Genomic DNA, 453,869 nt, shown 5'->3' on the forward strand with positions numbered 1-453,869 from the left:
GGCCGATGCCGCCCACACCGTGGTCGCCACGATCCGCTCGGCCTCCTGGCCGGCCGCCGCCAGCGGCGCCCACAGCGCACCGGTCGAGGCGCTGGCCGTCGACGCGCCCCTGCCCGCGCATACCCGCTTCGTCGAACTGAAGCAGGGCGCCAGTGACCGCCCCGACCTGCAGAGCGCCAGCAAGGTCGTCTCCGGCGGCCGTGGCGTCGGCTCGAAGGAAAACTTCGACATCATCTTCAAGTTCGCCGACAAAATTGGCGCCGCCGTCGGCGCCTCGCGCGCCGCGGTGGACGCCGGCTACGTACCCAGCGACCTGCAGGTCGGCCAGACCGGCAAGATCATCGCGCCCGAGCTGTACATGGCCATCGGCATTTCCGGCGCCATCCAGCACCTCACCGGCATCAAGGACGCCGGCACCATCGTGGCGATCAACAAGGATGGCGAGGCGCCGATCTTCGAGGTGGCGGATTTCGGGCTAGTGGGCGATTTGTTCAAGCTCGTTCCGGAGCTTGAGCAAGCCATTGGCTGAACCCATGCCTGCAATAGCAGGAACTTGTTCCTCGCAGACAACCCACCTACGTTTCATCACTGTCACGCGTACTCGGCAGTACATTTTTCCAGCGACGGTAAAGCGGGCGAAGGATGTTGGCGACACGTGGAAAACGACGAACGAACGAGCGTCTTAGTGCTAGCACCAGTTCAATCAATGCATCTCTAATGGTCGGAGGCTGAACGGCCAAACGCATGTTGACCGCCATTCGCGATGGGCGATAACCCGCTTTTTTCCATTCGCTCAAGAACGCCACTTGGGCAGGGAAATCAGCGAAAGGCAACAGGCTGGCGAGCTTCTGGAGCTTGTATTCGAGCATCGCATAAGTCCACGCGGCCTGATGCGAACTGATGATCTGTTGCGTCGTGTAACCAGCGTCCTGCGCGGTATAACAAATGATTCGCTCTAGCGCGTGGCCCAGGCTGCCATCGTGGGGATAGGGCTCGCCATCGAAATCCGCCCATTTCCAGGGATGCAAGAACAGTTTGCGCAACGACTTTGGCCGAAACCAGAACATGCCACCGAATGCGCCGACGGGTGTATCCGGATCAAAAGGAACGTGGATATGGAGATCTCGTGCCAGGGTCTGCACACGCTCCCGATTTACAAACCAGACGTGCCCCATGGTTGGATAAGCGATGTGGACAAGTGGCGGCACGGCAACCCCGATGGTTGGCTTGTCCCTGAACATGTCCATTACGTTGGTGGTAAACCCCGGGCTGTTCAAGAGATTCTCGAACATATGCCGCTTGAACATGTTCGCCCTCCCTGCCCACACCTGCGGAGACTTCTTGGTGTGCAACCTGCAGACAAGGTCGTAGCGATCATCCAGAAATAAGTCGCGGCAGGTAATGAACAAGGCCGACATGTCCCGCCCGCGATTTTGCGCGACGACACGGACAATGACATTGGCGATGTTTCGACGTCCCGCGACCGCTCGTTCGATAACGGTTTTCTTTCCGTCATCATCGGTTGTCGCTATGAAATCGTATGCACCAGGAATCGTGTCCGCGAGCGCAAGAATTTCGTCCAACATGTCCGTGTAATACATGTGCACACACACCGCAATGCGACCGTAGGCTTCCGTGCCACCATCCGGCTTAAGCCGCACGTCGGGCAGGACGCTGGTCAGTGCAGCATTGGTGTTGATCGTGCGCAATTGCGCATGACGAATCACGCTGCGCCAGATCAAAGACTGATCGTATGCAGAAGCCTGACCGAGAATACGCAGTGCCCTGGGCAGGTCGGCCGCATGGCGCTCCATGAGCAACGGTTCCGCAGCAAAGACACGTCGACTAATGAATGGATTACGATCTCGGATCGTTTCATCGACGTCGAATATGGCGGGGTGTGCCGTACCATACTCATCTGGATTCAAGTATGTTTCACACGTGAATCCCCGCTGTATAAAATAAGAAGCAAATAAGGCACCATCACTAAGCCCCCCCTTCCCTACCAGCTCGCGATGCGTCCAGTATTTCCTGAATATCTCTGACTCCATCAGCGCGCGCCGAATGGCCAGAAAATTCATATCCAGGGAAAAGGGCTGTCCCGACACGCCTGAAAATGGATCCCGCGTTCTCTCGGGGCGCGCAGTAATTCCCCAGAAATCACAGGCTCGGCCGTCCATGGATACAAACAACTCGTCCAGAGGAAAAAGCGGGCCAAAACAAGTATCGTCGACGAGAAGAACCTCGTCATACCGCCTTTCCTGGTCGAACCCAATTAATTCAAGACCTTGACCGAACACTGCGAGACGATCGGCCGCTTCAGGCACCATGACGACCTCATCGACCAAGGCCAACAATTTCTTTTCGGACCCCGCAGCTAGATCACCGTGAACACACGCGACGATTTTTTCTACAAACTGCCGCAGTTCACGCAGAAGGAACGTTACATAGTCGTCGACGACGCCCCGATCGTCATGGAACGAAAATATACAGAGGCGGCGCGGGTGGGAGTTCAAAGGCAGCACCTTGATGCTTGGACAATATTTTTATTGGCACAGTAAATTCAGGTACAAGATAATTCCGATGCCGGCCGTGAGTCATCAAGCTTATTTTGCGTGACCCACATGCATGCGGATTTGTCGAGCAAACATGCACTGATCCTCAACACGCCGAGACGGCAATAGCAGTCAACATTGACTTGCATGCGAGTTTACAGCAACATGCCACGCTTTAACGTTCGTCTTGGGCCTCAGGGAAGGCCTGAACAACTGCCGTCATCCGCGCGAGAGCGGGATTCCGTGTCCAGACCCTTGAAAGGAGGGACAATGGATACCCCCTTCGCGGGAACGACGAGCAGAATCAGAGCATCCCGGGTTCGGGAGGCGCGAAGTAGCCCGGCGATCTGAGGAAATTGATTTCCATGAATGAGCGTTCACCGCTAGAACTGACCATCCTGATGCCGTGCCTCAACGAGGCCGAGACCCTGGCCATCTGTATCGACAAGGCACAGGCCTATCTGCAGCAGAGCGGGGTTCGTGGTGAAGTGCTGATCGCGGACAATGGCAGCACCGACGGCTCGATCGAAATTGCACAGAAGCACGGCGCGCGTGTCGTGCATGTTCCTATCCGCGGATACGGTGCTGCTTTGTCGCACGGCATCGCCAATGCGCGAGGGACGTACGTCATCATGGGCGACTCGGACGATAGTTACGACTTCAGCAAGCTGGATTCGTTCGTGGCCAGGCTGCGCGAAGGCAACGACCTGGTCATGGGTAACCGGTTCCGTGGTGGCATTGCCTCGGGCGCCATGCCTTTCCTGCACAGGTACCTCGGCAATCCGGTGCTCAGCTTCATCGGCCGGTTGTTCTTTTCGATCCCGGTCCGGGATTTCCACTGCGGCCTGCGTGGTTTCAACCGCGATCGCATCCTGGCCCTGCACCTCAACACTACTGGTATGGAGTTCGCCAGCGAAATGGTGGTGCGCTCGGCGCTGGCCAAGTACGCCATCGTCGAAGTACCGACCACGCTGTCGAAGGATGGCCGGTCGCGCCCGCCCCATCTGCGGACCTGGCACGACGGCTGGCGTCACCTGCGCTTCCTGCTGCTGTACAGCCCGCGCTGGCTGTTCCTCTACCCGGGCCTGATCACCTTCGCCATCGGCGCGGTACTCACTTTCGCGCTCATGCCAGGCCCGATCACGATCGCCCGCGGCATCACGCTCGACGTGCACAGCATCGTGGCGGGCTGCATCACCATGCTGATAGGTACGCAGTGCATTTCGTTCGCCCTCGTCGCCAGGCGCTATGCTGCGGCGCGCGGGTTGCTGCCTACCAACTATGCGCTGAAGCGCTACGTGTCGCCACTGACTCTCGAACGCTCGCTGATCGTGGCTGGCGTACTTCTCGTCGCGGGCCTGGCGGGTATTATCCGATGCCTCGTGGTGTGGGGCGATACCGGCTTCGGGCCACTGCGCTATGGTGAATTGATTCGCCTGCTCGTCGTTTCCGGCACCGGCATTGCCTTGGCCATGCAGATCGCCTTCACCAGCTTCCTCTCCGCCATGCTGGATATCGAAGTACGGCCACCGAGCGAACCGGCACAGATCGACGACAGCACCCGGCAATGAGCGGCAAGTTCGTCCGCTTCCTTATCGTGGGTGGCGGCTGCGCCCTGCTCTACTTCGTGCTGATGTGGTTCTGCCGGGCCAATCTGGGATTTGCCCCCTTCGTGGCTACGATATGCGCCTATGGCGTGTCCTTCTGTGTTGCTTATGTGCTGCAGCACAGATGGACCTTTCGCTCTGAGGCAACCCACAAGGTGACGCTGCCACGCTACACCCTGGCACAGGTGACGTGCGCCCTTCTTACCGCAGGCATCACCCAGGCCATCTCGCATATCTATCCGCAATCACCAAACTGGATCCTGGCCGGAGTCAGCACCGTACTGGCTTCCGGCTTGAGTTTCGTATTGTCGTCTCTGTGGGTGTTCGCCGTGCCGCAAAGATGAGCCTAGTGGCGCTTGCCCGGTCATTACGGATGACGTCACACGAATAGTGCCGACTTACCGGGAGCCATCGTGCTCGCTCCAGGCAATGGCCTGCTGAAAGAAGAACTAGCCAACATGAATCTCAACAAATCACCGGATCCGGGCATGACGCAGGACAATCGCCAGAGTCGCGCACGGGTCATAAAGCTGTTCTTGAGTATTGTGGCAAGCCTTCTCTACGTTTCTGTCCGCATGCATACCCCTATCGCTGTGCACGCCGAGGCGGTCCACGACGACCAGCTTTTCATATCGATGGGCGAACGTATCGCCGATGGACACTGGCTGGGCTCTTATGACCAACTTACCTTGATCAAAGGACCAGGTTACCCCCTCTTCTTAGCCATCAATGCTTGGCTCGGCATCCCGATCTCCCTATCAGAAGTCCTGTTTCATGGCTTCACCGTTGGCCTGTTCTTCTGGGTGTTTGCGCGTCTCACACGCATGCCGAATGTGGCGATGTTTGGTTACATCGCCACGCTTTGGATGCCCGCCTCCCCGTATCTCGAACGCATAGTTCGAGACAGCATCTATCCTGGGCAGATGTTGCTTGTACTTGCAGGGATGATGGCGACGCTTTATCTCGATATATCACGAAAGCGCCAATATACGTGGGCGCTGCTGACAGGCCTTGCTCTTGGTTGGTTCTCTCTGACCAGAGAAGAAGGCATCTGGATTGGTCCCGGGCTTGCCGTCATTGTGCTGGCTTCGATCCTGTATCGCCACGACAAGCAACGCATCAAAACCTTGGTATTGGCCCCTGTCGCTGTGATTATCGCCGGCTACGGTGTAACGCAGGTCGTCTTTTCCTGTATCAACAGGATCGCCTACGGATCCTTTGTTGGCGTCGAGGTCAGTTCGTCGCCCTTCAAGGAAGCCATGTCGGCACTGCAATCCGTGCAGGCGGGTGAACAGATCCCCTATGTGCCGGTATCGAAGCAGGCACGAGAGGCTATCTATCAAGTAAGCCCCTCGTTCCTCAAACTGAAGGGTTATCTCGATCCACCCACCGGGTCATCGTGGCAGTTCGGCTGCCAGATCTATCCCAAGACCTGCGGTGACATCGCTGGCGGCTGGTTCATGTGGGCCCTTCGCGGTGCCGTTGCCATAAATGGCTACTATGGGTCACCCAAACGCGCCGCGAATTTCTATCGACAATTGACGAATGAAGTGGAAGACGCGTGCAAGGCGGGCAAACTGCGGTGCAAGCCATTGCCGGTGAGCATGCTTCCACGGATCGCCGCTTCACAGTGGGAAAAATTCCCTGCGACCCTCCTGCTTGGACTTCGCATGGTTACGTTTGACATCCCGCTTCCTGTCGTCAACCCTCCGTCCTCGGGGCCAGCCGCCAACCTCATGGCAGACGTGAGGTTTCTTGGATCCCCGCTACGCACGGCTGGATCAAGCGACACCAGCACCTACAGCATTTCAGGCTGGTATTACGGACGAGACAAGAAGGGTTGGATCTCGGGCAAGATCTCCTCGGGTGGCCAGGTCAACATCTCGCTTCCTGCTCGCGACGACAGCCCTGATCTCGTCACCGGGCTTGGGGATCCGGCGGCACTGCATCAGCGATTCAACATTGCCGTCAATTGCCAGGAGCCATGCATCTATCGCTTTGCTGACGAAGAGGGAAGTTTTGTCGACATCCCTCTGGCGGAGGAAGCCGTGCACCCGTCGAGTCATCCCCTCAACGGGGCAACGCTCCACATTGATCAAATCGGCAAGAGTTCGATGCCTTCGGTCAATGACGATCGGCGATATCGCTTCAGGATCGGATGGCAAGGCATGACGGAGTGGGCCTATGGTCACGTCCTGCCCTGGCTTCTGCCACTCTCCCTCCTCGCCATGCTTCTCACTCTCGCGATCAGCCTCATAAGGCGCTCACTGACACCCACAGTAGCCCTTGCAACTGCACTGTGGAGCCTCTTGGCATCGCGACTTGTGCTGTTGACGCTGGTTGATATTTCAGCATTCCCCGGGATTCGACCGGACTACCTGTCGACAGCTTACGTACTCGCCTGCATCGTGCCAATTCTTTCATTCGTCGCACTTTACGAGCTCGTATTCGCCTCCAGGTCGCAGTCATCCTCGATAGTACCGCGACCGGAGGTCGCCCACGTTTAACTGGGCCTTGGCCAGGCGACCACTGGCCAACAGACGCACAACCCAATGGCAGCCCGGCTGCCCAAGCGACGTTCCTGGCCGAATAGATCAGGAACGTCGTACGAAGTCGATCACTTTCGAGCGATCGCCAAGACATTCTTGCCGAAGAAGGGCGAGGCAATCAGATCGAGAGCCTGGCTCACCGGCCACAACAATCTATCAAAGATCCAGAGCGAAAGATCGCTTGGCTCGCCCGATTTACTTCCGACAATCTTGAAGACCAGGGCGAGCATAAAGCCGATAGAGTCCCGATATCCGATACTCTCTATCTCGAAGCCTGCCTTCTTCAATTGCTCTGAAAGAGTGAGCTTCGTATACCGGCGATGATGTCCGACCTTATCGTCCAGGGTGGTCCAGATGGACTCGAAAGCAGGGACGAAGACGGCGATTCTTCCACCGCTGGAGAGCTTCGCATGCAATTGCTTTAGCACTCCGAGGTCGTCCTCTATGTGCTCGAGGACGTTCGATGTATAGATAAAGTCCACATCCCCAGACAACTCGTCGAGAGATTGAATCGGCGAAAAGCCACGTGTCCGCAAAACATCTGCCTGGACCGGATCAATTTCCAGTGTGCTGGGCGGAAGGCCCGCATACTGTCTGAACAAGCTGGCTATCGAGCCAATACCTGCGCCGAAGTCAAGGACAGACCTGTACCTGTGACGTTGGAAAACCGCGACAAACTGCTGGCTGATCCATTTGTTGTAGTTCGCGAGATTTGCTTCGCCCGAATTCAGCAGATGCGTGCCGCTGTATCGAAACGCATCTCGACCCTGTACGTTCAGATCATTCATTGCTTCTCCCCGGATTCCGGTAAATTTTTGAGCGTCTATTTTTGCGAAACGGGCGCCCTCTCGAAATCTTTCAGAACCATAAATCTTCCCTGCCAATTAGCGCGGTGAATTTGCTGCTTGCTGTCTCAACCACTCGACCGTTACGCCAACCCCCTCTTCGAGGTTGACGGCAGGCGACCATCCTAGTTCGCGCCTGGCGAGATCACTGGTAAGAATGCTGGCAGGGACATCGAAGGAACGACCCGGCAGATAGCGGCGTTCAACAGGATGGCCAAGCGTGCGTTCAAGCACGCCCAGCAACTCGTTCAAGCTCGTCCCCTGGCCGGAACTTACGTTGAAGACGCTGTGTGTGCCGTCATAGCCAACCGCCCGGGCGAATGCTTCGGCCACGTCGCCTATGTAGATGTAGTCCCGCGTTACGGTGCCGTCTCCCCAGATGTCGATGACCTCGTTGCGTAGTGCTTTGTGCAAGAAAACCCCAACCGCACCCTGCGCCGTTTCCACGCGCTGCCGCTCTCCAAAAGGATTCGCCACGCGAAGAATGACGGCCTTCAGCCCATGCATGCGCTGATACATCAGCAGGTATTTCTCTATGGCCAACTTGGTGATGCCATAGGAAACATGCGGGTTTGTGGAATGCTTTTCGTCGATGGGCAGGTATTCGGGACTGCCATAAACAGTACCGCCCGAAGATATGAAGACAATCTTCGGTATCTTCTTCTGCACCATGAGGTTGAGCATCTGCAACGTGGCAACCAGGTTGCTCTGCACGTCATAGATGGGGTCGTCATTCGAGCTCTTGGGGAGCGTCGTCGAGACCAGATGGACGACGACGTCGACCCCGTCAATCGCTTCACTGACATCATGCGTGCTAAGCAAATCCCCGGTCAACCACTCGACATGCTCCATTGCCGAGAAGGCACGATAAGGCGCCACCCTCGGCCGCTCAAAGACGCGGATCGAGTGGCCGTCCTTGAGCAGCCTGTCAACGATGGCAGAACCGATGAAACCCCCACCACCGAAGACCACTACCTTCATCGCCTTTACCTCGTGACGCCAGGAATACTGGACGTGGCCACCCTGAAAGCTCCGTGCGCAGCAACAATTCCGAACAGACGCTCGATGGCATGCAGCGTGGTTCCGTCATGGTGAATAGGCTCCTTGGGATAGTCCTCCCAGCCGAGCCTCAAATCGAACAGGGGACGCAGAGCATCCACCCTCGCCCAGAACATCGATCCCATTGGAAACAGGAAATGATCCGGAAGCGCTCCGATACCCATGCGTTCCGCCAACGGTTTCGCATAACTCTTGTTCTGATCCCAACCACCCGCACCTGGGTCGTCCGGGACAACCATGCCAATGGACGGCTCTTCCGCAAGACGGCCAAGAATGATGTCGGCCATCCTGATCGTCCCGCCGAGCAGGTTCTCCATCAGGAAGTGGCGCCACCTTTCGATGTAGACCGGATCCGGACAGTGGAGTGATTTCTTGGTATGCATGTGCCCAACGAAATCGTAGTCGCGGGCGATCTTCGCACCGAACGCCGTCAAGAAAGGACCAATGTCGCGCCCGCGATTGGGAACCTCCACAATCTCTACCAGCCGCCCCGAATAGCCGCGAAGCAGCGCTTCAGCTTCCTGCTTTACGTTTGCATTCGGGATACTGATGAACAGATCGGGGCGCACTTCATTGGGCCCAAGTTTTTCCAGGATGTCCTTGAGCAATTCTGGATAATAGACGTGCACATGCAGGGCCACTCGCGCGCTCTTGGGCAGGGAACGAGCCTTTGTAGCATTCGTTATCACTTCATTGCGCCACGGGCCCTGCGGCTGTCCGCGCCGCAGATAGTGCGCAAGTGGGTCACCGAATTCCGGCTCGCACTTGTTCAGTTCCCGATAGATGCCCGGATGGAATCCCGCAAACGGCTTCCTTTGTGAAATGTGACTTGCCCAGGCTCGCGCATAGCCTCTAACGGCGTCTTCAAACAGCATGCCGCGTTGATGGAAATCGAGCAGGAACTCCGGATCAGCTAGCTTCGAGTCCATAATGGTTTGGACATCTTCGCGCTCTTGTTCAATACGTTTTCTCGCCGACTCAGCCAGCTTCACGAGCTTGTCGACATAGCGCCCCATGTCGAGTTCGTCATGCACGATGGCCAACGACTTCGCTCCCACAGACGCCCTCAGCGGCGACGAGCGCATCAGCGCAAGGGTTTTGGTAGCCATATCTGCCGTGTCGAGGTAAGGCGCAACACACTCCTCACTTAGGCCGTGTCTCGCCAAAAGGTCCGCGACGCCCGTTGTCTCGGCAAAGCAGACAACAGGTTTACCGTGCGCCATCGCGTCCGTGGCGACATTCGGCAGCGGATCAAGCCGCGAGCTGATCATCATGATGTCTGCCGCGCGATAAGCAGACTCCAAGCTCGATGTCTCCTTCAAGAAAACAACGCAGTCCTCCAGCCCCGCCCGACGAACCTGGTCGGACAGAAACAGCGAATACGAATCCTGTTCGGGTTCATATCCACGGCCGATCCAGACAAAACGGAAGTTTTGTTCGGGAGACATCCGGAGAATACGAGCTGCGCAATCCAGGAACAGGTCCACACCCTTTCTGAAATGTACGTTACCCACACCAAGAACGACGATCGCATCGTCGCCATCATTCGGGCGCATGGCCTTGACGATGGCAGCCGCCTCCTTCGAGGTGTCGGAACCTTCGACTTTGGGACTCGGCAGCTCGCATCGCCCCTGTGGAATGACATGGAATGTTGATGCTGCGATGCTCGGATATTCTTCAACAGCATCTTTCAATACTACGGGGGCCGAGAAAACAGCGTCCGAGGACCAGAATGCCATCTCCCAGAACGCCCCTCGTGGACGGGTGTAAGCAGTGAACTCATGGACCAGGCTGATGGATGGAATAAAATTCCGTACGAGACCCCGCAGCGCCCAACGCGATTCGATGCTGTTGACGACCGCGAAACTGATCGCGAAGTCCCTTGCAAGCTGGTCGATGATGGACCCGACGACTACAAAATTACGACCATTTTTTGCCGGCTTAACCAGTAAATCGGCATATTTTTTAAATGCATCGGTCAATAAGCCGTTATCAACGAACGTTCCGCTATCAAGCAGCATCGCCACAACGTTGTAGCGTTTCTTCAGCTCCTTGATGATATTCAGGCTGAGAACGGGCACTCCGGAAAGAGTTGCCTCGTGCGTCACCACCAGCACAGTCTCCCGACTCCGGTCGAGTTTGGCGATATTTCCGATGTATTCGATCTTCTGCGGAGCCCCCAACCGCCCTTCCCGACGACCATGATCAATATAATGTTGAAAAGGATCTATACCGGATGCGGCAACGTCCGGGTTGGCTCGAAGGTAAAAATCACCGTCAAACGAATAATCCCCAGATTCCCCGAGCACACTGGAGACATTCCCGTCACCTTGAGCCAATGCCGCCTGGCTATTGGATACCATCATTGGTCGATAAATAGCCTTGAGGAGCCCAATAATTCTTGAGCGCCTTGCCGAAATCCTTCTCATACCCACCTCAAATTCAGAGAATCCACGAACCGACTGCAGTAGCACCGATGATTGGCTGTCGTTAATACCCGACTCGTTTTTACACGGCTGGGTATAGCGTCGTTAACCAGCCTATTCGTGCCACGGGAATCGAAGCCGAGCCAATCACCAGTACTACATGTCAGGGGCGGCAAATGTTATCGAGATTCGGCCGCCATCATTACCTACATACCCATACCTTGACTACTGGACTTCCAAGGTACGCTGGAGATTGCACACGGTTGACGCGTCCGACGACACCCCTACCAAGAGGGAATAGGTTCCCGCCTTCACGTTATCAAGTGAAGCCTCCATATGAAAACCGGCATTCGCCATGCCTTCGGCACCAAAGGCCTTCACCAGATCAGGGCGACTGTCACCCGTCGAGAATGGGACTGAATAAGACATATCGGCACCCTTCAGGATGAACAAGCCATTGCCCAGGGCGTTGAGCTTTCCATTTCCAGCCCAACCGCCAAAATAAGCATGCGCACCCGATTTAACGATATTTATGCTTGCCGCAGGCTGATCATTAATGCGGTCAATCGCGCATTGAGTATTGGGCGCTTGCGATGGAGCTGCTTCCACTACCGGAGCGAAGGCCACGACCGACGGAGCCGTGGCGGTGTCGCTTCGCGCGCCCCCAGCTGGAGCTGCTGGAGCTGCTGGAGCTGCTGGAGCCTCTGAAGTTGTCGACACCGCAGTGGATGCACTTGCAGGCTGTGAACCCGAGGACTCGGATCCTTGCGAGCAGCCAGACAGAACGATCGGTGCGATGATGAGCAACGCAGGCAGAAAGGCGCGTCGTGAAAGGGTATCCTTAAACTTCATGATTCGATCTCCAAGATGTTAATGAGAAAATGCGTCGGCGGATGTCGCAGGTCGCACGACGCCGGTCGGGTCCCGACCGACGGCAGAATTTCAGAATAATAAGACATTTGATGGCGTTCATGTAACTACGCGGTTATGGGTGCATGGCCAGCTACTTTTCGGTGGGTCGAAAACGGATGCCCACTATCAATGCCGCTGCAACACCCCACGCAGGCGTTGCAACAACGTCCTGCGGCGCTCTTTGTCCATTGCCTCGAGTATCCGGCGCAATTCGGCCAACTCGGCGGAATGACCATCATCGCGGTCATATAGACGCCCCACCCCCTGACTTAATGCGTCGAGCCGCTCCGAATGCAAGGCATCTGAGCCATGCAAAAGCTCTTCCAGCCGATTCAACAGCTGCAACTTTGATGCTCGCTCCTCCACGCGTAGCTGCTCGACTATGGTCATAGTATATGCGTTAGCTTGCTGCTCAAGCCCCAGCATGTCCGCATCCAGGCGACTGTCGAGCCTTTCCATCTGTTGCCTCAGCGAAGCAGAAAGGTCGGACACATATTGCTCAAGGACATCGGACCGTTGAGCAAACTGCTCCAGATGTGCAGTGTGACCATCGTTAGAGCGTTGCAGCAACTCCTCTACCTGCTCTGTCAAACGCGATTCGATTGCACGCATTTCAGCATGCAGCGTGTTCAGTTCACCCGCAACGGATGCGTCCAAATGTCGTTCCATATCCACGCTCAATTGCCTGCAGAACTGCTGTAAGCGCATCTCCAGGTTCTCGATGGACTGCAGCTGATTCCCCCCGTGTTCCACGAGAGCTGATGCGCAGGCGGCCATGGCCCCTCCCTGAACCCGCTGCCAAATTTCGTCGAAGCTGACTTTTGGCAATTCATGCCGCAGGACGTGAACTTCCACCGTCACTCCGCATCTCCAATCGACAGCCAGATCGGCGACATTCATATCGGCATGGGGATCATCATCCATTGCGAGGAAGGCTACGTGTCCCGCTCCTTGGCCTGCCAAACGCAGTTGGCTCACGCATTCCACGCGCCCAGCGAAATCCTCGACGGGCGACCGATCAATGCGTAACCCGAGGAGATCAAACCGGCCAGGATGCACCGATGGGTCAATCCTCAGCTTGGACACACGTGGCAATCCCGGCAGATGGAAGACCAACCGTGCGTCGCCGGGAGACCCGCCGCTGGTCAAGGTAACTTTGCGCGACTCATCGAATGCGTCTGGAGCCTCCCCGCACCAGTAAAGCGAGGCGCAATCATCGCGTGATCGCGTTTCTGCCGCATCGATCGGCATATCGACCCAAATGCCCATCTCGCGCAGCGTTGCAAGCATGGCATCGCTCCGTTGATTCGCATCGCTTTTCAGCGCAGCGACACGCTCTATGACCTCGGCACGGCTGCGCTGGATGTCCGCGTCGTATCCTCGGGCAAAGACCTCGGCGATCGGATGGTAGCGATCCATCACAGACGCCAAACCATCCCACGAACCGGTCCCTTGCGCGATGGCGCGCATGGAGTCATACACCTCCTGGATCAGCGCAGGCAGCTCATTTCCCTGCGACGCATCAATCGCATGATGCCGTTGACCACGATTGAGGAAGGTCTCGACCTCTGCTACCGCGTGCGCAGGTTCCACTGGCCAGTGAATGGCCAACTCAACTCCGGCACGTTCCACAGCGAGTTGCCAGTCTGACAGCAGGTCGTCGTAGGAAATGATGCAGCGGCGCCACCCGCGGGAATCGCGCTCGACATCTGTAATATGTTCCAGCCAAAGAAGGCGCCCCAGCTCCAGCGGAAATCCGTCCCGATCACGCAAAGAGCGAGCAACTTCATCGGGATGGCGCAAAACCCTCACGACGCAAGGTTCGATCTCCAGTTCTGCCAATAGCTCGCGCCACAGTGGCAACAATCGGCACAAACGCGGATCCTTCACTGCCCAGAGCGACGCTCCGGCCAAATCGGCTTCGATCAATGCCGCCAATCTGGCCTTAGCCATCTGAGCCGCATCACTGCACAACCAGCCATCGGGCAACGGACGCAAGTCGTGCCAGCTGCGATCAAGCTCGCGTAACAGGGCATCATGCACTTCCACTACACCCGCGTGCTCCCAGAATCCAGTCTCGTTGTTATTGGCAGCTGCGGGCAGTAAATTACTACCTAATTCAACGCCCAGCAGATTCAGCACACGAGTAACAGCAGAGGTCCCGCTGCGATGCATGCCGAGAACCAGGATCGCGCGCGACTGGGGCTCGGATTCAGTCATGCTGCCTCTCTAGCGAGTTCGCTGACATCGACATCCACAAGAAAATCGGCGGCACCTGTACTTAATCGATAGGGATCGGGCATGACTTTGAACATCGCAGCGTCCACAATGCGGTCGATGAAGGTTTCACCGTCTTCCTCAAGCGCAGTGACACCGGCGTTCATGAAATAAGTACCCGGAGCAAGTTGGGCCTGGAAGCGAAAGCGAACAACAAATGACTGTCCAGGTGACACAATCAGTTCACTCTTGCCTTGTGGCGCTGAAGCCGCCCCACCTAATTCGAACCCAGTGAGCGTCTTGATCATCATCCCGAAACGCACGGCGGCAGCTACGCATTGCATGGTCACCCGGTAGGTGTAGATATACTCCTGTCCACGACGTAGGACATTAACCCGGCGCCCTTGTGGCGTCTCGATGTGCGGATCCTCGATCGCTGCACCGCGGGAGACATAGCGCACGGTGCTTTGCGGCAGCAGGCCTTCCTCGAAACATGCTCCATCCTCGGGCTCTACGGCCTCCGCGGATCCGATAACGCATTCGGTAGACACGACACCGTGTGCGACAGCCGCACCGCTCCGTATCGACTCACGTACCGCTTCTCGCTTATCGGCGGGAGCGTAGATGAGCTTGTGATAATGGGATATCACATGTTTTGGCGTACCCTTCGCGATCAGTTCACCGCGATCAAGTAGCAGGGCGCGATCGCACAATTCGATCACTGCACCCGCAGAGTGCGATACGAAAAGCACGGTTGCCCCAGCACTACGAATCGCATCTATCCGTGCGAAGCATTTGCGCTGGAACGCCTCGTCGCCGACCGACAGTGCCTCATCAATTACGAGGATATCAGGCGTCGCATTAATGGCCACGGAAAATGCAAGACGAATATACATACCGCTGGAATAGCTCTTGACAGGCTGTTCGATAAACTCGCCGATGTCGGCAAAGGTCGCAATATCGTCAAAGCGCTCATCCAGTTCTTGGCGCGTCAGACCAAGCAGCGACCCGTTGAGATAAACGTTTTCGCGTCCGGTGAAATCTGGGTTAAATCCAGCGCCTAGCTCAAGAAGCGCAGCGATGCGCCCATGCGCCTGCACATTACCCGCCGACGGCGTCAAGGTACCGCAGATTAATTGGAGCAAGGTGGATTTTCCAGAACCGTTGCGGCCGACGATGCCCACGGTTTCCCCACGCCATATTTCGAAGCTTACGTCACTCAGAGCGGGGAACGTGCGATACCAACGGTCTTTTGGGCCCGGCGCAATCATTTGCATCAGACGATGATGTGGTTTGTCGTAAATCGGAAACGACTTTCCGAGCGCATCGACCCGTATCGAGACTTCAGAGGACATCGGCGAACCCTCGACGAGTTAACATGAACCAAGCATACCCGAAGTACATGAAGACAAAGGCCCCCAATGCATATAGCGCCAAACCCACGAAGTTCGGTGCATGTCCTGCCAATGCGACTTCGCGTGCTTGGTCGATGATGAAAGTAAGCGGATTGATTTCAAAGAAAACCCTATAGCCGGGCGGTAACGAATTGACCGGAATCATCACTGACGATACAAACAGCATAGCGGTGGAGAGCACACCCGTGATCTGATTTATATCGCGCAGGTAAACGCCGAACGAAGCAAAGAACCAACATACGCCTAAGGTTAAGGGCAGCAGCGGCAGGAAAACTATCGGCAGCCACAGCATGCTCAGATACAAACCATGCTCCAAAGCCAGGAGCAACACTGTAAATACCATCAAGTTCACGCCCACATGGAAAAGCGCCGACAGCATGATGGACCACGGCAAAATTTCTAGTGGAAAAACCACACGCTTGACCAGGTTGCTGTTGTTGGTGATAAGCGTTGGAGAGCGCGTTAGGCACTCCGAAAAAAAACCATGCACAATCAAACCCATATATAAAATGATCGCATAGGGGTGGTCGCCCCCCACTTCATGCGGCCATTTGGACTTGAACACGAAACCAAATGCAAAAGTATAGATAAGCAGCGTCAGAAATGGGCTTAGCAGCGACCAGAACAAGCCGAAGCTTGCACCACGATAGCGCCCCAGAATGTCGCGCTTGGTCAACTCGAATGTCAGCGTCCACCGCGAAGTCAGCGCCCTATACGGTGCAAGCAGGCCGCGCAGAAAGGCCACGCTGCCTACTGCGTTAATCGTATTTTCCAAGCTCATACTCAGTCCCTATCACGCCAGCGCCGATGCCAACTCCGCGCGCAGATCCTCAATATTCTCCACGCCCACAGACAACCGGATCAGCCCATCACTGATACCAAGCCGCTTGCGGTTCGCCGCGGGCACCGAGGCATGGGTCATGATCGCGGGGTGCTCGATCAGGCTCTCGACGCCACCGAGCGACTCGGCCAGCGCGAACAGCTCGCAGCGCTCCAGCATGCGCCGTGCCTTCTTCAGGCCGCCCTTTACCTCGATCGTGACGATCCCGCCAAAGCCATGCATCTGGCGCTTGGCCAGCGCGTGCTGCGGATGGCTTTTCAGGCCGGGGTAGATCACCCGCTCGATCGCCGGGTGCTTCTGCAGCCAGATGGCCAGTTCCAGTGCGCTGGCGCAGTGCTGGCGCATGCGCAGGTGCAGCGTCTTCAGGCCGCGCATGGCGAGGAAGGCATCGAACGGGCCGGCCACTGCGCCGACCGAGTTCTGCAGGAAGGCCATCTGGGTGGCCAGTTCCTTGCTGCCGGCCACGACAATGCCGCCAACCATGTCGGAGTGGCCGTTGATGTACTTGGTGGCCGAATGCAGCACCAGGTCGGCGCCGTATTCCAGCGGCCGCTGCACCATCGGCGAGCAGAAGGTGTTGTCCACCACCAGGATCAGGCCGTGCTTCTTCGCGAACGCGGCGACCTTGGCCAGGTCGACCAGCTTGAGCATTGGATTGGTCGGGGTTTCGGCCCAGATCATCCGCGTATTCGGTTTCAATGCCGCTCTCAGCGCCGCCATGTCGTTCAGGTCGATGAAACTGAAGTCCAGCCCGGCCGAGCGCCGACGCACCCGCTCAAACAGGCGGTAGGTGCCTCCGTAAAGGTCGTCCATCGCGATCACGTGGCTGCCCGAGTCAAGCAGGTCCAGCACGGTCGCCGCCGCGGCCAGGCCGGAGGCGAACGCGAAGCCGGCCACGCCGCCTTCCAGGTCCGCCACGCAGCGTTCGTAAGCCATCCTCGTAGGATTCTGCGTGCGCGAGTACTCGTAGCCCTTGTGCTTGCCCGGGCTCTCCTGCACGTAGGTCGAGGTGGCGTAGATCGGCGTCATGATGGCGCCGGTGCTGGGGTCGGGATGCTGGCCGGCGTGGATCGCGCGGGTGCCCATTCCCTGTTCACTGCGTTGCTTGCCGCTTTTCATCGCTCTGTTTCTCCCGACCCGCCGGACGGATCGCCTGGATGATGATCAAGCCGATGATTCTAGCCGCTAAGGGGTAACTGTCGGACAGGCGGATGAAGATGACGTTCATCTCAAAGTGAGCAAACTGTCGGCTTTTCAGCACCTTCCCTGCACCAGAGCCCCCGCGGATATGACCAGTGCTTGGTCATCGCGCCCGGAACCGGCATCATTTGCTGCCTGCTGTGCGTTCGAACCGCCGTGCAGCCCCACTCAGTTGAACCCAGGACATAATTGATGAACGAATCATCTACAAGGAGCAAAACGGTGCTGGTCACCGGCGGCGCCGGCTTCATCGGCGCCAATTTCGTGCTGCAGGCAGTGGCCGACGGCTTGCGGGTGATCAATCTGGACAAGCTCACCTACGCCGGCAACCTCGACACGCTGGCCTCGCTGCAAGGTGATGCGCGTCACGTTTTCGTGCACGGCGACATCGGCGACCGCGCCCTGGTGGCAAAACTGCTGGCCGAACACCAGCCCGACGCCATCGTGAACTTCGCCGCCGAGTCACACGTGGACCGCTCGATCGACGGCCCGGCCGAGTTCGTGCAGACGAACGTGGTCGGCACGCTGGGCTTGCTGGAATGCTCCCGCGACTACTGGCGCAGCCTCGATGGCGCCACCCGTGAGGGCTTCCGCTTCCTGCACGTATCAACCGACGAGGTATACGGCTCGCTCGGCGCCGAGGGCAAGTTCACCGAGACCACGCCGTACGCGCCAAACTCACCGTACTCCGCGTCGAAAGCCGCCTCCGACCACCTGGTGCGCGCGTTCCACCACACCTACGGCCTGCCGGTGCTGACCACCAACTGCTCGAACAACTACGGGCCGTACCAGTTTCCGGAAAAGTTGATCCCGCTGGTGATCGCCAAGGCGCTGGCCGGCGAGTCGCTGCCCGTTTATGGCGACGGCAGAAACATCCGCGACTGGCTGTTCGTGGGCGACCACTGCAGCGCGATCCGTCGCGTGCTGGATTCCGGCCGGGTGGGCGAAACCTACAACGTGGGCGGCAACGCCGAGCGCGAGAACATCAGGGTCGTGAAGACCATCTGCGCCCTGCTCGATGAGCGCAGGCCGCTGGCCGACGGCCACGCGCGCGAATCGTTGATCACCTACGTCAAGGATCGCCCCGGCCACGACCGCCGCTATGCAATCGACTCCAGCAAACTGCAGCGCGAGCTGGGCTGGAAACCCTCGCAGACCTTCGAAAGCGGCATCGCCGCCACGGTGGACTGGTACCTCGACCACCAGCCGTGGGTGCAGCGTGTGCTGGACGGCAGCTACCGCATGGAGAGGCTGGGCGCATGAGTACGAAGGGCATCATCCTCGCCGGCGGTTCCGGCACCCGGCTGCACCCGATCACCCGAGCGATCAGCAAGCAGCTGCTACCGGTGTACGACAAGCCGATGATCTACTACCCGCTGGCCACGCTGATGCTGGCGGGTATCCGCGAAGTGCTGATCATCAATACACCGCACGAGCAGGACATGTTCCAGCGCCTGCTCGGCGATGGCTCGCAGTGGGGCATCGACATCCGGTATGCGGTACAGCCGTCGCCCGACGGCCTGGCGCAGGCATTCACTATCGGCCGCGACTTCGTCGACGGCAAGCCGAGTTGCCTGGTACTGGGCGACAACATCTTCTACGGCCACGGCTTTACCGAGCGGCTCAAGCGCGCCGCCGCGCGCGAACATGGCGCCACCGTATTCGGTTACTGGGTGAAGGATCCGGAGCGCTACGGCGTGGCAGAGTTCGATACCGCCGGCAAGGTCATCGGGCTGGAGGAAAAGCCCGCGCAACCGAAATCGCACTACGCGGTCACGGGTCTCTACTTCTACGACAGCCGCGTGTGCGACTACGCCGCATCGCTGAAGCCCTCGCCGCGCGGCGAACTGGAAATCACCGACCTCAACCGTTGCTACCTCGACGGCGGCTCGCTGCACCTGGAGCAGCTAGGCCGCGGCTTCGCCTGGCTCGACACCGGCACGCACGAGTCGTTGATGGAAGCGGGCAACTACATCCAGACGATCGAGAACCGGCAGGGCCTGAAGGTGTGCTGCCCGGAAGAGATTGCTTATCTCAATGGTTGGATAAACGCCGAGCAGTTGCTGGCACTGGCCGCACCGCTGGCCAAGACCGGTTATGGGCAGTACCTGCAACAACTGACTCAACAAGGCCTGGCGCGATGAAGATCATCGAAACGACGTTGCCCGGTGCCTTGATTCTCGAACCCCAGGTGTTCGGCGATGCCCGCGGCTTCTTTTATGAAAGCTACAACGAGGCGAAGTACCGCGAGGCCGGCGTCGACCATCGCTTCGTGCAGTCCAACGTCTCGCGCTCGGCTCGCGGCGTGCTGCGCGGCCTTCATTACCAGTGGCCGAACCCGCAGGGCAAGCTGGTCAGCGTGCTGGAGGGCGAGGTGTACGACGTGGCGGTGGACATCCGCCGCGGCTCGCCCACCTTCGGGCAGTCGGCCGGCGTGATGCTGACCGCCGACAATCATCGCCACTTCTGGATCCCGGAAGGCTTCGCGCACGGCTTCTGCGTGGTGTCCGAGTTTGCCACCTTCACCTATCAGTGCACCGCGCTGTACGACGCCAAGGCCGATGCCGGCATCCGCTGGAACGATGCCGCGCTCGGCATCGACTGGCCGATCAGCGCACCGTTGCTGTCGGACAAGGACGGCAAGACGCCGCTGCTCGCGGACGTGCCGCCCGAGCGGCTGCCGGTCTACCGGCCGTGAGGATCCTGCTGCTCGGCGCCAACGGCCAGCTCGGCCGCAGCTTCATCGAGGATGGCGGCCTGGCCGCCCGCGGCGAACTGGTGGTCGCCAGCCGTGACGGCGTGCTGGCTGCCGGTGGCCGCGGCGAGATCGCCGACCTGTCCGTCCCCGAATCGCTGCCCGCCCTGCTCGACCGCCTGCGGCCGCACGTAATCATCAATGCCGCCGCATACACCGCGGTCGATCGTGCCGAGCAGGAAGAGGCGCTGGCCACCCGTGTCAACGGCGAGGCGGTCGGCGTGCTGGGCCAATGGGCCGCGGCGCAGGGCGCGCTGGTGATCCACTACTCGACCGACTACGTGTTCGACGGCAGGCAGGCGCAGCCGTATGTCGTCGACGCGCCCACCGGCCCACTCGGCGCCTACGGCCGCAGCAAGCTCGTCGGCGAGCAGGCGCTGCGCGGCAGCGGCGCCGATCACCTCACCTTCCGCACGGCGTGGGTCTACGCCGCGCACGGCAACAACTTCCTGCGCACCATGCTGCGTCTGGGCGTGGAACGCGACGAGCTTCGCGTGGTGGCCGACCAGCACGGCGCACCCACCGACACGATGCTGATCGTGCGCGGCACGCTCGCCGCGCTCGACCGCTGGGTGCAGTCGGATGGCGGGCAGCGTCGCGCACTGGTCGGAACCCACCACCTGGTCGCCAGCGGTGCGACGAGCTGGCACGGCTTCGCCAGTGCGATCTTCGACGAAGCCGTGGCACTGGACCTGCTGGCACGCTCGCCCCGCGTGGTCGCGATCACCAGCGCGGAGTTTCCCACGCCGGCCGTGCGCCCGGCCTGGTCGTTGCTGGACAATGCCGGCTTCCGGCAGCGCTTCGGCTTCGCCCCGGCCGACTGGCAACACGGCCTGCATGATGTCATGCGCAGGCTGGTCACAAGCAATTACTGAAAAGGACCAGTCATGTTGATCCCCCTCATCCTCAGTGGCGGCAGCGGTACCCGGCTGTGGCCGGTCTCGCGCAAGAACCTGCCCAAGCAATTCCTGGCACTGGCCGGCAAGGGCACGCTGTTCCAGCAGACCATCGCGCGCACCCGGCAACTGCCGCAGGTCGCCGCGCCGATCGTGGTCGCGAGTGAAGATCATCGTTTCCTTGCCGCCGACCAGTTGCTGGAAGCGGGCATCGAAGACGCCACCATCGTGCTGGAACCGCTGGCGCGCAATACCGCGCCGGCGATCGCGCTGGGCGCGCTGCAGGCGTTGCAGCGCGACGCCGACGCCACGCTGCTGGTGCTGCCGGCCGACCACCTGATCGGTGACACCGCCGCCTTCGTCGAGGGCGTAAGGCAGGCCATGCCGCTGGCCGCGCAGGGTTGGCTGGTGACCTTCGGCATCCGTCCGGATCGCCCGGAAACCGGCTTCGGCTACATCCGCCGTGCCGAAGCGATCGACGGTCACGGTTTTCGCGTGGAGCAGTTCGTCGAGAAGCCCGACCTGACCACCGCCGAGTCGTACCTCACCGATGGCGGCTACGACTGGAACTCCGGCATGTTCCTGTTCAAGGCTTCGCGCTACCTGGAAGAACTGGCCGCACACGCACCGGCGATGCTGGCTGCGGTGCGCGAGGCGCACGCGAAAGCCACCGCCGACCTCGACTTCGTGCGCATCGACCGCGACGCGTTCGCGCTGGTGCCGGACAAGTCGATCGACTACGCGGTGATGGAGAAGACCCGGCGTGCCGCGGTGATCCCGGTCAGCTGCGCGTGGAGCGACATCGGCTCGTGGTCGGCGCTGTGGCTGACCGGTGACAAGGACGCCGACGGCAACCTGCGCGAAGGCGACACCATGGCGGTGGACACGCGCAACTCGCTGCTGCGCTCGCACGATCGCCACCTGCTCGCCACCGTCGGCGTCGACGACCTGATCGTGGTGACCACGCCGGACGCCACCCTGGTGGTGCACCGCGACGCTGCGCAGGACGTGAAAAAGATCGTCGAGCAACTGAAGGCCGCTGGCCGCAGCGAGCACTCGCTGCACCGCGTGGTGTACCGGCCGTGGGGCAGCTATGACTCGCTGGAGGAAGGCCAGCGGTTCCAGGTCAAGCGCATCGTGGTCAAACCTGGCGCCAGCCTGAGCCTGCAGAAACACCACCACCGCGCCGAGCACTGGATCGTGGTCTCCGGCACCGCCGAGGTCACCTGCGACGACAAGGTGTTCCTGCTCGGCGAGAACCAGAGCACCTACATCCCGCTGGGCAGCAAGCACCGCCTGCGCAACCCCGGCAAGGTCGCGCTGGAACTGATCGAAGTGCAATCCGGCAGCTACCTCGGCGAAGACGACATCGTGCGCTACGACGACGTCTACGGCCGCGCCTGACCCGCTGCGCCTGAAATCGCAGGAGCCCCCCCTGTGTGCGGCTTCTCGTCACGGGACGAAGAGCATCGCGCACAGCGGGTGCTCCCGCACGTCATTCCACGGTGACCGACTTGGCCAGGTTGCGCGGCTGGTCGACATCGGTGCCACGCAGCACGGCGACGTGGTAGGCGAGCAGTTGCAACGGCACGGTGAACACGGCCGGGGCGATGAAGCTGCCGCCGGAGGCCATGCGCAGCATCCTGCCGTGGCTGGCCATGTCGTCCATGCCGGCGCCGCCATCGGCGAACACGATCAGCCGGCCGCCACGGGCGCGCACTTCCTGCAGGTTGGACTTCAGCTTGTCCAGCAGTGGGCCGTTCGGCGCCACTGCAATCACCGGCATGTTCTCGTCGACCAGTGCCAGCGGGCCGTGCTTGAGTTCGCCGGCCGGATAGGCCTCGGCGTGGATGTAGGAGATTTCCTTGAGCTTCAGTGCGCCTTCCAGCGCCACCGGATACTGCACGCCGCGGCCGAGGAACAACGCGTGCTGGCGATGGATGAAGTCGCCGGCCAGCTCGATGATCGCCGGCTCCATCTGCAGCGCCTCCTCGATCGCGCGCGGCAGGTGCTGCAGCTCGGCGCACAGCGCCGCGTAACGATCGTCGTCGAGGCCGTGGCGGCGGGCCAGTTCCAGCGTCAGCAGGGCGAGCCCGGCGAGCTGGGTGGTGAAGGCCTTGGTCGAGGCCACGCCGATCTCGGGGCCGGCGCGGGTCATCAGCTTCAGGTCGGCTTCGCGCACCAGCGACGATTCCGGCGAATTGCAGATGACCAGCGTGCCGAGGTAGCCGCGGCGGCGCGATTCGCGCATCGCGGCCAGCGTGTCGGCGGTTTCGCCGGACTGCGAGATGGCCACGAACAATGTGTCGGCCGGCACCACCGTCTCGCGGTAGCGGTATTCGCTGGCCACTTCCACGCTGACCGGCAACCGCGCGAATTCCTCGATCCAGTATTTGGCGACCAGGCCGGCGTGATAGCTGGTGCCGCAGGCGACGATGTGCAGCCCGCGGGTGGCCTGCAACAACGCCCCGCTGTCGATGCCGAAGATGTTCGGCAGCACGCCATGCGGGCCGATGCGCGCTTCCAGCGTGTCGGCAACCGCGCGCGGTTGCTCGAAGATCTCCTTCTGCATGTAGTGGCGGTACTCGCCACGCTCGACCGCGTCGGTGGACAGCTCGCTCTCGTACACGGTGCGCTCGACCGGTGCGCCATCGAGGCTGAACACCTGCACGCTGTCGCGGGTGATCTCGACCACGTCGTCCTCGTCCAGATGCAGCATCCGGTTGGTCACCTGGATCAGCGCCTGCGCGTCGGAGCCGAGGAAGTTTTCGCCGATGCCGAGGCCGACCAGCAACGGCGCGCCACGACGGGCACCGACCACGCGGTCGGGTTCGTCGCGGCTGACCACGGCGATCGCGTAAGCGCCTTCCAGTTCGCGCACGGTGGTCAGCACCGCCTCGCGCAGCCGCATGCCCTGGCTGATATGCCGGTCGATCAGCACGGCCATCACTTCGGTATCGGTTTCCGAGGTGAACACGTGGCCGCTCGCCTGCAGTTCGGCGCGCAGGCTGGCATGGTTCTCGATGATGCCGTTGTGCACGATCGCCACCCGGCCGGCGATGTGCGGATGCGCGTTCGCCTCGCTCGGCACGCCGTGGGTGGCCCAGCGGGTATGCGCGATGCCGGTGCCACCGGGCAGCGGGTCGGCCAGGTACAGCGCCTCCATCTCGCGCACCTTGCCCTTGGCACGCACGCGCTGGATCACGCCGTGGTCGAGGATGGCTACGCCGGAGGAGTCATAACCCCGATATTCGAGCGCCTTCAGGCCCGCAATCAGCAGCGGCGCGACATCACGCTGGGCAACGGCAGCAACGATTCCGCACATCGGGGCAGCTTCCTTTGATGGGTGGCGGAGCCTCCGGGCTCTGCCATGGGCGGGTGATTCTGGCAGGACTTCATTAACGCAACCTTTCGCGTGACGGCTGTCACCTCAGCACGCATGGCAGCGGGGCGTTCAATCCACCTTGCGGCGCAGCCAGTTCAGCAGGTCGATGCGGGTGATCAGGCCGAGGAAGTCGTCGCCGTCGACCACGATGGCCACGTGGCCGCGCTCGAATACCGGCAGCAGCGATTCGACCGGCGAACGCACGTCGAGCATCTGCAGGTTGGTCATCATCGCGGTCGACACCGGATCGCGGAAGCGCGCGCCGTCGGCATGCACGTGGATCAGCACGTCGGACTCGTCGACGATGCCGACCAGCTTGCGCCCGTCCATCACCGGCAGCTGCGACACGTCGTACAGCTTCATGCGGTTGTACGCGGTGATCAGCAGCTCGTTCGGGCCGACCACCACCGTGTCACGCTGGGCGAACGGGCGCAGCAGCAGGTCGCGCAGGTCGCCGTGCTGCTCGCGTTCGATGAAACCGTTGTCGAGCATCCAGTAGTCGTTGTACAGCTTGGACAGGTACTTGTTGCCGGTGTCGCAGACCAGGGTCACCACCCGCTTCGGCGCGGCCTGCTCGTGGCAGTAGCGCAGCGCCGCGGCCACCAGCGTGCCGGTGGACGAGCCGCCCAGGATGCCCTCCTTCGCCAGCAATTCGCGCGCGGTGAGGAAGCTTTCCTTGTCGGGAATCGCGTAGGCCTTCTTGACCCGGGTGAAGTCGCTGATCGAGGGCAGGAAGTCCTCGCCGATGCCTTCCACCATCCAGCTGGCGGACTTGGTCGAGAGCGTGCCCTCGTTGATGTACTGCGCCAGGATCGAGCCGACCGGATCGGCCAGCACGAATTCCGTCTGCGGCGAGTGCGCGGCGAAGAACTTCGACAGCCCGCTCAGCGTGCCGGACGAGCCGCAGCCGACCACCACCGCGTCGACCTGGCCGTCCATCTGCTCGAGGATCTCCGGCCCGGTGGTGGCGATGTGCGCTGCCGGGTTGTCGGGGTTGCCGAACTGGTTGATGAAGTAGGCGCCGGGTGTTTCGCGGGCGATCCGCTCGGCCATGTCCTGGTAGTACTCCGGGTGGCCCTTGGCCACGTCGGAGCGGGTCAGCACCACCTCGGCGCCCATCGCCTTCAGGTTGAAGATCTTCTCGCGGCTCATCTTGTCCGGCACCACCAGGATCAGCCGGTAACCTTTCTGCTGCGCGACCAGCGCCAGGCCCAGGCCGGTGTTGCCGGCAGTGCCCTCGACCAGGATGTCGCCCGGGCGGATGCGGCCGTCCTTCTCGGCGCCCTCGATCATCGACAGGCCGATGCGGTCCTTGATCGAGCCGCCGGGGTTGGTGCTCTCCAGCTTGAGGAACAGCGAGCACGGCCCGGTGTCCAGGCGCTGCGCGCGCACCATCGGGGTACGTCCGATCAGTTCGAGGACACTCTGGTGGACCGTCATGGGGGCTCCGTCGCTGGGCGCAGCCGCGGGCGATACCGCCGCTGCAGGATCGCCATGATAACCGCTCGACCCGGCCGCACGCCGCAAACGCGGCGGCCCCGGCACCCTTCCCGATAGGCAGGGAAGAGCCCGGGGCCGCGTTCGCGTGAAGCAGCAGGGTCAGTGGATGAGGTGCGCCCGATCCACCCACATGCGCTCGAGTCGCGCCTTGGCCAGCAGTTTCTCCTTCTTCATGCTGGCGAGGGTGACATCGTCGATGGGCAGCACGCCGATATCGGCGTCGTGCACCTTGCTGTCGAGTTCCCGATGATGCTGGTAGAGCCGCCGGAATTCGGCGTCGGCCTTCATCAATGCCTCGACATCATCACGCTGCTGGTTTTCAAACATGATCCGACCTCCTCGCGAGTTGACGTGCGGATGCGACAGGAGCATCCGCAGACGATGAACGCATGCGCGCACCCCGCCACCCACGCCGGATGACCGGGACGCAGGGGAAGCATGAAAACGTGGGATAAGCGCATGGTTCGAGTCAGTGACCCACAAGGCCTGGATGCCTCGTGGGACTTCGACCCTACTCCGCCGCCAGAGGGGCCGCAAGCCTTTCGGAAGACTCTTCACGAAACCCGGAAATTCACGTGAAAAAGCTGTCAGAACAGTATTTTACAATTGACTGACCGAAGTCCCCGGCAATCCCGCCCGAGGCCGCGGCAGGGCGCAGTTGCGTCCTGCCGGGAGCGTCTCAGGGATGCTGTTTCGACGTGTCCGGGCCCGCCTCGGCGGCCTTGTCGGCTTCCATCTGCGAACGCATCGCCTTGGCCGCCTGGGCCGCCAGCTCGGCCTGGCGCTTGGCGGCCCTGGCCACCTTGCTCTGCGCCGCCGCCAGCTTTTTCGCCCGCTCGGCTTCGGCACGCGCCTGGTCGGCCGCCTGCGAGTATTCCTGTCCCTGTGCCTGCAACCGGGCGGCCTCTTCCTGCGCCAGCTGGTACTGCAGGCGCTGGCGCTCCAGTTCGCGCCGCGCCAGTTCAGCATCGCGCCGGCTGTTGTCGAGCAGGATCTGGTCGTGCTCGCGGTCGAGCTGGGTCAGCTTGAGCTGGGCGTCCTGCAGTTGCGCGGCAGTTTTGGCCAGATCGACCCGGCGCTCGGCCAGGTACAACGCGTGCGGCCGCTCGCGCGAGCTGGCCTGGGCCAGCCGGTTGATCGCGTCGCGGGCGCGCGCCTGTTCGGCCTGCGCGTAGCTGCCCATGCCGGGATCGTTGGCAAGCTGGTCGAGGCTGCCGGTCAACCGGCTGATGTCGATGTCGTCCTGCCGGGCGTGCGCCGACCCCAGGGTGGCCAGCACCAGAGCGACCGCGGCAAGGATGGCAGTGGAGCGCTTCATGGCTGGCCTCCATGGGAGTTCGCGGCGGGTTGCTGGACGGTGTCGGGTACGGTCTGGAAACCGTCAGCCGGCGGCGCGGACAGGACCGACGACGACGGCGCCGGCATGTCCGCGGGCGGCGCGACGCTGGACGGTGGCGGTGGTGACGGCGCCGCCTGGGCGGCGGCCGCGGCCTGTTCGCCCTGTTGCCGCAGGCGGGTGTTTTCCTGCACCTTGCTCTGGATCTGCGCCCGCGCCGCACCCAGCCGGGCCTTGGCCTGGGCCAGCTCGGCGTCGGCCCGCGACTCCTCGGCCAGGCTCGCCGCGTCGGCGTACTTGCGCTCGGCCATGGCCGCCTGCGCCAGCTGGAACTTGTCCTGCGCGAAGCCCAGGTCGACCGGCGCATAATCCGCCGCCCCCGCATCGCGGGCCATCTGCAGCTGGGTCTGCGCCATGTTCATCGAGTCATTCGGCGGCGGCACCGAGGCGCAGCCGGTCAGCGCCAGGGCCAGTACCAGGAAGGCCAGGGCCGTGCGGATACGGCGCGGGGATCCGGCCGGCGGGGAAAAGATGTACATCACAATCCTCATGGTGTGTCGCAGCGTATTGTGGGCAGGCATAATCCATCATTGCAACGCGCATTTCGCAAACAGGGGACTTTCGTGGATATCGGTTATTTCCTCAAGCTCATGGTAGACAAGGGCGCGTCGGACATGTTCCTGTCCACCGGCGCCCCGGTGAATATCAAGGTCGAGGGCAAGCTGTATCCGCTTGGCAACACCGGCCTGCCCGGCGGCATGGTCAAGAAGATCGCCTATTCGCTGATGGACGAGGGCCAGGTGCCGCAGTTCGAGCGCGACCTGGAGCTGAACATGGCGCTGGCGGTGAAGGAAGCCGGCCGTTTCCGCATCAACGTGTTCAAGCAGCGCGGCGAAGTGGGCATGGTGATCCGCGCGATCAAGAGCGAGATCCCCAGCATCGACCAGCTGCAGCTGCCCGGCATCTTCCGCGACCTGATCATGGAGCCGCGCGGGCTGATCCTGGTGGTCGGCGCCACCGGCTCGGGCAAGTCGACCACGCTGGCGGCGATGCTCGACCAGCGCAACACCAACTCGGCCGGCCACATCCTCACCATCGAGGATCCGATCGAATACCTGCACCGGCACAAGAAGTCGATCGTCAACCAGCGCGAGGTGGGGCTGGACACGCACAGCTACCACGAGGCACTGAAGAACGCGATGCGCGAAGCGCCGGACGTGATCATGATCGGCGAGATCCGCGACACCGACACGATGGAGGCGGCCATTGCCTTCTCCGAGACCGGCCACCTGTGCCTGGCCACGCTGCACTCCAACAACGCCGACCAGACGCTGGAGCGCATCCTCAACTTCTTCCCCGAATCGGCGCACAAGAACGTGCTGATGAACCTGGCGCTGAACCTGCGCGCGGTGATCAGCCAGCGCCTGGTGCTTGGCAAGGACGGCCGCCGCATCCCGGCCGCCGAAGTGCTGCTGAACACCCCGCTGATCCGCGACATGATCCGCCGCGGCCAGATCCACGAGATCAAGGAGGCGATGGACCGCAGCCTGCAGGAAGGCATGCAGACCTTCGACCAGTCGCTGTACAAGCTGTACAAGGAAGGCCGCGTGGAACTGGAAGAGGCGCTCAACAAGTCCGATTCGCGCGACGGCCTGGCGCTGAAGATCCGCCTCGCCGAAGGCGGTTCCGACAACCCGGAACTGGCCGGCAACGATCCGTACGGCATGGGCTTCTGAGTTGCGGGAAGCGGGAATGGAGAACAGCAACAGCGTGCCCCGCTCCTGACCCTTCCCTGTTCCCTACTCCCCGCTCAAGGCGCATCCGGCTGTGCTTCCGGCGCCGCGCGCTGGAACGCTTCCAGCTCGGTGCAGGAGTGATAGATGCGCGCGATGGTCGGGTAGTCGTCCAGCGGCAGCTTCCAGCGCAGCGCGTTGTAGACCTGCGGGACCAGGCACGCATCGGCCATGCCCGGCGTCTCGCCGTGGCAATAACGGCCGGTCGCCACGCTGTCGTGCAGGATCGCCTCGATCGCCTGGAAGCCCACGCCGATCCAGTGTCGCGACCACGCCGCACGCTGCTCCTCGTCGGCTCCGAACTGCGCTTCCAGCTGCTGCAGCACGCGCAGGTTGCCCAGCGGATGGATGTCGCAACACACCGCCATCGCCAGCGAGCGCACCTGCGCGCGGCCACGCGCATCGACCGGCAGCAGGGCCGTTTCCAGCTCCGGGTGCATCTCGTCGAGGTATTCCATGATCGCCAGCGACTGTGTGATCACGCGGTCGCCGTCGAGCAGGCAAGGCACCATTTCCTGCGGGTTGAGCACACGGTAATCGGCCGCATGCTGCTCGCCGCCGTCGCGCACCAGGTGCACCGGCCGCGTCTCGTACTCGAGCCCCTTCAGATTCAGCGCGATGCGCACGCGATACGCGGCACTGGAACGCCAGTAGCCATAGAGCACCAGACTGCCAGCCATGAGCCATCCCCCCTGACGGATACCGCAGTTTGCCACAGTGTGAACCGGGCGCATGGCGCGCCGCAACGCGTTCCGATGGCCACTGGCGTTTGCATCGATACCCGGCGGGCCGGACAATAGGCGGTTGCCGCCCCATCGGGGCGTTCCCGACCCATTACCGGAGTGCCGCCGTGTCAGTCATCCGCATGAGTGACCTCGATTTGCGCGACCAGCGCGTGCTGATCCGCGAAGACCTGAACGTGCCGATCGACGACCACGGCCGGATCACCTCCACCCAGCGCCTCGACGCCGCGCTGCCGACGATCCGCGCCGCCCGCGACGCCGGCGCCAAGGTGATGGTGATCTCGCACCTGGGCCGGCCCAAGGAAGGCCAGTTCGATGCCGAGTCCTCGCTGGCACCGGTGGCGCTGTGGCTGAGCAGCCAGCTGGACCAGCCGGTACGGCTGATAGCCGACTACCTGGTCAACGGCGTGGAGGTCGCGGCCGGCGACGTGGTGCTGCTGGAAAACTGCCGCATGAACGTCGGCGAGGGCAAGGACGACGAGGCGCTGGCAAAGAAGTACGCCGCGCTGTGCGACATCTTCGTGATGGACGCGTTCGGCACCGCGCACCGCGCGCAGGCCTCCACCCATGGCGTGATCAGGTACGCCCCGATCGCCGCCGCCGGCCCGCTGCTGTGTGCCGAACTGGACGCACTGGGCAAGGCGCTGGAACACCCGGCGCATCCGCTGCTGGCGATCGTGGCCGGCTCCAAGGTGTCGACCAAGCTGACCCTGCTCGACAACCTGATCGGCAAGGTCGACCAGTTGATCGTGGGCGGCGGCATCGCCAACACCTTCATCGCCGCGATGGGCCACTCGGTCGGCAACTCGCTGGTGGAGATGGATCTGCTCGACGCGGCGAAGAAGGTACTGGCCGACGCCAAACGCCGCGGCGCCGAGGTGCCGATGCCGGTCGACGTGGTAGTGGCGCCGGCGTTCTCCGCGCAGGCGCCGGCCACGATCAAGCCGGTCGACCAGGTCGGGCCGGACGAGATGATTCTCGACATCGGCCCGCAGACCGCCGCGCTGTATGCCGCGCTGATCGCCAGGGCCGGCACCGTGGTGTGGAACGGCCCGGTCGGCGTGTTCGAGTTCGACGCGTTCGGCAAGGGCACCGAGACGCTGGCGCGGGCGATTGCCGCGTCGAACGCGTTCTCGATCGCCGGCGGCGGCGATACCCTGGCCGCGGTCGACAAGTACGGCATCGCCGATCAGGTTTCCTACATCTCCACCGGCGGCGGCGCGTTCCTGGAGTTCCTCGAAGGCAAGGAACTGCCGGCGGTCACCGCGCTGAAGGCACGAGCCGCGAAGTAATGCTCTGCCTGTTCGACCTCGACGGCACCCTGATCGATTCCGAACACGGCATCACCACCTGCGTGAAACATGCGCTGGCGCGGCTGGACGTGCCGGTACCCGCACACGAGGAACTGCGCCGCTGGATCGGCCCGCCGTTGCGGCACAGCTTCGCGCCGCTGCTGGACCACGACGCCGAGCGCATCGAGGCGGCGGTGAAGTACTACCACGAGCGCTTCGACACGCTGGGCTGGCGCGAACACGCCGTCTATCCGGGTATCGAGGCACTGATCGGGCAGTTGCGCAGCGCCGGTCACCGGCTCGCCGTGGTCACCGGCAAGCCGCAACATCACGCCGCACCGATCGTCGAGCAACTGCCGTTCGGGGCGATGTTCGAACGCCTGTACGGCCCGCATCCCGGCAGCGCGCACAGCGAGAAGGCCACGATGATCGCCGAGGCACTGGCCGATTTCGGCACCGAACCGGCCGATGCGGTGATGATCGGCGACCGCCACTTCGACATCGACGGCGCGGTTGCCAACCAGGTGCGCGGCTTCGGTGTGCTGTGGGGTTTCGGCGGCCGCGCGGAACTGGAGCAGGCCGGCGCCGATGCCGTTGCGGCGACGCCGGACGAACTGGCCCGGCTGCTGTTCGCCTGAGCTTGCCGGTGCACAAAAAAAGCCGCGGCGTGCCGCGGCTTTTTTTGTGGCTGAAGGAACTCGCGCCTAGCGCACGACGCGCTTCACCGCATCGATCACGTGCGCCACGGTGAAACCGAAATGCTCGAACAGCTGCGGCGCGGGGGCGGAAGCGCCGAACGTAGTCATGCCGACCACCTCGCCGTCCAGGCCCACGTACTTGCGCCAGAAGTCGGCGGTCGCCGCCTCCACCGCCACACGGGCGCGGCACCAGAGCGGCAGCACGCCTTCGCGGTATTCCAGCGGCTGCGCGTCGAACACCTCGGTGCACGGCATCGACACCACGCGCACGGCCACGCCCTGCTGGGCCAGCGCGCGCGAGGCTTCCATCGCCAGCTCCACTTCCGAGCCGGTGGCGATCAGGATCGCCTGGAACTTCGTGTCCAGCGGATCAGACAGCACGTAACCGCCGCGCTGGATATCGGCCACCTGCTGCGCGCTGCGCTGCTGATGCCTGAGATTCTGCCGCGAGAAGATCAGGCACGACGGCGCGCCCTTGCGCTCGATTGCCGCCTTCCACGACGCGGCCGACTCCACCGCATCGCACGGACGCCACAGCTGGTTGTTCGGGATGTAGCGCAGGCTGGCCATGTGCTCGACCGGCTGATGGGTCGGGCCGTCCTCGCCCAGGCCGATCGAGTCGTGCGTGTAGACGTGGATGGCGTGGGCCGGGATCAGCGCGCTCATGCGCACCGCGTTGCGCGCGTAGTCGGAGAACACCAGGAAGGTGGCGTCATACGGAATGAAGCCGCCGTGCAGGGCAAGACCATTCGCGATCGCGGTCATGCCAAACTCGCGCACGCCGTAGTAGACGTAGTTGCCCTTGCCGCCGGCGCTGTCGCCGTTGCCGGCGTCGAGGCTGCCCTTCCACTTGGTGAGGTTGGAGCCGGCCAGGTCGGCCGAGCCGCCGATCAGCTCCGGCAGCAGCGGGCCGAACGCGTCCAGCGTCATCTGCGAGGCCTTGCGCGAGGCCACTTCCGGGCCTTCCGCCTGCAGCTTGGCGATATACGCCTGCGACTTCGCGGCCCAGTCCGCCGGCAGCTCGCCGCTCATGCGGCGGCTGAACTCAGCAGCCAGCTCCGGATGGGCGGCGGCGTATTTCGCGAAGGCGTCGTTCCATACCTGCTCGGCTTCGCTGCCCGCCTTGCGATGATCCCAGCCGGCATAAATGTCGGCCGGGATCTCGAACGGCGCGTACTTCCAGCCCAGTTGTTCGCGCGCAGCGGCGATCTCGTCCTTGCCCAGCGCGGCGCCGTGGCTTTCTTCCTTGCCCTGCTTGTTCGGCGCGCCAAAACCGATGATGGTCTTGGCGCAGATCAGGGTGGGCTTGTCGTGCTGCGCGGTGGCGCTGGCGATCGCTTTCTTGATGGCCTCGGCGTCATGCCCGTCGACGCCGCGGATCACGTTCCAGCCATAGGCCTCGAAGCGCGCCGGTGTGTCGTCGGTGAACCAGCCGTGCACTTCGCCGTCGATCGAGATGCCGTTGTCGTCGTAGATCGCCACCAGCTTGCCCAGCTGCCAGGTACCGGCCAGCGAGGCGACTTCGTGCGAGATGCCTTCCATCAGGCAACCGTCGCCGAGGAAGACGTAAGTGTGATGGTCGACCACGTCGTGACCGGGGCGGTTGAAATGCGCCGCCAGCACCTTCTCCGCCAGCGCAAAGCCCACCGCGTTGGCCAGGCCCTGGCCGAGCGGGCCGGTGGTGGTTTCCACTCCCGGCGTTTCGCTGGCTTCCGGGTGGCCGGCAGTCTTCGAATGCAACTGGCGGAAGCGCTTCAGCTGATCCATCGGCAGGTCGAAGCCGGTCAGGTGCAGCAGCGCGTACTGCAGCATCGAGCCGTGGCCGTTGGAGAGCACGAAGCGGTCGCGGTTGAACCACTTCGGATTGGCCGGATTGAAGTGGAGGAAATCGTTCCACAGCACCTCGGCGAGGTCGGCCATGCCCATCGGCATGCCCGGATGACCGGATTTGGCCGCTTCCACGGCGTCCATGGCAAGGGCTCGCACGGCATTGGCGAGTTCGCGGCGGGTGGTCATCGGGCAGTCTCCGGGGGGTGCAAAAGCGCCCATTGTCGCCGATCCGGCCCGGCGCTGTCGCCCACGACTGCGGAATTAATCACCGCTTAACCCCGCACCATACGGTTCGGCGAGCTTCAGCCTCGCCCCATTATCACTACGCCCCGCAGCGCCATCCCCGGGCGCTGCCCGACCGCGCGGGTCCTTTCCCATGACCGCCGGCCCGGTCCAAAAAAGAGGAGTACTCACCATGAAAAAGACACTTCTTGCACTCGCCATCACCTCCACTGCCCTGTGCACCCTGCCGGCCTTCGCGCAGGACAGCCAGGTCGCCCCGACCGCCACGGACAGCACGGCCACCGCCGGCGGCAATTTCCAGCCGTCCCAGCCAATCGGCAGCGGCAACTGGTTCATCAACGGCAGCGTCGGCCAGGCGCACATGCGCGTGGGCCCATACGCCGACCATCCGACCACCTACGCGCTCAACGGCGGCTATCGCTGGAAGGTCGGCCCGGACCTGGGCCTGGGCGTGGAGCTCGGCTACAACGACCTGGGCAACTTCAAGCTGAAGAATGCGTTCAACAGCAACGACGTCAACCTGACCGAGCGCCGCAACGCGCTGCGCGGCTGGACCGCCGGCGTCAACGGCAAGATCAATGTCTGGCAGGGCCTGTACGTCAGCGGCCGCACCGGCGTGTACGGCTGGCGCGGTCATGGCTACGCCAACCAGGACATCAACCGCCACAAGCTGGACCAGGTCGACTGGTACGCCGGCGTGGGTACCGGCTACGACTTCAGCGAGCACTTCGGGCTGGGTCTTTCGTACGACTACTACCGTGCGAACAAGGACCACATCAAGTTGAGTTCCGATACGGCGTCGCTGACCGCGGAATACCGCTTTTGAGGCCGGTGTCGAATTAACTCAAGCTTAATACTGAACTAACCGGTATTGAATCTTCCGGCATCCACCCCATCTAAGTACCCGGGTGCCACCGCCTCATTGGCAGCACACCACCAGCAGCGGCCATTCCCCCTGTGGGCCGACTGCCATGACAACAACTGGAGAAGCTCCATGACCATGAAAAAGACCCTGCTTGCCCTTGCCATCACCACCGCCGGCCTGCTGGCCGTTCCCGCCGTGTTCGCGCAGAGCGCGCCGACCCAAAGTGACGGCTGGTTCATCAACGGCAATATCGGCCGCACCGCCATCAACCAGGGGCCGTACGACGGCCATGACACCGGCTATGCCCTCAACGGTGGCTATCGCTGGTCGCTGGCGCCGAGCTTCGCGCTGGGCGCCGAGGTGGGTTACAACGACCTGGGCAACATCCATGCGAAGAACGTCTTCAACAGCCAGCCAGTGATCGCCCCGGGCAAATCCCAGCTACACGGCTGGACCGTCGGTGCGAATGCCCGCTACGACCTCAGCCCGGACTGGTACGTCGGCGGCCGCGCCGGCCTCTACAGCTGGACCGGCCACGGTCTGAGCAACGACATCAACCCGATCAACAAGAGCCTGAGTTCCAACAGCTGGTATGCCGGTGCCGGGGTGGGCTACAACCTCACCAGCAACCTCAGCGTCGGCCTGAACTACGACTACTTCGACGCGAGCAAGCGCAACGTCGACCTGAGCACCGACATGGTCTCGGTCAGCGCGGAATACCGCTTCTGATTGGTTGACCGATCACACGGAAAACGAAACGGGCACCTCACGGTGCCCGTTTCTTTTCTGAGCATTGCCACCAGGGATGGCTGCCCGTTTGATTCTCGCGATCATGGATGATCGCAGGAATAAACACTCAGCCGTTCCACTGCCCCAGCGCGGCCAGGCCGTTGTCACGCGCGCGCGCATGCACGGTCTTCTGCGCCTCGGCGTAGTTCGCCTTCATGTCCTTGGCCCACAGCTTCAGCGCCGCCTGCTGCATGGCGCGGCCGTAGGAGAACGACAGCGGCCACGGGTGCGGGCCGATCTGGTTCATCGCGTTCAGATGCGCGGTGGACTGCTGGTCGGTCTGGCCGCCGGAGAGGAACACGATACCCGGCAGCGAGGCCGGCACGGTGGACTTCAGCACGCGCACGGTGGCTTCGGCGACTTCCTCGACGTCGACCTGCTCGTCGCAATCCTTGCCCGGGATGACCATGCTGATCTTCAGGATGGTGCCTTCCAGCATCACGTTCTGCTCGTACAACGCGTTGAACAGGCTGCGCAGCACCGCTTCGTGCACTTCGTAGCTGACCTCGATGCTGTGGTCGCCGTCCATGATCACTTCGGGCTCGACCATCGGCACCAGGCCGGCTTCCTGGCACAGCGCGGCGTAACGGGCCAGCACGTGGCAGTTCGCCTCGATCGCGGTGGAGCTGGGGTTCTCTTCGGAGATGTTGATCACTGCACGCCACTTGGCGAACTGGGCACCCAGCTTCGCGTATTCCTGCAGGCGCTCGCGCAGGCCGTCGAGGCCCTCGGTGACCACGTCGCCGGGGAAGCCGGCCAGCGGCTGCGGGCCCTTGTCGACCTTGATGCCGGGGATGATGCCGAGCTTCTTCATCACCGCGGTGAACGGCACGCCGTCCTTGGTCGACTGGCGGATCGTCTCGTCATACAGGATCGCGCCGGAGATGTGCTCGTTCAGGCCCGGCGTGGTCAGCAGCAGCTCACGGTAGGCGCGGCGGTTTTCCTCGGTGTTCTCGATGCCGACCGCCTCGAAACGCTTCTTGATGGTGTTGGTCGACTCGTCGATGGCGATGATGCCCTTGCCGGGCGCGACCATCGCCAGGGCGATGCTTTCGAGATCTTCAATACTCATGACGACTCCGTGGTGCCGGGGCGTGGCCCGCCTGCATATGGTTGAAGCCGCCTCGGGGCCGAAGCGGCGCGGTTCAAAACGGCGATTATAGGCCAGATTGGCGGCCGCAAGCGCCAAGGCGCGGCGCGGCCGGACTACAGCTGGCTCAGGCGAACCGACTCACGGGGTGTAGCCGGGCAGCTTGCACTGGTCCATCAACTGCTGGCGCTGGGCCGTATCCCGGGGCGCGTTGAACGGCACGATGTAGTAGGTGGCGACCGGCTCGCCGATGCGGTTGGTCAGCGATGGGCCATAACGGAAATTGGCGACCGCACTGCGCGCCGCCGGACCGAGATCACTCTTCGGCGCCACCTTGACCACCTGCACGTTCATCGGCACACCGTCGGAACCGATCGTATAAGTCACTGCCGCGCAGCCGGGCTTGTCCAGGTTCAGCCCGCCGTTGGGCACGTCCATCTTCACCTGCGTATTGAGCAGGATCCAGTAGCGGTACAGGTCCTGCTGGTCGATCCGGCGCACCTGCGCCAGCACCGGCGCGACGAAGCCCAGCGCCAATGCCAGCAACAAAGCTTGGCGAAGCGGGCGAAACATGGATTTCATGGCGATCTCCTGGGCGGGGCGAAGAAACCCTCGTGCAGACAGTTTAGCTGTCCTGTGGGGTGTCCGCGTCAGTGTCAGTTTTTGCAACCATATAGTGTGGATAACCCCGCAAACGTTGGAACAGGGCGATCAGGCCACGCGAACCCAACATCAGCAAAATCCCCGCCACCACCATTACCCCATACTGAACCATCCAATGCCACTCGGCGACAGGCACAGTCTCCCCGGCACCGTCGTAGGACGCCTGGTGCAGCAACAGAAGAATCATCGTGCCATGGCCGAAGCAGCCAGCCACTCCGCTGATCGCCAGCCATGCGCCCAATACAGAGAACGCCACGTAGTGCAGTTGGTCGGCATGGATCGGACTTTCCAGGATTTCCTGCTGCTTGCCGCCCAACGCCCACCATGCCAACAAACTCGGACGCATCCACAGTACGAACGCGAGCAGCAAGGTGAAGGTTTCCATGAGCAGTGCCAGTAGCGGGTAATGCCAGTCACCGCTGTAAAAGAAGACGCCCGGAAGGCGTTCGAATACACCTACTGCCATCAACACCGCACCCAGCCGAATCGCCACGCAAAGCACGGTGTACAACGTGGTCTTCATCCCTTTTCCCCTGTGGCGGATTTCGTAACTTCAGGGTGCCCCAAGCCCGCGCTACATCACAGATCGCGCAGACTCTCGACCATGCCATCGGGGCCGACCGAGAGCAGCTTCAGCGTGTTGGTGCCGCCGACGTGGCCGACACGGTCGCCGTAGGTGATCACCACGCTGTCGCCCTCGACCAGCCTGCCCTTCTCGAACAGCAGCTGCACCGCGGCGCGGGTGGAGGCGGCCATGCTCTGCCGCTCGCCATGGTTGAACTCCACCGGCTGCACGTCGCGCAGCACCAGCATGCGCCGGCGCGCGGCGGCGGACGGCGACATGCCGTAGATCGGCACTGCGCTGCGATAGCGCGACAGCCACTGGGCGGTGGCGCCGGATTCGGTCAGCGCCACGATCGCCCGCACGCCGAGCTGGCCGGCCAGCACCATCGCGGCCAGTGCGATCGCCTGGTCGGTGCGGTTCATCTGGTGGCTGACGCTGGCCAGATCCTCCTTCGGCTCGAACTGGCGCTCGGCACCGAGGCAGATCCGCGTCATCGCCGACACCGCCTTGTCCGGGTGCGCGCCGGCGGCGGTCTCCTCCGACAGCATCACCGCGTCGGTGCCGTCGATCACCGCGTTGGCCACGTCGAGCACTTCGGCGCGGGTCGGGATCGGCGAGCGCACCATCGACTGCAGCATCTGCGTGGCGGTGATCACCGCGCGGTTGCGCTGCACCGTCTCGCGGATGATCTTCTTCTGCAGGCCGGGCAGCTCAGCGTCGCCGATCTCCACACCAAGGTCGCCGCGCGCCACCATCACCACGTCGGAGGCGTCGATGATCTCGCCCAGCACCGGGATCGCGTCGGCGCGCTCGATCTTCGCCACCAGCGCCGCGTTGCCGCCCGCCTCGTGCAGCAGGCGGCGGGCCTGGTGCATGTCCTCGGCCGAACGCACGAACGAGACGGCGAGGAAATCCGCGCCGATCTCGGCGGCCAGTTTGATGTCGGCCTTGTCCTTGTCCGACAGCGCGGTCACCGACAGTCCGCCGCCCTGCCGGTTGAGCCCCTTGCGATTGGACAGCTTGCCGCCGACCAGCACCTTGCAGCGCACCTCGGCACCGGCCACCTCCTGCACGGTCAGCGCGACCAGGCCGTCGTCCAGCAGCAGCACGTCGCCGGCATGCACGTCGTGCGGCAGGCCGTAGTAGCTCACGCCGACGCGGGTCGCATCGCCGGGCGGCGCGTCGGGGCGGCAATCGAGCACGAACGAGGCGCCGTCGGCGAGTTCCACCGGCCCGCCGGCGAAGGTCTCGATGCGGATCTTCGGCCCCTGCAGGTCGGCCAGGATGCCGACCTCGCGCCCGGCAGCCACCGACGCTGCCCGCACCGCCTTGGCGCGGGCGCGATGGTCGTCCGGCTGGCCGTGCGAGAGGTTCAGGCGGGCGACGTTGACGCCTTCGGCGATGATCTTCTCGAGCATGCCCGGCACGTCGGTGGCGGGGCCGAGGGTGGCGACGATCTTGGTACGGCGCAGCAGAGGGTTCGCATTCATGTGCCGAGGCTAGCAGAAGCTGCGCGGCGCGCCATTACCCTGCATTCGTATGCATACCGCCGATATGCGCCGACGCGCAGGCACCGCTTTCTTCGATGCTACCGCGCCAGGGCGAGGTTGAGCACCGCGGCCAGCCGTCGGCCGGCCTGGCGCAGGCGCAGCTCGGCTACCGGCCGCCAGCTCGCCACGTAGGCCGGATCGATCTTGTGCCCGTCCGGATAGAAGCCGGCCTCGGCGGTGATCCGGCAGGACTCCTCGGCCCACTGCGCGTAGGGATCGTCCAGCGGCGCGATCGGCGCCGGCAGGTTGACCGGCATGGCCGCGTCGAGCTGCTGCGCGTAGGCCTGCCAGTCGAGCCCGCGGCCGGACAACATGCCCGAATCCCACACTTTGTGCAGGTTGCTGCCCCTGCCGTCGAACTGCACCTGGTACGTGTTGCCGCCCTTGTCGTCGCGGCAGCCGGCGTGCAGCGGCTGGTGGATGTCGCCGACGAAATGCACCACGAACTTCAGCGCCTCGCGCCGGGCGGCGTCCGGCTGGCTGCGGTCGCCCAGCACGTCCACGTAATGCTGCAACCCGGCCACCACGCAACGGTCGTCACGGCAGTCGCGCGGCGGCACGTAGTCGCAGGCGCTGCCACCATGGAAGTTGACGTAGTGCTGGCTGCGCGTCTGCTTCCACAGCGTCACCTGCGCCGGGTCATCCTGGATCTGGTCGGCCCAGTTGGCCACGTCGGCCAGCGAACGTGTGTGCTCCGGCGCCAGCAAGCGCTCCAGCGCGGCCTCGGCGAGCGGATCGAGGTGCCGTTGCGCCAGTTCGGCGACCACACGATGACCGAGCGGCCCCCAGGCCTGCACCGACGGCGCGACCGCGAACATAAGGGCCGCGAAGACCAGTGAACGGCTTGAAACGGGCATGGCAGCTGCCGGTGCAAAAGCGGCAGTCTGCCACAGCGGCGATCGGGCGCGGGCCATCCGGGCGCTTTCATTGTAAGATTTCGCGGCTGAAACACCGGCGCCGCGACCCGCGGCTGCCCATCCGCCATCACACATTCCCAATCGCCCTCAGGAGGACATTACCTCATGACCATCAAGGTCGGCATCAACGGCTTTGGCCGCATCGGTCGCAACGTGCTGCGCGCAGCCGTACAGAACTTCGGCAACGACATCGAGATCGTGGCGATCAACGACCTGCTGGAGCCGGACTACCTCGCCTACATGCTGAAGCACGACTCCGTGCACGGTCGCTTCGAGGGTGACGTGAAGGTCGATGGCGGCCACCTGGTGGTCAATGGCAAGCGCATCCGCCTGACCCAGGAGCGCGACCCGGCCAACCTGAAGTGGAACGAGGTGAACGCCGACGTGGTGATCGAATCCACCGGCCTGTTCCTGGACAAGGCCAGCGCGCAGAAGCACCTGGACGCGGGCGCGAAGAAGGTGATCCTGTCGGCGCCGTCCAAGGACGACACGCCGATGTTCGTCTACGGCGTCAACGACGGGAAATACGCCGGCGAGGCGATCATCTCCAACGCCAGCTGCACCACCAACTGCCTGGCGCCGGTGGCCAAGGTGCTCAACGACAAGTGGGGTATCAAGCGCGGCCTGATGACCACCGTGCACGCCGCCACCGCCACGCAGAAGACCGTGGACGGCCCGAGCAACAAGGACTGGCGTGGCGGCCGCGGCATCCTGGAGAACATCATTCCCTCGTCCACCGGCGCGGCCAAGGCCGTCGGCGTGGTGATCCCCGAGCTCAACAAGAAGCTCACCGGCATGAGCTTCCGCGTGCCGACCTCGGACGTGTCGGTGGTCGACCTCACCGTGGAGCTGGAGAAGGACGCCAGCTACGCCGAGATCTGCGCCGAGATGAAGGCGCAGTCCGAAGGCCCGCTGAAGGGCATCCTCGGCTACACCGAGGACAAGGTGGTGGCCACCGACTTCCGCGGCGACGCGCGCACCTCGATCTTCGACGCCGGCGCCGGCATCGCGCTGGACGACAGCTTCGTCAAGCTGGTCAGCTGGTACGACAACGAGTGGGGCTACTCGAACAAGTGCCTGGAAATGGTGCGGGTAGTGGCGAAGTAAGCCGGGAGCACTCCTCGCGATCATTCCTGATCGCGAGAGTCCAATGGGCGGCCATCGGTGGCCGCACTTTTCCAACAAAAAAGCCGGGCATCGCCCGGCTTTTTTGTCCCCCTTGATGCGGACTCCTGCAGGTGAACGTCAGCGCTTCAGCAGCGGCAGCTTGTCCGGTACGCCGTCCCACTTGTCGGCGTCTTCCATCGACGGGATCTTGCTGGTCAGCACCGGCCACTCCCTGGCCAGCTCGGCGTTGATCGAGAGGAAGACTTCCTGGCCGGCCGGCACGTCGAGTTCGGGGAAGATCGCGCCGACCGGGCACTCCTCCACGCACAACGTGCAGTCGATGCATTCGTCCGGGTCGATCACCAGGAAGTTCGGCCCCGCGTGGAAGCAGTCGACCGGGCACACCTCGACGCAGTCGGTGTGCTTGCAGTTGATGCAGTTCTCGGTGACGACGTGCGTCATCATGCCTCCTTCCGGCACCTGCCGGCGATGGTTAGAGTCTCCTCGACGACAGCTGTCTCGGCAATGACCCAGATCAGTGCCCGCCGCGCGCTGCCATCGCAGAATTCACTTGAACCCTGCCACTTTCTCTTGGAGCGATACATCATGCGTAAACTGATTGCCATTGCCCTGCTCGGCCTGCTCTCCACCCCGTTGATGGCCGCCGAGTGCGCGACCACCGTCGAGGCCAGCGACGCCATGCAGTTCAACACCAAGACCATCACCGTGCCGAAGACCTGCAAGACCTTCAAGGTGACCCTGAAGCACACCGGCAAACTGCCGGTCACCGCGATGGGCCACAACTGGGTGCTTGCGCACAGCGCTGACGAATCCGGCGTGATTTCCGACGGCATGAAGGCCGGCGCCGCCAACAGCTACGAGAAGCCGGGCGACGTGCGCATCATCGCGCACACCAAGCTGATCGGCGGCGGCGAGTCCGACACGGCCACGATCAACGTGGCCAAGCTCAAGGCCGGCGAGCAGTACGCCTACTTCTGCACCTTCCCCGGCCACGCCGCGCTGATGAAGGGCACGCTGAGCCTGGGCCAGTAAGCTTCACGGACCAGCAACGCATCCGGCCGTCATGGCCGGGTGCGTTTTTTTGTTGCCGGCCCCTTACATCGTTCCGCGCACGGATCCACCATGTCCAGCATGAACCCGCAGTCGCCACTGGACGAACCAGCCATCGCCAGGCTGGTCGACCATTTCTACGAGAAGGTGCGGCGCGATCCTCAGATCGGCCCGGTCTTCAACGCGGCCGTGCACGACTGGGACGAACACAAGCGCCTGCTGACCTCGTTCTGGGCCTCGGTGGCACTGCGCGCGGGCAGCTACCGCGGCAATCCGATGGGCGCGCACCGGCCGCATCCGATCCGCGCCGAGCACTTCGACCGCTGGCTCGCACTGTGGCGCGAAACCACCCTCGAGGAACTGGACGAGGCCAGTGCCGCACTGATGCTGGAATACGCCGAACGCATCGGCCGCAGCCTCAAGCTGGGCCTTGGCCTGCATCCGCAGGCGCAACCGTTCGGCGTGCCGATCGTGGGCGTCGGCAAACCATAGGCCTCAGCCCAGCGCCTTCAGCGCCGCGTCGTAGTTCGGCTCGTGACCGATCTCGCTGACCAGCTCGGCGTGCAGCACCTTGTCGTGGCCGTCCAGCACCAGCACCGCACGCGCGGCCAGCCCGGCCAGCGGACCGCTGGCGATCGCCACGCCGTAGTCGTTGAGGAACTGGCGCCCGCGCATCAGCGACAGGTTGGTCACCCGCTCCAGTCCCTCGGCACCGCAGAAGCGCGCCTGGGCGAACGGCAGGTCGGCCGAGATGCACAGCACCACGGTATTGTCGAGCTTGCCGGCCAGTTCGTTGAAGCGGCGCACCGAGGCGGCGCATACGCCGGTATCGACGCTGGGGAAGATGTTCAACACCTTGCGCTTGCCGGCGAAGCCGGACAGCGCCACATCGGACAGGTCGGCGCCGACCAGGCTGAATGACGGCGCGGTCGAACCGACCGCGGGAAACTGGCCGTCGACACTGATCGGCTGGCCTTTGAATGTGACGTGGGACATCGTGCACCTCGTGTGTGGATGGATGGCTACAAGTAGAACATGGTCTTGGCCAGGAAGACGATGCCCACCATCAGGCCCAGCACCACGCGATGGGTGTGCCGGAACCGGCAGACATCCATCTTGCCGCTGCGCATCGCCCACATCGCGTTGACGAACACGCCCAGCACGCCGAACGCCAGCAACACCTTCAGCAAGAGCCAGTTGCCGAAGCGGCTACCCACGCAGGACAAGCCGTCGCAACGGATGTCGAACAGCACGAAGCCGCTGGCGAACAGCAGCACCACGATCACCGGCATGAACCGGCGCACACGCGCCATGATCGACTGTTCGATGCGCTGCATGGTGGCCGTGTCGAAATGCCGATGCAGTGACTCGACCACCAGCACCTCGAACGCCACCGCGCCGACGAACACGATGGCGCATGCCAAATGCACCAGCACGATCCACGGATACCAGGCAACCATGCTGCATCTCCCGAAGCTTTCCGGGAAGTCTGCGCGCGGCCAGCCACCGCCGCGCTGACATGGATCAGGCTGTGGGAGACACCGGCTTCAGCCGTGCGGCTGCGCGACCACCTTGCGGATCGCTTCCACGAACCCGGGATCGAGTTTGCCGATCCGCGTGGTACGCGCGGCGATGCGGCCGTCGGCATCAAGCAGGATCAGTTCGCTCGAATGGTTGAACTCGCCGTCGGGCAGTTGCCGGTACTGCAGGCCGAGCACGCCGGACAGCTGGCGCACCTGCGCCGGCTCGGCGCGCGCCAGGGTCCAGATGCGCGGGTCGAGCTTGCGCTTCTCCGCGTAGCTCTTCAACGTGGCCACGTCGTCGCGCGCCGGATCGAAGCTCACCGCGAGCAGGTCGATGCGTGCGCGCGTGGCCGGGTCCAGCGCATTGCGGGTAAGCCGCAGGCTGTCGATGATCATCGGGCAGACCATCTGGCAGGAGGTGTAGAACATCGTCACCAGCTGCGGACGGCCGCGCCGCTCGGCCAGCGTCTGCCGGTGGCCGTCCTGATCGGTCAGCTGCAGCGGCAGGTTGTAGACGGAGTCGCCGGGCAGCGGCGTGGCCGCTCGCGCGCCACCGAACAGCAGGAGCATCGCGAGCAGGGGCAACAGGCGTTTCATGCATGACCTCACTGGGGCTTCGCGCAACGGAAGCCCATGTTGTTGGTGGTGTCGGCGGCCTTCAGCGCGGACAGCATGGCGACGCGCATGAGTACCGCGTAGTTCTCCTTCTCCTGCAGGCTGATCGCGCCAGCACCGCAGAACTTCAATACGTCGGGGTCGTTCTGATCGCGGCTGTCGCTGGCCACCAGCAGCGCGTTGAAGTCGTCCACCCACTCCCACACCGGCTGCGTGATGTCGCGCACGCCGTAGGCGTTGGGTGCGCCGCCGATGGCCGGCAGCGGCGCATTGGACGGGCGCGAGTACCAGGCCAGCAGGTTCTCGCGCCAGGCCGGGTCGCTGCGCGCGTCGCGGCGGGTGGCGTCGGCCGCCGCCGCATACTCCCACTCGTACCAGCTGGGCAGGCGCGCGCCTTCGCTCTCGCAGTACGCCTGGGCGGCGAACCAGCTGATCCGGGTCACCGGCTGCCTGGGCAGCACCTCGCTGCCCAACATCTCGGCACCGGCCCAGTGGCTGAGGTAGCGCTGGTCGGCAAGAATGCTGGCGACACGATCGCGACGCCATTCGGGATGGGCCTTCACGAAGGCCAGGAATTCGGCATTGGTGACCGGCTCGGTGCGCAGGCGATACGGCGCGATCTGTGCCGGCGCCGTCTTGCCATCGGCCGGCAACACGCTGGCGAAGGTACCTCCCGGCAGGGCGACATAATCCGCCGCCACTGCCGGCAGTGCCAGCATCAGGCCGAGCAGGGCCAGTGCCAGTCTTGCATGCATGTCAGTGCCCCGCTGCCGGCGGCGGTACCGCCTCGGCCCTGGCCTTGGCCACCTCTTCCTTGCTGATCTGGCCACCCGGGTTGCCCCAGCTGTTCAACACGTAGGTCAGGATGTTCGCCACTTCGTCGTCGGTCAGCTGCGCCATCGGCGGCATCACCGAGTCGTACTCGTGGCCGTTCACCGTGACCTTGCCGGTCAGGCCATGCGTCACGATCGTCATCGCCCGCTTCGGGTCCGCCGCCAGGAAGTCCGACTTCGCCAGCGGCGGGAACACGTTCGGCAGGCCCTCGCCGTTCGCCTGGTGGCACACCGAGCAGGTGCCGGTGAACAGCTGCTTGCCCGCCGCGATCTGCTCGGCCTTGGTCAGCGTGCCGGCCGCATGCGCCGTCGCCGCCGTGGTCACCGCCTTCAGGTTCGGCTCCGAGCGGTCGCCCAGGTAGACCGAATCCACTTCCTTGCCCGAGTAGATCGACTTGTCCTCCGGACCGTCCACCTTCAGGATGCCCAGCGCGCCCTTGTTGAACGCGCGGAAGATCGAGTGGTCGACCAGCACGTAGCTACCCGGCACATCGGTGTGGAATTCCACCATCGCCGCACCGCCGGACGGGATCAGCGTGGTCTGTACGTTGTGCTGCGCCACCGTGCCGCCTTCGGGCTGCACCTTGTCGAAGATCTCGCCGATCACATGGAAGCTCGACACCAGGTTCGGTCCGCCGTTGCCCACGAACAGCCGCACCGTCTGGTTGGTCTTGGCGGTCAGTGCGTTGTCACCGGTCAGCGCGCCTTCCTTGCCGTTGAACAGCACATAGGTCGGGTGCTCGTCGATCGCCTTCTCCATGTCGAACGGCTGGTGGCCCTTCTGCCGGTATTTGCCGGTGGTGTAGAAGTCGCCCTGCATCACGTAGTACTCGTGGTCGACCTTCGGCAACCCTTCCGGCGGCTCGACCAGGATCAGCCCGTACATGCCGTTGGCGATGTGCATGCCCACCGGCGCGGTGGCGCAGTGGTAGACGTAGATGCCCTGGTTCAGCGCCTTGAAGGTGAACCGCGATTCATGCCCCGGCGCGGTGAAGCTGGACGCCGCCCCGCCGCCCGGGCCGGTCACCCCGTGCAGGTCGATGTTGTGCGGCATCTTGCTGTCCGGCGCGTTCTTCAGGTGGAACTCCACCGTGTCGCCCTGGCGCACCCGGATGAAGCTGCCCGGTACCGTGCCGCCGAAGGTCCAGAACGTGTAGCTGACGCCTTCGGAGATCGGCATCTCCTTCTCGATCACTTCCAGCTCGACGATCACCTTCGCCGGGTAGTTGCGGTTGACCGGTGGCGGCACGTGCGGCGGGCTGGTCAGCACCGCGTGGATCGGCTCGCCCTGCGGCGGGCCGAAGTCGCCGTGGGTGGCGGCGATCGCGGCGGGGCTGGCGTCAGCCTCCCCCACCGGCGATATCGCGGACGGCTTGCCGGAGCAGGCCGCCAGTGTCAGCAGGGCCGCCGCGGCGACGGCGAAAAACGGTGGACGTGGCATGAGCGATCTCCGTGAGTTCTTGCGCGTCCTAGCCTAGGCGATCGCCCGACCGCGCTACTGACCTGGGTCAATTCGAACTCCTCCGGGACCGTGCTGCGTCACCCTGCCACGGTCCGCACCGCGCCCCTCAGCCCGGCTTGCCGTCCGCCCGCGGGGTCAGGTAGATCCATGCCGAACGCAGCACCCACGGCAGGAACGCCAGCAACCAGCCGTAGGCGGCAATCACCAGCCACAGGTAGACGTCGCCACCCAGCTCGGCGCGGATGCGCAGCAGCGCCACCACCTGCAGCAGGGCGAAGCACAGCCAGGCCACCGCGCCCATCTGCAGCGGCCGGCCGGAATGGCCCTGGGTCACCCGGGTCACCATCGCCACCAGCATCGAGCCGAAGAAGCCGATGCCCAACGCATGCAGCGGTGCGCGACCGAGGATGAGGTGCCCGCTGGCCGCATACACCACGTCCTGCACCGCGTACAGCACGAACGCCACCGGCAGCCACGCGAACGCCAGGTGCAGCACGGCCAGGATGCCCGGGTGCATGGCTTTCCATGGCTGCCAGGTCAGCGAGTGCCACGCAAACACCAGTGCCAGCGGCACGTCGACCAGCCACAGCCAGCCGGTCACGCCGCGCCAGTCCAGCAGCAAATGCGCCAGCAGCAACGCCCACACCAGCGGCATGCTCCAGTCCGGCCGGATCACCTCGTAGCCTTTCACCATGTTGCCGGTGAAGAACGGCAGCATGCGATGCATCACCGAGAAATAGATCGGCAGCAGCAGTCCGAAGGTACCCAGCTTGATCGCCAGCCAGGCGCAATCATCCGGCGCGCCGAACAGGTAGGCCAGGAACACCGCCAGCCCCACGCAACCCAGGCTCAACGCCGCCAGGCAGGAGCGCGCATGCCCCTTGCGCTCGGCCACCGAGGCACGCAGCACCCCGGCCAGCGTCCACACGCCGATCAGATAGCCGACCAGCATCACGCTGATACCGAGCTTCAGCAGCCACGGCAGGTTGAGCAGGCCGACGTTCGCCAGCACGTAGCCGCCGAACACGCAGCCGGCCACCGGCAGGTAACGCGTCTTCGGCAGGTCCGGCCGGCCCAGCCAGCGCGGGAACGTGGTCAGCAGGAAGCCGAACATGAACAGCGGGAACAGGCCGTACTGGATCAGCATCGCGTGCGCCCAGCCCGGCGGGATCGACGGCTGCGGCCAGCCGGCCAGGCCAAAGCGCATCCAGGTCAACTCCACCGCCCACCACGTCATGCTGAGCAGCACCGCGACGGTGCCGGCCAGGAACAACGGCCGGTGCGGCGCGGAGGCCAGCAGCGCCGTCAGCTGCGCCGGCGCGACCGCTGTCGCCGCGGGAGATCGTGATTCAGCCATGCCGATGCCAACTCGAACGAGAATGATTCGCCATCGTGGCAGGTTAGCACCAGCGCGGGCACTGATCTGGGTCAGTCACCCGGGGCACCCCGCGGCGTTCATTCCGGCAGCAGCGCCTGGCCGATCTCGCGCAGCTTCTTTGGATTCAGCAGTTCCAGTTCGCGCCCTTCGATCTCGATCAGCCGCTGACTGCGGAAGCGGCTGAGCACGCGGCTGACGGTTTCCGCGGCCAGGCGCAGGTAGTTGGCGATGTCGCCGCGCGACATGCTGAGATGGAAGCGCGTGCCGGAAAAGCCACGCACGGCGTAGCGGCCGGCCAGGTCCATCAGGAACGCGGCGACGCGTTCGTCGGCGCTGTGGTCCCCGGCGAGCAGGCTGGCGGTGCCCAGCTCCTTGCTCAGCATGCGGAACAGGTGCTGCTGCACCGCCGGCACGCGCGAGGCCAGCGCACTCATCGCGGGGAACGAGAAGCGGCAGAAATAGGCGGTGTCCAGCGCCACCGCATCGCACGGGAAATGCTCGGGGTAGATCGCGTTGAGACCGATCACCTCGCCGGGCAGATAGAAACCCAGTACCTGCTCGCGCCCTTCCTTGTCGACCATGCGGGTCTTCACGGTGCCCGAACGCACCGCAAAGATCGCGCGGAACGGGTCACCGGTACGGAATATCTGTTCGCCGGCACGGAACGGGCCGACGTGCTCGACCAGGCACTGCAGCTCGGCCAGCTCCGGCTTGTCGTAGCCGGCCGCGATGCACGCGCTGGAGAACGCGCAGGTGCCGCAGAAGCGCGTCTCGTCGCCGTCGTCGGCAATCGGGCTGGGCGGCTCGGGCAGACGACCTGCCAGGGGCTTGGATTGCATGATGGTGATGGGCTGCCGGGTCGGGGCTGCGTGGATCAGATCACGCGCGAGTAGCGTGGGGCCTGTGCCGCGTCGTCAAGATAGGCGTCGAAGCACATGGCGATGATACGCAACAGCAGCCGTCCCCGCGAGGTGACCCGGATCTCGCGTGGGCTTTCCGTGACCAGCCCGTCCTCGATCAGCGGCTGCAGGCGCTGCCGCTCGCGCGTGAAGTACTCGTCGAACAGCAGCCGGTGGCGCGCGCCGAACGCCTGCTTGTCCAGCGTGCCGTGGCACATCAGCTCGTTGATCAGCTCGCGCCGGATCAGGTCGTCCTCGTCCAGCTGCAGCCCGCGCATCAGCGGCAGGCGGCCGGCGTCCAGCGCCGCGTAGTAGCCGATCAGGTCGCGCGCGTTCTGGCTGTAGCTGTCGCCGATGCGGCCGATCGCGCTGACGCCGAGGCCGACGATGTCGCAGTCGCCGTGCGTCGAGTAACCCTGGAAGTTGCGCTGCAGCGTGCCGGCGCGCTGCGCCAGCACCAGCTCGTCGCTGGCCTTGGCGAAGTGATCCATGCCGATGTAGACGTAGCCGGCCGCCGACAGGTGCTCCAGCGCGCGGCCGAACAGCGCCAGCCGGGTGGCCGCGTCGGGCAGGTCCGCAGCCTCGATCTGCCGCTGCGCCTTGAACATCTCCGGCAGGTGCGCGTAACCGTACACCGCCACGCGGTCCGGGTTCAGCGCCACCACCTGGTCCAGCGTGCGGCTGAAGCCGTCCACGCTCTGGAACGGCAGGCCGTAGATCAGGTCGACGCTGGCCGAGCGGAAGCCCGAAGCCCGCGCCGCCTCGATCACCTCGCGGGTCTGCTCGAAGCTCTGGATCCGGTTGACTGCCTTCTGCACCACCGGATCGAAATCCTGGATGCCCACCGAGAGGCGGTTGAAGCCCAGCTCGCCCATGGCGCGGATGTAGGCGCCGTCGGCGAAGCGCGGGTCGATCTCGATGCCGTACTCGCGGTCCGCCGCGTGGCTGAAGCTGAAATGCCGCGCCAGCGACTCCAGCAGCTCGCCCATGTGCGCGGTGTCGAGGAAGTTCGGCGTGCCGCCGCCGAAGTGCAGCTGGCGCACCGGCCGGTCGCGGTCGAACAGCGGCGCGATCAGCTCGATCTCGCGGTACAGCCGTTCCAGATAGCGGTCGGCCTGGGTCACGTCGCGGGTGATTACCCGGTTGCAGCCGCAGTAGAAGCACGGGCTCATGCAGAACGGCACGTGCACGTACACCGACAGCGGGCGCGGGATCGGCTCCTCGTTGGAGGCGCGAATCGCCCCACGCAACTCCACCTCGTCGAACTCGGCCTTGAAATGCGGCGCCGTCGGGTAGCTGGTGTAGCGCGGCCCGGCCACGTCGTAGCGGGCAATCAGCGCCGGGTCGAATTCGGGAGGAGTGATGGGAATGGCCATGTTGCCGAGTCTGTCGGGAGACCTGCCGGCATGCCTTGATCCGGGTCAATTCGCACGCCGGTCGCGGCGACCTGCCGCAGCACCGGCGTGGCGGCTCGCGTTATCGCCGGTACGGCTCGACCTGCTGCTCGATGGCGCCGAAGATCGAGGCGCCGGTCGCGTCGGTGACGTCGATCTTCAGGCGGTCGCCGAACTTCAGGAACGGCGTGCTCGGCTGGCCGTCGCGCAGGGTTTCCACCGTGCGCTGCTCGGCCAGGCAGGAGGCGCCCTTGCCGGTGTCCTGGTTGGCGATGGTGCCGGAGCCAACGATGGTGCCGGCGGTCAACGGCCGCGTCTTCGCCACGTGGGCGACCAGCTCGGCGAAGCTGAACTGCATGTCGACGCCGCATTCGGCCTCGCCGAACCAGGCGCCATTGAGCCAGGTGCGCATCGGCAGGTGCAGTTTGTCGCCGGCCCAAGCGTCGCCCAGCTCGTCCGGCGTCACCAGCACCGGCGACAGCGCCGAGCGCGGCTTGGACTGCAGGAAGCCGAAGCCCTTGGCCAGCTCACCCGGGATCAGCCCGCGCAGGCTCACGTCGTTGACCAGGCCGACCAGTTGGATGTGTCCGGACGCCTGCGCCGGCGTCACCGCCATCGGTACGTCGTCGGTGACCACCACCACCTCGGCTTCCAGGTCGATGCCGTAATCCTCGCTGGGCACCACCACCGGATCGCGCGGCCCGAGGAAACCGGCGCTGGTGGCCTGGTACATCAGCGGGTCGGTGTAGAAGCTGGCCGGCACCTCGGCGCCGCGCGCGCGACGCACGCGTTCCACGTGCGGCAGGTAGGCCGAGCCGTCGACGAATTCGTAGGCGCGCGGCAGCGGCGAGGTCAGCGCGGCCATCTCCAGCACGAACGCGCCGGCGGCGCGGCCCGCGTTCAATTCGTCCGACAGCGCGTTCAGCCGTGGCGCCGCGTTCGACCAGTCGTCCAGCGCCGCCTGCAGCGTCGGCGCGATGCTGCCCGCCGTCACCGCGCGGGAGAGATCGCGGCTGACCACCACCAGCGTGCCGTCGCGGCCGCCGTCCTTGAGAGATCCGAGTTTCATCGTGCTGCCTTGTGTCAGATGCGTGGATGGATCGCCGTCACGGCGCGAAGTGCTTGCCGATATCCTGCCAGCATCGGTAGTAGTCGTGCTGCAACTGCGGCGCATCCAGCGCCTGCTGCGTGGGGCGGATCACCTTGCGCGTCTCGAACATGAAGGCCATGGTGCCGCCGATCACGTCCGGCTTCGACAGGTCCGCGTGCGAGGCCTTCTCGAAGGTGGCTGCGTCCGGACCGTGGGCGCTCATGCAGTTGTGCAGCGAGGCGCCGCCGGGCACGAAGCCCTCGGCCTTGGCGTCGTACACGCCAGTGATCAGGCCCATGAATTCGCTGGCCACGTTGCGATGGAACCACGGCGGCCGGAAGGTGTGCTGCGCCACCAGCCAGCGCGGCGGGAAGATCGCGAAATCCATGTTGGCCGTGCCGGGCGTGTCGCTGGCCGAGGTCAGCACGGTGAAGATGCACGGATCGGGATGGTCGACGCTGATCGAGCCGATCGTGTTGAAGCGGCGCAGGTCGTACTTGTACGGCGCGTAGTTGCCGTGCCAGCCGACCACGTCCAGCGGCGAGTGGCCGATGTTCGCGGTCCACAGCGCACCCTGGAATTTCGCCACCAGCTCGAACGCGCCCTCGGCGTCCTCCCAGGCCGCCACCGGCGTGAGGAAATCGCGCGCATTGGCTAGGCCGTTCGAACCGATCGGGCCCAGCTCCGGCAGGCGCAGCAGCGCGCCGAAGTTCTCGCAGACGTAGCCACGCGCCTCGCCATCGGGAAGGTCCACGCGGAAGCGCACGCCGCGCGGAATCACCGCGATCTCCTGCGGCTCGAGCTCGATCACGCCCAGCTCGGTGGCCAGATGCAACCGGCCGTGCTGCGGCACGATCAGCAGCTCGCCATCGGCGTCATAGAAGAAGCGCCCCTGCATCGAGCGGTTCGCCGCGTAGAGGTGGATGCCGATGCCGCCCTGCTCGGCCGGGCCGCCATTGCCGGCGATCGTCACCAGGCCGTCGACGAAGTCGGTCAGCGCGGCTGGCAGCGGCAGTGGGTCCCAGCGCAGCTGGTTCGGCGTGGCCGGCGCCTCGTCGAAACGGTTGTGGAAGGTGGCATGTGCCAGCGGCCGGAACGGCTCATGCACCGCGGCCGGACGGATCCGGTACAGCCAGCTGCGCCGGTTCTGGTGGCGCGGTGCGGTGAATGCGGTGCCGGACAGCTGCTCCGCGTACAGCCCGTGCGCCACCCGCTGCGGCGAGTTCTGGCCGACCGGCAGCACGCCGGGGATCGCCTCGCTGGCGAACTCGTTGCCGAAGCCGGATTGGTAGCCCTTGTCCACGATCGTTGCCATGCACCGCTCCTTCAGAGGAACCCGCGTTTCATCTGGTCACGCTCGATCGACTCGAACAGCGCCTGGAAGTTGCCTTCGCCGAAACCCTCGTTGCCCTTGCGCTGGATGATCTCGAAGAAGATCGGGCCGATCGCATTCTGGGTGAAGATCTGCAGCAGCTTGCGCTGGTGGGTTTCCGGATCGGCGTCGATCAGGATCCTGTTCTTCGCCAGCCGCGGCACGTCCTCGCCATGGTTCGGCACGCGCACGTCGATTACCTCGAAGTACGCATCCGGCGTGTCGAGGAACTCCACGCCGGCTTCGCGCATCCGCTCCACCGTGGTGTAGATGTCGTCGGTGAAGCAGGCAATGTGCTGGATGCCTTCGCCGTGGTAGGCGTCGAGGTATTCGTTGATCTGGCTCTTCGGGTCGCTCGACTCGTTCAGCGGGATGCGCACGATGCCGTCCGGCGCGGTCATCGCCTTGGACACCAGGCCGGTCTTGGCGCCCTTGATGTCGAAGTAGCGGATCTCGCGGAAGTTGAACAGCTTCTCGTAGTAGTCCGACCACTTCTGCATGTTGCCGAAATGCAGGTTGTGGGTGAGGTGGTCGATGAAGGTCAGGCCGAAGCCGGCCGGGTTCGGCGCGGCACCGGCGATCGCCACGTAGTCGGCCGCATAGGCATCGCCTTCGCGCGGCACCAGGTACAACATGCAGTCGCCGATGCCCTTGACCACCGGCACGTCGATCGCGCGGCTGGCCGCCTTGTGCGCCACCGCTTCGCCGCCGTTGGCGAGCACCTTCGCCGCCACCTCGGCCACCGGCTTCTTGAAGCGGATCGCGAAGCCGCAGGCACTGGGGCCGTGCTTCGCGGCGAAGTCGGCGGCGAACGAGTCCGGGTCCTCGTTGACCAGGAAGTTCACGCCGTTCTGGCGGTAGACCGTGATCGGGCGCGAGACGTGTTTCAGCACGGCGCTGAAGCCCATCCGCCGGAACAGCGCGTGCAGCTCGCCGGCGCGACCGGCCGGGGCGGCGAACTCGACGAATTCGAAGCCGTCGATCCCCATCGGGTTCTCGAACGTGGTGACCTGCATGCCAAGGTTCGGCTGGGCGTTCATGGCGCTCTCCTGTGTGTCGGTGCACGATGGCCGCTCACGAGCGTGCCACCATCGCTGGTAATCCTTCGTTATAGTTACAATTGAAACCAGTTGCAAGGAACTCGTCCCATGTCCTCCCGCCACAAGAGCGCCCCGGCCAGCGCCGAGCACGCACCGTTGCAACTGGAGCATTTCCTGCCGTACCGGCTGTCGATCCTGTCCAACACGATCAGCCAGACGATCGCCGACGACTACCAGCGCCGCCATGACCTCTCGGTGACGGAGTGGCGGGTGATGGCGGTGCTGGCCCGCTTCGAGGGGCTGTCCGCGCGCGAGGTGGCCGAGCGCACGGCGATGGACAAGGTGGCGGTGAGTCGCGCGCTGGCGCGCCTGGTCGCCGCCGGCCGGGTCGACCGCAGCACCCACGACAACGACAGGCGCCGCTCGGTGCTCAAGCTCAGCGCCGCCGGCTGGGTCATCCACGACGAGGTCGCCCCGATGGCCCGCACCCGCGAACGCGAAGTGCTGGCCAGGCTCGATGCCGACGAACGCCAGTGGCTGGTACGGATACTGGACAAGCTGCTGGCGGCGGACAGCTGACAGGCCACCCGCTGCGCAGCACGGGTGCCGGCTTACGCCGCAGCGGTGCCCGGCGCGGCACCCAGCAGCTGGCGCAGCATGTACGGCAGGATGCCGCCGTGGCGGTAATAGGCCGCCTCCGCGGGCGTGTCGATGCGCACCCGCGCCTCGAACACGGTCTTCCTGCCCTGCGCATCGGTGGCCTCCACCTTGACCGTGGGCGCGGGCGCCTCGCGGCCGGCCAGGCCGGCAATCTCGAAAGTCTCCTCGCCGGACAGGCCCAGCGTGTCCGCATTCTGGCCCTCCTGGAACTGCAGCGGCAGCACGCCCATGCCGATCAGGTTGGAGCGGTGGATGCGTTCGTAGGACTGCGCGATCACCGCCCGCACACCGAGCAGCGCGGTGCCTTTCGCCGCCCAGTCGCGCGACGAGCCGGAGCCGTATTCCTTGCCGGCCAGGATCACCAGCGGCGTGCCGGCGGCAAGGTAGCTGACCGAGGCGTCGAAGATCGTGCTCACCGGGCCGCCCTGCCGGGTGAAGTCGCGGGTGAAGCCGCCCTCCGTCCCTGGCGCCAGCTGGTTGCGCAGGCGGATGTTGGCGAAGGTGCCGCGGATCATCACCTCGTGGTTGCCGCGACGCGAACCGTAGGAATTGAAATCCTTGCGCTCCACGCCGTGTCCGGCGAGGTATTTGCCGGCCGGCGAATCCACCTTGATCGCGCCGGCCGGACTGATGTGGTCGGTGGTCACCGAATCACCCAGCCGGGCCAGCACGCGCGCGCCGCGAATGTCGGTCAACGGCGCCGGTTCGCGTCCCACGCCATCGAAGTACGGCGGCTGGCGCACGTAGGTGGAATCGGCATCCCACTGGAAGGCGTTCCCCTCGGGCACCTGCAGGCTGCGCCAGTTGTCGTCGCCGGCGAACACGTCGGCATAACCGTTGGCGAACATGTCGGCTTTCACGCAGGCATCGATGACATCCTGGATCTCGCGGTTCGACGGCCAGATGTCGCGCAGGTACACCGGCTTGCCGTCACTGCCGGTGCCCAGCGGGTCCTTGAGCAGGTTGGTGTGCATCGTGCCCACCAGCGCATAGGCCACCACCAGCAGCGGCGACGCCAGGAAGTTCATCTGCGACTGCGGGTGGATGCGCCCCTCGAAATTGCGATTGCCCGAGAGCACCGAACACACGTTGAGGTCGTGCTCGGCCACCGCCGTGGCCACTTCGGGAATCAGCGGGCCGGAGTTGCCGATGCAGGTGGTGCAGCCGTAGCCGACCAGGTTGAAGCCGAGCTGGTCCAGGTACGGCGTGAGCCCGGCCCGGTCGTAGTAATCCGTGACCACGCGCGAACCCGGCGCCAGCGAGGTCTTGACCCAGGGCTTGCGGCTCAGGCCCTTCTCCACCGCACGTTTGGCCAGCAGGCCGGCGCCGATCATCACCAGCGGATTGGAGGTGTTGGTGCACGAGGTGATGGCGGCGATGACCACGTGTCCGTTGTCCAGTCGGGCGCTGCCGCCGTTGGCCATGGCGATCTCCACCGGCGCGTGCGGCCAGTCGTGACCGATATCGCAATGGCCGGGGACATGCGGCGCATCGCTGGCGCTGCCGCGCACGATCGACACCGGGTCGCTGGCGGGAAACGATTCGTCGATGGCCTCGTCCAGACTTCCAAGGATCGCCTTCTCGTAGGGCTGCCCGCCGAGCAGCGCGCCGACGGCACCGGGCGCAATCCGCACCGGGATGCGGTCCTGCGGCCGCTTGGGCCCGGCAATGGAAGGCTCCAGCGTGGCCAGATCCAGTTCGAGCGTCTGCGAATACTCGGCTTCGTCAGCGGGGTCGTGCCACAGGCCCTGGGCCTTGGCGTAGGCCTCGACCAGGCGCACCTGATGTTCGGAACGGCCGGTCAGGCGCAGGTAGGCGAGGGTTTCGTCGTCGATCGGGAAGATCGCGCAGGTGGCGCCATATTCCGGGCTCATGTTGCCCAGCGTGGCGCGATTGGCCAGCGGGATGCGGGCCACGCCCGGCCCGTAGAAATCGACGAACTTGCCGACCACGCCCGTCTTGCGCAGCAGCTCGGCGACGGTCAGCACCAGATCGGTGGCGGTGGTGCCGGGCGGAAACTCGCCGGTCAGCTTGATGCCGACCACCTGCGGAATCAGCATGCTCATCGGCTGTCCCAGCATGGCCGCCTCAGCCTCGATGCCGCCCACGCCCCAACCCAGCACGCCCAGCCCGTTGACCATCGGCGTGTGCGAGTCGGTGCCGACCAGCGTATCGGGGTAGGCCAGCATGCCGTCCGGTCCCTCGCGGGTGAACACCACGCGCGACAGGTACTCCAGGTTGACCTGGTGGCAGATGCCAGTGTCCGGCGGCACCACCTTGAAATTGTCGAACGCATGCTGCGCCCAGCGCAGCATCTGGTAGCGCTCCACGTTGCGCTCGAACTCGAGCTGCGCGTTGATGGAAAAGGCGTCACCCTGGCCGAACGCATCGACGATGACGGAGTGATCGATCACCAGCTCGCTGGGCACCAGCGGATTGATCCGCTGCGGATCGCCGCCCAGCGCGATGATCGCGTCGCGCATCGCCACCAGGTCCACCACGCACGGCACGCCGGTAAAATCCTGCATCAGCACGCGCGCCGGCGTGTACTGCACCTCCTGCTGCCCAGTGGCCTGCGGTTGCCAGTCCGCCAACGACTGGATCTGCTCGCGGGTGACCAGGTGGCCGTCCTCGTTGCGCAACAGGTTTTCCAGCAGCACCTTGAGGCTGTAGGGCAGTCGGTGCGCGGTCTTGATGCGGTCGAGCCGGTAAATCTGGTAACGGGTGTCGTCGACCGTCAACTGGTCGCGCGTGCCGAAGCTGTCGCTGCTCATGAAACTCTCCTCGTGGAGCGTGATACCCGCCGCTCGTGGCCCGTCTCTCGGCGAACCGCCGCGACACGTGAATGCTTATCGAAACGCCAGGTACAAGCTGGTGAACACGCCGATGGCCATCAGCGCCAGACAGGCCAGATCGAGCGCAACCAGGGCCGAAAATTTCATGCGGTCGGCATGCACGTAGTCCTCCACGATCACGCGCAAGCCGACTTGATCTTGATCAGCGCGTCCAGCAGCATCGGCCCGCACTTGTCGCGGTCGATGGCATAGGTGTCGATGCGTGGATTGCGTCCCGACTCGGGGTCGTAGCGGTACACCTGCAGGTGCCGCACCCGGGTGGCGCCCGCAGGTTCGGGCCAGGTCACGCCCGCTTCGATGCGCGAGGCAGGGGATGCGCCCGAGTTGCGCGACACCGGAAACCGTTTGGGGCTACGCCAGCGTGAGATCTGCTTCGAGCTCTTGATCAACACCGGCGACCCTCCCGCCGCGATGAAGTGGCCCGGCGGGTTGCGCCAGAAGCGTCTGCCCACGCGGCAATCAAGCTGATCGATGACGACTCGTCGCTGGCAGCAACCAGCCCGGGCGACGACGCCTCTCTGAAGATACTGGTAGAGAAAGCGTGAAACCCGGGTAAAGGCAGGCTGCCGTCTCATGCAACCCGGCCGCGCTGGCGGCGGACGGGTTCCGTTTCCACGCGGCTCAACGCACCCCGTGCATCAGCCGGTTGATCAGCGGTGCGATCAGAAACAGCACGACGCCGCCGCCGAGCAGGATCCAGAAGCCCATGGTGTAGCCGGACAACGCCGAGTCCACGGTCATGCCGGTCTCGCCGCTGACGTGGCCGGCGAATAGCCCCGCCAGGTTGTTGCCGATCGCGGTGGACAGGAACCAGCCGCCCATGCCCAGCCCCACCAGCCGCACCGGCGCCAGCTTGGTCACCATCGACAGGCCGATCGGCGACAGGCACAGCTCGCCGGCGGTCTGCAGCACGTAGCACAGCACCAGGGTCCACAACGGGATCATGCCGTCGCCGCCCACCAGGCTCGACAGCGCATACATCAGCACCGCGAAGCCCAGCGCGTTGCCGATCAGGCCCAGCCCGAACTTGCGCGGGATCGACGGTTCGATGCGGCGCTTGTCCAGCCAGCCCCATGTCATCGCCACCAGCGGCGCCAGCAGCACGATCGCCACCGGGTTCACCGACTGGAACCAGCCGACCGGGAATTCCCAGCCCGCCAGGTTGCGATCCACGATGTGCTGGGCCAGGAAGTTGAACGAGCTGCCGGCCTGCTCGAAGAACATCCAGAACAGCACGTTGAAGGTGAAGATGATCAGCATCGCGATCACCCGCTGGATCTGCACGGCGCCGGTGCGGATCGCCTCTACCACCAGCATCGCGCCCACGCCGATGAACAGCGCGGTCAACAACCACTGGATTGCCACCGCACCGGCCCGGTCCATCAGCAGGTAGACCAGCGGGATCGCCACCAGCACGCCGATGGCCACGTACACCACGCGCATCGGGCTGGCGATTTCCGGCGCCGGCTTGCCGACCGGACCGAGCTGGCGACGACCGAACCAGAACCACACCAGGCTGATCAGCATGCCCACGCCCGACGCGGCGAAGACCACGTGGAAGTTGTCGTGCTGCGGCGTGCCGAAGACGCGTTCGGCCAGGTAGCTGGTCAGGATCGGCGCGATCAGCGCACCCGCGTTGATGCCCATGTAGAACAGGGTGAAGCCGCGGTCGCGGCGCGAATCGCCGGTGGCGTACAGCTGGCCCACCATCGAGGAGATGTTCGGCTTGAACAGGCCATTGCCCACGATGACGGTGGCCAGGCCCAGCATGAAGATCTCGTGCTGCGGCACCATCACCATGAACAGGCCCGCGGCCATCACCACCGCGCCCAGCAGGATCGAGCGCTGGTAGCCGATGATCTTGTCCGCCACGTAGCCGCCGAACACCGCGGTGGCATAGACCAGCGCCAGGTAGGCGCCATAGGTGCGGCTGGCCGACGCCTGGCCGGCTTCGTCGCCGTTGAAGAACTGCGCCACGATGTACAGCGTGAGCGCCCAGCGCATGCCGTAGAACGCGAAGCGCTCCCAGAACTCCGACATGAACAGCATCCACAGCGGACGCGGATGCCCCAGCATTTGCGGATAGTCGGGTACCGGCTTCGCGTCGCCGGCGAGTGTGATGTTACTCATGTCTAGCCCCTGTGCTCATCGGTGATTCGCAAGTTATTGCGAACGACCAGATGTAACCGGCGGCCTCGCATCCGTCAAATGCGCTGCAGCACGCGGCCCGGGAGAAAACCGCGCGCTGCCAAGACCGGATGGCGTCAGCGCACGCCGTGCATCAGCCGGTTGATCAGGGGCGAGATCAGCAGCAACAACGCGCCGGCACCGGCCAGCAGCCAGAAGCTGAAGGTGAAGCCGCCCAGTGCGGAGGCGGCGGTCATCCCGCTTTCGCCGCTGATCCTGCCGGCCAGCAGGCCCGACAGGTTGCCGCCCACCGCCAGCGACAGGAACCAGCCGCCCATCGCCAGGCCGACCAGCCGCGGCGGCGCCAGCTTGGTCACCATCGACAGGCCGATCGGCGACAGGCACAGCTCGCCCACCGTCTGCAGCACGTAGCACAGCACCAGCGGCCAGAACGGAATCAGCCCGTGCGCATCGAGCAGGCGCGACAGCGCGTACATCAGCACCGCAAAGCCGAGGCCGTTGAAGATCAGGCCCAGGCCGAACTTGCGCGGGATCGACGGCTCGCTCCTGCGCGCCGCCAGGAAAGCCCAGACCACGGTGACCACGGGCGCCAGCACGATGATCGCCAGCGGACTGACCGACTGGAACCAGCCCACCGGGAAGGTCCAGCCGCCGAACATCTGCCGGTCAACCAGGTTCTCGGCGAGGAAATTGAACGAGGTGCCCAGCTGGAAGTAGAACATCCAGAACAGGATGTTGAAGGCGAAGATGATCAGCATCGCCACCACCCGGTCGACCTGCACCCGACCGTGCCTGACCGCCTCGACCAGCAGCATCACCGCCACCGCGGCGAACAGCGCACCCAGCATCCAGGACAAGCCGGTGGTGACGAAGGCCAGCAACAGGTACACCAGCGGCACGGCGACGACCATGCCCAGCACCACCCACACCACGCGCATGCGGCCGGCCGCTTCAGGCGCCGGCCGGCCCACACCCTTCAGCCCGCGCCGGCCGAACCAGAACCACAGCAGGCTGAGCAGCATGCCCACGCCGGCCGCGCCGAACACGATGCGGTAGTTCTGCTGCATCGGCGTGTCGGTGAAATGGGCGGCCATCCAGCCGGTCAGCAGCGGCGCCAGCAGCGCGCCGCCGTTGATGCCCATGTAGAACAGGGTGAAGCCGCGATCGCGGCGCGGATCGTCGCGCCCGTACAACTGCCCGACCATGGTGGAGATGTTCGGCTTGAACAGCCCGTTGCCCACGATCACCATCGCCAGGCCGAGCAGGAAGACGTCGCGGCTGGGCAGCATCACCACGAACAGGCCCAGCGCCATCATCAGCGCGCCCAGCAGGATCGAGCGCTGGTAGCCGATCACCCGATCCGCCACGTAGCCGCCGAAGATGCTGGAGGCGTAGATCAGCGCGGTATACGCACCAAAGATGCTGGCGGCCCACGCCTGGCCGGAGGCATCGCCGTGGTAGAAGTGCGCCACGATGTACAACGCCAGCGCCCAGCTCACGCTATAGAACGCGAAGCGTTCCCAGAACTCGGTCATGAACAGCATCCACAACGGACGCGGATGCCCCAGCGTCTGCGGATACTCGGGCGCGGCGCTGATCTGGACGACTTCGTTCATGGGTGCTCCCGGATTTCAGGTGGGCACATCATGACGGGATTCATGCCAGGCTGCGCAACCGGCGGGCGATCGGCTCAGCTGCCGAGCACGGTGCGCACGTCCAGCAGTTCGGGGAAGAATTCCAGATCGAGAGCCTTCTTCAGGAAGCTCACCCCGGACGAACCGCCGGTGCCGCGGCGATGGCCGATGATCCGTTCGACCGTTTTCATGTGGCGGAAACGCCACAACTGGAAGCTCTCCTCCACGTCCACCAGCTGTTCGCACATGTGGTATTCGGGCCAGAACTCCGCGCGATCCTCGTAGATGCGCTTGAGCACCGGCAGCAGCGCCTCGTTGCGCCGGTAGGCCTGCGTCCAGTCGCGATCGAGCAATTCGGCCGGCACCGCGTGGCCACGCCGCGCCAGGTAACGCAGGAACTCGTCATACAGGCTGGGCGCCTCCAGCACCGCGCGCAATTCCCCCTGCGCGGCCGGGTCGTGCGCGAACACCTTGAGCATGTCGGCGTTCTTGTTGCCCAGCAGGAATTCGATCTGGCGATATTGCAGCGACTGGAAGCCGGACGACGGCCCCAGCACGCCGCGAAACTCCAGGTACTCCGCCGGCGTCAGCGTCTCCAGCACCGCCCATTGTTCGAACAGCTGGCGCTGCACCTGCTTCACCCGCGCCAGGATCTTCAGGCAGGCATCGATGTCGTCGGCCTGCAGGTGCAGCACCGCCGCCTTCAGCTCGTGGATCAGCAGCTTCATCCACAACTCGGAGACGTGGTGCTGCACGATGAATAGCATCTCGTCGTGGTGTGGCGGGTTGCTCAGCGGCTGCTGCGCCGACAGCAATGTGTCCAGCTGCAGATAGCCACCGTAGGTGATCTGTCCGTTGAGGTCGGTCTGGATGCCCGCTTCGAGATCGCGCTGGTTGTCGCTCATGCCGGTCCGTCATGTTTCCGTGGAACACACATGGTAACGGCTGGGCAGCGATCACATCCTGACCCACGACAGGGCGCGCCAGCTGGCTTGCGCCGAGCATGGTGGTGCTCCGGACCTCCTTCCGTACGTCCACGCATGCTGCGCTGTACCTTGCAGCGCAACATCCCTGCCTGCTATCAAGCGCGGTCTTGTGCGGTTGTTTGTGTGTCTCGTGCGTCGGAAACACGCCACCGCCAGCCCATTTCCTCACCCCCGGAGCGAGTCGTGACCATCGCCGCCAAGTTTGAAATCGAATACCTGCAATACCTCGATGCCGAGGGCAAGCAGGTACGTGATGACCTGCCCGAGTTCGCGAAAGACCTCGGCCACATGGTCGAGCTGTACAAGCTGATGCTGTCCACTCGCGTGTTCGACGCCAAGTCGATCGCACTGCAGCGCACCGGCAAGCTGGGCACCTATGCCAGCTGCCTCGGCCACGAGGCGGCGCACGTCGGCATCGGCAGCGCGATGCGTCCCGAGGACGTGTATGCACCGAGCTACCGCGAATACGGCGCCCAGCTCTATCGCGGGGTGCAGCCGCGCGAGGTCTACATGTACTGGGGCGGCGACGAGCGCGGCAACGACTACCAGAAGGAACCGGCGCGGCACGACTTCGCCTGGAGCGTGCCGATCGCCACGCAATGCCTGCACGCGGCGGGTTCGGCGCTGGCGTTCAAGATCCGCGGCGAGAAGCGCGTGGCGGTATGCACCATCGGCGACGGCGGCTCGTCCAAGGGCGACTTCTACGGCGCCATCAACATCGCCGGCGCGCAGAACCTGCCGCTGGTGGCAGTGATCGTCAACAACCAGTGGGCGATCTCGGTGCCGCGCAAGATCCAGTCCGGCGCGCCCACGCTGGCGCAGAAGGGCATCGCCGCCGGTCTCTTTTCGATCCAGGTGGACGGCAACGACATCATCGCCGTGCGCAAGGCGATGGAGGACGCGCTGGAGCGCGCGCGCAACGGCCAGGGCGGCAGCGTGCTCGAACTGGTCACCTACCGCCTCGGCGACCACACCACCGCCGACGATGCACGCCGCTACCGCGGCGAGCAGGAAGTGAAGGACGGCTGGGAAAAGGAGCCGATGAAGCGCCTGCGCAACTGGCTGGTGGCGAAGAAGGTGTGGGACGACGCGAAGGAAGAAGCTTGGAAGGCCGAGTGCGACGAGTGGATGGACAACGAGGTGAACGCCTATCTCGAGACCAGGACCCAGCCGGTCTCGGCGATGTTCGACTACATCTTCGCCGAAGTCCCCGCCGATCTCGCGAAACAGCGCGACTACGTCCTCTCGCTCGAAAACAAGGCCCACTGAGTCATGGCACAGATCACTCTCATCGAAGCGGTTACCCAGGCGCTCGCCTACGAGATGGCGCACGACCCGAGCGTCGTGGTGCTGGGCGAGGACGTCGGCGTCAACGGCGGCGTGTTCCGCGCCACCCAGGGCCTGCAGGAAAAATTCGGCGAGCTGCGCGTGCTCGACACGCCGCTGGACGAAACCACCATCGCCGGCGTCACCGTCGGCCTCGCCGTGCAGGGCATGAAGCCGGTGGCCGAGGCGCAGTTCGAGGGCTTCATCTACCCAATGATGGAGCAGATCGCCTGCCACGCCGCGCGCATGCGCAACCGCACCCGCGGCCGCCTCACCGTGCCGGCCGTGTGGCGTGCGCCGTGGGGCGGCGGCATCCGCGCACCGGAGCATCATTCGGAAGCGAACGAGCACCTGTTCACCAACATCCCCGGCCTGCGCGTGGTGATGCCCTCGTCGCCCGCACGTGCCTACGGTCTGCTGCTGGCCGCGATCCGCGATCCCGATCCGGTGATGTTCTTCGAACCCAAGCGCATCTACCGCCAGTACAAGGAAGAGGTGCCGGACGACGGCGAGGCCTTGCCGCTGGACGTGTGCTTTGTGCTGCGCGACGGCACCGACGTAACCCTGGTGAGCTGGGGCGCGCAGGTGAAGGAAGCGCTGGAAGCGGCCGACGCACTGGCCGCCGAAGGCATCAGCGCCGAGGTGATCGACGTGGCCACGCTGACCCCGCTGGACTTCGACACCATCGCCGAGTCGGTGCAGAAGACCGGCCGCTGCGTGATCGTGCACGAAGCGCCCAAGACCGCCGGCTTCGGCGCCGAGATCGCCGCCCGCCTGGCCGAGGAATGCATGTATGACCTGCTCGCCCCGGTCGAGCGCGTCACCGGCTTCGACACGCACATCCCGCTGTTCCGCCTGGAAATGAAATACCTGCCGAGCGTGGAACGCGTCGTCGACGCGGCCAAGCGTACCCTCGCAGCAAGCTGACGCCCTTGCTCCTCCCCCTGCTTGCAGGGGGAGGCTGGGAGGGGGTAAAGCTCTTGATCTGAAGTTCAGGCGAAGAGCACCCCACCCCAACCCTCCCCTGCCATGCAGGGGAGGGAGCAAACCGGAAAACTCATACCTGGAAATCCGCTCATGGCTGATATCAAGACGTTCTACCTCCCCGACCTCGGCGAAGGCCTGCCCGACGCGACCGTGGTCGAGTGGCACGTGAAGGTGGGCGACACCATCAAGCTCGACGCGCCGCTGTGCTCGATGGAAACCGCCAAGGCGGTGGTCGACGTGCCCTCGCCGTACACCGGCAAGGTCGTCAAGCTGCATGGTGCGCCCGGCGACATCATCGAGACCGGCGCCGCGCTGGCCGATTTCGAGCCCGACCCGAACGCCAAGCAGCGCGCCGAGGCCGAAGCCACCGGCCATCACCACGGCCCGAAGAAGACCGAAGCCGCACCGGCACCCGCCGCGGCCAAGGCCGATCGCGAGGACGAAGGCACCGTGGTCGGCGCGATGGTCAGCGGCAACACCGTGCACGTCGAACAGGCCGCCAGCATCGGTGGCGTGAAAGCCGTGCCGGCGGTGCGTGCGCTGGCGAAGAAGCTCAAGGTCGATCTCGCCCGCGTGCGCCCCAGCGGCGCCGACGGCGTGGTGACCATGCAGGACGTGAAGAACGCCGCCGCCAACGGCAGCGCCGCACTCGGCGCCGCCCCGGCACGCGCGGTGCCCGCCTCGGCCGGCCGCCACCTGGCGCCGGAACTGCCGCAGCCGGAGCATGCCCCACAAAACCAACAGCGCGGTCCGGTCTCGCTGGCCGGCAAGCCGGTACGCACCGCGCCGCCAAGCGTCAGCGCCAGCGGCCAGCCGGAGCAGCTGAAGGGCGTGCGCCGCAACATGGCCCGGGTGATGGCCGACGCCCACGCCCAGGTGGTGCCGACCACGCTGGTCGACGACGCCGACCTGCACGGCTGGATCGGCAAGCAGGACATCACTGCGCGCCTGATCCGCGCCATCGTTGCTGCCTGCAAGGCAGTGCCGGCGCTGAACGCCTGGTTCGACGGCAAGAACCTCACCCGCACGCTGCATCCGCAGGTCGACATCGGCATCGCGGTGGACACCGACGACGGCCTGTTCGTGCCGGCGCTGCGCAACGCCGACGTGCTCGACGCGGCCGGCGTGCGCGCCGCGATCAAGCGTCTGCGCACGCAGGTGGAAGATCGCACGATCCCGGCCTCCGAGCTATCCGGCTACACCATCAGCCTGTCCAACTTCGGCATGTTCGCCGGCCGCTACGCGACGCCCGTGGTGGTGCCGCCGACCGTCGCCATCGTCGGCGCCGGCAAGCTCAGCCACGACGTGGTCGCCGTGATCGGCGGCATCGAAGTGCACCGGCGCATGCCGATCAGCCTGACCTTCGACCACCGCGCCGCCACCGGCGGCGAAGCCGCACGCTTCCTCAAAGCGATGCTCGACGATCTGGCTTTACCGAACTGAGCGAACGACAACACGTAAAACAAGCAGGACGTCTTCGGGCGTCCTGTTTCTTTTTACGTTCCCGCATCAAACCAAGGCTCAGAAAATTATCTGTAGAAGTACATCGCAAGCTGTCTCAGGACAGCGAGAAGCAACAAAATCAGAAACAGTCGTCTAGCGAAAATTGAAATTCGGGCAACTACGATATCCCTGTTCGACCATTGCTCGGGCGGAACAACTCCAACTCTGCCCCACTGGCTACCCCATAGCGCATAGAGAAGGCATGGAATTCCCCAAAACAGGAATCCAAGCAGTGAAGCGTAAGGCGATGGCTCGCTAAAACTGCTTATACGCATAGCTTGGCCAGAAAACAGGAATTCGTGAATGATGTAGTAGAAATAAATCAGGAAGACGAAAGCCGCTCCAATTCTCGAAATCACCATCAACATACGGTGTGATACGCAACCAGCGATCATCCCCGTCGTAAGCAATGCAAAGAATGCCTCGCCAGCGATTCTTGCGCCGGTCCAACCGGACTGTTGGAAGAAAAAGAACATGCCTATCGTAAATAGCGTCAGAACCACGGAAATCGTGATAATGAAAGCACTCGCGCGACTCTTCGGCACCCTTTCTTCCGTGTCTGAAAGATTTTTCTTTTTGCGTTCCGTCATGGATTTTTCACTCAATGTCATCGAATCGAATCGTTCTGAATTGAAGTCCTCAGTAATCGCGCACGTCCAGCAACAGGAAACAACGGGCGCTGTAGTCGCCGCTGTGCGGCCACGGGACGGCAGTCAACGCCAGCGTTCCAGCCGTCCACAGTTCGTTGTCGAGCAGCGCCTCGCAGCGTGAATCGCCATCTGCGGCGTGACTGTGCACCAGCCGAATCCAGTGCAGCTCGGGGCTGAGCGCCTCGCGTTTCAACGCGGCCTCGACCGACGCCAGCGCCTCGGCCGGCATGCTCGCAGCATCCGCACCGCGTGCGCTGAACGGGCCGATGAATACGTCCCAGGTGCGCACGCCGATCTCCCACGCGGTAATCCGCATCCGGCGCTCATCGGTGACGTACCAGCACGCGGCCAGCAGGGGATGGAACACGTCGTGTTCGAACGCGCGCAAGGCATCGCGACAGCCGGCGTCGCCGCCGCCCACGCCGGCGAAGCTCTCCTCAATATAGCGCTCCTCACTCAGCACCACGTCGACGTCGAGCCGGCCGGGCTCACCGGCCGCGCCTTCGTGCCAGGCGGCACGGATCGCCGGAAAATCGCCGTCGGTGACCAGCCAGCCGTCCTCGTCCACGTCCAGTTCGACGTCGTGGCGCTCGAACAGCCGCAGCAGATACTTCTGTAGCGCCGCACTGTCCATCGTCATTCCCGCAGGTTGGTGGTGTCGCCCGACGGCAATTCGCGCCAGGTCAGGTACACGCGCAGATCGAACTCCAGCTGATGGTAGTCCGGCAGCATGTACTGGCACAGCTGGTAGAACGCCTTGTTGTGCTCGATTTCCTTCAGGTGCGCCAGCTCGTGCACCACGATCATCTGCAGGAACTCCGGCGCGGCGGCCTTGAACAGGCTGGCCACGCGGATCTCCTTCTTCGCCTTGAGCCGGCCGCCCTGCACGCGCGAGACCGCGGTGTGCAGGCCGAGCGCGTTGCGCAGCACGTCGAGCCTGGCGTCGTACAGCACCTTGTCGATGCCGGGCGCATTCTTCATGTGTCGCTGCTTCAGCGCGGCCACGTAGGCGTACAGCGCCTTGTCGCTCTGCACGTCGTGGCGCGCCGGATAGCGCCTGGCCAGGTGCTCGCCCAGGCGCTCCTGCGCGATCAGTTCGCGCACCTTGTCCTGCAGCGTGGCGGGGTAAGCCTGGAGATACTTGAACGGAACCATGCGGCTATTCTCGCACTGCGTCGCCGCACGCGTAGCGGCCAGCCGACGGAGCCATGCCATGCATCACAGCCGACTCTGCACCCTCGTCATCGACTGCCAGGTCGACGACCTTGCCCCCGCGACCCGCTTCTGGAGCCTGGCGCTGGGCAAGCCGATCGCCAGCGTCGACCAGGACGGCGACGGCAAGTACGCCGAGCTGCAGACCGCCGCGGACGAACCGATCATCCTGCTGCAGAAGGTGGACCACGCCAGCCGCGTGCACCTGGACATCGAGACCGACGACCTCGACGCCGAGGTGGATCGGCTGGAACGGCTCGGGGCGCGCCGCATCGCGTTCGTGCGCGAACGCTGGTGGGTGCTGGAAGCCCCCAGCGGGCATCGTTTCTGCGTGGTGCGACCGCAGCGCAAGGCGTTCGGGCCGCACCTGAACACCTGGGACTGAGCCTCAGATGTCGAAGCGGTAGCTCAGCTTCACCAGCAGCTGTTCGTCGTCGCGCAGCGCGAAACTGCGGTCGAAGACATCGGCGGTACGGCGCGCGTAACCATCCATCGCGTAGCCGCCGCGGCCGTAGACCACGTACAGGTACGACAGCGGCGCCAGCTCGTAGCGGTAGCGGATCTGCAGGCCGAGGTTGCGCACGCTGAAGTCGTCGACCGGCTCGTTGCTGGCGACGGCGCGACCGTTGGCCTGCACGCGGTAACCGCCACGCACGCGTGCGTCCAGCCCGATCGCCTGCAGCTTCACCCGCAACTCCTGGCGGCTGTCGATGGTCCAGTCGAAACCGGCGTCCAGCTGCAGCGTGTGCTCGTCGTAGCGGCCGATGAGGTTGTCGTGCTGCCACACCAGCCAGTCCGGCAGGTGCTCGTAGTACGGGCCGGCATAGACGCTGAACGCGTCGCTGACGAAATAGGTCGGGATGAACTTGACGTCGTAGCCGAGCTGCCGGTTGCCGCCGAGCCCACCGCTCACGACCTCCGCATCCAGCTTGAACGCCCAGTCGCCATGGCGCGGGCTGATCCGTTTGTAGGCCAGGTCCACCGACGGCGGCAGGAACAATGCGCCGTTGCCGCGGGTGAGCAGGTCGTCCCAGCCGGCGCTGTTGACATTGAGCTGCACCGTTTCGGTGGCGCCGTTGCGCAGGTTGCTGTTGCGGCTGACGCGGAACTGGCGGCGCAGGCGCAGGCCGTGGTCGTTGTCCAGTCCGTCGATGCGGAAGCGCCACTCGTGCGAGCTGTAGGCGGAGTCGGCCGGCAGCGTGGTGTTGCGCTTGCGCACTTCCCAGTGGCCGTAGTTGAAGTTGTTGCGCTCCAGGTAGCCGAAGTCGTTGACCTGCAACTGGTCGCCGAAATGCATGCCCAGCCACTGCTGGCGCCAGCCGTCGCCCATCTCGTAATCCGCGATGACGGTGCCGCCGCTGTCGCGCGTGTGCGTGCCCGACTGCAGGATGTCGCTGCCGACCACGTTGGTGGCGATGGTCAGCTGCGGCGTGGGCCGCCAGTGATGGTCCACGCCGAGCACGGTGGCCTCGCGATCCAGCCACGGGCGGTCGACCCGGGTCAGCAGCATGCCCAGGCTCTGCTCGCCGAAATCGTGGGTCACCCGCGCGGCGCCGAAAAAGCGCCCCGCCTCGCCATCCTCGTCGGCGGCCAGCACGCCGTAGCTGGTGGTGCCGAAGCTGCCATTGAGCTTCACCGCCGCATTGATGTCGGCCGCGCCGTGACCATCGTCGGACGGGCCGCCAACACGCCGCGTATAGACCAGCTGGCTGTAGTCGTCGAGCAGGCTGAAGTCGAAGATGCCCTGGTTCTCGGTGAAGAACGGCCGCTTGTCGCTGACGTAGGTTTCGGTGGCGCTGAAGTTGACCACCAGGTCGTCGCTCTCGACCTGGCCGAAATCCGGATTCAGCGCCGCGGTCAGCTGGAACTGACCGTTCGGCTTCCACAGCAGGTCGGCGCCTTGCTGGAAGTGGCTGCGGCCGCGCACGTTGTCGTACAGGCCAGACACGTACGGCGTCAGCGCCAGCAGCGACTGGCTGTACTGCGGCACCTCGACCCGGCTGAATGTGGACAGGAAGCGCGGCAGCGTGAAGCTGGCCACTGGCCACGAGTCGCGTTCGCCGGTCGAGCCGGTCACGCGGTCGAGATAGATGCCAATGGTGCGCTTGCCGTCCACGGCCGTGTGCATCGGCGCGATGTACCACGGAATCAGGATCTCGACGGTCCAGCCTTCGGCATCCTCGCTCACCGCATGCTGCCAGCTGCCGTCCCAGTCCTTGTTGAACTGGTTTTCGTTGGTGACCACGGCGTCGTTGATGCCGCCGGTCGAGCTGACCACGAAGTCGTAGCCGGTGCGCCCGTCGCCGTTGAAGTCGATCATCACATTGACCCGGTCGACCTGGTCCTCGAAGTCGCGCTGCACGCGCTGGTGCGTGCGCGGCACGCCCGCCGGCTGGTCGCAACGGAACGCCACGGCCAGGCCCTTGGGTGTGGCCAGGATCCAGGCCTCGGTATGCAGCGAGCCCGGCTTGCCGGTAAGCGGCTGGGTCTGGCGGAAGTCGGCGATGTGCCGCGCGCCCTTCCACTCGTCGGCACCGATGTGGCCGTCGATCTCGACGGCCAGCGCCGGTGCCGACAGCGCGGCCAGAATAAGCAACAGCAGGCATGCCATGCGCATGTCGAAATTTCCACGGGAATGCGGCGCGGGGTTACGCCCTGGGAGCGATGGATTCGCTACACCGGATAGATGCGCAGCTTGCCGTTTGCGTTTAGCCACCTCGACCGCCATAAGTCACGGCATGACTTGTGGCAGGCAGCCACCGCGTTCAGCGCGGGGCGCCCGTGGGCCTGATCAGGATCGCCGCCGGCGCCCCCACAGCGCATGCCGCAGCAGCATCGCCAGCACCAGCACCGCAGTGAACGCGCCGTAGCCGTACAGCGCCGGCAGCACCTGCTGCCAGATCGCACCACTGGCGCGACCGAAGCCGTCGACCGTGGGCAACTCGACCGTGTCGAAACCGAGCACTGCGCACTGCGCCGCGGCGATCAGCGCCAGCAGCAGCGCGGTGAAATCAAAGACGCGCCGGCCGGACGTGCGCGGCAGGCTCTTCGGGTACGCCCAGTAACCCCAGCACAGGATCAGCAGCCACGGCGCAAGCAGCAGGATGGCGAGATATCGCATCAGTCGATCACCCGAAAAGTTTGGCGCCGCGCATCATTCCTGCGCGGCCAGTTGATCCAGCGCTTCGCGCAATTGCACCAGCGCTTCGTCGCGAGCCTGCCCGTCACGGTAGTCGGGCGTACTGGCGACCGCCGCGCCGTCCAGCTCCAGGCTCATGCTCAGTGGCTGAATCTGCCATACGGCCGCAGCCGCACCCAATATCTTGAGTTGCTTCTGCAGCGCACCGGCCGCCTTCGGATCGGCGAACGGCTTCGACAGCAGCAGCTCCTCGCCTTCTGCAGAGAACAGGCGAAAACGAAAGCTGCCATCGGCGTCGCGGAAACTGGCGAAGCGCGGCATCTTGCCCGGCTTCGGCGCGCCCTTCGACTGAGCAGTCGCCGTTGGCGCGGTGGTCATCGCGCGCAGACCCAGCACTTCGCGCAACGCAGCCACTTTCGGCGTGGCGATCGCGCGTGCCTTCTGCGCACCCTGCCGCAGGATCGTCTCGATCGCGGCCGGATCGGCCATCAAGGCCTCGTAGCGTTCGCGCATCGGCCCCACGTCGGCCTCGATCCGCTCGCACAACACCTGCTTCGCCTCGCCCCAGCCGATGCCGTCCAGCAGGGCCTGGCGGAACGCCGCGGTCTCGGCTTCGCTGGCGAATGCACGGAAGATGGTGAACAGCGCGCAATCGTCCGGATCCTTCGGCTCGCCGGGCAGGCGCGAGTCGGTGACGATGCGCATGATTGCCTCGCGCAGCTGCTTCTTGCCGCCGGCGAACAGCGGAATGGTGTTGTCGTAGCTCTTTGACATCTTGCGCCCGTCCAGGCCCGGCAGCGTGGCCACCTGCTCCTCGATCAGCGCCTCCGGCAGCACGAAGAACTCGTGCCCGTGCAGATGGTTGAAGCGCTGGCCGAGGTCGCGCGCCATCTCGATATGCTGGATCTGGTCGCGCCCCACCGGCACCTGGTTCGCGTCGAACGCCAGGATGTCGGCCGCCATCAGCACCGGGTACATGTACAGGCCGGCGGTGATGCCGGCATCGGCGTCCTCGCCCGCCGCAGTGTTCTTGTCCACCGCCGCCTTGTACGCGTGCGCGCGGTTGAGCATGCCCTTGGAGGCGATGCAGGTCAGGAACCAGGTCAGCTCGGGGATTTCCGGGATGTCCGACTGGCGGTAGAAGGTGACCCGCTGCGGATCCAGGCCGGCGGCCAGCCACGTCGCGGCGATCTCGAGCCGCGAACGCTCGATCCGCGCTGCGTCGTCGCTCTTGATCAGCGCGTGGTAGTCAGCCATGAAATAGAACGCATCCACGTCGTCGCGCCGGCTGGCCTCGACCGCTGGCCGGATCGCGCCCACGTAATTGCCAAGGTGCGGAGTGCCGGTGGTGGTGATACCGGTGAGGACTCGGATGTTCATGCTGCGTCGCGCAAGTAAAACGCCAGTCTACGACATCCGGTGGAACGACTCGACCGGACGGGTTGCCGCCCTTGCCAAAAAAATCACGCCCTATCGGTTCAGATTCCGCGAGGCCCCCGACCTATGCAAGGAGATCCACCGATGAGCGGCAAGTTCACTGTGTTTACCGGCAAGAACGGCGAAACCTATTTCAACCTGAAGGCCGCCAACGGCGAGATCATTCTCAAGAGCGAGGGCTACAAGGACAAGGCCAGTGCGCACAACGGCATCACGTCGATACGCAAGAACGCACCAGACGCGACGCGCTACGAGAAGAAGACCTCGGTCAACGGCAAGTTCCACTTCAACCTCAAGGCGGCCAACCATCAGGTCATCGGCAGCAGCGAGATGTACGAGAGCGAACGCTCGCGCGACGCTGGCATCGCCTCGGTGATGGCGAATGCGGCGGACGCGAAGCTCATCGAGGAGTAAAACCTGCCGGTGCGGCCCGCACGGCCACACCGGCGTTTCGCTGGCACCTCAACGGATCAACGTGGACTTGCCGAACAACGACTCGACCAGATCCACCGCCAGCATCGCGGCCCGGTTGCGCTTGTCGAAGGCAATGTCGTGGCGATGGGGCGCCGCCGCCGGAAATGACAAGGGCGCCGCAGCGCCCCGTGTGGAATACCGGCATCCGTTGGCAATCAACGCACCTTGAACAGCACCGGTGACCAGTTGCCGCCGACATAGGATTCGTTGCGGCGGCGGTGCATGCGCTCGATCGTCTCGATGCGGCGTGCCTCGGCCCACTCGACCCGGTTCAGCATCAGGCCCGCCCGGCTCTCCCCGCGTCGGGTCGCCTCGTTGTCGCGCCAGTGGCGGAAGTCCTCGTAGGCCTCGATCTCGTGCTGCAGCTCGCGCACGCAGAGCTCGATCATGATCGCGTCGTCAAGGAAGCCCAGCACCGGGATATTGTCCGGAAGGATGTCGTCCGGACTGGAAAAATAGGCCAGCGCCGCCAGTACGTTGTCGCGATCCGCCTCAGGCAGGCCGAAGCCGGCGTCCTCGACCAGGGCGATCATGGTGTCCAGATGTTTCAGACGGATCGCCACGAAGTCGGGCAGATTCTTGCCGATGGTTTCTTCCAGCAGATTGCGCGCGGCACCTACAATGCTCACGGCATCCAGCGCGGCCGCCTTCTTCTGCGCCTCCTTGATACTGTCGACAAACAGCTTTACGTCTGAATCGGTCAAGGTAATGCTGATGTCCAGGCTCATGGCTGACGACTCGCGAGGCAATGGCAGGAGGGGCCAGCCTATGCTAGCCGCCGCATGGACGTCAATTGCCTGTGCCGCTCCAGCGCGCGAACGGCCGGCTCTCCCCCCATCTCGATGTCGAAGGTCGCCAGCGAGCCTCTGGCGACGACCGCCGGGCTGGCACCATCATCTGCGCGGGATGTGCCGACGGCGCCGACAACCCACCCATGCGGGACAGCCGTTGCAGGCCGCGGCGCAAACGTCCGTTGGCGGCACCCGCCGGCCGCCTCAGCGCAGCAGCGTGGACTTGCCGAACAGCGACTCGACCAGGTCCACCGCCAGCTTCGCGGTCTGGTTGCGCTTGTCGAAGGCCGGGTTCAGTTCGACGATGTCCAGCGACGCCACGCGCCCCGTGTCGGCGAGCATCTCCATGCACAACTGCGCCTCGCGGTAATTCGGGCCGCCGCGCACGGTGGTGCCCACGCCCGGCGCGATGCTGGGGTCGAGGAAGTCGACGTCGAAGCTCACGTGCAGGTGGGTGTTTTCGTCGATCCCGGCCAGCGCCTCTTCCATCACGCGCTTCATGCCGATCTCGTCGATGTGGCGCATGTCGTGCACCTGCATGTTCGCCTCGCGCACCAGCCGCTTCTCGCCCTCGTCGACCGAGCGGATGCCGATGTAGCGGAACACATCCGGCGTGGTTACCGGCGTGTTGCCGCTGAGCCCGGTGAGTTCACTCGGGCCAATGCCGCACAGGCAGGCCACCGGCATGCCGTGGATATTCCCGCTAGGCGTGGCCTGTGCCGTGTTGAAATCGGTGTGCGCATCCAGCCACAGCACGCGCAGCTGCTTGCCTTCGTCGTGGCAATGGCGCGCCACCGCCGAAATCGAACCGATCGCCAGGCAGTGGTCGCCGCCGAGCATGATTGGCAGGCGCCCGGCCTGAAGCTCCTGGTGAACAGCCGTATAGACGGCCGTATTCCAGGCCACCACCTCGTCCAGGTGGCGGTAGCCGTGTTCAGGCGGCAACCACGGATTGAGCGGCCCCTGCAGGTTGCCCCGGTCGATCACTTTCAGCCCGCGGCGCTCCAACTTTTCCGCCAGGTTGGCCACACGCAACGCTTCCGGCCCCATCGCGGCACCACGATGGCCGGCGCCGATGTCGGTTGGCACGCCGATCAATGAAACGGTCTGTTTGCCCATGATCCGTGTTTACCTGCCATGCGTCGCGGCAGCCGCACGGTCTGAGCCAGCGCATGCCGCCGATGTAGGAGAACGGTAGCCGGTGAACGGTGGCGTCTTGCCACTATCCCGAGCGAGCTACCGCCGTCCCTGTGAGAAAGGTGCCCGCGATACGCTCGCCGCAAGCGCCCCGAAGTTTACCGGAACGGCCCGGTCGACGCTGATGGCTCTCTGCTCAATGCCGCTGCCGGCTCGCGGCATAATCGCAGCTGTCGGTGCGCTGGCCGGCGTAGGTCATGTCCATGACGACGCCCTGCCCACCGATGTAGCCGTTCGCGTGAACGCTGCCATTGGTACCGCCATCGGGCAGCAGCTCAAAGCTTGCATCACCGGTCATTCTCGGCGGGTCGCCGCCGCAGACCAGGTGGTAACTGACGACATGGCCGACCTGCCGGTAGTCGCTGACCACGCAACCCCGCTGTCGCTGCAGTATGACGCGCATGTCATGGCTACTGGAGATGCACACGTCCAGCGTAGTCGTGCGCACAGGCAGGTCGCCGGCACCCGGCACCTGCATCTTCATGGTGACGCTCATCTTCAGCATGCTGCCGGAATCCGGCTGCGCCAGTGCCGCCGTGGCCAGCAGCGCGAACGCGCACAGACCGCAGGCGTGGAAAGGACGTGAAACAGGCAGGGGCATTCTCCGGCACGATCCGGCAAGGTGACGTCACCGGATCGACACACACGACAGCGGCGATCGCATCCATTGCAACCACGCTACCCCAGCGAGGCCGGCATGTTCGCCCGTCAGTGACATCCCGTCTGGCGACTTCGCGCCTGCTCGTCCTCGCGGCGCGATCGCGCACCAGGACTCCACGACACCAGATCCCCGGTACCGCGGACCGGCGAAACTTCCGGCCTGGCACCATGAACGATTTTTCCCAGCAGCATCCCTGCAAACAATGACACTCCACGCCAGAAGGCGGAGTGTGCAAGAAGCGTTTGCATGTCGATCACCCCGAGCTGCCCCTGTGCAGCCGTCGGGCCGATCGTAGCAAGCTTTCACGCCACGTGTACACTCACCGCCAGGTACCGGCCGGCCCAAGCAAACCGGCGGAGAATGCCTGCCGATGGCCGCCGTAGCGCATACGGCCGAGACACCTTGCGCAACCGCGCCAGGACGCTAATGCGGATGACACCCCACACGGCAGGGCGCGACCTGTGCGGCAAGGACCGGAGATTGTGTCGGGTCGACGGAATCAGGCCGCCGCACATTGCGGGATGATCGGCCCCGCATAGTGGGCCAGGGTAATGGTGAATTCCGAACAGGCCATGTCGACCTTGGCCATGCGACCGGAATTGGCATGCTCCTCGCGTGCCAGTCCACGGGCCAGACGGATCGCATGCGCGAAGCGCAGCCCGTCGTACAGCACGACCTCTCCGCTGCAGATGCACCACAGGCCGTGGCGGCTTTCCCTGATCGTCAAAACCACGCGCATCGCCGCACCCTCGGACAAAGGAGTCACCCGGAGTGCCCATCCGCGCGCCCCTGCCGACGGATGATCCAGTGCCTCCGGTATGACCCAGTTTGCCCGGCACGACACGCCATGTATGTCGGCGCGGGCCTACGGCACGTGTGCGCAGCTGCCCCGGGAGGGCCTCGGGTCGGCGCCTGTCGGTCCTTCCAGCGTTCCGGTCAGCCGGCCTGGCAAAGGCTTTGTTGTTCCGGATGCGGTACCTGGCCATAGCGGGCGAGGATGACCGGTTCCGAATACTCGCCACGGTCGATGTCGGCCGCCTGGGCATAAACCAGCACGCCGTCACGCTGCCCGGCCAACATCTCGCCGCGCGTGCGTGCCAGCTGTTCCATGCCGTGAAGGATCGGCTTGTCCGCGACGATGTCGCCGCCCTCTTCGTGAAAGCCCTGCACCACGTAAAGCGTACCCATGACGTACCCTCGCAGCGTGCCCCCGCAGCTGCGAGCGTGGGCAGGCCGAAGTAGACAGATTGCGATGGTTTCGTTAAGACCGGTTCGAAGCGTTCAGCTTGGTCAGGCGATGCCGCAAGGCCGCACACCGTGAAAAAGCCGGGCGCGGCGGCAAAGCGGATGACGGGGAGCTGGTGCCGGCAGCAGGAATCGAACCCGCGACCTACTGATTACAAATCAGTTGCTCTACCAACTGAGCTATGCCGGCGAGGCCGGGGGGATTCTAGCAGGCCGCCTCGCAGCGCGTGTTCAGAAGCAGCCGGTGCTGTGCGCATCGATTCCCGTGGTGTGGACACGACTGCGCCAGTCGAAGTTGCCGCCATCGGCGACCACCAGGTCCAGCCAGTATTCGGGCACGCTCTCGCTGCGCTCGCTCATGCGGGCGGGGAAGCCGGCCGCGATGACTTCGTCGCGGCGTTTGCGCGCATTGGCCGGGTCCTTGAACAGGCCCAGCGAGATCGTGTTGGGCTGATCGCCGGAGCTGACCACGAAGTAATCATTGATGTCGCGCGCCGCCAGCTGGCGGGCCACCGCCAGTGCCTGCGCGCGGTTGCCGGCTGCTGGCAGGTAGACCCACCAACCGCTGGTCTGGCTGGTCTGTTCCTGGCGCGAGCGCATCCGCGTGGCCTGTGCGGACAAGGCCTGGCGCGCGTTGCGCAGGTCCTGCGGGGTGGCGAACGGGCCCAGGGCGAGGCAGCTGTAGCTGAGGTTGTGCGGCGGCGTCATCGCCGCAGGGATGGCTGTCGTCGCTGCCGGCCCAGGTTGCGGCAATTCCGACAGCAGGCGCAATTCCGCCACGCCGGGATCGCTGGGCGTGCCGCCGCGGGCATACGGCTGCCCCAGCAGCAGCCAGGCACCCACCGCGATATTGAGCGCGGTCAACAGTACGAACAGCAGGCGCAGGAACATCGAACCCCCATCAACCGGCAACGATCGTCATTCTAGACGGACGATGGCGGCGTCATTGCGCGTTGGCCCACACGGCCAGGCCACGCAGCACACCGTCCTGGCTCAGCCGGGCCGGCAGCGACAGCAGCGGCAACAGCGACTCGCCGTCGCCGCCGCCAAGAATCAGTTCCGGCGTCGCGCCGAGCCGCGCGGCGGTATGCGCGGCGAAACGTTCGACCAACGCGGCCGCCGCCTGCCAGCAGCCCGATGCCACCGCGTCGGCGGTGTTGTCGGCCAGCTCCACGAGCTTGCCCGGTCGCTCCGGCCGCACCCGCACCGTGGCGCCCAGCAGCGACTGCTGCATCAGTTGCGGACCCGGTGCGATCAGGCCGCCCAGGTGCTGGCCATCGGCTGCCAGGGCGTCCAGCGTGAGTGCGGTACCGACACCGGCCAGCACGCACGGCGCGTGGCCCTCGGCATGCGCCGCCACCATCGCCAGGAACCGATCCACGCCCAGCCGCTGCGGCTCGGCATACGCGTTGCGTACGCCGCAGGCATGCGCCGGCGTGCGCAGCCAGGTCGGCGTGCAGGCGAACAGGTGCTGCGTCATGGTCGCCACCTGCGCTTCGCGCGCGGCATCGACGACCGACGCCGCGACCACCTGCGCCGGTCGCGGCAAACCGGCCCACGCCGGTTCCAGCACGGCCGCCAGATCCTCCTGCCAGTCCACCGCGCCGCGCGCCAGCCAGCCAGCCGGCTGCACCTGCAACGCCCACTTCAGCCGCGTGTTGCCGAGGTCGAGCAGCAGCCTCATGCGCGGCGCACCGTGACATCCGCGCTGTCGATCCGGCGCACGCTGCCATCGGCCATGCGCACCTGCAGTGCGCCATGCGCATCCACGCCGGCACCCACGCCGTCGAACGTGCCCAGGGCCCCGCTCAGCTGCAGCGGCTGGTCGCGCAGTAGGTCGTGGCGCGCGTAATCGGCGCCGAACGCGGCGAAGCCGTTGCGCTCGAACTGTTGCAGCCCATCGACCAGCGCTGCGATCAATGTCGCCGCGGCGCGGTTGCGGTCCGGCGGCGTACCACCGGCCAGGGTGGCCAGGTCGCTGGCGGGCTGGCCGGCCTGTGCGTGCAATGCCGGCGTCAACCGCAGGTTGAGGCCGATGCCGATGACTGCCGCGCACGGCCCCTGGTATTCGCCGCTCAACTCGACCAGGATGCCGCCCAGCTTGCCACCGGCCTGCCCCTCGGTAACGGCCAGTACGTCGTTCGGCCACTTCAGGCCGGCCCCGGCGATGCCCAGATTTTCCAGCGCGCGCAGCACGATCACGCCGATCGCCAGCGACAATCCGCTCAGCGCGGCGAATCCCGATTCGAAACGCTTGAGGCAGGACAGGTACAAGTTCAGCCCCGGCGGCGACAGCCACTCGCGGCCACGCCGGCCGCGACCGGCATGCTGGGTCTCGGCCAGCACGATGCTGAAGTCCTTCGCCGTGCTGCCACGACGCTGCAGTTCGCTGGAGGTGGAATCGAGCTCCCAATGCACCTCCAGTGCACCCAGCGAACGCGCCGGCTGTGGCGGCAGGGCGGCGCGGATCTGCTTCGCATCCAGCATCTGCAATGGCCACGGCAGGCGGTAGCCGGCCCCGCCGCGTGCCTCGATCGGCACGCCGCGGGCGCGCAGGACCTCGACCTGCTTCCAGATCGCCGCGCGGGTCACCCCGGCCCGTGCGGCAAGGCCGGCGCCGGATAGCGACTCTCCATCGGCAAGCAGGGCCAGCAAGTGCGCCGGCTGCATCAGCCAGCCCCGGAAGCGGCCACGGCGAGAGGCCGGCGGCGAAGTGAGAGATGGCGGGGCAAGTCGGGCATCGGCGGATTCTAGCCCGGTGGCGGCCCTGCGGCATCCGCCGGCGGCCGGCACAGCACTGGTACGGCGCCGGGGTTTCTGAGACGATCGTGGCCTTCGCCTGAGGGGCAGGGAGTTCGTTCGCCATGCGTGCCACCCATTGGCTTATCGGTTGCGTCTTGTGCCTTGCCGGGATCGGCAGCGCCGCGGCGGCAAGTCCGGAGACTACCCAGGACCTGGACAGCACCTCGCACGCCGCGCTCGACAACGCCAGCTCCCATGACGGCAACAACAGCAGCGGTGGCGACGCGCTGGGGCTGACCCGCGACTGCCCGCCGTCCGGCAGCAGCGACAGTTCCGGCGGCACTTCCGGCAATGGCAGTGGCCGCTCCGGCGGCGCTTCCTCCGCGCCGACGCCAACCCGCCGGCCGCATCTGGGCTGGCAATCGCTGCTGCCTGGGTCGATCCAGTAAGCGCTCGGCGTCATGCCGGGGCATTGGTGGCAATCGCTGCGGACGCGTTTTGAACCGGCGCCGATCGCCGATCCACTGTGGCGACGTGCACTGGCCGGCTGCCCGCTGGCACGCCGGCTCGACCCCGAACGACAGCAGCAGCTGCGCCGGCTATCCGCCCTGTTCCTGGCGCGCAAGCGTTTCCACGCGCTGGCCGGCGCCGTGCTGGACGACTACTGGCGCCTGCTGATCGCCATGCAGGCCTGCCTGCCGGCGCTGCAGCAGGGCGCCGCCAGCCTGCGCGGCTGGCGCGAGGTGCTGATCTACCCGGGCGAATTCAAGGTGCGCCGCAGCCACCACGACGACCGCACCGGCGTAGTCACCGAAGGCGACGAGATCCGCATCGGCGAGGCGTGGGAGCGCGGTCCGTTGGTGCTGTCGCTGGCCGACGTGCAGCTGGATCTGGAGCAGCCGTGGGACGGCTACAACGTGGTGGTGCACGAGATGGCGCACAAACTGGACATGCTCGACGGACCGCCGGATGGCGTGCCGCCGCTGGTGGACATCCCGCGGCGGCGCTGGATCGAGCAATTCCAGCAGGCCTATGACCGCCTGGTCGCGATGCCGCCGGACAGCTGCGACAGCCCGATCGACCACTACGCCACCGAAAGCGCCGCCGAGTACTTCGCCGTGGTCAGCGAGTTGCATTATTCGCAACCGGCGCTGCTGCGGGACGCCGAGCCGGCAATCGCCAGGCTGCTGCAGACTTACTACGGCCGTTCGCCGGCCGAGGGGCGCGAGCCGGCCGGCCTCCGTCGCGCACGCTGAGGGCTCAGCTCGCCGCCAGTTTCACGCTGAAGCGCGCGCCGCCGAATTCCGGCGAGCGGTCGACCACCAGCTCGCCCTGATAGGCGTGCACGATGTCCTGCACGATCGACAGGCCGATGCCGTGCCCCTGCACCCGCTCGTCGCCGCGCACCCCACGCTGCAGCACCTTCTCGATCTGGTCTTCGGCGATGCCCGGGCCGTCGTCTTCCACGCTCAGCCACAGGCCGGGGCGCTTGCGGCCGGATTGCGGCTGCATCTTCACCACCAGCAGCACGCGATGGCCGGCCCACTTGAACGCGTTCTCCAGCAGGTTGCCCATCAGTTCCAGCAGGTCGCCCTGCTCGCCGTAGAACATCGCGTCGTCCTCGATGTCGAATTCGCACAGAACATTTTTGGCCGCATAGACCTTCTCCAGGCCCTGCACCAAATCCTCGGCGTGACCGGCGATCGGCACCGCGCTAGCGAAGGTCTGCCGACCGGAGGTGGCCGCGCGCGACAGCTGGTAGGCGACCAGCTCGTTCATCCGCCGCACCTGGTCGAGCACGCTGCTGCGCCGTGCCGCCTCGTCGCCTGCCGTCGGCGATTCCAGCTGCGAGCGGATCACGGCCAGCGGCGTCTTCAGGCTGTGCGCCAGGTCGGCCAGGGTGTGCCGGTAGCGCGTGCGCTGCTCGCGTTCGTTGGTGATGAAGGCGTTGATGCGCTCGGTCAGGCCGGTCAGCTCCAGCGGGTACTGGCTGTCCAGTTGTTCGCTCTCGCCGCGCTCGACCCGGCTCATGTCGCTGGCCACCTTGCGCAGCGGGGTCAGGCTCCAGCGCAACAGCAGCAGCTGCAGCACGATCAGCATCACGCCGAGGATCGACAGCCAGACCACCAGGGTGTGGCGGAACACCGCGTTCTCGCCCTCGAGCTGGTCCTCAGCCTGCGCCACCATGACGGTGAGCCGCACCGATTTCTTCTCCACCGTGTCCAGCGCCACGCCGTAGCTGTAGTAGTACAGCCGGCCCATGCGGGTGTCGACCGGTCCCACGAACTGGCTCTGGCCGGGCGCCAGCGGTTTCAGGAAGCTGAAGTCGCGCCCGATCGCCGAGGACGACTCCCAGCGATAGCCCTGGTCGCCCAGCGCCACGGCGTACAGGCCGGAACCCGGCTGCGAAAAATTCGGGTTCGGCGACGTTTCCGGCGGCAACAGCTTGCCGTACCGGTTAACGTCGGTATTGGTGATGTACGCGATCGCGAAATTCTCGAGCCGGTCGTGCAGCGTGCGCAGTGCGCGCGCCTTGTTGGTCTGGGTCAGGGTCAGCCCGACCAGACCGAGAAACCCGGCCAGCACGAATGTGGTGGCGATCGCCGCGCGCGCCGCCAGCGACAGCGGGCGGCGCGGCGACCCGCGTTCATTCGTCGTCGCCGTCGGTGCGCGGGATGGCAAAGCGGTATCCGCGTCCACGTACCGTCTCGATGGGTTTGAGGGTGCCTTCCGGATCGAGCTTGCGGCGCAACCGGCCGATGAACACTTCGAGCACGTTGGAGTCGCGGTCGAAATCCTGCTGGTAGATATGTTCGGTGAGATCGGCCTTGGAGACCAGCTCGCCGGCGTGCAGCATCAGGTACTCCAGCACCTTGTACTCGTAGCTGGTGAGGTCGACCAGCTTGCCCTCCACCGTCACCGTCTGCGCGGTGGTGTCCAGCTTGATCATGCCGCAGGCCAGGATCGGTTTCGACCAGCCGCTGGCCCGGCGCACCAGCGCGTTGATGCGCGCCAGCAGTTCCTCGACGTGGAACGGCTTCACCAGGTAGTCGTCGGCGCCGTACTTCAGCCCCTCGACCTTGTCCTGCCAGCTGCCGCGCGCGGTCAGGATCAGGATCGGGTAGCGCTGGCCATGCTCGCGCAGTGCCTTGACCAGATCCATGCCGGACATCCTGGGCAGGCCCAGGTCGATGATCGCCAGGTCGAAGGGCACCTCGCGGCCGAGGTAGATGCCTTCCTCGCCGTCCTGCGCCGCATCGACGGCGAAGCCGTCGCGTTTCAAGCGTGCCGCCAGCGTCTCGCGCAACGGCGCCTCGTCCTCCACCAACAGGATGCGCATTAGTGTCTCCCTCTGTTGCCTAAGTCGATGATGGCCGGACGCGGATTCGAGTTGACCGGTGACGGATTGCCCCGAGGCGGCTCGACCGGTGACTGACCACCCCGGGGAAGCTCGGCGGGTATCGCCACCACCCGCACGTGGCCATCCGGATCGAGTACCTTGATGCGGTATTCCGTATGGTGGCCGAACTTGCGTGGATCCGCCGACAGCACCTTGCCGCCGGTCTCCCGCTGCACCTTCGCCACCGCCTGCTCCAGGGTCAGCGACGGCACGGCCGGCTGGGCCGCACGCACGCCGCCGCCTGCGATCAGCAGCAGCGTCAGGACCAGCGGGAGGTATTGCTTCGACATGGTTGCCTGGATTCCATCCGGATTCGGTTCCGGTTGCCGTTCAGCCTAGGGAACCGCAGCTGAATACTGACCGGACGGGCGTGCGCTGTCACGCCGCGAGCGGGCGCGGCGCCAGTGCCCGCTCGATCAACGCCCAGCCGGCGCCCGGCAGGTGCGCACCCTCGCTGAGGATACGGCGGAAGCCGCGTGCGCCCGGCTCGCCCTGGTACAGGCCCAGCAGGTGCCGGCTGATGTGCTTCAGCGCGGTGCCGCGCGCCAGCTCGGCCTCGACGTAGGGCCGCAGGTGCTGCAGCACGCTTTCGCGGGTGGGCAGCGGCTCGCCGTGCAGCGCATGCTCGACCTGAGCCAGCAGGTACGGATCGTGGTACGCCGCGCGCCCCAGCATCACCCCGTCCAGCTGCGCCAGGTGCGCCTGCACCTGCGCCACCGTGGTGATGCCGCCGTTGATCACCACCACCAGTGCGGGAAACTCGCGCTTGAGCCGATAGACCCGCTCGTAGTCCAGCGGCGGCACCTCGCGGTTCTCCTTCGGCGACAGGCCCTTGAGCCAGGCCTTGCGCGCGTGCACCACCAGCACCTCGACGCCCGCTTCCAGCATCAGCCCGGTGAAGTGCTGCAGGTCGGCGTAGTCGTCCTGGTCGTCCACACCAATGCGGCATTTCACCGTCACCGGAATGCCGACCGCATCGCGCATCGCCTTCACGCAGTCGGCCACCAGTGCCGGCTCGTACATCAGGCAGGCACCGAAGCGACCGGACTGCACCCGATCCGACGGACAGCCCACGTTGAGGTTGATCTCGTCATAGCCCGCCTCGGCGCCGAAGCGTGCCGCCTGCGCCAGCTCGTGCGGATCGCTGCCACCGAGCTGCAGCGCCAGCGGATGTTCCTGCTGGCTGTGCTCGAGCAGGCGCAGCTGCCTGCCACGCACCAGCGCGGCACTGGTCACCATCTCGGTGTACAGCCGCGCCCGCAGCGACAACAGCCGGTGGAAGTAGCGGCAATGGCGATCGGTCCAGTCCATCATGGGGGCGACGGACACTTGGTAGCCTGACGTGTTCAATGGGTTGCCCGATAGTATCCAAACGTTGCGCCCGACCCGGCGCAACGCCAGGCCATGCATTCTCGCATCCACTCGTACCCGCCAGTAACGCCAGGCCGGCATGGCGAGTGTCCTCGCGCCTGCGCCGCGAGCAAAGGTTCACGCCACGACGCAGGCTCGGGACCGCACTCGGCACAGTCACGGAACGATGCCACCGGCTGTTGACAAGCCGCCTTCCTGCCAACCGCATCACAAAAGCACACGGTTCTCGCGGCAAATTACCACGCGCTAACCAAATTTTGATGCCGTCAAAAGTCGGTTTGCTAGACTGCACAACACCAGTGATGTCCACGCGCGATCATCTCGGGCCAGTACTGCCCGGCCTTGGTTCCTGCAAGCAAGGCTGACCTGATCGGCGTGTCGACGGACGGTTCCGACCTGGTTCGGCCGTCCAGGCAGTTTCGGCATTTTCACTGGCATCCCAACGGTAGCCTCACTGCCGTCCCCCTTGCCTCGGCGTACGGGGAGGGCGGCCGTTGCATGGACGATCTTCACGGTGCCCGGACGAGCACGACCTGGCCCGACTCCGCGAGCTTTTCCACGGTGCCGTCGCCATGTCGTGGCACCCCCGTGTCACAACCACTACTCCCAATACGGGTAAAGGATCGCCCACACACGAGACCTCTCATCGATGGCCCACCTAGCAACTGCTGCAAAGACCCTGCTGGCTCCGCTCGCCGTATCCCTGGCCCTCTACGCCGCATCGGCACCCCTCGCGCCGACCGCCCACGCCCAGGCGGCGACGCTCAAGACGCCCATCTACGGCGTCACCCTGGACGACCTGTCCAACCTCAACGCCATCATCACCTCGCTGACCAAGCTGCCGTACAAGCCCACGGTGCGCGTGGTGTTCGACCCCGGCACGTCTGCCGCCGAGTACTACCCTGCCCTGGTCAAGCTGCACACGGTGGCCTACGTGATGGGCGAGATCATGGACTCGTACTACTTCCCCACCGACATCAACACCTACACCGCACGCACCAAGGAGCTGGTCTACGGCCTGAACGGTACGGTCGATGTGTGGGAGATCGCCAACGAGATCAACGGCGAATGGCTGCGCCAGAACCCGAATGGCAGCAACGCCACGGTGAACGCGCAGGAAACCGCGATCGGGCAGATGGTCGCCGCCGCCAACTCGATCGTGAAGGGCGTCGGCGGCAAGACCGCCATCACGCTTTACTACAACGACGACAGCAAGGGCACCAATTGCTGGGCGAAGCCGCAGGACTACTGGAAGACCTGGCCCACCACCTTCCTGTCCTCCACCGTCCGGCTGAATACCGATTACGCGTTCTTCAGCTACTACCCGTACCAGGACTGCCCCGGGCTGTCGCCATCCTGGGAGACCGATTTCAGCGCGCTGGTGAACATCTTCCCGAACGCCAAGGTCGGCTTCGGCGAGATCGGCACGTCGAGCCTCAGTGCACCCACCTCGGTGCAGACGAACCTGATCAAGACCTACTACCCGATGGTCAACACCATCAAGAACCCGAAGTTCGTCGGCGGTACCTTCTGGTGGAACTACGCCGAGCAGATGGTGCCGTACACCAAGGCGTACTGGACCACGTTGCACGATACGATCGCCCCGCTGAAGGTGCCGCAGTAAAGCGGCCACCGTGCCGGAGCGCCCACCTCGCGTGAACGGCTCGCCAAAAGGAACGCCTCCATCCGGAGGCGTTCCTTATTTTGCGCCGTCCTGGCGCCGCAGCACCTGTGCCACCCCGGGCAGGTAACGCAGTCCGAAGAAGACGCTGTCGCCCCCGCACGGCGCCCGCTGTGCCAGGGCCACGCCGGCCTCGGCGGCAGGCAGTGCCGTGGCGGTGAAGGCGCTGTCCTTGCCGGTCTGGCGGAAAATTTCGTAGACGACGCCCTGTGCATGCGGCTCCTTGCAGTGGCCCACCGCGCCGAGATACAGCTCGCGCTCCCCCGCGGCGAGGCGTCCGGTGCCCGCGCCATCCTGCACCCAGACATGCACGCCGCTGCGCTGGACATCGGCCAGCAGCTCGGCATAGCGCGACGGTGCCATGTTGCCCGCGAAGAATGAGGTCACGTAGACCGGCCGCGGCGCGACGCCGTCCAGCTCGCGCTGTTCCGCGGCAAGATGATCCTGCAGTTGCCTGCGCACCGCAGGATCGCGCCAGCGCCGGTCGTCGATCTCGAGCGGCAGATACCAGCCGGCAATCGCTGCACTTCCCAGGTCGCCGACCCAGCGCCGGGCGACCTCGGCGTTGCCGCGCGAGAGCGTGCGCAGGTACGCATCCAGCGCCGCCGGCGATGCTTCCTGGCGCTGGAAAAACGCGGGGTCGCTGTCCAGCCCCAGCACGATGTGCAGGCCGGCAGCGTGCGCCTCGCGCACCCGCTGCAGCAACCAGGCGTGTCCGGCCGGGTCGCCGAACGCATCGCCGTAACGGGTCCACTGCACCACCAGCGTGTCGAAGCCGCGCGCGCGCACTTGCGCGAACACGGACGGCCACTGTGCCTGCGCGATCTCGCGATCGCGCAGCTGGGGCTGGTAGAAGATCGCCGTGGCGGCCTCGGCCCGCAGCGTCGAGAGCAGCAGCGCCAGCCCCGCAAGCCAGCACAACGCAGGCTTCACCACTGCGTCCTCGCGATCAGGAACACCGCGTTGTTCTCGCGCAGGTAGCTGGTGAAGGCGTGCTGTCCTTCCACCGCGATGCTGAAGCGATGCGGGTAGGCGTCGTAGCGGGTTTCGCCGTACCACAGGTTCCACTGCACGCCGACGCCGGCGCGGGTGTCGCGCGCGTAGCCCGCGCCGTGCGCGCGGTCGATGCCGGTGTACTGCACATGGACATAAGGTTCGACGGTCTGGCCGTCGACCAGTTTGCGGTGCCAGCCCAGCTGGTAGTCCGCAGTGAACACGGTCTGCCTGGCGCGCAGGTAACGGGCGATATCGACATAGAAGTTCTGGGTGAGCCAGCCCGATCCGGTCACATGCCAATCGTCGCTGAGCCGCGGGCTGAAGGACCACGATCCGCTGGCGCGCAGCATGGTGTCGTTATGGGTATCGCGGCTGTTGCCGGCGGGCGTCTGCTGCTCGATCGACAACACCACGTTCTGCGTGACCAGCGGCTTCCAGTGCAGTCCCACGCCGAGCATCGGCGAATGCACCGGCCACACCGAGCCGGCGGCACCGCTGCCGGCGAAGACGCGCGCGTAGGCCGCCAGCGTATTGGCGTCGCCGCCGGTGAGATGCGGGTCGAAGCGGTATTGCGCCTCGAGCTGCAGGTAGCTGCGATAGGAGACGCCCGGCGCCGCCGCGTTGGCCGCCGAGGACACGGTGTCGCCCAGGGTCATGTCCGCGTTGAAGCGCCACTTGCGGCCGAGATCCTCGTGCAGGCGACGCAGGCTGTAGCGCTGCTGCTCCGTGTCTTCCCGCTCCGTGCCGTCGTTCCCGGCGTCGCTGGCAACGGCGGGACCGAGCTGGTCGATCGCCTGCGCCGCATAGGCCTGCGCCTGTGCGTCGTCGCCCAGCTGCTGGTGCACGTACAGCAACTGCCGGGTCAATCCGGGATCGTCGGGATTGGCCCGGTGCGCGCGCTCGAACTGCGCCACCGCTTCGTCCGGCGCACCCGCCTGCAGATAGGCGTAGCCCAACGAGGCGGCCAGCCGGCTGTCGTCGGGTGCCAGCGCACTGGCACGTTGCAGCGAAAGCAGCGCCTGCTGCGCTTCGCCCGCCCGGCTTTGCAGGGCCGCCAGGCGCGCGTAGTAACGCGGATCGGCGTGCATCGCCACGGCATTTTCCAGATCGACCCGGGCCAGCGCCGGGTCGCCCGGCTCGTCGGCCTGCGCGCGCAGCCACCAGTAGTTGTGGTCCTGCCGGCCGCCCCGCACCGCATACGTATCCAGCCAGGAACGCGCGACGGCCGGGTCGTCGACGGTGAGCGCGGTGGTCGCGGCGGCCAGCAGATCGGCCGGCTGCATGTGCGCCGCCGGCACCGAACGCCAGGCTTGCAGGGCCGTGGCATAGTCCTGCGCGCTGTAGGCCTGATAAGCCAGCGCGCGGGTGATGTCGCTGCCTGGCTGGCGTCGGCGGGCCTCGGCGTAGGCGTACTCGGCGAGGCCGGGCCGGTCGTTGCCGTAGCAATCGCCGAGTTGCCGCCACAGTCCGGCCGGGTAGTCCGGCGAGAGGTCGGCCATCACCTGGCGGATCCCGTCGCAGTCGCGCAGGGCGCCCAGGATCGGAACCTGCGCCACGCGCAGCGGCACGCTTTCCAGCGGCTGCCGCAGGCGCGTGCGATCGTCCGGCGAAAACAGCGTCGGCTGCTCGCTGGCCAGCACCGCCAGGCGGGACAGCAGAGCTGCCCGGCCCGGATTACCGGCGAACGGATATGCACCCAGCAACAAATGCTTCGCCTCGCCGCGTGCACCGGCCTCGATCAGGCGATAGCTGAGCGGATCGAGCAGGCGGTAGCCCTCCGGCTGCGCGATCAGTGCTTCGGCCTGTTGCCCGGCCTCGGCATGGCGGCCTTGCTGCAGAGCCAGGCTGAAACGCTCTTCGTGGAGGCTTCCGCCGGGCAATCGCGACAGCATGCGTTGCGCCGTCGTGCTGTCGCCGCGCGCCATCGCCAGCGGCACCGAAAGCCGCGCCTGCAGCACCGCGTTGGCGGGGTGGCGCGTGGCATAGCGAAACAGCAACCCCGGCCGGTCTCGCGCCACCGACGCGAGCAGGTCCAGCCACTGTCGCTCATCCTTTTCGCTGGTGAATGCGGGCTGGCGGGCGGCCATGTAGGCGGCCAGCCGCTTGCGGTCGCCGCGCTGGTCGAGGGCCGCGGCCATGGCCAGATCCTGCGCCGGCGCATCCAGCCCGCCGCGCGCTTGCAGCTGGCGCGCCGCATCCAGCTCGCCGAGCTGAAGCAGCAGGTTGAACCACTGGCCGCGCTCGTCGGCACTGAGCTTGTCGCTCGTCTCGAGTTCGGCCAGCTGCGCGACAGCGCGCTGACGATCACCGAGGTAGATCGCGCGCTGCACCAGTGCATGGCGCAAGGCGCGGCCTTCGGGGCTGCGCGCGAAATCCCGGGCATCGAGCTCCGCCTGCGCCCTGGCAAGATCGCCCACCTGCAGGTCGTCGAAGCCACGCTGGGCGCGGCATGTCGGCCGGTTGTCGCGAGCGCAGTCGACCGCCGCTGCCGTGGCAACAGGTGCGGCGACACGCAGCCGCGGGTCATCCGGCGTATAGCGGCGTTGTTCGTCCAGCACCTGGCTCGCCTGCACCGCATGACCGAAATGCCGGTAGGCCCCGGCCAGGTCCAGTGCCGTGTCGATATCCTGCGGCGCCAGCGTCCGCGCACGCTCGAACTCCGCCACCGCGGTGCGCTCGTCGCCGCTACGCATGGCCGCGTAGCCGGCCTGTCGATGCGGGTACACCAGGAACTGCCGGTAGCGGCTGCCGCCGGCGGCCGGCTCCTGTCCCGCCGCGTGGAGTGGCCACGCCGGCGCCAGCGCGAACAGCGCCAGCGCGCAGTGGATGGGCCATGGCCGTTTCATGCTGCCTCCTCCGCTGGCGCCAGCGAGCGCACCGGCATGGCGGCCTCCAGGTCGAGCAGCAGGTCGATGTCCGGCTGCAATGTCGCCTGGAGGGCCAGCATGCGATCCAGCGTTTCCTGATTGATCACGCCCTGTTCGACCAGGAACTTCCCCAGCGGCTGCGGGCTGCGCGCGTGGCTGAGCAGCAGCGACCTGAACGCCACCGCATCCAGGTGCCCCTGTGCCACCAGGATTTCGCCCAGCATGACCTGGCGCGACACGTAGCTGTCCCATAACGATGTCACGCGGTCGCCACGGATCCGCCCGCTGCGCGTCGCGTCGTCGAGCAGACGGTACGGGTCGCGCTCGTGGCGGCACGCGTGCGCGTACCGGCAACGCAGCCCGACCGCGACCTGGCCCTTGTGCGCAATCACGTAACGCACCGGCCGGTCGAGCTGGCGTGCGATCGCCGCCAGCGACACCGGGTCGATGTAGGACTCGCTGGCGAGAACCAGCGTGCGGCCTTCGTGGCGCAACGGCAACACGGCGTAGTGCAATGCCAGGCACGCTGGCAGCACATCCAGCAATGCGCGCGACAACCCGGCGAAGTCCACCGATTCGCAACCGACGCCAATCTGCTCGGCGATCGAGCAGGCCAGTTGTGCGGCGGTGATCCGGGATTCGTGGACCATCGAGCTGCCCAGTTGCAGGCCGTCGATGCGGTGCAGTTCCGCCTCGCGCAATTCCTGCGCCGAGACCACGCCGTTCGCGACCAGTATCTCGCCGAGCGAGCGTTTGGCACGGTTCTCGCCGCCGATGCTGGGGAAGTCGTGGGTGGTCTTGTCCCAGGCCACGCGCCGCGGGTCGCCACACTTGATGATCTGCCGGATCGCGCGCCAGTTGGCCAGGAAATTGATCAGGTTGCCCCACAGCAGTCGCGGTATCGACAACAGCCCCTGCTTCACGCCGTAATAGCCGGACACGAAGATGATCCGCTGCAGCATGCGGTTGCCCATCAACGCGATGTTCGCCGTGAGAACGAGATCGAACCACGGCTGCCCCTCGAAGATCGACACGAAGCGCGGCGCCTCGGTCCACACCTGCTGCAGCAGCCAGAGCATGACCAGCTGCAGCAGGATCAGCATCGCGGCGAAACTGACGAAGTTGCTGATCGCGCCCTTGCGGTCGCGCCACAGGAAATAATTGAGCACCCAGCCGTGCCCCCAGCCGTGGGTGCGGTAGCCCTGGTAGACGATGCCGATGATCCAGCGCGACTTCTGCCGCACCGCCGTCGCCAGGCGGTCGGGAAAATATTCGCGCACGCAGATCACGTTGGACTCGCGCCAGCTCTGGCCAAGAAGGCTCTCGCCGGCGTCATGCCGCTGGTAGCGCAGCACCGGGAAGCGCACGAAGATCTCCTCCATGCCCTTGGCCTTCAGGCGCAGGCCGATGTCGTAATCCTCGGTCAGGCTCTGCACGTCGAACGCGATGCCATTGCCCGCCTCGATCAGCGTGAGCACGGCGCGCCGACTGAAGCAGGTGCCGACGCCGGCGCTGGGCACCTGCCCGGCCAGCGCCTCGCGCATGGGCACGTCCTTGCCGTGCAGCTCGGCGAACTCGTCCAGGTAATGCAGGCTGGTGAAGTTGTTCCACTGCCGCGCAAACGGGTAGACCGGCAGCTGGATCAGGTCCTTGCGGTCGACCAGGTAGTTGAACAGCCGCAGCTCGTGCGCGCACACGACGTCCTCGGCATCGTGCAGGATGAAGCCCTCGAACGTCATGCGGGCGCGCCGTTCGAACTGCAGGATGGCGTCCAGCACGTTGTTGAGGCAGTCGGCCTTGCTGGTCGGCCCCGGCCGCGCGCACACCACCTTGTGCACGTTGGGAAAGCGCGCACACACCTCGTCGACATCGCGCTGGGTATCGGGATCGTTCGGATAGGTGCCGACGAAGATGTGGTAGTTCTCGTAGTCCAGCGTGGTCGCCGCCAGCTCGGCCATGTGGCCGATCACGCCGGTTTCATTCCAGGCCGGCACCATGATCGCCAGCGGTTTTTCCGCCGGACGGTACAGCTCGTGATAGTTGGTGTGCTCGTGCCGCTGGTAGACCACCATTGACTTCCACAACCGACGCAGCCAGTAGGCGATGTCGATGAACAGGTCGTCCAGGCCGCTGACCAGCATCAGCAGGGCGATCGCGATGACGGCCACGCTCAGGCCGTAGAGATAGGTCGAGAATGCATCCAGCCACCACATGCCGCACCTCCATTGCTAGACCGCGGTGCGCAGGTGTTCGCCGCACGCCAGCGCGTTCTGCAGCACATCGACGATCCGGATGCTGGCCTGGCCATCACCGAATGGATTGCCTGCGCGCGCCATCGACTGGTACGCGGCCGGGTCGGACCAAAGCGCCTCGATCTGCCTCGTGATGGACTCGCGCTTTGTACCGGCCAGCCGGGCACAGCCAGTCTCGACCGCTTCCGGCCGCTCGGTTTCGGTACGCAGCACCAGCAGCGGCACGCCGAAGGTGGGCGCCTCTTCCTGCAGGCCGCCGGAGTCGGTCAGCACCAGCCAGGAGTCGACCAGCGCCTGCTGCATGTCCAGGTAGTCGAACGGCAGGCTCAGGTGCACGTTGGCCAGCCCGCCGAGGATGGCGTGCACGGGCTGGCCCACCACCGGGTTGAGGTGCACCGGGAACAGCACCTGCAGCTCCGGGTGGCGATTCGCGACATCGGCGATCGCATGGCAGATCTCGCGCAGGTCGCTGCCCCAGTTCTCGCGGCGATGGGCGGTGACCAGCAGGTGGCCGCGCCCCTCCACCCGGCGCTGTATCCGGTGGTGCCGCACCACCCAGTGCTGCGCGTCGATCACGGTATTGCCGGTGACGAAGACATGCTCGTGCGGGATCGCCTCTGCGCGCAGCGCCTGCGCCGCACGCTCGGTCGGTGCGAAATGGAACCGGGTGATCCGGCTGACCATCTGGCGCAGGCCTTCCTCGGGGAACGGCCGCTCCAGGTCATAGGTGCGCAGGCCCGCCTCGACGTGCGCGACCGGAACGCGGTGGTGGAAGCCGCACAGCGCGCCGAGGAAGGTGCTCTCGGTATCGCCCTGCACCACCACCAGCGACCAGGACCCGTCCGACATCACGCTGTCGAGCAGGCCGCGGCAGCGCACGCTGAACTCGTGCAGCCCGTCGCCGACACGATCGAGCGAAATGTCGGGAACGATGCCGAAGCAGGCAAGCATCTGACGCGCCATCTCGTCGTGCTGCCCGGTATGCAACCAGTGCGGCCGCACCCAGTCGCTGGCGCGCATGCAGTGATACAGCGGTGCCAGCTTGATGATCTCCGGGCGTGTGCCACAGACAATCAGTGCATCCTGCATGTGCTTTCTCCCCCACAGGACGGCAACACGGTCCTGCTACGCGGGCATCCTGCCCATGTCCCCACTATCGCGAAAAGCCGACCGCAAGCGCCTCAATGGGCGGGGGGAGTGCCTGCGATCGAGCCCGTATCGGCGGTCACGAGTACCGCCTTGTTGTTCAATATTGCGAACTGCAAGTTAAATCAACGAAAATTTTCGATGAATTCTCCTTGTTGTGTCCTTGACATGATGTGTGATTTATAATAGCCAAGCCAGCCAAGCTGGCGATCGGCTGCAAGCAAGCTTGCCAACGGAGGGCAAGGCGTCCCTTTCACGGGACAGGGGCCTGGGCATTCGGGATGTGTATTGCACTTCCAGCAGCGCGCTGACTGCGCGCCTGCCCAACCACCGCGTGAGAGGAACTCCCATGACCAAGTCAACGCTTGTCGGGCTGTCGACTTTCAAGTCCGTCATCATCAGTGCGGCACTGCTGTTCGCTGCGGCATCCAGTCCGATGACCGTCGCCACGCCGGCGACGGCCGTGCGCACCACCGGCGACCGCATGCTTCCCGCGCCACCGCCCCCCCCGCGCGCGGCGCTGCCGGAGAAGAAGTCGACCGTCGTCTCCCCGACGACGACCCGTCTGCTGGCACCGGCACTGCTGCAGGCGGTGAACCAGTACGCCGGCGCGCCCGGCGCGAACCCGAACCAGAACACGCTGGTGTTGTACGACAGCTCCGGCCAGTGGGGCTGGCTGGGTGAAGCCTACGGCGTGATGGCCGGAAACCTGGTCACCCACGGCAGCAAGTACACCCTGCATCCGGCGGCGGCTTACGTCGCGGGCGAGCTCGGCGGCTATACCGGCCTGGTCTACGTCGGCTCGACCTACGACGAGCCGCTGCCGACCGCATTGCTGGACGACGTGCTGGCGACCAGCAAACCGGTGCTGTGGATGAACGACAACATCTGGCAACTGGCCGCCCGTGCAAGCAACTTCGCCGGGCAGTACGGCTTCACGCCGATGTTCTTCGACTTCAGCAATGCGCTGGCGGTGACCTACAAGGGGGTCGCGCTGCAGCGCAATGCGCTGGCGGTGCCCACTGGCCTGCTGCAGACGGCGATCAACGACCCCACCAGGGCGCAGGTACTCGCCACGGCCAGCAACGACGTCGGCGGCACCATCAACTGGGCCACCCGCGGCGCCAACCTGACCTACATTGGCGAGATTCCCTTCAGCTACACGGGGCCGAACGACCGCTACCTCGCGGCCGTCGACCTGATCGGCAAGGTGTCCAACCCGTCCATGCCGTCGCGCAAGCGCGCGCTGGTGCGCATCGAGGACGTCAGCGCGGACGCCGACCCGACCGAATTGCGCGCGATCGCCGACTATCTGTACAAAAAGCACGTGCCTTTCAGCGTGGCGGTGATCCCGTTCTACAAGGATCCGAACGGGGTATACAACAACGGCGTGCCGGTCAGCACACACCTCTACCAGGCCAGCGGCGTGGTCCAGGCACTGCGCTACATGCAGTCGAGGGGCGGCACACTGCTGATGCACGGATATACGCACCAGTACTCGAATGTCGACAATCCCTACAGTGGCGTAACCGCTGACGATTTCGAGTTCTACCGCGCGCACATCAGCACCAACAACTACGTCATCTACGACACGCCGGTGGCCGAAGACTCCGCACTGTGGGCGCAGGGGCGCATCGCAAGCAGCCAGCAGGAATTCGCCAAGGCGGGTTTCACCGTGCCGAACATCTTCGAGCCGCCGCACTACGCGGCCTCGGCGATCGACTACCAGGTATTCCAGCCCGCGTTCACCGCACGCTACGACCGCGGCCTGTATGCGGCCGGCTGGTGCCCGAACGGGGCCTGCGGAACCGGCACCCCGGACTACACCCGGATCTACGGCGAGTTCTATCCCTACCTGGTGCGCGACATCTACGGCTCGGTGGTGATCCCGGAGCAGCTCGGCAACGTCGAACTGACCGAGTTCAACCACAACCCGCCGCGCTACCCGGCCGACATCCTCTACAGCGCCAACTGCAACACCGTGATCCAGGATGGCGTGCAGAGCTTCTTCTTCCACCCGTACCTGAGCATCAGCTACCTGAAGCAGATCGTCGAAGGCCTACAGGCGATGGGCTACACCTTCGTGCCCGCGAACACCGTCAAGCAGGGCTGACGACGCAGGACTGCTGGGCCGCCGATGGAACGGCGGCCCAGCGGCGGGGCGTGTCTCGAACACACCCCCGCATCGCAACCAGGGGCGTGCCACCGGCACAATATCGCGCACCCCGAAGCCGGCTATCCCGGCCAGTCGCTACCGGCGATGCACCGCATGGATGCGGCAATTTGCCCTGCCGATCACGCCAGGATGCGGGCGCGGGCGCAGCCACTCGCGTATCCTAGGCGCCTGTCGCCGCGCCCATCCCGGCGCTCGCAAGGCACCGTGGCCACGGCCGCCCTCCCCGCGAGTCCCCATCTCCGGCCAGCCGGATGGCATGGCGTGCGACTTCCCCGACGGCGCAACAAGGCGAGACGACCGACCATGGTGGCAATGGCAACCGAGCACGTGATCGACGTGCAGCACTGGAACGACAACCTGTTCTCCTTCCGCACCACGCGCGACCCGGGTTTCCGCTTCGACAGCGGCCAGTTCGTGATGATCGGGCTGGAAACGGACGGCCGTCCGCTGCTGCGCGCGTACTCGATCGCCAGCGCCAGCTGGGAGGAACACCTGGAGTTCTTCTCGATCAAGGTGTCGAACGGTCCGCTCACCTCGCGTCTGCAGCACCTGCAGCCCGGCGACCCGCTGATCGTCACGCGCAAGCCCACCGGCACGCTGGTGCTGACCGACCTCAAGCCCGGCAGGCACCTGTACCTGCTCGGCACCGGCACCGGGCTGGCGCCTTTCATGAGCATCATCCGCGACCCGGACACCTACCAGCGCTTCGACCGGATCGTGCTGGCCCACGGCGTGCGTCGGGTCGAAGACCTCGCCTACGCGCACTACCTGGAGCACGAGCTGCCGCAGCATGAGTACCTGGGCGAACTCGTGCGCGAGAAGCTGATCTACTACCCCACGGTGACGCGCGAGCCGTTCCGCAACCGCGGCCGCATCACCGACGCCATCGCCGACGGCGTGATGAGCCAGGCCACCGGCCTGCCGCCACTGAACGCGGCCACCGACCGCGTGATGCTGTGCGGCAGTCCGGCGATGCTGGACGACCTCAGCGCCCTGCTCGACGGCCGCGGCTTCCAGGTTTCGCCGCGCACGCGCGAGCCGGGCGACTACGTGGTCGAGCGGGCCTTCGTGGAGAAGTAGGCGCCAGCCGCGCTCAGCCGCGCATGCGTCCCCTGCCCTCGTTGTCCCAGTAGCCGAAGACCCGCCGCGCCACCAACTTGTACAGCCGCTTGCCGCTGGCGCGCCACAGCCGCGAAGGCAGCGCCGGCGTGGCCAGCATCGTGCGCTGACGCGCGCTCAGCGCTGACTCGCAATACGTGCGCTTGTGCTTGAGCAGATGGCGCAGGTCCTCGCGTGCCAGCAGGCGGAACAGGCGGCCGCGACGACCGCGGGTCCAGGCGATCTGGAAATCCACCAGCGCGGGACGGCCGTCCACACACACCAGCCAGTTCGGTTCCTTGGCCAGGTCGTTGTGCACGATGCCGCGCTGATGCAGCCGTGCCAGCAGGCGCAATGCGTCGCGGTAGTAGTCGCGGTCGCGTGGCCGCGCCTGCTGCATCGGAATGCCGGCGATGTAGCTGCGCAGCAATTCGCGCCCGTCCCAGCCCAGCAGTACCGGCACGCCATCGATCCCCGCCAGCCGCTGCAACGCACGGGCTTCGCGTGCCGCCGCGCGGTGGGCCGCCAGCCATGCCCACCAGCGCGCGGCGCGGACGTCACGGCGAATCACCCGCACGCCAGCGCGTTCGATGATCTCGATGCGGCCGAGCTCGTCGGCCTTGAGCAGGAGAGGAGGGGCTGCGTCCACGGAAATTCCGGCAGGCACGGGCGGCACGCGGTTGCATGTCATAGTGCCTCAATCGATCATGGGTTGTGCGACCGGCATGCCCGTCGCGTGTCCCAATGATGGAACCTGCCCGATGGATATTGCGCTGTACGTACTCGCCGCCCTGCTGATCGCCGGTGGCCTGGCTGGCGCCGTGCTGCCGGCGCTGCCCGGCATCCCGATGCTGTTCGGCGGCATCTGGCTGGCCGCGGCGGTGGACGGCTACCGGCATTTGGGCCTGTGGTGGCTGTTGATCATCGGCGCGCTGGGCACGCTCGGGGTAATCGTCGACTTCGTCGCCAGCACGCTGGGTGCGAAGCGCGTCGGTGCCAGCAAGATGGCCCTGTGGGGTGCGTCGCTGGGCACCCTGCTGGGCATGTTCTTCGGCATCCCCGGCCTGCTGTTCGGGCCGTTCCTGGGTGCGCTGGCCGGCGAGCTCGCCTCCGGCACCAGCGTGCTGCGCTCGACCCACGTCGGCATCGGCACCTGGCTGGGCCTGCTGTTTGGCACCCTGGTGAAACTGGTGCTCTCGTTCGTGATGGTCGGGCTGTTCGGGCTGGCGATGCTGTTCGGCTGAGCTTCCGGCACATGCCTTCGGCACGCGCAGCGTCCTAGGCTGGACTTCCCCAGGGAGAACACCATGCCCAGACGCCTCGCCTTCGCCTTCGCCGCCGTGCTGACCACGACCGCTTCGCTGCACGCCCAGACCGCACCGCCAGCCTGGATCGCCCGCAGCAACGCCGACTCGCAGATCCTGCTCGAGCAGATCGCCCGCTTCAGCCCGGAGTTCGCCTCGCAGGTGGGCGTGTCCGGCTACGACGACAAGGTCGCCGACCTCCGCCCCGGCGCGGACGAGCGCTCGCGGGCCGCGCTGGTCGTGGCGAAGGCGAAACTGCAGGGCTTGCTGGCCACGGAGCAGGACGCCAACGTGCGGCAGGACCTGCAGATCCTGATCAAGGCCGCCAGTGAACAGATCGAGGGTATCGACCTCAACCGTCAGTACCTGCTGCCGTACACCGACGTGGGCCAGCTGGTCTTCAGCGGCGAGTTCAGCCTGCTGAAGGACGACGTCGCCGCGGCGCGCCGCCGCTCGGCGTTGCAGCGCTTGCAGTGCTACGTGGGCAAAACGCCCGGCTGCACGCCGATCGCCGAGCTGGCGAAGGCGCAGACCGTCGCCCGGCTCGGCGACAAGGCACTGCTCGGTCCGTACAAGGGCGAAGTCGAGCAGAAACTCGCGAACAGCCAGCGCTATGTCGACGGCATCCGCCAGTTGTTCGCCAAGTACAAGCTGGACGATGCCGAGGGCAAGGCTGCACTGGACGCGCTGGACACGCAGCTGAAGGCGTACGACGGCTGGGTGCGTGGCACCGTTCTGCCACGCGCGCGCAGCGACTTCCGTCTGCCCGAACCGCTGTACGCATACAACCTGCGCCAGGTCGGCATCGACATCCCGCCACAGCAACTGATGGAGCAGGCGCAGCTGGAGTTCGTCGAGCTGCGCGGCATGATGCAGGTACTGGCGCCGGTGGTGGCGAAGGCCGAAGGCATCGATGCCACCGACTACCGCGACGTGCTGAAGGCGCTGAAGAAACAGCAGCTGGGCCGGGACCAGGTGGAGCCGTGGTACCACGAGGTGCTCGGCCACATCGAGGACACCATCCGCCGCGAACGCATCGTCACCCTGCCGCAGCGCAAGATGCAGATTCGTCTGGCCTCGGAGGCCGAGGCGGCGCAGATCCCGGCGCCGCACATGGACCCGCCGCCGTTCATCAACAACCACGGCGAGCAGGGCACCTTCGTGCTGACCATGGGCAACCCGGGCAAGAACGGCGACGCGACCCAGGCCTACGACGACTTCACTTTCAAGGCCGCCGCATGGACGCTCACCGCGCACGAGGGCCGGCCGGGTCACGAGCTGCAGTTCGCGGCGATGGCCGAACGCGGCGTATCGCTGGCGCGCAGCCTGTTCGCGTTCAACAGCGTCAACGTGGAAGGCTGGGCGCTGTATGCCGAGGCCGAGATGCTGCCGTACGAGCCGCCGGCCGGCCAGTTCGCCGCGCTGCAGGCACGGTTGATGCGTGCGGCTCGCGCCTGGCTCGACCCGATGCTCAACCTGGGCCTGATCACGCCCGCGCGTGCACATCAGGTGCTGGTCCACGAAGTGGGCCTGTCCGAGGCGATGGCGCAGCAGGAGATCAACCGCTACACGTTCGACTCGCCCGGTCAGGCCAACGCCTATTTCTACGGCTACCTGCGCCTGCAACAGCTGCGCCTGCAGACCGAGCTGGCGCTGGGTCCGAAGTTCGACCGGCTGGCGTTCAACGATTTCGTGATCGGCCAGGGCCTGCTGCCGCCGGAACAGCTGGCCGAAGCCGTGCGCACGCAGTTCGTGCCGGCGCAACGGAAACGCTGAGCGTCAGCGCCGCGCGCTCTTCGCCAGCCAGCCGGCAAGCTGCACGGTGTCGCGACTGAGCGCAGCGGGCAGCACGATGTAGTGCCGGCTCGGCGCCGCGCCGGGTTTCGCGATCAGCCGCGCGGTGCCTTCCAGCCGCAGCAGCGCTGGCTGGTCGGCGGGTGCCAGTTTCAGCGCCAGCCCGCCTGGTGTCAGCCATGCGCACGGCTTCTCGGCGAGATACGCCATCAGCCCGCCGAACATCGGCTTGAAGCGCAGTTCGTGCGGTCGGCCCAGGTGGGTGGCCGCATCCTCCAGTTCGCGGCGCAGCAGCGCGAGGCTCGCCGGCGTGCTCATGCCGGCGCGTCGGGAATCACGTACAGCAGCACGGCGAGGAAATGCAGCACGCTGCCGGCCAGCACGAACACGTGCCACAACGCATGGTGGTACGGCAGTCGCCGCCACAGGTAGAACGGCACGCCCAGCGTGTAGGCCAGCCCGCCCGCGAGCAGCAGTGCGGTGCCGCCAGTCTGCAGGTGCTGGCTGAGCGGCTCGAACGCGATCATGCCGATCCAGCCCATGCCCACGTACAGCAGCACCGCCAGCTTGTGATAACGCTTGAGCAGGCCCAGCTCCAGCGCGGTGCCGGCCAGCGCCAGCGTCCACACGGCCACGAACAGGCTCCAGCCCCATGCCCCGGGCAGGGCGACCAGGGTAAACGGCGTGTAGGTGCCGGCGATCAGCACGTAGATCGCGATGTGGTCGAGCGCGCGCAACGTCGGTTTGGCGGCCGCCACGGGAATCGAGTGGTACAGCGTGGAAGCGGTGTACAGCAGCACCAGCGAGGTGCCGAACACCGCGCAGGCCACCACGGTCAGCGCATTGCCATGCAGGGCCGCGAACGCGACCAGCGTCGCCAGCCCGGCGATGCTGAGCACGATGCCGAGGCCGTGGATGATGCTGCTGGCAAGCTCGTCGCCGAAGCTGTAGCGCGGGATAACCGCACCGGATGTGACAGACATGCGGGACTCCTGGGGAATGCGAGGTGCGAGGGCATACCTTAACCGGGGTGTCCGCGCCCGACTATCGTGGCGCATGGTCGCCCCGGCACCCTGTCACGTCATTCGATGATGAACGCGCCGAACGCCACGCCCAGGTTCCAGCCCTCGCCCTTGCCGCTGAGCGCCAGCGAGACGTTGCCCTTGGTCAGCACCTGCGCCGCCGCCGACTTCTCGGCGCCGGCATGCGCTTCGGCATTCGCGTAATGGCCCAGCACGTCGCGCACGTTGCTGGCGCCGCTGAACTTGCCCACGCCGTCGGTGATCTTCGTCTTGCCGAAGGTCAGCCCGCCACCCTTGGCACGCAACTTCACCTGCAGGCTCTGGCCGTTGCTGCAATGAACCGTGCCGCTGCCGCTGGCGGTCTTGTAGAACACCGACCAGCCGGACAACTGGAAACTCATCTTGCAGGAAATGTCGTCAGCCCGCACCGGCGCGCCAGGCAGCAGGCCGGCACAGGCCAGCCCCGCCACGGCCGTCCACTTGATCAGGTTCATCATCGTTCCTCATCGCATGCCGGCTGCTTGCCGGAGGTCGATTGTTGCAGGACTGCCGCGTTCGCGGTGAACACTGTCGTGAAAACCGCCTTCACGAAGAATCCACACCGGATCGCTGCCGCGGCAGCGCACGATCCATTGGCGGGTGTGACCCCTACCACCCGCGTTCCACATTCCGCCCCGCCTCCCCGCGGGGCTTTTTTTGCCCGTCGCGACCGCGCTGCCACGATCCCGCATTTGGCCATCCAGCCGTCCGCTTGCGCAAGCGTATTCCATGGGCATACGCTGCAGACGCGGCGACACGATCCCCCTGCTCACGCAGCGTGGCTGCCGCGACACCCCTACCAAAACCAGCCACACCGAAGTCAGGAGGTCGCCATGTCGTCCGCAAGCCTGGCCGTAGCTCATCGTACCCACCCCGACCGCACACGCATCGCCGCCATCAGCGCCGCGATCGCACTCAACCTGGCCGTGATCGTGATCGCCACGCGGCCGACCGGCCCGACGCTTTTCCACGTGATCGAACAGATCAGTCCGGCACCCACGATCCGCCTCGTCGAGCCGGAACCGCCCCTGCCTCCGCCGCCACCGGTCGAGATGACCCCCTTGCCGCACCCGCCCGCCGTGCCGGTCGCGCACACGCCGCCGTTGCCGGCCAACCCGCCGGCGGTCGTGCCCAGTACCGAAGGCAACGTCGCCGCGCCGCCGGTCGCCACGCCGACCCTGCTGCCGAGCGCCACGGCGCCAGGGCCGGCACTGACGGCGCCGGTCGAGGCCAGCCTGGCTTACCGCTCGGCCCCGCTGCGCTTCCCCACCCGCGCCCTGCAGCAGCGCATGCAGGGCACGGTGCTGCTGCGCGTGCTGGTGGACGAAACCGGCAAGCCGGTGCAGGTGGTGGTGGAACGCGGCAGTGGCTACCTGCTGCTCGACCGCAGCGCCGCCGAGCAGGTGCTGGCCGGCTGGCAGTTCCAGCCGGCGCTGGTGAACGGGCGGGCGGTGCGGGCCTGGGCACGGGTGCCGGTAACGTTCGACCTGCGCGACTAGCACTTTCGCAGCGGGCGTCCGGTCGGCGGATGCGCCGGCCGGACGCCTTTTTGCGCGCCCGCGCCAGTGCCTGCAGCGATGCCGCCGGCTTACGTGGCTTTAACGATATGCATGCTCCACTGGCGCCCATTCACCCTGCCAGGTTCCACGCATGGGCAAGCACCCGCCTCTCCTGAAAACCCTGCGCGCGATCGCGCTGGAACACGCCGCCGTCGAACACCCCGACCTCGCCACGATGGCGCGCGATCTGGGCCGCGTGGTGCATCAGGATGCCTCGGTGCTGGCCCGGCTGCGCCAGCGCCAGCGCGGCTTCGAACGCTGGCTGCTGGCCGAGCGCGGCAAGCCGCCGGTCAGCGTGCTGCTGCTGGCCTGGCCGCCGAACCACGCCACGCCGGTGCACGACCATGCCGGTCCGTGGAGCCTGCAACTGACCCTGGTCGGCGCGCTGGAAGTGCAGTCCTACCGCCGCGACACCGACTCCGGCGAACTGGGCCTGCACGGCCGCAACTGGCTCGGCCCGGGCGACAGCGCCTGGTTCGAGGGCGACCGCGGGCTGGCGCACCGCTGCCGCAACCTGTCTCGGCACGACACGGCGCTGTCGCTGCACGTCTGCGGCGGCGAGCTGCCCGGATACTTCGCCCGGGAGCAGGCCGAGTCTGCCGGGCACCGGGTCGCGCCGCCACGACGCAGCGCCATCGCCGGTCGCCTGCCCGGCTGATCCACCCGCCACCACACGCACGGGGAGTTCCATGTTTCGACGGGTCGCCATCATCGGCGGCGGTGCCGCGGCCGCCACGCTGCTCAGCGAACTGCTGGAGCACACCTCGCCGCAGCCGCTGCAACTGGACTGGTTCACCGGCGGCGGCACGCCGGCGCGCGGGGTGGCCTACGGCACCGCTTCGGAACGCCACCTGCTGAACGTGCGCGCGGCCTCGATGAGCATGTTCGCCGGCAAGCCGCGCGGCTTCCTGGATTTCGTGCAGCGCGACGACCCCACCATCGCCGGCACCGATTTCCTGCCGCGCCGCCGCTACGGCGACTACCTGGAGGCGGAAGTGGCGCGCGCGCTGCAGCAGGGCAAGGCGCGCGGGCACCACGTCAACATCCTGCCATTCGCGGTCGACGCGCTGGTGCCCGAGTCGGGTGGCGTCACCGTGATCCACGGCGAGGAAAGCCACCCGGCCGACGCTGCCGTGCTGGCGCTGGGCGCGCTGCCGCCGCAGCCGCTGGCCGGGGTCGGCGCCGCAGCGCTCGCCAGCGGCCGTTACGTGGTCGACCCGTGGCGCCTGCTCGCCGACACCGGTGCACTGCAACCGCCGCCACGCAAGGTGGTGCTGATCGGGCTGGGGCTGACCGCGGTCGACGTGTTGCTGGAACTGTCCGCGCAATGGCCGCAAGCCGAGTTCGTCGCGATCTCCCGCCACGGCCGCTTTCCCGAGGCGCACCTGCACGCCGCCGCCGCGCCCGCCGACGACGGTGTCGCGCTGGTCGAGGCGATGCACGACGCACCGGAGATCCGCCGCTGGATGCGCCTGTTGCGCGAGGCAATCGCGCAGGAAGGCAGCGAATGGCGCGCCGTCGTCGACGGCCTGCGCCCGCACCTGCCTGGCCTGTGGGCCGAGCTGTCGCCGGAGCAGCGTGCGCGCTTCATGCGCCATGCGCGCTGGGCGTGGGAACGCGTGCGCCATCGCATGCCACCGCAGGTGTGCGAGACGATCGCCGCGCTGGAAAGCGATGGCCGGCTACAGCGCCGGTACGGTCGCGTGCAGGCGGTGGACGCTGCCGGCAATGCGCTGCAACTGAGCGTGAGCCACGCCGGCGCGACCCGTCTGCTGGATGCCGACCTGGTGATCCAGACCGTCGGCCTGGAGACCGACCTGCGCCGCTGCAACCACCGGCTGGTCAGCCAGCTGCTCACCAACGCGCACGTCATCGCCGATCCGCTCGGCCTCGGCGTGCAGGCCGACAGCGACGGCCGCCTGCGCCACGGCGAGCAGTACTGGCCGAACCTGTTCGCCATCGGCAGCCTGCTGCGCGGCACGCTGTGGGAATCCACCGCGATGCCGGAAATCCGCCAGCAGGCTCGCCACCTGGCCAACCAGCTGCTGGGCGACTGAGCGGCCCGCCGCGCCCGCGATGAACGCCAGCGCACTCACCGCCTGCATCGCCCTGCTGCACCTGCTGGGCCTGTTCGCGGCGATGCACGCGGTGATGCACGCGCGTACGCCGCAGGGTGCGATCGGCTGGACGCTCGGCCTGCTGTTGCTGCCGTACGTGACGCTGTTGCCGTACCTGTACCTCGGTTCCAGCCGCTTCCTCGGCTATCGTGCCGGACACCATGCGCCACTCGCGCACGCGCTGCCCGCGACCATGGACACCGCGCCGCCAGTCGACCCGGGCTGCGAACGCTACGCCGCGATCAGCGCGCTGCAGGGCCGGCCGTTCCGAGGCGGCCACCGACTGCGCCTGCTGATCGACGGCGATGCCGCCTTCGACGCCATGCTGGCGGCGATGGCCGCGGCCGAGCACAGCCTGCTGGTGCAGTTCTTCATCATCCACGACGATGCGCTGGGCCGGCGCCTGCAGCAGGTGCTGCTGGAACGTGCCGCGGCCGGCGTGCGCGTGTGCGTGCTGTTCGACGGCATCGGCAGCCACGCGCTGCCGCGGCGCTACGTCGAGACCCTGCGCGCGGGCGGCGTGGCGATCCACCGCTTCGCAACCCACCGCTGGCGCAACCGCTTCCAGCTGAACTTCCGCAACCACCGCAAGATCGTGGTGGTGGACGGCGTGCGCGGCTTCGTCGGCGGGCTCAACGTGGGCGACGAGTACCTGGGCCTGAAACCGCCGCTGGCACCATGGCGCGATACCCAGCTGGAGCTGCGCGGACCGGCGGTGGCCGACCTGCAGCGGCTGTTCGCCGAGGACTGGCAATGGATCACCGGCGCGTCGCCGCCGTTGACACCGGCACCGCCCGCCGAGGGCGACGCCAGCGCGCTGGTGGTGGCCAGCGGCCCGGCCGACCCGCAGGAAACCGGCTCGCTGTTCTTCGCCGCCGCGATCAACGCGGCGCGCCAGCGCGTGTGGCTGAGCACGCCGTACTTCGTGCCCGACCACGCGGTGCGCGCGGCGCTGCAGCTGGCGGTGCTGCGCGGCGTGGACGTGCGCGTGCTGATCCCGTCGCGGCCGGACCACCGCACCGTGTTCCTTGCCTCCACCCTGCACGCCTACACGGCGGTGCGCGCCGGCATCCGGGTATTCCGCTACCAGCCCGGCTTCCTGCACCAGAAGGCGCTGCTGATCGACCGCGACACCGCCGCGATCGGCAGCCTGAACCTGGACAGCCGCTCGTTCCGACTCAACTTCGAAGTCGCCGCCCTGGCCGTCGACTCCGCCTTCGCCGCCGAGGTGGCGGCGATGCTGAGCGAGGACTTCAGCCGCGCCCGCGCCATCGACGAACGCGAGTACCGCGAGGCGCCCTACCTGCGCCGGGTGGCGATGCACGTGGCACGCTTGTTCGACCCGCTGCTTTAGGCGAGAGCGGAACGACGCTACCTGCGTCCGCCGAAGCGGCGGCGCCAATCACCGCTGCACAACGCCCAGCCCACGTAGATGCCGACGGCCACGCCGAGCAATTCGCACAGCGCGCGCAGACCGATGTGGTCCGGGTCGTGCACTTCGGCGAGCTTCACCTTGAGCAGCTGCAGCGACTGCAGTCGGCCGTAGTTGAAATAGAACAGGTTCCACAGGTCGCCGCTGGCGGTCAGCGCCGTCGCCAGCAGGAACGACCAGCCGATCTGCGGGCCCCAGCCCCAGCCGTTGCGCCGGCCCAGCCAGTGGAAAACGAAAAACAGCAGCAGCGCTGCCGTCGCGGCGATCAGGCCGGCCTGGAGCCCGCCGACGATCCCGTAACCCATCCATGACTGGTCGTACTGCATCGCGCGCCCCTGAACCGTGTTGCCGCTACGGCGCACATTATGGGTCATGGCGGCGGATCACAGCGCGCACGCTAGACTTGGCGGGTCTTCGCCGCACTTCCATGCCATGAGCCAGCCTCTCTCACCCCATGCCGCGCTGATCGTGGTCGACGTGCAACCGGATTTCATGCCCGGCGGCACGCTGGCCTGCCACGAGGGTGACGCGATCGTGCCGGGCATCGACGCATTGCTGCGCGCGCGCCGCTTCCGCCACGTGGTCGCCACCCAGGACTGGCACCCGCGCGGGCACGTCTCGTTCGCCAGCGCGCACCCCGGCCACGCGCCGTTCGAGCAGATCGCGCTGTACGACCAGCCGCAGACGCTGTGGCCGGAGCATTGCGTGCAAGGCACGCCCGGCGCCGTGCTGCATCCAGGCATCGACTGGTCGGCGCTGGATGCGGTGATCCGCAAAGGCAGCGACCCCGGCGTGGATTCCTACAGCGGCTTCCGCGAAAACCACGGCCCGCACGGCGCGCGCCCCAGCACCGGGCTGGCCGGCTGGCTACACGAGCGCGGCGTGGACGAAGTGGTGGTGTGCGGGCTGGCGCGCGACGTGTGCGTGCTGTGGACCGCGCAAGACGCGGTGGCGCTGGGCTTTCGCGCCAGCGTGCTGTGGGAGCTCAGCCGCCCGGTCACGCCGGCCAGTGATGCGACCACCCGCGCCGCGCTGCAGGCGCAGGGCATCGGCATCGTCGGGCGCACCGCGTTCGCCGGGTAACGTGAAGTCCCGGCTCCCTCCCCTGCGACGCAGGAGAGGGCTGGGGTGGGGTGCTCTTGATCTTTGCCGCCCGCGTGACGCCCCTCACCTGAAGGACGCTCTGCGGTCGGCAACCTCCCGGAGGAGCCTGCGTCAGGCCTCGTTCTCGCCGCTGGCGCGCACCTGCGGCTCGCCGTCGTCGTCGATCTCCACCGTCAGCGTGATCGGCCGGCAGCACACCTGGCAGTCCTCGATGTACTGCTGGCTGGGGATCGAGGCGTCGACCAGGATTTCGATCGGTTCGCCGCAATACGGGCAGTCGATGGTGTGTGGCGTAAGCACAGGGGCGTCTCGACAGACGGGCGCACAAGTACAGCACAGCACAGCACCGGCGACGATGCGACGACGAGAACCTGCACAGGCTCTTACCCCTTGTGCGGCGACCAGGCCTGCGGCAGACCGATCCAGAACAGCGCGTCGCGCTTGCAGCGCGAGGCCAGTTTCAACAGCTCGTTGTCCTTGCTGACCAGCCAGCGCGCACCCGACGCCTGCGCCAGTTCCAGGAATTTCTGGTCGTCCGGGTCGGCGCAGCGCGGCAGCGGCACATCGAGCGACGCGGTGGCCCGTTCGTCCGGCAGGCAGCGCACCAGTGCATCGAACGCGGCCTCGATCGCCGGCCGCGTGGCGTCGCTGACCGGCAGCTGCGGGTAGTGCAGCACGCGCAACCATTCCTCGCGGCAATCGGCACGCGTCACCGCTTCGATCGTGCCGCGCTGCATCGCCACGTGCAACGCGGCGGACTGCGCGTCGCGGAACAGGAAGATGTCCAGGCACACGTTGGTGTCCAGCACGATGCGCGGTGGCGAGGGGTCGACAGTCATCGCGCCATGATGCGTCAAGCGGGCCACGCGATACACTGCACACTTTCCGAGCGGAACCGTCGTCCATGGCCGAGCGCGAGTTCAACGATTACCTTGCCCGCTCCGGTGCCACGCTGGAAGGCTCGCGCTACGCCGCGTGGCTGGCGATCACCCCGCGCCGCCACGGCTTCCCGGTGTACTACGCGATCTGCGAAAACCGCAGCTTCCGCGACAAGGACATCGCCGAAGCTGCCGCCGCCAAGGCGCTGGCCGACATAACGGGGCTGGAAGCGGACGGCACACCGATCTTCCCCGAGGGCTACACCGGTTTCGACGACTAGGCCGCCAGCTCGCGCAAGCGTTCCACCGCCACCGGGATCGCCGCCGGCGCATCCACCGTGAGCATGCGCGGCTCGTCGGCAGCCAGGCCGTTCTCCAGTTCGTGCGCCCAGGTCACGTGGTACGGCAGGTGCACGCCCCAGCCGCCCAGGCGCAGCACCGGCTCGATGTCCGAGCGCAGCGAGTTGCCGACCATCGCGAACTGCGCCGGCTGCAGATCGAATTCGCCGAGCACGCGGCGGTAGGTGGCGGCGTTCTTTTCCGAGACGATCTCGATGCGGCGGAACAGGTCGGCCAGGCCGGACTCGACCACCTTCTTTTCCTGGTGGAACAGGTCGCCCTTGGTGATCAGCACCACCTCGTACCGCTGCGCCACCGCCTCGACCGCCTCGCGGATGCCGGGCAGCAGCTCCACCGGATGCTGCAGCACGGACTTGCCCAGCTCGACCAGGCGATGGATGTCGGCCGCCGTGATGCGGCCATCGCTGACCGCAATCGCGGTTTCCACCATCGACAGCGCCATGCCCTTGGCGCCGTAGCCGAACAGCTTGAGGTTGCGCTGTTCGGTGGCCAGCATGCTGTCATGCACGTGCTGGTCGCCCAAGTCGACGTAGCGCGCCATGATCGCGGCGAACGCCTCGCCGGCCTGGCGGTAGTAGCCCTCGCTGTGCCACAGCGTGTCATCGCCGTCGAAACCGATCAGTTGCAGCATGCTTGACTCCCTCCGGCTCGCCTTTCAGCGTGCCGCTCCAACCGCCGAGCCCGTCGCCGAGCCACCATCGCCAGTAATCGCCATCAGGCCGTAGGAAAACGGCATGCTGAAAGTCGTAGCCACTGGTCGGCCATCAATCCACTCCGGCTTCGCCTGCAGAGCCTGCATTGCCTCCCGCGCCGCCCGTTCAAAGACCGCCATCGAATGCCCGGGACCCCCAGCGAGTTTGCCTGAAACCTTGATGTCACTAACCCGCACATTCGTGACTGAACCGTCCGGCTGGGCGGTCGCCTCGATCCGCATGCTCGCCTCGGTACGTGCGCGCATCATGTCGGCCGGATATTTCAGCGCCTTCGTGAAGGCCAGGCTGGGGCCGTTGGATAAAGGGACGACACGTACGCCGTACTTGTCCGGTCCCTGCTGCAGAATTTCGAACTTGATCCGCTCGTAGGTACGCGCCGTGACCGCGACCCCGTCTTTCATTACCGGCTTGAACTGCCAATGTGCCACCGCCTGCTGGATCGAGCCGGCAAACATGGCAGGCAGATCATCCGGTGGCGTGGCCCGGGCAACATGGCCTTGCGTGTCGATATCCAGTGCCACATCGGCGCGATAGCTGCGCACCACCTGTTGCGCGGCAACCGCGTCGATGCAGAGCAGGAACAGAAGCATGCTTGCGATGGCAATTTTCACGGAGTCCCCCTGTCATGTGCCGCATCGGATCGGCGCTGGCAACCAGCAAGCACCCACCAGTCACGCTCAGCCGAAGTCGCTGCCCAGGCGCAGGTTGATGTGCAACGCGGTGGCCAGTTCGCGCATCGGCTCGTTGTCGCGGCTCAGCGTGATCCAGCCGGCGTACGAGTCGTCCTCGGTTTCCCACGTCCACAAGGTATAGCCGGATTCGGCCAGGCGATCGTAGGCGATGCCGAGCAGGCTGCCGGCATCGGCATCGTCGAAATAGTCGTCGTCGTCTGGATCGCCGGCCCAGTCGATCGACAGGTTCCAGCGCGCGCTGAGTTCGTCCAGCGCCTGCACCAGCGAGCGCAGGTCATCCTCGGCGACCATGAAGCCGGAGCGCCAGTCGATCACCCGCGCGACCAGCGCCACCGGTTCGGCGTCGCCGTCTTCGGCGAGCGCCTCGCGATATTCGCCGAACTGCTGCAGCGCGGTCTCCTCGTCGCCGGGGTTGATCAGCAGCAGCAGCTGCCACACCCGGGCTTCAACCGAGTCGTCCTCGTCGTCGACATCGCGGTCGTCGTCGAAATCGTCGTCGTCGCGCATGCTCACGCGCCCACCCGCTGCCGCACCCGGTCCATGTCGCGCACCGGGCGCACCTCGATCGCGCCGGTGCGCGCCCACGGGAAGGTCGAGGCGATGCGCAGTGCCTCGTCCATGTCGGCAGCCTCGATCAGGTTGAAGCCACCCAGGTACTCCTTGGTCTCGGCGAACGGACCGTCGACCACGCTGCTGCGCTGGCCGCGCACGCGCAGGGTGCGCGCCGTGGCCGGGTGTTCCAGCTGCTGCGAGCCGAGCAGGCAGCCGTTGGCCTGCAAGTCGTCGGCGTGATGGAGGCAGCCGCGCATCAGGTTGTCGAATTCGCCTTCCGGCAACGCCTCCAGCAAGGCGTCGTCGCAGTAGATCATCACGAGAAATTTCATGGCGTCCTCGGCGGGGAACGGTTCACGGAACCGTGGGGAAGCAGTGCGAACGTGGATAATGCCGCACATGACCACCGTGCACGATACCCCCGGCGCATTCTGCTGCCATCCGATCGCGTTCGTGCGCTCGCCGTATGCGCAGCGCATCGACGCGCCGCACCAGCCCACCGTGGTGGCCGGCACCGAGACGGGGGCGGCGGCCGAGGCGGTGATCGAGTTCGTGGCGGATTTCCCCGCGGCGGCCTGGCGCGACCTGGCCGGTTTCGAGCGGATCTGGCTGCTGTTTGCCTTCCACCGCAGCGAGGGCTGGAAGGCCGAGGTGCGCCCGCCGCGCGGCGGCGGCAAGCGCAGCGTGCTGGCGACGCGCTCGCCGCACCGACCGAATCCGATCGGGCTGTCGGCGGTGGAGCTGGTCGCGGTCGAAGACGGCGCGTTGCGCGTACGCGGGGTGGACTTGCTCGACGGCACGCCGATCCTCGACATCAAGCCGTACGTGCCGTACGCGGACGCGTTTCCCACCGCGCGCGCCGGCTGGATCGATGCGATCGACGCGACGCAGGGCCGGCACTCCGCGCCCGGGCCGCGCAAGCCGCGTTCGGCGCGGCCAGGCGGCACTGACGACGACGTCAACCCGTCATGAGCAGCTACCGCAGCAGGTGCTGCCGCCGCTGACGTGGATCTGCCGCGGCTCGGACACGCGGGCGGCCTCGTAACCCGCCTCGTGCAGGGCGGTGATGACCTGGCCGGAGGTCAGCTGTGCCGCCACGTCGATCTGTCCCGCGACGGGATCGCCGGTGACTTTCGCGGTGGCGTCATGGGCCCGCAGGATGGCGGCGATGGCGCCGGTGTCACCGGCAAAATCCTTCACTTGGAACAGCATCGGTACGATCTCCAGGGTTGAGGGCGGCACATCCGCCGGGCGCGATGGTGACCGGCGACCCGCCCGGGCGCCCTGACCGGGATCAGGGCAATCCCGCTCGGTGAGACTCACGCTGGGCACACTGCCCCGGCCGCTGCGGACCTCCGCCGCCGGCGCCCGATGCACTGGCAGTGGATCGGTTCAACCCTTGGCCGCGTCCGGCACTCCCGCCGGTGCGGCTTTTTTTCGCCTCAGGGCTGCGCCGGCACGGGAGCCGTGACGGCTGCCGGCAGCCACGGCGACACGCGCGGGCGTTCCAGTCCGGCGAGCAGCGGCGGATCGCGCTGGTAGACGTCGGGGCGGAAGCCGACCCGGCCGTCCTCGCGCAGGTCCACCGTCCAGTACGCCAGTAGCAGTGTGACCGGCTCGCGCAGCATCACGGTCTGCGTCTTCAGCGTGTCGATCGCGCGGTCGATCCCGGCCCGGTCCCAGCGCGCAGGGTCGTCCAGCAGCAGTTCGGCCAGCTCGCGCGGGCGCTCCACCCGGATGCAGCCGGAGCTGTTCGCGCGCTGCTCGTTGGCGAACAGTTCCTGGTGCGGCGTGTCGTGCAGGTACACCGCGTAGTCGTTGGGGAAGCGGATCACCAGCCGCCCCAGCGAATTGCCCGGGCCGGCGTCCTGGCGCAGCACGATGCCGCGCGGATGGGCCCAGTCCACGCTGGCCGGCGCCAGCTCGCGGCCCTGGCCATCCAGCACGCGGATGCGGTTGGCGGCGAGGTAGCCCGGGCTCCTGCGCAGCTTCGGCAGGATGTCGTTCTTCAGGATGGTCGGCGGCACCGTCCAGGTCGGGTTGAGCGTGAGGTAGGTGATCTTCGACTTGAACACCGGCGTGCTGCGATACGGCTTGCCCACCTGCACGCGCGAACGCCACACCGGTTTGCCATCCTTGTAGTAGGCCACCTGGTAGCCGGCGATGTCGACCACCACGAACCTGCCCTGCAACTCATGCAGCAGCCAGCGCGCGCGCTCCAGGTTCGCGCGCAACTGGTCGATCCGTGCCGCGACTGGCACGTTCAGCGCGGCCAGGGTGGCCTTGCCCAGATGGCCATCGGGTGCCAGGTATTGTTCGCGCTGGAACTGCTCCAGCGCGGCCTCCAGCGCCGGGTCGTACAGGTCGTCCACGCCCTCGCCCACCGGATAGCCGGCCAGGCGCAGCCGCTGGCGCAGCGCCGGCACGCGCGGATCGCGGCTGCCCGGCTTCAGCGTGGGGCCGTCGGCCAGCGTCGACCAGCCGCCCTGCGCCGCCACCTCGCGCAGCTTCGCCAGCGCCATGCGCAGCTGGCCGTACAACGGGTTCTGCGGCCGTGCCCGCGCGAACAGCTCGCCAAGCGTGCCTTGCGCCAGCGCATCGTGCACCGCCTTGAGGCCCTGCGCCTGGTCGAGCTGGCGCGGGTCGTAGTTCCAGTGCGTGTCCAGCGTGGCCGGATCGACCTTGCCGCGATACAGGTGCAGCAGCGCAGCGAGGCAGGCATCGGTGGCCAGCAGGTCGAACTGCGCGCGCTGCTGCGGCGTGGCCCGTGGATCGCTCAGCACGCTGCGCCGACGCTGCAACTCGCTCAGCGCATAGTCTTCCGGATCGAGGCCGTCGCCAGCCACGTTGCCCAGCGCGGAAAGCAGCTGGTCGAGATCGCCCGGGCGCGTCCATGCCGGCGCGAACCGGCTCTGCTCGTAGAACACTGCCGCCGCGTCGCCGGGCGTCCGGGCGGCATCGGCATCGACATGCACGCCGCGCCACTGCTCGACCCGCTCGCGAATCTGTTCGGCCACCGGGCTCAGCGGTTGCTCCAGCGCAGGCTGTTGTGCATGCACCGCCGTTCCCGACAGCAAGCCCAGCATGGCGATGCCCTGAATGACACGGAAAAATCTGGGCGGCACGACACGATCCTGCGCAAGGGAGTCCCGCCTGTCATAGCACAGTCGCCTGCCCGTCGCGCCCGACGGGTTCTTAACAAGGGGCTGCTAGGATCGACGACCGCACCGCCCGAGCCCGCCCCCGCCAAGCCGTTCCGATGAGCCGATTCCTGCGCCACGCTGCCACCCTGACGCTGTTCCTCGCCGGCTGTTTCGTCGCGGCACACGCCACGGAACCCTCGCTGCAGGATGCGCTCAGCCGGCTCGCGCCGAACGCGAATCCCAAGGTGATCGGCCTGGCGCTCGCCGCTACCGAATGCGCCGCCGCGCAGGGCCAGCCTCCGTCCGACCGGCTGGCGGTGATCGACTATTCGAAACCCTCCACCGAGCCGCGGCTGTGGGTGTTCGACCTGGCCAGACGCAAGCTGCTGTACCACGAGCTGGTGGCGCACGGGCGCAACACCGGTGAGAACCTGGCGACGGCATTCTCGAACCGGCCGGAGAGCCTGCAGTCCAGCCTGGGCCTGTTCCGCACGCTGGGCACCTACGCCGGCCACAACGGTTACTCGCTGCGCATGGAAGGCCTCGAACCGGGCACCAACGACCATGCGCTGGCGCGCGCACTGGTGATCCACGGCGCGGCCTACGTCAACCCCGCACTCGCCCGCCAGCAGGGCCGCATCGGTCGCAGCTACGGCTGCCCGGCCGTGCGCACCGCGATTGCGCGGCCGCTGATCGACGCCCTCAAGGGCGGCCAGTACGTGTTCTCCTACTACCCCGATGCACGCTGGCTGAGCGCTTCGCCGTACCTCAAGTGCAGCAGCGGACGCGCCATGACCGCGAGCCTCGCCGCGCCCTGAATCCGCGTCCGGCGCATGCCCCTCACGGATTCCCGGAGGGCTCCCGCAGCAGCGCCTGCATCTTCAGATAAACACCGTTGCTCCAGCCAAAGCCGATCACGTTGGCGGTGTAGCCGGCGCTGATCTTCACGTCGGCGTTGCCGCTGACCATGTTGTATTTCTCGCGGATGGTGCCGTCGTGGGCGAGGCTGCGATCGATGGTGGCGGTGAATTCGCGCGCGATGCGGCGGGCGTCGTCGTGGAAGCCGTAGGCGTCCAGCCCGGCCGTCGCCAGCCAGTTGGTCGGCGCCCAGCCGAACGGCGCATCCCATTGCGCGCCGCTGGCGTGGTCGCTGGTCTGCAGGCCGCCCTTGCGCTCGAAGATGCCGAGCTTGCCGCGCAGCGACGCGGCCTGCGCCGGCGAGGCCGCACCGGCCCACAGCGGATAGAAGGTGGCGACGAAGTGATAGCCGGACGGCTTGCCGCGCACGAAGTCGTAGTCCATGTACATGCCCTGGTCGGCACGCCACAGGTACTTGTCGATTGCCGCACGTCGCGCGTCGGCGGCGCCGGCCCAGCGCTTGGCGTCCGCATTGTTGCCGAGCTGCACGGCGAAATCGTGCAGGTCGCGCTCGTAGCGGTACAGCAGGCTGTTCAGATCCACCGGCGCGTAGTGGTGGGTGGAGCCGCCGAACGGACCCATGCGGAAGCTGGTGTCGAAACCCGACTCGCGCATCGCGCGATCGCCGAGATAGTAGTCAGCGCTAAGGCGATAACCTTGCGACCAGGCGCCGGCGCAGACCTTCGAGGCCTCGACGTCGCAGCTGGCGGTCTTGAGCCGTACGACTTCCGCCGCGTCCGGATGTTCGGCGGCCCTGACCAGGTAGCCGGGATCCTCCGACGGGTGCGCGAGCAGCCAGTCGATCACGCCGCGCAGGTAGCGGCTGTCGCGCATCTCCAGCACCGGCGCCGCGCCGCCGTAGTCGTAGTAGCGCGCCAAGCCAGTGGCGCCGGCCCGGTGTTCCTTGCGCGTCCAGGTGGAGTAGTCGCGCACGGCGAGCGGATACGCGTGTTCCAGCCACGCTTGCGCTTCGGCCTTGCTCTTGAAACTGTCCGGGTCATCCAGCACGGCACGGATCATTAAACTCAGGAACGGCGGCTGCGAACGGGTCAGGTAATAGCTGCGGTTCGCGTTGAGCACCGCGCCGTAGTACTGCACCTCGAACAGCGCGTTGTCGACCATGTCGCGCGCCAGCGCCTCGCGGTGGTCGGCGACCAGGCCGAGCACGATGAAGTAGCTGTCCCAGCCGTACATCTCGTTGAAGAAGCCGCCTGGCACCACGTATGGATGCGGCAGGTAGAGCAGGCCCTGCCGCGGCAGCGAAGTCGGCGCGATGTCGCCAAGCTGGCCGATCGCTCGGGGCAGCACGTGCACGTCGACGTTGCAGCGCTTCTTCACCGCGGCCAGGTCCGGCGGCGATGGCAGGTCCGCGGGCAGGTACAGCACCGGCTGCGTGCCCACCTTGGGATCACGCAGGGCCGAGCAGTCGTCCATCGAACGCGTCAGCGTGGTCCATGCGTGGTCGATGTAGGCGCGGGTCTTCTGCGCATCGGGCTGGAGGGCCGCCGCAGCGGTGGCGAACATGACCCACAGTCCGCACAGCGCACACCGAAGGAATGACTTCATGATCATCAACCGATGCCGTGGGCACATGCGTGACAGCGTGTAACCATCGTCCCGCCGGCGCAACCCCGCGATTGCGCGGAGCACGTGTTCCGCACCGCCAACGGCTGCCGGCTATCCGCGCCGCAGCCGGCTCGCGATGTCGTAGGCGGCATTGATCTCCCGGGAACGCTGCTCGGCCAGTTGGCGGAGATCTTCGCCGAGCCGGGCCACCTTGTCCGGGTGGTACTGGCTGATCTGCTGCCGGTAGGCACGCTCTATGTCGTCCAGGCTGGCGGATTCGGCAACACCAAGCACCTGGTACCACGCGGGTGGCGGCGCGGGCGGCGGCGCATCGCTCCATGCCGGGCCGTAGTCGCGCCAGTGGCCGTTCGCGCGGCCCTGCCGGTCCTGTCCATCGGGCGGCCGGGGCGACGACCGGTCCTGCTCGCCGGTACCCGGCGAAAGCAGGTGACTGACCAGCCGGTAGCCGAAGAACAGTCCGGCCAGAATGACGACGACCTGGGTGAGGGTCATGGCGTGTTGTCCTCGAAGTGCGTCAGGCAGGCCTGCAACGAATCGCTGGCGGCACTGCCCGGCTCCACGAAATCCAGGCTGGTGCGAATCCGCCCGCGCAGCAGATCAAGCAGCGTTGCCTGCTGCGCAGGCGACAACATCGACGCGGCGGCGCGACGCAGGTCGGGAACGGCTTGCTGTCGCAGGCTGATCTTCCTGACGATGTTCAACGCGAACGGCGCGCACAGCAGCGCGTCGAAGGCCAGCGCCAGCACCGCCCGCGGCGAAAGGTTCAGTGCCTTCCGGCAGCGATACACCTGGGCCAGCATCGCCACGATCACCAGGTAGGTCAGCAGCAGCCAGCCCAGCAGCACCGCATGCGAACCGAACCAGAGCGCGCATGGCAAACCCGCGAAGAACAGGCCCAGCAGCAGCCACGTCCACGGCGCCAGGGTCGCCAGCGTGAACCGGACGCGCTGCCATCGCACCCGCTGCAACGGCGATGCCGTGCCGGACCAGGCCAGCCGCAGCAGCACCCGATGCGGGCAGCACGGGTTCGGCAGAAACAGGTGCCGGCCGCCAAGCTCCAGTGACGAACCACCGGAGACGACGAAACCACGCCGCCGCGCCTCCAGCACCACCTCATCGTGGAACAGCAGCAGGGCGGCGTCGTACAGGTACAGGCCAAGCACGCCGCCCATCAGCAACCACGGTTCGGTCAACGCCATCCCTCAGCGCTTCTTCACGAAGAACGACTTGAACCTGGCGCCCACGGCCGCAAGGCCAACCAGCAGGAACTTCCAGGTTGCCGCCAGGAAGCCGCCGATCACGGCGAACAAGCCTTTCTTCGCGGCAACCGCCGCGGCTCCCCCGGTGATGAGCGCCGCCAGACCATAGGCCGCGACGTGATCGCCGGGCTGGTACTCGCCATAGGTTTCGCCAGGCGAGAACTGGAAGCCCGGCACCGTCTCCTTGAAGCTGCCGATGGAGTGGCCGAGCTTGTCCGGAGCCGTGGCGACCACCACCTGCATCACGCCATAGCGGCCCAGCAGGCGGGTGTTGTAGTTCACCACCTGCTGCTGCGTGCTGACGTCCTCGGCCAGGATCGACCAGGCCAGCGACTTGAGCTGGGTGTCGTATTCGGGCTTCGCACTCCAGCCAAGTACCCGCAGCTCGTCCCAACCGTGCGAGCGCCGCTCCTTGTTGCTTTGCTCGGTGCCCTTGCGGATGGAGTCGAGGATGTCATCGGGATCGATCTGCTCGTTGTCCTTGATGTAGCCGGTATCCGCGTACGTGAAATACGCCACCCAGTCGCCTCTATCGTCCACCAGCGCGTACTCGTCCTCATCGTTCGAGGGATTCTGCATCAGCAGGTTCAACGCCTTGGTGCCCTTGTTGTCCAGGAACGCGTAACCCTTCGGCACCTGCAACGAGGCGTGCGTGCCCAGCGAAACGGTAGTCGGCCCCCGCTGCCAGGGCAGCGCCTCGATCGGGTTGGTTTGCGGGTCGGTTTGTGCGGTGACGGGCGCGCACAGGCATGCCACAAGCAGTGCCGCAAGCACTGGAAACAATCGCTTCATCCTTTTCCCCTGTTGATCCGTGAATATCCCCATGCATGGCGTGCAGCCCCCGCTGCGTCGGCGACAGCACGCTCCGTGGAGCGTGTAGCGGACTCGCCATGCCTGCGCACTTTGACGCCGGGCCGGCCATATATCAACCACCCAACTGCGAGCTCAACACACCATTCGCCTGCGCGCCTGGTCCGCCTATTCGATCAGTGAATACCGCGACTCGGCCATCACGCGCCGTCGCGCGTTTCCCGCAGGCGCAGGATGAACGCGAGCACCGGCACAGCCACCGCCGCCAGCGCCCACGGCAGCCAGGGGTGATCGCGCAGCAGCCAGATCGACGCACCCATCGACAGCACGATCAGCGCCACCGCACTGAACTTGGCCCGCCGCGGCACCGTGCGCTCACGCTCCCAGCGCACGATCGCCGGCCCCAGTCGCGGCCGCGCCAGCAACCAGCGATGCCAACGCGGCGACGCGCGCGACCAGCAGGCGGCGGTCAGCAGCAGGAACGGCACGGTCGGCAGCAGCGGCAGCACGATGCCGACCAGGGCAAGCGCCAGCGACAGTGCGCCGGTCACGATCAGCAACCAGCGCACGACGTGGGCTCGGCGTGGCTCCGGAGCGGCGGGATGGGATATGGACAAGAAGCGGGCTCGCGCAGGGGTATGAGCTTGACTCTAGCGCATACCCACATTCCGGCATCCCAGAAAAAAGCCGCCCGGATCGCTCCGGGCGGCTTGGTTTTCCACCGACGGATCCGGCTCAGTCGACCGCGGCGTCCAGCCCGCGCCGCTTCAGCAGCGGCTCGATTTTCGGCTCCTGCCCGGTGAAGTCGTGGAACAGCTGCAGCGCGTCCTTGCTGCCGCCACGCGACAGCAGGGCGGCGCGGAAGCGGTCGCCGTTGGCGCGGGTGAGGCCACCGTTCGCCTTGATCCACTCCACCGTGTTCGCGTCCAGCACCTCCGACCAGATATAGGCGTAGTAGCCGGCCGCGTAGCCACCCATGATGTGGCTGAAGTACGGCGTGCGGTAGCGCGGCGGCACCGGCGCGTAGTCGGTGCCGTTCACCTTCAGCGCGGCGGCCTCGAACGCCACCACGCCGCCGGCCTCGGGGATCTTGTCGGCGCCGAGCTGGTGCCAGCTCTGGTCGAGCATCGCCGAGCCGAGGTACTCGGTGGTGGCGAAGCCCTGGTTGAACTTGGATGTGGCCAGCACCTTGTCCAGCAGCGCCTTCGGCATCGGCGCGCCGGTCTGGTAGTGCTTGGCGTAGTTCGCCAGCACGCTGGGCCAGTCGGACCACATCTCGTTGACCTGCGAGGGGAACTCCACGAAGTCGCGCGGCACGCTGGTGCCGCTGAAGTACGGGTACTGCACGTTCGAGAACATGCCGTGCAGCGCATGGCCGAACTCGTGGAACATGGTGGTCACCTCGTCCCAGGTCAGCAGGGTCGGGCCGCTGGCCGGCTTGGTGATGTTGAGGTGGTTGGCCACCACCGGCAGGTTGCCGGTGAGCCCGGACTGCTGCACGTAGGCGTTCATCCATGCGCCACCGCGCTTGGACGGCCGCGCGTACATGTCGGCCAGGAAGATCGCCAGCTGGCTGCCGTCGGCGTTGTACACGTCGTACACCAGCACGTCGGGGTTGTAGACCGGCAGGTCGGTGCGCTGCTTGAAGCTGAGCCCGTAGAGCTGGCCGGCGGCGTAGAACACGCCGTTCTCCAGCACGTTCTTCATCTCGAAGTACGGCTTCAACTGGCTCTCGTCGAAGTCGTACTTCTCGGCGCGCACCTTCTCGGTGTAGTAGGCCCAGTCCCACGGCTGCAGCGCGAAGGTCGCCTCGCCCTTCGCCGCCTGCTCCTTGTCGATCATCGCCTGCAGCGCCGCGCCTTCGCGCTTCGCGTTGGCCACGGCCGGCGGCGCCAGCCTGGTCAGCATCGCATTGACCGCTTCGGGCGTCTTCGCCGTCTCGTCGGCCAGCACGTAGGCGGCGTAGGTGGGATAGCCGAGCATGGTCGCCTTCTCCGCGCGCAGCTTCAGCACCTGCGACACGATCGCGGTGTTGTCGTACTGGTTGCCGCGGCTGCCGCGGGCGATCGACGCCTCATGCAGGCTCTGGCGCAGCGCGCGGTTCTGCAATTGCGCTTCCGGTGGTTGCCCGGTGGTGTTGAGCAGGGCAATCACGTACTTGCCGTCCAGGCCCTTCGCCTTTGCGGCGGCCGCGGCGGCGCCGATCTGCTCGTCGCTGAGGCCGGCCAGCTCTTCCTTCGTGTCGACCGCCACGGCGGAATCGTTCACTTCGGCCAGCACGTTCTGGCTGAACGTCGTGCCCAGCTTCGCCAGCTTGCCGTTGATCTCCTTCAGGTGCGCCTTGTCGGCGTCGGACAGCTTGGCGCCGGCGCGCACGAAGTCGGTGTGGTAGCGCTCGATCAGGCGCACGCCTTCGGCGTCCAGGCCCAGGCTGTCGCGCGTGTCGTACAGCTTCTGGATGCGCGCGAACAGCTGCGGGTCCAGCGAGATCGCGTCGCGATGCGCGGCCAGCTTCGGCGCGTACTCGGCCTGCAGCGCCTTGCGCGCGTCGTTGGTGTCCACGCCGACCAGGCTGAAGAACACGGTCGAGGTGCGGGAAAGGATCTGCCCGGACTTCTCCAGCGCGACGATGGTGTTGTCGAACGTGGGCGCCTCGGCGTTGCCGGCGATCGCCTGGACTTCCCCGAGATGCTCGGCCATGCCGCGGTCGAAGGCGGGCGCGAAATCGCTGTCCCTGATCTTGTCGAACGGCGGGTAGTGCAGCGGCAGCGGGCTTTCACGGAAGAACGGATTGCCGGCGTCGGCGGCCACCGTATCGGTGTGCGCCTGCGAGGTGGCGGATTCGCTCTTGTCGCTGCCGGTATCGGTGCAGGCGGCCATGGAACCGGACAGGGCAATGGCCAGGGCCAGCGCGATGGGATGCTTCATCGGTACGGATCTCGTCGTGGGGTAAACCCCGATCCTACCCAATGCCTGCCGCTTTCATGCATGACTAAAGCCATGGTGTGCGACGCTTCGCCGCGGCCATCCACCTGTGCCGGATGGCGCGCCCGCGCGTGTGGACCTTCAGCCTGCCAGGGCAGCCGGAACCACCACCGCTGCATGATCCGCGCCGGCCAGCTGCACCGGGTGCAACGTGGCCGTCAGCATCGCGCCCATGACCAGCGCGCAAACGGCGAAACAGACGACGAACAAGCCGGCCAGAATCTGTGATTCGAATTTCATGACGTGCCTCCGCTGATGGGTGAGGTTCCCTGTGATGTACGGAGTGCAATCGCCATGCCAACCCGTTGTGGGACGCGCGAAGCCTTGTCCCGCCTGCATCCACCGGCAATGCGCACGATGCCGGCGGGTTGTCCGCGGACAGCCGCCGCGCCGTGGCCGGACAGGCGGACAATCGCAACGCCGCCGCGCGCCGGTCAGCCCGCTGCGCGCGATTCGCCGGTGGTGCGCCGCAACTTGCGGTACTCGACCACGGTGAGCGCGATGACCACCAGGTCGAACAGGGTCAGCGCCACGAAACCGAACGAAGGACCAGCCACCACCATGTGGTAGATCTGGTACGCGGCAAACGCCGCGGTCAGCCAGATCAGACCCGGGTAGGCCCACAGCCTGCCGCGCAGGATCTCCACGATCACCACCAGTTTCGCCACGCCGTGGGACAGCAGGTAGACCGCCGCGAACAGCACCGAGCCCTGGTCGAACTGTGCGGCCCAGTGCAGCACGTGCGTCGCGATGAAGTCAGTGGGATCCTGGTGCAACTCCGGCGCGACCAGCGCGCCAACCCATGCCTGCAACCGCAGCGGACCGAGCAGCAGCAGCCAGAGTCCGCCGACGACCTCGCTGATGCCGTCGAGTCCCTTCAAGCCGAGCCCGATCGCGAAGGCCTTGTCGGACAGGGTTTGAACGCGCAAGTCGATCATCGACACACTCTTCCGCGGTAGACCCGGAAACTAGTGGCCGCCGGTCCGGAGCCTGCTCCGTGGTTGGGGACCGGTGGCAACCTGCCTACGCCGACAACCATGTTCGCATGGCCTGGGTGACCGCCGCGGGCTGCTCCATCGGACTCATGTGGCCGCTGTCCTCGACCACCACCAGCTGCGCCTGCGGCATCAGCGCAACCATCGCCTCGTGCAGCGCCAGCGGCGTGAGCACGTCCAGCCGGCCGCACAACACCATGACCGGACACGTCAGGCTGCGCAACACCGCCTCGCCGTCCTCGCGCCGCATCACGTTCTGCCGGATGAACACGTCGCGGCCCTGGCGCAAAGTCATCGCGTTGATCCGCTGCGCCAGCGCCGCATCGTGCAGCCGCGCTGGCGCCACGAAGCTCGGCAGTAGTTGTTCGGTCATGCCGCGGAACTCGCCGGGCAGGCTAACCGATTTGTTGGCCGCCCGCCGCTGCGCGATGCGCTCGGGCGTATCGGCGTGGAACGAAGTGTCGAGCAGCGCCAGCCGCTCGATGCGCTGCGGCGCCTGCCGCGCGATTTCCTGGGCAACATAGCCACCGAACGAAAAGCCGGCCAGCGCAAAGCGCGGCGGCGCGGTCGCCAGCAGCTGCCGTGCCAGTCCGGCGATGCTGTCGCCATGGCCCAGGTCGGCGACCCGGCACTCGGCCACGTCGGCCAGGCCCGTCAGCTGGTCGCGCCACAGCTCTTCGTCGCACAGGAATCCGGGAAGCAGCAGCAACGGCGGCCGAGGGTCAGTCACGGTGTTGCCCGGAGATCGGAAAGGAAGCGGCATTATCGACCACATCGCACGCCGTGCCCTGCGCCGGCGCAGGCGAGGACACGCCGCACGCCTGCGCAGCCTGGTCGGCGCCGTCCGCGTACCTTTCGTGCAACGCCACCGGCGCGACCTGTCCGTTCGCGCGCCGGCGGATCCACAGGTTGATCAGCTCCACGAACACCGAGAAGGCCATCGCAGCATAGATGTAGCCCTTCGGGATGTGCTGGCCGAAACCATCCGCCACCAGCACCAGGCCGATCATGATCAGGAAGCTCAGCGCGAGCACCTTGACCGTGGGGTGGCGCTCGACGAACTCGCCGATCGGCCGCGCGAACGCCAGCATGAAGCCGATCGAGGCGAGGATCGCGGTGACCATGATCCAGCGCTCGTCGACCATGCCGACGGCGGTGATGATGGAATCGAGCGAGAACACGATGTCGAGCAGCATGATCTGCGTGACCACGCTGCCGAACGTCGCCACCGCTGCACCCAGCGTCACCTGCTCGGTGGCGCCCTCCAGCTTCTGGTGGATCTCGTGCGTGGCCTTGCCGATCAGGAACAGGCCGCCGCCGACCAGGATCAGGTCGCGCCACGAGAACGCATGCCCGAACAGCGAGAACAGCGGTGCGGTCAGCCCGACGATCCATGCGATCGCGAGCAGCAGGCCCAGGCGCGTGACGGCCGCCAGGACGATGCCGGTGCGGCGTGCCGCGTTCCGCTGCGCCGGTGGCAACTTGCCCGCCAGGATCGAGATGAAAATGATGTTGTCGATGCCGAGCACCAGTTCGAGCGCCGTCAGCGTGGCAAGGGCGATCCAGGTTTCGGGGTTGGCCAGCAGTTCCATGGGAAGTCTCTTCGCGGGATGGGGATTCGGCGCCGGTAGCAGGAGCCAGCCGGCGGACAGGACGGAGCCGTCGCGTGTCACGGTTGTGGATGGACGTCCATGGGCATGCTGCGACTCCGGCAAGGCTCGAAAGGCCACGGCTGGAAAGGCATCTGTGATGGACGCACCTTCGCCGTGGAGCGGCGAAGGTCTTGCTCGCAAACCAGCAGATGGCTTGCTGCTGCACCGGAGCCCAGGCTCGTCATGACGGCGACAGCGATTGGGAGCTACTCCCCTTCGGCGACGATGCTAGCACACGCTCACGTCGTGCAATGCGGTCCGCGCCGGCCGCACTGGCATGTCCGCAAGCACCCGTTCGACAACGGCTGCCGCGTCATTCGAGGGTGGCGGGAAATCAGCCTGCGTCGATGGCCGCCAGTGGCGTGTCGCCCGCGGCGACATCGAGCGCCTGCAGCGAGACCGTCTTGCTGCCGCCGTGCAGTGACTGCCGGCCGACTTCGCGAAAGCCCAGCCTGGCGTGGAAACGCGCGGACGCCGGATTGGGCGGCTCGATATCGAACTCGCAGGTGAGCAGCGGCACCGTCTCGCGTACCGCCAGCGCGTACAACTCGCGATAGAGCCGGCCGCCGGCACCACGCGCCTGCGCGTCGTCGGCCACCACGATGCGATCCACGTACAGGAAGCGCGGATGGCGCTGCGTGAACCAGCGGTAGTTCGGGCTGTCGTAGTCCGCCCCCTCGCGCAGCGCGAGCAGGAACGCCTCGACCCGCCCGGCCGATTCGATCACCCGATGCAGCGCCGCCTGCGCATGCAACTGCGCCAGCCGCGCGTGGTCGAGTGGACTCAGCACCGCCACGAACGCCTCGTTGAGGGCGAGGATGGCGGGGAAGTCGGCGGGGGTGGCGTCGCGGATCATCGGGGAATGGTCGAAGCGGCGTGCGGAAGCCTAGCCGTGTGCCAGCGCGTAGTCGATCGCCGCGCACACCGCCGCTGCCTGCGCGGCGTTGCATTGTTCGGGCGTGGCGCGCGGGCTGTCGGGATAGACCTCGGTGGTGGTGCGGTACGGCGCGTCGGTGATGCCGGCGCACAGGCCCAGTGGGCGGTAGTCGTATTCGATCACGCCATGCGCCACCACCGGCGAGCCGATGATGGTGCCGTCCGGATCGGCCGGCGCGATGTGGGTGACCTTGGCCACCGCGGCGATCACCGCCTGCTGGAACGCCGGCTGCGGATTGGCGCTGTCCGCGCAGAGATAGAAACCATCGGGAATGGTGCCCGGCTCGTACGGCTTGCCGTCGCGCGCGGCCAGCGCCGGGCGGAACTCGCTCTCGTCGCTGTCGGTGGTTTCGTGCAGGTCGATGTGCACCCGCACGCGCTCGCGCCACGGCGCGACCAGCCGCATCAGCGCCGCCGACTCCTGCGCCGGGCTGTGCTCGCGGAACGAGCGGTTCGGGTCGAGCGCATCCGGGTTCCAGCGGTGGATGCGCTCATAGCCCCACGGGCTCACGCACGGCACCACCAGCAGGTTGGCCCGCCCCGCGTAGTCCGCCGCATGCCGCTCGATGAATTGCAGCGCCCCGTGCACACCGCTGGTTTCGTAGCCGTGCACACCGCCGGTCACCAGCGCCACGGGGAGCTCGTCGCGCCAGCCGCGGCTCCTGATCGCGAACAGCGGGTAGCTGCCGGAGGCATAGTCCAGCCGGCCATACTCCGCCACGTCGAAGCGTGCGCGCAGGGTTTCGATCACGCCCAGCACGTCCGCTGCGTAGCTGCGCCTGACACTCTGCCGCGATTGCCAGGCCGCCACTTCCGCTTCGCCCCAGGGACGTCCGGGGGTGCCGATGGGATAGAAGGCCGGGGTAGTCATCGTGGCGCTCGCTTCGCTGTGCTATCGGGAGAAGCGGAACACTGTAGCACCGGGCTGCAACGTTGACGGCGGCGACGCCGTCCCGATCACCCGTTCGCCGCCGCGATGCACGCCATCGAAGCGGGGATGGCGACGAGCTCCAGCTCACCTGCCCGGCGCAGACACTGCCCGCGCCGGCGTCAAGGCTGCCGCTGGTCCGGCGACTCCAGGATTTCCGTCAGCGGCCTGCCCTGGACCGTGCCGAGGGAAACGTGCAGCAGATGCGCGATCGTCGGCGCAACGTCGAGATTGCGAAATGCCGGGATTTCGCCCCTGGCCCGGATACCGAAGCCTGCGGCGATGAAAATGCCCTGCATCAGCGGGTCCGAGTTGGGGTAGCCGTGGGCGCCGATTTCCCGGGTCGGCGTCACGAAGTCGCCCGTATCGCCCTCCTTGAAGGCGTAGCCGTCTGCGGCGTAGAGCAGCAGGTCGGGCGCCTGGTCGCTCTGCGCCGGCACCGGCCAGCCCTGCTTCGCCGCCTCGGCGGGAGTCAGTACCGCGCGGATGCCGGGCCGGCCTGCGAAGAGCGATTTCAATTTGCCGGTCGAGGCCTCCGTGGCGTGCTGCTGGAAGACCAGGGCGAAACCATCATCCGGCACGCAGAAACTGGGCTGAGCCGCGGAGGCACCCTGCAGCCCGGCCTGTCTGAGCAGGACATTGGGATGCACCAGCTGGCGAACGCTCTGCTGGCCGTGGTCGGAGACGATGATGAAGGTCGTGCGATCGAGCTCACCGGCGGCACGTACCGCGTCGACGACGTCCTTCACGCGATCATCCAGAAAGGCGATGGTGTTGCGCCCCGAGTCATTGCCGAAGCCCGTGTCGTGCTCGATGTTGTCCAGCGCCAGCAGATGCAGCAACAGCAGGTCGGGGTGATGCTTGCGGATGATGTCGATCGCCGCACGGGTGTAGAGGCGATCGCGCCACGCCTGGGACGAGTCGCCGAAATGCACGAGCTGATCACGGGTGACGACGCCCTGCCGCACGAGCTCCTGCTCGATGGCGCCGTCGGGATCGGGGTGTTCGGCGAACTGCCAGTCGATGTTCCGCGCGCCTTCGATGGCGACCCAGTCCACCTGCGCCGTCGTGAGGCCCGCCCGATGCACGGCGTCGTAAACGGTGGGCACGGCGACCAGCCGGGACTTCGGTGCCCCCATGTCGATCCGGGGCGGCGTGGCGGTGCGCTGGTTGACGATGAGCCCGTTGACCAGCACGTGATGCCGGCTCGCGTCGACCCCGGTGACCATGGCGGTGTGGTTTGGCCAGGTGACGGTGGGGTTGATCGGCTGCATGGAAACCGCATAGGCGCCACGCTGCATCAAGGCATGGAGCGTCGGCGCGGGCAGCCGCGGCTCATGCAGGCTGGCCGCGCCGAAGGCGTCCAGGCTGATGACCACGACCTTCGGGCCCGGCGTGGCCGGCGCCGCCTGGACGCAAGGCGACAGCGAGGCGCTGCCCGCAAGGAGCATCGCCGCGGCGACGACGCTTCTAAGCAAACCGGAGGCTGGGCACATCATGCGATCCCGTCGATGGAGAAAAGGCGTCTGTCGGAACACTGGCATCAGTCAACCACCTTGCGCTCGCCGCCCGTCGCGCTGGTGGCCGCGGCGGCAGGCGCCTTTCCGGCCGGCGCTGAATCTGCCGGCATGGAATCTGCCGGCGCTGAATTCATCGGCGCCGAATCCGCCGGCGCCGGGCCCGTCGCATCCGCCGGCCGGCTGGACTGGCCCGGATGCCATTCGAAAGTCGCCACGCTCTGCGGCGGCAACGTGTACTCGAAGTGGGTCTGACCCTGCGCGACCGAGACGCGGCGCGCCTCCGCATTGCTGTTGACCATCACCAGCACCACCGATCCGCCGGAGGCGTTCTGGAACGCCACGTTGTCGAGGCCCTTGTCGGTATCGCTGGATCTCACCCGCACGGCACCGGGCAGGACGAAGCGACTGAAGTGGGCGAATGCATAGTACTCATCGTTGCGGCTCACCGCGCCGGTGCGCGAGTCGATCGTGACCACGCCCTTGCAGGCATCGCACCCGCCGAAATGCGGACCGTGTTGCTCGTCCAGTGCAAGGTTCCAGTACACGATACCGCGCGCCCACTGCCGCAGCCCTACCAGCAGCAGGTCGCGCGTGAACCACAGCAGCTCGCCGTTCTTGCTGGACTCCCAGTCGCCGCCAGAACACTCGGTGATGTAGGTGTCCTTCTTCGGAAACGCGCGATGCACCTGGCCCTGCGCATACGGGCTGCCGCTGTAGCAGTGCCAGGCGATGCCGTCGACATAGCGCGCAGCAGCGGGGTCGGCCAGCACGTCCAGCGGCTGGTCCGGCTGGTCCCAGTTGTGGTCCCAGCCCAAAATGAGCGTCTTCGGCTTGCGCGTCGCCAGCGCCGGGCCGAGATACTGCGCGATGATGCGCACCCGCGCGGCCGCGGGCAATTCCATGCCCGGGTAGGTCAGCGGCACGAAGGCCGGCTCATTCTGCAGGGTCAGCGCGAAGATGGGGATGCCGTAGCCGCGATAGGCGTCGACGTACTTGACCAGGTAGTCCGCGTAGGCGCTTTCGAATTGCTCCAGCAGGCCGCCGCCGACCAGGTTCGCGCTGGTCTTCATCCACGCCGGCGCGCTCCACGGCGAGGCGATGATGCGCAGCTGCGGGTTGATCGCCAGCACCTCGCGCACGGTCGGTATCACCTCCGACAGGTTTGCGGCGACATTGAAGTGCAGCAGCTGCGGATCGGTGTCGCCGGCGGGCAGGTCGTCCAGGGTGTACGGCTGCAGCGAGAAATCCGAGGCGCCGATGGTCAGCCGTGTCATGTTGAAGTTGAGCCCGGGCGGCGGGCCGAACAACTCGCGCAGCAATGCAGCGCGCTGCGGCGCATCCAGCCGGTTCTGCAGCAGCCACGCCGAGGCGTCGGTCAGCGCCGCGCCGAAGCCGACGATGGACTGGTACTTGTGGTCGATGTCGACGACCACGTCGGCGGGCGACGAGCCGCCGGCGCCCGCCTCGATATCGGGCTGCCGCGCCAGGCGCAGCCGGCGATCCGCCGTGCTCAGCCACAGCCTGACCGCGGACTCCGGCGGTGGCGGCGCCAGGATGACACCGCCTTCCACCGCGAAGTGCACGCGCGGCGGCGCCAACGCCCACAGGGCCAGCACGGTGATCAACGCGAGGGACGCAACAGCCAGCCAGCCGGGAACGCCTTTGCGCTCATCCATGGTGCACGCCAATCCCATCGTCCACATTGCGGTTCACTGGCGACAACCTCACGATCACGAAGCCCCTGGCGTGCGCATCACAGATCGGCAAAGAGTGCAGCGAAACCGGGGTTCGCGTCGACCCGCACGAAGCGCGGCCCCGGTCTGCACGGCGCACCTCCCGCAGGCGCGCCAGCCAAGCTGCCCGGCAAGGCCGGACCGGGGAGTCATCCTGACACCGTTGCATCCTTCCTGCCGCCGGCCGGGCGGCCATGCTGCCGGAAAGAAGAACCCGATCGCACTTTCGCGCGTCAAAGCCGTCGCCGCCGCGGCTTCGGCCCGACATGCGGGCGGCGCCGCGGCGCCTATCGCTTCGCCAGCCGGTACGCCACCGTCTGCAGCGCGCTCACCCCTTCGGCGGCGAAGCCCGGCTGCTGCGCCAGGATATCGCGCCGCTCCAGCGTCGCCACCGTCCAGTCGCGGCCATACAGCTCGCGCACTTCGGCTTCCGGCACCGGGAACGGCGGCCCCTGCTTCTCGTGCGGCGGATACTCCAGCGTGACCAGCAGGCCACGGCAGCCGGCCGGCAGCCGCGCGTGCAGCTCGCGCACGTAGCGATGGCGCAAGTCCGGCGGCAGGGCGATCAGCGCGGCGCGGTCGTAAACCGCCGCGCAATCGGCAAGCGCCGCGGCATCCAGCTCGAACACGTCGCCGCAGATCAGCTCGATCGCACCGGCCACATGGTGGACGCCGTAGCGCGAGGCGTGCACCTGTGGCGTCAGGCCGTGCTCGTCGAAGAACTGCGCCACCGCCAGCGGCGACAACTCCACCCCCAGCACGCGATGCCCCTGCTCCGCCAGCCACCGCAGGTCCAGCGACTTGCCGGCCAGCGGCACGAACACCCGGCTGCCCGGCGCCAGCGCCAGCGTCGGCCAATGCCGCAGCAGCAGCGGCGTCGGAGCTTGCTGGTGAAAACCGGTACGGCCTTCGCGCCAGCGCTGTAACCAGAACTCGGACTCCATGGGGTCTCCTGTCGACAAATGGATGGCCAGGCTGGCATCGTGCAAGCCGGCCAGCGAAGAAGCAAAAAATTCACGCCTGCCCGGGCCAGCCCGCGCGGAGCGGCAAGCGCCCGCGGTGGCGGCCAGGCGGCGGCCTAAAGATGGTCCGCGCCCCGACGCAGCCAGTTATCGATCAGGGATTTCTCGTAGCGCAACGAATCCTGGTCGGCCGGGGAGCTGCTGCTGAGGAAGGCGGCGTTGCGCAGCTTGCGCTGGCCCTGGCGCAGCACCTTGCCGTCGGCGCCGTACAAGGTGAAGTTGAGGTCGATGCGCGGCGGATAGACGTCCCTGATGATGCGCACGTCGTTGAAGTCGGGGCCGCGCCAGGGCTCGTAGGCGCCGGCCCGGACCACGTCGGTCACCTCGATCTCCAGCCGCTGGCCCGGTGCCAGGATGCGCGAGGCGCGCTGGACGATATGCGCCTTGAGCGGCGCCAGGTAAGCGTCGGGATTGACCAGGTGCACCCCGCGGCTGCGCATCGCCTCAGTGAAGTGCTGCGGGTCCTTGTAGCGCACGCTCACGTTGTCCGTCGTGGTCGCGGCCTGCGCGGCCATGGCCGCGAGGACAAGGCCGGCAAGGCACAGCAGGCGCAGCAGGCGCAGCAGGCGCAGCAGGCGCAGCAGCAGGGAAGATTTCATGACGGCTCTCCCGGAACGGGTCGAACGGCCGCAGCGGGCGGGTGGTGCAGCCGTGGCGCAGCGGGCATCAGTATACGTCCGGGCAAACGCGGGGCGGCGAACGCTGTTTCGAGCCATTACCCGCCCGGCTTCCGCGGTCGCAGGGCGACGCCGGCGGGAAAGAGGGATTGGACCCCAAACCGCCGTGCTACTCAAAACCGGGGGAACGTCGGGTCGCTCACGACCACGGTGCCTGCGGCGGCGTACCCGGAAGTCGCGAAGTCATGCATGAGACTCATCTGCACTCCTGAACGCGGTGATCCAGTCGGGGCTACGCCATCCTACTGACATGGCTCACCCTTTTCGAGGAATGCGATGCCTCCACGCGATCTGTCCGCCGCGATGAGCCGCACTTTCCGGTAGTCGGGGAATTCCGCGACACCTCATATGCCCGCAGACCCCGGATCCCGTGCAAGAACGGGGACACAAGAATGGGGCCAAGTCCACTTCCGAGATCCCGAAATTGTCCCTGACACCTTTTTGCTCCTAGGCGAAAGTACACAAGCCACGCGCTAGGCGTGTTGCCATGACGTCACCGTTCTTCAGGTGGCGTAAGGTGATTAACGTGCTCGACCGTTTGCACACCGCCTACCTCGACCCACCAGGAGAATCGCCATGAATGCACGCGTTTTCCGCCCCTGCCTGCGCCCGCTTTGCCTCGCGCTGATCGCGCTCAGCCTGACCGCAGTCGCCTTGCCCTCCGCTGCCACAGCCCTGGATCCCGCCACGATCGGCAAGGCCGCCGGGGTCGACGCCAAGGCGCAGCCCGATGGTGCCGTCAAGATCGGCTGGAGTCGCTCGGACGTGCCGGTCACCGTCGACGGCATGCGTCTGTCGCCGGCCGCTGGGCTCGGCTCCTGGGCATCCTTCACCGCGATGGGCGATCAGGCCATGGTCATGGGGGACACCGTCGTCTTCCAGGACGAGGTCGATGCCGCCATGGACGCCGCGTTCGCACACGGCCTGAGCGTCACCGGGTTGCACAACCATTTCTTCTACGACCAGCCGAAGGTGTACTTCATGCACCTCGGTGGCGAGGGTTCATCGACGCAGCTGGCCGCTGGCGTCAAAGCGGTGTGGGATGCGGTGAAGGCGGTACGCGCAACCCATCCTCAGCCCGCGCAAGGGTTCGGCGGCGCCACGCCGTCGCCGGGCAAATTGAGTGCGGCATCGATCGCCACGATCATTGGGCACCCTGCGCCGGTCACCGATGGCGTGGCCAAGGTCACCGTCGCACGAGAGGGGCAGATGCACAGCCAGGCCATTGGCGCATCCATGGGGTTGACCTCCTGGGTCGCGTTCAGCGGTAGCGATGAGCTGGCGTCCATCGATGGCGATTTCATCATGCGAGCCGACGAGGTGCGCCCGGTGCTGCAGGCGCTGCGCAAGGCCGGCATCCACATCGTGGCCCTGCACAATCACATGATGGGTGAGAACCCGAACTACTACTTCACCCATTTCTGGGGCAAGGGCAAGGTCGCCAACCTTGCGCACGGGTTCCGCGCGGCGCTCGATGCCCAGGCCGCCAGCGCGAAGCACTGACATCACGCCAGGGGAGCACCATGCGGAGTGCGTCGCCCCAGCCTGCGATCGTGGCCGCCCTGATGGTGGCCATCCCGGCAACGTGGGCGTACACGCAGAACACCCTCGTCAGATCGACCGAAACCGGGGCGGTGCAAGTTAAGCAGAAGATCGAAGCACGACGGATTCAGGAACCTAACGATTTAACTTCCTTCGTCCCGGTTTCGCGATTACCCCTCCGTACGGTCTCCGCGGAAATTGTCCCTGACACCTTTTCCATGACACCTTTTCCAGACACCTTTTCCAGGTTCGTGGCGACTTCGACGATTGACGACTAGGCGCGCATAGTTCCAATCTGGAAAAAAGAGGAGCCAGTCATGCGATGCTGGAAATGCGAAAAGATCGTTCCGAATGACGACGTATGTTTGGGGTGCGGAGCTAGTGCAAGCGATGCTCCACCACGAAGACCAGTAATTACGTCAGAGCAAGATGACTGGGAGGCAGTATTAGGGCCCAAGAAAGAGCTCCGATACGTAGAACCTGAAGACGAAGAGGTCCCTGGTGATGCCGACGAAATGCCTATTATTGCGGAACGCCTGGCGCTCACTTGTCCGCAGTGCCGTTCACCGCAGCTGACGGCAAATAAACGGGGAGTCAGTCTGAAAAATGCCGTCATTGGTGGCGCGGTTTTAGGACCTGCAGGCCTTCTTGGCGGCCTCGTTGGCTCAAGCAGAGTAAATATAACGTGCCTTCAGTGTGGCCATAGCTGGGCAGCCGGGCAAAGACGCTAACCTGTGTATTTATGCCAAGTGTCGCCACCACGCCACCCACTACAGTGGCGTTTTTCGTGGAGTCACGCTATGAACTCCGCGGTGACCCGAACCCCAGAAACACAAATCCCGGCGCGGGGCCGGGATCGTATAAAGCCTTGAAACAGTCGGCGGAGAGTGTGAGATTGGAACCCACGGTACGCTTACGCGCATGTTTGATTTCGAGTCAGGCACCCCTCACCCGCACTTCGAATACCCGCAATTCAAACAAGTCTGGCAGTTGTCCATCAGCACCAGCGCCTTGGTATTGCACTTGTCGCACATCATCGAGCCGGGCGGAAAGGTCAGCGTCTCGGCGCCAGTCGACTCGGCAATCACACCTACATCAGTGTTTTTTTTTGAACCCAGCGCCTCGTAGGCGGCACGCTTGTCGGCGATCAGCTGCCGCGTCGCCGCATCCATCTCCGGATCGTGGATCAGCCCGATGTTCTTCATGTGTTGCTCGATCACGCCGCCGATCTCGGCGACGATGCTGGACATGTACACACCGCCAGCCTTGAAGTAGCCGCCGCGCGGGTCGAACACGGCTTTCAGCTCTTCGACCACGAAGGTGACGTCGCCGCCCTTGCGGAACACGGCGGAGAGGATGCGGGTGAGCGCCACGATCCACTGGAAGTGGTCCATGTTCTTCGAGTTGATGAAGATCTCGAACGGGCGGCGCTGTTCGTACTTGGTGCCGGCGTTGAGCACGATGTCGTTGATGGTGACGTACAACGCGTGCTCGAACAGCGGCGACTTGATCTTGAAGGTGGAGCCGACCAGGGTCTCGGGGCGTTCCACGCTTTCGTGCATCTGGATCACTTCGGCCGTCGGCGCCTCTTTCGGCGCAGCGGCGGTGACCGGGGTGGCGGCAACCTTGTCTTCGGGTTTGACCACGTTGTAGCCGGTGATCTTCTTTTCGATCTTGATCGCCATGGTGTTCGCTTCTTTGTCGAGTGTTGGTGCCGGGGTAGACACGGCGTGATGCGAAAAACATGCGGCCCGGCGCGTGGCCGGGCCGCATGCGGTGTTGCTTACTTCCGTTTTGCGGCGGCCTTCCTGGCGGCAGGCTTGCGCGCTGCCGACTTGCCGGCCACCTTCTTGCTGGCAGTGGACCTCTTGGCCGTCTTGGCGACGGCTTTCTTGCTGGCGGACTTCTTCGCTGCCGCCTTTTTCGGTGCGGCCTTCTTGCCGGCCGTCTTCTTGCTGCTGACCTTCCTTGCGACCTTGGTGGTTTTCTTCTTCGCCACCTTGGCGACTTTCTTCGCGGCCTTCTTCACCGCCTTCTTCGCGGCGCCGGCCTTTTTCGCGACTTTCTTGACGGCCTTTTTCACGGCCTTCTTCGCGGCGGTCTTCTTCACCGCTGCTTTCTTCGCCACCTTCTTCACCGCCTTCTTCACGGCTTTCTTGGCGGCAGCCTTTTTCGGCGCGGCCTTTTTCGCCGCAGCCTTCTTCGGCGCTGCCTTCTTCTTGGCCGCAGCCTTCTTCGGTGCAGCCTTCTTCTTGGCCGCGGCCTTCTTCGGCGCAGCCTTCTTGGCAACAGCTTTCTTCGGGGCGGCCTTCTTCTTCGCTGCCGGCTTCTTCCTTGCCGGCGCGGGTGCGGCAACCGGCGCAGCCGGCGGCACGTCCGGCAGTACCGGCAGGACGACGGCAGGCGCCTCGGCGGTGGCCGGCGCGGCGTTGTTGTTCATTTCAACTTCGTTTTCGATGGACATGCTGGTGTTCCCCTCCCGATGGACCGCTTGAGTAGTCGCACGCCGGAGCGTGCAACGGTTCAGAACTTGCCGTAGTAGCCTTCCTTCAAGGCATCGAAGAGGTTGGCGGCGGAGTGCATCTCGCCGTCGTATTCCACCTGCTCATTGCCTTTCAGTTCGACAACGCTACCGTCTTCCAGCTCGAAGCGGTAGAGGGTGCTTTCAAGGTCCGCTTCCTTGACCAGCACACCCTGGAACGCGGCGGGGTTGAAACGGAAGGTGGTGCATCCCTTCAGGCCCTGCTTGTAGGCGTAGAAGTAGATGTCCTTGAAGTCCTCGTAGGGGTAATCGGTGGGCACGTTCGCGGTCTTGGAGATCGACGAGTCGATCCACTTCTGCGAGGCGGCCTGGATGTCCACGTGCTGCTTCGGACTGATGTCGTCGGCGGCCACAAAGTAGTCCGGCAGCTTGTTGGCGGCCTCGTCGGTGAACGCCTTGGCATCGGCATTGATCAAGGCGCGGTAAGCGAGCAGCTCGAAGCTGAGCACTTCGACCTTTTCCTTGGACTTCTTGCCCTCGCGGATCACGTTGCGCGAATAGCTGTGGGCGAAGCTGGGCTCGATGCCGTTGCTGGCGTTGTTGGCCAGGCTCAGGCTGATCGTGCCGGTGGGTGCGATCGAGCTGTGGTGGGTGAAGCGTGCGCCGGTCTCGGCCAGCTCGGCCACCAGATTCGGCGCCACCGTGGCGATGCGCTGCATGTAGCGGCTGTACCTGGCGTGCAGCACGCGGCCAGGAATGCTGTCGCCGACCTTGTAGCCATCACTGACCATTTCCGGGCGCTTGCGCAGCATGTCGCCGGTGACGGTGTAGTCGCGCAGCAGGATCGGCGCGGCGCCCTTTTCCTTGGCCAGGTCCAGTGCGACTTCCCAGCCGGCCACCGCCATCTCGCGCGAGACATCCTCGGTGAAGCTCACCGCGTCGGCCGAGCCGTAGCGCATCTTCAGCATGGTCACGGTGGAACCCAGGCCGAGGAAGCCCATGCCGTGGCGGCGCTTGCCCATGATCTCGTTGCGCTGCTGTTCCAGCGGCAGGCCGTTGATCTCGACCACGTTGTCGAGCATGCGGGTGAACACCTTGACCACCTCGCGGTACTCGTCCCAGTCGAAGCGCGCCTTCGGGCCGAACGGATCGCGCACGAAGGTGGTCAGGTTGATCGAGCCGAGCAGGCACGAGCCGTACGGCGGCAGGGGCTGTTCGCCGCAGGGGTTGGTGGCGCGGATGTGCTCGCACCACCAGTTGTTGTTCATCTCGTTGACCTTGTCGATCAGGATGAAACCGGGCTCGGCGTAGTCGTACGTCGAGACCATGATCATGTCCCACAGGTGCCGCGCGCGGATGTGGCCGTAGATCTTGCAGGCGACCAGGCCGTCTTCGCGGTCGACGTAGTTTTCGTGGGTGGGCCACTCGCGCCAGACCACCTGGGCCGGATCGTTGACGTCGATCTCGTCCTTTTCCTTGACGTGCACCGGGAACACCAGCGGCCAGTCCTGGTCGTGCTCGACCGCGTCCATGAAGCCGTCGGTGATCAGCAGGCTCAGGTTGAACTGGCGCAGCCGGCCGTCCTCGCGCTTGGCGCGGATGAATTCCTTGGCGTCCGGATGGCTGATGTCGAACGTGCCCATCTGCGCGCCGCGGCGGCCGCCGGCGCTGGACACGGTGAAGCACATCTTGTCGTAGATATCCATGAACGACAGCGGGCCGCTGGTGTACGCGCCGGCGCCGGACACGTACGCGCCGCGCGGGCGCAGCGTGGAGAACTCGTAGCCGATGCCGCAGCCGGCCTTCAGGGTGAGGCCGGCCTCGTGCACCTTCTCCAGGATGTCGTCCATCGAATCGCGAATGGTGCCGGAGACGGTGCAGTTGATGGTGGAGGTGGCCGGCTTGTGCGCCAGCGCGCCGGCGTTGGAGGTGATGCGACCGGCGGGGATCGCACCGCGGCGCAGCGCCCACAGGAAACGCTCGTACCAGTGGCCGCGCAGCTCGTCGCTGGCCTCGACGTCGGACAACGCACGCGCCACGCGCTGGTAGGTCTCGTCGATGGTGGCGTCCACCGGCTCGCCGGACTTCGCCTTCAGACGGTATTTCTTGTCCCAGATGTCGTACGACGCCGGTTGCAGCGGGATTTCCACGGCGGCGTCACGGTTGGTGGCTGGGTTCATGCTCGAACCTGGGTTCGCGCTGGGGGCTGAATTTGTGGCTGGCGCACGCACTGTGCTCATCGGCTTCCTGACCTCTCGCTGCGACCTTGCGGCCGGCGTTGTTTTTTATTCGATACGGCAATGTTGTTCACGACTGTGTCGATGGCACTTGATGGGCCGTCGAGGATTGCCCTCAGCCCATGCACCATCTGATTCCCGACGACAACGACTCCCCCTCAAGAGTACGACGGTCGACACCAGTACTTGTCTCGACACTGGTTTGTGAACACAAGATGTTGTGGTCGATATCAGGTAGGCAAGTTAACCCCCACATCGCTGGTTGTAAAGTCCCATGACGGCATTCGGCCGAATGGAACCGTGACGCCGCGCGCCGGTCGAACCAACGCCGCTTTCACCGCCTGAGGAGGATTCCATGTTGCAGCTGCCTTCGCGCCTTGTGCCCCGGCTGACCAGCCTGCTGGCGGTGGTGGTCGTCGCCTTCGGCAGCGTACCGAGCGGCGGCCGTGCAGCCACCTTGCCGGCCTCGGTCGGCGGGCAGCCGCTGCCGTCGCTGGCGCCGATGCTGACGCGGGTGACGCCGGCGGTGGTGAACATCTCCACCACCACGCGGGTGCCGGTGCGCGATGCGTATTTCGACGACCCGATGGTGCGCCAGTTCTTCGGCCTGCCGGCGACGCCGCGCGAGCGGGTCGAGCAGAGCCTGGGCTCGGGCGTGATCGTGGACGCGGCGAAGGGCTACGTGCTGACCAACAACCACGTGGTCGGCGGCGCCGACGACATCAGCGTGACGTTGCAGGACGGGCGCACGTTCAAGGGCAAGCTGATCGGCACCGACCCGGCCACCGACGTGGCGGTGGTGCAGATCCCGGCACAGGACCTCAAGGCGCTGCCGCTGGCCGATTCCTCCGCGCTGCAGGTGGGCGACTACGTGGTGGCAGTGGGCGACCCGTTCGGGCTGGGCCAGACGGTCACCGCCGGCATCGTCTCGGCGCTGGGCCGCTCGGGGCTGGGCCAGAACTCATCGGGTTCGGGCGGCTATCAGAACTTCATCCAGACCGACGCCTCGATCAACCCCGGCAACTCCGGCGGCGCGCTGGTCAACCTGCGCGGCGAACTGGTCGGCATCAACACCATGATCTTCTCGCCCTCCGGCGGCAACGTGGGCATCGGCTTCGCCATTCCCAGCAACCTCACCAGCGAAGTGATGGCGCAGCTGCTGGCGCACGGCAAGGTGCAGCGTGGCAGCCTGGGCGCGCAGACCCAGGCGATCACCCCGCGCATCGCCCAGTTGCTGAGCCTGAAGGACAGCAACGGCGTGGTGGTCACCGGCGTGGCCGACGGCTCGGCCGCCGCGCACGCCGGCCTGCAGCCGGGCGACGTGCTGACCACGCTGAACGGCAAGCCGCTGCGCAGCGTGCAGGAACTGAACAACGCCGAGGGCCTGCTGCCGCTGGGCAGCACGCTGCGGCTGGGCGTGCTGCGCGAGGGCAAGCTGCGCGAGGTCAGCGCCACGCTCACCGCGGAGAAGCTGGCCAGCGTCGACGGCGGCCAGCTCGACCCGCGCCTGGCCGGCGTGCGTTTCAGCGAACTCAGCCAGAACCAGCGCAACCAGGGCTGGTATGGCGCGGCAGTCAGCGCGGTGCAGCCGGGCAGCCGCGCCGCACGCGCCGGACTGAGCACCGACGACGTGGTGATCGGCGTGGGCAACCAGCGCATCACCAGCCTGCACATGCTGCGTGGACTGGCCGGCGTGAAGCCGCGCCAGCTGGTGCTGGTGGTCGCCGACGACGACGGCACGCGCTACGTGGTGGTCAACTGATCCGCCCGCGCAAACCAGTCAGGCGAAAGCGTGGCCGGGATCGCCCCCTGGCCGTGTCCCGGCGCACAGCTTGAGCGTCTGCTTTCGCGCAAACCCATGAAAGTGCTTGATGTTCTGCATTCAGGCCGATGAAATATCCTCATCGCTTCATCTTGCGTGCGCCTGCGAGGCACCATACTTGCGCGTTCCCATCCACACCCAACTCATGCCGGGGCTCCCCATCACCATGTCCGTCCGTCTTGCCCGCCTGTTGTCCGTCGCCCTGATCGGGGCCTGCCTTGCCACTCCCGCGTTCGCCCGCAGCAAACCCAAGGCGCACGCCAGCGCCCCCGCCAAGAGCAGCCTGATCTGGCGCGGCGATGTCGCCACCGCGAACGGCGTGGTCAATGAAGTGGCGAAGGCATGGGAGAAGAGCGGCCACGGCCGGATCGAGTTGCAGCCGTTCAACACCGCCTCGGGCATCGACGCGGTCGCCAGCGGCACCGCCGACCTGGCCGGCAGCGCACGCCCCAGCGACAACAGCGCGCAGAACGCGAACCTCACCTTCACCCCTGTGGCCTGGGACGGGCTGGTGATCATCACCCAGTCGTCCAACCCGGTCCGCAACCTCACCCTGAAGCAGGTGCACGACATCTACTACGGCCGCATCCACAACTGGAGCGAGGTCGGCGGCAACAACGCGCCGATCGACGTCTACGCGGTGGCCAGCCCCGGCGACGGCGTGGAATACAGCCTGCGCAGCCTGCTGTTCGGCCGCGGCAACCAGCCGGTGGCGGCGCCGCGGCTGTACGTCAACACGCGCAAGCTGGAAGAAGGCATCGCGCTGAACCCGAACGGCCTGGGCGTGGCGATGCTCTCCGGCATCAGCGGCAACCCGCAGCTCAAGGCAATCCCGATCAACGGCAAGTCGGCCACCGCCGCCAACATCGCCGATGGCAGCTACCCGCTGTTCACCCCGCTGTACCTGGTGACCAACCCGCGCAGCCCGAAGGCCGCCCAGGCGCAGGCCTTCATCGACTTCCTGCAGACCGAGCCGGCCAAGGCCGCCATGCGCAGGCACGCGGCGCTGCCGTACCAGGACGGCAGCGCACTGGCGTCGATGGACGACGCGCGCCGCAGCCGCATCCTCGCTGAAGTCGGCGCGCGCCCGGTGCGGGGCACGCCGGTGTCGGCACCGGGCGCCACCTACGCGGCACGCGCCGCGATCGCGCCGACCTCGCCCGACACGCTGGCGGCGCGGCAGGCGCTGGAGCAACGTCGCGCCGACGCCAGGGATACTGCCCGCCTGAGCAAGGTCCAGGGCAGCGTGAGCGACGTCACCACCACCGACGTGGCCCATGCGGACGGCAGCGCCATCACGGTTGGCCGGAACACCGGCAAGGACTTCGGCAAGGTCCGCGCGGACGCCAGCCAGGCTGCGACCAGCTACAAGGTGGCCAAGGGCGACACGCTGTCGACGATCGCCAAGCGGCATTCGGTCGAGGTGGCCCAGCTGCGCGAGTGGAACCACCTGAAGAACGACCAGATCAAGCTGGGCCAGGTGCTGCACATCCGCAACCGCTGAGTCATGCGTGCGGGCGTGCCGATCCTCGCGCTGACGCTGGATCTCGACGACACCTTGTGGCCGGTGCTGCCGGCGCTCGAACGCGCCGACCAGGCGGTGGACGCCTGGCTGCGGCAACACCACCCCGACGTCGCCCGCGCGTGGCCGATCGCGGCCATGCGCGAACTGCGCCTGCAGGTGGCCGCCGAGCGGCTGGACCTGGCGCACGACTTCACCCGCCAGCGCCAGCTCACCCTGCAGCAGGCTTTCGCCGCCTGCGGCGTCGACGATGCGCCGATCGCGGCGCTGTGGGAAATCTACTTCGCCGCACGCAACCGCGTGGAGCTGTATCCGGACAGCCTGCCCGCGCTGGAACGGATCACCGCGCGCTGGCCGCTGGCCAGCCTGACCAACGGCAACGCCGACCTGCAGCGCATCGGCATCCACGCGCACTTCGCCCACCACGTCTGCGCGCGCGACAGCGGCGTGGCGAAGCCCGACCCGCGCATCTTCCTGACCGCCGCCGCACGGCTGGGCGTGGCGCCCGGGCAGATCCTGCACGTCGGCGACGATCCGGCGATGGACATGGCCGGCGCCCGCGACGCCGGCCTGCGCACCGCCTGGATCAACCGCGACGGCCTGCCCTGGCCGGCCGAACTGGGCCCGCCGCCCGAGCTGGACCTGCGCGACATGACCGCGCTGGCCGACTGGCTCGACGCGCATGGCGCCCGCTGACCAAAGGACCATAGGCAAGCTGCGCGCGATGCGCGCATCATTGGCGGCTCATCGCCCATGACGCGGCACACCGTGCCGCCGCAAGCCCGAAGGATCCCGCATGTCCGCCCTGATCGAACGCCAGTCCGGCAACCGCCGCAGCATCGCCATCGAGACCACCGATGCCGCGCACTACGCCGCGACCCGTCGCCGGCTCACCGCGGCGCAGCGGCGCTGGCTGGCCGACAGCGGCTTCGAGGCAGCGTCGGGCACGTACGCGTTGCTGTCCGATGCCACGGGCAAACTGGTGCGCGTGCTGGCTGGCGTCGATCCGCGCGAGCCGCTGGCGGCGCTGGCCGCGCTGCCGTGCAACCTGCCCGCGGCGACCTACCATCTCGCCGATGAAGGCGTGCTCGCCGATCCGGCCCAGGCCGCGCTGGGCTGGGCGCTGGGCGCCTACCAGTTCAACCGCTACCGCCAGCCGAAGCGCGCGCCGGCCCGGCTCGTCGTGCCGGCCGCCCAGCTGCAGCAACTGGCGCCGCTGGTCGAAGCCACCGCGCTGGTGCGCGACCTGGTCAACACGCCGACCGAGGACATGGGCCCGGCGCAACTGGCCGACGCGATCAAGCAGCTCGGCAAGACGCACAAAGCGAAGGTACGCGACTGGGTCGGCGACGAATTGCTCGAAGCGAATTTCCCGACCATCCACGCGGTCGGCCGCGCCAGCCATCGCGCGCCGCGGCTGGTCGAATTGAGCTGGGGCAAGCCAAGCGATCCCAAGCTCGTGGTGATCGGCAAGGGCGTGTGCTTCGACACCGGCGGGCTCGACCTGAAATCGTCCGACGGCATGCGCTGGATGAAGAAGGACATGGGCGGCGCCGCGCACGCGATCGCGCTGGCCGGACTGGTGATGCAGGCGCGACTGCCGGTGCGCCTCACCCTGCTGATCCCCGCGGTGGAAAATGCCGTGGCCGGCAATGCGCTGCGCCCGGGCGAGGTGGTGGTCACCCGCGCCGGCCATGCGGTGGAGATCGACAACACCGACGCCGAGGGCCGCCTGGTGCTGTGTGACGCGCTGGCTTACGGCGCCGAGCAGCAGCCGGACCTGATCCTCGACTTCGCCACCCTCACCGGCGCCGCCCGCGTGGCGCTGGGTCCGGACCTGCCCGCGCTGTTCGCCAACGACGAGGCCGCGGCCGCCGGCGTGCTGGCCGCCGGCCGCGCGGTCGACGACCCGCTGTGGCAGCTGCCGCTGTGGCGGCCGTACCGCCGGATGCTCGATTCGTACCTGGCCGACTTCGCCAACGCCGGCCCGTCGCGCCATGCCGGCGCGATCACCGCGGCGCTGTACCTGGAACGCTTCGTGCCGGACGGCACGCCGTGGCTGCACCTGGACACCTACGCCTGGAACGACGCCGACCGCCCCGGCCGGCCGCGCGGCGGCGAGGCGATGGGACTGCGCGCGACGTTCGCGTTCCTGCAGCAGCGTTACGCTGGCTGAGCCGGCAGCATGACTTCTGGCGATGTCGCACCGGGGTGAAAGATTGCATCCTGCGGGTTCCCCCGACCGGATGCCTGCCATGCCTCTTCGCCCGCACCTGCTCGCCGCCTGCGTGGCGTTCGGCCTCGCCGCCTGCACCGGCGTTCCCGTCGCCAAAACCGCGACCGCCACCCAGCCGGCACTCACTGCGCAGACGCTGAACTCGGGCGGCGTGATGCCGGCCGAGCAGGCGCGCGTGCACTTCGACCACGCCGAGCTGCATTTCGCGGTCGACCCGGCCGCGCAGAGCATCGACGCCAGCGCGACGCTGAGCTTCACCGCGAAGTCCGCCACCGACACGCTGCTGCTGGACCTGGACCGCAACCTGCCGATCAGCGCGATCGAGCTGGGCGGCCGGCCGCTCGCCGTCAGCGCGTGGAGCAACCCGGACGGCCGCCTGCGCATCCAGCTGCCCGCGCCGCTCGCCGCCGGCGGCAAGGTGCGCGTGACGATCCGCTACGGCGGCAAGCCGCACGTGGCGAAGAAGGCGCCGTGGGACGGCGGCTTCGTGTGGAGCCACCCCGCCGACGGCCAGCCTTGGGTGGCCAGCGCGGTCGAGGGTGAGGGCTGCGACCTGTTCTGGCCGTGCATCGACCAGCCGCAGGGCGAGCCCGACCTGGTCGATACCTGGATCACCGTGCCGAAGACGCTGGCCGCGCCCGGCAACGGCGTGCTGGTCGGCATCACCGACGCGGGCGACAGGCACACGTACCACTGGCGCGCCAGGCACCCGAATACCTACGCAATCTCGATCAACATCGGCCCGTTCGACGAACTCAAGGCGTACTACAAAAGCCGCTACGGCAACACCATCCCGATGCAGTTCTGGTACCTGCGCGGGCACGAGGCGCAGGCCAAGGTGCTGTTCGCCGGGTTCCCGCGCATGCTGGATTTCTTCGAGCAGCAGATCGGCCCGTACCCGTTCGGCGACGAGAAGATGGGCGTGGTGGAGACCCCGCACCTGGGCATGGAGCACCAGACCATCAACGCCTATGGCAACCGCTACCGCCTGAATGGCTACGGCTACGACAGCCTGCTGCAGCACGAATTCGCCCACGAGTGGTTCGGCAACCAGCTGACCAACGCCAACTGGGACGACATGTGGCTGCATGAAAGCTTCGGCACCTACATGCAGCCGCTGTACAGCCAGTACCTCAACGGCGACATGGACTATTCCAGCTGGCTGCACGAGCTGCGCCTGAAGCTGCGCAACCGCCACCCGATCGTCTCCGGCAGCAGCCGCACCGAGGAACAGGTCTACGACGAGACGGCCGGCCCGGGCCAGGACATCTACAACAAGGGCGCGCTGATGCTGCACACGCTGCGCCAGCTGATCGGCGACCGCGACTTCTTCGACAGCATCCGCCGGCTGGTGTATGGCCGCCCCGACCCGCAACCGGGCAACTTCAAGCCGCGCTACGCCAGTACCAACGACTACGTGGCGATCGTCGACCAGGTAACCGGACGCAAGCTCGACTGGTTCTTCAACGTCTACCTGCGCGACGCCGCGCTGCCGCGGCTGGACGAGCAGCACGTGGGCGACACGCTGAAACTGCGCTGGGTCACCGAACACGGCAAACCGTTCCCGATGCCGGTCGAGGTGCAGGTGGGCGACGCCGTGCACACCCTGCCGATGAGCGACGGCAGCGGCCAGCTGCGGGTGCCGGCCGGCAGCCTGCTGATCGTCGACCCGCGCTCGAAGCTGCTGCGCGAGATGCCGCACGTCGAGGCCTACCAGCAATGGCTGAAAAAGCAGCGAGCTGCGCCGCGCGCGGCGAAATAATCCGACCGCAAGGCCACGCGTCCCTATAATCGGCGCACGTCCCGCCACGGATCCCGCCGATGCAGCCGCCCCTTGCCGTTTCCGCCGCGTGCCGCGAGCAGGCGCTGGCCGCCTGGCAGCGCGGCGATGCGGTGACCGCCGAGCAGGCCTTCCGACGGCTGCTGGAAGTCCTGCCGGACGACGCCGAAGCACTGCAGTTCGTGGCCACCTGCGAACTGGGTCGGGGCGATGCCGAGCATGCAATCGCCCTGCTGACCGCGGCGCACCGCGCCCAACCAGAGGACGCCGCCGTGCTGCACCGCCTCGGCGAGGTGCAGATGCTGGCCGGCGCACACCAGGCCGCCGCCGACAGCCTGCACCAGGGCCTGCAGCTCGCACCCGGCATGTTCGTGGCGCGCCTGCGCCTGGGCGTGGCGCTCGAACAGCTGGGGCGCCGGCACGAGGCCATGCTGGCCTACCTCGGCGCATTCGACGCCGCGCAGGCGCAGGGCCGCTGGCTCAGCGACGACACCACCGCGCCGGGCCTGCGCGAGGCGGTGAAGCATGCCGCGCGCTTCGTCGCCGCCGGCCGACGCGAACTGTTCGACGCGGTCATCGAGCCGCTGCGCCAACGCTACGGCCGCTCCGAGCTGGCCCGCGTCGACCAGTGCCTGGCGATCTACCTGCACGAGCGGGCGGCAGACCTGCCGGACCCGCGCCAGCGCCCCACCTTCCTGTATTTCCCCGGCATTCCCAGCCGCACCTTTTATCCGCGCGAGCGCTTTCCGGAGCACGCGCGGCTGGAGGCGGCCGCCGGGTTGATCGGCGAGGAGCTGCGCGGCGTGCTCGCCCAGGACGAGCTGGTGCCGTTCCTGGGCACCAATGCCAGCGGGGAACTGCTCGATTCGTCCGGCACGCAGGGGCCGGCCTGGGATGCGTTCTTCTTCTACCGGCACGGCCAGCGCCACGACCTGCACTGCGCCCGCTGCCCGCGTACCAGCGCGATGCTGGACTCGCTGCCGCTGGTGCGAGTGCGCGAGCACGCGCCGGAAACGCTGTTTTCGGTGCTGCGTCCAGGCACGCACATCCTGCCGCACCGCGGTGTCACCAACACGCGCCTGGTCACCCACCTGCCGCTGATCGTGCCGCCGGACTGCGCCCTGCGCGTGGGCGGCGAAACCCACGTGTGGGAGCAAGGCCGCTGCGTCACCTTCGACGACACCTTCGAGCACGAAGCGTGGAACCGCAGCACGCAGACTCGCGTGGTGCTGATCCTGGACAGCTGGAACCCCGACCTCAGCGAGGCCGAACGGGCGGCGGTGACCGACCTGGTCGCCGCCATCGGCGACTTCAACCGCGAAAGCGGGACGACGCCTGCCGCGCCACCCCAGTCCTGAGCGCTCGCGGATTGACCGCCGACTGCACAGACGGTAGTGGTGCGCGGGGCCATTACTGGGAGTAGTCTCTTGCCGGCTGGGCGCCGCGGGCGGTTGTCGTGGCGTGTTCCAGCGTGTACCGGGAGAGGCACGGCAGGTTCGAAGGCTGGGAACGCAGCACATAACAACATCCAACGGGGAGACCACATGAAATACGGCATGAATCACTTGTCACTGGCGGTGCGACTGGCCTTGACCGCGGGCGTCTTTGCCACCGCGGGCGTGGCCCAGGCGCAGGCACCGCAGGCGGACAACCCGACCTCGACAGACCAGGCCACGCCGCCGTCCAAGAGCAAGGCCAAGAATCTGGAAGCGGTGGTGGTGACCGGCTCACTGATCCGCCGCGTGGACGTGGAGACGGCCAGCCCGGTGGTGACGCTGGACCGCGCGGCCATCACCAACTCCGGCAAGCCCGTGCTGGGTGACGTGCTGCAGCAGATGCCGAGCATTTCGGGCAACGCGACCAACCCGCAGAACAACAGCAACGGCGGCGGCGTCGCCAGCCCGCTGCTGGAAGCCGGCGATGGCGCCTCGCGCGTCTCGCTGCGCGGCCTGGGCATCAGCCGCACGCTGGTACTGGTCAACGGCCAGCGCATGTCCAACCCGGACATCAACCTGATCCCGCCGGACATGATCGAGAAGGTCGACGTGCTGGCTGAAGGCGCCTCCACGGTGTACGGCTCCGACGCCATCGGCGGCGTGGTCAACTTCATCCTGCGCAAGGATTTCAAGGGCGCCCAGTTCAGCCTGAACGACGGCATCTCCAGCCATGGCGACGCCCAGCGCCGCGGGTTCAACCTCACCGGTGGCATGACCGGCGAGCATTACAGCATTGCCGCCGGCCTCGACTACAACAAGTACGACGCCACGCTCGCCGCCCGGCGCAAGTTCTCCAGGCAGCAGCTGTACCTGTCCAGCGGCTCGGTCATCCCGGCCGGTTCCAGCTCGATCCCGACCGGCCGCATCCAGGTGCCCGGATCGATCGCCGCCCAGTACGGCTGCACGCTCAATTCCAGCGGCTACGCGCAGGTGACCCTGGCCACCGGCAACGGCTCCTCGCTGGGCGACTACCGCTGCCGGCTGCCCTCGGACACCTTCAACTACGCCGCGCTGAACTACATCCAGACCGCGCAGAGGCGCACCAACGGCTTCGTGCTCGGCAGCTATGACTTCACCGACAACCTGACCGGTTTCGTCAATGCGTTCTACAACCACACGGTATCCAGCGGCCAGGATGCGCCCTCGCCGGTGGGCACTGGCGACGGCCTGATCATCTCCTCCAGCAACCCGATCAACCCGTTCGGCATCACCTTCAGCCAGAACCCGGTTCCGGGCGACCCGAACAGCGGCTACAACTTCCAGACCCGCCTCACCGGCGCCGGCACCCGCGTGCACAGCTACACCACCGACACCTCGCAGATCAACGCGGGCCTGCGCGGCAATTTCGGCCAGGAAAGCAGCTGGAACTGGGACGCGTCGATCAACTACAGCCACACCAAGCGCGACCAGCGCGACTCCAATGAGGTGGACATCCCGGCGCTGCAGGCGGCGGTCGACGGCGGCGCCAACATCTTCGACCAGGCGAATGCCGGCAACGTGCTGAGTGCCGGCGTGAAGACGCCGATCTACATCTACACCCAGTCCACCAAGCAGGCCCAGTTCGACGCCAACGGCGAGCTGTGGGACCTGCCCGCCGGCGCGGTGCAGCTGTCCGCCGGCGCCCTGTACCGCAAGCAGTTCATGAACTACACGGTGAGCGACTTCGCCGTGCTCGATCCGACCACCACCACCTGCCAGATCCTGCAGGAAGCCTGCGGTTCGCCGGGCCGCGGCAGCTTCAACGTCAAGGAGGTGTACGCCGAGACGCTGATCCCGCTGCTTGCCGACCAGCCATGGGCCCACTCGCTGAACCTCGACCTCGGCGTGCGCTCGTCCAACTACAGCACCACCGGCACCACCACCAACGGCAAGATCGCGATCGAGTGGCGTCCCATTGCCGACCTGCTGGTACGCGGCACCATTTCGCAGGTGTTCCGCGCGCCCAACCTCAATGAACTCTACGATGGCCGCACCCTGGTCCAGCCCAACCTGAACGATCCCTGCGTCGGACTCACCGCGGCCGAACTGGCGGCGCATCCGGCAGCCTGCCAGTTCGTTCCGGTGAACTGGGCCGGCAACTCGCCGGCACAGGTCAACACGTTCTACTCCGGCGCCGCCACCGTCGGCGCGACGCTGAAGCCGGAAAAGGGCAAGTCCATCAACCTCGGCCTGGTCTACGATCCGGACTGGCTGCCGGGCGTGTCCACCAGCCTCGACTTCTGGCACATCTATCTATCCGACACACTGACGGCGATCCAGGCCGATACCGTGGTCAGCTCCTGCTACAACAACGCCAGCAGCCCGTACTGCTCGTTCATCCATCGCGAGGACAGCACCAGCCGGCAGCCCGGCCAGGTGTTCCTGATCAACACGCCGGTGGTCAACCTGGGCAACCTGAGCACCACCGGCATCGACTACACGCTGCGCTACAAGATCCCGCATTTCAACCTGGGCAGCGTGGACCCGGGCAACTTCCGTGCCGGCCTCAGCACCAGCTACACCTCGACGTACAACGTCAACGCCACACCCGGCGAGCCGGGCGCCCAGACTGTCAACTACGCCGGCACCTTGAGCCCGCAGTTCGGCAACATCTCGCGCTGGCGCGGCACGGTCACGCTCAACTGGGAGAAGGGCAACTGGAACGCCCAGTGGCAGTCGCGCTACATCAACAAGCTGACCGCGCTCAACGCCGATGCCGCCATCTCCGGGGTGAACATTCCGGTGGCTTCGGTGATCTACCACTCGATCCAGCTGGGCTACGCGGTGCCGTCGATCCACACCCGCTTCGACGTCGGCGTGGACAACATCATGGACAAGGCGCCGCCGCTGGTCTACCAGAACGGTGCGAACTACAACGTGGACACCGCCACCTACGACGTGCTCGGCCGCTACTACTGGGCGCGGGCGACGATCAAGTTCTGATCGCCTGAGCAAGCCGCAGCAAACGGGAGGGCCGCGAACATTCGCGGCCCTCTTGCATAATGGGTCACGCAAGACCATCGACGGAGTAGGCATGCCCACCGCGAGCACGGACCTGGCCGGCGTCATGGCTGGCGCCTGGAACGCCGGCGAACCGGAGCGGGTGATCGCCCTGGCCGGGCAGGCCACGCCGTCGCAGGAAAGCGACGAAGGCGTGCTGCTGCTGCTCGGCCTGGCGCAACAAGCCACCGCGCGCCTGACGCAGGCCGCCGCCACGTTCCGGCGGCTGGCGCAGCAGCGGCCGGACGTCTCGGCGTACTGGAACAACCTGGCCGTAGTCAGCCGCCAGGCGGGCGACCTGGCCGGCGCCGAGCAGGCCCTGCGCACCGCACTGGCGCTGGCGCCCGATGATGCCGAAGTGCACTACAACCTGGGCCTGCTGTATACGCAGCAGCAGCGCTGGGTGGACGCCCGGCAGGCCCTGCTGGACGCGGTGGAACTGAGCCCGGCATTCATCGAGGCCCGGCTGCAGGCGGCCTACGCCTGCCATGTCTGTGGTGACAACACCCAGCAGGAAGCCATGCTGCACGGCGCCGGCGACTGGCCCGCGCAACCGGCCGAACAGGCCCTGCTGCTGTCCGCCATGCTGTCGGCACAAGCCCAGCCGGATGCGGCACTGCACGTACTGGCACAGGCGCAACTGCCCGCCGGGCCGGAGGCTGCGGCGATGCGCCTGCGCATCGCCGCGCAGCGCGTACTGCTGCACGAAAGGAACAACCGCGTCGATGCGGCGCGCGACGAGCTGCGGCAACTGCCGCTGGACGCGCTCGATGCGCTGCCGGCACAGGCGCAGCAGGCGCGCGCCGATGGCTGGCGCGCGCACGCCGCATTGGCGATGCGCGCGGGCGCCCCGGCCGATGCGGCGGCGCTGTACCAGCGTGCGCTCGGCGCCGATGTCGATACCGAGAGCCGCGCCAGCGCCGCCTTCGGCCTGGCCGCCGCCCGCGATCGGCAAGGCCTTTACGCGGAGGCGTGGCAGGCCCTGCAGCAGGCGCATGCGCTGCAGCTCGACATTGCCCGCCACGTGGTGCCAGAACTTCTGGCGGCCGACAGCCAGCCGCTGCAGCTCGGCGGCGATGCAACCAACCAGTACGCCCCGCTCGATTGGCCGTCGCTGTCCTCGCCCGACAGCCGACACGGCCCGGTCTTCGTGGTCGGCTTCCCCCGTTCCGGCACCACCTTGCTGGAACAGATGCTCGACGCCCATCCGGATTTCCAGTCCATGGACGAGCGCGCCTACATCCATGAGCTGATCGAAGGCATGGAGCTGGCGGGCCAGCGCTACCCGGCAGACCTGGCCACGCTGAGCCAGCAGGACGCCGACCAGCTGCGCAGCCTCTATTGGCGCCGGGTCGCCGGCGTGCTGCCGGAACTCGACGAACGCCGCCTGGTGGACAAGAATCCACTCAACATGCTGTGCCTGCCGATGATCATGCGGCTGTTCCCGCACGCGCGCATCATCTTGTGCCTGCGCCACCCCTGCGATGTGCTGCTCAGCTGCAGCATGCAGCCGTTCCGCTCACCGGCCTTCATGGTGCTGTGTTCGTCGCTGCCACGCCTGGCACAGGGCTACGTGCACGCTTTCGAGCAGTGGTCGCGCGACGTCGAGGCGTTTGCGCCGCAGGTGCTGGAGTGGCGCTACGAATCGGTGGTCGGCCGGTTCGACGAACAGGTCGCGCGCCTGGGGCAGTTCCTCGAAACCGCCGACGCGTCGCCGATGGCACGCTTCGCCGAACACGCACGGCACAAGCGTTTCATCAGCACGCCCAGCTACGCGCAGGTTACCGAAGGCATCCACCGCAAGGCGGTCGGCCGGTGGCAGAATTACCGCGAGCAGTTCGAACCCGTGCTACCCGTGCTGCAGCCGTGGATCGATCGCCTCGGCTACACTGTGTAGCCTGCCCGCAGAACAAAAAAGGCAGCGCCATGCGCTGCCTTTTTTGTTCTGCGGGAACCGGTTGCTCAGTGCGTGCCGCTGCTCGTTGCCGACACCGGCGTTGAAGTGCCGGCGACGGTGTTGGGCGAGAACTTGCCGCCGTAGGGCAGCACCTCGCTGGCCAGCTTCGGATCGGCCTTGATCATGCCGATCGCGTCGAACAGGATGTGCGCGGTCTCGTTGAGCTGCACGTCCTTGGCCTTCTTCGCGTCCTTCTCCTGCTTCAGCTCGCTCTTCAGGCTGCGCTCGTTCGCGTTGAGGCCGTCGTCGAGGCTGCTCGCCTCGTCGGCGAGCGAGGCGTCGGTGCCGTCGATGGCCTTGTGCCGCGCGCGGAAATCGGCCTGGATCGCCTCCATCTGTTTGCGCTCGACTTCGCGCGTGGCGAAGTTCAGCGAGACCGAGGTCTTCGCGCGCATGGTGCGGTACTGCGCCAGTTCGTCCAGCATCAGCTTCCACGCCGGCGAATGCGCCACGCGCTCGGTGTGCAGCTGCTGCAGCTGCGGCAGGTAGGCGTTGAGGTTCGCCACCACCTGGTAGTTGGCCGGCGCGATCTGGGTCCACTTCAGCGCGTTTTCGTAGGTCGACTCGCCGAAGTCCTTGTCATCGCCATTCTTGGGGAACTCGATGTCCGGCGTCACGCCCTTGAGCTGGGTGGAGCCGCCGTTGATGCGGAAGAATTCCTGGATGGTCATCTTCAGCTCGCCCAGCTGCGGCTTCTCGCTGTCGCTCTGCGAGAAGCGGTCGAGGTCGACCAGGTTCTGCACGGTGCCCTTGCCGAAGGTCGGCTCGCCGATCACCAGGCCGCGGTGATAGTCCTGGATTGCCGCCGAGAAAATCTCCGACGCCGACGCCGTGCCGCGGTTGACCAGCACCGCCAGCGGCCCGCTCCAGGCCATGCCGGGGTCGTCGTCGCCCTGCACCTCGACCTGGCCCTTGGAGTCGCGCACCTGCACCACCGGACCCTTGTCGATGAACAGGCCGGTCAGCGAATTGGCCTCGGCCAGCGAGCCGCCACCGTTGTTGCGCAGGTCCACCACCACGCCCTGCACGCCCTCATGCTTCAGTTCGCCGAGCAGTTTGGCGACGTCGCGGGTGGCGCTCTTGAAGTTCTTGTCGCCGGCGCTGCGCGCGCCGAAGTCGGAGTAGAACGCGGGCAGATCGATCACGCCGATCTTGCGGGTGACGCCGCCGTCCTTGATCTCCACGATCTTCTTCTTCGCCGCCTGCTCCTCGATGCTGACCTTCTTGCGCACCAGGCTGATGACCTCGTGCTTGCCGTCCAGGCCGACATCGGCGGGCAGGATCTCCAGCCGCACCACCGTATCCTTCTGGCCACGGATCAAGTTGACCACGTCGTCCAGGCGCCAGCCGATCACGTCGACGATCGGGCCGTTGTCGCCCTGGCCGACGCCGACGATGCGATCGCCGACCTGGACCTTGCCGGACTTGGCGGCCGGACCGGCCGGCACCAGCTCGCGCACCTGGGTGTAGTCGTCACGCGGCTGCAGCACCGCGCCGATGCCTTCCAGCGACAGCTTCATCGAGATGTCGAAGTTCTCCGCCGCGCGCGGGCCGAGGTAGTCGGTGTGCGGGTCGGTGGTCTCGGCGTAGGCGGTCATGAAGGTCTGGAACGCGTCCTGACCGTCAAGCTGCCTGATGCGCTCGATGTAGGCGGCGTAGCGCTTGTCCAGCGTCTTGCGGATCTCGGCGTCGTCCTTGCCGGCCAGCTTCAGGCGCAGCCAGTCGTTCATCGTGCGCTTGCGCCACAACTGGTCCAGCTCGGCCTGGTCCTTCGGCCAGTCGGCGTGCTCGCGATCGAACGTGTAGCTCTCGTCGGCAGAGAAGTCGAAACCCTGCTTGAGCAGGTTGCGCGCGTAGGTCATGCGCTCGACCGCGCGCTGCACGTACAGGTTGAACACCGAGAACGGCGCGGACAGGTCCTGGTTCCAGATGGCGTCGTCGAGCTGGGTCTTCAGCGGCGCGAACTTCGCCATGTCGGCCTGGGTGAAGAACACCTTCTCGCTGTCCAGCAGCTTGAAATACGCCTTGTAGATACGCGCCGACATGGCGTCGTCGAGCGGCTGCGCGTCGTAGTGGAAACGGGTCAGGAAGCGCGCCGACAACTGCGCGGCCTGCGCTTCCTCGGGCGTGAAGGTGAGCGGCCAGGTAGCCGCCTTGCGGGCCTTGCCGGCGCCGAGGTCGGCGGCCGACTGCGCAAGCGCGCCCGTCGCGGTGAGGGCAAGCAACAGGAACAGCGCGGGACGGAATTTCATGGAGGCTCTCAGGCTGACTCGGTGACACCGGCTGCATGGGCCTGCAGGTCGGCGTGGTAGGACGAACGTACCAGCGGGCCGGAGGCAACGTGATGGAAACCCATCGCCTCACCGGCTTCGCGCAGCATGTCGAATTCTTCGGGCGTCCAGTAGCGCACCACCGGGTGATGGTGCGGCGTGGGCTGCAGGTACTGGCCGATGGTGATCATCTCGACGTCATGGGCGCGTAGATCGCGCATCGTCTCCAGCACCTGCTCCATCGTCTCGCCCAGGCCCAGCATGATGCCGGACTTGGTCGGTACCTGCGGGTGCTGCGCCTTGAAGCGCCTGAGCAGGTCCAGCGACCACTGGTAGTCAGCGCCCGGACGCACTTCGCGGTACAGGTGCGGCACGGTTTCCAGGTTGTGGTTGAACACGTCCGGCGGGAATTCCCTGAGCACTTCCAGCGCGCGCTCCATGCGCCCCTTGCCGCGGAAATCCGGGGTGAGGATCTCGATGCGGATGCTCGGGCTGGCGTGGCGCGTGGCGCGAATGCAGGCGGCGAAGTGCTCGGCGCCACCGTCGCGCAGGTCGTCGCGGTCGACCGAGGTGATCACCACGTATTTCAGCCGCATGTCGGCGATGGTTTCGGCCAGCCGCGCCGGCTCCAGCGGATCGGGCGCCACCGGGCGGCCATGCGCCACGTCGCAGAACGAGCAGCGGCGGGTGCACACCTCGCCGAGGATCATGAAGGTGGCGGTGCCCTTGCTGAAGCATTCGTGGATGTTCGGGCAGGAAGCTTCCTCGCACACGGTGACCAGCGAGTTCTCGCGCAGGCGCGCCTTCAGCTGCTGCACGGCGTTGCCCTGCGGCAGGCGCACGCGGATCCAGCTGGGCTTGCGCAGGGTCGGCACGCTGGTGTCGAAACCGGCGCGGTTCAGCGCGATCTTGTCGTTGCCGACCTGCTTTTCGCCCGCAGGCGCGCCACTGACGACGGCGATCGGGATGACTTTGGGGGAAGAGGTGGAGATTTCGCTCATGTAGACAGCTCAGACCGCTGCGCGGGCGGGGAGTTCGGGCGGGATGGGGGTAGCGGGCTCGGCGACAAAGCCGAACTGGCGGCAGAACTCCTGCACCAGCACGTCTTCGACCGCGGCCAGCTGCGACGGACCGCCCAAGTCTAGCAGCTGCGTGACCGCCAAACCCTTGTAACCGCAGGGGTTGATGCGGTGGAACGGCTCCAGGTCCATGGCCACGTTGAAGGCCAGCCCGTGGAAGCTGCAGCCGCGGCGCACGCGCAGGCCAAGCGCGGCGACCTTGGCCTCGCCCACATAGACGCCGGGCGCGCCTTCGCGCCGCACGGCCGTCACGTTCCAGTGCGCCAGCGTGTCGATCAGCGACTGCTCGATCCGGTGCACCAGCTCGCGCACGCCGACGCCGGCCCGGCGCAGGTCGATCAGCGGGTAACCGACGATCTGGCCCGGCCCGTGGTAGGTCACCTGGCCGCCGCGATCGACCGGAATCACCGGGATATCGCCCGGCGCCAGCACGTGCTCCATCTTGCCGGCCTGGCCCAGGGTGAACACCGGGTCGTGCTCCAGCAGCCACAGCTCGTCGGGCGTGTCCGCCGTGCGGTTGTCGGTGAACGCACTCATCGCCTGCCAGGTGGCCGCGTATGGCTGACGACCGAGGCGGCGGATTTTCAATGGCCGGGAATCGGAAATGGGGGATGGGGAATCGGAGTTCACGGTCGGCGAAGTGATCGGAAAAGGGGCAATGGATGGTCTTTGTCGACGGCAGGAATCCGGCGAGAGGTGCTCATGCCGGTCGTCGATGCCCGGGCCACCACGAACACCAGCTTTCCCGATTGCCTATTCCCGATTTTCACAACGTATACCGGATACCCGGATCGGCACGCAGCGCATGGTGTGCCGCTTCGTACTGCTCGCGGCTGTCGCAGCGGAAGCTGACCGTGACCGAGACGAAGTTGCCGGCACCGGAGTGGCGGTGCCGCACGCTCTCGTGCAGCACGTGCAGGCCGGCGCGCTCCAGCAGTTGCGGCACGTGGGTCGGCAGGTTCGCGCTGGCGTTGCCGACCGCGGTGATCTCGAACTCGCCAGGAAACTGGAAGCCCTTGCCGTCCTGCTTCGCCTGGCCGAAGTCGATCTCGTGCATTACTTCGCATCCGCGCTCTTGGCCGGCGCACTCGCATCGGCCTTCTTGTCGCTGTGGAACCACAGCAGGATGCTGTCCCACAGGCGCGAGAAGAAGCCGCCCTGTGGCGCATCCTGCAGTGCGATCAGCGGCACGCTCTGCACCAGCTGGCCATCCAGCGTGATGCGCAAGGTGCCGATCTGCTGGCCCTTGCTGAACGGCGCGATCAGCGTGGCAGGGATGTCCATGGTGGCCTTGAGCTGGTCGTACTGGCCGCGCTTGACGGTGACCAGCACATTGTCGGCGACGCCCAGCGGCAACTGGTTCGCCGCGCCCTTCCACAGCCGCGGCGTGGCCAGCGGCTTGCTGGCGTCGTACAGCTTGTGCGTCTCGTAGAAGCGGAAGCCGTAGTTGAGCAGGGCCATCGCCGAATCGGCGCGCGCCTTCTCGCTGCTGGCACCCATCACGATCGCGATCATGCGCGCCTCACCCTGCTTCGCCGACGCGGCGAGGCAGTAGCCGGCCGCCGCGGTGTGGCCGGTCTTGATGCCGTCCACGCTGGGGTCGCGCCACAGCAGGGTGTTGCGGTTGTGCTGCTTGATGCCGTTCCACTCGAACTCCTTGATCGCGGAGATCGCGTAGTCGTCGGGGAAATCATGGATCAGCGCGCGCGACAGGATCGCGATGTCGTGCGCGGTGGTGTAGTGGTTCGCGATCGGGTAACCGGAGGCGTTCTCGAAATTCGAGTTGGCCATGCCCAGCTGCTTGGCATACGCGTTCATCAGCCCGGCAAACGCCTGCTCGGAGCCGGCGGTGTGCTCGGCCAGCGCAATCGCGGCGTCGTTGCCGGACTGGATGATCATGCCGTACAGCAGGTCCTTCAGCGGCACCTGGCTGTTCAGCTTGAGGAAGCTGGTGGAACCGTCGGTGCCGGCGCCACCACCGCGCCAGGCGTTCTCGCTGATGGTCACCGGGTCGGTCATGTGCACCTTGCCGTTGGCCACCTCGGCCGAGACCACGTAGTCGGTCATCACCTTGGTGATCGAGGCCGGCTCCACGCGCTGGTCCGGTTCCTTGCTGGCGAGGATCTGGCCGGTGGCGTAATCCATCAGCACCCAGCTCTTGCCGTCGACATCCGGCGGCGGCGGCACCGGTGCGTCCGGCACCACCGGACGCGGTACCGGCGACGGGCGCGGCGGCGTCTGGGCAACGGCAACACCGACCAGCAGGACGGTGGCGAACGGGATCAGGATGCGGCGGAAAAAATTCATCGTGGTGTTCAGTCCGGTTTCTGGATGCCGGCGTGATGTGTGCCGACTGGATGGAAAAGAGTGGTGCAAATCCTGCTCAGTCTACCGCGACCTGAGGCCGCGGCAGACCCATGCCCTCGATCCGGGCCGTGACCTGGTCGGCGCGATCCACGCTGGCCAGCGGCCCGACCCGCACGCGGCGCACCCGCTGGCCGTTGATCATGGCCTCGCTCACCTGCACCGCACCGAGGTTGGCCCGGCGCAGGCGCTGGGCCAGCCGGTCGGCGTTGTCCGCGTCGGCGAACGCGCCCACCTGCAGGTAGATACCCGGGTGTCCGCCTGTGACCACGGCCGGCGGCGGCAGTTCCTGCAGCGGCTGGCCGGGGTCGATCCCGCGCACCTCGACCAGGCCGGTGCCCTTGGGCCAGATGCCGATCTTCACCGCGGCGGCGTAGGACAGATCGATCAGCCGGTTGTCGTGGAATGGGCCGCGGTCGTTGACCCGCACGATCACGCTCCTGCCGGTCTCCAGGTTGGTGACGCGCGCGTAGCTGGGCAGCGGCAGTGTGGTGCTGGCCGCGCTGAACGCGTACATGTCGTAGGTCTCCAGGCTGGAGGTCTTGTAGCCGTGAAACTTGTTGCCGTAGAACGAGGCGATGCCGCGCTCGTCGTAGCCGCGCGCACTGGGCAGCACGCGATAGGTCTGCCCGCGCACGGTATAGGGCGACTTGTTGCCGTACAGCGAGCGCGGCTCCGCCTTCGGCACCGGCTCGACCAGCTTGCTGACGTCGAGCGGCGGCGGCACGCTGTCCTCGCCGTCGCGATAGCGGCTGCCCTGCGGCTTGCTGAGGTCATCGCGAAAACCATCGCGACTGCCGGTCGGCGGCTGGCTCCACGCACGATCCTGATGGCTGCCGCCATGCGTGGGTCTCGTGCGGTGGCTGCCGCAAGCGGCCAGCAACAGGGCCGCCAGCACCAGCAACGCAACGCCTGCCGCCCTCATCGCGCGACGTCCGCCGAGTCCACGCCAGCGGCGATCGCCTGCGCCAGCTGGTCGACCGCCATGGCATACAGCGGGCTGCGGTTGTAGCGGGTGATCACGTAGAAGTTCCGGAAGGTGAACCAGTACTCCGGTCCGTTCGGCCCTTCCAGCGTCTGCAGGCTGCTGGGCTCGGCCGGCGACAGCGGCTGCAGCGGCGCATAGCCCCACGCCTCCAGTTGCTCCAGCGGCCACTGCGGCCTGGCATCCTTCACCGCGATCGGCTTCGCCGCGCCGTCCGGTTGCGCCCGTGCCGCCACCGGGCCGCCGGCGACCCAGCCATGCTGCACGAAGTAGTTCGCCACGCTGGCGAAGATGTCCGGCAGCGAGTTCGACAGGTCGATGCGGCCGTCGTGGTCGGCGTCCACCGCGAAGTCGCGGATGCTGGTGGGCATGAACTGGCCCCAGCCCTGCGCACCGGCGTAGGAGCCGGTGAGCGTGTCGATCGGCCCGGCCAGGTGGTTGTCCGGCATCTCCAGCAATTCCTTCAGCTGCTCGCGGAAGAACGTCGCCCGCGGCGGGTAGTACAGGCCCAGCGTGACCAGGGCGTCGAGCACCTTGTACTTGCCGGTGTTGCGGCCATAGCTGGTCTCCACGCCGACGATCGCCACGATGTACTGCGGCGCCACACCGTACTGCTTGCCGATCTGCTCCAGCAGCGCGCGATGTTCGCGATAGAACGCGATGCCGTCATTGATACGCTGGTCGGTGAGGAAGATCGGCCGGTAATCCTTCCACGGCTTCGCCTCGGCCGGGCGGCTGATCGCATCGAGAATGCCCTGCTGCATCCTCGCCCCGTCGAGCAGCGCGTTCAGCGCCTGCGGGCTCTTGCCGGTTTCCTGCGCCACCTCGCGCACCAGCTCGGCCTGGCCGGGGTGCGTCGTCGCCATGGCCGGGGTCGCGGCGCCCATCCACAGCAGGCCGAGGATGGCGAGGAAACGGGCCGGGTGCGGCACAGGCGCGGCGGTCATGTCGTGGCTTCGCTCACAGAATAACGATATCGCCGAAAGCCTAGCACGCACGCGGGCGCAACTTCGGGCACGACGCTGGAGCGGTGCTGGCCGCGTTCAGAGGTGCATCTTGCGGTTGGCGTGGATCGACATCAGCACGCCGAAGCCGGTCAGCAGCGATACCGCCGAGGTGCCGCCGTAGCTGATCAGCGGCAACGGCACGCCGACCACCGGCAGCATGCCGGCGACCATGCCGCCGTTGACGAACACGTAGACGAAGAAGCTCATGCCGATCGCGCCGGCGAGCAGGCGCGAGTAGGTGTCGCGCGCCTCCATCGCGATCCACAGGCAGCGGCCGATGATGAACGCGTACAGCGCGACCAGCGCGATCACCCCGACCAGCCCGAACTCCTCGGAGAACACCGCGAAGATGAAATCGGTGGTGTGCTCGGGCAGGAAATCCAGCCGTGATTGCGTGCTGTGCAGCCAGCCCTTGCCGAAGATGCCGCCGGAGCCCACCGCGATCTGCGACTGGATGATGTGCCAGCCGTTGCCGAGCGGATCGGACTCGGGGTTGAGCAGGGTCAGCACGCGGTCGCGCTGGTACTGGTGCAGGAAATGCCAGCCGACCGGAATCATCCCGGCGACCGCGCCGACCAACAGGCCGATGCGCCACCACGCCATGCCGGACAGGAACAACGCGAACGCGCCAGCCGCGGTCACCAGCACGGCGGTGCCCAGGTCCGGTTGCTCGGCGATCAGCCCGGCAGGAACCGCGATCAGCAAGCCGACCACCGCGATGTCCTTCCAGCCCGGCGGCAACTGACGCGGGTGCAGGTACCAGGCCACCATCATCGGCATCGTGAGCTTGAGCAGTTCGGACGGCTGGAAGCGCATGACGCCCAGGTCCAGCCAGCGGGTCGAACCGCGCCCCTCGCCCAGCACCGCCACCACCACCAGCAGCGCAGTGCTGCCGGCGTACAGCCATGGCGTCCAGTCGCGCAGCACCGGCGGCGGAATGCGCGACACCAGCAGCAGCAGCGCCGCGCCCAGCACGAAGCGGCCGGCCTGGCCGCCGACCAGCACCAGGCTGCCGTCGCCGGCGCTGTACAGCGTGACCAAGCCGGTCAGCGCCAGCACGAACAGGCCGAGCGCCAGCGGCAGATCGATCCGCGGCCGGCTGAGGATGCGGCGCAGGAAGCGGCGCGCTCGCGCCTGTAGTGCCCCGGTCATGGCGTGCCTCCACTGGTCGTCGCCTGCGCCGGCAGATCCTCCACCGGCTCGTCGTTCTCCGTACCGGCATCGGGTGGAGCGCCTGCCGCCGGTGCGGCCTGCGGCGCCAGCGGTGCGGCGGATACCGGCAGGCGCTTCGCGTCGGCGATCACGCCGCCGTGCCCGGCCAGCCAGGTATCGAGGATCGTGCGCACGATCGGCCCGGCCGCCTCCGCGCCCCAGGCGCCGGATTCGAGGATTGCCGCCACCGCGATCTGCGGGTTGTCGGCCGGCGCGTAGGCGACGAACCAGGCGCGGTGGCGGGCGGCCAGGTAAGCCGTGTTGCGATTGGTGTCATACGCCTCGGAGGTACGCGAGAAACGCTCGGCGGTGCCGCTCTTGCCAGCCATCAGGTACGGGAAGCCGACGCCCAGCTTGCGGCCGGTGCCCCTGGCACCGTAGATCACCTGCTCCATGCCCTGGTTCACTGCGTCCCAGTCGGACGGCTTGCGGATCAGCGATGGTCCGCTGGGCGGATTGGCCAGCGCTTGCAGTTGCGCGTTGACGCCGTCCTGGGTGGCCATCGCCACCCGCGGTGCGTACGGGATGCCGTGGCCGGCGAAGGTGGCGTACGCATGGCTCAGCTGCAATGGCGTGACTGCCCAGAAACCCTGGCCGATGCCGGCGATCACCGTCTCGCCGGGATACCACGGCTGCCTGAGGTTCGCCGCCTTCCATTCGCGCGAGGGCAACACGCCGGACGACTCGCCGATCAGGTCGACCCCGGTCGGGCGGCCGAAACCGAACTTGCCCATGAACGCGCTGAACCGGTCGATACCCATGTCCAGTGCGAGCTTGTAGAAATAGGTGTTCACCGACTGCTCGATGGCGCCGACCAGGTCGACCCGTCCCACGCCGCCACGCTGGTCATCGCGATAGCCGCGCTGCTGGCCCGGAATGTAGAACACGCCGGTGGAGACGACGGTGTCCTGCGGCGTGCGCAGGCCGGTTTCCAGCCCGGCCAGGCCGACCAGCGGCTTCACCGTGGAGCCGGGCGGATACACGCCGCGCAACGCGCGGTTGTACAGCGGCTTGTCGGGGTCGTTGGTCAGCGCAGCGTAGTCGGCCTGGCCGATGCCGTTGACGAACAGGTTGGGATCGAACGTGGGCACGCTGACCATCGCCAGCACCTGGCCGTTGCGCGGGTCGATCGCCACCGCCGCACCGGGGCGCCCGTCGAACGCCGCTTCGGCAGCCTTCTGCAGGCGCACGTCGAGACTGAGGTAGAGGTTCTTGCCGGGCGTGGGCGCATGCGTTTCGAGCACACGCTGGGTCCGACCGTCGGCATTCACCTCCAGCAACTCGTAGCCCGGCGTGCCATGCAGGACATCCTCGTAGGAACGCTCGATGCCGCTGCGGCCGACGTGGCTGGTGCCCTGGTAACGCTTGGGATCGAGCCGTTCCAGATCGTCCGCGTCGATGCGACCGACGTAGCCCACCACGTGCGCGAACAGCCCGCCGAAGGGATAGCGCCGGGTCAGGTAGGGCACCACGTCCACGCCGGGAAAGCGCCAGCGGTTCACCGCGAAACGGGCGATTTCGTCCTCGGTCAGGCGCATCTTCAGCGGCACGTTCTCGAAACGCCGGCTCTGCTTCAGCTGCTTGCGGAACGCGTCCAGGTCGTCCTGGTCCAGCGGCACCACCTGGCCCAGCCGGGCCAGCAGCGCCGGCATGTCCTTGATCTGCTCGGGCACCACTTCCAGCCGGAACGCCGGTACGTTGTCGGCCAGCAGCACGCCGTTGCGGTCGTAGATCAGCCCGCGCGCCGGCGGGATCGCGCGCGGCTTGACCCGGTTCGCCTGCGAACGGGTGACGAACTCGTCGTGATGCATCACCTGCAGGAACACGAAGCGGCCCACAAGCAGGCACAGGCACAGCAGAATCAGCACGAAACCGGCCAGCGCGCGGCGCCGGAACAGCAGGCTTTCGCCGCGGGGGTCCTTGATCGAACGCCGGGGTTTCATGTCACTGGTTCATGGCTCATTGGATCCGTAGCCGTGCGCGCAGGTCGTCGAGCAGCAGGAACAGGAACGGCCACAGCGCGGCACCCACGAACGGCGAGATCCACCAGCTCGCCGGCGGCAGCGAGGCGCCGGCCAGCACACGCACGATCAGCAGCAAGATGCGGTCGTTCAGCAGCAGCGCCAGCACCGCCAGCGCCTGTTGCCACATCGGGAAGAAGCGCAGCCGCGAGCGGAAGCGCAACGCGATGAACGCCAGCGCGCACAGGCGCAGGGCCTGTTCGCCCAGCACCACGCCGTTGAGCAGGTCCGCCGCCAGGCCCACGCTGAAAGCCAGCCCCAGGGTGACCCGCTCTTCCGATTCCAGCGACCAGTACAGCAGGAACAGCGCCGGCCAGTACGGTTTGAACGGCTCCAGCACGCCAGGCAGCGGCACCAGCATCGACAGCAGCGCGAACACCAGCGTGCCGACGAACCACCACAGGCTCAGGCGCTGCTTGTTCATCGCAGCGCTCCGCGGGCTGCCGGCGGGACTGCCGGTGGGGCGGCTGGCGGGGCGGCCGAGGCGGCGCCGGTCGGCGCCAGGTCAGCCGGCGGCCCCATCGGCGTCACCGGCGCGGGCGGGCCGTCCGGCTCGGCCAGGTCGTGCAGCAGCAGCACGTCCTCGCTGCGATCGAGATCCGCCGCCGGCTGCGCCATCGCCACCAGGAACATGCCGGTCGCCGCCGGCGCCACCGAGCGCACCTCGCCAACCGGAAAGCCCGGCGGGAAGCGTCCGCCGAGGCCCGAGGTGAGCAGCTTGTCGCCGACACGCACGTCGGCAGCCAGCGGAATGTTTGGAAGGGCAAGCTGGTCGCCGTCGCGCGAACCATAAGCCACGGTGCGCAGGCCGGTGCGCTCGACCACCACCGGGATCGCATGCGCCGGGTCGGTGATCAGCATCACCACCGAGGTGGTTGGCAGCACTTCCTTCACCTGGCCCATCACGCCATGCGCGTCGATCACCGGCTGGCCCGGCCGGACCCCGTCGCGCGCGCCCATGTTCAGGGTGAGCCGGTAGCGGTAGGCACCCAGGTCCACGCCGATCACCCGCGCCAGTTGCACGTTCAATTCCAGGCTGTGCTGGGTATCGAGCAGTTCCTTCAGCCGTTGGTTCTGCTCGGCGACAGCCGCCATCCGGTTCAACTTGGCGTTGGCCAGCAGCAGGTCCTCGCGCAGGCGCTGGTTCTGCTCGGTCAGCCGCTGGCGGTCGGCAAACGCCACGCCCACCGCGCGAATCCCGACCGCTGGCAAGCCGGCCAGCCGGTACACCGGCTCGACCACGGCCGATGCGGTGTAACGCAAGCGCCACAGCCAGCCGTTGCGATGGTCGAGAACCATCAGCACCACGGCCAGCGCGAGATAGACAATCAGCCGCAGCGTGCCGGCGGCATTGCCGGCGAACAGCGGCGAAGACTCGTCACGGGCGCGCGCCATCGTGGACGCGGCTTATTCGGGCGCGAAGAAATCGCTGCCGTGCTGATCGATCAGCTCCAGCGCCTTGCCACCGCCGCGCGCCACGCAGGTGAGCGGATCGTCCGCCACCTGCACGTGCAGGCCGGTTTCCTCGGAGATCAGGCGGTCGAGGTCGCGCAGCAGCGCACCGCCGCCGGTGAGCACGATGCCGCGCTCGGCGACGTCCGAACACAGTTCCGGCGGGGTCTGTTCCAGCGCCGACTTCACCGCGGCCACGATGCCGGCGAGCGGCTCGTGCAGCGCTTCCAGAATTTCGTTGGAGTTGATCGTGAACATGCGCGGCACGCCCTCGGCCAGGTTGCGGCCGGAGATCTCGATCTCCTTGACCTCACCCTGCGGGAACGCGCAGCCGATCTGCAGCTTGATGCGCTCGGCGGTGGATTCGCCGATCAGGGTGCCGTGGTTGCGTCGTACATAGTTGATGATCGCCTCGTCGAAGCGGTCGCCACCCACGCGCACCGACTGCGAGTAGACGATGCCGTTCAGCGAGATCACCGCCACTTCCGAGGTGCCGCCGCCGATGTCCAGCACCATCGCGCCGCGCGCCTCGTGCACCGGGATGCCGGCGCCGATCGCCGCGGCCATCGGCTCCTCGATCAGGAACACGTCGCGGGCGCCGGCGCCTTCGGCCGATTCCTTGATCGCGCGGCGCTCGACCTGGGTCGAGCCGCACGGCACGCACACCAGCACGCGCGGACTCGGGCGCAGGAAGCGCGATTTGTGCACCTGCTTGATGAAGTGCTGCAGCATCGCCTCGGTCATGGTGAAGTCGGCGATCACGCCGTCCTTCATCGGCCGCACCGTGGCGATGTTGCCCGGCGTGCGGCCGAGCATGCGCTTGGCGTCGCTGCCGACCGCCGCGATCGTGCGCGGGCCGCCGGGGCCGCGATCCTGGCGAATCGCCACCACCGAGGGTTCATTCAACACGATGCCCTGGCCACGCACATAGATCAGCGTGTTGGCCGTGCCGAGGTCGATGGAGATGTCGTTGGAGAAGATCCCGCGAAACTTCTTGAACATGGGTCCGCCGTGGTCCGGCCTGGCTAAAAAGTAAGCTCGCCAGTCTAGTCAGCGTGACCGGCCCGCGCAAGGACAATAACGTTAAGAAACCCTTCTACAACACGACCATAAGCACACTTTCTGCGCCTCGAAGTGAGCTGGGCATCCTCGCGGGAAGTCGCCAACAAGGTCGGATAGCGGTACGATTCCAGCCTTTGGCCGGAGCCGACCGGTTCGGCGTTCGGCCGGCCGCGGCACTCGCGGTCCTTCCACTCATGCCCGGGGGTTCCCGCACATCATGTCTGCCGTCATCTGCGGATCGCTGGCCTACGACACCATCATGGTGTTCCAGGACCAGTTCAAGAACCACATCCTGCCCGACCAGATGCACATCCTGAATGTGTCGTTCCTGGTGCCGCGGATGCGCCGCGAGTTTGGCGGCTGCGCCGGCAACATCGCCTACAACCTCAAGCTGCTCGGTGGCGATCCGCTGCCGGTGGCGGCGGTGGGCCAGGACTTCGGGCCGTACCGCAAGCACATGGAGCAATGCGGCATCCGCCTCGACGGCGTGCGCGAATTCGACGACCAGTTCACCCCGCAGTGCTTCATCACCACCGACCTGGACAACAACCAGATCACCGCCTTTCATCCTGGCGCGATGTCCAGCGCGCAGGAAAACCACGTGCGCGACATCCCCGGGATCGACTTCGCGATCGTCGCCCCCGACGGTCGCGAGGCGATGCTGCAGCACGTCGATGAGTTCGCCGCGCGCCGTGTGCCGTTCATCTTCGACCCGGGCCAGGCGATGCCGCTGTTCAACGGCGACGAGTTCCGCGCAATGATCGGCAAGTCGACCTACGTGATCGTCAACGACTACGAATCGCAATTGCTGCAGGCACGCACTGGCTGGAGTGCCGCCGAGATCGCCGGGCAGGTGACGGCCTATATCGTGACGCAGGGACCTCGTGGCTCGGTCATCCACGTCGGCAGCGACACCCACCATATTCCGCCGGCGCGCGAACGCCAGATCGTGGACCCGACCGGCTGCGGCGACGCTTATCGTGCCGGCCTGATCTTCGGCATCATGCGTGGCAAGGACTGGCCCACGACCGGCCGTATGGCCTCGCTGATGGGCGCGCTGAAAGTGGAGCACCCCGGCACGCAGAACCAGCGTTTCAGCTATGCCGAGTTCGCCGCGGAGTTCCTCGACCAGTTCGGTTACGCACTGGATTGACCGCGACCCGATCGCGGCCCGCACACCGCGGGTTGTTCGCCGCTTTCAGTTGACGCGAAAACCGATGGTGGCATTCACCGCATCCCGCCAGCCGCGGTACAACTGCTCGCGATGCGACTCCTCCATCGCGGGCTGGAAGCATCGATCGACCTGCCACAGCGCCGCGATCTGCTCGCGGCTTTCCCAGAACCCCACGGCCAGGCCAGCCAGGTAGGCCGCGCCCAGCGCGGTAGTCTCGGCGATCTTCGGCCGCAGTACCGGCACGCCGAGCATGTCACTCTGGAACTGCGCCATGAAATCGTTGGCGATCGCACCGCCATCCGCACGCAGCTCCTTCAGCGGGATGCCGGCATCGGCCTCCATAGCGGCCAGCACATCGCGCGACTGGTAGGCCATCGACTCCAGCGCCGCGCGCACCACGTGCTCCTTGCGAGTGCCGCGCGACAGGCCAAACATCGCGCCGCGCACGTCGCTGCGCCAGTACGGCGCGCCCAGCCCGACAAAGGCTGGCACCAGGTACACGCCTTCGCTGGATTCCACGCTCTCCGCGCAGGCCTGCGAATCGCTGGCGTGCACTAGCATCTGCAGGCCATCGCGCAGCCACTGCACCACCGAGCCGGCGACGAAGATGCTGCCCTCCAGCGCGTACTCGACGACGCCATCCAGCTCCCACGCGATCGTGGTCAGCAGACCATGCCGCGAGGGCACCGCCTGGATTCCGGTGTGCATCAGCATGAAGCAGCCAGTGCCGTAGGTGTTCTTGGCCATGCCGGGCGCGAAGCAGGCCTGGCCGAACAAGGCCGCCTGCTGGTCACCGGCCACGCCGCTGATCGGCACACCGGCCGGTAAACCGGGTAGCGCCACGGTATGGCCGTATACCTCGCTGCACGAACGCACTTGCGGCAGCATGCTGCGCGGGATATCCAGCATGCGCAGCAATTCGTCATCCCACCGTCGGGTATGAATATCGAACAACAGCGTACGCGCTGCATTGCTGACGTCGGTGACATGCAGCTTGCCACCGCTGAGATTCCAGATCAGCCAGCTGTCGATCGTGCCGAACAGCAGGTCGCCGCGCTTCGCACGGGCGCGGGCACCGTCGACATGATCGAGGATCCAGCGGATCTTGCTGCCGGAAAAGTACGCATCGATCAGTAGGCCGGTCTTTTCGCGCACCAGCGGGGCATAACCGTCCGCCTCCAGCTTCTCGCAGATCGCCAGGCTCTGCCGCGACTGCCAGACGATGGCGTTGTAGACCGGCTGGCCGGTGTACCGGTCCCACACCACGGCGGTTTCGCGCTGGTTGGTGATGCCGATACCGGCCAATTCGTCGGCATCGACTTGTGCCGCGGCCAGCACCTCGGCAACCGTCGCCAGCACGCTGGCCAGGACTTCCTTCGGATCGTGCTCGACCCAGCCGGGCTGCGGAAAAATCTGGCGGAACTCGCGTTGCGCCGAGCCGGCCACGGCGCCGACTCGATCAAACAGCATCGCGCGCGAGCTGGTCGTGCCTTGATCTATCGCCAAAACATAACGTTGCGCCACGGCACTTCCCTTCGCACAAACCTGTCCGCAAAGAGTAGCAACAGGCCGGGAGTGGGGCGATCGCCCCGCATCGTTCTCTCATGTTCCATGCGCGCAAGTGTGCTTGCCGCCGGGCTGGGGCATTACAAAGATGTGATGGGCAGAGGCTTACGCAGCAGCCATCCCGAATCGCCACAAAGACAAAGGCCTCCCCGGGCGGGGAGGCCTTCCAGGATAAAGCCCTGGCGGTGACCTGTGCGGGTCGCGACGAGTGGTCGCCAGCGGCGCAAAAAGAAAAACCCCCACCGTTGCCGGTGAGGGTGTTTCAGGATAAAGCCCCTGGCGGTGACCTACTCTTGCATGGCAAAGCCACACTACCATCGGCGCATGCGCGTTTCACTTCTGAGTTCGGGATGGGATCAGGTGGGACCACGCCGCTATGGCCGCCAGGGAAGGGGTTGAAGCAGCGCAAGATGCGCCCGCTTCAGTCTGGAGACAAAGCCTTTCTGAAGAGTCCGCCATGGATGGCGGGTTTTGCTCTTCGCGAAAAGGACTTCGCGTCAATAAGGTGTAAACGAGTGACAAGCGTCGAGGTGAATTCGAATCAGACAAGCTTCGGGAACAAACGAAGCGTCTTGGGGTTATATGGTCAAGCCGCACGGCTCATTAGTATCAGTTAGCTGAACGCATTGCTGCGCTTCCACACCTGACCTATCAACCACCTGGTCTTGATGGTGCCTTAAGGAGAGTCAAGCTCTCGGGAGATCTCATCTTGGGGCGTGCTTCCCGCTTAGATGCTTTCAGCGGTTATCACTTCCGTTCGTAGCTACCGGGCAATGCCTCTGGCGAGACAACCCGAACACCAGCGGAACGTCCACTCCGGTCCTCTCGTACTAGGAGCAGCCCCCCTCAAATCTCCAACGCCCACGACAGATAGGGACCGAACTGTCTCACGACGTTCTGAACCCAGCTCGCGTACCACTTTAAATGGCGAACAGCCATACCCTTGGGACCGGCTACAGCCCCAGGATGTGATGAGCCGACATCGAGGTGCCAAACACCGCCGTCGATATGAACTCTTGGGCGGTATCAGCCTGTTATCCCCGGAGTACCTTTTATCCGTTGAGCGATGGCCCTTCCATACAGAACCACCGGATCACTAAGACCTACTTTCGTACCTGCTTGATCCGTCGATCTCGCAGTCAAGCACGCTTATGCCTTTGCACACAGTGCGCGATGTCCGACCGCGCTGAGCGTACCTTCGTGCTCCTCCGTTACTCTTTGGGAGGAGACCGCCCCAGTCAAACTACCCACCATACACGGTCCCTGACCCGGATTACGGGCCGAGGTTAGAACGTCAAGCACTTCAGGGTGGTATTTCAAGGATGGCTCCATGCAAACTGGCGTCTGCACTTCAAAGCCTCCCACCTATCCTACACAGAAGAACTCAACGTTCAGTGTAAAGCTATAGTAAAGGTTCACGGGGTCTTTCCGTCTTGCCGCGGGAACGCTGCATCTTCACAGCGAATTCAATTTCACTGAGTCTCGGGTGGAGACAGCGCCGCTGTCGTTACGCCATTCGTGCAGGTCGGAACTTACCCGACAAGGAATTTCGCTACCTTAGGACCGTTATAGTTACGGCCGCCGTTTACTGGGGCTTCGATCAAGAGCTTCGCCTTGCGGCTGACCCCATCAATTAACCTTCCAGCACCGGGCAGGCGTCACACCCTATACGTCCACTTTCGTGTTTGCAGAGTGCTGTGTTTTTGATAAACAGTCGCAGCGGCCAGGTTACTGCGACCCATCAACGCTCAGTCACGCACGTGACCACGTCGATGGGCGCACCTTCTCCCGAAGTTACGGTGCCATTTTGCCTAGTTCCTTCACCCGAGTTCTCTCAAGCGCCTTGGGATTCTCACCCTGCCTACCAGTGTCGGTTTACGGTACGGTTTTTCTACAGCTGAAGCTTAGTGGCTTTTCCTGGAAGCGTAGTATCGGTCACTTCGTCCAATAGGACTCGTCTCGGTGCTCGGCATAAAGGGTCCCGGATTTGCCTAAGACCCATGCCTACCGCCTTTCCCCGGGACAACCAACGCCCGGTAGACCTAACTTTCTCCGTCCCCACATCGCACTGTAGAAAAGTGCTGGAATATTAACCAGCTTCCCATCGACTACGCATTTCTGCCTCGCCTTAGGGGCCGACTCACCCTGCGCCGATGAACGTTGCGCGAGGAAACCTTGGGCTTTCGGCGTGGGGGCTTTTCACCCCCATTATCGTTACTCATGTCAGCATTCGCACTTCCGATACCTCCAGCAGACTTTACAATCCACCTTCACAGGCTTACGGAACGCTCCTCTACCGCGTGCACACAAGTGTGCACACCCCGAGCTTCGGTGCATGGCTTAGCCCCGTTAAATCTTCCGCGCAGACCGACTCGACCAGTGAGCTATTACGCTTTCTTTAAAGGATGGCTGCTTCTAAGCCAACCTCCTGGCTGTCTATGCCTTTCCACATCGTTTTCCACTTAGCCATGACTTTGGGACCTTAGCTGCGGGTCTGGGTTGTTTCCCTTTTCACGACGGACGTTAGCACCCGCCGTGTGTCTCCCGGATAGTCTGTCCTGGTATTCGGAGTTTGCCATGGTTTGGTAAGTCGCGATGACCCCCTAGCCATAACAGTGCTCTACCCCCAGGAAGATTCGTCCGAGGCGCTACCTAAATAGCTTTCGAGGAGAACCAGCTATCTCCGAGTTTGTTTAGCCTTTCACTCCTATCCTCAGCTCATCCCCATCTATTGCAACAGATGTGGGTTCGGTCCTCCAGTGCGTGTTACCGCACCTTCAACCTGGCCAAGGATAGATCACTCGGTTTCGGGTCTACTGCCAGAGACTATGCGCCCTATTCAGACTCGATTTCTCTTCGCCTCCCCTATACGGTTAAGCTTGCCACTGACAGTAAGTCGCTGACCCATTATACAAAAGGTACGCAGTCACCCTTGCGGGCTTCCACTGCTTGTACGTATACGGTTTCAGGGTCTATTTCACTCCCCTCTCCGGGGTTCTTTTCGCCTTTCCCTCACGGTACTAGTTCGCTATCGGTCAGTCAGTAGTATTTAGCCTTGGAGGATGGTCCCCCCATATTCAGACAAGGTTTCACGTGCCCCGCCTTACTCAATTTCACACAAAGTGCCCTTTCGTCGACTGGGCTATCACCATCTATGGCCGGCCTTTCCATGCCGTTTGACTAGAACACAATGTGCTTTTGGGCTAGTCCCCGTTCGCTCGTCGCTACTCAGGGAATCTCGGTTGATTTCTTTTCCTCCGGGTACTTAGATATTTCAGTTCCCCGGGTTCGCCTTGCATGGCTATGTATTCACCATGCAATACCGCTTGCGCGGTGGGTTTCCCCATTCGGACATTGCCGGATCAAAGCTTGTTGCCAGCTCCCCGACACTTTTCGCAGGCTGCCACGTCCTTCATCGCCTCTGACTGCCAAGGCATCCACCGTATACGCTTAGTCGCTTGACCATATAACCCCAAGTCGCCTCGGGGCATGCACCCTCCTCAGGTGCAGCCAAGTTACTTCGTTTTCGTGCCTTAACACTTGCCTCGGTTCGGTTCGAACCAAGACGCTTGTCACTCGTTTACTTGTTTTCAAAGAACATCACGCCGGCCTCAATGCCGGATGATTTCAAAAATCTTTTGTGTGCTGATACTTCACGCGTAGATCGAACCTTGGTGGAGCCTGTCGGGATCGAACCGACGACCCCCTGCTTGCAAAGCAGGTGCTCTCCCAGCTGAGCTAAGGCCCCAAGGAAACCTTGGCATAATGGTGGGTCTGGGTGGACTCGAACCACCGGCCTCACCCTTATCAGGGGTGCGCTCTAACCACCTGAGCTACAGACCCATGAAGGATGAACCCCAGAACCCGCGAGCCAAACTACCTGGACAAACTGCCTAGGCCCAGATTCGAAGCCGCTGTTGATGAAGAGTCCGACCATGAATGGTCGGTCTTGATCTACGCTCTTCGCGACAGGATGTCGCGTGAAGTACAGGTGTCTTGTGTGGACGTCTTGCGTGAAGACTCACGCCGTCTATTACTTGAAAGGAGGTGATCCAGCCGCACCTTCCGATACGGCTACCTTGTTACGACTTCACCCCAGTCATGGACCACTCCGTGGGCGTCGTCCTCCTTGCGGTTAGACTAACGCCTTCTGGAGCAACCCACTCCCATGGTGTGACGGGCGGTGTGTACAAGGCCCGGGAACGTATTCACCGCGGCATAGCTGATCCGCGATTACTAGCGATTCCGACTTCACGGAGTCGAGTTGCAGACTCCGATCCGGACTGGGATCGGCTTTCTGGGATTGGCTCCACCTCGCGGTATTGCAACCCTCTGTACCGACCATTGTAGTACGTGTGTAGCCCTGGCCGTAAGGGCCATGATGACTTGACGTCATCCCCACCTTCCTCCGGTTTGTCACCGGCAGTCTCCTTAGAGTTCCCGACATTACTCGCTGGCAACTAAGGACAAGGGTTGCGCTCGTTGCGGGACTTAACCCAACATCTCACGACACGAGCTGACGACAGCCATGCAGCACCTGTGTTCCGATTCCCGAAGGCACTCCCGCATCTCTGCAGGATTCCGGACATGTCAAGGCCAGGTAAGGTTCTTCGCGTTGCATCGAATTAAACCACATACTCCACCGCTTGTGCGGGCCCCCGTCAATTCCTTTGAGTTTCAGTCTTGCGACCGTACTCCCCAGGCGGCGAACTTAACGCGTTAGCTTCGACACTGATCTCCGAGTTGAGACCAACATCCAGTTCGCATCGTTTAGGGCGTGGACTACCAGGGTATCTAATCCTGTTTGCTCCCCACGCTTTCGTGCTTCAGCGTCAGTGTTGTCCCAGATGGCCGCCTTCGCCACTGATGTTCCTCCCGATCTCTACGCATTTCACCGCTACACCGGGAATTCCACCATCCTCTGACACACTCTAGCTCGCCAGTATCCATCGCCATTCCCAGGTTGAGCCCGGGGATTTCACGACAGACTTAACGAACCGCCTACGCACCCTTTACGCCCAGTAATTCCGATTAACGCTTGCACCCTTCGTATTACCGCGGCTGCTGGCACGAAGTTAGCCGGTGCTTATTCCTCAGGTACCGTCAGCCCCATAGGGTATTAACCCGTGGTATTTCGCTCCTGATAAAAGTGCTTTACAACCCGAAGGCCTTCTTCACACACGCGGCATTGCTGGATCAGGCTTGCGCCCATTGTCCAATATTCCCCACTGCTGCCTCCCGTAGGAGTCTGGGCCGTGTCTCAGTCCCAGTGTGGCTGATCATCCTCTCAGACCAGCTAGCGATCGTCGCCTTGGTGGGCCATTACCCCGCCAACTAGCTAATCGCACATCGGTTCGTCCTGCCGCGCGAGGCCCGAAGGTCCCCCGCTTTCTCCCGTAGGACGTATGCGGTATTAGTCCCGGTTTCCCGAGGTTATCCCCCACGTCAGGGTAGATCCCGATGCATTACTCACCCGTCCGCCACTCGCCACCCATCGTATTGCTACGACTGTGCTGCCGTTCGACTTGCATGTGTTAGGCATGCCGCCAGCGTTCAATCTGAGCCAGGATCAAACTCTTCACTTAAGTTTTCGACAACCTTACCCTCGCGGGCTTGGCCGTCTATCTTTCTGAAGCGTTCTTCCCAACCAGTCAAAACTCATTACTGACTTTTTACTTGGTGGGACGCTTGCATTGCTTGGACAGGTCGTAACCCTCCAGCACAAGACGTCCACACAATTCACCTGCGCACACTGTCAAAGATCTTTTTTACCAACCACCGTTTCGGTGATCGCCCCAAGACCTTTCGTCCCGGGTGAGCCGCCCATTCTACATCGCTTTTCTTGACCGTCAACACCCTCGGAAGAAACTTTTTCAGCGAGAAGTGTTGCGAAGACCTTCGCGAAAGGGCGTCTCGTCGAAGGGGCGAGAATCATAGCGCCGAGTCGCGTCGCTGGGAAGAGGCTCATGCACTATTTCTTGCCGAGGCGCGCCCAGCCGCGACGCTACACTGCCCGCCGCGTCTTCCCATCCACCACGAACAGACACGATGAAACGATGGACTGCCCCGATGTTTTTTCTGCTGGCCGGTTGTTCCGGCCCTGTTCCCATGCAGCCCAAGGCACCGATGGTCGAACTGCATGGGCAACGCTTTTCAGTGGAGCTCGCCACCGATGACGCCAGTCGCCAGCATGGCCTGATGATGCGCACCACGCTGGCGCCCGGCCACGGCATGCTGTTCGTGTTTCCCCACACCGGGCCGCAGGCGTTCTGGATGAAGAACACGCTTATCCCGCTGGACATCCTGTACTTCGATGCGGACCGCCGACTGGTCTCGATGCAGCTGGACGTGCCGCCCTGCAAGGCCGATCCCTGCCCGACCTATCCCAGCGATGCGCCGGCGATCTACGTACTGGAGCTGTCTGCCGGCACGGCGCAACGCATCGGGGCGAAGCCAGGAGATGTGTTGAAGATCGACGGTGATATCGGGACGGCGCGCTGAGCGGCTGCATGCGGCACATCGAGCATGCCGACACGATAGGGAATCAGGTCTTCGGGACGCAGGTTTTCCAGTGCGACCCAGTCGTCTTCGAACGGAATGAATTGTTGCATGGAATGTTCCCGGCATGGCGCGCCGCATGACCGGGCGCAGGAACATCAGAACAGGCGGCCCGGCCAATGCACTGACGGGATCGGGCCGTTTGCGGGCAGGAATCGGCGCTCAGTCGAGCTCGATCATCTCGAAATCGTCCTTGGTGGTGCCGCAGTCCGGGCAGGTCCAGGTGTCGGGCACATCCTCCCAGCGGGTGCCGGCGGGAATACCCTCGTCGGGCACGCCCACGGCTTCGTCGTAGATATAACCGCAGACGACGCACATCCATTTGCGCGAGGCGGTTTCGGTGGATCTCTGGCTCATGATCGGGCTTCTTCGGATCGCTTGGGGAATGGAGCATTCTCGCAACTCGCCCGACAATACGAAAGCGCGACCATACGATGGTTCTGCCACCCCACCCGCGAGGCGATGACTTGAAGATACCGACACTCTCACTCAACCGCGGCCTGTACGCCATCACCGACGGACCGCGCCCTGATCTGCTCGACGTCGTCGCGCAGGCGCTGACCGGCGGTGCCACGCTGCTGCAGTACCGCGACCTGAGCGACGACACGGCGCGGCGCCGCACCGAAGCGACGGCGCTCGTGCAGTTGTGTCACGCCCATCGCGTGCCGCTGATCATCGACCACGACATCGCGCTGGCGCTGGCCGTTGGCGCCGATGGCGTGCATCTGGGACGCGACGATGACGAGCCCGTGGCCGTGCGTGCCGTGCTGGGCGAACATGCGATCGTCGGCGTGTCGTGCTACGGCTCGCTGGCGCGCGCGCAGGCCGCCGCACGCGCCGGCGCCAGCTACGTGTCCTTCGGCGCGTTCTTTCCTTCGCCGACCAAGCCACTGGCAGCGCGCGTCCCGGTCGACCTGCTGAGGCAAAGCGCCGCGCTCGGCGTGCCGCGGGTGGCGATCGGCGGGATCACGCCGGACAATGGCGCCGCGCTGGTCGAAGCCGGCGCCGATTACCTGGCGGCCGTCACTGCCGTGTTCGCCACGACCGACGTGCGCACCGCCGCACAGCGCTTCGCCGACCTGTACTCCTCCGATCGAGAATCCGCACGATGAGCAACCACGAACTCTTCCAGCGCGCCCTGAAGTTGATGCCCGGCGGCGTGAATTCGCCGGTGCGCGCGTTCAAATCGGTGGGTGGCGAACCGTTCTTCACCGCGCGGGCGGACGGCGCCTACCTGTGGGATGTCGAAGGCACGCGCTACATCGACTACGTCGGCTCGTGGGGTCCGATGATCGTCGGCCACAACCACCCCGCGGTGCGCGAGGCGGTCGAGCGCGCGGTGAAGAACGGCCTGTCGTTCGGCACACCCTGCCCGGCCGAAGTGACCATGGCGGAGACGATCACCCGACTGATTCCCTCGGTCGAGATGGTGCGCATGGTCAACTCCGGCACCGAAGCCACCATGTCGGCGATCCGCCTCGCACGCGGTGCCACCGGCCGCAGCAAGATCGTGAAGTTCGAGGGCTGCTACCACGGCCACGGCGACAGCTTCCTGGTCAAGGCCGGCTCCGGCGCGCTGACCTTCGGCGTGCCGACCTCGCCGGGCGTGCCGAAGGCGAACGCCGACCTCACCCTGACCCTGCCCTACAACGACCTTGCCGCCGCACAGGCGCTGTTCGCCGAGCAGGGCAACGAGATCGCCGGCCTGATCATCGAGCCGGTCGCCGGCAACATGAACTGCATTCCGCCGCTGGACGGCTACCTGCAGGGCCTGCGCGAGCTGTGCACGCAGTCGGGCGCACTGCTGATCTTCGACGAGGTGATGACCGGTTTCCGCGTGGCACTCGGCGGCGCGCAAGCGCACTACAGAGTGACACCGGATCTCACCACCTTCGGCAAGATCATCGGCGGCGGCATGCCGGTGGGCGCCTACGGCGGCCGCCGCGAACTGATGGAACAGATCGCGCCGAGCGGGCCGATCTACCAGGCCGGCACGCTCTCTGGCAACCCGGTGGCGATGGCGGCAGGCCTGGCGATGCTGGAACTGATCCAGGCGCCCGGTTTCCACGACAAACTGGCTGCCCGCACGCGCCTGCTCTGCGACGGCTTCCAGTCCGTCGCCGACGGCGAAGGCGTCGCGTTCAGCACCAACCGTGTCGGCGGCATGTTCGGTTTGTTCTTCAGCGCCGAAAAAGTGCAGAGCTACGCGCAGGCCACGGCGGCCGACACCGCGCTGTTCAACCGCTTCTTCGACGGCATGCTGAAGCGCGGCGTGTACCTGGCGCCGTCGGCATTCGAAGCCGGATTCATGTCCAGCGCGCACAGCGACCAGGACATCGCCGACACACTGGAAGCCGCCCGCGGCGCCCTGCGCGACGCGAAGGGCTGATTCACCAGCTGCCGGTATTCGGCATCGACGCCCACGGCTCGCGTGGCGGCAGATGGCCTTCCTGCAGCAGCTCGATCGAGATCAGGTCGGGCGAGCGCACGAAGGCCATGTGGCCGTCGCGCGGCGGGCGATGGATGGTGTAGCCCATGTCCATCAGCCGCTGGCAGGTGGCGTAGATGTCCTCGACGCGGAACGCCAGATGGCCGAAGTTGCGCGCGCTACCGTAGTCCTCGGTGGAGTCCCAGTTGTATGTCAGTTCAATCTCGGCCTCGGGGCTGTCCGGCGCAGACAGGAACACCAGCGTGTACTTGCCCGCGGGATTTTCCTGGCGACGCACTTCGCGCAGGCCGAGGCCTTCGCAGTAGAAACGCAGCGAGGCGTCGAGATCGCGCACGCGCACCATGCTGTGCAGGTATTTCATCGGAGACTCCCGGTCACTCGGCGGGTTCCTGGATGATTGCCGCAAAATCGCTCAGCGCCGCGTGCAGACGGGCGAGGCCATCGGCCAGTTCCTCGTCGGTGATGGTCAGCGGTGGCACGAAGCGCAGCACATCCGGCCCGGCCTGCAACAGCAGCAGGCCATGCGCAGCAGCGTAGTCGAGGATCGCGCCGGCCTTGCCCTTGTACGGCTCGGCCAGCACCGCGCCGATCATCAGGCCGCGGCCGCGCACCTGGGCGAACAGCTGCAGCTCGTGATTGATCAACGCCAACCCCGCGCGCAGGTCGTTCGCCTGCCGCTCCACGTTCATCAGCACCGCCGACGAGGACAGCTTGGCCAGCGCCACGCGCGCCACCGCCGCAGCCATCGGGTTGCCGCCGAAGGTGGTGCCATGGGCGCCGTACTGCATCACCTCGGCCACCTTCGGGCCGGCCAGCATCGCGCCGATCGGAAAGCCGCCGCCGAGCGCCTTGGCCAGGGTCACGATGTCCGGCGTGACATGCTCGTGCGCGTGCGCGAACAGTGTGCCGGTGCGACCCATGCCGCACTGGATCTCGTCCAGCACCAGCAGCGCATCATGCTGGTCGCACAGTTCGCGGATACGCCTGAGGAAACCCGGCGCAGCCGGCAGCACGCCGCCCTCACCCTGCACCGGCTCCAGCATCACGGCAGCGACATCACCGGCGGCAAATGCCGCCTCAAGCGCCTGCGCATCGTTGAAGTCGAGGTAGCGGAACCCCGCCGGCAGCGGCTCGTAGCCCTGCTGGTACTTCGGCTGTGCGGTGGCGGTGACGGTGGCCAGGGTGCGGCCGTGGAACGAGCCCTTGAAGGTGATGATGACGCGCCGCTCCGGCGCGCGGCCCTGTGCCGTCGCCCACTTGCGCACCAGCTTGATCGCCGCCTCGTTCGCCTCCGCGCCGGAGTTGCACAGGAACACGCGCTGGGCGAAACCCGAAGCGCGCACCAGTTCCTCGGCCAGCCGCAGCGGTGGCTCGGTGTAGAACACGTTGCTGCTGTGCCACAACTTGTGCGCCTGCGCGGTCAGCGCGGCGAGCAGGTCCGGGTCCTGGTGGCCGAGCGCGTTCACCGCGATGCCGGCGCCGAAATCCACGTAGTCGCGCCCTTCGGTATCCCACACCCGCGCACCCTTGCCGTGGTCGAGCACCAGCTCGCGCGGCTTGTACACCGGCAGCCAATAGCGCTTGCCGAGTTCGATCAGGGCAGAGGGTTGTTCGTGCATGGTTGATCTCGAGCTGGCGGCGCAGACCGCTGGATGGACGATGGGCTTTGCGTGGCGCGCATCGTAGAGCCACGCCGCGGTTTCACACAATCGCGCTGCCTGTGTAACACCTGCCGACGGACTGTATCGCCCACGTTACAACCCGCCGCCATGCAGTGCTGGTGCGCATCGCCGCGCACACGCCGCCATCCGGCACGGCTGCCGCTGTATACGCTGCGACACGGCGACACCACGGCGGCAAACCGGCACGATCGCCACAAACCGCGCCATGACGCACTTCGCTGCACATGGCACGCGGATTGCTAATCCAACAGGGAGGCCCCGGCAAACGCATCCGGCCATGCATATTGCCGCGCAAGCGGCGAACGAGGGCGGTAACCCGGCAGTCCTGTAGCCGGGCACCAATGGAACCCCCCCGACCTGTCCCCTGCGGGTCGGGGGGACTTCCTTCGCCAGGGAACAAATCCTGTTCCGTCCCCGGCACGACCTTTGTGTGTGGACCCGCATGCCGCCGAGGGCGGGCAAGCCCATGCCACGGACGTGAAGCCTGGCGGCAGACTACTTGGCAGCGCGCCTAATCGCGACCAGTCGCGAGCCCGCAGCAAAACCGCCCCATCAACAAGGTGGGCTAGTGCCGCACCGACACGACGACGCTACCTTCAGATCCCCTACATGCGTTGCGTCGCCGGCGGCCAGTGGCCGTTCACGCCCGCCGCGGGGCGCCCCGCACGAAAGGGGAGACCATTACCCCGCAGGACCTCCAGCTCCAGCTGGTGCTTCTTGCACAGGCGGTACACAGTGACCCTCGACACCTTGAGCCGTCGCGCGCATTCGCTGATGTTGTAGTGGCTTTCACGCAGGCAGTTCAGCACCGCTTCGCGTTCGGCCGAAACGCGCGTGAGGCCGAGGCTGGAACGCGGCGTGGCGGAAGATCGCACATCCTGGAGATCGAGGTCGACCGCATCGATCAGCGTACTCTCGGCGACGACAGCGGCACGCTGCACGCGATTGATCAACTCGCGCACATTGCCGGGCCAGCTGAATTCGCGCATGGCCTGTCGTGCCCCAGCATTGAAGGTGCGGGCGCGGCCGGGATGGCGCAGACGGAACGTGTCCAGGAAATGCTGGGCGAGCAGCTCGATATCGCCTCCGCGTTCGCGCAGCGCGGGCATGCGCAGGCGCAGCACGTTGAGTCGGTAATACAGATCCTCGCGGAAGCTGCCCTGCACCACCGCCGAGTCCAGATCCACATGCGTGGCGGCCAGCACACGCACGTCCAGCCTGATCGGCTGGCTCGAACCCACGCGCTCCAGCGTGCCTTCCTGCAGCAGGCGCAGCAGGCTGGCCTGGGCATCGAGCGGCAGGTCGCCGATCTCGTCGAGGAACACCGTGCCGCCGGCGGCGGCCTCGAAATGCCCGATGCGCCGCACATTCGCACCGGTAAAGGCGCCACGCTCGTGGCCGAACAGCTCGGACTGCACCAGGTTCGATGGCAGCGCACCGCAGTTGATGGCGACGAACGGCCGACCTCGACGCGTCGACAGGTCATGCAGAGCACGGGCGGCAACTTCCTTGCCGCTGCCGGTCTCGCCGGTGATCAGCACCGGCAAATCCACCGGCGCATATTTGCGCAGGCTGGCCACCGTGGCGCGCATCACCGGGCTTTGCGCGCCCACGATGCCCGGGATGTCCGCCGTTTCCGCGGCCGGTATCCAGCCGTTGCCGAACTTCATCAAGGTATCGGTCAGGCGCTGCAGGTCGACCGGCGCCGTGAAGAAGTCCGCGCTGGCACGCAGGATGCGTTCCACCTCCGGCGTATCGGCGGCGACTTCCTGCGACACCAGGGCAAGCCACGGCAGCCACGGGTGGTTGGCCATCAACTGGCCCATCGCCTGGATCGTATCCGCATCACTGCAACGCAAATCGGCCATGGCCACCACGATATCGCCACGTCGCATGCCCACGCCGCCCTGCAATTGCGCATTGCCGATCCTGATGCGCCAGCCCGCCCGGGTCAGGCAGTCGCATTCCTCGTCCGTCGGCTGGCCAAACCAGACCACACAACGCCTGGCCACCTGAACCTGATTGCCCGTCATGGCACTGCCCCCTGTCCCAAGGTCGCAATTACGGTTCGGGGCGATCACCTGGGCAGGCGGTCGATCCCGTTGACCTTTGCAGCCGCACCCTGCGCTCCAGTTGCTGCCAAAGCGCGATGCGGGCTAACAACATACTCCCCAACAAGCAGGCCATATGTGAAGAAACAAGGCCTTCCGAGCGCCTTGCCGGCAAGCAACCGACGCCGTCGGTTGTGGGCGGACCATGCCGGTCGATGCCGGACTCCGCCCCGTCGCGACGAGCCCACTTTTCAGTCCAGGAACAGGTCCGGCAGCAAAGACGCACCCGGCTGCACGGCATAGCCGTCGAAGTCGACGATCCCGGCCTCGCGCAGGATCTCCTCGTCGATTGCGAAATGGCCGGTGTAGCCACGCGCCGGGCGGGTCAGGATGGCGTGGGCGGCGTCGGCCACGATCTCCGGCTTGCGGCAATGCTCGACCTTCACGCCGTTGATCATGCCGATCGCCGCGGTGGCGATCACCGTGCGCGGCCACAGCGCGTTCACCGCGATACCGAGCGGGGCGAATTCCGGGCTCATGCCCAGCACGCACAGGCTCATGCCCATCTTGGCGATGGTGTAGGCGGTGTGCGGCGCGAACCATTTAGGGTCGAGGCTGGGCGGCGGCGACAGCATCAGCACGTGTGGGTTGGCCGCCTTCTTCAGGTACGGCAGGCAGGCCTGGGTGACCAGAAAGGTGCCTCGCGTGTTGACCTGCTGCATCAAGTCGAAGCGCTTCATCGGCGTGCCTTCGGTACCAGCCAGCCAGATCGCGCTGGCGTTGTTGACCACGATGTCGATGCCGCCGAAGCGTTCGGCCGCCTGCGCCGCGGCGGCCACCACCTGGGCCTCTTCGCGGATATCCACCTGCAGCGCCAGCGCCTTGCCGCCGGCGGCCTCGACCGCGGCGGCGGCGGTATGGATGGTGCCGGGCAGCTTCGGGTTCGGCACGCCGCTCTTGGCCGCGATCACGACGTTGGCGCCGTCGCGCGCAGCGCGCAGCGCGATCGCCAGGCCGATGCCGCGCGAGGCACCACTGATGAACAGGGTCTTGCCGGCAAGGTCGGCCATGCGTGTCGCTCCGTCGGAAAAGTATTCAGTGTAGAACTCGCCGGCTCACGGCTTCTGGAAGCGCGGCAGGATGTCGCGCAGCTCGGCCAGCCGCTGCACCGGATCATCCAGTTCGAGCATGCGCTGCTGTTCACCGGCATCCAGCGGCAGCAGTTCGGCCAGCCGGAAACCCAGCCAGCTGGCGTCGTCGTAGGCGCTGCGCGGCGCTGCGCGCCACTGCGGCGCCATCGTCTCGATCAATCGCTCCAGGATGGTCTGCAGCAGCGCGAACTCCACCGGCACCGGCTGCTCCGGCTCGTCCGGCCAGACCTCCACGTCGCCGCGCAGCAGGCCGTCGGCACGTACCCGACTTCGCGCCACGCGAAAACGCGAGCCGCCTTCGGTGACGATGCCGAGCAGGCCATCATCGTCGCGGTGGAAATCACTGATCCGCGCGATCGTGCCGATCGCCGCCGGCACCGCCGGCTCGCCCGTTTCCCGTCCCTGCAGGATCAGGCACACGCCGAAGCCGGTGCCGTGACGCGTGCATTCGCGCACCAGGTCGAGATAGCGCGGTTCGAAGATGCGCAGCTGCAGCCGGCCACCGGGGAACAACACGGACGCCAGCGGAAACAGCGGCATCTCGACGAGCGGCGATTGAGACATGACAACCATGCGAGGAGTGTACCCAGAGCCGGCATCCCGGGTCTGCAACGCCTGGCTCAGGCCTGCCGCAAGCTCTCCACGAAACGGCGCGGCGCCGCCTCGAAACCACCGTTGGACATGAAGATCACCTGGTCGCCCGCGCGCACCTGCGCACGCAACGCGCCGATCAGTGCATCGACCGTCGACGCCGTGGTACCGCGTCCACCCAGCGCCGCGGTGACGCGGCCGGCATCCCACGACAGCTCGGGACGATGCAGGAACACCACCGCATCGGCATCGGCCAGCGACGGCGCCAGCGCCGCGGCATGCGCACCCTGGCGCATCGAGTTGGATCGCGGCTCCAGTGCCACCAGGATGCGCGCCTTGCCCACCTTGGCGCGCAGCCCGGCCAGGGTGGTGGCGATCGCCGTGGGGTGATGCGCGAAGTCGTCGTACACGCGCACGCCGTTTACCTCGCCGACCAGCTCCAGCCGCCGCTTCACGCTCTCGAAGCTGGCGAACGCCGGCAGCAGTGCCTGCGGATCGGCGCCAGCGGCGGCCGCCGCGGCGAGTGCGGCCAGCGCGTTCATCACGCTGTGATGGCCCAGCAGCGACCAGCGCACCTCGCCGATCCGTGCGCCGGCGTGGTGCACGACGAACGCCGAGCCGTCCGCCTCGACCAGCGTGGCCTGCCAGTTGCCGCAGCCGATGCCGAAGGTCTCCACCGGCGTCCAGCAGCCCATCGCCAGCACTTCGGCCAGGCGCTCGTCGTGCGCGTTGACGATCAGCCGGCCGTTGCCCGGCACGGTGCGCACCAGGTGATGGAACTGGCGCTGGATCGCGGCGACGTCGGGGAAGATGTCCGCGTGGTCGTACTCGAGGTTGTTGAGGATGGCGATGCGCGGCCGGTAGTGCACGAACTTCGAGCGCTTGTCGAAGAACGCGGTGTCGTATTCGTCCGCTTCAATGACAAACGGCTTGCCCTGCCCCAGCCGCGCCGACACCCCGAAATTGCCCGGCACGCCGCCGATCAGGAAGCCCGGCGCCATCCCGGCGCTTTCCAGCAGATGCGCCAGCAGGCTGGTGGTGGTGGTCTTGCCGTGGGTGCCAGCCACGGCCAGCACGTCGCGCTCGGCCAGCACCGTCTCACCCAGCCACTGCGGGCCGGAGATGTAGCGCAGGCGTGCGTCGAGCATGTATTCGACGGCCGGATTGCCGCGACTCATCGCGTTGCCGACCACGACGAGATCGGGGGCCGGCTGCAGGTGCCCGGCGGTGTAGCCGCTCATCAGCCCGATGCCGAGCGCCTCCAGCTGGGCGCTCATCGGCGGATAGACGTTCGCGTCGGAGCCTTCGACCGCGTGGCCCAGCTCGCGCGCTAGCGCGGCGACGCCGCCCATGAAGGTGCCGCAGATGCCGAGGATGTGCAGACGCATGGTGAGCGATTCCCTTGCAGGGAGCGGGAAGTGTGCTCAGCCGTTCGCGGCGGCGGCTTCGTTCTGCAGCGCGCGCTCGATCCGTGCGGTGACCTCGACCAGCTCGCCGACGCCGTCCACTACCTGCAGCTTGCCGCGGCTGGCGTAGAAATCCGCCACCGGCGCGGTCTGCTCGGCATAGATGGCGAGGCGCTTGCGCACGGTATCCGGATTGTCGTCGGCACGGCCTTCCGCCTTGAAGCGGATCTCGCAGCGCCCGATGATCGCCGCGTTCGGCACGTCCAGCTTCACCACCGCATCCAGCGGCTGACCGAGCTTGACCAGCAGGTGATCGAGCGCGTCGGCCTGGGCCAGGTTGCGCGGGTAGCCGTCGAGGATGAAGCCGGCCTTCGCATCAGCCTGGGCCAGCCGTTCTTCCAGCATGCCGAGCAGGATGTCGTCGGAGACCAGCTGGCCGGCGTCCATCACCGCCTTGGCCTTCAGCCCCATCGCGGTGCCGGCCGCGACAGCGGCGCGCAGCATGTCGCCGGTCGAGATATGCGGAACGCCCAGCGCCGTCTTCAGCCGGGCCGCCTGTGTACCTTTGCCCGAGCCGGGCGCACCAAGTAGGACGAGTCGCATAATGCTCCACAAGTTCGGCGGGCTGCCGCACACTGCAACAGCCCGCCCGATGCACGGAATTGTTCGTCAAATTAGCCGCTGCACCGGGTGCCGTCAAACAGCGACCTTCGTCGCATTCGGCCAAGTGTTTGTTGCAGAAAAAGATTTGCCGACGACCGTCGCCACCCTTCCGCTGCCTGATCGAGGATCCCATGAGCCCGAGCCGCCGTCCGCCTGCCGTCACCGGCAACCTGCTGTACGCCCAGTCCGGCGGCGTCACCGCGGTGATCAACGCCACCGCCGCTGGCGTGATCGAGGCCGCCCGCGACAAGGGCGTGAAGGTGTATGCCGCGCGCAACGGCATCCTCGGCGCATTGCGCGAGGAGCTGATCGACACCTCGAAGGAATCGGCCACCGCGATCGCCGCGCTGCGGCATACGCCGGGCGGTGCGTTCGGTTCATGCCGCTACAAGCTGAAGTCGCTGGACGAGAACCGCGCCGAGTACGAGCGGCTGATCGAGGTGTTCCGCGCGCACGACATCCGCTGGTTCCTCTACAACGGCGGCAACGATTCGGCCGACACCGCGCTGAAGCTGTCGCAGATCGGCAAGGCGCTGGGCTACGACATCCGCTGCATCGGCGTGCCGAAGACGGTGGACAACGACCTCGCCGTCACCGACTGCTGCCCCGGCTTCGGCTCGGTGGCGAAATACACCGCGATCTCCACGCTGGAGGCCAGCCTCGACGTCGCCTCGATGGCCGAGACCTCGACCAAGGTGTTCATCCTCGAGGTGATGGGCCGTCATGCCGGCTGGATCGCCGCCGCCGCCGGGCTGGCCGGCGAAGGCACGGACGCGGCGCCGCACCTCATCCTGTTTCCCGAGAACGCGTTCGACGAAGCGGCGTTCCTGGCCAAGGTGAAGGCCACCGTCGAGCGCGTCGGTTGGTGCACCGTGGTCGCCTCCGAAGGCGTGCGCAATGCGGCCGGCCAGTTCCTCGCCGAGGCGGGCACGCGCGACGCGTTCGGCCACAGCCAGCTCGGCGGCGTGGCGCCGGTGCTGGCGGCGCTGGTGAAGGAGAAGCTCGGCTACAAATACCACTGGGCGCTGCCCGACTACCTGCAGCGCTCGGCGCGGCACGCCGCCTCGCAGGTCGACGCCGAACAGGCGCATGCGGTCGGCAAGGCGGCGGTCGACTACGCGCTAGCCGGGATGAATGCGGTGATGCCGGTGATCGTGCGCACGTCCGACGCGCCGTACCGCTGGAAGATCGCGCCGGCGCCGCTGGCGAAGATCGCCAACCGCGAGAAGAAGATGCCGAAGAACTTCATCAGCCGCGACGGCTTCGGCATCACCGCCGCCGCCCGCCGCTATCTCGCCCCGCTGATCCGCGGCGAGGCGCCGTTGCCCTACGGCAAGGACGGCCTGCCGCGCTACGTGCAGCTGAAGAATGTCGCGGTGGCGTCCAGGCTGGCGCCATTCCGGCGCTGAGCCGGTTTGCTTCCGTGACCTGCTTCACCATGCTGAGTGTCGCCTGAAACCGGGGCGCCGGGATCGGCTTGCGTTCAGCCGCAGCTTCTTACGATCCACCCTGCCCGGGTCGATTGCCGCGCTGTTGTGGCCACGACCCTCTACGGGAGGAGACCTGAGATGAAACTCATCAGCCGCCTGCTCATCGCCCTCGCCCTGCTCACCACCGGCAGCTTCGCGCTGGCCGCCCCGGGTCCCGGCCCGGATGACCACGGCCGTCACGGCCATGACCGGGGCAACGACCGTCACCACGACAACCGCCGCTGGCACGATGACCGCCGCCACGGCGACTGGCGCCGCCATGACGATCGTCGCCATGGCCACGACTACCGCTACGCCGGCCCGCGTTACTACCCGGTGCGCCAGCATCGCTGGGAACGCGGCCACCGTTACTACGGCCCGACCTACGTGGTGCGCGACTACGGCTACTACCGCCTGCGTCCGCCGCCGCGCGGTTACCACTGGGTGCGCGCGAACAATGACTACCTGCTGGTCGCGATCGCCACCGGCATCATCCTGGACTACGCACTGCGATAAGCCCGCACCGGAGTGAACCATCCGGGGCCATGCATCCGTGCATGGCCCTTTTCGTTGATGCGCGGCGCTGCGCCGCACAACAGCCTGCGCTGCAACGTCTGCCTATACTCCGCGGGACCGCCCGTTCCGGACGGCCGCATACAACCCATGGGGAGGCTCCGATGCTGCAGCAGTATGGCTGGTGGATCGTTGTTGCATGTGCGTTAGTGGCGGTTCTGTATGGCGCGTTCTCCGCGCGCTGGATCCTGGCGCAATCGCCGGGCAACGAACGGATGCAGGAGATCGCCGCGGCCATCCAGGAAGGCGCGCGTGCCTACCTCAACCGCCAGTACACCACCATCGGCCTGGTCGGCGTGGTGCTGTTGCTGCTGATCGGTTTCTTCCTCAACTGGCCGACCGCGATCGGCTTCCTGCTCGGCGCGATCCTGTCCGGCGCGGCCGGCTACATCGGCATGAACGTCTCGGTGCGCGCCAACGTGCGCACCGCCGAGGCCGCACGCAGCGGACTCGGCGCGGCGATGGACGTGGCGTTCCGCGGCGGCGCGATCACCGGCATGCTGGTGGTCGGCCTGGCCCTGCTCGGCGTGGCCGGCTACTGGCTGGTGCTGGGCCACTTCGGCGTCGCCGGCGAGACCGCGCTGCATGCGCTGGTCGGGCTGGCCTTTGGCAGCTCGCTGATCTCGATCTTCGCGCGCCTGGGCGGTGGCATCTTCACCAAGGGCGCCGACGTCGGCGCCGACCTGGTCGGCAAGGTCGAGGCCGGCATCCCCGAGGACGACCCGCGCAATCCGGCGGTGATCGCCGACAACGTAGGCGACAACGTCGGCGACTGTGCCGGCATGGCCGCCGACCTGTTCGAGACCTACGCGGTGACGGTGATCGCCACCATGCTGCTGGCCGGCCTCACCTACACCAACAACCTGGCCGCGGTGCTGTACCCGCTGCTGCTCGGCGGCGTGTCGATCATTGCCTCGATCATCGCCACCTTCTTCGTGCGGGTGAAGGCCGGCGGCTCGATCATGGGCGCGCTGTACAAGGGCGTGATCGTGTCGGCGGTGCTCTCGGCGGTCGCGTTCTGGTTCGTCACCGGCAGCCTGCTGCCGCAGGGCCTGACCGCCGGCGACGGCAGTGTCATCTCCAGCCACGCGCTGTTCCATTGCGCGCTGATCGGCCTGGTGCTGACCGGCCTGATCGTGTGGATCACCGAGTTCTACACCGGCACGCAGTACAAGCCGGTGCAGCACATCGCGGCGGCGTCCACCACCGGCCACGGCACCAACATCATCGCCGGCCTCGGCGTGTCGATGAAGTCGACCGCGATGCCGGTGATCGTGATCTGCGCGGCGATCTGGGGCGCCTACAACCAGGGCGGCCTGTACGGCATCGCGATCGCCGCCACCGCCATGCTGTCGATGGCCGGCATGATCGTGGCGCTGGACGCCTACGGCCCGATCACCGACAACGCCGGCGGCATCGCCGAGATGGCCGATCTGCCGCCGGAAGTGCGCGGCGTCACCGACCCGCTGGACGCGGTGGGCAACACCACCAAGGCGGTGACCAAGGGCTACGCGATCGGTTCGGCCGCGCTGGCCGCGCTGGTACTGTTCGCCGACTACACGCACAACCTGGCGGTGAGCCATCCCGGCGAGGTGTTCACCTTCGACCTGTCCGACCACATGGTGATCATCGGCCTGCTGATCGGCGGCCTGATCCCCTACCTGTTCGGCGCGATGGCGATGGAGGCGGTCGGCCGTGCTGCCGGCGCCGTGGTGGAGGAAGTGCGCCGCCAGTTCCGCGACATCCCCGGCATCATGCAGGGCACCGGCAAGCCGGAGTACTCGCGCGCGGTGGACATGCTGACCCGTTCGGCGATCCGCGAGATGATCGTGCCATCGCTGCTGCCGGTCGCCGTGCCGATCGTGGTCGGCCTGCTGCTGGGCCCCAAGGCGCTCGGCGGCGTGCTGATCGGCACCATCGTCACCGGGTTGTTCGTGGCCATTTCGATGACCACCGGCGGCGGCGCCTGGGACAACGCGAAGAAGTACATCGAGGACGGCCACCACGGCGGCAAGGGCTCGGAGGCGCACAAGGCCGCGGTCACCGGCGACACCGTGGGCGACCCGTACAAGGACACCGCCGGTCCCGCCGTGAACCCGCTGATCAAGATCATCAACATCGTGGCGCTGCTGTTGATTCCGCTGCTGTAAGCCACGCATCCGCAACGACAGGAATCCCGCCCGCGTGGCGGGATTCCTGTTTCCGGCCTGCGCTCCTGACTTTAGTCACGGGCGGCCGCATGCCCGGACGGTTACGCTCGACCGACGGCGGGCCGCGCCCGCATTACCTTTACTCGCTTCTGGGGCACACCATGAAATCGGTATGGCTGATGCTGGCACTCGGCGTCACACTGACGGGCATGAACGACAGCCATGCCCGCGACACCACCCCCAAACCCGCGCCCGTGAATGCTCCAGCCGGCGATGATCCGTTCCTGTGGCTGGAGGACATCCATGGCGCGCGCGCGCTGGACTGGGTGAAACAGCAGAACGCGACCACCGCGAAGCGGTTCGTCGACAACGCCGAATTCACGCGCACCCGCAACAGCATCCTCGAAGTGCTCGACTCGGAGGCGCGCATCCCCTACGTCAACCGCATGGGCGACCACCTGTACAACTTCTGGCGCGACAAGGCGCATCCGCGCGGCGTCTGGCGGCGCACCACGCTGGCCGAGTACCGCAAGGCCGAGCCGGCATGGGAAGTGCTGCTGGACGTCGACGGGCTGAACCAGGTCGAGGACAAACGCTGGGTGTTCAAGGGCGTGCAATGCCTGAAGCCGGCGTTCGAACGCTGTCTGGTCTCACTGTCGCCCGACGGCGGCGACGCCACCGTGGTGCGCGAGTTCAACATCCCGCACAAGGCGTTCGTGAAGGGCGGCTTCGAATTGCCGGTGGCGAAAAGCCAGGTCGGCTGGATCGACGACAACACCCTCTACGTCGGCACCGACTTCGGCCCCGGTTCGATGACCGAATCGAGCTACCCGCGCATCGTCAAGGAGTGGAAGCGCGGCACGCCACTGGCGGCGGCCAGCACGGTGTACGAGGGCAAGCCGAGCGACCTGGCGGTCAGCGCATACCACGACCGCACGCCGGGCTACGAGCGCGACTTCGTTTCCGTCGCCCGGGATTTCTACCACAGCGACCTGTACCAGCGCTTCGATGGCAAGCTGGCCCGCGTCGAAGTGCCGGCAGACGCGGAAGCCGATGCCCACCGCGACTGGCTGCTGGTGCGCACCCGCTCGCCGTGGACGGTGGACGGCACCACCTATCCTGCCGGCGCACTGCTGGCGGCACCGTTCGACAGCTTCATGGCCGGCAAGCGCCACTTCACCGTGCTGTTCGAGCCCGACGCGCATACCTCGCTGGACTCGTACGCCTGGACCAGGCACCACCTGATCCTCAACCTGATGGACGACGTGAAAAGCCGGCTGGAGGTGCTGACTCCGCCGCAGACGGTCACGCCCGGCGGCGGCTGGAAGCGCGCGGCGATGGCCGGTGCGCCGGCGATGAGCACGATCAACGTGATCGACACCGATCCCGACCACAGCGACGAGTACTGGCTCGACGTCACCGGCTTCCTCGCCCCGTCGTCGCTGCAGCGCGGTGTGCTGGACGGCGCGGCGGCCGAGACGGTCAAGCAGGCGCCGGCGTTCTTCGACGCCGCGAAATTCATGGTCAGCCAGCACTTCGTGCAGTCGAAGGACGGCACCCGCGTGCCGTATTTCGAAATCGCCCCGAAGGACCTCAAGCGGGACGGCTCCAACCGCACCCTGCTGTACGGCTACGGCGGCTTCGAGGTCTCGCTGCAGCCGCAATACAGCGGCAGCGTCGGCCGCGCCTGGCTCGAGCGCGGCGGCGTCTACGTGATCGCCAACATCCGCGGCGGCGGCGAGTACGGCCCGCAGTGGCACCAGGCCGCGCTGAAGGCGAATCGCCCGCGTGCGTACGAGGACTTCGCCGCGGTAGCCGAGGATCTGGTGAAGCGCGGCGTGACCTCGGCGCAACACCTCGGCGCCGAAGGCGGCAGCAACGGCGGCCTGCTGATGGGCAACATGCTCACGATCTACCCGCAGCTGTTCGGCGCGATCGCCTGCGAGGTGCCGTTGCTGGACATGAAGCGCTACATCCACCTGTCCGCCGGCGCCTCGTGGATGGCCGAGTACGGCAACCCGGACACGGCCGACTGGAACTTCATCAAGACCTTCTCGCCTTACCAGAACGTGAAAAAGGACAGCCACTATCCGCCGGTGCTGTTCTACACCGCCACCAGCGACGACCGCGTCGGCCCGGTGCAGGCGCGCAAGATGGCCGCGAAAATGCAGGCGCAGGGCCATCCGGACGTGTGGTTCTACGAGAACCTGGAAGGTGGCCACGGTGCCGGCGCAGACAACCAGCAGTCGGCGCACATGCATGCGATGGCGTATGACTTCCTGTGGGACCAGCTGAAATAAGACGACTCCTCGCCTCACGCCATCCAGGCGAGCCGGCTCTTGCCGGCTCGCTTCATCTGGCCGGCCGGACTTCACCGACCTTCGCGGTGAAGTAATCTGCTGTATTGCCTGACCACGCACATCGCCATGTCTTCACGAATCACGATCAGCCCTGAACTGCGCGAATGGATTCTCGCCACAACCCGTGCCGGCCATGGCGTGCCGGACGTGCTGCGGCTGATGAAGGAAAACGGCTACGACCCGCGACAGAGCCGCAGCATCGTCGCCGAAGTGCTGAAGCTGCCGCTGGCCACCCTGCAGGCGAGTACCGACAAGGCTGCACCGCGTGGCCTGCGCACAAAACACCCCGAGGCACCCGAAGTCAGCATCGGCGGCCACACCATCCAGGTCTCGCTCAGTGCGGAAACGCCGACCCTGCGTGTGCTCGATGGCATGCTCACCGAGCAGGAATGCGCCGAGCTGATCGAGCTGGCCCGGCCACGCCTGCAGCGCGCGCTCACCGTGGACGCCGAAGGCCGGCAGCAGGTCGATCACCGGCGCACCAGCGAAGGCATGTTCTTCACGCTGAACGAGTTGCCCCTGGTCACCCGGATCGAACAGCGCCTGGCGGCCCTGCTCGGTGTGCCGGTGAATCACGGCGAAGGGCTGCAGATCCTGCATTACCTGCCGGGCCAGGAGTACGAGCCGCACTTCGACTGGTTCGACCCGGAGCAACCCGGCTATGGCGCGATCACCGCGGTGGGCGGCCAGCGCATCGCCAGCGTGGTGATGTACCTCAACACACCCGCACAGGGCGGCGGCACGGCCTTCCCCGAGATCGGCCTGACCGTCACCGCGCGCCGCGGTTCGGCCGTCTATTTCGCCTACGAGGGCGGCGACCGCACGTCCCTGCATGCCGGGCTGCCGGTGCTTCAGGGCGAAAAATGGATCGCCACCAAGTGGCTGCGCGAGCGGCCTTACAGGAAACCGGGGAAGGCCTGAGCGCCGGCGCGGCGAAGCCCGTCGCTGCTGCATCGCAGCAGCGTTTGGCGTATCCTTGCAGACCTTCTTTTCCCTCCTTTACCGCCAAGGACAGTCCATGGGTCTGCACCTCGTCTCCGCCGGCCGCAACGTGCCGGACGAAATCAACGTCATCATCGAAATCCCCAAGGATGCCGAGCCGGTCAAGTACGAGGTGGAGAAGGAAAGCGGCGCGATCTTCGTCGACCGCATCCTGTCCACCCCGATGCGCTACCCGTGCAACTACGGCTACGTGCCGCGCACGCTGGGCGGCGACGGTGATCCGCTGGACGCGGTGGTGATCCTGCCGCTGTCGCTGGCCGTGGGTTCGGTGATCCGCTGCCATCCGGTCGGCATGCTGAAGATGACCGACGAGGCCGGCGCCGACGAGAAGCTGGTGGTGATCCCCTCGCCCAAGGTGTTCCCCGGCTATGCGCACATCAACGACATGAAAGGCGTCTCGCCGCACTGGCTGGAACGCATCGGCCACTTCTTCGAGCACTACAAGGATCTGGAGAAGGGCAAGTGGGTGAAGGTCGAGGGCTGGGTCGGCGCCGACGAGGCGAAGGCCGAGATCCTGGCCGGCTTCCAGCGCTACCAGGACGCGATCAGCGGCTGAACCTGCCAGCTGCGGACTCCCTGCGGAACACGTGGCTGTACCGCGCACAAACCCCGCTTCGGCGGGGTTTGTGCGTTTTGGCCAACCGCGGCCGGACGGGACGCGGGGCACATGCGGGACCGGCCCTCAGCTTCCATCCGCTGCGTGTCACGGCTATCGGCACCTCGACGGCACCCACCGGATCTCGGCGGCGGGCGGGCTGCCGCCGTATCCTTGTCGCTCCGCGGGAGCGGGCCATTCGCCGAGCGCACCCCGCTGCCGGCACTGCCCCTCCCGGTCTGCTGCCGGAGTCACCCCATGAAAGCCGTCGCCCTCACCCGCTACCTGCCGATCGATGACCCGCAATCGTTGCTCGACGTCGAACTGCCCACGCCGGTGCCCGGCGCGCACGACCTGCGGGTGCGCGTGGAGGCAGTCTCGGTGAATCCGGTCGACACCAAGCTCCGTTCGCCCAAGCCGCAGATCGAGGCGCAGCCGAAGGTGCTCGGCTACGACGCCGCCGGCGTGGTGGAGGCGATCGGCGACTCGGTCCACGGTTTCCAGCCAGGCGACCGCGTGTACTACGCCGGCGACGTCACCCGCGCCGGCAGCAACGCGCAGTTCCAGCTGGTCGACGCACGCCTGGTCGGGCATGCGCCGCGTTCACTGGACCCGGCCGAGGCGGCGGCGTTGCCGCTGACCGCAATCACCGCGTGGGAGCTGCTGTTCCAGCGCATGCCGTTCGACAGCGAACACGGCGGCGAAGGCAGTTCGCTGCTGGTGATCGGCGGTGCCGGCGGGGTGGGCTCGATTGCAATCCAGCTGGCGCGACGCGCCGGCTTCACGGTGATCGCCACTGCCTCGCGCCCCGAGACCATCGACTGGTGCCGCACGATGGGTGCGCAGCACGTGGTCAACCACCGCCATGCACTGGCACCCCAACTCGAAGCACTGGGTTTCGGCCAGGTGGACGCCGTGCTCAACCTCGCCGATACCGATCGCTACTGGGACGCGATCGGCCAGTTGCTGGCACCGCAGGGCCACGTCGGCCTGGTCGTGGAGCCGGCCGGCGCACTGAGGATCGGCGACCCGTACAAGGCCAAATGCATCGGCATCCACTGGGAATTCATGTTCGCGCGGCCGCGCTTTGGCACCGCCGACATGGCCGAGCAGGGCCGCATCCTCGACCGCGTCGCCAGGCTGATCGACGCCGGCGCACTGCGCGGCACGCGCAGCGAGACGCTGGCGCCGATCAACGCGGCGAACCTGCGCGAGGCGCATCGCCGGCTGGAATCGGGGCGCACGATCGGCAAGCTGGTGCTGGCCGGCTGGTGAGGCGTCATCGGCGACGTGCAGGTGTGCCGCCGGGTGATCAGCCGCGCTTGCCTGTGGCTTTCCTGGCCGGCGACGGCCTGGCTGGCTCGCCCTTCTTGCCAAGCTGCTCCAGCAGGGTGTTCATGTCCTCGGCATGCTCTTCCTCCATCGCCAGGATGCCTTCCAGCACGCGGCGGGTGGTCGGGTCGGCGCTGCCGACGTAGTCGATCACCTCGCGGTAGCTGTCGATGGCGATGCGTTCGGCAACCAGGTCTTCCTTGATCATGTCGACGATGTCCTCGCCCTCGACGTAGTCGGCATGGCTGCGGCTGAGCAGGCCTTCCGGCGACAGGTTCGGCTTGCCGCCGAGCTGGGTGATCCGTTCGGCGAGCAGGTCGGCGTGGCCCTGTTCCTCGTTCGCGTGCTGCAGGAACTCGGCCTTGATCGACTGCGAGTGGATGCCCGAGGCCATGTAGTAGTGGTACTTGTAGCGCAGCACGCAGACGATCTCGGTGGCCAGTGCATGGTTGAGCAGCTTGACCACCATTCCGCGATCGGCACGGTAACCCGCCGTCATCGCACCCCTGTCGATATCCTGGCGTGCGCGCTTGCGGATGTTCTCGATGTCGCTGACGAACGGCTTGCTCTTGGCCATGGCTTGCTCCTGCGGACGCGGGGATGGGTACCGATGGGCGTGCAGTACCGTCGAAAACCCCAGCCTAGGAACGCGCATGAAAAAGCCAGGTGAAGAGGTCTTCACCTGGCCCGGTTCGCGTGCGGCAATTCAGCGCGGCTGGTAGGCGCGCAGGAACACCTCGACGCCAGCCCGCGCCGTGCTCTCGATTTCCTCGGCATAGCTCTCGGGGCATTCAGTGCAGCCGAACATCTGGCGCATCATCAGATTGCCCTTGATCAGGCTGAGGAACTGCCCGCTGGCGCGCGCCACATCGTCGATGTCGAGCTTGCCGGCGTCAACCGCCTGCTGCAGCAGACGTTCCATCAGGCCATGCGTACGCGATGCGCCCTCTTCCCAGATCAGCTTGCCGTAGCGCGGATTGCCCTGGCGGCAGTCACTGAGGATGGCGCGGAACGTGCCGACCGTTTCGGCGTTGCAATCCAGGTGGGCATGGGTCAGCGCCACCCGCAGCAGCGTCTCGCGGATATCCGCCCGCGGATCGAAGAAATAGGTTTCTTCCGGCAACAGATCCTGGATGCGCGAACGGATCACTTCGCGGAACAGGTTGTCCTTGTCGCCGAAATGGCTGTACACGGTGAGCTTGGACACGCCGGCTTCCGACGCGATCGCGTCCATGCTGGTACCGGCAAACGCATTGCGGATGAACAGCGCCTTGGCCGCCGCCAGGATCGCCGCACGCTTCTCCATGTCCTTCGGGCGACCGGGACCCTGGGGTTTGATTTGCGCGCTGATATTCATGCCTCCACCTTCCCAAACGTAAACTCTCGCTTTATTATACGCAGCGGTTCAATTATTTTCCAGAACGCGCCGGAACCTCGGCTCCGGCACCTCCCGCGCCTGCACGACAATGGATGACGCTCGTCAACCCGTTGCGGTGACTTCCGGCACTTCGTGTGCTGCCGTGCACCCGGCAGGCTTGCCACCATCGGAGCGTGTCATTGTAGGAGCAGGCGCGAGCGCTTATCCTTTTTGACCTTTTTTCGATCCGCACGGGACACGAGCAGATGGCGATGAATATCGAGCAGGCACGGCTGAACATGGTGGAAAACCAGGTGCGCCCGTGGGAAGTACTGGACGGCCGCGTGCTGGACGTGCTCGGCCGCGTGCGCCGCGAGGATTTCGTCGCCACCGAGCACCGCCAGCTGGCCTTCGCCGACCTGTGCCTGCCGCTGGGCCATGGCGAGGTAATGATGAAGCCGGTGGTGGAAGGCCGCGTGCTGCAGGCGCTGGAACTGCTGCCCGGCGACCGCGTGCTGGAAATCGGCACCGGCTCGGGCTTCCTCACCGCCTGCCTGGCCAGCCTGTCTGCCCAGGTCAGCAGCGTCGACATCCATGCCGATTTCACCGCGCTCGCCGCACGGCGCCTGCAGGCCGCCGGCATCGCCAATGTCAGCCTGGCCACCGGCGAGGCGGTCCACGAGTGGCAGCCCGATGGCCTGTTCGATGCGCTGGTGGTGACCGGGGCAGTACACGCGATCCCGCCACGCTGGCTGGCCTGGCTCAAGCCCGGCGCGCGCGCGCTGGTGATCCGTGGCCAGTCGCCGGTGCAACAGGCCACCTTGCTCACTCATGAAGGCGCCGGCCGCTATCGCGAAGAGACCCTGTTCGAAACCGACCTGCCCTACCTCACCCATGCCGAGCCGCCGCAACGGTTCGTGTTCTGACTTCGCCCCCGAATCGATCCCCACGAGGCACCCCATGCGTTTGAAGCTGCTCACTCTTGCCCTGGCCCTGGCCGCCGTCTCGCTGCCCGGCCACGGCGAGGATCTGCTCGATGCCTACCGCGAAGCGCGCACCAATGATCCGGTGCTGTCGCAGGCCGACGCCACCCGGCTGGCCACCGGCGAAGGGGTGAACCAGGCGCGCGCACTGCTGTTGCCGCAGATCGGCGCCAGCATGAGCCTCAACCAGACCAACGGCGGCAACCAGATCGGCCACAGCCGCTCGCGTTCGATCAACGGCACGCTCAGCCAGACCGTGCTCGACTTCAGCAAGTACGCCAACCTCAAGGCCGCCCATTCGGCGTCGAACGCGCAGGACGAGTTCTACCAGGCGGCGGCGCAGGATCTTTACGGGCGCGTGGCCGCGGCCTACTTCGGCGTGCTGACCAGCGAGGACGAACTGACCTACGCCAAGGCCAACGAGGACGCGTTCCGCCAGCAGTACGAGCAGTCCGACCAGCGCTTCAAGGTCGGCCTATCGGCGATCACCGACGTGTACCAGGCCAAGGCCTACTATGAGGCAGCGAAGTCGCAGACCATCGCCGCGCAGAACGCGCTGAACGATGCCCGCGAGGCGCTTACCCAGATCACCGGCAAGCCGACCGGCGACCTGAAGAAGCTGCGCGACGACCTGCCGATGCAGCCGCCGGTGCCAGCCGACCAGGACAGCTGGGTCAAGCAGGCGCTGGAAACCAACCCCAACCTGCTCGCCCAGAAAAACAACGTGGAAACCGCGCAGCACAACATCAGCGCCGCGCGTGCCGGGCATCTGCCGACGATCACCGCCGGCGTCAGCTACGGCAAGGGCGCCGGCTGGTCGGAAAGCAACGCCGCGGCCCGCTACCGCGACCCCTCCTCGACCACGATCGGGCTGACCCTGAACGTGCCGATCTTCTCCGGTGGCGCGACCCAGTCGCGCGTGCGCCAGTCGATCTACCAGCGCGATGCCGCCACCGATGCGCTGGAGTCGCAGCGCCGCCAGGTGGTGCGCGACACGCTCAATTACTACCGCTCGGTGATCGCCGGCATCGCCCAGGTGGAATCGGCCAAGGCCTCGGTGGATTCCGGCCAGAAGGCGCTCGAAGCCACCCGCGCCGGCTTCGAGGTGGGCACCCAGACAATGACCAACGTCTTGCTGGCGATCCAGACGCTGACCTCCTCGGAGAGCAGCTACTCGCAGGCCCGCCACCAATTCATCCTGAACAAGCTGCTGCTCAAGCAGACCGCCGGCACCGCCGACCTGAAGGACATCGAGGAAATCAACGCGCTGCTGCAATAAGCCGCCGCAGGTTGCCAGCAAAAACGGCCGGGGTCATGCCCGGCCGTTTTGTTTTCGCGCCGTCATTCCTGCAGCAGGATATCGATCAGCCGCATGACCCGCTGCACCGCGCCGCGCTCGCGCTCGAAGACGCTCTGCGCAGCCTGCCCCATGCGCGCGCGCTTCGCCGCATCGAGCAGCAGCTTCAGCGCGGCCGGCCCCAACCCCGCGGCGTCCGCCACGCGTTCGGCGCCGCCTTCCTCGATCAGGCTGCGGGTGATCTCCTCGAAGTTGAAGGTGTGCGGCCCCACCAGCACCGGCACCGACAGCGCCGCCGGCTCCAGCACGTTGTGGCCGCCGATCGGCACCAGGCTGCCGCCGACGAAGGCCAGGTCTGAGGCCGCGAAGAACGGCATCAACTGCCCCATCGCATCGATCACGAACACCTGGTGCGCGACCGACGGCACGCCTTCGAGGCTGCGCGTGGCGACCGTGAAGCCGAGGCTGCGCGCCGCATGCTCGACCAGCCTGAAGCGTTCCGGATGGCGCGGCGCCAGCAGCAGCAATGCGTCGGGCAGGCGCTGCAACACCTGCAGGTGCGCCTCCAGCACCGCCAGCTCCTCGCCTTCATGGGTGCTGGCCGCCATCCATACCGGTCGCCGCGGCCCCCAGTGCCCGCGCATCGTGGCGCCTTCGGCCACCGCGCCGTCGGGTATCGGCATGTCGAACTTCATGTTGCCGGTCACCAGCACCTGTTCCGGATCGGCGCCGAGCAGGCGGTAGCGCGCGGCGTCGGTGCGCGACTGCGCCGCGATCAGGCGCACGCAGCGCAGTGCCGAGCGCAGCAGCCCGCGCAGCGGCTTGTAGCCGCGCAGCGAGCGCTCCGACAGGCGCGCGTTGACGATCATCAGCGGAATGCCGCGCCGGCGGCAGGCGAAGTACAGGTTCGGCCATATCTCGGTTTCGACGATCAGCGCCAGCCGCGGCCGGATCTTCTTCAGGAAGCGGCCTACCGAGTACGGCAGGTCGTACGGCAGGTAGACGTGGAACACGCTGTCGCCGAACAGCTGCTGCACGCGCGCGGTGCCGGTCGGGGTGACCGTGGTGATCACCAGCGGCGCGTTCGGGTAGTCGCGTCGCAACGCCTTGATCAGCGGCTCGGCGGCATTCACCTCGCCTACCGACACCGCATGCACCCACAGGCTGCCGCTGAAGCCGGGCGGATCGAAGAAGCCGAAGCGTTCCGGCCAGCGCCGATGGTAGGGCCGCGAGCGCACCCCGCGCGCCAGCAGCCGCAGCACCAGCAGCGGCGTCACCAGGAACATCGCGAGGGTATAGAGGTAGCGCAACGTCACGGCCCGTCAGTCCAGCGCGGCAGTATACGAGAGCGGACGAGCGGGAACGGCACGCGGAGCCGAAGCATGCGGCACGCTGCCGCCCACCGTTCCCGTTTCCCCGCCTCCACTACAATGCGCACGATGCCCGGCATGCCCCGCCCCACCTTCACCCGTTCGCTGCTTGCACCGCGCCACTGGCCGGCATGGCTGGGCGTGGGCGCGATCTGGCTGATCGCGCGGCTGCCGCAGCGCGCGCTGATGTGGCTGGGCCGCCGGCTCGGCGCACTGGTGCCGCGAATCCCTTCCGAACGGCGGCACATCGCCGCGGCGAACATCGCGCTGTGCTTTCCCGAACTCGATGCCGCCGCGCGTGCCGCGCTGGTCGACGCGAACCTGCGCGACATCGGCCTGATGCTGGTGGAATTCGCGCTGGGCTGGATGGGCAGCGACCGCCGCATGGCCAGCATCCCGACCCGCATCGAGGGACTGGAACACCTCGAAGCGGCGCGTGCGCAGGGCAAGGGCGTACTGCTGGTCGGCGGGCACTTCTCGCACCTGGAGCTGTGCGCGCGGCTGGTCTCGCAGCGCATCCGCATCGCCGGCATGTACCGGCGGATGGACTCGGCCGTGTTCGAGTGGGCGGTGCTGCGCGCGCGACTGGACTACGCCGACGCGATGTTCGAGAAGGACGACCTGCGCGGCACCGTGAAGTACCTGCGCGGCGGCGGCACGCTGTGGTACGCGCCGGACCAGGACATGCGCAGCAAGGACACCGTGTTCGTGCCGTTCTTCGGCGTGCCGGCGGCCACCATCACCGCCACCCATCACCTGGCGCGGATGTCCGGCGCGCTGGTGATCCCGTTCTTCCATCGCCGCCTGCCCGACGGCGAGGGTTACGCGCTGCGCCTGGGCGCAGCGCTGGATGGCTTCCCCGGCACCGACGTGGTGGCCGACACCGCCCGCGTCAACGCCTGCATCGAACAGATGGTGCGCGAGGCGCCCGAGCAATACCTGTGGGTGCACAAGCGTTTCAAGACCCGCCCGCCCGGCGCCCCCGCGATCTACTGATCCCTCCGACAGCCGGGTGAAAGCCTGGCCCGCCGAAAATTGCGCCACTTCCGGGAACCGGGTCGACTCAGGCGACCCGCATCGCACCGGAGTGGCGACCTGGCGCAACCACCCCGATCCGCGACGACGGCAAGCCCCTCGGGGCCTGCGGCACGCCGGGCTGGAGTGGAACTGCGCGACGGCGCGTCACTCCCTTGCGCCGCACCGGCATCAGGAGCTGGAAAAGTGAATGACGACGCCGTGCAGGGCACACCCGCCGTACCCATCCTCATGTACCACAACATCGCGCACGCCCCGCGCGACCTGCGCGTGTACCGCAGCCTGTTCGTGAGCCCGGCCGCCTTCGCGCGGCAGATGTGGCTGCTGCGCCGGCTCGGCTACACCGGGCTGTCGATGTCGGCCGCCATGCCGTACCTGCAGGGCGAACGCCGCGGCCGCATCGCCGTCATCACGCTGGACGACGGCTACGCCGACAACCTGGACGCCGCCCTGCCGATCCTGCAGCGCCACGGCTTCAGCGCCACCTGCTACGTCGTCAGCGGCAGCATCGGGCGGTACAACCAGTGGGACGCCGAACGACTGGGCGTGCGCAAGCCGCTGATGTCGGCGGGGCAACTGCGCGACTGGCACCGCGGCGGCATGGAAGTCGGCGCGCACAGCCGCAGCCACCCCCGGCTGACGCAATGCGATGACGCGCAGCTGCACGACGAGATCCACGGCAGCAAGGCGACGCTGGAGGACCGCCTCGGCGCGCCCATCACGCAGTTCTGCTACCCGTATGGCGACGCCGACGACCGCGTGGCCGGCGTGGCGCGCGCGGCCGGCTTCGCCGCCGCGACCACCACCCGGCGCGGCCGGGCCCGCGCCGGCATGGACCTGTGGCAACTGCCGCGGGTGCAGGTGGCGCGCCACCACCTGCTGCCGCAGTTCGCCCTGCGGGTGCTGTCGCGCTATGAGGACCGCCGCGCGTGAAACTGCTCTTTGTCGGCACCAACCCCGAGAACACCGGGGCCGCCAGCCACTTCGTCGCCCTGGCGCAGGCGATGGCCGAGGCCGGGCATCAGGTCGATGCGGTGGTCTATCCCGATGGCCTGATCTGGCAGGGCTTGTCCCAGTCCGAAGTCCGCCGGTACGGGGCGAGATTCCGCAACGTGTTCGACCTGCGTGGCTATGTCGCCGTCATCAAGGCAGCGCGACAGCTGAAACCGGACTGGCTGGTGGGCAATTTCGGCAAGGAATACTGGCCGCTGATCCTGATCGGACGGCTGCTGCGCATTCCGGTAGCGCTGTTCCGGCACCGCACGCCGCCGATGAAACGCATTTCCGCGTGGCTGATCCCGCGCCTCGCGCAACGCTTCCTCGCCGTCTCGCAGCACGCGCGCCAGGCCTACCTGGATCGAGGCGTCCCGGGCTCCCTCGTGCGGGTGCTCTACAACCCGGTCAACACCGCGCAGTGCCGGCGCGACCCGCGCCAACGCCGCGCGATTCTGCACACGCTCGGCCTGGACGAGGACGTGATCGTGCTCGGCTACAGCGGCCGCATGCACCGCGGCAAGGGTATCTTCCCGCTGTTCGAAGCGGCCAGCGCGGCGATGGTGGAACAGCCGCGGCTGCATTGCCTGTGGCTGGGCGACGGCCCGGATGCGCCGGCCCTGCGCGCGCTAGCCGCCGCGGATGCGAGCGCGAGCCGGCACCACTTCCTGGGCTGGATCAACGACATCCATCCCTATTACAGCGCATTCTCCATGCTGGCCTTCCCGTCGATCGCCACGGAAACCTTCGGGCGGGTCTCGGTCGAGGCGCAGGCCGCCGGCGTTCCCGTACTGGGCAGCGACATCGGCGGGATTCCCGAGACGCTGCAAGCGGGCGTGACGGGCCTGCTGCTGCCACCGAGCGACGTGGCGGCGTGGCGCGAGGCGATCCTGAAGCTGTGCGATCCGGACCTGCTGGCGTCGATGGGCGCCGCTGCACACGACTACGTGCAACAGCATTTCAGCATGCCGGTGATCGCCGCCCAGTTCCTGCAGATACTGACCGGCGGTTGACCCCGCCGGGTCAGTGCCGCGGCCGCCGCCGCTCGTACAGCTTGGCGTATTTCAGGAACGTGTAGAACGCGTGGATGCGCGCCGCGATGAAACCGGCCCAGCCGGAACGCCAGTGTCCGCGCAGCACGTAATAACGCAGGAACGCCACCGTCGGATACGCCACCATGCGCAAGCGCAGCCAGCTCACCCGTCGCCCGGCCAGGTCGGCCTGTTGCAGGCTGGAGTAGCGGTTCGCCTTGGCCACGCGACCGGCGATGTCGGGCTCGCCATGATGGTCGATGACCACGTCGAGCACGCCCACCGGGCCATCCACCTGCACTTCCTCGTGCACTTCGTGGCCGCTCATGCGCGCGCGTTGCCGGTCGAACAGGCGCACGTAGTGGTTGAGCCGGCCGCGTCGCGACTGCCAGCGCCAGAACTGCCACTCGCGCCGCCACAACTGGTAACCCGCGTAGGCCGGCGCCAACAGCGCCTGTTGCAGATGCGCTGCGGCATCCGCGTCCAGTGATTCATCGGAATCCAGCAGCAGCACCCAGCGATGGCCGGCCAGGTCGATCGCCGCCTGCTTCTGCGCGCTGTAGCCGGCGAACGGCTGCGCGTGGATGCGCGCGCCATAGTGCGCGGCGATCGCCGTGGTGGCGTCGGTCGAGCCCGAATCCAGCACCACGATCTCGTCGGCCCAGCTCACCCCGCGCAGGCAGGCATCGAGCGTGCCGGCGCTGTTGAAGGTGGTCACCACCACCGACAGCAGCTCACGCCCCATCGTCGCCCTCCACGTACAACCCTGCGCACCACAGGCCGAGCAGCCAGGCGAACAGCAACCCCCACCACGCCGAATAGAACGCCAGGTGGGTGTTCAACGGAAACAGCATCACGCCCAGCGCCAGCGTGGCCGGAAACGCACGCGAGCGCGCCGCCGCACCGACCCGGCGCCACGCGCGCCACGCCAGCGCGACCGCGGCCAGCCACAGCGCGAGGCCGAGCGTGCCTGTTTCGGTCAGCACCTCCAACACCAGCTGGTGCGCGTGGCAGGCGCCTTCGCCCACGCCGCAGGCCTCGCCGGTGGCCACGAAGTGATCGTTCGCCGGCGCGTACTGCGGATACGCGTAGCGGAAGCCGCGCACGCCGACGCCGTTGACCGGGTGCGCCGCGAACATCCTGATGCTGGCGTGCCAGATGTCGAGCCGACCGCTGAGCGCGGTGTCGAGCGACTGGTCCGTGCCGTGCAGCACCAGCAAGGTGCGCTCCATGCGGTCGTGGAACCGCGTCGAGGCTTTCCAGGCGAGGCCGCCGGCCAGCGCCAACAGCACCGTTGCGATCACGCAGAATCCGGCGAAGCGCAGCGGCGAGCGCGCCTCGCGCCAGGCGAAGCCCAGCGCCACCAGCGCGTAGCACAGCCAGGCCGCGCGCGAACCGGCCAGCAGCACCGGGCCGAGTATCAGCACGAAGGCGAGCAGCAGGCCGGGCAGTCCCCAGCGTCGTTGTGCCGCCCACAACGCGAACGGCGACAGCACCGCCAGGGTCGGCCCCAGCTTGAGATTGTCCGCACCGAAGATGCCGGAAACACGCTCGGCCTCGGCATGTCCGCCCAGGCTCCAGCCGGTCAGCGCCTGCAGCCACGCATCCGCGCACCACAACGCCAGCACCCAGGCCACGGCCACGTACAGCGCCTGCAGTTTGTGCTCGCGGCGGATCGCGAAACAGGCGTACAGGCCCAGTGGCGCATAACGCAGCAAGGCGACCACCGTGCTCCAGCTCTTGCCCGGCCGGATCGCGTCGACGGCAGAGAGCAGCGCGGCCCCCACGTAGGCGGCCAGCAGCCACAGCAGCAGCTGTGCCCCGGGATGCTGGCGCAGTGCGTGCGGCTCGCGCGCGAACAACAGGATAACGCCGAGCAGGCACAATGCGGTGCCCAGTTCGGAACTGCGACCGAACGGCAGCAGTGCGACCACCAGCCAGAACGGCAACAGCGGGGAGCGCAGCGCGGCCTTGAACGAGGTGGTGAAGGAGTTCATGCGCGGACCGTGGCGAAGACGATCACGCATTGTAGGCGAGCACGTCCGCCCGCAGCGGTATCAGCCGGCGGTCACTTCGTCGTACAGCGCCAGCGTGGCCTGCTGCATGTCGACCAGGCGGTAGCTCTGCAGCGGCGAGATCGGCGGCGCCACCCGCAGCAACTCGGCGGCGCGCTCGACCAGCCGCTCGCGGTCGCCCGGCGGCACGCGGCCGGCCGGATACAGCTCGGCCAGCAATTCGCCGACGCCGCCGTGCGCATAGCCCAGCACCGGGCGGCACAACGACAGTGCCTCGATCACCGTGCGCCCGAACGATTCGGGCCGGTTCGACAGCTGCAGCACCAGCGCCGAGATCGCGTAGATGTCGCGCACGTCGTGGCGCGGCGGCGTCAGCACCACCTGCGAGCTCACTCCGCGCACGCGGATCAGCTCGCGCAGTTCGGCCACGTAGGCCTCGCGGCCGGGTTCGATCACGCCCAGCAGCAGCAGGCGCGCCTCGATGCCGCGGCGCTTCAGGTCGGCCAGCAGCTCGATCGCGTCGTGGTGCCCTTTCAGCCGGGTGCCACGGCCGGGCAGGGTCAGCAGCGGCGCACCGGTCAGTGCCGGGAACTCGGCGAAGAACGCCTTCTGCCAGGCATCGTCCGGCCGGTGCCCGTAGGGGAACGCCACCGGGTCGATGCCGCGCGGGATCACCCGCACCCGCCCCGGCTCCAGCCAGCGGTAATGGCTCAGCACGTAGTCGCGCAGGGTCTGCGAGACCGCCACCACACGCTCGCCGCGCAGCAGGATCGCGCTGTAGCGGCCCGGCGAATTGAGCCCGTGCACGGTGGTGACGAAATGCGGCCGTGGCGCCATCCCCTTCAGCGCCCACCAGCCCATCCAGGCCGGCAGCCGCGAACGGGCATGCACGATGTCCGGTTTCAGTTCACGCAGCACCCGGCGCAAGGCGCCAAGCCGGGCCAGCGTGCCCAGCGACTTGCGCCCCAGGTCCAGCGTGATGTGCTCGCTGCCCTCGGCCTGCAGCTGTTCGACCAACCGCCCGCCGGCCGAGATCACCACCGAGCGGTGGCCGGCCTGCACCAGCGCCCGCGCGATCTCCAGCGCCGAACGCTCCGCGCCACCGGACTGCAGCGCAGGGATCAGTTGGACCACAGTCAGCAGCTTGACGGGCACGGCAATGCTGGACATGAGCTCGGGGCTGGAGGCTTTCATTCTGTGAAGGCATGCAAAAATAATGCCGCCAGCGACCCGGGCGAGCCCGTGCGATCAGTCGCGCAGCACGTAATGTGCGCCACAGTAGGCACAGACTGTCTCGCCGCCGTCATCGACGATCGGCAGGTATACCCTCGGGTGCGAATTCCACAGCGCCATGCCGGGCATCGGGCAGGACAGCGGCAGGTCGGCGCGCGTCACTTCGTAACGATTTTCGGCATTTGCCGGCACCAGCGGCACCGCCGCGGAATGGGGGGACGACATCAGCAGACTCCGGACTGGACAGCAGGCCGCAAATGGTAGCAGGCTGCCGCCTTTCGTCGGGGGACGGTGCGGGCAAGGCGCGGGAGCAGAGCCCGGTCACGGCGACGGGAAAACCCACAGCGCCAACGGCAACCTGGCCCACGAGGCGCGCGGAACACCCAGTCGAAGTACGGCGAATAGGGCGTGGTGGCTGGCCAGCACCTCACGCTGAAGGCGTCGACGCGAAGGCGAACCGAGCCGATTCATCCGCCCATAAAAAAACCGCGCCGATGATGGCGCGGTTTTTTGTGGGTCACAGCAACTTTACTTGGCCGCGGCCTTCTTCGGCACCGAACCTTCGGTGGTGATGCGGATGACGAGCTCGTCGCTGACGTTCGGCACGTAGGCGCCGACGCCGAACTCCGAACGCTTGATGCTGGCGGTGGCGTCGAAGCCGATCGACGGCGCCTTGGTCATCGGGTGCGGGCCGATCTTGTTCAGCGTCGCGTCCAGCACCACCGGGCGGGTCACGCCGTGCACGGTGAGGTTGCCGGTAACCTTGAACTTGTTGCCGCCCAGCGGCTGCACTGCGGTGCTCTTGAAGGTCACCACCGGGTACTTATCGGCGTCGAGGAAGTCCGGCTTCTTCAGGTGTTCGTCCAGCGCCGGCACATGGGTATCGAGGTCGGCCAGCGGCAGGGTCACTTCCACGCTGGACCTGACCGGGTGCTGCTCGTCGAACACCACGGTGCCCTCGCCCAGACCCAAATTGGCGGTGGGGTTGGAGTAGCCGAAGTGGTTCCAGCTGAACAGGACCATCGTGTGGCTGGGGTCGAGCTTGTAGGTGACCGGGGCGGCCTGGACCGACACGGCGGCGCCGAGCAAGCCGGCAAGAACGAGATACTTCAATGCACGCATGGAAAGACTCCGTGGAAAATGGGGGCGGGAAAGTGGGGACGGGACGCGGGCTTCAGGCGATCGTGCAGGCTTCGCCGAAGGTCAGGCGGGGACTGCGCGGGAACAGGTTGCGGCTGGCATCGCCGTAACCAATGCTGATCAGGAAGTTCGACTTGACCGTGGTGCCTGCGAAGAACGCCGCATCCACGCCGGCATTGTCGAAGCCGGACATCGGACCGCAATCCAGCCCGACCGCCCGCGCCGCCAGCAGCAGGTAGGCGCCCTGCAGGGTGGCGTTGCGGAATGCGGTGGTGTCGATCAGCGGCTGGTTGCCGACGAACCAGCTCTTCGCGTCGGCGTGCGGGAACAGCTTCGGCAACTGCTCGTAGAACGCGTGGTCGGTGGCGACGATCGCGGTAACCGGCGCTTCCATGGTCTTGGCGCGATTGCCGTCGGACAGGAACGGCGCCAGCTTTGCCTTCGCCGCCGCCGACTTCACGAACACCACCCGCATCGGCGAGGAATTTGCGCTGGTCGGCCCGAACTTGGCCAGGTCGTAGAGCTGGTGCAACTGCTCGTCGCTCACCTCTTTCGGCAGCCACGCGTTGAAGGTGCGGGCATGGCGGAACAACTGGTCCAGACTGGCCTCGGAAAGCAACTCGCTCATCGGTATCCTCTGTGGAAAGACGCGCCGGCAATGACGCCATCCCGCCAGTTTATAGGTGGTCGCACGCGAACAGTCCACCCGCAAAGAGAACGTACAGTGCTCATTCCGGAAACAATGCCGCGACGCCAGCGCTCATGCTGAAGCTGCATGGTGAATGCTGGGTGATCACCGACAGCGCCGCCGGCAACCAGCGCCAGGCGTTGGCGCTGGCCGAATACCTGCAGCTGCCGCTGCGCCACCTGGTGCTGCAGCCGCGGGCGCCGTGGTCATGGCTGGCGCCGCGACTGGCATGGGGCGGTCGGCTGGCCCTGCCCGCACGCCAGCGCCAGCTGTTCGCGCCGCCGTGGCCAGCGGTGGCGATCGGTTGTGGTCGCGCCGCCGCCCTGTTCACCCGCTTGCTGCGCCAACTGGCCGACGGCCAGTGCCATACCGTGCAGATCCTGAACCCGCGGATCGACCCCGCGCTCTGGGACACGGTGATCGCACCCCGCCACGACCAGCTCGACGGCCCCAACGTGCTGCGTCCGCTCGGCTCGCTGAACTCGGTCGACGACGAGTGGCTGGCCGACGGCCGCGATGCCTGCCCCCAATTCACCGAACTGCTGCAGCCACGGGTCGGCGTGCTGCTTGGCGGGCCGCGCCAGGGCATCGCGCTGGGTGCGGATTACGCCCTGCGGCTGGTCGCGCGCCTGCTGGAACGCCACCGCCGCGAAGGCGGCAGCCTGCTGGTGCTGGGCTCGCGGCGCACCCCGCCCGCACTGGTCGAGATCTTCCGGCACGAACTGAAAGGCGTGCCGGGCCTGGTCTGGGCCGGCCCCGACGATGGCCGCAACCCCTACCCCGGCGTGCTCGGCTGGGCCGACCGCCTGGTGGTCACCCCTGACTCGGTGAACATGCTCTCGGAAGCCTGCGCCGTCGGCTGCCCGGTGGAAACCCTGGTCAGCGCGCCGCTGCCGCCGAAGCTCGCGCGTTTCCACCAGTCGCTGCGCGAAGCCGGCCTGCTGCACGACCTCGATGCGGCGTCCGGCCGGCAACCGCCGTTGCGGGAAACCGCCGCCATCGCGGCCATCCTGTGCGAACGGATCCGTGCCCGGCCGGGCGAATCATGAAGTTTCGCGCAGCCAGCGCAGCCAGCCAGACGCCAACAACGCACCCAGCTGCGGCGCCAGGGGCGCATGCAGGATCTCGGCGGACAGCGGCGCCGTGACCACCAGCCCGACGCAGGTGTCCCGTCCATCCTGCTTGGCGCGGTACAGGGCCAGATCCGCCAATTCGAGTGCCGCGTCGAAGCTGGTCTTGTCGACCTGCGTGGCCAGCGGATGCATGCTGAAACCGATCGAGCAGGTCAGCCGGATCCTGCCGCCGCGACCATTCGCGAATTCCTGTGCCGCAATGTCGTGACGCAGGCGCTCGGCGATGGCCATGACGCCGGCGGCATCGACATCCTTCAGCAGCAGCAGAAACTCCTCCCCGCCCCAGCGCACGGACATGTCGCTGCCACGCTGCGCCTTAATGAGCAGGCGACCCAGCTTGCGCAATACCTCATCGCCCACCGCGTGGCCGTAGTTGTCGTTGATCTGCTTGAAGTAGTCGACATCGATCTGCACCACGCCGGCGCAGGCTTCGCCGGAAAGCACCTCGGGCAGCCGCGCCAGCAGGTAACGCCGGTTGTGCAGCGCGGTCAGTGTATCGGTATGGCTTTCCTCGGCCAGCGCAAGGTTGGTCACGCGCAGGCGTTCAAGCGCGCGCACGAGCTGTTCGGTGCGCTGGTCGACCTCCGCCTCCAGCCATGCATTGCGCCGGCGTTGCCGACGCATGCTCCAGCGGACCAGCAGGAACAGGGCCAGGCACAGCAGCAGGATCGCCGCCACCCGAACCGACACGCGTTCATGCCAGTACGGCCGGACCTGGATCGCCAGATCCGCCTCGGGACCGAAGTCGGGGGCGCTGGGAAGTGCGGCGGCGACACGGAAACGGTAGTGGCCCGGCGGCAGGTGCGTGTAGTACACGACGCGCCGGGCGCCGGCGTCCTGCCAGTCCGCGTCGTAGCCTTCCAGCTTGTAGCGGAACCGCAGCGCACCCACGCGCAGGTAGGGCGCGGTGTAATAAACCGCCAGGTCGCGTGCGCCCTGGCGCAGGTCGAATGGCTGGCCCGGAAACTGCCGGTCGCCATGCTCGATGGACTCGATCATCGCCTGCGGCGGCTTCGGCTGCTTGTCGAGCGCACGCGTGTCCAGCCTGAGCGCGCCATCCGTCGTGCTGTACCAGATCGCATCACCATCGATCAGGCTGCGCGAACCGGCACCACCGTTGCAGCAGCGCGTATTGTGCAGGGCGGTGGCGCGTTCTTCGCCGGCCAGCAGCTGCGGCATCACCCGGCGTGGCGGCGAACCCGGCAACGGCAGTTGCGCCAGCGGCAGCCGCCAGGCACCGGCGATCGAACCGACGTAGAGGTCGCCATCGAGGACATCGAGCGTCCAGGCGTTGTCACTGGGCAGGCCATCCCGCTGGCCGGTCATGCGCAATCGCCCGTCCTGCATCACGCCGATGCCGGCATCCGTGGTGGCAATGCCGAGCATGCCTGGTTTCAGCATGACCACGCGGGTGACGAAGTGGCCACGCAGCGGCGCCGCCCACGCCGGATCCTCCACCCGGCCATGGCGCAGTTCGCGCACGCCATCCTCGGTGCCCAGGTACAGATGATCCGCCGCCAGCGGCAGGATCCAGCGGATGATCGAGGCGGCAGCCGTGGCAGCCGGATCGGCCCGGCTCAAGCTGCCCTGCTGCAAGCGGTACAGGCCGCCGGAAGTGCCGATCCAGAAGTCGTCGTCGGCCACCTCGCGGATGTCGTTGATCTGCCGGCCGTCCAGGGCGGACAGGGCCGGCGGGGTGACATTCCTGCCCCGCTCGTAGACGGCGACACCCGCGCGCGTGCCGACCCATAGCCGGCCCCGGCGGTCGTAGTACAGCTCATAGGCCGAAGGATTCGGCAGCGCGCTGCCGGGGATCAACGGCTGCGCGCGCTTGCCGTCGAAAGTCTCCACGTCCGAATTGGTGCCGAACACGATCTTCCCGTCCGGCGCCCGCACGATGCTCCACACCAGGGAATCGAGCACGCCGTCGCGGGTCGACACGCTTCGCGTCCAGCCATTCCAGGCCCGGTACAAGCCGCCGATCTGGGTACCCATCCACAGGTTGCCGGCGCGATCCTCGTGCAGTGCCCGGACCCACGGGTGGCGCGCGATGTCGCTGTCGGCCACCCGTTCCAGCGTCGCGTCGGGCAACCGTCGATAAAGAGCCTGCACGGTACTGATCCACAAGGTCCCGTCGCGATCGGTCAGCAGGCTTTCGATCGACGCGGTATCGAGTTCGGGGCTCAATCCGGCCGGAACGATGCGATCTCCGTCCACACGCATCAGTCCGACCTGCGTGCCCAGCCATACGCTGCCACGGACCAGTGCCATGTGGTTGATGAGCACGGGCCGGTGGTCGGCGCGAGTCGGCTGCATGCACGTCATCGCCGGCGGATCGATTGCGGGATCGAGACGGCACAGGTGGCCGGACCCGCCGACCCACAGCACCTTGCCATCGCGCAACAAGCTGAAGGCCGCTCCGGCATAGCCGGCCAGCGGGGTGATCCTGTCGTTGTGCAGCTGCGCCAGGCCGTGCGAGGTGGCCAGCAGCGGCGTGCCGTCACCGGCATCCGTGATCGCATTGACCGCGTCACCATCCCAGGCCGTGAAGTGGCCGTCGCGTTCGCGCAACAGGCCGCGGGCGCCGCCAAACCAGACCTGCCCCTGCGGGTCGGCCCATGCCGCGGAGAGCATGCTGGTGTCGACACCGGTGCTGGCCCGGTCGAACGTGGTGAAATGCGTGCCGTCGAAACGCGCCACGGCGGCCTGCGTGCTGAGCCACAGGAAACCAGCCCGGTCCTCCGCCATGCCCAGCACGGTGATCTGCGGCAGGCCCTGCTCGACGCTCCAGTGATCGACGACGAACGTGTGGAACGGTGTGTGCGGATCCATCGCCGCCGCCGGTCGTACCCCGGACATGCAGACCGTGATCATGAGCAGGATCGTGTAACGTCCCCGTGCCATGCTCCCCCTTGCCCTGACGTCAGCCTTCCGCTGGTTGCCCGGACTTGCAGACCGCCCCGGCTTCGCTAGCTGGCAAGGTATCAGAAAGCGCGCCGGCGATACCGGCCGATCGACGCCCGGCTGGACCCGCTGGCCGACGGCACCAAGGCCGGGACTGATCCGTGGCCATCGCCGGCCACGCCGCTCACGCCGCCGACCCCGCCCCGGAGTCGCCGGATGCATCGAACGCGAACCCCAGCGCAGCGGTGATCTCGCGCACGCTGCCGCACAGCTGCTCCAGTTCCGCATCGCGCGGCGCGACGCGCGAACGCAGGTCGAGCGTGCAGGCCAGTGCGCGCTGCAGCAGGTCGGCGTGGGCCACGGCGAGAATGGCCGCCTGGTTGCTGTCGAGCAGACCGGCGGCGCGGCAGGCCTCGATCAGGCCGGCGTTCGCGGTGACGCCGAGCAGGGCCGGCTGCCCGGCCGCGTGCGCCAGCACCAGCCCCTGCAGTGCGAACTCGATGTCGAGCAGGCCGCCATGGCCTTGCTTGAGGTCGAAGCGGAGCTCGTCGGAGCGGTCGCGCTCGGCGCGCCAGCGCTGGCGCATGCTGCCGACCTCGGCCAGTACGGTGGCGCGCTCGCGCGGCACCGCCAGGATCGCGCGGCGGACCCCGGCCAGTTCGGCGTTCAGCGCTCCATCGCCGGCCACCGGCCGTGCACGCAGCAGCGCCTGGTGTTCCCAGGTCCACGCCCGGCCCTGCTGGTAGGCCACGAAGGCGTCCAGGCTGCCGACCAGCAGGCCCTTGGAACCGTCCGGGCGCAGGCGCGTATCGACTTCGTACAGGCGGCCGCCGCGGGTCAGCACGGTGAGCCAGTTCATCACCCGTTGGGCCAGGCGCTGGTACCAGCGCGAGCCCTCGAGCGGCCGCGCACCGTCGCTCATCGCCTGTGCGCGGCGGCCGTCGTAGACGAACACCAGATCGAGGTCGGAGGCGAAGCCGAGCTCCTCGCCGCCGAGGCTGCCGTAACCCAGTACCGAAAAACCCGAACCGGCACCGGGCAAACGACCGTGTTGCGCCACCAGCTCGCGCTCGGCCAGCGCCAGCACCGCCGCGACCACCGACTCGGCCAGCGCGGCCAGCCGGCGCGCGGTGGCCACTGCGTCGGCGCGGCCGTCGTTGAACGCCAGGCCCAGCCGGAACGCGGTGGAGGCCTTGAACTCGTTGATCCGCTCCAGCTCCGCTTCGGCCTCGCGCTCCTCCAGCGTGCCCAGTACGCGGGCGATCTCGGCGGTGATGTCGGCGCGCCTGAACGGCAATTGGTCGATGCGCGGGTCGAGCACGTCATCCAGCAGCAGCGGCTGCGCAATGACGCGCTCGGCCAGGAACGCGCTGTCGGCGAACAGCCGCACCAGCCGCCGTCGCGCCGCCGGCTGCTCTTCCAGCAGGGCCAGATAGGACGAACGCCGCGCCACCGCCTGCATCAACCGGCACAGGCGCAGCAGGCTGGCCACCGGCGCCGCGGTGGCGCGGGCGACGTCGAACAGTTGCGGCATCAGGTGGTCGAGCCGCTCGCGCGAGCGCGGCGACATGGCGCGCACCGCCGCGGCTTGCGGCAATTTCAGCAAGGCATCGGCCAGCTCGGCGCCGGGCGCGAAGCCGGAGGCTTCCAGCGTGGCGGCGTCCAGCGATTCGTCGCAGGCGCGCTGCCACAGCAGTTTGTCGGCGGCCGGCACGCGGGCCGCGCGGCCGCCCTGCGGCATCAGCACGGCGGCGAATTCCTCGCTGACCACCGCGCGCTGTTTCGCCAGGGCCGCCTGCAGGCTGTCCCAATCGGGATGGTCGAGGCTCAGCGCGATGCGCTCGCGGCTCAGTGTATCGGCGGGGATGTCGTGGGTTTGTGCGTCGCGCAGCATCTGCACGCGGTTCTCGACCCGGCGCAGCAGCACGTAGGCCTCGCGCAGCATGCGCGCGCGCGCCGCGCCGATGTGGCCGCGCGCCTCGCAGGCGGTCAACGCACCCAGCAGGCCGCGCACGCGCAGGGACGGTTCGCGGCCGCCGCGGATCAGCTGGGTCAGCTGCACGATGAACTCGATCTCGCGGATGCCGCCGGGGCCAAGCTTGAGGTTGTCGGCGAGATCCTTGCGCGCCACTTCCGCGTCGATCAGCGCCTTCATCTCGCGCAGCCCGGCGAACGCGGTGTAGTCGAGGTACTTGCGGTAGACGAACGGGCGCAGCAGCTCCTGCAGCTGCTTGCCGGCGGCGCGGTCGCCGGCGACCGGGCGCGCCTTGATCCACGCGTAGCGTTCCCAGTCGCGGCCCTCGCTCTGGTAGTACTGCTCCATCGCGGCGAACGACAGCGCCAGCCGGCCGGCGTTGCCGAACGGGCGCAGGCGCAGGTCGACCCGCGCGCAGATGCCGTCCATGGTCGGCTCGTTCAGCAGGCGCACCAGCTGGCGGCCGAGCCGCACGAAGTACTCGCTGTTGTCGAGCGGGCGCGCGCCGTCGGTCTGGCCACCCTGCGGATAGGCGAACACCAGGTCGATGTCGGAGGAGAAGTTCAGCTCGCTGCCGCCGAGCTTGCCGAAGCCGATCACCAGCAACCGCTGCAGCGCGCCATCGGCAGCGCGGCCGTGGCCATAGCGCGAGGCCAGCGCGCGTTCGGACCAGCCCAGCGCGGCCTCCAGCAGCGCCTCGTACAGCACGCTGGTGGCGGACAGCGTTTCCGGCAGTTCGTCCAGGGCGTTGACGTCGCGGAACACCAGCCGCAGCGCCTCGGCATGGCGGAAGCGGCGCAACGCCGCCATGCAGGCGGCCTCGTCGTCCGGCAGCTTCAGCGCGTCGATGCGCGCGCTGGCGTCGCTGCCCGAGCGCAGCCGTTCCAGCCCGGCCGGCGCCAGCAGCTGCGGCTGGCGGCACCACACGTCGAAGGCGAAGTCGCTGGCCAGCAGGGTGCGGCGGATCCGCTCGGCCACGCCGGCGTCGTCGTGCAGCGGCACGCCGGCAGCACGGCAGCGGGCGGCCAGTTCGCCGTAGCGGTCGTCGATCAGCGCGCGCAGCGCGGTGGATTCCGGGTGGGTCATCCAGCCATTGTGCCGCACGGAGAGCGGTTGCCGGCAGCCGGCCGGCAACCCGTGACGCCAGCTTGAACAAGCCGCGTGCAAGCCCGAAACTCGCCGGCCACGCCTATCCGCGGTTCATCTCGATGTCATTACATTGACAAGTCCAACCCATGACAGTAACCACGGAACTGCCATGCCCCTGAATTCCGCCAACCCGTCCACACGCTGGCGCGTCATCGTCCCCCGCGTCGTGCTGCTGCTGTTGCTGGCGCTGGTCTTCGTGCTGCTGACCGGGCTGCTGGATGGCGGCGTCGGGGTGACCCCGCTGCGCCTGTTCGACCAGGCCCGCTACCCGCTGGCCAACGCCTGGCCGGGCCTGCTGCTGGCCGGCGTGCTGCTGGCGATCAGCCGGCGCGCGCTGCTGTCGTTCGCGCTGGCGTTCCTGCTGCAGGGGCTGCTGTACGCGGTGAACGTGCTGAAGGTGGCGAACCTCGGCACGCCGCTGCTGCCGGACGATTTCCGCATCGTCGGCCAGTTGCGCAAGGGCGGCATGCACATCCTGTCCGGCTACCTGCCGCACAGCCCGTGGCCATACCTGGGCCTGTTCGCCGCGGTGGCGCTGATTGTCGCGGCATGGCGGCTGGAACCGCCGCTGTTTGCGCGCCGCACACGCGGCGCACGCCTGCTCGGCGGCAGCCTGCTGGTGCTGGCGCTGGCCAGCATGCTGACCGGCCTGCCCGCCTGGGCGAAGGTCTACAACGCGAAGACGCTGTGGCTGGAACCGTGGTCGGCGATTTCCACCACCACCCATTCCGGCCTGGTCAGCTCGCTGATGCTGTTCCACCTGCACTACGGCCAGGGCCAGCGCAAGCCGGATCGCGCCGCGGCCATGAAGCTGATCGAGCAGTCCGCGCCGGCCCTGCTGCAGTCGATGCAGGCGCCGACCGCCGCCGGCGAACTGCCGGACATCGTGGTGGTGCAGAGCGAGTCGTTCTTCGACCCCGCCATCATGCGCGGCTACGAGCACAGCAGCTTCACGCCGAACCTGCGCCGGCTCGCCGCGCACGGCACCAGCGGCAAGCTGCATGTGCCGACCTTCGGCGGCGGCACCATCCGCACCGAGTTCGAATTCCTCACCGGCCTGTCGCTGCGCTATTTCGACAACCTGCAATTCCCCTACCTGCAGATGAGCCACAAGGCACTGCCGGGGCTGGTGCGCACGCTCAGCCGGCACGGCTACGCCACGCTGGCACTGCACGGCAACGACCCGGCGTTCTGGAACCGCACCACCGCGTTCAAGGCGATCGGCTTCGACCGCTTCGTGTCGCAGGCGTCGTTCCCGCCCGGCGCGGCAAACGACGGCAAGTACATGGCCGACAGCGCGATGACCGACGAGATCCTGACCCAGCTGAAGGACGATGGCCCGCCGCAGTTCATCTTCGCCATCAGCATCGAGGCGCACGGCCCGTACGACGTCGAGCCGGCCCACATCGCCGAACGCGACGCGATCCCGGTGCCCGCCGGCATTGATGGCCGCGACAAGCGGGAACTGCAGACCTACCTCTACCACCTCCAGCACGCCGACGCCGAGCTCGGCCGGCTGGTGAAGCTGCTGGCCCAGCGCCAGCGCCCCAGCGTGGTGCTGTTCTACGGCGACCACCTGCCGGCGCTGAGCAACAGCTACCAGACCACCGGCTTCGTCGACGGCGGTGACATGCTGGGTCAGGCCGGTGTGTGGCTGCTGGTCGACCCGAAGCACCCGGGCAAGCGCAGCATCGTCGACACCGCCTCCTGGCTGCTGCCCGGCAAACTGCTGGCGCACGTCGGCATCCACGATGACCCGTACTTCGCGCTGACCGCACTGGTCGGCCCGCCACTGGCCGCGCTCACCGAAGCCCCCGGCGCCCCACCGTTGCCTGAAGACGACGCCCAGCAGCAACTCGACCACGCCATGGCCAGCATCGACCAGCTGCGCATGAACGGCAAGCTGGACAAGCTGTTGCCGCAGCCAGCGGCGGCGTCACCCGGTCATATCGCCCAGCACGACGCATCGCCGGTACCGCTGCCCGCATCCGCCACGCGATGAGCGGACAGCTCCGGCCCTCGCGCCGGGGTGCCGTTCAGCGAACTGTCCGGCAACTGAAGGCCGCGGCGCCGAATTCAGACGACAGTCGGGAAGCAACTTCTAGTTTCGACGTGTCCGTGGGACAGCGCACAGCGCGCCTCGCGGCATTCCCCAATCGTGGAGGTCAATACCATGCGCAAGACCATGCTTTCCGCCCTCGTCCTCGGTGCCAGCGTATTCACCGCGTCCGCCTTCGCCCAGGCCAACCTCGGCGGCGCCGCCCGGGTCGATGCCGGCGTCCATGCCGGCGTCGCCGCACCCGGTGCCATGCACGCCGCCGACCAGGCCACCACCCAGACCGAACGGACCCTGCATCGCAGCAGTTCCCACGTGAAGCACCATGCCCGCAAGGCCGTCGACAAGACCCGCTCAACCGTCAATGACAACGCCAATAGCCACGCCAACGTGAATGCCAATGGCACCATCGGCGCCGACGCCGGCGACTCGCACGCCGACGCCAACGCCAATGTCGACAGCGGTGCCGGCCTCGACACCGCCGCCACCGCCGGCAAGGCCGGCGACATGGGCCAGGGCGTGGGCGGCGAGGTGCGCGACGCCGCCCACTCGGCGATCCAGTCCAGCGACCGCGCGGCTGGCTCGGTCGGCGATGCGGTGAAGGGTATCAACGCCAGCGGCAACGCCGGCGTCAGTGGCAGCGCGAACGCCCACGGCCACTGAGCCGGCCAGCACCGTCCGGGCCTGTCGTCCGGACCGGCAACACAAAAAAGAAAACCCCGCCTAGGCGGGGTTTTCTTTGGTCGTGCCCTGGATACGGGCTTAGAAATCCATGCCGCCCATGCCACCCATGCCGCCGCCCATGCCGCCACCGCCGTGGCTGTGGCCTTCGTCCTTCTTCGGCAGCTCGGCGACGATCGCCTCGGTGGTGATCGCCAGGCCGGCGACCGACGCGGCGTGCTGCAGGGCCGTGCGGGTCACCTTGGTCGGGTCCAGGATACCCATCTCGACCATGTCGCCGAACTCGCCGCTGGCGGCGTTGTAGCCGAAGTTGCCCTTGCCTTCCTTGACCTTGTTGAGGATCACGGACGGCTCTTCGCCGGCGTTGGCGACGATCGCGCGCAGCGGCGCTTCCAGCGCGCGACGGGTGATCGCGATGCCCAGGTCCTGGTCGGTGTTGTCGCCCTTCAGGCCTTCGACCGCCTTCAGCGCGCGGATCAGCGCGACGCCGCCGCCCGGCACCACGCCTTCTTCGACGGCCGCACGGGTCGCGTGCAGGGCGTCTTCGACGCGGGCCTTCTTTTCCTTCATCTCGACTTCCGTCGCGGCGCCGACCTTGATCACGGCCACGCCGCCGGCCAGCTTGGCCACGCGCTCCTGCAGCTTCTCGCGGTCGTAGTCGGAGGAGGTCTCCTCGATCTGCGCCTTGATCTGGCCGATGCGCGACTGGATGCGCTCGGCTTCGCCGGCGCCGTCGATGATGGTGGTGTTTTCCTTGGTGATCACCACGCGCTTGGCGCGGCCCAGGTCACCGATGGTGGTCTTCTCCAGTGACAGACCGACTTCCTCGGACACGACCTGGCCATTGGTGAGGATCGCGATGTCTTCCAGGATCGCCTTGCGACGGTCGCCGAAGCCCGGCGCCTTGACGGCGGCGACCTTGACGATGCCGCGGATGGTGTTGACCACCAGGGTGGCCAGCGCCTCGCCCTCGACTTCCTCGGCGACGATCAGCAGCGGCTTGCCGGCCTTGGCGACGGCTTCCAGCACCGGCAGCAGCTCGCGCACGTTCGACACTTTCTTGTCATGGATCAGGATGTACGGGTCGTCCAGCTCGACCTGCTGGCTCTGCTGGTTGTTGATGAAGTACGGCGACAGGTAGCCGCGGTCGAACTGCATGCCCTCGACCACGTCGAGTTCATTGTCCAGGCCCGAGCCTTCCTCGACCGTGATCACGCCTTCCTTGCCGACCTTCTTCATCGCGGTGGCGATGATGTCGCCGATGTTGGTATCGGAGTTGGCCGAGATGGTGCCGACCTGGGCGATTTCCTTGTCGTTCGCGGTGGGGTTGGACAGCTTCTTCAGCTCGCCCACGGCGGCGATCACCGCCTTGTCGATGCCGCGCTTCAGGTCCATCGGGTTGATGCCCGCGGCGACGGCCTTCAGGCCTTCCTGGATGAACGCCTGCGCCAGCACGGTGGCGGTGGTGGTGCCATCACCGGCGACGTCGGAGGTCTTGGAGGCGGCTTCCTTGACGATCTGCGCGCCGAGGTTCTCGTACTTGTCGGCCAGCTCGATCTCCTTGGCGACGGACACGCCGTCCTTGGTGATCGTGGGGGCGCCGAAGCTCTTCTCGAGCACGACGTTGCGGCCCTTCGGGCCCAGCGTGACCTTGACGGCATTGGCGAGCGTGTTCACGCCCTTGAGGATGCGCGAACGGGCGTCTTCGCCGAAACGGACTTCTTTAGCGGACATAAAATTTTTCCTTGAAAAATTTTTAATAAGTAATGGGAAACGTCACGAAAGAGCTACAGGAAGGAGCCAAAGGCGACTGGCGTGCGCGGTTTTGAATTTCACTCGCGCTCAGACAATCAGGCCCCCCATCAGCCCTCGATCACCGCCACGATGTCGTCTTCCTTCAGGAAGACCAGCTCTTCGCCGTCGATCTTGATTTCCTGGCCGGCGTACTTGCCGAACAGCACCACGTCGCCGGCCTTCAGCGACATCGGGCGCACCTTGCCGTCGCTCATGATCAGGCCGGTGCCGGCGGCGACGACCTTGCCGCGGGTCGGCTTCTCGGTGGCGCTGTCGGGGATGACGATGCCGCCGGCGGAAACGCGCTCTTCTTCTAGACGCTTGACGATGACGCGATCATGCAACGGACGCAGTGTGCTCATGGACGACTCCAGCTGACTTAGGTTGTTGATGAACAAGGCTTTCAAGACCCGGACCGGCGATCCTGTTAGCACTCGAAGTAAATGAGTGCCAATTTTACGGGTATGTGACCCCGCTGCAAGAGATCTTTGTACGGGGGATGCAACAGCTAATTGGGCGAACCAGCCGGCGTTTCAAGGGCGCGCCGCAAAATCGCCTGCAGCCAGCGCAGCCGGCGCGACCCGGGTACGCTTCGACCATGACCCCGACCGACCCTGCCACCGTCCTGCTTTGCCATTGCAGCTGCCCGGACGCCGCCAGCGCCCAGGCCATCGCCGAGGCGCTGGTCGGCGAGCGGCTGGCCGCCTGCGTCAACCGCCTGCCCGCCGTCCATTCCACCTATCGCTGGCAGGGCGTCGTGACATGCGACAGCGAGGAGCTGCTGCTGATCAAGACCACCGCCGGGCGCTTCGACGCGCTGAAAACCCGCCTGCTCGAACTGCACCCGTACGAACTGCCCGAATTGATCGCGGTGCCGGTGCAGCGCGGCCACACGGCCTACCTGGACTGGGTGCGCGCGGCGACCGGCGGGACGACGCAAGACTGCTGACAGCCCTTGTCAGTGGCAGGGCGTCAGACTGTGCCCTCCCCACTTCGCCCTCCCTGAAATGAAGAAGACCGACTACGCCGTGCTGCTGTCGCTGGGCGCTCTGTGGGGCGGCTCGTTCCTGTTCATGCGGCTGGGTGCCGGCGCCTTCGGCGCGCTGCCGCTGGCCGGGTTACGCGCGATCGGCGCGGCGCTGTGCTTCCTGCCGCTGCTGGCCTCGCGCGCGCGGCTCGCCGAATGGCGGGCGCACTGGCGACCGATCGCCGTGGTCGGGCTGACCAACTCGGCGCTGCCGTTCGTGCTGTTCACCTTCGCCACGCGCAGCCTGCCGGCGGGCCTGGCCTCGATCATCGACGGCATGACGCCGATGTTCGCCGCGCTGATCGGCTGGCTGTGGCTGGGCCAGCGGCTGGATGCCTGGCGCGGCGCCGGGCTGGCGATCGGCTTCGCCGGCGTCATCTGGCTAGCCGAGGGCAGCCTCGCGTTGGGGCCGGGCGCGGGCGTGGCGCTGCTAGCCTGCGTGGCCGCCACCGTGCTGTACGGCTATGCGGTGCATTACACCCACCTGCGGCTGGCGGGGGTGACACCGCTGGTGGTGACGGTCGGCAGCCATATGGTCGCCGCGGGGCTGCTGTTGCCGACGACGCTGCTGGCGTGGCCGGCACAGGCACCGCCGCTGCAGGCATGGCTGGCCGCCGCGGGGCTGGCCGTGCTGTGCACGGCGCTGGCCTATGTGATGTTCTTCTGGGTGCTGGCGCGGGTCGGCGCGACGCGCATCATGGTGATTCCCTACCTGATCCCGGCGTTCGGCGTGCTGTGGGGCGCGCTGCTGCTCGGCGAGCCGGTGAGCACCCGTATGCTCGGCGGCTGCGCGGTGATCCTGCTGGGCACCGCGCTCACCACCGGACTGGTGCGCAGGCGCCACGTGGTGCCCTCACTGGCGATTGAGGAGGCATAAGGCCGCAAGGAACGGAAGCGCGATCGGCATGGTCCATAATGGCTGTCCTGCCGTTGTGCCACTGGAATCGCGATGCGCCTGATCACCGGCCGCCTGGCCGCCCGCCTGCCCGCACTGGTCCTGCTGCTGCTCGGCCTGCTGTGCGCCGTGCCCGCGTCGGCACAGGACACGGAAAGCCTGCTGCCAGTCACCGAGGCGTACAAGCTGAGCACCGACACCGCCACGCCCGGCGTGCTGAAGCTGCACTGGACAATCGCGCCGGACTACTACCTCTACCGCGGCCGCATGAAGTTCAAGGGTGGCGACGGCGTCACCCTCGGCGAAGCGCAGCTGCCTGACGGCGAGAAACACCACGACGAATACCTCGGCGACGTGGAGACCTACCACCACGGCGTCGACGCCAGCATTCCGTACACCATCGCCGCCGGCACCACGCGGCTGCAGTTGAGCGTGCAGTACCAGGGCTGCCACGAGGTCGACCCGAAGATCTGCTACCCGCCGCATACCGAGAAGCTGGACCTACCGCTGCCGGCCAATGCCGGCGTCGCGACGACGCCAGCGACCGGCAGCGCACTGGGCGCGGCGCTGAACCGGCTCGGCAGCAACGCAGGCGTCGCCACGACCGGTGCGCCGCTGCCGGCCGAGCAGGCGTTCCGCTTCGAGGCGCTGGCGCAGGGACCGGGGCAATTGCTGCTGCGCTGGACGATGCCAAAGGGCTACTACCTGTACCGTGACCAGACCACGCTGAAGCTCAAGGATGCCGCCGGTCTCACGCTGCATCCCGCATGGCCGGCCGGTACCGCGCACCACGACGAACACTACGGTGACGTCACCGTGTACTTCGACCAGGTCGAACTACCGGTGACACTGGAAGGCGACCTGGCCGGGCGCAAGCAGCTCACCCTGCAGGCGAGCTTCCAGGGCTGCCAGGACGGCGGCCTGTGCTATCCGCTGATGACGCGCGCGGTGGAGATCGACCTGAACAGCGGTGCGGCAACATCCGGCACGCCGGCGCCGGAGCTGCCACCAGCCGATCTCGCCGGCGGCCCGCTGCAGGTCAGCCTGCTCGCCGCGCTGCTGCTGGCGCTGGGTGGTGGCCTGGTGCTGAACCTGATGCCGTGCGTGCTGCCGGTGCTGTCGATCAAGGCGGTCAGCGTGCTGGAAAGCGGCGACAGCCAAGCCACCGCGCGCCGGCATGCCCTGTTCTATACCGCCGGCGTGTTGTGCAGCTTCGCCGCGCTGGGGCTGGGCATCCTTGCGCTGCGCGCAGCCGGTCATGCGCTGGGCTGGGGTTCGCAGCTGCAGCAGCCGCTGCTGGTCGGCGCACTGGCCTGCGTGATGCTGGCGGTGGGCCTGTCGATGTCCGGCGTGGTGCAGTTCGGCGCCTCGCTGGGCAATACCGGCGCGAATCTGGCCAACCGTTCCGGCCCGGCCGGCGACTTCTTCACCGGCGTGCTGGCGGTGGTGGTGGCCAGCCCGTGCACCGCGCCATTCATGGGCAGCGCGCTGGCGTATGCGTTCGCCGCGCCGATGCTGTCCGCGCTGGGGGTGTTCCTGGCGCTGGGCGTGGGGCTGGCGCTGCCGTTCCTGGCGATCGGTTTCGTGCCCGCGCTGGCGCGCCTGCTGCCGAAGCCGGGGCGCTGGATGGAAACGCTGAAGCAGGTGCTGGCCTTCCCGATGTATCTCACCGCCGCCTGGCTGGTGTGGGTGCTGGCGAACCAGCGCGGCGCTGATGCGGTCGGCCTGGTGCTGGTGGCGATGGTGCTGCTGGCGATGACGCTGTGGTGGTTCGAGCGCAGCCGCTCGCGCGGCATGCCCAGCAAGATTGCGGTGGCGGTGCTGGCGCTCGCCACACTGGTGCCGATGTACCTGCTCGCCCACGTGCCGCCACCGTCGGCGGCCACCACGGCCGAGCAAGGCGTGGTCGCCTACAGCCCGCAGAAGCTCGCCGAACTGCGCGCGGCCGGCACGCCCGTTTTTGTCGACATGACCGCCGACTGGTGCGTCACCTGCAAGGCGAACGAGCACGCGGTGCTGGGCACGCAGGCGTTCCGCGACCTGCTGCAGCGCACCGGCGCGGTCTACATGAAGGGCGACTGGACCGACGTCAACCCGACCATCAGCGCGTTCCTGCAGCAATACCATTCGCCCGGCGTGCCGCTGTACGTGGTGTTCCCGAAAAACGGCGGTCCCGGCAAGCAGTTGTCCACCGTGCTGACCCGCTCGATCGTCGAGCAGGCGCTGACGGAAGCGGCGCGCTGATGTTGAGTCGCAGCAACTGGCTGATCCTCGGCCTGGCGGTACTGGCCGCCGCGCTCGGCGGCTATGCGCAACACCGCCGCCAGCAGCCGGCGCCAACAGATACGGCTGCGATCGGCCAGCCGCTGCCGGCGATCAGCCTGCCCGACCTCGACGGCAAGCTGCATCTGCTGAGTGATTATCGCGGCCGCCGGGTATTGCTGAATTTCTGGGCCAGCTGGTGCGTGCCCTGCCTGGCCGAAATGCCGGCACTGGCACTGGCGCAGGGAAAGTTCGGCGAAAACGCACCGATCGTGGTCGGTATTGCAATGGATGAACCCGTTCACGTTCGGACCTTTTTGGCCGCACATCCGGTGAATTACCCGATCTTGATCGGCCAGATGGGCCCGCCAAGTACTTCGTTGCAACTGGGCAATATCCGTCAGGTGCTCCCCTATAGCGTGCTGATCGGTGCCGATGGGCGCATCTTGGCGACACATGCCGGCCCGTTGTCGGCGGTGCAGCTGGAACAGTGGCTGGCGCCAGGGCAAGCGCAACGCTAAGCCAGCGTCGACATACGCCGACGCACGGAAACCCGACGCTTCTCCGTCAAACATCGCCGATCTGCAGCGAACTGGACAAGATTCCCGACTGCGCGCACACTGCGCCGGGTTCCGGGACCTCCGGACGCTGGCTGGACGGTTTCGTGGCGAAGATCCTGGTCCTGCATGGACCCAACCTCAATTTGCTGGGTGCCCGCGAGCCACAGATCTACGGCCGCGAGACGCTGGCCGACATCAACCGGCAACTGGCCGAGCGGGCGCAGGCGGCCGGGCACGAGCTGGTCTGGTTCCAGTCCAACGCCGAGCACGAACTGGTCGGGCGCATCCATCAGGGCCGCGACGACCGCACCGCGATGATCCTGTGCAATGCCGGCGCATTCACCCACACCAGCATCGCGTTGCGTGACGCGTTCGCCGCGACGGCGATCCCGTTCATCGAGGTACACCTGTCGAACGTGTTCGCCCGCGAGTCGTTCCGCCACCACTCCTACCTGTCCGACATCGCGCTCGGCGTGATCTGCGGATTCGGCGGCGACAGTTACCGGCTGGCGCTGGACGCGGCGCTGCAACGGTTGCAGGCAAGCGCCGCACCCTGACGCACCGGCCGCGCGGCCTCTCCATTCACCCCCGGCCACCCAAGCGGTGGCATGACTGACCAAAGGCTGATCCGATGGATTTGCGCAAAATCAAGAAGCTGATCGACTTGCTCGAGGAATCCAACCTCGCCGAACTGGAGATCAAGGAGGGCGAGGAAGTCGTCCGCCTGTCGCGCGTGCCGAAGAACGCCGCGCCAATAGCCGCCGCACCGGCGGCCCCGGTCGCCGTGGCCGCTGCACCGGTCGCGGCCTCGCCGGCGGTCGCCGTCGAGGCGCCCGCCGCGAATGCGCTGCCGGCAGGCCACGTGGTGAAGGCCCCGATGGTCGGCACCTTCTACGCCTCGGCCACCCCCGGCACACCGGCCTTCGTCAAGGTCGGCCAGCAGGTCAAGGCCGGCGAGACGCTGGGCATCATCGAGGCGATGAAGATGTTCAACCAGATCGAGGCCGACGTGGCCGGCACCGTGCAGGCGATCCTGGTCGAGAACGGCCAGCCGGTGGAATTCGACGAACCCATGTTCGTGATTGCCTGAGGCCGCCCGGATGCTCGAGAAGGTCGTCATCGCCAATCGCGGCGAAATCGCGCTGCGCGTATTGCGCGCCTGCCACAGCCTTGGCATCAAGACCGTGGCGGTGCACTCCACCGTGGACCGCAACCTGAAGCACGTCGGCCTCGCCGACGAGTCGATCTGCATCGGCCCCGGGCCGTCGGTCGACAGCTATCTCAACATTCCGCGGATCATCGCGGCGGCGGAAATCACCGACGCCCAGGCGATCCACCCCGGCTACGGCTTCCTGTCCGAACGCGCCGATTTCGCCGAACAAGTCGAGCAGTCCGGCTTCGTCTTCATCGGCCCGACCGCCGACGTGATCCGCCTGATGGGCGACAAGGTCGAGGCGATCCGCGCGATGAAGGCGGCCGGCGTGCCGTGCGTGCCCGGCTCCGGCGGTCCGCTCGGCGAGGACGTCGACACCAACATCAAGATCGCCCGCGAGATCGGCTACCCGGTGATCATCAAGGCCGCCGGCGGCGGCGGCGGCCGCGGCATGCGCGTGGTGCGCACCGAGGCGCACCTGGGCAATGCGATCACCATGACCAAGGCCGAAGCCAAGGCCGCGTTCGGCAACGAACAGGTGTACATGGAGAAGTTCCTGGAGAATCCGCGCCACGTGGAAATCCAGGTACTGGCCGACGGCCAGGGCCACGCGATCCACCTGGGCGAGCGCGACTGCTCGATGCAGCGCCGCCACCAGAAAGTGGTCGAGGAAGCGCCGGCGCCGGGCATCACGCCGGAGCAGCGCGCGGCGATCGGCAAGGTCTGCGTCGACGCCTGCCTGCGCATCAACTACCGCGGTGCCGGCACCTTCGAGTTCCTGTTCGAGAACGGCCGCTTCTACTTCATCGAGATGAACACGCGCATCCAGGTCGAGCACCCGGTGACCGAATTCATCACCGGCGTCGACCTGGTGCGCGAGCAGCTGCTGATCGCCGGCGGCGAGAAGCTGTCGATCCGCCAGGAGGACATCAAGATCACCGGTCACGCGATCGAGTGCCGCATCAACGCCGAGGACCCGGACACGTTCATGCCCAGCCCCGGCACGGTGAAGCGCTTCGAGGCACCCGGCGGCCCCGGCGTGCGCGTGGACACCCACCTCTACGATGGCTACCGCATTCCGCCGAACTACGACTCGATGATCGGCAAGCTGATCGTGCACGGCCCCGACCGCGAGACCGCGATCGCACGCATGCGCCTGGCGCTGGCCGAGACGGTGATCGAGGGCGTGAAGTGCAACATCCCGCTGCAACAGCGGATCATGGCCGACGTCGGCTTCCAGCACGGCGGCCAGAACATCCACTACCTCGAGAAGCGGATGGCCGAGCAGAAGGAAAAGAATGCGGCAACGAACGGGGAGCCGTGAGAAGCACGCAGGCGCATCGCCACCCACCCCGCTCACTCCCCGATCATTCGTTCCTCGCCCATGCCATTCCTTGAACTCTCCCTGGTCGTCCGCACCGAGCAGCAGCCCCGCGCGGAAGAGGCGCTGGACGATCTCGGCGCGCTGTCGATCACGCTGCAGGACGCCGATGCCCAGACGCCTGACGAGCAGGCGATCTTCGAGCCGGGCGTGGGCGAGCTGCCGCTGTGGCCCACGATCACGATCAACGCGCTGTTCGACGAACACACCGACCGGCGCGGCCTCAGTGCCGCGCTGGGCGAATTGCTGCCATGGCTGGAGCCGGATCAGCTGACATTCCACGAGGTCGCCGACCAGGACTGGGAGCGCGCGTGGATGGACCAGTTCAAGCCGATGCCGTTCGGCCGCCGACTGTGGATCTATCCGTGGAACATCGAGCCACCCGCCGATGACGATCTCGTGGTGGTGCGCCTCGACCCCGGCCTCGCCTTCGGCAGCGGCACCCACCCGACCACGGCACTGTGCCTGGAATGGCTGGACGGGCTGGAGCTTGCCGGCAAGACGATCACCGACTACGGCTGCGGCTCGGGCATCCTGGCGATCGCCGCGCTGAAGCTTGGCGCGGCCAGCGCGGTCGGCGTCGACAACGATCCGCAGGCACTCACCGCCTCGGCCGACAACGCCGAACGCAACGGCGTGGCCGATCGCTTCGCGCTGTTCCTGCCGCAAGACGTTGATGCTGAACCTGCCGACGTCTTCATCGCCAACATCCTCGCCGGCCCGCTCGGCGAACTCGCACCCACCTTCGCCGCCGCGGCGAAACCCGGCGCGCCGTTCGCGATCTCCGGCATCCTCGCCGGCCAGCAGGACGAACTGCTGCAGCGCTACGCCGAATGGTTCGACGCGTTGCGCGTGGACACGCGCGAAGACTGGGTGCGCATCAGCGGTCGTCGCCGCGGCTGAGCCGTCGGATCGCCGGCTTGCCCGCGCGATCACCCTGCTAAGCTTGCCGGATACCGATTCAAAGCGGCCTGCATGTATACACAATGTCCCGAATGCCTGTCCGTGTTTTCGCTGGATGCGCAGACGCTGGCGAAAGCGCACGGCCACGTCGTGTGCGGACATTGCGAGGCCAGCTTCGACAGCATCGCCACGCTCGCCGAGCAGTTGCCGCCGGAACCGTTCGCCGAGCTGCCGGTCAACGAGCCCGCGTTTGAGCCGCCCCTGCTCGATCTGGTGGTCTATCGGCCACGACCCCGCCCGCCGGCGGTGGTCGTCGCCGACGAGATGGTCACCACGGCCACACCCAGGCCCGCCGTCGAGGACTTTTCGCAACTGGTCTTCGCGCCGCGTTTCGCCCACGAGCCGCAACCGCATGAACGCGCGGCCCGGCGCGAGCGGCGGCACCTGCGTTCGTCCGGCGAACGGCGCTGGCCGTGGATCGTGGCGTGCCTGTTGCTCGCGCTGCTGCTCGCCGTTCAGCTGGCCTGGGCCAAGCGCGACGAGCTGATCCGCAACCCCACCGTGGGCGACTGGCTGCGCGGCAGCTGTGCCGTGCTCGGCTGCGAGCTGCCGCTGGTCGCCGCGCCGCAACAGCTGCGCCTGCTGGCCAGCAACGTGCAGGCCCATCCCAGCGTCGCCGGCGCGCTAATGATCAGCGCCAGCGTGCGCAACGACGCCAGTTTCGCCCAGCCCTGGCCGGTGCTGACGATCACCATGTCGAACGCCCAGGGCCAGCGCATCGCGATGCGCCGCCTGCAGCCGGCCGAGTACCTGGACGACGTCGCGATCCTGCGTCATGGCCTGGCGCCTGGCGGCAGCGCGGTGCTGCTGCTGGAAGTGGAAGACCCGGGCGACAAGGCGGTGGCGTTCGAGATCGGTTTCGAATAATGCGTCTGCGGTACTTAAAATTATCGGCCCGCGCGGGTAGACTCGACCCCTCGCGCCCGACATGCCGGACGGCATGCGATATACGCCGCGACACGCAAGATCAGTCATAACCATGAGCAGCGGCCTATGCAGTCGTCGCTTCGTATGTGAGGGGAGATGTCCGTGAATGCCGTAAGACTGCCTGCTGCCGAGGCCGCGAAACAGACCTCGTCGCAAGGCACAGGCTCGACCGGCGCCAGCCTTCAGGGCCAGAGCGCACTGAGCGAATGTGTCACCCGCACGGTGCGTCGCTACCTTGCCGACATCGGCGACACCGAATGTGCCGAAGGCCTGCACGCGCTGGTACTGCGCGAGGTCGAGGTGCCACTGCTGCGCGAAGTGCTGGCCTTCCATGACGGCAACCAGAGCCGCGCCGCCAGCGCGCTGGGCATCAACCGTGCCACCTTGCGCAAGAAGCTGGCCGCGCACGGCTTGCTGTAACCCATCCCGCGTATCCCCCAAAAGCCGCCCACCATCCGGGCGGCTATAATGAGCGGCTTTCCCCTTCTGGAAACCCGCTCATGTCCGCTCCCCAGCTCGTCCCGGTCCGTCGCGCCCTGCTCAGCGTCTCCGACAAGGCCGGCCTGATCGACCTGGGCCGGCGCCTCGCCGCCAGGGGCATCGAGCTGCTCTCCACTGGCGGCAGCGCGAAGGCGCTGCGCGAGGCCGGCATCGCGGTTACCGAGGTCAGCGACCTCACCGGTTTCCCCGAGATCATGGACGGCCGCGTGAAGACGCTGCACCCGAAAGTGCATGGCGGCCTGCTTGGCCGGCGCGGCACCGATGACGCGGTGATGGCCGAACTCGGCATCGCGCCGATCGACCTGCTGGTGCTGAACCTGTACCCGTTCGAAGCCACCGTGGCGAAACCCGGCTGCACGCTGGAACAGGCGATCGAGAACATCGACATCGGCGGTCCGGCGATGCTGCGCTCGGCGGCGAAGAACTGGAGCGACGTCGGCGTACTCACTTCGCCGGACCAATACGCCGACGCGCTGGCCGAGATCGAGCAGCACGGCGGCCTCACCCGCGGCACCCGCTTCAAGCTCGCGGTGGCCGCGTTCAACAACGTGTCCAGTTACGACGGCGCGATCAGCGACTACCTGTCCGGCCTGGAACTCAACGATGCGCAGGACGCGATCACCGGCCACGCCAGCTTCCCGGGCCAGGTCAATGGCCGCTTCGTGAAGTTGATGGACCTGCGCTACGGCGAGAACCCGCACCAGCAGGCCGCGTTCTACCGCGACCTGTACCCGGCGCCGGGCACGCTGGCCACGTTCAAGCAGCTGCAGGGCAAGGAGCTGTCGTTCAACAACATCGCCGACGCCGACGCGGCATGGGAATGCGTGCGCAGCTTCGTCAAGCCGGCCTGCGTGATCGTCAAGCACGCCAACCCGTGCGGCGTGGCGGTGAGCCTGGACGGCATCAGCAAGGCGTACGACCTGGCCTTCCAGACTGATCCCACCTCGGCGTTCGGCGGCATCATCGCGTTCAACCGCGAGGTCGACGGCGCCACCGCGCGCGCGATCGTCGAACGCCAGTTCGTCGAGGTGGTGCTGGCACCCGCTTATGCGGATGACGCGCTGAAGGCATTCCACAAAAAGGGCAACGTGCGCGTGCTGGTGATCCCGACGCCTGCTGGCGGCGACTTGCGTGCCGCGCACCCCGGCATGAATTCCAAGCGGGTCGGTTCCGGCCTGCTGCTGCAGAGCGCCGACACCGGCATGATCACCGCGGCGGACCTGAAAGTGGTCACCCGCAAGGCGCCCACCGAGGCGCAGATCCACGACCTGATCTTCGCCTGGAAGGTGGCCAAGTTCGTCAAGTCCAACGCCATCGTCTACGCCAAGGATCGCCAGACCATCGGCATCGGCGCCGGCCAGATGAGCCGCGTCTACAGCGCGAGGATCGCCGGCATCAAGGCCGCCGACGAGAAGCTCGAAGTGCGCGGCTCGGTGATGGCCAGCGACGCGTTCTTCCCGTTCCGCGACGGCATCGATGCCGCCGCCGCGGCGGGCATCAGTGCGGTGATCCAGCCCGGCGGCTCGATGCGTGACGCCGAGGTGATCGCCGCTGCCGACGAGCACGACATGGCGATGGTATTCACCGGGATGCGCCATTTCCGGCATTGAGTCCCGGCCTGCGGAGGCGCACGCTCGGCATCCATCCTTCGATCCGGAGGCTGCCATGCATTACGAGCTGTATTACTGGGCCGGCATCCAGGGCCGCGGCGAGTTCGTGCGGCTGGCGCTGGAAGACGCCGGCGCCAGCTACGACGACGTGGCGCGCATACAGGGCGACGACGCCATCGTGCGTTACCTCGACGGCGTGCACGAAGGCGCGCTGCCGTTCGCGCCGCCGTTCCTCAAGGCCGGCCGGCTGCTGATCGCGCAGACCGCGAACATCCTGCAATATCTCGGACCGCCGCTCGGCCTGGTGCCGGACAGCGAAAGCCGGCGGCGCTACGCGCACCAGTTGCAGCTGACCATCAGCGACCTCGTTGCCGAAGTGCACGACTCCCACCACCCGATCGCCGGCAGCCTGTACTACGAGGACCAGCGCGTCGAGGCATTGCGCCGTGCGGCCGATCTGCGCGAGACGCGGCTGCCGAAGTATCTGGACTATTTCGAGCAGGTGCTGGAACGCGGCGGCGGCCAGCATGCCCTGCACGAGCACTCCTACGTCGATCTTTCGCTGTTCCAGCTGATGAGCGGGCTGGAGTACGCATTTCCGCGCGCCATGCGGCGCCTCGGGCACGGGCTGCCGCTGCTGCATGCGTTGAAGCAGCGGGTGGCGCAACGACCGCGCATCGCCGCCTACCTGGCGTCGGCGCGGCGGCTTCCGTTCAACGAGAGCGGCATCTTCCGCCACTACCCGGAACTGGACGACCCGGCGTAAGCCCGCTCAGAACAGCGCGATCACCATCGCGCCGGCCACGATCAGCACGCCGCCGATCAGCAACGGCCAGCTCGGCCGCTCGCCCAGGAACACCAGCCCCAGCACGATCGCCAACGCCACGCTGAGCTTGTCGATCGGCGCCACCTTGCTCACCGGCCCCAGTTGCAGCGCGCGGTAGTAGCACAGCCACGACAACCCCGTGGCGATGCCGGACAACACCAGGAACAGCCAGCTGTGCAGCGGCAGCCCGGTGGGCCTGGCCCATTCCTGGCGCAGGCTGAGGATGCCGGCGGTGACCAGCAGGATCACGATGGTGCGGATGAAGGTGGCGAGGTTGGAATTGATGCCGACCACGCCGAGCTTGCCGAACAACGCGGTCAGCGCCGCGAACAGCGCCGAACCCAACGCAAACAGCAGCCAGCTTTCACGCAGTTGCATCGCGCCACCCTCCGCCGGGATACCGGACTGGCGTCGTCGGCATGTCCAGCGCCGACGACGCGGTTCAGCGTGTGGCTCAGTGGCCGCCGTCCGCCGGCGCCGGCTCGGTCGAACCCTCGGCGGGCGGCCGGCTCTTGCCCCATTCCAGCACCTTGTACATCACCGGCCCCACCGGCTTCTGGCCGTGCTCGTCGACCAGCCGGCCCTGCGGATCGACCATGTAGGTCTGCGCGATGCCGCTCCTGGGGGTGATCACCACCATGTAGACGCGGCCGTTGCGGCTGTATTCCTGGATGCTGTTGTCGCCTTCCTGGTGTATCCGCACTTCCGGCGGCTGGTCGCGGGCGGCCTGCGCGCTGCCTTCGTCGCGCATCGCCGGCAGCGCCTGCGGCTTCAGGTCCAGCGACTGCGCGGACGAGGACGACGCGGCGTGGGCCGAGCGCTGCCTAGCCGCCGGCTTGGCGGCCGGCTTGGCCGCCGACTCCACCGCTTTCACGCCCGGGTCGTTGATCCCGGGCGGTGGTGGCACATTCGTCGATGGGACGTACTGCGCCCATACACTCGATGTGAACAGGACGCTGGCGGCAACCAGCAAGGCAGCGGTTTTCATGGCGGCAACCTCGTTCGGGGAGCGCAGCATAACAGCGCCTCCGCCGGGCTTTCGTGAAGCGCGACGTTTCGCCGTGCATGCGCGCCGTGCATGCGAGAATGAGGCATGCCCAAACTCATCCTGATCGACGGCTCCTCCTACCTGTACCGCGCCTTCCACGCGTTGCCGCCGCTCTCCAACGCCCGCGGCGAGCCCACCGGCGCGCTGTTCGGCGTGGTCAACATGCTGCGCGCCACCCTGAAGGCGAACCCCGATTACCTGGCCTTCGTCAGCGATGCGCCCGGCCCGACCTTCCGCGACGCGCTATACGCCCAGTACAAGGCGAACCGCCCGCCGATGCCGGACGACCTGCGCTCGCAGGTCGAGCCGATGCTGGCGATCGTGGGCGCGCTGGGCTTCCCGATCCTGCGCGTGCCCGGGGTCGAGGCCGACGACGTGATCGGTACGCTCGCCCTGCAAGCGCAGGCGCTCGGCATCGAGGTGGAGGTCTCCACCAGCGACAAGGACATGGCCCAGCTGGTCGGTTCCCACGTCGCCCTGGTCAACACCATGAGCAACACGGTGATGGACCGCGATGGCGTGATGGAAAAATTCGGCGTGATGCCGGAGCAGATCATCGACTTCCTCGCGCTCACCGGCGACGCCATCGACAACATCCCCGGCGTACCCAAGTGCGGCCCGAAGACCGCCGCCAAGTGGCTGGCCGAATACGCCACGCTGGATGGCGTGATCGCCCATGCCGACCGCATCGGCGGCAAGATCGGCGAAAGCCTGCGCGCCACGCTGCCGCAGCTGCCGCTGTCACGCGAGCTGGCGACGATCAAGACCGACGTGCCGCTGGAGTTCGGCCCCACCGAGCTGACCCGGCGCGAGGCCGACACCACGCTGCTGCGCGAGCTGTACACGCGCTACGAGTTCAAGGCGGCGCTGAAGGAACTGGACAACGCGGCACCGGTCAGCGAGGGAGGCGACGACACTTCTGTCGAGATCACGACAAAAGGCGTCGCGACTGAAGCCACTGCTGCAGCGGCGGCCGACCTTTCGTTCGCGGGCGACTACGAGCTGGTCACCACGCCAGCGCAGCTCGATGCGTGGATCGAAAAGCTGCGCGACGCCGAACTGATCGCCTTCGACACCGAGACCACCAGCATCGATGCGATGCGCGCGGACATCGTCGGCCTCAGCCTCGCGGTGGAGCCGGGCAAGGCCTGCTACATCCCGCTCGGCCACGACTACCCCGGCGCGCCGAAGCAGCTTGATCGCGACAGCGTGCTCGCCGCCTTGAAGCCCGTCTTCGAGGATCCGGCGCGGCCCAAACTGGGCCAGCACGCGAAGTACGACATCAACATCCTGTCGCACTACGGCATCGCCGTGCAGGGCCTCAAGCACGACTCGATGCTGGAATCCTACGTGTGGAATGCCACCGCCACGCGCCACGACATGGATTCGCTGGCGAAGAAGTACCTCGGCTACGACACGGTGAAGTACGAGCAGGTCGCCGGCAAGGGCGCGAAGCAGATCTCGTTCTCGCAGGTGGACCTGGACACCGCCTGCCGCTACGCCGCCGAGGACGCCGATGTCACCCTGCGCCTGCACCACGCGCTGTGGCCGAAGCTGGAGAGCGTGCCGGCGCTGCGCCGCGTGTACGAGGAGATCGAGATCCCGCTGGTGCCGGTGCTGGCCGAGATGGAACGCCGCGGCGTGCTGATCGACGGCGACGAGCTGCGCCGGCAGAGCCAGCAGCTGGGCAAGCGCATGCTGGAACTGCAGCAACAGTCGTACACGTTGGCCGGACGCGAGTTCAACCTCGACTCGCCAAAGCAGTTGCAGGCGGTGCTGTTCGACGAGCTGCACCTCGAAGCAAAACTGAAGACGCCGACCGGCCAGCCGTCCACCAACGAGGAAGCGCTGGAGGCGATCGCCGACACCCACGAACTGCCGCGGCTGATCCTCGACTACCGTGGCCTGGCCAAGCTGCGCAGCACCTACACCGACAAGCTGTCCGGCATCGTCAATCCGCGCACCGGCCGCGTGCACACCAGCTACCACCAGGGCTCGGTGGCGACCGGGCGGATCTCCTCGTCCGATCCGAACCTGCAGAACATCCCGGTGCGCACCGAGGAAGGCCGGCGCATCCGCCAGGCCTTCATCGCGCCGCCGGGCTGGCAGGTGATGGCAGCAGACTATTCGCAGATCGAGCTGCGCATCATGGCGCACCTGTCCGGCGACGAGGGCCTGCTCAAGGCCTTCCGCGAGGGCGGCGACGTGCACCGCGCCACCGCCGCCGAGGTGTTCGGTCTGAAGCCCGAGGAGGTCAGCGCCAACCAGCGCCGCGCCGCCAAGGCGATCAACTTCGGCCTGATGTACGGCATGAGCGCGTTCGGCCTGGCGCGCCAGCTCGGCGTGGACCGCGGCGAAGCCAGCGATTACATGGAGCGCTACTTCGCCCGCTACCCCGGCGTGCACGCATTCATGGAGGCCACCCGCGAACGTGCGCACCGCGACGGCTACGTGGAAACCATCTTCGGCCGCCGCCTGTACCTGGAAAACCTCACCTCACGCAACGCCGGCCTGCGCCAGGGCGCCGAGCGCGCCGCGGTGAATGCGCCGATGCAGGGCAGCGCGGCGGACATCATCAAGCGCGCGATGATCGCCTTGGCGGCGTGGCTGAAAAGTCGCGACGACGCCCACATGCTGATGCAGGTACACGACGAACTGGTGTTCGAGGTGCGCGCCGACGCGGTCGACGCGGTGCGTGCCGCGGTGGTCGAGCGGATGTCCGGCGCGGCGGCACTGGCGGTGCCGCTGCTGGTCGACGTGGGCGTGGGCGCCAACTGGGACGAGGCGCATTGAGCGCGGCCAGGGAATGCCTCGCGCAACAACGACTTGATGGTTAACTTTTCATGAGGATGAATCGTTTTTAAATTTCTTCGGAAACCGTGCAACTTTCTCCGCAAATCACGCACTAACACTTCGGATGCACGCAACGGCATCCGCGGCGCGCTCACCTCCCTGGGCCGCCACAGGCGCGAACCTCTCCCCTGGGTCTTCGCGTCTGCCCCCGCCCCGGAGGCTCCCCCTAGCCTCCGGGGCTTTTTTTGCCCGCGATTCGTGCCCTCTGTACACCCCATGCACGGCGGCAGCAGGCATACTCGCCCCCACATTCACCACGGGATACACCATGCGCGCAGGCCTGATCATCGTTGGCATCATCCTCGTCGCCGCCGGCATCTGGGTGGTGGCGGGCCATGCCTCCTACCAGACCACCGACACCTTGCTGCAGGTGGGCTCGGCCAAGATCACCGCCACCCACGACCAGGGCGTACCGCAATGGATCGGCATCGCCGGCATCGTGGTCGGCGCGCTGCTGGCGGTCGGTGGCTTCCTGCAGAAGCGCTGAACCACGCCCTGGCTGCTCCGGAAACCGCCGCAGCGGCGGTTTCCGTCTGCGCCCACTACAATGGGCGCGATGGATGTCTCGTACCTGATCGACCCGCTCAACGAAGCGCAGCGCGAAGCCGTCTGCGCCCCACCCGGCCACTATCTCGTATTGGCAGGCGCCGGCTCCGGCAAGACCCGCGTGCTGACCCACCGCATCGGCTGGCTGACCCAGGCCGAGCGGGTGCCGCCGTGGGCCATCCTCGCCGTCACCTTCACCAACAAGGCCGCCGGCGAGATGCGCGCGCGGCTGGAAGCGCTGATTCCCGGCGGCACCCAGGGGCTCACCGTCGGCACCTTCCACGGCATCGCGCATCGCCTGCTGCGCCGGCACTGGCGCGAGGCAGGCCTGCCGGAAGCGTTCCAGATCCTCGACGCCGACGACCAGCTGCGGCTGGTCAAGCGCGTCATCGCCGGGCTGGGCCTGGACGATGCGAAATATCCGCCGCGCCAGGCCTGCTGGCAGATCAACCAGTGGAAGGACGAGGGCAAGCGGCCGGACGGCATCGAGCATCGCGACCATCCGGTCACGCATACGTTCGTGAACATCTACAAGGCCTACGAGGACGCCTGCCGCCGCGCCGGGCTGGTCGACTTCGCCGAACTGCTGCTGCGCGCGCACGAGCTGTGGCTGAAGAACCCGGCCGTGCTGGAGCATTACCAGCAGCGCTGGCGGCATCTGCTGATCGACGAATTCCAGGACACCAACACGCTGCAGTACGCGTGGATCCGTGTGCTCGCCGGCACCACCGGCAAGGTCTTCGCGGTTGGCGACGACGACCAGTCGATCTACGGCTGGCGCGGCGCCAAGGTGGAGAACATGGCGCAGTTCCTGCGCGACTTCCCCGGCGCGCGCACGATCAAGCTGGAACAGAATTACCGCTCCACCTCGACCATCCTGAAGGCCGCCAACAGCGTCATCCAGCGCAACGGCAGCCGCCTCGGCAAGCAGCTGTGGACCGCCGGAGATGACGGCGAGCGCATCGCGCTGTACGCCGCCTACAACGAGCAGGACGAGGCGCGCTTCGTGATCGAGCGCATCCGCGAATACATCGACGAGCAGGGTTCGGCGAAGGACTGCGCGATCCTGTACCGCTCCAACGCGCAGTCGCGCAACTTCGAGGAACAGCTGGCCCAGCGCAACATCGGCTACCGCGTCTACGGCGGCCAGCGCTTCTTCGAGCGCGCCGAGGTCAAGGATGCGCTGGCCTATCTGCGGCTCACCGCGAACCGGCATGACGACGCCGCGTTCGAGCGCGCGGTGAACACCCCGCCGCGCGGCATCGGCGAGCGCACGCTGGACGCGCTGCGCCGCCGTGCCCGCGGCGAGAACACGTCGATGTGGGAAGCTGCACTGTCCGAACTGAGCGGCGGCAGCGAGCTGGCCGGCCGTGCGAAGAACGCGGTGAAGGCGTTCCTCGGCATGATCGACGCGATGGCGCGCGCTTTTCAGCCGCCGACGTCTGATGGCGAAAAGGACGCGCTCACCCTGGCCGAACAGATCGACCACGCGATCACCCATACCGGCTTGCGCGATTTTTACGAGAAGGACTCGCGCGGCAACGCCGAGTCGCGGGTGGAAAACCTGGACGAACTGGTCAACGTGGCCAGCCGCTTCGAGCGCACCGCCGAGGACATCGACGCCGGCCTGAGCGAGCTCTCCGCGTTCCTGTCGCATGCCACCCTGGAAGCGGGCGAGAACCAGGGCGAGGCGTGGGACGACTGCGTGCAGCTGATGACCCTGCACTCGGCCAAGGGACTGGAGTTCCCGCTGGTCTTCCTGGTCGGCATGGAGGAAGGCCTGTTCCCCAGCCAGCGCTCGGTCGACGACGAAGGGCGGCTGGAGGAGGAGCGCCGGCTCGCCTACGTCGGCATCACCCGCGCCCGCGAGAAACTCGTCGTCACCCACGCCGAATCGCGTCGCATGCACGGCACCGAAATGCTGGCGCGACCCTCGCGCTTCCTCGGCGAGATGCCCGCCGAACTGATCGACGAGGTGCGCCCGCGCGTGCACGTCACCCGCCCGCTGTACACCGGCCGCCCTCACGAGATCTCGCCGTCGCTGGAGGAATCGCTGCCGGTGAAACTCGGCCAGCGCGTCAGCCACCCGAGCTTCGGCGATGGCGTGGTGATCAGCGCCGAAGGCAGCGGCGCGCATACCCGGCTGCAGGTGAACTTCGAAGGCGCCGGCAGCAAGTGGCTGGTGGCGGCGTACGCCAACCTCACGCCGCTGTAACTGTCCCGACCGTGCCCGTCTTGCCATAACGCATTGCGTTATATGACGGAAAGCGTTATGGTCACCGCATGATATGGAGCTTCGCGGACAAGGAGGCGGAGAAGATCTGGGGTGGTACGCCATCTCGGCGTTTGCCCATGGACATCCAGCCGGTCGCGCGCCGCAAATTGCGCATGCTCAACAACGCCTCGACGCTGGACGATTTGTGTGTTCCTCCGGCCAACCGCCTCGAAGCGTTGAAGGGTGACCGCAAGGGCTGGCACAGCATCCGCATCAACGACCAATGGCGCATCTGCTTCCACTGGAAGGACGGCGATGCCCTCGACGTGGAAATCGTCGATTACCACTGAACACCGGAGTCGGCCATGAAGACCCTGCCCAACATCCATCCCGGCGAAGTGCTCCTCGAAGAGTTCCTGCTGCCGCTGAACATCAGCCAGAATGCCCTCGCTCGCGCCGCTGGCGTCCCGCCGCGCCGCATCAACGAAATCGTGCTCGGCAAGCGTGGCGTCACCGCCGATACTGCAGTGCGGCTCGCGGCCGCACTCGGCACCAGCGAGCGCTTCTGGTTGGGTCTGCAGGCCGACTATGACCTGGAGGAAGCGCATCGGGCGCTGGGCAGGGCGGTGAAACGCATCGAGCGGATCGCCGCCTGATATGTCGCGTCGAGTGAGCCTGAGCTGGCCGCCTGCTGCCCCTATTTGAGCAGTCGGGTGCTCGGCAACTTGGCACTACTCATCCTAAAGTTTACTTTTAACAACAATCGCGAAAAATGTTCGTGAGGGCGTGTACAACAATCCAAGGCTTGTTTGTGTCCGACAAAACGGAAAACAGCTGATGGCCCTGCCCGAGTGGAACACCAAGGTCGAGTCAGAAACAGAAATAACACCAACCCTGAGTATCAAATCCACCGGCATCCCGGCTGATTTATTTAAACAGGTGGTTCTCGCCCAACAAGCCGGTCTGGCACAAACTCTGGATGCCACAATTGCAACACTAAATACGGAAAGGTCTTCAGTCGTCGCGAGACGAGATTCGCTCCGGATTGCTCAAGCAGTTGAACGAACTCGGCACCTAGTAACAACGTGACATTCCACTGCCATTACCCCCGCAACCGCGGCACCCCATGCTCGTCGCGCTCCTCGATCGCAATCGGCTGCGTGTCGGGCTGACCGGGGTTGGCGGTTTGCGCCAGCGGGGTGACCGCGTCGCCGCGGGCGGATGCCAGCGCGTTGCGATAGCAGCGCTGCGCCTGCTCCGTATCGCCCTGGCCGGCGAACGCGTCGCCCAGAGCTTCCCAGGCGGCGCTGCCCGGCACCAGCGCCAGCGAGCGCTGCAGGTACTGCCGTGCCTTGCCCCACAGCTTCAGCCGCACGCACATGCGGCCGAGCGTGAGCAGCAGGTTGGCATCGTTCGGATGCGCGTCGAGCCAGCCTTCGGCGCGGCGCAGGCGCGCCTCGACGTCGTCGCCGGCCAGGCTGCCGTAGGTTTCGATCAACAGCGGCGACCACTCGCGACGCAGCGCGGATTCCACCTCGTCCATCGCCGGCAGGGTCAGTCCGAACGCGGCCGCGCGGCGGGCGTAGACGTCGATCACCGCGGGTACGCGGCGTTGCGTCTTCGGCAGTTGCGACCATAGCGCGTTGAGGCTGGCACCGTCCGCGGCGGCATGGATGGTGGCGGCCAGCACCTGCGCTTCCAGCGCGGCATAGGCGCGGTTGCCCAATGCGCCGCTCTTCTGCAACGGCGCCAGGGCTTCGCGGGCGCGTCGGATGTCACCGCTCGCCAGCGCGGCCAGCACCAGCTCGCGCCAACCACCCGGGGTCAGCGTGCCCTTGTCGGCTTCGGGCACCAGCAGCGCCAGCGCTTCGGCCGGCTTGCCTTCGCGGCGCAGTACGCGGGCGCGCAGCACGCGGGCCGCCTGCGGCGCGGATTGCGCGGCCTGATCCAGCGCTTCCAGCGCGCGGCCGTGTTCGCCGCGGCGCGAGGCCGCCTCGGCCGAGGCCAGCAGGGCCGGACCGCGCAGACTGTCCAGCCGCGAGGCGCGGTTGAGGTCGCGCTCGGCGTCACCGTGGCGGCCTTCCATCAGGGCGATCAGACCGTCGCCAAGACGCTGCTGGCTGAGCCGCCGGTGTCGTCGCGAGAACGCGCCGAACGGCCAGCGCGCCAGCCGCCACAGCGCGGTGAGCAGCGCCCACGCCAGCAGCAGGATGACCAGCGCCGCGACCACCGTGGTTTCCACCTTCCAGCCGCGCAGGCGCAGCAGCACATAGCCGGGATCTTCGGCCACCCAGTGCCAGCCGAACGCGGCCAGCGCGGCGACGACCACCAGCAACAGAAGCCAATACCAAAGCCTCATGGCCGGGCCCCGCCCGACGCCGCGGAACCGGCTGCAGCGGGACTGAGCGCATGCACCGCGCGCAGGTTGCGCAGTTCGCTCAGCGCGGCGCCCAGCTGCACCGGCGCGTCCGCCGGCAACTGGCTGGCGAGTTGTTTCAAGGTCTCGCGCGCCTGCTGCACCGCCGGCGCGCTGCCGTCGAACTGGCTGGTCAGCGCGGTATCCACCCGCTGCAGCGCGGCCGCATAGCCCTTGCTGTCATGGGCCAGCAACGCCGCCTGCGCCTGGGCCAGGTCGAGCGCAGCCAGCTCGCGCGCGAAACGTGCATCGGCGACGGCCAGCGGCGCACCGTCATCGCGCTGCACGCTGACCACGCTGGCCAGCGCGCGGCGGATGCGCGACCACGCATCGGTAGCCTCGGCGGTACTGCTGTCGAGTGGCTTCAGCGGCAGGCCGGCCAGCTCGCCGCGCAGCGCCACCAGCTGCTGCAACGCGCCGGCCTGGCTGGCTGGCTGGCTCTTCACCAGCGCTTCGTGCTCGGCGTTGATGCTCTGGCGCAGGCCGCTGAAGGCGCCGTCGTTGACCGCGGCCAGGGTCTTGTCGGCCAGTGCGTACGCGGCAGCCGCGCCCTGCGCGTCATGGAACAGCGTGTAGCGTTCGCCGGCCATGCGCAGCAGCGATTCGGTCTCGTCCAGCAACATGCCGTCGCGGCCGCTCAGGCTCTTCTCGGCGAGCTTGGCCACCGCGTCTTCGAGATGGCGTGTGCGCTCGGCCTGGCCGAGTAGTTCCTCGCGCAGCGAACGGTTGACCTGGGCCGCATCGTCCAGCCGCTGGTTCAGGCTGCTGCGCTGGTCGCCCAGCGCGGTCAGCGTGGTTTCCAGCGTGGCCACGCGCTGCTGCAGGCTGGCAACACTCTGGTTGTCCGCGGCGCTGCCCTGCTCCTGTTGCCACTGGCGCCAGCCGATGTAACCGGAAGCGCCCACCGCGACCAGCGCCAGCAGCACCGCCAGCGCCAGACTGCCGCCGCCGCGCGGACGCGGCGCGGGACGCGGCGCTGCGGAACGGGTCGCACGCACGGACGGTTCGACAAGTACCGCATCGGGTGCAGCGGGATCGGGACGGACGCCCTCAGGCGCGTTCGGCTTGTCTACGTTGCTCATGCACGCATGCTAGCAGCCCATACGGCCGCGTTCGTAGCAAGCGGACGTGAAGAGCGCTCAGTGCGCCGGCATGGCCGCGGCCAGCAGGTCCGCCGACAACGCCGAGGCGGCCGTGACGATGCGCTGGAAACCCGCCGCACGCGCGGCGGCGGCCAACCGTTCGCTGCTCGCCACCGCGGTCGCCGCGCACAGCCGTGTCCACGCCTTCGCCGGCAGCAACTGCTGCAGGTTGTGCAGCGCTTCGGCGCTGGACAGCAGCACCTGCGCCGAGGCCGGCAATTGCAGCAGCGCATCCACATGACGGCGGCCCAGTCGCGGTGGCGCCCGCCGATAGACGTGCAGTTCATGCAGTTGCGCGCCGCGTGCGGCGAGTTGTTCGCGCAGCACGCCGCGGCCGCCGGGCGCGCCGACCAGCGCCACCCGATGGCCGCGCAGGTCATGCAACGCGGGATGCTCGAGCAGGCCTTCGCTGTCCTGCCGGCGTGGTGCCAGCGGCGCGGCGATGCCATGCCGGCGCAAGGCCCGCGCCGTGCCCTGACCCACTGCCAGTACCGTCGCCGTGGTCCGCAGCGGCAACAGCGCCGCGGCGTAACGCACGGCGGCCGGGCTGGTGAAGACGACCAGTTCGGCTGCCAGCGCCGCATGCAGGCCGCTGCGCGCGTCCGCGACATCCACCACGCTGTGCAGGGCCAGGCCCGGCAGCAGCAGCGGCACGCCACCGAGCGCGCGCACCCGGCGCGCCAACGCCGACGCGGTGCCGGCCGGGCGGGTGATCACCACGGTCCGGCCGTGCAGGTCCTGCGTGTCCCGAGAGGATTGTCGCTGCATCCGCGCACCGCGTCCGGCCACTGTCATGGCCCCAGTGTAACGGTGGCCCTACACTGGGCGGTCTTCCCCTCCCCGCGGACCCCAACCACGTGAGCACGACCGACGACGCCACATCGCACGCGCAGCAATTGATCCAGTTCATCCGCGACGAAATCCCGCTGGCCCACGCGATGGACCTGCAACTGGCCGACTGCGACGACGACCGTCTGAGCCTGCGTGCGCCGCTGGCGCCGAACGTCAACGACAAGGGCTGCGCGTTCGGCGGCAGCCTGGTCAGCCTGATGACCCTGAGCGGCTGGGCGCTGGTGGAACTGGCGCTGCGCCGGCGCGGCCACGACTGCGACGTGTTCGTCGCCGAATCCAGCGTGCGCTACCTGGCGCCGCTGTGGCAGGACTTCCACAGCGAGGCGCGGCTGGCCGCCGAGGCCGACTGGACCACGTTCTTCAACACACTCGAGGCTCGCGGCAAGGCGCGTATCGGCGTCGACTGCGTGGTGCCCGGCGAACACGGCCAGCCGGCCTGCACCCTGAGCGCGCGCTTCGTCGCCAAGCGCCGCGGCTGAAGTGGCGTGCGCCCGCTTGAGGCAGAATGGGCGGGCATCCACCGGGGAGGAGTCACCCATGCGCCGCATCCTGAGCATTCTCGTCGTGCTGTCCGTACTGCTGCTGGCCGGCTGCGCCACCAAGACCCGCAGCGACGCGCTGACCACCACGCTCAAGGCCTACGGCAGCACGGTGCGCTGGGGCGATTTCCAGAGCGCCGCGCAATTCATCGACCCGAAGGTACGCGCCGCCCACCCGCTGAGCCCGCTGGAACTGGCACGCTACCGGCAGGTACGCGTGAGCGAGTACGACGACGGTGCCGGCCCGGTGCCGACCGGCGACTTCGACGTGCAGCAGACCGCCATGATCAGCCTGGTCAACATCCATACCCAGTCCGAGCGCAGCATCGTCGATCACCAGACCTGGCACTACGACGAGGCGACCAAGCACTGGTGGCTGACCAGCGGCTTGCCGGACATCACCCAGGACTGAGCGGTTGCCCCGGATCGGCGGATGCCCGCGCCGATCACGGCATACCCGTATAATCGCCGGTTTACCCGAGCCGATGCCATCAGGGCACAGTGGACTGACGATGAACGATTTCCTGCACAAGCTGCCCGAATTTATCGGCAACCATGTGGCCTTGTCGGCCCTGTTCATGATCCTGCTGGTGGCGTTGATCGTCATGCAGGTCAGCACGCTGTTCAGCAAGATCAAGGAGCTCAGCCCGGCCGGGCTGACCCAGCTGATCAACCGCGAGAGCCCGCTGCTGATCGACCTGTCGGCGATCGCCGAGTTCGAGAAGATGCACGTGCCCGGCGCCCGCCACGTGGCGATGAGCCAGTTCGACCCCGAACACAAGGACCTCGCCAAGGCGAAGGAACTGCCGGTGGTGGTGATGGACAAGGACGGCCGCGGCAACTCGCTGAAGGCTTCGCAGCGGCTGGTCAAGGCCGGCTTCGGCAAGGTCTACACGCTGGGCGGCGGCGTGCTGGCCTGGCACGCGGCGCAACTGCCGGTCGCCAAGGGCAACAAATAGGCTGCCAGCCTGATGGCGGCAGCCCGTTCGCGGGCAATGCTCTTCGGAATCCCGAATCCAGCGCCATAGGCATCGCCCGCAAGCGGGCTCCTACAGAGCGCGGTCGTGGATACCGGCGCGCCCGGCAATGATCGCCGCCAGCACGTCCGGCGCGTATTCGAACGAGTCGTAGTACAGCCGCTCTTCCGGCAGGCCGGCGGCGAGGAACAGCGGGTGCGCGGCGTCGATCATCGCCGGCGGGCCGCTCATGTACAGGTCATGGCCGGAGAGATCGGGCTGGTCGGCCAGCACCGCCTCGTGCACCAGCCCCGTGCGCAAGCCATCGGCCAGGTCGGGGTGGGAGACCACGGCGTGGAACGCCAGGTTCGGCACCTCGCGCGCCCATTGCTCGGCCAGCGCGCGCAGGTACAGGTCTGCCGCGCTGCGCGCGCCCCAGTACAACTGCATGTTCCGGCGCGTGCCCAGTGCGATGAAGTGCTCGACGATCGCCTTGACCGGGGCGAAACCGGTGCCACCGGCCATGAAGATCATCGGCCGCTCGGAATCCTCGCGCGGCACGAAGGTGCCCAGCGGCCCCTCGACGTGCAGGCGGTCGCCGACCTCGAGCACGTCGTCGACCCACGAGGTGAAGCCGCCGCCGGCAACATGGCGCACGTGCAGTTCGATCGAACCGTCCCGCTGCGGACCATTGGCAATGGAGAATGGCCGGCGCCGGCCGTCCTCCAGCAGCACGTCCAGGTACTGGCCCGGCAGCCGCCGCAGCCGGCGCTCGCCGCGATCGGGCTGCAGCCGCAGGCCGATCACGTCCGCTGCCAGCCGCCACTTGTCGGCCACCACCACGCCGAGCCGGCGCCGCGCGATGTCCTCCACCGAGGCCACCTCGCGCGCCTCCAGCAGCAGGTCGCCGCACGGCACGGCCTGGCACGGCAGCACCGCGTGCTGCGCGAGCGCGCCGGCATCCAGCGCCAGCGGCGGATTGCGCGGATACTCGCAGCGCCCTTCCAGCAGGGTCGCCTTGCAGCTGCCGCAGACACCGGCGCGGCAGGAATACGGCAGCGCCACGCCCGCGCGCTGCGCCGCTTCCAGCACAGTCTCGCCGATGGCCACCGGGAACTGGCGGCCGGAGGATTTAAGGGTAACGATGGGCACCGGGTGCATTGTCGCGGCGAACACGGCAGACAACAATGCGGGTTCGCATCACGGGAATCAACGATGAGCCTCTGGAAACAACCCGCCGACCTGGCCCGCCTCAACGGCTGGAGCGCCAACACCATGATGGAGGCGCTGGGTATCCGCATTACCGCGGTCGGCGACGACTGGCTGCAGGGCACCATGCCGGTCGATCAGCGCACCCACCAGCCCTACGGCCTGCTGCACGGCGGCGCCTCGGTGGCGCTGGCCGAAACGCTGGGCAGCACCGCGGCGATGCTCACGCTGGACCCCGAGAAGGAGCTGGCGGTGGGCCTGGACATCAACGCGAACCACGTCCGCGGCGTGCGCAGCGGCACGGTGACCGGCACCGCGAAGGCGCTGCACCTCGGCCGCACCACCCAGGTGTGGGAGATCCGCATCGAGACCGAAGACGGCGCACTGGTGTGCATCTCGCGCATCACCATGGCGGTGATCCCCGCGCGCGGCATGGGCGTGCGTTGAACGACGCCCCGTACGCCAGCCTCACCCCCGACCTGGTGCTCGACGCGGTGAGCGCCTGCGGCCTGTGGCCGGACGGCCGCCTGCTGGCGCTGAACAGCTACGAGAACCGGGTATGGCAGGTAGGGCTGGAGCACGATGGATTGGAACCGTCCGCGCCGGTGATAGCGAAGTTCTACCGACCCGGCCGCTGGAGCGATGCGGCGATCATCGAGGAACACGCGTTCACGCAGGAGCTGGCCGACGCCGAACTGCCGGTGGTGGCGCCGCTCGCGTTCGGCGGCCGCACCCTGCTGCATCACGCCGGCTTCCACTACGCGCTGACGCCGCGCCGCGGCGGTCGCGCGCCGGAGCTGGAAACCATCGACCAGCTGCAATGGCTGGGTCGGCTGATCGCGCGCCTGCACCTGATCGGCGCCCGCGCGCCGTTCGTGCATCGCGGCAAGCTCGACCGCGACACGATGGTGCAGCAGCCGATGCAGGCGGTGCTCGGCTCGTCGCTGCTGCCGGTCTCGCTGCAGACGAACTACCGCGCGGCGGCGACGCGGCTGGATGCGGCGATCGCCGCGCGCCTGGAGGCCATCGGCCCGCTGCGCCAGCTGCGCCTGCACGGCGACTGCCACCCCGGCAACGTGCTGTGGACCGACGCCGGCCCTCACTTCGTCGACTTCGACGACGCCCGCACTGGCCCCGCCGTGCAGGATCTGTGGATGCTGGCGAACGACGAACGCGCGATGGATGCCGTGCTTGAGGGCTACCAGCAGTTCCGCGACTTCGACCACGCCGAACTGGCGCTGGTCCCCGCATTGCGCGCGATGCGCCAGCTGCACTACGCCGGCTGGATCGCCGCGCGCTGGCACGACCCGGCCTTCCCCGCGGCATTCCCGTTCGCCGCCGAATCGCGCTGGTGGGAACAGCACATCGCCGACCTGCACGAGCTGGCCGACGCGCTGGGATGAGGGTCCGCTGCGGCATTCGATCGCAAGAACTTTCATCCGCACGCGCAAGCAGGCATGCTTGGCCGGATACCTTGCCGAGTGTGTCCATGAAACGATCCCGCACCGCCGCCCTGCTGCTGATGAGCACGGCCCCGTTGTTGCTGACCGCCTGCGACCGCAGCGAGAGCGCGTCGCGTGAAGGCCTGTACACCTCAGTCGAGGCCTGCGTGGCGCAGACCAACGACCGCGACACCTGCCAGCAGGCGTTCGCCAAGGCGCAGCAGGACGCGGCGACCACCGCGCCGCGCTTCGCCAATCGCGAGGCCTGCGAGGCCAGCTACGGCAAGGAGCAGTGCGCCGAACGCAGCGATGGCGCCAGCCATTCGTTCTTCGGCCCGCTGATGACCGGCTTCTTCCTGTCGCAGATGATGTCGCGCAACGGCGTGGCCGCGAATGGTTTCAACAGCGCGCCGGCGTTCCGCGACAACAGCGGTGGCTGGCAGCGCCCCGCCACCGGCGCCGGCGGCGTCTACCGCGGCGGTGCCGGCACCGCGATGGTGCCGGTCAACGCCACGCCGAACCGCGCGGTCACGGTCAGCCGTTCCGGCTTCGGCACGTCCGGCAGCAGCCGCGGCATCGGCGGCTGATGCGCCGGGTCGCCACGGCCGAGCGCCCCGACTGGCGCGCCAAGGCCGCCGCGTGCGGTTTCGGTTTCCACACCATCGACGACGCGCCGTACTGGGACGAGTCGGCGTATTACGCCTTCAGCCTGCGCGAGATCGAGAACGACATCGAGGCGCCCAGCGAAGAGCTGCACGCGATGGCGCTGGACATGGTCGAACGCGTCGTCGGCAGCGAGCAGCACATGCAGCAGCTGGCGATCCCGGAACCGTACCGCGACTGGATCGCGCAGAGCTGGCGCGAGCGCCAGCCGCACCTGTACGGGCGCATGGATTTCGCCTGCGACGGCCATGGCCCGGCCAAGCTGTACGAGTTGAACTACGACACGCCGACCTCGCTGTTCGAAGCCGCGTTCTTCCAGTGGCAATGGCTGGAAGACCAGCTTGCACGCGGCCAACTGCCGGCCGGCAGCGACCAGTTCAACTCGATCTACGAATCCCTGGTGGAAGCGTTCGGCACGATCGCGCGACGCATCGCGCGGCCGTTCCATTTCGCCGCCGTGCGCGATTCGGCGGAAGACCAGGGCACCGTCGCCTACCTGCGCGACTGTGCGCTGCAGGCCGGCATCGACTGCGGCGCGCTGGCGATCGAAGACATCGGCATCTCCGCCGACGGCCGCTTCACCGACCTCGACGACCACGTGATCGGCTGCCTGTTCAAGCTGTACCCGCTGGAAGACCTGTTCCGCGAATCGTTCGGTGCATACCTGCCGCGCTCGGGCCTGCAGCTGATCGAACCGCCGTGGAAGGCGCTGCTCAGCAACAAGGGCATCCTGCCGCTGCTGTGGGACGCGCATCGCGGCCATCCGAACCTGCTGCCGGCCGAGTTCGACGGCGGCGATGAGTTGCCGCGCGGCTGGGTGCGCAAGCCGCTGCATTCGCGCGAGGGCGCCAACATCGCGATGCACCTGGACGACGGCCGCGAACTGCGCACCGACGGCCCCTACGACGGCCCGTGCATCCGCCAGGCCTGCCATCCGCTGACCGGCTTCGACGGCCACCACCCACTGATCGGAAGCTGGGTGGTCGGCGACCGCGCCTGCGGCATCGGTATCCGCGAGGACCGCTCGCTGGTCACCCAGGACAGCGCCCGCTTCGTGCCGCATGCGATCGTCGAGGAAGCGCGCGGCGTGCTGATCGCCTAAGCTTGCGTCTTTTTCCGCACAAGGCCCCGCATGCGCACCCTCCTGTTCCGCCTGATCGGCGTCCTCGAAATCGCCGGTGGCTTCTACGGCGTGGCGGCGATGCTGCACCGGCTGTTGCCGTTCGGCGCGCACGACAGTGTGCTCGCCCTGCTCGGCCTGGCGTTGTACGGCTTCGTACTGGCGGCCGGGGTCCAGCTGGTTGCCGGTAGCGAACACGGCGTGCGCCTGTCGCGCTGGGCGCAGTTGCTGCAATTGCCGTTGATCGCGCTTCCGGTGTTCAGCTACGGCCTGCACTGCGGCGCCTTCGTCAACGTGTTCGTCACGCTACAGGCCACGCCGCGGCTGGCCCTGGACTGGCACTTCGGCACCCAGGGTTTCGTGCTCGCCGCCGCCGGTCCGTCCGTGTCGCGCCTGGGCATCAACCTGCTCGCCCTGCTCTCCTGGCTGATCCTGCGCCTGCGCTGACGCTCTTGCTCCCTCCCCTGCGAAGCAGGGGGAGGGCCGGGGTGGGGCGCTTTTGATCTTCCCTGCCAACCCGAGCAACCCCTCCTAGCCTCCCCTGCAAGCAGGGGAGGAAGCAGAGCAGCAGCTATCATGCACGGATGAATACGCCTACCTCGCTGCCCGTCATCCGCCTGAAATCCGACCGCAGCCCCGGCCACCCGTGGGTGTGGTCGGCGCAGATCTACAAGCCGGAATCGAAACTGCCGCCCGGCAGCGTGGTCGAGGTGCAGGATGCGAAGGGCCGCTTCGTCGGCCGTGCGTTCTGGAACGGTCACGCGCGCATCGCGTTGCGCCTGCTCGACACGCATCCGGACGCCACGATCGACGCCGACTGGATTGCCGCGCGCATCGCCCGCGCGGTGCAGCTGCGCCGCGACTGGCTGCAGCTCGATGCCGTCAGCGACGCCTGGCGCGTGGTGCACAGCGAGGGCGACGATCTTTCCGGCCTGATCGTCGACCGCTACGCCGACGTCCTCGTCATCGAATATTTCGCCGCCGGCATGTGGAAGTTCCGCGAAGCGATCCACGCCGCGCTGCTCACGCACTTCCCCGATGCGCAACTGTACTGGTTCGCCGAATCACACGTGCAGAAGCAGGAATCGTTCGACTGCCGCAGCCCCGAGGTGCCCGCCGCGTTCGAGGTGCACGAGCACGGCCTGCGCTTCCACGCCGCGCCCGGTTCGGGCCACAAGACCGGCTTCTTCGCCGACCAGCGCGACAACCGCAAACGCTTCGCCGAACTGGCGAAGGGCCGCCGCGTGCTCGACCTGTGCTGCAACGCCGGCGGCTTCGCGGTGCACGCGATGGCGGCTGGCGCACGCGAGGCGGTCGGCGTGGATCTGGACGCGGGCATCCTGGAAGTCGCCCGCGCCAACGCCGCCGCCAACAACGTCGCGGTGACGTTCGAGCAGTCCGACATCTTCGATTGGGTGCGCGCCGCGGTGGCGCGCGGCGAGCGCTACGACGCGGTGATCCTCGACCCGGCCAAGCTCACCCGCGACCGCAGCAAGGTGATGGACGCGCTGAAGAAATACTTTGCGATGAATCGCATGGCGCTGGACATCATTCCGCCCGGCGGCCTGCTGCTGACCTGCTCGTGCACCGGCCTGGTCGGCGAAGGCGAGTTCCTGGAGATGTTGCGCCGGGTGGCGCTCAACGCCGGCCGCGAAATCCAGGTGCTGGAAGTGCGCGGTGCCGGCGCCGACCACCCGTTCCGCACCGACGTGCCCGAGGGACGTTACCTGAAGGCGGTGTTTTGCCGGGTGGATTGAGCCGCCCCGGCTTTTTTGCAGGAGCGGCATGGGTCAGGATTTTCGCGGCAGCCGCCCACGCAGCGAGGCGGCGTCGAACGGCCCGGGTTGCGCGACCAGTTCGCGCGCCGCATCCACCTGGTCCCACGTGTTCCACAGCAACACGCCGCGCACGCGGCCGCCGTCCAGGTAGTACACCACGCCCTCGCGGTTCGGCTCGCGCCAGTCCTCGACCACCTCAAGCCGCGTGTCCAGCAGGCCGACCGCCTCATAGCCGAGATCGAACAGGTCCGAATAGAAGAACGGCAATACGGTGTATTCCCCGGCCACGCCAGCCATCGCGCGGCCGGCATGGCGGCCCATGCTAACCGCCGCGTCCTCGTGCTCCACGCGCAGGCGCCGGCCCAGCGCCGGGTTGTGGAAATTGGCCACGTCGCCGGCAGCCCAGATGTCCGCATCGCTGCTGCGCAGCTGCGCGTCGACCACGATGCCGTTGTCGACGGCAAGCCCGGCCTGTTCGGCCAGCGCGGTATTCGGCGTCACGCCGAGGCCGGCCACCGCCGCCTCCACGCGCAGCAGGCTGCCGTCGGACAGCGCCAGCTCCACACCGCCATCGGTGGGGTTGCTGCCCTCCACGCGCACACCGCTGCGCACGTCCACTCCGCGATCGCGGTAATACGCGTCGAGATAGCGCGCCAGCCTATCGGGGTAGCGCCCCGCGCCGATCGTCTCGCCGGGAAACAGCAAGGTCACCTTGCAGCCGAGGGCGCACAGCGATGCGGCCAGCTCGCAGCCGATGAAGCCGCCGCCGATCACTGCGATGAAGGCGCCAGGCTTGGCGTAGCGCCGCAAGGCCTGGTAATCGTCCAGCGTGCGGAAATGGATGATCCGCTCCCCACCCTCGAACGGCAGCCGCCGCGGGGTGGCGCCGGTGGCCAGCAGCAGGCGACGGTAGCGGTAGCTGTCACCGTGGTCGTCGCGCGCAGTGCGCGCCACCCGGTCCAGCGACTCGACGCGCCGGCCCGCATGCAGCGTCGCGCCGCTCTGCGCGGTGGCCAGGTCGATGTCGGCCACCGACTTGTCGCCCTTCCACAGCGCCTTGGACAGCGGCGGCCGCTGGTACGGCGGTTGCGCCTCGGCACCAACGATGCCGACGTTCGCCGCGGCATCGACCTGGCGGATCGCCTTGGCGGCCGCGTCGGCCGTCATGCCGCCGCCGATGATCAGGTAATCGTGGATGTGTTCCATGTCTGTCTCCCGGGCCGATGGATCGACCCATGATGCACCGCCCTGGCAGCGGCAACGTGAAATCCAGGCGCAGCCGATGAGACCGCTCGACGTACACTGGATGCATCGACCCGGGAAAACGTTCCATGCCGCCCAATGAAATCCTGCTGATCGCCCTCGTCATCCTCGCTGCACTGGTGCTGCTGTTGCAGCTCGCACTGCTGCTGCGCGGCCGCGGCGACCCCGGCCTGGACGCGAAGCTGGATGCGCTGAAGGACGACAGCGCGCGCGTCGAACGCACCCTGCGCGAGGAGCAGCGCGCCGGGCGCGAGGAGCTGCAGCAGGGCTTCGACCGTTTCCGCGGCCACCTCGGCGAGCAGTTCGGCGGCATGTCGCAGCAGCAGGGCGAGCGCATCGAGGGTTTCGGCCAGCGCCTGACCCTGCTCACCGAACGCACCGACACCGGCCTGCAGGCACTGGCACAGCGCCTCGCCGAGGACGCGCGCAAGAGCCGCGAGGAAACCACGCTTGCGCTCAACCATTTCGGCGAGCAGCAGCAGCAGCGCCTGGCCGCGCTCGGCGCCGAGCACGAGAAGCGCATGGGCGAAGTGCGAGCCACGCTGGAGGCCAAGCTCGGCGCGATCCAGCAGGACAACGCGGCCAAGCTCGAGCAGATGCGCGCCACCGTCGACGAGAAGCTGCACGCCACGCTCGAAACCCGCCTCGGCGAGTCTTTCAAGCTGGTGTCCGAACGACTGGAAGCGGTGCAGCGCGGGCTGGGCGAGATGCAGAGCCTGGCCACCGGCGTCGGCGACCTGAAGCGCGTGCTAGGCAACGTGAAGACACGCGGCGTACTGGGCGAAACCCAGCTCGGCGCCCTGCTCGAACAACTGCTGACGCCCGACCAGTACGCCGCCAACGTGGCCGTGGTGCCCAACACCGACGCGCGGGTGGAATACGCCATCCACATGCCCAACGGCGTCGACGGCGCCCCATTGTGGCTGCCGATCGACGCCAAGTTCCCGCTCGAGGATTACCAGCGCCTGCAGGACGCCCAGGAAAACGCCAACGCCGTCGCCGCCGCGGACGCCGCCAATGCGCTGGAACGACGCGTGCGCGAGGAAGCCAAGCGCATCCGCAGCAAATACGTGGTGCCGCCGCACACGGTGGATTTCGCCATCCTGTTCCTGCCCACCGAGGGCCTGTTCGCCGAAGTGCTGCGGCGGCCGGGCCTGTTCGAGTCGCTGCAGCGCGACCATCACATCACGGTCGCCGGGCCGACCACGCTGGCGGCGATCCTGACCAGCCTCAAGGCCGGCTTCCGCACGCTGGCGATCGAGAAGCGCAGCAGCGAGGTATGGCAACTGCTGGGCGCGGTCAAGACCGAATTCGGCAAGTTCGGCGCGGTGCTGGACAAGGTCAAGAAGAATCTCGACCAGGCCAGCAACCAGATCGACGCGACCGGCGTGCGTACCCGTGCCATCGAACGCAGGCTGCGCGGCGTGGAAACCGCGCCAGGCGACGTCACCCGCCAATTGCTGGACGACGTGCCCACGCCGGACGACAGTGACGACGACACCGAGACCTGACTTTCCCGCCCGCCCGGACCTGCGCCGGCTTGACGCGGACGTTAGACTGCCCCATCCGCCCACCCGAGATTCCCCATGAGCGAGCAGCGCAACCCCAACGACGTCAGCCAGGAACAGGCCGAGGAGGCCGTGCGCACGCTGCTGCGCTGGGCCGGCGAGGACCCTTCGCGCGAAGGCTTGCTGGACACCCCCAAGCGGGTGGTCAAGGCCTACCGCGACTGGTTCGCCGGCTACGATTCCGACCCGGGCGACTACCTGCGCCGCACCTTCCGGGAGGTGAACGGCTACGACGAGATGGTGGTGCTGCGCGACATCGAGTTCGAGAGCCACTGCGAGCACCACATGGCACCGATCATCGGCCGCGCCCACGTCGGCTACCTGCCGACCAACCGGGTGGTCGGCATCAGCAAGCTGGCGCGCGTGGTGGACGGCTTCGCGCGCCGTTTCCAGGTGCAGGAGAAGCTCACCGCGCAGATCGCCCAGTGCATCCAGGAGACCCTGCAGCCGGCCGGCGTGGCGGTGGTGATCGACGCCAGCCACGAGTGCATGACCACCCGCGGTGTGCACAAGCGCGGCGTGTCGATGGTGACCAGCCAGATGCTCGGCACTTTCCGCGACGACGCACGCACCCGCGCCGAGTTCCTGCAGTTCATCGGCATCCACGGCGGCCACCGCTGAACGCGCGGCTGGCTGCCGCGCTGGCGCTGCTGCTGGCGACGGCGGCCGCGTCGGCGCAGGAAACCCGCTCGCAATACCTGCAGTTGTTCGACCGCGACGGGGACGGCCGGGTCAGCGAGGCCGAATACGTCGCCTACATGAGCCGCGGCTTCCAGGCGATGGACCGCAACGGCAACGGCATCATCGACAGCGACGAGCTGCCCGGCGGGCGCGGCCAGCCGATCACGCTGCAGGAGTATCGGGACAACCTGCGCCGCCAGTTCCACAAGCTCGACCGCAATCACGACGGCTACCTCGACGCCCGCGAACTGACTGCGCCGCCGCAATAGCGCTCCCTCCCCTGCGACGCAGGGGAGGGCCGGGGCGGGGTTGCTCTTGGCTTCTTGTCAGGCCGAGATCGCCAGTTTCTCCGAGCGGTACAGCTGCACCGTCGCCAGCATCGCGAGCAACGCTGCCGCAAGGCTGCCGGCCAGGCACAGGACGAGCTGCACCGCGCTGACACCGTCGCCGCGCAGCAGCTGCATGATGCCGAGGTTCTGGCCCAGCAGCGGCACCGCGTACATCCACGCCTGCGCCTTGATCGGCATGAACGACAGCAGCAGGCTGGGAATGATCGGCACCAGCATCAGCAGCGAGATGTAGGTCTGCGCCTCGCGATAGCTCTTGGCGAACGCCGCCACCATCGACTGCAGCGCGGCCAGCAGCAGCACCAGCGGCAGCATCAGCAGCAGCACGTAGGTCGCGAAGTGCAGGCCGAGATCCAGCTCCATGCCGATCTTGCCGGCGGGAATGAACTGCCCCACCACGGCGAACGCCAGCAGGGTGATCAGCAGGCTGGCGGTGGAGAACGCGCAGATCGCCGCCAGCTTGCCGCACAGGATCTTCCAGCGCGCCACCGGGTTGGCGAACAGCGGCTCCAGCGATTGCCGCTCGCGCTCGCCGGCGGTGAGGTCGATCGCCAGGTACATGCCGCCCATGAAGATGGTGATGACGAAGAAGTACGGCAGCATCGCGAACATCAGCACCGCGCGCGACTGTGGCGTGGCCTGGTCGCGCCGGGCCACCTGCAGCGGCCACGCCGTGCCCGGCGACATGCCGCGCGCGACCAGCCGCATCGCGCCCTGCTGCCGCGCATAGCCTTCGACCAGTTTGGTCACCCGCTCCACCGAGGTATTGGCGTCGCGCTGCGAGGAGTCGTAGAACAGCTCGACCTGCACCGGCTCGCCCTTGCGCCAGGCCTTGCCGTAACCGGCGGCGATGCGCAGCACCACGTCGGCGTCCTGCTGGCGCACGGCCTGCGCGGGGTCGGCCACCGGCGCACCCGGCACCACGCCGCCGGCCTTCAGCGCGTCGAGCAGGTTCGGCGCGTACTCGGCGCCGATCACCGGTACCGGCAGCGGCTTCTCGGCCTTGTCCAGTTCGCGGTTGAGGGTGAAGTTGATCAGCATCACAAACAGCAGTGGCCCCAGCAGCGGGCCGGTGAGGAACGCGCTCATCAGGGTGCGGCGATCGCGCAGGTTCTCCTTCACCTCTTTCAGGAACACGGTGAGGAAGGCGCGGGTTTTCGGGGTTGCCTTGTTCATGCCGCCAGTCCCTCTTCGCTGCCGATGATCTTCACGAAGGCGTCTTCCAGGTTGGATTCGCCGGTCTGCGCGCGCAGTGCGTCCGGTGATTCGTCGGCCACCACGCGGCCGTGCGCGATCACCACGATGCGGTCGCACAGCGCGGCGACCTCCTGCATGATGTGGCTGGAAAACAGCACGCAGCGGCCCTCGTCCTTCAGCCGCCGCATGAACTGGCGCAGCGCGCGGGTGGCCATCACGTCGAGGCCGTTGGTCGGCTCGTCGAGGATCACGTTGCGCGGGTCGTGCACCAGCGCGCGGGCGATCGCCGTCTTCACCCGCTGGCCCTGCGAGAAACCCTCGGTGCGCCGGTCGGCGATGTCGTCCATCTCCAGCGCCTTCACCAGCGCCTCGCGCCGGCTCGCCAGCAGCTCCTCCGGCAGGCCGTGCAGGCGCCCGAAGTAGTCGATGTTCTCGCGCGCGGTCAGCCGCTTGTACAGGCCGCGCGCATCCGGCAGCACGCCGAGCCGGCGGCGCACGCCGAGCGGGTCGACCGCCGCATCGATGCCGTCGACCAGTACCTGGCCACGGTCCGGCGTCATCAGCGTGTACAGCATGCGCAAGGTGGTCGTCTTGCCGGCGCCGTTGGGGCCGAGCAGGCCGGTGATCTCGCCGTCACGGGCACTGAAGCTGACGCCGTCGACGGCCTTCACCGTGCCGAACGCCTTGTGTAGATCCCTTACCTCGATCATGGCGCGGCTCCTTAAGGGGTTGAACCATTGAAGTCGATGAAGATCGGCGTGGGCTGCAGCCGGTCCAGGCAGCTCGCGTCCAGCGTCTTTGGGTCGAGTTTCTCGACGAAGTGCTCGATCAGTTGCGGCGTGCAACCAGTGGCCATCACGCTGTGCGCCTGGCCCTTGAGCACCAGCACGCGCGCGTTCGGCAGGCCTTTGGCCACCTCGTCGGCATAGCGCGGCGGGGTTACCGGATCGTACTGGCCGGCCAGCAGCAGCACCGGCTTGTCGCTCTTCAGCGGCTGATGGAAGTCGGCCGGGCGCACGCCCTTCGGCCACACCGAGCAGACCGCCTTCAGCGCGTCGACCATGCGCGTGCCGAGGATCGTCTGCGCGTCCTGCGGGCGCGCCGTGAGCAGGTCGGCGTCCTCGCTGCAGATCACCGAGTACTGCATGCCGCTGCCCATCAACTCGGACAATTCGCCGGACAGCAGCTTGGCCTGGCCCAGCAGCGGGCCGACGTCGCCACGGGCGGCCGCGTCGATCGACAGCGGCAGCAAGGCGGCGGTGGCCGGTGTGTAGGCGAACATGCGCACCACGCTGGCCAGCGAGTCCTCGTCCAGCATCCGCTTCACGGTCTGGTAGCTCTGCGGATCGCGGAAGCTGACCTGGTGCGGGTTCGCGCGCAGCGCGTCGCGCAGCTGGTACAGGGTCTGGTCCGGATCGCCGAACTGCTTTTTGCAAGCCGGTTCGGCGGTGCAGCGGGCGAACTGCGCCTTCAGCGCATCGTCCAGGTTGCGCGCGAAATCCTCGCCCAGCGCCAGCGAGTTCGGCACCACGCTGTCCAGCACCACGCTACGCACCGCCTGCGGGAAGCGCATCAGGTATTGCTGCGCCATCCGCGTGCCGTACGACACGCCGACCAGGTCAAGCGGCGGCGCGCCGAGCGCCTTGCGCACGTCTTCCAGATCCTGCGCCGTGATCGTGGTGGTGTAGTAGCGCGGGTCGGCGTGGCCGGCCAGCTGCTTCAGGCAGGTGGCCGCCGCCGCCCGCAGCTTGTCGGCGTCGAACGTGCTGTCGTCTCCCGGCGTGGCGACCGCGGAGGATGCCTTGCAGTCGAGCGCATTCGAACCACCGGTGCCGCGCTGGTCCAGCAGCAGCACGTGGCGATGCGCCAGCAGCGGTTGCAGCACCGACGCCACCAGGCCCGCCGAGTCGGTCGCCGCCTGGCCGGGACCGCCGGCGAGGAAGGCCAGCATGTCGGGACTTGCCACCTGCGCCCGCGAGCGCAGCACCGCCAGCTTCAGCCTGATCGTGCGGCTGTGCGGATCGGCGCGGTTTTCCGGCACCGGGAACTCGGTGCACCACGCCGCCGTGCTGAGCCCGCTGTTCGGCTGCGCCAGTTCGCAGGCGGACAAGGTGACGGCGCCGAGCTTCCAGGTCGCCGGTTTGGCCGGCGCCACTTTCGCGGCAGGCGCCGGCGAGGCGGCGGCCGCGGGCGGCAGGTCCTTGTCCTGCCCGCGGCGATGGCCGCCATGGCTGGCGGCGAAGATCGCCACCGCGATGGCGACCACTACCCCCATGCGTGCTCTGGACTTCTTGTTCACGTGCTGCTCCCCGGGTCGAAAATCGATTCAATGGGACGGCCAAACAGTTTCGCGAGCTTGAACGCCAGCGGCAGGCTCGGATCGTACTTGCCGGTCTCGATCGCATTGACGGTCTGCCGCGATACGTCCAGCCGCTCGGCCAGGTCCGCCTGTGACCAGCCGTGCTCGCCGCGCAATTCGCGTACGTGGTTATGCATGACGGCGATAACGCCAGACGACCACCAGCTTGGCGAGACCGAACGTCGCGAACAGGCACGGCATCACCCAGATCGCCACCGCTCCGCCGCGCACCTGCCAGCCCACATCCGCCAGCAGCAGCAGGCCGAAGCTGAAGAAGCCGAAACCGGTCGCCATGGCGGCTATCGCAAACGATTCCAGGTCGATGCGCCGCTCCAGTTCGTCCTGATCGCGCAGCACCCGCACCATCGCGCGGATCGCCAGCACGATCGGCAGCAGCGGCAGCAATGCCAGCCCCACCCGCCATGGCAGGCTGGCAAGCTTCGGCAGCAGCAGCCCCGACAGCACGATCAGCACCACATAGGCCAGCATGGCCGGGAGGAATTCACGCAGGTAGCGCTTATGGACGGCGCGCATCGGAGGCTCCGGTGATGGTGATGGACAGCGACTCAGGCGTCATCGGATGGCACGGCCGAGGAGCGGCGGCGCCAGCGCAGGACACCCAGCACCAGCACGAACAACACCGCCGCGGCCGCCATGCCCATGAACAGTCCGACATCGAAGGCATCGTGGCGACGGAAGGCGAACCACCCCACCACGGCGATCAACCCGGCGACCAACAGCAGGCGCCAGCGCAGCGGCATGCCGGCGTCAGCGCCGGCGCAGGTCAGCTCACTACCGTAATGGCGCGCCACCCACCACCGCGCCGCCTGATAACCGATCAGCAGCACCGGAAACACCCAGATCAGGATCGAGCCATCCAGCACCACGACTCCCGCTGCCGCCAGGAAGCCGCCGACCAGACTGGCCACGCCGACGAGCGCGGTGGATGCACCCAGTGCGACGAGATGCGTGCGCTGCTCCAGCTCGTCGGCATGCCACACCCGCTGCGCCATCTGCCAGATCACGTAAAGCACTGGCAGCGTGGGCAGCAGCGCCAGCACCACCTTAAGCGGCACACTGGCCGTGCCGCGCACCAGCGGCCACGCCATTAGCAGCACGGCGACATACAGCACCATCGCCAGCGCCACCCGGCGCTGGTAACGCCTTTCCGTAAAACGTGGCATCTCCCATCCCCTCCTGCGTTTCGCCTGGCGGCCGGCGCCGTACACGCGTGGCACCCCGCTGGCCATGTCAAGCGACCTTGACAAGCACAGGATAGGCAGGCTGCCTCGCTCGTGTCAAGGTCACTTTACAAAAGGGCTTTCAGATCCCCAACCCATGATCGCCACGCATGAAGATGGCATGATGACGGTGTGAGGGATAAGTGACATAGTTCGCAGTTTGAAGTGCCAATTTTTGTCAGGGGAAACTGACAAATCATGCGAAAAGCGTTGCCCTTCTTCAACTCTGCCAGTCCCACGACCGGCCTGACAGCTTTGAGTAACCGTTTACGTGCAAATTCTGGCACGCCGCTTGCTTTAAGCGGTCAGCCGCCTCAGAAGCCACGGCAGGCATTCGATGTCCGGGGGGACTCCCGAAACTGCAACAGACGCCGGTCGGATCTCCGGCCAGCCAGTCCGACGCTACCCGCTGCTGCCATGCAAAACCATCACTCGTACGCACCTACAGGAATGATCGACCCATGAACAAGACCCTGCTTTGCACCGCCCTGGTTGCCGTCACCGCCGCCCTTGCTCCGACTGCCCAGGCCGCCAGCAGCGGCACCATCAGTTTCACCGGCACGGTGCTCGCCGATACCTGCGTCATCAAGATCAACAACAGCGCGAGCAACGTCGTCGCCCTGCCGACCGTCATGGCGGCGGCATTCGGTTCGGCAGCGGGCAACGTGGCCGGCTCCACCAACTTCACCGTTGACCTGAGCAACTGCGACACGAATACCGCGAGCGCCAACATGGCGTTCACCGCCGGCACCAGCATCGACAGCACCACCGGCAACCTGAAGAACGCCACCACCGGCGGCTCGAACGTGGAGATCGAGCTGTTGAACGGCAGCGCTGCGATCAATACGTCGACCCAGGCCAATGCCCCGGTCATCACCGTCACCGGCGGCGCGGGTTCCGCTTCGCTCACGGCGCAGTACATCTCGACTGCCACGGCAACCACGGCTGGCCTGGTCACCTCGTCGGTCGGTTTCACGATGACCTATATGTAAGCAGGCACCGACGCGCTGCAGCCAGGGCGACGTGGCTGCAGCGGTCTTGCTGCCGTCGCCGCGATGTCTTCGATTTTCACGGATACCCTGATGAAAAGCCTGCTCTGCGCCATTGGTGCAGCCTTGATCGCGCTTGGCGCCACCATCGGCCCCGCCCACGCCAGCGTCGTGATTGCCGGCACCCGCGTGGTGTTTCCGGCGGCCAACGGCGAGGTCACCGTGCGCCTGAGCAACGCCGGCAACCAGCCAGCCCTGATCGAGGCGTGGATCGACAGCGGCAACTCCGACTCCACTCCCGACAGCGCCAAGGTGCCCTTTCTGATCACGCCGCCGCTGGCGCGCATGAACGCGGGCAAGGGCCAGAGCCTGCGCATCATCTACACCGGCCAGCCGCTGCCAGCTGACCGCGAGTCGCTGTTCTGGCTGAACGTGCTGGAGATTCCGCCCAAGCCCACGGCGAAACCGGGCGAGGAACAAAACACGCTGCAGTTCGCCGTGCGCTCGCGGCTCAAATTCTTTTTCCGCCCGGCCAACCTGGCCGGCGATCCCTCCACCGCAGCTCGCGACGTCACCTGGCACGTGGTCGCGGATGGCAGTGGCTACGCGCTGGAGGCCCGCAACCCCACGCCGTACCACATCACCTTCAGCAAGCTGTCGCTGAGCGTCGACGGCGTAGCGTATGCGCCGGACAGCGGCATGGTGGCGCCACTGTCGTCGCTGCGCCTGCCGGTCAAGCGGCTCGTCCATGCGCCGGCCGCGGGCAGCACGGTCGACTACACCGTCATCAACGACTTCGGTGCCGCCGCGTCCTACCAGGGCAAGATCGCGCCGTGAGCCGGTCGCGCGCCAGCGCTCCGGCGGCGATGCGCCGCCAGCTGCTGTCGGCGCTGATCGGCTTGGCCTTGTGCGGCTGGTGCGGTCACGCCGTGGCCGCGACGACCGCCGCCGGCCCGAACGCGGACGCCAGCACGCCGGCCGTCGACGCCATGGATGCCAGCTTCGACCGCAGCATGCTTTCCGGCGCAGGGCAGAACACCACCGACTTGTCCCGCTTCGAGCGCGGCGACTTCGTGCCAGCCGGCACCTACAGCGTCGACATCTACCTCAACGACCGCCCCGTCGGCCGCAGCAACGTGCGCTTTGCGGCGACATCGGCCGATGCCGCCGCCACGCCCTGTGTCACCCAGCCCCTGCTCGACAGGCTGGGCCTGCACCCGACCGACCTGTCAGCCCGGACCACCGCCGATCTGGCCGACGAAAAGGTCTGCGTCGACATGGCCCGCGTAATTCCCGGCGCCAGCATGGCGTTCGAGATGTCCGACCTGCGCCTGGACACCAGCGTGCCGCAGGCCTCCCTGGGGCTGATGGCACGTGGCTACGTCGACCCGAAATACTGGGACTCCGGGGTCAACGCCGGCCTGCTCAACTACAACTTCAACAGCTATCGCACCAGCAGCCACGGCCTGTCGCAGACCTCGTCGTATCTCGGCCTGAACGCCGGCCTGAACCTGGGTCGCTGGCACCTGCGCCACACTTCCTCGCTGGGCTGGCAATCCGGCACCGGCGGCGTGGGTTCCGGCCACCACTGGCAGAACATCGCCACCTACGCGCAGCGCGACCTGCCGGGAATGCGCGCGCAGCTGACGCTGGGCGATGCCTGGACCAGCGGTGAGATCTTCGACAGCATCGGCCTGCGCGGCGTGCAGGTGGCCACGGACGACCGCATGCTGCCGCAGTCGCAGCGCGGCTACGCGCCCACCGTGCGCGGTATCGCCGACAGCAATGCCAAGGTGACCGTGCGCCAGAACGGCATGATGATCTACCAGACCACGGTGGCACCGGGCCCGTTCGTCATCGACGACCTCTACGCCACCGGCTACGGCGGCGACATCGAGGTCAGCGTGACCGAGGCCAGCGGCCGCGTGCACACCTTCTCGGTGCCATACGCGTCGGTGCCGCAGCTGTTGCGCCCGGACGTCACCCGCTTCAGCGTGGCCGCTGGCCAGCTGCGCGACACGTCGATCGAACACAAGCCGAACGTGGTGCAGGCTACCGTGCAGCGCGGCTTCTCCAACCTGCTGACCGGCTATGCCGGCGCGGCTGGCTCGCAAGGCTACGCGGCACTGCTGCTGGGCGGCGCGCTGAACACGCGCTATGGCGCGTTCGCCGCGGACGTCACCGGCGCGCGCACGCGTATCCCGGGCCTGAACGCGATGTCCGGCCAGAGTGTGCGCCTGAGCTACAGCAAGATCCTGGCACAGACCGGCACCTCGCTGACCGTGGCGGCCTACCGCTACTCGACCAGCGGTTTCCTCTCCCTCGGCGATGCCGTGCGGGCACGCGACTATGCCCGCCGCGGTCTGCCGGTATTCGCCAGCGGCCCGGCCCAGCCGCTGACGATCAACGGCGTGCCGCTCTCCAACCTGCTCACGCCGGCACAGCAGGCCGCGCTGGCGGGCGTCGACTACCGCGACTTCCTGACGCCGAACGGCGTCGATCGCCAGCGCAACAACTTCAGCCTCACCCTCAGCCAACGGCTGGGCAGCCGCGGCGGCTCGCTCTACGTCAACGGCTCGGCCCGCGACTACTGGAACCGCGGTGGCACCGACACCCAGTTCCAGGTTGGCTACAACAACGCGATCGGCCGGGTCAGCTACAACCTCTCGGCCGCCCGCGAACGCGACCTGTTCGGGCGCAGCGACAACCGCTACATGGTCAATCTCACGATTCCGCTGGGCGACGATTCGCATACCCCCATCTTCACCGGCAGCCTCGCCCGCGATGGCAACGGCGGCATGCAGGAGCAGGCCACGCTCAACGGCAACGCCGGGGTCGACAACCGCTTCTACTACGGCGCCACCGCGACGCACGACAGCAGCAACGCCACCGGCAGCACCGGCAGTACCGGCAGCATCAACGCGGGCTACCGCGGTACCCACGCGCTGCTCAACGCCGGTTTCGGCATGGGCAGCGGCTACTCGCAGGCATCGCTGAACGTGACGGGTGGCATCGTCGCGCATCCGGGCGGCGTCACCTTCGGCCAGCCGCTGGGCGACACCGTGGCCATCGTGCAGGCGCCCGGCGCTGCTGGAGCACGCGTCGGCAACGCGGCCGGCGTGCGCATCGACGACGCCGGCTACGCGCTGGTGCCCTATGTCACCCCGTACGTCCTCAACACGATCGACATCGATCCCACCGGCCTGCCGCTGGACGTGCAGCTGGACAACACCAGCGCCCAGGTGGCACCGCGCGCCGGCGCCGTGGTGATGGTGAAGTTCAAGAGCGAGAGCGGGCGCTTCGTGCTGATCCAGACCCACCTTGCCGACGGCAAGACCCTGCCGTTCGGCGCGGAGGTGCTGGACGAGCAGGGCCAGGTGGTCGGCGCCGTGGGCCAGGCCGGGCGCATCATGGCGCGCGTCTCGCGGCAGACGGGGCACCTGGGCGTGCAATGGGAGGACGCGGCGGGCAGCGCGCACCACTGCGCGTTCGCCTACCGGGCGCCCCCCGCCACGGCCGGCACCGACCGCTACGCCACACAGGACGCCAGCTGCCATGAACCCGGCGCCACGCCAGCCTCCGAGGTGAGCCATCATGAATAGACCACCTCGGCCGCCTGTGCTGTACTCGATCCGCGCACGCCTCGCTCGCGGCGCCGCCGTGCTCGTGGCCGTGGCGTTGCTGGCACTGGCGCCCGGATGGGCGCATGCCTCCGGCTGCACGGGCACCACGTCGGCTACCTACACGGTGTCCGTGCCGTCGACCCTCGTCAACGACCCCAATATCGCCGCGGGCACCGTGCTCTACACCTCGGCCCCCACCCCGATCAGCACTCCGGTCACCTACTACTGCAACGGCCAGGGCAACGGCTGGGGACTGGTGGCGCCTTCCGGCGCCCTCCTGCCAACCAACACGAACCTGTTCCCCACCAACATCACCGGCGTGGGCTACCGGGTACTGGAAAACGGTGTCTATATCACCGCGTACCCCTACGCCCAGAGTCGGGACAACCAGGCCGTATACACCGAGTCCGGCTCGGTCACGATCGAGCTGGTGAAAACCGGCCCGATCGCCAACGGCGGCTCCCTGCAGGGCCCGCTGGCCGCCCTCAGGGCAGGCGCCACCAATTTCATTACCTACGCAACGATCAACCTGGCTGGTTCCCTGACCTTCACCGCACCCGCCTGCCAGGTCAGCACCAGCAACATCACCGTGAACCTGCCTACGGTCACCAGTCAGGCCTTCGGCGGCGCGGGTTCGGTCGCCGGCACCACTCCATTCCAGATCGGACTGACCTGCTCCAGCGGCGCGGTCGTCCGCATCACCCTGGACACCGCCACGCCGGTCGCCGGCAAGCCGGGCGTGATCGCGCCATCGAGCGGCAGCGCCGGTGGCGTTGGCGTGCAGGTGCTGGATTCATCGGGGACGACCCCCGTGCAATTCGGCGTCGCCCAGACCATCGGCGCCACGCCGAACGGCGCACTCTCGGTGAACTATTTCGCCCGTTACTACCAGACGGGAAGTGCAGTGAGCGCGGGCCTGCTTGGCGCCACGGCGACCTTCACGCTCTCGTACCAGTAGGTTCCGCGCTCAATCGTAGGTGCGCGTGACGAGCCTGGCCATGACCTTGCCGCCAGGGGCCACCGGGGCATAGCTGGCGAAATAGTCGAGCAGGCGGTCGTGACCGCGATTGGCTGTGGTCAGGTCAACCACTTCGTGGGTAAAGGTGGGACCGACGTCGGCGCCGGCGCGATGACCGCAGCCCAGGCGTTGCCCGGCCGGGTCGGTGGCAGCGGAGGACATCGCCGGGGCAAGCTGCTCGGTGGAGCAGGTTGGCTCCACTACAGCACCGGCAAAGTTGATGCGCCCACTTTGCGCCCACGCTCCCGACATCGCCAACGCGACGAGCGAACCAACCAACCAACGATGCTGATTGCGCATGTGCCATCCCTCGCAGCGCACGGAACCACGCGCGCCTGAAGGTGTTTTCGGCGCCGCCCGCGCAGGCTTTATGGCGCACGGTGACCGCAGTCCCGAAAATGCGAACCACGTCACGCTTTTGACGCCACCGGTTTCCTGGGGAGGCAGTCTGGCGAAGGGATAGTGAACGGCGCGGCTGCGCTCGCGGGAGACTTATCGACACGGCGCTAACAAACCTGAGGACGTTCGCGGCCATGCCCCCCGGCTCCGGGAACACGCCGCAACCCCCGCTCAGCGCGACGAAATGTACTTCTCGCGCCGGATCTGCGGCACCGGCAGGCCGAACTCCTTCAGCGCGTTGAACGCGGCATCGACCATGTTGGGGTTGCCGCACAGGTAGGCGATGTCGCGGTCGGCGCGCGGTCCGAGTTCGGCCAGCACGTTCTGCACGTGGCCGCTGCGGTCGGTGGGGCGCGGCGTGGCGCGGGCTTCGCGGCTGAAGCAGCCGTGGAAGAGGAAGCCGGGGTGGCTTTGCGCGAACGCTTCAAATTCCTCGCCATACAGCAGTTCGGCTTCGCTGCGGGCGCCATACAGCAGCACCACTTCGCGGTCGCCGCTCGCCAGCAGTTTTTCGATCTGCGGCAGCATGGCGCGGTACGGGGTGACGCCGGTGCCGGTGGCGAGCAGCAGGTAGCGCGGATGGCTGTCGGTCTCCTGCAGGCAGAAGCGGCCGTAGGGGCCGCTGGCGTCGATCACGCCGCCGACCGGCAGTTCGCCAAGCAGTTTCGTCGCCGCGCCGCCGTCGACGTAGCTCACCGCGATCTCGATGCGCCCGACTTCCACGGGCGCGCCCGGCGAGTTGCCGTCGCCGACGGTGGCGACCGAGTAGCTGCGCTTGGTGGCCGTGCCGTCGTCGTAGTGGAAATGCACCTGCAGGAACTGGCCGGGCTGGAACGCCAGCGGCCGGCCGTCGACGCGCTCCAACACCAGGTGGCGCACCGCGGGCGCGAGCATGCGGCTGTCGACGAGACGGAGCTGGAAGTGGTCGGCCATGGAGGGTTTCCGGAAACGGTGTGTGCCGTCCGGCAGGGCCGGACGACGGGATGTAGCCCGCTATAATAAGGGCTAACCCCCTCGGTGCAGCCCATGTCCCCGCAGTCCCAAGATACGGCCCCGGCGCTCGTCGTCGACAACCTGCGCAAAACCTACGCCAATGGCGTCGAGGCGTTGAAGGGCATCAGTCTCACCGTGCAGCCGGGCGACTTCTTCGCCCTGCTTGGCCCGAACGGCGCCGGCAAGTCCACCCTGATCGGCATCCTGTCCTCGCTGGTGAACTCCACTTCCGGCGACGCACAGGTGTTCGGCGTGTCGGTCAACAAGGATCGCAGTGCGGCGATGCGGCTGATCGGCCTGGTGCCGCAGGAGATCAACTTCAACCAGTTCGAGAAGCCGTTCGACATCTGCGTCAACGAGGCGGGCTTCTACGGCATCCCCCGGAAGATCGCCGCCGAGCGCGCGGAGAAATACCTGAAGGAGCTGCGCCTGTGGGACAAGGCGCAGATGCAGGCGCGCACGCTGTCCGGCGGCATGAAGCGGCGGCTGATGATCGCCCGCGCGATGATGAACGAGCCCAGGCTGCTGATCCTCGACGAGCCCACCGCCGGCGTCGACATCGAGATCCGCCGCTCGATGTGGCACTTCGTCAGCGGCATCAACGCGGCTGGCACCACGGTGATCCTGACCACGCATTACCTGGAGGAAGCCGAGTCGTTGTGCCGCAACATCGCGATCATCGACCACGGCACGATCATCGAGAACACCAGCATGAAGCGCCTGCTGGCGACGCTGGACGTGGAGACCTTCGTGCTCGACGTGGCTTCGCTGCCGGCCGCGCTGCCGAGCATCCCCAACGTCACCCTGCGCCGCCGCGACGAGCACACGCTGGAGGCCGAGATGGCCCGCTCGCATGACCTCAACTCGCTGTTCGCGACGCTGTCCACGCACGGCATCATGGTGACCTCGATGCGCAACAAGACCAACCGGCTGGAGGAGCTGTTCGTGCGGCTGGTGGAGAACGGCCGGCACGCACCGGGCCAGGAGCGCGCCGCATGAGCAGCAATGCCGCCGCCAACCTGGTCGCCCTCAACACCATCGTGCGCCGCGAGATCGTGCGCATCATGCGCATCTGGACGCAGACGCTGATCCCGCCGGCGATCACCATGACGCTGTACTTCGTGATCTTCGGCAAGCTGATCGGCAGCCGCATCGGCACCATCCAGGGCGGCTTCACCTACATGCAGTACATCGTGCCGGGCCTGGTGATGATGAGCATCATCACCAACAGCTACGGCAACATCTCCAGCTCGTTCTTCGGCGCCAAGTTCAGCCGCGCGGTGGAGGAGATGCTGGTGTCGCCGATGCCGAACTGGGTGATCCTGACCGGCTACGTCGCCGGCGCGGTGGTGCGCGGGCTGGTGGTCGGCGTGCTGGTGCTGCTGATCGCGTTGTTCTTCACCGACCTGCACGTGATGCACCCGCTGATCACGTTCGCCTCGGTGCTGCTGGGCGCCACCATCTTCTCGCTGGCCGGCTTCGTCAACGCGGTGTACGCGAAGAAGTTCGACGACATCGCGCTGGTGCCGACCTTCATCCTCACCCCGCTGACCTACCTGGGCGGCGTGTTCTATTCGATCAACATGCTGGGTGAGCCGTGGCAGGCGATCTCACGCGCCAACCCGATCCTGTACATGGTCAACGCGTTCCGCTACGGCGTGCTCGGCATCAGCGACGTACACGTGGGCTGGGCCTTCGTGGTGATGCTCGGCTTCGTGGCGGCGCTGTCGGTCGTGGCGCTGCAGCTGCTCAAGCGCGGCGTCGGCCTGCGCTCGTAAGGCATGCGCGTCAACAAATACATCAGCGAAGCCGGCCTGTGCTCGCGCCGCGAGGCGGACGAGTGGCTCGCGGCCGGGCGCGTCAGCATCAACGGTGAAGTGGTCGGCACCGGGGCCAAGGCGCTGGAAGGCGACGAGGTGCGGGTGGACGGCGAAGTCGTCAAGGCGCGCCTGCTGGCCGCCACGCCGGCGGCGAAGAAAGCCATCTACATCGCGCTGAACAAGCCGGTCGGCATCACCTGCACCACCGACCAGAGCGTGTCCGGCAACATCGTGGATTTCGTCGACCATCCGCAGCGGATCTTCCCGATCGGGCGGCTGGACAAGGATTCCGAAGGGCTGATCCTGCTCACCAGCAACGGCGACATCGTCAACGAGATCCTGCGCGCGGAAAACCACCACGAGAAGGAATACCTGGTCGGCGTAAACAAGGCGGTCACCGACGAGTTCCTGGCCGGCATGGCGCGCGGCGTGCGCGTGCACGGGCAGATGACCAAGTCCTGTCGCACCCGTCGCATCGCGAAATTCGGCTTCTCGATCGTGCTGACCCAGGGCCTGAACCGGCAGATCCGGCTGATGGCTGCCGCGTTCGGCTATCGCGTCACGCAGCTGCGCCGTGTGCGCATCGACAACGTGAAGCTCGGCCACCTCAAGCCCGGCCAGTGGCGCAACCTCACCGAAGCCGAGCTGAAGGGCCTGCTGCCCGGCCGCACGCAATGGTGATCGCGTCGCCCCGCGAACGCCGGATGTAGGGCGGGCACTGCCCGCCGGCTCTTGCGGTTCCGGGAAAAAACGGCAGGCGGTGCCCGCCCCACGAACACCCCGCGGTCAGGCCGCCGGCAAAGTCTGCAGATCCCAGCGCGGGCGCACCTGCACCGTTTCATCCTGCCGCTGACCGCTGGCCAGGCGGATCGCGCCGGCCAGCGCGATCATCGCGCCGTTGTCGGTGCAGAAGTCCAGCCGCGGAAAATACACCCGGAAGCCGTCCTTTTCGCCGACCCTGGCCAGCTCGCTGCGCAGGTGGCGGTTCGCGCCCACGCCGCCGGCGATCACCAGCCGCTGCGTGCCGGTGGCCGCCAGCGCACGCCGGCACTTGATGACCAGCGTATCGACGATCGCCTCCTCGAACGCGCGGGCGATATCGGCGCGGGTCTGGTCGGTCTGGTCGGACTTCTGCCAGGCCAGCAGCACCTGGGTCTTCAGGCCGGAAAAACTGAAATCCAGCCCCGGCCGGTCGGTCATCGGCCGCGAGAAACGGAAGACGCCGGCCGTACCCTGCTGGGCCAGCCTGGCCAGCGCCGGACCGCCGGGATAGGGCAGGCCCATCAGCTTGGCAGTCTTGTCGAACGCCTCCCCGGCGGCGTCGTCCAGGGTGTCGCCCAGGATGGTGTACTGGCCGATCGCCTTGACCTCGACCAGCATCGAATGGCCGCCGGAAACCAGCAGGGCCACGAACGGCGGCTCCGGTGGATCGGCCTCCAGTAATGGCGCCAGCAGGTGGCCCTCCATGTGGTGCACCCCGATCGCCGGCACGCCCAGCGCCCAGGCCAGCGCGCGCCCCGCGGACGCCCCGACCAGCAAGGCGCCGACCAGGCCCGGACCGGCGGTATAGGCCACCCCGCCCAGGTCCTGCACGGTCAGCCCGGCCTGGGCCAGCGCCTCACGGATCAGCGGCAGCAGCTTGCGCACGTGGTCGCGACTAGCCAGTTCCGGCACTACCCCGCCGTAATCGGCGTGCAGCTTGATCTGGCTGTACAGGGTGTGCGCCAGCAGGCCGCGGCCCGGCGCGTCCGGCTCCCAGCGCAGCAGGGCCACGCCCGTCTCGTCGCAGGAGGTCTCGATGCCCAGCACGGGCTTTGAAAATTCGTCAGTTTCCACGGTATACTTCGCGGCTCGCCCTGTTCAACAGTCCCGTCACCGGGGCAGATTACCACTCGGAGTTTCCATGCCCAACGTAAAAGTTCGCGAGAACGAGCCGTTCGAGATCGCACTGCGTCGTTTCAAGCGTACCTGCGAAAAGGCCGGCGTTCTGGCTGAAACGCGCAAGCGCGAGTTCTACGAAAAGCCGACCCAGGAGCGCAAGCGCAAGCGTGCCGCCGCGGTGAAGCGTCACCTGCGCCGCCTGTCGCGCGACGTCTCGCGCAAGGTCCGCCTGTACTGAGTTTCCGCTCACCGCCTGTCGGTGGGCCGCCCGCGTCTTCACGCGGCGCATGCAGGAAACACGGTCGGCGCGGGTTCTCGCAGCCGCCGCCAGCACTCCGGATTCGACATTGGCCGGTGTTGTCCCAAGGGCAACGCCGGCTTTGTCGTTTCCGTAGAATGACCACCTGACCACGAGGCCCCCGCCATGACGCTCAAGCAGCAGCTCACCGAAGACATGAAGACCGCCATGCGCGGCGGCGACAAGCACCGGCTGGGCGTGATCCGGCTGATGCTGGCGGCGATCAAGCAGCGCGAGGTGGACGAGCGCATCGAGCTGGACGACGTGCAGGTGCTCAGCGTGCTGGAGAAGATGCTGAAGCAGCGCAAGGATTCGGTCAGCCAGTTCGACGCTGCGGGCCGCGACGACCTCTCGGCGATCGAGCGCGCCGAGATGGTGGTGATCGAAACCTACCTGCCGAGCAAGCTCAGCGACGCCGAGATCGACGCGCTGGTCGCCGCCGCGATCGCCGACACCGGCGCCAGCTCGCCGCGCGACATGGGCAAGGTGGTGGCCGCAGTGAAGGAAAAAGCCGCCGGCCGTGCCGACATGGGCGTGGTCTCGGGCAAGATCAAGGCGCGCCTGGCCGGCTGAGGACGACGCCGCGGCCGGTCCGCCCGCATCGGCGCCATCCGTCCGAACCTCCCCGCCGGCAACCGACTAGACTAACGGGCTTATGCGCGGCCTGATTCCCGACAGCTTCATCGACGAACTGCTTGCCCGCGTCGACATCGTCGACGTGATCGAGCGGCGCGTGCCGTTGAAGAAGGCCGGGCGCGAGTGGACCGCCTGCTGCCCGTTCCACAACGAGCGCACGCCCTCGTTCTACGTCAGCCCCGCGAAGCAGTTCTTCCACTGCTTCGGCTGCGGCGCGCACGGCAGCGCGGTGAAGTTCCTGATGGACTACGAGCGGCTGGAGTTTCCCGACGCGGTGGAGGAACTGGCGCAGACAGTGGGCCTGACCGTGCCGCGCGAGGGTGGCCGCGAGGAGCGCCCACGCGAGGACAAGACCGATCTGTACGCCCTGCTGGATGCCGCCGCGGCCTGGTACGAAGGCGAGCTGCCGCGCAGTGCCGACGCCCAGGCCTACTGCAGGAAACGCGGCCTCGACGCGGAGACGATCCAGCGCTTCCGCCTCGGCTGGGCCCCGGCCGGCTACGACGGCGTGATCAAGGCGCTGGGCAACACGCCACGGCGGATGGAGCTGCTGAACGAGGCCGGCATGGTCGCCTCCAGCGAGCGCGGCAGCAAGTACGATCGCTTCCGCGAGCGGCTGATGTTCCCGATCCTCGACCGCCGCGGTCGGGTGATTGCGTTTGGCGGAAGAGTGCTCAGCGCCGAGCAATCCCCCAAGTACCTCAATTCCCCCGAGACCCCGCTGTTCCACAAGGGCCGCGAGCTGTTCGCGCTGTGGCAGGTGAAGCAGGCCAACGCGAACCTGGCACGGATCGTGGTGGTCGAGGGTTACATGGACGTGATCGCGCTGCACCAGGCGGGCCTGCCGATCGCGGTGGCCACGCTGGGCACGGCGACCACGCCGGAGCACACCGAGGTGCTGTTCCGCGCCGCGCCGGACGTGGTGTTCTGCTTCGACGGCGACCGTGCCGGCCGCGCCGCGGCGTGGAAGGCGCTGGAATCCGCACTGCCGCGGCTGCGCGACGGCCGCCAGGCGTACTTCCTGTTCCTGCCCGACGGCGAGGACCCGGACTCGCTGGTGCGCAAGGAAGGCAAGGCCGGCTTCGAGCAGCGCATCAAGGAAGCGATGCCGCTGTCGGACTACTTCTTCAACGAGCTGTCGCACGACGTCGACATGGCCAGCCTCGACGGCCGCGCCCGGCTGGCCGAGCGCGCCCGCCCGCTGATCGCGAAACTGCCCGACGGCGCGTTCCGCGACCTGATGGCGCAGGAGCTGGAGAAACGCAGCGGCGCACGCGCGATGCTGCAGGCCGATCCGGCCGTGCGCCGCGCCGTGCAGCGGCCGACGGCGGTACAGCGCAGCCTGGTGCGCAGCGCGATCTCGCTGCTGCTGGCGCAGCCGGGTATGGCCGACCAGGTGGAGCGGCCGTACCGCTTCCTGCGCCTGGACAAGCCCGGCGTGGAACTGCTGGCCGAACTGCTGGACCTCGCCCGCGCGCGTCCCGGCATCAATTCGGCGATGCTGGTGGAGCACTTCGCCGAGCGGGCGGAGTATCCCTCGCTGCAGAAACTGATGGCGGCGCTGGCGGTGGGTGAGCCCGAGGCGCAGCGCGGCGAATTCTTCGACGCGCTGGCGCGGATGGAAGACCAGGCCGTCACCCAGCGCCGCGACGCACTCACTGCGAAAAGCCGCGAGAGCACGCTGGACTCCGCCGAGAAGGCGGAGTTGCGCGAGCTGCTGGCCGCCCGGGTGCGGCCGCCGGTCACCCCGGCCTGATCGCGATGACCTGCCGCCTGCCGACAGCAGCCCTGCGTCAACCCGCCACGCCGGCCATGGATGGCCATCCGACTGTGGGATCATGGTCGGCTGCGGCCCGGCAGGTTCCGCATGACGCGCAAGGATACTGATGGATCTGCTGCAGCAACTGGTGACGATCTTCGCCGAGAACGGCTACGTGGCCGTGTTCATCGCGCTGATGATCTGCGGTGCGGGCTTGCCGCTGCCGGAAGACATCACTCTGGTCGCCGGCGGCGTGATCGCCGGGCTCGGCTACGCCAACGTGCATGCGATGGTCGCGCTGGCGATGTCCGGCGTGCTGCTGGGCGACTCGGCGATCTTCCTGCTCGGCCACCACTACGGCGCGCGCATCCTGCAGTGGCGCTTCGTGGCGCGCGTGCTGACGCCCTCGCGCTACGCCAAGGTGCAGGAGAAGTTCGACCAGTACGGCAACCGCATGCTGTTCTTCGCGCGCTTCCTGCCCGGCATGCGCACCACCGTCTACCTCACCGCCGGCACCACCCACCGGGTGTCGTTCCTGCGCTTCCTGCTGATCGACACGCTGGCCGCGCTGATCAGCGTGCCGTTCTGGGTCTACCTCGGCTACTTCGGCGCCGACAACCACGAATGGCTGGTGAAGTGGATGCACCGTGGGCAGAGCAGCCTGTGGGTGCTGGTCGGCATCCTCGCGCTGGTCCTGCTGGTGCTGTGGTGGAAGCACCGACGCCGCACGCGCTGCGGGCTGGACTGAGCCGCCGGCATGTCGTCGCGTCGCGCCGGTCCGGACAACTTCACCCTCGCCCTGCTCGCCACCGTGGCGCTGGCCTCGCTGCTGCCGTGCCGCGGCGGGACCGCGCGGGCGTTCGACGTGATCACCGACGCGGCGATCGCACTGCTGTTCTTCCTGCACGGCGCCAAGCTGCCGCGGGCCGCAATCGTGCAGGGGCTCACTCACTGGCGGCTGCACCTGACCGTGTTCGCCAGCACCTTCGCGCTGTTCCCGCTGCTGGGACTGGCGTTGCAGCCGCTCGGGCACGCGCTGCTGACGCCGCAGCTCTACCTCGGCGTGCTGTTCGTGTGCACGCTGCCGTCCACCGTGCAATCGTCGATCGCGTTCACCTCGATCGCCGGCGGCAACGTCTCCGCCGCGGTGGTCAGCGCCTCGATGTCGAACCTGCTCGGCATCGTGCTGACCCCGCTGCTGGTCGGCCTGCTGCTGGCCAGCCACGGCGGCGGCGCCTCCTGGCACGGCGTGCTGGACATCATACTGCAACTGCTGCTGCCGTTTGCGCTCGGGCATGCCGCGCGACGCTGGATCGGCGGCTTCGTCGACCGCCACAGGGCGCTGCTCGGCTATACCGACCAGGGCACCATCCTGCTGGTGGTCTACACCGCGTTTAGCGCCGCCGTGGTCGGCGGCTTGTGGCGCGATACGCCGCTCTCCGCCCTGCTCGCCACCCTGGCGATGTGTGCATTGCTGTTGGCGCTGGTGATGCCCACGCTGACCTGGACCGCGCGCCGGCTTGGCTTTTCGCGCGAGGACGAGATCACCATCGTGTTCTGCGGTTCCAAGAAGAGCATGGCCAGCGGCATCCCGATGGCGAAGATCCTGTTCGCCGGCCAGCTCGGCGGCCTCGGCGCGCTGGTGCTGCCGCTGATGATCTTCCACCAGCTGCAGTTGATGGTGTGCGCGGTGGTGGCACGGCGCTACGCCATGCAGGGCCACCACCGCGTCGTCGAGGACAGCCGCGAGGCCGACTGAGGCGACCCGCGGGCGTGGCCCGCCGCTACAGCCAGCGCCCGTATCGGCGGATGTAGATCACCTTCACCAGCTGGGTCAGCGCGCAATAGGCCAGCACGGTGGCCGCCAGCCATGCGTAGTACACCGGCGGCATTTCCAGCATGCCGAGCTTGTGGCCCAGCCCGGTATACGGGATCAGCATGCCGATCGCGATGATCGCGGTGGTCAGCCCCAGCACCGGCGCGGCCGCGCTGCTCTGCAGGAACGGGATGCGGCGCGTGCGGATCATGTGCACCACCAGGGTCTGGGTGAGCAGGCTCTCGATGAACCAGCCGGACTGGAACAGCGACTGGTGCGCCGGCGTGTTCGCGCCGAACACGAACCACAACAGCGCGAAGGTGGTGATGTCGAACACCGAACTGGACGGCCCCACCAGCAGCATGAAGCGGCCGATGTCGCTGGCGTCCCATTTTCGCGGCACGCGCAGGTACTCCTCGTCCATGCGGTCGAACGGGATCGACAGCTGCGAGATGTCGTACAGCAGGTTCAGCACCAGGATCTGCAGCGGCAACAGCGGCACGAATGGCAGGAACACGCTGGCAATCAGCATGCTCAGCACGTTGCCGAAGTTCGAGCTGGCAGTCATCTTGATGTACTTGATGATGTTGCCGAAGGTGATGCGGCCTTCCAGCACGCCCTCCTCCAGCACCATCAGGTTCTTCTCCAGCAGGATGATGTCGGCCGACTCCTTGGCGATGTCGGTGGCGGTGTCCACCGAGATGCCAACATCGGCATCGTGCAGCGCCGACGCGTCGTTGATGCCGTCGCCGAGGAACCCCACGGTATGGCCCTGGCGCTGCAGCGAGCGCACCACCGCGGCCTTCTGCAGCGGCGACATCTTGGCGAACACCGTGGTGCGCTTCACCAGTTCGTCCAGCGCCGCCTCGTCCAGCGATTCGATGTCGCGGCCCTGCACCGAGTGGGTGACGTCCAGCCCCACCTCGCGGCAGATCTTGCGCGTCACCGCCTCGTTGTCGCCGGTGATGACCTTCACCTCGACTCCGTGCTGGTGCAGGGCGTTGATCGCGGTGGCGGCCGAGTCCTTCGGCGGATCGAGGAAGGCGAGACAACCAACCGCGGTGAGCCCGTTCTCGTCGGCCACGCTCCAGGCGCGCTCGGCCGCCGGTTCGCGGCGCACCGCCACCACCAGCACGCGCAGGCCGTCCTCGTTGAGCCGGTGCGTCATCGCCTTGATCTCGCGGCGGCGCTCGTCGGTCATGGCCTCCACCCTGCCACCCACCTGCGCGAATGCGCAGATCGCCAGCATCTCCTCGACCGCGCCCTTGCAGATCAGCAGGTGCTCGCTGCCGCCGTTCGCCACGACGACCGACATGCGCCGGCGCTGGAAATCGAACGGGATCTCGTCCACCACGCGGTAGCGCGCCGCGGTCGGCTCCAGGTCGCGGTGCTCCAGCACCGCCTTGTCCATCAGGTTCTTCAGGCCGGTCTGGAAGCGGCTGTTGAGGTAGCCATACTCCAACGCCTCGTCGCTCTCCTCGCCGTCGAGGTCGAGGTGGCGCTCCAGCACGATCTTGTCCAGCGTCAGCGTGCCGGTCTTGTCGGTGCACAGCACGTCCATCGCGCCGAAGTTCTGGATCGCGTTGAGCCGCTTCACCACCACCTTGCGCTTGGACATCGCCATCGCGCCCTTGGCGAGGTTCGCGGTGACGATCAGCGGCAGCATCTCCGGGGTGAGGCCCACCGCCACCGACAGCGCGAACAGGAACGCCTCCCAGAAACCCTGCTTGTACCACTGGATGCCCAGCACCACCGGCACCATCACCGCCATGAAGCGGATCAGCAGCCAGCTCACCGAGTTCACGCCGCGGTCGAAACTGGTCTGCACGCGCTGGCCGCTCATGCTGTGCGCCAGCGAGCCGAGGTAACTGCGCGTACCGGTGGCCACCACCACCGCGCTGGCGGTGCCGGAGATCACGTTGGTGCCCATGTAGCAGACGGTGGGCAGATCCAGCGGATTGCCGACCGATTCGACGCCGTGCGCATGGATCGGCGCCACCTTCTCCACTGGCAGCGATTCACCGGTGAGGATCGCCTGGCTGATGAAAAGGTCCTTCGCCGTGAGCAGGCGCAGGTCGGCGGGCACCATGTCGCCCGCACCCAGATGCACGATGTCGCCCGCCACCAGCTCGCCCACCGGCACCTCGATCTGCTCGCTGTGGCCGTCGGAGGCCTGCCGCGTCACCGCGGCAGTGTTGCGCACCATCGCCTTCAGCTCCTCGGCCGCGCGCGAGGAGCGGTACTCCTGGGTGAAGGTCAGCACCACGCTGATACCCACCATCGCCGCGATGATGATCGGCCCAGTGAGGTCGCTGTCGTCGGCGAACAACTGCACGCCGGCCAGCACCAGCAGCACGATGATGAAAGGATTCTTGAACGCGCGCAGCAGCTGCAGCGACCAGTGCGGCGGCTTCTCGTGCGAAACCTCGTTGGCACCGTCGCGATGCAGCCGCTCGGTGATCTGCGCCTCGTCGAGGCCGGCCGGCGTGCTATCCAGCGCGGCCAGCAGCGCCTCGTTGTCGCGGAACGCCTCCTGCGCCACCGCCACGTGCAAGGGCGCCGACGCGCCCTTCTCGGCCGTCCTTGAGAGGGCGCCCTGGATGGATTGCTTGATCATGACCCGCTTCCGTGAATTCGCTGATGCCTGCCGCCGGGGCGAGTCCGCGGAATCAGTCCGCCAACCGCATCGACGCTGTTGCGCCTGGCCACGCATGCGGCCGGAACGGTTCCGCGCCTGGCGGAGGCCATCCCTTGCATGACGTCACGGCAGCCATCAGCGACTGGATACCAGCGCGAGATGGACGGATGATGGCAGCGCGTCGCCGCGGGCCCGGGTTGTCGCCGATGCATGGCCGCCGGCGTCGGCGCGGCGGTGCAGTTCGACCACATTGCTGCCGGCCGAGCGGTCCAGCGGGGCGGGCACGGTGATGGTGTAGGTAACGCGCACGGCCTCGCGACGGCCAGCCAGAAGCCGGCGCAGCATGCGCAGCAAAACGGAATCGCGAAGGAGCTTCATGGCCCATCTCCTCGTTACGGCGCCCGCGGCGCCGGAGAAGGTGGGCCGGTCTTCCCTAGTCGAGGAAAGCGCCAGCCGACCGCAGGCGGTCGCCGCAGATCATCAGCTTGTTATGCAATGCCGGCATCCGATGCTCGCGGATGTCGACGTTGCGACTAGGGTAAACGTCCATATGCCTTGGTTAGTCAGGACAGGGGGCCCGCCGACGCGGACGCGCCGGTGGGCGCGGGCATTGTCGTGCTGCGTTGCCGCAGTGTCAATCCCGGCAAGCGCTCCACACGAATGAAAGTTGTTGCGCATGCGGCCAGCATGTCCCGTTCCGCTCAGCCCAGCACCGCCGATGGGACCGCCTGCAGCAGCGGCGATACCAGCCAGTGGTCGACCAGCAGGAACGCGAACAGCGCCATCAGGTAGACGATGGAGTAGCTGAACACCTTCATCGCGTACAGCTCGTCCGGCGGATTCAACAGGCGCACCGCGTAATACAGGAACGCCCCGCCCAGCACCGCGGCGCCGCCCAGGTAGACCAGCCCGCTCATCCCGGTCATTGCCGGCAGCAGGGTCACCAGCACCAGCAGCACGGTGTAGAACAGGATGTGCCAGCGGGTGAACACCACGCCGTGGGTCACCGGCAGCATCGGCACCTGCGCGCGCGAGTAGTCGTCGCGGCGGAAGATCGCCAGCGCCCAGAAATGCGGCGGCGTCCACACGAAGATGATCAGGCACAGCTGCAGCGCGTACGGGTGCAGCGAACCGGTGACCGCAGTCCAGCCCAGCACCGGCGGAATCGCTCCTGCGAGGCCGCCGATCACGATGTTCTGCGGCGAGGCGCGCTTGAGGAACGCGGTGTAGATCACCGCATAGCCGATCAGCCCGGCAAAGGTCAGCACCGCGGTCAGCGTGTTTACCAGCAGCACCAGCACCAGCATCGAGGCGATGCCCAGCAGCAGCGCGAACACGAACACCTGGCGCGGATTGAGGTGCCCGGTGGCCAGCGGCCGGTGCGCCGTGCGCACCATCACCTTGTCGATGCGCTGGTCGATCAACTGGTTGAATGCGGCAGCCGAGGACGAGGCCAGCCAAATGCCCAGCGTGCCGAACACCAGCGCGCGCCACGGCGGCATGCCGGGCACGGCAAGGAACATGCCGATCACCGCGCAGAACACCAGCAGCGCAACGATGCGCGGCTTGGTCAACAACAGGTACTCGTGGAAAACGCTCATCTTCAGTGTCGCCCCAACGACAGGAACATCGATTCGTCATGCTGCCGCTGCGTGCGTGCCAGCGTGGCCAGCAAGGTGAACAGCAGCAAGGCCGCCACGCCATTGTGCGCGGTCGCCACCGCCAGCGGCAGGCCGAAGTACACATTGCTGATGCCCAGCAGCACCTGGCCCGCCAGCGCCAGCGCGATCGCCAGACCGCACAGGCGCAGCCCACGCCGGGCGGCCTTGATCGCCAGCCAGCCGAGGTAGCAGAACACCACCAGCGCACCGAGCCGGTGCGCGATCTGGATCGCACTGCGCGCGGCCATGTCCAGCACGCCGCCTTCGTAGTTCACGCCGATCCCGCGCCACAGCACGAATCCTTCGCGGAAATCGGTCGGTGGCGCCCACTGACCGAGGCACTGCGGGAACGAGCCGGGACCGTAGCCGCAGGCCAGCGCCGCGTAGTTCGCCGAAGTCCAGCCACCCAGCGCGATCTGGCACAGCAGCAACACCAGGCCGATCGCCACCAGCCGACGCAGATCGGCCAGACGATCGTCCACCGCCGCCACGCCGGCGAAACGCAGCGCGGCATACGCCAGCAGCGCGAACGTGGTCATGCCGCCGAGCAGGTGGCCCATCACCACGACGGGCTTGAGCAGCAGGGTCACCGTCCACATGCCGAGCATCGCCTGGAAGATGATCACCGCCAGCGCCAGCACGCAGATCTTCCAGGCGCCAGGCCGCGGCAGCCGGATCGCGGCAAGCAGCGGCAGCGCGATCGCACAGGCCGCCAGCAGCGACGACCACAGGTGCTCGCCGCGCATGTACAGGCCCACGCCGAGCGCCGCGAATACGGCGCCGGCGAGCACTGCCAACAGCGTGTCGCGCCGGCGCCCGCTCGCCAGCAGCGCCAGCAGCAGCACCAGCACGCCGAGCGTGCCGGCGAAGAAGCGGTGCACCTGCTCGCGCCAGGCCTTGTGCGCCTCGTACGGCCGATCCGGGAACGCCGCGTCGGCATGCGCCACCGCCTGCGCGTGCTGCGGCCAGGTCACCTGGCCGTAGCAGGTCGGCCAGTCCGGGCAGGACAGGCCGGCGTTCGACAGCCGCACGAACGCGCCAAACATCACCAGCCCGAACGCGAACACCGCCGCGAACAGCGCCAGCCAGCGGAGAATTTTCAGGGAGCGTGCCGACATCACTTGATCACCTTCACCATGTCCCGCAACAGCCCGGGGCCATCGAAGCCGGCCGGGTACAGCGACAACGCGGTGCCGTTGGACTCCACCAGCACGGCACTGACGCTGTCTGGCGTGGACGGCACGTAGGTTGCCAGTTTGCCGTCGACATCACGACCGAACGCCCAGTACGTGCTCATCGCCACGCGCCGGCCCGGGTCGACCGGTGGCGCACCGACATACAACAGGCGCAGGCGCGACTGATTGCGGTTGAGCATGACCCGTGCCTTGGCGATGCCGGTCAGCGTATCGAAGCAGCGCGCCGCGCAATCCGGGCCGGCCAGTGCGATCAAAGTGAAGCGCGGCTTGCTGTCGCGCCACGGCCACGAGCTGCCGTCATCCAGGCGCACCTGCAGCTGCTCGTCGACGAAATTGCGCTGCGGCAGGATCGGCTCGCCGTTGCCCCTGGTGCCGGGCTGCCAGCCGCTCCAGCTGAGCAGGCCGGCGACGATCATCGGCGCGGCGAACACCAGCCCGATCAGCAGCAGGAAGATTCGGCTCTTGCGCAAGGCGGCGGGATCAGCAGCTTTCATCGGACTTCATCGACCTTGGTGGAATCAGGATTTGCGCGGTTTGCGCTTGCGATGCACGACCAGCAGGATGACCACCGCGGCGAGCGCAAAGGTGAACCACTGGAATGCATAGGCACGATGCCGCGCCGGTGGCATCGAGGAAAAATCGAGGGTGTGCACGCGCTCGTAGATCGCGGCCGGGTCGGGGTCCAGCGCCAGCAACCGCGGGTACAACGGGCGACCGAGGTCGCTGGCGACTTCCGCCGGGTCCAGAAAGATGCTGTTCTTCGGCCACCGGGCCTGTCGCTTCAGCGCATCCCCGCCCATCTCGAAACCGACCGGCGGCGGCGGTACGTACAAGCCCTGCAGGCTCACCTCGCCAACGGGCAGCGCCGGCAGCTGCGGCGTCTTGCCATTGCCGTTGCCGGGCAGGAAGCCCAGGTCGACCAGCAGCAGTTGCGCATGGCCCTCCAGCGCCAGCGGCGCGAACACCTCCACCCCGCCGAGGCCGTCGTGCTTCGGGTTGTCCAGCAGGTACAGGCGGTCGGCAAGGTAGCGGCCACTCACCCGTACCCGCGGGAAGCCGTCGGCCGGCGGCGCTTCGGCCACCCTGGCGAAGTCCTGCAGCGGCGCGGCCGCCGATGCGGCATACCGCCGCAGAAGTGCTTCCTTGAAGTCGGCACGGTGCAGCTGCCACACGCCCAGACGTATAAACAGCAAGGCCCCGGCCACCGTCAGCAGCAGCGCCCACCACGAAGGACGGCGAAACCCGTTCACGCCGGACGCCTGCCAGCGACCGCTATACTGGCCATGTCGAACTGGATCGGATCAATCACGTGGAAACCATCTATAAAATTGCGCTGGTGGTAGTACTGCTGGTGGTCGTCTTCAGCCTCGGCCAGGCGCTGTACTTCATGATGACCGACAAGGACGACGACAAGCGCACCGTGTGGGCGCTGACCCGCCGCATCGGCCTGTCGCTGCTGTTCATCGCCATGGTCGCGTTCGGCATCTGGATGGGCTGGCTGCACCCGCACGACGTCGGCCAGTGATTGTAGCCGCCACCCGGCAGCCGTTTCCCGTCAAACGAAAAAGCCCGCCATCCGGCGGGCTTTTTCATGCCCGAACCCGATTCGGAGCAATGCTCTTCATGAAGGGTCCGGCCATGGATGGCCGGTTTTTGATCTTCGCTCTCCACGACAGGACGTCGCGTCGCCCTTCTGAAGAGTCCGGCCCGGACGGCCGGTCTTGCTCTTCGCGAGAGGACCTCGCGTCAAAGTATGTAGACGAACATGAACAGGCCGAGCCAGACCACGTCGACGAAGTGCCAGTACCAAGCCACCGCCTCGAAGCCGAAGTGATGGTCCTTGTTGAAGTGGCCCTTCAGCACGCGCAGCCAGATCACCGCCAGCATGATCGTGCCCAGCGTCACGTGCAGGCCATGGAAGCCGGTCAGCAGGAAGAAGGTGGAACCGTAGACGCCGCTGTGCAGGGTCAGGTTCAACTCCTTGTACGCCTCCATGTACTCGTGCGCCTGGAAGTACAGGAAGGTGGCGCCCAGCAGCACGGTCAGGCCCAGGAACAGCAGGATCTTGCCGCGATGGCCGGCGCGCAGCGCGTGGTGCGCGATCGTCACGGTGACGCTGGAGGTGAGCAGGATCAGCGTGTTCAGCAGCGGCAGACCCCACGCCGGCACGGTGCGGAATGCGCCACCGACCTGCTCCGGGCCGTTGCCGCCATTGGCACCCCACGACGCCGCGTAGTCGCTCCACAGGAACTGGTGGGTCAGCACGCCGTGGCCTTCGCCGCCCAGCCACGGCACCGAGAACATGCGGATGTAGAACAGCGCGCCGAAGAACGCGCCGAAGAACATCACCTCGGAGAAGATGAACCACATCATGCCCATGCGGAACGAGGTGTCGACCTGCGGGTTGTAGCTGCCGGCCAGTGATTCGTGAATCACCGAGCGGAACCAGCCGAAGAACATGGCCAGCACGCCGATCACGCCGACGGTCAACACGGTCTTGCCGAAGCCGGCCTCACCGGGCTCCGCGTTCAGCCAGTGCGCGGCACCGAACACGGTGGTGAACATGACCACTGCGGCCACGAACGGCCAATAGCTCTTGGCCGGAACAAAGTAAGCGTCGTGCTGCTGACCCATGGTGTAACCCCGTGGATTTCTCTTGATGACTTTTGCCCCGTCACGCCGCCCGGGGAACTGCATGCCGGACGTCGAAGCCGACCGGTCGAAAAAACATGTAGCGACTGCGCTGCTGCTATTTCATCAACACTATCTGCACGAACGAGATCAGGAAGAAGAACAGCACGATCGCCACCAGCACCGTCACGGTGCGCCGCACACCCTTGTGGCGATCGTTGTCGACATCGTCGGTGGCCGGGTGATTCGTGGTCTGCTGCGTCATCTCGGTTCGTCTCGTGCAGTGTCCCGGCCATTCGGCCGGGACGCTGCGGCAATGATCAATCGTTCACGTGGCCGTGCGCCAGTTCGTCGTCGTGAATCACCGGCGGCACTTCGAAGGTATGGTGCGGGGCCGGCGACGGCACCGTCCACTCCAGACCCTTGGCGCCTTCCCACACGCGGTCGGTGGCCTTCTTCTTGGAGAAGAACGCGCAGTGGATAAGCACGCCGATGAAGATCAGCTGGGTGGCACCGAACAGGAAGCCGCCGATCGAGCTGATCATGTTGAAGTTGGCGAACGCCACGTTGTAGTCGGGGATGCGGCGCGGCATGCCGGCCAGGCCCAGGAAGTGCTGCGGGAAGAACAGCACGTTGACCCAGATCACGCTGTTCCAGAAGTGCACCTTGCCCCAGAACTCGTTGTACATGTTGCCGGTCCACTTCGGCAGCCAGTAGTACGTGGCGCCGATGATCGCGAACAGCGCACCGGTCACCAGCACGTAGTGGAAATGCGCCACCACAAAGTAGGTGTCGTGGTACTGGAAGTCGGCCGGCACCAGCGCCAGCATCAGGCCGGAGAAGCCGCCGATGGTGAACAGGATGATGAACGCGATCGCGAACAGCATCGGCGTCTCGAAGGTCATCGAACCGCCCCACATGGTGGCGACCCAGTTGAACACCTTCACGCCAGTCGGCACCGAGATCAGCATGGTGGCGTACATGAAGAAGATCTCGGCGCCCAGCGGCAGGCCCACCGCGAACATGTGATGCGCCCACACGATGAACGACAGGAACGCGATGCAGGCGATCGCGAACACCATCGCCTTGTAGCCGAAGATCGGCTTGCGCGCGAAGGTCGGCACGATCTCCGAGATGATCCCGAATGCAGGCAGGATCATGATGTAGACCTCGGGATGGCCGAAGAACCAGAAGATGTGCTGGTACAGGACGGGGTCGCCGCCGCCGCCCGGGTTGAAGAAGTTGGTGCCGAAGTATTTGTCGGTGAGCAGCATGGTCACCGCACCGGCCAGCACCGGCATCACGGCGATCAGCAGGAACGCGGTGATCAGCCAGCTCCACACGAACACCGGCATCTTCAGCAGGTCCATGCCCGGCGCGCGCATGTTCAAGATGGTGGCGATGATGTTGATCGCGCCCATGATCGAGCTGATGCCCATCAGATGGATCGCGAACACCACGTAGGCCAGCGAATCGCTCTGCAGCGCCAGCGGCGGATACATCGTCCAGCCGCCGGACGGGCCGCCACCCGGCAGGAACAGCGTCGACAGCATCAGCAGGAACGCAAACGGCAGGATCCAGAACGACAGGTTGTTCATGCGCGGCAGCGCCATGTCCGGCGCGCCGACCATCAGTGGGATCATCCAGTTACCGAGGCCGACGAAGGCCGGCATGATCGCGCCGAAGATCATCACCAGCGCATGCATGGTGGTCAGCTGGTTGAAGAAGTACGGCTGCATCAGCTGCAGGCCGGGCTTGAACAGCTCGGCACGGATCGCCATCGCGAAGCTGCCGCCGATGAAGAACATCGTCAGCGCGAAGATCAGGTACAGCGTGCCGATGTCCTTGTGGTTGGTGGACATGCACCAGCGCTGGAAAAAACTTTTCGGCGCGCCGTGGTGATCGTCGTGCTGATCATGGGTGGCTGCGTAGGACATGGCCTTGCACCTCTAACCTGGAATATTGAATGCGACTGCGAAAAAACGTGTGCCGTGAGCGGCTGCGGGCGACGAGGGATCAGCCCTGCTTGCCGGCAACCGGAGCGGCGACCTGCGCGGTTTGCGGTGCCGGCGCCGGCGCGGCGGACTGCGCCTCCTGCTCGGCCAGCCACTTGGCGAAGTCCGCCTTGGACTTCACCACCACCACGATCGGCATGAAGCCGTGATCCTGGCCGCACAACTCGGCGCACTGGCCGCGGTAGGTGCCCGGCGCGGTGAAGTTGGCCCACGCCGCATTGATGATTCCGGGGATCGCGTCGATCTTCCAGCCGGTCGCCGGCACCCACCAGGAATGGATCACGTCGCCACTGGTGATCACGAAGCGGATCTTGGTGTCGACCGGCACCACCAGCGGCTTGTCGACGTTCAGCAGGTAGGTGCTTTCGTCGCCCACCTTGACCGCGAACGGGTCCATGCCCGAGCCGAGCTGGCGGGTCTGGTCGCTCTGCGAATCGAGCTTGGACATGAAGCCGACCTTGTCGATCGACTTGCCCAGGTAATCGACATAGTCGTAGCGCCACTTCCACTGGTAGCCGGTGACCTTGACGGTCATCTGCGAACCGGTGGTGTCGGCCCAGCTGGTGAGGCCGCCGGTGGCCAGGTAGGCCAGGGTGATCAGGATCAGTACCGGGATGGTGGTCCAGACCACTTCCACCGTGGTGTTGTGCGACCACTTCTCGGCCACCGCGCCGCGCGATTTGCGGAAGCGGAACATCGCGACGAACATCGCGCCGAACACCAGCACGCCGATTACCGTGCACACGGCGAGCGAAATGTTGTTCAGGTGGTACGGCACCTGCGACCAGGTGCTCGCGCCGCGCTCCATGTTCAGCTGCCACGGGCCGGGGGCGGCCAGGGCCACGCTGCCGAACGATGCAAGGGCGAGAGCCGCCGCTGCCGTGAATGATCGCCTGATGCCGCCAGATGTCATGTCTTGCACCTTTGTTGAACCTGCTTGCGTGGCTGGTTGAAGTCGGCCAGCAACACCATGAGTTTCTTCGACAGCTCGACGCGTTCCTGATCCGCCAGGAAAACGCCGATCTCCAGTTCGCGTCCGTGCGATGACAGCAGCAGGCGCTGGCGCCCATTGCCCGACTCCAGCAGCACGCGCACCCAGTACGACTGGAAACACATGCGGCGCCGGCCCGGCAGGGATTGCACCTCCAGCGACACGGCGTCGAGGGTGATGCGCTCACTACAGTCACCAGCCCGCCAGGCCACGCTCAAGGCGATGGCCACGGCGACGGATTCCACCAGGGCGAACAGCGGAGCGAACACATTCCCCTGCCACGCCCCCAGCCCAGCCGTCATCAGCACCAGCGCTACCAGAACCACGATCAGTCGACGCAGACCGCGCCGGCTGAGCGTGCGATTGGGCTTGAGCCACATCGTCACGCGGGGCAAGCCGGCGGTAGCTGGTCGAAGCACGATCATGGGGATCCGGCGTGCCTGGAACGCCGGAATGATAGGCCGCGGCGGCGCAACGGGCAAGAATGTCGCACCGGCTTGACCTGGATCAGGGAATCAGGCTGCACCGGCAGGGCGCGCTTCGATGGCCTCCCGATCCCCGCAGATTGCACCGCACGCGTACAATTGCGCGTTCCCCTCCGCCTGCGCGAACCCCAGCGACCAGCCCGTGACCCAAGCCATTCTCCGCCCCGAACTTCCCACCGATGGCACGCCAGCGCGCGCGCGCATCACCGCCGCCTGGCTGCGCGACGAGACCGAAGCCGTCAACGACCTGCTGGCCCAGGCCACCCTGCCGCCGGCCGAGCGCGAGCAGGTGATCGACGTCGCCGCCGGCCTGGTTACCCGCGTGCGTGCGCGTGCGAAGGACCAGAGCGCGGTCGAGTCCTTCATGCGCCAGTACGACCTGTCCTCCGAGGAAGGCGTGCTGCTGATGTGCGTGGCCGAGGCCCTGCTGCGCATCCCGGACAAGGCCACCGCCGACAAGCTGATCCGCGACAAGCTCGGCGAGGCGGACTGGAAGAAGCACCTGGGCCAGAGCGAGTCGCTGTTCGTCAACGCCTCCACCTGGGGCCTGATGCTGACCGGCCACCTGGTGAACCTGGCCGAGGACACCCGCCACGATTTCACCGGCGCGCTGAAGCGGCTGGTCGGTCGCGCCGGCGAGCCGGCGATCCGCCTCGCCGTGCGCCAGGCGATGCGCATCATGGGCCACCAGTTCGTGATGGGGCAGACCATCGACGAGGCGCTGGACCGCTGCGCGAAGAAGGAATACGCGGTCTACCGCTACTCCTACGACATGCTGGGCGAGTCCGCGCTCACCGCCGAGACGGCCGAGCGCTACCAGGAGGACTACCGCCGCGCCATCGGCCGCATCGGCGCGCGCGGCCCGTTCGCCAACCACACCGACGCGCCGTCGATCTCGGTGAAGCTATCTGCGCTGCATCCGCGCTACGAAGTGGCCAAGCGCGAAGACGCACGCCGCCTGCTCACCGCCAAGCTACTGGAACTGTCGCAGCTGGCGATGAAGCAGGGCATCGCGCTCTCGGTAGACGCCGAGGAAGCGGATCGCCTGGAGCTGTCGCTGGATATCATCGGCGACGTGTTCGCGCATCCGTCGCTCGAAGGCTGGAACGGCCTCGGCATCGTGGTACAGGCCTACTCCAAGCGCACCCCGTTCGTGATCGACTGGCTGGTCGAGACCGCACGCGCCGCCGGCCGTCGCTGGTACGTGCGCCTGGTCAAGGGCGCCTACTGGGACGCCGAGATCAAGCGCGCGCAGGAACAGGGCCTGGCCGGCTATCCGCTGTACACGCGCAAGCCGAATACCGACGTGTCCTACCTGGCCTGCGCGCGCAAGCTGTTCGACGCCGGGGTCGAGCTGATCTACCCGCAGTTCGCCACCCACAACGCGCACTCGATCGCCGCCGTGCATCACATCGCGCGCGGCCGCCCGTTCGAGTTCCAGCGCCTGCACGGCATGGGCACCGACCTGTACGCCGAGGTGATCGGCCTGCAGAACCTCAACGTGCCGTGCCGCGTGTACGCGCCGGTCGGCACCCACGAGGACCTGCTGCCGTACCTGGTGCGCCGCCTGCTGGAAAACGGCGCCAACACCAGCTTCGTCAACCGCGTGGTGGATGAAACCCTGCCGGTGCGCGAACTGGTCGCCGACCCCTGCGAGACGGTGCGCCGCTTCGCGTCCATTCCCCACCCGCGCATCCCCTTGCCGGTCAACCTCTATGGCGAACTGCGGAAGAATTCCATGGGCATCAACTTCTCCAACGACAACGAACTGAAGACGATGGCCGACGCGGTCAACGCGAACGCCGGTCCGTGGACCGCCGCCCCGCTGGTGCCCGGCGCAACGGCCGTCGGCCCGACCGTGTCGGTGACCAACCCGGCCGACCGCCGCCAGGTCGTGGGCAGCTACGTCAGCGCCGACAGTGTCACCGTCGACAAGGCAGTGGCCAATGCCGTCGCCGCCCAGCCCGGCTGGGATCGCCTGCCCGCCGCCAGTCGAGCCGCGATCCTCGAGCATGCGGCGGAGCAGCTCGAAGCACGTCGCGCCGAATTCATCGCCTTGTGCGTGCGCGAGGCCGGCAAGAGCCTGCCCGACGCGATCGCGGAAGTTCGCGAGGCGGCCGACTTCCTGCGCTACTACGCCACCATGGCGCGCCGCCTGTTCGGCCAGCCCGAGCAGTTGCCCGGCCCCACCGGCGAGAGCAATCAATTGTTCCTCAACGGTCGCGGCGTGTTCGTCTGCATCAGCCCGTGGAACTTCCCGCTGGCGATCTTCCTGGGCCAGGTCAGCGCCGCACTGGCCGCCGGCAACAGCGTGATCGCCAAGCCGGCCGAGCAGACTTCGCTGATCGGCCACGCCGCGGTGAAGCTGCTGCACGAGGCCGGCGTGCCACTCGATGTGCTGCAGTACCTGCCCGGCGATGGCGCCACCGTCGGCGCCGCGCTCACGAAAGACCCGCGCGTGGCCGGCGTGGCCTTCACCGGCTCCACCGAAACCGCCTGGGCGATCAACCGGAGCTTGGCCGCGCGCAACGCGCCGATCGCCGCGCTGGTCGCCGAGACCGGCGGCCAGAACGCGATGATCGCCGACTCCTCCGCCCTGCCCGAGCAGATCGTCAAGGACGTGATCGCCTCCGCGTTCCAGTCCGCCGGCCAGCGCTGCTCGGCCGCGCGCGTGCTGTTCGTGCAGGAGGACATCGCCGACAAGGTGGTCGACATGCTCGCTGGCGCGATGGCCGAACTGAAGGTCGGCGACCCCGGCCAGCTCTCCACCGACGTCGGCCCGGTGATCGACGAGGACGCGAAGAAGATCCTGGTCGACCACGCCGCGCGCATGGACGCCGAGGCAAAAAAGATCGGCGAAGTCGCGCTTGATCCGGCGACCACCGCCAACGGCACCTTCTTCGCCCCGCGCGCCTACGAGATTCCGTCGCTCGCCACGCTGACCCGCGAAGTGTTCGGCCCGGTGCTGCACATCGTGCGCTGGAAAGGCAGCGAGCTGGCCCAGGTGGTCGAGCAGATCAACGCCACCGGCTACGGCCTCACCCTGGGCGTGCACAGCCGCATCGACGACACCGTGGAATACATCCGCAGCCACGCCCGCGTCGGCAACTGCTACGTCAACCGCAACCAGATCGGTGCGGTGGTCGGCGTGCAGCCGTTCGGCGGCGAAAGCCTCTCCGGCACCGGCCCCAAGGCCGGCGGCCCGCACTACCTCTTGCGCTTCGCCGGCGAACGCACGCTCACCATCAACACCACCGCCGCCGGCGGCAACGCCTCGCTGCTGACCATCGGCGAGTAAGCGGCGGAATTCGGGAAACCCCGCGCCCTTCACCTTTCTCCTTCAAGTTCGCCTGGGGGAGAGGGTGTGGCGAGGGAGCTCTCCGACATTGCCGCGATGCCGATGCAGCGAGTACGTTGCATGCCATTGCACGGAGCGTTGGCATGACGAAACAGAGAAATGGGCAAGCCGAGTTCGCTCGCTGGATGGGACCTTTGCTGGATGCCCTGCGCGCACTCGGCGGTTCGGCCAAACCACAGGAAGTGTCTCGCTGGATCGCGCGCGAGCTGAGCCTCCCGTCCGAGATCACCGAAGCCACCCTCAAGTCCGGCGCCAATCGCTTCCACAACCAGGTGCAGTGGGCTCGCCAGTACCTGGTGTGGCAAGGCCTTCTGGACGACAGCAAGCGCGGCACATGGACCCTGAGCCCGTTGGGTTGGAAGACTCGTCTCGACGAAGACGCGGCGCGAACCCTCTTCCTCGACCGGGTAAAGATCCAGCAGGCCGAACGCAGACAGCACGCGACCACGGAAACTCGCGTCGAGTCCAAAACGGCCGATGCCGAATCACCTGGGGAGCTGCAGGATCTTGGCCTGCTCGATGTCCTGAAATCCCTGCCGCCCTATGGTTTCGAGCTGATTTGTGGCCGCCTGCTGCGCGAGCACGGGTTCGAGGAAGTCGAAGTCACCCAGCGTTCGCGCGATGGCGGCATCGATGGCTACGGCCTGCTGCGCCTCAGTGCCTTCGTGAGCCTGCGTGTGGCCTTTCAGGCCAAGCGCTACAAGGATGTCGTCGCACGAAGCGCGGTGGGCGAATTCCGCAATGCCCTGCTCGGTCGCGCCGAGAAAGGTGTATTCATCACCACCGGCCGCTTCACTCAGGACGCTGAGGCCGAGGCCACTCGCGACGGCGTAGTGCCGATCGAGCTGATCGATGGCGAACAACTGACCGAGCTGTTCCAGGACAAGCTCATCGGCGTGAAGCCTAAAATGGTATATGAGATCGACCATGCCTTCTTTGACGAATTCCGCCGTGAATCCTGAGCGAAGCGCTACGCGCGATGCGACGGACGCCGATCTCACCAGCATGCTGCAGCGCCTGCGCGAGGCGCAGGCACGCGAGCAGATGCCCGCCTGGCCACTGCGTGCGCAACGCCTGCATCAACTGGAGACGATGCTGCTCGAACAGCGCGAGGCATTCGCCACGGCGATCGACGCCGACTTCGGCCAGCGCCCGCGCGAGGAGACCGACCTGCTGGAGATCTTCCCCAGCCTGTCGGCGGTCCGCCACGCGCTCGGCCATGGCCGTCGCTGGATGAAACCACGACGGCGCCTGGCCGACCTGCTGTTCCTGCCTGCGCGCACCGAGCTGCGCCCGCAACCGCTGGGCGTGGTCGGCATCATCGTGCCGTGGAACTACCCGCTGTACCTGGCGATCGGTCCGCTGGTCGACGCGCTGGCCGCCGGCAACCGCGTGATGCTGAAGATGAGCGAATACACGCCGCGCTTCTCGGCGCTGTTCGCCGGGCAGGTGGCGAAGTATCTCCGGCCCGACGAAGTGGCCGTGGTGAACGGTGACGCGGACGTGGCACAGGCATTCTCCGCACTGCCGTTCGACCACCTGTTGTTCACCGGCTCCACCGCGGTCGGCCACCACGTGATGCGCACGGCCGCGGCCAACCTGACTCCGGTGACGCTGGAGCTTGGCGGCAAGTCGCCGGCGATCATCGGCCCCGGCGCGCGCTTCGAGCACGCGGTGGAGCGCATCGTGTTCGGCAAACTGGTCAACGCCGGGCAGACCTGCATCGCACCGGACTACGTGCTGCTGCCGCGCGCACGGGTGGCGGAATTCATCGACCTCGCCGGCAAGGCGATGGCGCGGATGTACCCACGACTGGAGCGGAACACGCAGTACGCCAGCATCGTCTCCGACCGCCAGTACCAGCGTCTCGCGGCGCTGCGCGATGGCGCGCTGGCGGCCGGCGCACGCGTGCACCCGCTCGGCGAGGCGACGGAAGATCCGGCGCGGCGATTGCTGCCGCCGCAGTTGCTGACCGAAGTCGACGACAGCATGGCGGTGATGCGCGAGGAGATCTTCGGCCCGCTGCTGCCACTGCTGCCGTACGACGCGCTGGACGACGCCATCGCCCATGTCGCCGCCCGCCCGCATCCGCTGGCGCTGTACCTGTTCGAACACGACCAGGCCCGCATCGACCGGGTGCTGGCGCGCACCCACGCCGGCGGCGTCAGTGTCAACGACACGCTGTACCACATCGCCCAGCACGGCCTGCCGTTCGGCGGCGTGGGTGCGTCCGGCATGGGTGGCTACCACGGCGAGGCCGGCTTCCGCACGTTCTCGCACCTGAAACCGGTGTTCCGCCAGGCCCGCTGGAACGGCGCCGGCCTGCTCAACCCACCGTACGGCGCACGCTTCCGCCGCATGTTGGCGCTGCTGCTCAACCGCGGTTGAGGCGCAACATCCGCACATAAAAAAACCTCCCCGCGCGAGCGGGGAGGTTTTTCACGGCACGCCGCGTGACGGCGCTCAGAACTTGTAGGTTGCCGACAGGCTCAGCAGGTTGCCGTAGTCGTCGAAGTTGCCGGTGACCACGTCGCCGGTGGAGCTGGTGCTGTTGATATGCGCCTGGTTCACGAAGATATGCGCGTACGAGGCGTTGACCTCGAAGTGTTCGCTGGCCTTGTAGCCGATGCCCACGGTCGCCAGCTTGCGGGTGGAATCCGGCACGCGCACGTCGCGCACGGCGTTGTAGCTCGGCGAGGTGTCCACCGCGATGCCGGCACGCAGGGTGATCTTGTCGTTGAGGTAGTAGTCGCCGCCGACCGAGGCGTAAACCGTGTTGCGCCAGTTGAACGTCTCGGCCGTATCCGGCTGGCCGGGGTTGCCGTACTTGACGCGCAGCTCCTTGAACACGTCCCATTTGGTGTAGGCCAGGTCGATGCCCAGGCCGAACTTCTCCGCCTGGTGCCAGTAGCTGGCGCTGATCACCGCCGGGGTGGTGAAGTCGGCGGTACCGGTGGTATGTGCGAACGGCGGGATGCTGCTGGCGAGTGCCGGATTGCTCAGCAGCAGGTCGTAGCCCGGGGTGGTGGTGAAGTTGCCGGTACCCTGCAGGTGATGGCTGATCTTGGAACGGTAGTTCAGCGCCAGCTTGTCGTTCGGGGTCAGCTTCCAGAAGCCGCCAACCTGGTAGCCGTAACCCCAGTCGTCGCCCTTGATCCGGGCGAAGCCGTCGACGCCCGGCGGAGTCACCGCCGCCACGCCGGCCGCGGCGGCCTGGCCTTGCTGCACGGCCGCCTGGATCATCGCGGTGCCCTGCGCCGGCGAGAGCTGGCCGGCCGCGATGGCTGCCTGGATCTGCGCAACACCAGCGGCGGTCTGCGCGCCGATGCCCTGCTGGATGCCCAGGCCCACGGCGTTGAAGTTGATGGCGCTGCTCAGCTCGGCCGAGGTGCGCTGCGCGATCGCGCTGACGCCCAGGGCGAAGCTGTCGGTCAGGTCGTACGAGGCCGAGAAGGTCGCATCGAGCGACTGGAACTTGGACTTGACGCCGTTGTAACGGCCGACCCAGTCACGGTCGTACTCGGTCTGGAAACCGAACGGCACCGAGAAGCCGAAGCCGAGGTGCAGCTTGTCCGACACCTTGGACGCGAGGAAAAACGCCGGGACCGGCAACGTGGTACCGGCGTCGCCGCCGTTGCCGCCGCTGATCGGGCGACCCAGCACGTCATGCGCGCTGCCGCTGAACTTGGCACTGAAGTTGATGGCCGTGACGTCGGCCTGGAAATAGGTGCCATCCAGCTCGCTCATGGCGGCGGGGTTGTTGGCCACCACCGAGGCGTCGCCGCCAGCGGTGGCGGAGCCGGCATAGGCCCGGCCCAGCCCCTTGGCGCTGTTTTCCTTGAGCTGGAACGCGCTGGCATCGGCATTGCCAGGTGCAAACAAGGCACCCATCACCGCAACGCTCAGCGCAGCCAGGGCCAGTGGACGGGCAGCGCCCGAGAAGGAACGGAAAGACGTGTGCATCGCTAGCTCCTGCATGTTGTTGGTGCAGCTCGGGACAGTAACCGGGGCATAACCGGCGAGAAACATGAATTCATACGTGCGTTTGAACTTCCTGCGCTGGACTCTGCCCTCTTGCACAGGGCGTTGCAAGTGCGCTCGCAACAATTTACTAACATCAGCATATCCGCCGGGTGGCGCAAACTGCCGATGCCCGGTTCATCGACGGGCACTGCTACCCTCGTCGCCCGGCAGCTCACCCTGCACTCCCTCCCCGATCCGACACGGTGTCGCCATGCCATGTTTCGTCTATGCCAGCCTGCGCAAAGCCGACAGCTACCTGTGGCTGGCGCAGCGAGATGCGTTCGACACGCTGCCCGAGCCGCTGCTGCTGCTGTTGGGCGAGCTGCGTTTCGTGATGGAGGTGCAGCTGGACGAGCAGCGCAAGCTGCCGGTCGAGGATACCGCGCAGGTGCTCGAACACCTGCGCACGCAGGGCTGGCACCTGCAGCTGCCACCGCAGGAAACCCTGGCCACCGCCAATCATCCCGCTTATACGCATTCGCCGAGGGATGATCGGGGCGAGTGAATCGCGCATCATGTCGCCGGCGTTAACACTTGGTTACCGCCTGCACAGCCAACGATTTCTATACTGCCCCCCATGACCCAGCCCAAATCGCGCCGCCGCCCTCCTCTCCTGCACGCCCTGGCCTGGTTCATTCCGGGCCTGCTCGCGGTCGCCGTCGCCGGCCTGGTCACCCATCCACTGACCCTGGTTCCATTGCTGCTGGCGAACGCGCTGACCATGGCCGCGATCTGCCATGCGATCGGCTTCGATCCCGAGCCGCACTTCGGCCGCACCGTGCTGCGCCGTGGCGCCGCCCACCTGGTGATGTTCACCGGCTACACCGTGCTGGTGTTCGTGCTGGTCGCCTGGCCAATGCTGCAACTGACCCACCAGCCCAGCCTCAGCGCGGCGCTGGTGCTGGCCGCGGCGCTGGTGCTGGCGCTGGTCGCGCTGTGGCGGCTGTGGCCGGCGTTCGGTCTGGTGTTCGTGTGGGACGACGCCTATCCAAGCCAGCGCGACGGCTCGTGGATCTTCACCGCCACCCTGCGCAGCATCGCGTTCGGCCGCCACCTTTCGCTCGAGGAGCGTTTCTTCAGCCACTTCCTGCCGGCCGCGTTCGCGCTGCTGGTGCTGGCCTTCGGCGCGATCGCGCTGACCGGCCTGTACGGCGTGCTGTCGCCGGAGCCGCGCGTCGCCGCGCTGGCGATCTATGGCGTGCTGCTGCTGCCGCTGGGCTGCCTGGTGATCGCCAACCGCACGCTGCGTGCGCTGCTGTGCGAACGCCACCAGCCGCGCCGGCGCAGCGATGTCGACGGCCGCGCCGCGCCCGCGCCGCGTCCGGTGCTGAGCGAGCAGGAGCGCACCGCCGGTACGCCGGAACAGGCCGCCGCGCTGCTGGCCGCCACTCGCGATGGCGACATCGAGCGCGCGCTGGCCCTGGTCGAGGCCGGTGCCGATCCGGACACCGCGCCGGGCACCGACGACCGCGACCAGCGGCCGGTGCTGATGCTGGCCGCACTACTGCCGGATACCCGCCTGTTGCGCACGCTGATCGCCAGGGGTGCCGACGTGAACCGCGCCAGCGGCGGCATCACCCCGCTGCTGGCCGCCACCCGTGACAGCTGGCACGGCCGCGCCGAGGCGGTGCTGACCCTGCTCGCCAACGGCGCCAGCCCGCTGGTCACCGATGCCGAGGGCAACACGCCGCTGCACGGTGCCGCGCTCAGCGGCGACGCCGGCGTGGCAGCGATGCTGCTGGACGCGGCCGCACCGATCAATGCATTGAACAAGGCCGGCATCAGTCCACTCGCCACCGCCTGCCGCGCCGCCAACTGGCCGCTGGCAAAATTCCTGCTGGAACGCGGCGCGAAGCCGGCCCCAGCCGACGGCGAACCGGCGCTGGTAGCCGCCGCCGGCATCGCCGACGACGATGCCGAAGGCGTGAAGCTGCTGCTCAAGCATCGCGCCGCGGTCAATGCGGTCGACGCGCGGCACCGGCATGCGCTGCTCGCCGCCGCCGCCGAAGGCCATGAGCAAGTCGCCCGCGTGTTGTGCGCCGCCGGCGCCGACGTGAACCTGGTCGACCGCCACGGCAGCAGCGCGCTGATGGAAGCCTCGCGCGCCGGTGCCGGCGGCATCGTGCAACTGCTGGCCGAAGCGCAAGCCGACGCCGGCCTGCGCGACAGCCACGGCCGCGATGCGTTGACCCTGGCCTGCCAGTCGCCGCGTGCGCACGCCGACACGGTACGCGCGCTGCTGGCCCTGGGTGCCGAGCCGAAGACCGCCGGCAGCGACGGGCGCAGCGCGCTCGATCACGCCGCCGGCGCCGGACGCTGGGATCTGGTTGCCCTGCTCGACCCCGACACGCCGCTGCCGGCCAGCCTCAGCCAGGACGTGCTGGGCGAAGGCAACGACACGCCCGCGCATTTGCTCGACGCGCTGCGTTTCGGCCACTGGGCGATCGTCTCCGGCTTCGTCGAGCGGGTGCGCGACTGGCCGCAGACGGAGCTGGCCCGGCTGTATCTGCAGCTGGCTGCGCCAGGTCTTGGCACGGCGCGCCGCTGGTTGCTCGACCACGGCCTGGACGCCGAGGCGCGGCTGGAGGCACCGCGCATCGACGACGCTGAAACCGCCGACGCGCCGAGCCTGCCGCCGCTGGGCCAGCGCCTGTTCGACGCCTTGCTGCCACAACTGCCGGACGCCACCGAAGCACTGGACGACCTGCTGCAGGCAGGCGCCAGCCCGGCCGGCGCCGGCCTGCTGGCACAGGCGCTGGCGCATCTGAACGGGGCCGCGCAAGGCGCCGCACTGCCGCTGAACCTGCTCGAACGCGGCGCCGACCCGTTCGGCGCCGACGCCCGCGAGCGCACGCCGCTGCAACTGGCCGCGACCAATGCGCAGCTGCCGCTGCTGCAGGCCCTGCTGGCGCGCGGCAGCGACCCGAACACGCGCGACCGCGACGGCCGCACGCCGCTGTTCGCCGCGCTGGAGCACGGTGCGCAGGCGTTGCCGCTGGCGCGCGCGCTGATCGCCCACGGCGCCGATCCCGAAGCCACCGACGCGAACGGCGAAACCCCGCTGGGGCTGGCGCTGGAGCACCCGGCGGTGGAGCGCTGGCTGGACTGGCGCGACTGGCCGCGGCCGAACCGCGCGCTGCGTGCCGACGACCTGCCTGCCGCCGCCAAGGCCGGCGCGCTGGCCAGCGTGCAGCGCCTGCTGGAACTGGGCTTCGCCGTGGACACCCGCGACGAGCAGGGCGCCACTGCGCTGCTGCACGCCTGCGGTGCCGGCCATCGCGACATCGCCGCCTGCCTGCTCGACGCCGGCGCGGACGCCACACTGCCCGCGCACAGCGGCGTCACCCCGCTGGCCGCCGCGGTGGCCGCGCGCCGCGAGGCGCTGGTCGCGCTGCTGCTGCAGCACCAGGTCGCCGTCGACCAGCGCCTGCCGAACCAGGCCACCGCACTGATGGTGGCCGCCGCGATGGGCTACCCGGAAATCGTCGAACAGCTACTGGACGCCGGCGCGGCGGTCAACGCGGTCGACGACGCCGGCCGCAGCGCGCTGCATGCGGCGGCGCAATTCGGTTTCGAGCACAACGACAGCCTGCGCGCGAGGCGCCTGTTCGACCGCCTGCTCCAGCACGGCGCCGACATCAACCACGCCGACCACGAGGGCAAGACGCCGCTGCTGCTGCTGCTCGGCGCGCAGCTGCGCCCGGGCAGCGCCTGCGACGCCACCCACCTGGGCGCGCTGGTGCCCCTGCTGCTGGAGGCCGGTGCCCGGGTCGAACATGCCGACCAGCGCGGGGTGACCGCGCTGCACGCCTGCGCCATGCATGCGCTGCTGCCGCCGGCGCGCGTGCTGCTGTCGCGCGGCGCCGACCGCAACGCGGCCGATGCATTCGGGCGCACCGCGGCCGACGTGGCGCGGCAGCTGGGCTACGTTGACATCGCCCACGAACTGGCTGCGCGCAGTGGGGCGATCCCCAGCGTGCGGCAGACCCTGCGTCAGCCGGCACAACCGGCCGACTGAGCAGCCGCGCCTTCAGCACCATGCAGGTCGGCGGCCAGCGCGCCGCGTGGCCGCAATGCATGCCACGCGGCCACCACCTGTGCGGTATCGATTTCGTCCACCCGCCTAATCACCGGTAGCCCGCCAAGCAGGTGCACCGCACTGCCGGATGCACTGCGCGGCATCCACATGTGTGGTGATCGGGCACCCATCAGCACCACCAGCGGACAGCCCACCGCCGCGGCCAGGTGCGCCGGCCCGGTATCCACCGAAACCATGCTGTGGGCGATTTCCAGCAATGCTTTCAGCCGGCCGAGCGGCAGTGCGGCAGCGGCTACCTGCGACGCGCCCCTATCGGTGACCGCCATCACGGTACGGAGATAGCCGGTCTCGGCCGGCGATCCGCATAGCAATATCTGCGCCTGCGGCAACCGGCAGTTGATAGCGCGCACCAGCGAAGCCCAGCGTTCCGCCGGCCAGGATTTGTCGTCATCCTCGGCGGCACGCATGCCGTTCCAGCGCATCGTGCGTTTGTTGGCCGGCTGCAACAGCACCAGCGGGCGCCCGAGCATGCCCTGTGCGCGCGGCCACGCATCGCACTCGGCCCGCTCAGCCGCGCTGACCTGCAGCTCCGGTGCAGCACAGGCAGGGGCCACAGGCAGCCCGGCGAGTGAGCGGAATGCGGCCGGCGTTGCGTCGCCGAAACGCAGCAACCAGTCCACCCAGTGCTCGTCCGCCTTCGACGGCATGTCTTCGATGAAGGTGCAGTGCTCGGCCGGCACGCCGGCGAGTGTCAGCATCGGACGGATCTTGGTGCGCGTGCGCAGCTGCGGCTCGCAGATGTAGAACGGCGCCGCGCGCAGGCGATGCAACGCCAGCGCCGCCCGCCACCGCCGCGGTCGCATCCAGATCGGCCCGTATTGCGAGCGCAGCGGAATGCACCCGGCCACCTCCGGCTGCGCCGAGTACAGCACCGGCGACCAGTCGCCCAGCGTCAGCAACTGGCACGGCCGGCCGTAGCGCCATCGCAGTTTGCGCAGCAGCGGCTGCAACAGGATGGTGTCGCCGAGTCGGCCGAAACGGATCACGACCGGGCCGGGTACTGCGGAGTCAGGAATCGCAGGCATGACAGCGAGCAACGCCGGACACCACCCGCGGTTGACGCGTCACCCCTGTTTTTTATGTGCGGGCGGCCGATGACACCCTTCCAGCGCGTGCCTGACGGGGTCAATCCTCACTGCGGAGCGGGTCATCGACCTCGCGCTGGCGCTCGCGTTCCGCGCTGCGCTCGGCATCCGCCTCGAACAGCTGCTGCAGGTCGAGCATCGCCTCGCGGGTGCTCTGGATCAGCTTGGTCTCGTCGTCGTAGACCAGCGCCTGCTTCTTCAGCAAATCCTCGTCGTAGCGGCGGAAGCGCTCGACCCGGTCGGCCGCCAGCTCGTGCGGCAGGCCCAGCGCCTCCAGCGTCTTGCGGGTCATCTTGAGGCTGGAGTGGAAGGTCTCGCGGATCGGCTCCTCGACGCCCATGTCCATCAGCCGGAACACGTGCTGGCGGTTGCGCGCGCGGGCGATGATCTTCAGGTGCGGGTACTGCCGCCGCACCAGCCGCGCGGTGCGCAGGTTCGCCTCCGGATCGTCGGTGGCCAGCACGAACACCTCGGCCTTGTCGGCCCGCGCCGCACGCAACAGTTCCGGCCGCGCCGGGTCGCCGAAGAACAGGTTGACGCTGCCGAAGCGGCGCGACTGGTCCACCTGGTCGGCCGAATGCTCCAGCGCCACGAACGGGATGTTCTGCGCGCGCAGCACGCGGGCGATGATCTGGCCGACCCGGCCGAAGCCGGCGATGATCACCCGCGGCGTGTCGGCCTCGATCGCGTCGAACTCGCGCGACGGCTTGTTCGGCCTCACGTTCAGCGCCTTCGCCGCCAGCACCACCAGCAGCGGGGTCAGTGCCATCGACAAGGTGATCGCCAGCACCAGCGCGTCGCGCTGGGCCACGCCGATCAGCCGCTGCTCGGCCGCCTGGCGCAGCACCACGAACGCAAACTCGCCGCCGCAGGCCAGCAGCACCACCAGGCGCAGCGTGTCGGAACGGTTGAGCCCGCCCAGCAGCCGCCCCAGCGGCCACAGCAGCACGCTCTTCAGCGCCAGCAGCGCCAGCACCAGGCCGAGCATCCAGACCGGCCGGTGCAGCAGCAGCGACAGGTCCATCGACATGCCCACGCTGATGAAGAACAGCCCCAGCAGCAGGCCCTTGAACGGTTCGATGTTCGATTCCAGCTCGTGCCGGTACTCCGAATCGGCCAGCAGCATGCCGGCCAGGAACGCGCCCAGGGTGGCCGAGACGCCGGCCATCTCCATCAGCAGCGCCACACCCATCACCACCAGCAGCGCGGTGGCGGTGAACACCTCCACCGAGTCGGCCTTCGCCACGAAACGAAACACCGGGCGCAACAGGTAGCGGCCGCCGACGATCACCGCCACGATCACCCCGATCGTGCGCAGCACCGCGAACAGGTTGAAATCCTGCGCGGTGGAGGAAGCCAGCAGCGGCACCGCGGCGATCAGCGGGATCGCTGCCAGGTCCTGGAACAGCAGGATCGAGAACACCTGGCGGCCGTAGGCGGAGCCGGCCTCCTTGCGCTCGGCCAGGATCTGCAGGCCGAACGCGGTGGACGACAGCGCCAGGCTGCCGCCCACGATCGCCGCGCCCTTGCCGCTGAGGCCGAACAGGAAATAGCCCGCCGCCGCAATCGCCACGCTGGTCGCCAGCACCTGCAGCAGGCCGGTGCCGAACACCGAGCGGCGCATCACCCACAGGCGCTGCGGCGACAGTTCCAGGCCGATCACGAACAGCATCAGCTCGACGCCGAACTCGGAGATCGTCGCCACCCCTTCGGTGTCGTGGACCAGGCCCAGCAGCTGCGGCCCGATCACCACGCCGGCGATCAGGTAGCCGAGCACCGCGCCCAGCCGGAAGCGCTTGGTCAGCGGCACCGCGATCACCGCGGCGAGCAGGAACACCACCGCGGTCTGCAGGAAATGATGGCTGTCCACGCGCTGGCGGCTCCGTTCGGGGGTGGCCGATTATTCCACGCGTTGGATGACCGCACGGCATACCCGCATCGTTTCCATGACGGGTTGCCGAAAAAGACCGGGCCCGCACGAGGCGAGCCCGGTCTGCATGCGGGGGCAGCGTGCCGCTTAGTGTTTCGGCGCGTCCTTCAAGCCACGGTTCTCCAGCATCGGCTCGATCTCGGGATCGTGGCCGCGCCAGTCCTTGTACATCTTCGCCAGTTCCTCGGTGTTGCCGCGCGAGAGCACCATCGCGCGGAAGCGGTCGCCGTTCTCGCGGGTCAGGCCGCCGTGTTCCTTGAATCCGATGAAGGCGTCGTCGGCCAGCATCTGCGTCCACAGGTAGGCGTAGTAGCCGGCGGCGTAGCCGTTGCCCCAGATGTGCTGGAAGTAGCTGGAGCGGTAGCGCGGCGGCACGTAGCTGAGGTCAATGTGATCCTTCTTCAGCGCGGTGGCCTCGAACTGGTCGGCGTCCTGCAGCGGGGCGTCGGCGCCGAGCATGTGCCAGTTCATGTCGAGCATCGCCGCGGCGACCAGCTCGGTCATCTCGTAGCCCTTGTTGAACTTGCCGGCCTTCTTCATCTTGTCGACCAGCGCCTGCGGCATCGGCGCGCCGGTCTGGTAGTGCTTCGCGTAGTGGGCGAACACCTTAGGGTCAGTGGCCCAGTGTTCGTTGAACTGCGACGGGAATTCGACGAAATCGCGCGCGGTGTTGGTGCCGGACAGGGTCGGGTACTGCTCGTCGGCGAAGATGCCGTGCAGCGCATGGCCGAACTCGTGGAACATGGTGATCACGTCGTCGAACGAGAGCAGCGCCGGCTGGCCCGCCGCCGGCTTGCTGAAGTTGGCGACGTTGTAGATCACCGGCTTGGTGCCCAGCAGTTTCGACTGGGTGACCAGGTTGTCCATCCAGGCGCCGCCGTTCTTGTTGTCGCGCTTGAAGTAGTCGGTGTAGAACAGCGCCATCGAGCTGCCGTCCTTGTCGAATACCTCGAACACGCGCATGTCCGGCTGGTACACCGGGATGTCATGGCGTTCCTTGAAGGTCAGCCCGTACAGCTGGTTGGCGGCGTAGAACACGCCGTTCTGCAGTACGTCGTCCAGCTCAAAGTACGGCTTGATCTGGTTCTCGTCGAGGTCGTACTTCGCCTTGCGCACCTGCTCGGCGTAGAAGTTCCAGTCCCACGGCTCAAGCTTGAAGTTGCCGTGCTGCTTGTCGATCAGCGCCTGGATGTCGCCCGCCTCGGTCTTTGCGCGGGCGGTGACCGCGGGCACCAGGTCCTGCATGAACTTCAACGCCGTTTCCGGCGTCTTCGCCATCTGGTCGTCCAGCTTCCACGCCGCGTAGTTCGGGAAGCCGAGCAGCTTCGCCTGCTCGGCGCGGATCTGCGCCAGCCGCTCGATGGTCTTGCGGGTGTCGTTCGCGTCGCCCTTTTCGGCGCGATTCCACGAGGCTTCGAACAGCGCCTGGCGAGTGGCGCGGTCGGCGAGGTCCTGCAGCTCCGGCTGCTGGGTGGTGTTCTGCAGCGACAGCACGTACTTGCCGTCCTGCTTGCGCTCCTTGCCGGCCTGCGCGGCGGCAGCCAGCTCGGCGTCGGACAGCCCGGCCAGCTTCGTCTTGTCGGCGATCACCGGCGCGGCGTCCCGGGTGGCGGCCAGCAGCTTGTTGGTGAATGCGGTGCTCAACGTGGACGCTTCCTTGTTGAGATCCTTCAGCTTCGCCTTGTCGGCGTCGGAAAGCTTGGCGCCGGCATGCACGAAGTTCTTGTAGACCACCTCGACCAGGCGGGCGGATTCCGGATCGAGCTTGAGCGTGTCGCGCTGGTCGTAAACCGCCTGCACGCGCTGGAACAGCTTGCCGTCGAGGTGGATCGCGTCCTCGTGCGCGGCCAGCTTCGGCGCTTCCTCTTCCTGCACCTTCTGCAGCGTGTCGTTGGTGTTGGCACCGGTGACGGCGCTGAACGCCGCCATCACCCGATGCAGCATGGCGCCGGATTTCTCCATCGCCACGTAGGTGTTCTCGAACGTGGGCGCCGCCGGGTCGCTGGCGATCTTCTCGATCTCGGCCAGCTGCTGGCGCATGCCTTCCTCGATCGCCGGCTGGTAGTCACCGTCGTGGATCCTGTCGAACGGCGGCGCCTGGAACGGCAACGTGCTGGCGCTGTAGAACGGGTTGCTGGTCATGGCGGTGGCGGTGCTGCTGGCGGCGGCGACGGAGGCGGCCGGCGCGGGTGGGTTGGCGGCTTCGTGCGGCTGCTGCGAGCAGCCAGCCAGGGCCATGGTGGTGGCGATCATGATCGTGCGCAGACGAAGCATCCGGTTTCCTCAGGTTGAGATGTACCCGCACGCGGGTACGGCAAGTCGTAGTCGCCGACTGTAGCGGCAGCGCGGGCACTTTTCCAAACCGCGCGAGGAGTCGCGTTCAGGCCGCGCGCAGGTCGCGCAGTTGCCACGCCGCGCCGATCAGCAGGTACAACCGGTGACGCACCACGCTCATCGACAGGTCGGTGATGAGGTCCACGTCGGTGCGCAGGTCGGCGACCTTCGCCTGCACCTGCGCCGCCGGGTCGGTCGCGCCGAGGCTGGCGTCGACCGCATCCGGGTCGGGTTGCGCCGCGCGCCAGCGCTGGAACAGGGCGTCGTCACGCAAGGCCTGCTGCAGCGCCGCGGCGAAGTCATCCGGGCCGGCGCCGTCGTACGCAAAGCGCGGATCGCCACCGCGCGCATGGGCCAGGTCGGCGATCGAGAGGTAGTAGTGGTTGCGGGCCATGGTGTCTCCGGGAGGCGAGCTGGGCTTCCATCCCAGCACGCGGCACGTGAAGTTCAGTCCAACGCCGCCACGGCAGCGCGCAGATAGCCAGCCGCCAGCGCCGGCGCCACGCCGTGCGGCAGCACGCCCAGGCATGGCGCCGGCAGCAGTTCGCGCAGCGTGGCCAGGTTTTCCTCCGGCGCGTCCATCGCCGGGTCGACGCGATTGCCGATCCAGCCGAGCAGGCGGCAGCCGTCGGCCACGATCGCACGCGCGCTGAGCTGGGCGTGGTTGAGGCAGCCCAGCCGCAGGCCGACCACCAGGATCACCGGCAGCTGCCACTGCCGGGCGATGTCCGAGGCGAACAGCCCCGGCGCCAGCGGCACCAGCCAGCCGCCCACGCCTTCCACCACCACGCATTGATGGCTTGTGTTCAACCGTTCGAAGGCCGCGTGCAGCGGTGCGAGAGAAATTTCCACGCCATCGTGCGCCGCCGCCAGGTGCGGCGACAGCGGATCGCGCAGCGCCACCGGGTTGATCAGCGCATACGGCAGGTTCGTGTCGCTGCTCGCCGCCTGCAGCGCCAGCGCGTCGTCGTTGCGCAGACCATCGGGCGTCTCCGCACAGCCGCTGGCGACCGGCTTCATGCCGCAGGCACCGTAGCCCGCCGCACGCAAGGCATGCAGCAGCGTGCACGCCGCATGCGTCTTGCCGATGCCGGTGTCGGTGCCGGCGATGAACAGCGCGGGCGTCATGGCTGCGCTCCGTGCCGGCCGAAACGATTCGGCACCGCGGCGCCGCGAAGGTCTTCGCGCTGTTCGGCCAGGCTCACACCGCATCTCCGTCATGATCGCTCGGCGCATAATACGGGCTTTGCTGCAGGATCCGTCGCATGTTCGAACTGAAAGCCCATACCTACGCCAGCAAGCGCGAGCACTACGCGGACCTGGTGCAACAGGCGCGCGGCATCCTCGCCGGCGAGCGCGACCTGATCGCGAACGCGGCAAATTTCAGTGCGCTGGTCTACCACAGCCTGGCGCAGGTGAACTGGGCCGGTTTCTACCTGTACGACGGCACCGAGCTGGTGGTCGGCCCGTTCCAGGGCAAGCCGGCGTGCATCCGCATCGCGCTCGGTCGCGGCGTCTGCGGCACCGCCGCGCAGACGCGGCAGACCCAGCTGGTGCGCGATGTCAACGCGTTCGCCGGGCACATCGCCTGCGACGCCGCCTCGCAGTCGGAGATCGTGGTGCCGCTGGTGAAGGCCGACGGCAGCCTGCTCGGCGTGTGGGACGTGGACAGCCCGGTCACCGACCGCTTCGACGAGGACGACCGCGCCGGCATGGAGGCGCTGTGCGCGGTATTCATGGCGTCGGTGCACGGCTGACCGCCGCGACGCGCCGCCTCAGCGCTCGCGCGGCTGCTGCAACAGGGTAGCCACCGCCTGCCGCGCCTCGTCCACGCCGGTGCCGGCGGTGGAGGAGAACACCTGCGCGGTGGCATGCAGGCCGTCGGGAAAGCTCTTGCGCATCGCCGCCAGCGCCTGCAGCGCCTGGTTGCGCGAAAGCTTGTCGGCCTTGGTCAGCAGCAGGTGGCAGGGCAGTTGGGTGGCGAAGCAGAAGTCCAGCATCATCCGGTCGAACTCCTTCAGCGGATGGCGGATGTCGGCGATCAGCACCACGCCGCGCAAGCTGCGCCGCTGGTGCAGGTAGGCGTCGATCTCCTGCTTCCAGTGCTCGCGCATCTCCAGCGGCACCTTGGCGTAGCCGTAGCCCGGCAGGTCGATCAGCCGCAGGTCGGATACCTGCTGGCCGTCGACGATGGCGGACGGTCGTGCCGGCGACACTGACACGTCCCGCGGCGGCGGCAGGCTGAACGCGACCATCTGCTGGGTGCGGCCGGGGGTCTTGGAAGTACGTGCCAGCCCCTTGTGCCCGGTCAGCGCATTCAGCGCGCTGGACTTGCCGGCATTCGAGCGTCCGGCAAACGCCACCTCGGCGCCCTGGTCGGCGGGAAGCTGGCTGATGCGGTGGGCGGCGAGCACGAATTGCGCGCCCTGCAGGGGATTCGACATGGGGATGGTTTGACCAAGGTAGGGTGGCACGGGATAATTCTGAGGTTTCTGCCTGTTGCTGGCTGCATGGCCGCAATCGCTGGCAGTGTTCGCAAGTCTCTCGGGAGTCAAGTGTATGAGTTTTCGGTCCGCTGGTTTTCGACCCACGGTTCTCGGGTCTGCCCTGGCCCTTGTGCTGGCGCTGTCCACCAGCGCCGTGATGGCACAAGACACCAAGCCGGAGACTGCCACGCCAGCCGCCGCCAGCACTGCGGCGGCACCCGCCAGTGCAGCAACGGCCGCGGCGCCCGCCACGGCCGTTGCCACCGCCGCGGTGAAGCCCGGTGACGCCACCGCCGGCCAGGCCAAGGCCGCGGTCTGCGGCGCCTGCCACGGCATGGACGGCAATTCCGCCGACGCGCAGTACCCGAAGCTGGCCGGCCAGAGCGAGCAGTACATCGTGCGCCAGCTGACCAGCTTCAAGGCCGCCAAGCGGCAGAACCCGATCATGATGGGCATGGCCTCGCCGCTGTCCGAGCAGGACATGCACGACCTCGGCGCCTACTTCGCCAGCAAGACCCCGCTGCCCGGCGTGGCCGACCAGGCGCTGGTGGAACACGGCCAGACGCTGTTCCGCCAGGGCGACGCCACGCGCGGCATCCCGGCCTGCATGGCGTGCCACAGCATCGACGGCCGCGGCAACCCGGGCGCGCTGTACCCGCAGCTGGCCAGCCAGCACGCGCAGTACGTCGAGGCCACGCTGAAGGCCTGGCATGACGGCACCACCTGGGGCGACGACGCCCATTCGCAGATCATGCCGACGATCGCCAAGCAGCTGAGCGCCGACGACATCGCCGCCCTGGCCAGCTACATCGAGGGCCTGCATAGCGCCGACAGCAAGCCGGTTGCCACGCCCTGATCGAATCCACGCCGACCGAAGGGTCGGCGCTGTCGTTTTGCGTTCCGCCTTCTTGAGGTCTGCCATGCTGAAGCGTCTGCCGTTCCTGTGTGCCGCCCTGCTCGCGCTCGCCGCCTGCAGCCATGACAGCAACAGCGGCAACGCTGCTCCGCAGGCTGCGCCAGCGGCCACCAGCAGCGCCGAAGCCGCGCCGGCCAGCACCGCGACCAGCAGCACCGCACCGGCCACGGCCGGCACTGCAGCACCCGCCGCCACCGGCACGGCCACCGCCGCAACCACCGCTGCCGCGCCCGCGCCGGCCGTGGCCGCGGCGCCGTTCGTCGACAACGGCAAGTGGGTCGAGGGCAAGAACTACTTCCTGATCGACCCGGCGCAGCCGACCAGCCACCCCGGCAAGATCGAGGTGACCGAGGTGTTCTCCTACGGTTGCCCGGCCTGCAACGGCTTCCACTCCACCGTCGACCAGATCGCCAGGAGCCTGCCGCCGAATGCGGTGATGAACTACCTGGCCGCCTCGTTCCGCCCGGACGAGAACTGGCCGATGTACCAGCGTGCGTTCTACGCGGCGCAGGCGCTGGACCTGGTCGGCAAGACCCACGACGCGATGTTCGACGCGGTGTGGAAGAGCGGCGAGCTGTCCACCTACAACCTGAAGTCCAGCGGGCTGAAGCCGCACGAGGCGTGGCCGACCATCGAGGACGCGGCGAAGTTCTACGCCAAGTACGGCGTCGACCCGAAGGAATTCGTCGGCGTCGCCAACTCGTTCACCGTCAACACCAAGATGAAACGTGCCGACGACCTGATGAAGGCCTACGGGGTGGACAGCACGCCGACCATGATCGTCAACGGCAAGTACCGCTTCACGGCGAGCTCCGCCGGTGGCTACGCGCAGTCGATCGAGCTGACCCAGTGGCTGGTGGCCAAGGAAGCCGCCGGCAAGTAGGCCGGTTCGGTTAATCTGACCCGTACGGCGGCCCCATCGCCAACCCGCGAAGAGAGACCCATGTTCAAGCGATTCGTCCCCCTGCGTGTACTCACCCTGCTCACCGGCCTGCTGCTGGCCAGCGCCTGCACCGCGCAATCCAGCACCGCGCCGTACACCGAAGGCAACGAGTACGTCACCCTGCCCGCGCCGTACCAGCGCTACAGCAGCGAGGGCAAGGTGGAGGTGGTCGAGGTGTTCTCCTACGGCTGCATCCACTGCGCGCAATTCGCGCCGACTGCCGAGAAGCTGCGCAAGCAATTGCCGGCCGGGGTGGCCTTCGAGCTGATGCCGGCACCGTTCAACGCCGAGTGGCTGCCGTACGCGCGCGCGTACTACGCGGCGAAGCAGCTTGGCGCGGTCGAGCGCACCCACCTGAAACTGTTCGAGGCCAAGTTCGCCGAGCATTACCCGATCAACTCGCTGGACGAACTGGCCGACTTCTACGCCCGCGAAGGCGTCGACCGCGCCGGGTTCATGCGCTTGGCCACCTCACCCGAGGCCACCGCGAAGATGAAGGATGACCTGGCGCTGATCCAGAAGTGGCAGGTGGACGGCACCCCGACCATCGTGGTCAACGGCAAGTACCGCGTGGCCACCGTGCACTCGTTCGACGAGATGGTTGCGGTGACGCAATGGCTGGTCAAGCGCGAGCTGGCCGGCAAGTAGGCATCGCCCACCGCGCCGGGCGATGCGGCTGGCGCGCCGTTCATATCCGGTGGATCATGCTGGGGGCAGTGCCCGGCGCCTGAGCGTGTGCGCCGGCATCCCCTTCCCGTGCAGTGTGTTGCAATGACCCGCGCCGCCACTCCCCAAGCCGCCCCCATCGAGCGCCGCCTGCGCCTGCTGAGCTGCAACATCCTGGCCGGCGCCAGCGTGCAGCGCTATCGCCAGTACGTCACCCGCAGCCTCAACGCGGTGCTGCCGGGGCGCAGCAAGATGGACAACCTCGACCGCCTGGCCGAAGTGCTGGCGCAGTTCGACGTGATCGGCCTGCAGGAGGCCGATGCCGGCAGCCTGCGCTCGGGTTTCCTCAACCAGACCCGCTACCTCGCCGAGACCGCCGGCCTGCCGTTCTGGAGCCACCAGCCGAACCGCGCGATGGCCCGGCTGGCGCACTCGGCGAACGGGCTGATCAGCCGGCTGGAACCGCACACCGTGCTGGACTACCCGCTGCCCAGCCGGATCCCCGGCCGCGGCGCGCTGCTGGCCCAGTTCGGCGAAGGCGACAACGCGCTGGCGGTGATGATCGCGCACCTGTCGCTGAGCGCACCGGCGCGCGCGCGCCAGCTCGGCTTCATCGCCGAGCTGCTGCAGGATTTCCCGCACGCCGTGCTGATGGGCGACCTCAACACCGAACCGGGCAGTGCCGAGATGCAGCAGCTGTTCGCCAAATCCACCCTGCAGCCGCCGGCGCAACCGACGCCGACCTTCCCCAGCTGGAAGCCGCGGCGCGCGCTGGACCACATCCTCACCTCGCCGTCGATCCAGCTGGAGAAGACCTGGGCGCTGCCGCAGGCGTTCTCCGACCATCTGCCGCTGGCGGCGGAGATCCGGTTGCCGGCGCACGTCGGCGGCAAGGCCTCGCCGAGGCGCGCGCGATGATCGCGGCAGCGTGGCGACGGGCCTGGCCCTGGCTGGCCCTGCTGCTGGTGGCCCTGCTGGTGACATGGCTGCGCTACGGCGTGGTCGAGTCCAGCGCGATCGGCCAACGCTGCAGTGCCGGCGGCCCCTGGTGGTGCCGCTGGCGGCAGTGGCTGGTGCTGGGCTTCCTGCACGACGTCTACGGCATCGCGGCACTGGCCGCGACCGCGCTGGCACTGTTGCGGAAACGCGCGTGGCTGGCCTGGCTGGCCGCCGCGCTCGGCATCGTCGCGCTGCAGTTGTACTGCGTCGAGAGCGGCGCGCTGGCGCTACTGGCCGGCTGCCTGTGCCTGCTGCACCGGCAGGCCGCGCGCGCGGCGCCATTCGAGCAGCACCGGCACGGCCAGCAGCAGGTTCAGTCCCAGCCATAGCCATGCCACCGCGGTGAGCCCGGCCTCCTGCACCAGCACGGCTGCCGCCAGCAGCGGCAGCCAGGGCGCGAGGAAGCGCTCCTCCAGCAGCGGCATCGCCGCCGCGTGCCGCTCGCCCAGCCAGCCGAGCAACGCGTAGCCCAGGCACGGCAGCCAGAACAGGCCCAGCGGGAAATCCCGGTAGCGGCCGTCGACCGCCAGCAGCAGTCCGTAATACGCCAGCACGAACAGCCAGCCGGCGCGCAGCCAGTGCGGCGGCGCGGCCGACGCGCTCGTGCCGGCCAGCCGCGCGGCGATCCGGCGTGCCAGCCGCAGCGCGGTGAGCAGGGCCAGTGCGCAGGCGGCAAGCGACAGCGCCCACTCCCAGCCATCGCGGCAGGCGTACAGCATCTGCCGGAACTGCCACGCCAGCGCGCAGCCGCTGGCCATGCCGGCCAGTGCCAGCGCCAGATGACCGCGCCGGCGTCGCTGCCGGCCGCCGGCCAGCATGAACAGCGCGGCGCCGGCGACGCCGGCAAGCCAGCCGGCCCACCAGCGCGGCTCCTCGGTCACCGGCCCCTGCATGGCGAACTTCGGCCGCGCCTGCGCGTCGAAGATGCCCCAGTAGCCGCCCACGGTGCCTTCCTGCGCGCGCTTCCACGGCTGGTCGAACGCCTCGATCACGTTGTACGGCATGTGCACGGTGGCGGCGTAGCGCAGGAACTCGCGCAGGTAGCGCGCCTCGTTGACCACGCTGGCGCTGGCCGCCTGGCGCGGTCGCCCGGCGCTGGGCCAGCCGGTCTCGCCGATCATCACGCGCCGGCCGGGAAACGCCTGCTGCACCTTCGCGTACACCGTCGCCACGTGCTGCACCGCGCCCTCGGGCGGTACCGGCTGGTCTTCCCAGTACGGCAGGATGTGGATGGTCAGGTAGTCCACCGAGCCGGCCAGCTCGGGGTGGCGCAGCCAGAACTCCCACACGTCGGCATAGCTCACCGGCACGTGGACCGCCGCGCGCACCTGCTGCAGGTAGCCGGCCAGTTGCGCCGACGACAGCTCGCCACGCAGCAGCACCTCGTTGCCCACGATCACCCCGCGCAGCACCTGCGGGTACTTGTTCGCAGCGGCGATGCCCAGCGCGACCTGCTGCGCGTTCGCCTTCGCGTCGCCGCTCAGCCAGATCCCCAGCAGCACCTTCATGCCGTAGCGTTCGGCGATCGCCGGCACCGCGCCGAGGCCCTGCCCCTGCGAGTAGGTGCGCACGCAGTCGAAGCGCTGCGACAAGGCACGCAGGTCGGCGTCGATGCGTTCGGGACTGATGAAAGCGTTCGGGTCCAGCGGCGTCTCGCCGGCCTGGCGGAACGGCGCGTACGAGACGCAGGCGATCCGCGCCGACGGCGCATCCGGCAGCGCCACCGGCCGGCCGATCGCCCACCACCAGTACACCCCGGCCAGCGTCGCCAGCAACAATGCCAGCCACGCCGGCCAGGTGCGACGAAAGACGGGCGAAGCTGCTGCTGACATGCCGATTCCGTGGATGCGGGAAGCCAAACGTCGCAGCTTACCAGCGCCGGCCAGCGCCACGCGCACTCACCGAATCGCGACAAGCGGTTCAGGCGCATCGACTACACTGCCCGCGATCCACCGCAGGAGTCCCCATGTCCGTTTTCCTCTTGCCACGGCGCATCCTGCTCGCCTGGCTGCTGCTCGCCGGCTGGCTGCTGACGAGCGCAGGGGCGCATGCCGCCGAACCCGCCGACGCCCGGCGCGCGGCCTTCAAACAGGCCTACGCCGCCGCCCAGCAAGGGGGTAACGACTGGCAACCGCTGGCCACCAGCCTGCACGATTACCCGCTGTATCCGTACCTGCCCGCGGCAGCGCTGCAACACGACATCCAGCAGATCGACCGCGCCAGCGTGGAGTCGTACCTCGCGCAGTACCCGGACTGGATCCCCGCTGCCGACCTGCGCCGCGCGTTCCTGCGGGAACTGGCGCGGCGGCAGGACTGGAGCACGTTCCTCGCGCTGTACCAGCCCGGCCTCGGCGACACGCTGGCCTGCGACGCGCTGCAGGCGCGCCTGGCCGGTGGCGGCACGCTGGATTTCGAGCGCGACCTGGCCACGCTGTGGGCCAGGCCGAGCCTGCCCGATGCCTGCGACCCGGTGCTCGCCGCCGCCCACGACCAGGGCCTGCTGACCGACGCGCGCTTGTGGACGCGGATCGACCGCGCCGCCGACGCCGGCCAGGCCGGCACCATCGCCAACCTGGCCAGCTGGCTCACCGAACCCGGCCGCGCCAGCGCACTGCAACTGGCGCAGGCACTGCGCGATCCGGCCGCCGCGCTGAACGCCGCGCGCAGCTGGCCCGACCAGCCGCGCCAGCGCCAGGCGGCCACGCTGGCGCTGGTCCGCCAGGCCCGGCGCGACACCGACGCCGCCGACACCGCCTGGCAGCAACTGCGGCCCCGCTTCCGCTTCAGCGAGTCGCAGCGCAACCAGGTCATGCAGACCCTGGCGCTGTACCACGCCACCGATTTCGATGACGGCGCACTGGCCCGCTTGATTGCCCTGCCCGCCACCGCGCAGACCGACGGCACCCGCGAATGGCGGGTGCGCGTGGCGCTGGCGCGGCAGGACTGGAGCGCGGTGCTGGCCGGCCTCGACGCGATGCCCGCCAGCCAGCAGCAGGACGGCGAGTGGCAGTACTTCCGCGCCCGCGCGCTGGCCGCGCTCGGCCGCGGCGACGAGGCGCGCCGGCTGCTCGACGCCCAGGCCGACCAGCCCACCTTCTTCGGCTTCCTGTCCGCCGACCGGCTCGACCAGCCGTACGCGATCTGCCCGCTGACCCTGGCCGACGACCCGCAACGCGAACAGGCGCTGCTGGCCAACCCCGGCCTGCTGCGCGCGTTCGAGCTGTACGCGGTGGACCTGCCGAAACTGGCCCGGCGCGAATGGGCGCGCGCCTTGCAGGATGCCGACCCGGCCACCCAGCGGATGGCCGCCGACCTGGCCAACCGCCGCGGCTGGTACGACCGCGCCGTGTTCACCCTGAGCAGCGGCGATGCACTGCGGCTGTACGACCTGCGCTTCCCGCTGGCCAGCCAGGACGGCCTGGTGCCGCAGGCCGCCCAGGCCGGGATCGAGCCGGCCTGGGCCTACGGCATCCTGCGCGCGGAAAGCGCCTGGATGAGCGACGCACAATCCGGCGCCGACGCGCGCGGCCTGATGCAGCTGCTGCCGGCCACCGCCGCGCTGGTGGCGAAGCGCAACGGCCTCGACTGGGGCGGCGGCGACACGCTGTACGACCCGGCCACCAACATCGCGCTGGGCACGCGCTACCTGGCGCAGATGGCCGCGCGCTTCAACGGTTCGCCGTGGCTGGCCAGCGCCGCCTACAACGCCGGGCCGAACAAGGTCGAGCAATGGCTGGCCGCGCGCGGCACGCTGGCGCCGGACCTGTTCGTCGCCACCATCCCGTACAAGGAAACCCGCGAGTACGTGGCACGGGTGATGGCATTCAGCGTGATCTACGATTGGCGCCTGAGCGGTGACACGGTGGTGCCGCTGGCCACCCGTATGGGTCCGATCGGCCAGCCGTATGCCCTGCCGACCGCCGCGACGACGCGCCGGGCGGTCGCCTGTCCCGCCGAGGCGGCGCCGGCACCGGCCGTCGCCGGCAGCGTCTCACCCTGACGACTCACCAAGGACCGCCCGCATGGCCGCACAGCAACTCGTCATCCTCGGCGGCACCGGTTTCGTCGGCAGCCGCCTGGTGCCGCGGCTGGCCGCCGACGGCCACCGCATCGTGCTGCTCAGCCGCAACCGCGAGCAGCACCGCGAACTCGGCGTGCTGCCCACGGTCAGCGTGCGCAGTGCCGACATCCACGACGACGACGTGTTGCGCCGGCAGCTGGTCGGCGCCGACGCGGTGATCAACCTGGTCGGCATCCTCAACCCGCGCGGCCGCGACGGCTTCCAGCGGGTGCACGTCGAACTCACCCGCCGGCTGATCGCCGCCTGCCACGCCAGCGGCGTGGGCCGCCTGCACCAGATGAGCTCGCTGAAGGCTGGCCAGGGCCTGTCGCAGTACCTGAAGACCCGCGGCGAGGCCGAGGTACTGGTCAAGGCCTCCGCGCTGGACTGGACGATCTACCAGCCCAGCGTGATCTTTGGCCCCGGCGACGGCCTGGTCAGCCGCTTCGCTAAATTGCTGCGGCAGCTGCCGGCGCTGCCGCTGGCGCGCGCGCCGGCGCGGATGGCGCCCACCTTCGTCGGCGACGTGGCCGAGGCGATCGCCCGCTGCGTCGGCGACGCGAAGCTCGGCGTGCAACGCAGCTTCGAGCTGTATGGCCCCGAGGTGCTCACGCTGGGCGAGATCGTGCGCGCGATCCGCGCTGCCGCCGGCCTGCACACGCCGGTCATCGCCCTGCCCGACAGCCTCGGCCGGCTGCAGGCGCAGTTCGCCGAGCTGCTGCCCGGCAAGCCGTTCTCGCTGGACAACTTCCGCTCGCTGCGCACCGACTCGGTTGGCAAGCTGGACGGCTACGCCGCGCTGGGCATCGTGCCGCAACCATTCACGCCGTGGCTGCCGGTACTGCTCGGCGAGCCGCCGCGGCTACGCCGGCTGGCTGCGGCGCGTTCCTTGCGGCGCTGAGGCAAGGCGCGCGGCTCAGCGCGTGCCCAGCAACAACCGCAGACGATCCAGCTCGGCGCCGTAGCGCGCGGCCAGCGCCGGCTCACGCAGCCAGCGCTGGCGCTGCAATGCCGTACGCACCGGCGTCGACTCGTGCTGGAAGCCCAGGCAGGCCGGGTCATATTCAAGCCCGCAGAACGCCAGCAGCCGGCGCACTCCGGCCTCGGGCTCGGCCAGCAACGCCTCGTAGTCGTGCTGAAGGAAACGCCCGGGAAACAGCCGCTGCCAGTGCCGGCCGAGCCGCTCGTGATCGCGCCAGTAGCTGGCGATGTCGTCCAGGTCGTAACTGAAGTCGTGGCCGCTGGCGAACAGCTGGCGGTAGCAGGCGAAACAGGTTTCCAGCGCGTCGCGGCGGCAGTGCACCACCCGCGCGCCCGGCAGCATCGCCAGCGCCACGCCGATCACGCGCCCGTTCAGCCGGTTCGCGTCGATGAAGCGCGGCCGGTCGCGGTGCCCATGCCCGATGCGCGCCAGGTAATCCCGGCCCAGCCGTGCCCAGTCCGCGGGCGTGGCCGCGCCGACCCACTGCAGCAGTGGCTGCCCGCGCCGGGCCGACTCCTCGCTGATCACCCGCTGCAACTCGGGCGACTCGTCGACGCCGCCCACGTCCGGGTGCGCAGCCAGGATCTGCCCGGCCAGCCCGGCACCGGCGTGCGGCAGCGCCATCAGCAAGATCACCTGCTCGCCCAGCGTGGCATCCGCCGCCCCGGCCAGCGGTTCGGCGAGCGCCGCGAGCATGGCGTCGATGCGCGCGCGCATGCCCGCCGCGTTCCAGTTCAGCTGCCGGTGCTGCCATGCATTGGCCTTGCGCAGCATGCGGAAGGCCGCGCGGTAATCGCCCTGGTCCTCCAGCGCGCGGGCCAGCGCGAAGCCGAGCTGGATGCGCGCGTGCGGCGTCGGCTGCGGCGCCTGCAAGGCTTGCTGCAAACGGGCCACGTCATCCTTGCCGAAATGCTCGGCGTCCAGCGCGGAGAGGCCGCTCCAGGCTTCCGGGTGGCCCGGTTCGCGCTGCAGCACCTCGCGATAGTTCGCGGCCGCCTGGGCGCTGGCACCGAGGCTGGCCTGCGCCGAGGCCAGCAGCAGCCGCGCCGCCAGATGCTCCGGATCGACATCCAGTGCGCGGTGCAGCGCGGTGATCGCCCCGGCCGGGCGGCCCTGCAGCTGGAACATGCGGCCCAGGTTGAACCATGCCGGGGCGAAGTCGGGCGCGAGCTCGCAGGCCCGCTGCAGCGTCGACAAGGCCGCCTCGTTCTCGCCCCTGGCCTGCAGCGAAATGCCCAGGCTGATGTGCAGCAGGGCGTCGCGCGGAGCCTTCGCCAGCGCCTCGCGCAGGATCGCCACCGCCTGTGCATGGTCGCCGCGCAGCTGCTGCAGCTGGCCCGACAGGCGCAGCGCCTCGATGCTGTCCGGCGCCAGCGCCCGCACCGCGGCCAGCGCCGTCTCGGCGCGGGCCAGCTCGTCCGCGGCCATCGCGTCACTGACCTCGTCGAGCAGCCGCACCGCCTCCGGCGACAAACCCGCAGCACGATCCCGCAACAGCGGATGCGCCTGCTTTGCCATCATCGTCGAAGGCCCCCTGTCTGCCATCGGTTTCGATGGCCAGCTTACGTGAGCGGGACGGCGGCATAAAGCGCCACCGGGCGACACCACTCCCTCCCGGCCCGGCCACGCATGGCAGAATCCCTCCATGCATACCTACCTGGTCGGCGGCGCGGTCCGCGACAAATTGTTGAGCCGCCCGGTGGTCGACCGTGACCACGTGGTGGTCGGCGCGTTGCCGGAGGAGCTGCTGGCGCTGGGCTACCGGCCGGTGGGCAAGGACTTCCCGGTGTTCCTGCATCCGGCAACCGGCGAGGAGTACGCGCTGGCGCGCACCGAGCGCAAGAGCGGGCGCGGCTACCACGGCTTCGTTTTCCAGGCCGACCCGACGATCACGCTGGAACAGGACCTGGCCCGCCGCGACCTGACCATCAACGCGATAGCCGAGGACGAACACGGCACGCTGACCGACCCGTTCGGCGGCGTGCGCGACATCGAGGCGCGCGTGCTGCGCCACGTCTCGCCGGCGTTTGCCGAGGACCCGGTGCGGGTGCTGCGGGTGGCGCGCTTCGCCGCGCGTTTCGCGCCGCTGGGTTTCAGCGTGGCCGCGGAAACCATGGCGCTGATGCGGCAGATGGTGACTGACGGCGAGGTCGACCACCTGGTGCCGGAACGCGTGTGGGCGGAAACGCGCAAGGCGCTGGGCGAGCCGCAGCCGTCCATGTTCCTGCGCGTGCTGCGCGAGGCCGGCGCGCTGGCGGTGCTGTTTCCCGAAGTCGACGCGCTGTACGGCGTGCCGCAGCGCGCGGAGTTCCACCCGGAGATCGACACCGGCGTGCACGTGGAGCTGGTACTGGACGCGGCGGCGCAACTCGCGCCGGGCAACGACGTGGTCGGCTTCTGCGCGCTGACCCACGACCTCGGCAAGGCGCTGACCCCGTCCGATGAATTGCCGCGCCACATCGGCCACGAGCATCGCGGCGTGGCGCCGCTGCGCGCGCTGGCCGCACGGCTGAAGGTGCCGACCGAACACGCCACACTGGCCGAGCTGGTCTGCCGCGAGCACTTGAACGTGCATCGTGCGTTCGAGCTGAAGCCGGCTACGGTACTGAAGCTGCTGGGCGCGCTGGATGCGCTGCGCCGGCCGGCACGGCTGGAGCTTTTCCTCGCGGCCTGCGAGGCGGACCAGCGCGGCCGGCTGGGCCACGAGCACGACGCCTACCCGCAGGCGGATTACCTGCGCGCGGCCCGTGCTGCGGCCGCGGCGGTGGAGTCCGCCGACTTCGTCGCCCGCGGCCTGGCCGGCCCGGCGATCGGCCAGGCGATGGAGGCAGCGCGAACCCACGCCATCGCCGTGCTGAAAACCCGGCGCTTGTGAAGAAACCCACTTCCTGTGGTTTTCTTCGAGGTTGAAAAGTTCACATCCTCGAAGCCTTCGCCAGGCGGATCCGCGGTATAAAGCCCGGATGACGACGCCCGCCGCGGGCATCCGTCGATCCCTTCCTGCTGGAGTTGCCCGTGTCGAGTGCCTTCACCCCGACCTCTCCCCTGCGTCAACGCTTCCGTCCACTGTGGTGGCTGGCGATCACCTACCTGGCGATCTCGTTCGCCACCCGCGTGGTGCTGCTGGTCATGTCCGGCAGCGAGGTGCCGCACACGCCGCTGAACCTGCTGTACGCGTTCGGCGTGGGGCTGGGCTACGACCTGGTCACCTGCATCTACGTGGCGTGGCCGCTGGTGCTGTTCCTGTGGTTCGTGCCGACGCGCTCCGGGCGCATGCCGGGGCTGTGGCGCTGGCTGTTGTCTGCCGCGGCGCTGGTGCTGACCTGCGCGATCTGCCTGGGCGTACTGCACCTGATGTACCACGCCACGCTCAAGACCACCTGGCCGGCGCTGCTGCCGTTCCTGTTCGTGTTGCCGCTGACGGCGTTCACCTATACCTCGCGCGCCGGCCAGTGGGTGCTGTACGGCTTCGCCCTGCTGCTGCTGTATGGGCTGCTGTTCGTGGCGGCGTCCGAGCTGGTGTTCTGGAACGAGTTCAGCGTGCGCTTCAACTTCATCGCGGTGGACTACCTCGTCTACACCACCGAGGTGATCGGCAACATCCGCGAGTCCTATCCGATCGGCCGCTGGCTGGCCCTGCTGGCGGTGGTCGCGCTGGTGCTGTTCGCGCTCGGCCGGCGCGCCCTGCGCGCGCGCGATGACGGCAGCCGCTTCTGGCAGCGCGGCAAGGTGGCCCTGCTGTGGCTGGTGTTGACGGTGATCTCGGTCGCCGCGGTGAACGGCGGCATGAAGGACCGCAGCGGCAACAACTACGTCAACGAACTGGCCGGCAACGGCATCTACCAGTTCTTCAACGCGTTCCGCAGCAGCCACCTCGACTACGCGAAGTTCTACCGCACGCTGCCGGACGACGAGGCGTTCCGCCGCGTGCGCGAGATGCTGAAGACACCCGAGGCGACCTACGTCAGCGACGATCCGCGCGACCTCACCCGCGCGATCCGCCACGCCGGCCCGGAAAAACGCCTCAACGTGGTGCTGATCAGCGTGGAGAGCCTGTCCGGCGACTACCTGGGCACGTTCGGCAACCAGGACCACATCACGCCGTACCTCGACTCGCTGGTCGGCCAGAGCCTGTTCTTCGACAACCTCTACGCGAACGGCACGCGCACCGTGCGCGGGCTGGAAGCGCTGTCGCTGTCGGTGCCGCCCACGCCCGGCGATTCGCTGCTGAAGGAGCACCACAACGAGAACCTGTTCTCGCTGGCCAGCGTGTTCAACGACCACGGCTACCAGTCGGACTTCGTCTACGGCGGTTACGGCGAATTCGACAACATGAACTATTTCTTCAGCCACAACGGCTATCGCGCGGTCGACCGGCGCGACATCCCGAAGACCGCCACGATCCACAGCGAGAATGTGTGGGGTGTGGCCGACGAGGACCTGTACACGCTGGCGCTGGCCCAGATGGACCAGATCCACGGCGAGGGCAAGCCGTTCTTCCTGCACATCATGACCACCTCCAACCACCGCCCGTTCACCTTCCCGGAAGGCCGCGTGAAGCAGGCCAACGGTACCCGCCAGGGCGCGGTGGCGTACACCGACTGGTCGATCGGCGACTTCATCAAGCGCGCGCGGGAGAAGTCGTACTTTGACGACACCGTGTTCGTGATCACCGCCGACCACTGCGCCTCCAGCGCGGGCAAGACCAGCGTGCCGGTAAACCGTTACCACATTCCGTTGTGGATCTACGCACCGAAGCACATCCCGCCACAGCGGGTGGATCGCCTGATGGGCCAGGTCGACATCGTGCCGACCCTGCTCGGCCTGCTCAACTTCAGCTACCGCTCGCGCTTCTTCGGCTACGACCTGTTCCAGCTCGAACCCGGCCGCGAGCGCGCCTTCCCGGCCACCTACGAGAAGCTCGGCTACCTGCACGACGACGTGCTCACCGTGCTGGAACCCGGCCGCAAGCTGGAGCAGATGAAACCGGACTACGCCACCGGTGACGCGGTGCTGCTGGTGCCGCAGAACGAGGAACAGATCGCCCAGACGATTGCCTACTACCAGGTGGCCAGCGAGCTGTTCAAGCGCGGCCAGCTGCTGCGCCGGCCGACCGACGCGACGCCGGTGGAACCGCTGCCGGCAGCGGCCGGTTCGGTGCCTGCGCCCGCCGGCTCGACGGTGGCGCCGGCAACGCCCGGCTCAGTCCCCGCGCCGGCGCACTGACCACCCTTCCACGCTCGCCAGCACGCTGGCGAGCGGCGTGCGCAGCAGCAGCAGCGCGATGACGATGCCGGCGCCATCGGCCAGCACGTCCAGCGCATCGGCGTCGCGCGGCGGGTCCAGCCACTGCGCGAATTCGATGAAGATGCCGAAGGCCAGGCAACCCAGCGCGGCCCAGCCGCGCGGGCGGCGTGCGCGGTAGACGTTGCCCCACCAGCCCATCAGGCAGGTGAAGGTGGTCGCATGCAGCAGCTTGTCGCCATACGGGAACGCCAGCGTGATGCCCGGGTCCGGCGTCAACGCCATCCACAGCGTCCACAGCATGATCGCGCCACCCAGCACGACCCAGGCGCGATGCCAGCGCAGCCGTACGGACGTCTGGACGTCCATCGCATGGATCAAAGCCGGCCGCCCTGGTCGGCGGCGAGCAGCTCGGCCGGCAGCGGCAGCGCGTCGAGGCCGCGCGCCAGCAGCATGGCCTGGAAGCGCTCACCCATCTGCTCGGGCAGCATCAGCCGCTTCGCCTGCTGCGCCAGCCGGTAGCGGCCGTGCTCGTCGGCGATCGCCGCGTGCTCGCGCTCGAACACATCCTGCAATCCCGCGCCGATCAGGAACTGCGCCTGCGGCAGGTAGCCCGCCACGCCGAAGCCGGCGCTGTTGCCGGCCTCGGCCAGCGCGGTGAAGTCGACCGAGGCGGTGAGGTCGTTCATGCCCGGCAGGTACAGCGGATCGTCGTGCGCGTGGTGGCGGTAATGCGCCATCAAGGTGCCGTCGTCGCGCTCGGGCAGGTAGTACTCGCGGCGCACGTAACCGTAGTCGACGAACAGCATCAACCCGGCGACCAGCGAACCGGCGATAGCCTGGATCCAGTACGGCAGCTGCGGCAGGACCTCCGAGCGGTAGCCATCGACGAACTCGACGCCGAGGTCGCGTTCGATGTGGCGCACGGCGGCCGCCACCAGCGCATCGGCGGGACGGTCGACGCGCATCAGGCGGCCTTCGCCGTCCAGCGCGACGTATTCCTCGTAGACCTCGCCCTGGCGCATCGCGAAGCGCGTGGCCGGCAGTGCGTCGATCACCTCGTTGGCGAACAGCACGCCGCGCCAGTCCTGTTCGGGCGGGCGATCCAGCCATTGCACGCGGGCGTTGAGCTCGGCCGGCAGGTGCGCCAGCAGGCGTTCGCGCTGGCGCTCGCGCAGGTCGGCGCTGGGCTCCAGGATCAGGTACTGCCGCGGCAGCGTGCCGCCGGCCGCCAGCGCCTTCAGCGCCGCCTCGGCGAACGCGCCGCTGCCGCCGCCCAGCTCGAGGAAGTCCGCCTCGTCACCCAGCATCGCCAGCACCGGCTGCACCGCGTTGACCACGCAACCGGCGAACAGCTCACCCAGCTCCGGCGCGGTGACAAAGTCGCCGGCCGCGCCGAACTTGGTACGGCCGGCGCTGTAATAGCCCAGCCCTGGCGCGTACAGGCAACGCTCCATGTACTGCGAGAACGGCATCGGCCCGTGCGAGACAATCTGCTCGCGCAGCAGCTGCAGCAGGCGGTCGGAATGGGCGCGCTCGTCGGCGCTCGGTTCGGGGAGGCGGGAGGACATGAGCGTTGCCGGTGAGGAAAACGCGGCAAGCATAATGGATGGCCCGCAATACACCGCCTCCGTCGGCAGGAGCGTACCCTGTGCGCGATGCTTTCCGTCGCGGGACGAAGAGCCTCGCGCACAGAGTGCGCTTCTACCGGTTGCGTCGCGATCAGAAGTCCTTCTGCAGGCTCAGATATACGCCGCGGCGCGGGCCGAACTGCGGTGCGCCGACGCCGATGCCGCTGCCGTCGCGCAGCTCATACGTGCGATCGAGCACGTTGAGCACGGCCAGCTGGGTATGCAGCTTGCCGAAGCGTTCGAATGCGAAGTCGTGTGACAGGTTGAGGTTCAACTGGAAGTACGCCGGCAGCGAGGCGCCGTTCGGCACCGCGCCGTCCTTGCGCAGGCCGCTGCCGAACAGGTAGTCGGCGCCGACCCGGGTGCTGTCGTTCAACGCATAGTTGACGCCGCCGGACGAGGTCAGTTTCTGGTCGTGGTCGAGGAAGATCCAGTGACGGTTGACCCAGGCCAGGTCGTCCGGCGCGAAGTTGTACTGGCTGGTGATGATGCGCTTGCCGATGGCCTTGCCCAGCGACGCGTTGAAGTACGCCGACAGTGGCCCCTGCTCGTAGTTGACGGTGAACTCCAGACCCTTCACCCGGCCTGCGGCGTAGTTGAAGGTGGAGTAGACCAGCGCGGAACCGAACTGGCCTTCGTCCTGCAGGCGCTGCACCTTGCGGTAGTAGGCGTCCACGCCGACGGTCCAGGCCGAGCCGAGGTTCTGCGAGATGCCGGCGTCGAAATAATCCGAGCGCTCGGCCAGCGGCGTGTTGTTGCCCATGTCCGACACGGCGTTGGTGGTGCCGTCGAACCTGGCGATGTTCGAGCTGGCGATCATCTCGGTCGCCGGCGGGGTGAAGTAGCGCGAATAGCCGGCGTGCACGGTGGTGCTGCCGGTGGCCTGCCAGACCAGGCCCAGGCGCGGGCTCAGCTGGCTTTCGGTGCGCGCCAGTCGATAGCGGTCGCCGCGCAGGCCGACGTTCAGCGTCCAGTCCTCGCCGAAACGCCATTCGTCCTGCACATAGGCCGACCAGGTCTTCGCGGTGAGGCGGCTGTTGTCGAGGATGTTGATCGGCACGGTGCTGGTCTGGTTGCCGTCGGCGTCGGCCTGAAACACCCATGCGTCGTTGCCACTGGCCGCACGCTCGAAGCTGCCGTAGACGCCGTAGCGCAGCGTGTGGCGGTTACCCATCGGCATGGCGAAGTCGGCCTGCAGGGTGCTGGCGCGATTGCTGCGGGTGACGTCGGAGGCAACGCCGTTGAACATCAGCTCGCCGATCCGGTCCGGCGCATAGGCGAGGTGGCTGTAGCGCTGGCCCAGCGACACCTGGTAGTCGGCCGCACCCAGCTTGCCCTGCAGTGCCAGCACGCCGAAGCGGGTGTTCTCGCGCTGGCGCTGGTCGAGGTCGGCGGAGTTGAAATCCACCGTATCGAGATAGCCGAACTGCGGCGTCTGGTTCGGGTTGTTCGGGATCTGGAAGCGGTTGTTGGCGACGCCGAACAGGAAGCTCAGGCGGGTGTCGTTGTCGATCAGGTAGCTGACATTGCCGAAGCCCTTCACCTGGTGGGTATGGTCGTGGATCGGCTTCCTGCTCGCCGTGGGATTCTCGATGCCGGCATCGTTCTCCATGGTGTTGCCGGTGAAGAACCAGCTCCAGCGATCGTTGCTGCCCCACACCGAGGCGTTCGGGTTCAGCGTGGCGTTGCTGCCGACGGTGATGCCGACGCTGCCACCGTTGCCGAGGTCGTGGCCGCTCTTCGTGGTGATGTCGACCACCGCCGCCGTGCGCAGGCCGTACTGCGCCGGCAACGCGCCGTCGAGCAGCTTCACGTTGTCGATTGTGCGCGCATCGAGACTCTGACCGAAGCCGCCGATCGACTCGGGAATGATCACGCCGTTGATGCGGTATTGCAGGTTCGCGTGGTCGCCGCGCACATGCAGGCCGCCATAGGAATCCTGCACCACGCCCGGCGCCTGCAGCAGCACCTGGTTCATCGGCGTGGACGCGCCCAGCGGCAGCTGCGCGATCGCCTGGCGGTCGATCACGTACTGGCTGCTGCCGGTATCCGGCGACAGCGCGTTGCGCGCCTGATCCAGCGCGGCCGAAACCGAAACCGCCCCCAGGTCCTGCACCCTGGCCGGCTGCCTGTTGCGGCTGCCGCCGTCGGCTGGGTCGTCCCCGTTCGCGGCGACGACGGCATTCATCGCCGGCGTCGTATCGGTGGCGTGGACAGTTGCCGTGCCCAGGGCAACAGCGAGGCTCAAGGCGAGCAGGGAAGGTTTCATCGGCAGTTCCGGCAAAGGTAAATGAGGATGCTTGTTTTGTTATGTTATAACATAACTGGAAAATACTCCGCCCCACCTGCGCCAGAGGTCATGCCTGCCGGCGAGACCGTTGATCCCCGCTTCATGCGGCGGCTCTAGACTGCCGGGACACGTGCCGCGTCCAGCGCCCGATATGTCCCACGGAGCCACGCATGAGCCCGCGCAGCCAGCAGGTACCCGCCGTCATCGCACCGGTCGAGCACGGCCGGATCGCCGAGGCGATCCTGGATTTCGTCAGCCAGGTGCCCGACAGCAGGGTCGGCAACAGCAAAGACCCCTCCGGCGAGGCGCGCCGACTGGCCAGTCGCGCCGCCCAGCGCGCCGCGCTCACCGCCGGCTCGCTGGCCTTGCCGCCGGGGCCCCTGGGCTGGTTGACCCTGCTGCCCGAGCTGATCGCGATCTGGAAGATCCAGGCACAGATGGTCAGCGACATCGCCGCCGCCTACGGCCTCCACGCCACGTTGGGCCGCGAGCAGATGATGTGGTGCCTGTTCCGCCACACCGCGGCGCAGGCGTTCCGCGACCTGGTGGTGCGCCTGGGCGACCGGCTGGTGTTCCGGCGCATGTCTTACGGCGTGGCCCAGCGCGTGGCGAAACAGGTCGGCGTCAAGCTGAGCCAGCGCACGCTCAGCAAGGGTGTCTCGCGCTGGCTGCCGGTGATCGGCGCGCTCGGCGTCGGCGCCTACGCGTACTACGACACCGGGCAGGTTGCCGCCACCGCGATCGAGCTGTTCGAGAGCGAGGTCACGCTGGAGGATGGCGACACCGACGCGGTGAAGGCGGGGCCGCAGGCCAGGCCCCGCCGCCGGGTGGCGGACAGCCTGATCGACAAGGCTGTGGCCGGCGCCGCACGCAGGGTCGCCAGCACCGCGCGCAAGGCAGCCAACCGGAAACCGCGCAAGCCGCCGGCGGACTGAGCGCCGCAGCGGATGACGCGACTCCGGCTTTGCGGCAAGCTGGGGCTTGTGCAATCGCTGGAGCCGTCCGATGCCGCCACGCCACGATCGTCCCGTTGCGCTGATCACCGGCGCCGGCCGCCGCGTCGGCGCGGTGATCGCACGCACCCTGCATGCGGCCGGCTACGACCTCGCCCTGCACTACCGCCACTCCGCCGACGACGCCCGCACGCTGGCCGACGAACTGGAACGGCAGCGCGGCGGCAGCACCCTGCTGCTGCAGGCCGAACTGGCCGATCTGCCCGCCTTGCCGGCGCTGATCGAACAGCTGCTGGCGCACTACGGCCGGCTCGACGCGCTGGTCAACAACGCCTCGGCGTTCTTCCCCACGCCGCTGGGCACGGCGACGCCGCAGCAGTGGGACGCGCTGTTCGCCTCCAACGCACAGGCGCCGTTCTTCCTCAGCCAGGCGGCGATCCCGGCACTGCGCGAAGCGCGCGGCGGCATCGTCAACATGGTCGACATCTACGCCGAGCGGCCGCTGGCGGAACACCCGCTGTACTGCATGGCGAAGGCCGCACTGGCCGCGATGACCCGCTCGCTGGCGCTGGACCTGGGCCCCGCGATCCGCGTCAACGGCGTGGCGCCCGGCGCCGTGCTGTGGCCCAGCGACGGCAAGCCGTACGCCGACCAGCAGGCGATGCTGGCACGCACGCCGTTGCAGCACGCCGGCACGCCCGAGGATGTCGCCGGTGCGGTGCTGTGGCTGCTGCGCGATGCGCCGTTCGTCACCGGTCAGATCATCCGGGTGGACGGCGGGCGCACCTTGTCGGTGTGAATCAGCGCTTCGGACGGAACGCCGATTCCAGCAGCGCCTGGTCGAAGCCGACGCTGGCCTCGCCCGCTTCCGCGTAGCGGTACAGCGCGGCCGAGTAGATGCCCTGCAGCGACGCCTGGACCAGCCCGAGCAGGGTCAGCCCCAGCACTACCACGGTCACCGCCAGCACGATCGCCACGGCCGACTGCAGCGCGACCGCGCCGCCGATCAGCACCGCACCCAGCAGCACCGCCAGCACCATCAGCAGGCCGAACACCACGCCGATCCCGCCGTTGCCGATCAGGTTCTCGCCCCAGCTGCGCTTGAGCAGTTCCACGCTGCGCTTGACCGCGTCGACCGGACCCACGTCCTGGCTGGCCAGGATCGGCACCACCAGGAAGGTGGCCACGGTCCAGGCCAGGCCGATGAAGCCGACCACCAGCCGACCGATCAGGCCCAGGCGCTCCTGGACCATGCGCAGCAGCAGGCCGACGGTGGCGGCGATCAACGCGTAGCCGAGGATCTGCGGCAACTTCGCGCGGGCCAGCGCGAAGCCGGTGCCCACGCTGGTCGGCTCGCCGCGCAGGTGCATCAGCGCCACGCCGGTCAGCGCGGTCTGGAAGAAGATGATCACGAAATACTGCACCAGGTAGAAGCCGAACATCAGCAGGTAGGCACCCGCGGACATGCCCTGCCCGAACTGCTGCCCGGCGTGCTCGTTGCCGATCACCATCACCCCGACCGGGATCAGGAAACTGGCCGCCACCAGCAGCGTGCACAACCCCGACAACAACGGAAACACCAGCAACGACTTGTCCGAACGCAACACCGCCGCGCTCGCCTTCAGCAACGCCCAACTGCGTGCAAATTTACCGGCCATGCGTATCTCCCCCTTCGTCCGTGGATCGTGAGTGCGCCCTTTCTAGCACCCGTCGCACGCGCGCGACAGTGTGCTTCGCTCAGTCCGGCAGCGATTCGGCCTGCAGCGGCTCGCGCTCCGCCGGGAACGCCGCCCACAACTCGGCCATGCTCAGCCCGCTGACGGGATGCCGCAACGCCGGCGCGATGTCCGCGATCGGCCGCAGCACAAACGCATGCTGCAGTTCCTTGCGCGGAATCTGCAGGTGGCCGGGGCCGTCGAGCACCAGCGCGTCGTAGAACACGATGTCGATGTCCAGCGTGCGGTCCGCATAGCGCGGCACGTCGCGGCGGCGGCCGTGGCGGTCTTCCAGCGCGTGCAGCCAGTCATTCAGCGCTTCGGGCGACAGCTCGGTGTCCAGCCCCACCGCCAGGTTGACGAAGTCCGCACCGTCGAAGCCCACCGACTTGCTGCGATATGCCGGCGACACCGTGAGCTCGCCGAAGCGCGCGCGCAACTCGACGATCGCCGCGGGCAGATAGCGGCGCGGTTCAAGATTGGAGCCCAGGCTGAGGTAAACCCGTGCCATCAGGACGTTCGCGCACCACGCTCGATGCACACGCCGACCGCCTTCGCGCCGCGCACCGCACCCGGCTTGGACAGCTTCAGGCGCACCCAGGCCACGCCGAACTCCTCGCGGATGATCACCGCGCAGCGCTCGGCCAGCGTCTCGACCAAGCCGAAGCTGGACGCGCCCACGTAATCGATAAGGCGCTTCGACACGTCCTTGTAGTTCAGCGTCAGCGCGATGTCGTCGCTGCCCGCCGGCACCGTGTTGTCGAACGCCATCTCGATGTCGAACGCCAGCGTCTGCCGCACCCGGCGCTCCCAGTCATAGATGCCGATGACGGCGTCGATGCGCAGGTCTTCGATGAAAACGGTATCCATGGCGGTGATCTGTGGGGCGACAAGCCATACAGGGTCGGCGAGCCGGCGTGCGGATGCAAGTCGTCGCGCCAGAGGTTGACGCACGCCATTTTCGAATGTATATATTTAACTATTATATTAAATGATTAATTACTCATCGCCGCCGACCGTATCTTCGAAGCCCTCGCCTCCCGTCCACGCCGGGAAATCCTCGCCTACCTGTCCGCGCAGGAACTGACCGCCGGCGAGATCGCCAGCCGCTTCTCGATGAGTGCCCCGGCGATCTCGCGGCACTTGTCGGTACTGGATGCCGCCGGCCTGGTCAGCAGCGAGCGCCGCGGCCAATTCGTCGTCTATCGGCTCAACCAGGACAGCCTGGTGAACACGCTGACCGGCTTCGCGTTCGAGATCTGCCCCACGGCCGGCCCGCTGAAGCGCGAGTCGCGCAAGCTGGCCACGAAGAAACAGGGCGCCTGAGCAAGGACGCGCGGACCGGATCCGGAGCAAGGGGAACCCGATGGCAACGCAAACCAGACAGATACGGACCTTTCCATCCACGCAGATCCCTTCTTCATCCGGCGGACTGCCGGTGGAAGTCTCGCTGATCGCGCAACTCGGGCACGGCGCCGGCGATCAGCTATTTGCCGCTTCGCTGGTACGCCAGCAGGCCCATGCCGACTTCATCGACGAGCTGGACGAACCTTCCGCCCGGCTCGGCGGCACCCACCTGTCCAGCGGCGACGCGACGTCGCTGTATTCGTTCACCGTCGGCGCGAAAGGACATCCGTTCCACCGCCATGCCGGGCATCGCGTGTTCACCGCGATCTCGGGCAGCGGCGGTGCGCAGCTGCGATTCTCCACGGCTACACCGGCACAGCTGGAGCAGGATCCGCACAGCTTCATTCGGGCCTTGCGCCACATCAATATCCCGGCGGACTGCCTGTTCACCGTGAGATTCGGCGGCGATACCTGGCATCAGTTCGCCCCACTCGCGAAGCACTCGCTGCACCCGGCCTTCTTCGCCTTGTCGTGCCATACCAACGAACTCGGTGGCGACCTGCCGGATACGCTGCGCGAGCAGGTGCGAGCCGATGCCGCAAGCATCCCTGCGCTCACCGTGCTGCTGCCGGCCGAGGTCAGCGATCTGCTGCGCAACATCCCGGCCGGCCGGCTGCATGTGCCGACCACGTGGCTGTCGCTGGATGCGCCACCCGGCACGCCGCGGGGCCTGTTGTGCAAATCCGTGCGCTGCGTCGCGGGGTTGATCCGCGGCGGATGGGCTGCATGGCGACGCACGAGCGGATTTCTCGGCGAAAACGGCGGCCGGCTTGCCATCACCGAACTCGATCATCTTCCTGCCGACAGCATGCTTGCGCAGCAGCTGACCGGCGCGCCGCACCACCATCAGGACATGTTCGGCCTCACGCTCGCCCGCAGGGATGTCGCAAGCAACAGCGCCACGATTCTGTTGAGCCAGCTGCTGGACGGATTCCTGAGCCATCCGCCAGCCGGCGTCTCGCGCATGATGGCGCTGCGCAACCTGCTGGTGAAACCGATCGGCCTGCGCACCTCGCCGCTGGGCTGCCCGGTATCGTCGCTGCTGTCGTCGCCCGGGGGGCAGTTGTTCGACCGGCGCCATCCGGTGCTGGACCAGGCCATCGCCCACGACGACAGCCGCGCACAGGTGATCCTCGGCGCCGACGACAAGCACCTGGTCTTCCGCTCCTGCGTCGGCGTAAAGGTGTTCGGCTCCCGTGTGGAGATCACCCTGGGCACCCGTGTGCGATGCAGGAACCTGTTCGGTCGCGTGTACATGGCAGCGATCGATCACGTGCACCGCGCGTACGTCGCGCCCACCATGCTGCGGACGGCAGTCGAGCATGCGTTTCCGCTGGCGGAATCTGGCGACAAGCCGCAAGCATTCCTGCTTCCGGGCTAGGATCGCGGCGGCCGGGACGCATCGGGCACGCTGCGACCGCAGCAGGCGCCCGGCATTGATGCGATCATGGCGCATGACTTCGTTCACCTCGCTCCCACTCAAACCCGCCCTGCTCGCCAGCGTGGAAACCCTCGGCTACACGGAGATGACCCCGGTGCAGGCGCAAAGCCTGCCGCCGATGCTGCAAGGGCGCGACGTGATCGCGCAGGCGCAGACCGGCAGCGGCAAGACCGCGGCGTTCGGGCTGAGCCTGCTGCAGGCGCTGGACGCGGACACGATCCGGCTGCAGGCGCTGGTGCTGTGCCCCACCCGCGAGCTGGCCGACCAGGTCAGCAAGGCGATCCGCAAGCTGGCGGCGAACATCCCGAACGTGAAGCTCCTGACCCTGTGCGGCGGCATGCCGCTGGGGCCGCAGCTCGCCTCGCTCACCCACGATCCGCACATCGTGGTCGGCACCCCCGGTCGCGTGCAGGAACACCTCAAGCGCGGCAGCCTGCACGGCGGCGGCATCAAGGTGCTGGTGCTGGACGAAGCCGACCGCATGCTCGACATGGGTTTCAGCGAGGCAATCGACGACATCATCGGGCGCATCGCGAAGCACCACCAGACCCTGCTGTTCTCCGCCACGTATCCGGACGAGATCCGTGCGGTGAGCCAGCGCGTGCAGAAGGACCCGGTGGTGGTCACGGTGGAGGCGCCGGCCGAGCAGAAACCGGCGATCGAGCAGCAGTTCATCGAGGCGGAGCCGGCGCAGAAGCCCGATGCGCTGGCGCAGCTGCTCGCCGGTGAACGTGGCCAGCACGCGCTGGTGTTCTGCAACATGCGTCGCGACGTCGACGCGGTGGCGCAGGAGCTGGACCACCGCGGTTACTCCGCGCTGGCCCTGCATGGCGACATGGAGCAGCGCGACCGCGACGAGGTGCTGGTGCGCTTCGCCAACCGCAGCTGCAACGTGCTGGTGGCCACCGACGTGGCCGCGCGCGGGCTGGACATCGCCGCGCTGCCGCTGGTGCTGAGCTACGACGTCGCGCACGACCCGGACACCCACACCCACCGCATCGGCCGCACCGGCCGCGCCGGCGAATCCGGCCTGGCGATCACGCTGTGCACGCCGCGCGAGCGGCCGAAGGCGGCGAACATCGAGGAACTCGGCGGCACGCCGCTGCCGTGGCGTACGCTGAAACTCGCGCCGCCGCGCGGCAAGACCCTGCACCTGGCGCCGATGAAGACGCTGGTGATCGACGCCGGCCGCCAGGACAAGCTGCGCCCCGGCGACATCCTCGGCGCGCTCACCGGCGATGCCGGTCTGGAGGCGAAGGACATCGGCAAGATCGACGTGTTCGCCACCCGCGCCTATGTGGCGATCAGCCGCGCACTGGCGAACAAGGCACTGGAGCGCCTGCGCGCGGGCAAGATCAAGGGCCGCAACTTCCGCGTGCGTCCGCTAGGCTAGGCACCCCGACTCCCGGAAGCCGATCCGATGCCGCGCTGGTCCGTCCGCCTCCTCGCCTTCGCCCTGCTCGCCGGCAGCGCTGCCGCGCACGCCGCCGACATCCCGGTCTACGGCTACCGGATCGTGCACGCCTATCCGCACGACACCGGCGCCTATACCGAGGGGCTGTTCTACAAGGATGGCTACCTCTACGAAAGCACCGGCCAGGTCGGCCAGTCGACCGTGCGCAAGGTGGCGCTGGAGACGGGTGAAGTGCTGCAGCGCCACCGCCTGCCGAAACAGTACTTCGGCGAAGGCATCGTCGACTGGAAGGACCGCCTGGTGCAGCTCACCTGGCAAAGCGGCACCGGCTTCGTCTACAACCTGGCCAGCTTCACGCCGCAACGCAATTTCAGCTACCCCGGCGAAGGCTGGGCGCTGACCCGCGACGACACGCACCTGTACATGAGCGACGGCACACCGGTGCTGCGCGTGCTCGATCCGGACACGCTCGAGGTGGTGCGCCGCATCCACGTCACCGCCGACGGCGAGCCGGTGCACAACCTCAACGAGCTGGAGTGGGTCGACGGCGAGATCTACGCCAACGTGTGGCTCACCGACCGCATCGCGCGGATCGACCCGGCCAGCGGCCACGTGATCGGCTGGATCGACCTCAGCGGCCTGTTCGACATCAACCGGCTGCCGAACCCCGAGGACGACGTGCTCAACGGCATCGCCTGGGACGCGCAGCGCAAGCGCCTGTTCGTCACCGGTAAATGCTGGCCACAGCTGTTCCAGATCGAACTGGTGAAGCAGCCCTCGCACTGAGCCCAGGCAACGTCAAAGCGCGTCGAGATGCACCGGCCGCGCCTGCGGCACGTCATCGTCGCCCAGCGTGGCCGCCACGCCTTCGCGCGGCTGATGGCTACGCGCCCAGCAGCCGGCGCGCGGCCGCGCGGCCGGCGAGCAGGCCGCTGGCGAAGCAGGCAGTGAGCAGGTAGCCGCCGGTGGGCGCCTCCCAGTCCAGCATCTCGCCGACGCAGAACACGCCGGGGCGGGCGCGCAGCATCAGGTCTTCATCCAGCGCTTCCAGCCGCACGCCGCCAGCGGTGCTGATCGCCTCGGCGACCGGCCTTGGTGCGCGCAAACGCAGCGGCAAGGCCTTCAGTTGCGCGGCCAGCGCCAGCGGATCGGCCAGGGTGGGCTTGTCGGTGAGTTCGAACACCAGCGCGCACTTCGCCTTGTCCAGCCCGGCGCGGCGGCGCAGCCAGTCACCGAGGCTATGCCGGCCGCGCGGCGCGGCCAGACGTCCGGCGAGTACGGCCTCGCTGTAGCCGGGCACCAGGTCCAGTTGCAGCAAAGCTTCGCCGTGTTCACGGATCTGCTCACGCAGCTCGGCGCCGATCGCATAGACCAGGCTGCCCTCGATGCCGTACTCGCTGAGCACGCATTCGCCCTGGCGCGAATGGCCCACGCCGTGGCGGTCGATCCAGTGCGCCACCACCGGTTTCAACGGGGCGCCGGCGAAGCGGGTGGCCAGATGCTCGCTCCATGCCAGCTCGAAGCCGCAGTTCGCCGGCTGCAGTGGCGCAAGGTCGACGCCGGCCTGCCGCAGCGGCGCCACCCAGGCGCCATCGGAACCCAGCTGCGGCCAGCTGGCGCCGCCGAGCGCGAGCACCGTCGCCGCGGCCGCCACCGTGCGCTCGCCCTGTGCCGTGGCGAAGTGCAGCGCGCCATCGTCGTTCCAGCCCAGCCAGCGATGGCGCAGGTGGAACGTCACGCCGGACTCGCGCAGGCGGCGCAGCCAGCCGCGCAGCAACGGCGCCGCCTTCAGGTCGGAGGGAAACACCCGGCCGGAGCTGCCGGCGAAGGTCTCCACGCCGAGCCCGCGCGCCCAGGCGCGCAACGCCTCCGCGTCGAACGCGTCGAGCCAGCGTCCCACCTCGTCGCGACGCGCGCCGTAGCGCTCGACAAAACGGGCGCGCGGCTCGCCGTGGGTGAGGTTGAGGCCGCCCTTGCCGGCCAGCAGGAATTTCCGCCCGACAGAACCTTTCGCGTCGTACAGGTCGACCGCCACGCCAGCCGCGCAGGCGGCCTCCGCCGCCATCAGTCCCGCCGGACCGCCGCCGATGATCGCCAGTCGGGGAGAAGCTGTCCGGGTCATCCGCGCATGGTCGCATGCCGCCCGCACGCCATGCACGGATGGATGACGCCACACGCCACGACCGACCGGGCCGGAGTCCGCAAGTCCGAGCCAACTGAATCAGAAATAAACTGGATAACCCCATCGAGGCGGATTTATGCGGTTTATCGCCGGCGCGATTATCGCAAAATAACACGATACCTGCCGTGTCCGTTCCTGGAAAATCCGTCGAAACGCAGATAATTACGTATTCGCCAGCCTGATTCCGCATACGGGTGAACGATGCCGCCTCCCGCCCCGGTCGCCTGCAAACGCTTGGACCGGGCACGCGCCATGGCCATTCATCTGCTTGATATGAATGAAATAATATCACCATGCATGGTGCCGGCCACGAAATACATCCAGCGCCATTGCCCGGCATGCCGTGGCAACGACGATTATCGAAAATACCTGCGACTTAACCGCATCAACGTAATTCCATGATTATGTGACGGCAATCACCCATCATTTCAAAAAGTCCTATTGACTGGTTTCATCTGTAACTCATACCGTCGCCGCATCCGCCAATGGGGAGCTTGGCGGATGATCCTGCCGCCACGCCTCTGCAAGACCATTTCGATTCTGCATTCGGCCCTGAGGGAAAGCTGGGGGAGGGCCAGGCGCGAAGCACGGGATCGCAAGGCAATCCAAAAAACTCTGTGCCGCGTCTGTCCGCGGCACTCCATGACATGAGGTCCTCACGACCCCATCGGGGTTCGTTTGCCTCAAAAACTTTGGGAGTTCCACATGCTAGGCAATCTTCGAATGAAGTCGTGGGCCCTCGTGGCGGGGGCCGCCATCCTGGCGGCGTCCACCGCGGCGGCCACCAATGCGGTACCCGCACAAGGTGCGGCTACGCCAGCGGCGGCAAGCAACCCGACAACCAACCCCTACTCGCCGGCCTACGGTCATGCCTATCGTCATGGCGTGTTTCCCACCAAGGAAGCCCATGCCCGGATGAAGCAGTACCAGGCGCTGCAGGCGACCTCCACCACGGCCGCCACCGGCACCGAAACACTCAGCTACGGCGGTGGCGTCGACGGCATCGGCGTCACCAGCGGCACGCCGAAGGTCTACATCGTGGTCTACGGCAGCCAGTGGGGCACGGCCAGCACCAACAGCAGCGGCAACATGACCCTCTCGGGCGACGCCTACGGTGCCGTGCCTTACCTGGAAAACCTGTTCAAGGGCCTGGGTACCGGCGGCGAGCTGTGGTCGGGCGTGATGACGCAGTACTGCGACGGTTCCTCGGTATCCAGCGGCGCCACCTTCTGCCCCAGCGGCGCCCCGACCATCGGTTATCCGACCGGCGGCGCCTTCGTCAACATCTGGTACGACAATTCGGTGGCCTCGCCGTCCAACGCCACCGGCGCGCAGCTCGCGCAGGAAGCGATCAAGGCCGCGCAGCATTTCGGCAACACCACGGCGGCCTCCAACCGCTACGTGCAGTACGTGATCCTGTCACCGACCGGTACCCATCCCGACGGCTTCAACACCAGCACCGGGCAGTTCTGCGCCTGGCACGACTGGAACGGCGACCAGAGCGTCAGCTCGCCGGTGGGCGACGTTGCGTTCACCAACATGCCGTACGTGCATGACATGGGCACGAGCTGCGGCATGAACTCGGTCAACGGCAGCGCGGGTGCGCTGGACGGCTTCTCGATCGTGGAAGGCCACGAGTACGCCGAGACCGTCACCGACCAGAACCCGGCCGGCGGCTGGACCAACCATACCGGCGACGCGACCTACAACGGTCAGGAAAACGGTGACGAGTGCGCCTGGATCACCTCCGGCCAGGGTGCCACGGCGAACGTGACCATGGGCAACGGCACCTACCCGATGCAGAGCACCTGGTCGAACGACACCAACGAGTGCGACCTCTCCCACCCGATCGTGGGCGGCGGAACGTCGACCGGTGGCACGCCGGCGGCCAACTTCAGCTACACCACCAGCGGCCTCACCGCCAGCTTCACCGACAGCTCCACCGACAATGGCGGCACGCTTTCCGCCCACTCGTGGAACTTCGGCGACAGCAGCAGCTCGACCGCCACCAACCCGAGCCACACCTATGCGGCAGCCGGCACCTACAGCGTCAGCGAGACGGTGACCGACAGTGTGAATGGCCAGACCAGCAGCACCACGCAATCGGTGACGGTCTCCAGCGGCAGCGGCGGTGGCGGTAACGTGCTGCAGAACGGCGTGGCGATCACCGGCCAGTCCGGCGCGCAGGGCGCACAGTTGTTCTACACGGTGGTGATCCCGGCCGGCGCCAGCAACCTGGTGATCTCCGAGTCCGGCGGCACCGGCGACGCCGACCTGTACACCAAGTTCGGCTCCGCCCCGACCCTGACGAGCTATGACTGCCGGCCGTACCTCACCGGCAACAACGAGAGCTGCACCGTGGCCTCGCCCCAGGCCGGCACCTACTACGTCATGCTGAACGGCTACGCCGCGTTCTCCGGCGTCAGCGTCAAGGCCACCTGGAGCACCAGCAGCGGTGGCGGCGGCAACGTGCTGCAGAACGGCGTGGCGGCCACCGGCCTGACTGCCACCACCGGCAACAGCGTCAACTACACCATGGTCGTGCCCGCCGGCGCTACCAACCTGAGCTTCAAGATTGCCGGCAGCGTGGGTGACGCGGACCTGTACGTGAAGTTCGGTTCCGCCCCAACCACCTCGAGCTACGACTGCCGGCCGTACCTGACCGGCGACAACGAAACCTGCACGATCAGCAATGTGCAGGCCGGTACGTACTACGTGATGGTGCGTGCCTACCAGAGCTATTCGGGCGTCAGCCTGACCGGCAGCTACACGCCGTAAGCGGCATGGCATGAAACGGCGCGCAGGGACGCGCGCCGGAATCTGTCTGGAACCGGAGGCCCGATCGGCGACGATCGGGCCTTTTCGTTTCCACACGCCCGGGCACCCACCGCGTTGTATCGTTGCCATTCCGACGCCGAGGAAGATGGATGATGTTCCGAGCCATGCCGCTACTGCCTTTCCTCCTGCTGGCGGCGGCCAGCGCCAGCCAGGCGGCACAGGCGCCGGCCGCGCCGTTGCAGCAACCGGCGCTGCACGCGCTGGCCACGGCGCCAAGCGAGGCGGAACTGCGCGCCACGATCACCAAGCTGGTCGGCTTCGGCACCCGCCACACGCTATCCGACACGAAGTCCGATACCCGTGGCATCGGCGCCGCGCGGCGCTGGGTGAAGTCGCGCTTTGAGGCGATCTCGAAGGACTGCGGCGGCTGCATCGAGGTGGTCACGCCCTCGCAAGTCTTCAGCGGCAAGCGCATCCCCACGCCAACCGAGGTGATGGACGTGGTTGCGATCAAACGTGGCCGGCGCGACCCGCAGCGGGTGATCGTGATGACCGGCCACCTCGACTCGCGCGCCAGCGACGTGATGGACGCCACCAGCGACGCGCCCGGCGCGAACGACGACGCCTCCGGCGTGGCCGCGCTGATGGAAGCCGCGCGGCTGCTGTCGAAGCATGACAACGACGCCACCCTGGTGTTCGCCGCGCTGTCCGGCGAGGAGCAGGGCCTGTACGGCGGCAAGGTGCTGGCCGACTACGCGGTCGCGCACGGCTGGCAGGTCGAGGCCGATCTCAACAACGACATCGTGGGCAACAGCCAGGGCCAGAACGGGGTGCGCGACAACACCACGGTGCGGGTGTTCTCCGAGGGCACCCGCAGCAACGAGACGCCGGCCCAGGCCAACTACCGCCGCTACCACGGCGGCGAAGTGGATTCACCCTCGCGCAACCTCGCCCGCTACCTCGACCGCCTCGCCGACAACTACCTGCCCGACTTTCGCGTAAACATGATCTACCGCACCGACCGCTACGGCCGCGGCGGCGACCAGGTGCCGTTCCTGGAAGCCGGCTACCCTGCCGTGCGGGTCACCGAGGCGCACGAGGACTACACCCGGCAGCACCAGGACCTGCGCACCGAGCACGGCATCCATTACGGCGACACCCTCGACGGCATCGACTTCCGCTACCTCGCCCGCGTCACGGCGTTGAACACCATCGCCATGGCCGCGCTTAGCCGCGCGCCGGCGCCACCGACCGGCATCGACATCGCCGGGGCCGTGGCCACCGACACCACGCTGACATGGCACAAGGTGCCCGGCGCCGCCGGCTATCGCGTGCACTGGCGCGACACCACCGCGGCGCAATGGCAGCATGCGCGCGCGGTCGGCGACGTCGATCAGGCCGTGCTCAAGGACGTGGTGATCGACGACGGGTTCTTCGGCGTGTCCTCGGTCTCCGCCGACGGCTACGAGAGCCCGGTAGTGTTCCCCGGCGACGCCGGCAGCTTCGAGCGCTCGCCGGCACCCGCCGGCCAGCCCTGAGTCGGACTGCCGCCACTGCGCCCCCCTCAACGCCGAGGATACCGGCATCCCTTCGGGATTATCCCGGGCAGCGACAGACACCCGTTTCCGCAATAACTTTCGTATTAATCGCAATTAATTGATGTCGATTAATCCGATGGTGGAACGAAGGTGTTTTTCGCCGTGAAGATTCTGCTTTTTGTTCCATATTTGAAAAAATCCTATTGACGGTTTTCGCCCGCCTAACCTAAGTTGGCGGGATTCGCCAATCGGGGAGGTTGGCGAATGATCCCCGAGGGAGGCCCGGCCACACCGGTATCCCGGAAAAGCGACGGCGGTCTCGTCCGAAGGATGCAATCAGGGACGACCGCTGGTATTCACGGGATCCCGTTCCAGCCTGCAATGCCATTACTTGCCGCATGCAATGCGGCCATTCCCGCATGGGGTCGATTCGACCGCACCGGGTCCGTTTGTCCTAAAAATTCACGGGGAGTCATATGTCGACGTCATTGAAGCGCAATCTGCTCATCGCATTCGCCAGCACCGCCCTGCTCGCCGCAACTCTCGGCTCGGCAGTCGCCGGCAACACGGATGAATTCGCACCGAACCCGTATGCACCCTCGTACGGGCATCCCTATCGCCACGGCGCGGTTCCCACCCAGGAAGCGCTGGCCCGCATGCGCCAGTACGACAACCTGCACGCCGCCCAGCCCGGCAGCGGCACGACCACCAGCGGGAAAACCCTGAGCTATGGCGGCGGCGTGGACGGCATCGGCGTCACCAGCGGCACGCCACACGTCTACATCGTGGTCTATGGCAGCCAGTGGGGCACCGCCGGCACCGACGCCAACGGCAACATGACCCTGAGCAACGACCCGGTGAGCGCCGTGCCGTACCTGCAGAACCTGTTCAAGGGGCTGGGCACCGGCGGCGAGCTGTGGTCGGGCGTGATGACCCAGTATTGCGACGGCAGCGGCGTCTCCACCGGCGCCACCTTCTGCGCGTCGAGCGCCAGCCACATCGGCTATCCCTCGAACGGCGCGCTGGTCTCCGTCTGGTACGACAACTCGGTGGCCTCGCCGTCCAACGCCACCGGCACGCAGCTGGCACAGGAGGCGATCAAGGCCGCGCAGCATTTCGGCAACACCACCGCCGCCGCCAACCGCTACGCGCAGTACATCATCCTGTCGCCGACCGGCACGCACCCGGACGGGTTCAACACCTCCACCGGCAACTTCTGCGCCTGGCATGACTGGCAGGGCGACAACTACGGCATCACCTCGCCGGTCGGTGACGTGGCCTTCACCAACATGCCGTACGTCTACGACATGGGCACCAGCTGCGGCGAGAACTTCGTCAACAGCGGCACCCAGGGCCTGGTGGACGGCTTCTCGATCGTCAACGGCCACGAGTACGCCGAGACCGTGACCGACCAGAACCCGGCCGGTGGCTGGACCAACCACGTCAAGGGCTCACGCAGCAAGGGCCAGGAGAACGGTGACGAGTGCGCCTGGATCAGCTCCGGCCAGGGCAAATCCCAGAACGTGGTGATGGGCAACGGCAGTTACGCCATGCAGAGCACCTGGTCGAACGACACCAACGAGTGCGACATCACGCACCCGATCGTGCTGTAACACGGCACCCGCCGCCTGCACCTGCAGGCGGCGCGACGGGTCCGTGCAAACGTGAAGACGATGGCCCGATCGGCGACGATCGGGCCATTTTTTTGCTGGCAAGGCGCCGCTTCGCGTTCGACCGGGACGCGAGAAGCGCCGCCGGCTCAGTCGCGCTGGAACAGCGCTGGCTCGGGCCGATGCAGGCTGAAACCCTGCACCCGGTTCACCCCCAACGCCGCCAGCGCCTGCACGGTTTCCGCGTCGGCCACCCATTCGGCGACCACTTCCAGGCCGAGTCGGTGGCCGATGTCGGTGACCGCCCTGACCATCAGGTGGCTGACCGGGTCGGTGAGCATGTCGCGCACGAAGCTGCCGTCGATCTTGATGATGTCCAGCGGCAGGTTCTTCAGATAAGTGAACGAGGACATGCCGGCGCCGAAATCGTCCAGCGCGATCCGGCAACCCACCGCACGCAGCTGTTCCATGAAGCGCACCACCTGCGACAGGTTGCGCACCGCCACGGTCTCGGTGATCTCGAAGCACACCCGCGACGGCTCGACCCGGTAGCGGCGCAGCAGGCCAATGATCAAGCCAGCCAGCGCCTCGTCCTCGACGCTGGCACCGGACAGGTTGATCGCCACCATGCGCAGCGCGCCACCGGACGGATGCAGCCGGTCGAAGTTCGCCAGCGTGGTCTCGATCACCCAGCGGTCGACCACCGGCATCAGGCCATAGCGCTCGGCCGCGGGCATGAACACGCCGGGCGCCACCAGCTGGCCGGATTCCTCGCGGAAACGCAGCAGCAGCTCGACATCGGGCTCGCCGCCGGCCGCCAGCGGCAGCGGCCAGATCTCCTGGTAGGTGAGCACCAGCCGATGCTCGTCGACCGCCCAGCGCAGGCGGTTCGCCCATTCCATCTCGCCATGCCGGCGCACCGTCTCGTCGTCGCGCTCGGAGAAGAAATGCACGCGATTTCGGCCGAGCTCCTTGGCCATGTAGCAGGCGGTGTCGGCCTGTGCCAGCAGGTCCTTCACCAGGATGCCGGGGCGGTCGATCATGACCCCGCCGATGCTGGCGCTGATGGTGCAGCTGCGCTGTTCCCAGATGAAGATGTAACCGTCGATGCAGCGGCGCACGCGTTCGGCGATCCGCTCGGCCTCGTCGCGGTCGGCCACATTGGTCGCCAGTACGCCGAATTCGTCGCCGCCCAGCCGCGCCAGCACGTCGGTGCCGCCCAGCTGCTTGCGCATCACGATCGCCAGCTGGGCCAGCAGCTGGTCGCCGGCGAGGTGGCCGGAGGTGTCGTTGATCAGCTTGAACTGGTCCAGGTCGATGTACAGCAGCACGGCCGGCGGGGTGCCGGCGCCGGTGGCCGCCAGCGTGTCATGCAGGCGGCGCTCGAACTCGCGCCGGTTGTACAGCTCGGTCAGCGCGTCGTGGCTGGCCTGGTGGCTGAGCAGCTCGGTCAGCTGGCGCTGTTCGCTGATGTCGCTGGCCACCATCAGCAGCTTGTCGCGCCCGTTCAGCCGTATCCGCGAGATCGCCACGCTGGCCCAGAAGGCGCCGCCTTCGTCGTTGCGCAGCAGCGCATCGACCCGGCTGCAGCCGCGGGTATCGTCCTGCTGCAGCTGCGCGCGCAGCTCCGGGTCCTCGAACAGCTCGGGCAGTTGCCGCTCGGTCGCGTGCCGGCCGAGGCGGTCGCGTGAAGCCTGGTTCGCATAGGTGACCGCCCCGCCCGCGGCTTCCGCCAGCAGCACCAGCGCCGGCAGCAGTTCGTTCAACGCGCGGAAACGCTCCTCGCTCTCGCGGTAGCGGCGGCTCATCCGCCAGCCCAACGCGAGCGCACGCTGGCGGGTGCTGGCGACGGAGTACGCCAGCAGTGCCAGCAGGATGCTCGCCACCACGCCGGCCAGCAGGGTCGCCCGGCCCCATCCGCCGGCACCCGCACCCGTGCGGTGCGGCAGCGGCTGCATCACGACATTCCACACGCGTCCGCCGTAGGTCAGCTTGCTCTCGTAGCGGTAGCCGTCAGGCGGCACCAGCAGGCCGGGCGTCGAATCGAACAGCTGCAGCGCGTCCGGCCCGGTGATGTCGCTGACCCGCACGCTCAGGTGTCGCGTCAACTGGTCGGGCAACGCGTTGCCGATCAGATCGTCCAGCCGGAACGACACGGCGATCGAACCGCGCACGCGCGCACGCCGCTCCTCGACGGTCCGCGGCGGCGGGCCCGGGCCGTAGATCGGCAGCCGCAAGGTGACACCTTCGCCCGTCATGCCGGCTTCGGCCAGCTGCGCCAGGTGGAACGGCGCGGACAGGGTCGCCAGGTCGTCGTCGCGCGAGGCAAGCAGGCCGGCAAGATTGCGCGGCTGCATGCCGACATCAAGCCCGACCACGCGCTCGTTGCCGGGCTCCGGCTCGACCCAGCGGGTCACGTAATGCTCGCCGTCCGGCCGCTGCTCGCGTTGTGCGTAGGCCAGTGCGAGCAGACCGGGAAATTGTTCGCGCGGACGCATGTTGGCGTAGAAGCCGGCGTATTCGCCAGCGTCCACCTCCTCCGACGAAAGGAACAGCGATTGCGCGGCGCGCAGCAGCGACTCGGCCGCATGCAGCCTGCCCTGCAGCGAGACGTAGGCCTTGCTGGCCATCTCGTTGCGGATCAGGGTGCGCTCGGCCTGCAGCCGCCGCATCTGCTGCTCATGCGCGGCCAGCGACAGCAAGAGCCCCAGCAGCAGGGCGAGCAGGCTCCACAGCCAGGCTGCCAGGTGCCACCGTGGGGGCTGCGGAATCGCGGGATCGACCATGCCGCCGTCCTCTGCCGGTGCGGAAGGCGAATTGTCGGAATGCTGTTTTCCGGGCAAGGAGACCACCACGCGGTGCCGTTCCCGGCGATGGTACACAAGCACCGAACAATCTTGCGTGACGCAGCGCCTGCCGCCGACGTGCGGATCGGCCTCAGCGTCGCTCGCGCGGCTTCGCCCGGTGGGTCGGGGTGGCCGTCCACGGGTCGTCCGGCCACGGGTGGCGCGGGTAGCGTCCCTTCAGTTCCTTCTTCACTTCCGGGTAGGTGCGTTCCCAGAAACCCTTCAGGTCCTGGGTCACCTGAATCGGCCGGCCTGCCGGCGAGAGCAGGTGCAGGGTGACCGGGATGCGCCCGCCGCCGACGCGCGGCGTGTCGGCCAGGCCGAACAGCTCCTGCAGCTTCACCGCCAGCACCGGCGGCTCGCCTTCGGCGTATTCCAGCCGGCGGCTCTGTCCGCTCGGCACGCGCAGGCTTTCCGGAGCCTGCGCGTCGAGCAAGCGGCGCTGCTCGTGGTCGAACCGCGAGGCCAGTGCCTGCGACAGTTGCTCCGCGTCCAGCGCGTCGAAGCGGTGCTTGCCGTCGAGGTACGGCGCCAGCCAGTCCTCCAGCGAAGCGAGCAGCGCCGGCTCGGAAACATCCGGCAGGCCCAGCTCGGGCAGCCACGCGCGCAGTGCCTGCATGCGTGCGCGCAATCGCCGCGCATGCTCGCTCCACGGCAGCGCGTCGAGCCCCTTCGCGCGCACCGCGGCCAGCAGCGCGGGCAGCGCATCGGCAGGTTTCACCGGCACGCTGCGCCGCTCCAGCACGATCGCGCCGAAACGGCGTTCGTCGAACGCCTCGGCGGCGGCGCGCTCGTCGTTCCAGCGCAGCGTGCGTTCGCGGGTGAAACGCTGCGGGAAGTCGCGTTCCAGCACCCGCGGATCGAGCGGCGCAGCGGCCAGGATCAGGCTGTCGCGCGCCTCGAAGCGCAGATCCAGCGCGACCAGCCACGGCTCACCCAGCAGCGCGGTGTTCTCGTGCAGGCGCGCGCCGCGGCCGTTGGCCAGTGTGTAGCGCAGCGAATTGCTGTCGTCGCGATGCGCGATGCGGTCGGGGAACGCGTGCAGCAGCAGGTCGCCGACCGCATGGCTGTCGGGCACGCCGCTGGCCGCGGTGCGCACGTCCAGGCGCCGACGCCAGCCCTTGCTGGCCTGCTCGATCGCGGCCAGCGCGCCGCTGTCCGCCTCGCCGCGCGTGGACGAACCACGGCGGTCGCGCCAGGCGTGCAGCGCGGTCACGCGGGCGCGGAAATCGTCGCTGCGCGCCTGCGCGCCGCGCAGCGGCGAACGTGCCTCCATCAATGCCAGCAGGTCGGCCACTAGCGCGTGCAGCTCCGGCGACGCGCGCAGCGCGGCGGCGCCGAGCCGTGGCGTGGCGCCCAGTTCCAGCATGCGCCGGCCGAGCGCGGTGATGCGGCCATCGGCGTCCAGCGCGGCAAGGTTCATCAGCAGTTCGCGCGCCTGTGCCAGCGCGCCGGGTGGCGGCGGGTCCAGCCAGTGCAGTTCGTCGCTGCCCCAGGCGGCCAGCTCCAGCGCCAGCGCGGACAGTTCGGCTTGCATGATCTCGGCCGTGCGCGCCGGCTCCAGCCGCCGGCCCTGCGCCCACAGCCGGTACGCCGTGCCCTCGGCCACGCGGCCGGCGCGGCCGGCGCGCTGGTCGGCCGAGGCCTGCGAGATGGTCACGGTTTCCAGCCGGGTGAAGCCGGAATTCGGATCGAAGCGCGGCTCGCGCGCCAGCCCGCTGTCGATCACCGCGCGGATGCCCGGCAAGGTGACGCTGGATTCGGCCACATTGGTGGCCAGCACGATGCGTCTCGTACCGGGCTCGGCCGGCGCCAGCGCCGCCTGCTGCTCGGCCAGCGACAACTCGCCGTGCAGCGCGACCAGCTCGACGTCATCACGCGCCAGCGTCTGCGCCAGCACCGCCTGCGCCCGTGCGATCTCGCGCCGGCCGGGCAGGAAGGCCAGCACGTCACCGTCGTTTTCTTCCAGCGCCTGCCGCGCGACGCGGGCCAGCTGGTGCTCGACCGTTTCCTGCGTGCGCGCCGGCGGATAGTCGACGCGCACCGGGAAACTGCGGCCCGGGCTGCTGAGCCGCGGCGCGCCCAGCCAGGCCGCGATGCGCTCGCCGTCCAGCGTGGCCGACATCACGAGCAGGCGCAGCTGCGGTCGCAGCGTGGCCTGCACGTCCAGCGCCAGCGCGGCGCCGAGGTCGCCGGCGAGGTGGCGTTCGTGGAACTCGTCGAACACGACCGCGCCGATGCCGGCCAGCTCCGGATCGTGCTGGATCAGGCGGGTGAGGATGCCTTCGGTGACCACTTCGATGCGGGTCGCCGCGCTCACTTTCGACTCGAAGCGGATGCGGTAGCCAACGGTCTGCCCGACCGCTTCGCCGAGCTGCTGCGCCATGAACTGCGCGGCGGCGCGCGCCGCGATCCGGCGCGGCTCCAGCATCACGATCTTCTGCCCGGCCAGCCATGGCGCATCGAGCAGGGCCAGCGGCACCTGGGTGGTCTTGCCGGCGCCCGGCGGCGCTTCCAGCACCAGCCGCGGCTGCGCCGCCAGCGATGCGCGGATCTCGGGCAGCAGCGGAGTGATCGGGAACGAAGGCGGCGCATTCATCGCGCCGATGATAGCGGGCGCCGCCGCGCGGGCGCCCCGGCGACACGCCGGGGCGCCCGTCTGCTACGGCTTGCTGCCGCTACCCGCGGGTGCGCGCAGCGGCGCCAGCGACTCGAACTTGCTCTGGTAGTCGTCGGTGATCTGCTTGGCGTCCGCGCCGCCGCGGATCACCCGCGGCGTGATCAGCACGATCAGCTCGGTACGGTTGCGGCTGCGGCTGGTGGTGCCGAACAGCCGGCCCAGCAGCGGCACGCGGTTGAGCCCGGGGATGCCGGTGTCGGTGTTGCCCTCGGCCTGTTCGATCAGGCCGCCCAGCAGCACGGTCTGGCCGCTCTGCACGGCGACCTGGGTGGCCAGCTTGCGCTGCGAGATGGCCGGGTTGCCGTTGACCAGCGGCACCGACTTGTCGGCCTGGCTGACCTCCTGGCTGATGTTCATGTAGACCAGGCCGCCGGGATTGATCCGCGGCTGCACGTTGAGAATCACACCGGTGCTCAGGTAGCTGACCTGGCTGTAGCTGGTGGGGTTGCCCAGGCCGGTGTTCACGCTGGTCTGGTTGATCGGGATCTGGTTGCCGACCGCGATGCTGGCCACCTGGTTGTTCATCACCACCATCGACGGCGCCGACAGCGTCTTGGTGTTGCCGCTGGTCTCCATCGCGCGCACGGCGACCTGCAGGTCGCTGTTGAGGAAGGAGTAGAAGAACGGCTCGCCGCGGAACGCGTTGCCACCCTGGCCCAGGCCGAGCTGGCGATGGCGGTACGGCTGGCCCGGCACGATGTTGCCGCTGCTGTCGGTGGTGCTGCCGGTCAGTCCTTCCAGGTACCACTGCACGCCGAACTGGAACTCGCCGGTGAGACTGACCTCGAGGATGCGCGTCTCGATCTGCACCTGCAGCGGCACGTTGTCGAGCTTGTTGATCGCGCCCTTGATCTCCTCCCACTGCGACGGGCGCGCGCGCACCAGCAGCTGGTTGCTGCCGTCGACCGAGCTGATCCGCACGCTGCCGTCGCTGGAGCTGTACTGCTGTTCGCTGGCCGCGCTGTTGCCGCCGCCGGCCGGGTTGCCGCCAAAACCGAGGGCGCTGCTGCCGAAGCCGCCGCCGGCCGCGGCGCCACCCTCGCGACCACCGCCGCTGGCGCCGAAGCCGCTGCTGCCCATGCCGGCGTTGACCTGGCCGCCGCCGCGCGACGCGTCGGCGGAGTTGCCGAAGCTGCCGGCGGTGCTGCCCATGCTGGTCGCGCCAGCGTTGTCGGCGCTGCCCAGGGTGGCCCCGGTCAGGCCCGGCCCGACCTGGCCGCCGCTGTCGCCGCCACCGCTGCCGGCGCCGTTGGTGTAGATCTGCGCCAGATACCGCGCCAGGTCCGACGCCTTGATGTTGCGCACGTCGTAGACGAACAGCTGCGGCTCGTTGCCGCCGCCGCGGTCGATGCGGGCGATCCAGTCGCCGACTTCCTGCAGGTAGTCGCTCTGGGTGCTGATCACCACCAGCGCGTTGGTGCGCTCGATCGGGATGAAGCGCAGCATGCCGGCCAGCGGGGTGTTGCCGTGCTCGCCGAACATCGCGTCCAGCTTCGGCATCAGCTCGCCGACCTTGGCGTACTGCAGGTTGAACACGCCCACCGACATGCCGCGCAGCCAGTCGACGTCGAAGGTGCGCACCATGCTCTGGTAGTTGGCCAGCTCCTGCGGCGTGCCGGACATCACCAGCAGGTTGCGCGCCGGGTCCACCAGCAAGGTGGCGTCCGGCCGCGCGAACGGCTTGATCAGCTTCTGCATCTCGGTGGCGGAGATGTAGTGCAGCGGGAACAGCCGCGCCTGCAGCCCGCCCGCCGGCGCGGCGGCGCCGAGGCTGGGCACCAGGTTGCCGGCCACCGCATCTTTCTGCGGCATCACCACGTAGCTGCCGGCGCGCAGCACCAGCGCGTTGCCGGTCCACGACAGCAGGGTCTCCAGGATCGGCAGCGCCTGGCTGGCATCGACCGGTTCGGAGGTGGCGAAGGAGATGTTGCCCTGCACGCCGGGCACGATCGTGTAGTTCTGCTTGAGCAGGTCGCCAAGGATCGCCTTGACCACCGCCTGCACCGGCTGGTTCTCGAAGTTGAAGGTGACCGCGCCGTTGCCGCCCGCCGCCGGCCGCGGCGTGGCCAGCGCACCGGGTCGGACGAACTGGCCGCTGCCGTGGCTCAGTTCGGTGGTCGCCGGCGCGGCGTGGCTGCTACTGCCGGTATTCAACGGCAGCGGCGCCGGCACCGGATTCTGCGTGCCGGCCATAGCCTCACGCTGCAGCGCGCCGTCGTCGTGCGGTGGCGGCAGGCTGGCGCAGGCGGCCAGGCCCACCGCGAGGGCAAGCGTGGCGCTGCGCAGGACTTGCTGGATGAGCATGCGGGACATGGATCAATGTTCTCCTTCGTGGGTCGCCGCAGCACGGGCGGCCCGACGTTTCTGGATGCTTTTGCGCAGCCGCTCGGCGGCCGATTCGGGGGCAGGCGGCGGCGCGGCCGCCGGGGCGAGATGCATCGGCACGGCGCCGCCGCGGTTGCGGTCGACCGCCGCGGCCCCGGCGGCGTCCGGCGCGAGCCGCACTGCCGCGTCGCCGGCCGGCGGCTGGCCGCGCACGTCCGCCGCGCCACGCGGCTGATCGATCGGCGCGCCGGCCGGCAGCTTCAGTTCGGTGCGCCCGGCCGACGAATCGAACAGCGCCGAGCGCGGGCGCAGCTCGACCAGCCTCACGCTGCCGTCGGGCAGCGCCTCACCTTCACGCAGGCGCACCTGCTTGTCGCCGTTGCGGTCGTGCAGCAGCGCCATGCGCAGGCCGGGGGTGAGGATGATGCCGGTCAGCTCGAGGTCGCCCAGGTTGCCGCCGCCGGCGCGGGCGGTCGGCTTGCGGTCGGGGCTGAACAGCGGCCGCTGCCAGACCAGCGCGTATTGCTGCAGCGGCACCGGTTGCGGCAGGTCGGCTTGCCGGGCGGCCGGCGGCAGCGGCGCGGGCGGGCGCGGCGCATCCCAGCGCACGCCGCGGCCGATCCCGCCCAGCAGCAACAGCAGCACGGCGCCCAGCAGCACGGCGAGCAGGGCCAGTACCGGCGTCAGCTGGCGCTGGTTGGCGGCGTTCATGGCGTGGCTCCCGTGTCGTCGGCTGCGCGCTCGGCGGGCACGGCTGCCGCACGTGCCGGGCGTACGTAGCCGGACAGGCTGAACTGCACTTCCAGTGCCGCGGCGTTGTTCTGCTGCGCGACCACCGGGTTGCGGTAGATGCTGAGGTCGTCGACGAACAGGTACGGCGTGCCCTGCTCCAGCGCCTGCAGCACCGCCGCCAGCGGCTCCATGTCGCAGTTCAGGCTGATGCTCACCGCCGCCTTGCGGTACGGCTCGCCGGCCGAAGTGGATGGGTTTGGCAGCTGCATCTTCTGGGTTACCGCGCAGTGCTCGCCGCCGGCGTTGGCGGCGACCACGTCGATCACCCGCTGCATCAGGTCGCCCGCGGCGGTGTTCGGATCGTCGGCGGCGAGGAACGCACTGCTGGCGGCCTGGCCGGCGCCGAGCGCGGCGAGGCGCTGCTGCAGCGCCGGCTTCTCGGCGATCGCCGCGGCATAGCGGCTGTGCGTGTCGCGCAGGTCGGCCATCTCGCTGCGCACCTGTTGTAGCGGCACCACGAACCACCAGTGCAGCAGCAGCAGATAGGCTAGCCCCAGCGCCAGCAACAGCAGCAGGATGGCCACGACGCGGCTGTCGCGCGGATTCATCGTGATGGTCTTCACGGCGTGCCCTCGTCGGTCGCCGTCGGGGGCGCTGCCGGTTTCGGCTGGTTTATGTGCGCAATCAGGTAGAAGCGTTCCTTGCCACTGGTGGGATCGGGCTGGATGCTGCCCTGGAAGCTGGCGCCGGTGACCAGCTTCGAATCCTTCAGGGCGTCGAGCAGCTTCACCGCCTGCTGGCTCTGCCCCTGCAGGCCGATCTGGCCGGTATTGTCGACGCTGAAGCGTTCCAGCCAGGCGCTGTCCGGCAGGCGCTCGGTGACGTCCTGCAGCAGGCTGAGCTTGGCCACCGTGTCGTGCTTGCGCCGGGCCAGGAAACCGGCGGCGCCGGCGTTGTCCTGCAATTGCTGGCGCAGCTCGGCCACCTGCTGCGCCTCACCGCGCATCGCCGCGACCTCGGCCTGCATCTGCGCCAGCGCCAGTTGCCGGTTGTGCAGCCACTCGCCCAACACAAGCACCAGCAGCAGCACGCAGGCCGCAGCCAGGATCAGGTTCAGCCGGCGGCGCGGATGCGCGTGATGTGGCACCTGTTCCGGCGGCAGCAGATTGACGCCGAGACGGCCGTCGCCCACGGCCAGGTCCACCGCGTCGACCGCGATGCCCTGCGCGCGCAGGCGTGCCAGCAACGGATCGAGCGTGTCGCGGGTAGCCACCACCAGCTCCGCGCTGAAGCGACCCGGCGGCGCGGGCGCGGCCAGCTCGCGCACGGCGTAGTACACCTGCGCCAGGGTGAACGGGGTCTGCCGGTCCATCTCGAAGCCGGCCACCTGCAGCAGGTTGTCGTGCGCCGCCAGCGGCAGCGCCAGCGTGCGCCGCAGCACCCGCGCCGGCGGCAGCAGCAGCGCCAGCCGCAGGTCCTCGCGATCCACGCGCTTGAGCGCCGCGCTCAACGCGACCGGCGCCACGCGCACGCCATCGGCGGCCGTGTCGGCGCCGTCGTCCCAGCTCGCCAGCACTTCGGCGTGGCCGCTGCGGCGAACGCTCCACTGCGTACCCGTGTGCTGCAGCAGGTGCCAGTCCGCGCCGCTGCCGAACCAGCCGCGCCAGCGCGGCGGCAGCAGCTCGCGCAGCTGGCCACCCCACCAGCCGAGGAAACCCGGCAACGGCGAGGCACGCCAGCCACGGCGCATGCGCTCCACCCACGGCCGCAGCGACTGCGTTGCCGTACTCATTCCGCCTCCCCCTCCTGCCAGCGCAGCACCATGTACGGTTGCGCCTGCCCCGCCTGCAGGCGCACCGTGGCGCGCAAAATTGCGCGCGTGCCGTCGGCCAGCGTAGCCTCCGAACGAATACTATGCGTGGTTCCGTTGTTGAGAACCAGCCGTGGGTCGGCCGCGTTGCGCTGCCGCACGGCCTGGATCTGGCTCAGTTGCTCCGGAGTCATCCCGGGAATCGCGGCCAGCGCCAGCGGCGGCGCGGTGTTCGGGTCCGGGCTGGTGGTGCCGGCCCAGATCGTCACCGCCGGCGCCATCTGCCGGTACAGCGCCGGCGTCATGCCCAGCACCATCTGCAGTTCCTCGATGCTGGCGAACGGGCCGCCGCGCGGGCCGTAGTCGCGGCCGCCCGCCTTGTAGATCGCGCGCTGGCTGGCAGCATCGCCTTCGAGCACGATCGGGTTGCGCCAGTCCAGCACGCGGCCGGTCAGCGCCTGCGCCTCGGCCGCCTTCAGCCCGGCCGCCTGGAACAGGCCGCGCAGCACCTCCGGTGAGGCGGCGTTGAGGTCGACCTTGCCACTCTCGTCGATCGCGCGCACGACGACCGTGGCCCGGTCGTAGCTGAACGCATACGGCCGGCCGTCGCCGGCCCAGTGCTGCTTCGGCCGCGGGTCCTGCAGGGCGTACAGCGCACGCATCAGGCCGGCCTCGGCGGCGTAGTGCGCCTGGGTCCGGGCGAACTGGTAGCGCGCCTGCAGGCCTTCGGTGCGCGCCAGCGCGGCGTAGCCGCCGAGCAGGATCGCCAGCAGCGTGCACGCCCACAGCACCAGCAGCAGGGCAACCCCGCGCTGGCTGGCCGGTGACCGCTGTGGCCGATACTTCATCGGATGCTCCCGCCGCGCATGCGCATGCGCGACAGCTCAGTCTGCGCCGGATTCGCGCGCAGCGGCACGTCCAGCTGCGGCCACGGCAGCGCGCCCGGCGCCTGCAGCTCGATCCGCACCAGCTGCGGCAGCAGGCGGCCGTCCGCCCATGCCGGCGACCACGGCAGCGCGGCGCCCTGCTGATCGACGCCGCGATAGGCGAAGCTGCCGGCCTTGATGTGGTCGAGCAGCACCTGCGGCTCGCCCAGTGGCTGCGGCGGCTGGCCGTCCGGTGGCAGCAGGGCCAGGCTCAGTTCCAGCCGCAGGCCGCCGTGGCCGTCGTCGACCAGTTGCAGTTGCTGCAGCTGCGGGCCGAGCTTGCCGAGGTAGCCGGGCAGCGGCGCCACGTAACGCATCTCGCGCGCACTGCCTTCGAAATAGACCGGCTCGCCCTGCTCGGTGCGGCCGATCGGCTGCAGCATGCTCTGCGCCAGTTCGCGGCGCAGGAACTGCTGCGCCGAGCGCACCTGGTCGACCCGTTCGATCGCCGCGGTGCCCGAGCGCACGCTGTGGCTGGCGGTGCGGATGCCCGAGTACACGCCGACCAGCAGCAACGCCAGCAGCACCAGCGCGGCGAGCACTTCCAGCAGGGTGAAGCCGGCGACGCGCTTCATCGCGATGCCTGCGCGTTGCCGGTGGGTGCCGGCGTGCCCAGCCGCAGCGTGCGGAAGTGTGCCGTGCGCGGATGCGCCGCCGCCCCCCACGACACGGTCAGGTCCAGCTGGTACAGCTGCAGCGTCGCACCGGGCACGGCCGGGCCGGCCGCATTCCACGGCGTCACGTCCAGCTGCCAGCGGTACTGCCGATCAAAGCGGCCGGAGCGGCTGCCCGGGGTGACCGGTTCGCCCACGAACGCGCTGTCGAGCAGGCTGCGCGCGTGCATCGCCGCCGCGCTGTGTTCGGCCGCGTTGTGGCTCAGGCTGATCGACGCACCGGCCACCTTCATCAGCGCGGTAAACGCGATCGCCAGCAGCATGATCGCGGCGATCACTTCCAGCAGGCTGAAGCCGCGCTGGCGCCGCCCGGCGTTCATCGCTGCGCCACCGTGTCGACCACGCGCACCTCGCCGGTCAGCCAGGCCACGTTGACGTGCCACTCGCGCCGGCCGCTGGTGAGCGTGATGCGCCCACCGGTGGAGCTGCCGTCGGGGAAGAAGCGGATGCGGCCGGTGTGGTCGTTCGGCTGGTCTTCCTTCGCGCTGGTGATGCTCACGCGCAGGCCTTTCGGCAGGTGCACGCCCTGCCGTTTCGCGCCGTCGTAGCTGTTGGCGCGGGTGTCCACGTCGAAGTGCTGCTCCTGGCCGCGCACGATCGCCTGCGCGCGGGTCGCGCGCAGGGCACCGGCCAGCTCGCTGCTGGCCGCGCGCACGCGCGCGCTGGCCAGGCCCTGGCTCACCGAGACCGACACCGCCGCCGCGGCAATGCCGATCAGCAGGATCACCGCCAGCATTTCCAGCAGGGTGAAGCCGTGGGCGCGTGGGGCTCTCACATGCCTACTGCCAGTTGCCCACGTCCTTGCTGTAGCCGTCGCCGCCGGGCTTGCCGTCCTGGCCGTAGAAGATCAGGTCGAAACTGCCGTGCTGGCCCGGGTACTGGTAGCCGAACGCGTGGCCCCAGGGATCCTTCAGGTCGGATGCCTTCGCGTACGGGCCCTGCCAGTTCGGCGCGTTCGCCGGCTTCACCGCCAGCCCTTCCAGCTGTTGCGGCGGCGAACCGTTGTCCAGCGCGTAGTTCTCGATCTTCTGGCTCAAGGTCATCAGCTGCGCCTTGCCGGCGCCGTACTTGCCCTTGTCGACGTTCTTGCCGACCTGGGTCACCACCACCGCACCGATGATGCCGATCAGCACGATCACCGCGAGCATTTCGAGCAGGGTGAAGCCGGCGCTCGCACCGGGTCGTCGTGGTTGTCTTTGCTGCATGGGAATCGCCTCGAAGATGCGGGTGGAAGGTCTATTGGATATTGCTGGTCAGGCTGAGCAGCGGCAGCAGGATCGCGGCCATGATGATCGCCACCAGCACGGTCATCACGATGGTCAGCGCGGGCACCAGTGCGGCCAGCAGGCGATCGATCGCGCGTTTGGACTCAAGTTCGAAGGTGTCGGCGACTTTCAGCAGCATGGTGTCGAGCTGACCAGCTTCCTCGCCGACCTGCACCATCTGCATCGCCAGCCGCGGGAGCAGTTTCGACTGACCCAGCGCCAGACTCAGGCCCGCGCCGCCCTTGACCTGTTCGTGCGCCGCGCTCAATGCCGCGTCCAGCGCGCGGTTGGCGGTGACCTGGCGCGCGATGGCCAGCGCGCTGAGCAACGGTACGCCATTCTTCAGCAAGGTGCCCAGCGTGCGCGCGATGCGTGCGGTCTCCACCTTCAGCAGCAGCGGGCCGACCACGCGCAGCCGCAGCAGTTTCGCGTGCCATGCCAGCCGCGCCGCCGGATCGCGCAAGCGCGTGCGCCACGCAAAGAAGCCGCCGCCGAGCAGCAGCAGGATCAGCCACCACCACGACTGCAGCGCGTTGCCGAGCGCCAGCACCGCGGCGGTGATCCACGGCACCGGCACCTGCATGTCCTCGAAGATCGGCACGAACTGCGGCACCACGTAGGCCAGCAGCAGCACCAGCGAACCGAGCACGCCGACCAGCAGGAACGCCGGATAGATCAGCGCATTGACGATGCTGCCGCGCAGCTGCTGCGCGCGCTCCAGGTAGTCGGCCAGCCGGCGCAGCGTCTCTTCCAGCGAACCGCCCGCCTCGCCGGCGCGCACCAGGCTGACGTACAGCTTGGGGAACACGCCATGCTCCTCGTCCAGCGCCGACGACAGGGTATTGCCGCCGCGCACGCGGTCGCGCACACGCTCGACCAGCTTCTTCGCGCTCTCGCCCTCGGGCAGCTCCAGCAGGATGCCGAGCGCGCGGTCCAGCGGCTGGCCGGCGCCCAGCAGGGTGGCCAGCTGGTGGGTGAACTGGGCCAGCTGGTCACCGCTGAACGGACCGCGCTTGAACAGCGCGGCGAAGCCGCTGCCACCGCCGGCACCGTCGGCCGGCAGCGCTTCCAGCGGCGTGTGCCCCTGGTCCTGCAGGCGGCCGATCACTTCCTCGACGCTGGCGGCTTCCATCTGCCCCTGCAGCGTCTCGCCGGCATCGTTGACCGCCTTGTAACGGAACTGCGCCACCTCAGCCTTCCTGCGTCACGCGCAGGACCTCTTCCAGCGTGGTGATGCCGGCCACGGCCTTGGCGATGCCGTCCTCGTACATGGTGCGCATGCCCTCGCTGCGCGCCTGCTTCTCGATGTCGCCCTCGTTCGCGCGCTGCATCACCAGCCGGCGCAGCGGGTCGCTCATGGTGAGGAACTCCATGATCGCGCGGCGGCCGCGGTAGCCGCTGGGGTTGGCCGCGCTGCTGCCCGGTTTCCACAGCCGGATCGGCCGCTCGTCGGTGTACTTGTGCAGCTCGAACTGCTCGATCACTTCGGGCAGTGCCTCGTACGCGATCGCGGTTTCCGGATCGAGCCGGCGTACCAGCCGCTGCGCCAGGATGCCGTTGATGGTGGAGCCGAGCAGGTAGTCTTCCACGCCCATGTCGAGCAGGCGCGTGATGCCGCCGGCCGCCGAGTTGGTGTGCAGGGTGGACAGCACCAGGTGGCCGGTCAGCGCGGACTGGATCGCGATGCGGCAGGTCTCCAGGTCGCGCATCTCGCCGATCATGATCACGTCCGGGTCCTGACGCATGATCGAGCGCAAGGCGCCGGAGAAATCCAGCCCGATCTGCGGCTTCACCTGGATCTGGTTGATGCCTTCGAGCTGGTATTCGACCGGGTCCTCGACGGTGATGATCTTCACGTCGTTGGTGTTGATCTGCGACAGCGCGGTGTACAGCGTGGTGGTCTTGCCGGAACCGGTGGGGCCGGTCACCAGCAGGATGCCGTGCGGCTTTTCCAGCACGTCGACGAAGCGCTGCTGGAAGCTGTCGGTGAAGCCCAGCGAGGCGAAATCGAACACCACCGATTCGCGGTCCAGGATGCGCATCACCACCGACTCGCCGAAGCTGGTCGGCACGGTCGAAACGCGCAGGTCCAGTTCCTTGCCCTGTACGCGCAGCTGGATGCGTCCGTCCTGCGGCAGGCGGCGCTCGGCGATGTTGAGCCGCGCCATGATCTTCACGCGCGAGATCACCGCGGCGGTGGAGGACGACGGTGGCGCTTCCACTTCATGCAGCACGCCGTCGATGCGGTAGCGCACCTTCAACCGGTTCTCGAACGGCTCGATGTGCACGTCCGACGCGCGCTGTTCGACCGCGCGCTGCAGGATCAGGTTCACCAGCCGGATGACGGGAGCCTCGGACGCCAGGTCGCGCAGGTGCTCGACGTCGTCCTCCTCCGCGGCGCTGCCGTCGAGGTTCTCCACGATGGTACCCATCGCCGAGCGACCGCTGCCGTAATAACGTTCGATCAGCCCATCGATTTCCGAACGCAGGCCCACCCGCAACGCCACCGGCCGGCCGGCGGCCAATTCGACCGCCTGCAGCGGATACGGATCGGCCGGATCGGCCACCAACAGCGCCAGGCCGTGCACGTCATCCTGCACCGGCACCACGTGCTGCTGTTTCAGGAAGCGCAGCGACAGCTCCAGCTCGGCCGGCGGCAGTTCCGGCGCATCGCGCGCGGCCAGCAACGGCACCTGCAGCAGCTCGGCCCAGGCCTCGGCCAGGTCACGCTCCGAGACCAGCCCGAGCCGCGCCATCAAGGTGGTCAGCGTGCCCTCGGCCGATTCCTCGTGCAGGCGGCGCGCACGGCCCAGGTCGCCGTCCTTCAGGCGTCCGCGCGCGACCAGCCAGGCGCAGACTTCCGCCTCGCGGTCATCCGCCACCTGAACCGACCCGCCGACCGCCGGCTCGATCACTGCCGACATCCTCCACCCCGCTCGATAACCGCGAAAAGCCGTCGACGCTCCCCTGCGGCGAAACGGCACGCACCATAGTTAGCACATCCGGCTGGCAGCAGGTGAATGCCGCTACGCCAGCCACCACGCCGGCACAAACATCCATTGTGGGGCATGCGCCCATAGCGTGGGACATCCGCAGCCTAGGAAAATTTCCTGTGCCGCCGCCGGCGTGACGCGGGTCGCAGGCTCGCGACGCGCCCGCCGCCGGTCGCGCGTTTGCGTCGCTGCCGGGGTCTGGGACAATGCCGCTTTCGATGACCGGCCGCACCATGCCACTGCTCGATATCGGCGCCAACCTCACCCACGAGTCGTTCCACCCCGACCTCGACGCCGTGCTGCAGCGCGCGCAGGCCCACGGCGTAATGCGGATGGTGGTGACCGGCGCCTCGCGCGAGGGCAGCGAACACGCGCTGGCGCTGGCCAAGGCGCACCCCGGCACGCTGTTCGCCACCGCCGGCGTACATCCGCACCACGCGCTCGACTATGACGACGCCACCGATGCGGTGTTGCGCGAACTGGCGCTGCAACCGCAGGTACGCGCGGTCGGCGAAACCGGGCTGGACTACAACCGCAACTATTCGCCGCGCGAGGTGCAGCTGCGGGTGTTCGAACGCCAGCTGCAGATCGCGGCCGACCTGCAGATGCCCCTGTTCCTGCACCAGCGCGATGCACACGCGGATTTCGTCGCCCTGCTCCGGCGCTACCGCGACCGGGTGCCTGGCGCGGCGGTGCACTGCTTCACCGACACCGGCGAGGCGCTGCGCGACTACCTGGCGCTGGACTGCCACATCGGCATCACCGGCTGGATCTGCGACGAACGCCGCGGCACCCACCTGCGCGAACTGGTGCGCACGATTCCGGCCAACCGACTGATGCTGGAGACCGACGCACCCTACCTGCTGCCACGCACGGTGCGGCCGCCGCCCAGCCACCGGCGCAACGAGCCGATGTACCTGAAGCACATCTGCGAGGAAGTCGCCCGCGACCGCGGCGAGAGCGCGGAAGTCACCGCGGCGAACAGCACCGCCACGGCGGAGGCGTTCTTCGGCCTGGTCGAAGCGGCCTGAGCGTCACGCCACCCGCCCCACCTGCACGAAGAACGGCCAGCGCACCGCGCGCACCCGTTCGGGCTCGCCCCAGGCCGCAGCCAGCTCGGGGGCGGCCGCCTGCACCGCATCGTGGCCGGTGCGCTGCCGATGCCGCTGCGCCGCCGACCACGAGCGCAGGTAGGTGAGGAATTGAGCGAGGTTCCAGTCGGCACGCATCATGAAGCTGGGTGCATCAACGCGCTCGAACGGAAACGGCAGACTGGCGTATCCGGCATCCACCAAGGCGCGCTCGGGCGGCCAGTCTGGGGCCAGCGTATCGGCGTAGAGCCGCCGTTCGACCGCGTCGACGGCGCGGCTCACGCTGCAGTTGCCATAGGCCGAGATCGCCACCAGCGCGCCGCGCTTAGCCACGCGGCGCAGCTCGGCATGGAAGGCGGCGAGGTCGAACCAGTGCAGCGCCTGCGACACGCCGACCAGGCTGACGCTGCCGGCGGCGAGGCTGCTGCGTTCGGCCGGCTCGGTGCGGTAATCGATGCGCGGATGCGGCGTGGCCTGTGCGATCTGCGTGGCGCTGGGATCGGTGGCGACCAACCGCTCGAAATGCGCGGCCAGGCCCAGGCTGGCCTGGCCGTTGCCGCAGCCGGCATCCCAGGCCAGCGCGAGGTCGGGCGCCTGCGCCGCCAGCCAGTCGAACCAGTCGGCGGGCGGCAGCGGGCGGGCATCGCGGTACAGCGCGGCGTGGCCGGAGAAGTGGTCCTTGAAGTCCATGCGCATTTCCGGTGGCAGGGAATGCGTATTATCGCGCCCGCAACTGCGGATTCGGTCGAAGTGATCACCCACCCCGGTGGAGACTGAACGTGCTGCGGGTTGCGACCCATGCGGTCTTGGTGGTTTTGTGTTGCCTTCGGACCACCTGATCACCAAGTTGTCCCGGTCCGCTTTCGACCCGTTGCAGCCGGTGGCGGGCGTCCGCTTTCGGAAAGTTTTACGATCCATGGTCAGTCCACGCGTAGGCGCAGCTCGACAGCAGGACCCGAACCAAACCCAGAGGTTCTCAGCCTTTCACGGATCCGTGGCGCTGGTGCAGGAAATTGGCCACCGGGTAGCAGTCCGGCGGATTGCTGTTGCTCAGCACGATGATGGTTTCGCCGGTGTGCAGGTAGGTGCGTACGTCGACGCAGATACCCGCGGCGCTGCCTCCATGGCCCCAGCGGAAGTCGCTGGCAGGCACGCCAGGGCCGTAGCCGGTGGCGAAGAAGCCGAGGCCCATGAATTCGCGATACGTGCGGGTGGCTTCGGCGAACAGCGCGTGCGGGATGAGCTTGCCCGCCTGCAGCGCCTGCACGAAACGGTACATGTCGCGTGCCGTCGACACCTCGCCGCCAGCTGGGAATCCGCGCGCGGGCAGCGTCTCGCAGTTGGACACACGTTTGCCGTTTACCGTCGCGTAACCAACTGCGAGGTCCCGTGCGTGCGTGGTGCAGTCCACGAAGCCCGTACGCGTCATGCCTGCGGGTTGGAATATGTGCCTGCGCACGTAGCTCTCGTAGTCTTCGCCCGAGAGCACCTCGACCATGCGCCCGAGCACGACGTAGCCGAAATTGTCGTAGACCAGCTTCGTGCCCGGCTCGAATGCCGGTGGACGCCGGTCGTCCAATGCCAGCATCTCGGCGACGCTGTGCACGCGCGCGCGGTTGGCGGCGTTCTCCACCCCAAACAGATCGACATCACCGGCGCCCGAGGTGTGCGTAAGCAATTCGCGCACGGTGACGGTGTCAGCGAAGCGCCGGTTCGGGTAGTCCTTCAGCACGTCGCTTACGTGGGTGTCGAGTGAGATCCGCCCCGCCGCGATCTGCTGAAGGATCGCTACACTGGTGAACATCTTGCCGGCCGAGGCGAGATTGAAACGCATGTCCACGGTTGCCGGATCGTTTCCCTCGGCGTCCCGTTTTCCATAGGCTTTCTCGAATACCACGCCGTCGTCACGAGCGACCAGCACGACGCCCGAGAATCGCTTCACCTCGGCCAGTCCGAGTGCGAAACCATCGAGTCGCGCCAACTCCAACGCATAGGCGTTCGATCGGTCGGCGTTGAACGCTCTGCTTGTCGGCGTCGCGACAATGGTCAGGCCCAGGATTGCCCCCGCGAGGACGATACATCTCAGACCAAATGGCATGGTTTCCTCCTGCAGCTGGGTGGTGCCCGCTCAGCCAAGCATAGCCGCGAGCGTATTTCGAGCGTAGACGTCGAACGGCAGCTCGTGGCCGATAGCGGACTTTGCCGACTTCCGCATGCGGAAGCACCCGTGGCGTGTTCGCGTGCTATCGGAACAACGGCTGGCCGCCACCGGAATCCACATTCAGCCGAGCACCCGCGTTTCACCGGGCGCCAGGCCATCCAGCGCATGCTCGCCGATGCGCACGCGGATCAGGCGCAGGGTCGGGAAGCCGACCGCCGCAGTCATCCGGCGCACCTGGCGGTTGCGGCCTTCGCGCAGGGTCAGCGTGAGCCAGCTGGTCGGGATGGACTGGCGGAAGCGCACCGGCGGATCGCGCGGCCACAGCCAGTCCGGTTCGACGGCGAAGGCGGCTTCGGCCGGCAGGGTCGGGCCGTCGTTCAGCACCACGCCGCGGCGCAAGGCTTGCAGCGCGACCTCGTCAATGACGCCCTCGACTTGCGCGAGGTAGGTTTTGGCCTGCTTGTGGCGCGGGTCGGTGAGCCGGTGCGCCAGGCGGCCGTCGTCGGTCAGCAGCAGCAGGCCTTCGCTGTCCTGGTCCAGCCGTCCAGCCGCATAGACGTCTTTCTGCCTGACGAAATCCGCCAGCGTGGCGCGGCCGCGGTCATCGGTGAACTGGCACAGCACGCCGTACGGCTTGTTCAACGCGATCAGCATGGCGCGCTTCGACTCAGGGAGTCGAGGCCGCTGCCGGCACCACGGGCTTGACGAAGCGCAGGGTCATCCGGTCGGATTCGCCGATCGTCTGGTACTTCGCCTTGTCCTGCTCGCCCAGCGCGAGCGTGGGCGGCAGCGTCCACACACCCTTCGGGTAATCCTTCGTGTCCTTCGGGTTCGCGTTGATATCGCTGCTTTCGTCCAGCGTGAAACCCGCCTCGGTGGCGAGTTTCACCACGTAGCTGGTGGGCAGGTAGCCGCTGCGCTTCACCGCTTCCAGCGAGGCGCCGTCGTCGGCGCGGTGGTCGACCACGCCGAGCACGCCACCGGGCTTGAGCACGGCGAAGAACGCCTTGAACATCGCCGGCGCGGTGTCAGCCATCACCCAGTTGTGCACGTTGCGGAAAGTCAGCACCAGGTCGGCCGAAGCCGGCGCACCGAATACCGGTACCTTCGGATCGAACGGCACGATGCGGGCGTTGCCGTAGTGCGCTGCGTCGGCCGCGAATTTCCTGCGCAGCGCGCTGTCGTCATCGCGTGCCTCGCTGTCGGCGGCAGGCGCCTTCTCCGCCGCGATGTAGTGGCCGTTGTCATGCAGCAGCGGCGCCAGGATCTCGGCATACCAGCCGCCGCCGGGAGTGATCTCGATCACCGTGAGGTCTGGCCGCACGCCGAAGAACTGCAAGGTGGCCTTGGGGTGGCGGTACGCGTCGCGGGCGCGATTGGCCGGCGAACGCCAGCTGCCGGCCAGCACGCTGTCCAGCTGCGAGGCGGTGAAGTCGCTGGCACTGGTCGGCGGCACCAGCTCGTCCGCCGGCTGGTCCGGCTCAGCCGAGGCGGCCCGCGACGTCTGCGCGACAGCCATCGTGGGCAGGCCCAGGCAAGCGGCCAGCAGCAGCAGCGCGACCCGGCGCGCCGTACCCATCCTTGCCACTCGTATCCCGCGGTTCATCATTGACTCCCTGGCGCGTTGGCCGTCCGGATTTGATGCAATATCACGAAAATCATGTGCAGACTGGGTAGATGGCTCAGAACGGCCGCGGGCACACCGATTGCAGGCCGTCGATGTGTTCGTGCAGGTCCGGCGCGATGCCCTGCCACATCGGGTCGAGGATGAAGTCGATGCCTTCGTAGCGGGCCAGCTTCGCGGCCGGGATGAAATCGGCGTCGCCGGCGACCAGGATGATCTGGTCGACCAGCTTCTTGTAGGTCAGCGCGGCGATGTCGATGCCGATCTTCATGTCGACCTGGGTCTGCCGCATGTCCGGCTCGAAGTGCTCGTCGCTCAGGTCGTCCCAGTGCAGGCTGCCCTCGCGCAGCTGCTGGTAGGCGCTGCGCTTCAACTGCCATTCGCCGCGTTCGGCCAGCCGGCCCAGCCGCAGCGCCATCTTGCGCTGCCGGCGCAGCTGGTCGTGCAGCTCGCGGCGGAAGGCGGCGGCACCGGTGCGGCCGAAGTCGATGCTGCTGCCACTGATCGGCTTGACGAAGTTCTTTTCCAGCGGCGGACAGTCGTAGAAGTAGATGCGGTACAGCTGCTCGCGCGGGCGGTCGAGCGCCTTCAGGTGTTCCAGCGCCATGCTGAATACGGTCTTCGCCACCGCGCGCGCGTCGCCGGCGTCGCGCTCGCCGTAGACCTTGCGGTAACGGGCAAGAAAAAAGGCGCCGTCGACGAGGATGGCGGTGCGGTTCATGGAGCGACCTTGTGCGTGGCGTGTGCGAACATGAAAACGAGGCACGCCGCCGGCAGGATGGGGCCGGCAGCGTGCGCGCATTCTACGTCAGTAGTGGATCACCGAGCGGATCACCTGGCCGCCGTGCATTAGCTCGAACGCCTCGTTGATGCGCTCCAGCGGCAGCACTTCGGTGATCATCTCGTCGATGCGGATCTCGCCGGCCAGGTAGCGCTCGACGTAGCCGGGCAGCTGCGAGCGACCCTTCACACCGCCGAACGCCGAGCCGCGCCAGACGCGCCCGGTGACCAGCTGGAACGGCCGCGTGCAGATCTCCTGCCCGGCGCCGGCCACGCCGATGATGATCGACTCGCCCCAGCCCTTGTGGCAGCACTCCAGCGCCGAGCGCATCACGTTGACGTTGCCGATGCACTCGAACGAGTAATCCACGCCGCCGTCAGTGAGGTCGACGATGACCTGCTGGATCGGCGTGTCCGGGTAATCGCTGGTGTTGATGCAGTCGGTGGCGCCGAGCGCCTTCGCCATCGCGAATTTTTCCGGGTGGCGGTCGATCGCGATGATGCGCCCGGCCTTGGCCATCACCGCGCCCTGCACCACCGACAGGCCGATGCCGCCCAGGCCGAACACGGCCACCGTGGCGCCGGCTTCCACCTTGGCCGTGTTGAGCACCGCGCCGATGCCGGTGGTGATGCCGCAGCCGAGCAGGCAGACCTTTTCCAGCGGCGCGGCCTGGTTGATCTTCGCCAGCGAGATCTCCGGCAGCACGGTGTACTCGCTGAACGTGCTGGTGCCCATGTAGTGCAGCAGCGGCTTGCCGTTGAGCGAGAAGCGGCTGGTGCCGTCGGGCATCAGGCCCTGGCCCTGGGTGACGCGGATCTTCTGGCACAGGTTGGTCTTGCCGGACAGACAGAACTTGCACTCGCCGCATTCGGGCGTGTACAGCGGAATCACGTGGTCGCCGACCTTGAGCGAGGTGACGCCCGCGCCGACTTCCTCCACGATGCCGCCGCCCTCGTGGCCGAGGATCACCGGGAACTGCCCTTCCGGATCGGCGCCGGACAGGGTGAACGCGTCGGTGTGGCACACACCGGTGGCGACGATGCGCACCAGCACCTCGCCGGCCTTCGGCCCGGCCACGTCGACCTGTTCGATGGTGAGCGGCTGGCCTGCGGCCCAGGCGACGGCGGCGCGTGATTTCATGATTCGACTCCTGACGTTCGGCAACGACCCACGATGATGACGCGTTTGACTGCTTTGCGGAACCGCGTCAGCCGACCGGCTTGTCGTCGGGACGGAACGCCGACATCTGCCGACGGTAGTCGTCTGCCTCGGCCAGCAGCCAGTCGCGGAACAGTTGCAGGCCGCGGTGCTCCAGCGAGCGCGGCGGGTACACCAGCCAGTAGGCCTCCTCCACCGCCAGGTAGTTGTCGCCCAGCACTTCCAGCCGGCCGGCGTCGATCAGCGACTTCGAGGTCACCATCCGCCCCAGCGCCACGCCAAGGCCTTCCAGCGCGGCGTGGCGCAAGGCGTCCAGACTGTCGAACTGCGCCACATAACGTGCCGGTGGCGTGCCGCCGCTGCGGCCGAACCAGTCACTCCAGCGCCGGGACGGACTCGGCTCGCCCAGCAGCGGCCAGCGCGAGAGGTCGCGCGGGTCGGCGCCGCTCATCCGCGCGATCAGCGTCGGCGCCGCCACCGGCGCGATCCACTCGCCGAACAGGCGCTCGCTGTGCAGGCCCGCCCACTCACCGCGGCCGTAGCGCAGGGCCACATCCACCGGCTCGCGCTCGAAATCCACCAGGGTCGAACCCGATTGCAGGCTGAGTTCCAGCTCCGGATGCGCGGCCACCAGCCGCGGCAGCCGCGGCACCAGCCAACTCGACATGATGCCGGGGCTGGCACTGAGCGTGAGCGCGTCGTGGTGGCGGGTGCGATACCCCGCCAATGCGTGCTCGATGCCGTCGAAATGCGTGCCGACCGCTTCCAGCAGCACGCAACCGTCGGCGGTCAGCTTCACCCCGCGCGGGCCGCGCTCGAACAGGCGCCGTTCCAGGCGTTCCTCCAGCTGACGCATCTGGTGGCTCAGCGCGCTGACGGTGAGGTTGGCCTGCGCCGCGGCACGCGACAGGTTGCCCAGCCGGGCGACCAGCACGAACTGCTGCAGCAAGCCCAGCGGCAACCTTCCCATCTTGAATTCCTCTCAAGTCTGGCTTGCGAATATATCGCTTTTTGGCAGCCTGCCGCGCGCGTACCTTGAGCACTCCCCAAGCCCAAGGCTTCCCCAGGAGGCTTCCCCCATGCACTCGCTCTGGAAAGACATGTTGTTCCTGCACGGTCATCTGCTGCACAAGGACGACCTAGACTGGCGCCCGGAGCCGGAGCCCACGCCGGGCCCGGCCAGCAGCACCGGCACCCGCAACGTCGCCAGGACCGCACGCCGCGCGCTGGCGTGCTGCGCCAGCGTGTGGCCGCGGATCATGAGCCCGCGTTGAGCGCCGCCCGAGACTTGAATGCCGCCGATATGCAGCCACTTGGATGAGGGCGCGCGTGCTCACGCCGCGCGCCGATTCCCCGCTCGCTGCCTCCGGAGGCACCCCATGCAGAAACGTCCGCTCGGCCACTCGCCGCTCGCCATCGCCCCGCTCGCCTTCGGCGGCAACGTGTTCGGCTGGAGCGTGGACGAGAAGCGCTCGTTCGAGCTGCTCGATGCGTTCGTCGACGCCGGCGGCAACCTGATCGACACCGCGGACGTCTATTCGGCCTGGGTGCCGGGCAACCGCGGCGGCGAGTCGGAAACCATCCTCGGCAAGTGGCTGAAGCGCAGCGGCAAGCGCGAGCAGGTGGTGATCTCGACCAAGGTCGCCAAGTGGGCCGAGCAGCCGGGCCTGTCGCCGGTCAACATCCAGCAGGCAGTGGATGGCTCGCTCAAGCGCCTGCAGGTCGACTGCATCGACCTGTACCAGGCGCATGAAGACGACGCCAGCGTGCCGATGGAGGAAACCCTGGGCGCCTTCGCCCGGCTGATCGAGGCCGGCAAGGTGCGCGTGATCGGCGCCTCCAACTTCGACGCGGCGCGCTTCGCCGACGCGCTGGCCATGTCGAAACAGCACGGTCTGCCGCGCTACGAAAGCCTGCAGCCGGAATACAACCTGGTCAGCCGCGCCGGCTACGAGCAGGAGCTGGAACCGCTGATCCGCCGCGAGCACATCGGCGTGATCAGCTACTACGCGCTGGCCAGCGGGTTCTTGAGCGGCAAGTACCGCAGCGCGGCCGACCTGGCGAAGAGTGCCGCACGCGGCGGCGCGGTGAAGAAATTCCTGAACCCGCACGGCCTGCAGGTACTGGCCGCACTGGACGCGGTGGCCGCTACGCATCGCGCCACCCCGGCCCAGGTCGCGCTGGCCTGGCTGATCGCCCGCCCCGGCCTCACCGCGCCGATCGTCAGCGCCACCAGCGTGGAACAGCTGCACGAGCTGCTCGGCGCCACGTCATTGCAGCTGAACGACAACGAGATCGCGCAACTGGACTTGGCCAGCGCCTGACCGTTTGTAGGGCGGGCGCTGCCCGCCGGCTTTTGCTGCACATGACACCGTGACGAAGAGCGGCGGGCGCTGCCCGCCCTGCGAAAGGCCGTTCACTCCGGCGCGTCGACCTGGTAACCCTCGGCCTGCAGCGTGGCCAGATAACCATCCGGCTTCAACAGCTCGTCCATCGGCAGCAGCGCGAAAGTCTGCGCATTGGCTGCCAGCGCCTTGCGCGCGGCAGCCAGCCATACGGCGCGCTGCTTCGCCGGCACGTCATCGAGGCCGAGCGTCTGCGCAAAACCGGCGCCGGTGATGGCCGCCACGCAGGCATCGCGGCGATCGCTGTCGGGCAATTCGCGCAGCGCCTGCAGGTCACCGGTGGCCCAGGCGTTGGCGCGCGCAGTCATCGCCGGCAGGTCGTGCTCGACGCTGTCCAGGGTGCGGATGAAACAGGTGACGTCGCGCGGCGCGGCCTGCTTGAACGCCTTGATCGCCGCGCGCGGATGCTCGATCAGCACGTGGTAGTCGGTCGACAGCTCGGGTACGCCGTGGCGTTTGGCCAGTGCGTCGATATTCGCCTTGATCCCGCCGGAACGGCTCAGGCCGTTCGCCCTCAGCGCCTTCTTGTACAGCTCCTGCGACGCGAACAGCGGCCGCCAACGCTCGATGCCGCTCTCGTCGCCGAGGTATTTCTGCTTCAGCACCTGCCAGCGCGCATACACCGGCGGCGGCAGTACCTGCTGCAGGGTTTCGCCATCCGCGTTCTTGCGCGCGCCATAAGCCGATGGCAGCAGGAACAGCTTGCCGAGGAAACCGACGTCGGCCTTCAGCTGCACCGAAGGCGCCAGCAGCACCTGCTGCGAGGCGCCAATCACCTCATCCACCTCGCGCGATTGCCATTGCATGTCGCGCGGCAGCGGCGACAGCGTGCCGAGTACCCACATCACGTGCCCGCCCTTGCTCACCTTCCACAAGCCGGGACCGGGCTGCACACCGCTGACCACCACGACCGGAAGATCGGCGACGGCGGCGGTCGACGCAGCGGCCGGCGCAACCGGACTGGCCGCCGACTGTGCGAAGGCAGGCGACAACCCTGCCAGGGCGAGCACGAAAACAAGATGCAGCAAACGCATGCCGAGCGACTCCTCTTCAACAGTCGCCATTGTGGCAGGCCGATCCTGAGCCGCAGGTGGCCGCATGAACGAAACGGGGCGCCTCGCGGCGCCCCGTTTCGTTTCAAGCGCGCATGCTTCGGCGCATCACGCCGACAGCAGCGCCAGCGCGGCATTGAAGGTGGCGCTGGGCCGCATCGCCGCGCTCACCCGCGCCAGGTCGGGGTGGTAGTAGCCGCCGATGTCGACCGGCTTGCCCTGCACGCGGTTGAGTTCGTCGACGATGGTCGGCTCGTTCTCCGTCAGCGCCTTCGCCAGCGGCGCGAACTTCGCCTTCAATGCGGCGCTCACGTCCTGCGAAGCCAGCGCCTGCGCCCAGTACAGCGCGAGGTAGAAGTGGCTGCCGCGGTTGTCGATGCCGCCGAGCTTGCGCGAGGGCGACTTGTCGGTGTCGAGGAACTTGCCGTTGGCCTGGTCCAGCGTCTTCGCCAGCACGTCCACCTCGACGCTGCCCTGGCGGCCGGCCACGAACTCCAGCGACGCGGCCAGCGCCAGGAATTCGCCCAGCGAATCCCAGCGCAGGTAATCCTCTTCCAGGAACTGCTGCACGTGCTTCGGCGCCGAACCACCAGCCCCGGTTTCGAACAGGCCGCCGCCGGCCATCAGCGGCACGATCGACAGCATCTTCGCGCTGGTGCCCAGCTCCATGATCGGGAACAGGTCGGTGAGGTAATCGCGCAGCACGTTGCCGGTGACCGAGATGGTGTCCAGGCCCTGGCGGATGCGCTCCAGCGAGAACTTCGTGGCGGCGACCGGATCCATGATGCGGATGTCCAGGCCGCTGGTGTCGTGGTCCTTCAGGTAGCGCTCGACCTTCCTGATCACCTGCGCGTCGTGGGCGCGCTGCGGGTCGAGCCAGAACACCGCCGGCGTATGCCGCGCGCGGCTCACCGCCAGCTTCACCCAGTCCTGGATCGGCGCATCCTTGGTCTGGCACATGCGCCAGATGTCGCCGGCCTCCACCTCATGCTGCAGCAGCACGCTGCCGGCTTCGTCGAACACCTTGACCACGCCGTCGCCGGCGATCTGGAAAGTCTTGTCGTGCGAGCCGTATTCCTCGGCCGCCTGCGCCATCAGGCCCACGTTCGGCACGCTGCCCATGGTCGCCGGGTCAAACGCGCCATGCGCCTTGCAGTCCTCGATGGTGGCCTGGTAGACGCCGGCGTAGCTGCGGTCGGGGATCACCGCCTTGACGTCCTGCAGCTGGCCCTGCGCGTTCCACATCTTGCCGGAGTCGCGGATCATCGCCGGCATCGACGCATCGACGATCACGTCGCTGGGTACGTGCAGGTTGGTGATGCCCTTGTCCGAATTGACCATCGCCACGCCCGGGCGCTGCGCGTACTCGGCGTCGAGATCGGCCCTGATCGCCGCCTGCGTCGCCTCCGGCAGGGAACCGAGGCGCGCGTACAGGTCGCCGATGCCGTTGTTCGGGTTGAAGCCGGCCTGTTTCAGCGCGTCGGCGTGCTTCACCAGCACGTCCCGGTAGAACTCGCTGACCGCCACGCCGAACATGATCGGGTCGGACACCTTCATCATGGTCGCTTTGAGGTGCAGCGAGAACAGCACGCCCTGCCGCTTCGCATCCGCGATCTGCGCATCGATGAAGGCGGCCAGCGCCTTGCGGCTCATCACCGCCGCGTCGATGATCTCGCCGGCCAGCAGCGCAGTCTTCGGCTTCAGCACGGTGTGGCTGCCGTCCTTGCCGAACCACTCGATGCTGACGTTGCCGGCCTGCCCGACCAGCGCGGACTTCTCGCTGCCGTAGAAGTCGCCACTGTCCATGTGCGCCACGCGGGTCTTCGAATCGCGGCTCCAGGCGCCCATCTTGTGCGGGTGCTTGCGCGCGTAGTTCTTCACCGAGACCGGCGCGCGGCGGTCGGAGTTGCCCTCGCGCAGCACCGGGTTCACCGCGCTGCCCTTCACCTTGTCGTAGCGCGCCTTGATGTCCTTCTCGCCGTCGTTCTTCGGTGCATCCGGGTAATCCGGCAGTGCGTAGCCCTGGCCCTGCAGCTCCCTGATCGCTGCCTTCAACTGCGGCATCGAGGCGCTGATGTTCGGCAGCTTGATGATGTTCGCCTCCGGCGTGGTGGCCAGCTGGCCCAGTTCGGCGAGGCTGTCGGGAATGCGCTGGCCTTCCTGCAGCACCTCGGGGAACAGCGCGATGATGCGCCCGGCCAGCGAGATGTCGCGCGTCTCCACGCGAATCCCCGCCGTGCCGGTGAACGCGGCGATGATCGGCAGCAGCGACTGCGTGGCCAGGAACGGGGCTTCGTCGGTCAGTGTGTAGATGATCTTGGGCGTGCTGGACATTGTCTGTGTGAACCTCGGTGACTACTGCGTGGCCGGGAGGGGCCGCCGTGTTGCCGGATAGCGACGGCAGTCTGATGCAAGCCTCCCATTGTCGCGTTTTCGCCGGGGTGGGGAAAGCGCGACGCGGCCGTTGCCGGCAACCTGCGGTGACGTGTCGTGGTTCACGCGGGACAAACGACGGGGGCGCGGCATGGCCGCGCCCCCGTTTCGCCCCACCCTGGGGTGGCGACTGCTTCACCGGGAAGTCCTTGCTGGCGCCCTGGGCGCCATCCAGAGGAATGTCGACCTTGTAGTTGCCGGCCGGGAAACCAGCCGGCTTGCTGATCATGAACGCGGTGGTCTCCGGCACCGTCGCATCGAGCGTCTTGCTGTCTTCGTGCACGGTCGATTACACCCCGCCCTGCACATTGGAAAATCTGCCTTGCCGGTTTCATTGCCCATTGCATGCAACTCCGTCCGGAAGGAGAGGCCCAAGTGATAGCCACCTCACGGTTGATCGGTTGCGAGCTTGGTGGCAGGGCATTCAGCTGCGGCGCGGCTCTTGCGCCCGCTGATCCACATTCAAGCCACACCGTCACGCTGAACCGGCAGCGACCTGACGGACACCGTCATGATCCCGCCCCGGATGGCTCGGCAAGCCGCAATGAGCAGCGGCGCATTACGCCCCTGCCAACTGCCGCCGCCGCGCGGCCTTGCGCTGCTGTCGCCGCGCCCACCACGCCCTGCGCCGCTCGGCAAGGCACGAGAAGATCACGTACAGCGCCGGGGTGCTGAGCAGGGTGAGGCTTTGCGAAATGAGCAGGCCGCCGATCAGGGCGATACCGAGCGGGCGGCGCAGTTCGCTGCCTTCGCCCAGGCCGATCGCGATCGGCAGCGCGGCGAGGATGGCGACCATGGTGGTCATCATGATCGGGCGGAAGCGCACGATGCACGCCTCGCGGGCGGCTTCCAGCGGGCTCTTGCCGTGTTCGCGTTCGGCGACCAGGGCGAAGTCGATCATCATGATCGCGTTTTTCTTGACGATGCCGATCAACAGCACCAGCGCGATCTGCGCCACCACCGACAGTTCGGTGCCGGTGATCCACAGCGCCAGCAATGCGCCCACGCCGGCGGCCGGCAGGGTGGATAGGATGGTGATCGGGTGGATCAGGTTCTCGTACAGCATGCCGAGCACGATGTAGACGGTGAGCACGGCGGCCAGGATCAGCCAGCCCATGCCGCTCTGCGATTGCTGGAAGCGGCGGAAGTCGTTGCCCATCTGCACCTTGATGTCGCCGGGCATGCGCATGTTCTGCACGGTGGTCTGGATCACCGTCATCGCCTCACCCATGCTCACGCCGGGGGCGAGGTTGAAGCTCAGGTCCATGGTGGTGAACTGGTTTTCGTGGGTGATCTGCGACGGTGCCAGTCCCGGCTGCTGCCGCGCGAACGCGGTGATCGGGATCATCCGGCCGCTACTGGAGCGCACGTAGATGCGGTTGAGCGCTTCCGGTGTGGCGGTTTGTTCGGGTAGTGCGTTGACCACAACCTGGTACTGGTTGATGTCCGAGTAGATGGTGGACACCTGGCGCTGGCCGAACGCGTCGTACAACGCGCCGTCGATGCTGCCGATCGACACGCCGAGCCGCGCGGCCTTGTCGCGGTCGATCACGATGTTCTGGCGCAGGCCGGCCTCGTCGACGTCGGTGCCGACATCGCGCAGTTTCGGGTTCTTCTTCAGCTCGGCCTGCAGTTTCGGCAGCCACTCCTGCAGGCTGGCCAGGTCGTTGCCCTGCAGCGAGACCTGGTATTGCGCGCCCTGGCTGGTGCCGCCACCGCCGCCACTGGGCAGGTCCTGCACCGGGCGCAGGCGCAGATTGAGGTCGGGATAATTCGCCGCCTTTGCGCTGAGCCGCGCAAGCACCGCGAAGGTGTCGTCCGTGCGGCCGTCGGCACGGGTCTTCAGGTCGATGTTGAACGAGCCGCTGGTGCCCTGCCGGCTGCTGCCCAGGCGCGAGCCCACGGTGGCGACGTCGGGGTCGGCCATCAGCATCGCGGTGAGCCGCTCCAGCCGCTGCCGGCTTTCGGCAAACGACACGGTGGCGCTGGAACTGGCGCGGCCCCAGATCAGGCCGGTGTCCTGCGCCGGGAACAGGCCGGCCTTGACCACGCCGAACAGGTAGAAGGTGGCCACGATCAGCACCAGCGGGGTCAGCGAGAATGCCAGCGCATGGCGCAGCGAGAAGTTCAGCGCGCGGGTGTACACGCGCAGCATGCCGGCGTGGAAGCCGTCCAGCGCGCGGGCGAGCCGCGACGGTGGCGCCTGCTCCTTCGCGGCATGGCCGCTGAGGAAGCGCCCGCACAGCGCCGGCGTCAAGGTCAGCGAGACCAGCGCGGAGACCACGATCGCCGCCACCAGGGTCACCGCGAACTCGTGCATGAACATGCCGGTGATGCCGCCGGCGAACAGCAGCGGGATGAACACGGCGATCAGCGAGGCGGTGATCGAGACGATGGTGAAGCCGATCTCCCTCGCGCCGGCGAGCGTCGCCTCCATCCGCGTCATGCCGGCATCCATGTGGCGGATGATGTTCTCGATCACCACGATCGCGTCGTCCACCACGAAGCCGATCGCGATCACCAGCGCCAGCAGGGTGAGGTTGTTCAGCGTGTAGCCGAGGATGTACATCACCACGAACGCGCCGGCCAGCGACAGCGGCACCGCCACCGCGGCGATCAGCGTGGGTGCGAGACGGCGCAGGAACAGCGCCATCACCAGGATCACCATCGCCAGCGAAATCAGCAGCGTGGCCTGCACCTCGTGCAGCGACGCGCGGATGGTCGGCGTGCCGTCGAAGAACGGAGTCAGCGCGGTGCCCGGCGGCAGGTAACCACGCAGCGTGGGCAGCTGGTCCCTGACCAGGTCGACGGTGGCGATGACGTTCGCGTCGGCCTTCTTGTAGACGTACATCAGCACGGCCGGCTTGCCGTGGAACCAGGCCGCCTGGTAGGCGTCCTGCTGGCCGGCGTAGACCTTGGCCACGTCGGCCAGCCGCACCGGCGTGCCGTTGTGGCTGGCGACCACCAGCTGGGCGAAATCCTCCGCGCTGTGCAGCTGGGTGGTGGCGCTGACCGCCATGGTGCTGGTGCCGTTGGACAGGAAGCCCTCCGGCGAGGTCACGTTGGCCGCGCTCAGCGCGTTGCGCAGCTGGTCCGGCGACAGACCCATCGCGTTCAGCGCACGCAGGTTCACGTCGACGCGGATCGCCGGCGTAGCCGCGCCGGCGATCTCCACCGACGACACGCCGGGCAACTGGCGCAACCGCTGCGCAAGCAAGGTGTCGGACAGGTTGTACAGGTCGGCCGCCGATTGCGTGGCCGAAGTCAGCGCCAGCGCGATGATCGGATCGTCGTTCGGGTTCGCCTTCTGGTAGCTGGGCGCGCCGTTGAGGCCGTTGGGCAGGTCCGGCGCGGCCGAGTTGATCGCCGCCTGCACGTCGCGCGCGGCGGAATCCAGATCGGTGCCATTGCGGAACATCATGAAGACGAAGGTGCGGCCCTCGGAACTGGACGAGCGCATCGTCTCGATCCCGGGCACCTGGCCCAGGTGGCGTTCCAGCGGTGCGGCCACGGTGGACGCCATCGTGCTGGCATCCGCGCCGGCCTGGCTGGCCTGCACGAAGATCGCCGGGAACTGCATGTTCGGCAGCGCCGCCACGCCGAGCAGGAAGTAACAGATCATGCCGGCCACGAACAGGCCCATCGCCAGCAGCGAGGTGCCGATCGGGCGGCGGATGAAGGTGCCGGAGATGTTCATGGATTCAACGGTGGCAAGGGCGGACGAAGGTGCAAGGGCGGATCATCCCACCCTCAACGTCCAGGCCGCGAAAAGGTTGATCGGTGCGGCTTCGCGAAAAGCGACCCCACCCCAACCCTCCCCTGCGAGCAGGGGAGGGCGCTGGGCACTGCGGCGGAATCACGCCGCGCGGCTGGCCTGGGTGTGGGCCAGCGCGCGCCGCTCGCGACGTTCGGCCAGCCAGTCGGAGAAACGCTCCATGTACAGGTAGATCACCGGCGTGGTGTACAGCGTGACCAGCTGCGACAGCAGCAGGCCGCCCACGATCGACACGCCCAGTGGCCGGCGCAGTTCCGCACCGATGCCGTTGCCCAATGCCAGCGGCAATGCGCCGAGCATCGCCGCGGCGGTGGTCATCATGATCGGACGGAAGCGCAGCAGGCAGGCGCGGCGGATCGCGTCGCGCGCGTTGAGGCCGGTGCGGCGTGCCTCGATCGCGAAGTCGATCATCATGATCGCGTTCTTCTTCACGATGCCGATCAGCAACACGATGCCGACGATGCCGTCCACCGACAGGCTCATGCCGCACAGGATCAGCGCGAGCAGGGCACCGACGCCGGCCGGCGGCAGCGTGGAGATGATCGTCAGCGGGTGGATGTAGCTCTCGTACAGCACGCCCAGCACAATGTAGATCACCACGATCGCAGCCAGCAGCAACAGCACTTCATCACCCAGCGAGGAGGTGAACTCGGCGGCCTTGCCGACGAACTCGCCGCGCACCTGCGGCGGGAAGTTCAGCTGCTGCTCGACCCCGTGGATCGCCGCCACCGCGTCGGACAGCGAGTAGCCCGGCGCCACGTTGAACGCCAGCGTCACCGCCGGCAGCTGCTGCTGGTGGCTGACCACCAGCGGCGCGCTGGTGACCTGCGCATTGACCAGCGAGGACAGCGGGATGGTGCCGCCGCCGCCGATCTGGAAGCCGACGTTGCCGGCGTTGCCGATGCCCGACGGGGTCGCCGAATTGCTCGACTTCAGCTGGCCGAAGCTGGTCGCGTTGCTGCCGGTGAGCGCGCCGTTGCCGTTGCCGCGTACGGTGAGCTTGGTCAGCAGGTCGTCGCTGGTGCGGAACTCCGGCGCCACCTCCAGCACCACGCGGTACTGGTTCAGCTGGGTGAAGATGGTGGAAATCTGGCGCTGGCCGAACGCGTCGTACAAGGTGTCGTCGATGCTCTGCACCGGCACGCCAAGGCGGCTGGCCTTCTCGCGGTCGATGGTCAGCTTCAGCGCATTGCCGTTGTCGGCCAGGTTGTTGTCGACGTCGGCCAGCTCCGGCCGCTGGCGCATCGCCTGGGTCATCTGGCTGGCGTAGCCGGCCAGCTCGGCCGAGTTCACGTCGGACAGCGAGTACTGGTATTCGGTGGCGGCGACGCGGCTGTCCAGGGTCACGTCCTGCACCGGCTTCAGGTACAGCGCCACGCCGGGGATGTTCGCCACCGCGTGCTGCAGCCGCGGCAGCAGTGTGTCCAGGCCGGCGCGGTCGCCGCGGTCCTTCAGCACGATCGAGAGCTGGCCCTGGTTGAGCGTCGGGTTGATCGTGCCGGCGCCGATGAAGGCGGCCACGCCGGCCACCGCAGGATCCTTGCGCAACGCCTCGGCGACCGCCTTGGTGCGGTCTTCCATCTGCGGGAAGGCGATGTTGTCGTCGGCCTGCACCACGCCGGTGATCAGACCGGTGTCCTGCTCGGGCAGCAGTCCCTTGGGGATCACGATGTACAGGAACACGGTGAGCACCACCGCGGCGCCGGCCACCAGCATGGTCAGGCGCTGGTGATCGAGTACCCAGTCCAGCGAGTTCTCGTAGATGGCGACGGTACGCGACCACACCGTGCGCTTGCCAGCCGCGGCGTGGCGCTCGTGCGCGTCATCGCCCTCCGGTAGCTGGTCGGGCTTGAGCAGGTAGGCGCACATCATCGGCGTCAGCGTCAGCGACACCAGCATCGAGATGGTCACCGCGATCGTCAGCACCCAGGCGAACTCGTGGAACAGCCGGCCGGTGACGCCGGGCATCAGCAGCAGCGGCAGGAACACCGCCACCAGCGACACAGTCAGCGACAGCACGGTGAAGCCGATCTCCTTCGCGCCGACCTCGGCCGCCTCCTTGCCGTCCCTGCCCTGCTCGATGTAGCGCACGATGTTCTCGATCATCACGATCGCATCGTCCACCACGAAGCCGGTGGCCACGGTCAGCGCCATCAAGGACAGGTTGTCCAGCGACATGCCGGTGAACGCCATCACGCCGAACGTGCCCATCAGCGACAGCGGCACCGCCACCGACGGGATGATGGTGGCCCACAGCCGGCGCAGGAACACGAAGATCACGCCGATCACCAGGAACACGGTGAGGATCAGGGTGAACTCGACGTCGTGCACCGAGGCGCGGATGGTCACCGTGCGGTCGGCGAACACGTCCAGGTGCACGTCGGCCGGCAGCGCGCTGCGCAGTTCCGGCAGCACGCGGCGGATCTGCTCCACCGTCTGCACGATGTTCGCACCGGGCTGGCGGCGCACATCCAGCAGCACCGCCGGCTGGCCGTTGGCCCACGCGGCGAGCTGGTCGTTCTCCACGCCGTCGACCACGTTCGCCACGTCGGACAGCCGCACCGGCGAGTTGTTCTTGTAGCTGATGATGGTGTTCTTGTACTCGGCCGCGTCGCTCAGCTGGTCGTTGGTACCGATCGAGTAGCTTTGCGTCTTGCCGTTCAGCGTGCCCTTGGGCGCGTTGACGTTGGCCTGGGTCAGCGCGCTGCGCACGTCCTCCATGGTGAGGCCGAGGTTGGACAGCTGCGCCGGGTTCACCTGCACGCGCACCGCGGGGCGCACGTTGCCGGCGATCGAGACCAGGCCCACGCCCTGCACCTGCGACAGCTTCTGCGCGATGATCGAGTCGGCCAGGTCGTTCACCTCGCGCAGCTGGCGGCTGTCGGAGGTGAGCTTCAAGGTAAGGATCGGCGCATCGGCCGGGTTGACCCGGTTGTACACCGGCGGATACGGCAGGTTGCCCGGCAGAGTGCCCTTGGCCTGGTTGATCGCCGCCTGCACGTCCTGCGCGGCGATGTCGACGTCACGGTCCATCGAGAACTGCAGGATGATCGTGGACAGCCCGGCGGAGGAATCCGAGCTCATCATGGTGAGCCCGGAGATCTGCCCCAGGTTGCGCTCCAGCGGGGTGGTGATCAGCGCCGCCATGGTGTTGGCGCTGGCGCCCGGGTACTGCGTGCTGACCACCAGGCTGGGCGCCTCGATTTCCGGCAGGGCGGACACCGGCAGCTGGCGGTAGCCGAGGATGCCGAGCAGCAGCACCGCCACCATCAACAGCGAGGTGGCGATCGGCCGGCGAATGAAGAGGGTCGAGAATCCCATGGCTATCCGTAAGGTGTAGGTGCGGGTTCAGCCGCGATCATGGCCGGGACACGGCCGGGTTCACACGACTGCAGTGGCGTTGCACTGGTCGGCACGCGGCCGCTCAGCCGCGACGGCGACCGCCACCCTTGCTGTTCTGCTTGGCTTTCTCCAGTTCGGCCGCGGTCGGCGCCGCCGGCACTTCGCCCGGCTTCAGCGCGTTGACCTTGCTGCCCGGCTTCAGCCGGAACTGGCCCTCGGTGACCACCCGGTCGCCGGCCTTGAGCCCGCTGCCGATCATCACGTGGCTGTCGCCCACTTCGCCGGCCACCGCCACCGCCTGCATCTTCACCGTGCTGTCGGCCTGCACCTGGTAGACGTAGTCGCCGTCCGGCCCGCGCTGCACCGCCTGCGCCGGGATCACCAGGCCGCCATCGACGGTATTCACCAGCAGCCGCACGTTGACGAACTGGCCCGGCCACAACTCGTTGTTCGCGTTCGGGAACTCCGACTTCAGGCGGAACGTGCCGGTGCTGGTGTCGATCTGGTTGTCGACCACCTTGAGCACGCCACCGCTGGCGATCGGGTGCGCATCGGTGCGGTCCAGCGCGGTCACCTGCAGCGCCGCGCCATCCTTCGCGGCGGCACCCCGCACCATGTCGAGGTTCTGCTCGGGCAGGGTGAACATCACGTTGATCGGGTGCAGCTGGGTCAGCGTGACGATCGCGCTGGCGGTGGTGACCACGTTGCCGGGATCGACCGCGCGGATGCCGGCGAGGCCGTCGATCGGCGACAGCACGCGGGTGTAGTTCAGCTGCACCTGGCTGTCGCGCACGCTGGCCGCGTCGGCGGCCACCGCGGCCTCGTACTGGGCGGCGGTGTTGTGCAGGGTGTCCAGGTCCTGCTTGGAGATGTAGCCCTTGGCGGCCAGGTCCTGGCTGCGCAGCAGGTTGCTTTTCGCGGTGGCCAGCAGCGCCTGGTCCTGGCGCTGGCGCGCCACGGCCTGGTCGTAGGCGGCCTGGTAGGTGCGCGGGTCGATCTGCGCCAGCAGCTGGCCCTTCTTCACCGGCTGGCCCTCGGTGAACTCCAGGCTGAGCAACTGGCCGCCCACCTGCGGGTTCACGGTGACCGTGTTGAGCGCCTGCACCGTGCCCAGCGCGGTCAGGTAGACCGGCACGTTCTGCTTGACCACCGGCACCACGGTGACCGGCACCGGCGGCGTCTCGTCCTTGCCGTCCTTGCCCTTGGCGGCCGCCTGCGTCGACGCGGAACCGGCCGGGACCGGCTTGTGCAGCAGGCGAAAGCCCACCGCCGCCACCACGATCACCGCAACGACGATCAACGCGATCTTCCAAAAACGCGACATGTAAAACTCCTGGACTGGACGGTGTGACCCACCGGCGCACGACTGTGCAGCATGCATTGGCGAAACGACAGGTGCGAGCCAGGCCCTGCCGGCGCGCATTCCTCGTGGTGAAAGCATAGGGGCAGTTCAACGAATTTGGACAATGCCGGTTGACATGGGTGCGGCATGACCGATGGCAGGGGCGACGCCCGCCGCACGGCCATCCGCAGACGCCTGGCGACCTGCCGCGGCGGGTCGTCACGAAGGGAGGCCTGAAACTTGTCGCGCGCTTCGTTTATAATCGGAGACTGCTTGCCTGTCCGACCCCGATCCCGGGCCGGACGACAAGCGTGACCCACGCCGTGCACTCACTCACGGCAAGCCGCACCGGGGCGCAGCCATCGTACCGGTGCGACGGCAATAGACTATTCAGGCAGGTCGGGGCCGCCATCGTGGCGTGCCGCCCTGCCCTCTGACAGGAGTACGTGCGTGAGCGGTTCCATGAGCAAGTCCGACCAGAGCGTCTTGCGCCAGTTTTCGATCATGATCGGCGGCCTGGCCGTGCTGACCGTGGTGCTGATCTTCGCGGCGCTGGCGATCCACGACCACGAGCCGAAGGAAACCAATCCGGACCAGCCGGCCCAGGTTGCCGCGCGGATCGCCCCTGCCGGCGCCGTGTATGCCGGCAACACCGGCCGCGCCGCCATGCAGGCCGCCGCGGATGCCGCCGCCAAGGCGGCCGCCTCGCAGGTCGCCTACGGCGGCACCACCGACGGCAAGGCGATCTACGACCACCTGTGCACCAGCTGCCACGCCTCCGGCGTCGCCGGCGCGCCAAAGACCGGCGACAAGGGCATGTGGGGCCCGCGCCTGGCGCAGGGCATCGACACCCTGGTCAAGCACGCAATCGAGGGCTACCACGGCCCGGACGGCAACTTCATGCCGCCCAAGGGCGGCAACCCGGCGCTCACCGACGAACAGGTGACGAACGCCGTGCACTGGCTGACCGATCAGGCGAAGTAAATCGCCTGATCCAACAAGCTTTCTTCAAACGCCGCCTTCGGGCGGCGTTTTCGTTGGCCCCTGCCCCTGCAACGCAGGGGGAGGTTGGCGACCGAAGGGAGTCCTTCAGGTGAGGGGGTTACACGTTACAGGGAAGATCAAAAGCAACCCTCCCCTGCTGTGCAGGGGAGGGAGCAAAGTCTCACCCCAAGTGCATGCCGATCCACTCCCGCGCAAAACTTTGCAGTTCCGGGAAGAACGCCTCGAAGCGCCCCTGCAATTCCACCTCCCGCTCCTGCAGCACCGGCAACGCCGAGGCCAGCGGATTGGCGCGGCTCAGGCGTTGCCCGATGCCGCCCAGCGCTTCGCCCAGCACGACGTCGTCGGTGTAAGCGGCCGGCAGGCCGTGCGCCTCCATGTAGCCGCGGAAACGCCGCAACGCCGGCGGCAGCAGCGCATCCTGCCGCCACAGCAGCGCGCGCAGGGCGAGCGAATACTCTTGCAGCGGCTGCACGCTCCATTGCGGGAAATCCCGCGCCAGGCAGCGGTCGAACCACATGTCCAGCAGGATCCCGGCATAGCGTCGATACGGCGCGGGCAGCAGCGCCCTGGCCGTCAGCACCTCGGGATGGGCGTCGGTGTAGACGTCGATCGCCCGGTGCAGGCGGATACCGGCGATCACCCGCGGCGGCAGCCGCGCAGCGTCCGGTTGGCCGTGCACGAAGTCGCCCAGCATCCCGCCGAGCTGCAAGGCCTCGTCGTCGCCTGCCAGCAGCGCATGCGCCAGATGGTTCATCCGGACCGCCCGGCGGTTATCATCACGTGCATGACGCCCACCGAGCTCCCCGCCGCGCCTGCCGGCTTTCCGGATGTCGCCGCCAGTTTCATGCTCGACGGCCCCGCCGGCAAGCTCGAAACCATCAGTGACGTCGCCGAAGCGGCCTGCGCGCGCTGCGGCGTGGCGGTGATCTGCCATCCGCTGACGATCGAGGGCGGCAGCATGCACAACAAGGTGGTGACAATGGCCGAGCGGGCGCTGCGCGAATCCGGCCTGGATACGGTGCGTTTCAATTTCCGCGGCGCCGGCAATTCGCAGGGCGACTACGACCAGGGCCACGGCGAAGGCGACGACCTCGCCACCGTGGTCGCCTGGGCGCGCCGCATGCGCCCGCACGACGCGTTGTGGCTGGCCGGCTTCTCGTTCGGCAGCTACGTGAGCATCGCCAACGCAGTGCGCCTGCGCGCCGATGCGTTGATCAGCATCGCACCGCCGGTCGGACGCTGGCCGTTCGACGCGGTCGCGCTGCCGCGCTGCCCGTGGCTGATCGTGCAGGGCGAGGCCGACGAGATCGTCGAGCCGCAGGCGGTGTTCGACTGGGTCGAGACACTGGAGCCCCGGCCCGAGCTGGTGCGCATGCCCGAGACCAGCCACTTCTTCCACCGCCGGCTGATGGACCTGCGCGGCGCGATCAAGCATGCGGTGCATGGCTGGTTGCCGCCGAAGCGGCATGCCTGACGCGCGCCGACCATCCCCTGCCAAGACCTGTCCGTTCCATGAGTGAACTCCCCTCGCTGGCGCCCACTGCGCGCTATCTCGAAGGCGTCGCCGCGCACCGCTGGGAGTCCGACCCGACCCAGCTGGCGCTGCTGCCGGAATTCGACCGCATGCACGCCGCGCTGTGCGCCGAACCGGCCAGCGGCAACGGCCTGCTCGGCCGGCTGAAATCCCTGCTCGGCAACGACCCGCCCGAAGCGGTGCCGGGGCTGTACCTGTGGGGTACGGTCGGTCGCGGCAAGACCTTCCTGATGGATCTGTTCGCCGCCAGCTTGCCGCACGGCGTGGTGCTGCGCCGGCACTTCCACCGTTTCATGGGCGAGGTGCACGAGCACCTGCGCACGCTGGGTGAGCGGCAGAACCCGCTGACCGAGGTCGCCGCCGACCTCGCCGCGCGCTGCCGCGTGCTGTGCCTGGACGAGTTCCTGGTCAACGACATCGGCGACGCGATGATCCTGTCGGGCCTGCTCGACGCACTGTTCGCGCGCGGCGTGAGCCTGGTCACCACCTCCAACACCGCGCCGGCGAACCTGTACCAGGGCGGCCTGCAGCGCGTGCGTTTCCTGCCCGCGATCGCGCTGATCGAACGGCACTGCCACGTGGTCGAGATGGCCTCCGCGCACGACTGGCGCCTGCGCGCGCTGACCCGGGCTTCGGTCTATCTCACCCCGCCCGGCGCCGAGGCGCACCGCGCGCTGGAGCGCATCTTCGCCAGCCAGGCCCGCGGCGCCGTGCAGGAAAACGGCAACCTGCACGTCAACGGCCGCGACATTCCGTTCGTCAGGCGCGACGACGACATCGTCTGGTTCGAGTTCGCCGCGCTGTGCGAAGGCCCGCGCGCAGTGGCCGACTACATCGCACTGGCCAAGGCCGGGCCGACCGTGATCGTCGCCAACGTGCCGCAATTCACCGTCTACAGCGAGGACGCGGCGAAGCGCTTCGTGCAATTGGTGGACGAGTTCTACGACCGCCACGTCAAGCTGGTGCTGTCTGCCGCCGCGCCGATCACCGAGCTGTACGACGGCGAACGCCTGCGCGCCGAATTCGGCCGCACCGAGTCGCGCCTGATCGAGATGCAGAGCGAGGAATACCTGGCACTGGAGCACCGGCCCGAGTGATCCGCCGCCGGCGCATTGCTCCCCCGCCATCGCCGCAGTAGCCTGCAACCGCTGACAGCACGCTGTCGCGCACGGGAGGGGACGATGAAGATGACGCAGGGATCGCTCGCGGATTTCCACGCGGGCGCCGGCATCGCGCGGCCAGCCGGCGACGCCGCGGACGAAGCGCATGCCCTGCCCGGTTTCGACGCCGTGTCGCGGCTGGCGGCCACCACGCTGGGCACGCCGCTGGTGGCGCTGCTGCTGGCCGACGGCAGTGCATTCTGGTACACGCCGCCCGGCCACAGCGACCCGATCCGGCTGGACGGCATGCTGCTGGCCGCCTGCCGGCAGGCCACCCGCCGCGGCGTCGCCGAGGTGGTGCCCGACGCGCGCAGCGACGCGCGTTTCCTGCCGGCCGACGCCGACCCGGCGCACGCCGCCATCGGCTTCTTCGCCTGCGAGCCGGTGTTCGCTCTGGACGGCCAGTTGCTGGGCGGGCTGTTTGCCGTGGACCGGCGCCCGCATCCCCCGCTCCACGCCGGCGAACGCAGCGCGCTGCGCGACGCCGCCTCGCTGGCCGGTACTGGCGCCGCGCTGCGCCACTACCTCGACCGCACCGACCCGGCGACCGGGCTGCCGCACCGCAATGCGTTCTTCGCCGACCTGCACGCGCACCTGCCCGGCGCGGACGATACCGCCTGGCTGCTCGCCGTCGAGGTGGCCCCGGTGGCGCGCTTCAACGCCTTCGTGCGGGCCATGGGACACAGCTACGCCGACGCGCTGATGCACGCGGTGGCGGCGCGGGTGCAGGCGTGGATGACGCCTGGCATGCAGCTCTACCAGGTCGGCACGGCGCGCCTGGCGCTCCTGCCGGCGCACCCGTACGACGAGCTGCTGCCCGCGCGCCTGGACGAATTCGTGGCCTTGCTGCGCGAGCCGATCGACTGCCTCGGCGTGCCGCTCACCCTGCAGCCCGGCGTGGGCCTGCTCAAGGTCGAGGCGCACGAACTGCGCGGCGGCGACCCGCTGCGGCGCGTGATGAACGCCGCCCACGTCGCGCAGGACAGCGTGCGCGGCTGGGCCGTGTACGACCGCGCGCAGGACGAACGGCAGCGGCAGGATTTCTTCCTGGTCACCGAGCTGGCCGCCGCGCTGTCCGAACGCACCGAGCTGGAACTGCACTACCAGCCGCGCGTGCAGCTGGCCAGCGGCCGCTGCGTGGCGCTGGAAGCGCTGGCGCGCTGGCGCCACCCCACCCTGGGCGCGGTACCGCCCGGCGTGTTCGTGCCGCTGGCCGAGCAGGCCGGGCTGATGCGTTCGCTGACCGACTGGGTGCTCGACCACGGCCTGGCGCAACTGGCCGCGTGGTTGCGCGACGGGCTCGACGTGCAGCTGTCGCTGAACGTGTCCAGCGCCGACCTCGACGCCACGCTGGAGACGCGCCTGACCGCCGCGGCGCTTCGGCACGCGGTGCCGCTGACGCGACTGGAACTGGAGTTCACCGAAAGCACGGCCATGCGCCACAGCGACGCCAACCGCTGCCACCTGGCCGCGCTGCGCGAGGCCGGCGTAGGCATCGCCATCGACGATTTCGGCATCGGCTACAGCAACCTCGACGCGCTGCGCCAGATGCCGGCCAGCTGCGTGAAGATCGACAAGTCACTGGTATGTGGGCTCGACACCAGCCGGCACGACGCGGCGGTGGTGCGTTCGATGGTGGCGCTGGCCCACGAACTGGGTTTCCGCGTGGTGATGGAAGGGGTGGAAACCGCGCACGTGCTGGAGGCCGTGCGCGACATGGCCTGCGACGAAGTGCAGGGCTTCCACATCGCCCACCCGCTGCCGGCGGCGGACGTGGCCGGCTGGCTGCGTCGGCATGCATCTGCCACGCCGGCGCAGCCGGCGGATCGCCCGCACGACTGAAGCGCCGCGGCCCCGCCCGCATCACACGGCGATCGTGCCGGGCCGGCGTGGTGGTGGCGAGTTACCATCGGCTTTCCCCGCCCCGGAGACGCCCATGTACCGTACCGCCCTCGCCCTGGCACTGGCCGCTGCCACCATCGCACCGTTGCACGCCGCCGACGCCTCCGCCGCGCAGGCGTTGGCGCAGCAGGCCCTGCCGCAGGCCATCGCATGGCGGCACGACATCCACCAGCATCCCGAACTGGGCAATCGTGAGGTACGCACCTCGGCGCTGGTCGCGCGGGAACTGAAGCGGCTGGGGCTGGAGGTGCACACCGGCATCGCGCACACCGGCGTGGTCGGCCTGCTGAAGGGCGACCTGCCCGGGCCGCGGCTGGCGCTCCGCGCCGACATGGATGCGCTGCCGGTGACCGAGGAAGTGAACCTGCCGTTCGCCTCGAAGGCGAAGGGCGAGTACCGCGGCAAGACCGTCGGGGTGATGCATGCCTGCGGCCACGACGCGCATACCGCCATGCTGCTGGGCATGGCGCAGGCGCTGGCCGGGATGAAGAAGCAGTTGCACGGCTCGGTGCTGTTCGTGTTCCAGCCGGCCGAGGAAGGCGCGCCGGCGGGTGAGGAAGGCGGCGCTGCGCTGATGCTGAAGGAGGGCCTGTTCCGGCAGTTCAAGCCGGACGCGATGTTCGGCATGCACGTGGTCAGCGCGCTCAACGTGGGCACGGTAGCGGTGCGGCCAGGGCCGACGATGGCCGGCTCGGACTGGTTCCGCATGGTGGTGCACGGCCGCCAGACCCACGGCGCGATGCCGTGGAACGGGGTCGACCCGATCGTCACCGCCGCCGAGATCATCAGCACCGCGCAGACCATCGTCAGCCGCAAGCTGGACATCGGCACGCTGCCGGCGGTGCTCAGCTTCGGCATCGTCGAGGGCGGCTCGCGCTACAACATCGTGCCGGACAAGGTGGAGCTGCAAGGCACCCTGCGCACGTTCGACGCCGGCATGCGCCAGCAGGCGATCGACAACCTGAAAAGCATCGCCGAACACGTCGCCGCGGCGAACGGCGCCACCGTGGAGGAACAGATCCCGGTCGGCGACAGCACCCCGGTGCTGGTCAACGACCCCGCGCTGGCCGCAAGGGTGAAAGCCAGCATCGCCACCGCGATCGGCGCCGGGCACGTGATCGAGGCGAAGCCGTGGATGGCCTCGGAGGACTTCGCCTACTTCGCGCAGGAAGTGCCGAGCGTGTATTTCTTCGTCGGCGCCACGCCAGCCGGCCAGGACGCCTCGAAAGCGCCGGCCAACCACTCGCCGAAATTCTTCCTCGACGAGGGCGCGCTGAAGATCGGCATGGCCTCGATGCTGCAGGCCAGCCTGGATTACCTCGGCACGCCCAGGTCCTGACGGCGGCAGCCCGGGGATGCGAAGGCGCCGCTACGCCGCGGTCGTGCCGGACTGCTGCATCCGCTGGAAGCGGCGATGGTGGACCAGCAGGCCGCTGAAGTAGGCAATGTAGTAGCCGACCAGCAGGCCGATCACCAGCATGGTCAGCGGGCTGGCGGCGTAAGCCATCGGCGGCATCGCGCCGGGCGCGGCCGGCACCTGCTGCATCTGCGGCCACGCCACCAGCATCCGCCAGGCCAGCCGGCCCAGCAGCAGCGCGGTCAGCAGCGCGCCGATCCACGGGTTCGGCACGTAGCAGTCGCCCTTGACCGGATCGACCTCGAAGCGGGTCAGGCGCAGCCCGAGCAGGCCCAACGCAGCGCCGAGCAGCACGCCGCCGGCGAGGCCCTCGGCCAGCGCAATGTGGTGGAGCCCGCCGAGCGCGAGCACACCGCCGAGGACCGCGAACATCACGATGCGGAAGATCATCCGCTTGCGCCGGATCGGCTGGCGGCCGAACTGCCGGCTCACCCGCCGCCACACCATCCAGGCCAGCAGCGGCAGCATCACGAGATATTGGGTCAGGTGGGCGGGCATGGGCATCTCACCGGGTGGATGGTGCCCAGCATAGTCGGCCGCGAAATGGCTGACGACTGACGTTTGTCACCCTTCGCCCGTGCGGCAGCAGCGCGGCGTGCTACTTCGCCTTGCCCTGGTTCGCCACCGCGGCCATCTTCGCCGCGATCGCGTCGGCATCGCCGAGGTAGTAATGGCGCAGCGGCTTCAGTTCGTCGTCGAACTCGTACACCAGCGGCACGCCGTTGGGGATGTTCAGCTCCACGATCGCTTCGTCGGAAATGCCGTCCAGGTACTTCACCAGCGCGCGCAGCGAATTGCCGTGCGCGGCGACCAGCACGCGCTGGCCGGAGCGGATCGCCGGCGCCAGCACTTCGTGCCAGTACGGCAGCACCCGGGCCACGGTGTCCTTCAGGCATTCGGTGTCAGGGATGTCCTTCGAGTCGAGCGCCGCGTAGCGCGGGTCGTGCACCGACTCGTTGGCGGCACGCTCCAGCGGCGGCGGCGGGATGTCGTAGCTGCGCCGCCAGACCTTCACCTGGTCCTCGCCGTACTTCGCCGCGGTCTCGGCCTTGTTCAGGCCGGTGAGGCCGCCGTAGTGGCGCTCGTTGAGGCGCCAGTCGGTGAGCACCGGGATCCACATCAGGTCCATCGCGTCCTGCACGCCCCACAGCGTGCGCACCGCGCGCTTGAGCACCGAGGTGTGCGCCACGTCGAACGTGTAACCGCCCTCGCGCAGCAGGCGACCGGCCTCGCACGCCTCGGCCATGCCCTGTTCGGTGAGGTCGACGTCGGCCCAGCCGCTGAAACGGTTGTCGAGGTTCCACTGCGATTGGCCGTGGCGGATCAGGACGAGCTTGTGCATGGGAGCGCCCAACAGTGATGAGTAAACCGGGAATGGTGCAGTCCGGCCCCGGCAGCGTCAAATGCGGCCCCTGCCACAGGTCATGCCCAACCCTTGGCCCGGTGGCTGCATCCTAGTGCTTACACACATCCACTGAAGACTCAAGGAGACTGCCATGCGTCGATTCCCGACGATCCTCATCCTGGCCGCGCTGGCGCTGGGCCTGGGCTTGCCGCCGCTGGCCAGTGCGCGTGACAACGACATCAGCAAAGTCAACGGTTCGGTGCAGGTCGAAGCCGGCCAACAGGTCGGCGACGTCAGCACGGTCAACGGTGCAGTGCACATCGCCGGCGGCGCCAGCGTGCACGAGGCCAGCACCGTCAACGGCGAGGTCGAGCTGGGCGACAAGGCGCAGGCGACCGAACTGGGCACGGTCAACGGCGCGATCAGCCTGGGCCGCGCCAGCCGGGTCAGCGGCAAGGTGAACGCGGTCAACGGCAGCATCCACCTGGCCCCGGGCGCCGAGATCGGCGGCCGGGTCGAGAACGTCAACGGCGCCATCGTGCTGGACGACGCCCACGTCGCCGGCGGCATCGGTACGGTGAGCGGCGACGTCACGGTGGGCGCCAACTCGCGCGTCGAGGGCGGCATCCTGGTCGACAAGCCGAACAACGGCTGGTTCCACTGGGGCAGCGAGCGCAAGCCGACCATCGTGATCGGCCCGCACGCCGTGGTGCAGGGCACGCTGGAGTTCCGCCGCGAGGTGGTACTGAAGGTCAGCGACAGCGCGCAGATCGGCCCGGTCAAGGGCGCCACGCCGGAGAAGTTCAGTGGCGCCACGCCGTAAAGCCGGTGCCTACACCCAGTCGCGCGGCTTCAGGTAATCGGCCAGCTTCGCTTCGGCGGAGCCGGCTTCCGGCTGGTACGCGTACTCGAAGCGCACGCGCGGCGGCAGGCTCATCAGGATCGACTCGGTGCGCCCGCCCGACTGCAGGCCGAACAAGGTGCCGCGGTCGTAGACCAGGTTGAACTCCACGTAGCGGCCGCGGCGGTACAGCTGGAATTCGCGCTCGCGCTCGCCGTATGGCATGGCCTTGCGGCGCGCCACGATCGGCAGGTAGGCATCGAGGAAACCCTGGCCCACATCCTTGGTGAAGTCGAAGCAGCGCTCGAAGCCGCCTTCGTTCATGTCGTCGTAAAACAGTCCACCGATGCCGCGGGTCTCGTCGCGATGCTTCAGGTAGAAGTACTCGTCGCACCATTGCTTGTAGCGCGGATAGACGTCCGCGCCATACGGTTCGCACAGGTCGCGCGCCACCGTGTGCCAGTGGCGCACGTCCTCGTCCACCGGATAGAACGGGGTGAGGTCGAAGCCGCCGCCGAACCACCACACCGGCTCCACGCCTTCCTTGCTGGCCTCGAAGTAGCGCACGTTGGCATGGGTGGTCGGCACGTGCGGGTTCTTCGGGTGCAGCACCAGCGACACGCCGGTGGCGATGAAGCTGCCGCCAGCCAGCTCCGGCCGGTGCGCGGTGGCGCTGGGCGGCAGCTGGTGGCCGTGCACGCGCGAGAAATTCACCCCGGCCTGCTCGAACACCGCACCACCCTGCAGCACGCGGGTGCGCCCGCCGCCACCGGCCGCGCGCGTCCAGGCGTCTTCCGTGAACCGCGCGCCGCCATCAGCCTGCTCGATCGCCGCGCAGATGCGGTCCTGCAGTTCGCGCAGGAAGGTTTCGGCCTGGCTGGCTTGCTCGCTCATCGTTTCGTCCTTTGATTTCAGGCGGCCAGCTTAGCAAGCTGCCGACACCCGCTCCTGCGGCGCCACGCCGCGCCGGGCTGAGCCAGATCAGCTGGCAGTTCAGCTGATCCGCGCCACCATCCGCCGATGCCCGATCAGCTGCGCCCAGCGCAGGCCCAGGTCGATCCACATCAGGTAACTGGCCTCGAGCAGCAACAGGCCGAGGTAGCGGCCCTGCCGCGGCAACGCCGGCTCGGCGGCGACCGGGGTACCGTCGAAACCGAGCCGACGCGCCAGCAGCAGGCAGCGCGCCAGGTGATAGCGGCTGGTCACCAGCGCCACCGGCGGCAGCCCGGCATCGCCGGCCTCGGTCAGCAGCAGGCGGCGCGCGTGGCGCAGGTTCTCCAGCGAGTCGACCGACTCCTGTTCCAGCTCCACCTGCACCTCGCCGGGCAGTCCGTGCAACCGCAGCCAGGCATGGCCGGCAGCGGCTTCGCTGCACTGGCCGCCGCTGCAGCCGCCGAGCAGCAGCAGGTGGCCGGTCTGTCGCTGTTCGGCCAGTGTCAGTGCACGGCGCAGGCGCTGCTGGTAGTCGTGCTCGGGCGCATCGCGCACGAGCCGGCGGCCGAACACCAGCGTCACCATCCGCCGCGGCGGCGCCAGCGGGCTGCGCAGGGCGATGCGGCAGACGTGGATCAGGTAACCCAGCCAGACCAGGCCCGCACTGAGCACCAGCGCCAGCATGGTCACCAGCGCGGCTTGCTGCACGTCGCGGTCACGCAGGTAGCGCCAGGGGTTGCGTGGTGGAGACGGATTCGGCAACACGGGGAAGTGCGGAGCGGGGATGCGCCAGCATAGCCGCAGCGCGCTGCCCGCGCCCGTTCGGTGGCTGAACGCCCGCCCCGCGCAGGCTAGGCATCCGCGGGGGTGCCGGCTACGCTTTCCTGATGCCTTCCCCGATGCCACCCCTCGCGATCACCGCGTACACCGCCACGTCCGCCATGGGCAGCGGCCTCGCCGCACAGCGCGACGCGCTCGAACACGCCCGCAGTGGCCTGCGCCCGAACGACATCAGCAGCGCGCCGCTGGCGTGCTGGATCGGCCGCGTCGATGGCGTGGAGGACACCGCCCTGCCCGCCGCGCTCGCCGCCTGGGATTGCCGCAACAACCGGCTGGCCTGGCTGGGCCTGAACCAGGACGGCTTCCTCGAACGCGCTCGCGCTGCGCGCACGCGCTACGGTGCCACCCGCGTGGCGCTGCTGCTGGGCACCTCCACCGCCAGCATCGGCGCCACCGAGGAAGCCTATCGCCGGCTCGATGCCGACGGCGGCTTCGCCGATGACATGCTGCGCCCGGCGATCCACGCGCCGCACTCGCTGGTCGCCTTCGTCGCCGCCGCGCTGGCGCTGGAAGGGCCGTGCCTGACCATCTCCACCGCCTGCTCGTCCAGCGCCAAGGTGTTCGCCAGCGCCGAGCGGATGATCCGGCTCGGCCTGGTCGATGCGGCGGTGGTCGGCGGCGTGGACACTTTGTGCGACAGCGTGCTGTTCGGCTTCAACGCGCTGGAGCTGGTGTCGCCCGAACCGTGCCGCCCGTTCGACGCCGCGCGCAACGGCATCTCGATCGGCGAGGCCGCCGGCTTCGCCCTGCTGGAGCGCGCCGACATGGCGCCCGACGCGCCACGGCTGCTCGGCTACGGCGAGGCCAGCGACGCGCACCACATGTCCACCCCGCATCCAGACGGCCTCGGCGCCGAGCTGGCGTTGAACGACGCGCTGGCGCGCGCCGGTCTCGACGCCGCCCGCGTCGACTACATCAACCTGCACGGCACCGCCAGCCAGAAGAACGACGAGGTCGAGGCGGCGCTGGTCGGCCGCGTCTTTCCGGCCCGCACGCGGGCCAGCTCGACCAAGGGCTACACCGGCCACACGCTGGGCGCGGCCGGCATCGTCGAGGCGACCATCGCGCTGCAGGCGATCGAACACGGCCTGGTGCCCGGCAACCTCGGCGGCGACACGCCCGATCCGATCTGCGGCGCGCACTTCGCCTGGCGCAACGAACGCCGGCGCGTCGACGTGGCGCTCAGCAACTCGTTCGGCTTCGGCGGCAACAACGCCTGCCTGGCGTTCGCCCGCGCGGGATTCGCCGCATGAGCGCACTGCGCGTCCACGTCGAGGGCGTCGGCCTGTGGTCGCCGCTGCTGGCCGACTTCGCCGCGCTGCGAAGCCTGCTTGCCGGCACCACGCCGGGGCCGCCGGCAACGCGGCCCGCCGCCGCCACACTGCCGCCGAACGAGCGCCGCCGCGCGCCGGAAAGCGTGCTGCTGGCGATCGAGGCGGCTGGCCAGGCGTTGGCGATGAGCGGCCGCGACGCCGCCACGCTGGCCTGCGTGTTCGCCTCCGCGCACGGCGACCAGGCGATCACCGACTACATGTGCGCCACCCTGGCGCAGGCGCCGACCGAGCTGTCGCCAACCCGCTTCCACAATTCGGTGCACAACGCCGCGGTCGGCTACTGGACCATCGCCACCGGCTGCCATGCGCCGTCCATCGCGGTCTGCGCCCAGCGTGAGAGCTTCGGTGCCGGCCTGCTGGAGGCGGCCGGCCAGGTGCTGGCCGAACAGCGCCCGGTGCTGCTGGTGTGCAGCGACACCGCCGGCAGTGGCCCGCTGGACGAAGTCACCGGCTGCCGCCAGCCCTTCGGCTGCGCGCTGGTGCTGGCGCCGCAGGCCGGCGCCGCCACGCTGGCCCGGCTCGACCTCGACCTGCAGCCGCGCGCGGCGACCGACGCGCCGCTGCCCGAGCCACTGGCCGGCTGGCGCGCGGGCAACCCGTCGGCGTCGAGCCTGCCGTTGCTGGCCCTGCTCGCCACCGGCCGTGGCGGCCACTGCCAACTGGCCGCCGCCGCTACACTGGCGCTGCACATCGACATGGAGTCCGTCGCTTGAACATCCCCGCTGCACGCTGGTGCGTGCTGATTCCCTGCCTCAACGAGGAAGCCGCGATCCGGTCCGTGCTCGAATCCGTGCTGGCGCTGGGCGCGCCGGTGATCGTGATCGACGACGGCTCGGACGACCGCACGCCCGAGATCGTCGCCGCCCTGCCGGTGACCCTGCTGCGCCACGACACGCGCCGCGGCAAGGGCGAGGCATTGCGCCACGGCTTTCGCGAAGCGCTGCGGCAGGGCTACGACGCGGTGCTGACCATGGACGGCGACGGCCAGCACCTGGCCGCCGACATCCCGCACATCGTGGCCGCCGCGCAACGCTACCCGGGGCACATCGTGATCGGCGCGCGCCTGCTCGACCGCGAGCAGCAGCCGAAGGGCCGCCGCCGCGCCAACGCGGTGGCCGACTGGGGCATCTCGTGGGCCTGCGCACAGCCGGTGGCCGACACCCAGAGCGGGCAGCGCTGGTACCCGCGCGCGGCGCTGGCACTGGTCGACCTGCCGGCGGAGAACTTCGTGTTCGAGGCGGCGATCCTGATCGCCGCCTCGCGCGAGAAGCAGCTCGGCGTGGTCTCGGTGCCGATCGCCTCGCGCTATCACGGTGCGTTCCGTCCCAGTCACCTCAAGCCGGTGCGCGACGTCACCCGCATCACCACCTACACCATCGGCCGGGTAGTCCATTACGGCCACGTGATCCGCAGCTATCGTCGCTCGCGCGGCGTGCCGCTCGTGGTCGACGGGCCCGCCGGCTGATCCGGCGGGCCGAACGATTACTCCAGGTCGCCGAGCATGCTGTCCTTGCCGGGCTGGGCCAGCCAGCCGGCAATGTCTTCACCGAGCGCCCTGACGGTGCGCCCGAGCACCGAGCAGTTGCCCTTGAAGCCGCCGAACGCGCCGCCCATCGAATTGCGCCGCCCGATGAAATTGCCCACCTCGGCGCCGTCTTGGTAGAGCCGGCCCTTCACCGTGGTGTGGGTATGGTGGCCGATGAACGCGTTGCCGTCGGCCACCGAGTCGGTGATCTCCACTACCAGCGCGCGGCCCGTCGAACCGGCGCTGGCCTGCGCCACCTGCGTCACCGTCACGCCCTTCTCCTGCCCGTACTTCTTGATGAAGCCGGACAGCTTCTCACCGAGCTGGCACTCACGCTTGACCGCACCGGCGATCACCGCATCCTGCGCGAAAGGAACCACCGCCGGCACGCTCACCGCGGCTGGCATCGCCGCGTTGTTGTCGGCGGCATGGGCAACGGAAAACACGCCGCACAACAAAGCGGCGGAAACAAGAACAGTCTTGCGCATCGAACATCCTCCATGATGGAGCCCCCTGGCTCCGTCCGCGCAGTATGCCGGCTCGCCGCCGCTCAGCCCATGCCGCCGTTGACGCCGATTAGCTGGCCGTTGATGTAGCCGGCCGCGTCCGAGCACAGGAAGGCGACCAGCGCGGCGACTTCCTCCGGCTTGCCGGCGCGCTGCGCGGGCACCAGTTCGCGGATGCGTTCGGGTGGGAAGGCCGCCTCGGCCATGCGCCCTTCGATCACGCCGGGCGCGACCACGTTGACGGTGACGCCGCGCGAGGCCATCTCGCGTGCCAGCGACTTGCTGGCGCCCACCAGCGCGGCCTTCGCCGCCGCGTAGTTGGTCTGGCCGCGGTTGCCCAGCTGCGCCGCCGCCGAGCCGATCGAGACGATGCGGCCGAAGCGCGCGCGTGCCATCGGCAGCAGCAGCGGCTGGGTGACGTGAAAGAAGCCGTGCAGCGAGACGTCGATCACCCGGCGCCACTGCGCGTCGCTCATGCCGGCCATCGGCGCGTCGTCGTGGATGCCGGCGTTGTTGACCAGCGCGTGGATCGGCCCTTCGCTTAGCAGCACGTCGAGCGCCGCGCGGGTCACCTCCGCGTCGGTGACGTTGAAGGCGACCGCCTGCGCGCGGCCGCCGCCGGCGACGATCGCCGCCGCGGCTTCCTCCGCCCGGGTCAGGCTGTGGTGGCCGTGCACGATCACCTGCCAGCCGGCCGCGGCGAGCGCGTGGCAGATCGCGCCGCCGAGTTCGCCGCTGCCGCCGGTGACCAGGGCGCGACGTGAGGTGGGAATCGAGGACATGACGGGCGCCTCAGGCTTAGGGATGGATCACCGCCGCCCGCCCGCTGGCAAGCAGGCGGCCACGATGTTCGACGCGGAACGCGTATTGTGCGCCACCCGCGGCGGCGTAGAGACATTCGGCATGGACGTCCAGATGGCCATCGAGCCGATCGACATATTCTTCGTGCAACTGCACCTCGCGCAGGCTGACCAGCCGACCGGGGCGTGCTCCGACGCTGCCATGCGCGCGCGCCAGCAGCGCACCGTGCACCGCCATCGCCTGCGCGCCGTATTCGGCCAGGTGCACCGCGTGCAGGCCGTGTTCGCCGCGCAGCGGGTTGTCCGCGCGCGCGTGACTGGCGCTGGTGGCGTGGATCGTGCGCTCGTCCCAGGCCAGCACTGCATCGAGCAGGCACATCGTGCCCGCGTGCGGGATCAGCTGCGCCCAGTCAGTCTTGTCGAGCATGCGGCGCCATCAGGATCGACAGGCAGAAGTGGAAGGCCACGCCCAGGCTCACGGTGAGCCCGATCGCGCGCAGCACCGGGATCGTCGCCCACGCCAGCATGCCGAACACCAGCAGCGCGGACAGCACGCAGACGATCGTGGCGTGCAGCGTGCGCCGCTGCTCGGCCGCGTCGCCGGTGTCGCGCTCAAAGAACAGCGCGTAGTGCAGGCCCAGTCCGCCGGCGAGGATCAGCGCGACCAGGTGGAACAGCGAGATCTCGACGCCAGCCACGCGCTCCACCGCCAGCACCAGGAAGGTGGCCAGGGTCATCGGCGCCAGCACGTGCCACGCGCGGCGCAGGCTGCGCAGCGCCAGTGCGATGGTCAGCACCAGCAGCACCGCGGCCGCCGCGAGCGCCTGCAGGATGCGCGTGCGGTAGTCGACCACCAGCGATTCGGAGGCGGCCTTCAGGTCGAGCAGGCGCACCGCGCCATACGTGCCTGCGCCCAGCGCCTGCAGCGCGGCCACGTCGTGCACGCCGCTGACCGTGCCCAGGCCCAGCCAGTGGCCATCGCGCTCGACCAGCATCGCGGCGAGGCGCTGGCCCAGCGGCGTCTGTGCGTAGCGTGCGGGCGTCAGCGGCGGCAAGCCGCGCGCGGTTTGCACATCGTCGACGAACGGCTGGAACAGGTCGGCGCGGAACGGCAGGCCCTGCGACGCCTCGTCCAGCGCGTGCTGCAGCGTGGCGCGGTCGGGCAGCTTCGCCTGCCGTTCGCGCTGCACGGCCACGCTGGGCAGATAGCGCGACGGCAGCTCCAGCGCATCGGCAGCATGCCGCGCCAGCAGCGCATCGACCCGCGGCTGCAGCGTTTCCGACAGCGCCAGCACGCCCTGTGCGCTCGACGCCTGCAGCACCAGCAGGTAGCGCACGTCGGGCGCGCCCAGCGCCTCGCGCAGGCGCGCGTCGTGCTGCAGCAGGTCCGGCGGCAGCGGGGTCAGCGCAGCGAGGTTGTCCTGCCAGAACGGGCCGCGGGCCAGCGCCAGCATCGCCACGATCGCCGCGGCGACCACGACGGGAATCCAGCGCGGCCGCGGCAGGCGATCGACGAAGGTGCGCGCCTGCAACAGCCAGCGCATGTCGGCCACGTCGCGCACGCGCCGCGGCAGCAGATGCGGCAGCAGATAGCGCGTGCTGAAGCCGGCCACCAGCAGGCCGACGATGGTGAACACCGCCAGCTGCTTCAACCCGTTCACGCCGGACGCGTAGAACGCCAGGTAGGCGATGCAGGCCGAGGCGATCGCGGTCAGCAGCAGCGGCCACAGCGCACGCACGCTGGCCACCGCGTCCTCGCCGGCGCGGCGATGGCTGAGCACGCGGATCGGGTACTCCTGCGCCACCCCGAGCAGGGTGAAGCCGAACGCCAGGGTGATCCCGTGCACTTCAGGAAACGCGAGCGTCAGCGCGGCGATGCCGGCCAGCGCGGCGCTGGCGATCGGCAGCGCCGACAGCAGCAGCGAACCGAAGCTGCGGTACGCCAGCAGCAGCAGCGCGATGAAACCGACGGTGGAGATGCGCCCGATCCAGTCGGCCTGGTGCCGCGTCTGCGCCGCGGCCACCACGCTGAAGTAACCTGGCCCGCTCAGTTCGAGCATCGCGCCGGCGCTGGCCGGCAGCGCGGCGAACGCGTGACGGATGCCGTCGATCGCCTGCTGTTGCGCGCCGGGGTCGAAACCGGCGGCGACCGTCTGCACCAGCAGCAGCGCCTCGCCCTGCGGCGAGAACCACACGCCCTCGCGCAGCTCCGGCGACTTCGCCGGCGCCCAGCGTTCGGCCAGCTTCAGCACCTCCAGCGTGGGGTCGCGCGGCAGCAGTCCCTTGAGCAGGCTGGCGGCGGGCGAAGACAGGTCGTCCAGCCGCTGCTGCAGCTGGTCGGCGAGGTACGCCTCGTCCAGTGGTTGCTTATCCAGCGTGGGCGACAGCAGGTAACGGTAGGGCAGCAAGCTGGCGTCCAGCGCACCGAGATCAAAGTTGCCGTTGAGCACCTGGCTGTAGCGCGGGTCCTTTTTCAGCGCGGCGGCGAGGCCCTGGCTCAGCGCGGCCAGCCGTTCATCGGACTGGCCATGGATGGAAAGCAGCAGCAAGCGCGAACCCGGCCCTTCGCCGACCTGCTCCATCAGCAGGCGCTGGTCCGGCGTGGTCGGCGCGGGCATGAAGCTGCGCAGGTCGGTGCTGACGCGCAGCCGCTGGCTGACCATCCAGCCCAGCCCGGCCAGCGCCAGCAGCCAGAGCACCAGCAGCGTCGCGCGGGCGCCGACGCGCATGCTCAAGGTGCGCCCTGGCACAGCGCCTCAAGCGTCTCGCGGGTGGGTGCGGCCGGCATCTGCGCGGCCAGCGGGCCGAGCAGGTCGACGGCGAGGTCGCCGTCGGCTTCCTGCAGGTGCATGCAGCGCGAGGCCTTCGCATAGCCGTCGATGCGGATGCTGGCCACGGTCTTCGCCACGCGGGCATCGCGCGGCACCAGGGTCAGCGTCCACGCGCCGTCGGCGTCGCCGCGCTGGTGGATCTCGAACGCCTGCTGCAGGCGCGCCGCGTCGCCGCTGAGCAACGCCACGAAGCTGTCCAGCAGCACCTGAAGCTGCGGCGCACGCTTCAGCGAGAAGTGCCGCGCGCTGCGGCCGTCGCGCTGCTGGGTCACTTCGCCGTCGGCGATGGTGGCAGTTTCCTGTTGCGGATGTTCGACGCGCCGCTGCAGCCGATCGCCGCCCAGCCACGACAATTGGCCGGAAACCACCAGCGGCCGGTCGAGCACCTGCAGGAAGCGCGCCTCGGCGAATGCGGTATGCGCCGGTGCCGGCTGGCCCAGCGCAGCCACCAGGGTCGATGCCGATGTCGCCGGGGCCGCTTCAGACGCCGACGTGCTCGCCCACGGCAACAGGCTCAGCAGCAGGCTCGGCAGCCACAGGCGCGTCTTGCCAGAAATCATAGAAATTGAACCAGTTGTAGGGAGCGACCTGGACGTAGTGTTCCAGCCGTTGCGCGTAGCGGGCAATCAACGCATCCAGCGCCGGACCGCGGTGCTGCCGCGGGATCTGCACCTGGTCGCTGAACGGCTCGAAGACCAGCTTGTAGCGGTTGCCGCCCAGGTACAGGCCGAAGCACAGTACCACCGGCACCTGCAGCGTATGCGCCAGCAGCCACGGGCTGATCGGGAACGGCGCCGGCGAGCCGAGGAAGCCGGTGCGCCGCAGCACCTCATGGCCACGGCCGCGATCGGCCAGCATCGCCACCAGCGCGCCGTCACGGCAGCCCTCGGCCATCGCCAGTGCGATGGTGGTGCCGTCCTGCGCCGCGTCGATCACGCAGGCGCCGACGTCCGGCGCCAACGCTTCGAGCAGCTCGGTCATCGCCGGCGTCTTCTGCTTGTCCAGCACCACCCGCAGCGGCATCTGCGGCCGGCGCGCACCGATCGCCCGCAACGCCTCGAAGCTGCCCTGGTGCGAACCGAACAGCAACACGCCGCGACCCTGCGCGATGCGCTCGTCCAGCAGGTCCAGGCCTTCGGTCTCGATCCGGAACGGCTTTTCGCCGTGCGCGAGCAGGAAGATCCGGTCCAGGATCGTCGCAGCGAAGCAGTGGATGTGCTTCAGCACCTGCCACGCCGTGGCCGGCCGGCCGAATACGCGCTGCAGGTACTGCCGCGAGGCCCGTCGCTCCGGCGCCCGGCGCAGGAAGAAGTACAGCGTGATCGGGTACAGGCACAGCCGGCCCAGGCGGCGCCCGCCGTGCAGTGCAATCGTGCGGATCAGCCACAGCGCGAAGCGGCCGCCGCCTTCGGGCCGGCTCTGCCAGTGTCCATGCGTGCTCATGTCGCTCCCTCGACCAGGCCGCGTGCCAGCAGCATGCCGTCACGCCGGATCTCGAAACGGATGCGCGATCCGTCCGTCGCCGTCAGATGCAGCTGCGCCGTCTCGTCCGGCAGCAGCGGTGCCGCGAATTTCGCTTCCAGCACGCGGCCCAGTCGCTGGCCGCGCCAGCTGCGCAGGGCCAGCGCCACCTGCTCCAGCAGCAGCACCCCCGGCACCAGCGGCGCGCCGGGAAAGTGGCCGGGCAAGGCGGGATGCTCCGCGCCGACGCGCAGCGTCTGTTCGAAGCCGGTGCTCATGGCGCCGCCACACGCTTGCCGCGCAGCAATTGCGGCCAGTGCAACGCCAGCTGCAGCAGCATGTCGTGCAGGCCGGGATGCGGCAGATGACGCAGCCGCCAGCGGCGACAGGCGTATTCCAGCAGGAACGCCGCGCCCAGCAGCAGGTAACCACCCAGGTGCAACCACGTCGCGGCCCAGCGCTCGGGTACCGACAGCGGCGAGGCCATGCCGGCGCGCGCCAGCAACCCGCTGTGATCGGCGCACAGCAGCAGCACGGCCAGCAGCAGCGCCTGGCCGCCCAGCAGCAGCGTCCAGAACCAGGTGACCTGGCGCGCATAGGCAGCCACGCCCGGCTGGCGCAGGCGCTCGGGACCCTCGATGGCAGCGATGAAGCGCTCCACCAGGGGTTCGGCCGTGGCCAGCGTGCGGCCGAACCACACTGCCAGCAGCGCATGGATGAGCACCGGCACCGCCTCCAGCAGCAACTCGGCAAAGCCGAAGCGCCAGCTCAGCAACAGGCCAGCCAGCACGCCCGACCACAGCAGCCACGCCGCCGTGCGGCGCGCCAGCAGCTGCGGCAGCAGCAGCACGGTCAGCAGCAGGGCCAGTGCCAGCAGCGCGAAAAACTGCTGCCCGGTCACCGCGCCGGCGATCGCCAGCAGCGGATAGGCCGGCAGCAACAACAGGCCGTAGCGCCGCGTGCTGTGGTCGGGTGAAAGTGAAGAGGATGTCATGCCGGGTTCCGCGTCGGCTCCGCCGGAACGTCGAGCCTGCCACGGGCGCTGGAACGCAGCATGAAGAAAGCGTGGTGAACGCAACCGGGACGCACCGCTGGCGTCAGCTGGCGCGGTTCTGCTCGACATGCGCGGACAGCGTGCGCAGGCAGGTGAAGATCTGCCGGTTGTCCGGGTTGTCCGAGCGCAGCTGGAAGCCGTAGCGTTTGGACACGGCCAGCGCGATTTCCAGTGCGTCGATCGAATCCAGCCCCAGCTCGCCGCCGAACAGCGGTGCATCGGGGTCGATCTGTTCCGGGGTCACGCTCTCCAGATTCAGGCATGCCACGATCAGGGTGGCCAATTCGTGCTGCGCCGCTGTCTGTTCCGCCATGCTCGGTTCCGTACTCTGGATTCATTGCCTCCCCCCGGTGGCAGTGGGCGCGGAGTGTAACATAGCGCCCTTGTCGTTCCCGGTTGTACGCCATGATGCAGGGATGTGAAAACCCCCAGATCGACCTGCAGCCGCGTCGCGCGCCGCAGGTGTCCTACCGCGTCGGCGAGGCCGCCGCGCTGCTGGCCGAACCAGGCACGCTGGCATTGTTCGGCTTCGGCGCCGGCACTCCGGCCAGCACCGACCCGCGCTGCCTGCAGGTGGCGCTGGAGGCGTTCGATGCGCCCGCTCCGCTGGAGCTGTGGCAAGTCGATGCGCCGGTGAGCTGCGGCCGCGACGGCGCACTGCGCTGGTCGGCCGGCGGCGGCTGGCTGTTCGTGGCGATCGAGCTGGACGAACGCGAACACGGCGGCCCGACCGCCGCCGCCCGGCTGGCCTACGAGCAGCTGCACCGCTTCGTCGCCACGCGCGAGGCGCAACACGTGCTGCGGGTCTGGAATTACCTCGGCGCGATCAACCACGGCGACGGCGACGCCGAGCGCTACAAACACTTCTGCGACGGCCGCGCCGCCGGCATGGGCGATTTCTTCGCCGAAGGCTTCCCCGCCGCCACCGCAATCGGCCACCACGGCGACGAACACCGCCTGCAGGTCTACCTGCTGGCCAGCGACCAGCCCGGCCTGCGGGTGGAAAACCCGCGCCAGGTCAGCGCCTGGTGCTACCCGCGCCAGTACGGCCGCACCCCGCCCAGCTTCGCCCGCGCGATGAGCCTGCCGGCGCAGGACGTGCTGGCGATCTCCGGCACCGCCGCGGTGGTCGGCCACGCCTCGGCGCACGAGGACGACCTCGACGCCCAGCTGGAAGAAACCCTGGTCAACCTCGAGGCGCTGCTGGCCAGCGCCGGCATGGCCGCCGGCTTCGACACCCGCTCGCCGCTGAAGGCCTACGTGCGCCATGCGGCGGACGCCGCGCGCGTGCGCGACTTCCTGCAGCAGCGCCTGCCCGGCGTGCCGGTGCTGCTGCTGCACGGCGACATCTGCCGCCGCGAACTGCTGGTGGAAATCGACGGCTGGCGTTACGCCTGAGGCGAGAGCCGGGCGGTGAGACGAGGAGTGGGAAACAAGGGCAAGCACGCCTGCGACTCGTTCCCCGCTCCGTCACTCACTGCTGCTTTACCGGCCGCTTCCAGCCCTCGAACGTCTGCTGCTTGCCGCGCGCCACGGTGAGCTCGCCGGCCGGGGCGTCGCGGGTGATCACCGAGCCGGCGCCGATGGTGGCTTGCGCGCCGATCGTCACCGGGGCGACCAGCGCGCTGTTGGAGCCGATGAAGGCGCCGTCGTCGATGCGCGTGAGATGCTTGTTCACACCGTCGTAGTTGCAGGTGATGGTGCCGGCACCGATGTTGACGCCGCGGCCCACCACGGTGTCGCCGAGATAAGTGAGGTGGTTGGCCTTGCTGCCTTCGCCGAGATGCGCCTTCTTGGTTTCCACGAAGTTGCCCACGTGCACGCCGGCGTCGAGCTCGGTGCCAGGGCGCAGCCGCGCGAACGGGCCGATCGTGCAGGGGCCATGGGTGACCACGCCGTCGAGGTCGCAGTGCGTCAGCACCACCGTGCCGGCGGCCAGCTGCACGTCCTTCAACCGGGTGAACGCGCCGATGCGCACGTCGTCGCCGAGCGTCACGCGGCCTTCCAGGATCACGTCGACGTCCAGCTCGACATCGTGCCCCGCCTCGACCGTGCCGCGCACGTCGATGCGCAGGGGATCGGCCAGCCGCACGCCGTCCCGCATCAGCGCACGTGCCGCACGCTGGCGGTACTCGGCCTCCAGCCCGGCGAGCTGCAGCGCATCGTTCGCGCCCGAAGCCTCCACCGGATCGGCGCACTCCACGCTGAGCGCGGGGCGCTTTTCCTCACTCGCCATCGCGAAGATGTCGGTGAGGTAGTACTCGCCCTGCGCGTTGTCACAGTCGAGTCCGGCGATCCAGACGCGCAGCGCGGCCGCAGACGCCACGAGGATGCCGGTGTTGACCAGGTTGACGGCACGCTGCTCCTCGTCGGCGTCCTTCTCCTCGATCACCTCCCGCACATGGCCGTTGCCGTCGCACAGCACGCGGCCGTAGCCACGCGGATCGGCCAGGCGCATGGTGAGCAGGCTGAAGCCTCCCTCCGCCGACGCCAGTTGTTGCAGGGTGTCGACCCGGGTCAGCGGCACGTCGCCGTACAGCACCAGCACGCGTGCGCTGTCGGGGATCTCGCCCAGCGCCTGCCCCACCGCATGGCCGGTGCCCAGCCGCTCGGCCTGCAGCACCCAGCACAGATCGGTCTGGCCGGCGAACGCGGCCCGTACCTGGTCGCCGCCGTGGCCATAGACGACATGGATGGCCGCCGGCTGCAGCGCCCGCGCGGTGTCGACCACGTGCGCCAGCAGCGGTCGCCCGGCCAGTGGCATCAGCACTTTCGGGCGACTCGATTTCATCCGCGTGCCGGCGCCGGCGGCGAGGATGACGACGTGGAGCGGAGTCTGGTTCATGGAATAAGGCCTTGACGCGTCCTGATCGAAAAAGCATAGCAGCCAGCCCGGCCCGGACGATGGCGGCCAGGGGGCTCAGCGCGGAGCTGCCGCGGCCGATACCGCGGGCTTGCCGGCGTGGCATTCGAAGCGGAACACATAGGCCAGGCTGAACGGTTTCGTCCCGCTGTCGACCACGTGGCTGTTGCCGTCGGCATCGGCAGCCCAGCGGTTGATCGTCAGCGGACTGAACTGCCACTGCAGCGCGGCCACGCGCACGGCATCGATGAAGGCCTGCCGGCCCGCATCGGCCTGCGCCTCGTCCGTCACGCGTACTTCGCCGACCTTGCCCTGCCCATCGACGATCAGCAGCGCCGGCACCTCCTGCGGCGGCGGACAGCTCGCCAGTTGGCCGGGCGGATACACCGGCACCACGCGCCGAAACGGCGTGGCGCCGCTGGACACTTCGCCCAGCGCCAGCGGATAGCGCACCGTGCCGGGTGACACCACCATCCGCCATGACGCATCGCCGGTGGCCGGCGGCGCTGGCGGGTGACGTGGCGTGGCGCAACCGGCCAGCAGCAGCAACAGCACGCAGCTGCCATGGCGGAAAGTGAACATCGATCCTGTCATCAACATCTTCCCTGTGCTGCCCAGACCGCATCGTGCCGATGCAGAAACGCCGGCACAAGGCCGGCGTTCTTTTCCGCGATATTCATCGAAGCGACCGCTTCATCCTTGAGTGCGGCATGGACGGCTGCCTTTTGATCTCACTCTGCACTCATGGATGAGTGCACGAACTTCACTTCCATGGATGGCCGCCGTTTGATCTCCGCGATCAGGGATGATCGCAAAAGCCTAGTGCTTGAGACTCTTGCGCAGCCGCTCCAGCGCCTGCAGCTGGGTGATCGCCTCGGCCAGCTTGGCCTGCGCCTCGGCGATTTCCATCGCGTCGGTGCGGTTGGCCAGCGCGTCCTCGGCTTCCTTCTTGGCGCGCTGCGCGGAGGCCTCGTCCAGATCGGCGGCGCGGGCGGCGGTGTCGGCCAGCACGGTGACCACCTGCGGCTGCACTTCCAGCATGCCACCGGAAATCCAGAACTGCTGGCGCTCGCCACCGGCCAGCAGCACGTCGACGTGGCCCGGCTTGAGGCGGGTGATCAGCGGCGCGTGGCGCGGCGTGATGCCGAGTTCGCCGATCTCGCCGGTGGCGATGACCATCGTCGCGTCGCCGGAGAAGATCTCGGCTTCGGCACTGACGATGTCGACGCGAATGGTGTGGGTCATGGCTCAGATTCCAGATACTTGAAGGCGGCGGGCGGACGCGCGGTCCGCCCGGTGGATCAGGCGGCCTTCTTGGCGCCCATCTCTTCCGCTTTCTTGATCGCCTCCTCGATGCCGCCGACCATGTAGAACGCCTGTTCCGGCAGGTGGTCGACGTCGCCGTCGACGATCATCTTGAAGCCGCGGATGGTTTCCTTCAGCGACACGTACTTGCCCGGCGAGCCGGTGAACACCTCAGCCACATGGAACGGCTGCGAGAAGAAGCGCTCGCACTTGCGCGCGCGGGCCACGGCCTGCTTGTCCTCTTCGCTGAGCTCGTCCATGCCGAGGATCGCGATGATGTCCTTCAGTTCCTTGTAGCGCTGCAGTGTGCCCTGCACCTTGCGCGCGACCTCGTAGTGCTCCTGGCCGATCACGTTCGGATCGAGCTGGCGGCTGGTCGAGTCGAGCGGGTCCACCGCCGGGTAGATGCCCAGCGAGGCGATGTTGCGCGAGAGCACCACCGTCGCATCCAGATGGGCGAAGGTGGTGGCCGGCGACGGATCGGTCAGGTCGTCCGCGGGCACGTAGACGGCCTGGATCGAGGTGATCGAGCCGGTCTTGGTCGAGGTGATGCGCTCCTGCAGCACGCCCATTTCCTCGGCCAGGGTCGGCTGGTAGCCCACCGCCGACGGCATGCGGCCGAGCAGCGCGGACACCTCGGTGCCGGCCAGCGTGTAGCGATAGATGTTGTCGACGAACAGCAGCACGTCCTTGCCCTTGCCGGTCTCGTCCTTCTCGTCGCGGAAGTACTCGGCCATGGTCAGGCCGGTCAGCGCCACGCGCAGACGGTTGCCCGGCGGCTCGTTCATCTGGCCGTACACCATCGCGACCTTGTCGAGCACGTTGGAGTCCTTCATCTCGTGGTAGAAGTCGTTGCCCTCGCGGGTACGCTCGCCCACGCCGGCGAACACGGACAGGCCCGCATGCGCCTTGGCGATGTTGTTGATCAGCTCCATCATGTTCACGGTCTTGCCCACGCCGGCGCCGCCGAACAGGCCGACCTTGCCACCCTTGGCGAACGGGCAGATCAGGTCGATCACCTTGATGCCGGTTTCCAGCAGATCGCTGGCGGCCGCCTGGTCGGCGTAGCTCGGCGCCTGGCGATGGATCACCCAGCGGTCCTGCTCGCCGATCGGGCCGGCTTCGTCGATCGGGTTGCCGAGCACGTCCATGATGCGGCCGAGCGTGGCCTTGCCGACCGGCACCTTGATGCCTTCACCGGTGTTGCGCGCTTCGAGGCCGCGCTTCAGGCCCTCGGTGGAGCCGAGCGCGATGGTGCGCACGATGCCGTCGCCCAGCACCTGCTGCACTTCCAGCGTGATGTCGGTGCCGTCGATCTTCAGCGCGTCATACACCTGCGGCACCTGGTCGCGCGGGAACTCCACGTCGATGACCGCGCCGATGATCTGAACAACTTTGCCCTGGCTCATGCTGATAGCTCCGGATGAATCTCTAAGATTTCGTTGTGTACAAAGCGCCAAATGAAACGTCGCTCTTACTAGGAGTGCGGCCACGGATGGCCGCCTTTTGATCTTTGCTTCTGCGATCAGGGATGATCGCAGTCAATAAACCCTTACACCGCTGCGGCACCACCGACAATCTCGGAAATTTCCTGGGTGATCGCGGCCTGGCGGGCCTTGTTGTAGACCAGGGTCAGTTCGCCGATCACCTTGTTCGCGTTGTCCGACGCGCTCTTCATCGCCACCATGCGCGCGGCGTGCTCGCTGGCCAGGTTCTCCAGCGCCGCCTGGTACACCACCGACTCGATGTAGCGGGTCAGCACGTGCTCCAGCACGGTCTGCGCGTCCGGCTCGTAGATGTAATCCCAGTCGTGGCTCGCTTCCAGCTTGACCCCGGCGTAGGCCGACTCGCCCGCGGCCTGGTGCGCTTCCATTTCCGTGGCCACCAGCGGCAGCGGCAGCAGCGCGTCGATGGTCGGCTTCTGCGTCATGGTGTTGACGAAGTCGTTGTAGGCGAGGAACACGCGGTCCAGGCCGTTGGCCTGGTAGGCGTCCATCATCACCTTGATCACGCCGACCAGCTGTTCGAGCTTCGGCTTCTCGCCGAGGTGGCTGACGCTGCCGACCAGGTTGACACCCTTGATGCGGCGGAAGAACGATACGGCCTTCTGGCCAATCGCCACCACGTCGACCTGCACGCCCTGTTTCTGCCACTCGGCGATCGCCGGCAACAGGCGGCGGAACAGGTTGGAGTTGAGGCCGCCGCACAGGCCGCGATCGGTCGACACCACGATGTAGCCGACCCGCGCCACGGCCTCGCGCTGGACCAGGAACGGATGGCTGAAGTCAGTGCTGGCCTGCGCCACGTGCGCGATCACCTTGCGCATCGAACGCGCGTACGGGCGCGAGGCCTTCATCAGGTCCTGCGCCTTGCGGATCTTCGAGGCCGAGACCATCTCGAGCGCGCGCGTCACCTTGCGCATGTTCTGCGTGCTCTTGATCTTGGTTTTGATTTCGCGTCCGCTGGCCATGCTCTACTCGCTCGCTTTGCTCACTCGTGGGAATCGGGAATGGGAGATCGGGAATGGTTCAAGGCGTGGCGCGAGGCGCCGTTGCTGTTCCGATTCCCGACTCCCGATTCTCTATTCCCGGCTCCTGATTACCAGCTGCCGGTCTTCTTGTACTCGTCCAGCGAGGCCTTGAAGACGGCCTCGATGTCCTTGTCCCAGTTGCCGGTGGCCACGATGGTCTTCATCAAGTCCGCGTGGTTCTGGTGCATGAACGCGTGCAGGCCCTTCTCGAACGGCAGCACCTGGTTCACCGGCAGGTCGTCCAGGTAGCCCTGCTCGGCGGCGTAGACCGACAGCGCCAGCTCCGCGATCGACAGCGGTGCGTACTGCTTCTGCTTCATCAGCTCGGTGACGCGCTGGCCGCGGTCCAGCTGCGCGCGGGTGGCCGGGTCCAGGTCCGAAGCGAACTGCGCGAACGCGGCCAGCTCGCGGAACTGCGCCAGGGCCAGCTTCACGCCGCCGGACAGCTTCTTGACGATCTTGGTCTGCGCGGCGCCGCCGACGCGGGACACCGAAATACCGGCGTTCACGGCCGGGCGGATGCCGGCGTTGAACAGGTCGGTCTCCAGGAAGATCTGGCCGTCGGTGATCGAGATCACGTTGGTCGGCACGAATGCGGAGACGTCGCCGCCCTGGGTCTCGATGATCGGCAGCGCGGTGAGCGATCCGGTCTTGCCCTTCACGGCGCCGTTGGTGAACTTCTCGACGTATTCCTCGGACACGCGCGAAGCGCGCTCGAGCAGTCGCGAGTGGAGATAGAACACGTCGCCCGGATACGCCTCGCGGCCCGGCGGGCGCTTCAGCAGCAGCGAGATCTGGCGATAGGCCACGGCCTGCTTGGACAGGTCGTCATAGACGATCAGCGCGTCTTCGCCGCGGTCGCGGAAGTACTCGCCCATCGCGCAGCCGGAGTACGGCGCGACGTACTGCAGCGCGGCCGACTCGGACGCCGAGGCGACCACGATGATGGTGTTGGCCAGCGCGCCGTTCTCGTCGAGCTTGCGCACCACGTTGGCGATCGACGAACGCTTCTGGCCGATCGCGACGTAGATGCACTTAATGCCGGAATCCTTCTGCGCGATGATCGCGTCGATCGCCAGCGCGGTCTTGCCGGTCTGGCGGTCGCCGATGATCAGCTCGCGCTGGCCGCGGCCGACCGGGATCATCGCGTCGACCGACTTGTAGCCGGTCTGCAGCGGCTGGTCGACCGACTTGCGCCAGATCACGCCCGGCGCGACCTTCTCGATCGGCGCGTTGAGCTTGGCGTTGAGCGGGCCCTTGCCGTCGATCGGGTTGCCCAGCGCGTCAACGACGCGGCCGAGCAGCTCCGGGCCGACCGGCACTTCGAGGATGCGGCCGGTGGTCTTGGCAGTGTCGCCTTCGCGCAGGTGCTGGTATTCACCGAGCACCACCGCGCCGACCGAGTCGCGCTCGAGGTTCAGCGCCAGCGCGAACGCGTTGCCCGGCAGCTCGATCATTTCGCCCTGCATCACATCGGCCAGGCCGTGGATGCGCACGATGCCGTCGGACACGCTGATGATCGTGCCCTCGTTGCGCGCTTCCGCGCCGAGCTTGAACTGCTCGATGCGGCTCTTGATCAGTTCGCTGATCTCGGACGGATTCAGTGTTGTGCTGGACATGGTTGCCTATCCCGAAATTGAATTCTCTTTTGAAGAGTCCAGCATGGAGCCGGGTTTTGCTCTTCGCGAAACGGACTTCGCTTGAAACTAATGGCTCAGCGTGCTGGCCAGCTTCGCCAGTCGACCGCGGGCGGAGCCGTCGATCACTTCGCTGCCGGTATCGATCACCACACCAGCCAGCAGCGAGGCATCGACTCGGGTTTCCAGTTCGATCTCGCGCTTGAAACGGCGCTTCAGCGAGGCTTTGAGCTGCTCGGACTGCGCCGCGTCCAGCGCCATCGCGCTGGTCACCTTGACCAGCAGCTGCGACTCGGACTCACGCTTGAACGCCTCGAACAGTTCCGCCGTTTCCGGCAGCAGCGCCAGCCGGCGCTGCTCGGCCATCTCGGCAAGGAAGTGCCCGAACGGGCTGTCAGCGGCCACGCCGGCGGGCAGATGCAGCGCCACCAGCTGCGCCGGCAGCACCCGCGGATCGTTGCCGAAGCCGGCCACGCGCGGGTCCTTCGCCACCGCGGCGGCGAACGCCAGCGCCTGCGACCATGCGGCCAGCGAACCGGCCGCATGCGCCACTTCAAACGCGGCACGGGCGTACGGGCGAGCGAGGGTGATTGCCTGGGCCATGGATCAAAGACCTGCCGCGAGCTGGTCGAGCAGGGCCTTGTGCGTGGAGGCATCAACCTCGCGCTGCACGATCTTGCTGGCGCCCTGCACGGCCAGCGCGCCAACCTGCTCGCGCAGCTGGTCGCGCGCGCGCTGTGCCATCGAGGCGATGTCGTCCTGCGCCGCCGCCTTCAGCCGGTTGATCTCGCTGACTGCTTCGCCACGGGCCTTGTCGATGATCTGGTTGGCCTGCTGCTGGGCCTTGTCGATGATCTCCGAGGCCTGCTGGCGTGCCTGCTTGATCTCGCCGGCCACCTTCACGTCCGCGCTCTTCAGCTCGGCGTGGGCGCGCTCGGCGGCATTCAGGCCCTCGGCGATCTTGATCTGGCGATCTTCGATGGCCTTGTTGATGTGCGGCCAGATGAAGTGGACGCTGAACCAGATCAGGATGGCGAACGAAATCATTTCGCCAATCAAGGTCGCGTTGAAATTCATCGCTGCGTTACCTGTAGTTGCTGTGTATTACGGGCAAACACGCCGAAGCGTCATTGCGGGAATGCGGCGCCGCCGAAGCGGCGCCGTGAGCCGATCGATCAGTGACCGGCTGCAGCGGTGGCAGCGCTCATCACGTTCGACAGCAGCGGGTTCGCCACGGCGAAGTACATCGCCAGCGCCACGCCGATCAGGAACGCGGCGTCGATCAGGCCGGCCAGCAGGAACATGCGGCCCTGCAGCAGCGGCACCAGCTCCGGCTGACGCGCAGCGGCTTCAAGGAACTTCGAACCCATGACGCCGATACCGATACAGGCACCAAGCGCGCCGAGGCCGATGATCAGGCCCAGTGCAATGGCGGTGAAAGACTGGACTTGAGCAATGTGAGCGATGAGTTCCACGACGATCTCCTGAGAAATTCAAACTGAAATGGACAAAGCGGTTGAAGCGAAAAGTTCGAGGTACGCGGATCAGTGGTGATCGTGTGCCATCGAGATGTACACGATCGTCAGCACCATGAAGATGAACGCCTGGATCGAGATGATCAGGATGTGGAAGATGCCCCACACCGTGTAGCCGATGATGCCCGCGCCGTACAGCGCCCAACCCGCCAGGCCGGCGCCGGCGCTGAACAGACCGGCGATCAGCATGAACACCAGCTCGCCCGCGTACATGTTGCCGAACAGTCGCATCGCCAGGCTCACCGGCTTGGAGGCCAGCTCGACCAGGTTCAGTGCAAAGTTCGGCAGCCACAGCAGCGGATGCTTGCCAAACGGCGCGGTGAACAACTCGTGCATGTAGCCGCCGGCGCCCTTGGCCTTGAAGCTGTAGAAGATGATCAGCACGAACACCGTCAGCGACATCGCGAAGGTCATGTTGATGTCGGCGGTGGGCACGGCGCGGAAGTGGCCGATGCCGAACTTTTCGGTGATCCACGGCAGCAGGTCGACCGGCAGCAGGTCCATTGCGTTCATCAGGAACACCCAGACGAACACGGTCAGCGCCAGCGGGCCCAGCACGCGGCGGTCGCCATGGAACACATCCTTGACCTGGCCGTCGACGAACTCCAGCACGATCTCGACGAAGGCCTGCCCCTTGCCCGGCACGCCGGCCGTGGCCTTGCGCGCCTTCAGCCAGAACCACAGGCAGAACAGCACGCCCAGCGCCAGCGACACGGTGACCGAGTCGACATGCACCGCCCAGAAACCGCCCTCGCTGGTGTGCGGGGTGAGGTGGGTCAGATGGTGCTGGATGTATTCGGTAAGACCGCCAGTCGGCTCGCTTGCCATGGATCAACCCTTGAATCTGAACGCCAGCAGATAAACCGCGTAAGCCGCCGCCAACCCCGTGATGGCGGCCAGCGGTGGCAACTTGAATTGGAACAGGATCACGACCAGCCCCCCGACGATCACGATCCATTTCAGGAACATGCCCGTCAGCAGGCGGCTCAACGCCAGGCCCGCCCCGCCGAGGCCGCTGAAGAATCGCGTCGACATCAACGCGGTACCCAGCGCCACCATCGCCGCGCCTGCCGCCGCCGACACCGCTTCACGGTGCCCCAGCGTCAGAAACACGAGGCCAGCCAGCAACGCCACCGCAAGCTGCAGCAGGACGATGCGCAAGGCGAGACGTCGACCAGAGGCAAGACTGTTGAGCACGTAGCGTCTCCGCGCGGCCTGCACCAGGCGGCACCGATACAGCTGCGGGCCACGATCCAATCCGCAAAAGTATATCAGTGCGGCAATTGCAGGAACAAGCCGTGCGGCCTGCGGCATCGTGCCCACAAGGCCAAATCCACTGTCTGATCGCCTGCCAGCCCATTGCCGCTGCACATGTTCTTGCGACGGCACACACAAACAGGGCCGAACACAAGGTTCGGCCCTGCTTCATTGCATATCGCACGACGGTACCGCGGAAATTACTTGGCGGCAGCCTTCTTGGCAGCGGCGACCGGCGCGGCAACCGCGTCATTGGCGGCCTGGCGCTGTTCCTGCACGAGCGCATTCAGCGACTCGGCAGTCTTCTGGGTGACCGCCAGGACTTCCTGCGAAACCGCCACTGCGCGCTCGGCATTCTCGCGGCTCAGGCTGACGCCCTTTTCCCACAGGCTGCGCAGGCCATTGATGTCACGCGTCTCCAGTGCCTCGGCGACGAACTCGGCGGAGACCTTGCTCTGCTCCTCGAGCGCCTTGAGCTGCAGCTCGGCCACCGTCTCCAGACCCTTCAGGGCCAGCGACTGGGCCTTGAAGGCACTGTCGGTGAACTGCTTGGTGAAGGCAAAAAGCTGGTTGTTGAGTTGCTGCGTCATGACGTTGTCCTCGTTGAGGATGGGGTAGTGGCAGGCACTCTAACAGCACTTTTTGTGCATTGCAATATATTTTTTGAGGTCTACTTGCGTTGTAAGAAAATATTCATTTAGAAACGCCAGTTTATGGCGCTTCGATGAAACATTGCGACGCGTCAAAGACTGTCGCGGCTACAACTCGCGCCCGACGTGCAGGTCTCGTGCACCACCACCTTGTCCAGCCCCACCAGGCGCGGCTGCAGGCGCTGCCAGATCCAGCGCGCCAGCGTCTCGCTGGTCGGGTTCTCCAGTCCTTCGATCTCATTGAGGTAGTGATGGTCGAGCTGGTCGAACAGCGGCGCGAAGGCCGCCTTCACGTCGGCGAAGTCCATCACCCAGCCCAACTGCGGGTCCGGCTCGCCGGCCACATGGATCTCGACCCGGAACGAATGCCCGTGCAGCCGTGCGCATTTGTGCCCGGCCGGCACGTTCGGCAGCCGATGCGCCGCCTCGAGCTGGAATACCTTGAAGATGTGCATGGCGTAGGCCTGCGTGATGCGATGGATGGACCGGCGGAAGGGTACACGCCCGGTTCTTGGTGGTATCTGGACGTCTTCGGACAGGCAGATGGTGGCTATGGGTGGACTCGAACCACCGACCATTATGAGAGATAGAACGATGGGATACACAGAACGTCGTAATTTTACACGGACCTTCAAAAACATTCCTTGGCAAACCTGCCAAAGATGAGGCCAAGAGCCATTTCTTACCCAACTTTGTAATTCGCATCAATCTAACGAAGAACTCGGCCAAGGAAGACGTGCCGACACCTAAGGGAGATCTAAGTGGTCTAGCGTCTGTCACAAAGATTGCCGGGCTCCGACCAAAGGACTAACCTGCAGAAACCCCGTACAGACCTCCTACCGCCCTGAGCAACCCGGCCCATATCCAAGACCGCGGCGACACGCAATTGGTGTCCGACTGGAACACACGGCCAGCGGGCAAACTTCTCAATGCGCTGGACCATGGCCACGACGTCCCACAAGCTTGGCGGGCGACCGTGGCCAGGGCCCTGCTCGTCGTCTGGGAGGGGCTGTCGGAACATGACCGGACCACCCTCAAGCACATGTCGGCTCGGATCCGTGGGGGCTGGAACGATCTGGTCGCATGGTCCCAGCAGGCCCAACAAAACCAAATAGTCGCCCTTGGCGAAGCGGACGATACGCATCCGGTCGTCAATACGCTCATTGAGTGCGCGAGAACGGCACTTCCACCCCCAGGAGTTCGACTGCTCATCGCCCTGATGTGCGAGACAGCATTGTCGCCGTACCGACCCAGCACTCGGATCCGTAAACTTTCGTCAAAAATTCGCGGTGCGATGGAGATTCGTGGAAGGGAGCGCAGAAACGACCTGCCCATGCTGCTCGGCAGCTGCCGAACCCTGTCCCAGATGTACGCAGTCGTCGAGTCCTACATCAACGTTTCCGACGAAACCAGCAATGCGGTACTCGATGTCGGATTCAAGAAGTTGTGGGAGGCGTGGCTGGCATCCACGTTGCGCGGATGGTTGCACGATAGTCGGGCCCGCCTGAGCGTCATTCAACCGCATGTCCTTCTACCTTCTCTCGAAGCCACGGACATTCCCGTGGATTCCAACAACGATGCCGAACCCGACGATGTCCTCGAGCTCCCCGCTGGCCTAAGTGATCCATACGAACCGGGGGAGCCACCGCGGCGCCTGGCTACTGAATGGGCGCGCGCGCGCGTTCATTGCCTGACCCGGCAAAGCCATCCGGACATACTCTCTCCACCGAGCCATTTCGCTCCGACCGAAGTCGTCGCAAGGCTTGCTCACCAAGCCACCAAACAAGCGACACAACTGCAAGCCACCGGACAACATCGAGAGTCCGAGCCATTTGTCGCATTCCTTCTTTTGTTGGCCGCGGGACTGCGAGAGCCTGACCTTATGTCAGTGACGTGGGGATGCGGAGCTGAGGGAAAGCCCTACATGGAATGGGATCATCCGTTCCTGCACCGTCCGGTCGTTCGGCCACCGAGCGCCGTGAATCCGGACGAGTCACTTGCCGCATGGATAGTACCCACGGCTAGCCATGTTCTATGGCCCCTACCGCAGGTGCTACGAGGCCTGTTGGCGGGCTTGACTGAAGGAGCGGCCCCAATGCGAGGCGCCCCGGTACTCCCTTGGCTGACAGGGACTGAAGAACCAATCTACCGATTGAACGGAGTCATCCGCAGCCTCCAGCCAAAACTTCACCTAGGCGCGGCTACCTGCCGCTCGGTGATGGCGTCAGAACTTGCCTTGGCGCTGGGCCCTGATGTGGCACAGCTCGCCATGAATGACACTTTTGCGATGTCGTCAGCCTCCGTGTACTACACCGCACCGCAACAGGCTCAACTGGTATCCCATGTAGCCCGAATTCAGTCGCAATGGTTTCCCCATGACGCGAACTCCACGCCGCTCGTCGTGGCACCGGAGGGCCATGTTGGCTCGAGACTCGTCCTTACCGACACGGCTGCGAAACGCTGGCCCGTGCTCCTGCGCCACAGCATGCGGTCATATTCACACCGCAACGACGCGACACGCATTGATGCGTGGCGTTGTCACCGAGACTTCCTCGGCGCTGCTTTGGCGGCCGCCACGGGCCACCGACCTGTTGATGCCATCGGCGACATACGGTTGCATGATGTCATTCCCGAATACGGACTCGTCGTCCTCAGGGACAAGATGGTCGATCCACTCAGAGCCGTGCGCGTAGCCGCGACCGGAATGCACTGGGTGACAGAGCTGCGCGGGTTTCTGGATCGGCTCGTTGCACTCGCAGCCGACAACGATGACTCCGAGGAGGCCCAACTGGCACGCGCGATCCTCCGTTCCGAAGCCCCGCTCTTCGAAACGCCCAACGCCAAAGCTTCAGGGCGCTTCACCGCAGCGCGTCTACGCGAAACCATGCCCGAACCACTTCGGAATTATCCCAACCACTACCGACATCGACTGAACCAACAACTTCAATATGCGAATGTCGATCCCGAACTTCGCTTCGCACAGCTCGGATGGGTGGTCTCGGCGGCCCACGCGACAGCCGATCTTTCGCCGATGTCGGCCCGGGATATTGCCATTCGGGTCGGGCCGGCTATCGACACGATGCTCCTGCGCGATGGCTGGTTCGGTTCCAGTCACAGGATCTCCCCATGGCACTGGAATGACGTACCGCTGCCGCCTCTTCGCAACTGGCAGTCGGTCGCGCTGGAACACAACGAGGCCCACCGACTAGAGGTGAAAAGAGTTCGTACAGCCCTTCATGAAAGGGGGAGGGAGACCCTGAACGCCGTGCGGCCCCGATTACGGGACGCAATTCAAGAGTTCCTGCCCGGAGTTCTGCTCGACGACGACGGAAAGCGCCTCGCACGGTCGCCCAAGACAGCAAGTTCCAAACCGATACTGATCGATGAAAGCCTCTGCGCTCTCATTGAGGGAAGGGTCCACGAACGCGGCAACGATCATTCTCCCAATGCACTTGAACGGATGATTACGCGTATCGAGCTGTCAAAACTCATCAAGAAGTCACACCACGACGGCCTGACGGAGGGTTTCATTCCGCGCCGCCCTTTCCTGAGCTTTACCTCCGAGCCCTCGCCGTTCTTGTCGGGACTCGGCACCGCCGTGCGACATTCCGAGCTCATTCGCGAGCACATCCTGCAACGCTGTCGCCTTGATCAACCCCATGATCGCGGCCCACTGGCGTACCTGGCGACCATCCTCTTCTCTCCATATCGGCACGCACACTTGGCCGAAGGCGCATTGAAGTCCGCATCCGATGCAATACGTAGCCAGGCCCCGGGGGACTGGCTACGCGTTGATGCGACCGTGCAACGCAAACTCACGCCAATGGTATTCAGCGGCATTCCTGCGCTCTTGCTGTGGCGCAGGGGTAAGGAGGCCCCAACAGCGCCCCCGCCGACACCCGATCGCCTAAACACTTGGTTGAAGCGAATTTTGCCTGCGGTGCTTATGACCGGGGACGGAAATATGCTGGCATCCGTGATCGACGCAGCCCAGACAGCCGGACGCATCGAACTCAGCGGCCCGGAACGATTGCTCATGCTCGGCGTCACCGAGTTGACGTCTGTTCCATCTTTGCGGTCTGCTGCCGCCGACGGCCAGTGGCCTATCCGCACGCAGGTCATTGCTGACGGCTCTACGACCCATCCCGCCCCAAGGCGGCGCGACCGGGATCAGGAGCCAACATCTCCAGCAGCAACCCAATTCAGCTACCGCGATCTGACCAAGTGGCTGAACCCCTCTCTATTGCCACACCTGCTGGGTAAGCGGACGGGCAAAAACCACGGTGTGCGACAGGCGCTGATTCGGCACTTGGAACAGGTGCTTACAGAGGCGGACTCACACGCCAATCTCGGTCTCGTTGTCGGTTTCGCGATTCATCGCCTGCGCTACGGCGGCCTGAAAAAGGACTCGCTCACGATCAGCTCGGTCCAAACCAACGTGACCCGGTTTGCCCATGCATTGCTTGAAATTGCAGGTGCACGACCGATCCTCGGCATGGACGACGAGACCCTCGTGAATGTCTACCTGGGAGTCCTGCAGTCCAAGACAGCGAAGTCCCGCCCCCTCACCATGGAAACGCTGTGCCAATTCCACGAATTCCTTGTCGTAGCCCACGGCATGGAGCCGATGGTCTATGCCGAGTTGGCTTCCTTCGCGGGTAACCGGAAGGATGGTGTCGATCCCGGCTTGCTCACGCTGGCTGAGAGGGAGGCCGTCTATGACGAACTCGTCTCTGACCTGCGTGCCGAGAGCGATCGCACCGATGCATCTCCAGAATTCTGCCGCATCGCGGAGCTGCGTATCGTGCTCTTTGCATTGCTCGACGCCGCCGCAATCCGGCCCGACTCAACCCACGGACTGCTGCTGGACGACGTCATGCTGTTCGAAGGTGGGCGCGACTTCCTACACATTCACAAAACGGGCGGCTATGGGAAGGCCAAGACAGAAACGACTCTCGGGTTTGTGCCTCTTGAGGGTGCGCTGTGGAATCGTGCACGCGCTCGGGTCGTTGCTTGGCTGGAGACAGAACACCAGTGCCTCCCTGCCAATGCGCCGCGAAACATTCCACTGTTTGCTGAAGAGCCCGGGAGTGGCCGCCGTTTTCGGGCTGAAGTACTTCTGCGAAGGATTGGGGAACTCATTCGCTGGGCCAGTGACGAGCCTTTGGCCAAGACCTACTGGTTGCGCAAAACAGGAATCCAGGCGCGACATCGGGCCACGTATGCCGATGGATGCATGGCCCGCGATGTGATGGCAATCATGCGCCAAAGCGGGCACGCGACCATCAACACACCGTTGACGAACTATCTTCACGACCCTGCCACGCCCTTGGTCCACAGCTTGAGAGAGGGTCGCCAGACATCACGTGCCGATCTTCTTGCGATCACCAAACTGGCGGCGGCTCCGCTGGACATGGCTTGGCAAAGGAGTGGAGGCGCCACCAGCGAGGCGCGGCTCAGTGTCGTGTTTGACCGCGTAAAGATCCCGCGCACAGATATCCCGGATCGCGCCTACTCGGCGCCACCGCCGGCACGTCACAACCTGCACTTGCTGCCCCTGCACATAGACCGCTTTGCACGGGCGATGCAGCAAGGAAGGCAAACGAATGACGCCGCCTTGGAGGTCGGTCTCACTGAACGACAAGTGGAACGTTTGCATAAGGCCGCCTGTGACTTGATCAGCCAACGCGGATGCGTGCCGTGGCACATTGCCGAACTGCTTCATCGCCGGGCGGTCATGACGATTCCGCGCAACTTTCCCGGGACGGAGATGTTTCTTTCGGCGCTGGAACAGATGCCCTCGGCAGAATTGCAACAACTGGCCAGCGCGTGGGTCCAGGCCGGCCATGCCGAGCGGCTTGTCCGGAAAGACACTGGCATCATGCCGCTCAACGGACCAGACTCCGCCGATATTGCAGAGCAGGTCTTCAGAGCATTGAACGTCCCGAAGAGCCTGCTTGTGGTGAGCAAGGAGCAGCCCATTCCGTGCGTCACGCTCACGGCCCAGCGGACCAAGCAGTCCAGGCGCTTAGATCCAACCACGCCCCTCAGCGCACTGAGGTGGCTGCTGGCCATCGTTTGGCTGCATCAACGCATGCTGTACACAAAGTCATAACCTTCGTTTTGGGACTCAGCAACGCGGCACGGGCACCGGGTCAATGCATCGCATGCACGCGCTGCTGCAATCTGATCGCGTCTTTCGCCTATCAGCAGCCCCCGGCGTCCCACTGCCATTCGCCGAAAGCATCCAGGGTACGCTTGGCTTGGAGATGCACTCGCCGGCCATCATCGTACGTGCGGTAGCAACTTCCGTTGACACATTTGGTATGGCAACTGGTTCTGCCAGGCACATTGGCAGGCTGTGGATACAGCGTTCCGGGCGAACTCTTTCGGGCCAAGGGACGAGCGGTGGGACGGGGGAAAGCTGGGCTGCTGGGCGGACTTCTGGAATCGATTGGCCAGGTTTCCAGTCGCGTGACAGCTGCTGGGCTTTCTGGACGTCAGGGTTGCTGAGTCGCTCGGCAATCTCCTGGCGAATACCTGGGGCTTCCTGATCGCCTGCGCCAGCCGCAAGGTTCATCCACGCGTAGCCCGTCATCAGCGATGACGCTACACCGACTCCATTCGCGTATCGCACGCCGAGATTTCGCTGTGCCAATGCATGGCCCTGTTCGGCAGCCTTGCGGTACCAAGAGTTGGCCTGAACATCATCCTTCGGCACAACGTATCCGTTCGCATAGCGAATTTCGCATTGATGGTCGGTATCGGGATGTAGGGAGGAGCTGCGGGAAAGCATGCCTTCCATGTTGGTTCGTCCTAGCGTGATTGTTGGCATGAACCCGGCGGATTCCTTGATGCCGCCGAAACAGCAGCTCGACGCATCGAGGTGGTTGTTGAGCCCGAACCTCTTCGATAGCGGGTGGCACAAGACCAAGCTCGTCATATCGGCGGGTCACGGCAAAAGTTTAGGCGCCGTGCGCATCGGTGGTTTTCGTCGCAGGTGGTGTCCATCATAGGTGTGCACAACGAACGACCAGTGGCAGAAACTCATGCGCTTGGGTAGAAAGCCACTGATGTAACTGGGGCATTTCCCCGATCGGGAGCAGACCAGAGCCGCTAGGCTGGCTACCTGTAGCTGATTACCGACATCGCAGGGAACGCTCCCCACCATGACAATGCCAAGCTTCACCATACCGTTGGGCCAGGAAGGTTGTGACCCAGCAGATTGCGTGATCGATCCGAATCGACTTGCCTGCGCAAAGCCGATTATCGACGGCTTGATTGCCACCCTTCCCACAGGTTGCCGCATATCCAACATCACCCTGCGGGGCACTGACCTGATACTGCTGATCTCACCAGCGCCTGAACACACGTGGGACATGACATCCTGCCATGAAGCAACCGCCGAAGCATGTGATTGTGTACACCGCGCAGATAAAGAACTCCGCGAAAATGCGCAAAAAACCACGGCGCTGCCTCCCTTGAAAGTTGCCTGTGTCACGAAGCCTTCGCTTCAAATACTCAAGGCACTGTGCGCTGGCGCCCAGCAAGGGATCACTGTCAGTTACGAATATCTAGGCCACAAAGCCACGCTACCCAGGCCCCGCCCGGAAGACTTTCCGGACATCAAACCGGCGAAAGAGAGCAAACCAGTTCGAATTCCAGCGACGTTGATCAGCGGCTTCTACGTGGGTGAACACGCCGCCGAGAGCTGTATCCTTTTGACCAACAAAATCTTCATAAACGTGAAAATGGCGAGGGAAGAGCTTTTTGAAATCGCCCGGCGAGGACTGGTGTTTGAAGGGTCCATCAGGGAAACCACCGAGCGGAATGTATGGGCGGTGGCCAGCGCATACCGCATCGGCGACAAGACGTACGAGTTCTAGATTAATAGAGAACATCGTTGCAGCGTGCTGGTGGCGCAACGCTCCCGACACCGTTGCGAGCATCCATTTTCTAGGCTGCGTCTCAGGTGTTGGCACAGGGTCCCAGACCAGTTAGGTGGATATTAAGTAAGCGTCACAAGTGCGGCGCCCACGGTTACCGTTATGCATGGCTTCCTTCGTTGAGTAGGGTTGTTCATCGACGACTGGGCCTCTGCCTAAATCATATAAAGGCACCCCAGACGCAGCTGGCGTAATGCTCATGGTGGACCACTTGTCATATCGATTTGCGGAATCAGACGTCTTCCGTGAATGCCTCATTGACCCCTAGGTCATGGATGAGCACCCGACCATCGACAATCTCATGTCGGACCAGGCGCCTCTCGCGTACAGGCGCCTTCTCGGGGAAATCCCCGAAGCGGTCGTTGCTCACGACGTATGCATGCTCACTCGCAGCAAGGTCCAGCACGGTCTCGTCAGCTTTCTTCTTTGTTGCAACGACGTGTACCGTGGCCGCATCGCCGAATAACTGCGCAATCTCACTGTCGCTCATGCGCAGCTTTGGGCGAATGGACGCATCGAAAACGATCAGAATCCGGTAACGTCCCGCCAAGCGCTGCACTGCAACCTTCACTGGGCCGATGCCGCAGAAGTCGCGCCCTTGGTAGCAGAGGTTGTTGCCATCGAACACCAGCTTTTCGATTACCCGCATAGCGTTTTGCGCGATGTGCTCAAGGCGCGACTTGAGCTTCGCCAAGTTCCGCACGATAGATTGAATCTCACGTCGGGAGTTGTTAACTACACGATTCGGACTTCCATCGCCGAAACGCCTCTCGCACTCCTCGTGGACCATAGCCCTCTCGTAACCGTTCGACGCTCGATCAAGCTGGTCATTGAGCTCGGAGGCCTCAGCCACTCGCTTGTGAAGAAGCTCCAAGCTATTGGTGAGGTTTATGTGTTCCGCACGCGGTTGCGCGAGCTCCTTCTCGACTCGCTCATGGCGGGCACGCAGATCAGTCAGCTTCGACGTAAGCGACTTGATCTCGGCTTGGCACTTTTCGTGTCCTGCCTGCAAGTTCGGAATCTGGGTGTGCAGTTGGCGATACGCTTGGAGCGCCTGATCCTTCTTCGCAATCTCGCGGGACAGCTCCTCGGCGCTGGATTGCAGTCGCTTTTCAGCGCTCTCGAGCTCGGCGACGCTTTTTGCTGTCTGCTTAAACATCCGCTTGTACTGGGCACGCTCGCTGGAGAACCAGTAGCGCGGGTCCAAGCCAAGGCTTGCGCGGTCAGCAAGCGCTGACAGCGGCTGGCGAGTGCTGTTGATGCGGACCGCCACATCCTGGAGCTGGATTCCGAATTCGTGGAGCCCGTGGTGAGCTTGCTCGATGTCGGTTAGTGTCTGAGCCTCGTCAAAGTTGCGATACCAGGTAATGTCTTCGTGCAGCTTCTTCAGACGCTCTTGTGCTTGCGCCAGCTCCTTGGAGGCCTGATCGCGATCTTTAGTAATAGGGTTGAAGTCCAACGCGTTCCCCTGTTGTTGCCATTGCGAAATGCTGTAACACCGCTCAACCCGCCATCCAATCCTTGGCGGCACCGAGGTCAGTGCATGACTATGGCAGGTGATGTGGTCATGAAGCCGTTTGTCAGAGGGGTGAATCTAGCAGGATACACATCGCTCATTGGCGATCTCATCAAGATGATCCGACACTATGGACTTCGCCTTTTCAAACGCCTCGGAGTCCACACCCAATCGGTCAAACCGACGATAGCGATTCAATTGGGGCAGCAATCGCTGGATCAGAGCGTGACGTTCGGACGGCGACAAGCGTTGTTGCGCGAGCATAGTCTCCAACCATGCGGGAACAACCTCAACCTGAAGCGACGGGGTTTCCGTACCAACGCACTTGTTGATGCCAAGGCGCACCAAACGCGCCGAGCCCTCACCAGCCGCGGCGGAGCCAGCCGTGCCGATGATCGTCGCGACGACAAGGGCGCCTCCACCAGTCATCACCGTTGCGCAAGCCATCGAACCGAGGGTGAAACATGCGGTCCAGCCGGCCATGCCGCCCAAGTTTGATGCGAAGCTCTCTGCGCCCCGGCGACCTACTTGGCTCCACGTCATACGGCCGACGAGCGCGCGCCCGATGTTTGGGGCGGTGGCCACACCGAAGCTGACTGTGCTCCCGATAATGGAGGAGCGCAGAAGCCTCGCCACATGATTGGTCGCCGCAATACCGCGAACCGCTTTTCCACAGCTGGCACTTGCCACCGCATTCACAACCCGCCGTCCGGCACCCGCACGGGTCGTCTGCTTGAGTCCGCTTCGCACGATAACTGTGGCCTGTCGCGCAAGGCGCGTACGCACTAATTGTGAAGTGGCGACACCAGTCAAAAGCGACTTTGTACCTGCTTGAACGGCACCGATAGCCACATCACAAAGAGCAGACTTCTTGTCCGCGGTCGGCGGGGGCTTTCGGCAACCCACCGCAACGAAGGCGACACCGGAGGTTAGAACTGCATTGGCGATATGAATCTTCGAATCGAACAACAAGCTGTCAATATTGCCTGGGCGAGAAATGTGCTTGGCCTGGATGTAACTCGCACGGCCTTCGAGCACCATGGATTCCGCCTTGGCAGGGTCCGTTACACCCGGTACACGACCTTCGCGAATCGCATCGGCCATCTTTCCAACGACACCGGATCGCTGTCCGCGCGGAACCTCCAATACTTGGTCGCCATAACGGTAGATTCCGGCACTATCGAAGGCCTCCTTGAGCGTCGCGCTCGGCGTTCGACAGTACTTCGTCTGGATCTTGATGCCGTTGACGATGCGATCGGGACCGCTGAGGGTGTTGCTCTTGCCCACTTGGCTGACGCGACGCCCCTTCAACAGATCACCAAGGGCATTCGCATCCTCAGCAGCGAAGCCATGACCGCTGCGGGTGTGGTATTTGCCAATCTGCGTTTGCTGGATGCACCAGGCTCCGCGAGTGGCTGCGGCGCCAGCCATTCCTTCAGCCTCAGCATCGGACAACCCCGTCCGAACCGTGCGACGGGTAACGGGACCAAGACGGAGACTGACGTTATGGGTGAAATCATTCATCGAAAGGGATTCCTTGGACATGCCTCTCCCTGCGCTGGCACCCTGGGGCGCCCGCGGAGAGCAGGTGGCGATGGATCAAGCCGGCGACAAGGACGCCGTCTGGATCAAGCTTGGGGTTGGCCTGGCGTCACTTGGGATCGCCGCCGCATGAAGCCGTGATATACAACCGCGGTTACGGCCATGGCGGCGCCAGCGACGAAGGCGAGAGCGAATGCGCCAAGATATTGGTAGGGCGACGGGACGATCATGCCAACCTCCCTGCGGGCTTGCCGCATTCCGGGCAGAACTTCACCGCATGCGGGATGACGGCTCCGCAATCACAGGTGACGTGTGTGGCTTGCATGATCAGCTTCTGGCGAATGTAGGCAACTTGGAGGACGCAGGGCACAGTAACGCGGTACGCAGGCGCCGAAAGGTCGGCAAGCGTCCATAGGCTGGTAATGGCCCATCCGATAGGGCCGAGTGCCACGCTGAGGGCGCGCATGGCTCCGCCGGTCGCCGCAAAAGTCAGGCCTCGGCCAATCAATGCTCGGGCGGCCGAGTTGGCCACGATAGTGGCGAGCTTGTAAGTTGCAAACCCGCTGAGCCGACCGGCAACCAATGCGGCGGCGGCCGCACCCGGCCCCCAGATTGTGTCGCCTGCACCGATTTCGTCGATTACCTGGCGGCGCTCTTCGACACTCATCTTGGTGAACGACTCGCGCATGACCTTCAACAGGATCGCCGTCTCGAGGTCGACCACACTTGCCTCCTTGCTTAGACCGACCTTCAGATGCGAGGCGACGTCGCGAACGACTTCAGCATAGGAGACCTTCTCATTCATGTCGGGCAGCACTTTGTCCAACACCGTTCCGAACGGCACGGTTGCGCGCAGGCTCCGCACCATGTTGCCTAGCGTATTGCCGCCGAAGGCAAGGATCTCGTCTGCAATTGCGGTGCGTACGGCAGCCGGATAACTCTTCGTGGCCTTCGCGGCGACGAGCTGTGAGCAGACGCTTGTCGTAAGCGTGAGACGACCATCGCCGCTGTCGGTGACATAGTCGACGAGCACGGACAGGTCATCGACGTCGGCCTCCCGCAGCACGGGAGTCAAGGAGGTGTTCGTGGTCAGCTGGTCAATATTCATTGCGCGGTCTCCTGGAGTCAGCAATTTGTCGTGGTGCCCACGACGGCGCAAAGCGCGAGCGTGGCGTAAATCTGGATCGGGGTGAGAAGGGCCAAAGGGGGCGTCGCACAGGTATGTGCAACCCCGTCTTCAGAGCGGCGGATCGCCTGCGCCATCTCTGGCGGAGTGAAGTCTCGACGACGAGGGAGAGCCTGGACCAAGCGTGCAAACTCCACGCCTGCAGTCGCAGCCTCTAGGGGATTGATTGAACTACGCCCGCCAAACTTTCGATCTGGCTCGTTCTGGCCATCTTCCCGAAGGATCTGGGCAAGAACGATGGATGCGTTTGCCACGGCGACCCAATCCTCGCGCCTCATCAGAAGGAAGGCCGGGGGAACCCCCAGTGCCCCGGCCAACTTCTCGATCGTCTCGAGCTTCGCACTGGCGGCATCGCCCCTGAGGTAGCGCTTGATCAGCGTGAGGCTCACATCCGCGCGCTCAGCAAGCTGGACGCGGCTCAGTTGATCGTGGTGTCCTTCATCAGACTCGCCGGCGACACGCATGACGCGAAGAAGTGCTTCGCCGAACGACGTGGCCAACGAACTTGGTGTTTCGCTCACGGTTTGCATTGGGTCCCCTCCTAAGTGGGGCCAGTATGCGTAGGCCCGCATACCAGTGCCACGAAGAGCGGGCAAGAAAAGCACCCATCCGCGCTTGCGAAACAAGATCAGCCGTGATAATTGCGCGCACGCGCCACGTAATCAGGCGCGTAAAGCTGTGCATCCGGAGGCGCGCGTACGCGAGGTTCCGCCACAGACAACTGGCAACGCGGGGTATATCCGACCAATTCAATGGATGTCATGCGAACGCATATCGCGTCCACCTAACAGCGAACTCAAGTTCAGCAAAGAGATGAGATTTGGGGAAGTGACGACGCGCGATGCGGACATGACGTACTCAGGGGGAGATACGTACGGCGGGCTGCGGCCTGTCGCCTGCATGGTGCAAGCGCGAAGCGTCGCACCCCTCACCAAGCGGGTGAGGCGCAGACGTGATCAACGGTTTAGCTATGCACCTCCACCCGGTCTGGTGTTCGGATGACAATGATCATCCAGTGCGTCTCGGTAATAGCTCTGCAGCTTGGCAGATAGAGTAAGACGAGGAGTCCTCCCCGTTGGCCGGTGCAAACTGGATATCGGCCTAAATCGACGGGTCTAGGCCGCCAGTGCGCCCCTGCAGCTGTCAACAGCCTCGCGGGTCAGCACCGCCAGATGTTTTTGAGGGCATCGTGGTGCAGGGAAGGTCTGGGTTGCATTGCTTCCACGGCCGGGCTTATAAAGCAGTCGCGGATCGACGTATGCCGTCCGTGTTCTGCCCTGTCGATGATATTCGCTGGGTGCCCGTTCAGTCGCCAGAGGCGCGACGGGAATCAAACCACCCTTTTTCTTCTACCCCAGCGGGGGATCTTCGGCATGGCCAACTTTCGGGCGCGGCGCGCCCATGCATTCAAACAACAACACGGACGATGCTGTTACTGCCAACACGCCGTGTGGCTCACCGACGTGGCCACATTCGCTCGACAGCATGGGCTTACGGTACGTCAGTCGATGCACTTCAAGTGCACCGCGGAACATCTGGTGGCGCGATGTGAGGGCGGCAGGAACATTCAAGAGAACATCGTTGCAGCGTGTTGGTGGTGCAATACCCGCCGACACCGTTGCAAGCATCCGCTTTCCCCGGCTGCTTTTCAGGTGTACGTGACCAAACGCCTTCACGCAGACCGGTGGCATGGTAAGCGCAGCACGTCCGCGGACGTCCCAAACTGAAAGCCATCAGAGAATCGAAGGGATAAAGGGCGGCGGGTCAGATTCCCAAAGTCAGCTTCATTTCTGCACGTCATAGGTACGCCAACATGAGCACGCCAACATCGACACCTTCCTCATCCGACTCACTCACCACCAGCCGCCATGCCCCGGTTCAACATCCGAGACTTCTGCGGCTTCGTGAGGTTCTGCATCGGACGGGGATGAGCCGATCGTGGATATACCGGGAGGTGGCGGAAGGATGTTTCCCCAAACCTTTGAAACTTAACCTCACTTCGGCTTGGCTGGAAAGCGACGTCGACAGCTGGATCCAAGCGAAGGTCGATCAACGAGATCAGCTGCGCGCATCGACCATCATGCTCAGCAAATCAAGTCATGCATGATCGAGGCATTGCCACGATCGGCGCATCCCGTAAACCGTGCCGTTAGTGGTTGGAGAGCTGTGGCGCCGATTCCGATCATGCAGTGCACCTCATTCAGACAGCTGTAGCAATCCAAGGCCTCGATGCAGATGGCACGGTTGAAACGTTCAATGTAGGCGTTCTGCTGGGCTGGCTTGCCGCGCTGGATCTGCAGCAGTTCGACGCCGCGCCGATGAGCCCATTGCCGCTGCGTGGCGCTGATAAGCGCCGGGTCGTAGTACATACCGAAGCATGATCTGTTGGGCATCATCAGGGCGAGCCGATCCCGAGGCTTCTGACCCACCGCAGGAGCTCCACCTTCCCGCGATGCGCGCCCAGCCAGATGCGCCACGCCAGGCAAATCTGATCACTCAGACACCATCCAAGCCGCTCGCCGGCGACCATTCCACTGACATGACGGCATAACCGTTTGCATCATCTCCACGGAGGCGGAGCCTATACGGGGTGTCGATAGGAATGATCGCTGGAACCACCTGACTCCCTGCTATCAGCAAATCTCAGAGCTGTCTGATTGAACGAACTCTCGTACACCATCTTCCGATTCAGCCCCATCATCTCCACGTTGAGCTGACCGACCCGCTCCTTGGCCCGTTCTTCAAGACTTCCATCGCGACGGGGCGCCGTTGGCAAAACCAGTGGCGCCCCGCAGTACCGTGGGTCGTCCAAATTCTTGACCATATCGACCAGCTCCCTTACTCCACGGTGGTACGCCTGCATCATTCTTCTCATATAGGGCCTGCGCATACTTCTGACGACCTCGCACTCGCCAGCTGCCTCAATCGGCCAAGATACAATGATCGCGCATTCCAGTGCCGCCACATCGTGCCCCGGTGGAACACCACTCGTCGATATAGCTGAGCGTCCTGCCCACACCGTGGCAACAACGTCGTGATCGCGCCAGATTCGCATTCAGTACTGGGCGAAGCTCACATGCTAGACAGGCGACATCATCCCCGATAGCGGCACCCCGACGTGCAGGTCTCATGCACGACCACCTCTGACAGCAACGGGAGCGCCGGCTTGAGGCGATCCCATATCCAGATCGACAACCGCTCGCTGGTCGGATTCTCCAGTCCCACGATGTCATTGAGGTAGTGGTGATCCAGTTGGTCGTAGAGTGGCTGGAAGGCAGCCTTGACGTCTGAAAAATCCAACACCCAACCGGTATCCGCTCCGAGCTCGCCCCTGAGATGAATCTCGACGCGGAAGGAGTGCCCGTGCAGACGGGAACACTTGTGGTCTTCGGGCACATTCGGTAGCCGGTGTGCCGCTTCGAGTGTGAAAACCTTGAAAATATCCATGACGGCATTGTACATCCCGCCTCGCAACACACCCGCGCCACAACAGAAGTTGTGGCCAACCGTCACATGCTGAATCCAGATCACACTCGGAGAGTCAGCAGATCCAGAAAATATGCGCTTCACTACACTTCGAAAGCTCAATGCCATGAGTACGGCAAAGTCGACATTGCCTCCAGAAGGCTCACCCATCACCGGCACCCATATCCCGACCCAACATCCAAGACTTCTGCGGCTTCGCGACGTCCTGTACCGGACGGGCATGAGCCGTTCGCGGGTATACGCGCACATGGCCGAAGGCCAGTTCCCCAGACTCGTGAAACTTGGACGTTCCTCAGCGTGGTTGGAAAGCGAGATCGAAGCGTGGATCGCGGCCAAGATCGCTCAACGGGACCAACTGTTTGAAAAGCCGTCTACCCCTCAATGAAATCCGTTGGACATTGCGGACATACCCGCCGGCTGTGACACACAGTTGTCCGCGTGCGCCGGTGCAGTTGGCTCGCAGATGCCATCTATGCGGGAGGCAGCAAATTGTTCGTCAGCAGATCAGGCGCTACGCCAGCAAAGGGCGAATAACAGATGGTGCGGACGGTCAGCCGGCGGGGCGCTGCGCTCATCGGTGGGCGAGGCGTCATCCAGCCCTCGGTTAGCATGCCGGGCTACGCAACCCTTCCATATGACCTCCTCAATCATCTGGGCTTCTCGGCGCCCTTGCCGAACATCAGATGGCGCAGCTCCGGGACCAGGTAGCGGATCTGGATGGCGCAGCCGACTCTCAGTAGAAGTCGCTGCGCCCCCATTGAAAGCGCTCGTAGGCCTCGGCACACTCATCGTCGGTTGGTTGATGAAAAGAGGGCTCGTTCCCATGTCTGATCAACAACGCGGTGCGGTACCAGACGTCAAAGTCAGTCCGCTCTATGTGAAAGCCTGCGCGTGCAGCCTCATATTCGGGTTCGGGTCGTATTGACCTGCCGACACCGTTGAGGGATCGCAGCCGTTCGACTGCCTGATCTGCGGATTGCGCCCCATCCAGCCCAGAGTTTTCGCCAAGGACGAATGCAGTCGCCCAGACCGCCCGTTCCATATCGTTCATCAAAAGCCATACCAACTCTGGTGAGCGTTGTTTTGAGGTAGTCATTGTCGCCTCACTGCAAAAATGTCAAAAATGCGAGCCGGGTGCCACCCCGTCGTCGCGCCGCCAGATCGGGCGCGTTACGCCGATAGGGGCTACGTTGGTACTGGATTTGCCTTGTCAGTCTCTCAACGCAAGGGCCCGATGCTGCTCCCGCAACTACCGTCTCGATTGCGTTCGGATGCACCTCACGGAGGAGCGCCATGACGGCATCCGCGGAGAGAAGTGCCAAGTAGCAGAGTGATGCCACGGTTCAGCCAGAACTTGACGGTGAGGCACTCCCACACGCCTGGCGATGGCGTTTGCGCAGCTCGACAACGCCGACACCACTTCCTGTTGAGTGTCTCAGCCCGTGTGCGCACCGAAGCGGTACAAGCTGAACCAGCCTTTTTCGATGTCCGGGGTCAGATAGAAAGCTCCCGTGGTGTGCTTTTCCAGTTCAGCCAACATCCTCACCTCGTGGACTGTCGGGTAATGGCGGAGCAGGCGGTGAGCTTCTTGTCGGACCTCCTCCGGGACGGCCTTGTCTTCCCGCAGTTCCTTGAGAAATGCGCCGGTCTGCAGGAGATTCCGCGTGCGTTCGTCGGGAGTTGTCATGCCGAGCTCCGGTTCGTGGGATGGCGGTGGAAATTTCCTTGGCACGCTCGGATACTCACCGACCGGTGCCCGGCGGATGAAGCACCCTCCTCAGACGCCATTTTGCGAATTGACGTCTCAGCACCCGCGACGAGCCTACGGCCCAGGTCGCCGTGCTCCATCGGCACGGCCTCAGCGTGGCTTCGTGTTCCGCTTCGCGCTGTCGCGATCAGCCTTGCTGACCACCTCCCTGATCGCCTCGAGCCGATGGGGACTGCACGCGAAGCGGGTGCGGCTGAGCAGGAGTGCCGTCATCGCGTCTGCGAGATCGGGCCGTACCGCGCGCAGCGTGTCCAAGGGCTTGCGGATCAGCTCCACGCCGAGCAGTTCATGGCCGACCGTGAGCGCCCTTTCGGTGCAGTAGCCCTCCTCGGTATAGCTCACCGTCTTGCCGACGTCGTGCAACAGCGCAGCGATGACGCCCAGCTCGTACTCGGCGGCACCGAAGCTCACCTGCTTCGGTGCCGGGGACGACATCACGTCAGCCACGCCGCGGGCCACCTCCAGACTGTGCCATGCGAGGCCGCCGGGCCATGCGTGGTGCTTGGTGCCCGCCGTCGCTGTCCAGAAGCCATGGAACACGGGCGTGAGGGTAAACACATCACTGACGAACCGACGCAGATCCGGTGCCGTGATGGTCTGGAGCAGGTCATAGACGTCCACCACCACTGATGGAACGGGACACAGCTCTGCTGACATCACCTCGACTGGGTCGATGGCGTCGTCGCGCCGTGCACTCACGACATACATCTGATGATTGGGCAGGCTCAGAATCACCGCGCACACCTTGTCCACGGCATCCGGATCGCCAAACAAGGGCGGATCAACCCAGCTGACCACGGGATATATCCCGTCTTGGGTGGCGAAGTTCACGCTGTAGGGCGCCCGCGTCTGGGGAAGCGAACCATCCCAGAGCAGCACTCCTTCGCGGAGGTAACGAAAGGAGTCATGGGTCATGTCGATCTCTGCAGCATGAAGGTTGTTCATCGGGCTTTCCTCATTGCGTGTATACGAAGGTTGGTCTCGGGAAGTGGGGTTCTCGATCAGCTATCTCGGTCTCGGACCTCCTTTCCGGCGCTTGGCCCTGCCTTCAGAAGCTGTGCCAATGCAGCCTTGAGCTGCTCTGGACTCATCGTGTCGAGATCGGCGGGCGTCATCGGTGCCGCCTCCTCCTCCTTGTCGGCAAGGCGACTGTTGATGAGTCCGGCGAACGCGCGGCCATCCTGTCGGGTCAGATTCGGCACGTAGCGCGAGTACACGCGGAACAACATGTCGGTGTTCGTATGGCCCAGCGTTCTGGCGATCCACTCGGGGTTCTCGCCCGAGGCCAGCATCAGCGTGGCAGCGGTGTGGCGGGTCTGGTACGGACGCCGCTTCTCCAGCTCCAGGTAGCGCAGCAGCGGGTACCAGACGCGGTTGGTGAAGTTGTGCGCGTCAATCGGGCCACCCTCCCGGGAGGGGAACACCCATGGCACCGCCGGATCGCGGGCACGTTGCTGCGCAAGGATCGCTTCGCGCACCATCGGCTGCATCGGGATGTCACGGACCGAGGACTGGTTCTTGGCGTCTTCCTCCACCTCACCGGCGACGACGGTTTCGCGCACCAGGATCAGGTTCCGCTCCAGATCCACGTATTTCCATTGCAGGCCATTGATTTCGCCCGTGCGCATCCCGGTGAAGAAGCGCGTAGCCAGGTAGTTGCGATAGTCAGGACGAACGGCATCGAGAATCCGGTTGACCTCATCCAGCGAAAACGGCTGCACATCGGTCTTCTTCTGCTTAAGCGGTTTCACGCCACGAAATGCCGGCGTCACCTCAAAGCGATCAGCCGCCTCGTTCAAGATCTGCCGCAGAAAGCACATGATCTTGTTGATGCGGGCATTGCCCAACGTGCCCTTGCGGCCCGGAAGCTGGGCGATCTGTGCGCGGAAGGCGAGCACGTCCGCCTTGGTGACCTCGCCCACCGGGCGCGACCCAAATGTCGGCAGCAGGTTCTTGTTGAGCACCTCGCGCACACACGATCGATGCAGTCGTCGCCACTGCGGCGACATCTCGAGGAACCACAGCTCGGCGAAGTCGGTGAACAGAGGAGTGGCCGCCTTCGCTGCACCGGAGTCAGCCATCTGCACGGTTGGACGCAACCCAACGGCAGGAGCACCGAACTGCGCTGCCCGAGGGCTGCCTGGAAAAACTGCGGCGTAGTCGAACGCCCCTTGAGCCATGTCCTTCTGGACGCGATTGAGCAGCGACTGGACCTTCTTCCGGTTCTCCGACGTATCGGGGAGTGCCGTCTGCTCGCGGCACCGCACACCCCGATAGAAGAAGTCCAGATAGAGCGTACCGGTCTCCGGCCGCACCCGAACCTTAGCCATGAGCGACACCACCATTGGCCATGGGAATGAGCGGAGCGCGGGAGGCTGACGGCGTGCCGATATCCCGCTGGATCGCCTCCCAGATGAACAGCAACTTCCTCCCTCCGAACGGCCTGATGTAGTGGACGCCTTCCAGCAGCACGGCGTCTTTGAGGCGCGTGCGGATGGTTCGAGCGTCATAGTGAATGCGGTCGGCCAGTTGGTCGGTTGTGAGATAGGTTTCGCTCATGGCAATGCTCCATGCACTGGTTTCGGGGCGAACGCACATAAATATGTGCATTCGAGTGCATTTGTAGCATGCCGCTTGCGTTTGTCAAATTTTTTGTGCGAAATGCATGAAACGGTGCCAACAGGGTCGGCCATGCTTCGCTACAAGCTCAAGGAAAGGATTGCTGACAAGGAGTTTGCCGAGCGTCGCCGCGTGACGATCCAGGAGATCGCGCAGGCCACCGGCATCACGAGGAATACGCTCTCGAAAATGCTCAACCAGCATGGTGCAAGCGTTCGATCGGAGAACCTCGACCGGCTCTGTGGCTACTTCAACTGTCGTATCGAGGAGCTTGTGGAGCATCTCGACGAGCCGCCCGCAAGCAAACCCGATTCCAGGCCATGAAACAGCGGCCCAGTCGCTGCGTCTCAGCTTGCAAGACAGGGGTCAGCCAGAGTCGACAGCGTGACCCACGGAAGATCTCTATTCAGAGCAGAAGGGCATGGATGACAGGCGCTGCCATCAAGACTCGGGGACAAGTGGGTTCATCACAATTGAACTCCCGCTGCGGAGCAGCTCTGCGCTGCCGCTCTGTCGCCGAATCCATGAAACGGCTTGCGCTCCGGCGACCTCCACGTCCCATTTCAACGCGCACTCCCATACGACAAGAACACGCCACCCGGCTTCCGACAGCTCATGTATCGCCCTCGCATCCCTGCGTTGGTTGGCTTGCAGTTTCGGCTCCCAGAACTCCGGTCGGGTGGCAGGCAGCCGGAACAACGGACAGCCTTCGTGACGATGCCAGAAACATCCATGCACAAAAACGGCAGCGTTCCAACGTCGCAGCACGATATCCGGACGTCCTGGCAAGTTCCTTGCGTGCAAACGAAAGCGAAGCCCTTCCGACCAGAAAGCACGTCGAACCAGCAACTCAGGCGTCGTGTCCCTGCTCCGAATCCGCGACATCGCCATGGAACGCTGCTCTCTACTCAGAGTGTCCGCCATAGGGAAAGTCCTGATCCAAGCCACAAGACAACACAGGTGGGTATGGCGAGGGAATCCGTCCGGCCTCCGGATGACCAGCCCAGCCCCTCCAATACCCCGTCACCGACAACCAGCCACGCATACGGGTCAGCGGAGCACCCAGTGCTACAGCAACTCCAAACAGTCCGGGAAGTTCATTTGTCATGCCCTTGCAAGTAAATGTAATAGACATCTTTGCTGGCCCCGGCGGCCTCGGGGAGGGGTTCACCAACTTCTCGCCAGATGCCAAGCATCACCCGTTCCGCATCCGTGTCTCCGCAGAGATGGAATCCTCGGCCCATCGCACGCTGACCTTGCGCTCCTTCTACCGAAAGACCATCGCGCTGGATGGCCGCGCTCCCAAGGAGTACTACCAGTTCCTTGAGAAGGTCTCCCACGGGGATGCCCAGTCCGCCGGGGACTTTTTCTCGAATAGCGCCTATGCATCGCTCTGGCGCGAAGCCACTCTCGAGGCCCGCCAGTTGGTCCTCGGCACAGAGGACGGCGACAAGGAACTTGCCGGGATGGTCTCGCGGATCCACAACTCGGGCGACGCCCTGGTCTTGATCGGGGGCCCTCCCTGCCAAGCCTATTCACTGGTAGGTCGGGCACGGAACGCCAGGAACAGCTCCTTCCACACCAAAGGGGACCACAAACACTACCTGTACCGTTCATATCTTGGCCTGCTCGCCGAGTACAAGCCGGACATCTTCATCCTGGAGAACGTCAAGGGGATCCTCTCGTCGACTGTTGCCGGGAAAGGCATGTTCGGCCAGATCGTGAGCGACCTCAGCAATCCAACTGCGGCCATGGGATCAACGGGCAAGCGGTCCATGGAGTCCGAATACGTTCTCTTGCCACTCCTCACCGGGGACATGGGAGCTGAGGATCCACGCTCCTTTGTGGTCAAGGCGGAGACCTTGGGTGTTCCACAGGCCCGGCACAGAGTCATCATCATGGGGGTCCGTCGGGCCGTGTTCGGCTCAATAAGTCAGTCCCCCGTGCTGGCCAAGAACGAGGAACCGGTGCATCTACGCGATGTCTTGAAGGATCTTCCCGCGTTGCGGAGCGGCCTGAGCTCTGGTTTCGACACCGGCTCGGCATGGCTGAGCGAGGTCAGACACCAACGGCGACGCCTTATGGGCATGCTGGGCCGCGACGCCATGGATCTCAAGCACCATCTGCGCCATTTGAACTTCGGCCCGTCCCTCGAACGATCGTCGTCCGTGTACGCCGATGAATACCTTTCACCAAGACACAGCCACTACTTCCGTGATCCCCGTCTCAGGCATGTGCTGAACCACGAGACGCGCAGCCATATGAATGACGACCTGGGCCGCTATCTCTTTACGTCTGTGTATTCAGCCGAGCGAAAGCGCTCACCCGTCTCCGGCGAGTTTCCTCCGGAGCTGTATCCAGACCACAAAAGCTGGTCCTTGGGACAATTTGCCGACCGCTTTCGCGCTCAGTCGCCGATCCACCCGGCGTCAACCATTACAAGCCATCTCTCCAAAGATGGTCACGCATTCATTCACTGGGATCCAGAACAGTGCCGTAGCCTCACCGTTCGCGAAGCCGCGCGGGCCCAGACGTTTCCCGATAACTATCTGTTCCTGGGTGGGAGAACACAGCAGTACGTCCAAGTGGGCAATGCTGTCCCGCCATTGCTGGCCCAGCGGATCGCCGAAGTTGTGTGGTCACTGCTTGTGAACAGGAGAAAGCACTGAGCGCAAAATGCAACAGGGGGATGTCTGACCAGTGACCGAAGCAATAGCCACCAATCCAGAGGAACAGTCGACGCCACTGGATGCGCTCGACATGTTCGTCGCTGACGATTCCGAAAGTGGGATCAGCGACCAGTCCATCGCCGACAACGAATTGCTTGTCGACACGCTCGTGGCTGAGTGGTCGGACCTCATGCGGCGCAGCGAGGATACCGGCTCCGGGTTTGACGATGGCATCGAATCACATATCGGTAGAGATCTGGAGAGGCAGTTCACCGATGCTCATCGCACAAAACAGCTGGAGCGCAGATCCAATATCGTCGACGCGTTTTCGGCGGCACGGGATAGAGGCTGGATCACCGCAGCCGAGCTGGCGGACATACTCCCGAACGGCGCGGCAACTGAGGAGGCCATTTCCGAGATTGCGCTCCATCTCGACGCCGCCGGCATTGCCATTATTCAGAGCTGCCCTGAGGAGGGGGCTGAGCCGCTGGATGCGACACCATGTGGCTACCTGGAGGATCTCGACGACGAAGTGGCCATAGCCGAAGGCATGGGGTCATGCATACCGATCTATCAACCCCGTGTCGGATGGATAAGCAGTCCGCATGATCCCTTGCGCACGTTCGTGCACCACATTGCAAAGAAGCCTCTGCTGTCAAAGTACGAGGAAATATCACTCGGCCGCCGTGTCGTGGCGGCTCTGCAACCTGTGGCACAGTTGATCCACGATCACCCGGCAATCCTCGATTGGCCCAAGCTGCGGTGCGCCATACGGCCGCCATATATGTTGGTAGGCGGCCGAGACAGGGAAGTCTCCTTGGAGGCACCTGCCACCCTGGATTCAGCCAAAGCAGACCCCGAGGACCTCGAAGACCTCGAAGACCGGGATGAGGAATCCATGGTGTCCGAATCCGCCGACGATGCAGCGACGGATCTCTGGGCACTTGCGCGCGCCATATGCAAAGCGTCAACGAACATCAATCCGCCAAGCGAACTTGGCACCCATGCGAACAGGATCGCAGCGAGTGCGTTGAGCACTGCAGAAGCCATAAGAAACATATTTGCCGAGTCGAATTTCAAGCTCGTTTTTTCGATCGCGACCAGGTACATGGGTCGTGGACTGGAAATATCGGACCTCGTCCAAGAAGGGGTTCTTGGTCTCCTGCGCGGTATCGAGAAATGGGATCCAGAGAGGGGCTGGAAGCTTTCGACGTACGCGACTTGGTGGATCAGGCAGTCAATCACGAGGGCTCTCGCTGACAAGGGAGGCGAGATACGCATTCCGGTGCACATGATGGAGAAGCTGAACCAAGTGTTTGGCGTGCAACGGACTCTCGAACGTGAACTGGGGCGAGCACCATCGACTGAGGAAACCGCCGCAGCCCTCAACACCGACGCAGCCTTCGTCACCCGCACGATGAGGATGAGGAGAACGATTGTGGATATCGCCACGCTGGATCCCGAATCAGAGTGGGTAACCGGCGGAGACAGCGCCATCGATCACGCATGTCAGGAGAACTCCAATGCGCAGATCGACATGGCGCTGTCTTCCCTAGACAAGCGCGAGGCCGAGGTCGTGAGGCTGCGCTTCGGTATCGCAATGGATGGCGAGCTCACCTTGGAGGAGGTCGGCAAGCGATTTGGTGTCACGCGAGAGCGGATACGCCAGATTGAGAAAAAGGCGCTGATGAGGCTGCGGCATCCTTCCCGCGCCGCGGGCCTGGCTGATTTGCTGGACTCACAGCCATGAAGACGAAAAGCTGCCCACCTCGCGCCAGCGCGATGATCGAGTCACTGCGTGGCATGGGCTACACAACCGGATCGGCCATTGCTGACGTCATCGACAACAGTATTTCTGCGGGGGCAACCCTCATCCAGCTCGATTTCGGATGGCACGGAAAGGACTCGTTCATCCGCATATCCGACAACGGGCACGGATTGACTGCGGAAGAGCTGGACCAAGCCATGGTTCTCGGCTCGACGAACCCTCTGGAATCCCGGTCGACAAGCGATCTTGGGCGCTTCGGCATGGGGCTCAAGACAGCATCCCTATCGCAATGCCGTCGCCTCACTGTGGCGGCAAAAGTGGACACGGAGGTGAACTACCGCTGCTGGGATCTGGATGTGCTCGCCACGAGCACTGGGGACGATTGGACTCTGCTGCTGGAACCATTCCCGTCATCCAGAGGGCTATGCCAAGAAACGCTGGAGAGCGGGTTTGCCACCGTGGTCCTCTGGGAGGGCCTGGACAGGGTAGTCACTCCGGGGTTCCAGGAGCGGGACTTCTTCGACCTGATCGATGAAGTGGAGCGTCACCTCGCCATGACGTTTCATCGGTTTCTCGAAGGGCAGAGCCCTCAGGTACGCCTGTACATCAATGGGAACACGCAGAACGAACGCGTGCGCCCGTGGGATCCGTTCATGCGCGCGCACGATGCAACGATGGCCACGCCGGTGGAGATCCTGCACGGTGGTGTTGCTGTGCAAGGTTACGTACTGCCCCACCGCGACAAAATGAGCAATGCTGAGTTCGAGGCGGGCTCGGGGCCAGCTGGCTGGGTCTCCCGACAGGGGTTCTATGTCTACCGCGGGAATCGCCTTCTTGTGACAGGAAGCTGGCTGGGTCTCGGCGAAGGGAGGCCATGGCCCAAGGATGACCTCCACCGGTTGGCCCGCATCAGCTTGGACCTACCGAATACTCTCGACCATGAGTGGCGGATCGATATCAAGAAGTCGACAGCTCGGCCCCCTGTCCATCTTCGCAGTCGGCTGGTTGAGCTCGCAAAATCGGTACGTGCGGATGCACGACGCGTGTTCACTCATCGAGGTGAAGTGCGATCCGATGGAGAGGCGCGGACGATCACCCCCGCTTGGATGGTTTCCGCATCCACGGTCGGTGCCCGGTACCGCATCGACGAAGCGCATCCTGTCATTGCCAGGATTCTGGAAGAATCGGGCCCATACGCCGGCCGCATCCGTCAGATGCTGCGCGTGATCGAAGAAACCGTGCCTGTCCAGCGTATCTGGTTGGATTCAGCCGAGACGGTCGACAAGGAGCCCTCCACCATCGACGATGGGGTTCCGGATGATCTGATGGATCTCCTGCGAGAGGAATATCGGAGCCTGATCACTTCGAAGGGATTTTCTCCGGATCAAGCCCGACGCCAGCTTTCAAGCACAGCACCATTCCACCGATTTCCCAAGGCCATCGCACTGCTTGGGGACAACCGGCAGCACAACGCGGGAGCAACGCCGTGAACGAGGCCTTGGTGCAGGACTTCATCAAGCTGGTACAGATGGACCTCAAACGATTCGCACGGGATGGAAAACCCGTCACGCTTGAGACGATCGAGGCAGCCGTCGCGAAAGCACTCTCTTGGGACGAGGCGTTCAGCACCGTCCCCAAAGGGGACATCGTCAAACTGATGAGCGACCGCTACGCGATCTGGATCGGCGAGGCAAAGGCGCTCGATGGCGATGACGAACATACGCCATGGCTGACCCCCGAACGCCGGCAGGGGTGGCGCTATTGGTCGGACTACGAAGACTTCCTCGAGCCCAAAATTGCCGAGGCGAGCATTGAGAGCCTTGATCGGCAAACGGACGAGATCCTCAAGAGGCTTGAGGACCCCGAGAAGCCGGGGCCCTGGGACCGGCGTGGCCTGGTCGTCGGTCATGTGCAGTCAGGCAAGACGAGCAACTACACCGGTCTGATCTGCAAGGCCGCCGATGCTGGCTACAAGATCATCATCGTGCTCGCTGGACTCCACAACAATCTCAGATCGCAGACACAGATGCGGCTTGACGAGGGTTTCCTTGGGTACGAAACGAGCCCGAATCTCAATTCACCAAAGAAGGAGATCGGGGTCGGTCTCGGCCGGGAGCCCAGCCTGAGACCCAACTACGTCACCAATCGATCCGACGGAGGTGACTTCCGGACCCAGGTAGCCAAGCACTTGGGTATCAGGCCGGAGCAGACCCCATGGCTGTTCGTGGTCAAGAAGAACAAAACCGTCCTTACGAGGTTGCTCGAATGGATACGGCTTCACGTTGCAGAACAGACCGACCCGGAAACGGGACGGCGCGTCGTGACCAAGCTGCCCCTGCTCCTCATCGACGACGAGGCTGACCATGCATCGGTGGACACCGCCGAACAGGCATTCGATGGTGATGGCAATCCGGACCCGGAGCATGAGCCCAAAGTCATCAACAGTCTGATACGACAGATTCTTGGGGCGTTTTCCCGTTCCGCCTATGTCGGATACACAGCTACACCCTTCGCAAACATCTTCATCCATGAGAAGGGATGGACGAAGCTTGAAGGTGAGGATCTGTTCCCGCGCAGCTTCATAGTCAACCTGCCCGCGCCGTCGAACTATGTCGGGCCAATGAAGGTGTTCGGGCATACCTTGTCGGACGGCACGCTGATCGAGGGACTGCCCTTGATCAGGGATGTATCGGACTTTACCGACAGCGAGGAACCAGACTCGACCATTGGCTGGATGCCGAACGGGCACAAAAACGGATATTCACCGCTCTACAAGGGACAGCCCGAGCTGCCACCAAGCCTGAGGGAGGCCATCCAGGCTTTTGTCTTGACCTGCGCCATCAGACGAACGCGGGGCCAAGGCAGAGAGCACTGCTCGATGCTGATCCACGTCACGAGATTCACGAGCGTCCAGGCCGAGGTGACGGGCCAAGTGAAGTCCTATATCGAGGACATGTATCGGCGCCTCCGCCGCGGTATCGGCCAAGAGGAACTCGTCGCGGAACTCCGCGCACTTCTGGAACACGATTTCATTCCAACGACACGGCTGGTCAACCAACGCATGCCGCCGAATGAACGTGTCGATGAACCGGACTGGGGCACGGTGGAGCCGGAATTGGTACCGGTTCTCGAGGAGCTTCAAAACCGCACACGCGCGGTGAACGGAACCGCAAAAGATGTCCTCGACTATGCCGACAACGAGGTGACCGGAATTCGGGTCATCGCCGTAGGTGGCGACAAATTGGCTCGCGGACTCACCCTGGAAGGGCTGACCGTCAGCTATTTCCTGCGTGCCTCGCGAATGTACGACACCCTCATGCAGATGGGGCGCTGGTTCGGATACCGCCCGGGATATACGGATCTATCGCGGCTCTACACGACCGAAGAACTCCAGAAGTGGTTCCGCCACATCACCATTGCATCAGAGGAACTTCGTCAAGCCTTTGACCACATGTCAGCCACACATGCCAAGCCCCGCGAATACGGCCTTCGTGTGCAGTCGCATGAAGTCATGACGGTCACTTCTTCCACGAAGATGCGATCAGGTCGTGAGCTGAAGATGTCCTACGCCGGGGATGGTATCGAAACTACCGTCCTGTCCAGGGACAAGGCGGTGATCGAGTCGAATGCCGATGCTGTAGAGCGCCTGCTTGCAGGCATGGGCAAGCCAAATCTCAATCACTCGCAGCCGCGGCCGGGCAATACATCGGCCTCATGGAGCGGATCCATGGTCTGGAGCGACGTCTCCGGCGAAACCATCGCGTCCTTTCTGTCTGCCTACCGGACTCATATCTCAGCGTACAAAGCCAACAGCTCTCTGTTGGCCAATTACGTGGAGGAAATGCTCAAGGTTGGCGAGTTGGCAGACTGGGTCGTCGCTGTCCTCAGTGGTGACTCACCGTCGGCACCGAAAATCGCAGGGATCCCAGTCCACCTCGTGGAGCGGACACCGGATGACCGCGACAGCGCACAAGCTGAAAAAGGAAGGTATGTCATCCGGCGCCTGCTTTCACCACGTGACGAGGCCATGGACCTTGACCTTCGCGCATACGAGGCAGCCCTGGTCCTGACGAGCAAGGCCCGGGCAAACGATCCGGCCAGAGGCGGCACCCGAAAGAACGAGAAGATCACTTTTCCCAGTGGCCCAGCCATCCGCGCGATCCGCGGCCTCGGCACCCCGGATGGGATCGTTCCGCCCAACCCGACAAGGGGCGTGCTTCTCATCTATCCACTTGACCCTCAGAAAGCCAAAATTGCCAACGTCGAAGTTCCGATATACGCCATTGGTATCAGCTTCCCGTCCAGCACCAACGCGAAATCGATCCCCTATGTCGTGAACAATGCGTACTGGGAACAGGAGCTCGGCGGGGGCCTGCAATGACTTCCAACCTTCAGGCGCTGTGGAAGGGGCTGGCAGGCGTCTCCGATGGAGCCGGCTGGCAGACGCTCGGCATCAGGCCACAGGCACATTGCTCCATCTGTGCGGCTATCCGGCATCCAGAGGTGCTGGAGGCGGTGATGCTCGATGTGATGGCGAGCTCGATCCCGAGCAATCTGGATCTGCCCGAGGCACAAGGGTTCCGCGTGCTGCTGGAGCGGCGCTCTTCGGGAGCCAAAGGCCAGGTGCTGCTGATACTGGAGCGCACGCAGAGCGGAGGCTCTGAACTGTTTGCCCAGATGGTCGACGATGTGCTGGATATCACCGAAGCCGCTTCATCCGAGGAGGCCGCAGTGCGCGCATTTGTCGGCAGAATTGTCGCTTGGAAGCGATTCATGCACGAAATGCGTCCCACGGGCCTCTCTGATTCGGAGGAAATCGGTCTGCTTGGTGAACTGGTGGTTCTGAACACGCTCTTGGATACGCTCCCGGCAGACCAGGCAATCCGGTCCTGGGTCGGTCCCGAGGATGGGGTCCAGGATTTCGTTTGGGGGCAGTCGGCCATCGAGGTCAAAACCACCCTTGGTGCCAAGGACATCGTCCACATCTCGTCCATGGACCAGCTTGACCCCTCGCCACTCGATCAACTGCGGTTGATCCGTGTGAGGGCACGGCCCGGGAGTGACGGAAAGACGTTGCCGCAATGGGTCGACACGGTGGCGGAGCGTTGCCAGCAAGCCCTTTCCGACTTCTCGAATCGTCTGCTTTCCGCAGGCTACGCCGAGGTGCAACGCGACCAATACACTCACCAGTTCACCGTGGAAGGACTGGACGCTTACGCAATCACGGAGAGATTTCCCTCTCTCCGAAGAGCCCGTGCACCAGAAGCTGTCCGCGAGGCGAACTACCAGCTCGACCTCCGGCTCGCGAAACCGTTCGAGGTGCCGATGGACGAAGCCATCAGCGCAGTGACAGGGGATAAACGTGGCTCTTGAGGATTTTGCGAAGAACCTGCAGATGGAAGTGCGTGACCGTCGATCCACCCAGTCCGGGAGTGGCGCGGAGGAACGGTCCCCTTTCAGCGAGGAGATATTCACCGAGCTGGTGCTGGAGAACCTTCAGGAAATCGGCATGGTCTCCGAACCGGAACTGTGTCCACACATCGGACGATTCAGAAATACCGAGGTGAAGATCAGTGGCTATGCCTTTGGTGAGGTGGACGAGGAGGGCCAGGAGCCGGACGAGGTCGACATCTTTGTCACCCATTATTGCGGCCTCGAGACACCAGAACTCCTTCCAACGGAAGAATTGCGCACAGCGGCAACCAAAGCCCTGCGCTTCTACAAGGCCGTGGTGGAGACAGATTTCCGCTTCCAGCTGAATGAGGCAAGCGGGATATTTTCCTTTGCCGAGCGCCTCCACGCGATCAAGGATGACTTGCGCAAAGTCAGGATCTTCGTGCTGACTGACGGGATCGCGCGTGAGAAGAAATTCAAACCAACCACAGTTGGCGATGTCGAGGTCCGCCTGGAGGTGTTCGACATCGAGAGGCTGTATCAGCGACTCGAGGCAGGCAAGCCCCGTGACGAGATCGAGGTGGACTTCGTCAAGCTGACGGGTAGAACGATCCCATGTGTCTACATTCCGGAGATCAACGACGAGTACGAAGCCTGCCTGGCTGTTATTCCAGGTGTGGTGTTGGCAAAGCTTTACGACCAATACGGCGCCCGCCTGCTTGAACTGAACGTGCGATCTTTCCTGTCGGCGACCGGCAAGATCAACAAAGGGATCCGGGAAACCCTCAAGACTCGGCCTGACAGGTTCCTCGCGTTCAACAATGGCATCGTGATGACAGCCGACGAACTGGTCGCGGAGCGCGGGGAGAATGGTCAGATCGGGTTGCGATACCTCAAGGGTGTGCAGATCGTAAATGGTGGCCAGACGACCGCATCAATCCACCGGTCCTGGAAACTCAAGGAGGCGGACCTTTCGAAGGTCTTTGTTCCAGCGAAGATATCCAAGATCCGAGAGGACCAACTCGAGGAGATGGTTTCGCTGATCTCCAAATACGCAAACAGCCAGAACTCAGTTCAGCCGGCCGACTTTTCCGCCAATGACCCGTTCCATATCGAGATCGAGCGACTCGCCGAGCGCACGTGGTGCCCGGATCAGCGGGGTCGTTGGTTCTATGAGCGCGCAAGGGGCAGCTATCAGGTTGCGCTGTTCCGGGGGGGCGACACACCGGCGAAACTGCGAAAACTCAAGGAGACCATCCCTCCCCAGCGGAGGATCTCGAAGCCGGACGTTGCGAGATACATCAACGCTTGGGACGCCAAGCCTCACTTGGTCAGTCTGGGCACCCAGAAGAATTTCGATCACTTCATGCAGCAACTGAGGAAGAGCAGTGATGCGAACTGGACTCCTGATGAAAAATGGTTTCGGGACTTGGTAGCAAAGGCCATCCTTTTCAGGGAGGCGCAGCGCATCGTGCGAAGCCTGAAGTTCAAGGCCAGCCAGTCAAACATCACGGCCTACTTGGTTTCCCTTCTTGCGGATCGCTATGGTGAAAAATTTGATCTGGAACGCATATGGCGAACCCAGGCCACCTCTCCGCAGTTGAGTGACCTCATGCGTCAGTGGGCCCCTAAAATTGACGGGGCACTGAGACATACGGCCGCTGGGCGTCAGGTGTCCGAATGGGCAAAGAAGGAGGGTTGCTGGCTTCAGGTACGTCAAGTGGAGCTTGATCCAGCTGAAGGGGTACCCGAGATTCGCTGAACCCATTTCGCGAGCCAGCTCCTGATATCAGACTGCCGTGATCAATATTCTTGGTAGCGGATGATCGCGTCACTACTTCTTGTCGCAACATCGAGATGCTCTCGACCACGCATGCTTATGAGCGTACAGATCAGACCACCAGCGCTTGGTCAGCAAAGCATGACAGACTTTGATCCGCTGACACCCGATAGAAGGCATTCCAGCGGTGCGTAAACCTCGGCGAAACGATGCACAGAGCATCACCCTCGGGACACAGGCATACCTACAAGTGGCGCCTGAGACCCGCCGCCGCATGCTGGCCGTCCGGCGCCGGGACACGGCACCTGAGCTCCGCGTTCGCAGTACTCTTCACGCCATGGGCTTTCGGTTCCGACTACACAGCAAGGATCTCCCCAGCACGCCCGACATTGTCCTGCCTCGCCACCGAAAGATCATCCTCGTACATGGCTGTTTCTGGCATGGGCACGACATGTGCAAACGAGCGACGCGCCCCGTCAACAATGCCGACACTTGGGCAGCCAAAATCGAAGGCAATCGCCGGCGCGATCAAGAAAACCTTGATGCTCTCCGCTCACTGGGTTGGGGAGTCCTGATTGTATGGGAGTGTGAGGTACGGGATATCATTCTCCTTGAAAGGCGCTTACGCAATTTCCTCGAGCAGCCCGTGACAGGCGTCAGACCCGTGTAGTTCTTGTAGGACCGCCTAGCTGTTTGTTTGGTGGAGTAGCGCGCTTTGTCGGCTTTACGTAATCAAAGTAGATGCGCGGGTCGTCGCGCCCGTCCTTTTTGGCCGCGAACACGAGCTTCGCCCATCCCTTGATGATTCGCTCGTCACTCGAAGCCATTGGCGCGCGGCCCCATTTGTGCTTCAAGATGCCATAAAGCACTTCGCCGTGCAGCTTCGTGAATGCCGGCGGCACAGCCTCACCGATCATCTCTCGCACGTTCGTATGACCAAGTTTCTTGAGCGCATCCCCCCATTTGAAGTCGATTGGGAAAGTTTGGAGCAGTGAACATTCGAGCGGGCTAAGCAGACGATTTTGTGTCGGATGGATCGTGTAATCGCTTCCAATGTGTCCGCTTGCGGTCGTGACGGTAGCAGCTGGGCGGTCAGCATGCATTCGACGATAGCTACTCTTGAAGCCTTTGATCAGCCGATAGCCACCATCTCTTTCTTGCACTATGGGGCGTAAGAGCGGATTGGAACAATTTGGGCAAATCACCGTCTCAGGCAATACCTTGACGGGCCCGCAATGGTGACAAATATCGTTGTCCCAAGCACTGAGACCTGTGCCACGTGGAATCGCCGCCACCATGGCATATGTGCGTTCATCCCACACCGGCACGAAATGAAAACCAGCGTACCCTTCAGCACGAGCCGCCTTGGGCGTCGCTGCATCCAAATCCGGAAGCGCAAATGCAGCCAGTGCGTCCGCCAACGAGATCGGCATGGCGTTGCCAACGTCGGGAGCGTGCGTAGCCCGTGGGAATGGGGCTCTGCCAATGCGTAGTAATTTCTTCAGCCCGGGAAGATCTTTGCGCACGAAGGTCAGGAACGCCCTGTTGCGCGACTGGGGCACGCCGAAGTCGCAAAGATCCGCAACCATTGGAAATGCGACGTAATGTTTGGCCAATGCGGTGATGAGGTAGTTCGCAGCCGAGACCGGTTTCTTGTCCTTGGGATGATGGACCTTGCGGGCGAAAAACGCAGGTACATTTTCGACTACGATCAACGAAGGCATTAATTTCAACGCGACGTTAGCAACCACCGTTACAAGCAGGTTGCGCTCATCTTTTGAGCCAGCATTGGCATCGTCATGGCTGCCTTTGCCCGAGCGTGCAGAACTCATGCCCTGGCAAGGTGGGCAAGCGCAGAGCAAAGCTGGACGAGCCTTGCCGGCACGAGAGCGATACTTTTTGATCACGGTCCGCCAAGTCTTTCGCAAATCACCCGGCACGCCTTCGGCCTCTGGGTGATTGAGTAGGCAAACATCTAGGCGGCGCGCATCTAGTTCGGCCATTACGTCGAATCTGAAGCCTGCTTCACGATAGCCGACATCACCGGCGCCGCAATTGGAAAACAGACTTACAGCGCGCAGCTTACTCATGGCTGCTTTCCCTCTCGCTTCTCAGCGCCGAGGTCATGGACATCCAAGAACTGCTCGTGTACTTTCTTCGTCCGGCTCAAGAAGTCATGCCAAGACGTACGCTTTACGCGGCCGTCATCCACGAATCCCTTGTAGGCATGTCGATTGGAACTCTTCTTCAGTTTCTCGCCGTCTGCGACGAGGTCAATTCGCCATTTCCTGTAAAATTCTGCCACGGTCTCCGTGTTTTCTTTGAAGAATTGCTCGAAGGCATCGACATAATTGATCAATCGATCAAAATCCGTGTCGTCAAAGGCATGGCCAGCCTTCTTGATCTCCACGATGTGTAGAAGTCCGTCGATACTGACCAGCGTGAAGTCTGGTCGCTTGCTTTCGTAACCAATGGCGAGAACCACCTCGGTGCCGTAGGCCGTTTTCCAGAATTTCTCGAAAGCGTGCTTGAAATTCTTCAAGCTCTGGTTCTTCGTGATTACGGTCCAAGAAGGTTCAATGAGCCAAGGTGCTTGCGCGATAAGCTCCTGAAATTGGTTTTCGTCCATCGACACGTCGATAATTTTCTGGAGATCTTTGATCACCCTGACGCGCTGCGCGGCGATTTGAGCATAAGATGCCAGTTCCGCGATCTGAGCCTTGCTAAAGATGTCCAGCATCTGGTCAATAGACGCTTCGCCTTTGGTCACTTGGTTAGTGAATTCGTGGAAAGCTTCCATTAGTGCTTGATGCGGCGCGACCGAAAGAATAATCTGCGATAGGTCCTCAACATAAACGTCGTCGTTCAATTCGTCTTCAGCGGCGAAGCCGCCGAATTTCTTGGCCAAGTCGATGGCGACGCGCGCCACCTGTTTGTCCCCGAACCTTTGTCTAGCTCGATTCTCGATCTGGGACTTCCGGAGGAACTCATCGCGCACGCGAATCCGACGTGGCTCGCGCGAGATGCGAGCAATCTCCTTGATGAGTTCAGCGCCCCAGCGACGCAACAGCTGACCATAGTCTGAGTCCCAGAGGATGTCTTGGCGGTCTGTTCGAACGAGGTCATCACCTTGATCCAAGTCCAGCCACTCCGCCTCGACTTGGCCGACCAAGTACGAGCGCATTGCGAATTCGCCGGTGAAGCCTGCGGGCTGATTAAAGTCTCGCGTCACACCAACAATCTTGCCGCGCGCGTAGATTCGCACGCCCATCATTTCTTCGTTCTTGTACGCCTCTTTGGCCATGCCAAGCCATCCCGACACGGGGAGTGTGGAACCATCGTCGGCGATGACAGGGCGGCTGGCTAAGTCGACCTTTGAACCGGGTAGCAGCGGTATGTCTAGTGGATTGACCCTTACAGGTCCTACGTCGCTCTTGGTCGCGTCGACGATCAGAATCTTAAAGTCGGGTTTGGCGAATGTGAACCGCACGGCTAACTGGCGTAAGAATGTGTCCAGATCAGGGACACGCTTGGCCAGAAAGAACGTAAGTCTTATGCGGGTTCCGGATTTTTTGCTCCAACCGTGGTCGTCGCTACCAACCTCGAGTGGTACCGCATCGTCATCGTCTGTGACGATCTTGTCAAAGTCCATGAAGAAGTGCGAGATCGCATAACCATTCTTGGTCTTGGGACCACCGGCAGACCACACTTCAATGCGACGACAAATTCCGAAAGGGGCCAGTTTCCCGATGCCCTTGCGACCCATGACGGGCCGCTTTTTCGTCCTCGACCTGCTGCCGTCTTCGTTCTTTCGGGTCCGGCGATCCGCGCCCACCCGTAAGTAAAAACCGCTCGCTTCGTCGGGCGTCATGCCGTGTCCGTCGTCCTCGACATCGATTACGTAGCCAAGATCCTTCAGCTTCCCACCAGCCTGAGATGCAAGCTGGAGGTTCAGCGGCAGGCGGACGGTGACGGTTTCTGCATCTGCGTCGTAGCCATTGGCAATGAGTTCTGCGACCACCGCGCTGGCTTTGTCGTATAGCTTGACGCCAAGTTTGTCGACGGTGAGGCGCGAAATTCGTAAGTGGTACGGTGAGTGACCCGCTTCAGCCTTCTTCACGACCGAGGTTGGTCGACCGGACTCGCGGCCGTCGGCCGGCACTGCACGGCGAGAAGGTGTGGCCATTGGCATCTCCGCGTTGGGCGGCCCGATCCGGTGCCGCGATCTTGTTCGTGCCGCTCATGAGCATAATGAAGTACACGGCATTGTCGCATCATCTCGGCCAAGGAGAGTCCGATCAAGCACCGCTCTGGTCGCCTGGATGCCCCTGACACGACATACAGCTTCGTCGCTGCCACCAACGCCCGCTCGGCGAATCCCGTGCGGCCCTGCTACACGAGAAGCCGAGGCATCAAGAACGTACTGTTAGCAAACCGTCATCTTGGACATACTGCAACTCAATGTCGCTCACGGACGGATAGGCTGTGCGTGCTTATGCTCTCAACAAACGTGGGCCACCCGAGGGAACCCACGTTTACGCTTCACGTGTCACCGGATGCTTGGGTCATTTCACCCACTCCGCCTACCCCGTGACAGTAAAAAGTGTCACAGGGCGTGTCACATAGCCCACTCGGGAACCGAAGACGGGAGTGTGGGGGGATGACATCACGGGGATGCGCATGAGCCGAATTCGTCATGAAAGACACAAAAAAGCCCGCAATGACGCGGGCTTATCTGTCTCCATCCAATTGCTTGATTCGCAAAAGGAAATGGTGGCTATGGGTGGACTCGAACCACCGACCCCAGCATTATGAGTGCTGTGCTCTAACCGGCTGAGCTACATAGCCTTGGGGGAACCCGCCGTACCGGCATCGGAACGATGCGGGCGGGGCGCGGCAGTTTAGTCGGGTAGCCCGGCAGGTTCAAGTCTGCCGCTTGCCGCCGCTTTGCGCGCCGTGGTTGAATCGGCGGCAGGACTTCGCTGCGGTCTTGCCGGCCATACGGTGCCGTTCGACCCCAGGAGACGACATGATTGATGTAGATGGCTATCGTCCGAATGTCGGTATCGTGCTGCTGAGTGCGGATGGCCGGCTGTTCTGGGCGCGCCGGGTCAATCGCGACGGCTGGCAGTTCCCGCAGGGCGGCATGCGCTCGGACGAGACCCCGCTGGAGGCGATGTACCGCGAGCTGGAAGAGGAAACCGGGCTGGCCGCGCACCACGTCGAGGTGATCAGCGCCACCCACGGCTGGCTGCGCTACCGCCTGCCGAACCGTTACGTGCGCCACCACCAGCGGCCCACCTGCATCGGCCAGAAGCAGGTCTGGTTCCTGCTCAAGCTGGTCGGTGACGAGGACGCGCTGAAACTGGACGCCTGCGACAAGCCGGAGTTCGACCTGTGGCGCTGGGTCGACTTCTGGTACCCCGCCGCGCACGTAGTCAACTTCAAGCGACAGGTGTACGAGCGGGCGCTGCGCCATTTCGCGCCGCTGGTCGAGGATCTGTTCGGCATCCAGCTGGGCAGCCTGCCGCCGCGCGAGGACGCCGGGAACCCGCCCACCGGTCCCCGCGACGGCCGCGCCGCCGCCTGAACGGATGGCCGCGGCCAGTCAATCATAGTTGACAATCATTCGCATTCGCGTTCCAATGCGCACCATGTATATCTGCATGTGCAACGCCGTCACCGACCACGACATTCGCCGCGAAGCCGCCGGTGGCGTGCACACCTTTGCCGAGCTGCAGGCCCGCACCGGCTGCTCGGACTGCTGCGGGTGCTGCGAGCAGGAAGCGCGTGCCACGTTCGACCAGGCCTTGTCGCAGTTCACCTGTTCGCTGCCGCTCGCCACCGCCTGAGCTTCCCTTTCATCGCCCCGCTGCGAAGTCCCCGACTCTGCGGCGACGGATCGTTGCCATTCACCTTGCCACCGATCACACGCGGAGTTTGTATAGTCCGTGTTGTCTTCGATCGGAGTGGAAACCATGAAAGGTGATGCCAGGGTCATCGAGTTCCTCAACAAGGTGCTCTACAACGAACTGACCGCGATCAACCAGTATTTCCTGCATTGCCGCATGCTCAAGAACTGGGGCTACACCGAGCTGGCCGAGCACGAGTACAAGGAATCGATCGAGGAGATGAAGCACGCCGATCACCTGATCGAGCGCATCCTGTTCCTCGACGGCCTGCCGAACCTGCAGCACTTGGGCAAGTTGCGCATCGGCGAGAACCCGCTGGAATCGCTGCAGGGTGACCTGGACCTGGAACTGGCCGCGGTGAAGGACCTGCGCGAGGCGATCGCCTACAGCGAAGGCATTGCCGATTACATCAGCCGCGATCTGTTCAAAAACATCCTGCACGACGAGGAAGAACACATCGACTGGCTGGAAACCCAGTTCAGCCTGGTCAAGGACATCGGCGCGGAACGCTACCTGCAGAGCAAGATGCAGGGCTGAGCCACGCGGCTTGCCGGCCGTCACCCACCCGCCGGCAGCGCCCTGAAGCGTGCTCCCGTTCCTTGACGCTTTCGTCACGCCGGGGCTATACCTTCGGTTTTCCCCGGAACGCGCCGCATGGCCTCACGACCACCACCGCGTTTTGTCGTGCGCCGGCACGACGACGCCAGCCACCGCCGACGCTGGCTGTGGCTGGGCCTGGCCTGGCTCGGCAGCCTGCTGGTGGTCAGCCTGGTCGTTGCTGCGCTGAGCCGGCAGGCGAATGCTCCGGCCGCGGTGGACAACCGCCAGCAACGCGCCCTGCTCGGCCAGATCGACGATCTGAAACAGCAGCTCGCCAACCTGCAGCGGGCGGCCCAGGTCAATGAAATCGCCACCCGCTCGCTGCGCGGCACCCTGGCCCAGCGCGAGGAAGAACTCAACGGCCTGCGCGCCGACCTGGGTTTCTACTCGCGGCTGGTCGGCGGCGACGCCCAGCGGCAGGGACTGAAGCTGCAGGAAGTGAAGCTGCAGCCGATCGCCGGCTCGCGCGGCTGGAACCTCAGCCTGAGCCTGACCCAGAACGCCAAGCGCGGCGACGAGATTTCCGGCAACGCCCTGGTCAGCGTGGAAGGCCTGCGCGGCGACCAGGTGGCGCGGCTGGACTGGCCGGCGCTGGGCGATGCCGCGCAGAAGAGCGGCCTGCCGTTCCGCTTCACCTATTTCCAGCAATTGCACGGCACCATCGTGCTGCCGGCGGATTTCCGTCCGACGCGATTGCGCATCAGCATTCAGCCTGCCAGTGGCGAGCCGGTCAACCGTGCCGTCGCATGGGGCGCCGCACTGAGCGGAAACATCACCAACACCGAAGGGGACCGCGATGCTCAACCGTAGACGCAGCGATCGCAACGATCGCAACAGCAGCAACGAAACCAGCCTGATCGCCCGCGGCACGGTGATCCGCGGCGACCTGCGCTTCAGCGGCGCGCTGCACCTGGACGGGCGCATCGAAGGCAGCGTGCTGGGCGAGGGCGAGGACGCCGTGTTCACGCTCAGCGAACACGGCCACGTGCACGGCGAGATCCACGTGCCGCAGGCGGTGATCAATGGCCACGTGACCGGCGACGTCAACGTCAGCGCGCGGCTGGAACTGGCGCCGCAGGCACGCATCGACGGCGACCTGCGCTACCACACGCTGGAAATGGCCGCCGGTGCGCAGGTCAACGGGCGTATCTCGCGCCAGGCCGGAGACGCCCCGCGCGAATTGCCGGCGCCGGACGCCGAACTCGACGAGGCCATGCCGGCCTGAAGCGGTATGCTTGGCTCCAGTCCGCCCCGCCCCCATCTAGATGCCCATGGAAACTCTCGTCGCGATCCCCGATTACCGCAGCAGTGGTGCCCCGCTGGTGTTCACCGCCGCCGCCGCGCACAAGGTGCATGAGCTGATTGCCGAAGAAGGCAACCCGGCGCTGAAGCTGCGCGTATACATCTCCGGCGGCGGCTGCTCGGGCTTCCAGTATGGCTTCACCTTCGACGAGGCCCAGGCCGAGGACGACCTGGCGATCGAGCGCGACGGCGTGACCCTGCTGTGCGACCCGCTGTCGCTGCAATACCTGGGCGGCGCACAGATCGACTATGCCGAGAACCTCAGCGGCGCGCAGTTCGTGATCAGCAACCCGAACGCCAAGACCACCTGCGGCTGCGGCTCCTCGTTCTCGGCCTGAGCGCGCCGCCGATGGATCGGGCCAAACTGCCGCCGCCGAACACGTTCGCCGGGCTCAGCCTGGTCCTCGATCGCGTCGCCGAGTCGCGCGACGAGTCGGTGTGGATCGTCGAACAGGCCCGCTCGCCGCAAGCGCGCTACCTGCTGCTGGACCATGCCGGCGAAGCCTTCCTGCACCGCGACCGGGATGCGTTGCGCTGGCTCGACAGCGACGAGCGCGAACGGTGGCTCGGCGAGCAGCGCGCCAGCCTGCTCGGCATCGCCTACGAGCGTCCGCATTTCTTGCTGGTGGCGGACGACCCTACGCGCCTCGCCGAGCTGGAGCATGCACTCGACGCACGCCGCATGAGCCTGCGCGGCGCCGGCCTGCAACTGGCGACCGACGAGGCCGGCCTGTTCGCCTACGCCAAGGGCCTGGCGCACTGGCAGCGCGAGACGCGCTTCTGTGCGCATTGCGGCGCGCCGCTGCTGCTGGTCGCCGCCGGCCATCGCGCGCAATGCACCAACCCGGATTGCGCGCGGCTGCACTTCCCGCGCACCGACGCCGCCGTGATCATGCTGGTCGAGCACGACGGCGCCTGCCTGCTCGGCCGCCAGGCCGGCTGGCCGCCCGGCCGCTATTCCACCCTGGCCGGCTTCGTCGAGCCGGGCGAGGCGCTGGAGGACGCGGTGCGCCGCGAAGTGGCCGAGGAAGCCGGCGTGATCGTCGACGAGGTGCGCTACCACTCCTCGCAGCCGTGGCCGATGCCCGCCTCGCTGATGGTCGGCTTCATCGCCACGGCGCGCTCGCGGCACATCGCAAGGCGCGACCACGAGCTGGAAGACGCACGCTGGTTCACCCCCGAGCAGATCATCGACGGCATCGCCGACGGCAGCTTCCTGCCATCCACGCGCCTGTCGGTCTCCTACCAGTTGCTGGCGCACTGGCTGCGGCAGCGCGCGGGGCTGGAGCTGGATGCGCTGGTCGCCGGCGCCACACCGCGCTGACCCCGGCGCGAACTTCGCGTCAATCCTCCGGTCCCAGCCGCATCCACCACGAAGGATCGGCGGCGATGGCGCACGGAAGCACCCCGCACTCTGCCCGCGAGTCTTCGCCTGCGCGCTCCTGGCGGGCCGCATGCCGTCGCGGCGTCATCCTCGGCAGCGTCACGGCGCTGCACCTGCTCACCCTGGCGCTGGTGCTGCGCCCCGCGCTGCCGTACCGAGCGGCGCGCACCACCGGCCACGACAACGGCGAGGCATTGCAGCTCAGCTTCGTCGCACGGCCCGACAGGCCGCGATCCACCAACCCGCCGCCACGACTGCCGCGACCCCGGACGACGCGCCTGGCAAGGTCGGCGGCCGCAGCGCAAACACCGGGCGCCGTTGCGTCATCGCAGGTGCTCGTCACCTCCCCGCCGGCAAACCTGCCGGACGGCTCCGGTGACTACCACGCTGCCCTTGCCGGGGCGGGCAACACGCAATGGGCGCCACGCGTGCGCCTGCCGGGTTCGGGCCTGCCGCCACGCGCCGGTATCCTGCTGCGCAGCGGGCCGAGCCTGCGGCAGGCCGTGCGCGCGATGACCACCGCCAGCCGCTGCAAGTACGAGCGCATGAAGATGGAACGCAGCGCCAACCAGTTCGTTACGCGTCAGCTGGTCGAACGGGCGCTTGACGCCGACGGCTGCGGCCCGCAGCTCGATCGTGCGGCGGCCGACGGCACCGTCGATGCGATCTCGCATCGCGCGATTTTCGGCAACTGACCGCGCCGGGTGATACCGACGCCGGCACGTCGCTTACAATGCAGCCACTGTCTGCGAGTTCCTCCGTCATGGCCATCCGTCTGCTCGTTGCCCTCGTCGCCCTCGGTCTGCTGCACCTCATGCCGCAACTGGCACGCTGGCGCGGCGACGGCCTGTTCCGCCGCTGGGTGGCGCAATTGGCAGACACCAGCGGCGGCGGTCGCGTGGCGCTGGCCCTGCTGCTGCCGCTGATCCTGTGCGCGCTGCTGGAGTGGCTGCTCGGGCGTTCGCCGCTGGGCGAGTTGCTGCCGCTGCTGTTTGCGTTGGTGGTGTTGCTGTACTGCTTCGGCCCGCGCGAATTCGAAGCTGACCTGGAGGCGATCCTGGACGCCCCGGACGGCGCCAGCCGCGAAGCCGCGGCGCAGGCGCTGGCCGACGATGGTCAGCCGATTCCGTGGAACGCGCCGGCGCTGGGCGAAGCGATAGTCTATGCCGCGTTGCGCCGGCGCTTCGCCGTGCTGCTGTGGTTCTTCCTGCTCGGCCCGGCCGGTGCGCTGGGGTACCGGCTGGCGCAGACGCTGGGTCGCAACGACGCGCTGCGGCTCGATCCGGACGGCCGCCGCGCCGCCGGCTACGTGGCCAACGCGCTGGACTGGCTGCCGGCGCAGATGCTGACCTTCACCCTGGCCGTGGTCGGCCACTGGGAAGCGGTGATCGGCGCCTGGCGGCGCTGGCACAGCCAGGCCGCGCCGACCAGCTGGTACGGCGCCGGCCCGGGTTTCCTGGGAGCCGCGGCACAGGCCGACGTGCTGATCGACATCGAGGCCGGCGACGGTTACGCCGAGGAGCACAGCGATCCGCTGGCCGAGCTGCGGCGCCTGCGCAGTGCCCTGCTGCGGGCGCTGCTGGTCTGGCTCAGCGTAGTGGCGCTGATCGTGATCGGCGGCTGGGTGAGCTGATCCGCCCGACGCCCGCCGCGGGCGTCGACGTTACGCGAGATCGCCACGCAATTCGCGCACCCGCGCCTCCAGGGATGCCGCCGTGACCTGCGGTGATGGTTGCGCGGCATCCACCACCAGTTCCACCCGCGCGCGGAACCGCCGTGGCAGGCGCGCGCGGCGCAGCATCGAGTCGCGCCGGCTCCACACGCTGCCCCACAGGCCGCGCAACGCCATCGGCACCACCGGCACCGGCCGCCGCGCCAGGATCTTCTCCACACCGGGCCGGAACGGCGCGATCTCGCCGTCACCGGTCAAGCCGCCTTCCGGGAAGACGCACACCACCTCGCCCTCGGCCAGCGCCGCATCGATGGCATCGTAGGCCTGCTGCAGCACCGCGGGATCTTCCTTGTGGCCGGCGATCGGGATGGCTTTGGCGGTGCGGAACACGAAGCTCAGCAACGGGATGTTGAAGATCCTGTAATACATCACGAAGCGCACCGGCCGGCGCAGGTTCGCCATCAGCAGCAACGGGTCCATGAAGCTGACGTGGTTGCACACCAGCAGCGCCGGCCCTTCCTCGGGAATCTGTCCGGCACCATCGGCGCGCACCCGGTACAGCGTGTTCACCAGCACCCAGGTGATGAAGCGCATCAGGAACTCGGGCACCAGGGTAAAGATGTACCAGGCCACCAGCACGTTGAGCAGCGCCGCGGCGAGGAAGATCTGCGACGCATCCAGGCCCAGCGCACCCAGCCCCAGGCCGAAACCGGCGGCCAGCACGATCAGCAGCGCATTCAGGATGTTGGTGCCGGCGATGATCCGCGACAGCTTCTCGCGCGGCGCGCGCGCCTGCACGAAGGCAAACAGCGGCACCACGTAGAAGCCGGCGAACATGCCGATCAGGGTGAGGTCGAGCGCGACACGCCAGTTGCCCGCGCCGCGCAGGAAAGCCAGCCAGTCCAGCCCGCGTACGGACGCCACACCGTGCCGTGCGAAGTACAGGTCCACGCCGAACGCGGTCAGCCCGAATGCGCCCAGCGGCACCAGTCCGATCTCCACCCGCCGGCCCGACATCTTCTCGCACAGCAACGCGCCGAGTCCGGTGCCGATCGAGAACAGGGTCAGCACCAGCGTGTTCACCGAGCCGTCGCCGCCCAGCGTCTCGCGCGTATAGATCGGCAACTGCGCGATCAGCACCGTGCCGAAGAACCAGAACCACGAGATGCCCAGCACTGCGTTGAACACCGCGCGATCGGCGCGGGTGATCGCCAGCACCCGCGCGGTCTCGCTGAACGGATTCCAGTTGAATTTCAATCCCGGCGCGGTCGCCGGCGCCGGCGGAATCCGGCGACTGGCCAGATAGCCGGCCACCGCCACCGCGATGGTGGCGCCCGACGCCAGCAGCGGCCCCACGCCAGCCACCAGCATCAGCGAGTTGCCGGCGATCATGCCCACCAGCATCGCCATCTGCGTGCCCATCTCCACCAATCCGTTGCCACCGACCAGCTCGGCCGGTTTCAACGCCTGCGGCAGGATCGCGTACTTGATCGGCCCGAACATGGTCGAGTGCATGCCCATCATGAACAGCACAACCAGCAGCAGCGAGGTGTGGTGTGTGTAGAAACCGTACGCGGCCAGCGCCATCGCGCCGATCTCGAACAGCTTCACGTAGCGGATGATCCGGCTCTTCTCGTACTTCTCGGCCAGCTGGCCCGCTGTGGCGGAGAACAGGAAGAACGGAATGATGAACAGTGCCGGTGCCAGGTTGGTGTAGAGCGACACCGTGTGATCGTCCAGCCCCATCTGGAACGCCACCAGCATCACCAGCGCATTGCGGAATGCATTGTCGTTGAACGCCCCCAGCGCCTGGGTCCAGAAGAACGGCGCGAAACGCCGCTTGCCCAGCAATGCGAATTGGCTCATGCGATGTCCTGGGTTGGTGCCGTCACGCCCACCGCGGAGGGTGCGAGGGGACCTGGCAAGTATTGCCGCGTGTGACTTGCGGACACAACCAGACACAAAAAAACGCCACCCATCAAGGGTGGCGTTTCTTCAAGGCAAGTTCAGAGCGTCAGAACAGCATGCTCATCCCTTTGTACGTGTTGCTTAGTAGTCGTACGTCATGGAGAGACGCACGTAACGCGGCGACTGGAAGTAGGTGCCGAGACCATAGGTGTTCGAAACCGTACCCACGTCGGTCTGCGAGCGCGGGGTCGTGTTGGTAACCCGACGCTGGTTGAGCACGTTGAAGACGTTGAGCGAGAAGCCCAGCTTGTGGTCGGCAAACGCCGGACGGTAAGTCACCGCCAGATCGACCTTCTCCGTCCACGGCGTGTTGCCCACCGCACCCGGACCGCTGGGCTGACCGAAGCAGAAGTGGTAGTCGCCACCGTAGCCGATCGGATCAGTCTGGTTGGCACCAAAGCGACCCAAGCAGGTCTTCGGCGTACCCGACTGGATGCGCGCTGCGGCGGAGAGCAGCCATTCCGGCGTGAGCTGGTAGCTGCCGCGGATCTTCAACTGGTGCCGGCGGTTGTTCGCCAACAGGCCGCCGCTGGCAATCATCAGCTCGGCTGCATCCCAGTCTTCCGTCTTGGACACGTCATCCTGGCCCAGGTCGGAACGCACCTGACCCTCGGTGTTGCCCCAGCTGCGCGAGAACGTGTAGTCCACGCGTGCCTGCCACTTGCCGTTGAACGGGTGCTCCAGGTACATGTCGAGCGCGTAGTACTTACGCTTGGCACCCTGGTTGAAGCCCCAGTCAGCCTGCGACATCTGGACGCTCTTGTAGCCGCCGTTCGAGTCGTTGAGCAGGAAGGTGTTGGTGCGGCCCGGGTTGAAGATATAGCAGCTGTGAATGTCGAGCGTGGAGGTATCGACGCCCTGCGCAATCAGCTTGTCTTCGATCTTGCCGCCGTCGCAGACGTCATCGATCGCAGACTGCAGCTTGCGGTAGGTCGCCTTTGCACCATAGGCCCAATCCGAGCCCAGCGTCTTGTCGAAACCAAGAATGGCTTCATCCTGGTATTGCGACTTCAGATCGGTCGGGGCGAAGGTCTTGTTGTCCGGTGCGATACCGTACTCGCCGTTGGCCGACACCGGACCTGGACCCAGTGCGGTCAGACCGGTCGGGGCACCAGTCACCGGGTCGATACCGGTGTAGGTGGAGTACTCGCGCGTGAAAGTGGAGGCAGAGGCACCACGAATGGCCACGCTGTTGGGCAGCGCGAGGAAGTAGCGACCGAGGTTGCCATAAACCTTGAACGAGGAGTCACCGAACACGTCCCAGCTGGCGCCCAGACGCGGTGCCCACTGGTTCTTCTGATCGACGTACGGCTTGGCTGCGCTGTTGTAGTTGGTGAAGTGATCGTTGCGCACGCCCAGGCTGAGCATCACGTTGTCGCTGACCTGCCAGCGGTCTTCCAGATAGAACGCCTTCTGCTTGACCGACATGCTGGTGGTGGTCTTGAAGATGTACTTCTGGACGTAGTAGCCATTGCCGCCCGGAGCACCGACACCGAGCGCCGAATTGATCGGCGCAGTCGGCTTGCCGGACTTGCTGTAGATCCAGAGGTAACCCGGGCCACCCATGTCCTGGCCCTGGTTGTGGGCGAAGTAGGACTGGTTGTCGATACCGAGCGCGAGGTGGTGATCACCCAGCTGGTATTCCAAGTCGGCGCGCAGGCCGCGCGTCTTGCTGCCCGCATCCGGCGTGGTGATCACGTAATCCGTAACACCGTTGCGGATCGGGGTACCACCGGTGATGGCCGGATTCTGGTTGGTCACGCCCGAGAGGAACGGCAGTGTGGCGCTGAGCCCCGGGATGACAGTGTAGTTCTCGGTCTTGCTCTTGCCGTAAGTCACCGACAGCGTCAGGTCATCGGTGATGTAACCGGTGTACTTGGCGATATCGTACCTGTTGGCGTCCTTGGTCGAGGTCGGATGGCCCGTGATCCCGGCGCTGTGCATGCCGGTGGCATAGCTGTAGTTATACAGGTCGCCGCTGTAGGACGTGTTGCTCTTGATGTGGGTGTATTCCAGGATGTTGCTGTCGTTGATGTTCCAGTCGAACTTGGTGTACAGCTTGGGCAGGCTGTACTTGTACTCGTTGACTGTCTGCACGCCAGCGGCGGAGGTCGAGGTGCTCGTACCCCGCTGCTTTTCGGACTCGGCCGACACGAACATGTACAGGCGATCGCGGATCAGCGGACCACCGGCATAGACCGAATAGGTGGTATCCCAGCTGGTGTTGTTCTTGCGATTGCGATAGATCGTGCCCGGCAGGTTCGGGTTGGTATAGACATAGCCCGGCGGCAGCTGATTGTTCGGGTAGTAGATGTTTTCCGGATCATTGGCCAGCGACTTGGGCGCCCAAGTCACCTGGGCGCCGAAATGCCACTCGTTGGTACCGCGCTTGCCGACCTGGCTGATCACGCCGCCATCCGAACGACCGTACATGGCGCTGTAGCCGCCGGTGTAGGTTTCCTGCTGGTCAATCGAGCCATACGGCAGGCCAACGCCACCCAGAGCCTTCAGCGGATCGGTCGTGTTGAAACCGTTGATGTAGTAGGCATTCTCAGTGACGCCGGCACCGCCGAACGAAACCGTCCGGCCAAAGGCGCCATTGCCGGCGACCGCGCCCGGAGCAAGCAGGGCAATCGACTCGGCGTTGCGGCCGATCGGCAGCTTGGCCAGTTCCTGGGCGGTGATGACCGTGCGCGAGTCAACCGAGGAGACGTCGATCACGGGAAGCGCATTGGCCTGAACCGTCACCGCACCCAGGTTCTGGGCGTTTTCCACGCCAGCAAAGGACACCGCCGTACCGGCGCCAACAACAAGGTTGACATTGTCACGCGTGTCGACCGTCACGCCATCCTTCTTGAGGGTGACCGTGTAGGTGCCGAGCGGAAGATTGGCGACGCGGTAGCGTCCGGTGCTGTCAACAGCAACCTCGCGGGTAATACCGGTGGAGCCACTTACCGTGACGGTCTCGCCAGAGGCAGCTGGCGCCTGGCCGAAGATGCTGCCGGTGGTCGCCTGACCGAAGGCCATGCCACTGAAGCCCAGACCCAGCGCCAGGGCGAGCGCGGTGCGCTGCAGCTGCCCCGCCTTGAAATTTTTACGCGAATTCATCGTGGTGACTCCCCATGGTTCGGCCCGAAAGATCCGGGCACAAGAAACTTTTGTGTGTTCGTGACATCCAAGGGCGGCATCCTGGAAACTCTGCAAGCCCATGCCGATCCATATGATTTAGACTAGGTTTCTTACGCAAACAGACGCGTAAGTTATTGCGACGTTAATTCAAGAAAACGCGCAGGTCAACCGGCTCTTAACTTAAATTCGCAGATTTCTACACTTGACTTGTGACATAAACTTACACTAGACCCACTACACAAGGCGGTCTTCCTGATGGACGCGCAAATGCCTACTGCC

At 66.7% G+C, this 453,869-nt stretch carries 411 protein-coding genes, 4 tRNA genes and 3 rRNA genes (2 of these 418 only partly in view); 171 read left to right on the plus strand and 247 right to left on the minus strand.

Going from position 1 to position 453,869, the window contains the following annotated elements:
* Positions 1–529, plus strand: the 3' portion of a protein-coding gene (locus QQA13_RS13315) for an electron transfer flavoprotein subunit alpha/FixB family protein (protein WP_108470443.1). Its footprint begins 416 nt before the window's first position; the window shows 529 of its 945 coding nt (coding positions 417–945); its start codon lies off the left edge, out of view; it ends in the stop codon at positions 527–529.
* 46 nt (positions 530–575) lie between these two features.
* On the opposite strand, the gene QQA13_RS13320 is transcribed toward QQA13_RS13315, so the two are convergent.
* Positions 576–2,516: a rhamnan synthesis F family protein gene (locus QQA13_RS13320; protein ID WP_234411246.1), complete on the minus strand. Its 1,941-nt coding sequence runs from the start codon at positions 2,514–2,516 to the stop codon at positions 576–578.
* Between the two features lie 404 nt (positions 2,517–2,920).
* On the opposite strand from QQA13_RS13320, the gene QQA13_RS13325 reads away from it, so the two are divergent.
* From QQA13_RS13325 to QQA13_RS13335, 3 genes are all read left to right on the plus strand, one after another.
* Positions 2,921–4,126 (plus strand): glycosyltransferase family 2 protein, encoded by a 1,206-nt coding sequence (locus tag QQA13_RS13325; RefSeq protein WP_108470442.1) that lies wholly within the window; start codon positions 2,921–2,923, stop codon positions 4,124–4,126.
* Complete coding sequence (locus QQA13_RS13330) at positions 4,123–4,506, plus strand: GtrA family protein (RefSeq protein ID WP_108470441.1); 384 nt, start codon at positions 4,123–4,125, stop codon at positions 4,504–4,506. The genes QQA13_RS13325 and QQA13_RS13330 overlap by 4 nt, the downstream gene beginning before the upstream one ends.
* 69 nt (positions 4,507–4,575) lie before the next feature.
* The gene (locus tag QQA13_RS13335; protein ID WP_159082148.1) at positions 4,576–6,669 is read left to right on the plus strand and encodes a hypothetical protein; all 2,094 of its coding nucleotides are present in this window, start codon (positions 4,576–4,578) and stop codon (positions 6,667–6,669) included.
* Between the two features lie 110 nt (positions 6,670–6,779).
* Here QQA13_RS13335 and QQA13_RS13340 read toward each other — a convergent pair whose 3' ends face one another.
* The 9 genes from QQA13_RS13340 to QQA13_RS13380 form a co-directional block, all read right to left on the minus strand.
* Positions 6,780–7,499 carry a class I SAM-dependent methyltransferase gene (locus tag QQA13_RS13340; protein ID WP_108470439.1) on the minus strand — a complete coding sequence of 240 codons (720 nt, stop codon included), beginning with the start codon at positions 7,497–7,499 and terminating at the stop codon, positions 6,780–6,782.
* A gap of 96 nt (positions 7,500–7,595) precedes the next feature.
* Positions 7,596–8,537, minus strand: a complete 942-nt coding sequence (locus QQA13_RS13345; RefSeq protein ID WP_108470438.1) for an NAD-dependent epimerase/dehydratase family protein — start codon at positions 8,535–8,537, stop codon at positions 7,596–7,598.
* 5 nt (positions 8,538–8,542) lie between these two features.
* A complete protein-coding gene (locus QQA13_RS13350; protein WP_159082147.1) occupies positions 8,543–10,981 on the minus strand; it encodes a rhamnan synthesis F family protein in 2,439 nt (812 codons plus the stop codon).
* A gap of 285 nt (positions 10,982–11,266) precedes the next feature.
* Positions 11,267–11,893: a hypothetical protein gene (locus QQA13_RS13355; RefSeq protein ID WP_159082146.1), complete on the minus strand. Its 627-nt coding sequence runs from the start codon at positions 11,891–11,893 to the stop codon at positions 11,267–11,269.
* A 186-nt stretch (positions 11,894–12,079) separates the two neighbouring features.
* Positions 12,080–14,173, minus strand: a complete 2,094-nt coding sequence (locus QQA13_RS13360; protein WP_159082145.1) for a sulfotransferase family protein — start codon at positions 14,171–14,173, stop codon at positions 12,080–12,082.
* Positions 14,170–15,525 (minus strand): ABC transporter ATP-binding protein, encoded by a 1,356-nt coding sequence (locus tag QQA13_RS13365; protein ID WP_108470433.1) that lies wholly within the window; start codon positions 15,523–15,525, stop codon positions 14,170–14,172. Before QQA13_RS13365 ends, QQA13_RS13360 begins: the two co-directional genes overlap by 4 nt.
* Positions 15,515–16,360, minus strand: coding sequence for an ABC transporter permease (locus QQA13_RS13370; RefSeq protein ID WP_286042181.1), 846 nt, complete (start codon positions 16,358–16,360; stop codon positions 15,515–15,517). The genes QQA13_RS13365 and QQA13_RS13370 overlap by 11 nt, the downstream gene beginning before the upstream one ends.
* Before the next feature lie 18 nt (positions 16,361–16,378).
* Entirely contained in the window at positions 16,379–17,545 is a 1,167-nt protein-coding gene (locus QQA13_RS13375; RefSeq protein WP_108470431.1) for a trans-sulfuration enzyme family protein, read from the minus strand.
* Positions 17,520–17,654 carry a hypothetical protein gene (locus QQA13_RS13380; protein ID WP_267895671.1) on the minus strand — a complete coding sequence of 45 codons (135 nt, stop codon included), beginning with the start codon at positions 17,652–17,654 and terminating at the stop codon, positions 17,520–17,522. The genes QQA13_RS13375 and QQA13_RS13380 overlap by 26 nt, the downstream gene beginning before the upstream one ends.
* A 164-nt stretch (positions 17,655–17,818) precedes the next feature.
* Between QQA13_RS13380 and rfbB the strand changes: the two genes are divergently transcribed.
* From rfbB to QQA13_RS13405, 5 genes are read left to right on the plus strand one after another with little or no spacing between them, the layout of a single operon-like run.
* Positions 17,819–18,889, plus strand: a complete 1,071-nt coding sequence (gene rfbB / locus QQA13_RS13385) for a dTDP-glucose 4,6-dehydratase (protein WP_108470430.1) — start codon at positions 17,819–17,821, stop codon at positions 18,887–18,889.
* Positions 18,886–19,770, plus strand: a complete 885-nt coding sequence (gene rfbA, locus QQA13_RS13390; RefSeq protein WP_108470429.1) for a glucose-1-phosphate thymidylyltransferase RfbA — start codon at positions 18,886–18,888, stop codon at positions 19,768–19,770. The genes rfbB and rfbA overlap by 4 nt, the downstream gene beginning before the upstream one ends.
* Positions 19,767–20,324 carry a dTDP-4-dehydrorhamnose 3,5-epimerase gene (rfbC, locus tag QQA13_RS13395; RefSeq protein ID WP_108470428.1) on the plus strand — a complete coding sequence of 186 codons (558 nt, stop codon included), beginning with the start codon at positions 19,767–19,769 and terminating at the stop codon, positions 20,322–20,324. The genes rfbA and rfbC overlap by 4 nt, the downstream gene beginning before the upstream one ends.
* Complete coding sequence (rfbD, locus tag QQA13_RS13400; RefSeq protein ID WP_108470427.1) at positions 20,321–21,256, plus strand: dTDP-4-dehydrorhamnose reductase; 936 nt, start codon at positions 20,321–20,323, stop codon at positions 21,254–21,256. Before rfbC ends, rfbD begins: the two co-directional genes overlap by 4 nt.
* A 12-nt stretch (positions 21,257–21,268) precedes the next feature.
* Positions 21,269–22,681 carry a mannose-1-phosphate guanylyltransferase/mannose-6-phosphate isomerase gene (locus tag QQA13_RS13405; protein WP_108470426.1) on the plus strand — a complete coding sequence of 471 codons (1,413 nt, stop codon included), beginning with the start codon at positions 21,269–21,271 and terminating at the stop codon, positions 22,679–22,681.
* Positions 22,682–22,772: 91 nt separating this feature from the next.
* Here the strand turns inward: QQA13_RS13405 and glmS are convergent, their stop codons facing one another.
* The 5 genes from glmS to QQA13_RS13430 form a co-directional block, all read right to left on the minus strand.
* Entirely contained in the window at positions 22,773–24,602 is a 1,830-nt protein-coding gene (glmS, locus tag QQA13_RS13410) for a glutamine--fructose-6-phosphate transaminase (isomerizing) (protein ID WP_108470425.1), read from the minus strand.
* Between the two features lie 129 nt (positions 24,603–24,731).
* Complete coding sequence (locus QQA13_RS13415) at positions 24,732–26,102, minus strand: pyridoxal-phosphate dependent enzyme (RefSeq protein ID WP_108470424.1); 1,371 nt, start codon at positions 26,100–26,102, stop codon at positions 24,732–24,734.
* 159 nt (positions 26,103–26,261) lie between these two features.
* Positions 26,262–26,489, minus strand: coding sequence for a YdcH family protein (locus tag QQA13_RS13420; protein ID WP_108470423.1), 228 nt, complete (start codon positions 26,487–26,489; stop codon positions 26,262–26,264).
* A gap of 352 nt (positions 26,490–26,841) precedes the next feature.
* Positions 26,842–27,480 carry a hypothetical protein gene (locus QQA13_RS13425; RefSeq protein ID WP_108470422.1) on the minus strand — a complete coding sequence of 213 codons (639 nt, stop codon included), beginning with the start codon at positions 27,478–27,480 and terminating at the stop codon, positions 26,842–26,844.
* Positions 27,477–28,037: a DUF4398 domain-containing protein gene (locus tag QQA13_RS13430; protein WP_108470421.1), complete on the minus strand. Its 561-nt coding sequence runs from the start codon at positions 28,035–28,037 to the stop codon at positions 27,477–27,479. The genes QQA13_RS13425 and QQA13_RS13430 overlap by 4 nt, the downstream gene beginning before the upstream one ends.
* Before the next feature lie 84 nt (positions 28,038–28,121).
* On the opposite strand from QQA13_RS13430, the gene QQA13_RS13435 reads away from it, so the two are divergent.
* Positions 28,122–29,234: a PilT/PilU family type 4a pilus ATPase gene (locus QQA13_RS13435; protein ID WP_108470420.1), complete on the plus strand. Its 1,113-nt coding sequence runs from the start codon at positions 28,122–28,124 to the stop codon at positions 29,232–29,234.
* A gap of 74 nt (positions 29,235–29,308) precedes the next feature.
* Here QQA13_RS13435 and maiA read toward each other — a convergent pair whose 3' ends face one another.
* The gene (maiA, locus tag QQA13_RS13440) at positions 29,309–29,971 is read right to left on the minus strand and encodes a maleylacetoacetate isomerase (RefSeq protein ID WP_108470419.1); all 663 of its coding nucleotides are present in this window, start codon (positions 29,969–29,971) and stop codon (positions 29,309–29,311) included.
* Positions 29,972–30,156: 185 nt separating this feature from the next.
* Here maiA and QQA13_RS13445 point away from each other — a divergent pair, with 185 nt between their 5' ends.
* Both QQA13_RS13445 and QQA13_RS13450 read left to right on the plus strand, forming a co-directional pair.
* Entirely contained in the window at positions 30,157–31,326 is a 1,170-nt protein-coding gene (locus QQA13_RS13445; protein ID WP_428992309.1) for a phosphoglycerate kinase, read from the plus strand.
* Entirely contained in the window at positions 31,326–31,964 is a 639-nt protein-coding gene (locus QQA13_RS13450; RefSeq protein WP_108470417.1) for an HAD hydrolase-like protein, read from the plus strand. The genes QQA13_RS13445 and QQA13_RS13450 overlap by 1 nt, the downstream gene beginning before the upstream one ends.
* Before the next feature lie 66 nt (positions 31,965–32,030).
* Here QQA13_RS13450 and tkt read toward each other — a convergent pair whose 3' ends face one another.
* Positions 32,031–34,040 carry a transketolase gene (tkt, locus tag QQA13_RS13455; RefSeq protein ID WP_108470416.1) on the minus strand — a complete coding sequence of 670 codons (2,010 nt, stop codon included), beginning with the start codon at positions 34,038–34,040 and terminating at the stop codon, positions 32,031–32,033.
* Between the two features lie 229 nt (positions 34,041–34,269).
* Here tkt and QQA13_RS13460 point away from each other — a divergent pair, with 229 nt between their 5' ends.
* Together QQA13_RS13460 and QQA13_RS13465 are read left to right on the plus strand one after the other, a co-directional pair.
* Positions 34,270–34,923, plus strand: coding sequence for an outer membrane beta-barrel protein (locus QQA13_RS13460; RefSeq protein WP_108470415.1), 654 nt, complete (start codon positions 34,270–34,272; stop codon positions 34,921–34,923).
* A 168-nt stretch (positions 34,924–35,091) separates the two neighbouring features.
* The gene (locus QQA13_RS13465; protein WP_108470414.1) at positions 35,092–35,691 is read left to right on the plus strand and encodes an outer membrane protein; all 600 of its coding nucleotides are present in this window, start codon (positions 35,092–35,094) and stop codon (positions 35,689–35,691) included.
* Positions 35,692–35,818: 127 nt separating this feature from the next.
* Here the strand turns inward: QQA13_RS13465 and QQA13_RS13470 are convergent, their stop codons facing one another.
* The 5 genes from QQA13_RS13470 to QQA13_RS13490 all read right to left on the minus strand — a co-directional run bounded on the left by QQA13_RS13470 (position 35,819) and on the right by QQA13_RS13490 (position 40,476).
* Positions 35,819–36,823 carry a class I fructose-bisphosphate aldolase gene (locus QQA13_RS13470; RefSeq protein ID WP_108470413.1) on the minus strand — a complete coding sequence of 335 codons (1,005 nt, stop codon included), beginning with the start codon at positions 36,821–36,823 and terminating at the stop codon, positions 35,819–35,821.
* Between the two features lie 159 nt (positions 36,824–36,982).
* Positions 36,983–37,423 carry an energy transducer TonB gene (locus QQA13_RS13475; protein ID WP_108470412.1) on the minus strand — a complete coding sequence of 147 codons (441 nt, stop codon included), beginning with the start codon at positions 37,421–37,423 and terminating at the stop codon, positions 36,983–36,985.
* A 43-nt stretch (positions 37,424–37,466) separates the two neighbouring features.
* Complete coding sequence (locus QQA13_RS13480; protein WP_108470411.1) at positions 37,467–38,027, minus strand: hypothetical protein; 561 nt, start codon at positions 38,025–38,027, stop codon at positions 37,467–37,469.
* Positions 38,028–38,083: 56 nt separating this feature from the next.
* Positions 38,084–39,559 (minus strand): pyruvate kinase, encoded by a 1,476-nt coding sequence (gene pyk, locus QQA13_RS13485; RefSeq protein WP_108470410.1) that lies wholly within the window; start codon positions 39,557–39,559, stop codon positions 38,084–38,086.
* 98 nt (positions 39,560–39,657) lie between these two features.
* Entirely contained in the window at positions 39,658–40,476 is an 819-nt protein-coding gene (locus tag QQA13_RS13490; protein ID WP_108470409.1) for a S1/P1 nuclease, read from the minus strand.
* A gap of 165 nt (positions 40,477–40,641) precedes the next feature.
* Here QQA13_RS13490 and gap point away from each other — a divergent pair, with 165 nt between their 5' ends.
* Positions 40,642–41,643: a type I glyceraldehyde-3-phosphate dehydrogenase gene (gene gap / locus QQA13_RS13495; RefSeq protein ID WP_108470408.1), complete on the plus strand. Its 1,002-nt coding sequence runs from the start codon at positions 40,642–40,644 to the stop codon at positions 41,641–41,643.
* 138 nt (positions 41,644–41,781) lie between these two features.
* Here the strand turns inward: gap and fdxA are convergent, their stop codons facing one another.
* On the minus strand, positions 41,782–42,105 hold the full coding sequence (fdxA, locus tag QQA13_RS13500; protein ID WP_108470407.1) for a ferredoxin FdxA: 324 nt from the start codon (positions 42,103–42,105) through the stop codon (positions 41,782–41,784).
* 144 nt (positions 42,106–42,249) lie between these two features.
* Here fdxA and azu point away from each other — a divergent pair, with 144 nt between their 5' ends.
* Both azu and QQA13_RS13510 read left to right on the plus strand, forming a co-directional pair.
* Entirely contained in the window at positions 42,250–42,696 is a 447-nt protein-coding gene (gene azu, locus QQA13_RS13505; RefSeq protein WP_108470406.1) for an azurin, read from the plus strand.
* Positions 42,697–42,795: 99 nt separating this feature from the next.
* Positions 42,796–43,206: a group III truncated hemoglobin gene (locus tag QQA13_RS13510; RefSeq protein WP_108470512.1), complete on the plus strand. Its 411-nt coding sequence runs from the start codon at positions 42,796–42,798 to the stop codon at positions 43,204–43,206.
* A 3-nt stretch (positions 43,207–43,209) separates the two neighbouring features.
* Here QQA13_RS13510 and tpx read toward each other — a convergent pair whose 3' ends face one another.
* The 11 genes from tpx to hppD form a co-directional block, all read right to left on the minus strand.
* A complete protein-coding gene (gene tpx / locus QQA13_RS13515; RefSeq protein ID WP_108470405.1) occupies positions 43,210–43,710 on the minus strand; it encodes a thiol peroxidase in 501 nt (166 codons plus the stop codon).
* A gap of 26 nt (positions 43,711–43,736) precedes the next feature.
* Positions 43,737–44,174 carry a CopD family copper resistance protein gene (locus tag QQA13_RS13520; protein WP_108470404.1) on the minus strand — a complete coding sequence of 146 codons (438 nt, stop codon included), beginning with the start codon at positions 44,172–44,174 and terminating at the stop codon, positions 43,737–43,739.
* Positions 44,175–44,261: 87 nt separating this feature from the next.
* Positions 44,262–44,834 carry an SCO family protein gene (locus QQA13_RS13525; protein ID WP_108470403.1) on the minus strand — a complete coding sequence of 191 codons (573 nt, stop codon included), beginning with the start codon at positions 44,832–44,834 and terminating at the stop codon, positions 44,262–44,264.
* Positions 44,835–44,842: 8 nt separating this feature from the next.
* Positions 44,843–45,607 carry a formylglycine-generating enzyme family protein gene (locus tag QQA13_RS13530; protein WP_108470402.1) on the minus strand — a complete coding sequence of 255 codons (765 nt, stop codon included), beginning with the start codon at positions 45,605–45,607 and terminating at the stop codon, positions 44,843–44,845.
* Position 45,608: 1 nt separating this feature from the next.
* Entirely contained in the window at positions 45,609–47,126 is a 1,518-nt protein-coding gene (nirK, locus tag QQA13_RS13535; protein WP_108470401.1) for a copper-containing nitrite reductase, read from the minus strand.
* A 127-nt stretch (positions 47,127–47,253) separates the two neighbouring features.
* Positions 47,254–48,504: an NnrS family protein gene (locus QQA13_RS13540; RefSeq protein ID WP_108470400.1), complete on the minus strand. Its 1,251-nt coding sequence runs from the start codon at positions 48,502–48,504 to the stop codon at positions 47,254–47,256.
* A gap of 98 nt (positions 48,505–48,602) precedes the next feature.
* Positions 48,603–49,364, minus strand: a complete 762-nt coding sequence (locus tag QQA13_RS13545; protein ID WP_108470399.1) for a helix-turn-helix domain-containing protein — start codon at positions 49,362–49,364, stop codon at positions 48,603–48,605.
* Between the two features lie 35 nt (positions 49,365–49,399).
* The gene (hemN, locus tag QQA13_RS13550; RefSeq protein ID WP_108470398.1) at positions 49,400–50,800 is read right to left on the minus strand and encodes an oxygen-independent coproporphyrinogen III oxidase; all 1,401 of its coding nucleotides are present in this window, start codon (positions 50,798–50,800) and stop codon (positions 49,400–49,402) included.
* Between the two features lie 100 nt (positions 50,801–50,900).
* Positions 50,901–51,887 (minus strand): fumarylacetoacetate hydrolase family protein, encoded by a 987-nt coding sequence (locus tag QQA13_RS13555; protein WP_108470397.1) that lies wholly within the window; start codon positions 51,885–51,887, stop codon positions 50,901–50,903.
* A gap of 37 nt (positions 51,888–51,924) precedes the next feature.
* A complete protein-coding gene (hmgA, locus tag QQA13_RS13560) occupies positions 51,925–53,223 on the minus strand; it encodes a homogentisate 1,2-dioxygenase (RefSeq protein ID WP_108470396.1) in 1,299 nt (432 codons plus the stop codon).
* An 11-nt stretch (positions 53,224–53,234) separates the two neighbouring features.
* Entirely contained in the window at positions 53,235–54,296 is a 1,062-nt protein-coding gene (gene hppD, locus QQA13_RS13565) for a 4-hydroxyphenylpyruvate dioxygenase (protein ID WP_199909794.1), read from the minus strand.
* A gap of 132 nt (positions 54,297–54,428) precedes the next feature.
* Here hppD and QQA13_RS13570 point away from each other — a divergent pair, with 132 nt between their 5' ends.
* Positions 54,429–54,899, plus strand: a complete 471-nt coding sequence (locus tag QQA13_RS13570) for a MarR family winged helix-turn-helix transcriptional regulator (RefSeq protein ID WP_108470394.1) — start codon at positions 54,429–54,431, stop codon at positions 54,897–54,899.
* Positions 54,900–54,931: 32 nt separating this feature from the next.
* Here the strand turns inward: QQA13_RS13570 and QQA13_RS13575 are convergent, their stop codons facing one another.
* The 6 genes from QQA13_RS13575 to QQA13_RS13600 all read right to left on the minus strand — a co-directional run bounded on the left by QQA13_RS13575 (position 54,932) and on the right by QQA13_RS13600 (position 62,522).
* The gene (locus tag QQA13_RS13575; protein ID WP_108470393.1) at positions 54,932–57,754 is read right to left on the minus strand and encodes an aconitate hydratase; all 2,823 of its coding nucleotides are present in this window, start codon (positions 57,752–57,754) and stop codon (positions 54,932–54,934) included.
* Positions 57,755–57,829: 75 nt separating this feature from the next.
* Positions 57,830–57,961 carry a hypothetical protein gene (locus QQA13_RS13580; RefSeq protein ID WP_267895670.1) on the minus strand — a complete coding sequence of 44 codons (132 nt, stop codon included), beginning with the start codon at positions 57,959–57,961 and terminating at the stop codon, positions 57,830–57,832.
* Entirely contained in the window at positions 57,952–58,287 is a 336-nt protein-coding gene (locus QQA13_RS16195) for a hypothetical protein (RefSeq protein WP_199909791.1), read from the minus strand. Before QQA13_RS16195 ends, QQA13_RS13580 begins: the two co-directional genes overlap by 10 nt.
* Before the next feature lie 169 nt (positions 58,288–58,456).
* Positions 58,457–59,965: a peptide MFS transporter gene (locus QQA13_RS13590; RefSeq protein ID WP_108470392.1), complete on the minus strand. Its 1,509-nt coding sequence runs from the start codon at positions 59,963–59,965 to the stop codon at positions 58,457–58,459.
* Between the two features lie 134 nt (positions 59,966–60,099).
* A complete protein-coding gene (locus QQA13_RS13595; RefSeq protein WP_108470391.1) occupies positions 60,100–61,599 on the minus strand; it encodes a peptide MFS transporter in 1,500 nt (499 codons plus the stop codon).
* 74 nt (positions 61,600–61,673) lie between these two features.
* Entirely contained in the window at positions 61,674–62,522 is an 849-nt protein-coding gene (locus QQA13_RS13600) for a tryptophan 2,3-dioxygenase (RefSeq protein ID WP_108470390.1), read from the minus strand.
* Between the two features lie 264 nt (positions 62,523–62,786).
* On the opposite strand from QQA13_RS13600, the gene pdhA reads away from it, so the two are divergent.
* The 3 genes from pdhA to QQA13_RS13615 all read left to right on the plus strand — a co-directional run bounded on the left by pdhA (position 62,787) and on the right by QQA13_RS13615 (position 66,359).
* Complete coding sequence (pdhA, locus tag QQA13_RS13605) at positions 62,787–63,872, plus strand: pyruvate dehydrogenase (acetyl-transferring) E1 component subunit alpha (RefSeq protein WP_108470389.1); 1,086 nt, start codon at positions 62,787–62,789, stop codon at positions 63,870–63,872.
* Positions 63,873–63,875: 3 nt separating this feature from the next.
* The gene (locus QQA13_RS13610) at positions 63,876–64,856 is read left to right on the plus strand and encodes an alpha-ketoacid dehydrogenase subunit beta (protein WP_108470388.1); all 981 of its coding nucleotides are present in this window, start codon (positions 63,876–63,878) and stop codon (positions 64,854–64,856) included.
* 150 nt (positions 64,857–65,006) lie between these two features.
* The gene (locus QQA13_RS13615; protein WP_108470387.1) at positions 65,007–66,359 is read left to right on the plus strand and encodes a dihydrolipoamide acetyltransferase family protein; all 1,353 of its coding nucleotides are present in this window, start codon (positions 65,007–65,009) and stop codon (positions 66,357–66,359) included.
* An 86-nt stretch (positions 66,360–66,445) separates the two neighbouring features.
* On the opposite strand, the gene QQA13_RS13620 is transcribed toward QQA13_RS13615, so the two are convergent.
* Genes QQA13_RS13620 through QQA13_RS13630 form a run of 3 tightly spaced genes read right to left on the minus strand, consistent with a single transcriptional unit; the run spans position 66,446 to position 68,224 of the window.
* Positions 66,446–67,030 (minus strand): hypothetical protein, encoded by a 585-nt coding sequence (locus tag QQA13_RS13620; protein ID WP_159082144.1) that lies wholly within the window; start codon positions 67,028–67,030, stop codon positions 66,446–66,448.
* A 28-nt stretch (positions 67,031–67,058) separates the two neighbouring features.
* Complete coding sequence (locus tag QQA13_RS13625; RefSeq protein WP_108470385.1) at positions 67,059–67,703, minus strand: DUF6348 family protein; 645 nt, start codon at positions 67,701–67,703, stop codon at positions 67,059–67,061.
* Positions 67,704–67,705: 2 nt separating this feature from the next.
* A complete protein-coding gene (locus tag QQA13_RS13630) occupies positions 67,706–68,224 on the minus strand; it encodes a M48 metallopeptidase family protein (protein WP_108470511.1) in 519 nt (172 codons plus the stop codon).
* Positions 68,225–68,282: 58 nt separating this feature from the next.
* Between QQA13_RS13630 and QQA13_RS13635 the strand changes: the two genes are divergently transcribed.
* The gene (locus QQA13_RS13635) at positions 68,283–68,666 is read left to right on the plus strand and encodes a VOC family protein (protein ID WP_108470384.1); all 384 of its coding nucleotides are present in this window, start codon (positions 68,283–68,285) and stop codon (positions 68,664–68,666) included.
* 3 nt (positions 68,667–68,669) lie between these two features.
* Here QQA13_RS13635 and QQA13_RS13640 read toward each other — a convergent pair whose 3' ends face one another.
* The 3 genes from QQA13_RS13640 to QQA13_RS13650 all read right to left on the minus strand — a co-directional run bounded on the left by QQA13_RS13640 (position 68,670) and on the right by QQA13_RS13650 (position 72,800).
* On the minus strand, positions 68,670–70,898 hold the full coding sequence (locus QQA13_RS13640; protein WP_108470383.1) for a DUF5916 domain-containing protein: 2,229 nt from the start codon (positions 70,896–70,898) through the stop codon (positions 68,670–68,672).
* Between the two features lie 174 nt (positions 70,899–71,072).
* Positions 71,073–71,402 carry a hypothetical protein gene (locus QQA13_RS13645; RefSeq protein WP_108470382.1) on the minus strand — a complete coding sequence of 110 codons (330 nt, stop codon included), beginning with the start codon at positions 71,400–71,402 and terminating at the stop codon, positions 71,073–71,075.
* Positions 71,403–71,435: 33 nt separating this feature from the next.
* Positions 71,436–72,800, minus strand: a complete 1,365-nt coding sequence (locus QQA13_RS13650) for a tryptophan--tRNA ligase (protein WP_108470381.1) — start codon at positions 72,798–72,800, stop codon at positions 71,436–71,438.
* A 141-nt stretch (positions 72,801–72,941) separates the two neighbouring features.
* Here QQA13_RS13650 and QQA13_RS13655 point away from each other — a divergent pair, with 141 nt between their 5' ends.
* Positions 72,942–73,271 (plus strand): YegP family protein, encoded by a 330-nt coding sequence (locus QQA13_RS13655; RefSeq protein ID WP_108470380.1) that lies wholly within the window; start codon positions 72,942–72,944, stop codon positions 73,269–73,271.
* A gap of 48 nt (positions 73,272–73,319) precedes the next feature.
* Here the strand turns inward: QQA13_RS13655 and QQA13_RS13660 are convergent, their stop codons facing one another.
* The 10 genes from QQA13_RS13660 to QQA13_RS13705 form a co-directional block, all read right to left on the minus strand.
* Positions 73,320–73,442, minus strand: coding sequence for a hypothetical protein (locus QQA13_RS13660; RefSeq protein ID WP_267895672.1), 123 nt, complete (start codon positions 73,440–73,442; stop codon positions 73,320–73,322).
* A 44-nt stretch (positions 73,443–73,486) separates the two neighbouring features.
* Positions 73,487–74,059 carry a YkvA family protein gene (locus QQA13_RS13665; RefSeq protein ID WP_108470379.1) on the minus strand — a complete coding sequence of 191 codons (573 nt, stop codon included), beginning with the start codon at positions 74,057–74,059 and terminating at the stop codon, positions 73,487–73,489.
* Between the two features lie 267 nt (positions 74,060–74,326).
* Positions 74,327–75,241, minus strand: a complete 915-nt coding sequence (gene rocF, locus QQA13_RS13670) for an arginase (RefSeq protein WP_108470378.1) — start codon at positions 75,239–75,241, stop codon at positions 74,327–74,329.
* A 214-nt stretch (positions 75,242–75,455) separates the two neighbouring features.
* Positions 75,456–75,824 carry a DUF3617 family protein gene (locus QQA13_RS13675; RefSeq protein ID WP_286042183.1) on the minus strand — a complete coding sequence of 123 codons (369 nt, stop codon included), beginning with the start codon at positions 75,822–75,824 and terminating at the stop codon, positions 75,456–75,458.
* Positions 75,825–76,479: 655 nt separating this feature from the next.
* Positions 76,480–76,737, minus strand: coding sequence for a hypothetical protein (locus tag QQA13_RS13680; RefSeq protein WP_234411245.1), 258 nt, complete (start codon positions 76,735–76,737; stop codon positions 76,480–76,482).
* A gap of 179 nt (positions 76,738–76,916) precedes the next feature.
* Complete coding sequence (locus QQA13_RS13685; RefSeq protein WP_108470376.1) at positions 76,917–77,168, minus strand: hypothetical protein; 252 nt, start codon at positions 77,166–77,168, stop codon at positions 76,917–76,919.
* A 171-nt stretch (positions 77,169–77,339) separates the two neighbouring features.
* Positions 77,340–77,415: transfer RNA gene (locus QQA13_RS13690), tRNA-Thr, on the minus strand.
* A 41-nt stretch (positions 77,416–77,456) separates the two neighbouring features.
* Complete coding sequence (locus QQA13_RS13695) at positions 77,457–78,116, minus strand: SPOR domain-containing protein (protein WP_108470375.1); 660 nt, start codon at positions 78,114–78,116, stop codon at positions 77,457–77,459.
* A 52-nt stretch (positions 78,117–78,168) separates the two neighbouring features.
* Positions 78,169–78,909, minus strand: a complete 741-nt coding sequence (locus tag QQA13_RS13700; RefSeq protein ID WP_108470374.1) for a type III pantothenate kinase — start codon at positions 78,907–78,909, stop codon at positions 78,169–78,171.
* Complete coding sequence (locus QQA13_RS13705; protein WP_108470373.1) at positions 78,906–79,895, minus strand: biotin--[acetyl-CoA-carboxylase] ligase; 990 nt, start codon at positions 79,893–79,895, stop codon at positions 78,906–78,908. Before QQA13_RS13705 ends, QQA13_RS13700 begins: the two co-directional genes overlap by 4 nt.
* Before the next feature lie 194 nt (positions 79,896–80,089).
* Between QQA13_RS13705 and QQA13_RS13710 the strand changes: the two genes are divergently transcribed.
* On the plus strand, positions 80,090–80,416 hold the full coding sequence (locus QQA13_RS13710; RefSeq protein WP_108470372.1) for a hypothetical protein: 327 nt from the start codon (positions 80,090–80,092) through the stop codon (positions 80,414–80,416).
* A 12-nt stretch (positions 80,417–80,428) separates the two neighbouring features.
* Positions 80,429–81,223 carry a zinc-dependent peptidase gene (locus QQA13_RS13715; RefSeq protein ID WP_108470371.1) on the plus strand — a complete coding sequence of 265 codons (795 nt, stop codon included), beginning with the start codon at positions 80,429–80,431 and terminating at the stop codon, positions 81,221–81,223.
* Positions 81,224–81,227: 4 nt separating this feature from the next.
* Here the strand turns inward: QQA13_RS13715 and QQA13_RS13720 are convergent, their stop codons facing one another.
* From QQA13_RS13720 to dusA, 4 genes are all read right to left on the minus strand, one after another.
* Complete coding sequence (locus QQA13_RS13720) at positions 81,228–82,649, minus strand: ATP-binding protein (protein WP_108470370.1); 1,422 nt, start codon at positions 82,647–82,649, stop codon at positions 81,228–81,230.
* A complete protein-coding gene (locus tag QQA13_RS13725) occupies positions 82,615–83,307 on the minus strand; it encodes a response regulator transcription factor (RefSeq protein ID WP_108470369.1) in 693 nt (230 codons plus the stop codon). The genes QQA13_RS13720 and QQA13_RS13725 overlap by 35 nt, the downstream gene beginning before the upstream one ends.
* Entirely contained in the window at positions 83,307–83,657 is a 351-nt protein-coding gene (locus tag QQA13_RS13730) for a PepSY domain-containing protein (protein WP_108470368.1), read from the minus strand. Before QQA13_RS13730 ends, QQA13_RS13725 begins: the two co-directional genes overlap by 1 nt.
* A gap of 88 nt (positions 83,658–83,745) precedes the next feature.
* Positions 83,746–84,681 carry a tRNA dihydrouridine(20/20a) synthase DusA gene (gene dusA, locus QQA13_RS13735; protein ID WP_234411250.1) on the minus strand — a complete coding sequence of 312 codons (936 nt, stop codon included), beginning with the start codon at positions 84,679–84,681 and terminating at the stop codon, positions 83,746–83,748.
* A 706-nt stretch (positions 84,682–85,387) separates the two neighbouring features.
* On the opposite strand from dusA, the gene QQA13_RS13740 reads away from it, so the two are divergent.
* Positions 85,388–86,362: a hypothetical protein gene (locus QQA13_RS13740; RefSeq protein ID WP_199909790.1), complete on the plus strand. Its 975-nt coding sequence runs from the start codon at positions 85,388–85,390 to the stop codon at positions 86,360–86,362.
* Between the two features lie 75 nt (positions 86,363–86,437).
* Here the strand turns inward: QQA13_RS13740 and QQA13_RS13745 are convergent, their stop codons facing one another.
* The 4 genes from QQA13_RS13745 to wecB are packed head-to-tail and all read right to left on the minus strand — an operon-like array spanning position 86,438 to position 93,623.
* Positions 86,438–87,352, minus strand: coding sequence for a DUF4434 domain-containing protein (locus tag QQA13_RS13745; RefSeq protein ID WP_159082143.1), 915 nt, complete (start codon positions 87,350–87,352; stop codon positions 86,438–86,440).
* On the minus strand, positions 87,349–90,261 hold the full coding sequence (locus QQA13_RS13750; RefSeq protein ID WP_108470367.1) for an NfrA family protein: 2,913 nt from the start codon (positions 90,259–90,261) through the stop codon (positions 87,349–87,351). The genes QQA13_RS13745 and QQA13_RS13750 overlap by 4 nt, the downstream gene beginning before the upstream one ends.
* On the minus strand, positions 90,258–92,495 hold the full coding sequence (locus QQA13_RS13755) for a glycosyl transferase family protein (protein ID WP_108470366.1): 2,238 nt from the start codon (positions 92,493–92,495) through the stop codon (positions 90,258–90,260). The genes QQA13_RS13750 and QQA13_RS13755 overlap by 4 nt, the downstream gene beginning before the upstream one ends.
* Before the next feature lie 15 nt (positions 92,496–92,510).
* Positions 92,511–93,623: a non-hydrolyzing UDP-N-acetylglucosamine 2-epimerase gene (wecB, locus tag QQA13_RS13760; RefSeq protein ID WP_108470365.1), complete on the minus strand. Its 1,113-nt coding sequence runs from the start codon at positions 93,621–93,623 to the stop codon at positions 92,511–92,513.
* A gap of 406 nt (positions 93,624–94,029) precedes the next feature.
* On the opposite strand from wecB, the gene QQA13_RS13765 reads away from it, so the two are divergent.
* Both QQA13_RS13765 and QQA13_RS13770 read left to right on the plus strand, forming a co-directional pair.
* Entirely contained in the window at positions 94,030–95,793 is a 1,764-nt protein-coding gene (locus QQA13_RS13765) for a DUF2334 domain-containing protein (RefSeq protein ID WP_199909789.1), read from the plus strand.
* Between the two features lie 366 nt (positions 95,794–96,159).
* Positions 96,160–96,936, plus strand: a complete 777-nt coding sequence (locus QQA13_RS13770) for a ferredoxin--NADP reductase (protein ID WP_108470364.1) — start codon at positions 96,160–96,162, stop codon at positions 96,934–96,936.
* A gap of 13 nt (positions 96,937–96,949) precedes the next feature.
* On the opposite strand, the gene QQA13_RS13775 is transcribed toward QQA13_RS13770, so the two are convergent.
* Positions 96,950–97,645 carry a serine/threonine protein kinase gene (locus tag QQA13_RS13775; RefSeq protein WP_108470363.1) on the minus strand — a complete coding sequence of 232 codons (696 nt, stop codon included), beginning with the start codon at positions 97,643–97,645 and terminating at the stop codon, positions 96,950–96,952.
* A gap of 70 nt (positions 97,646–97,715) precedes the next feature.
* Between QQA13_RS13775 and QQA13_RS13780 the strand changes: the two genes are divergently transcribed.
* A complete protein-coding gene (locus QQA13_RS13780) occupies positions 97,716–98,198 on the plus strand; it encodes a DUF456 domain-containing protein (RefSeq protein ID WP_108470362.1) in 483 nt (160 codons plus the stop codon).
* A 63-nt stretch (positions 98,199–98,261) separates the two neighbouring features.
* Positions 98,262–100,034, plus strand: coding sequence for a DUF885 domain-containing protein (locus QQA13_RS13785; protein WP_108470361.1), 1,773 nt, complete (start codon positions 98,262–98,264; stop codon positions 100,032–100,034).
* A gap of 3 nt (positions 100,035–100,037) precedes the next feature.
* Here the strand turns inward: QQA13_RS13785 and QQA13_RS13790 are convergent, their stop codons facing one another.
* The 3 genes from QQA13_RS13790 to QQA13_RS13800 form a co-directional block, all read right to left on the minus strand.
* Positions 100,038–100,370, minus strand: a complete 333-nt coding sequence (locus tag QQA13_RS13790; protein ID WP_108470360.1) for a TfoX/Sxy family protein — start codon at positions 100,368–100,370, stop codon at positions 100,038–100,040.
* Entirely contained in the window at positions 100,367–101,035 is a 669-nt protein-coding gene (gene trhA / locus QQA13_RS13795; protein WP_108470359.1) for a PAQR family membrane homeostasis protein TrhA, read from the minus strand. Before trhA ends, QQA13_RS13790 begins: the two co-directional genes overlap by 4 nt.
* Positions 101,036–101,133: 98 nt before the next feature.
* Complete coding sequence (locus QQA13_RS13800) at positions 101,134–101,568, minus strand: hypothetical protein (RefSeq protein ID WP_428992306.1); 435 nt, start codon at positions 101,566–101,568, stop codon at positions 101,134–101,136.
* A gap of 378 nt (positions 101,569–101,946) precedes the next feature.
* On the opposite strand from QQA13_RS13800, the gene QQA13_RS13805 reads away from it, so the two are divergent.
* The 4 genes from QQA13_RS13805 (at position 101,947) to cls (ending at position 106,143) form a co-directional block, all read left to right on the plus strand.
* Positions 101,947–102,612, plus strand: a complete 666-nt coding sequence (locus QQA13_RS13805; protein WP_108470357.1) for an energy transducer TonB — start codon at positions 101,947–101,949, stop codon at positions 102,610–102,612.
* A gap of 151 nt (positions 102,613–102,763) precedes the next feature.
* Positions 102,764–103,330: a cysteine dioxygenase gene (locus QQA13_RS13810; protein WP_108470356.1), complete on the plus strand. Its 567-nt coding sequence runs from the start codon at positions 102,764–102,766 to the stop codon at positions 103,328–103,330.
* A gap of 31 nt (positions 103,331–103,361) precedes the next feature.
* A complete protein-coding gene (locus tag QQA13_RS13815) occupies positions 103,362–104,729 on the plus strand; it encodes an FAD/NAD(P)-binding protein (protein WP_108470355.1) in 1,368 nt (455 codons plus the stop codon).
* A gap of 19 nt (positions 104,730–104,748) precedes the next feature.
* Positions 104,749–106,143: a cardiolipin synthase gene (gene cls / locus QQA13_RS13820; protein WP_108470354.1), complete on the plus strand. Its 1,395-nt coding sequence runs from the start codon at positions 104,749–104,751 to the stop codon at positions 106,141–106,143.
* Between the two features lie 17 nt (positions 106,144–106,160).
* On the opposite strand, the gene QQA13_RS13825 is transcribed toward cls, so the two are convergent.
* Positions 106,161–106,595 carry a hypothetical protein gene (locus QQA13_RS13825; RefSeq protein ID WP_234411243.1) on the minus strand — a complete coding sequence of 145 codons (435 nt, stop codon included), beginning with the start codon at positions 106,593–106,595 and terminating at the stop codon, positions 106,161–106,163.
* A 58-nt stretch (positions 106,596–106,653) separates the two neighbouring features.
* Between QQA13_RS13825 and QQA13_RS13830 the strand changes: the two genes are divergently transcribed.
* A complete protein-coding gene (locus QQA13_RS13830; RefSeq protein ID WP_108470352.1) occupies positions 106,654–107,304 on the plus strand; it encodes a nicotinamidase in 651 nt (216 codons plus the stop codon).
* Between the two features lie 132 nt (positions 107,305–107,436).
* On the opposite strand, the gene QQA13_RS13835 is transcribed toward QQA13_RS13830, so the two are convergent.
* Positions 107,437–107,625 (minus strand): CPXCG motif-containing cysteine-rich protein, encoded by a 189-nt coding sequence (locus tag QQA13_RS13835; RefSeq protein WP_108470351.1) that lies wholly within the window; start codon positions 107,623–107,625, stop codon positions 107,437–107,439.
* Positions 107,626–107,708: 83 nt separating this feature from the next.
* On the minus strand, positions 107,709–108,164 hold the full coding sequence (locus tag QQA13_RS13840) for a putative toxin-antitoxin system toxin component, PIN family (protein WP_108470350.1): 456 nt from the start codon (positions 108,162–108,164) through the stop codon (positions 107,709–107,711).
* A 65-nt stretch (positions 108,165–108,229) separates the two neighbouring features.
* Between QQA13_RS13840 and QQA13_RS13845 the strand changes: the two genes are divergently transcribed.
* On the plus strand, positions 108,230–108,484 hold the full coding sequence (locus tag QQA13_RS13845) for a hypothetical protein (protein WP_108470349.1): 255 nt from the start codon (positions 108,230–108,232) through the stop codon (positions 108,482–108,484).
* Here QQA13_RS13845 and QQA13_RS13850 read toward each other — a convergent pair.
* The 4 genes from QQA13_RS13850 to QQA13_RS13865 form a co-directional block, all read right to left on the minus strand.
* Positions 108,481–109,194 carry an HAD family hydrolase gene (locus QQA13_RS13850; protein WP_108470348.1) on the minus strand — a complete coding sequence of 238 codons (714 nt, stop codon included), beginning with the start codon at positions 109,192–109,194 and terminating at the stop codon, positions 108,481–108,483. The two genes, QQA13_RS13845 and QQA13_RS13850, sit on opposite strands and share 4 nt — an antisense overlap.
* A gap of 24 nt (positions 109,195–109,218) precedes the next feature.
* Positions 109,219–109,887: a TonB family protein gene (locus QQA13_RS13855; protein WP_159082142.1), complete on the minus strand. Its 669-nt coding sequence runs from the start codon at positions 109,885–109,887 to the stop codon at positions 109,219–109,221.
* A 66-nt stretch (positions 109,888–109,953) separates the two neighbouring features.
* A complete protein-coding gene (locus QQA13_RS13860; protein WP_108470346.1) occupies positions 109,954–110,475 on the minus strand; it encodes a DUF6630 family protein in 522 nt (173 codons plus the stop codon).
* 2 nt (positions 110,476–110,477) lie between these two features.
* Positions 110,478–110,852 (minus strand): YciI family protein, encoded by a 375-nt coding sequence (locus QQA13_RS13865; protein WP_108470345.1) that lies wholly within the window; start codon positions 110,850–110,852, stop codon positions 110,478–110,480.
* Positions 110,853–110,919: 67 nt separating this feature from the next.
* Here QQA13_RS13865 and tsaA point away from each other — a divergent pair, with 67 nt between their 5' ends.
* Entirely contained in the window at positions 110,920–111,492 is a 573-nt protein-coding gene (gene tsaA, locus QQA13_RS13870) for a tRNA (N6-threonylcarbamoyladenosine(37)-N6)-methyltransferase TrmO (RefSeq protein WP_108470505.1), read from the plus strand.
* On the opposite strand, the gene QQA13_RS13875 is transcribed toward tsaA, so the two are convergent.
* Together QQA13_RS13875 and QQA13_RS13880 are read right to left on the minus strand one after the other, a co-directional pair.
* Positions 111,487–111,732 carry a hypothetical protein gene (locus tag QQA13_RS13875; RefSeq protein WP_108470344.1) on the minus strand — a complete coding sequence of 82 codons (246 nt, stop codon included), beginning with the start codon at positions 111,730–111,732 and terminating at the stop codon, positions 111,487–111,489. The genes tsaA and QQA13_RS13875 overlap by 6 nt on opposite strands.
* A gap of 230 nt (positions 111,733–111,962) precedes the next feature.
* Positions 111,963–113,606: a L,D-transpeptidase family protein gene (locus QQA13_RS13880; RefSeq protein WP_108470343.1), complete on the minus strand. Its 1,644-nt coding sequence runs from the start codon at positions 113,604–113,606 to the stop codon at positions 111,963–111,965.
* 173 nt (positions 113,607–113,779) lie between these two features.
* Between QQA13_RS13880 and QQA13_RS13885 the strand changes: the two genes are divergently transcribed.
* A complete protein-coding gene (locus QQA13_RS13885) occupies positions 113,780–114,481 on the plus strand; it encodes a murein L,D-transpeptidase catalytic domain family protein (RefSeq protein WP_108470342.1) in 702 nt (233 codons plus the stop codon).
* A 22-nt stretch (positions 114,482–114,503) separates the two neighbouring features.
* On the opposite strand, the gene QQA13_RS13890 is transcribed toward QQA13_RS13885, so the two are convergent.
* The 16 genes from QQA13_RS13890 to QQA13_RS13965 form a co-directional block, all read right to left on the minus strand.
* Positions 114,504–116,174: a trehalase family glycosidase gene (locus QQA13_RS13890; protein ID WP_108470341.1), complete on the minus strand. Its 1,671-nt coding sequence runs from the start codon at positions 116,172–116,174 to the stop codon at positions 114,504–114,506.
* 84 nt (positions 116,175–116,258) lie between these two features.
* A complete protein-coding gene (locus tag QQA13_RS13895) occupies positions 116,259–116,660 on the minus strand; it encodes a J domain-containing protein (RefSeq protein ID WP_108470340.1) in 402 nt (133 codons plus the stop codon).
* Positions 116,657–117,367, minus strand: coding sequence for a hypothetical protein (locus tag QQA13_RS13900; protein WP_108470339.1), 711 nt, complete (start codon positions 117,365–117,367; stop codon positions 116,657–116,659). The genes QQA13_RS13895 and QQA13_RS13900 overlap by 4 nt, the downstream gene beginning before the upstream one ends.
* Positions 117,368–117,370: 3 nt before the next feature.
* Positions 117,371–118,219: a DUF2167 domain-containing protein gene (locus QQA13_RS13905; protein WP_159082141.1), complete on the minus strand. Its 849-nt coding sequence runs from the start codon at positions 118,217–118,219 to the stop codon at positions 117,371–117,373.
* A gap of 218 nt (positions 118,220–118,437) precedes the next feature.
* A complete protein-coding gene (locus tag QQA13_RS13910; RefSeq protein ID WP_108470337.1) occupies positions 118,438–118,806 on the minus strand; it encodes a YbaN family protein in 369 nt (122 codons plus the stop codon).
* A 166-nt stretch (positions 118,807–118,972) separates the two neighbouring features.
* A complete protein-coding gene (locus QQA13_RS13915; RefSeq protein WP_108470336.1) occupies positions 118,973–121,165 on the minus strand; it encodes a M3 family metallopeptidase in 2,193 nt (730 codons plus the stop codon).
* A 138-nt stretch (positions 121,166–121,303) separates the two neighbouring features.
* Positions 121,304–121,462, minus strand: a complete 159-nt coding sequence (locus tag QQA13_RS13920) for a hypothetical protein (RefSeq protein ID WP_159082140.1) — start codon at positions 121,460–121,462, stop codon at positions 121,304–121,306.
* A gap of 194 nt (positions 121,463–121,656) precedes the next feature.
* Entirely contained in the window at positions 121,657–122,160 is a 504-nt protein-coding gene (locus QQA13_RS13925) for a DUF2127 domain-containing protein (RefSeq protein WP_108470335.1), read from the minus strand.
* 85 nt (positions 122,161–122,245) lie between these two features.
* Complete coding sequence (locus QQA13_RS13930) at positions 122,246–122,947, minus strand: alpha/beta fold hydrolase (protein WP_199909788.1); 702 nt, start codon at positions 122,945–122,947, stop codon at positions 122,246–122,248.
* Entirely contained in the window at positions 122,940–123,809 is an 870-nt protein-coding gene (locus tag QQA13_RS13935) for a TerC family protein (protein WP_234411242.1), read from the minus strand. Before QQA13_RS13935 ends, QQA13_RS13930 begins: the two co-directional genes overlap by 8 nt.
* Positions 123,810–124,203: 394 nt before the next feature.
* Complete coding sequence (locus QQA13_RS13940) at positions 124,204–124,725, minus strand: GNAT family N-acetyltransferase (RefSeq protein WP_108470333.1); 522 nt, start codon at positions 124,723–124,725, stop codon at positions 124,204–124,206.
* A gap of 30 nt (positions 124,726–124,755) precedes the next feature.
* Entirely contained in the window at positions 124,756–125,676 is a 921-nt protein-coding gene (locus QQA13_RS13945) for a M14 family metallopeptidase (protein WP_108470332.1), read from the minus strand.
* Between the two features lie 179 nt (positions 125,677–125,855).
* On the minus strand, positions 125,856–127,232 hold the full coding sequence (locus QQA13_RS13950; protein WP_199909787.1) for an alkaline phosphatase family protein: 1,377 nt from the start codon (positions 127,230–127,232) through the stop codon (positions 125,856–125,858).
* A 44-nt stretch (positions 127,233–127,276) separates the two neighbouring features.
* Positions 127,277–128,929 (minus strand): glycoside hydrolase family 30 protein, encoded by a 1,653-nt coding sequence (locus QQA13_RS13955; RefSeq protein ID WP_108470330.1) that lies wholly within the window; start codon positions 128,927–128,929, stop codon positions 127,277–127,279.
* A 344-nt stretch (positions 128,930–129,273) separates the two neighbouring features.
* The gene (locus QQA13_RS13960) at positions 129,274–129,930 is read right to left on the minus strand and encodes a thiopurine S-methyltransferase (protein ID WP_108470329.1); all 657 of its coding nucleotides are present in this window, start codon (positions 129,928–129,930) and stop codon (positions 129,274–129,276) included.
* A gap of 134 nt (positions 129,931–130,064) precedes the next feature.
* Complete coding sequence (locus QQA13_RS13965) at positions 130,065–130,607, minus strand: DUF3016 domain-containing protein (protein ID WP_428992304.1); 543 nt, start codon at positions 130,605–130,607, stop codon at positions 130,065–130,067.
* Between the two features lie 323 nt (positions 130,608–130,930).
* Between QQA13_RS13965 and QQA13_RS16220 the strand changes: the two genes are divergently transcribed.
* Both QQA13_RS16220 and QQA13_RS13970 read left to right on the plus strand, forming a co-directional pair.
* Positions 130,931–131,119: a PaeR7I family type II restriction endonuclease gene (locus tag QQA13_RS16220; protein ID WP_211200188.1), complete on the plus strand. Its 189-nt coding sequence runs from the start codon at positions 130,931–130,933 to the stop codon at positions 131,117–131,119.
* Positions 131,120–131,261: 142 nt separating this feature from the next.
* Positions 131,262–132,188, plus strand: coding sequence for an LppY/LpqO family protein (locus QQA13_RS13970; RefSeq protein WP_108470328.1), 927 nt, complete (start codon positions 131,262–131,264; stop codon positions 132,186–132,188).
* Between the two features lie 986 nt (positions 132,189–133,174).
* Here the strand turns inward: QQA13_RS13970 and QQA13_RS13975 are convergent.
* Positions 133,175–133,912, minus strand: a complete 738-nt coding sequence (locus QQA13_RS13975; protein WP_108470326.1) for an NrdJb — start codon at positions 133,910–133,912, stop codon at positions 133,175–133,177.
* Positions 133,913–133,957: 45 nt separating this feature from the next.
* On the opposite strand from QQA13_RS13975, the gene QQA13_RS13980 reads away from it, so the two are divergent.
* Positions 133,958–134,722, plus strand: coding sequence for a hypothetical protein (locus tag QQA13_RS13980; RefSeq protein WP_199909786.1), 765 nt, complete (start codon positions 133,958–133,960; stop codon positions 134,720–134,722).
* Between the two features lie 28 nt (positions 134,723–134,750).
* On the opposite strand, the gene QQA13_RS13985 is transcribed toward QQA13_RS13980, so the two are convergent.
* On the minus strand, positions 134,751–136,889 hold the full coding sequence (locus QQA13_RS13985) for an adenosylcobalamin-dependent ribonucleoside-diphosphate reductase (RefSeq protein WP_108470324.1): 2,139 nt from the start codon (positions 136,887–136,889) through the stop codon (positions 134,751–134,753).
* Between the two features lie 412 nt (positions 136,890–137,301).
* Between QQA13_RS13985 and QQA13_RS13990 the strand changes: the two genes are divergently transcribed.
* The 8 genes from QQA13_RS13990 to QQA13_RS14025 all read left to right on the plus strand — a co-directional run bounded on the left by QQA13_RS13990 (position 137,302) and on the right by QQA13_RS14025 (position 150,678).
* Positions 137,302–138,708 (plus strand): Do family serine endopeptidase, encoded by a 1,407-nt coding sequence (locus tag QQA13_RS13990; RefSeq protein ID WP_108470323.1) that lies wholly within the window; start codon positions 137,302–137,304, stop codon positions 138,706–138,708.
* A 226-nt stretch (positions 138,709–138,934) separates the two neighbouring features.
* Positions 138,935–140,272, plus strand: coding sequence for a substrate-binding domain-containing protein (locus QQA13_RS13995; protein ID WP_108470322.1), 1,338 nt, complete (start codon positions 138,935–138,937; stop codon positions 140,270–140,272).
* Between the two features lie 15 nt (positions 140,273–140,287).
* Positions 140,288–140,986, plus strand: coding sequence for an HAD family hydrolase (locus QQA13_RS14000; protein ID WP_108470502.1), 699 nt, complete (start codon positions 140,288–140,290; stop codon positions 140,984–140,986).
* Positions 140,987–141,086: 100 nt separating this feature from the next.
* Entirely contained in the window at positions 141,087–142,466 is a 1,380-nt protein-coding gene (locus QQA13_RS14005; protein WP_108470321.1) for a leucyl aminopeptidase family protein, read from the plus strand.
* 79 nt (positions 142,467–142,545) lie between these two features.
* Entirely contained in the window at positions 142,546–144,288 is a 1,743-nt protein-coding gene (locus QQA13_RS14010; protein ID WP_108470320.1) for a M1 family metallopeptidase, read from the plus strand.
* A 59-nt stretch (positions 144,289–144,347) separates the two neighbouring features.
* Positions 144,348–145,664, plus strand: a complete 1,317-nt coding sequence (locus QQA13_RS14015) for an aspartyl/asparaginyl beta-hydroxylase domain-containing protein (protein WP_108470319.1) — start codon at positions 144,348–144,350, stop codon at positions 145,662–145,664.
* 198 nt (positions 145,665–145,862) lie between these two features.
* Positions 145,863–148,724, plus strand: coding sequence for a TonB-dependent receptor domain-containing protein (locus QQA13_RS14020; protein WP_108470501.1), 2,862 nt, complete (start codon positions 145,863–145,865; stop codon positions 148,722–148,724).
* A 91-nt stretch (positions 148,725–148,815) separates the two neighbouring features.
* Complete coding sequence (locus tag QQA13_RS14025) at positions 148,816–150,678, plus strand: sulfotransferase family protein (RefSeq protein WP_108470318.1); 1,863 nt, start codon at positions 148,816–148,818, stop codon at positions 150,676–150,678.
* Between the two features lie 65 nt (positions 150,679–150,743).
* Here the strand turns inward: QQA13_RS14025 and QQA13_RS14030 are convergent, their stop codons facing one another.
* The 12 genes from QQA13_RS14030 to QQA13_RS14085 form a co-directional block, all read right to left on the minus strand.
* Positions 150,744–152,990, minus strand: a complete 2,247-nt coding sequence (locus QQA13_RS14030) for a carboxy terminal-processing peptidase (RefSeq protein WP_108470317.1) — start codon at positions 152,988–152,990, stop codon at positions 150,744–150,746.
* An 8-nt stretch (positions 152,991–152,998) separates the two neighbouring features.
* On the minus strand, positions 152,999–154,009 hold the full coding sequence (lipA, locus tag QQA13_RS14035) for a lipoyl synthase (protein WP_108470316.1): 1,011 nt from the start codon (positions 154,007–154,009) through the stop codon (positions 152,999–153,001).
* A gap of 9 nt (positions 154,010–154,018) precedes the next feature.
* A complete protein-coding gene (lipB, locus tag QQA13_RS14040) occupies positions 154,019–154,717 on the minus strand; it encodes a lipoyl(octanoyl) transferase LipB (RefSeq protein ID WP_108470315.1) in 699 nt (232 codons plus the stop codon).
* A 136-nt stretch (positions 154,718–154,853) separates the two neighbouring features.
* On the minus strand, positions 154,854–155,144 hold the full coding sequence (locus QQA13_RS14045) for a YbeD family protein (RefSeq protein ID WP_108470314.1): 291 nt from the start codon (positions 155,142–155,144) through the stop codon (positions 154,854–154,856).
* On the minus strand, positions 155,144–156,394 hold the full coding sequence (locus QQA13_RS14050; protein WP_108470313.1) for a D-alanyl-D-alanine carboxypeptidase family protein: 1,251 nt from the start codon (positions 156,392–156,394) through the stop codon (positions 155,144–155,146). Before QQA13_RS14050 ends, QQA13_RS14045 begins: the two co-directional genes overlap by 1 nt.
* A 76-nt stretch (positions 156,395–156,470) precedes the next feature.
* Positions 156,471–157,376, minus strand: coding sequence for a septal ring lytic transglycosylase RlpA family protein (locus QQA13_RS14055; RefSeq protein WP_108470312.1), 906 nt, complete (start codon positions 157,374–157,376; stop codon positions 156,471–156,473).
* Positions 157,373–158,383, minus strand: a complete 1,011-nt coding sequence (gene mltB / locus QQA13_RS14060) for a lytic murein transglycosylase B (protein ID WP_108470311.1) — start codon at positions 158,381–158,383, stop codon at positions 157,373–157,375. The genes QQA13_RS14055 and mltB overlap by 4 nt, the downstream gene beginning before the upstream one ends.
* Positions 158,384–158,479: 96 nt before the next feature.
* On the minus strand, positions 158,480–159,595 hold the full coding sequence (gene rodA / locus QQA13_RS14065) for a rod shape-determining protein RodA (protein WP_108470310.1): 1,116 nt from the start codon (positions 159,593–159,595) through the stop codon (positions 158,480–158,482).
* Positions 159,592–161,598 (minus strand): penicillin-binding protein 2, encoded by a 2,007-nt coding sequence (gene mrdA, locus QQA13_RS14070; RefSeq protein WP_108470309.1) that lies wholly within the window; start codon positions 161,596–161,598, stop codon positions 159,592–159,594. The genes rodA and mrdA overlap by 4 nt, the downstream gene beginning before the upstream one ends.
* Before the next feature lie 16 nt (positions 161,599–161,614).
* A complete protein-coding gene (mreD, locus tag QQA13_RS14075) occupies positions 161,615–162,100 on the minus strand; it encodes a rod shape-determining protein MreD (protein WP_108470308.1) in 486 nt (161 codons plus the stop codon).
* Positions 162,097–163,071 carry a rod shape-determining protein MreC gene (gene mreC, locus QQA13_RS14080; RefSeq protein ID WP_108470307.1) on the minus strand — a complete coding sequence of 325 codons (975 nt, stop codon included), beginning with the start codon at positions 163,069–163,071 and terminating at the stop codon, positions 162,097–162,099. The genes mreD and mreC overlap by 4 nt, the downstream gene beginning before the upstream one ends.
* A gap of 12 nt (positions 163,072–163,083) precedes the next feature.
* Entirely contained in the window at positions 163,084–164,130 is a 1,047-nt protein-coding gene (locus QQA13_RS14085) for a rod shape-determining protein (RefSeq protein WP_015446641.1), read from the minus strand.
* A 277-nt stretch (positions 164,131–164,407) separates the two neighbouring features.
* Between QQA13_RS14085 and QQA13_RS14090 the strand changes: the two genes are divergently transcribed.
* Complete coding sequence (locus QQA13_RS14090) at positions 164,408–165,343, plus strand: carbohydrate kinase family protein (protein WP_108470306.1); 936 nt, start codon at positions 164,408–164,410, stop codon at positions 165,341–165,343.
* Between the two features lie 45 nt (positions 165,344–165,388).
* On the opposite strand, the gene glpK is transcribed toward QQA13_RS14090, so the two are convergent.
* From glpK to QQA13_RS14120, 6 genes are all read right to left on the minus strand, one after another.
* Positions 165,389–166,888 carry a glycerol kinase GlpK gene (gene glpK, locus QQA13_RS14095; RefSeq protein ID WP_108470305.1) on the minus strand — a complete coding sequence of 500 codons (1,500 nt, stop codon included), beginning with the start codon at positions 166,886–166,888 and terminating at the stop codon, positions 165,389–165,391.
* 316 nt (positions 166,889–167,204) lie between these two features.
* Positions 167,205–167,318: ribosomal RNA gene (gene rrf, locus QQA13_RS14100) — 5S ribosomal RNA — on the minus strand.
* A 194-nt stretch (positions 167,319–167,512) separates the two neighbouring features.
* Positions 167,513–170,394: ribosomal RNA gene (locus QQA13_RS14105) — 23S ribosomal RNA — on the minus strand.
* A gap of 208 nt (positions 170,395–170,602) precedes the next feature.
* A tRNA-Ala gene (locus QQA13_RS14110) sits at positions 170,603–170,678 on the minus strand.
* A gap of 18 nt (positions 170,679–170,696) precedes the next feature.
* Positions 170,697–170,773 (minus strand) — tRNA-Ile (locus tag QQA13_RS14115).
* 197 nt (positions 170,774–170,970) lie between these two features.
* Positions 170,971–172,515, minus strand: a 16S ribosomal RNA gene (locus tag QQA13_RS14120).
* The 16S, 23S and 5S rRNA genes sit together here with 2 tRNA genes alongside, the layout of an rRNA operon.
* 484 nt (positions 172,516–172,999) lie before the next feature.
* On the opposite strand from QQA13_RS14120, the gene QQA13_RS14125 reads away from it, so the two are divergent.
* On the plus strand, positions 173,000–173,431 hold the full coding sequence (locus QQA13_RS14125; RefSeq protein ID WP_108471652.1) for a DUF192 domain-containing protein: 432 nt from the start codon (positions 173,000–173,002) through the stop codon (positions 173,429–173,431).
* Positions 173,432–173,650: 219 nt separating this feature from the next.
* Here the strand turns inward: QQA13_RS14125 and QQA13_RS14130 are convergent, their stop codons facing one another.
* Positions 173,651–173,845, minus strand: coding sequence for a rubredoxin (locus QQA13_RS14130; RefSeq protein ID WP_108471653.1), 195 nt, complete (start codon positions 173,843–173,845; stop codon positions 173,651–173,653).
* Between the two features lie 116 nt (positions 173,846–173,961).
* Here QQA13_RS14130 and thiE point away from each other — a divergent pair, with 116 nt between their 5' ends.
* Both thiE and hemL read left to right on the plus strand, forming a co-directional pair.
* A complete protein-coding gene (thiE, locus tag QQA13_RS14135) occupies positions 173,962–174,600 on the plus strand; it encodes a thiamine phosphate synthase (protein ID WP_108471891.1) in 639 nt (212 codons plus the stop codon).
* Positions 174,597–175,877 (plus strand): glutamate-1-semialdehyde 2,1-aminomutase, encoded by a 1,281-nt coding sequence (gene hemL, locus QQA13_RS14140; RefSeq protein ID WP_108471654.1) that lies wholly within the window; start codon positions 174,597–174,599, stop codon positions 175,875–175,877. Before thiE ends, hemL begins: the two co-directional genes overlap by 4 nt.
* Before the next feature lies 1 nt (position 175,878).
* On the opposite strand, the gene QQA13_RS14145 is transcribed toward hemL, so the two are convergent.
* From QQA13_RS14145 to QQA13_RS14175, 7 genes are all read right to left on the minus strand, one after another.
* Complete coding sequence (locus QQA13_RS14145; protein ID WP_108471655.1) at positions 175,879–176,298, minus strand: VOC family protein; 420 nt, start codon at positions 176,296–176,298, stop codon at positions 175,879–175,881.
* 13 nt (positions 176,299–176,311) lie between these two features.
* Positions 176,312–177,556, minus strand: a complete 1,245-nt coding sequence (locus tag QQA13_RS14150; RefSeq protein WP_108471656.1) for an acetylornithine transaminase — start codon at positions 177,554–177,556, stop codon at positions 176,312–176,314.
* A 668-nt stretch (positions 177,557–178,224) separates the two neighbouring features.
* Positions 178,225–179,652 (minus strand): sigma-54 dependent transcriptional regulator, encoded by a 1,428-nt coding sequence (locus QQA13_RS14155; protein ID WP_108471657.1) that lies wholly within the window; start codon positions 179,650–179,652, stop codon positions 178,225–178,227.
* 269 nt (positions 179,653–179,921) lie between these two features.
* Entirely contained in the window at positions 179,922–180,740 is an 819-nt protein-coding gene (locus tag QQA13_RS14160; protein ID WP_108471658.1) for an SDR family oxidoreductase, read from the minus strand.
* Positions 180,741–180,785: 45 nt separating this feature from the next.
* Positions 180,786–181,394 (minus strand): LON peptidase substrate-binding domain-containing protein, encoded by a 609-nt coding sequence (locus QQA13_RS14165; RefSeq protein WP_108471659.1) that lies wholly within the window; start codon positions 181,392–181,394, stop codon positions 180,786–180,788.
* Between the two features lie 47 nt (positions 181,395–181,441).
* Positions 181,442–182,800, minus strand: a complete 1,359-nt coding sequence (gene mpl, locus QQA13_RS14170; protein WP_108471660.1) for a UDP-N-acetylmuramate:L-alanyl-gamma-D-glutamyl-meso-diaminopimelate ligase — start codon at positions 182,798–182,800, stop codon at positions 181,442–181,444.
* A gap of 36 nt (positions 182,801–182,836) precedes the next feature.
* Positions 182,837–183,421: an adenylate kinase gene (locus QQA13_RS14175; protein ID WP_108471661.1), complete on the minus strand. Its 585-nt coding sequence runs from the start codon at positions 183,419–183,421 to the stop codon at positions 182,837–182,839.
* A 191-nt stretch (positions 183,422–183,612) separates the two neighbouring features.
* On the opposite strand from QQA13_RS14175, the gene QQA13_RS14180 reads away from it, so the two are divergent.
* The 7 genes from QQA13_RS14180 (at position 183,613) to QQA13_RS14210 (ending at position 192,905) form a co-directional block, all read left to right on the plus strand.
* Positions 183,613–184,890: a 6-phosphofructokinase gene (locus tag QQA13_RS14180; protein WP_108471662.1), complete on the plus strand. Its 1,278-nt coding sequence runs from the start codon at positions 183,613–183,615 to the stop codon at positions 184,888–184,890.
* Between the two features lie 159 nt (positions 184,891–185,049).
* Positions 185,050–185,466 carry an RcnB family protein gene (locus QQA13_RS14185; RefSeq protein ID WP_108471663.1) on the plus strand — a complete coding sequence of 139 codons (417 nt, stop codon included), beginning with the start codon at positions 185,050–185,052 and terminating at the stop codon, positions 185,464–185,466.
* A 161-nt stretch (positions 185,467–185,627) separates the two neighbouring features.
* Positions 185,628–187,673: a sodium-translocating pyrophosphatase gene (locus QQA13_RS14190; RefSeq protein ID WP_108471664.1), complete on the plus strand. Its 2,046-nt coding sequence runs from the start codon at positions 185,628–185,630 to the stop codon at positions 187,671–187,673.
* A 161-nt stretch (positions 187,674–187,834) separates the two neighbouring features.
* Positions 187,835–189,973, plus strand: a complete 2,139-nt coding sequence (locus QQA13_RS14195) for a prolyl oligopeptidase family serine peptidase (RefSeq protein WP_108471665.1) — start codon at positions 187,835–187,837, stop codon at positions 189,971–189,973.
* A gap of 126 nt (positions 189,974–190,099) precedes the next feature.
* On the plus strand, positions 190,100–190,954 hold the full coding sequence (locus QQA13_RS14200) for a 2OG-Fe(II) oxygenase (protein WP_108471666.1): 855 nt from the start codon (positions 190,100–190,102) through the stop codon (positions 190,952–190,954).
* Positions 190,955–191,051: 97 nt separating this feature from the next.
* Positions 191,052–191,591 carry an inorganic diphosphatase gene (gene ppa, locus QQA13_RS14205; RefSeq protein WP_108471667.1) on the plus strand — a complete coding sequence of 180 codons (540 nt, stop codon included), beginning with the start codon at positions 191,052–191,054 and terminating at the stop codon, positions 191,589–191,591.
* 297 nt (positions 191,592–191,888) lie between these two features.
* Positions 191,889–192,905, plus strand: a complete 1,017-nt coding sequence (locus tag QQA13_RS14210) for a zinc-binding alcohol dehydrogenase family protein (protein ID WP_108471668.1) — start codon at positions 191,889–191,891, stop codon at positions 192,903–192,905.
* Between the two features lie 37 nt (positions 192,906–192,942).
* Here the strand turns inward: QQA13_RS14210 and QQA13_RS14215 are convergent, their stop codons facing one another.
* On the minus strand, positions 192,943–193,539 hold the full coding sequence (locus tag QQA13_RS14215) for a ferritin-like domain-containing protein (RefSeq protein WP_108471669.1): 597 nt from the start codon (positions 193,537–193,539) through the stop codon (positions 192,943–192,945).
* A gap of 129 nt (positions 193,540–193,668) precedes the next feature.
* Entirely contained in the window at positions 193,669–194,319 is a 651-nt protein-coding gene (locus QQA13_RS14220; protein ID WP_108471670.1) for a TetR/AcrR family transcriptional regulator, read from the minus strand.
* A 266-nt stretch (positions 194,320–194,585) separates the two neighbouring features.
* Between QQA13_RS14220 and QQA13_RS14225 the strand changes: the two genes are divergently transcribed.
* Positions 194,586–195,245 (plus strand): protein-L-isoaspartate O-methyltransferase family protein, encoded by a 660-nt coding sequence (locus QQA13_RS14225; RefSeq protein ID WP_108471671.1) that lies wholly within the window; start codon positions 194,586–194,588, stop codon positions 195,243–195,245.
* 34 nt (positions 195,246–195,279) lie between these two features.
* On the plus strand, positions 195,280–196,581 hold the full coding sequence (locus QQA13_RS14230; RefSeq protein WP_108471672.1) for a TolC family outer membrane protein: 1,302 nt from the start codon (positions 195,280–195,282) through the stop codon (positions 196,579–196,581).
* 62 nt (positions 196,582–196,643) lie between these two features.
* On the opposite strand, the gene waaA is transcribed toward QQA13_RS14230, so the two are convergent.
* Positions 196,644–197,909 carry a lipid IV(A) 3-deoxy-D-manno-octulosonic acid transferase gene (gene waaA, locus QQA13_RS14235; protein ID WP_108471673.1) on the minus strand — a complete coding sequence of 422 codons (1,266 nt, stop codon included), beginning with the start codon at positions 197,907–197,909 and terminating at the stop codon, positions 196,644–196,646.
* Between the two features lie 138 nt (positions 197,910–198,047).
* Here waaA and lpxL point away from each other — a divergent pair, with 138 nt between their 5' ends.
* From lpxL to QQA13_RS14250, 3 genes are all read left to right on the plus strand, one after another.
* On the plus strand, positions 198,048–198,965 hold the full coding sequence (gene lpxL / locus QQA13_RS14240; RefSeq protein ID WP_234411325.1) for an LpxL/LpxP family Kdo(2)-lipid IV(A) lauroyl/palmitoleoyl acyltransferase: 918 nt from the start codon (positions 198,048–198,050) through the stop codon (positions 198,963–198,965).
* 270 nt (positions 198,966–199,235) lie between these two features.
* Positions 199,236–199,937: a polysaccharide deacetylase family protein gene (locus QQA13_RS14245; RefSeq protein WP_199909834.1), complete on the plus strand. Its 702-nt coding sequence runs from the start codon at positions 199,236–199,238 to the stop codon at positions 199,935–199,937.
* A complete protein-coding gene (locus QQA13_RS14250) occupies positions 199,934–201,010 on the plus strand; it encodes a glycosyltransferase family 4 protein (RefSeq protein WP_108471676.1) in 1,077 nt (358 codons plus the stop codon). The genes QQA13_RS14245 and QQA13_RS14250 overlap by 4 nt, the downstream gene beginning before the upstream one ends.
* 10 nt (positions 201,011–201,020) lie before the next feature.
* On the opposite strand, the gene QQA13_RS14255 is transcribed toward QQA13_RS14250, so the two are convergent.
* From QQA13_RS14255 to QQA13_RS14280, 6 genes are all read right to left on the minus strand, one after another.
* A complete protein-coding gene (locus QQA13_RS14255) occupies positions 201,021–201,773 on the minus strand; it encodes a glycosyltransferase family 2 protein (protein WP_108471677.1) in 753 nt (250 codons plus the stop codon).
* Entirely contained in the window at positions 201,763–203,025 is a 1,263-nt protein-coding gene (locus tag QQA13_RS14260) for an O-antigen ligase family protein (RefSeq protein WP_108471678.1), read from the minus strand. The genes QQA13_RS14255 and QQA13_RS14260 overlap by 11 nt, the downstream gene beginning before the upstream one ends.
* A 60-nt stretch (positions 203,026–203,085) precedes the next feature.
* Positions 203,086–204,213: a glycosyltransferase gene (locus QQA13_RS14265; RefSeq protein ID WP_108471679.1), complete on the minus strand. Its 1,128-nt coding sequence runs from the start codon at positions 204,211–204,213 to the stop codon at positions 203,086–203,088.
* Between the two features lie 78 nt (positions 204,214–204,291).
* Entirely contained in the window at positions 204,292–204,501 is a 210-nt protein-coding gene (locus tag QQA13_RS14270; protein ID WP_108471680.1) for a zinc-finger domain-containing protein, read from the minus strand.
* Between the two features lie 303 nt (positions 204,502–204,804).
* A complete protein-coding gene (locus QQA13_RS14275; RefSeq protein ID WP_108471681.1) occupies positions 204,805–205,398 on the minus strand; it encodes a YceI family protein in 594 nt (197 codons plus the stop codon).
* A gap of 52 nt (positions 205,399–205,450) precedes the next feature.
* Positions 205,451–206,044, minus strand: coding sequence for a malonic semialdehyde reductase (locus tag QQA13_RS14280; RefSeq protein WP_108471682.1), 594 nt, complete (start codon positions 206,042–206,044; stop codon positions 205,451–205,453).
* Positions 206,045–206,178: 134 nt separating this feature from the next.
* Here QQA13_RS14280 and QQA13_RS14285 point away from each other — a divergent pair, with 134 nt between their 5' ends.
* On the plus strand, positions 206,179–207,153 hold the full coding sequence (locus QQA13_RS14285; RefSeq protein WP_108471683.1) for a mitochondrial fission ELM1 family protein: 975 nt from the start codon (positions 206,179–206,181) through the stop codon (positions 207,151–207,153).
* On the opposite strand, the gene QQA13_RS14290 is transcribed toward QQA13_RS14285, so the two are convergent.
* Both QQA13_RS14290 and glnE read right to left on the minus strand, forming a co-directional pair.
* Positions 207,148–210,111, minus strand: coding sequence for a ligand-binding sensor domain-containing diguanylate cyclase (locus QQA13_RS14290; protein ID WP_159082182.1), 2,964 nt, complete (start codon positions 210,109–210,111; stop codon positions 207,148–207,150). The two genes, QQA13_RS14285 and QQA13_RS14290, sit on opposite strands and share 6 nt — an antisense overlap.
* A gap of 214 nt (positions 210,112–210,325) precedes the next feature.
* Entirely contained in the window at positions 210,326–213,202 is a 2,877-nt protein-coding gene (gene glnE / locus QQA13_RS14295) for a bifunctional [glutamate--ammonia ligase]-adenylyl-L-tyrosine phosphorylase/[glutamate--ammonia-ligase] adenylyltransferase (RefSeq protein ID WP_108471892.1), read from the minus strand.
* A 172-nt stretch (positions 213,203–213,374) separates the two neighbouring features.
* On the opposite strand from glnE, the gene QQA13_RS14300 reads away from it, so the two are divergent.
* On the plus strand, positions 213,375–215,267 hold the full coding sequence (locus QQA13_RS14300) for an LTA synthase family protein (RefSeq protein WP_108471685.1): 1,893 nt from the start codon (positions 213,375–213,377) through the stop codon (positions 215,265–215,267).
* Positions 215,268–215,438: 171 nt separating this feature from the next.
* Positions 215,439–215,984: a hypothetical protein gene (locus QQA13_RS14305; protein ID WP_108471686.1), complete on the plus strand. Its 546-nt coding sequence runs from the start codon at positions 215,439–215,441 to the stop codon at positions 215,982–215,984.
* Positions 215,985–216,083: 99 nt separating this feature from the next.
* Here QQA13_RS14305 and groL read toward each other — a convergent pair whose 3' ends face one another.
* Positions 216,084–217,736, minus strand: a complete 1,653-nt coding sequence (gene groL / locus QQA13_RS14310) for a chaperonin GroEL (RefSeq protein ID WP_108471687.1) — start codon at positions 217,734–217,736, stop codon at positions 216,084–216,086.
* 128 nt (positions 217,737–217,864) lie between these two features.
* Positions 217,865–218,158, minus strand: coding sequence for a co-chaperone GroES (locus QQA13_RS14315; RefSeq protein ID WP_007514157.1), 294 nt, complete (start codon positions 218,156–218,158; stop codon positions 217,865–217,867).
* 236 nt (positions 218,159–218,394) lie between these two features.
* Between QQA13_RS14315 and cutA the strand changes: the two genes are divergently transcribed.
* The 12 genes from cutA (at position 218,395) to QQA13_RS14375 (ending at position 229,841) form a co-directional block, all read left to right on the plus strand.
* On the plus strand, positions 218,395–218,745 hold the full coding sequence (gene cutA, locus QQA13_RS14320) for a divalent-cation tolerance protein CutA (protein WP_108471688.1): 351 nt from the start codon (positions 218,395–218,397) through the stop codon (positions 218,743–218,745).
* 58 nt (positions 218,746–218,803) lie between these two features.
* Positions 218,804–219,700 carry a DMT family transporter gene (locus QQA13_RS14325; protein ID WP_108471689.1) on the plus strand — a complete coding sequence of 299 codons (897 nt, stop codon included), beginning with the start codon at positions 218,804–218,806 and terminating at the stop codon, positions 219,698–219,700.
* A gap of 72 nt (positions 219,701–219,772) precedes the next feature.
* A complete protein-coding gene (locus QQA13_RS14330; protein WP_108471690.1) occupies positions 219,773–221,962 on the plus strand; it encodes a protein-disulfide reductase DsbD family protein in 2,190 nt (729 codons plus the stop codon).
* Complete coding sequence (locus QQA13_RS14335) at positions 221,962–222,501, plus strand: TlpA family protein disulfide reductase (RefSeq protein WP_108471691.1); 540 nt, start codon at positions 221,962–221,964, stop codon at positions 222,499–222,501. The genes QQA13_RS14330 and QQA13_RS14335 overlap by 1 nt, the downstream gene beginning before the upstream one ends.
* Positions 222,502–222,644: 143 nt before the next feature.
* On the plus strand, positions 222,645–223,097 hold the full coding sequence (gene aroQ, locus QQA13_RS14340) for a type II 3-dehydroquinate dehydratase (protein ID WP_108471692.1): 453 nt from the start codon (positions 222,645–222,647) through the stop codon (positions 223,095–223,097).
* Between the two features lie 74 nt (positions 223,098–223,171).
* Positions 223,172–223,630 (plus strand): acetyl-CoA carboxylase biotin carboxyl carrier protein, encoded by a 459-nt coding sequence (accB, locus tag QQA13_RS14345; RefSeq protein WP_108471693.1) that lies wholly within the window; start codon positions 223,172–223,174, stop codon positions 223,628–223,630.
* 10 nt (positions 223,631–223,640) lie between these two features.
* A complete protein-coding gene (accC, locus tag QQA13_RS14350; RefSeq protein ID WP_108471694.1) occupies positions 223,641–225,017 on the plus strand; it encodes an acetyl-CoA carboxylase biotin carboxylase subunit in 1,377 nt (458 codons plus the stop codon).
* A 60-nt stretch (positions 225,018–225,077) separates the two neighbouring features.
* Positions 225,078–225,977: a 50S ribosomal protein L11 methyltransferase gene (gene prmA, locus QQA13_RS14355; protein ID WP_108471695.1), complete on the plus strand. Its 900-nt coding sequence runs from the start codon at positions 225,078–225,080 to the stop codon at positions 225,975–225,977.
* Between the two features lie 72 nt (positions 225,978–226,049).
* A complete protein-coding gene (locus QQA13_RS14360) occupies positions 226,050–226,904 on the plus strand; it encodes a zinc-ribbon and DUF3426 domain-containing protein (RefSeq protein ID WP_108471696.1) in 855 nt (284 codons plus the stop codon).
* Positions 226,905–227,060: 156 nt separating this feature from the next.
* Positions 227,061–227,384 (plus strand): helix-turn-helix domain-containing protein, encoded by a 324-nt coding sequence (locus QQA13_RS14365; protein ID WP_108471697.1) that lies wholly within the window; start codon positions 227,061–227,063, stop codon positions 227,382–227,384.
* An 80-nt stretch (positions 227,385–227,464) separates the two neighbouring features.
* A complete protein-coding gene (purH, locus tag QQA13_RS14370) occupies positions 227,465–229,075 on the plus strand; it encodes a bifunctional phosphoribosylaminoimidazolecarboxamide formyltransferase/IMP cyclohydrolase (RefSeq protein WP_108471698.1) in 1,611 nt (536 codons plus the stop codon).
* 55 nt (positions 229,076–229,130) lie between these two features.
* Complete coding sequence (locus QQA13_RS14375) at positions 229,131–229,841, plus strand: glutathione S-transferase (RefSeq protein ID WP_108471699.1); 711 nt, start codon at positions 229,131–229,133, stop codon at positions 229,839–229,841.
* Positions 229,842–229,847: 6 nt separating this feature from the next.
* Here QQA13_RS14375 and QQA13_RS14380 read toward each other — a convergent pair whose 3' ends face one another.
* Both QQA13_RS14380 and QQA13_RS14385 read right to left on the minus strand, forming a co-directional pair.
* Positions 229,848–230,279, minus strand: coding sequence for an EamA family transporter (locus QQA13_RS14380; protein ID WP_108471700.1), 432 nt, complete (start codon positions 230,277–230,279; stop codon positions 229,848–229,850).
* 76 nt (positions 230,280–230,355) lie between these two features.
* Positions 230,356–230,889 (minus strand): DUF2782 domain-containing protein, encoded by a 534-nt coding sequence (locus QQA13_RS14385; protein ID WP_108471893.1) that lies wholly within the window; start codon positions 230,887–230,889, stop codon positions 230,356–230,358.
* A 105-nt stretch (positions 230,890–230,994) separates the two neighbouring features.
* Here QQA13_RS14385 and polA point away from each other — a divergent pair, with 105 nt between their 5' ends.
* The 6 genes from polA to QQA13_RS14415 all read left to right on the plus strand — a co-directional run bounded on the left by polA (position 230,995) and on the right by QQA13_RS14415 (position 237,652).
* A complete protein-coding gene (gene polA / locus QQA13_RS14390) occupies positions 230,995–233,742 on the plus strand; it encodes a DNA polymerase I (protein WP_108471701.1) in 2,748 nt (915 codons plus the stop codon).
* Between the two features lie 328 nt (positions 233,743–234,070).
* Positions 234,071–234,289 carry a hypothetical protein gene (locus QQA13_RS14395; RefSeq protein ID WP_108471702.1) on the plus strand — a complete coding sequence of 73 codons (219 nt, stop codon included), beginning with the start codon at positions 234,071–234,073 and terminating at the stop codon, positions 234,287–234,289.
* Positions 234,290–234,358: 69 nt separating this feature from the next.
* Complete coding sequence (gene uvrD / locus QQA13_RS14400) at positions 234,359–236,563, plus strand: DNA helicase II (protein WP_108471894.1); 2,205 nt, start codon at positions 234,359–234,361, stop codon at positions 236,561–236,563.
* Between the two features lie 68 nt (positions 236,564–236,631).
* Complete coding sequence (locus QQA13_RS14405) at positions 236,632–236,913, plus strand: type II toxin-antitoxin system RelE/ParE family toxin (protein WP_108471703.1); 282 nt, start codon at positions 236,632–236,634, stop codon at positions 236,911–236,913.
* A gap of 15 nt (positions 236,914–236,928) precedes the next feature.
* Positions 236,929–237,219: a HigA family addiction module antitoxin gene (locus tag QQA13_RS14410; RefSeq protein ID WP_108471704.1), complete on the plus strand. Its 291-nt coding sequence runs from the start codon at positions 236,929–236,931 to the stop codon at positions 237,217–237,219.
* A 181-nt stretch (positions 237,220–237,400) separates the two neighbouring features.
* Positions 237,401–237,652: a hypothetical protein gene (locus tag QQA13_RS14415; RefSeq protein ID WP_159082183.1), complete on the plus strand. Its 252-nt coding sequence runs from the start codon at positions 237,401–237,403 to the stop codon at positions 237,650–237,652.
* Positions 237,653–237,665: 13 nt separating this feature from the next.
* Here QQA13_RS14415 and QQA13_RS14420 read toward each other — a convergent pair whose 3' ends face one another.
* The 3 genes from QQA13_RS14420 to QQA13_RS14430 are packed head-to-tail and all read right to left on the minus strand — an operon-like array spanning position 237,666 to position 240,889.
* A complete protein-coding gene (locus QQA13_RS14420; protein WP_108471705.1) occupies positions 237,666–238,922 on the minus strand; it encodes a heme biosynthesis protein HemY in 1,257 nt (418 codons plus the stop codon).
* Complete coding sequence (locus tag QQA13_RS14425; protein ID WP_108471706.1) at positions 238,919–240,061, minus strand: uroporphyrinogen-III C-methyltransferase; 1,143 nt, start codon at positions 240,059–240,061, stop codon at positions 238,919–238,921. Before QQA13_RS14425 ends, QQA13_RS14420 begins: the two co-directional genes overlap by 4 nt.
* 57 nt (positions 240,062–240,118) lie before the next feature.
* Complete coding sequence (locus tag QQA13_RS14430) at positions 240,119–240,889, minus strand: uroporphyrinogen-III synthase (RefSeq protein WP_108471707.1); 771 nt, start codon at positions 240,887–240,889, stop codon at positions 240,119–240,121.
* An 89-nt stretch (positions 240,890–240,978) separates the two neighbouring features.
* On the opposite strand from QQA13_RS14430, the gene QQA13_RS14435 reads away from it, so the two are divergent.
* The 3 genes from QQA13_RS14435 (at position 240,979) to QQA13_RS14445 (ending at position 242,471) form a co-directional block, all read left to right on the plus strand.
* Positions 240,979–241,452: a YiiD C-terminal domain-containing protein gene (locus QQA13_RS14435; RefSeq protein ID WP_108471708.1), complete on the plus strand. Its 474-nt coding sequence runs from the start codon at positions 240,979–240,981 to the stop codon at positions 241,450–241,452.
* A 58-nt stretch (positions 241,453–241,510) separates the two neighbouring features.
* Positions 241,511–241,924: a hypothetical protein gene (locus QQA13_RS14440; RefSeq protein WP_108471709.1), complete on the plus strand. Its 414-nt coding sequence runs from the start codon at positions 241,511–241,513 to the stop codon at positions 241,922–241,924.
* A gap of 100 nt (positions 241,925–242,024) precedes the next feature.
* Positions 242,025–242,471, plus strand: a complete 447-nt coding sequence (locus QQA13_RS14445; protein WP_108471710.1) for a rhodanese-like domain-containing protein — start codon at positions 242,025–242,027, stop codon at positions 242,469–242,471.
* Positions 242,472–242,561: 90 nt separating this feature from the next.
* On the opposite strand, the gene QQA13_RS14450 is transcribed toward QQA13_RS14445, so the two are convergent.
* Entirely contained in the window at positions 242,562–243,629 is a 1,068-nt protein-coding gene (locus QQA13_RS14450) for a 2Fe-2S iron-sulfur cluster-binding protein (protein ID WP_108471711.1), read from the minus strand.
* Between the two features lie 54 nt (positions 243,630–243,683).
* On the opposite strand from QQA13_RS14450, the gene QQA13_RS14455 reads away from it, so the two are divergent.
* The 6 genes from QQA13_RS14455 (at position 243,684) to QQA13_RS14480 (ending at position 248,659) form a co-directional block, all read left to right on the plus strand.
* Positions 243,684–244,124, plus strand: coding sequence for a hotdog fold thioesterase (locus QQA13_RS14455; RefSeq protein ID WP_108471712.1), 441 nt, complete (start codon positions 243,684–243,686; stop codon positions 244,122–244,124).
* The gene (locus QQA13_RS14460; protein WP_108471713.1) at positions 244,121–245,080 is read left to right on the plus strand and encodes a serine/threonine protein kinase; all 960 of its coding nucleotides are present in this window, start codon (positions 244,121–244,123) and stop codon (positions 245,078–245,080) included. The genes QQA13_RS14455 and QQA13_RS14460 overlap by 4 nt, the downstream gene beginning before the upstream one ends.
* Before the next feature lie 86 nt (positions 245,081–245,166).
* Positions 245,167–245,706 (plus strand): DUF1190 domain-containing protein, encoded by a 540-nt coding sequence (locus QQA13_RS14465; RefSeq protein ID WP_108471714.1) that lies wholly within the window; start codon positions 245,167–245,169, stop codon positions 245,704–245,706.
* Positions 245,706–246,884 (plus strand): glutathionylspermidine synthase family protein, encoded by a 1,179-nt coding sequence (locus QQA13_RS14470; protein WP_108471715.1) that lies wholly within the window; start codon positions 245,706–245,708, stop codon positions 246,882–246,884. The genes QQA13_RS14465 and QQA13_RS14470 overlap by 1 nt, the downstream gene beginning before the upstream one ends.
* A gap of 30 nt (positions 246,885–246,914) precedes the next feature.
* Positions 246,915–247,349 (plus strand): hypothetical protein, encoded by a 435-nt coding sequence (locus tag QQA13_RS14475; RefSeq protein ID WP_108471716.1) that lies wholly within the window; start codon positions 246,915–246,917, stop codon positions 247,347–247,349.
* A 137-nt stretch (positions 247,350–247,486) separates the two neighbouring features.
* Positions 247,487–248,659 carry a class I SAM-dependent rRNA methyltransferase gene (locus QQA13_RS14480; RefSeq protein ID WP_108471717.1) on the plus strand — a complete coding sequence of 391 codons (1,173 nt, stop codon included), beginning with the start codon at positions 247,487–247,489 and terminating at the stop codon, positions 248,657–248,659.
* A 33-nt stretch (positions 248,660–248,692) separates the two neighbouring features.
* Here QQA13_RS14480 and QQA13_RS14485 read toward each other — a convergent pair whose 3' ends face one another.
* Positions 248,693–249,886, minus strand: a complete 1,194-nt coding sequence (locus tag QQA13_RS14485) for an NAD(P)/FAD-dependent oxidoreductase (RefSeq protein ID WP_108471718.1) — start codon at positions 249,884–249,886, stop codon at positions 248,693–248,695.
* Between the two features lie 125 nt (positions 249,887–250,011).
* On the opposite strand from QQA13_RS14485, the gene QQA13_RS14490 reads away from it, so the two are divergent.
* From QQA13_RS14490 to QQA13_RS14500, 3 genes are all read left to right on the plus strand, one after another.
* Positions 250,012–251,454 carry a DNA recombination protein RmuC gene (locus tag QQA13_RS14490; protein ID WP_108471719.1) on the plus strand — a complete coding sequence of 481 codons (1,443 nt, stop codon included), beginning with the start codon at positions 250,012–250,014 and terminating at the stop codon, positions 251,452–251,454.
* A 75-nt stretch (positions 251,455–251,529) separates the two neighbouring features.
* On the plus strand, positions 251,530–252,132 hold the full coding sequence (gene folE / locus QQA13_RS14495; RefSeq protein ID WP_108471720.1) for a GTP cyclohydrolase I FolE: 603 nt from the start codon (positions 251,530–251,532) through the stop codon (positions 252,130–252,132).
* Positions 252,129–252,461 carry an EF-hand domain-containing protein gene (locus QQA13_RS14500; RefSeq protein ID WP_108471895.1) on the plus strand — a complete coding sequence of 111 codons (333 nt, stop codon included), beginning with the start codon at positions 252,129–252,131 and terminating at the stop codon, positions 252,459–252,461. Before folE ends, QQA13_RS14500 begins: the two co-directional genes overlap by 4 nt.
* Before the next feature lie 57 nt (positions 252,462–252,518).
* Here the strand turns inward: QQA13_RS14500 and QQA13_RS14505 are convergent, their stop codons facing one another.
* From QQA13_RS14505 to QQA13_RS14530, 6 genes are read right to left on the minus strand one after another with little or no spacing between them, the layout of a single operon-like run.
* Positions 252,519–253,715: an ABC transporter permease gene (locus QQA13_RS14505; RefSeq protein ID WP_108471721.1), complete on the minus strand. Its 1,197-nt coding sequence runs from the start codon at positions 253,713–253,715 to the stop codon at positions 252,519–252,521.
* Positions 253,712–254,446: an ATP-binding cassette domain-containing protein gene (locus QQA13_RS14510; protein ID WP_108471722.1), complete on the minus strand. Its 735-nt coding sequence runs from the start codon at positions 254,444–254,446 to the stop codon at positions 253,712–253,714. The genes QQA13_RS14505 and QQA13_RS14510 overlap by 4 nt, the downstream gene beginning before the upstream one ends.
* 11 nt (positions 254,447–254,457) lie before the next feature.
* Complete coding sequence (locus QQA13_RS14515; RefSeq protein WP_108471896.1) at positions 254,458–256,011, minus strand: alpha/beta hydrolase; 1,554 nt, start codon at positions 256,009–256,011, stop codon at positions 254,458–254,460.
* Between the two features lie 20 nt (positions 256,012–256,031).
* Positions 256,032–256,232 (minus strand): helix-turn-helix transcriptional regulator, encoded by a 201-nt coding sequence (locus QQA13_RS14520; RefSeq protein ID WP_108471723.1) that lies wholly within the window; start codon positions 256,230–256,232, stop codon positions 256,032–256,034.
* Positions 256,225–256,629, minus strand: coding sequence for a hypothetical protein (locus QQA13_RS14525; protein ID WP_108471724.1), 405 nt, complete (start codon positions 256,627–256,629; stop codon positions 256,225–256,227). Before QQA13_RS14525 ends, QQA13_RS14520 begins: the two co-directional genes overlap by 8 nt.
* Positions 256,630–256,661: 32 nt before the next feature.
* On the minus strand, positions 256,662–257,279 hold the full coding sequence (locus QQA13_RS14530; protein WP_108471725.1) for a hypothetical protein: 618 nt from the start codon (positions 257,277–257,279) through the stop codon (positions 256,662–256,664).
* Between the two features lie 518 nt (positions 257,280–257,797).
* Here QQA13_RS14530 and QQA13_RS14535 point away from each other — a divergent pair.
* The 4 genes from QQA13_RS14535 (at position 257,798) to QQA13_RS14550 (ending at position 262,906) form a co-directional block, all read left to right on the plus strand.
* The gene (locus QQA13_RS14535; RefSeq protein ID WP_108471726.1) at positions 257,798–258,328 is read left to right on the plus strand and encodes a fimbrial protein; all 531 of its coding nucleotides are present in this window, start codon (positions 257,798–257,800) and stop codon (positions 258,326–258,328) included.
* Between the two features lie 90 nt (positions 258,329–258,418).
* Positions 258,419–259,162, plus strand: coding sequence for a fimbrial biogenesis chaperone (locus QQA13_RS14540; protein ID WP_108471727.1), 744 nt, complete (start codon positions 258,419–258,421; stop codon positions 259,160–259,162).
* Positions 259,159–261,927: a fimbria/pilus outer membrane usher protein gene (locus QQA13_RS14545; protein ID WP_234411326.1), complete on the plus strand. Its 2,769-nt coding sequence runs from the start codon at positions 259,159–259,161 to the stop codon at positions 261,925–261,927. The genes QQA13_RS14540 and QQA13_RS14545 overlap by 4 nt, the downstream gene beginning before the upstream one ends.
* On the plus strand, positions 261,920–262,906 hold the full coding sequence (locus tag QQA13_RS14550) for a fimbrial protein (protein ID WP_108471728.1): 987 nt from the start codon (positions 261,920–261,922) through the stop codon (positions 262,904–262,906). The genes QQA13_RS14545 and QQA13_RS14550 overlap by 8 nt, the downstream gene beginning before the upstream one ends.
* Before the next feature lie 9 nt (positions 262,907–262,915).
* Here QQA13_RS14550 and QQA13_RS14555 read toward each other — a convergent pair whose 3' ends face one another.
* Positions 262,916–263,266 (minus strand): hypothetical protein, encoded by a 351-nt coding sequence (locus QQA13_RS14555; RefSeq protein WP_159082184.1) that lies wholly within the window; start codon positions 263,264–263,266, stop codon positions 262,916–262,918.
* 270 nt (positions 263,267–263,536) lie between these two features.
* A complete protein-coding gene (locus QQA13_RS14560) occupies positions 263,537–264,298 on the minus strand; it encodes a ferredoxin--NADP reductase (RefSeq protein ID WP_108471730.1) in 762 nt (253 codons plus the stop codon).
* 93 nt (positions 264,299–264,391) lie between these two features.
* Between QQA13_RS14560 and QQA13_RS14565 the strand changes: the two genes are divergently transcribed.
* From QQA13_RS14565 to QQA13_RS14575, 3 genes are read left to right on the plus strand one after another with little or no spacing between them, the layout of a single operon-like run.
* The gene (locus QQA13_RS14565; RefSeq protein ID WP_108471731.1) at positions 264,392–265,357 is read left to right on the plus strand and encodes an ABC transporter ATP-binding protein; all 966 of its coding nucleotides are present in this window, start codon (positions 264,392–264,394) and stop codon (positions 265,355–265,357) included.
* Positions 265,354–266,136, plus strand: a complete 783-nt coding sequence (locus QQA13_RS14570) for an ABC transporter permease (protein ID WP_108471732.1) — start codon at positions 265,354–265,356, stop codon at positions 266,134–266,136. Before QQA13_RS14565 ends, QQA13_RS14570 begins: the two co-directional genes overlap by 4 nt.
* A 3-nt stretch (positions 266,137–266,139) precedes the next feature.
* Positions 266,140–266,859 carry a pseudouridine synthase gene (locus tag QQA13_RS14575; protein WP_108471733.1) on the plus strand — a complete coding sequence of 240 codons (720 nt, stop codon included), beginning with the start codon at positions 266,140–266,142 and terminating at the stop codon, positions 266,857–266,859.
* A gap of 105 nt (positions 266,860–266,964) precedes the next feature.
* Here QQA13_RS14575 and tsaD read toward each other — a convergent pair whose 3' ends face one another.
* Positions 266,965–268,014 (minus strand): tRNA (adenosine(37)-N6)-threonylcarbamoyltransferase complex transferase subunit TsaD, encoded by a 1,050-nt coding sequence (tsaD, locus tag QQA13_RS14580; RefSeq protein ID WP_234411327.1) that lies wholly within the window; start codon positions 268,012–268,014, stop codon positions 266,965–266,967.
* A 67-nt stretch (positions 268,015–268,081) separates the two neighbouring features.
* Between tsaD and rpsU the strand changes: the two genes are divergently transcribed.
* From rpsU to QQA13_RS14605, 5 genes are all read left to right on the plus strand, one after another.
* Positions 268,082–268,297 (plus strand): 30S ribosomal protein S21, encoded by a 216-nt coding sequence (gene rpsU, locus QQA13_RS14585; protein ID WP_007081639.1) that lies wholly within the window; start codon positions 268,082–268,084, stop codon positions 268,295–268,297.
* Positions 268,298–268,483: 186 nt separating this feature from the next.
* On the plus strand, positions 268,484–268,930 hold the full coding sequence (locus tag QQA13_RS14590; RefSeq protein ID WP_108471734.1) for a GatB/YqeY domain-containing protein: 447 nt from the start codon (positions 268,484–268,486) through the stop codon (positions 268,928–268,930).
* 82 nt (positions 268,931–269,012) lie between these two features.
* The gene (gene dnaG / locus QQA13_RS14595; protein ID WP_108471735.1) at positions 269,013–270,749 is read left to right on the plus strand and encodes a DNA primase; all 1,737 of its coding nucleotides are present in this window, start codon (positions 269,013–269,015) and stop codon (positions 270,747–270,749) included.
* Positions 270,750–270,879: 130 nt separating this feature from the next.
* On the plus strand, positions 270,880–271,500 hold the full coding sequence (locus QQA13_RS14600) for a DedA family protein (RefSeq protein WP_108471736.1): 621 nt from the start codon (positions 270,880–270,882) through the stop codon (positions 271,498–271,500).
* A 9-nt stretch (positions 271,501–271,509) separates the two neighbouring features.
* Positions 271,510–272,511, plus strand: coding sequence for a bile acid:sodium symporter family protein (locus QQA13_RS14605; protein WP_108471737.1), 1,002 nt, complete (start codon positions 271,510–271,512; stop codon positions 272,509–272,511).
* A 25-nt stretch (positions 272,512–272,536) separates the two neighbouring features.
* Here the strand turns inward: QQA13_RS14605 and mgtA are convergent, their stop codons facing one another.
* From mgtA to QQA13_RS14635, 6 genes are all read right to left on the minus strand, one after another.
* The gene (mgtA, locus tag QQA13_RS14610; protein WP_108471738.1) at positions 272,537–275,185 is read right to left on the minus strand and encodes a magnesium-translocating P-type ATPase; all 2,649 of its coding nucleotides are present in this window, start codon (positions 275,183–275,185) and stop codon (positions 272,537–272,539) included.
* 156 nt (positions 275,186–275,341) lie between these two features.
* On the minus strand, positions 275,342–275,584 hold the full coding sequence (locus QQA13_RS14615; protein ID WP_108471739.1) for a hypothetical protein: 243 nt from the start codon (positions 275,582–275,584) through the stop codon (positions 275,342–275,344).
* 323 nt (positions 275,585–275,907) lie between these two features.
* Positions 275,908–276,807, minus strand: a complete 900-nt coding sequence (cyoE, locus tag QQA13_RS14620) for a heme o synthase (RefSeq protein ID WP_108471740.1) — start codon at positions 276,805–276,807, stop codon at positions 275,908–275,910.
* Positions 276,808–276,809: 2 nt separating this feature from the next.
* Positions 276,810–277,985, minus strand: a complete 1,176-nt coding sequence (locus QQA13_RS14625; protein WP_108471741.1) for a COX15/CtaA family protein — start codon at positions 277,983–277,985, stop codon at positions 276,810–276,812.
* Positions 277,985–278,557, minus strand: coding sequence for a hypothetical protein (locus QQA13_RS14630; RefSeq protein ID WP_108471742.1), 573 nt, complete (start codon positions 278,555–278,557; stop codon positions 277,985–277,987). Before QQA13_RS14630 ends, QQA13_RS14625 begins: the two co-directional genes overlap by 1 nt.
* 24 nt (positions 278,558–278,581) lie before the next feature.
* Complete coding sequence (locus tag QQA13_RS14635) at positions 278,582–279,313, minus strand: SURF1 family protein (protein ID WP_108471743.1); 732 nt, start codon at positions 279,311–279,313, stop codon at positions 278,582–278,584.
* Positions 279,314–279,372: 59 nt separating this feature from the next.
* On the opposite strand from QQA13_RS14635, the gene QQA13_RS14640 reads away from it, so the two are divergent.
* Positions 279,373–279,588: a twin transmembrane helix small protein gene (locus QQA13_RS14640; protein WP_108471744.1), complete on the plus strand. Its 216-nt coding sequence runs from the start codon at positions 279,373–279,375 to the stop codon at positions 279,586–279,588.
* A gap of 221 nt (positions 279,589–279,809) precedes the next feature.
* Here QQA13_RS14640 and QQA13_RS14645 read toward each other — a convergent pair whose 3' ends face one another.
* The 5 genes from QQA13_RS14645 to QQA13_RS14665 form a co-directional block, all read right to left on the minus strand.
* The gene (locus QQA13_RS14645) at positions 279,810–280,697 is read right to left on the minus strand and encodes a cytochrome c oxidase subunit 3 (protein WP_108471745.1); all 888 of its coding nucleotides are present in this window, start codon (positions 280,695–280,697) and stop codon (positions 279,810–279,812) included.
* 115 nt (positions 280,698–280,812) lie between these two features.
* Entirely contained in the window at positions 280,813–280,959 is a 147-nt protein-coding gene (locus QQA13_RS14650; RefSeq protein ID WP_159082185.1) for a hypothetical protein, read from the minus strand.
* 55 nt (positions 280,960–281,014) lie between these two features.
* Positions 281,015–282,631, minus strand: a complete 1,617-nt coding sequence (ctaD, locus tag QQA13_RS14655; protein WP_108471746.1) for a cytochrome c oxidase subunit I — start codon at positions 282,629–282,631, stop codon at positions 281,015–281,017.
* Positions 282,632–282,710: 79 nt separating this feature from the next.
* Positions 282,711–283,622: a cytochrome c oxidase subunit II gene (coxB, locus tag QQA13_RS14660; protein WP_108471747.1), complete on the minus strand. Its 912-nt coding sequence runs from the start codon at positions 283,620–283,622 to the stop codon at positions 282,711–282,713.
* Complete coding sequence (locus tag QQA13_RS14665; RefSeq protein ID WP_108471748.1) at positions 283,619–284,080, minus strand: DUF2244 domain-containing protein; 462 nt, start codon at positions 284,078–284,080, stop codon at positions 283,619–283,621. Before QQA13_RS14665 ends, coxB begins: the two co-directional genes overlap by 4 nt.
* A gap of 247 nt (positions 284,081–284,327) precedes the next feature.
* Here QQA13_RS14665 and putA point away from each other — a divergent pair, with 247 nt between their 5' ends.
* The 3 genes from putA (at position 284,328) to QQA13_RS14680 (ending at position 289,931) form a co-directional block, all read left to right on the plus strand.
* Positions 284,328–287,483: a bifunctional proline dehydrogenase/L-glutamate gamma-semialdehyde dehydrogenase PutA gene (putA, locus tag QQA13_RS14670; RefSeq protein ID WP_108471749.1), complete on the plus strand. Its 3,156-nt coding sequence runs from the start codon at positions 284,328–284,330 to the stop codon at positions 287,481–287,483.
* Positions 287,484–287,626: 143 nt separating this feature from the next.
* On the plus strand, positions 287,627–288,505 hold the full coding sequence (locus tag QQA13_RS14675; protein ID WP_108471750.1) for a restriction endonuclease: 879 nt from the start codon (positions 287,627–287,629) through the stop codon (positions 288,503–288,505).
* 43 nt (positions 288,506–288,548) lie between these two features.
* A complete protein-coding gene (locus tag QQA13_RS14680; RefSeq protein WP_234411334.1) occupies positions 288,549–289,931 on the plus strand; it encodes a coniferyl aldehyde dehydrogenase in 1,383 nt (460 codons plus the stop codon).
* A gap of 75 nt (positions 289,932–290,006) precedes the next feature.
* On the opposite strand, the gene QQA13_RS14685 is transcribed toward QQA13_RS14680, so the two are convergent.
* Positions 290,007–291,506, minus strand: coding sequence for an OmpP1/FadL family transporter (locus QQA13_RS14685; protein WP_108471752.1), 1,500 nt, complete (start codon positions 291,504–291,506; stop codon positions 290,007–290,009).
* A 271-nt stretch (positions 291,507–291,777) separates the two neighbouring features.
* On the opposite strand from QQA13_RS14685, the gene QQA13_RS14690 reads away from it, so the two are divergent.
* Entirely contained in the window at positions 291,778–292,071 is a 294-nt protein-coding gene (locus QQA13_RS14690) for a YcgL domain-containing protein (RefSeq protein ID WP_108471753.1), read from the plus strand.
* 72 nt (positions 292,072–292,143) lie between these two features.
* Positions 292,144–295,584, plus strand: coding sequence for an ankyrin repeat domain-containing protein (locus QQA13_RS14695; RefSeq protein WP_108471754.1), 3,441 nt, complete (start codon positions 292,144–292,146; stop codon positions 295,582–295,584).
* On the opposite strand, the gene QQA13_RS14700 is transcribed toward QQA13_RS14695, so the two are convergent.
* The 5 genes from QQA13_RS14700 to bioD all read right to left on the minus strand — a co-directional run bounded on the left by QQA13_RS14700 (position 295,560) and on the right by bioD (position 302,142).
* Positions 295,560–296,690, minus strand: a complete 1,131-nt coding sequence (locus QQA13_RS14700; RefSeq protein ID WP_108471755.1) for a glycosyltransferase family 9 protein — start codon at positions 296,688–296,690, stop codon at positions 295,560–295,562. The genes QQA13_RS14695 and QQA13_RS14700 overlap by 25 nt on opposite strands.
* A 100-nt stretch (positions 296,691–296,790) precedes the next feature.
* On the minus strand, positions 296,791–298,620 hold the full coding sequence (locus tag QQA13_RS14705; RefSeq protein ID WP_108471756.1) for a monovalent cation:proton antiporter-2 (CPA2) family protein: 1,830 nt from the start codon (positions 298,618–298,620) through the stop codon (positions 296,791–296,793).
* A 147-nt stretch (positions 298,621–298,767) separates the two neighbouring features.
* The gene (dcp, locus tag QQA13_RS14710) at positions 298,768–300,954 is read right to left on the minus strand and encodes a peptidyl-dipeptidase Dcp (RefSeq protein WP_108471757.1); all 2,187 of its coding nucleotides are present in this window, start codon (positions 300,952–300,954) and stop codon (positions 298,768–298,770) included.
* Between the two features lie 106 nt (positions 300,955–301,060).
* Positions 301,061–301,408: a hypothetical protein gene (locus QQA13_RS14715; RefSeq protein ID WP_108471758.1), complete on the minus strand. Its 348-nt coding sequence runs from the start codon at positions 301,406–301,408 to the stop codon at positions 301,061–301,063.
* A 53-nt stretch (positions 301,409–301,461) separates the two neighbouring features.
* Positions 301,462–302,142 (minus strand): dethiobiotin synthase, encoded by a 681-nt coding sequence (bioD, locus tag QQA13_RS14720; RefSeq protein ID WP_108471759.1) that lies wholly within the window; start codon positions 302,140–302,142, stop codon positions 301,462–301,464.
* A gap of 137 nt (positions 302,143–302,279) precedes the next feature.
* Here bioD and QQA13_RS14725 point away from each other — a divergent pair, with 137 nt between their 5' ends.
* Positions 302,280–302,771 (plus strand): GAF domain-containing protein, encoded by a 492-nt coding sequence (locus tag QQA13_RS14725; RefSeq protein WP_108471760.1) that lies wholly within the window; start codon positions 302,280–302,282, stop codon positions 302,769–302,771.
* A gap of 18 nt (positions 302,772–302,789) precedes the next feature.
* Here QQA13_RS14725 and yihA read toward each other — a convergent pair whose 3' ends face one another.
* Positions 302,790–303,458 (minus strand): ribosome biogenesis GTP-binding protein YihA/YsxC, encoded by a 669-nt coding sequence (gene yihA / locus QQA13_RS14730; protein WP_108471761.1) that lies wholly within the window; start codon positions 303,456–303,458, stop codon positions 302,790–302,792.
* Between the two features lie 115 nt (positions 303,459–303,573).
* Between yihA and QQA13_RS14735 the strand changes: the two genes are divergently transcribed.
* The 5 genes from QQA13_RS14735 (at position 303,574) to QQA13_RS14755 (ending at position 307,353) form a co-directional block, all read left to right on the plus strand.
* On the plus strand, positions 303,574–304,356 hold the full coding sequence (locus QQA13_RS14735) for a c-type cytochrome (RefSeq protein WP_108471762.1): 783 nt from the start codon (positions 303,574–303,576) through the stop codon (positions 304,354–304,356).
* A gap of 64 nt (positions 304,357–304,420) precedes the next feature.
* Entirely contained in the window at positions 304,421–305,299 is an 879-nt protein-coding gene (locus QQA13_RS14740) for a thiol:disulfide interchange protein DsbA/DsbL (RefSeq protein ID WP_108471763.1), read from the plus strand.
* A 60-nt stretch (positions 305,300–305,359) separates the two neighbouring features.
* Positions 305,360–306,007: a thiol:disulfide interchange protein DsbA/DsbL gene (locus QQA13_RS14745; RefSeq protein WP_108471764.1), complete on the plus strand. Its 648-nt coding sequence runs from the start codon at positions 305,360–305,362 to the stop codon at positions 306,005–306,007.
* A gap of 123 nt (positions 306,008–306,130) precedes the next feature.
* Positions 306,131–306,943: an endonuclease/exonuclease/phosphatase family protein gene (locus tag QQA13_RS14750; protein ID WP_108471765.1), complete on the plus strand. Its 813-nt coding sequence runs from the start codon at positions 306,131–306,133 to the stop codon at positions 306,941–306,943.
* On the plus strand, positions 306,940–307,353 hold the full coding sequence (locus QQA13_RS14755) for a hypothetical protein (protein ID WP_108471766.1): 414 nt from the start codon (positions 306,940–306,942) through the stop codon (positions 307,351–307,353). Before QQA13_RS14750 ends, QQA13_RS14755 begins: the two co-directional genes overlap by 4 nt.
* Here the strand turns inward: QQA13_RS14755 and QQA13_RS14760 are convergent.
* A complete protein-coding gene (locus tag QQA13_RS14760) occupies positions 307,252–308,856 on the minus strand; it encodes a glycoside hydrolase family 17 (RefSeq protein ID WP_108471767.1) in 1,605 nt (534 codons plus the stop codon). The genes QQA13_RS14755 and QQA13_RS14760 overlap by 102 nt on opposite strands.
* Before the next feature lie 134 nt (positions 308,857–308,990).
* On the opposite strand from QQA13_RS14760, the gene QQA13_RS14765 reads away from it, so the two are divergent.
* Both QQA13_RS14765 and QQA13_RS14770 read left to right on the plus strand, forming a co-directional pair.
* Positions 308,991–311,024: a transglycosylase SLT domain-containing protein gene (locus tag QQA13_RS14765; RefSeq protein ID WP_108471768.1), complete on the plus strand. Its 2,034-nt coding sequence runs from the start codon at positions 308,991–308,993 to the stop codon at positions 311,022–311,024.
* Positions 311,025–311,046: 22 nt separating this feature from the next.
* Positions 311,047–311,985 (plus strand): complex I NDUFA9 subunit family protein, encoded by a 939-nt coding sequence (locus tag QQA13_RS14770; RefSeq protein WP_108471769.1) that lies wholly within the window; start codon positions 311,047–311,049, stop codon positions 311,983–311,985.
* A gap of 15 nt (positions 311,986–312,000) precedes the next feature.
* Here QQA13_RS14770 and QQA13_RS14775 read toward each other — a convergent pair whose 3' ends face one another.
* Positions 312,001–313,587, minus strand: a complete 1,587-nt coding sequence (locus tag QQA13_RS14775) for a tetratricopeptide repeat-containing sulfotransferase family protein (protein ID WP_108471770.1) — start codon at positions 313,585–313,587, stop codon at positions 312,001–312,003.
* Between the two features lie 124 nt (positions 313,588–313,711).
* Here QQA13_RS14775 and QQA13_RS14780 point away from each other — a divergent pair, with 124 nt between their 5' ends.
* A complete protein-coding gene (locus QQA13_RS14780) occupies positions 313,712–314,941 on the plus strand; it encodes a multifunctional CCA addition/repair protein (protein ID WP_108471771.1) in 1,230 nt (409 codons plus the stop codon).
* A gap of 140 nt (positions 314,942–315,081) precedes the next feature.
* Positions 315,082–317,292: an LTA synthase family protein gene (locus QQA13_RS14785; protein WP_234411328.1), complete on the plus strand. Its 2,211-nt coding sequence runs from the start codon at positions 315,082–315,084 to the stop codon at positions 317,290–317,292.
* Here the strand turns inward: QQA13_RS14785 and QQA13_RS14790 are convergent.
* From QQA13_RS14790 to QQA13_RS14800, 3 genes are all read right to left on the minus strand, one after another.
* Entirely contained in the window at positions 317,269–317,679 is a 411-nt protein-coding gene (locus QQA13_RS14790) for a VanZ family protein (protein WP_108471773.1), read from the minus strand. The two genes, QQA13_RS14785 and QQA13_RS14790, sit on opposite strands and share 24 nt — an antisense overlap.
* A gap of 8 nt (positions 317,680–317,687) precedes the next feature.
* On the minus strand, positions 317,688–318,881 hold the full coding sequence (locus QQA13_RS14795) for a class I SAM-dependent methyltransferase (protein WP_108471774.1): 1,194 nt from the start codon (positions 318,879–318,881) through the stop codon (positions 317,688–317,690).
* 151 nt (positions 318,882–319,032) lie between these two features.
* The gene (locus tag QQA13_RS14800; protein ID WP_108471899.1) at positions 319,033–321,210 is read right to left on the minus strand and encodes a TonB-dependent receptor; all 2,178 of its coding nucleotides are present in this window, start codon (positions 321,208–321,210) and stop codon (positions 319,033–319,035) included.
* Between the two features lie 191 nt (positions 321,211–321,401).
* Between QQA13_RS14800 and QQA13_RS14805 the strand changes: the two genes are divergently transcribed.
* Both QQA13_RS14805 and QQA13_RS14810 read left to right on the plus strand, forming a co-directional pair.
* Positions 321,402–322,166, plus strand: coding sequence for a hypothetical protein (locus QQA13_RS14805; RefSeq protein ID WP_108471775.1), 765 nt, complete (start codon positions 321,402–321,404; stop codon positions 322,164–322,166).
* Between the two features lie 70 nt (positions 322,167–322,236).
* Entirely contained in the window at positions 322,237–322,983 is a 747-nt protein-coding gene (locus QQA13_RS14810) for a pteridine reductase (RefSeq protein ID WP_108471776.1), read from the plus strand.
* Between the two features lies 1 nt (position 322,984).
* Here QQA13_RS14810 and QQA13_RS14815 read toward each other — a convergent pair whose 3' ends face one another.
* From QQA13_RS14815 to folB, 3 genes are all read right to left on the minus strand, one after another.
* A complete protein-coding gene (locus QQA13_RS14815) occupies positions 322,985–323,842 on the minus strand; it encodes a DUF6159 family protein (RefSeq protein WP_108471777.1) in 858 nt (285 codons plus the stop codon).
* Positions 323,843–323,921: 79 nt separating this feature from the next.
* Positions 323,922–324,410 carry a 2-amino-4-hydroxy-6-hydroxymethyldihydropteridine diphosphokinase gene (folK, locus tag QQA13_RS14820; protein ID WP_108471778.1) on the minus strand — a complete coding sequence of 163 codons (489 nt, stop codon included), beginning with the start codon at positions 324,408–324,410 and terminating at the stop codon, positions 323,922–323,924.
* Positions 324,410–324,769, minus strand: a complete 360-nt coding sequence (folB, locus tag QQA13_RS14825; RefSeq protein ID WP_108471779.1) for a dihydroneopterin aldolase — start codon at positions 324,767–324,769, stop codon at positions 324,410–324,412. The genes folK and folB overlap by 1 nt, the downstream gene beginning before the upstream one ends.
* A gap of 135 nt (positions 324,770–324,904) precedes the next feature.
* Here folB and QQA13_RS14830 point away from each other — a divergent pair, with 135 nt between their 5' ends.
* The 4 genes from QQA13_RS14830 (at position 324,905) to QQA13_RS14845 (ending at position 328,947) form a co-directional block, all read left to right on the plus strand.
* Positions 324,905–325,225 (plus strand): metalloregulator ArsR/SmtB family transcription factor, encoded by a 321-nt coding sequence (locus QQA13_RS14830; protein WP_108471780.1) that lies wholly within the window; start codon positions 324,905–324,907, stop codon positions 325,223–325,225.
* Between the two features lie 112 nt (positions 325,226–325,337).
* Entirely contained in the window at positions 325,338–326,687 is a 1,350-nt protein-coding gene (locus tag QQA13_RS14835) for a DUF2867 domain-containing protein (protein WP_325051458.1), read from the plus strand.
* Positions 326,688–326,760: 73 nt separating this feature from the next.
* Entirely contained in the window at positions 326,761–328,140 is a 1,380-nt protein-coding gene (dbpA, locus tag QQA13_RS14840; RefSeq protein ID WP_108471782.1) for an ATP-dependent RNA helicase DbpA, read from the plus strand.
* 27 nt (positions 328,141–328,167) lie between these two features.
* A complete protein-coding gene (locus QQA13_RS14845) occupies positions 328,168–328,947 on the plus strand; it encodes a glutaminyl-peptide cyclotransferase (RefSeq protein WP_108471783.1) in 780 nt (259 codons plus the stop codon).
* Between the two features lie 97 nt (positions 328,948–329,044).
* On the opposite strand, the gene QQA13_RS14850 is transcribed toward QQA13_RS14845, so the two are convergent.
* On the minus strand, positions 329,045–330,226 hold the full coding sequence (locus tag QQA13_RS14850; protein ID WP_428998029.1) for a TIGR03862 family flavoprotein: 1,182 nt from the start codon (positions 330,224–330,226) through the stop codon (positions 329,045–329,047).
* 840 nt (positions 330,227–331,066) lie between these two features.
* Here QQA13_RS14850 and QQA13_RS14855 point away from each other — a divergent pair.
* The 3 genes from QQA13_RS14855 to QQA13_RS14865 all read left to right on the plus strand — a co-directional run bounded on the left by QQA13_RS14855 (position 331,067) and on the right by QQA13_RS14865 (position 336,272).
* On the plus strand, positions 331,067–333,121 hold the full coding sequence (locus QQA13_RS14855; protein ID WP_234411329.1) for a pre-peptidase C-terminal domain-containing protein: 2,055 nt from the start codon (positions 331,067–331,069) through the stop codon (positions 333,119–333,121).
* 164 nt (positions 333,122–333,285) lie between these two features.
* The gene (locus tag QQA13_RS14860) at positions 333,286–334,659 is read left to right on the plus strand and encodes a M20/M25/M40 family metallo-hydrolase (protein WP_108471786.1); all 1,374 of its coding nucleotides are present in this window, start codon (positions 333,286–333,288) and stop codon (positions 334,657–334,659) included.
* Positions 334,660–335,135: 476 nt separating this feature from the next.
* Positions 335,136–336,272 carry a hypothetical protein gene (locus tag QQA13_RS14865; protein WP_108471787.1) on the plus strand — a complete coding sequence of 379 codons (1,137 nt, stop codon included), beginning with the start codon at positions 335,136–335,138 and terminating at the stop codon, positions 336,270–336,272.
* A gap of 146 nt (positions 336,273–336,418) precedes the next feature.
* Here the strand turns inward: QQA13_RS14865 and QQA13_RS14870 are convergent, their stop codons facing one another.
* The 13 genes from QQA13_RS14870 to gspE all read right to left on the minus strand — a co-directional run bounded on the left by QQA13_RS14870 (position 336,419) and on the right by gspE (position 352,451).
* Entirely contained in the window at positions 336,419–339,055 is a 2,637-nt protein-coding gene (locus tag QQA13_RS14870) for a bifunctional diguanylate cyclase/phosphodiesterase (RefSeq protein WP_108471788.1), read from the minus strand.
* Positions 339,056–339,206: 151 nt separating this feature from the next.
* Positions 339,207–341,714, minus strand: a complete 2,508-nt coding sequence (hrpB, locus tag QQA13_RS14875) for an ATP-dependent helicase HrpB (RefSeq protein WP_108471789.1) — start codon at positions 341,712–341,714, stop codon at positions 339,207–339,209.
* Between the two features lie 63 nt (positions 341,715–341,777).
* The gene (gene gspD / locus QQA13_RS14880) at positions 341,778–344,108 is read right to left on the minus strand and encodes a type II secretion system secretin GspD (RefSeq protein ID WP_108471790.1); all 2,331 of its coding nucleotides are present in this window, start codon (positions 344,106–344,108) and stop codon (positions 341,778–341,780) included.
* Positions 344,109–344,111: 3 nt separating this feature from the next.
* Positions 344,112–344,831, minus strand: coding sequence for a general secretion pathway protein GspN (locus QQA13_RS14885; RefSeq protein ID WP_108471791.1), 720 nt, complete (start codon positions 344,829–344,831; stop codon positions 344,112–344,114).
* Entirely contained in the window at positions 344,828–345,475 is a 648-nt protein-coding gene (gspM, locus tag QQA13_RS14890) for a type II secretion system protein GspM (protein WP_108471792.1), read from the minus strand. Before gspM ends, QQA13_RS14885 begins: the two co-directional genes overlap by 4 nt.
* Positions 345,472–346,644 carry a PilN domain-containing protein gene (locus QQA13_RS14895; RefSeq protein WP_159082186.1) on the minus strand — a complete coding sequence of 391 codons (1,173 nt, stop codon included), beginning with the start codon at positions 346,642–346,644 and terminating at the stop codon, positions 345,472–345,474. The genes gspM and QQA13_RS14895 overlap by 4 nt, the downstream gene beginning before the upstream one ends.
* Positions 346,641–347,510 (minus strand): general secretion pathway protein GspK, encoded by an 870-nt coding sequence (locus QQA13_RS14900; protein WP_108471793.1) that lies wholly within the window; start codon positions 347,508–347,510, stop codon positions 346,641–346,643. The genes QQA13_RS14895 and QQA13_RS14900 overlap by 4 nt, the downstream gene beginning before the upstream one ends.
* A complete protein-coding gene (locus QQA13_RS14905; protein ID WP_108471794.1) occupies positions 347,507–348,163 on the minus strand; it encodes a prepilin-type N-terminal cleavage/methylation domain-containing protein in 657 nt (218 codons plus the stop codon). The genes QQA13_RS14900 and QQA13_RS14905 overlap by 4 nt, the downstream gene beginning before the upstream one ends.
* Positions 348,160–348,582 (minus strand): type IV pilus modification PilV family protein, encoded by a 423-nt coding sequence (locus QQA13_RS14910; RefSeq protein ID WP_108471795.1) that lies wholly within the window; start codon positions 348,580–348,582, stop codon positions 348,160–348,162. The genes QQA13_RS14905 and QQA13_RS14910 overlap by 4 nt, the downstream gene beginning before the upstream one ends.
* A complete protein-coding gene (locus QQA13_RS14915) occupies positions 348,579–348,998 on the minus strand; it encodes a GspH/FimT family pseudopilin (protein WP_211200199.1) in 420 nt (139 codons plus the stop codon). The genes QQA13_RS14910 and QQA13_RS14915 overlap by 4 nt, the downstream gene beginning before the upstream one ends.
* A gap of 43 nt (positions 348,999–349,041) precedes the next feature.
* Positions 349,042–349,467: a type II secretion system major pseudopilin GspG gene (gene gspG, locus QQA13_RS14920; RefSeq protein ID WP_108471797.1), complete on the minus strand. Its 426-nt coding sequence runs from the start codon at positions 349,465–349,467 to the stop codon at positions 349,042–349,044.
* 31 nt (positions 349,468–349,498) lie between these two features.
* Positions 349,499–350,716: a type II secretion system inner membrane protein GspF gene (gspF, locus tag QQA13_RS14925; RefSeq protein ID WP_108471798.1), complete on the minus strand. Its 1,218-nt coding sequence runs from the start codon at positions 350,714–350,716 to the stop codon at positions 349,499–349,501.
* Position 350,717: 1 nt separating this feature from the next.
* On the minus strand, positions 350,718–352,451 hold the full coding sequence (gene gspE, locus QQA13_RS14930) for a type II secretion system ATPase GspE (RefSeq protein ID WP_108471799.1): 1,734 nt from the start codon (positions 352,449–352,451) through the stop codon (positions 350,718–350,720).
* A 302-nt stretch (positions 352,452–352,753) separates the two neighbouring features.
* Here gspE and QQA13_RS14935 point away from each other — a divergent pair, with 302 nt between their 5' ends.
* Positions 352,754–353,551 carry a TatD family hydrolase gene (locus QQA13_RS14935; protein ID WP_108471900.1) on the plus strand — a complete coding sequence of 266 codons (798 nt, stop codon included), beginning with the start codon at positions 352,754–352,756 and terminating at the stop codon, positions 353,549–353,551.
* 3 nt (positions 353,552–353,554) lie between these two features.
* On the opposite strand, the gene QQA13_RS14940 is transcribed toward QQA13_RS14935, so the two are convergent.
* From QQA13_RS14940 to QQA13_RS14970, 7 genes are all read right to left on the minus strand, one after another.
* Complete coding sequence (locus tag QQA13_RS14940) at positions 353,555–354,301, minus strand: class I SAM-dependent methyltransferase (RefSeq protein ID WP_199909831.1); 747 nt, start codon at positions 354,299–354,301, stop codon at positions 353,555–353,557.
* A 286-nt stretch (positions 354,302–354,587) separates the two neighbouring features.
* Positions 354,588–355,709, minus strand: coding sequence for a serine hydrolase domain-containing protein (locus tag QQA13_RS14945; protein WP_108471801.1), 1,122 nt, complete (start codon positions 355,707–355,709; stop codon positions 354,588–354,590).
* Between the two features lie 183 nt (positions 355,710–355,892).
* The gene (locus QQA13_RS14950; RefSeq protein WP_108471802.1) at positions 355,893–356,426 is read right to left on the minus strand and encodes a pseudouridine synthase; all 534 of its coding nucleotides are present in this window, start codon (positions 356,424–356,426) and stop codon (positions 355,893–355,895) included.
* 13 nt (positions 356,427–356,439) lie between these two features.
* Positions 356,440–357,351 (minus strand): class I SAM-dependent methyltransferase, encoded by a 912-nt coding sequence (locus QQA13_RS14955; RefSeq protein WP_199909832.1) that lies wholly within the window; start codon positions 357,349–357,351, stop codon positions 356,440–356,442.
* Between the two features lie 103 nt (positions 357,352–357,454).
* Positions 357,455–358,117 carry an NYN domain-containing protein gene (locus QQA13_RS14960; protein WP_108471803.1) on the minus strand — a complete coding sequence of 221 codons (663 nt, stop codon included), beginning with the start codon at positions 358,115–358,117 and terminating at the stop codon, positions 357,455–357,457.
* Positions 358,118–358,204: 87 nt separating this feature from the next.
* Complete coding sequence (locus QQA13_RS14965; RefSeq protein ID WP_108471804.1) at positions 358,205–359,317, minus strand: S-(hydroxymethyl)glutathione dehydrogenase/class III alcohol dehydrogenase; 1,113 nt, start codon at positions 359,315–359,317, stop codon at positions 358,205–358,207.
* A 67-nt stretch (positions 359,318–359,384) separates the two neighbouring features.
* On the minus strand, positions 359,385–360,305 hold the full coding sequence (locus tag QQA13_RS14970) for a LysR substrate-binding domain-containing protein (RefSeq protein WP_108471805.1): 921 nt from the start codon (positions 360,303–360,305) through the stop codon (positions 359,385–359,387).
* Positions 360,306–360,414: 109 nt separating this feature from the next.
* Between QQA13_RS14970 and QQA13_RS14975 the strand changes: the two genes are divergently transcribed.
* Both QQA13_RS14975 and QQA13_RS14980 read left to right on the plus strand, forming a co-directional pair.
* Complete coding sequence (locus tag QQA13_RS14975) at positions 360,415–360,609, plus strand: hypothetical protein (protein ID WP_108471806.1); 195 nt, start codon at positions 360,415–360,417, stop codon at positions 360,607–360,609.
* A 105-nt stretch (positions 360,610–360,714) separates the two neighbouring features.
* Positions 360,715–361,659, plus strand: a complete 945-nt coding sequence (locus tag QQA13_RS14980) for an aldo/keto reductase (protein ID WP_108471807.1) — start codon at positions 360,715–360,717, stop codon at positions 361,657–361,659.
* 92 nt (positions 361,660–361,751) lie between these two features.
* On the opposite strand, the gene QQA13_RS14985 is transcribed toward QQA13_RS14980, so the two are convergent.
* The 5 genes from QQA13_RS14985 to QQA13_RS15005 all read right to left on the minus strand — a co-directional run bounded on the left by QQA13_RS14985 (position 361,752) and on the right by QQA13_RS15005 (position 373,666).
* Positions 361,752–362,774: a TraB/GumN family protein gene (locus tag QQA13_RS14985; protein ID WP_108471808.1), complete on the minus strand. Its 1,023-nt coding sequence runs from the start codon at positions 362,772–362,774 to the stop codon at positions 361,752–361,754.
* 126 nt (positions 362,775–362,900) lie between these two features.
* Positions 362,901–365,126 (minus strand): NADP-dependent isocitrate dehydrogenase, encoded by a 2,226-nt coding sequence (locus tag QQA13_RS14990; RefSeq protein WP_108471809.1) that lies wholly within the window; start codon positions 365,124–365,126, stop codon positions 362,901–362,903.
* A gap of 658 nt (positions 365,127–365,784) precedes the next feature.
* Complete coding sequence (locus QQA13_RS14995; protein WP_108471810.1) at positions 365,785–368,922, minus strand: efflux RND transporter permease subunit; 3,138 nt, start codon at positions 368,920–368,922, stop codon at positions 365,785–365,787.
* Positions 368,923–369,081: 159 nt separating this feature from the next.
* Positions 369,082–372,321, minus strand: a complete 3,240-nt coding sequence (locus QQA13_RS15000) for an efflux RND transporter permease subunit (protein ID WP_108471811.1) — start codon at positions 372,319–372,321, stop codon at positions 369,082–369,084.
* Positions 372,322–372,424: 103 nt separating this feature from the next.
* Entirely contained in the window at positions 372,425–373,666 is a 1,242-nt protein-coding gene (locus QQA13_RS15005) for an efflux RND transporter periplasmic adaptor subunit (RefSeq protein ID WP_108471812.1), read from the minus strand.
* A gap of 480 nt (positions 373,667–374,146) precedes the next feature.
* Here QQA13_RS15005 and QQA13_RS15010 point away from each other — a divergent pair, with 480 nt between their 5' ends.
* Positions 374,147–374,668: a c-type cytochrome gene (locus QQA13_RS15010; protein ID WP_108471813.1), complete on the plus strand. Its 522-nt coding sequence runs from the start codon at positions 374,147–374,149 to the stop codon at positions 374,666–374,668.
* Positions 374,669–374,849: 181 nt separating this feature from the next.
* On the opposite strand, the gene QQA13_RS15015 is transcribed toward QQA13_RS15010, so the two are convergent.
* Entirely contained in the window at positions 374,850–375,443 is a 594-nt protein-coding gene (locus QQA13_RS15015; protein ID WP_108471814.1) for an ACP phosphodiesterase, read from the minus strand.
* A gap of 30 nt (positions 375,444–375,473) precedes the next feature.
* Between QQA13_RS15015 and QQA13_RS15020 the strand changes: the two genes are divergently transcribed.
* From QQA13_RS15020 to QQA13_RS15035, 4 genes are all read left to right on the plus strand, one after another.
* Entirely contained in the window at positions 375,474–376,163 is a 690-nt protein-coding gene (locus QQA13_RS15020) for an alpha/beta hydrolase (RefSeq protein WP_108471815.1), read from the plus strand.
* A gap of 38 nt (positions 376,164–376,201) precedes the next feature.
* Positions 376,202–377,320, plus strand: a complete 1,119-nt coding sequence (zapE, locus tag QQA13_RS15025) for a cell division protein ZapE (protein WP_108471816.1) — start codon at positions 376,202–376,204, stop codon at positions 377,318–377,320.
* Between the two features lie 84 nt (positions 377,321–377,404).
* On the plus strand, positions 377,405–379,225 hold the full coding sequence (locus QQA13_RS15030; protein WP_108471817.1) for a putative bifunctional diguanylate cyclase/phosphodiesterase: 1,821 nt from the start codon (positions 377,405–377,407) through the stop codon (positions 379,223–379,225).
* A 94-nt stretch (positions 379,226–379,319) separates the two neighbouring features.
* Positions 379,320–380,624, plus strand: coding sequence for an amidohydrolase (locus QQA13_RS15035; RefSeq protein WP_108471818.1), 1,305 nt, complete (start codon positions 379,320–379,322; stop codon positions 380,622–380,624).
* A gap of 30 nt (positions 380,625–380,654) precedes the next feature.
* Here QQA13_RS15035 and QQA13_RS15040 read toward each other — a convergent pair whose 3' ends face one another.
* Positions 380,655–381,200, minus strand: a complete 546-nt coding sequence (locus QQA13_RS15040; protein WP_108471819.1) for a DUF1453 domain-containing protein — start codon at positions 381,198–381,200, stop codon at positions 380,655–380,657.
* Positions 381,201–381,300: 100 nt separating this feature from the next.
* Entirely contained in the window at positions 381,301–382,044 is a 744-nt protein-coding gene (gene gpmA, locus QQA13_RS15045) for a 2,3-diphosphoglycerate-dependent phosphoglycerate mutase (protein ID WP_108471820.1), read from the minus strand.
* Positions 382,045–382,198: 154 nt separating this feature from the next.
* Between gpmA and QQA13_RS15050 the strand changes: the two genes are divergently transcribed.
* Positions 382,199–382,870: a hypothetical protein gene (locus QQA13_RS15050; protein ID WP_108471821.1), complete on the plus strand. Its 672-nt coding sequence runs from the start codon at positions 382,199–382,201 to the stop codon at positions 382,868–382,870.
* Between the two features lie 9 nt (positions 382,871–382,879).
* Here QQA13_RS15050 and hemF read toward each other — a convergent pair whose 3' ends face one another.
* Together hemF and QQA13_RS15060 are read right to left on the minus strand one after the other, a co-directional pair.
* Positions 382,880–383,782 (minus strand): oxygen-dependent coproporphyrinogen oxidase, encoded by a 903-nt coding sequence (gene hemF / locus QQA13_RS15055; protein ID WP_108471822.1) that lies wholly within the window; start codon positions 383,780–383,782, stop codon positions 382,880–382,882.
* 99 nt (positions 383,783–383,881) lie between these two features.
* Positions 383,882–384,586 (minus strand): YdcF family protein, encoded by a 705-nt coding sequence (locus QQA13_RS15060; RefSeq protein ID WP_108471823.1) that lies wholly within the window; start codon positions 384,584–384,586, stop codon positions 383,882–383,884.
* Positions 384,587–384,720: 134 nt separating this feature from the next.
* Between QQA13_RS15060 and QQA13_RS15065 the strand changes: the two genes are divergently transcribed.
* Genes QQA13_RS15065 through QQA13_RS15075 form a run of 3 tightly spaced genes read left to right on the plus strand, consistent with a single transcriptional unit; the run spans position 384,721 to position 387,460 of the window.
* Positions 384,721–385,914 carry a beta-ketoacyl-[acyl-carrier-protein] synthase family protein gene (locus QQA13_RS15065; RefSeq protein WP_108471824.1) on the plus strand — a complete coding sequence of 398 codons (1,194 nt, stop codon included), beginning with the start codon at positions 384,721–384,723 and terminating at the stop codon, positions 385,912–385,914.
* On the plus strand, positions 385,911–386,708 hold the full coding sequence (locus tag QQA13_RS15070; protein ID WP_108471825.1) for a beta-ketoacyl synthase chain length factor: 798 nt from the start codon (positions 385,911–385,913) through the stop codon (positions 386,706–386,708). Before QQA13_RS15065 ends, QQA13_RS15070 begins: the two co-directional genes overlap by 4 nt.
* The gene (locus QQA13_RS15075; protein ID WP_108471826.1) at positions 386,705–387,460 is read left to right on the plus strand and encodes a glycosyltransferase family 2 protein; all 756 of its coding nucleotides are present in this window, start codon (positions 386,705–386,707) and stop codon (positions 387,458–387,460) included. Before QQA13_RS15070 ends, QQA13_RS15075 begins: the two co-directional genes overlap by 4 nt.
* A 17-nt stretch (positions 387,461–387,477) precedes the next feature.
* Here the strand turns inward: QQA13_RS15075 and QQA13_RS15080 are convergent, their stop codons facing one another.
* From QQA13_RS15080 to QQA13_RS15120, 9 genes are all read right to left on the minus strand, one after another.
* On the minus strand, positions 387,478–388,008 hold the full coding sequence (locus tag QQA13_RS15080) for a hypothetical protein (RefSeq protein ID WP_108471827.1): 531 nt from the start codon (positions 388,006–388,008) through the stop codon (positions 387,478–387,480).
* A gap of 62 nt (positions 388,009–388,070) precedes the next feature.
* A complete protein-coding gene (fabG, locus tag QQA13_RS15085; protein WP_108471828.1) occupies positions 388,071–388,808 on the minus strand; it encodes a 3-oxoacyl-ACP reductase FabG in 738 nt (245 codons plus the stop codon).
* 16 nt (positions 388,809–388,824) lie between these two features.
* Complete coding sequence (locus QQA13_RS15090) at positions 388,825–389,253, minus strand: phosphotransferase (RefSeq protein ID WP_108471829.1); 429 nt, start codon at positions 389,251–389,253, stop codon at positions 388,825–388,827.
* Positions 389,237–391,555: an MMPL family transporter gene (locus QQA13_RS15095; RefSeq protein WP_199909833.1), complete on the minus strand. Its 2,319-nt coding sequence runs from the start codon at positions 391,553–391,555 to the stop codon at positions 389,237–389,239. The genes QQA13_RS15090 and QQA13_RS15095 overlap by 17 nt, the downstream gene beginning before the upstream one ends.
* A gap of 2 nt (positions 391,556–391,557) precedes the next feature.
* Positions 391,558–392,217 carry a LolA-related protein gene (locus QQA13_RS15100; RefSeq protein ID WP_108471831.1) on the minus strand — a complete coding sequence of 220 codons (660 nt, stop codon included), beginning with the start codon at positions 392,215–392,217 and terminating at the stop codon, positions 391,558–391,560.
* Positions 392,138–393,100 (minus strand): acyltransferase, encoded by a 963-nt coding sequence (locus tag QQA13_RS15105; RefSeq protein WP_108471832.1) that lies wholly within the window; start codon positions 393,098–393,100, stop codon positions 392,138–392,140. The genes QQA13_RS15100 and QQA13_RS15105 overlap by 80 nt, the downstream gene beginning before the upstream one ends.
* Complete coding sequence (locus tag QQA13_RS15110) at positions 393,097–393,396, minus strand: hydroxymyristoyl-ACP dehydratase (protein ID WP_108471833.1); 300 nt, start codon at positions 393,394–393,396, stop codon at positions 393,097–393,099. Before QQA13_RS15110 ends, QQA13_RS15105 begins: the two co-directional genes overlap by 4 nt.
* Positions 393,393–394,112, minus strand: a complete 720-nt coding sequence (locus QQA13_RS15115) for a xanthomonadin biosynthesis protein (protein ID WP_108471834.1) — start codon at positions 394,110–394,112, stop codon at positions 393,393–393,395. The genes QQA13_RS15110 and QQA13_RS15115 overlap by 4 nt, the downstream gene beginning before the upstream one ends.
* A gap of 103 nt (positions 394,113–394,215) precedes the next feature.
* A complete protein-coding gene (locus tag QQA13_RS15120) occupies positions 394,216–394,485 on the minus strand; it encodes a phosphopantetheine-binding protein (protein ID WP_108471835.1) in 270 nt (89 codons plus the stop codon).
* A 92-nt stretch (positions 394,486–394,577) separates the two neighbouring features.
* Between QQA13_RS15120 and QQA13_RS15125 the strand changes: the two genes are divergently transcribed.
* The gene (locus QQA13_RS15125) at positions 394,578–395,570 is read left to right on the plus strand and encodes a pteridine-dependent deoxygenase (protein ID WP_108471902.1); all 993 of its coding nucleotides are present in this window, start codon (positions 394,578–394,580) and stop codon (positions 395,568–395,570) included.
* 76 nt (positions 395,571–395,646) lie between these two features.
* On the opposite strand, the gene glmU is transcribed toward QQA13_RS15125, so the two are convergent.
* The 13 genes from glmU to queD (QQA13_RS15190) form a co-directional block, all read right to left on the minus strand.
* Complete coding sequence (gene glmU / locus QQA13_RS15130; protein ID WP_108471836.1) at positions 395,647–397,017, minus strand: bifunctional UDP-N-acetylglucosamine diphosphorylase/glucosamine-1-phosphate N-acetyltransferase GlmU; 1,371 nt, start codon at positions 397,015–397,017, stop codon at positions 395,647–395,649.
* A gap of 75 nt (positions 397,018–397,092) precedes the next feature.
* Positions 397,093–397,629 (minus strand): hypothetical protein, encoded by a 537-nt coding sequence (locus QQA13_RS15135; RefSeq protein ID WP_234411330.1) that lies wholly within the window; start codon positions 397,627–397,629, stop codon positions 397,093–397,095.
* Positions 397,630–397,854: 225 nt separating this feature from the next.
* Entirely contained in the window at positions 397,855–398,280 is a 426-nt protein-coding gene (locus QQA13_RS15140; protein ID WP_108471838.1) for a F0F1 ATP synthase subunit epsilon, read from the minus strand.
* A 56-nt stretch (positions 398,281–398,336) separates the two neighbouring features.
* Entirely contained in the window at positions 398,337–399,749 is a 1,413-nt protein-coding gene (gene atpD, locus QQA13_RS15145; RefSeq protein WP_108471839.1) for a F0F1 ATP synthase subunit beta, read from the minus strand.
* Between the two features lie 143 nt (positions 399,750–399,892).
* A complete protein-coding gene (gene atpG, locus QQA13_RS15150) occupies positions 399,893–400,810 on the minus strand; it encodes a F0F1 ATP synthase subunit gamma (protein WP_108471840.1) in 918 nt (305 codons plus the stop codon).
* Positions 400,811–400,938: 128 nt separating this feature from the next.
* Positions 400,939–402,489 carry a F0F1 ATP synthase subunit alpha gene (gene atpA / locus QQA13_RS15155; protein ID WP_108471841.1) on the minus strand — a complete coding sequence of 517 codons (1,551 nt, stop codon included), beginning with the start codon at positions 402,487–402,489 and terminating at the stop codon, positions 400,939–400,941.
* Between the two features lie 87 nt (positions 402,490–402,576).
* Positions 402,577–403,110, minus strand: a complete 534-nt coding sequence (locus QQA13_RS15160) for a F0F1 ATP synthase subunit delta (protein ID WP_108471842.1) — start codon at positions 403,108–403,110, stop codon at positions 402,577–402,579.
* 3 nt (positions 403,111–403,113) lie between these two features.
* Positions 403,114–403,584, minus strand: coding sequence for a F0F1 ATP synthase subunit B (locus tag QQA13_RS15165; RefSeq protein WP_108471843.1), 471 nt, complete (start codon positions 403,582–403,584; stop codon positions 403,114–403,116).
* 98 nt (positions 403,585–403,682) lie between these two features.
* Entirely contained in the window at positions 403,683–403,982 is a 300-nt protein-coding gene (atpE, locus tag QQA13_RS15170; RefSeq protein WP_108471844.1) for a F0F1 ATP synthase subunit C, read from the minus strand.
* 69 nt (positions 403,983–404,051) lie between these two features.
* On the minus strand, positions 404,052–404,870 hold the full coding sequence (atpB, locus tag QQA13_RS15175; RefSeq protein ID WP_108471845.1) for a F0F1 ATP synthase subunit A: 819 nt from the start codon (positions 404,868–404,870) through the stop codon (positions 404,052–404,054).
* A 3-nt stretch (positions 404,871–404,873) separates the two neighbouring features.
* Positions 404,874–405,239: an ATP synthase subunit I gene (locus QQA13_RS15180; RefSeq protein ID WP_234411331.1), complete on the minus strand. Its 366-nt coding sequence runs from the start codon at positions 405,237–405,239 to the stop codon at positions 404,874–404,876.
* Positions 405,240–405,499: 260 nt separating this feature from the next.
* Complete coding sequence (locus QQA13_RS15185) at positions 405,500–405,889, minus strand: phasin family protein (RefSeq protein ID WP_108471847.1); 390 nt, start codon at positions 405,887–405,889, stop codon at positions 405,500–405,502.
* 152 nt (positions 405,890–406,041) lie between these two features.
* On the minus strand, positions 406,042–406,404 hold the full coding sequence (gene queD, locus QQA13_RS15190; protein WP_108471848.1) for a 6-carboxytetrahydropterin synthase QueD: 363 nt from the start codon (positions 406,402–406,404) through the stop codon (positions 406,042–406,044).
* Positions 406,405–406,838: 434 nt separating this feature from the next.
* Here queD (QQA13_RS15190) and QQA13_RS15195 point away from each other — a divergent pair, with 434 nt between their 5' ends.
* Positions 406,839–412,064 carry a hypothetical protein gene (locus QQA13_RS15195; RefSeq protein WP_159082187.1) on the plus strand — a complete coding sequence of 1,742 codons (5,226 nt, stop codon included), beginning with the start codon at positions 406,839–406,841 and terminating at the stop codon, positions 412,062–412,064.
* A gap of 15 nt (positions 412,065–412,079) precedes the next feature.
* Here the strand turns inward: QQA13_RS15195 and QQA13_RS16225 are convergent, their stop codons facing one another.
* On the minus strand, positions 412,080–412,892 hold the full coding sequence (locus QQA13_RS16225; RefSeq protein WP_108471851.1) for a tetratricopeptide repeat protein: 813 nt from the start codon (positions 412,890–412,892) through the stop codon (positions 412,080–412,082).
* 286 nt (positions 412,893–413,178) lie between these two features.
* Between QQA13_RS16225 and QQA13_RS15200 the strand changes: the two genes are divergently transcribed.
* A complete protein-coding gene (locus QQA13_RS15200; protein ID WP_159082188.1) occupies positions 413,179–413,835 on the plus strand; it encodes a hypothetical protein in 657 nt (218 codons plus the stop codon).
* 292 nt (positions 413,836–414,127) lie between these two features.
* Here QQA13_RS15200 and QQA13_RS15205 read toward each other — a convergent pair whose 3' ends face one another.
* The 4 genes from QQA13_RS15205 to QQA13_RS15220 all read right to left on the minus strand — a co-directional run bounded on the left by QQA13_RS15205 (position 414,128) and on the right by QQA13_RS15220 (position 418,669).
* Positions 414,128–415,354: a hypothetical protein gene (locus QQA13_RS15205; RefSeq protein ID WP_108471853.1), complete on the minus strand. Its 1,227-nt coding sequence runs from the start codon at positions 415,352–415,354 to the stop codon at positions 414,128–414,130.
* Between the two features lie 135 nt (positions 415,355–415,489).
* Positions 415,490–416,956, minus strand: a complete 1,467-nt coding sequence (locus QQA13_RS15210) for a hypothetical protein (protein WP_159082189.1) — start codon at positions 416,954–416,956, stop codon at positions 415,490–415,492.
* Positions 416,957–417,179: 223 nt separating this feature from the next.
* Positions 417,180–418,061, minus strand: coding sequence for a ubiquinol-cytochrome C chaperone family protein (locus QQA13_RS15215; protein ID WP_108471855.1), 882 nt, complete (start codon positions 418,059–418,061; stop codon positions 417,180–417,182).
* Positions 418,062–418,078: 17 nt separating this feature from the next.
* Positions 418,079–418,669: a helix-turn-helix domain-containing protein gene (locus QQA13_RS15220; protein ID WP_159082190.1), complete on the minus strand. Its 591-nt coding sequence runs from the start codon at positions 418,667–418,669 to the stop codon at positions 418,079–418,081.
* Between the two features lie 978 nt (positions 418,670–419,647).
* Here QQA13_RS15220 and QQA13_RS16230 point away from each other — a divergent pair.
* Complete coding sequence (locus QQA13_RS16230; protein WP_428992331.1) at positions 419,648–419,866, plus strand: HNH endonuclease; 219 nt, start codon at positions 419,648–419,650, stop codon at positions 419,864–419,866.
* 200 nt (positions 419,867–420,066) lie between these two features.
* Positions 420,067–420,246 carry a helix-turn-helix transcriptional regulator gene (locus tag QQA13_RS15225; protein ID WP_234411335.1) on the plus strand — a complete coding sequence of 60 codons (180 nt, stop codon included), beginning with the start codon at positions 420,067–420,069 and terminating at the stop codon, positions 420,244–420,246.
* Here the strand turns inward: QQA13_RS15225 and QQA13_RS15230 are convergent.
* Together QQA13_RS15230 and queD (QQA13_RS15235) are read right to left on the minus strand one after the other, a co-directional pair.
* On the minus strand, positions 420,224–420,508 hold the full coding sequence (locus QQA13_RS15230) for a hypothetical protein (RefSeq protein ID WP_108471858.1): 285 nt from the start codon (positions 420,506–420,508) through the stop codon (positions 420,224–420,226). The two genes, QQA13_RS15225 and QQA13_RS15230, sit on opposite strands and share 23 nt — an antisense overlap.
* A 724-nt stretch (positions 420,509–421,232) precedes the next feature.
* Entirely contained in the window at positions 421,233–421,586 is a 354-nt protein-coding gene (gene queD / locus QQA13_RS15235; protein ID WP_108471859.1) for a 6-carboxytetrahydropterin synthase QueD, read from the minus strand.
* 259 nt (positions 421,587–421,845) lie between these two features.
* Between queD (QQA13_RS15235) and QQA13_RS15240 the strand changes: the two genes are divergently transcribed.
* Positions 421,846–422,010 carry a helix-turn-helix transcriptional regulator gene (locus tag QQA13_RS15240; protein WP_234411336.1) on the plus strand — a complete coding sequence of 55 codons (165 nt, stop codon included), beginning with the start codon at positions 421,846–421,848 and terminating at the stop codon, positions 422,008–422,010.
* 348 nt (positions 422,011–422,358) lie between these two features.
* On the opposite strand, the gene QQA13_RS15245 is transcribed toward QQA13_RS15240, so the two are convergent.
* The 5 genes from QQA13_RS15245 to QQA13_RS15265 all read right to left on the minus strand — a co-directional run bounded on the left by QQA13_RS15245 (position 422,359) and on the right by QQA13_RS15265 (position 425,952).
* Positions 422,359–422,721 carry a hypothetical protein gene (locus tag QQA13_RS15245; RefSeq protein WP_159082191.1) on the minus strand — a complete coding sequence of 121 codons (363 nt, stop codon included), beginning with the start codon at positions 422,719–422,721 and terminating at the stop codon, positions 422,359–422,361.
* Positions 422,722–423,060: 339 nt separating this feature from the next.
* On the minus strand, positions 423,061–423,312 hold the full coding sequence (locus tag QQA13_RS15250) for a BPSL0761 family protein (RefSeq protein ID WP_108471861.1): 252 nt from the start codon (positions 423,310–423,312) through the stop codon (positions 423,061–423,063).
* Between the two features lie 171 nt (positions 423,313–423,483).
* Complete coding sequence (locus QQA13_RS15255; RefSeq protein ID WP_108471862.1) at positions 423,484–424,338, minus strand: HD domain-containing protein; 855 nt, start codon at positions 424,336–424,338, stop codon at positions 423,484–423,486.
* 56 nt (positions 424,339–424,394) lie between these two features.
* Positions 424,395–425,723, minus strand: coding sequence for a site-specific integrase (locus tag QQA13_RS15260; protein WP_108471904.1), 1,329 nt, complete (start codon positions 425,721–425,723; stop codon positions 424,395–424,397).
* Positions 425,716–425,952 (minus strand): hypothetical protein, encoded by a 237-nt coding sequence (locus tag QQA13_RS15265; protein ID WP_108471863.1) that lies wholly within the window; start codon positions 425,950–425,952, stop codon positions 425,716–425,718. The genes QQA13_RS15260 and QQA13_RS15265 overlap by 8 nt, the downstream gene beginning before the upstream one ends.
* A 132-nt stretch (positions 425,953–426,084) precedes the next feature.
* On the opposite strand from QQA13_RS15265, the gene QQA13_RS15270 reads away from it, so the two are divergent.
* A complete protein-coding gene (locus tag QQA13_RS15270) occupies positions 426,085–426,336 on the plus strand; it encodes a helix-turn-helix domain-containing protein (protein WP_108471864.1) in 252 nt (83 codons plus the stop codon).
* 117 nt (positions 426,337–426,453) lie between these two features.
* Here the strand turns inward: QQA13_RS15270 and QQA13_RS15275 are convergent, their stop codons facing one another.
* Positions 426,454–426,936 (minus strand): very short patch repair endonuclease, encoded by a 483-nt coding sequence (locus QQA13_RS15275; protein ID WP_108471865.1) that lies wholly within the window; start codon positions 426,934–426,936, stop codon positions 426,454–426,456.
* Positions 426,937–427,118: 182 nt separating this feature from the next.
* On the opposite strand from QQA13_RS15275, the gene QQA13_RS15280 reads away from it, so the two are divergent.
* The 7 genes from QQA13_RS15280 (at position 427,119) to QQA13_RS15310 (ending at position 438,293) form a co-directional block, all read left to right on the plus strand.
* Positions 427,119–428,681 carry a DNA cytosine methyltransferase gene (locus tag QQA13_RS15280; protein WP_108471866.1) on the plus strand — a complete coding sequence of 521 codons (1,563 nt, stop codon included), beginning with the start codon at positions 427,119–427,121 and terminating at the stop codon, positions 428,679–428,681.
* Between the two features lie 31 nt (positions 428,682–428,712).
* Entirely contained in the window at positions 428,713–430,431 is a 1,719-nt protein-coding gene (locus QQA13_RS15285; RefSeq protein WP_159082192.1) for a sigma-70 family RNA polymerase sigma factor, read from the plus strand.
* The gene (locus QQA13_RS15290; RefSeq protein WP_234411332.1) at positions 430,428–431,939 is read left to right on the plus strand and encodes an ATP-binding protein; all 1,512 of its coding nucleotides are present in this window, start codon (positions 430,428–430,430) and stop codon (positions 431,937–431,939) included. Before QQA13_RS15285 ends, QQA13_RS15290 begins: the two co-directional genes overlap by 4 nt.
* Positions 431,936–434,830: a Z1 domain-containing protein gene (locus QQA13_RS15295; protein ID WP_108471869.1), complete on the plus strand. Its 2,895-nt coding sequence runs from the start codon at positions 431,936–431,938 to the stop codon at positions 434,828–434,830. The genes QQA13_RS15290 and QQA13_RS15295 overlap by 4 nt, the downstream gene beginning before the upstream one ends.
* A complete protein-coding gene (locus tag QQA13_RS15300; RefSeq protein ID WP_108471870.1) occupies positions 434,827–435,822 on the plus strand; it encodes a PD-(D/E)XK motif protein in 996 nt (331 codons plus the stop codon). The genes QQA13_RS15295 and QQA13_RS15300 overlap by 4 nt, the downstream gene beginning before the upstream one ends.
* Positions 435,812–437,605 (plus strand): AIPR family protein, encoded by a 1,794-nt coding sequence (locus QQA13_RS15305; protein WP_108471871.1) that lies wholly within the window; start codon positions 435,812–435,814, stop codon positions 437,603–437,605. The genes QQA13_RS15300 and QQA13_RS15305 overlap by 11 nt, the downstream gene beginning before the upstream one ends.
* Before the next feature lie 292 nt (positions 437,606–437,897).
* On the plus strand, positions 437,898–438,293 hold the full coding sequence (locus tag QQA13_RS15310; protein ID WP_108471905.1) for a very short patch repair endonuclease: 396 nt from the start codon (positions 437,898–437,900) through the stop codon (positions 438,291–438,293).
* Here the strand turns inward: QQA13_RS15310 and QQA13_RS15315 are convergent.
* The 3 genes from QQA13_RS15315 to QQA13_RS15325 form a co-directional block, all read right to left on the minus strand.
* Entirely contained in the window at positions 438,280–439,713 is a 1,434-nt protein-coding gene (locus tag QQA13_RS15315) for a DNA cytosine methyltransferase (protein ID WP_108471872.1), read from the minus strand. The genes QQA13_RS15310 and QQA13_RS15315 overlap by 14 nt on opposite strands.
* The gene (locus QQA13_RS15320; protein ID WP_108471873.1) at positions 439,710–441,809 is read right to left on the minus strand and encodes an ATP-binding protein; all 2,100 of its coding nucleotides are present in this window, start codon (positions 441,807–441,809) and stop codon (positions 439,710–439,712) included. Before QQA13_RS15320 ends, QQA13_RS15315 begins: the two co-directional genes overlap by 4 nt.
* A gap of 585 nt (positions 441,810–442,394) precedes the next feature.
* A tRNA-Met gene (locus QQA13_RS15325) sits at positions 442,395–442,471 on the minus strand.
* A 181-nt stretch (positions 442,472–442,652) separates the two neighbouring features.
* Here QQA13_RS15325 and QQA13_RS15330 point away from each other — a divergent pair.
* From QQA13_RS15330 to ampE, 9 genes are all read left to right on the plus strand, one after another.
* The gene (locus QQA13_RS15330; protein ID WP_108471874.1) at positions 442,653–443,213 is read left to right on the plus strand and encodes an RNA pyrophosphohydrolase; all 561 of its coding nucleotides are present in this window, start codon (positions 442,653–442,655) and stop codon (positions 443,211–443,213) included.
* A 55-nt stretch (positions 443,214–443,268) separates the two neighbouring features.
* Positions 443,269–443,475 carry a (2Fe-2S)-binding protein gene (locus QQA13_RS15335; RefSeq protein ID WP_108471875.1) on the plus strand — a complete coding sequence of 69 codons (207 nt, stop codon included), beginning with the start codon at positions 443,269–443,271 and terminating at the stop codon, positions 443,473–443,475.
* 126 nt (positions 443,476–443,601) lie between these two features.
* On the plus strand, positions 443,602–444,072 hold the full coding sequence (gene bfr / locus QQA13_RS15340) for a bacterioferritin (protein ID WP_108471876.1): 471 nt from the start codon (positions 443,602–443,604) through the stop codon (positions 444,070–444,072).
* 117 nt (positions 444,073–444,189) lie between these two features.
* Entirely contained in the window at positions 444,190–444,945 is a 756-nt protein-coding gene (locus QQA13_RS15345; RefSeq protein WP_108471877.1) for a DUF6776 family protein, read from the plus strand.
* Entirely contained in the window at positions 444,932–445,360 is a 429-nt protein-coding gene (locus QQA13_RS15350) for a bactofilin family protein (protein ID WP_108471878.1), read from the plus strand. Before QQA13_RS15345 ends, QQA13_RS15350 begins: the two co-directional genes overlap by 14 nt.
* Before the next feature lie 46 nt (positions 445,361–445,406).
* Positions 445,407–445,775 carry an iron-sulfur cluster insertion protein ErpA gene (gene erpA, locus QQA13_RS15355; RefSeq protein WP_189339749.1) on the plus strand — a complete coding sequence of 123 codons (369 nt, stop codon included), beginning with the start codon at positions 445,407–445,409 and terminating at the stop codon, positions 445,773–445,775.
* Between the two features lie 11 nt (positions 445,776–445,786).
* On the plus strand, positions 445,787–446,761 hold the full coding sequence (nudC, locus tag QQA13_RS15360; protein WP_108471880.1) for an NAD(+) diphosphatase: 975 nt from the start codon (positions 445,787–445,789) through the stop codon (positions 446,759–446,761).
* 65 nt (positions 446,762–446,826) lie between these two features.
* Entirely contained in the window at positions 446,827–447,516 is a 690-nt protein-coding gene (locus tag QQA13_RS15365) for a hypothetical protein (RefSeq protein WP_108471881.1), read from the plus strand.
* A gap of 68 nt (positions 447,517–447,584) precedes the next feature.
* The gene (ampE, locus tag QQA13_RS15370; RefSeq protein ID WP_108471882.1) at positions 447,585–448,454 is read left to right on the plus strand and encodes a regulatory signaling modulator protein AmpE; all 870 of its coding nucleotides are present in this window, start codon (positions 447,585–447,587) and stop codon (positions 448,452–448,454) included.
* A 30-nt stretch (positions 448,455–448,484) separates the two neighbouring features.
* Here ampE and QQA13_RS15375 read toward each other — a convergent pair whose 3' ends face one another.
* Together QQA13_RS15375 and QQA13_RS15380 are read right to left on the minus strand one after the other, a co-directional pair.
* Complete coding sequence (locus tag QQA13_RS15375; protein WP_108471883.1) at positions 448,485–450,359, minus strand: MFS transporter; 1,875 nt, start codon at positions 450,357–450,359, stop codon at positions 448,485–448,487.
* 183 nt (positions 450,360–450,542) lie between these two features.
* On the minus strand, positions 450,543–453,569 hold the full coding sequence (locus QQA13_RS15380) for a TonB-dependent receptor (protein ID WP_108471884.1): 3,027 nt from the start codon (positions 453,567–453,569) through the stop codon (positions 450,543–450,545).
* Positions 453,570–453,845: 276 nt separating this feature from the next.
* Between QQA13_RS15380 and QQA13_RS15385 the strand changes: the two genes are divergently transcribed.
* Positions 453,846–453,869 carry the beginning of a helix-turn-helix domain-containing protein gene (locus tag QQA13_RS15385; RefSeq protein ID WP_108471885.1) on the plus strand. Its footprint extends 543 nt past the window's final position, so only the first 24 of its 567 coding nucleotides appear in the window; it begins with the start codon at positions 453,846–453,848; its stop codon lies beyond the right edge, outside the window.

The sequence above is a fragment of the Rhodanobacter thiooxydans genome (assembly GCF_030291135.1).
Lineage (GTDB): Bacteria > Pseudomonadota > Gammaproteobacteria > Xanthomonadales > Rhodanobacteraceae > Rhodanobacter > Rhodanobacter thiooxydans_A.

What these genes read in the sequence shown, in the direction of transcription:
- QQA13_RS13325 (WP_108470442.1), top strand. Translation starts at nt 2,921, where the DNA reads ATGAATGAGCGTTCACCGCTAGAACTGACCATCCTGATGCCGTGCCTC.
- QQA13_RS13330 (WP_108470441.1), top strand. Translation starts at nt 4,123, where the DNA reads ATGAGCGGCAAGTTCGTCCGCTTCCTTATCGTGGGTGGCGGCTGCGCC.
- QQA13_RS13340 (WP_108470439.1), bottom strand. Translation starts at nt 7,499, where the DNA reads ATGAATGATCTGAACGTACAGGGTCGAGATGCGTTTCGATACAGCGGC.
- QQA13_RS13345 (WP_108470438.1), bottom strand. Translation starts at nt 8,537, where the DNA reads ATGAAGGTAGTGGTCTTCGGTGGTGGGGGTTTCATCGGTTCTGCCATC.
- QQA13_RS13350 (WP_159082147.1), bottom strand. Translation starts at nt 10,981, where the DNA reads ATGATGGTATCCAATAGCCAGGCGGCATTGGCTCAAGGTGACGGGAAT.
- QQA13_RS13355 (WP_159082146.1), bottom strand. Translation starts at nt 11,893, where the DNA reads ATGAAGTTTAAGGATACCCTTTCACGACGCGCCTTTCTGCCTGCGTTG.
- QQA13_RS13360 (WP_159082145.1), bottom strand. Translation starts at nt 14,173, where the DNA reads ATGACTGAATCCGAGCCCCAGTCGCGCGCGATCCTGGTTCTCGGCATG.
- QQA13_RS13365 (WP_108470433.1), bottom strand. Translation starts at nt 15,525, where the DNA reads ATGTCCTCTGAAGTCTCGATACGGGTCGATGCGCTCGGAAAGTCGTTT.
- QQA13_RS13375 (WP_108470431.1), bottom strand. Translation starts at nt 17,545, where the DNA reads ATGAAAAGCGGCAAGCAACGCAGTGAACAGGGAATGGGCACCCGCGCG.
- QQA13_RS13380 (WP_267895671.1), bottom strand. Translation starts at nt 17,654, where the DNA reads ATGAACGTCATCTTCATCCGCCTGTCCGACAGTTACCCCTTAGCGGCT.
- rfbB (WP_108470430.1), top strand. Translation starts at nt 17,819, where the DNA reads ATGAACGAATCATCTACAAGGAGCAAAACGGTGCTGGTCACCGGCGGC.
- rfbA (WP_108470429.1), top strand. Translation starts at nt 18,886, where the DNA reads ATGAGTACGAAGGGCATCATCCTCGCCGGCGGTTCCGGCACCCGGCTG.
- rfbC (WP_108470428.1), top strand. Translation starts at nt 19,767, where the DNA reads ATGAAGATCATCGAAACGACGTTGCCCGGTGCCTTGATTCTCGAACCC.
- QQA13_RS13405 (WP_108470426.1), top strand. Translation starts at nt 21,269, where the DNA reads ATGTTGATCCCCCTCATCCTCAGTGGCGGCAGCGGTACCCGGCTGTGG.
- glmS (WP_108470425.1), bottom strand. Translation starts at nt 24,602, where the DNA reads ATGTGCGGAATCGTTGCTGCCGTTGCCCAGCGTGATGTCGCGCCGCTG.
- QQA13_RS13415 (WP_108470424.1), bottom strand. Translation starts at nt 26,102, where the DNA reads ATGACGGTCCACCAGAGTGTCCTCGAACTGATCGGACGTACCCCGATG.
- QQA13_RS13420 (WP_108470423.1), bottom strand. Translation starts at nt 26,489, where the DNA reads ATGTTTGAAAACCAGCAGCGTGATGATGTCGAGGCATTGATGAAGGCC.
- QQA13_RS13425 (WP_108470422.1), bottom strand. Translation starts at nt 27,480, where the DNA reads ATGAAGCGCTCCACTGCCATCCTTGCCGCGGTCGCTCTGGTGCTGGCC.
- QQA13_RS13430 (WP_108470421.1), bottom strand. Translation starts at nt 28,037, where the DNA reads ATGTACATCTTTTCCCCGCCGGCCGGATCCCCGCGCCGTATCCGCACG.
- maiA (WP_108470419.1), bottom strand. Translation starts at nt 29,971, where the DNA reads ATGGCTGGCAGTCTGGTGCTCTATGGCTACTGGCGTTCCAGTGCCGCG.
- QQA13_RS13445 (WP_428992309.1), top strand. Translation starts at nt 30,157, where the DNA reads ATGAGTGACCTCGATTTGCGCGACCAGCGCGTGCTGATCCGCGAAGAC.
- QQA13_RS13450 (WP_108470417.1), top strand. Translation starts at nt 31,326, where the DNA reads ATGCTCTGCCTGTTCGACCTCGACGGCACCCTGATCGATTCCGAACAC.
- tkt (WP_108470416.1), bottom strand. Translation starts at nt 34,040, where the DNA reads ATGACCACCCGCCGCGAACTCGCCAATGCCGTGCGAGCCCTTGCCATG.
- QQA13_RS13460 (WP_108470415.1), top strand. Translation starts at nt 34,270, where the DNA reads ATGAAAAAGACACTTCTTGCACTCGCCATCACCTCCACTGCCCTGTGC.
- QQA13_RS13465 (WP_108470414.1), top strand. Translation starts at nt 35,092, where the DNA reads ATGACCATGAAAAAGACCCTGCTTGCCCTTGCCATCACCACCGCCGGC.
- QQA13_RS13470 (WP_108470413.1), bottom strand. Translation starts at nt 36,823, where the DNA reads ATGAGTATTGAAGATCTCGAAAGCATCGCCCTGGCGATGGTCGCGCCC.
- QQA13_RS13475 (WP_108470412.1), bottom strand. Translation starts at nt 37,423, where the DNA reads ATGAAATCCATGTTTCGCCCGCTTCGCCAAGCTTTGTTGCTGGCATTG.
- QQA13_RS13480 (WP_108470411.1), bottom strand. Translation starts at nt 38,027, where the DNA reads ATGAAGACCACGTTGTACACCGTGCTTTGCGTGGCGATTCGGCTGGGT.
- pyk (WP_108470410.1), bottom strand. Translation starts at nt 39,559, where the DNA reads ATGAATGCGAACCCTCTGCTGCGCCGTACCAAGATCGTCGCCACCCTC.
- QQA13_RS13490 (WP_108470409.1), bottom strand. Translation starts at nt 40,476, where the DNA reads ATGCCCGTTTCAAGCCGTTCACTGGTCTTCGCGGCCCTTATGTTCGCG.
- gap (WP_108470408.1), top strand. Translation starts at nt 40,642, where the DNA reads ATGACCATCAAGGTCGGCATCAACGGCTTTGGCCGCATCGGTCGCAAC.
- fdxA (WP_108470407.1), bottom strand. Translation starts at nt 42,105, where the DNA reads ATGACGCACGTCGTCACCGAGAACTGCATCAACTGCAAGCACACCGAC.
- azu (WP_108470406.1), top strand. Translation starts at nt 42,250, where the DNA reads ATGCGTAAACTGATTGCCATTGCCCTGCTCGGCCTGCTCTCCACCCCG.
- QQA13_RS13510 (WP_108470512.1), top strand. Translation starts at nt 42,796, where the DNA reads ATGAACCCGCAGTCGCCACTGGACGAACCAGCCATCGCCAGGCTGGTC.
- tpx (WP_108470405.1), bottom strand. Translation starts at nt 43,710, where the DNA reads ATGTCCCACGTCACATTCAAAGGCCAGCCGATCAGTGTCGACGGCCAG.
- QQA13_RS13520 (WP_108470404.1), bottom strand. Translation starts at nt 44,174, where the DNA reads ATGGTTGCCTGGTATCCGTGGATCGTGCTGGTGCATTTGGCATGCGCC.
- QQA13_RS13525 (WP_108470403.1), bottom strand. Translation starts at nt 44,834, where the DNA reads ATGAAACGCCTGTTGCCCCTGCTCGCGATGCTCCTGCTGTTCGGTGGC.
- QQA13_RS13530 (WP_108470402.1), bottom strand. Translation starts at nt 45,607, where the DNA reads ATGCATGCAAGACTGGCACTGGCCCTGCTCGGCCTGATGCTGGCACTG.
- nirK (WP_108470401.1), bottom strand. Translation starts at nt 47,126, where the DNA reads ATGCCACGTCCACCGTTTTTCGCCGTCGCCGCGGCGGCCCTGCTGACA.
- QQA13_RS13540 (WP_108470400.1), bottom strand. Translation starts at nt 48,504, where the DNA reads ATGGCTGAATCACGATCTCCCGCGGCGACAGCGGTCGCGCCGGCGCAG.
- QQA13_RS13545 (WP_108470399.1), bottom strand. Translation starts at nt 49,364, where the DNA reads ATGCAATCCAAGCCCCTGGCAGGTCGTCTGCCCGAGCCGCCCAGCCCG.
- hemN (WP_108470398.1), bottom strand. Translation starts at nt 50,800, where the DNA reads ATGGCCATTCCCATCACTCCTCCCGAATTCGACCCGGCGCTGATTGCC.
- QQA13_RS13555 (WP_108470397.1), bottom strand. Translation starts at nt 51,887, where the DNA reads ATGAAACTCGGATCTCTCAAGGACGGCGGCCGCGACGGCACGCTGGTG.
- hmgA (WP_108470396.1), bottom strand. Translation starts at nt 53,223, where the DNA reads ATGGCAACGATCGTGGACAAGGGCTACCAATCCGGCTTCGGCAACGAG.
- hppD (WP_199909794.1), bottom strand. Translation starts at nt 54,296, where the DNA reads ATGCAGGTCACCACGTTCGAGAACCCGATGGGGATCGACGGCTTCGAA.
- QQA13_RS13570 (WP_108470394.1), top strand. Translation starts at nt 54,429, where the DNA reads ATGTCCTCCCGCCACAAGAGCGCCCCGGCCAGCGCCGAGCACGCACCG.
- QQA13_RS13575 (WP_108470393.1), bottom strand. Translation starts at nt 57,754, where the DNA reads ATGAGCAGCGACAGCTTCGGCACGCGCGACCAGTTGACGGTCGACGAC.
- QQA13_RS13590 (WP_108470392.1), bottom strand. Translation starts at nt 59,965, where the DNA reads ATGAGTAACATCACACTCGCCGGCGACGCGAAGCCGGTACCCGACTAT.
- QQA13_RS13595 (WP_108470391.1), bottom strand. Translation starts at nt 61,599, where the DNA reads ATGAACGAAGTCGTCCAGATCAGCGCCGCGCCCGAGTATCCGCAGACG.
- QQA13_RS13600 (WP_108470390.1), bottom strand. Translation starts at nt 62,522, where the DNA reads ATGAGCGACAACCAGCGCGATCTCGAAGCGGGCATCCAGACCGACCTC.
- QQA13_RS13610 (WP_108470388.1), top strand. Translation starts at nt 63,876, where the DNA reads ATGGCACAGATCACTCTCATCGAAGCGGTTACCCAGGCGCTCGCCTAC.
- QQA13_RS13615 (WP_108470387.1), top strand. Translation starts at nt 65,007, where the DNA reads ATGGCTGATATCAAGACGTTCTACCTCCCCGACCTCGGCGAAGGCCTG.
- QQA13_RS13620 (WP_159082144.1), bottom strand. Translation starts at nt 67,030, where the DNA reads ATGACATTGAGTGAAAAATCCATGACGGAACGCAAAAAGAAAAATCTT.
- QQA13_RS13625 (WP_108470385.1), bottom strand. Translation starts at nt 67,703, where the DNA reads ATGGACAGTGCGGCGCTACAGAAGTATCTGCTGCGGCTGTTCGAGCGC.
- QQA13_RS13630 (WP_108470511.1), bottom strand. Translation starts at nt 68,224, where the DNA reads ATGGTTCCGTTCAAGTATCTCCAGGCTTACCCCGCCACGCTGCAGGAC.
- QQA13_RS13635 (WP_108470384.1), top strand. Translation starts at nt 68,283, where the DNA reads ATGCATCACAGCCGACTCTGCACCCTCGTCATCGACTGCCAGGTCGAC.
- QQA13_RS13640 (WP_108470383.1), bottom strand. Translation starts at nt 70,898, where the DNA reads ATGCGCATGGCATGCCTGCTGTTGCTTATTCTGGCCGCGCTGTCGGCA.
- QQA13_RS13645 (WP_108470382.1), bottom strand. Translation starts at nt 71,402, where the DNA reads ATGCGATATCTCGCCATCCTGCTGCTTGCGCCGTGGCTGCTGATCCTG.
- QQA13_RS13650 (WP_108470381.1), bottom strand. Translation starts at nt 72,800, where the DNA reads ATGAACATCCGAGTCCTCACCGGTATCACCACCACCGGCACTCCGCAC.
- QQA13_RS13655 (WP_108470380.1), top strand. Translation starts at nt 72,942, where the DNA reads ATGAGCGGCAAGTTCACTGTGTTTACCGGCAAGAACGGCGAAACCTAT.
- QQA13_RS13665 (WP_108470379.1), bottom strand. Translation starts at nt 74,059, where the DNA reads ATGAGCCTGGACATCAGCATTACCTTGACCGATTCAGACGTAAAGCTG.
- rocF (WP_108470378.1), bottom strand. Translation starts at nt 75,241, where the DNA reads ATGGGCAAACAGACCGTTTCATTGATCGGCGTGCCAACCGACATCGGC.
- QQA13_RS13675 (WP_286042183.1), bottom strand. Translation starts at nt 75,824, where the DNA reads ATGCTGAAGATGAGCGTCACCATGAAGATGCAGGTGCCGGGTGCCGGC.
- QQA13_RS13685 (WP_108470376.1), bottom strand. Translation starts at nt 77,168, where the DNA reads ATGGGTACGCTTTACGTGGTGCAGGGCTTTCACGAAGAGGGCGGCGAC.
- QQA13_RS13695 (WP_108470375.1), bottom strand. Translation starts at nt 78,116, where the DNA reads ATGTTCCTGCGCCTGCTGTTCGTACTGTTGACCGCGCTCAATATCGCG.
- QQA13_RS13700 (WP_108470374.1), bottom strand. Translation starts at nt 78,909, where the DNA reads ATGAGGCTGCTGCTCGACCTCGGCAACACGCGGCTGAAGTGGGCGTTG.
- QQA13_RS13705 (WP_108470373.1), bottom strand. Translation starts at nt 79,895, where the DNA reads ATGCAGCCGGCGCACTTGCTGGCCCTGCTTGCCGATGGAGAGTCGCTA.
- QQA13_RS13710 (WP_108470372.1), top strand. Translation starts at nt 80,090, where the DNA reads ATGCGTGCCACCCATTGGCTTATCGGTTGCGTCTTGTGCCTTGCCGGG.
- QQA13_RS13715 (WP_108470371.1), top strand. Translation starts at nt 80,429, where the DNA reads ATGCCGGGGCATTGGTGGCAATCGCTGCGGACGCGTTTTGAACCGGCG.
- QQA13_RS13725 (WP_108470369.1), bottom strand. Translation starts at nt 83,307, where the DNA reads ATGCGCATCCTGTTGGTGGAGGACGAGGCGCCGTTGCGCGAGACGCTG.
- QQA13_RS13730 (WP_108470368.1), bottom strand. Translation starts at nt 83,657, where the DNA reads ATGTCGAAGCAATACCTCCCGCTGGTCCTGACGCTGCTGCTGATCGCA.
- dusA (WP_234411250.1), bottom strand. Translation starts at nt 84,681, where the DNA reads ATGATGGACTGGACCGATCGCCATTGCCGCTACTTCCACCGGCTGTTG.
- QQA13_RS13740 (WP_199909790.1), top strand. Translation starts at nt 85,388, where the DNA reads ATGGCCCACCTAGCAACTGCTGCAAAGACCCTGCTGGCTCCGCTCGCC.
- QQA13_RS13750 (WP_108470367.1), bottom strand. Translation starts at nt 90,261, where the DNA reads ATGAAACGGCCATGGCCCATCCACTGCGCGCTGGCGCTGTTCGCGCTG.
- QQA13_RS13755 (WP_108470366.1), bottom strand. Translation starts at nt 92,495, where the DNA reads ATGTGGTGGCTGGATGCATTCTCGACCTATCTCTACGGCCTGAGCGTG.
- wecB (WP_108470365.1), bottom strand. Translation starts at nt 93,623, where the DNA reads ATGCAGGATGCACTGATTGTCTGTGGCACACGCCCGGAGATCATCAAG.
- QQA13_RS13765 (WP_199909789.1), top strand. Translation starts at nt 94,030, where the DNA reads ATGACCAAGTCAACGCTTGTCGGGCTGTCGACTTTCAAGTCCGTCATC.
- QQA13_RS13770 (WP_108470364.1), top strand. Translation starts at nt 96,160, where the DNA reads ATGGTGGCAATGGCAACCGAGCACGTGATCGACGTGCAGCACTGGAAC.
- QQA13_RS13775 (WP_108470363.1), bottom strand. Translation starts at nt 97,645, where the DNA reads ATGACATGCAACCGCGTGCCGCCCGTGCCTGCCGGAATTTCCGTGGAC.
- QQA13_RS13780 (WP_108470362.1), top strand. Translation starts at nt 97,716, where the DNA reads ATGGATATTGCGCTGTACGTACTCGCCGCCCTGCTGATCGCCGGTGGC.
- QQA13_RS13785 (WP_108470361.1), top strand. Translation starts at nt 98,262, where the DNA reads ATGCCCAGACGCCTCGCCTTCGCCTTCGCCGCCGTGCTGACCACGACC.
- QQA13_RS13790 (WP_108470360.1), bottom strand. Translation starts at nt 100,370, where the DNA reads ATGAGCACGCCGGCGAGCCTCGCGCTGCTGCGCCGCGAACTGGAGGAT.
- trhA (WP_108470359.1), bottom strand. Translation starts at nt 101,035, where the DNA reads ATGTCTGTCACATCCGGTGCGGTTATCCCGCGCTACAGCTTCGGCGAC.
- QQA13_RS13800 (WP_428992306.1), bottom strand. Translation starts at nt 101,568, where the DNA reads ATGAACCTGATCAAGTGGACGGCCGTGGCGGGGCTGGCCTGTGCCGGC.
- QQA13_RS13805 (WP_108470357.1), top strand. Translation starts at nt 101,947, where the DNA reads ATGTCGTCCGCAAGCCTGGCCGTAGCTCATCGTACCCACCCCGACCGC.
- QQA13_RS13810 (WP_108470356.1), top strand. Translation starts at nt 102,764, where the DNA reads ATGGGCAAGCACCCGCCTCTCCTGAAAACCCTGCGCGCGATCGCGCTG.
- QQA13_RS13815 (WP_108470355.1), top strand. Translation starts at nt 103,362, where the DNA reads ATGTTTCGACGGGTCGCCATCATCGGCGGCGGTGCCGCGGCCGCCACG.
- cls (WP_108470354.1), top strand. Translation starts at nt 104,749, where the DNA reads ATGAACGCCAGCGCACTCACCGCCTGCATCGCCCTGCTGCACCTGCTG.
- QQA13_RS13825 (WP_234411243.1), bottom strand. Translation starts at nt 106,595, where the DNA reads ATGACCCATAATGTGCGCCGTAGCGGCAACACGGTTCAGGGGCGCGCG.
- QQA13_RS13830 (WP_108470352.1), top strand. Translation starts at nt 106,654, where the DNA reads ATGAGCCAGCCTCTCTCACCCCATGCCGCGCTGATCGTGGTCGACGTG.
- QQA13_RS13840 (WP_108470350.1), bottom strand. Translation starts at nt 108,164, where the DNA reads ATGACTGTCGACCCCTCGCCACCGCGCATCGTGCTGGACACCAACGTG.
- QQA13_RS13845 (WP_108470349.1), top strand. Translation starts at nt 108,230, where the DNA reads ATGGCCGAGCGCGAGTTCAACGATTACCTTGCCCGCTCCGGTGCCACG.
- QQA13_RS13850 (WP_108470348.1), bottom strand. Translation starts at nt 109,194, where the DNA reads ATGCTGCAACTGATCGGTTTCGACGGCGATGACACGCTGTGGCACAGC.
- QQA13_RS13860 (WP_108470346.1), bottom strand. Translation starts at nt 110,475, where the DNA reads ATGCGCGACGACGACGATTTCGACGACGACCGCGATGTCGACGACGAG.
- QQA13_RS13865 (WP_108470345.1), bottom strand. Translation starts at nt 110,852, where the DNA reads ATGAAATTTCTCGTGATGATCTACTGCGACGACGCCTTGCTGGAGGCG.
- tsaA (WP_108470505.1), top strand. Translation starts at nt 110,920, where the DNA reads ATGACCACCGTGCACGATACCCCCGGCGCATTCTGCTGCCATCCGATC.
- QQA13_RS13875 (WP_108470344.1), bottom strand. Translation starts at nt 111,732, where the DNA reads ATGCTGTTCCAAGTGAAGGATTTTGCCGGTGACACCGGCGCCATCGCC.
- QQA13_RS13880 (WP_108470343.1), bottom strand. Translation starts at nt 113,606, where the DNA reads ATGCTGGGCTTGCTGTCGGGAACGGCGGTGCATGCACAACAGCCTGCG.
- QQA13_RS13885 (WP_108470342.1), top strand. Translation starts at nt 113,780, where the DNA reads ATGAGCCGATTCCTGCGCCACGCTGCCACCCTGACGCTGTTCCTCGCC.
- QQA13_RS13890 (WP_108470341.1), bottom strand. Translation starts at nt 116,174, where the DNA reads ATGTGCCCACGGCATCGGTTGATGATCATGAAGTCATTCCTTCGGTGT.
- QQA13_RS13895 (WP_108470340.1), bottom strand. Translation starts at nt 116,660, where the DNA reads ATGACCCTCACCCAGGTCGTCGTCATTCTGGCCGGACTGTTCTTCGGC.
- QQA13_RS13900 (WP_108470339.1), bottom strand. Translation starts at nt 117,367, where the DNA reads ATGGCGTTGACCGAACCGTGGTTGCTGATGGGCGGCGTGCTTGGCCTG.
- QQA13_RS13905 (WP_159082141.1), bottom strand. Translation starts at nt 118,219, where the DNA reads ATGAAGCGATTGTTTCCAGTGCTTGCGGCACTGCTTGTGGCATGCCTG.
- QQA13_RS13915 (WP_108470336.1), bottom strand. Translation starts at nt 121,165, where the DNA reads ATGAAGCATCCCATCGCGCTGGCCCTGGCCATTGCCCTGTCCGGTTCC.
- QQA13_RS13920 (WP_159082140.1), bottom strand. Translation starts at nt 121,462, where the DNA reads ATGAAATTCGAATCACAGATTCTGGCCGGCTTGTTCGTCGTCTGTTTC.
- QQA13_RS13925 (WP_108470335.1), bottom strand. Translation starts at nt 122,160, where the DNA reads ATGATCGACTTGCGCGTTCAAACCCTGTCCGACAAGGCCTTCGCGATC.
- QQA13_RS13935 (WP_234411242.1), bottom strand. Translation starts at nt 123,809, where the DNA reads ATGGAACTGCTGGCCAACCCCGAAACCTGGATCGCCCTTGCCACGCTG.
- QQA13_RS13940 (WP_108470333.1), bottom strand. Translation starts at nt 124,725, where the DNA reads ATGATCCGCGACGCCACCCCCGCCGACTTCCCCGCCATCCTCGCCCTC.
- QQA13_RS13945 (WP_108470332.1), bottom strand. Translation starts at nt 125,676, where the DNA reads ATGACTACCCCGGCCTTCTATCCCATCGGCACCCCCGGACGTCCCTGG.
- QQA13_RS13950 (WP_199909787.1), bottom strand. Translation starts at nt 127,232, where the DNA reads ATGATGTGCCCAGCCTCCGGTTTGCTTAGAAGCGTCGTCGCCGCGGCG.
- QQA13_RS13955 (WP_108470330.1), bottom strand. Translation starts at nt 128,929, where the DNA reads ATGGATGAGCGCAAAGGCGTTCCCGGCTGGCTGGCTGTTGCGTCCCTC.
- QQA13_RS13960 (WP_108470329.1), bottom strand. Translation starts at nt 129,930, where the DNA reads ATGGAGTCCGAGTTCTGGTTACAGCGCTGGCGCGAAGGCCGTACCGGT.
- QQA13_RS13965 (WP_428992304.1), bottom strand. Translation starts at nt 130,607, where the DNA reads ATGAAATCTTCCCTGCTGCTGCGCCTGCTGCGCCTGCTGCGCCTGCTG.
- QQA13_RS13970 (WP_108470328.1), top strand. Translation starts at nt 131,262, where the DNA reads ATGAATGCACGCGTTTTCCGCCCCTGCCTGCGCCCGCTTTGCCTCGCG.
- QQA13_RS13975 (WP_108470326.1), bottom strand. Translation starts at nt 133,912, where the DNA reads ATGGCGATCAAGATCGAAAAGAAGATCACCGGCTACAACGTGGTCAAA.
- QQA13_RS13985 (WP_108470324.1), bottom strand. Translation starts at nt 136,889, where the DNA reads ATGAACCCAGCCACCAACCGTGACGCCGCCGTGGAAATCCCGCTGCAA.
- QQA13_RS13990 (WP_108470323.1), top strand. Translation starts at nt 137,302, where the DNA reads ATGTTGCAGCTGCCTTCGCGCCTTGTGCCCCGGCTGACCAGCCTGCTG.
- QQA13_RS13995 (WP_108470322.1), top strand. Translation starts at nt 138,935, where the DNA reads ATGTCCGTCCGTCTTGCCCGCCTGTTGTCCGTCGCCCTGATCGGGGCC.
- QQA13_RS14005 (WP_108470321.1), top strand. Translation starts at nt 141,087, where the DNA reads ATGTCCGCCCTGATCGAACGCCAGTCCGGCAACCGCCGCAGCATCGCC.
- QQA13_RS14010 (WP_108470320.1), top strand. Translation starts at nt 142,546, where the DNA reads ATGCCTCTTCGCCCGCACCTGCTCGCCGCCTGCGTGGCGTTCGGCCTC.
- QQA13_RS14015 (WP_108470319.1), top strand. Translation starts at nt 144,348, where the DNA reads ATGCAGCCGCCCCTTGCCGTTTCCGCCGCGTGCCGCGAGCAGGCGCTG.
- QQA13_RS14020 (WP_108470501.1), top strand. Translation starts at nt 145,863, where the DNA reads ATGAATCACTTGTCACTGGCGGTGCGACTGGCCTTGACCGCGGGCGTC.
- QQA13_RS14025 (WP_108470318.1), top strand. Translation starts at nt 148,816, where the DNA reads ATGCCCACCGCGAGCACGGACCTGGCCGGCGTCATGGCTGGCGCCTGG.
- QQA13_RS14030 (WP_108470317.1), bottom strand. Translation starts at nt 152,990, where the DNA reads ATGAAATTCCGTCCCGCGCTGTTCCTGTTGCTTGCCCTCACCGCGACG.
- lipA (WP_108470316.1), bottom strand. Translation starts at nt 154,009, where the DNA reads ATGAGCGAAATCTCCACCTCTTCCCCCAAAGTCATCCCGATCGCCGTC.
- QQA13_RS14045 (WP_108470314.1), bottom strand. Translation starts at nt 155,144, where the DNA reads ATGCACGAGATCGACTTCGGCCAGGCGAAGCAGGACGGCAAGGGCTTC.
- QQA13_RS14050 (WP_108470313.1), bottom strand. Translation starts at nt 156,394, where the DNA reads ATGAATTTTTTCCGCCGCATCCTGATCCCGTTCGCCACCGTCCTGCTG.
- QQA13_RS14055 (WP_108470312.1), bottom strand. Translation starts at nt 157,376, where the DNA reads ATGAGGGCGGCAGGCGTTGCGTTGCTGGTGCTGGCGGCCCTGTTGCTG.
- mltB (WP_108470311.1), bottom strand. Translation starts at nt 158,383, where the DNA reads ATGACCGCCGCGCCTGTGCCGCACCCGGCCCGTTTCCTCGCCATCCTC.
- rodA (WP_108470310.1), bottom strand. Translation starts at nt 159,595, where the DNA reads ATGACCGGGGCACTACAGGCGCGAGCGCGCCGCTTCCTGCGCCGCATC.
- mrdA (WP_108470309.1), bottom strand. Translation starts at nt 161,598, where the DNA reads ATGAAACCCCGGCGTTCGATCAAGGACCCCCGCGGCGAAAGCCTGCTG.
- mreD (WP_108470308.1), bottom strand. Translation starts at nt 162,100, where the DNA reads ATGAACAAGCAGCGCCTGAGCCTGTGGTGGTTCGTCGGCACGCTGGTG.
- mreC (WP_108470307.1), bottom strand. Translation starts at nt 163,071, where the DNA reads ATGGCGCGCGCCCGTGACGAGTCTTCGCCGCTGTTCGCCGGCAATGCC.
- QQA13_RS14085 (WP_015446641.1), bottom strand. Translation starts at nt 164,130, where the DNA reads ATGTTCAAGAAGTTTCGCGGGATCTTCTCCAACGACATCTCCATCGAC.
- QQA13_RS14090 (WP_108470306.1), top strand. Translation starts at nt 164,408, where the DNA reads ATGTCTGCCGTCATCTGCGGATCGCTGGCCTACGACACCATCATGGTG.
- QQA13_RS14125 (WP_108471652.1), top strand. Translation starts at nt 173,000, where the DNA reads ATGTTTTTTCTGCTGGCCGGTTGTTCCGGCCCTGTTCCCATGCAGCCC.
- QQA13_RS14130 (WP_108471653.1), bottom strand. Translation starts at nt 173,845, where the DNA reads ATGAGCCAGAGATCCACCGAAACCGCCTCGCGCAAATGGATGTGCGTC.
- hemL (WP_108471654.1), top strand. Translation starts at nt 174,597, where the DNA reads ATGAGCAACCACGAACTCTTCCAGCGCGCCCTGAAGTTGATGCCCGGC.
- QQA13_RS14145 (WP_108471655.1), bottom strand. Translation starts at nt 176,298, where the DNA reads ATGAAATACCTGCACAGCATGGTGCGCGTGCGCGATCTCGACGCCTCG.
- QQA13_RS14150 (WP_108471656.1), bottom strand. Translation starts at nt 177,556, where the DNA reads ATGCACGAACAACCCTCTGCCCTGATCGAACTCGGCAAGCGCTATTGG.
- QQA13_RS14155 (WP_108471657.1), bottom strand. Translation starts at nt 179,652, where the DNA reads ATGACGGGCAATCAGGTTCAGGTGGCCAGGCGTTGTGTGGTCTGGTTT.
- QQA13_RS14160 (WP_108471658.1), bottom strand. Translation starts at nt 180,740, where the DNA reads ATGGCCGACCTTGCCGGCAAGACCCTGTTCATCAGTGGTGCCTCGCGC.
- QQA13_RS14165 (WP_108471659.1), bottom strand. Translation starts at nt 181,394, where the DNA reads ATGGTTGTCATGTCTCAATCGCCGCTCGTCGAGATGCCGCTGTTTCCG.
- mpl (WP_108471660.1), bottom strand. Translation starts at nt 182,800, where the DNA reads ATGCGTCTGCACATCCTCGGCATCTGCGGCACCTTCATGGGCGGCGTC.
- QQA13_RS14175 (WP_108471661.1), bottom strand. Translation starts at nt 183,421, where the DNA reads ATGCGACTCGTCCTACTTGGTGCGCCCGGCTCGGGCAAAGGTACACAG.
- QQA13_RS14180 (WP_108471662.1), top strand. Translation starts at nt 183,613, where the DNA reads ATGAGCCCGAGCCGCCGTCCGCCTGCCGTCACCGGCAACCTGCTGTAC.
- QQA13_RS14185 (WP_108471663.1), top strand. Translation starts at nt 185,050, where the DNA reads ATGAAACTCATCAGCCGCCTGCTCATCGCCCTCGCCCTGCTCACCACC.
- QQA13_RS14190 (WP_108471664.1), top strand. Translation starts at nt 185,628, where the DNA reads ATGCTGCAGCAGTATGGCTGGTGGATCGTTGTTGCATGTGCGTTAGTG.
- QQA13_RS14195 (WP_108471665.1), top strand. Translation starts at nt 187,835, where the DNA reads ATGAAATCGGTATGGCTGATGCTGGCACTCGGCGTCACACTGACGGGC.
- QQA13_RS14200 (WP_108471666.1), top strand. Translation starts at nt 190,100, where the DNA reads ATGTCTTCACGAATCACGATCAGCCCTGAACTGCGCGAATGGATTCTC.
- ppa (WP_108471667.1), top strand. Translation starts at nt 191,052, where the DNA reads ATGGGTCTGCACCTCGTCTCCGCCGGCCGCAACGTGCCGGACGAAATC.
- QQA13_RS14210 (WP_108471668.1), top strand. Translation starts at nt 191,889, where the DNA reads ATGAAAGCCGTCGCCCTCACCCGCTACCTGCCGATCGATGACCCGCAA.
- QQA13_RS14215 (WP_108471669.1), bottom strand. Translation starts at nt 193,539, where the DNA reads ATGGCCAAGAGCAAGCCGTTCGTCAGCGACATCGAGAACATCCGCAAG.
- QQA13_RS14220 (WP_108471670.1), bottom strand. Translation starts at nt 194,319, where the DNA reads ATGAATATCAGCGCGCAAATCAAACCCCAGGGTCCCGGTCGCCCGAAG.
- QQA13_RS14225 (WP_108471671.1), top strand. Translation starts at nt 194,586, where the DNA reads ATGGCGATGAATATCGAGCAGGCACGGCTGAACATGGTGGAAAACCAG.
- QQA13_RS14230 (WP_108471672.1), top strand. Translation starts at nt 195,280, where the DNA reads ATGCGTTTGAAGCTGCTCACTCTTGCCCTGGCCCTGGCCGCCGTCTCG.
- lpxL (WP_234411325.1), top strand. Translation starts at nt 198,048, where the DNA reads ATGCCCCGCCCCACCTTCACCCGTTCGCTGCTTGCACCGCGCCACTGG.
- QQA13_RS14245 (WP_199909834.1), top strand. Translation starts at nt 199,236, where the DNA reads ATGTACCACAACATCGCGCACGCCCCGCGCGACCTGCGCGTGTACCGC.
- QQA13_RS14255 (WP_108471677.1), bottom strand. Translation starts at nt 201,773, where the DNA reads ATGGGGCGTGAGCTGCTGTCGGTGGTGGTGACCACCTTCAACAGCGCC.
- QQA13_RS14260 (WP_108471678.1), bottom strand. Translation starts at nt 203,025, where the DNA reads ATGAACTCCTTCACCACCTCGTTCAAGGCCGCGCTGCGCTCCCCGCTG.
- QQA13_RS14265 (WP_108471679.1), bottom strand. Translation starts at nt 204,213, where the DNA reads ATGTCCAGCATTGCCGTGCCCGTCAAGCTGCTGACTGTGGTCCAACTG.
- QQA13_RS14270 (WP_108471680.1), bottom strand. Translation starts at nt 204,501, where the DNA reads ATGTCGTCCCCCCATTCCGCGGCGGTGCCGCTGGTGCCGGCAAATGCC.
- QQA13_RS14275 (WP_108471681.1), bottom strand. Translation starts at nt 205,398, where the DNA reads ATGCGTGCATTGAAGTATCTCGTTCTTGCCGGCTTGCTCGGCGCCGCC.
- QQA13_RS14280 (WP_108471682.1), bottom strand. Translation starts at nt 206,044, where the DNA reads ATGAGCGAGTTGCTTTCCGAGGCCAGTCTGGACCAGTTGTTCCGCCAT.
- QQA13_RS14285 (WP_108471683.1), top strand. Translation starts at nt 206,179, where the DNA reads ATGCTGAAGCTGCATGGTGAATGCTGGGTGATCACCGACAGCGCCGCC.
- QQA13_RS14290 (WP_159082182.1), bottom strand. Translation starts at nt 210,111, where the DNA reads ATGATCACGGTCTGCATGTCCGGGGTACGACCGGCGGCGGCGATGGAT.
- glnE (WP_108471892.1), bottom strand. Translation starts at nt 213,202, where the DNA reads ATGACCCACCCGGAATCCACCGCGCTGCGCGCGCTGATCGACGACCGC.
- QQA13_RS14300 (WP_108471685.1), top strand. Translation starts at nt 213,375, where the DNA reads ATGCCCCTGAATTCCGCCAACCCGTCCACACGCTGGCGCGTCATCGTC.
- QQA13_RS14305 (WP_108471686.1), top strand. Translation starts at nt 215,439, where the DNA reads ATGCGCAAGACCATGCTTTCCGCCCTCGTCCTCGGTGCCAGCGTATTC.
- groL (WP_108471687.1), bottom strand. Translation starts at nt 217,736, where the DNA reads ATGTCCGCTAAAGAAGTCCGTTTCGGCGAAGACGCCCGTTCGCGCATC.
- QQA13_RS14315 (WP_007514157.1), bottom strand. Translation starts at nt 218,158, where the DNA reads ATGAGCACACTGCGTCCGTTGCATGATCGCGTCATCGTCAAGCGTCTA.
- cutA (WP_108471688.1), top strand. Translation starts at nt 218,395, where the DNA reads ATGACCCCGACCGACCCTGCCACCGTCCTGCTTTGCCATTGCAGCTGC.
- QQA13_RS14325 (WP_108471689.1), top strand. Translation starts at nt 218,804, where the DNA reads ATGAAGAAGACCGACTACGCCGTGCTGCTGTCGCTGGGCGCTCTGTGG.
- QQA13_RS14330 (WP_108471690.1), top strand. Translation starts at nt 219,773, where the DNA reads ATGCGCCTGATCACCGGCCGCCTGGCCGCCCGCCTGCCCGCACTGGTC.
- QQA13_RS14335 (WP_108471691.1), top strand. Translation starts at nt 221,962, where the DNA reads ATGTTGAGTCGCAGCAACTGGCTGATCCTCGGCCTGGCGGTACTGGCC.
- accB (WP_108471693.1), top strand. Translation starts at nt 223,172, where the DNA reads ATGGATTTGCGCAAAATCAAGAAGCTGATCGACTTGCTCGAGGAATCC.
- accC (WP_108471694.1), top strand. Translation starts at nt 223,641, where the DNA reads ATGCTCGAGAAGGTCGTCATCGCCAATCGCGGCGAAATCGCGCTGCGC.
- prmA (WP_108471695.1), top strand. Translation starts at nt 225,078, where the DNA reads ATGCCATTCCTTGAACTCTCCCTGGTCGTCCGCACCGAGCAGCAGCCC.
- QQA13_RS14360 (WP_108471696.1), top strand. Translation starts at nt 226,050, where the DNA reads ATGTATACACAATGTCCCGAATGCCTGTCCGTGTTTTCGCTGGATGCG.
- QQA13_RS14365 (WP_108471697.1), top strand. Translation starts at nt 227,061, where the DNA reads ATGTCCGTGAATGCCGTAAGACTGCCTGCTGCCGAGGCCGCGAAACAG.
- purH (WP_108471698.1), top strand. Translation starts at nt 227,465, where the DNA reads ATGTCCGCTCCCCAGCTCGTCCCGGTCCGTCGCGCCCTGCTCAGCGTC.
- QQA13_RS14375 (WP_108471699.1), top strand. Translation starts at nt 229,131, where the DNA reads ATGCATTACGAGCTGTATTACTGGGCCGGCATCCAGGGCCGCGGCGAG.
- QQA13_RS14380 (WP_108471700.1), bottom strand. Translation starts at nt 230,279, where the DNA reads ATGCAACTGCGTGAAAGCTGGCTGCTGTTTGCGTTGGGTTCGGCGCTG.
- QQA13_RS14385 (WP_108471893.1), bottom strand. Translation starts at nt 230,889, where the DNA reads ATGAAAACCGCTGCCTTGCTGGTTGCCGCCAGCGTCCTGTTCACATCG.
- polA (WP_108471701.1), top strand. Translation starts at nt 230,995, where the DNA reads ATGCCCAAACTCATCCTGATCGACGGCTCCTCCTACCTGTACCGCGCC.
- QQA13_RS14395 (WP_108471702.1), top strand. Translation starts at nt 234,071, where the DNA reads ATGCGCGCAGGCCTGATCATCGTTGGCATCATCCTCGTCGCCGCCGGC.
- uvrD (WP_108471894.1), top strand. Translation starts at nt 234,359, where the DNA reads ATGGATGTCTCGTACCTGATCGACCCGCTCAACGAAGCGCAGCGCGAA.
- QQA13_RS14405 (WP_108471703.1), top strand. Translation starts at nt 236,632, where the DNA reads ATGATATGGAGCTTCGCGGACAAGGAGGCGGAGAAGATCTGGGGTGGT.
- QQA13_RS14410 (WP_108471704.1), top strand. Translation starts at nt 236,929, where the DNA reads ATGAAGACCCTGCCCAACATCCATCCCGGCGAAGTGCTCCTCGAAGAG.
- QQA13_RS14415 (WP_159082183.1), top strand. Translation starts at nt 237,401, where the DNA reads ATGGCCCTGCCCGAGTGGAACACCAAGGTCGAGTCAGAAACAGAAATA.
- QQA13_RS14420 (WP_108471705.1), bottom strand. Translation starts at nt 238,922, where the DNA reads ATGAGGCTTTGGTATTGGCTTCTGTTGCTGGTGGTCGTCGCCGCGCTG.
- QQA13_RS14425 (WP_108471706.1), bottom strand. Translation starts at nt 240,061, where the DNA reads ATGAGCAACGTAGACAAGCCGAACGCGCCTGAGGGCGTCCGTCCCGAT.
- QQA13_RS14430 (WP_108471707.1), bottom strand. Translation starts at nt 240,889, where the DNA reads ATGCAGCGACAATCCTCTCGGGACACGCAGGACCTGCACGGCCGGACC.
- QQA13_RS14440 (WP_108471709.1), top strand. Translation starts at nt 241,511, where the DNA reads ATGCGCCGCATCCTGAGCATTCTCGTCGTGCTGTCCGTACTGCTGCTG.
- QQA13_RS14445 (WP_108471710.1), top strand. Translation starts at nt 242,025, where the DNA reads ATGAACGATTTCCTGCACAAGCTGCCCGAATTTATCGGCAACCATGTG.
- QQA13_RS14450 (WP_108471711.1), bottom strand. Translation starts at nt 243,629, where the DNA reads ATGCACCCGGTGCCCATCGTTACCCTTAAATCCTCCGGCCGCCAGTTC.
- QQA13_RS14455 (WP_108471712.1), top strand. Translation starts at nt 243,684, where the DNA reads ATGAGCCTCTGGAAACAACCCGCCGACCTGGCCCGCCTCAACGGCTGG.
- QQA13_RS14465 (WP_108471714.1), top strand. Translation starts at nt 245,167, where the DNA reads ATGAAACGATCCCGCACCGCCGCCCTGCTGCTGATGAGCACGGCCCCG.
- QQA13_RS14470 (WP_108471715.1), top strand. Translation starts at nt 245,706, where the DNA reads ATGCGCCGGGTCGCCACGGCCGAGCGCCCCGACTGGCGCGCCAAGGCC.
- QQA13_RS14475 (WP_108471716.1), top strand. Translation starts at nt 246,915, where the DNA reads ATGCGCACCCTCCTGTTCCGCCTGATCGGCGTCCTCGAAATCGCCGGT.
- QQA13_RS14480 (WP_108471717.1), top strand. Translation starts at nt 247,487, where the DNA reads ATGAATACGCCTACCTCGCTGCCCGTCATCCGCCTGAAATCCGACCGC.
- QQA13_RS14485 (WP_108471718.1), bottom strand. Translation starts at nt 249,886, where the DNA reads ATGGAACACATCCACGATTACCTGATCATCGGCGGCGGCATGACGGCC.
- QQA13_RS14490 (WP_108471719.1), top strand. Translation starts at nt 250,012, where the DNA reads ATGCCGCCCAATGAAATCCTGCTGATCGCCCTCGTCATCCTCGCTGCA.
- folE (WP_108471720.1), top strand. Translation starts at nt 251,530, where the DNA reads ATGAGCGAGCAGCGCAACCCCAACGACGTCAGCCAGGAACAGGCCGAG.
- QQA13_RS14505 (WP_108471721.1), bottom strand. Translation starts at nt 253,715, where the DNA reads ATGAACAAGGCAACCCCGAAAACCCGCGCCTTCCTCACCGTGTTCCTG.
- QQA13_RS14510 (WP_108471722.1), bottom strand. Translation starts at nt 254,446, where the DNA reads ATGATCGAGGTAAGGGATCTACACAAGGCGTTCGGCACGGTGAAGGCC.
- QQA13_RS14515 (WP_108471896.1), bottom strand. Translation starts at nt 256,011, where the DNA reads ATGGGGGTAGTGGTCGCCATCGCGGTGGCGATCTTCGCCGCCAGCCAT.
- QQA13_RS14520 (WP_108471723.1), bottom strand. Translation starts at nt 256,232, where the DNA reads ATGCATAACCACGTACGCGAATTGCGCGGCGAGCACGGCTGGTCACAG.
- QQA13_RS14525 (WP_108471724.1), bottom strand. Translation starts at nt 256,629, where the DNA reads ATGCGCGCCGTCCATAAGCGCTACCTGCGTGAATTCCTCCCGGCCATG.
- QQA13_RS14530 (WP_108471725.1), bottom strand. Translation starts at nt 257,279, where the DNA reads ATGCCACGTTTTACGGAAAGGCGTTACCAGCGCCGGGTGGCGCTGGCG.
- QQA13_RS14535 (WP_108471726.1), top strand. Translation starts at nt 257,798, where the DNA reads ATGAACAAGACCCTGCTTTGCACCGCCCTGGTTGCCGTCACCGCCGCC.
- QQA13_RS14540 (WP_108471727.1), top strand. Translation starts at nt 258,419, where the DNA reads ATGAAAAGCCTGCTCTGCGCCATTGGTGCAGCCTTGATCGCGCTTGGC.
- QQA13_RS14550 (WP_108471728.1), top strand. Translation starts at nt 261,920, where the DNA reads ATGAATAGACCACCTCGGCCGCCTGTGCTGTACTCGATCCGCGCACGC.
- QQA13_RS14555 (WP_159082184.1), bottom strand. Translation starts at nt 263,266, where the DNA reads ATGCGCAATCAGCATCGTTGGTTGGTTGGTTCGCTCGTCGCGTTGGCG.
- QQA13_RS14560 (WP_108471730.1), bottom strand. Translation starts at nt 264,298, where the DNA reads ATGGCCGACCACTTCCAGCTCCGTCTCGTCGACAGCCGCATGCTCGCG.
- QQA13_RS14565 (WP_108471731.1), top strand. Translation starts at nt 264,392, where the DNA reads ATGTCCCCGCAGTCCCAAGATACGGCCCCGGCGCTCGTCGTCGACAAC.
- QQA13_RS14570 (WP_108471732.1), top strand. Translation starts at nt 265,354, where the DNA reads ATGAGCAGCAATGCCGCCGCCAACCTGGTCGCCCTCAACACCATCGTG.
- QQA13_RS14575 (WP_108471733.1), top strand. Translation starts at nt 266,140, where the DNA reads ATGCGCGTCAACAAATACATCAGCGAAGCCGGCCTGTGCTCGCGCCGC.
- rpsU (WP_007081639.1), top strand. Translation starts at nt 268,082, where the DNA reads ATGCCCAACGTAAAAGTTCGCGAGAACGAGCCGTTCGAGATCGCACTG.
- QQA13_RS14590 (WP_108471734.1), top strand. Translation starts at nt 268,484, where the DNA reads ATGACGCTCAAGCAGCAGCTCACCGAAGACATGAAGACCGCCATGCGC.
- dnaG (WP_108471735.1), top strand. Translation starts at nt 269,013, where the DNA reads ATGCGCGGCCTGATTCCCGACAGCTTCATCGACGAACTGCTTGCCCGC.
- QQA13_RS14600 (WP_108471736.1), top strand. Translation starts at nt 270,880, where the DNA reads ATGGATCTGCTGCAGCAACTGGTGACGATCTTCGCCGAGAACGGCTAC.
- QQA13_RS14605 (WP_108471737.1), top strand. Translation starts at nt 271,510, where the DNA reads ATGTCGTCGCGTCGCGCCGGTCCGGACAACTTCACCCTCGCCCTGCTC.
- mgtA (WP_108471738.1), bottom strand. Translation starts at nt 275,185, where the DNA reads ATGATCAAGCAATCCATCCAGGGCGCCCTCTCAAGGACGGCCGAGAAG.
- QQA13_RS14615 (WP_108471739.1), bottom strand. Translation starts at nt 275,584, where the DNA reads ATGAAGCTCCTTCGCGATTCCGTTTTGCTGCGCATGCTGCGCCGGCTT.
- cyoE (WP_108471740.1), bottom strand. Translation starts at nt 276,807, where the DNA reads ATGAGCGTTTTCCACGAGTACCTGTTGTTGACCAAGCCGCGCATCGTT.
- QQA13_RS14625 (WP_108471741.1), bottom strand. Translation starts at nt 277,985, where the DNA reads ATGTCGGCACGCTCCCTGAAAATTCTCCGCTGGCTGGCGCTGTTCGCG.
- QQA13_RS14630 (WP_108471742.1), bottom strand. Translation starts at nt 278,557, where the DNA reads ATGAAAGCTGCTGATCCCGCCGCCTTGCGCAAGAGCCGAATCTTCCTG.
- QQA13_RS14645 (WP_108471745.1), bottom strand. Translation starts at nt 280,697, where the DNA reads ATGGGTCAGCAGCACGACGCTTACTTTGTTCCGGCCAAGAGCTATTGG.
- QQA13_RS14650 (WP_159082185.1), bottom strand. Translation starts at nt 280,959, where the DNA reads ATGACGCAGCAGACCACGAATCACCCGGCCACCGACGATGTCGACAAC.
- ctaD (WP_108471746.1), bottom strand. Translation starts at nt 282,631, where the DNA reads ATGTCCTACGCAGCCACCCATGATCAGCACGACGATCACCACGGCGCG.
- coxB (WP_108471747.1), bottom strand. Translation starts at nt 283,622, where the DNA reads ATGACATCTGGCGGCATCAGGCGATCATTCACGGCAGCGGCGGCTCTC.
- QQA13_RS14665 (WP_108471748.1), bottom strand. Translation starts at nt 284,080, where the DNA reads ATGTGGCTCAAGCCCAATCGCACGCTCAGCCGGCGCGGTCTGCGTCGA.
- QQA13_RS14675 (WP_108471750.1), top strand. Translation starts at nt 287,627, where the DNA reads ATGACGAAACAGAGAAATGGGCAAGCCGAGTTCGCTCGCTGGATGGGA.
- QQA13_RS14680 (WP_234411334.1), top strand. Translation starts at nt 288,549, where the DNA reads ATGCTGCAGCGCCTGCGCGAGGCGCAGGCACGCGAGCAGATGCCCGCC.
- QQA13_RS14685 (WP_108471752.1), bottom strand. Translation starts at nt 291,506, where the DNA reads ATGCACACGTCTTTCCGTTCCTTCTCGGGCGCTGCCCGTCCACTGGCC.
- QQA13_RS14690 (WP_108471753.1), top strand. Translation starts at nt 291,778, where the DNA reads ATGCCATGTTTCGTCTATGCCAGCCTGCGCAAAGCCGACAGCTACCTG.
- QQA13_RS14695 (WP_108471754.1), top strand. Translation starts at nt 292,144, where the DNA reads ATGACCCAGCCCAAATCGCGCCGCCGCCCTCCTCTCCTGCACGCCCTG.
- QQA13_RS14700 (WP_108471755.1), bottom strand. Translation starts at nt 296,690, where the DNA reads ATGCCTGCGATTCCTGACTCCGCAGTACCCGGCCCGGTCGTGATCCGT.
- dcp (WP_108471757.1), bottom strand. Translation starts at nt 300,954, where the DNA reads ATGCTTCGTCTGCGCACGATCATGATCGCCACCACCATGGCCCTGGCT.
- QQA13_RS14715 (WP_108471758.1), bottom strand. Translation starts at nt 301,408, where the DNA reads ATGGCCCGCAACCACTACTACCTCTCGATCGCCGACCTGGCCCATGCG.
- bioD (WP_108471759.1), bottom strand. Translation starts at nt 302,142, where the DNA reads ATGACGCCCGCGCTGTTCATCGCCGGCACCGACACCGGCATCGGCAAG.
- QQA13_RS14725 (WP_108471760.1), top strand. Translation starts at nt 302,280, where the DNA reads ATGTTCGAACTGAAAGCCCATACCTACGCCAGCAAGCGCGAGCACTAC.
- yihA (WP_108471761.1), bottom strand. Translation starts at nt 303,458, where the DNA reads ATGTCGAATCCCCTGCAGGGCGCGCAATTCGTGCTCGCCGCCCACCGC.
- QQA13_RS14735 (WP_108471762.1), top strand. Translation starts at nt 303,574, where the DNA reads ATGAGTTTTCGGTCCGCTGGTTTTCGACCCACGGTTCTCGGGTCTGCC.
- QQA13_RS14740 (WP_108471763.1), top strand. Translation starts at nt 304,421, where the DNA reads ATGCTGAAGCGTCTGCCGTTCCTGTGTGCCGCCCTGCTCGCGCTCGCC.
- QQA13_RS14745 (WP_108471764.1), top strand. Translation starts at nt 305,360, where the DNA reads ATGTTCAAGCGATTCGTCCCCCTGCGTGTACTCACCCTGCTCACCGGC.
- QQA13_RS14750 (WP_108471765.1), top strand. Translation starts at nt 306,131, where the DNA reads ATGACCCGCGCCGCCACTCCCCAAGCCGCCCCCATCGAGCGCCGCCTG.
- QQA13_RS14755 (WP_108471766.1), top strand. Translation starts at nt 306,940, where the DNA reads ATGATCGCGGCAGCGTGGCGACGGGCCTGGCCCTGGCTGGCCCTGCTG.
- QQA13_RS14760 (WP_108471767.1), bottom strand. Translation starts at nt 308,856, where the DNA reads ATGTCAGCAGCAGCTTCGCCCGTCTTTCGTCGCACCTGGCCGGCGTGG.
- QQA13_RS14765 (WP_108471768.1), top strand. Translation starts at nt 308,991, where the DNA reads ATGTCCGTTTTCCTCTTGCCACGGCGCATCCTGCTCGCCTGGCTGCTG.
- QQA13_RS14770 (WP_108471769.1), top strand. Translation starts at nt 311,047, where the DNA reads ATGGCCGCACAGCAACTCGTCATCCTCGGCGGCACCGGTTTCGTCGGC.
- QQA13_RS14775 (WP_108471770.1), bottom strand. Translation starts at nt 313,587, where the DNA reads ATGATGGCAAAGCAGGCGCATCCGCTGTTGCGGGATCGTGCTGCGGGT.
- QQA13_RS14780 (WP_108471771.1), top strand. Translation starts at nt 313,712, where the DNA reads ATGCATACCTACCTGGTCGGCGGCGCGGTCCGCGACAAATTGTTGAGC.
- QQA13_RS14790 (WP_108471773.1), bottom strand. Translation starts at nt 317,679, where the DNA reads ATGGACGTCCAGACGTCCGTACGGCTGCGCTGGCATCGCGCCTGGGTC.
- QQA13_RS14795 (WP_108471774.1), bottom strand. Translation starts at nt 318,881, where the DNA reads ATGTCCTCCCGCCTCCCCGAACCGAGCGCCGACGAGCGCGCCCATTCC.
- QQA13_RS14800 (WP_108471899.1), bottom strand. Translation starts at nt 321,210, where the DNA reads ATGAAACCTTCCCTGCTCGCCTTGAGCCTCGCTGTTGCCCTGGGCACG.
- QQA13_RS14805 (WP_108471775.1), top strand. Translation starts at nt 321,402, where the DNA reads ATGAGCCCGCGCAGCCAGCAGGTACCCGCCGTCATCGCACCGGTCGAG.
- QQA13_RS14810 (WP_108471776.1), top strand. Translation starts at nt 322,237, where the DNA reads ATGCCGCCACGCCACGATCGTCCCGTTGCGCTGATCACCGGCGCCGGC.
- QQA13_RS14815 (WP_108471777.1), bottom strand. Translation starts at nt 323,842, where the DNA reads ATGGCCGGTAAATTTGCACGCAGTTGGGCGTTGCTGAAGGCGAGCGCG.
- folK (WP_108471778.1), bottom strand. Translation starts at nt 324,410, where the DNA reads ATGGCACGGGTTTACCTCAGCCTGGGCTCCAATCTTGAACCGCGCCGC.
- folB (WP_108471779.1), bottom strand. Translation starts at nt 324,769, where the DNA reads ATGGATACCGTTTTCATCGAAGACCTGCGCATCGACGCCGTCATCGGC.
- dbpA (WP_108471782.1), top strand. Translation starts at nt 326,761, where the DNA reads ATGACTTCGTTCACCTCGCTCCCACTCAAACCCGCCCTGCTCGCCAGC.
- QQA13_RS14845 (WP_108471783.1), top strand. Translation starts at nt 328,168, where the DNA reads ATGCCGCGCTGGTCCGTCCGCCTCCTCGCCTTCGCCCTGCTCGCCGGC.
- QQA13_RS14850 (WP_428998029.1), bottom strand. Translation starts at nt 330,226, where the DNA reads ATGGCGGCGGAGGCCGCCTGCGCGGCTGGCGTGGCGGTCGACCTGTAC.
- QQA13_RS14855 (WP_234411329.1), top strand. Translation starts at nt 331,067, where the DNA reads ATGAAGTCGTGGGCCCTCGTGGCGGGGGCCGCCATCCTGGCGGCGTCC.
- QQA13_RS14860 (WP_108471786.1), top strand. Translation starts at nt 333,286, where the DNA reads ATGCCGCTACTGCCTTTCCTCCTGCTGGCGGCGGCCAGCGCCAGCCAG.
- QQA13_RS14865 (WP_108471787.1), top strand. Translation starts at nt 335,136, where the DNA reads ATGTCGACGTCATTGAAGCGCAATCTGCTCATCGCATTCGCCAGCACC.
- QQA13_RS14870 (WP_108471788.1), bottom strand. Translation starts at nt 339,055, where the DNA reads ATGGTCGATCCCGCGATTCCGCAGCCCCCACGGTGGCACCTGGCAGCC.
- hrpB (WP_108471789.1), bottom strand. Translation starts at nt 341,714, where the DNA reads ATGAATGCGCCGCCTTCGTTCCCGATCACTCCGCTGCTGCCCGAGATC.
- gspD (WP_108471790.1), bottom strand. Translation starts at nt 344,108, where the DNA reads ATGTCCCGCATGCTCATCCAGCAAGTCCTGCGCAGCGCCACGCTTGCC.
- QQA13_RS14885 (WP_108471791.1), bottom strand. Translation starts at nt 344,831, where the DNA reads ATGAACGCCGCCAACCAGCGCCAGCTGACGCCGGTACTGGCCCTGCTC.
- QQA13_RS14895 (WP_159082186.1), bottom strand. Translation starts at nt 346,644, where the DNA reads ATGAGTACGGCAACGCAGTCGCTGCGGCCGTGGGTGGAGCGCATGCGC.
- QQA13_RS14900 (WP_108471793.1), bottom strand. Translation starts at nt 347,510, where the DNA reads ATGAAGTATCGGCCACAGCGGTCACCGGCCAGCCAGCGCGGGGTTGCC.
- QQA13_RS14905 (WP_108471794.1), bottom strand. Translation starts at nt 348,163, where the DNA reads ATGAAGCGCGTCGCCGGCTTCACCCTGCTGGAAGTGCTCGCCGCGCTG.
- QQA13_RS14910 (WP_108471795.1), bottom strand. Translation starts at nt 348,582, where the DNA reads ATGAACGCCGGGCGGCGCCAGCGCGGCTTCAGCCTGCTGGAAGTGATC.
- QQA13_RS14915 (WP_211200199.1), bottom strand. Translation starts at nt 348,998, where the DNA reads ATGCTGGCGGTGATCCTGCTGATCGGCATTGCCGCGGCGGCGGTGTCG.
- gspG (WP_108471797.1), bottom strand. Translation starts at nt 349,467, where the DNA reads ATGCAGCAAAGACAACCACGACGACCCGGTGCGAGCGCCGGCTTCACC.
- gspE (WP_108471799.1), bottom strand. Translation starts at nt 352,451, where the DNA reads ATGTCGGCAGTGATCGAGCCGGCGGTCGGCGGGTCGGTTCAGGTGGCG.
- QQA13_RS14935 (WP_108471900.1), top strand. Translation starts at nt 352,754, where the DNA reads ATGCCACTGCTCGATATCGGCGCCAACCTCACCCACGAGTCGTTCCAC.
- QQA13_RS14940 (WP_199909831.1), bottom strand. Translation starts at nt 354,301, where the DNA reads ATGGACTTCAAGGACCACTTCTCCGGCCACGCCGCGCTGTACCGCGAT.
- QQA13_RS14945 (WP_108471801.1), bottom strand. Translation starts at nt 355,709, where the DNA reads ATGCCATTTGGTCTGAGATGTATCGTCCTCGCGGGGGCAATCCTGGGC.
- QQA13_RS14950 (WP_108471802.1), bottom strand. Translation starts at nt 356,426, where the DNA reads ATGCTGATCGCGTTGAACAAGCCGTACGGCGTGCTGTGCCAGTTCACC.
- QQA13_RS14955 (WP_199909832.1), bottom strand. Translation starts at nt 357,351, where the DNA reads ATGGGTACGGCGCGCCGGGTCGCGCTGCTGCTGCTGGCCGCTTGCCTG.
- QQA13_RS14960 (WP_108471803.1), bottom strand. Translation starts at nt 358,117, where the DNA reads ATGAACCGCACCGCCATCCTCGTCGACGGCGCCTTTTTTCTTGCCCGT.
- QQA13_RS14965 (WP_108471804.1), bottom strand. Translation starts at nt 359,317, where the DNA reads ATGAAATCACGCGCCGCCGTCGCCTGGGCCGCAGGCCAGCCGCTCACC.
- QQA13_RS14970 (WP_108471805.1), bottom strand. Translation starts at nt 360,305, where the DNA reads ATGGGAAGGTTGCCGCTGGGCTTGCTGCAGCAGTTCGTGCTGGTCGCC.
- QQA13_RS14975 (WP_108471806.1), top strand. Translation starts at nt 360,415, where the DNA reads ATGCACTCGCTCTGGAAAGACATGTTGTTCCTGCACGGTCATCTGCTG.
- QQA13_RS14980 (WP_108471807.1), top strand. Translation starts at nt 360,715, where the DNA reads ATGCAGAAACGTCCGCTCGGCCACTCGCCGCTCGCCATCGCCCCGCTC.
- QQA13_RS14985 (WP_108471808.1), bottom strand. Translation starts at nt 362,774, where the DNA reads ATGCGTTTGCTGCATCTTGTTTTCGTGCTCGCCCTGGCAGGGTTGTCG.
- QQA13_RS14990 (WP_108471809.1), bottom strand. Translation starts at nt 365,126, where the DNA reads ATGTCCAGCACGCCCAAGATCATCTACACACTGACCGACGAAGCCCCG.
- QQA13_RS14995 (WP_108471810.1), bottom strand. Translation starts at nt 368,922, where the DNA reads ATGAACATCTCCGGCACCTTCATCCGCCGCCCGATCGGCACCTCGCTG.
- QQA13_RS15000 (WP_108471811.1), bottom strand. Translation starts at nt 372,321, where the DNA reads ATGGGATTCTCGACCCTCTTCATTCGCCGGCCGATCGCCACCTCGCTG.
- QQA13_RS15005 (WP_108471812.1), bottom strand. Translation starts at nt 373,666, where the DNA reads ATGTCGCGTTTTTGGAAGATCGCGTTGATCGTCGTTGCGGTGATCGTG.
- QQA13_RS15010 (WP_108471813.1), top strand. Translation starts at nt 374,147, where the DNA reads ATGAGCAAGTCCGACCAGAGCGTCTTGCGCCAGTTTTCGATCATGATC.
- QQA13_RS15015 (WP_108471814.1), bottom strand. Translation starts at nt 375,443, where the DNA reads ATGAACCATCTGGCGCATGCGCTGCTGGCAGGCGACGACGAGGCCTTG.
- QQA13_RS15020 (WP_108471815.1), top strand. Translation starts at nt 375,474, where the DNA reads ATGACGCCCACCGAGCTCCCCGCCGCGCCTGCCGGCTTTCCGGATGTC.
- zapE (WP_108471816.1), top strand. Translation starts at nt 376,202, where the DNA reads ATGAGTGAACTCCCCTCGCTGGCGCCCACTGCGCGCTATCTCGAAGGC.
- QQA13_RS15030 (WP_108471817.1), top strand. Translation starts at nt 377,405, where the DNA reads ATGAAGATGACGCAGGGATCGCTCGCGGATTTCCACGCGGGCGCCGGC.
- QQA13_RS15035 (WP_108471818.1), top strand. Translation starts at nt 379,320, where the DNA reads ATGTACCGTACCGCCCTCGCCCTGGCACTGGCCGCTGCCACCATCGCA.
- QQA13_RS15040 (WP_108471819.1), bottom strand. Translation starts at nt 381,200, where the DNA reads ATGCCCGCCCACCTGACCCAATATCTCGTGATGCTGCCGCTGCTGGCC.
- gpmA (WP_108471820.1), bottom strand. Translation starts at nt 382,044, where the DNA reads ATGCACAAGCTCGTCCTGATCCGCCACGGCCAATCGCAGTGGAACCTC.
- QQA13_RS15050 (WP_108471821.1), top strand. Translation starts at nt 382,199, where the DNA reads ATGCGTCGATTCCCGACGATCCTCATCCTGGCCGCGCTGGCGCTGGGC.
- hemF (WP_108471822.1), bottom strand. Translation starts at nt 383,782, where the DNA reads ATGAGCGAGCAAGCCAGCCAGGCCGAAACCTTCCTGCGCGAACTGCAG.
- QQA13_RS15065 (WP_108471824.1), top strand. Translation starts at nt 384,721, where the DNA reads ATGCCACCCCTCGCGATCACCGCGTACACCGCCACGTCCGCCATGGGC.
- QQA13_RS15070 (WP_108471825.1), top strand. Translation starts at nt 385,911, where the DNA reads ATGAGCGCACTGCGCGTCCACGTCGAGGGCGTCGGCCTGTGGTCGCCG.
- QQA13_RS15080 (WP_108471827.1), bottom strand. Translation starts at nt 388,008, where the DNA reads ATGCGCAAGACTGTTCTTGTTTCCGCCGCTTTGTTGTGCGGCGTGTTT.
- fabG (WP_108471828.1), bottom strand. Translation starts at nt 388,808, where the DNA reads ATGTCCTCGATTCCCACCTCACGTCGCGCCCTGGTCACCGGCGGCAGC.
- QQA13_RS15090 (WP_108471829.1), bottom strand. Translation starts at nt 389,253, where the DNA reads ATGCTCGACAAGACTGACTGGGCGCAGCTGATCCCGCACGCGGGCACG.
- QQA13_RS15095 (WP_199909833.1), bottom strand. Translation starts at nt 391,555, where the DNA reads ATGCGCGTCGGCGCCCGCGCGACGCTGCTGGTGCTCTGGCTGCTGGCG.
- QQA13_RS15100 (WP_108471831.1), bottom strand. Translation starts at nt 392,217, where the DNA reads ATGATTTCTGGCAAGACGCGCCTGTGGCTGCCGAGCCTGCTGCTGAGC.
- QQA13_RS15105 (WP_108471832.1), bottom strand. Translation starts at nt 393,100, where the DNA reads ATGAGCACGCATGGACACTGGCAGAGCCGGCCCGAAGGCGGCGGCCGC.
- QQA13_RS15110 (WP_108471833.1), bottom strand. Translation starts at nt 393,396, where the DNA reads ATGAGCACCGGCTTCGAACAGACGCTGCGCGTCGGCGCGGAGCATCCC.
- QQA13_RS15115 (WP_108471834.1), bottom strand. Translation starts at nt 394,112, where the DNA reads ATGACATCCTCTTCACTTTCACCCGACCACAGCACGCGGCGCTACGGC.
- QQA13_RS15120 (WP_108471835.1), bottom strand. Translation starts at nt 394,485, where the DNA reads ATGGCGGAACAGACAGCGGCGCAGCACGAATTGGCCACCCTGATCGTG.
- QQA13_RS15125 (WP_108471902.1), top strand. Translation starts at nt 394,578, where the DNA reads ATGATGCAGGGATGTGAAAACCCCCAGATCGACCTGCAGCCGCGTCGC.
- glmU (WP_108471836.1), bottom strand. Translation starts at nt 397,017, where the DNA reads ATGAACCAGACTCCGCTCCACGTCGTCATCCTCGCCGCCGGCGCCGGC.
- QQA13_RS15135 (WP_234411330.1), bottom strand. Translation starts at nt 397,629, where the DNA reads ATGACAGGATCGATGTTCACTTTCCGCCATGGCAGCTGCGTGCTGTTG.
- QQA13_RS15140 (WP_108471838.1), bottom strand. Translation starts at nt 398,280, where the DNA reads ATGACCCACACCATTCGCGTCGACATCGTCAGTGCCGAAGCCGAGATC.
- atpD (WP_108471839.1), bottom strand. Translation starts at nt 399,749, where the DNA reads ATGAGCCAGGGCAAAGTTGTTCAGATCATCGGCGCGGTCATCGACGTG.
- atpG (WP_108471840.1), bottom strand. Translation starts at nt 400,810, where the DNA reads ATGGCCAGCGGACGCGAAATCAAAACCAAGATCAAGAGCACGCAGAAC.
- atpA (WP_108471841.1), bottom strand. Translation starts at nt 402,489, where the DNA reads ATGTCCAGCACAACACTGAATCCGTCCGAGATCAGCGAACTGATCAAG.
- QQA13_RS15160 (WP_108471842.1), bottom strand. Translation starts at nt 403,110, where the DNA reads ATGGCCCAGGCAATCACCCTCGCTCGCCCGTACGCCCGTGCCGCGTTT.
- QQA13_RS15165 (WP_108471843.1), bottom strand. Translation starts at nt 403,584, where the DNA reads ATGAATTTCAACGCGACCTTGATTGGCGAAATGATTTCGTTCGCCATC.
- atpB (WP_108471845.1), bottom strand. Translation starts at nt 404,870, where the DNA reads ATGGCAAGCGAGCCGACTGGCGGTCTTACCGAATACATCCAGCACCAT.
- QQA13_RS15185 (WP_108471847.1), bottom strand. Translation starts at nt 405,889, where the DNA reads ATGACGCAGCAACTCAACAACCAGCTTTTTGCCTTCACCAAGCAGTTC.
- queD (WP_108471848.1), bottom strand. Translation starts at nt 406,404, where the DNA reads ATGCACATCTTCAAGGTATTCCAGCTCGAGGCGGCGCATCGGCTGCCG.
- QQA13_RS16225 (WP_108471851.1), bottom strand. Translation starts at nt 412,892, where the DNA reads ATGACGAGCTTGGTCTTGTGCCACCCGCTATCGAAGAGGTTCGGGCTC.
- QQA13_RS15210 (WP_159082189.1), bottom strand. Translation starts at nt 416,956, where the DNA reads ATGTCCAAGGAATCCCTTTCGATGAATGATTTCACCCATAACGTCAGT.
- QQA13_RS15215 (WP_108471855.1), bottom strand. Translation starts at nt 418,061, where the DNA reads ATGAATATTGACCAGCTGACCACGAACACCTCCTTGACTCCCGTGCTG.
- QQA13_RS15220 (WP_159082190.1), bottom strand. Translation starts at nt 418,669, where the DNA reads ATGCAAACCGTGAGCGAAACACCAAGTTCGTTGGCCACGTCGTTCGGC.
- QQA13_RS16230 (WP_428992331.1), top strand. Translation starts at nt 419,648, where the DNA reads ATGCACTTCAAGTGCACCGCGGAACATCTGGTGGCGCGATGTGAGGGC.
- QQA13_RS15225 (WP_234411335.1), top strand. Translation starts at nt 420,067, where the DNA reads ATGAGCCGATCGTGGATATACCGGGAGGTGGCGGAAGGATGTTTCCCC.
- QQA13_RS15230 (WP_108471858.1), bottom strand. Translation starts at nt 420,508, where the DNA reads ATGTACTACGACCCGGCGCTTATCAGCGCCACGCAGCGGCAATGGGCT.
- queD (WP_108471859.1), bottom strand. Translation starts at nt 421,586, where the DNA reads ATGGATATTTTCAAGGTTTTCACACTCGAAGCGGCACACCGGCTACCG.
- QQA13_RS15240 (WP_234411336.1), top strand. Translation starts at nt 421,846, where the DNA reads ATGAGCCGTTCGCGGGTATACGCGCACATGGCCGAAGGCCAGTTCCCC.
- QQA13_RS15245 (WP_159082191.1), bottom strand. Translation starts at nt 422,721, where the DNA reads ATGACTACCTCAAAACAACGCTCACCAGAGTTGGTATGGCTTTTGATG.
- QQA13_RS15250 (WP_108471861.1), bottom strand. Translation starts at nt 423,312, where the DNA reads ATGACAACTCCCGACGAACGCACGCGGAATCTCCTGCAGACCGGCGCA.
- QQA13_RS15255 (WP_108471862.1), bottom strand. Translation starts at nt 424,338, where the DNA reads ATGAACAACCTTCATGCTGCAGAGATCGACATGACCCATGACTCCTTT.
- QQA13_RS15260 (WP_108471904.1), bottom strand. Translation starts at nt 425,723, where the DNA reads ATGGCTAAGGTTCGGGTGCGGCCGGAGACCGGTACGCTCTATCTGGAC.
- QQA13_RS15265 (WP_108471863.1), bottom strand. Translation starts at nt 425,952, where the DNA reads ATGAGCGAAACCTATCTCACAACCGACCAACTGGCCGACCGCATTCAC.
- QQA13_RS15270 (WP_108471864.1), top strand. Translation starts at nt 426,085, where the DNA reads ATGCTTCGCTACAAGCTCAAGGAAAGGATTGCTGACAAGGAGTTTGCC.
- QQA13_RS15275 (WP_108471865.1), bottom strand. Translation starts at nt 426,936, where the DNA reads ATGGCGGACACTCTGAGTAGAGAGCAGCGTTCCATGGCGATGTCGCGG.
- QQA13_RS15280 (WP_108471866.1), top strand. Translation starts at nt 427,119, where the DNA reads ATGCCCTTGCAAGTAAATGTAATAGACATCTTTGCTGGCCCCGGCGGC.
- QQA13_RS15290 (WP_234411332.1), top strand. Translation starts at nt 430,428, where the DNA reads ATGAAGACGAAAAGCTGCCCACCTCGCGCCAGCGCGATGATCGAGTCA.
- QQA13_RS15300 (WP_108471870.1), top strand. Translation starts at nt 434,827, where the DNA reads ATGACTTCCAACCTTCAGGCGCTGTGGAAGGGGCTGGCAGGCGTCTCC.
- QQA13_RS15310 (WP_108471905.1), top strand. Translation starts at nt 437,898, where the DNA reads ATGCTGGCCGTCCGGCGCCGGGACACGGCACCTGAGCTCCGCGTTCGC.
- QQA13_RS15315 (WP_108471872.1), bottom strand. Translation starts at nt 439,713, where the DNA reads ATGAGTAAGCTGCGCGCTGTAAGTCTGTTTTCCAATTGCGGCGCCGGT.
- QQA13_RS15320 (WP_108471873.1), bottom strand. Translation starts at nt 441,809, where the DNA reads ATGGCCACACCTTCTCGCCGTGCAGTGCCGGCCGACGGCCGCGAGTCC.
- QQA13_RS15330 (WP_108471874.1), top strand. Translation starts at nt 442,653, where the DNA reads ATGATTGATGTAGATGGCTATCGTCCGAATGTCGGTATCGTGCTGCTG.
- QQA13_RS15335 (WP_108471875.1), top strand. Translation starts at nt 443,269, where the DNA reads ATGCGCACCATGTATATCTGCATGTGCAACGCCGTCACCGACCACGAC.
- bfr (WP_108471876.1), top strand. Translation starts at nt 443,602, where the DNA reads ATGAAAGGTGATGCCAGGGTCATCGAGTTCCTCAACAAGGTGCTCTAC.
- QQA13_RS15345 (WP_108471877.1), top strand. Translation starts at nt 444,190, where the DNA reads ATGGCCTCACGACCACCACCGCGTTTTGTCGTGCGCCGGCACGACGAC.
- QQA13_RS15350 (WP_108471878.1), top strand. Translation starts at nt 444,932, where the DNA reads ATGCTCAACCGTAGACGCAGCGATCGCAACGATCGCAACAGCAGCAAC.
- erpA (WP_189339749.1), top strand. Translation starts at nt 445,407, where the DNA reads ATGGAAACTCTCGTCGCGATCCCCGATTACCGCAGCAGTGGTGCCCCG.
- nudC (WP_108471880.1), top strand. Translation starts at nt 445,787, where the DNA reads ATGGATCGGGCCAAACTGCCGCCGCCGAACACGTTCGCCGGGCTCAGC.
- QQA13_RS15365 (WP_108471881.1), top strand. Translation starts at nt 446,827, where the DNA reads ATGGCGCACGGAAGCACCCCGCACTCTGCCCGCGAGTCTTCGCCTGCG.
- ampE (WP_108471882.1), top strand. Translation starts at nt 447,585, where the DNA reads ATGGCCATCCGTCTGCTCGTTGCCCTCGTCGCCCTCGGTCTGCTGCAC.
- QQA13_RS15375 (WP_108471883.1), bottom strand. Translation starts at nt 450,359, where the DNA reads ATGAGCCAATTCGCATTGCTGGGCAAGCGGCGTTTCGCGCCGTTCTTC.
- QQA13_RS15380 (WP_108471884.1), bottom strand. Translation starts at nt 453,569, where the DNA reads ATGAATTCGCGTAAAAATTTCAAGGCGGGGCAGCTGCAGCGCACCGCG.